At 67.2% G+C, this 456,888-nt stretch carries 401 protein-coding genes, 5 tRNA genes, 1 other RNA gene, 4 pseudogenes and 3 riboswitches (2 of these 414 cut by a window edge); of the genes and pseudogenes, 150 read left to right on the forward strand and 261 right to left on the reverse strand.

From position 1 onward, the window contains the following. From J3A72_RS20370 to lpxH, 4 genes are all read left to right on the forward strand, one after another. Positions 1–733, forward strand: partial view of a TonB-dependent receptor gene (locus J3A72_RS20370; RefSeq protein ID WP_075076709.1) — the 3' portion only. It extends 2,207 nt beyond the left edge of the window; 733 of the gene's 2,940 nt are visible here — the last part of the coding sequence; its start codon lies beyond the left edge, outside the window; the stop codon is at positions 731–733. Positions 734–902: 169 nt separating this feature from the next. Further along, a complete protein-coding gene (locus J3A72_RS20375) occupies positions 903–2,048 on the forward strand; it encodes a glycosyltransferase family 1 protein (RefSeq protein ID WP_014646086.1) in 1,146 nt (381 codons plus the stop codon). After that, complete coding sequence (locus J3A72_RS20380) at positions 2,029–2,568, forward strand: phosphatase PAP2 family protein (RefSeq protein ID WP_032955935.1); 540 nt, start codon at positions 2,029–2,031, stop codon at positions 2,566–2,568. The genes J3A72_RS20375 and J3A72_RS20380 overlap by 20 nt, the downstream gene beginning before the upstream one ends. 59 nt (positions 2,569–2,627) lie before the next feature. Beyond that, positions 2,628–3,374, forward strand: coding sequence for a UDP-2,3-diacylglucosamine diphosphatase (gene lpxH, locus J3A72_RS20385; protein ID WP_032955937.1), 747 nt, complete (start codon positions 2,628–2,630; stop codon positions 3,372–3,374). 91 nt (positions 3,375–3,465) lie between these two features. Here the strand turns inward: lpxH and J3A72_RS20390 are convergent, their stop codons facing one another. Continuing rightward, positions 3,466–4,719 carry a M12 family metallo-peptidase gene (locus J3A72_RS20390; RefSeq protein WP_014646083.1) on the reverse strand — a complete coding sequence of 418 codons (1,254 nt, stop codon included), beginning with the start codon at positions 4,717–4,719 and terminating at the stop codon, positions 3,466–3,468. A gap of 225 nt (positions 4,720–4,944) precedes the next feature. Here J3A72_RS20390 and J3A72_RS20395 point away from each other — a divergent pair, with 225 nt between their 5' ends. Further along, the gene (locus tag J3A72_RS20395; protein ID WP_075076710.1) at positions 4,945–6,402 is read left to right on the forward strand and encodes a DUF2235 domain-containing protein; all 1,458 of its coding nucleotides are present in this window, start codon (positions 4,945–4,947) and stop codon (positions 6,400–6,402) included. A 67-nt stretch (positions 6,403–6,469) separates the two neighbouring features. On the opposite strand, the gene J3A72_RS20400 is transcribed toward J3A72_RS20395, so the two are convergent. The 7 genes from J3A72_RS20400 to J3A72_RS20430 form a co-directional block, all read right to left on the reverse strand. Next, positions 6,470–7,294 carry a ferritin-like domain-containing protein gene (locus tag J3A72_RS20400; RefSeq protein ID WP_032955941.1) on the reverse strand — a complete coding sequence of 275 codons (825 nt, stop codon included), beginning with the start codon at positions 7,292–7,294 and terminating at the stop codon, positions 6,470–6,472. 9 nt (positions 7,295–7,303) lie between these two features. After that, positions 7,304–8,770 (reverse strand): amidophosphoribosyltransferase, encoded by a 1,467-nt coding sequence (gene purF, locus J3A72_RS20405; RefSeq protein WP_005408246.1) that lies wholly within the window; start codon positions 8,768–8,770, stop codon positions 7,304–7,306. A gap of 30 nt (positions 8,771–8,800) precedes the next feature. Further along, entirely contained in the window at positions 8,801–9,580 is a 780-nt protein-coding gene (locus J3A72_RS20410; protein WP_014036126.1) for a CvpA family protein, read from the reverse strand. A 46-nt stretch (positions 9,581–9,626) separates the two neighbouring features. Further along, positions 9,627–10,655, reverse strand: coding sequence for an SPOR domain-containing protein (locus J3A72_RS20415; RefSeq protein ID WP_075076711.1), 1,029 nt, complete (start codon positions 10,653–10,655; stop codon positions 9,627–9,629). Between the two features lie 80 nt (positions 10,656–10,735). Continuing rightward, complete coding sequence (gene folC / locus J3A72_RS20420) at positions 10,736–12,007, reverse strand: bifunctional tetrahydrofolate synthase/dihydrofolate synthase (RefSeq protein WP_049407150.1); 1,272 nt, start codon at positions 12,005–12,007, stop codon at positions 10,736–10,738. 41 nt (positions 12,008–12,048) lie between these two features. Continuing rightward, positions 12,049–12,693 (reverse strand): histidine phosphatase family protein, encoded by a 645-nt coding sequence (locus J3A72_RS20425; RefSeq protein WP_014646078.1) that lies wholly within the window; start codon positions 12,691–12,693, stop codon positions 12,049–12,051. 199 nt (positions 12,694–12,892) lie between these two features. Continuing rightward, complete coding sequence (locus J3A72_RS20430; protein ID WP_032955952.1) at positions 12,893–15,058, reverse strand: S46 family peptidase; 2,166 nt, start codon at positions 15,056–15,058, stop codon at positions 12,893–12,895. Positions 15,059–15,535: 477 nt separating this feature from the next. Between J3A72_RS20430 and tdh the strand changes: the two genes are divergently transcribed. Then, positions 15,536–16,558: an L-threonine 3-dehydrogenase gene (gene tdh, locus J3A72_RS20435; protein ID WP_032955954.1), complete on the forward strand. Its 1,023-nt coding sequence runs from the start codon at positions 15,536–15,538 to the stop codon at positions 16,556–16,558. 184 nt (positions 16,559–16,742) lie between these two features. On the opposite strand, the gene J3A72_RS20440 is transcribed toward tdh, so the two are convergent. Beyond that, positions 16,743–17,438 (reverse strand): TorF family putative porin, encoded by a 696-nt coding sequence (locus J3A72_RS20440; protein ID WP_075076712.1) that lies wholly within the window; start codon positions 17,436–17,438, stop codon positions 16,743–16,745. A gap of 201 nt (positions 17,439–17,639) precedes the next feature. Between J3A72_RS20440 and kbl the strand changes: the two genes are divergently transcribed. Further along, complete coding sequence (gene kbl / locus J3A72_RS20445) at positions 17,640–18,848, forward strand: glycine C-acetyltransferase (RefSeq protein ID WP_041863091.1); 1,209 nt, start codon at positions 17,640–17,642, stop codon at positions 18,846–18,848. Between the two features lie 161 nt (positions 18,849–19,009). On the opposite strand, the gene J3A72_RS20450 is transcribed toward kbl, so the two are convergent. The 4 genes from J3A72_RS20450 to J3A72_RS20465 form a co-directional block, all read right to left on the reverse strand. After that, a complete protein-coding gene (locus J3A72_RS20450) occupies positions 19,010–19,345 on the reverse strand; it encodes a hypothetical protein (protein WP_075076713.1) in 336 nt (111 codons plus the stop codon). Positions 19,346–19,430: 85 nt separating this feature from the next. After that, positions 19,431–20,153, reverse strand: coding sequence for a pseudouridine synthase (locus J3A72_RS20455; RefSeq protein ID WP_069118504.1), 723 nt, complete (start codon positions 20,151–20,153; stop codon positions 19,431–19,433). Positions 20,154–20,257: 104 nt separating this feature from the next. After that, positions 20,258–20,764, reverse strand: coding sequence for a hypothetical protein (locus tag J3A72_RS20460; RefSeq protein WP_014646073.1), 507 nt, complete (start codon positions 20,762–20,764; stop codon positions 20,258–20,260). A gap of 218 nt (positions 20,765–20,982) precedes the next feature. Next, positions 20,983–22,074: an OmpA family protein gene (locus tag J3A72_RS20465; protein ID WP_014646072.1), complete on the reverse strand. Its 1,092-nt coding sequence runs from the start codon at positions 22,072–22,074 to the stop codon at positions 20,983–20,985. 357 nt (positions 22,075–22,431) lie between these two features. Here J3A72_RS20465 and J3A72_RS20470 point away from each other — a divergent pair, with 357 nt between their 5' ends. From J3A72_RS20470 to J3A72_RS20490, 5 genes are all read left to right on the forward strand, one after another. Beyond that, positions 22,432–23,451, forward strand: coding sequence for a zinc-binding alcohol dehydrogenase family protein (locus J3A72_RS20470; RefSeq protein WP_075076714.1), 1,020 nt, complete (start codon positions 22,432–22,434; stop codon positions 23,449–23,451). Between the two features lie 195 nt (positions 23,452–23,646). After that, a complete protein-coding gene (locus tag J3A72_RS20475) occupies positions 23,647–24,276 on the forward strand; it encodes a membrane protein (RefSeq protein WP_014646070.1) in 630 nt (209 codons plus the stop codon). Positions 24,277–24,496: 220 nt separating this feature from the next. After that, positions 24,497–26,527: an NADPH-dependent 2,4-dienoyl-CoA reductase gene (locus J3A72_RS20480; protein ID WP_075076715.1), complete on the forward strand. Its 2,031-nt coding sequence runs from the start codon at positions 24,497–24,499 to the stop codon at positions 26,525–26,527. Positions 26,528–26,824: 297 nt separating this feature from the next. Next, positions 26,825–27,283, forward strand: coding sequence for a cell wall hydrolase (locus J3A72_RS20485; protein ID WP_004154513.1), 459 nt, complete (start codon positions 26,825–26,827; stop codon positions 27,281–27,283). Between the two features lie 84 nt (positions 27,284–27,367). After that, positions 27,368–27,979 (forward strand): glutathione S-transferase N-terminal domain-containing protein, encoded by a 612-nt coding sequence (locus tag J3A72_RS20490; RefSeq protein WP_075076716.1) that lies wholly within the window; start codon positions 27,368–27,370, stop codon positions 27,977–27,979. A 119-nt stretch (positions 27,980–28,098) separates the two neighbouring features. On the opposite strand, the gene J3A72_RS20495 is transcribed toward J3A72_RS20490, so the two are convergent. The 6 genes from J3A72_RS20495 to J3A72_RS20520 all read right to left on the reverse strand — a co-directional run bounded on the left by J3A72_RS20495 (position 28,099) and on the right by J3A72_RS20520 (position 34,916). Beyond that, positions 28,099–29,154, reverse strand: a complete 1,056-nt coding sequence (locus J3A72_RS20495) for a suppressor of fused domain protein (RefSeq protein ID WP_049406569.1) — start codon at positions 29,152–29,154, stop codon at positions 28,099–28,101. Positions 29,155–29,200: 46 nt separating this feature from the next. Next, positions 29,201–29,704, reverse strand: coding sequence for a hypothetical protein (locus J3A72_RS20500; protein ID WP_046429081.1), 504 nt, complete (start codon positions 29,702–29,704; stop codon positions 29,201–29,203). A 215-nt stretch (positions 29,705–29,919) separates the two neighbouring features. Further along, positions 29,920–31,800 (reverse strand): propionate--CoA ligase, encoded by a 1,881-nt coding sequence (prpE, locus tag J3A72_RS20505; protein ID WP_075076717.1) that lies wholly within the window; start codon positions 31,798–31,800, stop codon positions 29,920–29,922. Between the two features lie 710 nt (positions 31,801–32,510). Then, a complete protein-coding gene (locus J3A72_RS20510; protein WP_032955877.1) occupies positions 32,511–33,125 on the reverse strand; it encodes an RluA family pseudouridine synthase in 615 nt (204 codons plus the stop codon). A gap of 194 nt (positions 33,126–33,319) precedes the next feature. Then, on the reverse strand, positions 33,320–34,306 hold the full coding sequence (locus J3A72_RS20515; protein WP_004153634.1) for a malate dehydrogenase: 987 nt from the start codon (positions 34,304–34,306) through the stop codon (positions 33,320–33,322). A gap of 118 nt (positions 34,307–34,424) precedes the next feature. Beyond that, positions 34,425–34,916 carry a peptidylprolyl isomerase gene (locus J3A72_RS20520; RefSeq protein ID WP_005408225.1) on the reverse strand — a complete coding sequence of 164 codons (492 nt, stop codon included), beginning with the start codon at positions 34,914–34,916 and terminating at the stop codon, positions 34,425–34,427. 273 nt (positions 34,917–35,189) lie between these two features. Between J3A72_RS20520 and typA the strand changes: the two genes are divergently transcribed. The 3 genes from typA to J3A72_RS20535 are packed head-to-tail and all read left to right on the forward strand — an operon-like array spanning position 35,190 to position 39,179. Further along, positions 35,190–37,037: a translational GTPase TypA gene (gene typA, locus J3A72_RS20525; RefSeq protein ID WP_014646062.1), complete on the forward strand. Its 1,848-nt coding sequence runs from the start codon at positions 35,190–35,192 to the stop codon at positions 37,035–37,037. A gap of 10 nt (positions 37,038–37,047) precedes the next feature. Further along, a complete protein-coding gene (locus tag J3A72_RS20530; protein ID WP_032955872.1) occupies positions 37,048–37,515 on the forward strand; it encodes a DUF2127 domain-containing protein in 468 nt (155 codons plus the stop codon). A 41-nt stretch (positions 37,516–37,556) separates the two neighbouring features. Continuing rightward, the gene (locus J3A72_RS20535) at positions 37,557–39,179 is read left to right on the forward strand and encodes an amidase (protein ID WP_075076719.1); all 1,623 of its coding nucleotides are present in this window, start codon (positions 37,557–37,559) and stop codon (positions 39,177–39,179) included. 83 nt (positions 39,180–39,262) lie between these two features. Here J3A72_RS20535 and J3A72_RS20540 read toward each other — a convergent pair whose 3' ends face one another. Continuing rightward, positions 39,263–40,450 (reverse strand): mechanosensitive ion channel family protein, encoded by a 1,188-nt coding sequence (locus J3A72_RS20540; protein ID WP_219634425.1) that lies wholly within the window; start codon positions 40,448–40,450, stop codon positions 39,263–39,265. Between the two features lie 366 nt (positions 40,451–40,816). Continuing rightward, positions 40,817–42,208 (reverse strand): 3-deoxy-7-phosphoheptulonate synthase class II, encoded by a 1,392-nt coding sequence (locus J3A72_RS20545; protein ID WP_014646058.1) that lies wholly within the window; start codon positions 42,206–42,208, stop codon positions 40,817–40,819. Positions 42,209–42,424: 216 nt separating this feature from the next. On the opposite strand from J3A72_RS20545, the gene J3A72_RS20550 reads away from it, so the two are divergent. After that, the gene (locus J3A72_RS20550) at positions 42,425–44,548 is read left to right on the forward strand and encodes a TonB-dependent receptor (protein WP_075076720.1); all 2,124 of its coding nucleotides are present in this window, start codon (positions 42,425–42,427) and stop codon (positions 44,546–44,548) included. A gap of 104 nt (positions 44,549–44,652) precedes the next feature. Here the strand turns inward: J3A72_RS20550 and J3A72_RS20555 are convergent, their stop codons facing one another. From J3A72_RS20555 to J3A72_RS20785, 47 genes are all read right to left on the reverse strand, one after another. After that, positions 44,653–45,159, reverse strand: coding sequence for a disulfide bond formation protein B (locus J3A72_RS20555; RefSeq protein ID WP_005415421.1), 507 nt, complete (start codon positions 45,157–45,159; stop codon positions 44,653–44,655). 242 nt (positions 45,160–45,401) lie between these two features. Beyond that, a complete protein-coding gene (rplQ, locus tag J3A72_RS20560; protein ID WP_005408217.1) occupies positions 45,402–45,785 on the reverse strand; it encodes a 50S ribosomal protein L17 in 384 nt (127 codons plus the stop codon). A 190-nt stretch (positions 45,786–45,975) separates the two neighbouring features. Continuing rightward, positions 45,976–46,974, reverse strand: coding sequence for a DNA-directed RNA polymerase subunit alpha (gene rpoA, locus J3A72_RS20565; protein ID WP_005408216.1), 999 nt, complete (start codon positions 46,972–46,974; stop codon positions 45,976–45,978). A gap of 55 nt (positions 46,975–47,029) precedes the next feature. Then, on the reverse strand, positions 47,030–47,659 hold the full coding sequence (gene rpsD, locus J3A72_RS20570; protein WP_004145446.1) for a 30S ribosomal protein S4: 630 nt from the start codon (positions 47,657–47,659) through the stop codon (positions 47,030–47,032). 15 nt (positions 47,660–47,674) lie between these two features. Beyond that, a complete protein-coding gene (gene rpsK / locus J3A72_RS20575; RefSeq protein WP_004145443.1) occupies positions 47,675–48,064 on the reverse strand; it encodes a 30S ribosomal protein S11 in 390 nt (129 codons plus the stop codon). 11 nt (positions 48,065–48,075) lie between these two features. After that, positions 48,076–48,432 (reverse strand): 30S ribosomal protein S13, encoded by a 357-nt coding sequence (rpsM, locus tag J3A72_RS20580; RefSeq protein WP_004154500.1) that lies wholly within the window; start codon positions 48,430–48,432, stop codon positions 48,076–48,078. Positions 48,433–48,779: 347 nt separating this feature from the next. Further along, a complete protein-coding gene (secY, locus tag J3A72_RS20585; RefSeq protein WP_005415420.1) occupies positions 48,780–50,147 on the reverse strand; it encodes a preprotein translocase subunit SecY in 1,368 nt (455 codons plus the stop codon). 7 nt (positions 50,148–50,154) lie between these two features. Further along, a complete protein-coding gene (rplO, locus tag J3A72_RS20590) occupies positions 50,155–50,598 on the reverse strand; it encodes a 50S ribosomal protein L15 (protein ID WP_004154498.1) in 444 nt (147 codons plus the stop codon). 6 nt (positions 50,599–50,604) lie between these two features. Continuing rightward, a complete protein-coding gene (gene rpmD / locus J3A72_RS20595) occupies positions 50,605–50,796 on the reverse strand; it encodes a 50S ribosomal protein L30 (RefSeq protein ID WP_005408214.1) in 192 nt (63 codons plus the stop codon). After that, positions 50,789–51,331: a 30S ribosomal protein S5 gene (gene rpsE / locus J3A72_RS20600; RefSeq protein ID WP_005408213.1), complete on the reverse strand. Its 543-nt coding sequence runs from the start codon at positions 51,329–51,331 to the stop codon at positions 50,789–50,791. The genes rpmD and rpsE overlap by 8 nt, the downstream gene beginning before the upstream one ends. Positions 51,332–51,492: 161 nt before the next feature. Next, positions 51,493–51,852, reverse strand: a complete 360-nt coding sequence (rplR, locus tag J3A72_RS20605) for a 50S ribosomal protein L18 (protein ID WP_169411773.1) — start codon at positions 51,850–51,852, stop codon at positions 51,493–51,495. An 80-nt stretch (positions 51,853–51,932) separates the two neighbouring features. After that, entirely contained in the window at positions 51,933–52,457 is a 525-nt protein-coding gene (gene rplF / locus J3A72_RS20610; RefSeq protein WP_014646052.1) for a 50S ribosomal protein L6, read from the reverse strand. 18 nt (positions 52,458–52,475) lie between these two features. Next, positions 52,476–52,874: a 30S ribosomal protein S8 gene (gene rpsH / locus J3A72_RS20615; RefSeq protein WP_005408210.1), complete on the reverse strand. Its 399-nt coding sequence runs from the start codon at positions 52,872–52,874 to the stop codon at positions 52,476–52,478. A gap of 257 nt (positions 52,875–53,131) precedes the next feature. After that, the gene (gene rpsN, locus J3A72_RS20620) at positions 53,132–53,437 is read right to left on the reverse strand and encodes a 30S ribosomal protein S14 (RefSeq protein WP_005408209.1); all 306 of its coding nucleotides are present in this window, start codon (positions 53,435–53,437) and stop codon (positions 53,132–53,134) included. A gap of 18 nt (positions 53,438–53,455) precedes the next feature. Then, positions 53,456–53,998, reverse strand: a complete 543-nt coding sequence (gene rplE, locus J3A72_RS20625; protein WP_005415416.1) for a 50S ribosomal protein L5 — start codon at positions 53,996–53,998, stop codon at positions 53,456–53,458. Between the two features lie 11 nt (positions 53,999–54,009). After that, complete coding sequence (rplX, locus tag J3A72_RS20630) at positions 54,010–54,327, reverse strand: 50S ribosomal protein L24 (RefSeq protein WP_004154490.1); 318 nt, start codon at positions 54,325–54,327, stop codon at positions 54,010–54,012. A gap of 16 nt (positions 54,328–54,343) precedes the next feature. Beyond that, on the reverse strand, positions 54,344–54,712 hold the full coding sequence (gene rplN / locus J3A72_RS20635; protein WP_010483978.1) for a 50S ribosomal protein L14: 369 nt from the start codon (positions 54,710–54,712) through the stop codon (positions 54,344–54,346). 12 nt (positions 54,713–54,724) lie between these two features. After that, a complete protein-coding gene (rpsQ, locus tag J3A72_RS20640) occupies positions 54,725–54,994 on the reverse strand; it encodes a 30S ribosomal protein S17 (protein WP_004154489.1) in 270 nt (89 codons plus the stop codon). Positions 54,995–55,005: 11 nt separating this feature from the next. Then, positions 55,006–55,191, reverse strand: a complete 186-nt coding sequence (rpmC, locus tag J3A72_RS20645; protein ID WP_004154487.1) for a 50S ribosomal protein L29 — start codon at positions 55,189–55,191, stop codon at positions 55,006–55,008. Next, on the reverse strand, positions 55,191–55,604 hold the full coding sequence (rplP, locus tag J3A72_RS20650; RefSeq protein ID WP_004154486.1) for a 50S ribosomal protein L16: 414 nt from the start codon (positions 55,602–55,604) through the stop codon (positions 55,191–55,193). Before rplP ends, rpmC begins: the two co-directional genes overlap by 1 nt. 5 nt (positions 55,605–55,609) lie before the next feature. After that, positions 55,610–56,344 carry a 30S ribosomal protein S3 gene (rpsC, locus tag J3A72_RS20655; RefSeq protein ID WP_004145350.1) on the reverse strand — a complete coding sequence of 245 codons (735 nt, stop codon included), beginning with the start codon at positions 56,342–56,344 and terminating at the stop codon, positions 55,610–55,612. 18 nt (positions 56,345–56,362) lie between these two features. Continuing rightward, positions 56,363–56,698, reverse strand: coding sequence for a 50S ribosomal protein L22 (gene rplV, locus J3A72_RS20660; RefSeq protein ID WP_004145348.1), 336 nt, complete (start codon positions 56,696–56,698; stop codon positions 56,363–56,365). Between the two features lie 12 nt (positions 56,699–56,710). Next, entirely contained in the window at positions 56,711–56,980 is a 270-nt protein-coding gene (rpsS, locus tag J3A72_RS20665; protein WP_005415413.1) for a 30S ribosomal protein S19, read from the reverse strand. Between the two features lie 6 nt (positions 56,981–56,986). Next, complete coding sequence (rplB, locus tag J3A72_RS20670; protein WP_004145339.1) at positions 56,987–57,814, reverse strand: 50S ribosomal protein L2; 828 nt, start codon at positions 57,812–57,814, stop codon at positions 56,987–56,989. 10 nt (positions 57,815–57,824) lie between these two features. Then, positions 57,825–58,124: a 50S ribosomal protein L23 gene (rplW, locus tag J3A72_RS20675; RefSeq protein ID WP_004145338.1), complete on the reverse strand. Its 300-nt coding sequence runs from the start codon at positions 58,122–58,124 to the stop codon at positions 57,825–57,827. After that, complete coding sequence (gene rplD / locus J3A72_RS20680; protein WP_004145337.1) at positions 58,121–58,726, reverse strand: 50S ribosomal protein L4; 606 nt, start codon at positions 58,724–58,726, stop codon at positions 58,121–58,123. Before rplD ends, rplW begins: the two co-directional genes overlap by 4 nt. A 12-nt stretch (positions 58,727–58,738) precedes the next feature. After that, entirely contained in the window at positions 58,739–59,389 is a 651-nt protein-coding gene (gene rplC, locus J3A72_RS20685) for a 50S ribosomal protein L3 (RefSeq protein WP_004145336.1), read from the reverse strand. An 11-nt stretch (positions 59,390–59,400) separates the two neighbouring features. Beyond that, positions 59,401–59,712: a 30S ribosomal protein S10 gene (gene rpsJ / locus J3A72_RS20690; RefSeq protein ID WP_005408208.1), complete on the reverse strand. Its 312-nt coding sequence runs from the start codon at positions 59,710–59,712 to the stop codon at positions 59,401–59,403. A gap of 332 nt (positions 59,713–60,044) precedes the next feature. Then, positions 60,045–61,235, reverse strand: a complete 1,191-nt coding sequence (gene tuf, locus J3A72_RS20695) for an elongation factor Tu (RefSeq protein WP_014036096.1) — start codon at positions 61,233–61,235, stop codon at positions 60,045–60,047. A gap of 52 nt (positions 61,236–61,287) precedes the next feature. Further along, positions 61,288–63,429 carry an elongation factor G gene (gene fusA / locus J3A72_RS20700; RefSeq protein WP_014646050.1) on the reverse strand — a complete coding sequence of 714 codons (2,142 nt, stop codon included), beginning with the start codon at positions 63,427–63,429 and terminating at the stop codon, positions 61,288–61,290. Positions 63,430–63,570: 141 nt separating this feature from the next. Next, positions 63,571–64,044: a 30S ribosomal protein S7 gene (gene rpsG, locus J3A72_RS20705; protein WP_004145321.1), complete on the reverse strand. Its 474-nt coding sequence runs from the start codon at positions 64,042–64,044 to the stop codon at positions 63,571–63,573. 12 nt (positions 64,045–64,056) lie between these two features. Continuing rightward, entirely contained in the window at positions 64,057–64,431 is a 375-nt protein-coding gene (rpsL, locus tag J3A72_RS20710) for a 30S ribosomal protein S12 (protein WP_004145320.1), read from the reverse strand. Positions 64,432–64,715: 284 nt separating this feature from the next. Continuing rightward, positions 64,716–68,939, reverse strand: coding sequence for a DNA-directed RNA polymerase subunit beta' (gene rpoC / locus J3A72_RS20715; RefSeq protein ID WP_014646049.1), 4,224 nt, complete (start codon positions 68,937–68,939; stop codon positions 64,716–64,718). A gap of 89 nt (positions 68,940–69,028) precedes the next feature. Beyond that, entirely contained in the window at positions 69,029–73,183 is a 4,155-nt protein-coding gene (gene rpoB, locus J3A72_RS20720) for a DNA-directed RNA polymerase subunit beta (protein WP_053495945.1), read from the reverse strand. Between the two features lie 329 nt (positions 73,184–73,512). Further along, on the reverse strand, positions 73,513–73,881 hold the full coding sequence (gene rplL / locus J3A72_RS20725) for a 50S ribosomal protein L7/L12 (protein WP_014646047.1): 369 nt from the start codon (positions 73,879–73,881) through the stop codon (positions 73,513–73,515). Positions 73,882–73,944: 63 nt separating this feature from the next. After that, entirely contained in the window at positions 73,945–74,481 is a 537-nt protein-coding gene (rplJ, locus tag J3A72_RS20730) for a 50S ribosomal protein L10 (RefSeq protein WP_010480377.1), read from the reverse strand. A gap of 386 nt (positions 74,482–74,867) precedes the next feature. Continuing rightward, positions 74,868–75,566 carry a 50S ribosomal protein L1 gene (rplA, locus tag J3A72_RS20735; RefSeq protein ID WP_014646045.1) on the reverse strand — a complete coding sequence of 233 codons (699 nt, stop codon included), beginning with the start codon at positions 75,564–75,566 and terminating at the stop codon, positions 74,868–74,870. A 4-nt stretch (positions 75,567–75,570) separates the two neighbouring features. Beyond that, positions 75,571–75,999 carry a 50S ribosomal protein L11 gene (gene rplK / locus J3A72_RS20740; protein ID WP_004145248.1) on the reverse strand — a complete coding sequence of 143 codons (429 nt, stop codon included), beginning with the start codon at positions 75,997–75,999 and terminating at the stop codon, positions 75,571–75,573. A 258-nt stretch (positions 76,000–76,257) separates the two neighbouring features. Continuing rightward, positions 76,258–76,818, reverse strand: a complete 561-nt coding sequence (gene nusG, locus J3A72_RS20745; RefSeq protein ID WP_004154362.1) for a transcription termination/antitermination protein NusG — start codon at positions 76,816–76,818, stop codon at positions 76,258–76,260. A 10-nt stretch (positions 76,819–76,828) separates the two neighbouring features. After that, entirely contained in the window at positions 76,829–77,242 is a 414-nt protein-coding gene (gene secE, locus J3A72_RS20750; RefSeq protein ID WP_075075624.1) for a preprotein translocase subunit SecE, read from the reverse strand. Positions 77,243–77,291: 49 nt separating this feature from the next. Continuing rightward, a tRNA-Trp gene (locus tag J3A72_RS20755) sits at positions 77,292–77,367 on the reverse strand. 102 nt (positions 77,368–77,469) lie between these two features. Next, complete coding sequence (gene tuf / locus J3A72_RS20760; protein ID WP_014036096.1) at positions 77,470–78,660, reverse strand: elongation factor Tu; 1,191 nt, start codon at positions 78,658–78,660, stop codon at positions 77,470–77,472. A gap of 41 nt (positions 78,661–78,701) precedes the next feature. After that, positions 78,702–78,777 (reverse strand) — tRNA-Thr (locus tag J3A72_RS20765). 49 nt (positions 78,778–78,826) lie between these two features. Beyond that, positions 78,827–78,900: transfer RNA gene (locus J3A72_RS20770), tRNA-Gly, on the reverse strand. Between the two features lie 24 nt (positions 78,901–78,924). Continuing rightward, positions 78,925–79,010 (reverse strand) — tRNA-Tyr (locus J3A72_RS20775). Positions 79,011–79,147: 137 nt separating this feature from the next. Further along, entirely contained in the window at positions 79,148–80,164 is a 1,017-nt protein-coding gene (locus tag J3A72_RS20780; protein WP_014646043.1) for an isoaspartyl peptidase/L-asparaginase, read from the reverse strand. A 109-nt stretch (positions 80,165–80,273) separates the two neighbouring features. Beyond that, a complete protein-coding gene (locus tag J3A72_RS20785) occupies positions 80,274–81,293 on the reverse strand; it encodes a cyanophycinase (protein WP_049440212.1) in 1,020 nt (339 codons plus the stop codon). A gap of 169 nt (positions 81,294–81,462) precedes the next feature. Here J3A72_RS20785 and J3A72_RS20790 point away from each other — a divergent pair, with 169 nt between their 5' ends. The 6 genes from J3A72_RS20790 to J3A72_RS20815 all read left to right on the forward strand — a co-directional run bounded on the left by J3A72_RS20790 (position 81,463) and on the right by J3A72_RS20815 (position 95,917). Then, entirely contained in the window at positions 81,463–84,201 is a 2,739-nt protein-coding gene (locus J3A72_RS20790) for a TonB-dependent receptor (RefSeq protein WP_075077080.1), read from the forward strand. 163 nt (positions 84,202–84,364) lie between these two features. Next, positions 84,365–87,136: a response regulator gene (locus tag J3A72_RS20795; RefSeq protein WP_049406781.1), complete on the forward strand. Its 2,772-nt coding sequence runs from the start codon at positions 84,365–84,367 to the stop codon at positions 87,134–87,136. After that, positions 87,133–88,353, forward strand: a complete 1,221-nt coding sequence (locus J3A72_RS20800) for an EAL domain-containing response regulator (RefSeq protein WP_032956914.1) — start codon at positions 87,133–87,135, stop codon at positions 88,351–88,353. Before J3A72_RS20795 ends, J3A72_RS20800 begins: the two co-directional genes overlap by 4 nt. A 127-nt stretch (positions 88,354–88,480) precedes the next feature. After that, positions 88,481–91,708, forward strand: coding sequence for a hybrid sensor histidine kinase/response regulator (locus J3A72_RS20805; protein ID WP_075077079.1), 3,228 nt, complete (start codon positions 88,481–88,483; stop codon positions 91,706–91,708). Then, positions 91,705–92,346 (forward strand): response regulator, encoded by a 642-nt coding sequence (locus J3A72_RS20810; protein WP_014036089.1) that lies wholly within the window; start codon positions 91,705–91,707, stop codon positions 92,344–92,346. The genes J3A72_RS20805 and J3A72_RS20810 overlap by 4 nt, the downstream gene beginning before the upstream one ends. Before the next feature lie 262 nt (positions 92,347–92,608). After that, the gene (locus J3A72_RS20815; RefSeq protein ID WP_075077077.1) at positions 92,609–95,917 is read left to right on the forward strand and encodes an autotransporter outer membrane beta-barrel domain-containing protein; all 3,309 of its coding nucleotides are present in this window, start codon (positions 92,609–92,611) and stop codon (positions 95,915–95,917) included. Between the two features lie 503 nt (positions 95,918–96,420). On the opposite strand, the gene ychF is transcribed toward J3A72_RS20815, so the two are convergent. The 8 genes from ychF to J3A72_RS20855 all read right to left on the reverse strand — a co-directional run bounded on the left by ychF (position 96,421) and on the right by J3A72_RS20855 (position 103,485). Beyond that, positions 96,421–97,512: a redox-regulated ATPase YchF gene (ychF, locus tag J3A72_RS20820; RefSeq protein ID WP_075077076.1), complete on the reverse strand. Its 1,092-nt coding sequence runs from the start codon at positions 97,510–97,512 to the stop codon at positions 96,421–96,423. A 223-nt stretch (positions 97,513–97,735) separates the two neighbouring features. Further along, positions 97,736–98,314, reverse strand: a complete 579-nt coding sequence (pth, locus tag J3A72_RS20825; protein WP_049416981.1) for an aminoacyl-tRNA hydrolase — start codon at positions 98,312–98,314, stop codon at positions 97,736–97,738. Between the two features lie 48 nt (positions 98,315–98,362). Beyond that, positions 98,363–98,980 (reverse strand): 50S ribosomal protein L25/general stress protein Ctc, encoded by a 618-nt coding sequence (locus J3A72_RS20830; protein ID WP_010481743.1) that lies wholly within the window; start codon positions 98,978–98,980, stop codon positions 98,363–98,365. A gap of 109 nt (positions 98,981–99,089) precedes the next feature. After that, complete coding sequence (locus J3A72_RS20835; protein WP_005415400.1) at positions 99,090–100,049, reverse strand: ribose-phosphate diphosphokinase; 960 nt, start codon at positions 100,047–100,049, stop codon at positions 99,090–99,092. Between the two features lie 140 nt (positions 100,050–100,189). Further along, positions 100,190–100,266: transfer RNA gene (locus J3A72_RS20840), tRNA-Gln, on the reverse strand. Positions 100,267–100,277: 11 nt separating this feature from the next. Then, positions 100,278–101,147 carry a 4-(cytidine 5'-diphospho)-2-C-methyl-D-erythritol kinase gene (ispE, locus tag J3A72_RS20845; RefSeq protein WP_014646034.1) on the reverse strand — a complete coding sequence of 290 codons (870 nt, stop codon included), beginning with the start codon at positions 101,145–101,147 and terminating at the stop codon, positions 100,278–100,280. After that, positions 101,144–101,803: a lipoprotein insertase outer membrane protein LolB gene (gene lolB / locus J3A72_RS20850; protein ID WP_014646033.1), complete on the reverse strand. Its 660-nt coding sequence runs from the start codon at positions 101,801–101,803 to the stop codon at positions 101,144–101,146. The genes ispE and lolB overlap by 4 nt, the downstream gene beginning before the upstream one ends. After that, positions 101,800–103,485 carry a tetratricopeptide repeat protein gene (locus tag J3A72_RS20855; protein WP_172617728.1) on the reverse strand — a complete coding sequence of 562 codons (1,686 nt, stop codon included), beginning with the start codon at positions 103,483–103,485 and terminating at the stop codon, positions 101,800–101,802. The genes lolB and J3A72_RS20855 overlap by 4 nt, the downstream gene beginning before the upstream one ends. 63 nt (positions 103,486–103,548) lie before the next feature. On the opposite strand from J3A72_RS20855, the gene hemA reads away from it, so the two are divergent. From hemA to ppk2, 4 genes are read left to right on the forward strand one after another with little or no spacing between them, the layout of a single operon-like run. Continuing rightward, the gene (hemA, locus tag J3A72_RS20860; protein WP_075077074.1) at positions 103,549–104,832 is read left to right on the forward strand and encodes a glutamyl-tRNA reductase; all 1,284 of its coding nucleotides are present in this window, start codon (positions 103,549–103,551) and stop codon (positions 104,830–104,832) included. Next, positions 104,810–105,892: a peptide chain release factor 1 gene (gene prfA / locus J3A72_RS20865; protein WP_014646030.1), complete on the forward strand. Its 1,083-nt coding sequence runs from the start codon at positions 104,810–104,812 to the stop codon at positions 105,890–105,892. The genes hemA and prfA overlap by 23 nt, the downstream gene beginning before the upstream one ends. Before the next feature lie 5 nt (positions 105,893–105,897). Then, positions 105,898–107,604 carry a tetratricopeptide repeat protein gene (locus tag J3A72_RS20870; protein WP_075077073.1) on the forward strand — a complete coding sequence of 569 codons (1,707 nt, stop codon included), beginning with the start codon at positions 105,898–105,900 and terminating at the stop codon, positions 107,602–107,604. A 46-nt stretch (positions 107,605–107,650) separates the two neighbouring features. After that, positions 107,651–108,433 carry a polyphosphate kinase 2 gene (gene ppk2, locus J3A72_RS20875; RefSeq protein WP_049406807.1) on the forward strand — a complete coding sequence of 261 codons (783 nt, stop codon included), beginning with the start codon at positions 107,651–107,653 and terminating at the stop codon, positions 108,431–108,433. Between the two features lie 489 nt (positions 108,434–108,922). Here ppk2 and J3A72_RS20880 read toward each other — a convergent pair whose 3' ends face one another. Then, a complete protein-coding gene (locus J3A72_RS20880; RefSeq protein ID WP_014646027.1) occupies positions 108,923–109,498 on the reverse strand; it encodes a TlpA disulfide reductase family protein in 576 nt (191 codons plus the stop codon). After that, on the reverse strand, positions 109,495–110,769 hold the full coding sequence (locus tag J3A72_RS20885) for a YihY family inner membrane protein (RefSeq protein WP_032956948.1): 1,275 nt from the start codon (positions 110,767–110,769) through the stop codon (positions 109,495–109,497). The genes J3A72_RS20880 and J3A72_RS20885 overlap by 4 nt, the downstream gene beginning before the upstream one ends. Before the next feature lie 77 nt (positions 110,770–110,846). On the opposite strand from J3A72_RS20885, the gene wrbA reads away from it, so the two are divergent. The 3 genes from wrbA (at position 110,847) to J3A72_RS20900 (ending at position 112,337) form a co-directional block, all read left to right on the forward strand. Beyond that, positions 110,847–111,440 (forward strand): NAD(P)H:quinone oxidoreductase, encoded by a 594-nt coding sequence (wrbA, locus tag J3A72_RS20890; protein WP_075075866.1) that lies wholly within the window; start codon positions 110,847–110,849, stop codon positions 111,438–111,440. Further along, positions 111,437–111,772: a DUF2069 domain-containing protein gene (locus J3A72_RS20895; RefSeq protein ID WP_014646024.1), complete on the forward strand. Its 336-nt coding sequence runs from the start codon at positions 111,437–111,439 to the stop codon at positions 111,770–111,772. Before wrbA ends, J3A72_RS20895 begins: the two co-directional genes overlap by 4 nt. A gap of 79 nt (positions 111,773–111,851) precedes the next feature. After that, complete coding sequence (locus J3A72_RS20900) at positions 111,852–112,337, forward strand: asparaginase domain-containing protein (RefSeq protein WP_010481766.1); 486 nt, start codon at positions 111,852–111,854, stop codon at positions 112,335–112,337. Positions 112,338–112,425: 88 nt separating this feature from the next. Here J3A72_RS20900 and J3A72_RS20905 read toward each other — a convergent pair whose 3' ends face one another. The 3 genes from J3A72_RS20905 to sufT all read right to left on the reverse strand — a co-directional run bounded on the left by J3A72_RS20905 (position 112,426) and on the right by sufT (position 116,342). Beyond that, positions 112,426–114,165 carry a S8 family peptidase gene (locus J3A72_RS20905; protein ID WP_075075867.1) on the reverse strand — a complete coding sequence of 580 codons (1,740 nt, stop codon included), beginning with the start codon at positions 114,163–114,165 and terminating at the stop codon, positions 112,426–112,428. Between the two features lie 471 nt (positions 114,166–114,636). Next, positions 114,637–115,731, reverse strand: a complete 1,095-nt coding sequence (locus tag J3A72_RS20910; RefSeq protein ID WP_049440133.1) for a branched-chain amino acid aminotransferase — start codon at positions 115,729–115,731, stop codon at positions 114,637–114,639. Between the two features lie 59 nt (positions 115,732–115,790). Next, a complete protein-coding gene (gene sufT, locus J3A72_RS20915) occupies positions 115,791–116,342 on the reverse strand; it encodes a putative Fe-S cluster assembly protein SufT (protein WP_005415385.1) in 552 nt (183 codons plus the stop codon). Between the two features lie 122 nt (positions 116,343–116,464). Between sufT and J3A72_RS20920 the strand changes: the two genes are divergently transcribed. Continuing rightward, positions 116,465–116,884: a hypothetical protein gene (locus tag J3A72_RS20920; RefSeq protein WP_075075868.1), complete on the forward strand. Its 420-nt coding sequence runs from the start codon at positions 116,465–116,467 to the stop codon at positions 116,882–116,884. A gap of 260 nt (positions 116,885–117,144) precedes the next feature. Here the strand turns inward: J3A72_RS20920 and J3A72_RS20925 are convergent, their stop codons facing one another. After that, the gene (locus J3A72_RS20925) at positions 117,145–118,605 is read right to left on the reverse strand and encodes an NAD(P)(+) transhydrogenase (Re/Si-specific) subunit beta (protein ID WP_032956961.1); all 1,461 of its coding nucleotides are present in this window, start codon (positions 118,603–118,605) and stop codon (positions 117,145–117,147) included. Continuing rightward, positions 118,602–118,922 (reverse strand): NAD(P) transhydrogenase subunit alpha, encoded by a 321-nt coding sequence (locus tag J3A72_RS20930; RefSeq protein ID WP_014646018.1) that lies wholly within the window; start codon positions 118,920–118,922, stop codon positions 118,602–118,604. Before J3A72_RS20930 ends, J3A72_RS20925 begins: the two co-directional genes overlap by 4 nt. Before the next feature lie 98 nt (positions 118,923–119,020). Here J3A72_RS20930 and J3A72_RS20935 point away from each other — a divergent pair, with 98 nt between their 5' ends. From J3A72_RS20935 to J3A72_RS20945, 3 genes are read left to right on the forward strand one after another with little or no spacing between them, the layout of a single operon-like run. Further along, complete coding sequence (locus J3A72_RS20935) at positions 119,021–119,605, forward strand: RNA polymerase sigma factor (RefSeq protein WP_080376389.1); 585 nt, start codon at positions 119,021–119,023, stop codon at positions 119,603–119,605. Then, positions 119,602–119,931 (forward strand): membrane protein, encoded by a 330-nt coding sequence (locus tag J3A72_RS20940; RefSeq protein WP_049408479.1) that lies wholly within the window; start codon positions 119,602–119,604, stop codon positions 119,929–119,931. The genes J3A72_RS20935 and J3A72_RS20940 overlap by 4 nt, the downstream gene beginning before the upstream one ends. Positions 119,932–119,934: 3 nt before the next feature. Beyond that, complete coding sequence (locus J3A72_RS20945; protein WP_014646015.1) at positions 119,935–120,387, forward strand: DUF3106 domain-containing protein; 453 nt, start codon at positions 119,935–119,937, stop codon at positions 120,385–120,387. Positions 120,388–120,507: 120 nt separating this feature from the next. On the opposite strand, the gene J3A72_RS20950 is transcribed toward J3A72_RS20945, so the two are convergent. Together J3A72_RS20950 and J3A72_RS20955 are read right to left on the reverse strand one after the other, a co-directional pair. Continuing rightward, positions 120,508–121,587 (reverse strand): NAD(P) transhydrogenase subunit alpha, encoded by a 1,080-nt coding sequence (locus J3A72_RS20950; protein ID WP_069118521.1) that lies wholly within the window; start codon positions 121,585–121,587, stop codon positions 120,508–120,510. A gap of 52 nt (positions 121,588–121,639) precedes the next feature. After that, positions 121,640–123,961, reverse strand: a complete 2,322-nt coding sequence (locus J3A72_RS20955; protein WP_032956973.1) for a DUF1631 domain-containing protein — start codon at positions 123,959–123,961, stop codon at positions 121,640–121,642. Between the two features lie 331 nt (positions 123,962–124,292). Between J3A72_RS20955 and J3A72_RS20960 the strand changes: the two genes are divergently transcribed. The 4 genes from J3A72_RS20960 to J3A72_RS20975 are packed head-to-tail and all read left to right on the forward strand — an operon-like array spanning position 124,293 to position 127,147. Then, positions 124,293–124,874 carry a nitroreductase gene (locus tag J3A72_RS20960; RefSeq protein WP_053495036.1) on the forward strand — a complete coding sequence of 194 codons (582 nt, stop codon included), beginning with the start codon at positions 124,293–124,295 and terminating at the stop codon, positions 124,872–124,874. Continuing rightward, complete coding sequence (locus J3A72_RS20965) at positions 124,871–125,806, forward strand: 5'-3' exonuclease H3TH domain-containing protein (RefSeq protein WP_075075869.1); 936 nt, start codon at positions 124,871–124,873, stop codon at positions 125,804–125,806. The genes J3A72_RS20960 and J3A72_RS20965 overlap by 4 nt, the downstream gene beginning before the upstream one ends. Then, positions 125,803–126,357, forward strand: a complete 555-nt coding sequence (locus J3A72_RS20970) for an NUDIX hydrolase (protein WP_075075870.1) — start codon at positions 125,803–125,805, stop codon at positions 126,355–126,357. The genes J3A72_RS20965 and J3A72_RS20970 overlap by 4 nt, the downstream gene beginning before the upstream one ends. After that, positions 126,350–127,147, forward strand: a complete 798-nt coding sequence (locus tag J3A72_RS20975; protein WP_032956976.1) for an N-formylglutamate amidohydrolase — start codon at positions 126,350–126,352, stop codon at positions 127,145–127,147. Before J3A72_RS20970 ends, J3A72_RS20975 begins: the two co-directional genes overlap by 8 nt. A gap of 136 nt (positions 127,148–127,283) precedes the next feature. On the opposite strand, the gene J3A72_RS20980 is transcribed toward J3A72_RS20975, so the two are convergent. Then, complete coding sequence (locus J3A72_RS20980) at positions 127,284–128,702, reverse strand: MFS transporter (protein ID WP_075075871.1); 1,419 nt, start codon at positions 128,700–128,702, stop codon at positions 127,284–127,286. Positions 128,703–128,807: 105 nt separating this feature from the next. On the opposite strand from J3A72_RS20980, the gene J3A72_RS20985 reads away from it, so the two are divergent. Beyond that, positions 128,808–129,692, forward strand: coding sequence for a LysR family transcriptional regulator (locus J3A72_RS20985; protein WP_014646007.1), 885 nt, complete (start codon positions 128,808–128,810; stop codon positions 129,690–129,692). Positions 129,693–130,007: 315 nt separating this feature from the next. Here the strand turns inward: J3A72_RS20985 and J3A72_RS20990 are convergent, their stop codons facing one another. The 6 genes from J3A72_RS20990 to prmC all read right to left on the reverse strand — a co-directional run bounded on the left by J3A72_RS20990 (position 130,008) and on the right by prmC (position 132,715). Next, entirely contained in the window at positions 130,008–130,148 is a 141-nt protein-coding gene (locus J3A72_RS20990; RefSeq protein WP_209572158.1) for a hypothetical protein, read from the reverse strand. Between the two features lie 31 nt (positions 130,149–130,179). Next, a complete protein-coding gene (locus J3A72_RS20995) occupies positions 130,180–130,320 on the reverse strand; it encodes a hypothetical protein (RefSeq protein ID WP_181160701.1) in 141 nt (46 codons plus the stop codon). Positions 130,321–130,523: 203 nt separating this feature from the next. Beyond that, a complete protein-coding gene (locus tag J3A72_RS21000; protein WP_164232709.1) occupies positions 130,524–130,664 on the reverse strand; it encodes a hypothetical protein in 141 nt (46 codons plus the stop codon). A 31-nt stretch (positions 130,665–130,695) separates the two neighbouring features. Then, positions 130,696–130,836, reverse strand: a complete 141-nt coding sequence (locus tag J3A72_RS21005) for a hypothetical protein (RefSeq protein WP_154583310.1) — start codon at positions 130,834–130,836, stop codon at positions 130,696–130,698. 31 nt (positions 130,837–130,867) lie between these two features. Beyond that, on the reverse strand, positions 130,868–131,809 hold the full coding sequence (pip, locus tag J3A72_RS21010; RefSeq protein WP_140222899.1) for a prolyl aminopeptidase: 942 nt from the start codon (positions 131,807–131,809) through the stop codon (positions 130,868–130,870). 48 nt (positions 131,810–131,857) lie between these two features. Next, positions 131,858–132,715: a peptide chain release factor N(5)-glutamine methyltransferase gene (gene prmC, locus J3A72_RS21015; RefSeq protein WP_075077237.1), complete on the reverse strand. Its 858-nt coding sequence runs from the start codon at positions 132,713–132,715 to the stop codon at positions 131,858–131,860. 322 nt (positions 132,716–133,037) lie between these two features. Between prmC and ahpC the strand changes: the two genes are divergently transcribed. The 5 genes from ahpC (at position 133,038) to J3A72_RS21040 (ending at position 138,001) form a co-directional block, all read left to right on the forward strand. Beyond that, positions 133,038–133,601, forward strand: a complete 564-nt coding sequence (gene ahpC, locus J3A72_RS21020) for an alkyl hydroperoxide reductase subunit C (protein ID WP_005408159.1) — start codon at positions 133,038–133,040, stop codon at positions 133,599–133,601. Between the two features lie 224 nt (positions 133,602–133,825). Then, positions 133,826–135,418 (forward strand): alkyl hydroperoxide reductase subunit F, encoded by a 1,593-nt coding sequence (ahpF, locus tag J3A72_RS21025; RefSeq protein WP_014646004.1) that lies wholly within the window; start codon positions 133,826–133,828, stop codon positions 135,416–135,418. Positions 135,419–135,503: 85 nt separating this feature from the next. Then, the gene (locus J3A72_RS21030) at positions 135,504–136,466 is read left to right on the forward strand and encodes a LysR substrate-binding domain-containing protein (protein ID WP_014646003.1); all 963 of its coding nucleotides are present in this window, start codon (positions 135,504–135,506) and stop codon (positions 136,464–136,466) included. Positions 136,467–136,589: 123 nt separating this feature from the next. Beyond that, positions 136,590–136,994, forward strand: a complete 405-nt coding sequence (gene rnk, locus J3A72_RS21035) for a nucleoside diphosphate kinase regulator (protein ID WP_014036052.1) — start codon at positions 136,590–136,592, stop codon at positions 136,992–136,994. Positions 136,995–137,044: 50 nt separating this feature from the next. After that, positions 137,045–138,001, forward strand: coding sequence for a transaldolase (locus J3A72_RS21040; RefSeq protein ID WP_032956985.1), 957 nt, complete (start codon positions 137,045–137,047; stop codon positions 137,999–138,001). A gap of 592 nt (positions 138,002–138,593) precedes the next feature. Here J3A72_RS21040 and msrA (J3A72_RS21045) read toward each other — a convergent pair. Both msrA (J3A72_RS21045) and J3A72_RS21050 read right to left on the reverse strand, forming a co-directional pair. Beyond that, the gene (msrA, locus tag J3A72_RS21045) at positions 138,594–139,259 is read right to left on the reverse strand and encodes a peptide-methionine (S)-S-oxide reductase MsrA (RefSeq protein ID WP_032956996.1); all 666 of its coding nucleotides are present in this window, start codon (positions 139,257–139,259) and stop codon (positions 138,594–138,596) included. A 30-nt stretch (positions 139,260–139,289) separates the two neighbouring features. After that, entirely contained in the window at positions 139,290–139,553 is a 264-nt protein-coding gene (locus tag J3A72_RS21050) for a DUF2007 domain-containing protein (protein WP_032956987.1), read from the reverse strand. A gap of 190 nt (positions 139,554–139,743) precedes the next feature. On the opposite strand from J3A72_RS21050, the gene J3A72_RS21055 reads away from it, so the two are divergent. From J3A72_RS21055 to J3A72_RS21080, 6 genes are all read left to right on the forward strand, one after another. Further along, positions 139,744–141,492 (forward strand): glutamine--tRNA ligase/YqeY domain fusion protein, encoded by a 1,749-nt coding sequence (locus tag J3A72_RS21055; RefSeq protein ID WP_049440148.1) that lies wholly within the window; start codon positions 139,744–139,746, stop codon positions 141,490–141,492. Between the two features lie 43 nt (positions 141,493–141,535). Further along, positions 141,536–142,189, forward strand: a complete 654-nt coding sequence (locus J3A72_RS21060) for a hypothetical protein (protein ID WP_075077071.1) — start codon at positions 141,536–141,538, stop codon at positions 142,187–142,189. A 48-nt stretch (positions 142,190–142,237) separates the two neighbouring features. Further along, positions 142,238–142,960 carry a DUF6348 family protein gene (locus tag J3A72_RS21065; RefSeq protein ID WP_075077070.1) on the forward strand — a complete coding sequence of 241 codons (723 nt, stop codon included), beginning with the start codon at positions 142,238–142,240 and terminating at the stop codon, positions 142,958–142,960. A 97-nt stretch (positions 142,961–143,057) separates the two neighbouring features. Beyond that, entirely contained in the window at positions 143,058–143,618 is a 561-nt protein-coding gene (locus J3A72_RS21070; protein ID WP_004154307.1) for a nucleoside deaminase, read from the forward strand. Further along, a complete protein-coding gene (gene rlmM, locus J3A72_RS21075) occupies positions 143,602–144,669 on the forward strand; it encodes a 23S rRNA (cytidine(2498)-2'-O)-methyltransferase RlmM (RefSeq protein ID WP_075077069.1) in 1,068 nt (355 codons plus the stop codon). The genes J3A72_RS21070 and rlmM overlap by 17 nt, the downstream gene beginning before the upstream one ends. Before the next feature lie 64 nt (positions 144,670–144,733). After that, positions 144,734–145,132 (forward strand): hypothetical protein, encoded by a 399-nt coding sequence (locus J3A72_RS21080; RefSeq protein WP_032959022.1) that lies wholly within the window; start codon positions 144,734–144,736, stop codon positions 145,130–145,132. Between the two features lie 68 nt (positions 145,133–145,200). Here the strand turns inward: J3A72_RS21080 and J3A72_RS21085 are convergent, their stop codons facing one another. Further along, positions 145,201–146,382, reverse strand: a complete 1,182-nt coding sequence (locus tag J3A72_RS21085) for a UbiH/UbiF family hydroxylase (protein ID WP_075077068.1) — start codon at positions 146,380–146,382, stop codon at positions 145,201–145,203. Further along, positions 146,379–147,587 (reverse strand): 2-octaprenyl-6-methoxyphenyl hydroxylase, encoded by a 1,209-nt coding sequence (gene ubiH / locus J3A72_RS21090; protein ID WP_075077067.1) that lies wholly within the window; start codon positions 147,585–147,587, stop codon positions 146,379–146,381. Before ubiH ends, J3A72_RS21085 begins: the two co-directional genes overlap by 4 nt. Before the next feature lie 109 nt (positions 147,588–147,696). On the opposite strand from ubiH, the gene J3A72_RS21095 reads away from it, so the two are divergent. The 10 genes and pseudogenes from J3A72_RS21095 to J3A72_RS21140 all read left to right on the forward strand — a co-directional run bounded on the left by J3A72_RS21095 (position 147,697) and on the right by J3A72_RS21140 (position 157,592). Beyond that, on the forward strand, positions 147,697–148,281 hold the full coding sequence (locus tag J3A72_RS21095) for a hypothetical protein (RefSeq protein WP_014645992.1): 585 nt from the start codon (positions 147,697–147,699) through the stop codon (positions 148,279–148,281). An 8-nt stretch (positions 148,282–148,289) separates the two neighbouring features. Further along, on the forward strand, positions 148,290–148,844 hold the full coding sequence (locus tag J3A72_RS21100) for a cob(I)yrinic acid a,c-diamide adenosyltransferase (RefSeq protein ID WP_014645991.1): 555 nt from the start codon (positions 148,290–148,292) through the stop codon (positions 148,842–148,844). Positions 148,845–148,853: 9 nt separating this feature from the next. Further along, positions 148,854–149,792, forward strand: coding sequence for a histone deacetylase family protein (locus J3A72_RS21105; RefSeq protein WP_014645990.1), 939 nt, complete (start codon positions 148,854–148,856; stop codon positions 149,790–149,792). An 89-nt stretch (positions 149,793–149,881) separates the two neighbouring features. Next, positions 149,882–152,383 carry an LPS-assembly protein LptD gene (gene lptD, locus J3A72_RS21110; protein WP_209572143.1) on the forward strand — a complete coding sequence of 834 codons (2,502 nt, stop codon included), beginning with the start codon at positions 149,882–149,884 and terminating at the stop codon, positions 152,381–152,383. Then, positions 152,380–153,708: pseudogene (locus tag J3A72_RS21115) on the forward strand (peptidylprolyl isomerase); the annotation flags it as partial. The gene lptD and the pseudogene J3A72_RS21115, both read left to right, overlap by 4 nt. 18 nt (positions 153,709–153,726) lie before the next feature. Beyond that, positions 153,727–154,707, forward strand: coding sequence for a 4-hydroxythreonine-4-phosphate dehydrogenase PdxA (gene pdxA / locus J3A72_RS21120; protein WP_075077065.1), 981 nt, complete (start codon positions 153,727–153,729; stop codon positions 154,705–154,707). After that, complete coding sequence (gene rsmA / locus J3A72_RS21125) at positions 154,704–155,507, forward strand: 16S rRNA (adenine(1518)-N(6)/adenine(1519)-N(6))-dimethyltransferase RsmA (protein WP_075077064.1); 804 nt, start codon at positions 154,704–154,706, stop codon at positions 155,505–155,507. Before pdxA ends, rsmA begins: the two co-directional genes overlap by 4 nt. Positions 155,508–155,520: 13 nt before the next feature. After that, complete coding sequence (gene apaG, locus J3A72_RS21130) at positions 155,521–155,904, forward strand: Co2+/Mg2+ efflux protein ApaG (protein WP_008268668.1); 384 nt, start codon at positions 155,521–155,523, stop codon at positions 155,902–155,904. A gap of 15 nt (positions 155,905–155,919) precedes the next feature. Then, entirely contained in the window at positions 155,920–156,936 is a 1,017-nt protein-coding gene (locus tag J3A72_RS21135; protein WP_014645985.1) for a symmetrical bis(5'-nucleosyl)-tetraphosphatase, read from the forward strand. Then, a complete protein-coding gene (locus J3A72_RS21140; RefSeq protein ID WP_049404140.1) occupies positions 156,933–157,592 on the forward strand; it encodes a DUF1287 domain-containing protein in 660 nt (219 codons plus the stop codon). The genes J3A72_RS21135 and J3A72_RS21140 overlap by 4 nt, the downstream gene beginning before the upstream one ends. A gap of 113 nt (positions 157,593–157,705) precedes the next feature. On the opposite strand, the gene J3A72_RS21145 is transcribed toward J3A72_RS21140, so the two are convergent. The 9 genes from J3A72_RS21145 to J3A72_RS21185 form a co-directional block, all read right to left on the reverse strand. Then, positions 157,706–158,197 carry a dihydrofolate reductase gene (locus J3A72_RS21145; RefSeq protein WP_075077072.1) on the reverse strand — a complete coding sequence of 164 codons (492 nt, stop codon included), beginning with the start codon at positions 158,195–158,197 and terminating at the stop codon, positions 157,706–157,708. Between the two features lie 5 nt (positions 158,198–158,202). Next, a complete protein-coding gene (locus tag J3A72_RS21150) occupies positions 158,203–158,997 on the reverse strand; it encodes a thymidylate synthase (RefSeq protein ID WP_075077063.1) in 795 nt (264 codons plus the stop codon). Then, the gene (lgt, locus tag J3A72_RS21155) at positions 158,994–159,881 is read right to left on the reverse strand and encodes a prolipoprotein diacylglyceryl transferase (RefSeq protein ID WP_014645981.1); all 888 of its coding nucleotides are present in this window, start codon (positions 159,879–159,881) and stop codon (positions 158,994–158,996) included. Before lgt ends, J3A72_RS21150 begins: the two co-directional genes overlap by 4 nt. Before the next feature lie 95 nt (positions 159,882–159,976). Then, positions 159,977–160,471, reverse strand: a complete 495-nt coding sequence (locus J3A72_RS21160; protein ID WP_075077062.1) for a TPM domain-containing protein — start codon at positions 160,469–160,471, stop codon at positions 159,977–159,979. Next, complete coding sequence (locus J3A72_RS21165; protein ID WP_209572144.1) at positions 160,471–161,358, reverse strand: TPM domain-containing protein; 888 nt, start codon at positions 161,356–161,358, stop codon at positions 160,471–160,473. The genes J3A72_RS21160 and J3A72_RS21165 overlap by 1 nt, the downstream gene beginning before the upstream one ends. 3 nt (positions 161,359–161,361) lie before the next feature. Beyond that, positions 161,362–161,982 (reverse strand): LemA family protein, encoded by a 621-nt coding sequence (locus tag J3A72_RS21170; RefSeq protein WP_049404134.1) that lies wholly within the window; start codon positions 161,980–161,982, stop codon positions 161,362–161,364. A 617-nt stretch (positions 161,983–162,599) separates the two neighbouring features. After that, complete coding sequence (locus J3A72_RS21175) at positions 162,600–163,760, reverse strand: MFS transporter (RefSeq protein WP_014645977.1); 1,161 nt, start codon at positions 163,758–163,760, stop codon at positions 162,600–162,602. A gap of 229 nt (positions 163,761–163,989) precedes the next feature. After that, positions 163,990–164,739: a TerC family protein gene (locus tag J3A72_RS21180; RefSeq protein WP_005408127.1), complete on the reverse strand. Its 750-nt coding sequence runs from the start codon at positions 164,737–164,739 to the stop codon at positions 163,990–163,992. Between the two features lie 33 nt (positions 164,740–164,772). After that, the gene (locus J3A72_RS21185; RefSeq protein ID WP_014036025.1) at positions 164,773–165,168 is read right to left on the reverse strand and encodes a diacylglycerol kinase; all 396 of its coding nucleotides are present in this window, start codon (positions 165,166–165,168) and stop codon (positions 164,773–164,775) included. Positions 165,169–165,381: 213 nt separating this feature from the next. Between J3A72_RS21185 and J3A72_RS21190 the strand changes: the two genes are divergently transcribed. After that, on the forward strand, positions 165,382–166,083 hold the full coding sequence (locus J3A72_RS21190; RefSeq protein WP_075077120.1) for an SGNH/GDSL hydrolase family protein: 702 nt from the start codon (positions 165,382–165,384) through the stop codon (positions 166,081–166,083). Between the two features lie 135 nt (positions 166,084–166,218). Here the strand turns inward: J3A72_RS21190 and J3A72_RS21195 are convergent, their stop codons facing one another. From J3A72_RS21195 to J3A72_RS21205, 3 genes are all read right to left on the reverse strand, one after another. Beyond that, positions 166,219–167,490 (reverse strand): HAMP domain-containing sensor histidine kinase, encoded by a 1,272-nt coding sequence (locus J3A72_RS21195; RefSeq protein WP_014645975.1) that lies wholly within the window; start codon positions 167,488–167,490, stop codon positions 166,219–166,221. 153 nt (positions 167,491–167,643) lie between these two features. Continuing rightward, positions 167,644–168,357 carry a response regulator transcription factor gene (locus tag J3A72_RS21200; protein WP_002811889.1) on the reverse strand — a complete coding sequence of 238 codons (714 nt, stop codon included), beginning with the start codon at positions 168,355–168,357 and terminating at the stop codon, positions 167,644–167,646. An 87-nt stretch (positions 168,358–168,444) separates the two neighbouring features. Further along, positions 168,445–169,086 carry an arylesterase gene (locus tag J3A72_RS21205; RefSeq protein WP_032956728.1) on the reverse strand — a complete coding sequence of 214 codons (642 nt, stop codon included), beginning with the start codon at positions 169,084–169,086 and terminating at the stop codon, positions 168,445–168,447. A 75-nt stretch (positions 169,087–169,161) separates the two neighbouring features. Here J3A72_RS21205 and J3A72_RS21210 point away from each other — a divergent pair, with 75 nt between their 5' ends. Next, complete coding sequence (locus J3A72_RS21210) at positions 169,162–169,809, forward strand: ATP-binding cassette domain-containing protein (RefSeq protein WP_075076551.1); 648 nt, start codon at positions 169,162–169,164, stop codon at positions 169,807–169,809. Next, a complete protein-coding gene (locus J3A72_RS21215; RefSeq protein ID WP_032956725.1) occupies positions 169,806–172,316 on the forward strand; it encodes an FtsX-like permease family protein in 2,511 nt (836 codons plus the stop codon). Before J3A72_RS21210 ends, J3A72_RS21215 begins: the two co-directional genes overlap by 4 nt. 78 nt (positions 172,317–172,394) lie before the next feature. Here the strand turns inward: J3A72_RS21215 and J3A72_RS21220 are convergent, their stop codons facing one another. The 7 genes from J3A72_RS21220 to J3A72_RS21250 all read right to left on the reverse strand — a co-directional run bounded on the left by J3A72_RS21220 (position 172,395) and on the right by J3A72_RS21250 (position 178,922). After that, a complete protein-coding gene (locus J3A72_RS21220; protein WP_053494923.1) occupies positions 172,395–172,811 on the reverse strand; it encodes a hypothetical protein in 417 nt (138 codons plus the stop codon). Beyond that, entirely contained in the window at positions 172,805–173,335 is a 531-nt protein-coding gene (locus J3A72_RS21225; RefSeq protein WP_075076549.1) for a hypothetical protein, read from the reverse strand. Before J3A72_RS21225 ends, J3A72_RS21220 begins: the two co-directional genes overlap by 7 nt. Before the next feature lie 274 nt (positions 173,336–173,609). Further along, positions 173,610–174,539 carry a DUF6607 family protein gene (locus J3A72_RS21230; RefSeq protein WP_140222884.1) on the reverse strand — a complete coding sequence of 310 codons (930 nt, stop codon included), beginning with the start codon at positions 174,537–174,539 and terminating at the stop codon, positions 173,610–173,612. Between the two features lie 73 nt (positions 174,540–174,612). Then, positions 174,613–175,212 (reverse strand): Hemin transport protein, encoded by a 600-nt coding sequence (locus J3A72_RS21235; RefSeq protein ID WP_075076547.1) that lies wholly within the window; start codon positions 175,210–175,212, stop codon positions 174,613–174,615. 4 nt (positions 175,213–175,216) lie between these two features. Then, positions 175,217–177,373 (reverse strand): TonB-dependent hemoglobin/transferrin/lactoferrin family receptor, encoded by a 2,157-nt coding sequence (locus J3A72_RS21240; RefSeq protein ID WP_209572156.1) that lies wholly within the window; start codon positions 177,371–177,373, stop codon positions 175,217–175,219. A 189-nt stretch (positions 177,374–177,562) separates the two neighbouring features. Continuing rightward, entirely contained in the window at positions 177,563–177,757 is a 195-nt protein-coding gene (locus tag J3A72_RS21245) for a hemin uptake protein HemP (protein WP_005412278.1), read from the reverse strand. A 193-nt stretch (positions 177,758–177,950) separates the two neighbouring features. Continuing rightward, positions 177,951–178,922 carry an aldo/keto reductase gene (locus J3A72_RS21250; RefSeq protein ID WP_032956745.1) on the reverse strand — a complete coding sequence of 324 codons (972 nt, stop codon included), beginning with the start codon at positions 178,920–178,922 and terminating at the stop codon, positions 177,951–177,953. A gap of 193 nt (positions 178,923–179,115) precedes the next feature. Here J3A72_RS21250 and J3A72_RS21255 point away from each other — a divergent pair, with 193 nt between their 5' ends. From J3A72_RS21255 to J3A72_RS21275, 5 genes are all read left to right on the forward strand, one after another. Beyond that, a complete protein-coding gene (locus tag J3A72_RS21255; RefSeq protein ID WP_014645968.1) occupies positions 179,116–180,414 on the forward strand; it encodes a nucleoside transporter C-terminal domain-containing protein in 1,299 nt (432 codons plus the stop codon). Between the two features lie 25 nt (positions 180,415–180,439). Then, on the forward strand, positions 180,440–181,405 hold the full coding sequence (locus J3A72_RS21260; protein ID WP_075076545.1) for a ribokinase: 966 nt from the start codon (positions 180,440–180,442) through the stop codon (positions 181,403–181,405). Between the two features lie 149 nt (positions 181,406–181,554). After that, positions 181,555–181,986, forward strand: coding sequence for a hypothetical protein (locus J3A72_RS21265; RefSeq protein ID WP_014645966.1), 432 nt, complete (start codon positions 181,555–181,557; stop codon positions 181,984–181,986). 146 nt (positions 181,987–182,132) lie between these two features. Next, the gene (dusB, locus tag J3A72_RS21270) at positions 182,133–183,128 is read left to right on the forward strand and encodes a tRNA dihydrouridine synthase DusB (protein WP_075076552.1); all 996 of its coding nucleotides are present in this window, start codon (positions 182,133–182,135) and stop codon (positions 183,126–183,128) included. A gap of 64 nt (positions 183,129–183,192) precedes the next feature. Further along, positions 183,193–184,020 carry a class I SAM-dependent methyltransferase gene (locus J3A72_RS21275; RefSeq protein ID WP_005415318.1) on the forward strand — a complete coding sequence of 276 codons (828 nt, stop codon included), beginning with the start codon at positions 183,193–183,195 and terminating at the stop codon, positions 184,018–184,020. A gap of 57 nt (positions 184,021–184,077) precedes the next feature. Here J3A72_RS21275 and J3A72_RS21280 read toward each other — a convergent pair whose 3' ends face one another. The 3 genes from J3A72_RS21280 to J3A72_RS21290 all read right to left on the reverse strand — a co-directional run bounded on the left by J3A72_RS21280 (position 184,078) and on the right by J3A72_RS21290 (position 187,777). Next, a complete protein-coding gene (locus J3A72_RS21280) occupies positions 184,078–185,145 on the reverse strand; it encodes a metal-dependent hydrolase (protein ID WP_014645964.1) in 1,068 nt (355 codons plus the stop codon). Positions 185,146–185,264: 119 nt separating this feature from the next. Beyond that, positions 185,265–186,065, reverse strand: coding sequence for a UDP-2,3-diacylglucosamine diphosphatase (locus J3A72_RS21285; RefSeq protein ID WP_075076544.1), 801 nt, complete (start codon positions 186,063–186,065; stop codon positions 185,265–185,267). Next, a complete protein-coding gene (locus tag J3A72_RS21290; protein WP_075076543.1) occupies positions 186,062–187,777 on the reverse strand; it encodes a lysophospholipid acyltransferase family protein in 1,716 nt (571 codons plus the stop codon). The genes J3A72_RS21285 and J3A72_RS21290 overlap by 4 nt, the downstream gene beginning before the upstream one ends. Before the next feature lie 335 nt (positions 187,778–188,112). On the opposite strand from J3A72_RS21290, the gene metK reads away from it, so the two are divergent. Next, positions 188,113–189,324 carry a methionine adenosyltransferase gene (metK, locus tag J3A72_RS21295; protein ID WP_010481882.1) on the forward strand — a complete coding sequence of 404 codons (1,212 nt, stop codon included), beginning with the start codon at positions 188,113–188,115 and terminating at the stop codon, positions 189,322–189,324. A gap of 140 nt (positions 189,325–189,464) precedes the next feature. Beyond that, the gene (locus J3A72_RS21300) at positions 189,465–189,971 is read left to right on the forward strand and encodes an acyl-CoA thioesterase (protein ID WP_010481883.1); all 507 of its coding nucleotides are present in this window, start codon (positions 189,465–189,467) and stop codon (positions 189,969–189,971) included. Between the two features lie 116 nt (positions 189,972–190,087). On the opposite strand, the gene ppc is transcribed toward J3A72_RS21300, so the two are convergent. After that, positions 190,088–192,799: a phosphoenolpyruvate carboxylase gene (gene ppc, locus J3A72_RS21305; RefSeq protein WP_032956706.1), complete on the reverse strand. Its 2,712-nt coding sequence runs from the start codon at positions 192,797–192,799 to the stop codon at positions 190,088–190,090. Between the two features lie 237 nt (positions 192,800–193,036). Then, a complete protein-coding gene (locus J3A72_RS21310; protein ID WP_075076542.1) occupies positions 193,037–195,553 on the reverse strand; it encodes a prolyl oligopeptidase family serine peptidase in 2,517 nt (838 codons plus the stop codon). A gap of 120 nt (positions 195,554–195,673) precedes the next feature. Continuing rightward, a riboswitch (S-adenosyl-L-homocysteine riboswitch) is annotated at positions 195,674–195,757 on the forward strand. A gap of 36 nt (positions 195,758–195,793) precedes the next feature. On the opposite strand from J3A72_RS21310, the gene ahcY reads away from it, so the two are divergent. From ahcY to J3A72_RS21335, 5 genes are all read left to right on the forward strand, one after another. Then, positions 195,794–197,239 (forward strand): adenosylhomocysteinase, encoded by a 1,446-nt coding sequence (ahcY, locus tag J3A72_RS21315; protein WP_014645960.1) that lies wholly within the window; start codon positions 195,794–195,796, stop codon positions 197,237–197,239. A gap of 258 nt (positions 197,240–197,497) precedes the next feature. Next, positions 197,498–198,286 carry a lysozyme inhibitor LprI family protein gene (locus J3A72_RS21320; protein WP_069117988.1) on the forward strand — a complete coding sequence of 263 codons (789 nt, stop codon included), beginning with the start codon at positions 197,498–197,500 and terminating at the stop codon, positions 198,284–198,286. A 50-nt stretch (positions 198,287–198,336) separates the two neighbouring features. After that, positions 198,337–199,680 carry a peptidoglycan-binding domain-containing protein gene (locus tag J3A72_RS21325; RefSeq protein ID WP_014645958.1) on the forward strand — a complete coding sequence of 448 codons (1,344 nt, stop codon included), beginning with the start codon at positions 198,337–198,339 and terminating at the stop codon, positions 199,678–199,680. Between the two features lie 109 nt (positions 199,681–199,789). Further along, entirely contained in the window at positions 199,790–200,263 is a 474-nt protein-coding gene (gene ybaK / locus J3A72_RS21330; protein WP_014645957.1) for a Cys-tRNA(Pro) deacylase, read from the forward strand. Further along, complete coding sequence (locus J3A72_RS21335; RefSeq protein WP_075076541.1) at positions 200,263–200,748, forward strand: hypothetical protein; 486 nt, start codon at positions 200,263–200,265, stop codon at positions 200,746–200,748. The genes ybaK and J3A72_RS21335 overlap by 1 nt, the downstream gene beginning before the upstream one ends. Before the next feature lie 70 nt (positions 200,749–200,818). Here the strand turns inward: J3A72_RS21335 and J3A72_RS21340 are convergent, their stop codons facing one another. The 5 genes from J3A72_RS21340 to J3A72_RS21360 all read right to left on the reverse strand — a co-directional run bounded on the left by J3A72_RS21340 (position 200,819) and on the right by J3A72_RS21360 (position 204,931). After that, the gene (locus tag J3A72_RS21340; protein WP_075076540.1) at positions 200,819–201,454 is read right to left on the reverse strand and encodes an energy transducer TonB; all 636 of its coding nucleotides are present in this window, start codon (positions 201,452–201,454) and stop codon (positions 200,819–200,821) included. Positions 201,455–201,555: 101 nt separating this feature from the next. Next, positions 201,556–202,140: a DUF3228 family protein gene (locus tag J3A72_RS21345; RefSeq protein ID WP_014645954.1), complete on the reverse strand. Its 585-nt coding sequence runs from the start codon at positions 202,138–202,140 to the stop codon at positions 201,556–201,558. A gap of 50 nt (positions 202,141–202,190) precedes the next feature. Next, a complete protein-coding gene (locus J3A72_RS21350; protein ID WP_014645953.1) occupies positions 202,191–202,922 on the reverse strand; it encodes a LytTR family DNA-binding domain-containing protein in 732 nt (243 codons plus the stop codon). Next, positions 202,919–203,968: a histidine kinase gene (locus J3A72_RS21355; RefSeq protein ID WP_053494935.1), complete on the reverse strand. Its 1,050-nt coding sequence runs from the start codon at positions 203,966–203,968 to the stop codon at positions 202,919–202,921. Before J3A72_RS21355 ends, J3A72_RS21350 begins: the two co-directional genes overlap by 4 nt. A gap of 36 nt (positions 203,969–204,004) precedes the next feature. Further along, a complete protein-coding gene (locus J3A72_RS21360; RefSeq protein ID WP_075076539.1) occupies positions 204,005–204,931 on the reverse strand; it encodes an alpha/beta hydrolase in 927 nt (308 codons plus the stop codon). Between the two features lie 203 nt (positions 204,932–205,134). Here J3A72_RS21360 and metF point away from each other — a divergent pair, with 203 nt between their 5' ends. Together metF and J3A72_RS21370 are read left to right on the forward strand one after the other, a co-directional pair. Continuing rightward, on the forward strand, positions 205,135–205,962 hold the full coding sequence (metF, locus tag J3A72_RS21365; RefSeq protein ID WP_032956691.1) for a methylenetetrahydrofolate reductase [NAD(P)H]: 828 nt from the start codon (positions 205,135–205,137) through the stop codon (positions 205,960–205,962). A gap of 40 nt (positions 205,963–206,002) precedes the next feature. Then, complete coding sequence (locus tag J3A72_RS21370) at positions 206,003–206,587, forward strand: DUF4124 domain-containing protein (RefSeq protein ID WP_075076538.1); 585 nt, start codon at positions 206,003–206,005, stop codon at positions 206,585–206,587. A 103-nt stretch (positions 206,588–206,690) separates the two neighbouring features. Here the strand turns inward: J3A72_RS21370 and J3A72_RS21375 are convergent, their stop codons facing one another. From J3A72_RS21375 to J3A72_RS21385, 3 genes are all read right to left on the reverse strand, one after another. After that, positions 206,691–207,644: a Nudix family hydrolase gene (locus J3A72_RS21375; protein WP_049406070.1), complete on the reverse strand. Its 954-nt coding sequence runs from the start codon at positions 207,642–207,644 to the stop codon at positions 206,691–206,693. A gap of 102 nt (positions 207,645–207,746) precedes the next feature. Then, positions 207,747–210,479 carry a preprotein translocase subunit SecA gene (gene secA / locus J3A72_RS21380; RefSeq protein WP_014645947.1) on the reverse strand — a complete coding sequence of 911 codons (2,733 nt, stop codon included), beginning with the start codon at positions 210,477–210,479 and terminating at the stop codon, positions 207,747–207,749. Between the two features lie 287 nt (positions 210,480–210,766). Further along, complete coding sequence (locus J3A72_RS21385) at positions 210,767–211,723, reverse strand: M23 family metallopeptidase (RefSeq protein WP_014645946.1); 957 nt, start codon at positions 211,721–211,723, stop codon at positions 210,767–210,769. 12 nt (positions 211,724–211,735) lie between these two features. Here J3A72_RS21385 and J3A72_RS21390 point away from each other — a divergent pair, with 12 nt between their 5' ends. Then, the gene (locus tag J3A72_RS21390) at positions 211,736–212,185 is read left to right on the forward strand and encodes a DUF721 domain-containing protein (RefSeq protein ID WP_032956682.1); all 450 of its coding nucleotides are present in this window, start codon (positions 211,736–211,738) and stop codon (positions 212,183–212,185) included. Between the two features lie 281 nt (positions 212,186–212,466). Here the strand turns inward: J3A72_RS21390 and lpxC are convergent, their stop codons facing one another. The 15 genes and pseudogenes from lpxC to mraZ form a co-directional block, all read right to left on the reverse strand. Beyond that, positions 212,467–213,378, reverse strand: coding sequence for a UDP-3-O-acyl-N-acetylglucosamine deacetylase (lpxC, locus tag J3A72_RS21395; RefSeq protein ID WP_014645945.1), 912 nt, complete (start codon positions 213,376–213,378; stop codon positions 212,467–212,469). A 205-nt stretch (positions 213,379–213,583) separates the two neighbouring features. Beyond that, the gene (ftsZ, locus tag J3A72_RS21400; protein WP_005415297.1) at positions 213,584–214,819 is read right to left on the reverse strand and encodes a cell division protein FtsZ; all 1,236 of its coding nucleotides are present in this window, start codon (positions 214,817–214,819) and stop codon (positions 213,584–213,586) included. Between the two features lie 170 nt (positions 214,820–214,989). Next, positions 214,990–216,225 (reverse strand): cell division protein FtsA, encoded by a 1,236-nt coding sequence (gene ftsA / locus J3A72_RS21405; protein WP_005408083.1) that lies wholly within the window; start codon positions 216,223–216,225, stop codon positions 214,990–214,992. 71 nt (positions 216,226–216,296) lie between these two features. Beyond that, a pseudogene (locus J3A72_RS21410) lies at positions 216,297–216,971 on the reverse strand (cell division protein FtsQ/DivIB); the annotation flags it as partial. Further along, positions 216,968–217,930 carry a D-alanine--D-alanine ligase gene (locus J3A72_RS21415; RefSeq protein ID WP_014645943.1) on the reverse strand — a complete coding sequence of 321 codons (963 nt, stop codon included), beginning with the start codon at positions 217,928–217,930 and terminating at the stop codon, positions 216,968–216,970. The pseudogene J3A72_RS21410 and the gene J3A72_RS21415, both read right to left, overlap by 4 nt. Continuing rightward, positions 217,927–219,363, reverse strand: a complete 1,437-nt coding sequence (gene murC / locus J3A72_RS21420) for a UDP-N-acetylmuramate--L-alanine ligase (RefSeq protein WP_014645942.1) — start codon at positions 219,361–219,363, stop codon at positions 217,927–217,929. The genes J3A72_RS21415 and murC overlap by 4 nt, the downstream gene beginning before the upstream one ends. Before the next feature lie 40 nt (positions 219,364–219,403). Beyond that, positions 219,404–220,492 carry an undecaprenyldiphospho-muramoylpentapeptide beta-N-acetylglucosaminyltransferase gene (gene murG / locus J3A72_RS21425; protein WP_053495602.1) on the reverse strand — a complete coding sequence of 363 codons (1,089 nt, stop codon included), beginning with the start codon at positions 220,490–220,492 and terminating at the stop codon, positions 219,404–219,406. After that, positions 220,489–221,814 carry a putative lipid II flippase FtsW gene (ftsW, locus tag J3A72_RS21430; RefSeq protein ID WP_014645940.1) on the reverse strand — a complete coding sequence of 442 codons (1,326 nt, stop codon included), beginning with the start codon at positions 221,812–221,814 and terminating at the stop codon, positions 220,489–220,491. The genes murG and ftsW overlap by 4 nt, the downstream gene beginning before the upstream one ends. Before the next feature lies 1 nt (position 221,815). Beyond that, positions 221,816–222,901: a phospho-N-acetylmuramoyl-pentapeptide-transferase gene (mraY, locus tag J3A72_RS21435; protein WP_004154219.1), complete on the reverse strand. Its 1,086-nt coding sequence runs from the start codon at positions 222,899–222,901 to the stop codon at positions 221,816–221,818. Then, positions 222,891–224,285 carry a UDP-N-acetylmuramoyl-tripeptide--D-alanyl-D-alanine ligase gene (murF, locus tag J3A72_RS21440; RefSeq protein WP_046428819.1) on the reverse strand — a complete coding sequence of 465 codons (1,395 nt, stop codon included), beginning with the start codon at positions 224,283–224,285 and terminating at the stop codon, positions 222,891–222,893. Before murF ends, mraY begins: the two co-directional genes overlap by 11 nt. Beyond that, positions 224,282–225,790 carry a UDP-N-acetylmuramoyl-L-alanyl-D-glutamate--2,6-diaminopimelate ligase gene (locus J3A72_RS21445; RefSeq protein ID WP_075076537.1) on the reverse strand — a complete coding sequence of 503 codons (1,509 nt, stop codon included), beginning with the start codon at positions 225,788–225,790 and terminating at the stop codon, positions 224,282–224,284. The genes murF and J3A72_RS21445 overlap by 4 nt, the downstream gene beginning before the upstream one ends. Then, the gene (locus J3A72_RS21450; RefSeq protein WP_014645937.1) at positions 225,787–227,631 is read right to left on the reverse strand and encodes a penicillin-binding transpeptidase domain-containing protein; all 1,845 of its coding nucleotides are present in this window, start codon (positions 227,629–227,631) and stop codon (positions 225,787–225,789) included. The genes J3A72_RS21445 and J3A72_RS21450 overlap by 4 nt, the downstream gene beginning before the upstream one ends. Continuing rightward, positions 227,628–227,891 (reverse strand): cell division protein FtsL, encoded by a 264-nt coding sequence (gene ftsL / locus J3A72_RS21455; protein ID WP_005415286.1) that lies wholly within the window; start codon positions 227,889–227,891, stop codon positions 227,628–227,630. Before ftsL ends, J3A72_RS21450 begins: the two co-directional genes overlap by 4 nt. Next, positions 227,888–228,856, reverse strand: coding sequence for a 16S rRNA (cytosine(1402)-N(4))-methyltransferase RsmH (gene rsmH, locus J3A72_RS21460; RefSeq protein ID WP_075076536.1), 969 nt, complete (start codon positions 228,854–228,856; stop codon positions 227,888–227,890). Before rsmH ends, ftsL begins: the two co-directional genes overlap by 4 nt. Positions 228,857–228,870: 14 nt before the next feature. Then, positions 228,871–229,317 (reverse strand): division/cell wall cluster transcriptional repressor MraZ, encoded by a 447-nt coding sequence (mraZ, locus tag J3A72_RS21465; RefSeq protein WP_004143635.1) that lies wholly within the window; start codon positions 229,315–229,317, stop codon positions 228,871–228,873. Between the two features lie 324 nt (positions 229,318–229,641). On the opposite strand from mraZ, the gene J3A72_RS21470 reads away from it, so the two are divergent. Both J3A72_RS21470 and J3A72_RS21475 read left to right on the forward strand, forming a co-directional pair. Beyond that, positions 229,642–230,430 carry an NRDE family protein gene (locus J3A72_RS21470; RefSeq protein ID WP_075076535.1) on the forward strand — a complete coding sequence of 263 codons (789 nt, stop codon included), beginning with the start codon at positions 229,642–229,644 and terminating at the stop codon, positions 230,428–230,430. 361 nt (positions 230,431–230,791) lie between these two features. Next, a complete protein-coding gene (locus J3A72_RS21475) occupies positions 230,792–231,271 on the forward strand; it encodes a DM13 domain-containing protein (RefSeq protein WP_075075623.1) in 480 nt (159 codons plus the stop codon). 88 nt (positions 231,272–231,359) lie between these two features. Here J3A72_RS21475 and rnpB read toward each other — a convergent pair. Further along, an RNA gene (rnpB, locus tag J3A72_RS21480) (RNase P RNA component class A) lies at positions 231,360–231,711 on the reverse strand. A 126-nt stretch (positions 231,712–231,837) separates the two neighbouring features. Continuing rightward, positions 231,838–232,656 (reverse strand): 16S rRNA (cytidine(1402)-2'-O)-methyltransferase, encoded by an 819-nt coding sequence (gene rsmI / locus J3A72_RS21485; RefSeq protein WP_014645933.1) that lies wholly within the window; start codon positions 232,654–232,656, stop codon positions 231,838–231,840. A gap of 81 nt (positions 232,657–232,737) precedes the next feature. Here rsmI and J3A72_RS21490 point away from each other — a divergent pair, with 81 nt between their 5' ends. The 4 genes from J3A72_RS21490 (at position 232,738) to J3A72_RS21505 (ending at position 236,990) form a co-directional block, all read left to right on the forward strand. After that, positions 232,738–234,459 (forward strand): penicillin-binding protein activator, encoded by a 1,722-nt coding sequence (locus tag J3A72_RS21490; protein ID WP_032956659.1) that lies wholly within the window; start codon positions 232,738–232,740, stop codon positions 234,457–234,459. Continuing rightward, entirely contained in the window at positions 234,449–234,817 is a 369-nt protein-coding gene (locus J3A72_RS21495; protein ID WP_041864068.1) for a YraN family protein, read from the forward strand. The genes J3A72_RS21490 and J3A72_RS21495 overlap by 11 nt, the downstream gene beginning before the upstream one ends. 110 nt (positions 234,818–234,927) lie before the next feature. Beyond that, a complete protein-coding gene (locus J3A72_RS21500) occupies positions 234,928–235,608 on the forward strand; it encodes a metal-dependent hydrolase (protein WP_075075622.1) in 681 nt (226 codons plus the stop codon). Then, positions 235,605–236,990, forward strand: coding sequence for an FAD-linked oxidase C-terminal domain-containing protein (locus J3A72_RS21505; protein ID WP_075075621.1), 1,386 nt, complete (start codon positions 235,605–235,607; stop codon positions 236,988–236,990). Before J3A72_RS21500 ends, J3A72_RS21505 begins: the two co-directional genes overlap by 4 nt. 464 nt (positions 236,991–237,454) lie before the next feature. Here the strand turns inward: J3A72_RS21505 and J3A72_RS21510 are convergent, their stop codons facing one another. After that, positions 237,455–239,455, reverse strand: coding sequence for an acyltransferase family protein (locus J3A72_RS21510; protein ID WP_321187946.1), 2,001 nt, complete (start codon positions 239,453–239,455; stop codon positions 237,455–237,457). 216 nt (positions 239,456–239,671) lie between these two features. Next, a pseudogene (locus J3A72_RS21515) lies at positions 239,672–242,896 on the reverse strand (autotransporter outer membrane beta-barrel domain-containing protein). A gap of 319 nt (positions 242,897–243,215) precedes the next feature. On the opposite strand from J3A72_RS21515, the gene J3A72_RS21520 reads away from it, so the two are divergent. Beyond that, the gene (locus J3A72_RS21520; protein ID WP_075076048.1) at positions 243,216–245,636 is read left to right on the forward strand and encodes an autotransporter outer membrane beta-barrel domain-containing protein; all 2,421 of its coding nucleotides are present in this window, start codon (positions 243,216–243,218) and stop codon (positions 245,634–245,636) included. A gap of 371 nt (positions 245,637–246,007) precedes the next feature. Here the strand turns inward: J3A72_RS21520 and J3A72_RS21525 are convergent, their stop codons facing one another. Then, complete coding sequence (locus J3A72_RS21525) at positions 246,008–246,361, reverse strand: hypothetical protein (RefSeq protein WP_140222799.1); 354 nt, start codon at positions 246,359–246,361, stop codon at positions 246,008–246,010. A gap of 477 nt (positions 246,362–246,838) precedes the next feature. On the opposite strand from J3A72_RS21525, the gene J3A72_RS21530 reads away from it, so the two are divergent. Both J3A72_RS21530 and J3A72_RS21535 read left to right on the forward strand, forming a co-directional pair. Then, entirely contained in the window at positions 246,839–247,249 is a 411-nt protein-coding gene (locus tag J3A72_RS21530; protein WP_075076047.1) for a hypothetical protein, read from the forward strand. Positions 247,250–247,377: 128 nt separating this feature from the next. Beyond that, the gene (locus J3A72_RS21535; RefSeq protein ID WP_075076046.1) at positions 247,378–247,749 is read left to right on the forward strand and encodes a DUF805 domain-containing protein; all 372 of its coding nucleotides are present in this window, start codon (positions 247,378–247,380) and stop codon (positions 247,747–247,749) included. A gap of 885 nt (positions 247,750–248,634) precedes the next feature. On the opposite strand, the gene thiL is transcribed toward J3A72_RS21535, so the two are convergent. The 5 genes from thiL to J3A72_RS21560 all read right to left on the reverse strand — a co-directional run bounded on the left by thiL (position 248,635) and on the right by J3A72_RS21560 (position 252,545). After that, on the reverse strand, positions 248,635–249,597 hold the full coding sequence (gene thiL / locus J3A72_RS21540; RefSeq protein WP_032956633.1) for a thiamine-phosphate kinase: 963 nt from the start codon (positions 249,595–249,597) through the stop codon (positions 248,635–248,637). 120 nt (positions 249,598–249,717) lie between these two features. Further along, positions 249,718–250,197: a transcription antitermination factor NusB gene (gene nusB / locus J3A72_RS21545; protein WP_005408062.1), complete on the reverse strand. Its 480-nt coding sequence runs from the start codon at positions 250,195–250,197 to the stop codon at positions 249,718–249,720. Then, entirely contained in the window at positions 250,194–250,661 is a 468-nt protein-coding gene (gene ribH, locus J3A72_RS21550; RefSeq protein WP_005415267.1) for a 6,7-dimethyl-8-ribityllumazine synthase, read from the reverse strand. Before ribH ends, nusB begins: the two co-directional genes overlap by 4 nt. A 160-nt stretch (positions 250,662–250,821) precedes the next feature. After that, positions 250,822–251,922, reverse strand: coding sequence for a 3,4-dihydroxy-2-butanone-4-phosphate synthase (gene ribB / locus J3A72_RS21555; protein WP_075076043.1), 1,101 nt, complete (start codon positions 251,920–251,922; stop codon positions 250,822–250,824). Further along, on the reverse strand, positions 251,919–252,545 hold the full coding sequence (locus tag J3A72_RS21560; protein WP_014645921.1) for a riboflavin synthase: 627 nt from the start codon (positions 252,543–252,545) through the stop codon (positions 251,919–251,921). The genes ribB and J3A72_RS21560 overlap by 4 nt, the downstream gene beginning before the upstream one ends. Positions 252,546–252,622: 77 nt before the next feature. After that, a riboswitch (FMN riboswitch) is annotated at positions 252,623–252,768 on the reverse strand. Between the two features lie 627 nt (positions 252,769–253,395). Between J3A72_RS21560 and J3A72_RS21565 the strand changes: the two genes are divergently transcribed. The 3 genes from J3A72_RS21565 to J3A72_RS21575 all read left to right on the forward strand — a co-directional run bounded on the left by J3A72_RS21565 (position 253,396) and on the right by J3A72_RS21575 (position 255,578). Beyond that, positions 253,396–254,016: a hypothetical protein gene (locus tag J3A72_RS21565; protein WP_014645920.1), complete on the forward strand. Its 621-nt coding sequence runs from the start codon at positions 253,396–253,398 to the stop codon at positions 254,014–254,016. 152 nt (positions 254,017–254,168) lie between these two features. Then, complete coding sequence (locus tag J3A72_RS21570; protein ID WP_049442183.1) at positions 254,169–255,053, forward strand: hypothetical protein; 885 nt, start codon at positions 254,169–254,171, stop codon at positions 255,051–255,053. Positions 255,054–255,200: 147 nt separating this feature from the next. Then, positions 255,201–255,578 (forward strand): hypothetical protein, encoded by a 378-nt coding sequence (locus tag J3A72_RS21575; protein ID WP_014645918.1) that lies wholly within the window; start codon positions 255,201–255,203, stop codon positions 255,576–255,578. 36 nt (positions 255,579–255,614) lie between these two features. Here the strand turns inward: J3A72_RS21575 and ribD are convergent, their stop codons facing one another. From ribD to J3A72_RS21610, 7 genes and pseudogenes are all read right to left on the reverse strand, one after another. Beyond that, positions 255,615–256,700 carry a bifunctional diaminohydroxyphosphoribosylaminopyrimidine deaminase/5-amino-6-(5-phosphoribosylamino)uracil reductase RibD gene (gene ribD / locus J3A72_RS21580; RefSeq protein ID WP_075076042.1) on the reverse strand — a complete coding sequence of 362 codons (1,086 nt, stop codon included), beginning with the start codon at positions 256,698–256,700 and terminating at the stop codon, positions 255,615–255,617. Positions 256,701–256,820: 120 nt separating this feature from the next. After that, entirely contained in the window at positions 256,821–257,342 is a 522-nt protein-coding gene (gene nrdR, locus J3A72_RS21585; RefSeq protein WP_010481984.1) for a transcriptional regulator NrdR, read from the reverse strand. A 152-nt stretch (positions 257,343–257,494) separates the two neighbouring features. Next, entirely contained in the window at positions 257,495–257,944 is a 450-nt protein-coding gene (locus tag J3A72_RS21590) for a hypothetical protein (protein ID WP_075076041.1), read from the reverse strand. A gap of 27 nt (positions 257,945–257,971) precedes the next feature. Continuing rightward, complete coding sequence (locus J3A72_RS21595) at positions 257,972–258,391, reverse strand: hypothetical protein (protein WP_014645915.1); 420 nt, start codon at positions 258,389–258,391, stop codon at positions 257,972–257,974. A gap of 6 nt (positions 258,392–258,397) precedes the next feature. Then, complete coding sequence (locus tag J3A72_RS21600) at positions 258,398–258,871, reverse strand: hypothetical protein (RefSeq protein WP_075076040.1); 474 nt, start codon at positions 258,869–258,871, stop codon at positions 258,398–258,400. Between the two features lie 124 nt (positions 258,872–258,995). Next, positions 258,996–260,249, reverse strand: coding sequence for a serine hydroxymethyltransferase (gene glyA / locus J3A72_RS21605; RefSeq protein ID WP_014645914.1), 1,254 nt, complete (start codon positions 260,247–260,249; stop codon positions 258,996–258,998). 187 nt (positions 260,250–260,436) lie between these two features. Continuing rightward, positions 260,437–260,908 (reverse strand): annotated as a pseudogene (locus J3A72_RS21610) (RcnB family protein). 254 nt (positions 260,909–261,162) lie between these two features. On the opposite strand from J3A72_RS21610, the gene ettA reads away from it, so the two are divergent. From ettA to J3A72_RS21625, 3 genes are all read left to right on the forward strand, one after another. Further along, positions 261,163–262,827, forward strand: coding sequence for an energy-dependent translational throttle protein EttA (ettA, locus tag J3A72_RS21615; RefSeq protein WP_005415249.1), 1,665 nt, complete (start codon positions 261,163–261,165; stop codon positions 262,825–262,827). A 92-nt stretch (positions 262,828–262,919) separates the two neighbouring features. After that, positions 262,920–264,236, forward strand: coding sequence for an NCS2 family permease (locus tag J3A72_RS21620; RefSeq protein WP_032962452.1), 1,317 nt, complete (start codon positions 262,920–262,922; stop codon positions 264,234–264,236). Positions 264,237–264,375: 139 nt separating this feature from the next. After that, entirely contained in the window at positions 264,376–265,380 is a 1,005-nt protein-coding gene (locus J3A72_RS21625) for a DUF4434 domain-containing protein (RefSeq protein WP_230374554.1), read from the forward strand. On the opposite strand, the gene J3A72_RS21630 is transcribed toward J3A72_RS21625, so the two are convergent. From J3A72_RS21630 to J3A72_RS21665, 8 genes are all read right to left on the reverse strand, one after another. Then, entirely contained in the window at positions 265,374–268,208 is a 2,835-nt protein-coding gene (locus J3A72_RS21630; RefSeq protein WP_075076037.1) for a hypothetical protein, read from the reverse strand. The two genes, J3A72_RS21625 and J3A72_RS21630, sit on opposite strands and share 7 nt — an antisense overlap. Beyond that, the gene (locus J3A72_RS21635) at positions 268,205–270,352 is read right to left on the reverse strand and encodes a glycosyl transferase family protein (RefSeq protein ID WP_075076036.1); all 2,148 of its coding nucleotides are present in this window, start codon (positions 270,350–270,352) and stop codon (positions 268,205–268,207) included. Before J3A72_RS21635 ends, J3A72_RS21630 begins: the two co-directional genes overlap by 4 nt. A gap of 6 nt (positions 270,353–270,358) precedes the next feature. Continuing rightward, positions 270,359–272,560, reverse strand: coding sequence for a hypothetical protein (locus tag J3A72_RS21640; RefSeq protein WP_075076035.1), 2,202 nt, complete (start codon positions 272,558–272,560; stop codon positions 270,359–270,361). Between the two features lie 4 nt (positions 272,561–272,564). Next, the gene (gene wecB, locus J3A72_RS21645; RefSeq protein ID WP_075076034.1) at positions 272,565–273,740 is read right to left on the reverse strand and encodes a UDP-N-acetylglucosamine 2-epimerase (non-hydrolyzing); all 1,176 of its coding nucleotides are present in this window, start codon (positions 273,738–273,740) and stop codon (positions 272,565–272,567) included. Between the two features lie 266 nt (positions 273,741–274,006). Beyond that, complete coding sequence (locus J3A72_RS21650) at positions 274,007–275,044, reverse strand: fimbrial protein (protein WP_075076033.1); 1,038 nt, start codon at positions 275,042–275,044, stop codon at positions 274,007–274,009. Further along, positions 275,035–277,599, reverse strand: a complete 2,565-nt coding sequence (locus tag J3A72_RS21655) for a fimbria/pilus outer membrane usher protein (RefSeq protein ID WP_049408715.1) — start codon at positions 277,597–277,599, stop codon at positions 275,035–275,037. Before J3A72_RS21655 ends, J3A72_RS21650 begins: the two co-directional genes overlap by 10 nt. A gap of 92 nt (positions 277,600–277,691) precedes the next feature. After that, positions 277,692–278,420 carry a molecular chaperone gene (locus J3A72_RS21660; protein WP_014645904.1) on the reverse strand — a complete coding sequence of 243 codons (729 nt, stop codon included), beginning with the start codon at positions 278,418–278,420 and terminating at the stop codon, positions 277,692–277,694. Positions 278,421–278,505: 85 nt separating this feature from the next. Continuing rightward, positions 278,506–279,045: a fimbrial protein gene (locus J3A72_RS21665; RefSeq protein WP_014645903.1), complete on the reverse strand. Its 540-nt coding sequence runs from the start codon at positions 279,043–279,045 to the stop codon at positions 278,506–278,508. Between the two features lie 459 nt (positions 279,046–279,504). Here J3A72_RS21665 and J3A72_RS21670 point away from each other — a divergent pair, with 459 nt between their 5' ends. Continuing rightward, positions 279,505–279,870, forward strand: a complete 366-nt coding sequence (locus J3A72_RS21670) for a hypothetical protein (RefSeq protein WP_014645902.1) — start codon at positions 279,505–279,507, stop codon at positions 279,868–279,870. A 16-nt stretch (positions 279,871–279,886) separates the two neighbouring features. Here J3A72_RS21670 and pncB read toward each other — a convergent pair whose 3' ends face one another. From pncB to purL, 18 genes are all read right to left on the reverse strand, one after another. After that, entirely contained in the window at positions 279,887–281,068 is a 1,182-nt protein-coding gene (gene pncB / locus J3A72_RS21675) for a nicotinate phosphoribosyltransferase (RefSeq protein WP_014645901.1), read from the reverse strand. 101 nt (positions 281,069–281,169) lie between these two features. Further along, complete coding sequence (locus J3A72_RS21680; protein WP_075076032.1) at positions 281,170–282,009, reverse strand: glycosyltransferase family 2 protein; 840 nt, start codon at positions 282,007–282,009, stop codon at positions 281,170–281,172. Further along, positions 282,006–282,857, reverse strand: coding sequence for a glycosyltransferase (locus J3A72_RS21685; protein ID WP_075076031.1), 852 nt, complete (start codon positions 282,855–282,857; stop codon positions 282,006–282,008). Before J3A72_RS21685 ends, J3A72_RS21680 begins: the two co-directional genes overlap by 4 nt. 659 nt (positions 282,858–283,516) lie before the next feature. Next, on the reverse strand, positions 283,517–285,724 hold the full coding sequence (gene gspD / locus J3A72_RS21690) for a type II secretion system secretin GspD (RefSeq protein WP_049404733.1): 2,208 nt from the start codon (positions 285,722–285,724) through the stop codon (positions 283,517–283,519). A 9-nt stretch (positions 285,725–285,733) separates the two neighbouring features. Beyond that, the gene (locus tag J3A72_RS21695; RefSeq protein ID WP_014645897.1) at positions 285,734–286,522 is read right to left on the reverse strand and encodes a hypothetical protein; all 789 of its coding nucleotides are present in this window, start codon (positions 286,520–286,522) and stop codon (positions 285,734–285,736) included. Beyond that, the gene (gene gspM / locus J3A72_RS21700) at positions 286,512–287,219 is read right to left on the reverse strand and encodes a type II secretion system protein GspM (RefSeq protein WP_229653769.1); all 708 of its coding nucleotides are present in this window, start codon (positions 287,217–287,219) and stop codon (positions 286,512–286,514) included. The genes J3A72_RS21695 and gspM overlap by 11 nt, the downstream gene beginning before the upstream one ends. Next, positions 287,200–288,345, reverse strand: coding sequence for a PilN domain-containing protein (locus tag J3A72_RS21705; protein WP_075076488.1), 1,146 nt, complete (start codon positions 288,343–288,345; stop codon positions 287,200–287,202). The genes gspM and J3A72_RS21705 overlap by 20 nt, the downstream gene beginning before the upstream one ends. Next, positions 288,342–289,205, reverse strand: coding sequence for a general secretion pathway protein GspK (locus J3A72_RS21710; protein WP_046428741.1), 864 nt, complete (start codon positions 289,203–289,205; stop codon positions 288,342–288,344). The genes J3A72_RS21705 and J3A72_RS21710 overlap by 4 nt, the downstream gene beginning before the upstream one ends. After that, on the reverse strand, positions 289,202–289,834 hold the full coding sequence (locus J3A72_RS21715) for a type II secretion system protein J (protein WP_075076487.1): 633 nt from the start codon (positions 289,832–289,834) through the stop codon (positions 289,202–289,204). Before J3A72_RS21715 ends, J3A72_RS21710 begins: the two co-directional genes overlap by 4 nt. Continuing rightward, positions 289,831–290,250, reverse strand: coding sequence for a prepilin-type N-terminal cleavage/methylation domain-containing protein (locus tag J3A72_RS21720; RefSeq protein WP_075076486.1), 420 nt, complete (start codon positions 290,248–290,250; stop codon positions 289,831–289,833). The genes J3A72_RS21715 and J3A72_RS21720 overlap by 4 nt, the downstream gene beginning before the upstream one ends. Then, positions 290,247–290,741 (reverse strand): GspH/FimT family pseudopilin, encoded by a 495-nt coding sequence (locus J3A72_RS21725; protein ID WP_014645891.1) that lies wholly within the window; start codon positions 290,739–290,741, stop codon positions 290,247–290,249. Before J3A72_RS21725 ends, J3A72_RS21720 begins: the two co-directional genes overlap by 4 nt. A 6-nt stretch (positions 290,742–290,747) precedes the next feature. Further along, positions 290,748–291,191 carry a type II secretion system major pseudopilin GspG gene (gene gspG, locus J3A72_RS21730; RefSeq protein ID WP_014645890.1) on the reverse strand — a complete coding sequence of 148 codons (444 nt, stop codon included), beginning with the start codon at positions 291,189–291,191 and terminating at the stop codon, positions 290,748–290,750. Between the two features lie 49 nt (positions 291,192–291,240). Then, positions 291,241–292,461 (reverse strand): type II secretion system F family protein, encoded by a 1,221-nt coding sequence (locus tag J3A72_RS21735; RefSeq protein ID WP_032956504.1) that lies wholly within the window; start codon positions 292,459–292,461, stop codon positions 291,241–291,243. A gap of 24 nt (positions 292,462–292,485) precedes the next feature. Continuing rightward, a complete protein-coding gene (gspE, locus tag J3A72_RS21740) occupies positions 292,486–294,207 on the reverse strand; it encodes a type II secretion system ATPase GspE (RefSeq protein ID WP_075076485.1) in 1,722 nt (573 codons plus the stop codon). Positions 294,208–294,343: 136 nt separating this feature from the next. Further along, entirely contained in the window at positions 294,344–296,197 is a 1,854-nt protein-coding gene (locus J3A72_RS21745) for a S8 family peptidase (protein WP_075076484.1), read from the reverse strand. Between the two features lie 157 nt (positions 296,198–296,354). Continuing rightward, entirely contained in the window at positions 296,355–303,536 is a 7,182-nt protein-coding gene (locus J3A72_RS21750) for an ESPR-type extended signal peptide-containing protein (RefSeq protein WP_075076483.1), read from the reverse strand. Between the two features lie 290 nt (positions 303,537–303,826). Beyond that, a complete protein-coding gene (locus J3A72_RS21755; protein WP_140222905.1) occupies positions 303,827–304,018 on the reverse strand; it encodes a hypothetical protein in 192 nt (63 codons plus the stop codon). Then, complete coding sequence (purL, locus tag J3A72_RS21760) at positions 303,976–307,860, reverse strand: phosphoribosylformylglycinamidine synthase (protein WP_140222906.1); 3,885 nt, start codon at positions 307,858–307,860, stop codon at positions 303,976–303,978. The genes J3A72_RS21755 and purL overlap by 43 nt, the downstream gene beginning before the upstream one ends. Positions 307,861–308,681: 821 nt before the next feature. On the opposite strand from purL, the gene J3A72_RS21765 reads away from it, so the two are divergent. Beyond that, positions 308,682–310,781: a glycosyl hydrolase family 18 protein gene (locus J3A72_RS21765; protein ID WP_075076729.1), complete on the forward strand. Its 2,100-nt coding sequence runs from the start codon at positions 308,682–308,684 to the stop codon at positions 310,779–310,781. 121 nt (positions 310,782–310,902) lie between these two features. On the opposite strand, the gene J3A72_RS21770 is transcribed toward J3A72_RS21765, so the two are convergent. Beyond that, entirely contained in the window at positions 310,903–311,688 is a 786-nt protein-coding gene (locus J3A72_RS21770; RefSeq protein WP_014645882.1) for a thioredoxin fold domain-containing protein, read from the reverse strand. 100 nt (positions 311,689–311,788) lie between these two features. Next, the gene (gene xerD / locus J3A72_RS21775; RefSeq protein ID WP_046428433.1) at positions 311,789–312,766 is read right to left on the reverse strand and encodes a site-specific tyrosine recombinase XerD; all 978 of its coding nucleotides are present in this window, start codon (positions 312,764–312,766) and stop codon (positions 311,789–311,791) included. 56 nt (positions 312,767–312,822) lie between these two features. Between xerD and J3A72_RS21780 the strand changes: the two genes are divergently transcribed. After that, the gene (locus tag J3A72_RS21780; protein ID WP_075076730.1) at positions 312,823–313,314 is read left to right on the forward strand and encodes an RDD family protein; all 492 of its coding nucleotides are present in this window, start codon (positions 312,823–312,825) and stop codon (positions 313,312–313,314) included. A gap of 179 nt (positions 313,315–313,493) precedes the next feature. On the opposite strand, the gene lptG is transcribed toward J3A72_RS21780, so the two are convergent. Together lptG and lptF are read right to left on the reverse strand one after the other, a co-directional pair. Beyond that, on the reverse strand, positions 313,494–314,600 hold the full coding sequence (gene lptG / locus J3A72_RS21785; protein WP_032962258.1) for an LPS export ABC transporter permease LptG: 1,107 nt from the start codon (positions 314,598–314,600) through the stop codon (positions 313,494–313,496). Next, positions 314,597–315,679: an LPS export ABC transporter permease LptF gene (lptF, locus tag J3A72_RS21790; RefSeq protein ID WP_075076731.1), complete on the reverse strand. Its 1,083-nt coding sequence runs from the start codon at positions 315,677–315,679 to the stop codon at positions 314,597–314,599. Before lptF ends, lptG begins: the two co-directional genes overlap by 4 nt. Before the next feature lie 104 nt (positions 315,680–315,783). Between lptF and J3A72_RS21795 the strand changes: the two genes are divergently transcribed. The 5 genes from J3A72_RS21795 to J3A72_RS21815 all read left to right on the forward strand — a co-directional run bounded on the left by J3A72_RS21795 (position 315,784) and on the right by J3A72_RS21815 (position 321,824). Then, positions 315,784–317,262, forward strand: coding sequence for a leucyl aminopeptidase (locus tag J3A72_RS21795; protein ID WP_075076732.1), 1,479 nt, complete (start codon positions 315,784–315,786; stop codon positions 317,260–317,262). Between the two features lie 82 nt (positions 317,263–317,344). Then, the gene (locus J3A72_RS21800; protein ID WP_014645876.1) at positions 317,345–317,770 is read left to right on the forward strand and encodes a DNA polymerase III subunit chi; all 426 of its coding nucleotides are present in this window, start codon (positions 317,345–317,347) and stop codon (positions 317,768–317,770) included. A gap of 19 nt (positions 317,771–317,789) precedes the next feature. Further along, entirely contained in the window at positions 317,790–317,981 is a 192-nt protein-coding gene (locus J3A72_RS21805) for a YqaE/Pmp3 family membrane protein (protein WP_014035920.1), read from the forward strand. A 33-nt stretch (positions 317,982–318,014) separates the two neighbouring features. Next, on the forward strand, positions 318,015–320,843 hold the full coding sequence (locus J3A72_RS21810) for a valine--tRNA ligase (RefSeq protein ID WP_032962264.1): 2,829 nt from the start codon (positions 318,015–318,017) through the stop codon (positions 320,841–320,843). Positions 320,844–321,002: 159 nt separating this feature from the next. Beyond that, positions 321,003–321,824 carry an EamA family transporter gene (locus J3A72_RS21815; protein ID WP_032962266.1) on the forward strand — a complete coding sequence of 274 codons (822 nt, stop codon included), beginning with the start codon at positions 321,003–321,005 and terminating at the stop codon, positions 321,822–321,824. A 45-nt stretch (positions 321,825–321,869) separates the two neighbouring features. Here the strand turns inward: J3A72_RS21815 and rimI are convergent, their stop codons facing one another. From rimI to pssA, 3 genes are read right to left on the reverse strand one after another with little or no spacing between them, the layout of a single operon-like run. After that, positions 321,870–322,367, reverse strand: a complete 498-nt coding sequence (gene rimI / locus J3A72_RS21820; RefSeq protein ID WP_014645873.1) for a ribosomal protein S18-alanine N-acetyltransferase — start codon at positions 322,365–322,367, stop codon at positions 321,870–321,872. Beyond that, the gene (locus J3A72_RS21825; protein WP_075076733.1) at positions 322,364–322,867 is read right to left on the reverse strand and encodes a hypothetical protein; all 504 of its coding nucleotides are present in this window, start codon (positions 322,865–322,867) and stop codon (positions 322,364–322,366) included. Before J3A72_RS21825 ends, rimI begins: the two co-directional genes overlap by 4 nt. Further along, the gene (pssA, locus tag J3A72_RS21830) at positions 322,864–323,640 is read right to left on the reverse strand and encodes a CDP-diacylglycerol--serine O-phosphatidyltransferase (protein WP_005415206.1); all 777 of its coding nucleotides are present in this window, start codon (positions 323,638–323,640) and stop codon (positions 322,864–322,866) included. Before pssA ends, J3A72_RS21825 begins: the two co-directional genes overlap by 4 nt. 80 nt (positions 323,641–323,720) lie before the next feature. Here pssA and J3A72_RS21835 point away from each other — a divergent pair, with 80 nt between their 5' ends. The 3 genes from J3A72_RS21835 to J3A72_RS21845 all read left to right on the forward strand — a co-directional run bounded on the left by J3A72_RS21835 (position 323,721) and on the right by J3A72_RS21845 (position 327,088). Next, complete coding sequence (locus J3A72_RS21835) at positions 323,721–324,098, forward strand: DUF4124 domain-containing protein (protein ID WP_014645871.1); 378 nt, start codon at positions 323,721–323,723, stop codon at positions 324,096–324,098. 682 nt (positions 324,099–324,780) lie between these two features. Next, the gene (locus tag J3A72_RS21840) at positions 324,781–326,484 is read left to right on the forward strand and encodes a proline--tRNA ligase (RefSeq protein ID WP_046428415.1); all 1,704 of its coding nucleotides are present in this window, start codon (positions 324,781–324,783) and stop codon (positions 326,482–326,484) included. 220 nt (positions 326,485–326,704) lie between these two features. Next, complete coding sequence (locus tag J3A72_RS21845) at positions 326,705–327,088, forward strand: H-NS histone family protein (protein WP_075076734.1); 384 nt, start codon at positions 326,705–326,707, stop codon at positions 327,086–327,088. Between the two features lie 93 nt (positions 327,089–327,181). Here the strand turns inward: J3A72_RS21845 and J3A72_RS21850 are convergent, their stop codons facing one another. Further along, positions 327,182–328,441, reverse strand: coding sequence for a threonine/serine exporter family protein (locus J3A72_RS21850; RefSeq protein WP_046428410.1), 1,260 nt, complete (start codon positions 328,439–328,441; stop codon positions 327,182–327,184). Between the two features lie 92 nt (positions 328,442–328,533). Here J3A72_RS21850 and J3A72_RS21855 point away from each other — a divergent pair, with 92 nt between their 5' ends. The 4 genes from J3A72_RS21855 to J3A72_RS21870 are packed head-to-tail and all read left to right on the forward strand — an operon-like array spanning position 328,534 to position 332,052. Next, the gene (locus J3A72_RS21855; protein ID WP_075076735.1) at positions 328,534–329,655 is read left to right on the forward strand and encodes an ABC transporter permease; all 1,122 of its coding nucleotides are present in this window, start codon (positions 328,534–328,536) and stop codon (positions 329,653–329,655) included. Between the two features lies 1 nt (position 329,656). Then, positions 329,657–330,484 carry an ABC transporter ATP-binding protein gene (locus tag J3A72_RS21860; RefSeq protein WP_014645866.1) on the forward strand — a complete coding sequence of 276 codons (828 nt, stop codon included), beginning with the start codon at positions 329,657–329,659 and terminating at the stop codon, positions 330,482–330,484. Between the two features lie 3 nt (positions 330,485–330,487). After that, on the forward strand, positions 330,488–331,414 hold the full coding sequence (locus J3A72_RS21865) for an MlaD family protein (protein WP_014645865.1): 927 nt from the start codon (positions 330,488–330,490) through the stop codon (positions 331,412–331,414). Next, the gene (locus tag J3A72_RS21870) at positions 331,411–332,052 is read left to right on the forward strand and encodes an ABC-type transport auxiliary lipoprotein family protein (protein ID WP_075076736.1); all 642 of its coding nucleotides are present in this window, start codon (positions 331,411–331,413) and stop codon (positions 332,050–332,052) included. The genes J3A72_RS21865 and J3A72_RS21870 overlap by 4 nt, the downstream gene beginning before the upstream one ends. A 75-nt stretch (positions 332,053–332,127) precedes the next feature. Here the strand turns inward: J3A72_RS21870 and J3A72_RS21875 are convergent, their stop codons facing one another. Beyond that, positions 332,128–332,715: an alpha-ketoglutarate-dependent dioxygenase AlkB gene (locus J3A72_RS21875; protein ID WP_075076737.1), complete on the reverse strand. Its 588-nt coding sequence runs from the start codon at positions 332,713–332,715 to the stop codon at positions 332,128–332,130. A gap of 118 nt (positions 332,716–332,833) precedes the next feature. On the opposite strand from J3A72_RS21875, the gene J3A72_RS21880 reads away from it, so the two are divergent. Next, complete coding sequence (locus J3A72_RS21880; RefSeq protein WP_075076738.1) at positions 332,834–334,726, forward strand: glycoside hydrolase family 99-like domain-containing protein; 1,893 nt, start codon at positions 332,834–332,836, stop codon at positions 334,724–334,726. A 30-nt stretch (positions 334,727–334,756) separates the two neighbouring features. Here the strand turns inward: J3A72_RS21880 and J3A72_RS21885 are convergent, their stop codons facing one another. Further along, a complete protein-coding gene (locus J3A72_RS21885; protein WP_053494810.1) occupies positions 334,757–335,386 on the reverse strand; it encodes a CoA transferase subunit B in 630 nt (209 codons plus the stop codon). Position 335,387: 1 nt separating this feature from the next. Beyond that, positions 335,388–336,119, reverse strand: coding sequence for a CoA transferase subunit A (locus J3A72_RS21890; RefSeq protein ID WP_053494809.1), 732 nt, complete (start codon positions 336,117–336,119; stop codon positions 335,388–335,390). 654 nt (positions 336,120–336,773) lie between these two features. On the opposite strand from J3A72_RS21890, the gene J3A72_RS21895 reads away from it, so the two are divergent. Both J3A72_RS21895 and J3A72_RS21900 read left to right on the forward strand, forming a co-directional pair. Then, a complete protein-coding gene (locus tag J3A72_RS21895) occupies positions 336,774–338,120 on the forward strand; it encodes a phosphomannomutase/phosphoglucomutase (RefSeq protein ID WP_053494807.1) in 1,347 nt (448 codons plus the stop codon). A gap of 13 nt (positions 338,121–338,133) precedes the next feature. Further along, entirely contained in the window at positions 338,134–339,537 is a 1,404-nt protein-coding gene (locus J3A72_RS21900) for a mannose-1-phosphate guanylyltransferase/mannose-6-phosphate isomerase (protein WP_075076740.1), read from the forward strand. A gap of 103 nt (positions 339,538–339,640) precedes the next feature. Here the strand turns inward: J3A72_RS21900 and rfbD are convergent, their stop codons facing one another. The 5 genes from rfbD to J3A72_RS21925 form a co-directional block, all read right to left on the reverse strand. Then, entirely contained in the window at positions 339,641–340,534 is an 894-nt protein-coding gene (rfbD, locus tag J3A72_RS21905) for a dTDP-4-dehydrorhamnose reductase (protein ID WP_053494805.1), read from the reverse strand. Next, on the reverse strand, positions 340,531–341,088 hold the full coding sequence (rfbC, locus tag J3A72_RS21910; protein WP_053494804.1) for a dTDP-4-dehydrorhamnose 3,5-epimerase: 558 nt from the start codon (positions 341,086–341,088) through the stop codon (positions 340,531–340,533). Before rfbC ends, rfbD begins: the two co-directional genes overlap by 4 nt. After that, on the reverse strand, positions 341,085–341,972 hold the full coding sequence (gene rfbA / locus J3A72_RS21915; protein ID WP_053494803.1) for a glucose-1-phosphate thymidylyltransferase RfbA: 888 nt from the start codon (positions 341,970–341,972) through the stop codon (positions 341,085–341,087). Before rfbA ends, rfbC begins: the two co-directional genes overlap by 4 nt. 14 nt (positions 341,973–341,986) lie before the next feature. Next, positions 341,987–343,042: a dTDP-glucose 4,6-dehydratase gene (rfbB, locus tag J3A72_RS21920; RefSeq protein WP_069118021.1), complete on the reverse strand. Its 1,056-nt coding sequence runs from the start codon at positions 343,040–343,042 to the stop codon at positions 341,987–341,989. Between the two features lie 68 nt (positions 343,043–343,110). Next, entirely contained in the window at positions 343,111–344,328 is a 1,218-nt protein-coding gene (locus J3A72_RS21925; RefSeq protein ID WP_209572145.1) for a hypothetical protein, read from the reverse strand. A gap of 247 nt (positions 344,329–344,575) precedes the next feature. Between J3A72_RS21925 and J3A72_RS21930 the strand changes: the two genes are divergently transcribed. From J3A72_RS21930 to J3A72_RS21955, 6 genes are all read left to right on the forward strand, one after another. Then, positions 344,576–345,322, forward strand: coding sequence for an electron transfer flavoprotein subunit beta/FixA family protein (locus J3A72_RS21930; protein ID WP_014035896.1), 747 nt, complete (start codon positions 344,576–344,578; stop codon positions 345,320–345,322). Continuing rightward, positions 345,322–346,260: an electron transfer flavoprotein subunit alpha/FixB family protein gene (locus tag J3A72_RS21935; RefSeq protein WP_075076742.1), complete on the forward strand. Its 939-nt coding sequence runs from the start codon at positions 345,322–345,324 to the stop codon at positions 346,258–346,260. The genes J3A72_RS21930 and J3A72_RS21935 overlap by 1 nt, the downstream gene beginning before the upstream one ends. A gap of 146 nt (positions 346,261–346,406) precedes the next feature. Next, complete coding sequence (locus tag J3A72_RS21940; RefSeq protein WP_053494799.1) at positions 346,407–349,088, forward strand: sulfatase-like hydrolase/transferase; 2,682 nt, start codon at positions 346,407–346,409, stop codon at positions 349,086–349,088. 49 nt (positions 349,089–349,137) lie between these two features. Then, positions 349,138–350,598: a UbiA family prenyltransferase gene (locus J3A72_RS21945; protein ID WP_075076743.1), complete on the forward strand. Its 1,461-nt coding sequence runs from the start codon at positions 349,138–349,140 to the stop codon at positions 350,596–350,598. A gap of 29 nt (positions 350,599–350,627) precedes the next feature. Next, positions 350,628–351,005: an SMR family transporter gene (locus J3A72_RS21950; RefSeq protein ID WP_053494798.1), complete on the forward strand. Its 378-nt coding sequence runs from the start codon at positions 350,628–350,630 to the stop codon at positions 351,003–351,005. A 3-nt stretch (positions 351,006–351,008) separates the two neighbouring features. Beyond that, entirely contained in the window at positions 351,009–351,980 is a 972-nt protein-coding gene (locus tag J3A72_RS21955; protein WP_069118022.1) for an NAD(P)-dependent oxidoreductase, read from the forward strand. Positions 351,981–352,173: 193 nt separating this feature from the next. On the opposite strand, the gene J3A72_RS21960 is transcribed toward J3A72_RS21955, so the two are convergent. The 12 genes from J3A72_RS21960 to J3A72_RS22015 form a co-directional block, all read right to left on the reverse strand. Next, positions 352,174–353,535, reverse strand: a complete 1,362-nt coding sequence (locus tag J3A72_RS21960) for a glucosyltransferase domain-containing protein (protein WP_140222887.1) — start codon at positions 353,533–353,535, stop codon at positions 352,174–352,176. Between the two features lie 366 nt (positions 353,536–353,901). After that, positions 353,902–355,167, reverse strand: coding sequence for a glycosyltransferase family 4 protein (locus J3A72_RS21965; protein ID WP_140222888.1), 1,266 nt, complete (start codon positions 355,165–355,167; stop codon positions 353,902–353,904). Next, complete coding sequence (locus J3A72_RS21970; protein WP_140222889.1) at positions 355,164–358,721, reverse strand: polysaccharide pyruvyl transferase family protein; 3,558 nt, start codon at positions 358,719–358,721, stop codon at positions 355,164–355,166. The genes J3A72_RS21965 and J3A72_RS21970 overlap by 4 nt, the downstream gene beginning before the upstream one ends. Then, entirely contained in the window at positions 358,718–360,010 is a 1,293-nt protein-coding gene (locus J3A72_RS21975) for an ABC transporter ATP-binding protein (protein ID WP_053494792.1), read from the reverse strand. The genes J3A72_RS21970 and J3A72_RS21975 overlap by 4 nt, the downstream gene beginning before the upstream one ends. Beyond that, positions 360,010–361,257: a glycosyltransferase gene (locus J3A72_RS21980; protein ID WP_053494791.1), complete on the reverse strand. Its 1,248-nt coding sequence runs from the start codon at positions 361,255–361,257 to the stop codon at positions 360,010–360,012. The genes J3A72_RS21975 and J3A72_RS21980 overlap by 1 nt, the downstream gene beginning before the upstream one ends. Further along, a complete protein-coding gene (locus tag J3A72_RS23200) occupies positions 361,241–361,846 on the reverse strand; it encodes a DapH/DapD/GlmU-related protein (protein WP_069118025.1) in 606 nt (201 codons plus the stop codon). The genes J3A72_RS21980 and J3A72_RS23200 overlap by 17 nt, the downstream gene beginning before the upstream one ends. Positions 361,847–361,861: 15 nt before the next feature. Continuing rightward, positions 361,862–362,644 carry an ABC transporter permease gene (locus J3A72_RS21990; RefSeq protein WP_053494789.1) on the reverse strand — a complete coding sequence of 261 codons (783 nt, stop codon included), beginning with the start codon at positions 362,642–362,644 and terminating at the stop codon, positions 361,862–361,864. Between the two features lie 28 nt (positions 362,645–362,672). Further along, on the reverse strand, positions 362,673–363,845 hold the full coding sequence (locus J3A72_RS21995) for a cystathionine gamma-synthase (protein WP_075076746.1): 1,173 nt from the start codon (positions 363,843–363,845) through the stop codon (positions 362,673–362,675). A gap of 123 nt (positions 363,846–363,968) precedes the next feature. Then, entirely contained in the window at positions 363,969–365,339 is a 1,371-nt protein-coding gene (locus J3A72_RS22000) for a pyridoxal-phosphate dependent enzyme (RefSeq protein ID WP_014645842.1), read from the reverse strand. Positions 365,340–365,640: 301 nt separating this feature from the next. Continuing rightward, positions 365,641–365,877, reverse strand: a complete 237-nt coding sequence (locus J3A72_RS22005) for a YdcH family protein (protein WP_005407964.1) — start codon at positions 365,875–365,877, stop codon at positions 365,641–365,643. Positions 365,878–366,201: 324 nt separating this feature from the next. Beyond that, entirely contained in the window at positions 366,202–367,086 is an 885-nt protein-coding gene (locus J3A72_RS22010; protein ID WP_080281838.1) for an OmpA family protein, read from the reverse strand. After that, positions 367,083–367,448, reverse strand: coding sequence for a DUF4398 domain-containing protein (locus J3A72_RS22015; protein ID WP_005415160.1), 366 nt, complete (start codon positions 367,446–367,448; stop codon positions 367,083–367,085). Before J3A72_RS22015 ends, J3A72_RS22010 begins: the two co-directional genes overlap by 4 nt. A gap of 121 nt (positions 367,449–367,569) precedes the next feature. Here J3A72_RS22015 and J3A72_RS22020 point away from each other — a divergent pair, with 121 nt between their 5' ends. From J3A72_RS22020 to J3A72_RS22030, 3 genes are all read left to right on the forward strand, one after another. Continuing rightward, positions 367,570–368,697 (forward strand): PilT/PilU family type 4a pilus ATPase, encoded by a 1,128-nt coding sequence (locus J3A72_RS22020; protein ID WP_014645840.1) that lies wholly within the window; start codon positions 367,570–367,572, stop codon positions 368,695–368,697. Positions 368,698–368,828: 131 nt separating this feature from the next. After that, positions 368,829–370,112, forward strand: a complete 1,284-nt coding sequence (locus J3A72_RS22025) for a putative DNA modification/repair radical SAM protein (protein WP_032957890.1) — start codon at positions 368,829–368,831, stop codon at positions 370,110–370,112. Continuing rightward, the gene (locus J3A72_RS22030) at positions 370,093–371,553 is read left to right on the forward strand and encodes a UdgX family uracil-DNA binding protein (RefSeq protein ID WP_075076747.1); all 1,461 of its coding nucleotides are present in this window, start codon (positions 370,093–370,095) and stop codon (positions 371,551–371,553) included. The genes J3A72_RS22025 and J3A72_RS22030 overlap by 20 nt, the downstream gene beginning before the upstream one ends. 44 nt (positions 371,554–371,597) lie before the next feature. On the opposite strand, the gene maiA is transcribed toward J3A72_RS22030, so the two are convergent. Both maiA and J3A72_RS22040 read right to left on the reverse strand, forming a co-directional pair. After that, entirely contained in the window at positions 371,598–372,266 is a 669-nt protein-coding gene (gene maiA, locus J3A72_RS22035; protein ID WP_075076748.1) for a maleylacetoacetate isomerase, read from the reverse strand. A gap of 14 nt (positions 372,267–372,280) precedes the next feature. Continuing rightward, positions 372,281–373,270, reverse strand: a complete 990-nt coding sequence (locus J3A72_RS22040; protein WP_049442134.1) for a fumarylacetoacetate hydrolase family protein — start codon at positions 373,268–373,270, stop codon at positions 372,281–372,283. A 911-nt stretch (positions 373,271–374,181) separates the two neighbouring features. Here J3A72_RS22040 and J3A72_RS22045 point away from each other — a divergent pair. Continuing rightward, positions 374,182–375,603 carry a DEAD/DEAH box helicase gene (locus J3A72_RS22045; RefSeq protein ID WP_075077204.1) on the forward strand — a complete coding sequence of 474 codons (1,422 nt, stop codon included), beginning with the start codon at positions 374,182–374,184 and terminating at the stop codon, positions 375,601–375,603. 555 nt (positions 375,604–376,158) lie between these two features. Here J3A72_RS22045 and J3A72_RS22050 read toward each other — a convergent pair. Next, the gene (locus J3A72_RS22050) at positions 376,159–378,753 is read right to left on the reverse strand and encodes a M14 family zinc carboxypeptidase (protein WP_075077203.1); all 2,595 of its coding nucleotides are present in this window, start codon (positions 378,751–378,753) and stop codon (positions 376,159–376,161) included. A gap of 74 nt (positions 378,754–378,827) precedes the next feature. Next, entirely contained in the window at positions 378,828–381,467 is a 2,640-nt protein-coding gene (locus tag J3A72_RS22055) for a TonB-dependent receptor (RefSeq protein ID WP_075077202.1), read from the reverse strand. Between the two features lie 192 nt (positions 381,468–381,659). On the opposite strand from J3A72_RS22055, the gene queD reads away from it, so the two are divergent. Beyond that, positions 381,660–382,022 (forward strand): 6-carboxytetrahydropterin synthase QueD, encoded by a 363-nt coding sequence (gene queD, locus J3A72_RS22060; RefSeq protein ID WP_014645831.1) that lies wholly within the window; start codon positions 381,660–381,662, stop codon positions 382,020–382,022. Between the two features lie 117 nt (positions 382,023–382,139). Next, positions 382,140–382,487 carry a phasin family protein gene (locus J3A72_RS22065; RefSeq protein WP_014035870.1) on the forward strand — a complete coding sequence of 116 codons (348 nt, stop codon included), beginning with the start codon at positions 382,140–382,142 and terminating at the stop codon, positions 382,485–382,487. Between the two features lie 692 nt (positions 382,488–383,179). Here the strand turns inward: J3A72_RS22065 and asnB are convergent. After that, positions 383,180–385,081 carry an asparagine synthase (glutamine-hydrolyzing) gene (asnB, locus tag J3A72_RS22070; RefSeq protein ID WP_049419261.1) on the reverse strand — a complete coding sequence of 634 codons (1,902 nt, stop codon included), beginning with the start codon at positions 385,079–385,081 and terminating at the stop codon, positions 383,180–383,182. Between the two features lie 349 nt (positions 385,082–385,430). Here asnB and J3A72_RS22075 point away from each other — a divergent pair, with 349 nt between their 5' ends. Both J3A72_RS22075 and J3A72_RS22080 read left to right on the forward strand, forming a co-directional pair. Further along, the gene (locus J3A72_RS22075; protein WP_209572146.1) at positions 385,431–386,120 is read left to right on the forward strand and encodes a winged helix-turn-helix domain-containing protein; all 690 of its coding nucleotides are present in this window, start codon (positions 385,431–385,433) and stop codon (positions 386,118–386,120) included. Continuing rightward, on the forward strand, positions 386,117–387,463 hold the full coding sequence (locus J3A72_RS22080) for an ATP-binding protein (protein WP_032959211.1): 1,347 nt from the start codon (positions 386,117–386,119) through the stop codon (positions 387,461–387,463). Before J3A72_RS22075 ends, J3A72_RS22080 begins: the two co-directional genes overlap by 4 nt. Here J3A72_RS22080 and J3A72_RS22085 read toward each other — a convergent pair. Together J3A72_RS22085 and J3A72_RS22090 are read right to left on the reverse strand one after the other, a co-directional pair. Further along, entirely contained in the window at positions 387,460–388,929 is a 1,470-nt protein-coding gene (locus J3A72_RS22085) for a HAMP domain-containing sensor histidine kinase (protein WP_032959213.1), read from the reverse strand. The two genes, J3A72_RS22080 and J3A72_RS22085, sit on opposite strands and share 4 nt — an antisense overlap. After that, positions 388,926–389,645 (reverse strand): response regulator transcription factor, encoded by a 720-nt coding sequence (locus tag J3A72_RS22090; RefSeq protein WP_075076140.1) that lies wholly within the window; start codon positions 389,643–389,645, stop codon positions 388,926–388,928. The genes J3A72_RS22085 and J3A72_RS22090 overlap by 4 nt, the downstream gene beginning before the upstream one ends. Positions 389,646–389,789: 144 nt before the next feature. Between J3A72_RS22090 and msrB (J3A72_RS22095) the strand changes: the two genes are divergently transcribed. The 4 genes from msrB (J3A72_RS22095) (at position 389,790) to J3A72_RS22110 (ending at position 394,571) form a co-directional block, all read left to right on the forward strand. Continuing rightward, positions 389,790–390,362, forward strand: a complete 573-nt coding sequence (gene msrB, locus J3A72_RS22095; protein ID WP_032959218.1) for a peptide-methionine (R)-S-oxide reductase MsrB — start codon at positions 389,790–389,792, stop codon at positions 390,360–390,362. A 2-nt stretch (positions 390,363–390,364) separates the two neighbouring features. Beyond that, the gene (locus tag J3A72_RS22100; protein ID WP_075076141.1) at positions 390,365–392,128 is read left to right on the forward strand and encodes a cytochrome c biogenesis protein CcdA; all 1,764 of its coding nucleotides are present in this window, start codon (positions 390,365–390,367) and stop codon (positions 392,126–392,128) included. 14 nt (positions 392,129–392,142) lie between these two features. After that, a complete protein-coding gene (msrA, locus tag J3A72_RS22105; protein ID WP_075076162.1) occupies positions 392,143–392,880 on the forward strand; it encodes a peptide-methionine (S)-S-oxide reductase MsrA in 738 nt (245 codons plus the stop codon). Positions 392,881–393,122: 242 nt separating this feature from the next. Further along, positions 393,123–394,571: a PLP-dependent aminotransferase family protein gene (locus J3A72_RS22110; RefSeq protein WP_075076163.1), complete on the forward strand. Its 1,449-nt coding sequence runs from the start codon at positions 393,123–393,125 to the stop codon at positions 394,569–394,571. Positions 394,572–394,646: 75 nt separating this feature from the next. Here J3A72_RS22110 and bioD read toward each other — a convergent pair whose 3' ends face one another. Further along, entirely contained in the window at positions 394,647–395,330 is a 684-nt protein-coding gene (gene bioD, locus J3A72_RS22115) for a dethiobiotin synthase (RefSeq protein WP_041864050.1), read from the reverse strand. Between the two features lie 68 nt (positions 395,331–395,398). Here bioD and J3A72_RS22120 point away from each other — a divergent pair, with 68 nt between their 5' ends. Further along, positions 395,399–395,881, forward strand: coding sequence for a GAF domain-containing protein (locus J3A72_RS22120; protein ID WP_014645821.1), 483 nt, complete (start codon positions 395,399–395,401; stop codon positions 395,879–395,881). Next, on the forward strand, positions 395,878–396,240 hold the full coding sequence (locus J3A72_RS22125; protein ID WP_014645820.1) for a TfoX/Sxy family protein: 363 nt from the start codon (positions 395,878–395,880) through the stop codon (positions 396,238–396,240). The genes J3A72_RS22120 and J3A72_RS22125 overlap by 4 nt, the downstream gene beginning before the upstream one ends. Positions 396,241–396,331: 91 nt before the next feature. On the opposite strand, the gene J3A72_RS22130 is transcribed toward J3A72_RS22125, so the two are convergent. After that, the gene (locus J3A72_RS22130; RefSeq protein ID WP_075076142.1) at positions 396,332–396,910 is read right to left on the reverse strand and encodes a histidine phosphatase family protein; all 579 of its coding nucleotides are present in this window, start codon (positions 396,908–396,910) and stop codon (positions 396,332–396,334) included. Between the two features lie 142 nt (positions 396,911–397,052). Then, a riboswitch (cobalamin riboswitch) is annotated at positions 397,053–397,276 on the forward strand. Between the two features lie 114 nt (positions 397,277–397,390). Here J3A72_RS22130 and btuB point away from each other — a divergent pair. Next, positions 397,391–399,232 carry a TonB-dependent vitamin B12 receptor gene (btuB, locus tag J3A72_RS22135; protein WP_075076143.1) on the forward strand — a complete coding sequence of 614 codons (1,842 nt, stop codon included), beginning with the start codon at positions 397,391–397,393 and terminating at the stop codon, positions 399,230–399,232. A gap of 99 nt (positions 399,233–399,331) precedes the next feature. Here the strand turns inward: btuB and gph are convergent, their stop codons facing one another. The 3 genes from gph to J3A72_RS22150 all read right to left on the reverse strand — a co-directional run bounded on the left by gph (position 399,332) and on the right by J3A72_RS22150 (position 401,770). After that, positions 399,332–399,988: a phosphoglycolate phosphatase gene (gph, locus tag J3A72_RS22140; protein ID WP_075076144.1), complete on the reverse strand. Its 657-nt coding sequence runs from the start codon at positions 399,986–399,988 to the stop codon at positions 399,332–399,334. 64 nt (positions 399,989–400,052) lie between these two features. Continuing rightward, complete coding sequence (locus J3A72_RS22145; protein ID WP_014645816.1) at positions 400,053–400,844, reverse strand: class I SAM-dependent methyltransferase; 792 nt, start codon at positions 400,842–400,844, stop codon at positions 400,053–400,055. Then, positions 400,841–401,770: a LysR family transcriptional regulator gene (locus J3A72_RS22150; protein WP_014645815.1), complete on the reverse strand. Its 930-nt coding sequence runs from the start codon at positions 401,768–401,770 to the stop codon at positions 400,841–400,843. The genes J3A72_RS22145 and J3A72_RS22150 overlap by 4 nt, the downstream gene beginning before the upstream one ends. 108 nt (positions 401,771–401,878) lie before the next feature. Between J3A72_RS22150 and J3A72_RS22155 the strand changes: the two genes are divergently transcribed. Both J3A72_RS22155 and J3A72_RS22160 read left to right on the forward strand, forming a co-directional pair. Next, entirely contained in the window at positions 401,879–402,517 is a 639-nt protein-coding gene (locus J3A72_RS22155; protein WP_032959230.1) for an NAD(P)H-binding protein, read from the forward strand. A 91-nt stretch (positions 402,518–402,608) separates the two neighbouring features. Next, on the forward strand, positions 402,609–403,520 hold the full coding sequence (locus J3A72_RS22160) for an MBL fold metallo-hydrolase (RefSeq protein ID WP_075076145.1): 912 nt from the start codon (positions 402,609–402,611) through the stop codon (positions 403,518–403,520). 369 nt (positions 403,521–403,889) lie between these two features. Here the strand turns inward: J3A72_RS22160 and J3A72_RS22165 are convergent, their stop codons facing one another. Continuing rightward, entirely contained in the window at positions 403,890–404,870 is a 981-nt protein-coding gene (locus J3A72_RS22165; RefSeq protein ID WP_075076136.1) for an IS5 family transposase, read from the reverse strand. A 63-nt stretch (positions 404,871–404,933) separates the two neighbouring features. Beyond that, complete coding sequence (dinB, locus tag J3A72_RS22170) at positions 404,934–406,028, reverse strand: DNA polymerase IV (RefSeq protein WP_075076146.1); 1,095 nt, start codon at positions 406,026–406,028, stop codon at positions 404,934–404,936. A gap of 191 nt (positions 406,029–406,219) precedes the next feature. Here dinB and fabA point away from each other — a divergent pair, with 191 nt between their 5' ends. Beyond that, complete coding sequence (gene fabA / locus J3A72_RS22175) at positions 406,220–406,735, forward strand: 3-hydroxyacyl-[acyl-carrier-protein] dehydratase FabA (RefSeq protein ID WP_014035851.1); 516 nt, start codon at positions 406,220–406,222, stop codon at positions 406,733–406,735. Continuing rightward, the gene (gene fabB / locus J3A72_RS22180) at positions 406,735–407,943 is read left to right on the forward strand and encodes a beta-ketoacyl-ACP synthase I (protein ID WP_075076147.1); all 1,209 of its coding nucleotides are present in this window, start codon (positions 406,735–406,737) and stop codon (positions 407,941–407,943) included. The genes fabA and fabB overlap by 1 nt, the downstream gene beginning before the upstream one ends. 95 nt (positions 407,944–408,038) lie before the next feature. Here fabB and J3A72_RS22185 read toward each other — a convergent pair whose 3' ends face one another. Genes J3A72_RS22185 through J3A72_RS22195 form a run of 3 tightly spaced genes read right to left on the reverse strand, consistent with a single transcriptional unit; the run spans position 408,039 to position 410,481 of the window. Then, complete coding sequence (locus J3A72_RS22185; protein WP_014645810.1) at positions 408,039–408,722, reverse strand: HAD family phosphatase; 684 nt, start codon at positions 408,720–408,722, stop codon at positions 408,039–408,041. Beyond that, positions 408,719–409,420: a pseudouridine synthase gene (locus J3A72_RS22190; protein ID WP_014645809.1), complete on the reverse strand. Its 702-nt coding sequence runs from the start codon at positions 409,418–409,420 to the stop codon at positions 408,719–408,721. Before J3A72_RS22190 ends, J3A72_RS22185 begins: the two co-directional genes overlap by 4 nt. Then, the gene (locus J3A72_RS22195; RefSeq protein WP_075076148.1) at positions 409,417–410,481 is read right to left on the reverse strand and encodes a class I SAM-dependent methyltransferase; all 1,065 of its coding nucleotides are present in this window, start codon (positions 410,479–410,481) and stop codon (positions 409,417–409,419) included. The genes J3A72_RS22190 and J3A72_RS22195 overlap by 4 nt, the downstream gene beginning before the upstream one ends. Before the next feature lie 157 nt (positions 410,482–410,638). Between J3A72_RS22195 and J3A72_RS22200 the strand changes: the two genes are divergently transcribed. Further along, positions 410,639–410,902: a hypothetical protein gene (locus J3A72_RS22200; protein ID WP_005407925.1), complete on the forward strand. Its 264-nt coding sequence runs from the start codon at positions 410,639–410,641 to the stop codon at positions 410,900–410,902. A 70-nt stretch (positions 410,903–410,972) separates the two neighbouring features. On the opposite strand, the gene J3A72_RS22205 is transcribed toward J3A72_RS22200, so the two are convergent. Both J3A72_RS22205 and J3A72_RS22210 read right to left on the reverse strand, forming a co-directional pair. Then, positions 410,973–411,266: a DUF3247 family protein gene (locus J3A72_RS22205; RefSeq protein ID WP_032959238.1), complete on the reverse strand. Its 294-nt coding sequence runs from the start codon at positions 411,264–411,266 to the stop codon at positions 410,973–410,975. Between the two features lie 43 nt (positions 411,267–411,309). Beyond that, entirely contained in the window at positions 411,310–413,298 is a 1,989-nt protein-coding gene (locus J3A72_RS22210) for an ATP-binding protein (RefSeq protein WP_014645806.1), read from the reverse strand. 244 nt (positions 413,299–413,542) lie between these two features. Here J3A72_RS22210 and J3A72_RS22215 point away from each other — a divergent pair, with 244 nt between their 5' ends. Then, entirely contained in the window at positions 413,543–414,109 is a 567-nt protein-coding gene (locus J3A72_RS22215; RefSeq protein ID WP_014645805.1) for a DUF3016 domain-containing protein, read from the forward strand. Between the two features lie 103 nt (positions 414,110–414,212). Here the strand turns inward: J3A72_RS22215 and alr are convergent, their stop codons facing one another. Both alr and J3A72_RS22225 read right to left on the reverse strand, forming a co-directional pair. Further along, positions 414,213–415,280: an alanine racemase gene (gene alr / locus J3A72_RS22220; protein ID WP_014645804.1), complete on the reverse strand. Its 1,068-nt coding sequence runs from the start codon at positions 415,278–415,280 to the stop codon at positions 414,213–414,215. Continuing rightward, a complete protein-coding gene (locus tag J3A72_RS22225; protein ID WP_032959242.1) occupies positions 415,259–416,563 on the reverse strand; it encodes a D-amino acid dehydrogenase in 1,305 nt (434 codons plus the stop codon). The genes alr and J3A72_RS22225 overlap by 22 nt, the downstream gene beginning before the upstream one ends. Positions 416,564–416,712: 149 nt before the next feature. Here J3A72_RS22225 and J3A72_RS22230 point away from each other — a divergent pair, with 149 nt between their 5' ends. After that, positions 416,713–417,192, forward strand: coding sequence for an Lrp/AsnC ligand binding domain-containing protein (locus J3A72_RS22230; protein ID WP_004140558.1), 480 nt, complete (start codon positions 416,713–416,715; stop codon positions 417,190–417,192). Between the two features lie 110 nt (positions 417,193–417,302). Here the strand turns inward: J3A72_RS22230 and J3A72_RS22235 are convergent, their stop codons facing one another. Continuing rightward, entirely contained in the window at positions 417,303–417,479 is a 177-nt protein-coding gene (locus J3A72_RS22235) for a hypothetical protein (protein WP_049441350.1), read from the reverse strand. Between the two features lie 144 nt (positions 417,480–417,623). Next, complete coding sequence (locus J3A72_RS22240; RefSeq protein ID WP_075076149.1) at positions 417,624–417,998, reverse strand: classical arabinogalactan protein 4; 375 nt, start codon at positions 417,996–417,998, stop codon at positions 417,624–417,626. Positions 417,999–418,139: 141 nt separating this feature from the next. On the opposite strand from J3A72_RS22240, the gene msrB (J3A72_RS22245) reads away from it, so the two are divergent. The 5 genes from msrB (J3A72_RS22245) (at position 418,140) to J3A72_RS22265 (ending at position 421,409) form a co-directional block, all read left to right on the forward strand. Next, a complete protein-coding gene (gene msrB / locus J3A72_RS22245) occupies positions 418,140–418,607 on the forward strand; it encodes a peptide-methionine (R)-S-oxide reductase MsrB (protein ID WP_005415117.1) in 468 nt (155 codons plus the stop codon). A gap of 91 nt (positions 418,608–418,698) precedes the next feature. Beyond that, positions 418,699–419,553: a flagellar motor stator protein MotA gene (motA, locus tag J3A72_RS22250; RefSeq protein ID WP_014645799.1), complete on the forward strand. Its 855-nt coding sequence runs from the start codon at positions 418,699–418,701 to the stop codon at positions 419,551–419,553. Between the two features lie 3 nt (positions 419,554–419,556). Next, positions 419,557–420,507 carry a flagellar motor protein MotB gene (motB, locus tag J3A72_RS22255; protein ID WP_075076150.1) on the forward strand — a complete coding sequence of 317 codons (951 nt, stop codon included), beginning with the start codon at positions 419,557–419,559 and terminating at the stop codon, positions 420,505–420,507. A 97-nt stretch (positions 420,508–420,604) separates the two neighbouring features. Further along, the gene (locus J3A72_RS22260) at positions 420,605–421,120 is read left to right on the forward strand and encodes a hypothetical protein (RefSeq protein ID WP_075076151.1); all 516 of its coding nucleotides are present in this window, start codon (positions 420,605–420,607) and stop codon (positions 421,118–421,120) included. Positions 421,121–421,133: 13 nt separating this feature from the next. Next, positions 421,134–421,409 carry a DUF4031 domain-containing protein gene (locus J3A72_RS22265; RefSeq protein WP_032959248.1) on the forward strand — a complete coding sequence of 92 codons (276 nt, stop codon included), beginning with the start codon at positions 421,134–421,136 and terminating at the stop codon, positions 421,407–421,409. 55 nt (positions 421,410–421,464) lie between these two features. On the opposite strand, the gene J3A72_RS22270 is transcribed toward J3A72_RS22265, so the two are convergent. Then, positions 421,465–422,007, reverse strand: a complete 543-nt coding sequence (locus J3A72_RS22270) for a hypothetical protein (protein WP_014645796.1) — start codon at positions 422,005–422,007, stop codon at positions 421,465–421,467. Between the two features lie 90 nt (positions 422,008–422,097). Here J3A72_RS22270 and J3A72_RS22275 point away from each other — a divergent pair, with 90 nt between their 5' ends. Further along, complete coding sequence (locus tag J3A72_RS22275; RefSeq protein WP_005415112.1) at positions 422,098–422,346, forward strand: DUF3297 family protein; 249 nt, start codon at positions 422,098–422,100, stop codon at positions 422,344–422,346. Positions 422,347–422,425: 79 nt separating this feature from the next. On the opposite strand, the gene J3A72_RS22280 is transcribed toward J3A72_RS22275, so the two are convergent. From J3A72_RS22280 to J3A72_RS22290, 3 genes are all read right to left on the reverse strand, one after another. Further along, the gene (locus tag J3A72_RS22280; protein WP_014645794.1) at positions 422,426–424,075 is read right to left on the reverse strand and encodes a Na+/H+ antiporter; all 1,650 of its coding nucleotides are present in this window, start codon (positions 424,073–424,075) and stop codon (positions 422,426–422,428) included. Positions 424,076–424,192: 117 nt separating this feature from the next. Next, complete coding sequence (locus tag J3A72_RS22285) at positions 424,193–424,981, reverse strand: class III extradiol ring-cleavage dioxygenase (RefSeq protein WP_075076152.1); 789 nt, start codon at positions 424,979–424,981, stop codon at positions 424,193–424,195. Between the two features lie 31 nt (positions 424,982–425,012). Next, positions 425,013–425,423 carry a DoxX family protein gene (locus tag J3A72_RS22290; RefSeq protein WP_046428617.1) on the reverse strand — a complete coding sequence of 137 codons (411 nt, stop codon included), beginning with the start codon at positions 425,421–425,423 and terminating at the stop codon, positions 425,013–425,015. 96 nt (positions 425,424–425,519) lie between these two features. On the opposite strand from J3A72_RS22290, the gene J3A72_RS22295 reads away from it, so the two are divergent. Then, entirely contained in the window at positions 425,520–426,401 is an 882-nt protein-coding gene (locus J3A72_RS22295; protein WP_049441354.1) for a LysR family transcriptional regulator, read from the forward strand. 456 nt (positions 426,402–426,857) lie between these two features. Here the strand turns inward: J3A72_RS22295 and J3A72_RS22300 are convergent, their stop codons facing one another. After that, positions 426,858–429,920 carry an EAL domain-containing protein gene (locus J3A72_RS22300; protein WP_075076153.1) on the reverse strand — a complete coding sequence of 1,021 codons (3,063 nt, stop codon included), beginning with the start codon at positions 429,918–429,920 and terminating at the stop codon, positions 426,858–426,860. A gap of 176 nt (positions 429,921–430,096) precedes the next feature. Here J3A72_RS22300 and J3A72_RS22305 point away from each other — a divergent pair, with 176 nt between their 5' ends. Further along, positions 430,097–432,208, forward strand: a complete 2,112-nt coding sequence (locus J3A72_RS22305; protein WP_032959257.1) for a M13 family metallopeptidase — start codon at positions 430,097–430,099, stop codon at positions 432,206–432,208. 243 nt (positions 432,209–432,451) lie between these two features. Here J3A72_RS22305 and J3A72_RS22310 read toward each other — a convergent pair whose 3' ends face one another. Both J3A72_RS22310 and J3A72_RS22315 read right to left on the reverse strand, forming a co-directional pair. Beyond that, positions 432,452–433,624, reverse strand: coding sequence for an MFS transporter (locus J3A72_RS22310; protein WP_075076154.1), 1,173 nt, complete (start codon positions 433,622–433,624; stop codon positions 432,452–432,454). After that, entirely contained in the window at positions 433,621–434,835 is a 1,215-nt protein-coding gene (locus J3A72_RS22315) for an MFS transporter (RefSeq protein ID WP_075076164.1), read from the reverse strand. The genes J3A72_RS22310 and J3A72_RS22315 overlap by 4 nt, the downstream gene beginning before the upstream one ends. A gap of 133 nt (positions 434,836–434,968) precedes the next feature. On the opposite strand from J3A72_RS22315, the gene J3A72_RS22320 reads away from it, so the two are divergent. Then, the gene (locus tag J3A72_RS22320) at positions 434,969–435,556 is read left to right on the forward strand and encodes a TetR family transcriptional regulator (RefSeq protein WP_014645786.1); all 588 of its coding nucleotides are present in this window, start codon (positions 434,969–434,971) and stop codon (positions 435,554–435,556) included. A 77-nt stretch (positions 435,557–435,633) separates the two neighbouring features. On the opposite strand, the gene J3A72_RS22325 is transcribed toward J3A72_RS22320, so the two are convergent. After that, on the reverse strand, positions 435,634–436,560 hold the full coding sequence (locus tag J3A72_RS22325; RefSeq protein ID WP_075076155.1) for an oxygenase MpaB family protein: 927 nt from the start codon (positions 436,558–436,560) through the stop codon (positions 435,634–435,636). A gap of 309 nt (positions 436,561–436,869) precedes the next feature. Here J3A72_RS22325 and J3A72_RS22330 point away from each other — a divergent pair, with 309 nt between their 5' ends. Continuing rightward, positions 436,870–437,484, forward strand: a complete 615-nt coding sequence (locus J3A72_RS22330) for a hypothetical protein (protein ID WP_014645784.1) — start codon at positions 436,870–436,872, stop codon at positions 437,482–437,484. A gap of 39 nt (positions 437,485–437,523) precedes the next feature. On the opposite strand, the gene J3A72_RS22335 is transcribed toward J3A72_RS22330, so the two are convergent. From J3A72_RS22335 to J3A72_RS22395, 13 genes are all read right to left on the reverse strand, one after another. Further along, positions 437,524–437,868 carry a hypothetical protein gene (locus J3A72_RS22335; RefSeq protein ID WP_075076156.1) on the reverse strand — a complete coding sequence of 115 codons (345 nt, stop codon included), beginning with the start codon at positions 437,866–437,868 and terminating at the stop codon, positions 437,524–437,526. A gap of 33 nt (positions 437,869–437,901) precedes the next feature. Then, on the reverse strand, positions 437,902–438,672 hold the full coding sequence (locus J3A72_RS22340) for a LytTR family DNA-binding domain-containing protein (RefSeq protein ID WP_075076157.1): 771 nt from the start codon (positions 438,670–438,672) through the stop codon (positions 437,902–437,904). After that, positions 438,662–439,921 (reverse strand): histidine kinase, encoded by a 1,260-nt coding sequence (locus J3A72_RS22345; RefSeq protein WP_046428597.1) that lies wholly within the window; start codon positions 439,919–439,921, stop codon positions 438,662–438,664. Before J3A72_RS22345 ends, J3A72_RS22340 begins: the two co-directional genes overlap by 11 nt. 174 nt (positions 439,922–440,095) lie before the next feature. Continuing rightward, the gene (locus J3A72_RS22350; protein ID WP_075076158.1) at positions 440,096–441,745 is read right to left on the reverse strand and encodes a M28 family metallopeptidase; all 1,650 of its coding nucleotides are present in this window, start codon (positions 441,743–441,745) and stop codon (positions 440,096–440,098) included. A gap of 230 nt (positions 441,746–441,975) precedes the next feature. Next, positions 441,976–443,625, reverse strand: a complete 1,650-nt coding sequence (locus J3A72_RS22355) for a CsgG/HfaB family protein (protein ID WP_041863036.1) — start codon at positions 443,623–443,625, stop codon at positions 441,976–441,978. Between the two features lie 16 nt (positions 443,626–443,641). Beyond that, the gene (locus J3A72_RS22360; RefSeq protein WP_014645778.1) at positions 443,642–444,328 is read right to left on the reverse strand and encodes a hypothetical protein; all 687 of its coding nucleotides are present in this window, start codon (positions 444,326–444,328) and stop codon (positions 443,642–443,644) included. A gap of 98 nt (positions 444,329–444,426) precedes the next feature. Beyond that, the gene (locus J3A72_RS22365) at positions 444,427–445,527 is read right to left on the reverse strand and encodes a hypothetical protein (protein WP_014645777.1); all 1,101 of its coding nucleotides are present in this window, start codon (positions 445,525–445,527) and stop codon (positions 444,427–444,429) included. Continuing rightward, positions 445,518–446,714, reverse strand: a complete 1,197-nt coding sequence (locus J3A72_RS22370; RefSeq protein ID WP_053495494.1) for a hypothetical protein — start codon at positions 446,712–446,714, stop codon at positions 445,518–445,520. Before J3A72_RS22370 ends, J3A72_RS22365 begins: the two co-directional genes overlap by 10 nt. Before the next feature lie 106 nt (positions 446,715–446,820). Further along, positions 446,821–448,083: a sigma-70 family RNA polymerase sigma factor gene (locus J3A72_RS22375; RefSeq protein WP_075076159.1), complete on the reverse strand. Its 1,263-nt coding sequence runs from the start codon at positions 448,081–448,083 to the stop codon at positions 446,821–446,823. Between the two features lie 45 nt (positions 448,084–448,128). Next, entirely contained in the window at positions 448,129–448,485 is a 357-nt protein-coding gene (locus tag J3A72_RS22380) for a DUF1428 domain-containing protein (protein ID WP_014645774.1), read from the reverse strand. A 23-nt stretch (positions 448,486–448,508) separates the two neighbouring features. Next, positions 448,509–448,919 (reverse strand): VOC family protein, encoded by a 411-nt coding sequence (locus J3A72_RS22385; RefSeq protein ID WP_075076160.1) that lies wholly within the window; start codon positions 448,917–448,919, stop codon positions 448,509–448,511. 36 nt (positions 448,920–448,955) lie between these two features. Next, entirely contained in the window at positions 448,956–449,378 is a 423-nt protein-coding gene (locus tag J3A72_RS22390) for a VOC family protein (protein WP_075076161.1), read from the reverse strand. Positions 449,379–449,445: 67 nt separating this feature from the next. Continuing rightward, complete coding sequence (locus tag J3A72_RS22395) at positions 449,446–449,859, reverse strand: YciI family protein (RefSeq protein ID WP_014645771.1); 414 nt, start codon at positions 449,857–449,859, stop codon at positions 449,446–449,448. 711 nt (positions 449,860–450,570) lie between these two features. Here J3A72_RS22395 and J3A72_RS22400 point away from each other — a divergent pair. Next, on the forward strand, positions 450,571–450,978 hold the full coding sequence (locus J3A72_RS22400) for a YciI family protein (RefSeq protein WP_012479004.1): 408 nt from the start codon (positions 450,571–450,573) through the stop codon (positions 450,976–450,978). On the opposite strand, the gene J3A72_RS22405 is transcribed toward J3A72_RS22400, so the two are convergent. Beyond that, complete coding sequence (locus tag J3A72_RS22405; protein WP_075076827.1) at positions 450,956–453,037, reverse strand: NHL repeat-containing protein; 2,082 nt, start codon at positions 453,035–453,037, stop codon at positions 450,956–450,958. The genes J3A72_RS22400 and J3A72_RS22405 overlap by 23 nt on opposite strands. A 165-nt stretch (positions 453,038–453,202) precedes the next feature. Between J3A72_RS22405 and J3A72_RS22410 the strand changes: the two genes are divergently transcribed. After that, the gene (locus tag J3A72_RS22410) at positions 453,203–454,723 is read left to right on the forward strand and encodes a hypothetical protein (RefSeq protein WP_075076828.1); all 1,521 of its coding nucleotides are present in this window, start codon (positions 453,203–453,205) and stop codon (positions 454,721–454,723) included. Between the two features lie 98 nt (positions 454,724–454,821). Here the strand turns inward: J3A72_RS22410 and J3A72_RS22415 are convergent, their stop codons facing one another. Together J3A72_RS22415 and cycA are read right to left on the reverse strand one after the other, a co-directional pair. After that, positions 454,822–455,598 carry a lytic transglycosylase domain-containing protein gene (locus J3A72_RS22415; protein ID WP_049406906.1) on the reverse strand — a complete coding sequence of 259 codons (777 nt, stop codon included), beginning with the start codon at positions 455,596–455,598 and terminating at the stop codon, positions 454,822–454,824. 203 nt (positions 455,599–455,801) lie between these two features. Further along, positions 455,802–456,888: the 3' portion of a D-serine/D-alanine/glycine transporter gene (cycA, locus tag J3A72_RS22420; protein WP_032962245.1), read on the reverse strand. Its footprint extends 287 nt past the window's final position; the window shows 1,087 of its 1,374 coding nt (coding positions 288–1,374); its start codon lies beyond the right edge, outside the window; it ends in the stop codon at positions 455,802–455,804.

Below are 456,888 nucleotides of genomic sequence, written 5' to 3' on the forward strand. Positions count from 1 at the left end.
CTTCAACGCCTCGCTGGACTGGTGGAAGATCCGCATCGACAACACCATCGTTGCCGACAGCCCGACCCAGATCCTGATCGACTGCTACGAGCAGGGCATCGACGCACGTTGCCAGCGCTTCACCCGTGACAAGTCGACCGGCCCGACCGCCGGCATCGTCGATACCCTGCAGTTCGGCAGCCGCAATGCCGGCTTCATGGAAACCGAAGGCTACGACCTGGACCTGAACTACCGCCTGGATACCAGCGTCGGCAAGTTCAACGCCGGCTGGGCCACCACCTATGTCAGCAAGAGCGAGTTCCGCTCGACCAACGACAGCACGGTGGTGCCGACCGTCTCCAACGGCATCGGCAGCAACTTCCGCGTCCGTTCGAACCTGGTGCTGGGTTGGGACCTGGGCAACTTCGGCGTCAGCTGGACCGCGCGTTACTACTCCGGCGTGAAGGAGCAGTGCGTGGACATCCGTGCCTATCCGGACGAGTGCTCCGATCCGGGCGTGTACGCCCCGTGGTACAAGGGTGCCCGCAACTACAACGAGCGTGGTTCGGTCACCTTCCACGACGTGCAGTTCCGCTACTCGCTGCCGTGGGATGCCACCGTCTCGGTCGGTGCCAACAACGTGTTCGAGAAGACCGGCCCGATCATGTACACCAAGCCGAACTCGGCCTTCTCGTACTACGGTGGCTACGATATCGGCCGCTTCGTCTACATGAAGTACCAGCAGCGCTTCTGATCCATCGCGCTGTGACGGAAGCATGACGACCACGGCCCTTCGGGGCCGTGGTTTTTTATTGGCCGCCGCGCCCAGGCGCTGGCCGGCGCCGCCGTCATCTGATGGTCGCAAAGCGGTCATGTCGGCTACATCGCCAGGCCCGAGCATGCCGGAAACCCGGAGGCCCGCCATGCGCTATGCCATCGTCACCGAGACCTATCCACCGGAAGTGAACGGCGTCGCCCTCACCGTGCAGGGGCTGGAACAAGGTCTGCGCGCAGCCGGGCACGAGATCGACCTGGTCCGCCCCCGCCAGTCCAGCGAAGCGCTGGATTCGGCACCCGGCACCTTGCTGGTTCCCGGCGCCGCCCTGCCCCGCTACCCCGGCCTGCGTTTCGGACTGCCGGCACCGATCCGGCTGGGCCGCCATTGGCAGAAACAACGCCCGGATGCGGTCTACATCGCCACCGAAGGTCCGCTCGGCTGGTCGGCACTGCGCACTGCGCGCCGCCTCGGCATTCCGGTCGCCAGCGGCTTCCACACCCGCTTCGACGAGTACCTGCCCGACTACGGCGTGGCGTGGCTGCAGGCCGCAGCCATGCGCTGGATGCGCCGTTTCCACAACCAGGCCGATGCCACCCTGGTGCCGACCCGCGAGCTGCAGCAGTTCCTCGGCGAACAGGGCTTCGAGCGCGTGCGCCTGCTGGCCCGCGCGGTGGACAGCCAGCAGTTCGATCCGGGACGGCGCGATCCCGCGCTGCGCGAGGAATGGGGCGTGGATGGCAACGGCCTGGTGGCGATCTATGTCGGCCGCATTGCTGCTGAAAAGAACCTCGGCCTGGCAGTGAAGGCATTCCGCCGGCTGCAGCAGATCCGGCCCAAGGCACGCTTCGTGTGGGTCGGAGATGGCCCGGCCCGCGAGAAGCTGGCACATGAAAACCCCGACTTCATCTTCTGTGGCATCCAGCGCGGCGATGCGCTGGCCCGGCACTTCGCCAGCGGCGATCTGTTCCTGTTCCCCAGCCGCAGCGAAACGTTCGGCAACGTGACCCTGGAAAGCATGGCCAGCGGTGTGGCCACCGTGGCCTTCGACTACGGCGCCGCGCGCGAGTACCTGCGCAATGGCGAGAACGGCGCAGCCGTGGACAGCGATGATCAGTTCATCGATGCCGCCGTGCGACTGGCCGCCGATGACGCGCAGCGCCGCGAACTGGGCGGCAATGCCGCACGCGCGATGAAGCGCCTGCATCCACAACAGGTGGTGGCCGAGTTCGATGCACTGCTGGCCGAACTGGCACAGTCGCGGAGGAACGGCCATGCGCACTACGCCGCTTGAGCTGCTGGCCGGGCGCGAAGCACGCTGGTGCCGGCGCGCAAACCACTACTGCCGGCGGCGCCGCGTGCGTCGCCTGTTCGCGGTCATCAGCCGGCTCGGCGATGGCGTGTTCTGGTACGTGCTGATGGCCGCGCTGGTGGTGCTGGACGGCTTCGACGGCCTGCGCGCCTCGGTGCACATGGCCGCCACGGGGCTGGCCGCGCTGCTGCTGTACAAGGTCCTCAAGCGCTGGACCCGGCGCCCGCGGCCCTACGCGGCCGACCTGCGCATCCGCGCCTGGGTGGCGCCGCTGGACGAGTTCAGTTTCCCCTCCGGACACACCCTGCATGCGGTGTCGTTCACCATCGTGGCACTGGCCTACTACCCGTGGCTGGCGCCGCTGCTGGTGCCGTTCACCTGTGGCGTTGCCCTGTCGCGGGTGGTCCTGGGCCTGCACTATCCTTCCGATGTGCTGGCAGCCACCGCCATCGCCATCGTGCTGGCTTCGGCCAGCCTGACCTGGCTGCCGCTGCCGGTGTGACGACCGGAGCCAGGCAAGGCCCGGCGCCACCATCATCATTGATGGCCTAGAATGCGGGCATGACCACGCTGTTCATTTCCGACCTGCACCTGGACCCCAGCCGTCCGGAGATCACCGACCTGTTCCTGCGCTTCCTGCGCGAGCAGGCGCCCGGCGCCGATGCGCTGTACATCCTCGGCGACCTGTTCGAGGCCTGGATCGGCGACGACACGCCCTCGCCCGCCGCCGACACGGTGGCCGATGCGTTGAAGGTGCTGTCCGACAGCGGCGTGCCGGTGTACTTCATCCGCGGCAACCGCGACTTCCTGCTCGGTGAGGACTACGCGCGCCGTGCCGGCCTGCGCATCCTGCCCGACCCGTGCATGATCGAACTGTACGGCCGCGCGGTGCTGCTGCAGCACGGTGACCTGCTGTGCACCGATGACATTCCCTACCAGCAGTTCCGTGCACAGACGCGCGACCCGGTGTTCCAGGCGCAGTTCCTGTCGCAGCCGCTGGCCGCACGCATCGCGTTCGCGCAGAAGGCGCGCGAGGCCAGCCAGGCGCGCCAGTCCGAGATGAAGCAGGACGATCGAGCACAGTTCGAGTCGGTGACCGACGTGGCCCCTGCCGAAGTCGATGCCACCTTCGTGCGCCATGGCGTGGACACCATGATCCATGGCCATACCCATCGGCCGGCGATCCACACGCTGCAGGCCGGTGGTCGCGAGCGCACCCGCATCGTGCTGGGTGACTGGTACGAACAGGGTTCGGTGCTGCGCGTGGATGCCAGCGGCTGGACGCTGGATACGCTCGCGCGCGAATAACGGATCGCAAGGTGCCAACCAAGGTTGGCATCTACCAGAGCAGGTGCATGCGCCCGGGTAGACGCCGGCCTTGGTCGGCGCCTGGACAGTGTCAGCGGAAGGCCGCGATGGTGGCCTTGGTGTTGACCAGCACGCGCTGGTTGTCGGCGGTGCTGGCGTTGCCCATCGGGATGCCGTTGTAGCTGATGTTGGGGTTGGACCAGTAGTTCAGGCGCGGGCAGCTGCGGGTGCAGTTGTAGGCCATGATCGTGCGCCAGCCGGTGCCGGTGGCGGGCTCGTAGCGATAGCCGTGGCCATAGGCATAGGGCGAGGTGCTCGAGTCGGTGGCGATGTCATGCCGCGCACTCTGCAGATGGCCGATCTCGTGCGCGAACGAGTAATAGCCGGTCGCGCAATCCCAGTACACGGCCGCGAACGCGGTCGACGCCGTCGAGCCGATGCCCGAGGCCAGGCCGCAGTAGGCGGTGTTGTTGATCAGCAGCACGCCCACATCAGCCGTGTAGGTATTCCGGCTGGTGTGGATGCTGTCCATGTAGCCATCGCTGGTGCCACGGAAACGCGCCAGGTCGGTATCGAAGCTGCCCGATTCGGTGTAACTGGTGGTTTCGTAGCGGGCCAGTTCCATGGTGATGCCGACGTTGCTGTTGACATAGCCCTGGTTCGATTCGGCCACGGCCAGCTGCACCAGTGACTGCATGTTGCCGCCATAGGCGGCGACGGCGGCATTGGTCGCCACCACCAGCACGCGGATGGTGGCCGGCGTGCCGGACGACGCCTGCGCGATGCCGAGGCGATCGTTGTTGCCCATCGGGATCTTCGGCAGCTGGTTGTAATCGGCCGGATGGTCGGCCGGCATCCGCGACTCGTCCACTTCCACAAGCACGTGGCGGTTGCCCAGCGGGCGCAGGCGGTACAGCTTTCCATCCTTGCGGATCGAGCCGGTGATGGTATCGCCCGAGCGCACCAGGATCAGCGAATTGCCGGGGTCGTCCTGGCCGTTGGAGGTGGCCGCGGTCAGCTTGTCCGAGGGCGAACGGAACTGGCCGTACCAGATGCTGCCGCCATCGGGCAGCGCTTCCACCTTGCTGCGCACGGCCTGCACGCGCTGGCCGAGCAGTTCGAACTCCAGCTGCGGCTGTGCAGTCGCGGCTGCATCAACGCGCACTTCCTGTACCGTCGCGGTGGACGGGGTGGCCAGCAGCTTGCCCAGCGCGGGCTCACTGTTTGCCGATGCGCGGCTGATGACCGTCACCGGCTCGAACAACGGTGCCGCATGCGCGGCCGCCGCCACCGACAAACCCAACACCAGGCCACCTGCCGCTTTGCCAATCGATCTGGACAACATTGCGTCGCTCCTTGAATGATGTGAACAGCGTTGATGCAGCACGACCCGGTGTGCCGGGTTTGGCCATATGGCCTGCGCGGCTCGTGTGAATTCAATAGGCGAGTGGAATGAAAGTCAGGATTTGTGATCGACCGCATCTGCGTTCAGTCAGGTCAAAAGCGTCACTACACTTCGCCAATACACCGCTTTCGCGCTACCGTGACGCAGCCACGACGGGGAATGCACATGGCACCATCGCAGGACACGGACGAAGATGTCGGCTTGCTGCGGATCGGCCTGTTCTTCGATGGCACCCGCAACAACTCTCACAACCTCGCGCGTGGTCGACCACAGCAGCCGCGACCGCGCCCGACGCAGCTGCGTGCGGATGATGATTCGACCTACCAGAGCCGGCTGACCAGCAGCTACGACAACGGCCTGACCAACATCGCACGCCTGCAGCAGCTGTACCCGGACAGCCGCCGCGATGCGATGGCCACGCCTTCGCTGTCGATCTACGTGGAAGGTGTCGGTACCCGCGATGACGCCGACGACGACCTGATCGGACTGGCGTTCGGTATCGGCGCCAGCGGCGTCCGCGCAAAGGTGCAGCGCGCGCTGCAGGTGGTGCTGCCGGCTGCGCTTGCAGAACTGTCCACGCGTTGGCGGCAACCGCTGCGTCGCGTGCAGCTGGATCTGTTCGGGTTCTCTCGAGGCGCTGCCGCCGCACGTGATATCGCCAACCAGCTGCAGGGCTGGGATACCACGCGCTGGCGGCAACTGCTGCAGTCGTCCGGCCTGGTCTGTACGCCGGACTTCGCCCCTGCCCTTCCGGTGCTGCGATTCATGGGCCTGTTCGATACCGTGGCTGCGGTCAGTGGTGGCCGCGCCGACGAACAACCGCAGCTTGCCCTGTCCAGTGGCATCGCTGCACGCGTGGTGCAGTTGACCGCGCGCGACGAGCATCGCCAGCACTATCCGCTGACCACGGTGGCACCGCCGTTCACCGAGATCGCTTTGCCCGGCGTGCACGCCAACATCGGCGGAGGCTACAACCAGCTGGAGGAAGGCCCCAAGCTGCTCAGCCGCCCACGTCGCCAGCAGCTGCGCCGCCCCGCCGTTGCCGACTACCAGATTCCCCCGCTGGCGATGCTGCAGGCCACCACGGCTTACGCTGAAACGCAGGCCGATGCCGAACGCTGGCGGCAGCAGCTGGGCGTGGACGAAAAGGAAGTGTGGGTGGATGTCTGGCACCAGTGGCAGCAGCAGCGCCGCGCCGGCAGCCGCAGCGTGCTGCTGTCCCCGGTGCTGTACGTGACTGCCGCCGTGGTACTGCGGCGGCGCATCGACTGGCGCTACCAGTTGATCGCGCTGCAGGTGATGCAGCAGCATGCCATCGATGCCGGCGTGACCTGGCGCGCCAGCGCTGCCGAGATTCCCGGCTGGGAACTGCCGTCGGCCCTGCAACCGATCGCACGGCGGCTGGTGGCAGGGCAGGCGTTGACCCAGACCCAGGAGGCGCTGCTGCGCCGACGCTACCTGATGCAGTCGGCGCACTGGAATTTCGACGCGCTGGGCGACACCGCCCTGACCTATGCCGCCGATGCCGGCGTCAGCGAACTGCCCTACCGGCCCGGTCCCGGCCTGTTCTACATCAACCGGCCCACCGTGGATGGCAAGCGCGTGGTGCTGCCCAACGCATGAAAAAGGGGACGGAGGGGATTAAGTCGTTTGTGCCACAAACGACTTAATCCCCTCCGTCCCCTTTTGTTCAACCGGCCTGTTCGACCAGGTTGGCGAGCTCGTCGGCGTCGAAGCCGGCCAGCAGGCGCGCTTCGATGTTGAACGGCCCGTGCAGGTAGCCGCCGGCGTATTCCACCAGCAGCGCCTTGAAGCGCGCACGCGGCTCGACGCCGGCGCGATCGCAGTACCAGCGGTACCAGCGCGAACCGGCGGCAACGTGCGCCACTTCCTCGCGCAGGATCACTTCCAGTACGTCGGCGGTTTCACCATCACCGACATTGCGCAGCTTCTCGATCATGCCCGGTGTCACGTCCAGGCCGCGCGCTTCCAGCACGCGCGGTACCAGGGCCATGCGCGCCAGGCCGTCATGCGCGGTCTTTTCGCACATTTCCCACAGGCCGTTGTGCGCGGGGAAATCGGCGTAGTCGTGGCCATGCGCCTGCAGGCGCTCGCGCAGCAGCATGAAGTGCCGCGATTCGTCGTCGGCACAGCTGACCCAGTCGGCATGGAACGCTGGCGGCGGGCCGCGGAAGCGGTACACCGCATCCCAGGCCAGGTCGATCGCGTTGAGTTCGATGTGGGCGATGGCGTGGATGAAGGCGGCGCGTCCTTCCACGCCGCCCAGCCCGCGCCGGGGCACTTCTCGCGGATGCACCAGCACCAGCCGTGCCGGCCGGCCAGGCATGCGGATCGGTTCCGGCGGCGGCGCATCGGCAGCCACCTTCAGGCGACCGGCACGGAACGCGGCGGCATACGCCTGGGTCAACGCGACCTTGCGCAGCGGGTCGGCTTCGGCCAGGCACTGCTGCGCTGCGCGCAGCAGGTCGCCACCAACGTCGGGTACATCGACCACGCCTGGACCTCAGGCGCGGCGCTTGTGCTTGGCGTCGTCCGAACGCAGCTGCTGGATGCGCTCGAAGTAGCCCGGCTCGATACCCGTCGGGTAGTGGCCGTTGAAGCAGGACGAATCGAAGTTGCGCAGCGCCGGGTTGCCCTCGCTCACCGCCGCTTCCATGTCTTCCAGGTCCTGGTAGATCAGCCAGTCGCAGCCCAGGTGGGCCTCGATCTCTTCCACGGTGCGGTTGTGCGCGACCAGCTCTTCGGCCGCCGGCATGTCGATGCCGTAGATGTTCGGGTAGCGCACCGGCGGTGCCGCGCTGGCCAGGTAGACCTTGCGCGCGCCCGCATCACGGGCCATCTGCACGATCTGCTGGCTGGTGGTGCCACGCACGATCGAGTCGTCCACCAGCAGCACCACGCGGTTGCGGAACTCCAGGTGGATCGGGTTGAGCTTGCGGCGCACCGACTTCACGCGTTCGCCCTGGCCCGGCATGATGAAGGTGCGGCCGATGTAGCGGTTCTTGATGAAGCCTTCGCGGTACTTCACCCCGAGCACGTTGGAGATCTCCAGCGCGGCATCACGCGAGGTATCCGGGATCGGGATGATGGTGTCGATATCGTGGTCCGGGCGCAGGCGCAGGATCTTCTCGCCCAGCTTGATGCCCATGCGCATGCGCGCCTTGTGCACCGAGACGTTGTCGATCATCGAGTCCGGACGCGCGAAGTACACGTACTCGAAGATGCACGGGGTGTGCTCGGCCGGCTCGGCGCAGATTTCCGAGAACAGCTCGCCGCGGGCGGTGATCACCAGGGCTTCGCCCGGCTGCACATCGCGCACGCGCTGGAAGCCCAGCACGTCCAGCGCAGCCGACTCGGAGGCCACGATGTACTCGTCGCCCTCGGCATGGCTGCGCTTGCCCAGCACCAGCGGACGGATGCCGTGCGGGTCGCGGAAGGCCACCAGGCCCAGGCCCAGCACCACGCTGACCACCGCATAGCCGCCCTTGCAGCGGCGGTGCACGCCAGCCACCGCGCGGATCGCGGCTTCCGGGCTCAGCTGGCGCTGCTGTTCCAGCTCATAGGCGAACACGTTCAACAGCACTTCGCTGTCCGAATCGGTGTTGACGTTGCGGCGGTCCTGCTCGAACACCTGCTGGCGCAGCGCCTCGGTGTTGATCAGGTTGCCGTTGTGGGCCAGCGCGATGCCGTACGGCGAGTTGACATAGAACGGCTGCGCCTCGTCCATGCCTTCCGAGCCGGCCGTCGGGTAGCGCACATGGGCGATGCCGACGCTGCCTTCCAGGGTGGACATGGTGCGTGCATCGAACACATCGCGGACCAGGCCGGTGGCCTTCTGCACCCGCAGGCGGCTGCCATTGGCCGTGGCGATGCCCGCCGCATCCTGGCCGCGATGCTGGAGAACGGTCAAGCCGTCATACAACTGCCCGGCGACGTTCTGGTTGCCGACGATTCCGACGATGCCACACATGGTGCGAAGTCTCCGCTGGGCTGTGCCCAGTTACAAGGAAGGTGGCCGTACCTGGCCGCGGTGGTCGCCGCGCCTGCGGTCGACATTGGCCGGATCGCCCGGCTCGATACTGTCTGGCAGTGCTGGGGCGTCCGGGCGCACTTCGGCCGGATCGTATGCGTCGCCCTGTTCCGCTTTCGCGGGCCGCAGCCATCCGCTGCCCGCCACTACCTGGTTGAGGATGCCATTATCGCCTGCCGCGCCCGGCTTTCCCAGATCGGCGCCTGCGCTCTTCCCCAGCTCCATCAATGCAGATGGGGACAGCATGTCGGTCGGCAAGGTCTTGGGCAGCAGATCGGCGCCGGGTACCTGCCAGTGCGGCAGCTTCCCGTTCATCCAGGCCACGGCCGGGTTCAGCACCGGGCGGACCGCCGAGCGCTTCCAGGAGGGTTCGGCGGTCAGCGGGGTGAAGCCGGCCAGCAGCACCAGGATCGCCGCGATCAGGCCGCCACGCACGGCGCCCAGCACGCCGCCCAGCAACCGGTCCAGGCTGGTCAGCATGCTGCGATGGATCATCGCCTTGATGACCATGCCGATCACCGCGACCACGATCATCACGCCAATGCCCACGCCCAGGTAGCCGCCAACGAAATGCTCGCCGCCGGGTGCGGCCGGGGCCGCCCACCAGCGTGCCGCATCGTTGCCGAAGGCGAAGGCCGCCCACGCGGCCAGCAGCCACGACAGCGTGCCGATGACGATTCCAACAAAGCCACGCAGCATCCCGAGCAGGGTCGAGGCGGCGATCACGATCAGCAGCACCACGTCGATCATGGCGCCCCGCTCCTTCGGCGGCGCTGGCAACGGGCCTGCGCGTGGATCATGGGTGCGGTCGGACCATGCCGGCCACGCCGACCTTGGCGGCGACCTGCGCCTTCAGCTGCTCGGCGTCAGCGCGGTTGGCCACCGGTCCGACGCGGACGCGATGCAGCGTGCCCTTTTCAGTGCGTACCTGCTCGACGAAAGCACTGAAGCCGGCGGCGCGGACCTTGTCGCGCAGCGCGTTGGCATCGTTGGCCTGGCCGAACGCGCCCAACTGCACGGCGAAGCCGACGCCACTGGCCGCCGGTGCTGTCGGCGTGGCAGGGGCCGGCTTGCTGGCGGCAGCCTCCGGCTTCGGCTCGGGCTTGGCGTCCGGCTTCGGAGCCTCGGGCTTCGGTGCCGGCTTGGGCGGCTCTGGTTTGGTGGTCGCCGTCGGCGTGCTTGGCGGCAGGCTTTCGCTGCGCACCGGGTTGCTGGTGGCCGACGGCGTGGTGGCCGCGGCCGGGGTGCTGGTGGTCGGCGCCGGCGTGGCGGCAACCGTCGCACTGCTGCCTGCCGCCGCATCCAGGGTGATGACTTCTGCCTTCACATCGGCGCGGATCTTGACCGCCTGCAGGCGCGCGGCTTCGGCCTGGGCACGGTCGGCATACGGCCCGACACGCACACGCCACGCCTGGCGCCCGCTGATGGTGGTGGTTTCGGCGAAGCCTGGCAGCTGCGAGCGCTGCAGGTAGGCGATCACCGCATCGGCGTCGGCCTTGCTGCCGTAGGCGCCAAACGTGACGGCGAAGTTGCCGGCGGCAACCGCCGGAGACGTGTCCACGGTCGGCGGCGTAGCCGGCGCGGCCGTCTCCTGCAGCGGCTTGGCCTGCCCGGTCTGCAGGCCGGTGGCTCCACCGGCCGGAGCAACCAGCGGCAGCTCACGGGTTTCGAACTGGCCATCGGCCGGTGCGTCCGGCGCGGCGATCGGCACCGAGGCCACACCGCTGTCCGGCGCCGGTCCCTTGACCAGCATCGGCAGGAAAATCACGGCCAGCGCCACCAGCACGATGGCACCAATCAGACGCTGTTTCAGAGGCGTATCCACGTGAGGCGGCAACTGTCCGGAGGTTGCGGTCGATTATACGGGTGCCGGACCGGACGGCGTCGGCATTGGCTGAACGCGGATCAGGCGGCGCCCTGCAACCATTGCAGCGCGGCAGCGGCGGTATGGAAGGAGCCGAACACCAGTACGCGGTCACCGCGCCCGGCCTGGGCCAGTACCTGTGCCAGCGCCTGCTCGACAGTATCAGCGCGCTGGGCCTTGGCCGCCGCCGTACCGGCCAGGCGGGCCTGCAACTGGGCAGCACTCTGCCCGCGCGGGCCGTCCAGTCCGGCCAGGGTCCACTCGCCGACCACGTCCTGCAGCGCCTGCACAACGCCCACCGCGTCCTTGTCCTGCAGCGCGGCGTACACCGCCAGGGTGCGCCCGGCCGACGCTTCGGCCTTCAGCGCGCGCGCCAGCTGGCCCGCCGCCTGCGGGTTGTGCCCGACATCGACACGGACCTGCACGCCGTCACGCTCGAACGCCTGCAGGCGGCCAGAGATGCGCGCCGCCGCGACACCAGCAGCCCACGCCGCACGCGGCACCGGCTTGTCCAGCGCGCGCAGCGCAGCGATGGCGGCACCCGCGTTGGCCAGCTGGATCGGGCCGGCCAGCGCCGGGGTCGGCAGTTCCATGCGCAGGCCGACATCGCGCCAGCGCCAGCGCTGGGCATCGATTGGTTCGTAGAAATAATCGCTGCCGCCGCGGATCGCGTTGGCGCCGACCAGGTAGGCACGTGCGAGCACGCTCGACGGCGGGTCGGTCTCGCCCAGGATCACCGGCTTCCAGCCACGGATGATGCCGGCCTTCTCGGTGCCGATCGCTTCGCGGTCCCCGCCCAGCCATTCGGCATGGTCGATGTCCACGGTGGTGATCACCGCCACGTCAGCGTCGACGATGTTGACCGCATCCAGGCGACCGCCCAGGCCCACTTCCAGCACCGCCAGGTCCAGCCCGGCGTCGGCGAACAGCTGCAGCGCGGCCAGCGTGCCGTACTCGAAATAGGTCAGCGTGATATCGCCACGCGCGGCCTCGATGGTGTTGAAGGCGGCGACCAGCGCCGCATCCTCCACATCGTGGCCGTCGATGCGCACGCGCTCGTTGTAGCGCAGCAGGTGCGGCGAGGTGTACGCGCCGACCTTCCAGCCGGCAGCACGCGCGATGGCTTCGATGAAGGCCACGGTGGAGCCCTTGCCGTTGGTGCCACCGACCACGATGGTGCGCTGGGCCGGCGCCCCCAGGCCCATCGCCGTGGCCACGGCGCGCACGCGCTCCAGGCCCATGTCGATGGTCGCCGGGTGCTGGCGTTCAATGTAGTCCAGCCAGTCGGCCAGGGTGGTCGGGGTGTTCGTCACGGCAGCGGTTCCAGCAGAAGCAGTTGATGCGAGGGGATGGATCAGAGTGCGCGGTGCTTGGCTTCGCCGAAGAACGGCGTGTGGTGGGCACAGTCGTTCAGGCGCACCACTTCCAGGCTGTCCAGGTCGGCGCCTTCGAGCAGGTTGAGCGTGGTCGGCGCCTGGCGGAAGGTCCACAGGCGGGAGATCGGCAGGCCCAGCACCTTGCACAGGATCACGCGGTTGACCGCATCATGGGCGACCACCAGCAGGGTGTCGTGCTCGCCGAGGCCTTCGGTGGCGCGGGCCAGGCCGCGCCAACTGCGCTCCAGCACCAGGCGCAGCGATTCACCGCCGGGCATCAGCACGGTGTCCGGCTCCTCGCGCCACGCCTTCAGGCGCGACGGGTCCTTTTCGTTGATTTCGCTGGCCAGCAGGCCTTCCCACTCGCCGTGGGCGATTTCCTGCAGCTCCGGCTCGGTCAGCAACATGTCGGCACGGGCGGCACCGAGTGCCAGCTGCGCGGTGCGCTGCGCGCGTGACAGCGGCGAGGCGACGGCACGGGTGATGTCCACCGAGGCCAAGCGGGCGCCCAGGGCCTGGGCCTGGGCTTCACCGATCGGCGAAAGCGGGATGTCGATCTGGCCCTGGTAGCGGCCTTCGGCGTTCCACGGCGTTTCGCCGTGGCGGGCAAGCAGGATGCGCATGCGTGCAAGGGGTCCTGGGGGGAGGAGGTTCCGCGTTTCGTTCACATCCTGTGAAGTGCGCGGAACAGGGATGATACCCGTTCGGCGCACCGGGCCGTGCCGGGCATGAAAAAACCCCGCGACGTGGATCGCGGGGTTTTGGAAACTCCGGCTATCTGGTCGGGGTTGCCGGCCAGCGGCCGGCACTACCGCAACGGGTTTATTTCGCCAGGTTCAGTTCCTTCAGCAGCGCCGGCGCCGGCGCCACTTCCTGCATGATCCACTGCATGTAGCGGCTGTCGACCGCGATCATGCGGGTCATCACCGGGTCGAACACCCAGTTGGAGCTGACCGATTCCCAGTTGCCGTCGAAGGCCAGGCCGACCAGCTTGCCGTTGGCGTCCAGCACCGGTGAACCCGAGTTGCCACCGGTGATGTCCAGGTTGGACAGGAAGTTCACCGGCACCGAGCCCACGCGCTTGTCTTCCAGGCCGCCGTAGCGCTTGGCCTTGACCGCGTCGAGCAGGGCCTTGGGCGCATCGAACGGATCGACGCCGGTGTCCTTGGCGACGATGCCCTCCAGCGTGGTGAACGGGGTGTAGGCCACGCCGTCCCTGGGCTCATAGCCCATCACGTTGCCGAAGGTGATGCGCAGCGACAGGTTGGCATCCGGGTACACGAACTCGCCCTGGCTCTTCTTGTAGTCAGCCAGTGCCTGCAGGTACAGCGGACGTGCGGTCAGCGACTCGCCTTCGCGGATCTTCTTCTGCTCTTCCTGCTTCAGCAGCGACGGCATGATCGCCACCGCGTACTGGATGGCCGGATCGGTGCTGGCTTCGAACGCGGCGCGGTCGGCCTTGAACCACTTCAGGCGTGCATCCAGGCTGCCCAGCTCAGTGCCCGACAGCTTGCTCACCAGTGCCTTGACCGCGCTGGCATCGCTGCCGCCCAGCCAGGTGTTCAGCACGTCGTTGTTGCGCTGCGCGGCCGGCAGGGCGACGTACTGGTCCAGCCAGTAGGTCTGCAGCTGCTGGTCCATCTTCGCCACATAGCGGCGATCCATCTGCTTCAGGCCGCCTTCCAGGGTCGGCAGGTCGCGCTGCTGGTAGCCGACCTCGCGCTCGGCGTCCGGCTTGGTGCGCTCGATCGACAGGCGGTACAGGCCGATGGCGGCGTTGACCGCCGAGGTGTTGTTGAACTGGCCGACGAACAGATCGCGCTCGCGGGTCGCCTTGCTGGTATCCAGGTGCCTGACCAGCTGCGCGTGTGCGGCCAGGGCCGGCTTGCCGGCGGCGCCCTGCTTCTTCAGCCAGGCCAGCACGGCGGCTTCTTCAGCCTGCTTCTGGCCAGCAGCGTCGATGCGCTTGAAGCCTTCCAGCTGGCCGGCGTAGTTCTTGGCCACGTTGTTCATGCTGGCCGCGGTGGCGGCGTACTTCACCTTGACGTCGGCGTCGGCCTTGCCCGCCTCATCGATCATCTTCAACACTGCGTTGTAGTGCCTGGCGATGGTCGGGTAGGTCCAGCTGGCGGTTTCGTTGAACTCACCGGCCAGCGCGTAGCGGTTGGTGCGGCCCGGATAGCCCGCCACCATCACGAAGTCACCGGCGCCCAGCGGCTGGTCGGTGAACTTCAGGAAGTGCTTGGGCTGGTACGGCACGTTGTCGGCCGAGAATGCGGCCGGCTTGCCGTCCTTGCCGACGTAGGCGCGGTAGAACGAGAAGTCGCCGGTGTGGCGCGGCCACATCCAGTTGTCGACGTCGCCGCCGTACTTGCCGACGCTGCCCGGGGGCGCGTAGACCAGGCGCACGTCCTTGATTTCCATGTTGCGGAACAGTCGGTAGGTGTTGCCGCCGGAGAAGGTGTACAGGCGGCAGCGGAAGCCGTCCTCGGCTTCACACGCGGCGACCTGGGCCTTGTCGAAGGCATCCAGCGCACGGCTGCGGGCCAGCGGGTCGTTGCCGGCGGCGGCAATGGCGGCCTTGGCCTGGGCGGTGACGTCGGTGATCTGGTCGAGCACGTAGACGCGGGCGTTCGGGCCGGCGCTCAGTTCATCGCTGTGCTTCGGCGCGTTGAAGCCGTCCTTGATCAGGTTCTTCTCGGCGGTCGAATTCAGCTGGATCGCACCGTAGGCGCAGTGGTGGTTGGTGACCACCAGGCCCTGCGGCGACACGAAGCTGGCGGTGCAGCCGCCGAGGGCGACGACCGCGCCCATCGGGTCGCCGGTGAGGTTGGACAGCTGCTCCGGGGACAGCTTCAGGCCGGCCTTCTGCAACGGACCGGCGATTTCCGGCAGCTGCTGCGGCACCCACATGCCTTCAGCGGCATGGGCGACCTGGGCCAGCCCGAGGCTGGCGACGATGGAGAATGCAAGCAGGTTCGAGCGCATGGAGCAGCCCCTGGTAGTGGAACCCTCGATTGTAGCCCGCCGCCCTGCCCCGGCCCGAACCCCGGAAGTCATGGGCCTACTTCTTGCTCTGCCATGCGCACATCGGCCGCGCACATGGAATCGTCCAGAGGGGGCGTGGTCACCCTGGCCGGGACCGTTGGCGCCATGGGCCGGGCGCATGCGACTGGCGGGTTGGGCAGGACGCCCAACCCCGGTCTTGCCGTGTGCGCAGGATAGCGCGCACGAGCAAGGCGCCATCGAGCACCATGGATGGGCTTTTGCGTGTCCCGGCCAGGGTGACCACGCCCCCTCCCCAGGAATCAAGGAGGCGCTGCTGTTTGCAGCACGTTCGAAACGCCCGTCGGCGCACGCCTTTCGTTCCGCCATTGCACCCGCAGCGCAACATGGGAAATCCGCGCGGCACCCTATAATCCGCGCTTTCCCCCTGATGAGTTCCACCCGATGGCGCAGCAAACGATGAAGGCCCTGGTCAAGCGCGAAGCGGCCAAGGGCATCTGGCTGGAAGAAGTTCCGGTGCCGACCCCAGGCCCGAACGAGGTCCTGATCAAGCTGGAAAAGACCGCGATCTGCGGCACCGACCTGCACATCTACCTGTGGGACGAGTGGAGCCAGCGCACCATCAAGCCGGGCCTGACCATCGGCCATGAGTTCGTCGGCCGCATTGCCGCGCTCGGTTCGGCGGTGACCGGCTATGAGATCGGCCAGCGCGTCTCGGCCGAAGGTCACATCGTCTGCGGCCATTGCCGCAACTGCCGTGGCGGCCGCCCGCACCTGTGCCCGAACACCGTCGGCATCGGCGTCAACGTCAACGGCGCCTTCGCCGAATACATGGTGATGCCGGCCAGCAACCTGTGGCCGATTCCGGACCAGATCCCGTCGGAACTGGCCGCGTTCTTCGACCCGTACGGCAATGCCGCACACTGCGCGCTGGAATTCGACGTGATCGGCGAAGACGTGCTGATCACCGGCGCCGGTCCGATCGGCATCATCGCCGCCGGCATCTGCAAGCACATCGGTGCGCGCAACGTGGTGGTGACCGACGTCAACGACTTCCGCCTGAAGCTGGCTGCCGACATGGGCGCCACCCGCGTGGTCAACGTCGCCAACCAGTCGCTGAAGGACGTGATGAAGGAGCTGCACATGGAGGGCTTCGACGTGGGCCTGGAAATGAGCGGCAACCCGCGCGCGTTCAACGACATGCTCGACTGCATGTACCACGGCGGCAAGATCGCCATGCTCGGCATCATGCCCAAGGGCGCCGGCTGCGACTGGGACAAGATCATCTTCAAGGGCCTGACCGTGCAGGGCATCTACGGCCGCAAGATGTACGAGACCTGGTACAAGATGACCCAGCTGGTGCTGTCCGGCTTCCCGCTCGGCAAGGTGATGACCCACCAGCTGCCGATCGACGAGTTCCAGAAGGGCTTCGACCTGATGGAAGAAGGCAAGGCCGGCAAGGTCGTGCTCAGCTGGAACTGACCCGAAGGGTCAATTCCCCCGCATGTTTCCTTATCCCCGCGCCTTTGGCGCGCCCCCTTGAACAACAAGGGGCTCTTCCCCAGATGGGATCAAGAACACCGCGGAACTGAAGAAGGCGCCGGATGGGCGCCTTTTTCGCAATGCGTGCCAGGCAAGCTTGGCACCTACCGTAACGCCTGCGGCGTTACTTGCCCACGGCCACGGTCAGCAGCACCCGGCTGTGGGCCAGCTTGCCCGAGTTCTCGCGTCCATTGCCGTCGGTGCCGTAGTAGCCCAGGCCGACGTTGAACAGGCCGAACTGGCGGCTGACGCCGACGTTCCAGTCGGTATAGTCCTTGGCGATGCCGTCCTCGAAGGTGCTGCGACCGACGTTGGCATTCAGCGTGAAGTCCTTCGGCAGGCCCCAGCTGCCGCCCAAGCCGTAGTACCAGCCATCGGTGCCGCTGTTCCACTGGTCGTTGGTGTAGGCCACGGTCAGCTTGTAGGTGTCGTCAAGCGTGGTGGTGGTCACCAGCTCGTTGTAGTTCTGGTGGCTGGCACCGAGGTAGGTGTAACGGTTCAGCAGCACGTCGAAGTTGACGCGCGAAGTGACGTCCACGCCGTAGCCGATCTGGTAGTCGATCTCGGTGTTCGGATCGCCCGGACCGAAGTCCACGCCCGAACCCCAGACACCGGCATACAGGCCCACCGGCGAGGTGTAGGTGAAGCCCGCCTGCAGGGTCGGCTTCTCGCCGGTCTGCGACACGCCACGGAACAGGTAGTCGGAAACGGCGGTGACATTCCAGCTGTACGGCGATTCGTTCTCCTGCGCGCTGGCGGCGAACGGGGCGGCCAGGGTCAGGGCAGCGGCAATGGCGAGGCAGGCACGGGCGTGCTTCATGAGCGTCTCCGGTGGGGGCGGTGGCGTGGCGTGGAAGGCGGGAGCGGCCGGAGCGCGACAGCTCCGGTTCACGAATTCTTAACCACTTTGCTATTGCGATGCAACATGCGCTGCCCATGGCGATGCCCCATCCAGCCCGGTTGATGACCGGCGATGCCCGGTAGAATCAGCGGTTTCCCCGTTCAGAGCCGTGCCCACGCCATGACCGACGTCTCCTCCGCCCTGACCCGCCACTACGCCGAGGAACTGGACGCCATCCGCGCCCAGGGCCTGTTCAAGTCCGAGCGGATCATCACCAGCCCGCAATCGGCCGAGATCACCCTCGACGACGGCCGCAAGGTGCTGAACTTCTGTGCCAACAACTACCTGGGCCTGGCCGACCATCCGGACCTGATCCAGGCCGCCAAGGACGCACTGGATACCCACGGCTTCGGCATGGCCTCGGTGCGCTTCATCTGCGGCACCCAGGACCTGCACAAGCAGCTGGAGAAGCAGATCGCCGATTTCTTCGGCAAGCAGGACACCATCCTGTACGCGGCCTGCTTCGATGCCAACGGTGGCCTGTTCGAGCCGCTGCTCGGCGAGAACGACGCGATCATTTCCGACGCGCTGAACCATGCTTCGATCATCGACGGCGTGCGCCTGTGCAAGGCCAAGCGCTTCCGCTACGCCAACTGCGACATGGCCGATCTGGAAGCGCAGCTGCAGGCCGCCGATGCCGCAGGCTGCAAGACCAAGCTGATCACCACCGATGGCGTATTCTCGATGGACGGCTTCATCGCGCCGCTGGACGAGATCACCGCGCTGGCGAAGAAGTACAACGCGCTGGTACACATCGACGAATGCCACGCCACCGGCTTCCTTGGCGCTACCGGCCGTGGTTCGGCCGAGGTCAAGGGCGTGCTGGAGAAGATCGACATCATCACCGGCACTCTGGGCAAGGCCATGGGCGGCGCGCTGGGCGGCTTCACCTGCGCCAGCGCCGAGGTGATCGAACTGCTGCGCCAGCGCTCGCGCCCGTACCTGTTCTCCAACTCGCTGCCGCCGCATGTGGTGGCCGCCGGCATCAAGGCGTTCGAAATGCTGGCTGCCGCTGACGACCTTCGCAGCACGCTGGCCGAGAACACCGCCTACTTCCGCGAGAAGATGACCGCCGCCGGTTTCGACGTGAAGCCGGGCGTGCATCCGATCAGCCCGGTAATGCTGTATGACGCACCGTTGGCGCAGAAATTCGCCGAGCGCCTGCTGGAAGAAGGCATCTACGCGATCGGCTTCTTCTTCCCGGTGGTGCCCAAGGGCCAGGCCCGCATCCGGACCCAGATCAGCGCCGCGCACAGCCGCGAGCACCTGGATCGCGCGATCGATGCGTTCACCCGCATTGGTGTCGAACTGGGCGTGGTCAAGGGCTGATCATGCCGGGGTCGGATCCCTTTCCTGCGGAAAAGGCCCTGACCCCGCTGGTCAAAGCGTGCCGACCAAGGTCGGCACCTACCGGGCTGGATGGCTGCCGACCACGGTCGGCACCCGCCGTGGCCTGAGGGCGTGCCGGCCAGGGTCGGCACCGCCAGGCGTCACTTCTTTTTCTTCTTGCCCTTCGGCTCTTCCTTGCTGGCCACCACTACCGGCTTGGCGGCGGCGTCCTGGCCGTTGCCCTTGGCAACGCGGATGCCGTTGGCCTTCATCCAGGCATCGAACTCATCGGCGGTCATCTTCTTGTCGCCGGTGCTCATCAGGAAGCGGTAACTGCCGCGACCATCCAGCTCCGGGGTCTTCACTTCCACCACCGGGGTCTCGGCAGGCGTTTCCGCCTTGGCCACCTTCTTGTGGCCGCCACAGGCGGCCAGCAGCACCATCGGCAGCAGCAGGCCTGCGCAGCGCAGGGTTTGGTTGAGGGTCGGGTGGTACATGGGCAGGCTCCGTTCGGGAAATTCAGCAACCAGGCGCCCCCTACGCCTGGAACGGTGGCCGGCAACTGCCGGCCGCGGGCGATGATCAGCCCGGTGCAGCGGCCCCCAGCCGCTGCTGGTCGCTGACCTCCAGCACCCGCCATTGCCCCTTGCCGAGATCGCCGAGCAGCAGCCCACCGATCGCGACCCGGACCAGGCGCAGTACCTGCAGGTCGAAGGCCGCCAACAGGCGGCGGATATGGCGGTTGCGTCCCTCGTCGAGGACCACCTCCAGCCATGCGGTCTTGTCGCCACTGCGCAGTACGCGCACGGCCTGGGCGACGAGGAACTCGCCCTCGTCCTCGACACCGGCGCGCAGCGCGGCCAGGGTGTCCTCATCGGGAAGACGATCCACCTGCACGTGATAGGTCTTCTGCGGGCCGGTCTCCGGATCGGTCAGGCGCGCCGCCCACTGCGGATCGTTGCTGAACAACAACAGCCCTTCGCTGGCCTTGTCCAGGCGCCCGACCGGCGCGATCCACGGCAGGCCGGCACCATCGAAGCAGCGATACACCGTGTCGCGACCACGCTCGTCCTGCGCCGTGGTCACCACGCCGCGCGGCTTGTTGAGCACCAGGTACAGCCGCTGCGGCGCATCCATCGGCCGGCCATCGACTTCGATCGGCGGGTGCGGACTGGCAATCGGGAACTCGGGATCACGGATGATGCGGCCGGACACGCGCACGCGGCCCTCGGCAATCCAGCGCGCGGCCTCGCTGCGTGAGCACACGCCGGCCTTGGACAGCACGCGCGCCAGGCCATGGCGCACGCCATTGGAGACATCCGGAACCGCACGCCCACGCGGTGCGTGGGAGCGGGCAGCGGGGGCAGCAGGTGGGCGGCGCGTGCGCAAGCCTCTGCTCCCCGCCGCGCTTACTTCTTGTCGACCGGCTTGGTCTCAGCCGGTGCTTCGGCCGCAGCCGGAGTGGCGGCCGGAGCCGGACGCGCCTTGACCACACGCACGCCACGCGCCTTCATCCAGGCGTCGAACTCTTCGGCGGTCATGCGCTTGCCGTTCTGGCTCATGTCGAAGCGCCAGGGCGTGTTGTCGAATTCGGTCTGCGGCTTGTAGGCCGCCGGATCGTTCGGCTTCACCGCCGGTGCGCTCGGAATGGCCTTGGCGATGTTCTGGCACCCATCGATGCGCAGGCGCTGCAGCACCTGGTCCAGCGACTGCGACGGATCGTAGTTGCTGCTCAGCACGCCGGCCGGCATGCCCAGCTGGTTGCCACGGATGTAGAGCTCGTCGGCCACCGGCGCGATGGTCGTGGCCGGCAACGGCAGCGGCGAGGCGCTGGTGTTGACCGAGCAATCGACCGCAGCGTGGGCGGCGGGAACCAGGGCCAGCGCCAGGAAGGCGGCCGATGCAGAGCGCAGCATGAAGGGCATCCAGGAAAGGAAGTGACGCGGCGAGTTTAGCAATGCCGCGACAGCTTTCAAGCGCCACTTTCAATGAATACGGCAACTCATTGGTTTTATGGGCAAAATCCCGACGAACGGTTACTCCCGCGCCTGAAACGCCGGGTTCCGGACCGCAGAAACAACAAGACCCGGCCGAAGCCGGGTCCTGCTGTGTCCTACTGGCAGAGCGTCAGAACTTAGTTCTGGACGTTCAGCTCGGTACGACGGTTCTTGGCGCGACCTTCCGGGTTGTCCGAACCATCCGGGTTGGTGTTCGGAGCAATCGGACGGCTCTCGCCGTAGCCGATCGGGCCGACCAGGCGACCGGCGTCGACGCCGTTCTTGGTCAGGTAGTTGTACACGGCGGTGGCGCGACGCTCCGACAGCTTCTGGTTGTAAGCGTCGGTACCCTTCGAGTCGGTGTGACCGGCAACTTCAACGCGCAGATCCGGGTAACGCTTCAGGATCTCGGTGGCTTCGCTCAGGATCGCCACGGCGTCCGGACGCAGGTTCGACTTGTCGAAGTCGAAGTTGACGCCCTTCAGGTCGATGGAGACCGGAACCGGGCAACCGTCCGGACCGATGGTCTGACCCGGCTGCGAGTTCGGGCACTTGTCGTCGCAGTTGTTGACGCCGTCACCGTCGTCATCCAGGTCGGCGCAGCTCGGGGCAACCGGAGCCGGAGCCGGAGCAGCCGCGACCGGAGCCGGGCCCAGCGGGATCACGACGCCGACCGAAGCCAGCACGTCGCCGAACCAGCTCTCGTCCTTGGCGGCGATGCTCTGGTCGTCGAAGTCAGCGCGGTAGGCCACTTCGGCGCGGACAGCAACACGCTTCTCGAAGGTGGTCTGCAGGCCGACGCCCAGCTTGGCGGCAACGTTGCCGTCCTTACGCTGGCGCGGACCGTTGTTGTCGATTGCAGCGTACTCTTCTTCCGACTTCTGGTAGCCCAGGCCACCGACGATGTACGGGTTCCAGCCGCGGCCTTCCTTGATGAAGTGGCGACGCAGGTCCAGCGAGACGCCGTACTGCGACCAGTTCAGGTCCTGGTTGCTGTCGAAGTTCGGGTTCTGGTAGTTCAGTTCACCGTCCAGCGACCAGTTCGGGCTGATGAACTTACCCAGGCCCAGGGTCACGAACGGAGCGTCATTGGTCAGACGGTCGCTGTCCTGGAAGTTGAAGCCGGCCGAACCGGTCAGGTACCAGCGGTCATCGAACTCCTGCGCCGAAGCTGCCTGGGCGAAAGCCAGGCCGCCCAGCAGCGCGGCAGTAAGGATCTTCTTGTTCATTGAGTACAGCTCCTATTTCGGGGGTATGAAACCGGTAGAGGCATGGGCCAGCACTAGTGCGTCGATGTACGACAGCCGATTCAGCACGCCACCGCCGCGAACATTATGCTCAGGCGGGTGAAGGCCATGTTAACAGTCCCGTAACATGTGAAGTGTTGCGCCCGACCGTCGACCGGTCCGACGTTGAAACCCTATACAGGATGATGAAAATCCGCAAGACCCACACGCTGCAAGGGTTTGACGGGGTTTAAGCGCGAAAACCGACATACTGCGCAGCACATTGCATCACACGGTTCAGCAGGTTTGCGGAAACGTGAGGAACCTTATGATGGGATCACGAACCCAGCCGGAGCCGTGATGAAAGCCGTCGCCCTGAGTCGTGAATACGCACCTGCCCTGCGTGATGTCCTGCTGCCGCCGCCGCTGCCTCCTCGCGGCCGCGATCTGCTGGTGCGGATCGAAGCGGTATCGGTCAACCCCGTCGATGGCAAGCAGCGGGCCGCTACCGATCCGGCCACCCTTCAGGTTCCCCGGGTGCTCGGCTGGGACGCCGCCGGTGTGGTCGAAGCCATCGGTGACGAGGCCAGCCTGTTCGCCTCTGGTGACGAGGTCTACTTCGCCGGTGACGTTACCCGGCCGGGCTGCAACGCCCAGTACCAGTGGGTGGACGAGCGCCTGGTCGCCCGCAAGCCGAGCACGCTCGATTTCGCCGAAGCCGCCGCACTACCCCTGACCACGCTGACCGCCTGGGAGCTGTTGTTCCAGCGCATGCCGCTGCACCTGGATGATCGCCGCCATGGCGGCCAGCACCTGCTGGTGATCGGCGGTGCGGGAGGCGTGGGCTCGATGGCGATCCAGCTGGCCCGCCATGCCGGCTTCGAGGTGATCGCCACCGCCTCGCGCGAGGCCTCGATCGACTGGTGCCGGCAGATGGGGGCCACGCATGTGATCGACCATCGGCAGCCGCTGCAGCCCCAGCTGCAGGCACTGGGCATCGACGCAGTGCAGGTGGCGCTCAACCTGGCCGACACCGATCACTACTGGGACGAACTGGGCCAGCTGCTGGCACCACAGGGCCATGTCGGCCTGATCGTGGAGCCGCGTGGCGCACTGCGCATCGGCGATCCGTACAAGGCCAAATGCATCGGCATCCATTGGGAGTTCATGTTCGCGCGCTCGCGCTTCGCCACCGCCGACTGCATCGAACAGCATCGCATCCTCAGCCGCGCCGCCAGCATGATCGATGCCGGCCAGCTGCGTGGCACGCTCAGTGAAACGCTGGGCACGATCAATGCGGCCAACCTGGACATCGCGCATCAGCGCCTGGCCAGCGGGCACACGGTGGGCAAGCTGGCGCTGGTGGGCTGGGACAACTGACGCCGTGATGTAGGCCGAGCCCACGCCAGGCTGCTACGCCTGCCGCCACCAGCAGAGCACGGGCGCGGCCCTGCTCAACCGCCCGCCTGCAGGATCGGCGCGGCCTGTACCAGCGGATTGGCTGGGATCTGTATCTATGGGCTCAAGGAAATCAGGGATACGGTGGAAACAGATCTCCCCTCCCCCGAGCCCACCATGCCTACCGCCCTGCCCCTGCGCCTGCTGCAACTGATCACCGGCCTGTTCCTGTATGGCTTCGGTGCCTCGCTGATGATCCGTGCCGCCATCGGCGTGGCGCCCTGGGACGTGCTGTCGCAGGGCATCGCCGCACAGACGCCGCTGTCCTTCGGGCTGGCGACCAATGTCATCGGCGCACTGGTGCTGTTGCTGTGGTGGCCACTGCGCCAGAAGCCGGGCGTCGGCACGGTGCTCAACGTGATGCTGATCGGTCCCTCCGCACAGTTCGGGTTGTGGCTGCTGCCACCGGCCATCGGCGTGGGCTGGCAGCTGGCGATGTTCTGTGCAGGCATGCTGCTGGTCGCGCTGGCCACCGGCCTGTACATCGGCGCCCGCCTCGGCCCGGGACCGCGCGATGGCTTGATGACTGGCCTGCATGCCCGCACCGGTTGGCCGATCTGGAAGGTGCGCAGCCTGATCGAAGGCAGCGTATTGCTGCTGGGCTGGTGGCTGGGCGGCAATGTCGGCCTCGGCACCCTCGCCTTCGCCCTGCTGATCGGCCCGCTGTGCGGCGTCACGCTGGGCTGGTTCGGGATCGGCCGCCCCCCGGTCGTACCCGCCGCTGCCCGGCAGCCGCAATCACCCTGAGCTGCCCCGAATGCCGGCCAGCGGCCGGCACTATCGCCCCCGGAGTTCGGGGGCAGCGCCGCAGGCGCGGGGGGTGGAGGCCGGTAAGTGGGGCCCGCGATTCGCGCAGCGAAACGCGGGAGCGACAGCACGCATGTGCCGAGCGTACCCGGCCAGCGGCCCTTGCCCCGGCCGCCGTTTCGCGGCACGCTTCGCGCTTCCGTACGCAAGCGTATCGACCATGTCGCCAGCCAACGAAAGCGCCTATCCCCATCTGTTCGCCCCGCTGGACCTGGGCTTCACCCAACTGCGCAACCGCGTATTGATGGGCTCGATGCACACCGGCCTGGAGGATCGCGCCCGCGACTTCCCGCGGCTGGCGGCCTACTTCGCCGAGCGCGCCGAGGGCGGCGTCGGCCTGATCGTCACCGGCGGCTTCGCACCGAATGTGGTCGGCTGGCTGAAGCCGTTCGGCGGCAAGCTGTCCTGGCCCTGGGAAGTGCGGCCGCACCGCCAGCTCACCGCCGCCGCGCACCAGCACGGCGCGAAGATCTGCCTGCAGCTGCTGCATGCAGGCCGTTACGCCTATCACCCGTTGTCGGTGGCACCGTCGAAGCTGAAGGCACCGATCAACCCGTTCACCCCGCGCGCGTTGTCGGCCAGCGGCGTCGACCGGCATATCGCCGATTACGCACGCAGCGCCAAGCTGGCCCGCGAGGCCGGCTACGACGGCGTGGAAGTGATGGGTTCGGAGGGCTACCTCATCAACGAATTCATCGCCCCGCGCACCAACAAGCGCACCGATGCCTGGGGCGGCGACGCGCGCCAACGCATGCGCTTCGCGGTCGAGATCGTACGCCGCATCCGCGAGGCCTGCGGCCCGGACTTCATCATCATCTATCGCCTGTCGCTGGTGGATCTGGTCGACGACGGCAGCAGCTGGGAAGAAATCGTGCAGCAGGCGCAGGCCATCGAGGCGGCCGGCGCAACGATTATCAATTCCGGCATCGGCTGGCACGAAGCGCGCATTCCGACCATCGCCACCTCGGTGCCGCGTGCTGCCTTCGCCGGGGTCACCGCCAAGCTCAAGCCGCATGTGAAGGTGCCGCTGGTGGCGACCAACCGCATCAACATGCCCGACGTCGCCGAGCGCATCCTCGCCGCTGGCGGCGCCGACATGGTGTCGCTGGCACGCCCGCTGCTGGCCGACCCGCAGTGGCCGAACAAGGCCCGTGCCGGCCGCGCGGAGGCGATCAACACGTGCATCGCCTGCAACCAGGCCTGCCTGGACCACGTGTTCGAGAACAAGCTGGCCAGCTGCCTGGTCAATCCGCGCGCCGCGCACGAGACCGAGCTGGTCTATCGCCCCACCGCTGCGCCGAAGAAGGTTGCGGTGGTCGGTGCCGGCCCCGCCGGCCTGGCCTGTGCCACCGTCGCTGCCCAGCGTGGCCACCAGGTCACCCTGTTCGACGCCAATGATGAGATCGGCGGCCAGTTCAACGTGGCCAAGCGCATCCCCGGCAAGGAAGAGTTCCACGAGACCCTGCGCTACTTCCGCCACAAACTGGCCGAAACCGGTGTGCAGCTGCGCCTCGGCACCCGCGCCGATGCCGCCCAGCTGACCGGCTTCGACGAGGTGGTGCTGGCCACCGGCATCACCCCGCGCAAGGTCGATTTCCCCGGTGCCGATCACGCCAAGGTGGTCAGCTACCTGGACGTGCTGCTGGGCCGGGTCGAAGTGGGCGCCAGTGCGGCGATCATCGGCGCCGGCGGCATCGGCTTCGATGTCGGCGAATTCCTCAGTCACGCCGGCGAGTCCCCCTCCCTCGACCCGCAGCGCTGGATGGCCGAATGGGGCGTGGACAGCACCTTCGAGGCCCGCGGCTCACTGGCCAGGCCGGAGGTTGAAACCTCGCCGCGCCGGCTGTGGCTGCTGCAGCGCAGCCCGGGCAAGCCCGGCGCGCGCCTGGGCAAGACCACCGGCTGGATCCATCGCGCCACGCTGAAGGCCAAGGGCGTGCGCATGCTCGGTGGCGTCGAGTACCTCGGCCTGGACGACGCGGGCCTGCGCATCCGCGTGGACGGCAGCGAACAGCTGCTGCCGGTCGACCATGTGGTGATCTGCGCCGGGCAGGAACCCAACCGCGCGCTGCAGGCCGAACTGCAGGCGGCCGGCATCAACGCGCAGCTGATCGGCGGTGCCGACGTGGCCGCAGAACTCGACGCCAAGCGCGCCATCGACCAGGGCAGCCGGGTTGCCGCCGGGCTCTGATGAGCGCCTGAATGGGGGGCGGAATGTGATTTCCGTCACCCTCATTGAACCTGAATGTCAAGCCGAGCGGTTCACGATGCGTTCGGCTACGCCCCCCTACCTTGCGCCATCTTTCCGCTCACCAGCCAGTTTCCGGTGAGCCGGCGCAGCCCCACGATCGGTACTGGTCGTTTCTTTTGGGGCTGCCCAACGGGGCGGCCCCGATGGCCGCCTCCCCATGACGCCAAGTCGTACCCCGCCTCCTGTCGCCCTGCGGCCGGAACCGGAGGGTGCGGCCCATACGGAGCAAGGAGTTATATGAAACTGGCCTGGATTCTCTGGCTGTCGCAGTTGTTGCCGCAGCCGGCCGCTGATTCACTGTGTTTGAGCACCACCGTTTACCTGGAAGCCCGCGACCAGACCCTGCGCGGCCAGCAGGCCGTCGCCGAGGTCGCACTGCGCCGGCTCGACAGTGGCCTGTGGGGCGACTCGATGTGCCAGGTGGTCACCGCGCGCAAGCAGTTCGCACCGACCATCGTCTCCCCCGGCACCCAGTTGGGCAACGACGCGGCCTGGAGCGAGGCAATGAACGTGGCCTTCGACGCCGAGCGCAACTGGGCGCTGCCGGCCGGCGAGCGCCGCGAGATCGTGCCCGGTGCCAGCCACTTCGCCGCGCTGTCCATCGCCAGCCCGAACTGGCGCAATGCCTACCAGGTGGCCACCATCGGCGATCACACCTTCTATAAGGTACAGAACCTCAAGCCGCGGCAGTCGTAACGATCCGTGCCGGCGGCAGCGTTGCCGCCTGCCGGCAGGCTCTGGGATAGTGGGCGTTTCCCGCCCGCATCACCTGGAGTTCCCATGAAGCTGTACAGCAAGCCCGGTGCCTGTTCCACCGCCGACCACATCGCCCTGCAGTGGACCGGCCAGCCGTTCGAGGTTGAACTGCTGAACAAGGACACCCTGAAGGGTCCGGAATTCCTCAAGATCAATCCGGCCGGTGCGGTGCCCGCGCTGGTCGACGGCGACTTCGTGCTGCTGCAGAACGCCGCGATCATGGGCTACATCGCCGACAGCTTCCCGCAGGCCGGCCTCGGCGGTGACGGCAGCCCGCGCCAGCGCGCCGAAGCCACCCGCTGGCTGGCGTTCGTCAATTCCGACGTGCACCCGGCCTTCTCGCCGCTGTTCGCGCCGGGCAAGTTCATTGCCGACGAAGGCCAGTACGACGCGATCCGCGCCGCCGCGCGCAAGCGCCTGCGTGGCCTGTTCGAGACCGCTGACAGGCAGCTGGCCGACAAGCCCTGGCTGGCCGGCTTCCGCAGCTTCGCCGACCCGTACTTCTACATCACCCTGCGCTGGGCCGCCGGCACCAAGGTCGACCTGTCGGGCCTGGACAATCTGGCCGCCTACAAGGCACGCATGGATGCCGATGCCGGCGTGCAGGCCGCGCTGAAGGCCGAAGGCCTGGCCTGACCTTGGTCAGGGGTCAGAGCCGTTCGCGTGGCGGACGGATCTGACCCCACCGGCCACCAGACGGGGTCGGATCCGCCTGCGCAGCAGGCGGCTCCGACCCCTCGATATCATTCGCGCGATCAGCCGATCTGGCGGATCACTTCCCCCTTGGCATCGCGCAGGTAGGTCGGCACCACTTCGATGCGCAGCGCCCCCGCCACCGGGTAAACCCCGCGCTCGGCGCGCACCCCTGCCAGGGCCTGCAGGCCCGCCTCGTCCAGTGACCAGCGCGCGCTGTCGGCGGATACGTCCGCCGCTTCACCGCCCCCATGCGCGATGAACTCCCACTGCCGCTCGCGGCTGGCCAGTTCCAGCGATTTGCCGTGGCGCAGGCGCAGCGGCAACAGTTCGCACACGCTGGCGACCTGACCGGCGCCGAGCACCAGCGTGGTGACGCCCGCCTCCTGCCGCCAGTCCAGGGTCTCGATGAACAGCATGCCGGTGCTGGAACCCTCGCGTTCGCTGCCGGCCTGCACCCGCTGTGCCAGCGCAGGGTCCTCCAGCAGGTTGTCGCGATGCAGATCGCTGATCCACAGCGGCATCGCCGGCAGCAGCGCCTGCAGCACGCCACGCGTCGACCAGCGCTTGACCGCCTCCATCTCCTCATCGGTCAATCCGACCAACTGCAGGAACTGCAGATGGCCGTTGGCCGTGTCCCGCGCCGGCAACTGCGGGTCCGCAATGAAGGCCAGATGGCACAGCCGCGTGCCAGTCTCCAGCGCGATCGGACCGTTGGCGTTGAGGTGATGGCCATCCTCGAACACGTTCCCACTGCCGAACACGTAACGCGCCAGGTTCTGCAGCAGGTTCATCGGCCACACCGGCGGGGTGCTGCCGGCGTTCTCACCGGCCTCGGCAGCCAGACGGAAGGTCAGCTCGAAGCCATAACCGCTGGCATCTGCATCACTGCTCTCCTTGGCGTACAGCTCGGAGAAGCCGTAGGTGATGTAATGCCAGTGCGGTACCGGCGCATCCGCCCAGTACACGCTGATGCCATCCAGTGGATCCTGGCCACCGAGCGTGTACGGAAGCGCGGTGCCGAAGTGGCGCGGCTCCTGGCCGGCATACAGCGGCGCCAGCGCCGCATTGATCGCGTCCCAGCCTGGGGTGTCGGTGTCGTCGTGGTCGTCCTGCACGCGGGACTCCTTGTAGGGAAGTGAACCGATCACTTTACGCGGTGGCTCAGGCCTGCACGACCTCACTGCCAGCGTTCAGCACCGCCGACTGGGTTTCCTGCCACCAGCGCTGCGCCAATGCCGGGCTGCGCGCCTTGCCCACCGCCGCCAGCAACTCCGGGCACAAGCGCTCCAGCGCCAGCGCATCGGTGCAGCGTTCGATCTTCAACTGCATGAAGTAGCCCTTCAGGCCCAGGTGGCGGCGCACCGCCTCGCTCATCGCGTCGTACAACTGCTGGTACAGCGCCGGGTCCTGTTCGCGCCCGGTGCTGATGCCGCGCGCCGGCGCCACCTCTGCGCTTCCGCCGATCACTTCGATCAGGCCCTGTGCTGACAATTGCTCCAGCGCGTCCGGTGGTGCCCGCAGGCCTTCGAACAGGCCACGCAGTTCGGTGTCGTTGCGATGGCCATCGACCATCAGCAGAATCGAACGCAGTGCCGCCGGCAGGCGCCGGCTACGGTCTTCGATTTCCTGACGGCCAGCAGCCGTCTTGGCGTGCAGCAATGCCATTGCCTCCCCCTCGCTCGATGCGCAATGCCGGCGCGCCCTCGCGGGCACGCCCCCTGTGTTGCCATCTCCGGACGGCACGCGCGTTCCCCGGCGCGAGCCGCGTATTGCAGGTCGATGACAGGCCGAGCTTAGCGCAAGTACTGCGGGTAGTGCCGGCCGCTGGCCGGCAACCTCGGGGTGGATGGGGGTGCCGGCCAGTGGCCGGCACGACCGGATCAACGGCCCAGCGCCCGGCGGATCTCCTCCAGCGCGCCGGGGTCGTCCAGCGTCGACAGGTCACCCGGGTCGCGCTGCTCGGCCAGCGCCTGCAACGAGCGCCGCAGCAGCTTGCCCGAACGGGTCTTGGGCAGCGCGTTGACCACGTGCACGTGCGCCGGGCGGGCCACTGCGCCGAGCGAGGTGGTCACCGTGGCCATCATCTCGGCCACCACTTGCGCCGGATCCTCGCCATCCAGGCCCTGCTTGAGGGTGACGAACACCAGCGGCACCTGCCCCTTCAATTCGTCCTTGACCCCGATCACGGCAGCCTCGGCCACGCGCGGGTGGCTCGAAATGGCCTCTTCGATCTCGCGCGTGCCCAGCCGGTGCCCGGCCACGTTGATCACATCATCGGTACGGCCGAGGATGAAGGTGTAGCCATCGTCGTCGCGGATTGCCCAGTCCAGCGAGCTGTACAGCAGTTCCTTGAAGTGGCTGAAGTAGCTCTGCAGGAAACGGTTGTCGTCGTTCCACACCGTGCTCATGCAGCCCGGCGGCAACGGTGGCGACACCACCAGCACCCCCTTCTGCCCCGGTGCGACTTCCTCGCCGGTGTTCTCGTCGATCACCTTCATCCGGTAGCCGAGGTTGGGGAAGCCCGGCGAACCGAAGCGCACCGGCTTCATCTCCAGGCCCGGCAGCAGGGTCAGCGCCGGCCAGCCGGTCTCGGTCTGCCAGTAGTTGTCGATGATCGGCTTGCCGAGCGCTTCGCTGATCCAGTGCGCGGTCGGTTCGTCCAGCGGCTCGCCGGCCAGGAACAGGTATTTCAGCGCGCGCAGGTCGTGGCGATGGATGAAGTCCGCATCGTGCTTCTTCAGCACGCGGATGGCAGTGGGGGACGAGAACATCGTGCGCACGTTGTACTGCTCGCACAGCGCCCACCAGATGCCCGGGTCCGGGTTGGTCGGCAGCCCTTCGTACAGCAGCGAGGTGCAGCCGCCGATCAGCGGGCCGTACACACTGTAGGAATGGCCTACCGCCCAGCCGACATCGGACGTGGAGAACATCACCTGCCCCGGCCTGCAGTCGAACACGGTTTCCATCGACTGTGCCATCGCCACCGCGTAGCCGCCGACATCGCGCTGCACGCCCTTCGGCTTGCCGGTGGTGCCCGAGGTATACAACAGGTAGCTCGGCTCGCTCGATTCCAGCCACTGCACCGGCACGTCGACCTCACCGATCTGCGCACGCAGCGCGGCGTACTCCACATCGCGGCCCGGCACGCGTGGTTCGGCGGCATCCAGTCCGCGCGACACGATCAGCACGTGCGGCGGTGGCGACGTGGCTTCGGCGCAGGCTGCATCGACCATCGGCTTGTACGGAATCAGCTTGCCACCGCGCATGCCGGCATCGGCGGCGATCAGCAGCTTCGGCTTGGCATCGTCGATGCGCAGCGCCAGGTTGTGCGCGGCGAAGCCACCGAACACCACCGAATGCACCGCACCGATGCGCGCGCAGGCCAGCATCGCGAACACGGCTTCGGCCATGTTCGGCATGTAGATCACCACACGGTCACCGTGACCGACGCCGAGGTGCTTGAGCACGGCAGCGAAGTCGTTCACTTCCCGATACAGCTGGCGATAGGTGATCTCGCGGGTGCTGCTGGTCTCGGTGGAAATGGCAACCAGCGCGAGCTGGTCGGCGCGCTCGGCCAGATGGCGGTCGACGGCGTTGTAGCAGAGATTGGTTTCACCCCCGACAAACCAGCGCCGGAACGGCGGGTTGCTGTAGTCGAGTACCTGCTGCGGCGGTTTGTGCCAATGGATGCGCTTGGCTTCCTCGCCCCAGAAGGCCTCCGGCTCGTCGATCGAGCGACGGTAGGTTTCCTCGTAGTTCATGACGCAGCCCTCCCAGACAAAGTCATGGGTTCGAGGATAGTCCGGCGCTGCCGCGCGGGCCGCCCTACCTTGGTAGGGGGTGGGGTTTTCATGCAGGGCTGCGCCCTGCACCCGCGGTAGTGCCGGCCGCTGGCCGGCAACCTCAGAAGCAACAGCCGAAGCAACAGCGGGTTTCCCGTGGGATGGCGAGGTGGGTCCGGTTGCGGGGGACACCGTGAATCCGTCCATGGAGGCTCGGTCGCCGCATCCATGCGGCTCACGCCCCCGCAACCGGACCCACCCCGCCTTCGACAGACTTCCGCGATCTGTCGGAGCACGGGGTCGGATCCCCAGATTCAATATTCAATTCGATATCTGACAGAAAAATCGTGTCGACCAAGGTCGACACCTACCAACACCAACAGCGACAGCCGTTACCAACCGCCGCAGGAATCTGTCGGGGGTGGGGCGGTGTGGGTTGGCAGGACCGTTGGCGCCATGGATGGCGCCATCGAGCCCCCTTGGGTGAGGGCGCTTTGCTTGCGAAGCACTGCTTTGCAAGCGCCCGAACGCACAGCCGCCAGCGGCTGGGCCGGACCCCGGAGGGGGGTTTACGGCGTGTCCTGCCAACCCACACCGCCCCGCCCAGCAAGCAGAAGACCAGCGCCGCCTTGGCCTTTGACGTTGCTCCGGTTCGTAGCAGGTGCAGGGCTGCAAGCCCTGCCGAACCCCTAGAACGGAGTGGCGGACTCGAACGCGAGTGCCTCGCCCGTCACCGGGTGGGTGAACCGCAGGCTGCGCGCATGCAGATGCACGCGCTGCGCAGGCGCGGCGTCATACAGCACATCGCCAACGATGGGATGGCCGAGACTGGCCATGTGCAGGCGCAGTTGATGGCTGCGGCCAGTAACCGGCTCCAGCGCCACGCGCGTGCGCTGCGCTTCGGCATCACGCGCCATTACGCGCCAGCGCGTCAGCGCCGGCTTGCCGCGTTCGTGATCGATCATCTGCTTCGGCCGGTTTGGCCAGTCCACGATCAGTGGCAGGTCCACGTCGCCGGCATCGCCTTCAAGCAGCCCCTCCACGATCGCTTCATAACGCTTGCCGACCTGGCGCTGCTCGAACTGCATCGACAACGCCACCTGCATGTCCTTGCCGCGCGCATGCAGCAGCAGGCCGGAGGTCACCTGGTCCAGGCGGTGCACGGTCAACGCATCCGGGTACAGCGCCTGCAGGCGCGCGACCACGCAATCCTGGTTCTCGGCGCCGCGGCCGGGCACGGACAGCAGGCCGGCCGGCTTCTCGGCCACCAGCAGCGCGTCGTCGATGTAATGCAGGTGGATCATGCGGCTCCGTATCCGTCCAAACAGAAACGGGGAAGCCGAAGCTTCCCCGTTCTGCGTACCGACCAAGGTCGGTACCTACCTTGATGGAAATGTACCGACCAACGGTCGGTACCTACCTCGATGGGAATGTACCGACCAGCGGTCGACACCCACCTCGATGAAAGAGGTACCGGCTCGAGCCGGTACCGCCTGCATCAGCCCAGCAGGTGGGCAACGCCGGCGCGCTCTTCTTCCAGCTCGGCCAGGGTCTTGTCGATGTACTTCTGGCTGAAGTCGTCGATCGGCAGATCCTTCACCAGGGTGTACTTGCCGTTCTCGGTGGTCACTGCGAAGCCGAAGATCACGCCTTCCGGAATGCCGTAGGAACCGTCGGACGGCACGCCCATGGTGACCCACTTGCCGTTGCTGCCCAGCACCCAGTCACGCACGTGGTCGATGGCAGCGTTGGCGGCCGAAGCGGCCGAGGACGAGCCACGGGCTTCGATGATCGCCGCGCCGCGCTTGCCCACGGTCGGGATGAAGGTGTTGGCGTTCCATTCCTGGTCGTTGATCGCATCGGCGATCGACGCGCCATCGGCGGTGGCGAAACGGTAGTCCGGGTACATGGTCGGGCTGTGGTTGCCCCACACGACCAGCTTCTCCATGCCACCGACCGGCTTGCCGAGCTTGGTCGACAGCTGGCTCAGCGCGCGGTTGTGGTCCAGGCGCAGCATGGCGGTGAAGTTTTCCGGCTTCAGGTCCGGGGCCGACTTCATGGCGATGTAGGCATTGGTGTTGGCCGGGTTGCCGACCACCAGCACCTTCACGTCACGGCTGGCGACCTTGTTCAGCGCCGCGCCCTGGGCGGTGAAGATCTTGGCGTTTTCCAGCAGCAGGTCCTTGCGCTCCATGCCCGGGCCACGCGGACGTGCGCCAACCAGCAGGGCGATGTCGGCGTCCTTGAACGCGACTTCGGCATCATCGGTGCCGACCATGCCGGCCAGCAGCGGGAAGGCGCAGTCTTCCAGCTCCATCATCACGCCCTTCAGGGCGGCCTGGGCCTTGTCGACCGGCAGTTCCAGCAGCTGCAGGATGACCGGCTGGTCCTTGCCCAGCATTTCGCCGGAGGCGATGCGGAACAGCAGGGCATAACCGATCTGGCCGGCGGCGCCGGTCACGGCAACACGAACGGGTGCTTTCATGGGGGTTTCCTCTTGCTTGCAAGCGTTTGATGGGACGCCGCGGGCAGAGCCACGCAGGCCTGGCGGGCGGCGGGGAACAGGGAAACGGCCACCCGTGGGTGGCCGTTTCGAAGGGGGATCAGGCGGCGAGGTGCTTGTTCCACTCCGCGACGCGGTCGGCCTGGGCGGCCAGCACGGCGTCGACGTCGCCTTCCAGGGTAATCGAATGGATCACGTCGCCCTGCTTGACCGAATCGACGATCGCCTGGCCTTCCAGGACCTTGCCGAAGACGGTGTGGCGGCCGTCCAGCCAATCGGTCTTGATGTGGGTGATGAAGAACTGGCTGCCGTTGGTGTTCGGGCCGGCGTTGGCCATCGACAGCGAGCCGACCTCGTGCTTCACGCCATTCTTCTCGTCTTCGAACTTGTAGCCCGGGCCGCCGGTGCCACGACCCTGCGGGCAGCCGCCCTGGATCATGAAGTCGGCGATAACGCGGTGGAAGATCAGGCCGTCATAGAAGCCGTGCTTGACCAGGTTCACGAAGTTGGCCACGGTCAGCGGTGCCTTGTCGGCGAACAGCTCGACCTTGATCGGGCCCTGGGTGGTGTCGAAAGTGGCGATGAGGGACATGAAGATCCTTGATGCAAAGGGGAATGCGTCTAGCCACCTAGTTTACACCCGCCTCGTGTCGGCGGCGGCTTCGACCATTGGTGAAGCGCCCCGCTTCAGCCCCCGGACGGGGAGCCGCGCAGCCGGGTCCTGGCGGCCCCGGCCGGGGCGGCGGATGCCCAGCTGAATGGGCCCCGTGACAGGCGTGAAATCCACCTTTTCGCGAATCGTCAAGTTCGACGTATAATGTTGGACTTCTTTTTCCAAATCCGGCGCCGACTGGCCCCCTTTCGTATGTCCATCGAAAATCTTCGCAACATCGCCATCGTCGCCCACGTCGACCATGGCAAGACCACCCTGGTCGACCAGCTGCTGAAGCAGTCCGGCACCCTGTCCGAGCGTACCGTCCTCGCCGAGCGCGTGATGGACAGCAACGACCAGGAAAAGGAACGCGGCATCACCATCCTGGCCAAGAACACCGCCATCACCTGGGAAGACAAGAAGACCGGCATCAAGAACCGGATCAACATCGTCGACACCCCCGGCCACGCCGACTTCGGTGGCGAGGTCGAGCGCGTGCTGTCGATGGTCGACACCGTGCTGATCCTGGTCGATGCGATGGACGGCCCGATGCCGCAGACCCGCTTCGTCACCCAGAAGGCCTTCGCGATGGGCTTCAAGCCGATCGTCGTGGTCAACAAGATCGACCGTCCGGGCGCGCGTCCGGAATGGGTGATCGACCAGGTCTTCGACCTGTTCGACAAGCTCGGCGCCACCAATGAGCAGCTGGACTTCCCGATCGTCTACGCCTCGGCCCTGAACGGCTACGCCGGCCTGGAAGACACCGTGCGCGACGGCGACATGACCCCGCTGTACGAAGCAATCATGCAGCACGCCCCGCGTCCGGAAGTGGACCCGGACGGCCCGTTCCAGATGCGCATCAGCCAGCTGGACTACAACAACTTCGTGGGCGTGATCGGCATCGGCCGCATCCAGCGCGGCACCCTGAAGAAGAACATGCAGGTCGCCGTCATCGACCGTGAAGGCAAGAAGCGCAACGGCAAGGTCGCCCAGGTGCTGGGCTTCCTGGGCCTGGAGCGCATCGAGCAGGAGACGGCCGAGGCCGGTGACATCGTGGCCATCTCCGGCATTCCGGAGCTGACCATCTCCGACACCCTGTGCCACCCGGATACCCCCGAAGCCCTGCCGGCGCTGACCGTCGACGAGCCGACCATCTCGATGACCTTCCAGGTCAACAACTCGCCGTTCGCCGGCAACAAGGACCTGTCCGGTGGCAAGTTCCTGACCAGCCGCCAGATCAAGGACCGCCTGGACCGCGAGCAGGTCCACAACGTGGCACTGAAGGTCGAACAGCTGGAAGACGCCGACAAGTTCCTGGTCTCCGGCCGCGGCGAACTGCACCTGTCGGTGCTGATCGAGAACATGCGCCGTGAAGGCTACGAGCTGGCGGTGTCGCGCCCGGAAGTGATCATCAAGGAAATCGACGGCCAGATGATGGAGCCGATCGAGCAGCTGGTGGTGGACATCGAAGAAATCCACCAGGGCGGCGTGATGGAAAAGCTGGGTACCCGCAAGGGCCAGCTGAAGAACATGGAACCGGACGGCAAGGGCCGTGTGCGCCTGGAATACCAGATCCCGGCCCGTGGCCTGATCGGTTTCCAGAACGAGTTCAAGACCCTGACCCAGGGTTCGGGCCTGCTGTTCCACGTGTTCGACCATTACGGCCCGAAGGAACAGGGCGCGATCGCCAAGCGCATCAACGGCGTGATGATCGCCAATGCGCCGGGCGTCACTCCCGCCTACTCGCTGGGTCCGCTGCAGGAGCGCGGCAAGCTCTTCGCTGCCGAAGGCGACAACGTGTATGAAGGCCAGCTGGTCGGCATCCACTCCAAGGACAACGATCTGACCGTCAACGCGATCAAGACCAAGCCGCTGACCAACATGCGCGCTTCGGGCAAGGACGACGCGATCCAGCTGACCCCGGCGATCAAGTACTCGCTGGAACAGGCCCTGGACTTCATCGAAGACGACGAGCTGGTCGAGATCACCCCCAAGGAGATCCGTCTGCGCAAGAAGTTCCTGACCGAAAGCGACCGCAAGAAGGCTTCGCGCGGCGGCTGAGCCAGCACCCGTGGACCAGAGCGGCTACAACCCGGATCCGCACCGGCATCCGGGCCTCCACGTCATCGCCCTGCTCGAAGCGAGCAAGGCGATGCTGGCGCTGTTGGCCGCCACCGGGCTGGAAGTGCTCGGACCGCAGCCGCTGCGGCACGGCATCATGGTCCTGATCCGGCGTTTCAGCCTGGATCCGGACCATGGCACCCTGCCCTCGCTGCTGCACATGATCAGCCCCGACGCGGTCCACCTGGCCGCGGCGGGGATGATCGGCTACGGCCTGCTGCACCTGGTCGAAGCCTGGGGCCTGTGGCGGGCCAAGGCCTGGGCCTCCTGGCTGGGCTGCCTGACCGCCTCCCTGTACCTGCCTTTCGACATCTTCGCGATCATCCGCCATCCCGGCTGGCCATCGTGGACGATCCTGGCGATCAACCTGATCGTGGTCTACGTCCTCGCCCGCGACCTGCGCAAGCGCCACCGCTGAGCACCGGCTACACTGGGGATTGGAGCCGACCAAGCCGCCCCATGCGCCCGTCCTTGCCGCCTCTGCTGACCTGCCTGCTTGCCGCGCTGCCTGCGCTGCTTTCGGCTGGCTGCAGCCCGGCCGCGTCCAGCGCGCATGCGGCCGAACCCGCGAGCCGCAACGTGCCGTTCCCGTACGCCGAAACCGATGTCACCGACCTGCAGGCGCGGATGAGCGCCGGTGAGCTGGACAGCACCACCCTGACCCAGGCCTACCTGCAGCGCATCGCCACCCTGGACCGCACCGGGCCGCGCCTGCGCGCGGTGATCGAGCTCAACCCGGATGCACTGAAGGAAGCCGCTGCGCGCGACCGCGAGCGCCGTGATGGACGCCTGCGCGGCCCGCTGCACGGCATTCCGGTACTGCTGAAGGACAACATCAACGCCGCCCCGATGGCCACCAGCGCCGGCTCGCTGGCCCTGCAGGGGTTCCGCCCGGACGACGCCTACCTGGTGCGCCGGCTGCGCGACGCCGGCGCGGTGGTGCTGGGCAAGACCAATCTCAGCGAGTGGGCCAATTTCCGCGGCAACGATTCGGTGTCCGGCTGGAGCGCGCGCGGCGGCCAGACCCGCAATCCCTATCGCCTCAGCCACTCGCCCTGCGGCTCCAGCAGCGGCAGCGCGGTGGCGGTCGCCGCCAACCTGGCCAGCGTGGCGATCGGCACCGAAACCGACGGCAGCATCGTCTGCCCTGCGGCGGTCAATGGCATCGTCGGCCTCAAGCCGACCGTCGGCCTGGTCAGCCGCGAGGGCATCATCCCGATTTCCTTCAGCCAGGACACCGCAGGACCGATGACCCGCAGCGTCGCCGACGCTGCAGCCGTGCTGACCGCTGTCGCCGGCCGCGACGATGCCGACCCGGCCACGGCGACCATGCCTGGCCGCGCGGTGTACGACTACACCGCGCGCCTGGACCCGCAGGGCCTGCGTGGCAAGCGCATCGGCCTGCTGCAGACACCGCTGCTGAAATACCGCGGCATGCCGCCGCTGATCGAACAGGCGGCCACCGAGCTGCGCCGGGCGGGTGCCTTCGTGGTGCCGGTGGAGCTGCCCAACCAGGGCGCCTGGGCCGAGGCGGAACGCACGGTGCTGCTGTACGAATTCAAGGCCGGGCTGGAGCGCTACTTCAGCACCCATCGCGCGCCACTACGCAGCCTGGCCGACCTGATCGCCTTCAACCAGGCGCACAGCAAGCAGGAGCTGGGCCTGTTCGGCCAGGAACTGCTGGTGGCGGCCGACGCTACCGCCGGCCTGGCCGACCCCGCCTATATCCGTGCACGCAGCGATGCGCGCCGGCTGGCCGGCGCGGAAGGCATCGACGCCGCCCTCGCCGCCCACCAGCTCGATGCCCTGGTGGCGCCGACCACCGGTGTGGCGTGGCCGATCCGCAGCGAAGGCGACGACTTCCCTGGCGAGAGCTACAGCGCCGCCGCCGTCGCCGGCTATCCCAGCCTCAGCGTGCCGATGGGCCAGATCAATGGCCTGCCGGTCGGCCTGCTGTTCATGGGCACCGCCTGGAGCGAACCGAAGCTGATCGAAATGGCCTACGCCTACGAACAGCGCACCCGCGCGCGACGCCCGCCGCACTTCGACACCGACACCCTGATCGACGCCGGCGAGCCGTGAGCTCCGGTAACGCCGCGAAATCCTGCTTGCGGTAGTGCCGGCCGCTGGCCGGCAGAACCGAGCTCGCCGGCCAGCGGCCGGCGCTACCGCTCGGGCTCCAGCTCCACCGGCACGATCGCCGCCTCACCGTCTTCAGCCCCCGGCGAACGCACATCCGCAGTGCGCGCACGTGGACCGCGCGGCATGTCCAGTTCGTCTGCATGCTGCAGCCGCGCACGCACCTGCGGCAGCGACTGTGGATGCTCGCGCGCGAGGAAATCGAGCATGCGTTCGCGCACCAGGCAGCGCAGATCGAAGGCATCACCGGAGCTGCGCGCACTGACCAGCAGGCGCACCTGGATCGCGCGCTCGCTGGTCTCGGTCACCTGGGTCACGCAGACCCGGCCATCCCACAGCGCTTCACCGCGGCAGATGCGTTCCAGCTCGGCACGGATCGCTGCCACCGGGGCACGATAGTCCAGCCACAGGAACGCGGTGCCGAGCAGGTCGGCGCTGCGCCGCGTCCAGTTCTGGAAGGGGTTCTCGATGAACCAGGTCAGCGGCACCACCATTCGCCGCTCATCCCAGATGCGCACCACCACATAGCTGCTGCCGATCTCCTCGATGCGCCCCCACTCGCCTTCGACGATCACCACATCATCCAGCCGGATCGGCTGCGTCACTGCGATCTGCAGGCCGGCGATCAGATTGCCGAACACGGGCTTTGCGGCGATACCGGCCACCAGGCCGATCAGGCCCGCCGAGGCCAGCAGCGCGGTGCCGATCTTCTGCACCATGGGGAAGGTCAGCAGCACCAGCGACGCGCCCAGCACGATGATGCCGCCCATCAGCACGCGGCTGAGCACCCGCGTCTGGGTCTGGATGCGGCGCGCCTCCAGGTTGTCGGAGACATCGATGGGATGGCTGCGCAGGATGGCACGTTCGCCCGCCGCCACCGCCCGCACCAGCAGCCAGATGAAGCACGCGGTCAGCGCGATATGCAGCACCCGTTGCAGGTTGCCCAGAACGGGATCCTGCAGCGGCGTGGCCTGCAATGCAGGGATCAACAGCAGCAGCGGCCATGCGGTGGCCATCGGCAGCCCGAGCACACGCCCGATACGCGCGCGCCGACGATCGCGCCCCTTCAGCCGATGGTAGATCCACAGGATCAGCCACGCGCCGATGCCGCCCACCACTACGGCCAATCCCAACGGCCATGCGTATGCCTGTGCGCTTTGCCAGTGCACCGTTGCCACCTCCACTCGAACAGCCAAGTGGACAGACTCGCGCATGGCGCATGAGCGCCACGTCAGTCGTTCGTAAGCAGCGTGTTGGTCGGCAGGGCTTGCAGCCCTGCACCTGCGGTAGTGCCGGCCGCTGGCCGGCAACCTCAACAGCAACACAAACAGCGTGCATTCCGAGGGATGGCGGGGTCGGTCCGGTTGCGGGAGACGCCGTGAACCCCCCTCCGGGGTCCGGCCCAGCCGCTGGCGGCTGGGCCGGACCCCGGAGGGGGGTTCACGGCGTGTCCTGCCCGCCCACATCGCCCCGCCATCCCACGGAATGCATGCTGTTGCCGTTGCTTAGGCCGTTGCCGTTGCCGTTGCCGTTGCCGTTGCGTCAGCAGGTGCAGGGCTGCAAGCCCTGCCGCAACGCCCTTACCGCACCTGCTCCTGCTTGCGCACGATCGCCATCGCGATCTCCAGCGACTGCTCGTAGTTCAACCGCGGATCCACGGTCGAACGATACGCGCGTTCCAGGTCGCGCTCGGTCAGTTCGCGCGCGCCACCGGTGCATTCGGTCACGTCTTCGCCCGTCAGTTCCAGGTGCACACCGCCCAGTCGCGTGCCTGCGGCCGCATGCAGATCGAACGACATCTCCACTTCGCCACGCACGTTGTCGAAGCGGCGCGTCTTGAAGCCATTGGCGGTGCTCTCGGTATTGCCATGCATCGCGTCACACACCCACAGCACGCGACGGCCATCGCGCTTGACCGCATCCAGCAGCGGCGGCAGCTTATCGGCAATCTGCGCTGCCCCCATGCGGTGGATGAAGCTCAGTCGCCCTGGCTCGTCATGCGGGTTGAGCACATCGATCAGGCGCAGCAGCTGGTCCGGCGTCACCGACGGGCCGACCTTGATCGCAATCGGATTGCGCACGCCACGCAGGTATTCCACGTGCGCGCCGTCAAGCGCGGCGGTGCGCATGCCGATCCACGGGTAATGCGTGCTCAGGTTCAACCAGCCCTGCTGGCGCGGCACCTGCCGGGTCAGCGCCTGCTCGTAGGGCAGCAGCAGCGCTTCATGCGAGGTGTAGAAGTCGATGCGGTTGAGGTTGTGCACGCGGGCCCCGGCCAGGGTTTCCATGAAGTGCACTGCATCGCCGATCGACGCCACCATCTTCTGGTACTCGGCGGCCAGCGGCGAATGCCGCACCCACTCCAGGTTCCAGTACTCCGGATGATGCAGGTCGGCGAAGCCGCCATCGATCAGCGCACGCACGAAGTTCATGGTCATCGCCGAATGCGCATGCGCCTGCAGCATCCGCTTCGGATCCGGCAGGCGCGCCGCCTCGGTGAACGCCGGCGCATTGATCACATCGCCGCGGTAGCTGGGCAGGGTCACGCCGTCGCGGGTCTCGGTATCGGCCGAACGCGGCTTGGCGTACTGGCCGGCAAAGCGCCCGACGCGGATCACCGGCTGGCGAAGGCCATGCACCAGCACCAGGCTCATCTGCAGCAGCACTTTCAACCGGTTGGAAATCGTGCCCGATTCGCAGTCGCTGAAGTTCTCGGCGCAGTCGCCGCCCTGCAGCAGGAAACGCTTGCCTTCCTGGGCCTCGGCCAACTGTTGCTTCAGCGCCAGGATCTCCCACGAAGTGACCAGCGGCGGTAGCCGCTTCAGTTCGTGCAGGGCGGCGTCCAGCGCCACCGGGTCCGGGTAGGTCGGCATCTGCAGCGCGGTCTTGCCGCGCCAGCTCTCCGGCGACCAGGCAGCGCCAGCGGCGGTCGCGGCAGGATCGAGGACGGGCGGAACGGCGGACAGGCTCATTGCAGACTTCCGGGGAGGGGGGCGGTCATGGTCGCAGAGCCAGCCGCTGGCGCAAAGGGCTGGGCACGCCCTGCACATGACTGAACGCCGGGGAAAGGGCATCGCGATCGGCCAGAAACCGCACGGCCACGGCCGCCCGGACAGGCGCATGATTCGCCACGCACTGTTACGAAGTAACACTCCGTCCCCGTCGGCCCCTTCCACAGCCTATCTGCCATGAAGCCCTCCCTGCTCGCTACCGGCATTACCTTCGCCCTGACCCTGGCCAGTCTGCCCACCCTCGCTATGGCCGCCGATGCCGCCGCTCCCGTGAAGGACCTCGACACGGTCACTGTCAGCGCCCAGCTCGATCAGGCCCGCAATGCGCTGTCGCCGGACATCGGCAGCAGCCAGTACCAGATCACCGCCGAGGACATCCAGAAGCAGCCGCTGGGTGCCTCCGCGCCGCTCAGCCAGGTGCTGCTGCAGGCTCCGGGCGTGGTCCAGGATTCCTACGGTGGCGTGCACGTGCGCGGCGACCACGCGAACCTGCAGTACCGCATCAACGGCGTACTGCTGCCCGAATCGATCTCCGGCTTCGGCCAGACCCTGGATGCCCGCACCATCAAGAGCATCCGCCTGATGGACGGGGCGCTGCCGGCGCAGTTCGGCGAGCGCACCGCTGCGGTGGTCGACATCACCACCCGCAGCGGCGCCGAGCTCGGCAATGGCGGCAGCGCCGGTCTGACCGCAGGCTCGTTCGGCAAGATCAATCCGAATGCCTCTTGGTGGGGCAATCAAGGACGCTGGAGCTGGTTCCTGACCGGCAACTACGACCAGAACGAGGTCGGCCTGGAGAACCCGACCCGCTCGCGCAAGCCGCTGCACGACGACACGCACCAGGGCAAAGCCTTCGCCGACCTGACCTACCTGGTCAACGAGAACACCCGCCTGAGCGTGTTCGCCGGCTTTGCCAACAATCGCTTCCAGATCCCGGTCAATCCCGGGCAGACCCCGCAGTTCGGTTACCTGGACACGACCACCTTCGACTCCAGCCAGCTGGATGAAACCCAGCGCGAGACCACCCGCTTCGGCATGCTGGTGCTGCAGGGCACGCTGGGCGGCACCGCCTACCAGTTGTCCGCCGGGCAGCGCTACAGCGACGTGGCGTTCAACCCGGATGTCATCGGCGATCTGGTATTCAGTGGCGTCGCCTCCCAGGTCCAGCGCAGCAACCGCGCCAACACGCTGCAGGCCGACTTCTCCACCCCGCTGGGCAACGACCACACGCTGCGCTACGGCCTGTACGGCAACTACGAGAATGCGCGCGCCAGCAACAACAGCTGGGTGTTCCCGGTCGATGGCGCCGGCCAGCAATCCAGCACCACGCCACTGCTGATTCCAGACCGCAGCGCCTTCCACGCCAGCACGCTGGCGGTGTACGTGCAGGATGAGTGGAAGATCGGCGACGACTGGACAGTGAACTACGGCCTGCGTGGTGATCGCTACAAGGCCTTCGGCCGTACCGAGGGCCAGCTCAGCCCCCGCGTGGGCGCGGTCTGGAATGCCAGCGACAGCACCACCGTGCATGCCGGCTATTCGCGTTACTTCACGCCACCGGCCAGTGAGCTGATCGCCAGCAGCGATATCGCCCTGTACGACGGCACCACCAACCAGCAGCCGAGCGGCGGCAACAACATTCCGCTGGCCGAACGCAGCGACTATTACGACATCGGCGTCTCGCAGCAGCTGGGTGAACACCTGACCCTGGGCCTGGACGCGTACGACCGCCGCGTCGCGCGCCTGCAGGACGAAGGCCAGTTCGGCGCCGCCTACATCTACTCGACGTTCAACTACCGCCGCGGCCATATCCGTGGGCTGGAGTTCAGTGCCGACTACAGCAACGGTCCGTTCAGCGCTTACTTCAACGCGGCGTACAACAAGGCCATCGGCACCCAGGTCATCACCAGCCAGTACAACCTCGATCCGGACGCGCTGGCCTATGTGGCCGACCACTGGATCCACCTGGACCACGACCAGAAGCTGACGTCGTCGGGGGGCTTCAGCTACGCCTTCGCCGGGCACAACCGGGTCGGTGCCAACTACGTGTTCGGCAGCGGCCTGCGTTCGGATATCGAGGGCGTGCCCAACGGCGGCGAGCTGCCGTCCTACCTGCAGGTGAACCTCAGCGCCGGGCATGATTTCAATGCCGACAGCGGCCATCCGCTGCACGTGCAGCTGGCCGTGATCAACGCATTGGATCGCAGCTACCAGCTGCGCGATGGCGGCGGTGTCGGCGTGTTCGCCCCGCAATGGGGACCGCGCCGCGGCGCCTACCTGAGCCTGCAGCAGGACTTCTGACGAGACAGGGGTCGGATCCCTTTCCGCAGGAAAGGGCTCTGACCCCGCACCGGGAATGGAGTCAGAGCCCTTTGCGATGCAAAGGGATCCGACCCCATCCTGCTTCAGCGCTTGACCTTGCGCAGCGACACCACCAGTGCCCACAGCGCCAGCAGCACGAACCACACGCCCGACCACATCGGCATGGTCAGGCCCAGGAACGTCCAGTCGATGTTGCCGCAGTTGCCGGTACCGGTCAGCACCGTGCGGAACACTTCCAGCGGCCCCATGGTCTCGCGCAGGAAGCTCAGCGGCGGGCCACAGGTCGCGCCCATCTCCGGCGGCAGCATCTGCACGTAGACGTGGCGCGCAGCGATGCCCACGCCGACGGCCGCCGCGATGAAGGCGAGCACGCCGTAGGTGGCGCGGCCGGGACGGTTGGACGGCCCGTGCAGCGCACCGATCAGGAACAACAAGCCCAGCGCGGCAAAAGCCAGGCGCTGGAAGATGCACAGCGGGCACGGCTCCAGGCCCATCTTCAGCTGCAGGAAGATCGCGTAGCCGAGCAGGCCCGCGCAGATCAGGAAGCCCAGGAAGAACTGGGCGCGGAAGGGCCAGCGCAGTGGATTCATCGTCAACGCTCGAATGGATCAAGGCGCCAAGCGTAACCGAGAGCGCGCCCCATTCGAACCGCCACAGGTGACGCCTGTCGGAACGGTGCGGGTCAGATCCCTTTGCGAATGCAAAGGGATCTGACCTGCGGTGCTGCCCGCTCGGGGTCAGAGCCCTTTCCTGCGGAAAGGGATCCGACCCCTGGAAACGCAAAAGCCCGGCAGGCGCCGGGCTTTCGCTGTGTCGCGTTGGAGCGGTCCGATTACTCGGCCACTTCCTCGGCCACGACCGGACGGTCAACCAGCTCGACGTAGGCCATCGGTGCATTGTCGCCGGCGCGGAAACCGCACTTCAGCAGGCGCAGGTAGCCGCCCGGACGGTTCGCGTAGCGCGGGCCCAGGATCGTGAACAGGTTGCCCACGGCTTCGTTGTCGCGCAGGCGGGCGAAGGCCAGACGGCGGTTGGCGACCGAGTCGACCTTGGCCAGGGTGATCAGCGGCTCGGCAACGCGGCGCAGTTCCTTGGCCTTCGGCAGGGTGGTCTTGATCAGCTCGTGCTTGAACAGCGAGGCGGCCATGTTCTTGAACATCGCTTCGCGGTGGGCGCTGGTGCGGCTGAACTTACGGCCAGACTTCTGGTGACGCATGGTGATATTCCTTGGTTAATGATGCGGCTGTGTGGATCGTTGTCGCCATCCTGGCGTTACTGCGCGGACTGCGGTTGGTCCTGGCCGCCCGTCCTGGACGACCTGCCCGCGAACCTGTGGTTCGTCGTGGCATGGTGTGTTGCGTTGAAGGCTCCACCGCAAGCGGTGGAGCCTCCAGGCATTACCGATATCAGCCCAGCATGCCGTGGCTGGCGACGCCGGCCGGCGGCCAGTTCTCCAGCTTCATGCCGAGGGACAGGCCGCGCTGAGCCAGCACTTCCTTGATTTCGGTGAGCGACTTCTTGCCCAGGTTCGGGGTCTTCAGCAGCTCCACTTCGGTCTTCTGGATCAGATCGCCGATGTAGTAGATGCTTTCAGCCTTCAGGCAGTTGGCCGAACGCACGGTCAGCTCCAGATCGTCGATCGGGCGCAGCAGCACCGGATCCACGCCGTTGTTGGCCGGCTTGGCCGCACCGCGGTCGCGGTGGGTGAAGTCACCGAACACCGACAGCTGGTCGCTGAGGATGTCGGCGGCGGTGCGCACGGCTTCCTCGGCATCGATGGTGCCGTTGGTCTCGATATCGATGACCAGCTTGTCCAGGTCGGTACGCTGTTCGACACGCGCCGCTTCCACGGCGTAGGCGACACGGCGGACCGGCGAGAACGAGGCATCCAGGACCAGGCGGCCGATGGCACGGGTTTCTTCGTCCGGACGACGACGCGCGGCAGCCGGCTGGTAGCCGAAACCACGTTCGATCTTCAGACGCATGTTGATCGCCGTATCCTTGGTCAGGTGGCAGATCACATGGTCGCCGTTCAGGATCTCCACATTGTGGTCGACCTTGATGTCGGCAGCGGTGACAACGCCCGGGCCCTGCTTGGACAGGGACAGGGTGGCGCTGTCGCCGGAGTGCATACGGATGGCCACGTCCTTCAGGTTCAGCAGGACTTCGAGCACGTCCTCCTGCAGACCTTCGACCGTGGTGTACTCATGCAACACGCCGTCGATTTCGACTTCCGTGATGGCGAAGCCCGGGATGGACGACAGCAGCACGCGACGCAGGGCATTACCCAGCGTATGCCCGTAACCCCGCTCCAAAGGTTCGATAACGACCTTTGCACGGGTGTCGGTAAGGCGTTCGATCTGCGGACCGCGAGGACGCAGAACCTGGTTGGCGGTAACCGTCATGTTGCGGGTTCTCCTAGTGAACCCCCGGCCGTCGCCGGGGGCTCTCCAATGTGAATTACTTCGAATACAGCTCGACGATCAGCGCTTCGTTGATGTCCGCAGGCAGATCCGAACGATCCGGAACAGCCTTGAAGATGCCGGTGAACTTCCCGGAATCCACTTCAACCCACGACGGGCTCAGGTCATGCTGGGCGGCGACGGTCAGGGCTTCCTGGACGCGCAGCTGCTTGGCAGCCTTTTCAGACAGGGCGATGGCGTCGCCAGCCTTGACCTGGTACGAAGCCAGGTTGACCGACTTGCCATTCACGGTGACGCCGCGGTGCGACACCAGCTGACGGGCAGCCGGACGGGTCACGGCGAAGCCCATGCGGTAGACGACGTTGTCCAGGCGGGTTTCCAGCAGCTGCAGCAGGTTCTCGCCGGTGTTGCCCTTCTTGGTCGAGGCCTTCTTGTAGTAGTTGCGGAACTGACGCTCCAGCAGGCCGTAGATACGCTTGACCTTCTGCTTTTCACGCAGCTGGGTGGCGTAGTCGGACAGCTTGCCCTTGCGGGCAGTGGCGCCGTGCTGGCCGGGCTTCTGCTCCAGCTTGCACTTCGAGTCCAGCGCACGCGCCGGGCTCTTCAGGGACAGGTCGGCGCCTTCGCGGCGGGCGAGCTTACAGGTAGGACCGATATAACGAGCCATTTCTTATCGCTCCCTTTAGACGCGACGCTTCTTCGGCGGACGGCACCCGTTGTGCGGGATAGGCGTCACGTCGATGATGTTGGTGATCTTGTAGCCGACGTTGTTCAACGAACGCACGGCCGACTCACGGCCCGGACCCGGGCCCTTGATGCGGACTTCCAGCGACTTCACGCCGTAGTCCAGCGCAGCACGACCGGCCTTTTCAGCAGCCACCTGGGCAGCGAACGGGGTCGACTTGCGCGAACCGCGGAAGCCAGCGCCACCGGAGGTCGCCCACGACAGAGCATTGCCCTGGCGGTCGGTGATGGTGACGATGGTGTTGTTGAACGAAGCGTGGACGTGGGCAACGCCGTCGGTGACGACGCGCTTGATCTTCTTCTTGGTCTTAGCAGCGGGCTTAGCCATTTCTCAGTCCCTTACTTCTTGATCGCCTTGCGCGGACCCTTGCGGGTGCGGGCGTTGGTACGGGTGCGCTGGCCACGCAGCGGGAGGCCACGACGGTGACGCAGGCCGCGGTAGCAGCCCAGGTCCATCAGGCGCTTGATCGCGATACCGATTTCACGGCGCAGATCGCCTTCCACGATGTACTTGCCGACTTCGGCGCGCAGGCGCTCGATTTCCGGCTCCGACAGATCGCGGATCTTGGTGGTCGAAGCAACGCCTGCGACTTCGCAGACCTTCTTCGAACGGGTACGGCCGATGCCGTAAATGCTTTGCAACCCGACCCAGACATGCTTCTGGGCTGGCAGGTTGACGCCTGCAATACGCGCCATGACGCGGTTCTCCAGCTGAGTGATGGCCGACAGCGCGCCTCGGGCACGCCAATCCGGCAGGATGGATCAAAAAAGTGAACTAGCGATACTAACAAGGTTCCGGTTTACATGGAAGCCCGTGAAACCATTGGTTTCATGAACCCGGCCTGGGGAGTGTGCCCAGGCTCCGGCGCCGGATGGGGTTGGACCTGGGGTTTCCCCCGGGGCCGCCCGCGCTACTCCAGCGCGGGACCACCTCATCACACCCCCACCCGGAACCGCTGCGGGGGCCGCCCTTCGTTTGTGTGGCCGGAGTCCGCGAAGCGGAGGGACCATCACGTCAGGAAGACGAAAGTATAACAGGCCTATCAGCCGCGGGCAAAACCGCCGCGGTTGCCACCCTTCAGGTTGGCCTTCTTCAGCAGGCTCTCGTACTGGTGGGACATCAGGTGCGCCTGCACCTGGGCGATGAAGTCCATCACCACCACCACCACGATCAGCAGCGAAGTACCACCGAAGTAGAACGAGGCGTTCAGCTGCGTGCGCATCAGTTCCGGCAGCAGGCAGACGATCACCAGGTACGCCGAGCCGGCCGCGGTCAGGCGGGTCAGCACGCCGTCGATGTAGTCGGCGGTCGCCTTGCCCGGACGGATGCCCGGAATCAGCGCACCGGACTTCTTCAGGTTGTCGGCGGTTTCCTGCGAGTTGAACACCAGCGCGGTATAGAAGAACGCGAAACCGGTGATCAGCGCAGCGAACACGATCATGTGCAGCGGCTCGCCCGGGCCCAGGGCGTTGGCGACCTTCTGCAGGACCTGGCCGAAGCTGCTCTGGTTGGCGGCCTGGCCGGACCACATGGCCAGGGTGGCCGGGAAGGCCAGCAGGCTCGAGGCGAAGATCGCCGGGATGACGCCGGCCATGTTGAGCTTCAGCGGCAGGAACGAGGTCTGGTTCATGTACGCGTTGCGACCACCCTGGCGGCGCGCGTAATTGACCGTGATCCGGCGCTGGCCACGCTCGACGAACACCACGAAGAAGGTGAAGGCGAGCACGACGATGGCGATCAGCAGCAGCTGGATGAACTGGATGTTGCCGTCGCGGTAGGCGTCGAAGGTGTGGATGACCGCACCCGGCAGGCCCGCCACGATACCGGCGAAGATGATAAGCGACACGCCGTTGCCGATGCCGCGCTCGGTGACCTGCTCACCGACCCACATCAGGAACATGGTGCCGGCGGTCAGTGCGACCACGGCAGTGAGCACGAAGCCCATGCCCGGCGCATACACGACCGGAGCGCCCGACGGCGAGACCTGGCCCTGCAGGGCCAGCGCGATCGAGCCGCCCTGCACCACTGCCAGCAGCACGGCGCCGATGCGCGAATACTGGGTGATCTTGCGGCGGCCGGACTCACCTTCCTTCTGCATCGCCTTCAGGGCGGGGAAGATGTGCACGGCCAGCTGCATCACGATCGATGCCGAGATGTACGGCATCACGTTCAGCGCGAAGATGCTGAAACGGTGCAGGGCGCCGCCCGAGAACATGTTGAACATGTCCACGATGCCGCCGCCCTGCTGTTGCATCATGGCAAGCATGGCATCGGGATTGACGCCCGGCACCGGCACGTAGCAGCCGATGCGATAGACGATCAAAGCCCCGACGACGAACAGCAAACGTTGGCGAAGTTCAGTGAACTTGCCCATTCCGCCCGCGAGGTTACCGATGCCAGCTTGCGCCATGATTTTCTTACTCCGTTACGCTGCCGCCGGCAGCTTCGATTGCAGCCTTGGCACCCGCCGTGGCAGCAATACCCTTCAGGGTGAACGCCTTGGTCACTTCGCCCTTGACGACGACCTTGGCCTTCTTTGCGGTGCTCGGGACCAGCTTGGCAGCACGCAGGGCGGCGAAATCGATCTCACCGGCCGGCAGCTTGTCCAGCGCGTACAGCAGCACTTCAGCGGTGTCCTTGGCGATCGGCGAACGGAAGCCGATCTTCGGCAGACGACGCTGCATGGGGGTCTGGCCGCCTTCGAAGCCAGCCTTGATCTTGCCGCCACCCTTACGGGCGAACGAACCCTTGTGGCCGCGGCCGGCAGTCTTGCCCAGGCCCGAGCCGATACCGCGGCCGACGCGGGTGCGCTCGGTGCGGGCGCCCGGTGCCGGGCTCAGTTCATTGAGACGCAGAGTCATGGTCGATTACTCCTCAACCTGGACGAGGTACTGAACCTTGTTGATCAGGCCGCGTACCTGCGGGCTGTCCTTCAGTTCACGCACATCGTTGAGCTTGTTCAGGCCCAGGGCACGCACCGACAGGCGGTGACGCGACTGGGTACCACGCAGGCCACGCACCAGGCGGACCTTCACAGTCTTGTTGGACTCATTAGCCATGGTTGAGTTCCTCCACCTTCTTGCCGCGCTTGGCCGCGATGCGAGCCGGCGACTGCGCAGCAGACAGGCCCTTCACGGTGGCACGCACCAGGTTGATCGGGTTACGCGAACCGGTGGCCTTGGCCAGCACGTTCTTCACGCCAACGGCTTCCAGCACGGCGCGCATGGCACCGCCGGCGATCACGCCGGTACCTTCCGAAGCCGGCTGCATGAACACGCGGGCTGCGCCGTGACCATCCTTGATGGTGTGCCACAGGGTGCCGTTGTTCAGGTCAACGCTGACCAGGTTCTTGCGGGCCTGTTCCATCGACTTCTGGATGGCGACCGGCACTTCGCGGGCCTTGCCATAACCGAAACCGACCTTGCCTTCGCCGTCGCCGACAACGGTCAGGGCGGTGAAGGTGAACTGGCGGCCACCCTTGACGGTCTTGCTGACGCGGTTGACCGCGACCAGCTTTTCGATCATGCCGTCGTCGATCTTCTCTTCGCGGTTACGGTCGCGATCGCGACCCCGCTGCTGACGCTCTTCTGCCATGTTGATTCCTTGGTTGTTTGGGTATGTACGGCTCGAGGCCGCTTATGGTTGTGGAGTGACGCGTTGTTCCGGTGGGCCACTGCAGAAGAGCGGCGCCGTCCAGCCTCGCTCAGGCTGGCGAGCAGGCAGGCAGGAGGCCATCGGCCCCCTGCCCTTGTCCCTTAGAACTGCAGGCCGGCTTCGCGGGCCGCTTCTGCCAGGGCCTTGATGCGGCCGTGGTAGCGGTAGCCCGAACGATCGAAGGCAACCTTCTCGACGCCGGCGGCCTTGGCGCGCTCGGCGACGATGCGGCCAACCTTGGCAGCGGCATCGGCGTTCTTGCCGTTCTTCAGGCCTTCCTTGACGTCGGTCTGGGTGGTGTTGGCGGCAGCCAGCACCTTCGAACCGTCAGCGGTGAAGACCTGGGCGTACAGGTGCTGGCCGGTGCGCAGCACCGACAGGCGGGCGACGCCGAGCTCACGGATGTGGGCGCGGGTCGACTTGGCGCGACGCAGGCGGGCGATGTTCTTGTTCATTTTGATTATTCCTTGAAAGCTGAAGGATGGGCTTCTCCCTGAGGAGTCCGCACATGGATGTGCGGGCTCTTGCGAGGGACTCGCACTTACGCCTTCTTGGCTTCCTTACGGATGATGACTTCGTCGGAGTACTTCACGCCCTTGCCCTTGTACGGCTCCGGCTTGCGGAACGCGCGGATCTTGGCGGCGACTTCACCGACGACCTGCTTGTCAGCGCCCTGGACCAGGATCTCGGTCTGGGTCGGGGTGGTGATGGTGATGCCTTCCGGCGCCACGAACACGACCGGGTGCGAGAAGCCCAGCGACAGGCTCAGGTCCTTGCCCTGCATGGCAGCGCGGTAACCCACGCCAACCAGCTCCAGCTTGCGCTCGAAGCCTTCGGACACGCCCTTGACCATGTTGGACAGGATCGCACGCACGGTGCCGGTCAGTGCGACCAGCTCGGCGTTCTCGGTGCTCAGGGTGGCAACGCCATTGTCGACGTTGATGGCAATGCCGGCCGGCTTGGCCAGCGACAGGGTGCCCTTCGGGCCCTTGGCGGTGACGCTGTCCGACTGGACGTTCAGTTCAACCTTACCCAGGGTGATCGGCTTCTTGGCTACGCGGGACATAGTTCTACTCCTTTCGCCTTAGGCCACGAAGCACAGGACTTCGCCGCCGACGCCCAGCTGGCGCGCCTGCGCATCAGTCATGATGCCCTTGGAGGTGGAAATGATGGAGATACCCAGGCCGTTCATGACCTTCGGCAGCTCGCTCTTGCCGCGGTACTGGCGCAGGCCCGAACGCGAGAAGCGCTTCAGGGTCGCGATGACCGGCTTGCCTTCGAAATACTTCAGCACGATTTCCAGCTCGGACTTGTTGTTTTCCAGCTGGGTCACGCGCAGGTCGGTGATGTAACCCTCGTCCTTCAGGACCTGGGCGATCGCAACCTTGATCTTGGACGACGGGGCTTTCACCGTCTGCTTGCCAACTGCGGCCGCATTCTTGATGCGGACCAGCAGGTCGGCGATGGGATCAGTCATGCTCATATGAGTACCTTTGAGTGCACCGATATCCGCTTTCGCGAAAATCTGTTGTCTCCTGGAAACGGGCCAGGTCCCTTGATGCAGCGGGCCGGGGCCCACTCCTACAACCCCGTCTGCACAGGGCAAGACGCGGGAGTATACGCCAAAAGAGCCCGACTTGCGTCGGGCTCTTCGGGTTTTTTCGCAGAAAGGAAGCTGAACGCCCCCCTCCCCGGTTCAGCGGCCCCCGCAGGGGCTGCTGATCGCAGGGCCGGCTGGGATTACCAGCTGGCCTTGCGCAGGCCCGGGACGTCGCCACGCATGGTGGCTTCGCGCAGCTTGTTGCGGCCGAGGCCGAACTTGCTGTACACGCCACGCGGACGACCCGACAGCTCGCAACGGTTGCGCTGACGGCTCGGCGACGAATCGCGCGGCAGCTTGGCCAGCTTGGTTGCGGCGTCGATCTTCTCTTCGTAGGTCGCGTCCACGGAGGACACGATCTTCTTCAGAGCCGCACGCTTCTCAGCGTACTTCTTGGCCAGCTTTTCCCGCTTGATGTCGCGGTTGACCATGGAGGTCTTTGCCATTTCGGTTTCCTCGACAGATCAGTTACGGAACGGGAACTTGAACGCTGCCAGCAGCGCCTTCGCTTCCGCGTCGGTCTTCGCAGTGGTGGTGATGGCGATATCCATACCGCGGATCGCGTCGACGGCGTCGAAGTCGATTTCCGGGAAGATGATCTGTTCCTTCACACCCATGTTGAAGTTGCCGCGGCCGTCGAAGGAACGACCGGAAACACCACGGAAGTCGCGCACGCGCGGCAGCGAGATGTTGATCAGGCGGTCCAGGAACTCGTACATCTTGTGGCGACGCAGCGTGGTCTTGCAGCCGATCGGCCAACCATCACGGATCTTGAACGACGCAACCGAGATACGCGACTTGGTGACAACCGGCTTCTGGCCGGAAATCTTGGTCATGTCCGCGACGGCGTTTTCCAGGATCTTCTTGTTGGTGGCAGCCTCGCCGACACCCATGTTCAGGGTGACCTTGACGAGCTTCGGTACTTCCATCGGATTGGTGTAGCCGAACTGCTTCATCAGCGCCGGCACCACTTCTTCCTTGTAGATCTTTTCGAGACGGGAAGTCATCTTCACATTCCTCAGGCGTCGAGCGCCTCACCGCTGGAGCGGAACACACGCAGTTTGCGTCCATCCTCCAGCACCTTGAAGCCAACGCGTTCGCCCTTGCCCGAAGCCGGGTTCAGCACGTTCACGTTGGAGATATGGATCGAAGCTTCGCGCTCGACCACGCCGCCGGCAACACCTGCCTGCGGGTTCGGCTTGGTGTGGCGCTTGACGATGTTCACGTTGGCGACGACCACACGGTCGCCGTCGACGCGGACGACTTCGCCCTGCTTGCCCTTGTCCTTGCCAGCGTTGACGACAACCTGGTCGCCCTTCTTGATACGGTTAGCCATGATTATCTCCTGTCGCTCACAGCACTTCGGGAGCGAGCGAGACGATCTTCATGAACTTCTCCGAACGAAGTTCACGGGTCACCGGCCCGAAGATACGGGTACCGATCGGCTCCTGCTTGTTGTTCAGCAGGACGGCAGCGTTGCCGTCGAAGCGGATCAGCGAACCGTCGGCGCGACGCACACCCTTGCGGGTACGCACCACGACGGCGTCATACACTTCACCCTTCTTGACCTTGCCGCGCGGAATCGCATCCTTCACGGTGACCTTGATGATGTCGCCGATGCCGGCGTAACGGCGCTTGGAACCACCCAGCACCTTGAAGCACATCACCTGCTTGGCACCCGAATTGTCCGCGACGTCAAGGTAGCTCTGCATCTGGATCATGATTCAGACTCCTTATTCAGCCGCACGCGTGATGACTTCCACCACGCGCCAGTTCTTGGTCTTGGACATCGGAGCAATCTCGGTCACGCGGACGACATCGCCTTCCTTGCAGGCGTTGTCGGCATCGTGGGCGTGCAGCTTGGTCGAGCGCTTGATGTACTTGCCGTACAGCGCGTGCTTGACCTGACGCTCAACCAGGACGGTAACCGTCTTGTCCATCTTGTTGCTGACGACACGGCCTTCGACCGTGCGCAGCGTCTTCTTTTCAGTATTGTCGCTCATAGCGGCCATCCTTACTTCGTGCTGCCGAGCAGGGTCTTGACGCGAGCAATCTCGCGACGGACCCGGCGAATGTCGTGGGTCTTCGGCAGCTGGCCGGTGACCTGCTGCATACGGACAGAGAACTGTTCCTTACGCAGGTCGATCAGGTGGGCCTTGAGTTCGTCAGCCGACTTTTCACGGAGAGTTTTGATATCCATCAGCGCACCGTACGGGTCACGAAAGTGGTGGTGACCGAGAGCTTGGCGGCGGCCAGGCGGAACGCCTCGCGAGCCACTTCCTCGGAAACACCCTCGATTTCATAGATCATGCGGCCGGGCTGGATCTGGGCCACCCAGTATTCCACGTTACCCTTACCCGAACCCATTCGAACTTCGATGGGCTTCTTGGTGATGGGCTTGTCGGGGAACACGCGGATCCACATCTTGCCGCCGCGCTTGACGTAGCGGCTGATCGAGCGGCGGGCCGCTTCGATCTGACGCGCGGTCAGCTGACCGTGTGCGGTTGCCTTCAGGCCGTATTCGCCGAAGCTGACAGCGTTGGCGCTCCAGCTCAGGCCATCGTTACGGCCCTTGTGTACCTTGCGGTACTTGGTTCGCTTGGGTTGCAACATTGTCGTTACCTCGCTTCACGGGCCGGGCGCTGACGGTCACCACGGTCGCCGCGATCGTGACGATCGTTGCGCGACGGGGTGTCGTCCTGCTTTTCCTGGCCAACCTGGGAGAAATCGAAGACCTCGCCCTTGTAGATCCAGACCTTGATGCCGATGATGCCGTAGGTCGTCTTGGCTTCAGCGAAGCCATAGTCGATGTCGGCACGCAGGGTGTGCAGCGGCACGCGGCCTTCGCGGTACCACTCCGAACGGGCGATTTCAGCACCGTTGAGGCGGCCACCAACGTTGACCTTGATGCCCAGGGCACCCAGGCGCATCGCGTTGCCGACCGAGCGCTTCATTGCACGGCGGAACATGATGCGACGCTCCAGCTGCTGGGCGATCGACTCGGCAACGAGCTGCGCGTCCAGTTCCGGCTTGCGCACTTCGGTGACGTTGATGTGCGCCGGGACGCCCATCATCTCGCTCACTTCCTTGCGCAGCTTCTCGATGTCCTCACCGCGCTTGCCGATCACCACGCCCGGACGGGCGGTGTGGATCGTCACGCGAGCGGTCTTGGCCGGACGCTCGATCAGGATCTTGCTGATGCCGGCCTGGGCCAGCTTCTTGCGCAGCATTTCGCGCACTTTCAGGTCGGCTGCCAGGTAACCGGCGAACTCGGCCTTGTTGGCGTACCACTTGGAGTTCCAGTCCTTGGAAATGCCGAGGCGGATACCAATCGGATGAACTTTATGACCCATGGTCTTTTCCTTATCCGCTTACTTGGCGGCGCCCACAACCACAGTGATGTGGCTGGTGCGCTTGAGGATGCGGGTACCGCGGCCTTTCGCCCGCGCCATGAAACGCTTCAGGGTCGGACCTTCATCAACCATGATGGTCTGAACCTTCAGCTCGTCGACGTCGGCGCCCTGGTTGTTCTCGGCGTTGGCAATTGCCGACTCCACCACCTTCTTGATCAGGTGGGCAGCCTTCTTGTCCGAGAACTTCAGCAGGTTGACCGCACGTTCGGCCGGCAGACCGCGCACCTGGTCAGCGACCAGACGAGCCTTCTGCGGGGAGATGCGCGCAGTGCGCAGGATGGCTTTCGCTTCCATTGTCATCTCTCCTTACTTGCCCGACTTCTTGTCACCACCGTGACCCTTGAAGGTCCGGGTGATGGCAAATTCGCCGAGCTTGTGGCCGACCATGTTCTCGTTGACGAGAACCGGGATGTGGTTCTTGCCGTTATGCACGGCAATGGTGATGCCTACCATGTCAGGCAGGATCATCGAACGGCGCGACCAGGTCTTGATCGGCTTCTTGCTGCCCGCAGCGGCCTCCACCTTCTTGACGAGGTGGTGATCGACGAACGGGCCCTTCTTGAGTGAACGTGCCATGGTCGATTAGCCCCTACGATCGCGGACGATGAACTGCTGAGTGCGCTTGTTATGGCGCGTCTTGTAACCCTTGGTCGGAACACCCCACGGGGTGACCGGATGCGGGTTACCCTGGCCGGCCTTGGCCTCACCACCACCGTGCGGGTGGTCAACCGGGTTCATGGCAGCACCACGAACGGTCGGGCGGACGCCGCGCCAACGCTTGGCACCGGCCTTGCCCAGCTTTTCCAGGCTGTGCTCGTCGTTGCCGACTTCGCCGATGGTGGCGCAGCACTCGACCGGAACCTTGCGCATTTCACCCGAGCGCAGGCGCAGGGTGGCGTAGATGCCTTCGCGAGCCACCAGCTGCACGGCCGCACCAGCGGCGCGAGCGATCTGAGCGCCCTTGCCCGGCTTCAGCTCGATGCAGTGGATGGTGGTGCCGACCGGGATGTTGCGCAGCGGCAGGGTGTTGCCGGCCTTGATCGGGGCGTCCGAACCAGCGATCACCTGATCACCGGCCTTCAGGCCCTTCGGGGCGATGATGTAGCGACGCTCACCATCGACGTAGCACAGCAGGGCGATGTGGGCGGTGCGGTTCGGATCGTATTCGATGCGTTCCACGCGCGCCGGGATGCCCAGCTTGTTGCGCTTGAAGTCGATGATGCGGTAGTGCTGCTTGGCACCACCACCGACGTGACGCACGGTGATGCGGCCGTGGTGGTTGCGGCCACCCGAGCGGCTCTGCGACTCGACCAGTGCGGCGTGCGGAGCACCCTTGTGCAGGTCGGGCGTAACCACGCGCACGGCCGAACGGCGGCCGGGGGAAGTGGGCTTGAATTTCATCAATGGCATGGGATGTACCTCAGGCCTTGGCCGTTACATCGATCGACTGGCCGTCGGCCAGGCGAACGTACGCCTTGCGCCAATCGCCGCGGCGGCCAGCACGGTTACGGAAGGACTTGTTCTTGCCCTTGACGTTGACCACGTTGACGGCTTCGACCTTGACGTCGAACAGCTGCTCAACCGCGGCCTTTACATCGGCCTTGGTGGCTTCGTTCGAAACTTCGAAGACATACTGGTTGGAGAGTTCCTGCAGGCGCGCGGTCTTTTCGGAGACACGCGGGGCACGCAGCACGCTGAAGATTTTTTCGTTGCTGTTCATGCCAGCCACTCCTCGACCTTCTTGACCGCGTCAGCGGTGATGACGACCGTGTCGGCACCCACCAGCGAGACCGGATCCAGACCCTGGACGTCACGCACCTGCACGTACGGCAGATTGCGGGCGGACAGGTACAGGTGCTCGGACGCTTCTTCGGTGACGATCAGCGGGCGCTTGCCCACTTCCAGGCCGGCCAGCTTGGCGATCAGACCCTTCGTGTTGGTCACTTCGACATCGAAGGACTCCACGATGGTCAGACGGCCCTGACGGTTCAGCTCGGACAGGATCGCGCACATGGCGGCACGGTACTGCTTACGATTGACCTTCTGCTCGAAGCTGCGCGGCTTGGCCGCGAAGGTGACACCGCCGCCGACGAAGATCGGAGCCGTCAGTGCGCCATGACGCGCGCCGCCGCCCTTCTGCTTCTTCGACTTCTTGGTGGTACCAGCCACTTCGGAGCGAGTCTTCTGTGCCTTGGTGCCGGCGCGACCGGCGTTGCGGTAGGCAACGACGACCTGGTGGACCAGATCTTCGCTGAAATCGCGACCGAACACGGCGTCGGAGACCGAGACCTTGTTGTTGCTACCCGTGATAACGAGTTCCATCGTCATCTCTCCTTATGCCTTGCTCGCCGGACGGACGATCACATCGCCACCCGCCGCGCCCGGAACGGCGCCGCGAACGGCGATCAGACCGCGCTCGACGTCGACCTTGACCACTTCCAGGTTCTGGGTGCTCTGCTGCACCGCGCCCATGTGGCCCGACATCTTCTTGCCCGGGAAAACGCGACCCGGGGTCTGGCGCTGACCCAGCGAACCCGGCGCGCGATGCGACAGCGAGTTACCGTGGGTTGCATCGCCCATACGGAAGTTGTGGCGCTTGATGGTGCCCTGGAAGCCCTTACCCTTGGTGACACCCTGGACGTCGACGATCTGGCCGACTTCGAAGATGTCCGCCTTGACTTCGCCGCCAACGGCGAAATCGCCGAGCTGCGCGTCTTCAACGCGGAATTCCCACAGGCCACGACCCGCTTCCACCTTCGCCTTGGCGAAGTGGCCGGCTTCCGGCTTGTTGACCAGGGCAGCGCGACGCGCGCCGACGGTCACCTGCACGGCGCTGTAGCCGTCGGTTTCGACGGTCTTGATCTGCGCGATGCGGTTCGGGGTTGCTTCGATCAGGGTCACCGGGATGGAACGGCCATCTTCGGTGAACACGCGGCTCATGCCGGCCTTGCGGCCCACGAAGCCCAACGAATACTTCTTCGTCATGGTCGTAGTCCTCAGGTCAGCTTGATCTGAACGTCGACGCCGGCAGCCAGTTCGAGCTTCATCAGCGCGTCCACGGTCTTGTCATTCGGGTCAACGATATCGAGCACGCGCTTGTGCGTGCGGGTCTCGTACTGGTCACGCGCGTCCTTGTCGACGTGCGGGGAGACGAGAACGGTGTAACGCTCGATCTTGGTCGGCAGCGGGATCGGGCCACGCACTTGCGCGCCGGTCCGCTTTGCCGTTTCAACGATCTCGCTGGCCGAACGGTCGATCAGACGATGATCGAACGCTTTCAGCCGGATCCGGATCTTTTGGTCCGCCATGGCGGTAGGTTCCTTCGTTAAAAGAGCGACAGACAAAGCCTCTGGGTTGCTTTGCCCCATGAAATTCCTGAATACGGACGGCCCGCAGTCCTGCAGGCCGACAAGGTCACTCCATGGACCTCTAAAACGTAGGCAGACCAGTTTCCCGGCCTGCCCAGACGTAGAAGCATAATGGCACGCAAGGCAGCTGTCAACAGTCGCCTGTTGACGCCGCCTGAATGGCATTGACCCTTCCTGGTCCGGGGAACACAAGGCACATCCTGTGCCTGCTTTCCCATTTGATACGCCCCGATGCCCTACCCAGGCAACATCGGGGCGCAGATACTACCAGATTACTCGATGATCTTCGAGACCACGCCGGCGCCGACGGTACGGCCGCCTTCGCGGATGGCGAAGCGCAGGCCTTCGTCCATTGCCACCGGGTTGATCAGGGTGACGACCATCTTGACGTTGTCACCCGGCATCACCATTTCGACGCCTTCCGGCAGCGCAGCTGCGCCGGTGATGTCGGTGGTGCGGAAGTAGAACTGCGGACGGTAGCCGTTGAAGAACGGGGTGTGGCGGCCGCCTTCGTCCTTCGACAGGACGTACACTTCGCCTTCGAACTTGGTGTGCGGCTTGATCGTGCCCGGCTTGGCCAGCACCTGGCCACGCTCGACGTCGTCACGCTTGGTGCCGCGCAGCAGCAGGCCAGCGTTGTCGCCTGCCTGACCCTGGTCCAGCAGCTTGCGGAACATTTCAACGCCGGTCACGGTGGTCTTCTGCACCGGACGGATGCCGACGATTTCGATTTCGTCGCCAACCTTGATCACGCCACGCTCGATACGACCGGTCACCACGGTGCCGCGGCCCGAGATCGAGAACACGTCTTCCACCGGCATCAGGAACGGCTTGTCGATCGCACGCTCCGGCTCCGGAATCCAGCTGTCCAGCGCGTCGACCAGCTTCAGGATGGCCGGCACGCCGATGTCGCTCTGGTCGCCTTCCAGCGCCAGGCGGGCCGAACCGGCGATGATCGGGGTGTCGTCGCCCGGGAACTCGTACTTGCTCAGCAGTTCGCGCACTTCCATCTCGACCAGCTCGAGCAGCTCGGCGTCGTCGACCATGTCGGCCTTGTTCAGGAACACGACGATGTACGGCACGCCGACCTGGCGCGACAGCAGGATGTGCTCACGGGTCTGCGGCATCGGGCCGTCAGCGGCCGAGCACACCAGGATCGCGCCGTCCATCTGGGCGGCACCGGTGATCATGTTCTTGACGTAGTCAGCGTGGCCCGGGCAGTCAACGTGGGCGTAGTGACGGATCGGGGATTCGTATTCGACGTGCGCGGTCGAGATCGTGATACCACGAGCCTTTTCTTCCGGCGCGGCGTCGATCGAGGAGTAATCCTTGAACTCGCCACCGAAGCGCTCGGCACCGATCTTGGTCAGTGCGGCGGTCAGCGTGGTCTTGCCGTGATCGACGTGACCGATGGTGCCGACGTTGACGTGCGGCTTGGTGCGCTCGAACTTACCCTTTGCCATTGTTCTATACCTTGATTGTTCGTAAGTGGTTTCAAGAGAGGCTGAGCGAGGCTCAGCCCTTCTTCATGACGGCTTCGGCGATGTTGGTCGGAGCCGGCTCGTAGTGATCGAATTCCATGGTGAAGGTGGCGCGGCCCTGGGTCTGCGAACGCAGCGCAGTGGCGTAGCCGAACATTTCACCCAGCGGGATCATCGCGTTGATGATGCTGGCCGAACCGTCACCGGTGGTGTCGGAACCCTGCAGCACGCCGCGACGACGGCTGACGTCGCCCATCACGTCACCCTGGTAATCCTCCGGGGTCACGATCTCGACCTTCATGATCGGCTCCAGCAGCACCGGCTTGGCCTTGGCGAAGCCCTGCTTGAAGGCCATCGACGAAGCCAGCTTGAACGCCATTTCCGAGGAGTCGACGTCGTGGTACGAACCGAACACCAGCTTCACCTTGACGTCCACGACCGGGAAGCCAGCCAGCGGACCGCTGGTGATGGTTTCGCGCAGGCCCTTTTCAACCGACGGAATGAATTCCTTCGGGATCACGCCGCCGGTGATGTCATTGATGAACAGGAAGTCGTCCTTGATGGCCGGAGCCAGCTTCGGATCGGCACGGTCTTCAGCGGTGATCGGCGACAGCTCGATCACGACGTGACCGTACTGACCCTTACCACCGGACTGCTTGGCGTGCTTGTAGTCCGACTTGACGTCAGCCAGGGTGATGGTTTCGCGGTAGGCCACCTGCGGCGCGCCGACGTTGGCTTCAACGTTGAACTCACGCTTCAGGCGATCGACGATGATGTCCAGGTGCAGCTCGCCCATGCCCGAGATGATGGTCTGGCCGGACTCTTCGTCGGTCTTGACGCGGAACGACGGATCTTCCTGCGCCAGACGGCCCAGGGCCAGACCCATCTTTTCCTGGTCCGACTTGGTCTTCGGCTCGACGGCCATCGAGATCACCGGCTCCGGGAACGTCATGCGCTCCAGGATGATCGGCGCGTCCACGGCGCACAGGGTGTCACCGGTGGTGGTGTCCTTCAGGCCCACGGCAGCAGCGATGTCACCAGCCAGAACTTCCTTGATTTCCTCGCGGTTGTTCGAGTGCATCTGCAGGATGCGACCGATGCGCTCCTTCTTGCCCTTCACCGAGTTCAGCACGGTGTCGCCACCGTTCAGGGTGCCCGAGTAGACGCGGAAGAAGGTCAGCGCGCCGACGAACGGGTCGGTGATGATCTTGAAGGCCAGCGACGAGAACGGAGCCTTGTCGTCCGACTTGCGGGTCATCTCGACGGTGTCGTCGTCAACGTCCACGCCCTTCACGTCCGGCACGTCGACCGGCGACGGCAGCAGCTGGATCACGCCGTCCAGCATGGCCTGCACGCCCTTGTTCTTGAAGGCCGAGCCGCAGTACATCGGCACGATCTCGGTGGCCAGGGTGCGGGTACGCAGCGCGTTGATGATTTCAGCCTCGGCCAGCTCTTCGCCGCCCAGGTACTTTTCCATCAGCTCTTCGCTGGCTTCGGCAGCGGTCTCGACCATGAACTGGCGAGCCTCTTCGGCAGCCGCCTGCAGATCGGCCGGGATGTCGCTGTATTCGAACTTCATGCCCTGCGAAGCCTCATCCCAATGGATGGCCTTCATCTTCAGCAGGTCGACAACGCCCTTGAAGTTGTCTTCAGCGCCGATCGGCAGCTGCATCGGCACGGCGACCGCGCCCAGCTTGGCCTTCAGCTGGCCGACGACCTTCTGGAAGTTGGCACCGGTGCGGTCCATCTTGTTGACGAACGCGATGCGCGGCACGTGGTACTTGTTGGCCTGGCGCCACACGGTTTCCGACTGCGGCTGCACGCCACCGACGGCACACAGGACGAAGACGGCACCGTCGAGCACGCGCAGCGAGCGCTCCACTTCGATGGTGAAGTCGACGTGCCCGGGGGTGTCGATGATGTTGAAGCGGTGCTCCGGCAGGGACTTGTCCATGCCCTTCCAGAACGCGGTGGTGGCAGCGGACTGGATCGTGATGCCACGCTCCTGCTCCTGCTCCATCCAGTCCATGGTGGCGGCGCCGTCGTGCACTTCACCGATCTTGTGGCTCTTGCCGGTGTAGAACAGGATGCGCTCGGACGTGGTGGTCTTGCCGGCATCGATGTGAGCCATGATGCCGAAGTTACGGTAACGCTCGATGGGAGTGGAACGGGCCACGGGAGCCTCTCAGATTTCTTGGATTTCGGATGGCCGAACGCCGCCTTTCGGCGGCCTTCGGATTGGCGCAGCCCTTCTGGGACCGCGAGGCAGCACGCACCGAAGTGGTGCTGCCCTGCCTGTTTTACAAGGCCGTCAAACTCACCAGCGGTAGTGGGCGAATGCCTTGTTGGCTTCGGCCATGCGGTGGGTTTCTTCGCGCTTCTTGATGGCGCCGCCACGGTTTTCCGAGGCGTCGATCAGTTCAGCAGCCAGCTTCTTCGGCATGGTGTTCTCACCACGCTTGCGCGCGGAGTCGATCAGCCAGCGCATGGCCAGGGCCATCTTGCGCGACGAACGCACTTCGACCGGCACCTGGTAGGTGGCACCACCGACGCGACGCGACTTGACTTCGACCGCCGGAGCGACGTTGTCCAGAGCCTTCTGCACCAGTTCAATGGCGTTGGCGCTGCTGTTCTTCTCGGTGATCACGTCCATGGCGCCGTACACGATCTTTTCGGCGACGGACTTCTTGCCGCTCTGCATGACCATGTTGATGAAGCGGGCGATGGTTTCGCTTCCGTGCTTCGGATCGGGCAGGACGGAACGCTGCGGAGTATTACCCTTACGCGACATAGTGCTCTCTCCTTATGCCTTCGGACGCTTGGCGCCGTACTTGGAACGGGCCTGGCGACGCTTGGCAACGCCGGCGGCGTCGAGCGAGCCACGAACGGTGTGGTAACGCACACCCGGCAGGTCCTTGACGCGACCGCCGCGGATCAGGACCACGGAGTGCTCCTGCAGGTTGTGGCCTTCACCACCGATGTAGGAAATCACTTCTTCCTGGTTGGTCAGGCGGACCTTGGCAACCTTGCGCAGAGCCGAGTTCGGCTTCTTCGGAGTGGTGGTGTAGACACGGGTGCAGACGCCACGGCGCTGCGGGCACTTGTCGAGCGCCGGCGAGGCACTCTTGTAGGTGGTCGCTTGCCGCGGCTTGCGGACCAGCTGGTTGATCGTCGCCATCAGTAGGTTCTTCTGATTGGTGGCCGGAAAATCCGACCAGAGATGCGGAAATGTTAAAGCAGGCCGAAATTCTGGCCTGCTGAGACAGACGATTGTAGCAACCTGCCAGGAAAGCAGTCAAACGCCTCCTGTCAAGCCCGCCCCTGATCCCGGGACGTTACTGGGGGGCCTCCATGTACCCCGTTCAGGTTGACAGGGTCGATCGCGGACGATCTCCCCTGCCCTTTCCCAATCCCGTCGATGGACCGATGGGGTGGTCCGGCCTTGCGGCCGGACCGGCTACCTCATTCTTCGCCCGACGCCTGTTCAGCTTCGGCTTCAACCACCGGCGCCTCGACCGCGGCCGGGGTACCGGCCAGGGTCTGCATTTCCGACTCGGTGAGACCGGAAGCGCCGCGACGGCGGTTGCTGTGGTACGCCAGGCCGGTACCGGCCGGAATCAGGCGACCCACGATGACGTTTTCCTTCAGGCCACGCAGGTTGTCCGAGGTGCCGCGGACGGCCGCTTCGGTCAGCACGCGGGTGGTTTCCTGGAACGAAGCGGCCGAGATGAACGATTCGGTCGCCAGCGACGCCTTGGTGATACCCAGCAGGACCGGATCGAAGTGCGCCGGCAGCTCGTTGCGGGCCGACAGGCGCGCATTTTCCTCGATAACGCGCTGACGCTCCACCTGTTCGCCGTTCAGGAACTTGCTGCTGCCCTGATCGGTGATCTCGACCTTGCGCAGCATCTGGCGGGTGATCACCTCGATGTGCTTGTCGTTGATCTTCACGCCCTGCAGGCGGTACACGTCCTGGATTTCCTTCACCAGGTAGGCCGCCAGCGGCTCGACGCCCAGCAGGCGCAGGATGTCCTGCGGGCTCGGCTCGCCGTCCACGATGGTTTCACCCTTGGTGACATGCTCGCCTTCGAACACGATGACCTGGCGGTACTTCGGGATCAGCTCTTCGTGCTCCGAACCATCGGTGTCCTTGATGATCAGGCGCTGCTTGCCCTTGGTGTCCTTACCGAAGCTGATGATGCCCGAACGCTCGGCCAGCACCGCCGGATCCTTCGGCTTGCGCGCTTCGAACAGGTCGGCCACGCGCGGCAGACCACCGGTGATGTCGCGGGTCTTCGACGCTTCCTGCGGGATCTTGGCGACGACGTCGCCCACGCCCACCGGGGCGCCGTCCTGCAGGTTGACGATCGAACGCGGCGGCAGCAGGTACTGCGCCGGCAGGTCGGTGCCCGGAATCGACAGGTCGTTGCCCTTGGCGTCGACGATGCGCACGATCGGGCGCAGGTCCTTGGCCTGGGTACCACGACGCTTCGGATCGGTGATTTCGCGCGAAGCCAGGCCGGTCAGCTCGTCAGTCTTCTCGATGACGGTGATGCCATCAACGAAGTCGATGAAGCGGATGAAGCCGGCCACTTCCGACACGATCGGGTGGTTATGCGGATCCCAGTTGGCCACGGTCTGGCCAGCCTTGATCGCATCACCGTCCTTGGACGTGATGGTCGCACCGTACGGCAGCTTGTAACGCTCACGCTCACGGCCGTGGGCATCGAGCACCGAGATTTCGCCCGAGCGCGACACTGCGACCAGCGAGCCGTTGGCATGCTCGACCGACTTGAGGTTGCTGAACTTGACCGAGCCGGTGGTCTTGACGGTGATGTTGTCGACCGCTGCAGCTCGCGACGCCGCACCACCGATGTGGAACGTACGCATGGTCAGCTGGGTACCCGGCTCACCGATGGACTGCGCGGCGATGACGCCGACCGCTTCACCGATGTTGACCAGGTGGCCACGGGCCAGGTCGCGGCCGTAGCAGCGCGAGCAGACACCGAACGCCGATTCGCAGGAGATGGTCGAGCGGACCTTGATGGTCTGCACGCCGGCATCTTCCAGCTTGGCGACCCAGGCTTCGTCGAGCAGGGTGTTGCGGGTGACGATCGGATCCTCGTCGTTGCCCGGCAGGAACACGTCCTCGGCGACCACGCGGCCCAGCACGCGGTCCTTCAGCGGCTCGACCACGTCGCCGCCTTCCACGATCGGGGTCATGATCAGGCCTTCGGTGGTACCGCAATCCACCTCGGTGATCACCACGTCCTGCGCGACGTCGACCAGACGACGGGTCAGGTAACCCGAGTTCGCGGTCTTCAGCGCGGTATCGGCCAGACCCTTACGGGCACCGTGGGTGGAGTTGAAGTACTCCTGCACGTTCAGGCCTTCGCGGAAGTTCGCCTTGATGGGCGTCTCGATGATCGAGCCGTCCGGGCGGGCCATCAGGCCGCGCATGCCGGCCAGCTGACGGATCTGCGCCTGCGAACCACGCGCACCGGAGTCGGCCATGATGTACAGCGAGTTCATCGACTTCTGGTCGATGGTCTCGCCCTTGGCATTGACCACCTTCTCGGTACCGATGGTGTCCATCATCGCCTTGGCGATGCGCTCGTTGGTGCGCGACCAGATGTCGACCACCTTGTTGTAGCGCTCGCCGGCGGTGACCAGGCCCGACTGGTACTGCTCCTGAATTTCCAGCACTTCGGCTTCGGCCTCGGTGAGGATGCCCTTCTTCTCGTCCGGGATCAGCATGTCGTCGATGCCGATCGAGACGCCGGCGCGGGTCGCGTAGGCGAAGCCGGTGTACATCAGCTTGTCGGCGAACACGACCGTGTCCTTCAGGCCCAGCTGGCGGTAGCTGGAGTTGATCAGGCGGCTGATGTTCTTCTTGGTCAGCTCGGTGTTGGCCAGCGCGAACGGCAGGCCTTCCGGCAGGATTTCAGCCAGCAGGGCGCGACCGATCGTGGTGTCCACGATCGAGGTCTTGTTCTGCTTGTTGCCGTCTTCGTCGGTCACCACCTCGGTGATGCGGACCTTGACCTTGGCGTGCAGTTCCACCACGCGGTTGTCGTAGGCACGCTTCACTTCGGCGATGTTGGCGAAGGCCATGCCCTCGCCCTTCTTGTTTTCCAGCGAGCGGGTCATGTAGTACAGACCCAGCACGACGTCCTGCGACGGCACGATGATCGGCTCGCCGTTGGCCGGCGACAGGATGTTGTTGGTCGACATCATCAGCGCACGCGCTTCCAGCTGGGCTTCCAGCGAGAGCGGCACGTGGACGGCCATCTGGTCACCGTCGAAGTCGGCGTTGAACGCGGTGCAGACCAGCGGGTGCAGCTGGATGGCCTTGCCTTCGATCAGCACCGGCTCGAACGCCTGGATGCCCAGACGGTGCAGGGTCGGCGCACGGTTCAGCATCACCGGATGCTCGCGGATGACCTCTTCCAGGATGTCCCAGACTTCGGCTTCTTCGCGCTCGACCAGCTTCTTGGCGGCCTTGATGGTGGTGGCCAGGCCACGACGCTGCAGCTTGGCGAAGACGAACGGCTTGAACAGCTCCAGCGCCATCTTCTTCGGCAGGCCGCACTGATGCAGGCGCAGGTACGGACCGACCACGATGACCGAACGGCCCGAGTAGTCGACGCGCTTGCCGAGCAGGTTCTGGCGGAAGCGACCCTGCTTGCCCTTGATCATGTCGGCCAGCGACTTCAGCGGGCGCTTGTTGGTGCCGGTGATGGCACGGCCGCGACGGCCGTTGTCCAGCAGCGCATCGACCGATTCCTGCAGCATGCGCTTTTCATTGCGCACGATGATGTCCGGCGCGCTCAGCTCGAGCAGGCGGCGCAGGCGGTTGTTGCGGTTGATGACGCGGCGGTACAGGTCGTTCAGGTCGGAGGTCGCGAAGCGGCCGCCATCCAGCGGGACCAGCGGGCGCAGGTCCGGCGGCAGCACCGGCAGCACGGTCATGACCATCCATTCCGGACGGTTGCCCGATTCCAGGAAGGCCTCGATCAGCTTGATGCGCTTGGTGAGGCGCTTGAGCTTGGTTTCCGAGCCGGTAGCGGCGATTTCCTCGCGCAGGCGGGTCATTTCCGACTGCAGGTCGATCGTGCGCAGCAGTTCGTACACGGCCTCGGCGCCCATGGCGGCGTCGAAGTCGTCACCGTGCTCCTGGCGGGCCTGCAGGTACTGTTCTTCGGTCAGCAGCTGGCGGCGCTCCAGGGCGGTCAGGCCCGGCTCGGTCACCACGTACGCTTCGAAGTACAGCACGCGCTCGATATCGCGCAGGGTCATGTCCAGCATCAGGCCGATGCGCGACGGCAGCGACTTCAGGAACCAGATGTGCGCGACCGGCGACGCCAGGTCGATGTGGCCCATGCGCTCACGGCGCACCTTGGCCAGGGTCACTTCGGTGCCGCACTTTTCGCAGACCACGCCGCGGTGCTTCATGCGCTTGTACTTGCCGCACAGGCACTCGTAGTCCTTCACCGGGCCGAAGATGGCGGCGCAGAACAGGCCGTCGCGTTCCGGCTTGAAGGTACGGTAGTTGATGGTTTCCGGCTTCTTCACTTCGCCGAAGGACCACGAACGGATCAGGTCCGGCGAGGCCAGCGCGATCTTGATCGCGTCGAAGTCCAGCGTCTGGCGCTGCTGGTTGAAGAGGTTGAGCAGGTCTTTCATGGTGTTCTCCAGAAGGAGGAATGCTGTGTCGATGGGCTTTCAGTTGACTGCCAGCGGCGCGGCGGCGGAGGCCGCCGCGCCGGCATGGATCAGTTGTCTTCCAGTTCCATGTTGATGGCCAGCGAGCGGATTTCCTTCACGAGCACGTTGAAGGATTCCGGCATGCCCGCGACCATCTCGTGCTCACCGTCGACAATGTTCTTGTACATCTGGTTGCGGCCCTGCACGTCATCGGACTTCACCGTCAGCATTTCCTGCAGGGTGTAGGCCGCGCCGTAGGCTTCCAGCGCCCAGACTTCCATTTCACCGAAGCGCTGGCCGCCGAACTGCGCCTTGCCGCCCAGCGGCTGCTGGGTGACGAGCGAGTACGGACCGGTCGAACGCGCGTGCATCTTGTCGTCGACCAGGTGGTTCAGCTTCAGGTAGTGCATGTAGCCAACGGTGGTGTGGCGATCGAAGGCTTCACCGGTGCGGCCGTCGTACAGCTGGGTCTGGCCGCTGCTCGGCAGGTCGGCCAGTTCCAGCATGCGCTTGATTTCCGCTTCGGTGGCGCCGTCGAACACCGGGGTAGCCATCGGCACGCCGTCGGTCAGGTTGCGCGCCAGGCGCAGCAGTTCCTCGTCGCTGAACTGCGACAGGTCGACACGGTTGGCCACGTTGGTGTCGTCGTGGTTGTAGATGTCGTCCAGGAACTTGCGCAGGTCGGCGACCGCCGCCTGGGCTTCCATCATCGCCTGGATCTTGCGACCCAGACCCTTGGCGGCCCAGCCCAGGTGCACTTCCAGGATCTGGCCGATGTTCATGCGCGACGGCACGCCCAGCGGGTTCAGCACGATGTCCACGGTTTCGCCCGAGGCCATGTACGGCATGTCCTCGACCGGCACCACGTTGGAGACCACACCCTTGTTGCCGTGGCGGCCAGCCATCTTGTCGCCCGGCTGGATGCGGCGCTTCACGGCCAGGAACACCTTGACCATCTTCAGAACGCCCGGAGCGAGGTCGTCACCGGCGGTGATCTTGCCGCGCTTGTCGGCGAAGCGACGCTCGAACTCCTTCTCGTGCGCCTGGATCTGCTTCTGCGCGCGCTCGATGGCTTCCGAAGCGTCCTCGTCCTTCATGCGCAGGGCGAACCAGTCAGCCTTCTTCAGGCCGTCCAGGAAGGCGTCGGTGATCACGTCACCCTTCTTCAGGCCAGCGCCACCGTTGACCACCTTGCCCACGATCTGCGAACGCAGACGCATGTAGATGGCGGCTTCCAGGATGCGGAACTGGTCGTCGAAGTCCTTCTTGACGCGCTTGATTTCAGACTCTTCGATCTGGCGGGCGCGCTTGTCCTTCTCGATGCCGTCGCGGGTGAAGACCTGCACGTCGATGACGGTGCCGTCCATGCCCGGCGGAACGCGCAGCGAGCTGTCCTTCACGTCCGAAGCCTTCTCGCCGAAGATCGCGCGCAGCAGCTTCTCTTCCGGGGTCAGCTGGCTTTCGCCCTTCGGGGTGACCTTGCCGACCAGGATGTCGCCGGCACGGACTTCCGCGCCGATGTACACCACGCCGCTCTCGTCCAGGCGGTTCAGCGCCTGCTCGGAGACGTTCGGGATGTCGGCGGAGATTTCCTCCGGCCCCAGCTTGGTGTCACGCGCGACGCAGGTCAGCTCTTCGATGTGGATCGTGGTGTAACGATCCTCTTCCACCACGCGCTCGGAGAGCAGGATGGAGTCTTCGAAGTTGTAGCCGTTCCACGGCATGAACGCGATCAGCATGTTCTGGCCGAGGGCCAGTTCGCCGATGTCGGTGGACGGACCGTCGGCCAGCACGTCGCCGCGGGCGATGACGTCACCGACCTGGACCAGCGGACGCTGGTTGATGCAGGTGTTCTGGTTCGAACGGGTGTACTTGACCAGGTTGTAGATGTCCACGCCTGCGTCGGTGGCGCCAACGATCTCTTCCTCGTTGACCTTGACCACGATGCGGGCCGCGTCGATCTGCACGATCTCGCCGCCACGGCGGGCGTTCACGGTCACGCCCGAGTCGCGCGCCACGGCGCGCTCGATGCCGGTACCCACCAGCGGCTTCTGCGCACGCAGGGTCGGCACGGCCTGACGCTGCATGTTGGCGCCCATCAGTGCGCGGTTGGCGTCATCGTGCTCCAGGAACGGAACCAGCGCGGCCGCGATCGACACGGTCTGCATCGGCGAGACGTCCATGAAGTGGACTTCCGCCGGCGGCTTCAGCAGCGATTCGCCCTGGAAGCGGCACGGAACGAACTGCTCGGTCAGCACGCTGTCGGCATTGGTCAGGGCGTTGGCCTGCGCAATGACGTACTCGTTTTCTTCGATCGCCGACAGGAACTCGACTTCGTCATAGACCTTGCCGTCCACGACCTTGCGGTACGGGGTCTCGAGGAAACCGTACTGGTTGGTGCGGGCGTACACGGCCAGCGAGTTGATCAGGCCGATGTTCGGGCCTTCCGGGGTTTCGATGGTGCAGACGCGGCCGTAATGGGTCGGGTGCACGTCGCGCACTTCGAAGCCGGCGCGCTCACGGGTCAGACCGCCCGGGCCCAGGGCCGAGACGCGACGCTTGTGAGTCACTTCCGACAGCGGGTTGTTCTGGTCCATGAACTGCGACAGCTGCGAGGAGCCGAAGAACTCCTTGATGGCAGCGGCGACCGGCTTGGCGTTGATCAGTTCCTGCGGGGTCAGGCCTTCCGACTCGGCCATCGACAGGCGCTCCTTGACCGCGCGCTCGACGCGGACCAGGCCGACGCGGAACACGTTCTCGGCCATTTCACCGACCGAACGCACGCGACGGTTGCCCAGGTGATCGATGTCATCGACCACGCCGCGACCGTTGCGGATCTCGGTCAGGACCTTGATCACGTCCAGGATGTCGGAGCTGTCGCCGTGGGCGGCGACCAGGCGCTTGGACTCTTCGTCGTTGCGCTCACCGAAGTACTTGCTGTCGTACAGCACGGCTTCGCCGGTGGTTTCCTTGCGGCCCACGCGACGGTTGAACTTCATGCGGCCGACCGCGGACAGGTCGTAGCGCTCGAAGGTGAAGAACAGGTTGTGGAACAGGTTCTGCGCGGCATCCTTGGTCGGCGGCTCGCCCGGACGCATCATGCGGTAGATCTCGACCAGGGCTTCCAGCTGGGTCTTGGTCGGATCGATGCGCAGGGTGTTGGACAGGTACGGGCCACGATCCAGGTCGTTCACCCACAGGGTGCCGACCGCATCGACGCCGGCCTTGCGGAAGGCCTGCAGCTGCTCGTCGCTGATCTCGTCGTTGGCCTGGGCCAGCAGTTCGCCGGTCGAGGCATCGACCACGTCGTGCGACAGGATGCGGCCGACGATGTAGTCGTCCGGCACGGCCAGGGCGGCGATGCCCGAGGCTTCCAGCTGCTTGATGTGGCGCGCGGTGATGCGCTTGCCGGCTTCCACGATGACCTTGTCGCCGTCGGCGAGGTCGAAGCCCAGGGTTTCGCCACGCAGGCGCTCCGGCACCAGCTCCAGCTGGACGCCTTCATCCGGGTTGATGTGGAAGGTGTTGATCTCGAAGAACTCGGCCAGCATCTCTTCGTTGCTGTAGCCGAGCGCGCGCAGCAGGATCGACACCGGCAGCTTGCGGCGACGGTCGATACGGGTGAACAGCGCGTCCTTCGGGTCGAACTCGAAGTCCAGCCAGGAACCGCGGTAAGGAATGATGCGGGCGCTGTACAGCAGCTTGCCCGAGCTGTGGGTCTTGCCACGGTCGTGGTCGAAGAACACGCCCGGCGAGCGGTGCAGCTGCGAGACGATGACGCGCTCGGTGCCGTTGACGATGAAGGTGCCGTTCTCGGTCATCAGCGGGATTTCGCCCAGATAGACCTCCTGCTCCTTCACGTACTTGATGGCCTTGGTCGACGACTCACGGTCGTAGATCACCAGGCGCACGGTCACGCGCAGCGGGGCGCCGTAGCTCATGCCGCGCTGGCGGCACTCACGCTCGTCGAAGACCGGTTCGCCCAGCTTGTAGCCGACGTATTCCAGGGCAGCATTGCCGCTGTAGCTGGCGATCGGGAAGACCGACTTCAGCGCAGCGTGCAGGCCGTGGTCCGTGCGCTTGGCCGGATCGACGTTTTCCTGCAGGAATTCACGATAGGAATCCACCTGGATGGCGAGCAGGAACGGCACTTCGAGAATCGAGCGCTGCTTGCCGAAATCCTTGCGGATACGCTTTTTTTCGGTGAACGAATAGGACGTCATGAGGTCTTCCACCTTGTTGTGCGGATCGTGCGCCCACGATCCGAAGGGAACTTGAAATTGTCAGTTGGAAGTCGCTGGTATTGCCGGCACCAGCACGCCTTCTCCCGCTACTTCCAACTGCCAACTCGTCTGCTACCACTCCCCCGCTGCCGCGCCGTGCGCTGGCCTGCCGGGGTTTGACTGCAGCCCGTGTTGGGCTTTTTCCTGCTTTTGAAACAGTCGACTAACAGTCGACCCTACCGGTACCGCAACAACGACCAAAGGCCGGGGGCTTACGCCCCCAGCCTTGGCTGCATCGCCGTGAATCGGTGACGATGCAAGGTAACTGCTTACTTGACTTCGACAGTCGCGCCAGCAGCTTCCAGGTCCTTCTTCATCTTCTCGGCGTCTTCCTTCGAAGCGCCTTCCTTCAGGACGCCACCGGCTTCGGCCAGGTCCTTCGCTTCCTTCAGGCCCAGGCCGGTGATGGCGCGGACGGCCTTGATGACCTCGACCTTCTTCTCGCCGGCGGTCTTCAGGGTGACGGTGAACTCGGTCTGCTCTTCAACAGCAGCGGCCGGGCCAGCGGCAGCAGCCACGGCAACCGGAGCAGCGGCGGAGACGCCGAACTTCTCTTCGATGGCCTTGACCAGCTCCATCACTTCCATCAGGGACTTCTCGGCGATGGCGTCGACGATCTGTTCGTTGGTAAGGGACATGATTAATACCTTTGGATGATTTTCTGGGTTGAGGTTCCGTCAGGAACCACGGTAAGTCGAAACTCAGGCGGTCTCGGCGGCCGGCTCGGCAGCGTCGGCGGCGACATCGCCACCCCCCTGCTTCTCGCCAACGGCCTTGATGGCGCGGGCAAACATCGTGACCGGCTCGGTCAGGACGCGGGCCAGCATGGCCAGGGCCTGGTCGCGGGTCGGCAGCGAGGCCAGCACTTCGACGTGGCTTGCCGGGAACACTTCGCCACCGATGGCGACGACCTTAGCCTTCAGCTTGTCGTTGCCCTTGGCGGCTTCCTTGATCAGGCGACCGGCAGCGCCGGGCTCCTCGAGCGAGAACGCGTACAGCAGCGGACCAACCATCTGGTCCTGTGCGACTGCGAACTCGGTGCCTTCAACGGCGCGCGAAGCCAGGGTGTTCTTGACAACCTTCAAGAAAACACCGGTTTCACGAGCCTGCTTGCGCATCGCGGTCATCTGGGCGACCGTGGTGCCAGCGTATTCGGCTGCGATCAAGGAGTGGGCCTTGGCGGCGACGTCTGCCAGCTCGGCGACTACTTCTTGCTTCTGGGACAGATTGAGAGCCATTGCACTCCTCCTATTGAACTCCGCTTACGGCTCCTGCCGTGTGCGGTCCTGTGCGGCATCCGTCCTGGACGCCGGGAACATCGGGATGATGTTCCGGGGGTGGGCCGTTCTAGACCTGGAGTGGGCCAACCTGGGAAACCCAGACGTGCGTGAACCAGAAAAACTCCAGAAGGGCACCATCTACGCAGGGTGATTCCGGGGAATCGATTAAGCGCTCATGACTGCTCCGGCGGCGACTCCTTGCCAGATCGAGCTTCCGTGCCCGTCGCCGGTATTGCCACGACCGCGCCTGCGGTCTTTGACGGCTACCGCAGGCGATGCACTGCCAGCGATGCCTTCAAATGTCACGGTCACGGCACCGAAGGTACCGTGACCGCTTGAAACAATTACTTCAGGGTCAGCGACGACTGGTCGACGGTGACGCCCGGGCCCATCGTCGAGCTGACCGAAACCTTCTGCAGGTAGGTGCCCTTCGAGGTGGCCGGCTTGGCCTTGATCAGGTCCAGCAGCAGCGCGGTCAGGTTCGACTTCAGCGCGTCTTCGGCGAAGTCGGCCTTGCCGATGGTGCAGTGGATGATGCCGGCCTTGTCGGTGCGGTAACGGACCTGACCCGACTTGGCGTTCTTCACGGCTTCACCCGGGTTCGGGGAAACGGTGCCGACCTTCGGGTTCGGCATCAGGCCGCGCGGGCCCAGCACGGTGCCCAGCTTACCGACGACACGCATGGCGTCCGGGGTCGCGATGACGACGTCATAGTTCAGATCACCGGCCTGCATCTTCTCGGCCAGATCGTCCATACCGACGGCTTCGGCGCCAGCGGCCAGGGCTTCGTCAGCCTTGGCACCGGCCGGAGCGAACACGGCGACGCGGACCGACTTGCCGGTACCGGCCGGCAGCACGGTGGAGCCACGGACCTGCTGGTCGGACTTCTTCGCATCGACGCCCAGGCGCACGGCAACGTCGATCGACTCGACGAACTTGGCCTTGGTGGCGGTCTTCAGGATGTTGATCGCGTCCTCGAAGGCGTACGCCTTGCCCGGAACGACGGCGGCCTTGATGGCCTTCTCACGCTTGGTCTGTGCCATCTTATTAACCCTCCACCACGAGGCCCATGGAACGGGCAGAGCCAGCGATGGTACGCACGGCGGCGTCCAGGTCGGCGGCAGTCAGATCCGGTTCCTTCGCCTTGGCGATCTCTTCCAGCTGCTTACGGGTGACCTTGCCGACCTTCTCGGTGTTCGGGCGCTTGGAGCCCGACGAGATGCCAGCGGCCTTCTTCAGCAGGGTGGTAGCCGGGGTGCTCTTGGTGATGAAGGTGAACGTACGGTCCGAGTAGGCCGTAATGATCACCGGAACCGGCAGACCCGGCTCGAGCTTCTGCGTGGCAGCGTTGAACGCCTTGCAGAATTCCATGATGTTCAGACCACGCTGACCCAGCGCAGGACCGACCGGCGGCGAGGGGTTGGCCTGACCGGCCTTCACCTGCAGCTTGATGTAACCGACAACTTTCTTTGCCATGTGAGTGCTCTCCGGGTGCTAGCGCCTTTCGACAACAGGCTCCCCATCGGACCGGGAATCACGCGTCCCGGCATCGCGTTTTGAAATCATGCTGAAGGCCACCTAGCGGCGGCCTCGTTCTGCTGGCTTTCCCAGCAGGGAGCCGCGCACTATAACAGGTTTTTTCTTCACATGCCTGAAGCGGCAGGTAAACGAACGAAACCGGGCCAGGCCCGGTTTCTGGTCCGACGCCGAGCCATGCTCGACGCCACAGGCAGGTCAGACGGCCTTTTCGACCTGGCCGAACTCGAGCTCGACCGGGGTCGCACGACCGAAGATCAGCACCGAGACGCGCAGACGGCTCTTCTCGTAGTTGACTTCTTCGACGACGCCATTGAAATCATTGAACGGACCGTCGGTGACGCGGACCATCTGGCCCGGCTCGAACAGCACCTTGGGACGCGGCTTCTCGACACCTTCCTGAACGCGGTTCAGGATGGCCTCGGCCTCGGAATCGGCGATCGGCAGCGGGCGATCAGCGGTACCGCCGATGAAGCCCATCACGCGCGGGGTTTCCTTGACCAGATGCCAGCTTTCGTTGTCGATGCGCGGAATGCCGGCTTCTTCGTGGGTCTCGATCTGGACCAGCACATAGCCCGGGAAGAACTTGCGCTCGGAGCGGCGCTTCTGGCCAGCGCGCATCTCGACCACTTCTTCGGTCGGAACCAGAACGTCGCCGAAGCGCTCTTCCATGCCATCACGGACGATGCGATCGCGCAGGGCCTGCGCCACCGACTTCTCGAAGCCCGAATAGGCGTGAACGACGTACCAACGCTTCATGCAATTCTCCTTAGCGGCTCAGGAACCACTGAGTCAGTTTCTGGATCAGGAAGTCGAAGCCACCCAGCAGCAGGCTGAGGATGAGCACCACGACGATCACGACCCAGGTCATGCGGATGGCTTCCTGGCGCGTCGGCCAGACCACCTTGCGCAGTTCGAAGCGCGACTCGGAGAGGAATTCGCGGGTGTCGCGCCCCTTGCCGGTCAGCATGAACACGCCGATACCGCCAACCAGACCGACCACGACCGCCAACGCACGCACCTGACCCGCCCACGCACCCAGCTGGGCGGCGCGACCGGAGTCGGCGGAGAACCAGAACCAGACGAACAGACCGGCCAGCACCAGCAACGATGCGGCGACGTACTTGACGATATCCCCGCCATGGGCGGAGTTGTCCTTGGAGTGTTCGATCTTGCTATTCATCCGGCTGTGTCTGCTTTAGCGGCGCAGGCCGCTGGGTAAGGTGGGCAGATGGCACGCCAGGAGGGACTCGAACCCCCAACCTGCGGTTTTGGAGACCGCTGCTCTGCCAATTGAGCTACTGGCGTACGTTGAAAACTTGCCTTCCCTTAGACGGCGAAGGCGGACCGAGGTTCCCGGCCCGCCATTCGCGTAACCGGCGGCGCTATGCAACCACCGGTACTGCAGGCTTACTCGATGATCTTCGAGACCACGCCGGCGCCGACGGTACGGCCGCCTTCGCGGATGGCGAAGCGCAGGCCTTCATCCATTGCCACCGGGTTGATCAGGGTGACGACCATCTTGACGTTGTCACCCGGCATCACCATTTCGACGCCTTCCGGCAGAGCAGCTGCGCCGGTGATGTCGGTGGTGCGGAAGTAGAACTGCGGACGGTAGCCGTTGAAGAACGGGGTGTGGCGGCCGCCTTCGTCCTTCGACAGGACGTACACTTCGCCTTCGAACTTGGTGTGCGGCTTGATCGTGCCCGGCTTGGCCAGCACCTGGCCACGCTCGACGTCGTCACGCTTGGTGCCGCGCAGCAGCAGGCCAGCGTTGTCGCCTGCCTGACCCTGGTCCAGCAGCTTGCGGAACATTTCAACGCCGGTCACGGTGGTCTTCTGCACCGGACGGATGCCGACGATTTCGATTTCGTCGCCAACCTTGATCACGCCGCGCTCGATACGACCGGTCACCACGGTGCCGCGCCCCGAGATCGAGAACACGTCTTCCACCGGCATCAGGAACGGCTTGTCGATCGCACGCTCCGGCTCCGGAATCCAGCTGTCCAGCGCGTCGACCAGCTTCAGGATGGCCGGCACGCCGATGTCGCTCTGGTCGCCTTCCAGCGCCAGGCGGGCCGAACCGGCGATGATCGGGGTGTCGTCGCCCGGGAACTCGTACTTGCTCAGCAGTTCGCGCACTTCCATCTCGACCAGCTCGAGCAGCTCGGCGTCGTCGACCATGTCGGCCTTGTTCAGGAACACGACGATGTACGGCACGCCGACCTGGCGCGACAGCAGGATGTGCTCACGAGTCTGCGGCATCGGGCCGTCAGCGGCCGAGCACACCAGGATCGCGCCGTCCATCTGGGCGGCACCGGTGATCATGTTCTTGACGTAGTCAGCGTGGCCCGGGCAGTCAACGTGGGCGTAGTGACGGATCGGGGATTCGTATTCGACGTGCGCGGTCGAGATCGTGATACCACGAGCCTTTTCTTCCGGCGCGGCGTCGATCGAGGAGTAGTCCTTGAACTCGCCACCGAAGCGCTCGGCACCGATCTTGGTCAGTGCGGCGGTCAGCGTGGTCTTGCCGTGGTCGACGTGACCGATGGTGCCGACATTGACGTGCGGCTTGGTGCGCTCGAACTTACCCTTGGCCATGGCTGCTTATCTCGAATTCGTCTGAGAGGTGATGCTTAAGATGGTGCTCACGAAAGGAATCGAACCTTCGACCTCTTCCTTACCAAGGAAGTGCTCTACCGACTGAGCTACGTGAGCCGAGTTTTGCATTATGACATGAACTCGATAAGATTCAAAGTTCATTCAATGGAGCGGGAGACGGGAATCGAACCCGCACCATCAGCTTGGAAGGCTGAGGTTCTACCATTGAACTACTCCCGCGCCGGGAATGTCACAACGTGAAACTGGTGGAGGGAGGTGGATTCGAACCACCGAAGGCGTAAGCCAGCAGATTTACAGTCTGCCCCCGTTGGCCGCTTGGGTATCCCTCCTTACCACCCCATTCCGTTGCCGCCGAAGCGTTGCGGTGTGTGGTGGTGAGCCGCTTATTCTGCTGATGGGACGGGGGGCTGTCAACGCTTTTTTCCATCTTTTTCACACGTTGTCGCAAACCCATTGATACGCAAGGTTATTGACCGGGGACCGGCAGGGTCTCGCTGGCGAAAATTGCGACATGGGGGACTCCGTCGGCGCCGATCCAGCCCCGATACATGCCCTGGGTGTTGAACGGCGTGGCCATTCTGCCGTCCGCGGCAAGCACGATCGCACCACCGTCGCCGCCCATCTGCGGAATCGTCTCGTTGATCACGCCCTTGCCGGCCTGCTCCGGGCTCTGCCCCTGGTAGCGCATGCGCGCACAGATCTCGTGCGCGGCCGCAGTGCGGATGTAGTACTCGCCCCAGCCGGTGCCCGACACCGCACAGCGCGCATCGGCCCAGGTGCCGGCGCCGATGATCGGCGAGTCACCCACCCGGCCATAGCGCTTGTTGGTCATGCCGCCCGTGGAGGTGCCGGCGGCCAGCTGCCCCTGCGCATCCAGCGCGACCGCACCGACGGTACCGAAGTGCTTTGCGGTCTCCAGGTCGGCATGGGCCTGGCCATTGGCCTCTTCCTTAAGCGCGCGCTGCAGCTGCTGCCAACGCTTCTCCGTGCGGAAGTAGGAGGGATCAACCAGAGCAATGCCCTGCTCCACCGCGAAGGCTTCGGCACCCTGCCCTACCATCATCACGTGCCTGGACTTCTGCATCACGGTCTGCGCCAGCAGGATCGGGTTACGCACCCGCTGCACGCCGGCCACCGCACCTGCTGCCTGGGTGGCACCGTCCATCACCGCCGCATCCAGCTCGTTGTGGCCGTCATGGGTGAACACTGCGCCCTTGCCAGCGTTGAAGGTCGGGTCGTCCTCCAGCACGGTGATTGCCGCAGTGACCGCTGCAAGCGCCGGACGACCGGCCGCCAGTTCGGCATGGCCTTTCAGCAGTGCGGCGCGCAACGCATCGCGCGCAGCCTTCTCTTCGGCCGGCGACAGGTCCTTGCGTTCGACGCCGGCGCCGCCATGGATGACCAGCAATGGCGACGCAGCCGGGGCGGCCTGGGCGATCAATGGCAAGGACAGCAGCGCGGACAGCGCCAGGCGCAGTTTCATCAGGTACGTCTCCAGCAGGACAAGGGAATGGATTGCAGGGTAGCGCCGGCCGCTGGCCGCAAGGGGCGCATCAGCTCAGGGAAAGTGAGTTGCCGGCCAGCGGCCGGCGCTACCGAAGCGTGAACTCGATCTCGCCGTCGCTGATGTCGGCCACGGCCTGGTAGTCGGCCTCGGCCTGGAAATCGTCCAGGCGCATGCGGCTGCCACTGGCGACCACGGTCACCGGAACGGCATGGAAGCGCAATGGTTCGCCCTCGACCAGGCGATCGGCATCACGACCGGGGCTGACCACCCAGACCTTGCCCTCGCCATCAGCGCTGTAGACCTGGGCCTGGCCATCGGGCTCCACGCACAGGGCGGTGTCCTCATCAACGCCGATGCCGACGATGTCAGGGTCGCCGCTGTCCTGCGCGGCGCGTGCCACGAACACGATGAGGCGGCCAAGGCGGTCACGCTTGTCGAAATGGGTGTCGGTGACCACGCGCTGCAGGTAGGGCATCTGCAGGAAGCCACTGTCCATGGTGACTGCGCTGCCCATCGGATCGGCCAGCGCACCGGCCGAGCTGATGCTGCCGCCATCCATGGCGCCATAGGCATAGCCGCCGAGGATGGCCAGGCCAGCGCTGGTACCGGCAATCGGCTTGCCGGCGCGTACATGGGCGTTGAGCGCGCGGTTGAGTGCGGTGCCCTTCCAGAAGCGGATGTAGCGCGACTGGTCGCCGCCGGCAATGAAGATGGCATCGGCCGCAGCGACCACGCGCAGCACGGCTGGATCATCGGCACCGCGGCGGCTGTCGAAGACCAGCGTCTGTACCGCGGTGGTGCCGCCGATCTCGCGGTACAGGCGGTCCTGCAGTTCATCGCCACCGGAGGCACGCAGGATCAGTACACGGCCATTGCCGGCCTGCTTCAACCACCACTGGAAGGCATCCGGCACCCACTCGCCACCGCCCATCAGCATCATCGCGGATGCACGCGGCCCGGGACGTGGGGCCTCAAGGTCGCCGACCTCGTAATAGGAAAAGCCCGGGCCCTGCAGATCCTGCGCGGGCGCGGCCGACGGCCAGGCCAGCATGAGCAGCGCCAGCCAGGCAACAGGGGTACGCAGGGTCCGGTGAACGCGTCGCATCTTGATCTCCCTGAACAAAATCGACTTGCAAGCGTTTTCACTCTTTGCCAGATGGGGACCCAGTAGTCAAGGACATAAAAAAGGCGTTAAATGCGCGCGCCCATTCCGGAAATCTGAATGGGGGACAGGCCCCTCCTCTGCGGGCCGGCTTCATTTCCGAGAATTCCTCATGCGTAGAAAGGCGATGGCGTGGTCGATCCAGCTAGCGTTGATGGGTGTGGCTGCTTCCGCGGCCGCCCAGGCTCCGGCGTCCTCTCCGGTACAACAACTGGACGCGGTGCAGGTCACCGGTTCGCGCATTCCGCGCGCCCAGGTGGAAGGCCCCGCCCCGATCACGGTGATCAACGCCGAACAGATCCGCTCCAGTGGCTTCACCAGCGTGCCGGACGTGCTGCGTGCGATGACCCAGAACGGCGGTGAGACGCAGAGCCAGCAGTCTTCCAGCGGCGCCGACTTCTCGCCGGGTGCCCAGCAGGTGGACCTGCGCGGCCTGGGCCCGAACCACACGCTGGTGCTGGTCAATGGCCGCCGTATCGCCGACTTCCCGATGCCGTTCAAGGGCCGCAGCAACTTCACCGATGTCTCCAACATTCCGCTGGGGATGATCGAGCGCATTGAAGTACTGACCGGCAGCGCCTCGGCCATCTATGGATCGGACGCGATCGCCGGCGTGGTCAACTTCATCCTGAAGAAGAAGGCCGACGGCACCACGATCGACATGCGCATGGGCACCACCACTGAAGGCGGTGGCGAGTCGTTCGACATGAGCATCGCCAGCGGTTTCAGCCGTGGCAACTTCAACGCGGTATACAGCGTCGAACTGCAGTCGCAGACGCCGCTGTGGGCCTATGAGCGCGACATCCAGGACTCGACCCAGGACGGCCCCACCGAGGGTTCGCGCATCGCGCGCCGTGCGTACCTGCGCACCGACTACAACGATGACTATCTGGACCCCGGCGCCGCCACCTGCGAAGCGCTGTCCGGCCAGAACCAGGGCAGCACCTACCGCGCCTACCGCCCGAAGTACGGCTACTACTGTGGCAGCGACAGCTCGATCGGCTACGGCACCATCCTCAGCAAGCGCCGCGGTGCCAACGGCTACGCGTCGTTGAGCCATGACTTCGACAATGGCCAGCAGTGGTTCGCCGACGTGCAGCTGGGCTACCACACGATGTCGCTGATGCGCGACGTCACCAAGTGGGGCCGCATGGACGCCAACGGCGATGAGTCGGGCTACTTCAACAACGAAGCCACCGGCGAGATCGAGTTCTGGCAGCGCCAGTTCTCGCCCGAGGAAATGGGTGGCCTGCGCAATGCCATGGTGCGCAGCACGCAGAAGACCTTCAGCGTGACCACCGGCTTCAAGGGCAACCTGGCCGGCAACTGGGACTACGAAGCGGCATTGAGCCATTCGCAGTACCAGTCGCGGATCAGTTGGGCGCAGATCATCGCCGCCAAGGCCAATGACCTGTTCCTCGGCCCGCAGCTGGGCGTGGATGACGACGGTTTCCCGATCTACAACGCCGACCCGTCACGCCTGTACCGGCCGCTGACCCGCGCCGAGTACGATTCGATCGCCGCGCGTACCACCTACACGCCGAAGTCGCGCACGGAGACGGCGGCATTCACTCTGACCAATTCCGCGCTGTTCGGCCTGCCCGGCGGTGACGCCGGTTTCGCCGCGATCGTGGAAGTGGGCCAGCAGGCGTACTCGCTCAATCCTGATCCGCTGGCGACCCAGTACTACTATTACAGCTGGAAGGATTCGGACGGCCAAGGTTCGCGCAACCGCTGGGCTACGGCGGCCGAGCTGCGCATGCCGCTGCACGAAACGGTCAACCTGAGCGTGGCCGGCCGCTACGACCAGTACCGCTATTCCGGCCACACCATCGGCAAGGCGACCTGGAGCGGTGGCCTGGAATGGCGCCCGATCGACACGCTGCTGGTGCGCGGTTCGTATGGCACCGCGTTCCGTGCGCCGGACCTGCACTATGTATTCGCCGGCCCGGGCAACGATGAGACCACCGCCGAAGACCTGTACAGCTGCCGCGCCGACGGCGCCACCGACTGCGCCGACTACGAGCGCAACCTGATCCGCAGCCGCACCGGCAACCGCCAGCTCGACCCGGAAACCAGCACCTCGTGGAGTGCCGGCTTCGTCTGGTCGCCGGCCGTCGGCCTGGACCTGTCGGTGGACTGGTTCGACATCGACATGCGCGACCAGGTGCAGGACATGGACGTGCGCACGATCCTGGCCAACGAAGCGAACTGCCGCCTGGGCAGCGCCGACATCACCTCGCCGACCTGCGTGGATGCACTCGCCCGCATCACCCGCAGCAACGACGGGCGCCTGTATGGCGTGCGCGTGGCGCCGATCAACGTCGCCCGCGAATCCACCTCCGGCATCGACGTCGGCCTGCGCTACCGCCTGCAGACGGGCATCGGCGACTTCATCTTCAACGGCACCCACACCTGGGTGAAGAAGCATGACTTCCAGCGCTACCCGGGCGACCGCACCGAAGACCAGTTCGCAGTGAACAGCGGCTTCGACATCCCACGCACCAAGACCAGCCTGAGCGTGACCTGGGAAAAGGATGCGTGGTCGGCAACGGTGTACGGTTCGCGCCTGGGCAAGCTGCCGACCTCGGACAGCTACGACCAGGTGTTCGACTGGGACAGCGGCGACAGCCCGTACGTGAAGGCGACCTATCGCTACAACGCCTCGCTGCAGTACCGCTTCGACGACCACTCGCGCCTGTCGCTGTCGGTGGTCAATGTGTTCAACAAGATGCCGCCGAAGGACCGTACCTACACTGCATACCCGTACTACGACGTGTCCTGGTTCGACAGCGTGGGGCGCACGATCAACCTGCAGTACACCCACAAGTTCGGTGGCAGCGCGCTGTAAGCGCCCGGCCAGCGCAGATACAGGAGACCCCCGCTTCGGCGGGGGTTCTTTTTTTCCGCCGCCTGAACGGTACCCGCGCGCAGGCTCCGGCCCGACCGGCCAGCCGGGGATTTTAGGAAACAGCTGATTCCGCGCCGCGCGCGCCGCTCCCTAGCATCGTTGCATGTTCCGCTTCCCCCGCCCTTCGCTGCAGCAGGCCGTGCCATCGACCACCGCGTCGGTGCTGCTGCGCTGCCTGACCGTGTGCGTCTTCGTCTGCCTGGCCGCCGCGGCCGGCTTCTACCTGCTCACGGCATTCACCGAGGACATCTCGACCCATCGCCGCGAGATGAATGCAGCGGCCTACAGGGCCCAGATCTATTTCGACCAGCGCGAAGCCCTGCTGCGCTATCTGGGCGATTCGGTGGTGAGGGGCAACCCGGATGCACCTGCGGCGGACAGCGAAGGCATGCGCCAGGTGCCGCTGGATGGTGCTGGCGGCCAACCGGGCCAGCGGCTGCTGTTGTCAGCGCGCGCCGAACACACGCTGCAGGCACTGCAGACGCATCTGCTGCTGGTCGATGCGCACGGCACGCACTGGCTGGCCGGCGGCGAGGTCGACGTGGACCTGGCGCACCTGCCATCGCTGCGTGCGCTGCAGGCACGCAGCGGCAGCCTGGAGGCGGCCGACCCGGTGCACTGGCTGCGCCCGGGTGACAGTGGCGTTGCATTGGCGCAGCCGGTACAGGCCGGCCCGCATCCGACGCAGTGGCTGGTGCTGCTGCTCGATGGCGCGGCGGCGGCGAGCATGATCGACGGCCAGGGCATCGGCGGCTATGCGCTGCTCGACCGTGCGGGGCAGCCGGCATTGTCCAGCCAGACCCCGCGTCTGGATGGTGCGGGCTGGAAGACCCTGCGGGAACGCCAGGACGACAGCTTCGGCACGCTGTGGAGTGGCGGGCTTCCGCGCGGTGTAGCGCTGGTGAAAAGTGTCGGCAACGACGGCTGGCGGTTGGTCTACCACCTGCCGTCGCAACTCCTGCTGGGTGACCTGGCGGTGCCGCTGCTGGTCTGCGCGCTGTTGCTGCTGCTGGCCGGCGTCGCGCTGCGCCTGCTGCGGCATCGCGTGGACCTCCAGCTGATCCAGCCGGCCCTGCAGCAACAGCGCAGGCTGCTGGAGAACCTGGATTTCAGTTCGACGGTGATCGACATGGCGCCGGTCGGCATCTGCGTCCTGCGCCGCAGCGACCGCGCGCTGCTGCTCTCCAACCAGCTGCTACGCGACTGGCTTGGCGAAGAAGGCGAACACAGCGACTGGCAGGCGCCATGGCGCGGCCATGCCGGCGAGCGCGGGCGTGGACTGGAATTCACCACCCGCGATGGTCGTCAGCTGCAGGTGCTGCACGCGGCCTGCCGCTACCAGGGCGACGACGTGCTGCTGTGCGTGTTCCATGACATTTCCCGGCACCGCCAGGCACAGGCCGCGCTGTCGTCGGCACGCCAGGCCGCCGATGCGGCCAACCAGGCCAAGAGCGCGTTCCTGGCCACCATGAGCCATGAAATCCGTACTCCGCTCTACGGCGTGCTGGGCACGCTGGAGCTGCTCGGGCACACCTCGCTGGACGCCCGGCAGTCGCAGTACCTGCGCACCATCGAGAGTTCCTCATCGGTCCTGCTGCAGTTGATCAGCGATGTGCTGGATGTTTCCAAGATCGAATCCGGGCAGCTCAGCCTGGAGCCGGCGCCGTTCTCGCCGCGCGAGCTGACCGAGAGCGTGCTGCGCAGTTTCGCTGCCTCGGCCACCTGCAAGGGCCTGCAGATCCTGGTCTGCACCGACCCGCGCCTGCCCACGCGCGTGCTGGGTGATGCCGACCGCATCCGCCAGGTGCTGGGCAACCTGCTCAGCAACGCGATCAAGTTCACCGAGCATGGCCGGGTGGTACTGCGCGTGCGCCAGGTACAGCGCGAAGGTGAATCGAGCGTGCTCGCCTGGCAGGTCACCGATACCGGCGTGGGCATCGCCGCGGAGGAACAGGCGCGGTTGTTCGAACCGTTCCGCCAGGTCCGCGGCGCGGCCAGTGCACAGGGCACCGGGCTGGGCCTGTCCATCAGCGACCGCCTGGTGCGCCTGATGAGCGGCGAGCTGCAGGTGGTGAGCGAGCCCGGCCTGGGCAGCAGCTTCAGCGTGCGCCTGCCCTTGCCGGTGCTGGCCGCCGCCGAGGATGGCCCGACCCTGCTGCCGGAGCCGCCGATCCTGGTGCGCGGCCGTGATCGCGAACTGGTCGACAGTGCCTGCGGCTGGCTGCGTCGCTGGGGTGCCAACGCACAGCCCCTGCAGGGCGACCCTGCACTGCTGGACCATGACGGCGCGATCCTGATGGACGGCGAGGCCGGGATGCCGCTGGCCTGGGCAGGCCCTCGCGTGGTGGCATCGATCGACGGCGGCGACCAGCCCACCGTTGCCGCCGATGGCAGCCTGGTGGTGACCCTGCATGGGATGACCGCGATCGGCAATGCACTGGCCAACGTGCAGCAGCAACGTGCGGCGCTGCCGGAAACATCGCGCGCGGCAACGCCGATGCCGCTGGGCCTGCACGTGCTGGCCGTCGAAGACAACCCGATCAACCGGGTGATCCTGGCCGAGCAGCTGCGCACCCTCGGCTGCGACGTGGAGCTGGCACAGGACGGCGTGGAAGCCCTGCAGCGATGCCGAGAGCAGTCTTTCGACCTGGTGGTGACCGACATCAACATGCCGCGCATGGACGGCCACGCGTTGGCCCGTCAGCTGCGCGAGGACGGCAACCCGGTGCCGGTGATCGGCGCCACCGCCAATGCCACTGCCGAGGAGCGCGAGCGCTGCCTGGCCAGTGGCATGCAGGGCTACCTGAGCAAACCCATCGACATCGCACGCCTGCGCAAGGCGCTCACCTCACTGCGCCAAGGAGACCCCGCATGACCCAGCGTGTCCTGATCCTGGAAGACCAGCCCTTCCAGCGTGGTTTCCTGGCCAATCTGTTCGGCAGCCACGCAGGCGTGCAGGTCGACGCCTGCGAAGACGTGGATGCGGCCATCGCGCTGTGTGCGTGCCAGCCCTACGATCTGGTGGTCAGCGACCTGCTGATGCCCGGGCAGGACGGCATCCAGTTCATCCAGGCGCTGGCGGCACAGCCGCGCCCGCCACGCCTCGCGGTGGTCAGCGCGGCCCCGCGGCGGATGATGACCTCGGCACGGCTGATGGCCGAATCGCTGGGGCTGGATGTGGTCGGCCTGCTGCCCAAGCCGGTGGCGGCCGCCGACGTGGACGCCCTGTTCGAGGCCTTGGCGCAGGCGCGTCCGGCCGCCGGCGAGGCCCCCACGCGCGCGGCGGCTGCGCCCGAACCGGATGCATCGCAGCTGCGCCAGGCCATGGCCGATGGCAGCCTGACGGCCTGGTTCCAACCGAAGAAGTCACTGCAGTCAGGACGCGTGGTGGCGGCCGAAGCACTGGTGCGCTGGCGACATCCGCAGCTGGGCACGCTGGCCGCTGGCAGCTTCCTGCCGGCAATCTGCCGCTACGGGCTGGAGGGCGATCTTCTGCGGATGATGCTCAAGGCCAGCATCAGCGCGCAGGCACGCTGGCGCAAGCAAGGGTTCCGGGTACCGGTATCGATCAACCTGCCCCCTCACCTGCTGGAGCAGTCGGACCTGCCCGACGAACTGCTGGCACTGACCCTGGCCAACGGCGGTACGCCCGGTGAATTGTGCTTCGAACTGATGGAAAACAGCACCACGCGGCACGTCAGCGACTTCTATGCCGGCGCCTGCCGCCTGCGCATGAAGGGCTTCGGCCTGGCCCAGGACGATTTCGGGCAGGGCCTGAGCTCGGTCCACAACCTGGTCAATACCCCTTTCACCGAGGTCAAGATCGACCGCGCGCTGGTCAGCGGATGCGCGCGCGACCCGGCCTTGCACCTGACCCTGTCGACGGTGATCGCGCTGGCCAACCAGCTGGGCCTGACCATCGTGGCAGAGGGCGTGGAAAGCGATGCCGACCTGGCTGCCCTGCGCCAGCTGGGGTGCAGCCAGGTGCAGGGCTTCCTGATCTCGCAGGCGCTGCCGTCCGACGAGTTCACCCGCCTGCTGGACGAAGAAGCGCCGCAGTTGGACGAGTCGCCGCGAGCCGCCCTGCGCTGACACGGATTCCACGTACGCTTCACGAAATCATCAAGTGGCATTGACGATCCTGTCTGTGCAGCGGTGGCGGATGTCCCTCCGTTGCTGCCCATGGTGCCGCTGACCGCTTCCTGCCCTGAGACCTGCCATGCCGGCCGAGGCCGCTCCTGTACGCCGACTCGCTCGCCGCTCACTGCGCGTCCACGCCCTGCTGATCGGCGTTGTGGTGCTGGCCACGCTGCAGGCCGGACTGCTGCTGTCGGCCGGCTCGCAGCTGTTCAACGAAGAGCGCAGCAAGATCGAGTACCACTTCCGCCGCCTGGACGGCACGCTGCGCGAGCAGGAGCGCTTCCTGCGCCAGTGGCGGCTGCATGATGTCGGCACGCATGGGCAGCCGGTGGCCGATGCCAGCGTGGAGCTGCAACGCGGGCCCTTGTTCGCCAACTTTGCGGTGATCGGAAGCGAGGGGGCCAGTCTTTCGCCACCGACTGAACTGGGCGACCGTTTCCTGCGCTTCTACGGCACGTTCTGGTCGGCCTCGCGCTATCCACCGCCGCAATGCCTGCTGGTCGATGGCCAGGGCACGCGCGGGCTGCTGGCACCGGTACAGATCGCCGGTACCGACGCGAGCCAGAACAGCCCGCATCACCTGCGCCCGGCGATCGCCGACATCCACCGGGTGCTGGGTACGCGACCGGCGGTGCAACGTGGTGGCATCGTCTGGGTGGGCGTGCCATGGCGCGACCGGCAGACCTGGCTGCTGGCCATCGCCCACGCCCCGCAGGATGCGCGCCTGTGGGGTGAGGACGACAAGGACTCGCAGGCCGCACTGGCCTGCCTGCTCGATCCTGGCCGTGTCGATGACTATCGCCAGGTGCTGGGTGTCCCGGTGTTCCAGCGGCTGTCGCTGTTCGATGCCAACGGCCAGCGCCTGCTGGGCGATGCAGCCGATGCCAGCGAGGCTGGCACCTCCTGGCAGGCCGGCCTCGCTGGCCTGCAGTTCCGCATGCGCAGCGAGCGCGGCTGGCTGGCGGTCTACCACGTCGGCTGGCGGCAGGTGTTCCAGCACCCGCAGGGGCCATTGCTGGGCGCGACCGTGGTCGCCCTGCTGCTGGCACTGGGCGGCACGCTGGTGCTGCGCGCGTACCGGCGTTCGGTCATCGAGCCGCTGCGCAGCAACCACGCGCGCCTGCTGGAAAGCGAAGCCTTCAGTCGCACGATCCTGGACAACGCGCCGATCGGGCTGTGCCTGCTGCGTCGTACCGATGGCAATGTGCTGCTGGACAACGCCCTCGCCCGCCGCTGGCTGGGCGAGGACTATCATGCCGGCGGCTGGCATGGCCCGTGGCGGCGCAGCGTACTGGCTGCCGGCGGCACCACGCTGGGCGATGGCCTGGCCTACGCCACGCCCGAAGGCCGCCACCTGCTGGTAACGGCGACACCGGCGCGCTATCGCGGTGAGCCGGCGGTGCTGTGCCTGTTCATTGACCTGAGCAGCCAGCATGAAGCCGAACAGGTGCTGCAGCAGGCGCGCCGCGCCGCCGACCAGGCCAACCGCGCGAAGAGTCAGTTCCTGGCCACGATGAGCCATGAGATCCGCACGCCGCTGTACGGTGTGCTCGGCACGCTTGAACTGCTGGGGCTGACGCCACTGGATGCACGGCAACAGGACTACCTTGCAACGATCCAGCGTTCGTCCTCGACCCTGATGCAGCTGATCAGCGACATCCTGGATGTCAGCAAGGCCGAGGCCGGGCAACTGAGCCTGGAGCCAAGCCCATTCGATCCAGTGCGGCTGACCGAGGACGCGCTCGACTCGTATGCTGCCGCGGCCGCCAACAAGGGGCTGCAGTTCTACGCCTGCATCGATGCCGACGTACCGCCCGGGGTGTGCGGTGATGCCGCGCGGATCCGACAGGTGCTCAACAACCTGATCAGCAACGCACTGAAGTTCACCGACAGCGGGCGCGTGGTGGTCCGTGTTTCGGCACGCTGGCAGGAGCAACGCTGCTGGCTGCAATGGCAGGTGGCCGATACCGGTATCGGCATTGCCAGCGAACACCAGGCGCATCTGTTCGAGCCATTTTTCCAGGCCAACCCGGGCACCGATGCGATGCGCGGCACCGGCCTGGGGCTGGCCATCTGCGCGCATCTTGTGGCGTTGATGGAAGGCCAGCTGCGCGTGGTCAGCGAGAGCGGCCTGGGCAGCAGCTTCAGCGTCGAACTGCCGCTGCCCTCGGCTCCACCGGATCCACAGCAGGCCCCGCCGCCGCAACTACCCGCCGGCCTGCAGGTACAGGTGCGGGGCAGCGTGCGCGAACTGGTGCAATCGCTGTGCGAGCGCCTGCAGCAGCGCGGTGCACAGGCCAGCGTGTACCGGGAGGACAGTGCAGCAGGCCTGCCATCGTCCGCCGTGCTGCTCGAGCTGGTCCTGGACGACCCTCTGCCCGCATGGGCGGGTGGACCGCGCGTGATCGCCTGCCGCGAAGGCGGGGTGCGGCCACGGCAGGTCGATGGCGCCTGGCAGGTCGGCCTGCATCGATTCGACGCGATCGTGCTGGCCCTGGCCGCGGCCAGCGGCCAACCGCTGGCGGCCAGCGCCGAAGGGCGCCTGCCGGCGACGCGCCATTTCGGCCTGCAGGTGCTGGTCGCCGAGGACAACCCGATCAACCAGGCGATCCTGCGCGACCAGCTGGAACAGCTCGGCTGCCGCGCCGTGGTCGCCAGCGATGGCAATGAAGCGCTGGGCTACTGGCAACAAGGGGCGTTCGCGCTGGTGCTGACCGACCTGAACATGCCCGGGCTGGATGGCTACGGCCTGGCCCGTGCCTTGCGGGCACGGGGTGTCAGCGTGCCCATCCACGGCGCCACGGCCAATGCCGACCCGGCCGAACGCCAACGCTGCCAGGAATCGGGCATGCAGGGCGTGCTGGTCAAGCCGATCACGCTGGAAGTCCTGCAGCGCCTGCTGACCCGGATCACCGACGGCGATGCACCGGCCGTCGCGATGCAGGAGCGCCCTGCGTCCACTGCGTCGCACGACAAGGATCCCCCGCTGCAGGTTCCCGCGAAGATGCAGTCGCTGTTCGTACAGACCATGCAGGCCGACCTGGACAGCCTGCGACAGGCGATCGCCGCTGCCGATCCCGCCAGGGTGGCGCAGGTTCTGCACCGCATCCGCGGCGCGCTGGTGATCGTCGGTGCACCTGCGCTGGTGGACAGCGGCCTGCAGATCGAACAGTGCCTTGCCGGCGGCGATGACCTGGCCACCCAGGCGGCCGCTCTTGCCGGGTTCCAGCGACGCCTCGAGCAGCTGCTGCATCCGTTGCGCAACGCTGCATCCCCCTCCCTTCCCGACGACCCGACCCTGCCATGACCACACGGATCCTCATCGCCGACGACCACCCGATCGTGCTTGCCGGCATCCGCGACGTACTGGCCGGGGAACTGGACCTGGACATCGTGGGCGAAGCGGCCGATCCGGCGACGCTGATCGAGCTGATGACCCGGACCCGGCCACAGGCGGTGATCACCGACTACAGCATGCCGGGAGGCGATCGCTTCGGGGACGGCATCAAGCTGATCTCGTTCCTGCGCCGCAGCTTCCCGGAGACGCGCCTGCTGGTGCTGACGATGGTGTCCAATCCGTCGTTGGTCGCGGCGATGTATGCCGCCGGCGCCGGTGGCGTAGTGCTCAAGAGCCATGGATTGGGCAGCCTGGTACAGGCCCTGCGCGTGGTGCTGGCCGATCGCGTCTACCGCCCCCCGGGACTGCTGCCGGTAGCCGCGAGCGAACCGGCCGATGCGGATGCGGTCCGTGCGCGGCTGTCGCCGCGCGAGCTGGAGGTGATCCGCCTGTTCACCAGTGGCATGAGCGTGGGCGACATCGCACGCCAGCTGCAGCGCAGCGCCAAGACGGTCAGCACGCAGAAGATCAGCGCGATGCGCAAGCTCGGTGTGGACAGCGACCAGGCGCTGATCGAGTACTGCCTGCAGGCCTCGCTGTTCGGCTGAGGCCACTCCCGGCTGAATCCCGCCGGCCCTGCGACGGGGCCTGCAACCGCTTTAGGAAACGCCTGATTCCATCGGACAGTGCCGATTTCTAGGCTGGAGACATCCCGCCAAGGTGCGCCTGCCGGCTGTTGCCGCATCGCCGTGGGGGACGGAAGTCCGATGGCGCCTGCAATTGCCGTGGCGTGGGACTTCCGCAGCGACGCGGCCCTGCCGCGTCAGTCCGCGCAGCCTCGCTGCGCCCTGCCACAGGAAGTCCATCAGCATGAACGCCTCCCCCACACGGCACGGCCGTGCGTACGGGCGCGCGCACGGAAAGCGCGTACCCCTCATTCCCAGCCTGTTGGCCACTGCGCTGTGGGCAGCCCTGCCGGCGCATGCCGCAGACCTCACCGGCCCGCTGCTGGTCAACGACGGTGACACCCTGCAGCTGGGTGCCGACGACGTCCTCACCCACAGTGCGGGCAGCTTCGCACTTGCGGTCACCGGTACCGGCAGCAATGCGCTGATCGACGGCAGCCGCATACACGTGACCGGCAATGGCAGCGGCGTGTCCGCTGCCAATGGTGGCCAGGTGCAGCTGCGCGACGCAACGCTGTCGATCGCACCGGCGACCGGCACGGGCTTCTATGCGCTGTATGCCAATGGTGCCGGCAGCGTGATCGATGCGCGCGATGTCGACATCGATGCCACGCGCAACGGCAGCGGATTCGGCAGCGTGCAGGCCTACAACGGTGGCGTGATCCACTATGCCGGGGGCAGTCTTTCAATGACCGGGACCGGTGGCACGCTGGCCGGTGCATCCGGCAAGGGCAGCGAGCTGCACCTGGCCGATCTGCGGATGAGCGCCGACGGCGGTGCCCGCCTGCGCGCCGACAGTGCCGGCCTGCTGACGATCCGCAACAGCCGCATCACCCTCGCCCCCGGTGGCATCCTTGCCGGCGTGGCGGCCAACGGCGTGGGCAGCCGCGCCGAGCTGTACGACACCTACCTGCAGGGCGGTTGGTTCGATATCGACGGCGGCGGCAGCCTGCTGCTGGAGAACGTGGAAGCCCATTCGGTGGGCGGCAGCATGCGCCTGCTCGGCAGCCGCATCAGCAAGACCTATTCCAGTGCAGTGATCAACGGCGGCAGCTTCTACACCGTCGGTGGCTATGGCGTGAACATCAACAGCTGGGGACAGTTGACCGCAAGCGATGCCGCGTTCGATGTTCGTGATGGCTACTCCGGATTCTGGCTGGCCAGCGATGAGTCGCGCCTGCAGCTGACCGACAGCAGCATCGACACCTGGACCGACACCTACGGTTATGGCGTTGAGATCGCCGGCGGCGTTGCCACCGTGCAGGGCGGCCGGATCACCACGCACGGTGATGCGACCTACGGCGTGCGCGTGACCGGCTCCACCGGCAGCACCGCCAGCCGCATCGAAGCCAACGGCAGCGTGATCGACGTGCGCGGCAACGGCGGCGGTGGCGTGTTCATCGGCGGCTCCACCGCCACCGCGCTGCTCGATGCCGTTGCGATCCGCAGCGATGGCGAGAACGTGTTCGGCATCGTGCACATGAACACCGCGCGGCTGACCCAGGCCGATCGCCTGGATATCCGCATGACCGGCAGCAACAGCGGCGGCTACCGCTCCTACCTGACCGCGTTCGGCCCGTACTGGAACCGTGCCACCTTCAATGACAGCCACATAGAGACCGCCAGCGGCGCAGCGTTCTGGCTGCAGGGCAGCAACCATGCCTTGAACGTCAATGGCAGCGATGTGACTGCGGGCGACGGCAGCGGCCGCCTGCTGCGGGTCAGCGACACGGTATTCACCGATGGCAGCAGCGTGGCGACCAGTCGCATCGACTTCAGCGCCGACGCCAGCATGCTGCGCGGTGACGTGGTGGTCGACAGCGCAACGGCTGAGGTGCACATGGTGCTGGGCAACGGCACCACGTTCAGCGGCGCCCTGCGCAACGACTCCGGCTACCAGGTCGCACAACTGGCGCTGGATGGCAGCAGCCAGTGGAACGTACGCGCCAGTTCCAGCGTCGGCACGCTCGAACACGCCGGCACCATCGCTTTCGATGCGCCGGCGGCCGGCGATTTCAAGACCGTTACCGTCAGCGGCGACTACGTGGGCAACGGTGGCCAGTGGATCTTCAACCGCGCGCTGGGCGACGACACTTCGCTGGGCGACCAGCTGGTGATCAACGGCAACAGCAGCGGCACCGCCAGCGTGAGTGTGCGCAATGCCGGCGGCGCCGGTGCGCTGACCCAGGAGGGCATCCGCCTGATCACCGTGGCCGGCCAGTCGGATGCACAATTCAGCCTGCAGGGGCGCGCGGTTGCCGGTGCCTACGACTACTTCCTGTTCAAGGGCGGTGTGTCGACCCCGGATGATGGCAACTGGTACCTGCGCTCGGAGTACGTGCCGCCGGTCGATCCGCCGCAGCCGCCGGATCCCCCGATCGACCCGCCGCAGCCGCCGGATCCGCCGGTCGACCCGCCGCAGCCGCCGGAACCGCCGGTCGACCCACCGTCACCGCCGGAGCCGCCGATCGATCCGCCGTTGCCGCCGGAGCCGCCGATCGATCCACCATTGCCGCCGGAGCCGCCGATCGATCCGCCGCGCCCGCAGGTGGAACGCCCGGAACCGGCGGCCTACCTGGCCAACCGCAGCGCCGCGCTGGGCATGTTCCGGCACAGCCTGCACGACCGCGCCGGTGATCCCGCCGCCCAGGCCGGCACCCGCGGTGATGCCGTGGCCTGGATGCACCTTCGCAGCGCGCAGCCTGACAGCCACGACCGCAACCGCCAGGTCCAGGTCGATGGGCAGATCAGCAGCGTGCTGGTCGGCGTCGGCCGCCGCTTCGAAGTGGGTGGCACGGGCGAGCTGCAGGCGGGTGCGATGCTCGGCCACGGCCGCGCGCGCAATGACAGCCGCTCGCAGGTGACCGGCTACACCGCGCGTGGCGTGGTCACCGGCACCAGCGTGGGCGCCTATGCCACCTGGCTTCAGGATGCGCGCATGGAAGGCGGCGCCTATGTGGATGGTTGGCTGCAGTACGGCCGCTTCCGCAACAGCGTGCAGGGCGAAGGCCTGCAGAAGGAGCGCTATGACGCCCGCAACTGGAGTGCGTCGGCCGAAGCCGGTTATGTGCTGCCCCTGCGGCGCACCGCGCAGCGCGGCGTCTACCTGGAACCGCAGCTGCAGGTGGTGCACAGCCGCTATGACAGCGACCGCGTGGTCGAGGCCAACGGCACGGTGGTCGAGGACCGCGGCGGTGGCGACACCAGCACCCGCCTCGGCCTGCGCCTGTACCGCCGTGGGTTGAGCCCGGCGCAGGGCCAGGTGCACCCGTACGTGGCGGTGAACTGGTGGTCCGGCGGCAATGGTGCGGGCCTGACAATGGACGGCGAGCGCCTGCAGCGGCAGTTGCCGCGTGACATCTACGAAGCCAAGGCCGGCGTGCAGGTGGATCTGTCCGGCGGCTGGCGCGGCTGGGGTGAACTGAGCCGGCAGAGCGGTGGCATGGGCTTCCACGACGTCGGTGCCCAGCTGGGCGTGTCGTACACCTGGTGACGCGGGACGTGCCCGGCAAGGGAATGCCGGGCACTTTTTCCACATGCGGCGTGGAAAGCGATGGGGGTTTGGTGTGGACAAGTGGGTTCGAGCGTTGCGGGGCAGGCGCTTCCGGGCGTGGTGAGTTTTTGTCCACGTCTGCAGTTCTTTTCCACAACGCGCGTGGAAAGCGATGGGAACTAGGTGTGGACAAGTAGTTGTGAGCATTGCACCGCAGGCGTTTCGAAGCGTGGTGAAAATTTGTCCACACCGCACCGCCAAGCCTCGTAGAGCCGAGCCCATGCTTGGCTGATGCCAACCTGAGCCGAGCGCAGGCTCGGCTCTACAGAGGCGCGCGGGGTTTTCCACACCCGACGTGGAAAGCGATGGGAGTTTGCTGTGGACAAGTACCGGCGAACGTCACACCGCAAGCGTTTCGCAGCCTGGTGTTTTTTTGTCCATCACCGGAAACGCGAACGCCCCGCACAGGGCGGGGCGTCCGGGGTCGATCCGATGCCGCAGGATCAGACGTTGAAGCGGAAGTGCAGGATGTCGCCTTCCTGCACGCGGTACTCCTTGCCTTCCAGGCGCAGGCGGCCGGCTTCCTTCGCGCCGGCTTCGCCCTTGTACTTGATGAAGTCGTCATACGCGATGGTTTCAGCGCGGATGAAGCCCTTCTCGAAGTCGGTGTGGATGACCGCCGCGGCCTGCGGGGCGGTGGCGCCCTTGCGCACGGTCCACGCACGGACTTCCTTCACGCCGGCGGTGAAGTAGGTCTGCAGGCCGAGCAGGCCGTAGGCCGCGTTGATCACGCGGTTCAGGCCCGGCTCGCTCAGGCCCAGGTCCGCCAGAAAGGTATCGCGGTCTTCGTCGTCGAGCTGGGACAGCTCTTCTTCGATCGCGGCCGACACCGGCACCACCTGCGCGCCTTCGGCGGCAGCATGCGCACGCACGGCTTCCAGGTGCGGGTTGTTGTCGAAACCGTCTTCCAGCACGTTGGCGATGTACATCACCGGCTTCAGGGTCAGCAGGAACAGGTCGCGCACCAGCGCCTTCTCTTCCTCGTCCAGCCCGGCCGAGCGCCCAGCCTTGCCCTCCGACAGTGCAGCCTGCAACTTGGCCAGCACCGGCTTGCGCGCCGCCGCATCCTTGTCGCCGCCCTTGGCCGCACGCTCGGCACGGTTCAGCGCCTTCTCGACACTGTCCAGGTCGGCCAGCGCCAGTTCAGTGTCGATGGTTTCGATATCCGAGATCGGGTCGACCTTGCCGGCCACGTGCACGATGTCACCGTGCTCGAAGCAGCGCACCACGTGGGTGATCGCATCGACTTCGCGGATGTGCGCCAGGAACTTGTTGCCCAGGCCCTCACCGCTGGCGGCACCGGCGACCAGGCCGGCGATGTCGACGAACTCGACCGCGGTCGGGATGACCTTCTGCGGGTTGATGATGCCCGCCAGCTCGTTCAGGCGCGGATCCGGCACCGGCACGATGCCGACGTTCGGTTCGATGGTGCAGAACGGGAAGTTCGCCGCGGCGATGCCCGCCTTGGTCAGCGCATTGAACAGGGTCGACTTGCCGACGTTGGGCAGGCCGACGATGCCGCATTTGATACCCATGGGTGACAGCTCTCTGGGGTGAAAGTGATTGGGGAAACAGCGGCCTGGGCGCTGCTTTTCCAATCATTCTCCGTATCGACCAGCGGTCGATACCTACCGTTCTGGTTGGTTCCGTATCGACCAGCGGTCGATATCTACCGGTCTGGTTGGTTCCGTACCGACCAACGGTCGATACCTACCGTTCTGGTTGGTTCCGTACTGACCAGCGGTCGATACCTACCGGTTATTTCGGGGTGTGCAGCCGCTTCATCGCTTCGTTGAAATCGCCCTGCACCGCCAGCGGCAGCACGTCGATCGCATCGTCGATGGCGCGTGCGATCAGCACGTCATCCTCCTTGGACGGGCGCCCCAGCACCCAACCCACCACGCGGTCCTTGTGGCCGGGATGACCAATGCCCACGCGCAGGCGGTGGAATTTGCCATGACCCAGCAGGCGGATGGTATCGCGCAGGCCGTTCTGGCCGCCGTGGCCACCGTCGAACTTCAGTCGCGCCGCACCGGGCGGCAGGTCCAGCTCGTCGTGGGCCAGCAGGGTTTCTTCCGGCTCGATCTTCCAGAACCGCTGTGCGGCGGTGACCGACTTGCCGCTGAGATTCATGAAGGTGGCGGGCTTGAGCAGCCACACCGTCTGCCCGGCGATCTCGACCTTGGCGGTCTCGCCGAACAGCTTGCTGTCCACATTCCATCGCGCACCGGCTTTTTCCGCCAGGGCCTCAACGAAATGAAACCCGGCATTGTGCCGGGTCCGGGCGTGTTCCGATCCGGGATTGCCCAGACCGACGATCAGTCGCAGTCCTGCCATGGTTCCTTCCAGTACGGTGCCTGCCCGGAGGCAGGCACCGTAACGGTATTACTCGGCGGCAGCCGCTTCTTCGTCAGCCTCGTCGGCCTTGCCGGCCTTGGCGGTGACGATGGCGTCGTCGTGGTCCTTGCCCAGCGCCAGCGCCGGGATTTCCACGCCCTTCGGCAGCTTGATGTTGGACAGGTACACGACGTCACCGGCCTTCAGCTCGCCCAGGTCGACTTCGATCGACTCCGGCAGGTCCTTCGGCAGGCAGGTGATGGTCACTTCCTTCAGTTCGTGGGTGACCACGACGTCGGCAGCCTTGCCGGCCGGCGAGGTGTCTTCGTTGACGAAGTGCAGCGGGACCGAAGCGGTCAGGGCTTCGTTCTCGTTCACGCGCTGGAAGTCCAGGTGCATGATCAGCTGCTTGTACGGGTGGCGCTGCATGTCACGCAGCAGGACCTTCTGCACCTGGCCATCCAGGTTCAGGTCCAGGATCGAGGCATAGAACCACTCGTTCTGCTGGGCCAGCCAGATTTCGTTGTGGTCCAGGCTGATGGCGACCGGCTCGGCGTTGCCGCCGTACACGATGGCCGGGATCACACCAGCGTGACGCAGGCGGCGGCTCGCACCCTTACGCTGCAGTTCACGCTTGGTGACCTTGATTTCATGGGTCTTCGACATTTTCGACTACTCAGGTTGTTGCCGCGCCCTGCGGCGTGGCGGTTGAAGATGCTTCCGCGACCAGAAGCATCCGGGTATGTCCCCGCCGTTGCCGGCAGGAACGAAAAACTCAGTCGACGTACAGCGAGCTGACCGACTCGCCGAAGGCGATGCGGCGCATCGTTTCGGCCAGCATTTCCGCCACGCTCAGCTGGCGGATCTTGCTGCACACCCGCGCTGCGTCCTTCAGCGGGATGGTGTCGGTCACCACCAGCTCGTCGAGCTGGGAATTGGTGATGTTGTCCACCGCCGGGCCCGACAGCACCGCGTGGGTGCAGTAGGCGGCGACCTTGAGCGCACCGCGCGCCTTCAGGGCAGCGGCAGCGGCGCACAGGGTGCCGGCGGTATCGACGATGTCATCGACCATCACGCAGGTCTTGCCTTCGACGTCACCGATGATGTTCATCACGGTGGAGACGTTGGCGCGCGGGCGGCGCTTGTCGATGATCGCCAGGTCGGCGTCATCCAGGCGCTTGGCCACCGCACGGGCGCGGACCACGCCGCCCACGTCCGGCGAGACAACAATCAGGTTCTCGGTGCCGTAGGCGCGCCAGATGTCGGCCAGCAGCAGCGGGGACGCATACACGTTGTCCACCGGAATATCGAAGAAGCCCTGGATCTGGTCGGCGTGCAGGTCGACGGTCAGCACGCGATCAGCGCCAGCGGTGCTGAACATCTTGGCCGCCAGCTTGGCGGTGATCGGCACGCGCGAGGAACGCATGCGGCGGTCCTGGCGCGAGTAGCCGAAGTACGGCACCACGGCGGTCACGCTGGCCACCGATGCGCGCTTGAGCGCGTCGATCAGCACCAGCAGTTCCATCAGGTTTTCCGCGCTCGGCGCGCAGGTCGGCTGGATCACGAACACGTCCTGCTTGCGGACGTTCTCTTCGATTTCCACCTGCACTTCACCATCGGAGAAGTGCGACACCAGCGCCTTGCCCGGGCGGACCCCCAGTTCCTTGCAGATGTTCTGCGCCAGACGTTTGTTGGCGTTGCCGGAAAAGACCAGCAGGTTCGGGGACTCTTGCATCATGATTGTCTCGGGCGGGGACGAGTGGCGGGGATCCGGAGTCGGCAAGGACCCCGATGGACCCTTGCTGCTGACAACACCGCGGTTGTTTCCACGTCCCGCGCGGGCGATGCGCTGGAAGGCGCGGACACAGCCGCTATTGGCAGGGGCGGTAGGATTCGAACCTACGAATGCCAGGATCAAAACCTGGTGCCTTGGGCCTCTTGGCGACGCCCCTGCATTGATAAATCAGTGTTGCTCGAGTGCATCCAGCAGTGGCGAACGCGCAACGCCCGCTGCCACCCTTGCCCGCAACTCCTTCGGCAACTTCGACCGCCCCTGCTCTGCAGCAGCCTGCGATGCGAACTCGACGAAACAACCACTTCCCGAACCGGTCAGCCGCGCCGCGCCGATGTCGCTCAACGCGGCAAGCGCTGCCTCGACGGCAGGCTCACGGCGGCGCAGCACCGGTTCGAACGCGTTCCCGACCAGGGTCCCGGAAGCGAAGTCCTCTATTTTCGCCACTGGGCTGTCGCGCGTCAAATCCGGGTCTGCAAACAGGACCGGCGTAGGAACATGAACACCCGGTTCAACCACCACATACCAGGCCGGCGCCAGCGTGATCGGCTGCAGGCGCTCGCCCACCCCTTCGGCCCAGGCATTGTGGCCACGCACGAACACCGGCACGTCGGCGCCCAGGCGCAGGGCCAGCGCGGCCAGGGCATCCTCGTCCAGGCCGGCGCGCCAGAGCCGATTCAGCACCACCAGCACGGTGGCCGCATCGGACGAACCGCCGCCGAAGCCACCACCGGCAGGAACGTGCTTTTCGACGATGATGTCAGCACCTTGCGCGCCCTTCGCCTCATCCTGGAGCAGGCGCGCGGCCCGCACCGCCAGGTCATCGGCCTCGGCCACGCCGGCCAGGCCCTCGCCCTGCCGACGCACCTGACCGTCTTCACGCAGGCGCAGGCCGATGCGGTCCCCCCAGTCCAGCAGGCGGAATACGGTCTGCAGCTCGTGGTAGCCGTCGGCCCGGCGGCCAGTGATGTGCAAGAACAGGTTCAGCTTGGCCGGGGCCGGCCACCAGGACCAGCCCGCGTCGTCGCGCCCGGCGCTCATGGCGTGCCCTGCCCCCACTGGTCCACCAGCAGGCGCACCTTGGCGTCGCCATTGCTGGCCTCGATCCGTCGCGGCAGCGCCGGTCGTCCGGCGTCGGCCGGGTACCAGTCCAGGTACTGCACCTGCCAGCCCATCTGCTGCATGCGGCGCGGCCGGCCTTCACCGTCGCGCTCGACCTTTTCCGGACCGGCAGCATCCCCGGCCACCAGGCCGCGGATCCACTCCGGCAGCTGATTGACCGGGATGTCCCAGCCAGTCGCTTCCAGCAGCAGCTGCTGGGCGTCCTCGCCATCGCGCGGACCGCCGGACAGCCCTTCCAGGCGACCGGCTTCGGAATGGGTGTCGCCGGTCAGCTTCCAGCTCTGCCGGGTCACCGGCGCGCTCAGTTCGACCACGTAGCGGCGGCCGTCCTGCTTCCAGTCGATGCGACCGCTGCCGCCGTCCTTGCCCTTGCTGACCGCCACCCGCCCCTGGAAGGCCCAGTCCGGCTGTGCCTGCAGCGCGGCCACGCGCGCTGCCTCGGCCTGCGCCGCTTCAGCCGAAACAATCTCGACCACCGCTGGCGCCGGGGTCTTCTGCGTGCCGACACTGGTACAGGCGCTCACCGCCAGGGTCACGGTCGCCAACAGCAGCGGCCGGATCAGGGAACCACTCATGGATTGAATTTCTCACGGGCGCGCAGCAGCGCGCGGTTTTCAGGGTCGAGCTTGGCCGCTTCGTCGAAGAAGTGGCGGGCCTCGTCATGCTTGCCCAGCACCCACAGCACTTCGCCGACGTGGGAAGCGATCTCCGGGTCCTTGGCCAGGGTCCAGGCCCGGCGCAGCTGTACCAGTGCCTCTTCCTTGCGGCCCAGGCGATACAGCACCCAGCCATAGCTGTCGACGATGGCGGCGTTGTCCGGCTCGGCCACGCGGGCGCGGTCGATCAGCTCCAGCGCTTCCTGCAGGCGGCCGGTGCGATCGGCCAGGGTGTAGCCCAGCGCGTTCAGCGCCGGCACGTTTTCCGGGTCGGTCACCAGGATCTTGCGCAGGTCGGCCTCGGCGCGCGGGATGTCGTCGCGGCGCTCCCAGGTGAGCGCACGTGCGTACAGCAGGCCGTTGTCGTCCGGGTAGGCGGCCAGGCCGCGGGCCAGCGCATCCAGTTCACCGGCGCTGTCGTCACCACGCTGGCGCAGTTCAGCTTCCAGCAGGTAGGCGTCACGGCGCACATCGTCGTCGACCACCGCGTCGGACTGGATCGCGTGCACTTCCTCCAGCGCCAGCGGCAGGCGCCCGGCCAAGGCCTGGGCATTGGCCGCGCGCAGGCGCGCTTCGCTCAGCTCATCGCCACCGGGCACGCTGTGGTACCACTGCACCGCCTCGGGGTAACGCTTCAGGTATTCGGCGATCTTGCCCAGCAACAGGCGCTGCGCCGGATCCGGCTTGGCCGCCTGCCGCGACAGCTCGTTGTAGAGGTTGGACAGCGCCGCCTTGTCGCCCTGCTTGGCCAGCAGCGAGGCGCGCATGCCCCAGGTCTGTACGTCCTGCGGGCCGAACGCCAACACGCGCTCGGCCGCAGCCGGCTGGCCCAGGCTGTCGTAGGCGATGGCCACCGCATTGCGCAGCTCGGGGTCCTGGCGGGTCTTCGGCTCGACGTCGTGCAGCAGCGACAATGCCTTGTCGGTCTCGCCCGCCTGCTGCAGCTGGCTGGCACGCAGCAACGCTACGCGCGGCTCTTCCGGGAAGCGCTTGACCACTTCATCGATCATGCGCCGCGCCAACTCGGGCTTGTCCATGCGCAGGGCCAGGCGACCGAACTCCTGCCAGGCCTCGATCTTCGGCGGAATCGCATTGGCATCGACCAGCTCGCCGAGCACCTGCGCCGGCACCGCCGGGTCGCGGCCACCGCCGATCAGCGCGGCCAGGGCGAACTTCCAGCCGCGCTCGTCGGGGTCGGCCAGCAGCGCCTGCAGCTCGGTGCGGGCAGCCTTCACATCGCCCTGGCGCATGGCCAGCGCACCGGCGGCGCTGCGCATGGTCAACGAGCGCGGGGCGCGCTGCTGCCACAGGGCCAGGCCCTTGGCGGCGCTGGCATCATCGTTGGCCAGCATGGAGATACGGGTCGCGCGCTCGGCCAGGCCGGCGTCGCCGTCGGTCTGCTGCGCGGCCTGCAGGTACCAGCGCGCGGCCTCGGCCAGCTTGCCGGCCTGCAGGGCGAATTCACCGGCCATCACCGGTTCCAGCGCCAGTTCCTCAGTGGCCGCGGCCCGCACGGGGGCCTTGGCCGGCACCGTCGCCAGGGCCTGGGTGCAGGCCAGGGACAGCAGCAGAACACTGGGGATGCGAATCAATGCGGGCATCGTCGGCATCGGGGCCTTAAAATGTCGTCCAATGGCCAGCAGCTTATCGCAAGCAACTGAACAATGACCCTGTGGGTGCTCGGACTGAATCACCAGACCGCACCGGTGGAGCTGCGCGAGCGCGCGGCCTTCGCCGGTGAGGCGTTGCCGCGTGCGCTGGGCTCGCTGCGCGATACCCCGCAGATCGCCGAGGCAGTGCTGCTGTCCACCTGCAACCGCACCGAACTGTATGCCGTGGCCGAGTCGGCACAGGCGCTGGACCAGTGGCTGCACAGCCAGGCAGGCGACCTGCAGGGCTACCTGTACCAGCATGCCGATGCCGAGGCCGTGCGCCACCTGTTCCGGGTCGCCACCGGGCTGGACTCGATGGTGCTGGGCGAACCGCAGATCCTCGGCCAGGTAAAGGATGCCTGGTCGACCGCGCGTGACCACGGCCTGCTCGGCCAGCGCCTGGACCACCTGTTCCAGCAGACCTTCTCGGTAGCCAAGCGTGCGCGCACCGATACCCAGGTCGGCGCCAACCCGGTGTCAGTGGCCTCGGCGGCGGTGCGCCTGGCGCAGAACGCCTTCGCGCGCCTGGATGACTCCACCGTGCTGCTGGTCGGTGCCGGCGAGACCATCGAGCTGGCTGCACGCCACCTGAGTGAGGGCAAGGTGCGGCGGCTGCTGATCGCCAACCGCACCCTTGCCCACGCGCAGGAACTGGCCAGCCGCCATGGCGGCGTGGCCCTGCCGCTGACCGAACTGGACCGCCATCTCGGCGAGGCCGACATCGTGTTCTCGGCCACCGCCGCGCGCGAACCTGTGATCCATCGCGAGATGGTGGCCAAGGCACTGCGCGCGCGCCGGCACAAGCCGATGCTGCTGTTCGACCTGGCCGTGCCGCGCGACATCGAAGCCGAGGTCGGCACGCTCAACGACGCCTTCCTCTACACCGTCGATGACCTGGAACGCGCGGTGGAAGACAACCGTCGTGGCCGCCGCGAGGCCGCCGCCGAGGCCGAGGCGATCATCGACCTGCAGGTGTCGCGTTTCATCGAGACCCAGCAGGCCAGCGCCCACCAGGCACCGCTGCGGCAGCTGCGTGCGTTCGGCGAAGCGACCCGCGCCGAACTGCTGGAGCGCGCACGGCAGCAGCTGGCCAACGGCAAGCCCGCCGACGAAGTGCTGGAACTGCTGGCCCATGGCCTGACCAACCGCCTGCTGCATCCGCCGACCGCCGCTCTGCGCGCGGCCGCGCTGAGTGGCGATGCCGACCTGACCCGCGCCGCCGAGCGCCTGTTCCCGGCCACGCCGGGTTACCGCCACCCACCCGTGAGACCCGATGACGCCGACCCTGCGCCGTAAGCTGGAAGCGCTGGCCGAGCGCCGCGAAGAACTGGAACGCCTGCTCGCCGAACCCGATGTGGTCGCCGACAACACCCGTTTCCGCGACCTTTCGCGCGAATTCGCCCAACTTGAACCGGTCGCTGCCGCGCTCGCCGAGGAAGCCCGTGCCAAGGCCGACCTGGCCGCCGCCGAAGGCATGCGCGCCGACCCCGACCTGCGTGAACTGGCAGACGAGGAAATCGCCGCGGCGCAGGCGCGCCTGCAGGAACTGGAACAAGAACTGGCCCTGCTGCTGGTACCACGCGATCCGCGCGACGAAGGCAACCTGTTCCTGGAAGTACGCGCCGGCACTGGCGGCGATGAAGCCGCGATCTTCGCCGGCGATCTGTTCCGCATGTACGCCCGCTATGCCGAGCGCCAGGGCTGGAAGGTCGAGATCGAATCGGACAACCCCGGTGAGCATGGCGGCTACAAGGAAGTAGTAGCGCGCGTGGTCGGCCGTGGTGCGTTCTCGCGCCTGAAGTTCGAATCGGGCACGCATCGCGTGCAGCGCGTGCCGGCCACCGAATCGCAGGGCCGCATCCACACTTCGGCGGCCACCGTGGCGATCATTCCCGAGGCCGACGAGGTCGATGACATCGTCATCAACCCGGCCGACCTGAAGGTGGATACGTTCCGCTCGTCCGGTGCCGGCGGCCAGCACGTCAACAAGACCGAATCGGCCATCCGCATCACCCACGTGCCGACCGGCGTGGTGGTGGAGTGCCAGACCGAGCGCAGCCAGCACGCCAACCGCGACAAGGCGATGAAGCGCCTGAAGGCGCAGCTGCTCGATGCCGAGCGCCAGCGCCAGGACGCCGCGCAGGCCGAATCGCGGCGCCTGCAGGTCGGCAGCGGCGACCGCAGCCAGCGCATCCGCACCTACAACTTCCCGCAGGGCCGGATCACCGACCACCGCGTGGAAGGCCTGACCCTGTACGACCTGCCCAACATCCTCGCCGGCGACCTCGACCCGCTGCTGCAGCGGCTCAGCCACGAACACCAGGTCGACGCCCTGGCCCAGCTTTCGGCGGGCTGAGCACGATGTCGGCCTGGCAGCAGCGACAGCAACTGCAGCAAGCGATCGCTCGCCAGCCCGACGACTTCGTCGCCTGGGTGATGCTGGCCGACGTGGAACTGGAAGCCGGCGACATCGCTGCCGGCGAACAGGCCGCGCGACGTGCGCTGCAGCTGCGCCCGAATCACCCCGAAGCGCTGGCACGGCTGGGCCGCGTGGCGTGGATGGCCGGTGCACATGGCGATGCGGCCAAGCTGCTTGGCCAGGCCTCGGCATTGGCCCCGCAGCACCCGGGCATCGCGCTGTGGCTGGGCCATGCGCTGGAAGACGCCGACGATGCCGAAGGCGCAGCAGCAGCCTATCGCCGCGCGCATGCGCTGATGCCGGATGAACCCTACATCGCCGCGCAGCGCCTGGCGTGGCAGCGCCGCCTGTGCGACTGGCAGGACGTGGACACGCTGGCTGCGCAGGTACGCGCCGCGCTCGCCGCCGGCCACGGTGCGGTGGAACCCTTCGCCTTCCTCAGCGAAGACGCCAGCGCGGGCGAGCAGTTGGCCTGTGCACGTGCGCGCGCCGCACTGATCGCCGCCTCGGTCCGGCCCTTGCCGGCAGTGACGGTACGCGCGCGCGGCCCGTTGCGCGTCGGCTTCCTTTCCAATGGCTTCGGCGCCCATCCCACCGGGCTGCTGACCGTGGCCCTGCTCGAACACCTGCGTCATGACCCGGCGTTGCAGCTGCACCTGTTCGCGCTGAACCGCGCCGATGGCAGCGGCATCCGCGAACGCCTGCAGTCCGCGACCCGGCTGCATGAGGTGGCCGCACTGCGGCATGCCGACATCGCGGCCCGCATCCGCGCACAGGGCATCGACCTGCTGTTCGACCTGCGCGGCTGGGGCGGCGGCGGCACGCCCGAAGTGCTGGCGATGCGCCCGGCCCCGCTGCAGCTGAACTGGCTGGCCTACCCCGGCACCTCGGGCGCGCGCTGGCTGGACGCCGTGGTCGCCGACGAATTCGTACTGCCAGCAGCGCTGGAACCGCACTTCAGCGAACGCGTCCTGCGCCTTCCGCGGGCCTTCCAGCCCTCGGACAACACCCGCACGCTGGAGCCGTCGCCGTCCCGCGCCGAGTGCGGGCTGCCCGAGCACGGCGTGGTGTTCTGCTGCTTCAACAACAGCTACAAGCTCAACCCGCGCAGCATGGGCCGCGCCTTCGCAGTGTTGCAGGCCGTGCCCGGCAGCGTGCTGTGGCTGCTGTCCGGCCCCGGCCAGGCCGACGCCCGCCTGCGCACCGCCGCGCAGGCTGCCGGCCTGGACCCGGCGCGGCTGGTGTTCATGGCCAAGCTGCCGCATCCGCAGTACCTGGCCCGCTACCCACTGGCCGACCTGTTCCTCGACACGCATCCGTACAACGCGCACACCACCGCCTCCGATGCACTGTGGGCCGGCTGCCCGGTGCTGACCTGCCCGGGCGACACCTTCGCCGCGCGCGTGGCCGGCAGCCTCAACCACCATCTGGGGCTGGCCCGGCTGAATGTCGCCGATGATGCGGCGTTCATCGCCACCGCCAGCGCACTGGGCAATGACCCCGCAGCACTGGCCTCGCTTCGCGCCGAGCTGGCGCAGGCGCGCGAACGCAGTGGCCTGTTCGACATGGCCGGGTTTGCCCGCGACCTGTCGGCCCTGCTGCAGCGGCTTGCCGGTGAACACGGCTGGCAAGGTGTCGACAACACCTGAGCGACCCCTGCGTTACGCTCGGGCTTCCTCCCCGCGTGGTGTGACGATGGCCAAGCTCAAGCGCAAGGACTACGACGAACTGCTGCTGCCGCTGCAGCTGGAACTGACCGCGATGGCGCGCTGGGTGCAGCTCAGCGGGCAACGCCTGCTGGTGCTGTTCGAGGGACGGGATACGGCAGGCAAGGGCGGCGCGATCCAGGCCATCAGCCAGCATCTCAATCCACGCCAATGCCGGGTGGTAGCACTGCCCAAGCCTACCGACCGCGAAGCCACGCAGTGGTATTTCCAGCGCTATGCCTCGCATCTTCCCGCCGCCGGCGAGATCGTGCTGATGGACCGCAGCTGGTACAACCGCGCAGGCGTCGAGCGGGTGATGGGCTATTGCAGCGAAACCGAGTACCAGCAGTTCCTGCGCCAGGCACCGGTGTTCGAGCAGCTGCTGGTGGATGACGGCATCCTGCTGTTCAAGTACTGGCTGTGCGTGGACCAGGAGCAGCAGGAGAAGCGCTTCGCCGAACGCCACCTCGATCCGCTGAAGGGCTGGAAGCTGTCCCCGGTCGACCTGAAATCGCGCAGCAAGTACAGCGCCTATACCGAAGCCCGCGAGGCGATGCTGCGCGCGACGCATCGCGAGGCGGCGCCGTGGACGCTGGTGGATTTCAACGACCAGCGGCTGGGGCGACTGACCCTGGTGCGCAACCTGCTGGACCGGTTGCCGGACACACGGGTGGATGCGCCGTTGCCGGAGCTGCCGAAGCTGAAGGGCAAGCTGCATCGCGAGCACTACGATGTGCTGAAGCCGATCGAGGACTTCCCGGTCGAAGAATAGGGTGGGTCGGCAGGGTTGCACCCTGCACCTGCTCAACGCAACGGCAACGGCAACAGCGGCATCCGCGGGATGGCGGGGCGGTGTGGGTGGGCAGGACACGCCGTAAACCCGTCCCTGGGGGCTCGATGGCGCCATCCATGGCGCCAACGGTCCTGCCCACCCACACCGCCCCGCCTCTGACAGATCCCTGCGGCTGTTGGTAGGTGTCGACCTTGGTCGACACATCTGTCAGATATCGAAATGGAGCCGGGGTCAGATCCGTTTTCCTGCGGAAAGCGGATCTGACCCCATCGGCAATCCCATTGGCCTGGCGGGCGTCGGATCGTGTCTGGGGCAGAGCCCCCTGAGTCAGGGGGCGGCCGCGAAGCGGCGGGGGTTTGGGTGTTGGTAAATGGGGCCCGCGGTTCGCGCAGCGAAGCGTGGGAGCGGCAGCGCGCATGCGATGGCGCGTACCGAGGTGCAGGGCCGCAGGCCCTGCCGACCCACCCACTACTTGGCGGCCGCGATCTGCTTTTCGATGTCGGCGGCGGTCACCGGGCCAAGGAAGGTGTGGGCCAGCTTGCCCTGCGGATCCAGCAGATGCGTCAACGGCAGGCCTCGCGGCGTGGCGAAGTCGGCCGGCGGATCGAACGGGTCCACGATCACGATCGGATAGGTCACCGGATGCTTGGTCAGGAACGACTGCATTTCCGGCACTTCGATGTCCTCGTAGGCCAGGCCGACCACCTCGATGTTGCTGCGCATCGCATGCAGCGCCGACAGCTCGGGCATCTCCTTGCGGCACGGGGCGCACCAGGTCGCCCAGAAGTTCACCACCACCCACTTGCCACGATGCGCGGCCAGATCGTAGTCGCTGCCATCCACCGCCTTCATCTTCAAGGTCGGGAATTCGGCAGTGGTGCGCTCGGCCGGGGTTTCATCGACCGGTGCCGGAGTGGTCGGCGTCGGCGCCTGTGCCGGCGGCTGGCTGCTGGCCGGTGTCGGCTCCTGGGCCGGCTTGCAGGCCGCCAGGGCCAGCAGCAGGGTCAACGGGAGCAGCAGCGGCAACGGCGTCTTGCGGGTCATGGCATGTCTCCAGAGTCGGTATAGATATCACTGACCTTGCGCTTCAGGCGTTCGCGCAGGGGCAGCCGCAGATCGTCCAGCGCCGCCAGTGCGGCACGGCCCAGGCTGTCGTCACGGTACGGCAGGTGCTGCTCGGCCACCGGGATGCGCAGCTGGGTGCATTCGTACAGATCGGCCAGGCTGACCTGGTCCAGGTCACGCGACAGCAGCCACTCGCCCCGCTCGTCGCGGCGCAGCAGGTCGATCTCCTGCAGGTTGCAGATCAGGTCCTGCAGCAGTGAATCGGTCAGCATCGGCTCCAGCCGCAGGATCTCGTCATCGGCCAGGCCTTTCCCCTTGGCCCGCGCATGCTGGAAGCGGCCAAGCAGGCGCAGCAGGCCATAGAACTCGTAGCCCTGCGGCAGGCGCAGTTCAACCGGCTGGTAGCGGAAGGCGGCCATCGATGAGGCCAGCGACGCCCCCAGCAGCACCGCCACCCAGCACAGGTAGATCCACAGCAGCAGGATCGGCACGAACGCCACCGTGCCATACAGTTTCTGGTAGGACTGGAAGCTGCCCAGATAGGCACCGATGCCCCACTTCACCAGTTCCAGGATGACCGCCGCCAGGATCGCGCCGGGCACGGCATGCCGCCATTTCACCGTGTGGTGCGGCACCACCCGGAACATCAGCGTGATGCAGACGAACTCGATCAGGATCGGCGCCAGCCGCAGCGCCAGCTCGGCCAACCAACGGCCCTCCTGGGTACCGAACAACGGCATCGCGAACACCCGCGCCGATACCGCAAGCGATGCGGCGGCGAGCATCGCGCCCAAGGTCAGCACGGTCCAGTAGACCAGGAAGCGGGTCAGCTTGGGCCGGGTCGAGCCGACCCGCCAGATCTGGTTGAAGGTCTCTTCCACGCTGTTGAGCGTGATCAGCAGTGAGGCCACCAGTGCGATGAAGCCGGCCGCTGTCAGTTGGCCGGCACTGGCCGAGAACTGCCGCAGGTAGCCCTCGGCCGCACGCGCCGCGGAGGGCACGAAGTTGGAGAATACGTAGTCGCTGAGCTGATCGCTCCAGCGGTCGAAGACGGGGAAGGCCGACAGCACACCGAATACCACGATCGCCAGCGGTACCAGCGCGAACACCGTGGTGTAGGCCAGCGCCGCCGCTGCCTGGAACAGGCGGTCGTCGAGGAAGCGATGCCACAGGAAGCGGCCGAAACTGATGGCCCGTGCGCGATCCCGCGCGCGCTCCATCCACAGGTTGAGCGTATCCAAAGGTTCCATCGGTGGAAGGGTACCCGATGCGGAATGCTGGCAGGATAGCCATACTGGTAGCCACACGACGAGGAGAAGCAGGCACGATGGGCGAGATTCTGGTGCTGTACTACAGCCGGGGCGGTTCGGTGGCACGGCTGGCGCGCCAGATCGCGCGGGGCATCGGCGAAGTGCCGGGCATGACCGCGCGCCTGCGCACGGTGCCGCCGGTGGCCGCCGTGACCCAGACCGCGCAGCCACCGGTACCCGACGATGGCGCCCCCTACGTGAGCGTGCAGGACCTGGTCGACTGCCAGGGCCTGCTGCTCGGCAGCCCCACCCGCTTCGGCAACATGGCCGCGCCGGTCAAGCACTTCCTGGATGGGCTGGGCGCCGAATGGGTCAATGGCACCCTGTCCGGCAAGCCGGCCGGCGTGTTCACGTCCACCGCCTCGATGCACGGCGGCCAGGAATCGACCCTGCTGTCGATGCAGGTGCCACTGCTGCACCACGGCTGCGTGATCGTCGGCATCCCGTTCACCGAACCGGCGCTGAGCCACACCACCAGTGGCGGCACGCCCTATGGCGCCAGCCACGTGGCCGGTGCCGCCGACGATCCGCAGCCGACCGACGACGAAGCGGTGCTGGCGCGCGCGCTGGGGCACCGGGTGGCCGACATCGCGCAGCGGTTGGCCCGATGAACCGCGCGCCGCGCACGGTCCTGCTGCTGGCCCTGATGGGGCTGGCCGCGCTGTTCGCAGGCTGGTTCATCAATGACAGGCACTGGCTGGCCACCCAGCTGGTGTTCACCGCGCCACCGCTGGCGCTGGCCATCGCCGTGCGCCTGGGCTGGCGCAAGGCCGGCTTCTGGGCCTCGGTGCTGGCGCTGGGCTGGTTCAGCCACGGCGTGATGAGCGCCTGGAGCCACCCGGAGACGCGCTGGCTGGCGCTGATCGAGATCGCGCTGGCGCTGCTGGTGATCTTCAGCGCCAGCCTGCCCGGCCTGCGCGCCCGCTTCGGCAAGCGGCGCTGACGCTGCGCGCCCAGGGCCTTATCATCTGCATTCCTGGCCCCGCGCCGCAGTCCCTGTCCTGGTTTCGCGCATGCACATGATGGAAGAGCTCCTGGTCGTCACCACCGGTGGCACGATCGACAAGATCTACTTCGACGACAAGTCGGACTACCAGATCGGCGATCCGCAGATCGGCATGATCCTGCGCGAGCTGGGCGTGACGTTCCGTTTCAACGTGATTCCGATCCTGCGCAAGGATTCGCTGCACATCAACGACGAGGACCGCGAGCTGATCCGCGCCACCATCGCCGCGCAGCCCACCCGGCACGTGCTGGTGACCCACGGCACCGATTCGATGGTGCAGACCGGCAAGGTGCTGGCGACGATCCCGGACAAGACCATCGTGATGACCGGTGCGCTGAGCCCGGCACGCTTCCGCGGCTCGGATGCGGAGTTCAACATCGGTTGTGCGATCGGTGCGGTGCAGTCGCTGCCGAGCGGCGTGTACATCGCGATGAACGGGCGGATCTTCGACCCGCAGCACGTGCGCAAGAACGTGGCGGCGAACCGTTTCGAGTCGGTCTGAGGAACAGCGTGCCGGCCGAGGTCGGCACCCACCCGGACAAAAACGCCCCGGCCGAAGCCAGGGCGTGCCCTTGGAGAGGGACTTGGGCTCAGTACTGGGCGCTGAGGGTCAGGCCCGAGAAGGTGCTGTACGCCTTCACCCGCACATACCAGGTGCCGGCGGCAGGGCTGTTGATGGTGCAGGTCTCGCTGTTGCCGCTCAGGTACGGACGGCAGGTGTAGGTGGTATCGGTCGGGGCACTGCCCTGGCGAACGTACAGGTCGGCATCACCGCTGCCGCCACTGATTGCCACGCGCAGCTGGGTGCTGCCGGCCGGAACGGCGACGGTGTAGTTCAGCTCGGCACCGGTCGCGGCGCCCAGGCCGGTCACCGGCACGTTGTTCTGCAGCACGTTGCCGCCCGGGTTCGGGCCACCGCCATTGATCGCCGCATCCACGGCCGCGTTGGCGTCGACGATGCCGGCGCCGCAGCCCCCCGAGCAGGCACCCGGCAGCGGGCGTGCGGTGCTCTTGATGATGCTCTCGACCTGTGCCGGGCTCAGCGGGCTCGGCGCCACCGACTGCATCAGTGCAACCACACCGGCCACATGCGGGGCCGCCATCGAGGTGCCGTTGTAGGACGCGTAGCTGGCGCTGCCCGGCGTGGTGGTGCCGGTGTTGAGGGTGGACAGGATGCTCTGGCCCGGGCCGGAAATGTCGATGCCGGCACCATAGTTGGAGAAGCTGGCCCGCGCACCGGCCGAGGTCGTGGCCGCCACTGCGATCACATTGGCGCAGTTGGCCGGCACCGACGAGGACACGTTGGTGTTGCTGTTGCCGGCGGCGACCACCACGGTGGTGCCGCGGCTGACCGCGCCGTTGATCGCGTTCTGGTAGGTGGCCGAGCAGGTGCCGCCGCCGCCCAGCGACATGTTGATGACTTCCGCCGGATTGGCATTGGCCGGCACGCCACTGACGGTGCCGCCGGAGGCCCACACGATCGCATCGGCGATGTCGGAGGTATAGCCGCCGCACTTGCCGAGCACGCGCACCGGGACGACCTTGGCGTTGAACGCCGTGCCGGCCACGCCGGTGCTGTTGTTGGTCACCGCCGCCACGGTGCCGGCGACGTGGGTGCCGTGCCAGCTGGAGTTGGACGCCGGGATGCCCGAGCCGCACTCGTTGGCGCCATACCAGTCGCCCTCGTCGTTCGGGTTGCTGTCGCGGCCACCGCCATCGCGCGCCATCGCGGCATCGCTGATGAAGTCATAGCCGGGCAGGATGTTGGCGTTGAGATCGGGATGGTTGGTGATGCCGGTATCGATCACGGCCACCACCACGCCGGTGCCGGTGGCCTTGTCCCAGGCCGGCCGCACGTTGATCGACGCGTTGGAGGTACCAAAGCCCCACTGTTCGCTGAAGCGGGTGTCATTCGGGGTCAGCGTCGCACGCATGATCTGGTCGACTTCGACGTATTCCACGTTCGGGTCGGCGGCCAGCTTGCGCATCAGCAGCTCGGATTCAGCCTGGTCAAGCGGGCGGTCGGTCCTGACCAGGGTCGGGCCGACGGCCAGCTTGCGGACCTGCTGCAGGCCCAGCGCACGGCCCTGGCTGCTGGTCAGGCCGGCGGCGGCACTCTTCAGCGAAGAGGCCAGTGCGGTGGTGTTGGCCACCGGCGCACTGCCGTCGCGGTACTTCACGATGAAGCGCTGGTGCGTCGGCGCGGACTGCAGGCCGCTGAGCTGGACGTCACCGGCCAGCGCAGGCGTGGCCAGCAGCAGCGATGACAGAACGGACGCACCAAGGACCACCCACACTCGACGCACACGCGGTTGCGTTACCTGGGACATCGTATTTCCCTTTCTAGTGGTGTGAATGCCGGAATCGGCAGAAGCACCGGCCCGAACCATGGGCTGGCTTGCGTTGGCGAGGTTCGAAGTCCGGCGAGTCAGCGGATCCCCCTATCGATCCGCCGTGCAGATGACGCTAATGACCAAAACCGGACACCACAAGATTTTCAGCGTCTTTTCAGCAAGATGAAATGTTCGTTCTGAGACTTCCCGGGTCGAGGGTTTGTGAAGGTGAAGGAACTTTCTCATCTCCTGCACACACCTGACTGGGTCATCACCTGTCCTGCGATGACTTTGCCGACATCGGCATTCGCCGATTCGGGGTCGGAGCCGGGGTCAGATCCCTTTTCCCACGGAAAAGGATCTGACCCCACCCACCTGTCCAAAACGCAGAAAGCCCGTCACAGGGACGGGCTTTCCAGGAACAACGCAGCCGAGCGCGCGCTCGGGTCTACAACCCGGTGCGGGCGATCAGCCCAGCTTGACCAGCCAGTTGTGCCGGTCCGGCAGGCGGCCGTACTGGATGTCGGTCAGTTCCTTGCGCAGCGACATGGTCACTTCGCCGGCCGGCGCGTTGATGTCGCCCACCGAGAAACCCTCGCCCTTCAGCTGGCCGATCGGGGTGACCACCGCCGCAGTGCCACAGGCAAACACTTCGCTGATCGCACCGGAGGCCACGCCGTCCTTCCACTCGTCGATGCTGACCTTGCGCTCTTCGACCTTCATGCCACGGTCGCGCGCCAGCTGCAGGATGCTCTCGCGGGTGATGCCCTCGAGGATGCTGCCGGACAGTTCCGGGGTGACCAGCGTGCCGTCCTTGTAGACCAGGAACACGTTCATGCCGCCCAGTTCTTCCAGGTACCTGCCTTCGACCGGGTCCAGGAACAGCACCTGCGAGCAGCCCTGCGCCTGCGCCTTCTGCTGCGGCAGCAGCGAGGCGGCGTAGTTGCCACCGCACTTGGCGGCGCCGGTGCCGCCCTTGGCCGCGCGCGCGTATTCGGTGGACAGCCAGATCGACACCGGGGCCACGCCCTTGGCAAAGTACGGGCCGGCCGGGCTGGCGATGACGTAGTAGCCGGCCTTGTGCGCGCCGCGCACGCCGAGGAAGGCTTCGTCGCCGATCATGAACGGGCGGAAGTACAGGCTCGACTCGTCGGCCGACGGCACCCACTCGCTGTCGACGGCGATCAGCTGCTTCAGCGATTCGACGAAGATCTCCACCGGCAGTTCCGGCAGCGCCAGGCGCTGCGCCGAACGCTGCAGGCGACGGCCGTTGGCATCCGGGCGGAAGGTCCAGATCGAGCCGTCAGCATGGCGGTAGGCCTTGATGCCTTCGAAGATCTCCTGGCCGTAGTGCAGCACGGCCGCGGCCGGGTCCAGCTGCAGCGGACCGTAGGCACGCACGCTGGCGTTGTGCCAGCCGGCATCCTTGTCCCAGCGCACTTCCACCATGTGATCGGTGAAGTGCAGGCCGAAGCCCGGCTTCTCCAGGATCTTGGCGCGCTCTTCAGCGCTGCGCGGGTGGTCCGAACGGGTGACGGCGAAGCTGGGAATGGACTGGGACACCGGAGGATTCCTGTTCTGGTTGCGGGTAGTGCCGGGCCCGCGTCACTGCGGGCCCTGGGTCAAAGCATGCCGGTCTCGAGCCGCGCCGCCTCGGACATCATGTGCTGGTTCCACGGCGGGTCGAACACCAGGTCGACGTCGGCCTCGGCCACCGTCGGGATCATTTCAAGCTTGCTGCGCACGTCGTCGACCAGGATCTCGCCCATGCCACAGCCCGGTGCGGTCAGGGTCATCTTCACGTCGATCTCGCGCTTGCCTTCGTCCAGATGCTTGATCTCGACTTCATAGACCAGGCCCAGTTCAACGATGTTGACCGGAATCTCCGGGTCGAAGCAGGTGCGCAGCTGCTGCCACACCAGTTGTTCCACCTGCTCATCGGTGGCGTCGGCCGGCAGCTCGAGCGGTGCCGGCGCCTCCTTGCCGATGGCGTCGCCGTCCTTGCCGGCGATGCGGAACAGGTTGCCCTCGACGAACACCGAATAGCTGCCGCCCAGCGCCTGGGTGATGTACCCATAGCTGCCGGCAGGCAGGGTCACGGTATCGCCCTGCGGGACCATCACGGCCTCGCAATCGCGTTCGAAGTGGACAGGTTCGCTGCTACGGGAATACATGGGGACCGATATGGGGCCGTGGCCGCGGCCACGCAAGACGGCATTCTAGCCCAGCCGCCCCGGCACCGCCGGTGCACTGCGGCAAACCACAGTATCCTGTGGGTGATCTTCAGGGAGCTTCGATGTCCTCCATTGCCACGCGTGCCAGGACCGTCACCTGGCTCTGGTCCCTCATGCTGTTGCTGGGTCTGCTTGTTGCTCCCCTCGCCTGGATGGTCCTGGCGCTGATGACCGGCCGGCAGGTCGGCTGGATGGCGGTAGTGTCCGCCCTGGAACTGGTGTTCATGCTGCGCCTGGGCACACTGGGCCCGGGCCGGTTGCGCATCGCCCTGGTCGTGCTCGGCACCCTGCTGGTGGCCGCCGTGGCCAACTGGGCCATCGCCAGCGCCTGGATGGGCGGCTCGATCGGTCTGGACCTGTGGGACGCCATGACGCGGATGGGCCCGCACCTGGCCTGGACCCTGATCACCCTGGCCAATGGCGCGATGGAATGGCTGTGGCTGGCCGTGGCCGTGGTCGTCGGCGCCTGGCTGGCGCGCTGAGCGCGTAGATCCACGCCACGCGCGGATGGGGGTTAATGCCGGCCGCTGGCCGGCAAAAGCGTGCGGACCAAGGTCCGCACCTACCAGATGCAACCACCGCGCGCGGATCCGGTAGTGCCGGCCGCTGGCCGGCAAAAGCGCGCGGCCCCAGGTCCGCGCCTACCAGATGCAACCATCACGCGCGGATGGGGGTAGTGCCGGCCGCTGGCCGGCAAAGGGGTCAGAGCCCTGTCCTGCGGAAAGGGATCCGACCCCGGTCTTCAATGCCCGCCGTCGAGCGCCTTCAGCTCGCTCACCAGCGAGGCGGCCGCTTCGGCGCCGTCGCCATAGAGCATGCGGGTATTGTCAGCGTAGAACAGCGCATTCTCGATACCGGCGAAGCCGGTGCCCTTGCCGCGCTTGATCACCACCACGTTGCGCGCGTTGACCACGTCCAGCACCGGCATGCCGTAGATCGGGCTGGCCGGATCAGTACGCGCGACCGGATTGACCACGTCGTTGGCACCGATCACCAGTACCACATCGGTGTTGGTGAACTCGGGATTGATGTCATCCATGTCGGCGATCAGGTCGTAGGGCACGCCCGCTTCGGCCAGCAGTACATTCATGTGCCCGGGCATGCGCCCGGCGACCGGGTGGATGGCGAACTTCACCTTCACCCCGCGCTGGCCCAGCCGCTGCGCCAGTTCCCAGATCTTGTGCTGCGCCTGGGCCACGGCCATGCCGTATCCAGGCACGATCACCACGCGTTCGGCGTAGGCCATCATCGCCGCGACATCCGGGGCTTCGATCGGCTTCTGCGCGCCGCTGATCGCCTGCGCTTCGCCACCAGCACCGCCGCCGAAGTTGGAGAACAGCACGTTGCGGATCGGCCGGTTCATCGCCTTGGCCATCAGCCGGGTCAGCAGGATGCCGGCCGCGCCGACCATCATGCCGGCGATGATCAGCGCCTCGTTGCCCAGCACATAACCTTCGAACGACACTGCCAGGCCGGTGAACGCGTTGTACAGCGAGATCACCACCGGCATGTCGGCACCGCCGATCGGCAGCGTCATCAGCACGCCCAGCGCCAGTGCCAGCACGAAGAAGGCGACGATTGCCCAGGCACTGAGCGTACTGGCCGCGATGATCGCCAGCACCACCACCGCCAGCGCCACCAGCAGGTTCATCACCTGCTGGCCGGGCCAGGTCACGCGCTTGTCCAGCCGTCCATCCAGCTTGGCCCAGGCGATCACCGAGCCGGACAGCGACACCGCGCCGATCGCCGCGCCGACCACCGCCAGCAGCAGCATCGTGCCGGACGGCTGGCGCGCGGCCAGGTCGGCCAGCGCCTGCGCGCTCCAGTGGCTGGTATCGCGGTGGGCCAGGAAGGCATAGCGCAGCAGTTCCACCGCGCCGATCGCCGCCGCCGAGCCGCCGCCCATGCCGTTGTACAGCGCCACCATCTGCGGCATGTCGGTGATGGCAACCTTGCCGGCCGACCACCAGGCCAGGCCCGCACCCAGCAGCAGTGCCACCAGGATCAACGGCACGTTGTGCAGTTCGGGCAGGAAGAAGGTGGCCGCGGTGGCCAGCAGCATGCCCAGCCCGGCCCAGCGGATGCCGCTGCGCGCGGTCAGCGGCGAGGCCATGCGCTGCAGGCCGAGCAGGAACAGCGTGGCGGCGACCAGGTAGCTGGCCTTGACCAGCCAGTCGAGCAGTTCGACGGTGCTGATGTTCAAGCCTGCGGCTCCTTCGGTTCGTCCTTGCCGCCCCTGGGCGCGCTCGGCTTGAACATTTCCAGCATGCGCGCGGTGACCACGTAGCCACCGGCGGCATTGCCGGCACCGAGCACCACGGCCAGGAAGCCCAGTGCCTTCTCCAGCGGCGTCTGCGCATGCCCCAGTACCACCATCGCGCCGATCAGCACGATGCCGTGGATGAAGTTGGAGCCCGACATCAGCGGGGTATGCAGGATCACCGGCACCCGCGAAATGATCACGTGGCCGGCGATGGCTGCCAGCATGAAGATGTACAGCGCTACGAACCCGTCACTCACCGGCAACGCTCCTGCTCTGTCTTCGTCGGCCCATCATAACCATGGGCTGAACCCGGCGCGCACCCGGCGTCAACCGGAGCGCCGCTCACGCGTTGTCGATGGTGACCCCGAGCGAGGAACCGTACCCTGTGCTGGTGAGCAGCCCCGCCCCCCCGAGCGCCGAGACCGATGCCCTGCCGGCATCGCTGGAGGCATTCCTGGCCAGCGTCGGCCCGCGTGCGTTCCGCTTCGCCGAGGCCGGCCTGCGCCAGCGCGAAGACGCCATGGATGCGGTGCAGGACGCGCTGCTGCGCATGCTGGATTACACCGGCAAGCCGGCCGCCGAATGGGCGCCGCTGTTCTGGAGCATCCTGCGCCGCCGGGTGATCGACCTGCAGCGGCGGCGCCGCTTCCGCCTGCCGTTCTGGCGCGACAACCAGGACGCGGAAGGCGGCGAGATCGACTGGGCCGATCCCGGCCCGGACCCGGCACAGGCACATGAGCAGCGCCAGCAGTACCAGCAGCTGGTGGACGCGTTGCGCACCCTGCCCGCCCGCCAGCGCGAGGCCTTCAGCCTGCGCGTGCTGCAGGACCTGGACGGGGCCACCACCGCCCGCGCCATGGGCTGCAGCGAAGGCGCGGTAAAAACCCATCTGGCACGCGCCCGGCAGGCGCTGCAGGACTACCTGGAGACCCACCCGTGAACCGCTCCCTGCCTTCCGATGACACCCTGCGCCGCCTGCACGCGCAGTCGCTGCAGGCGCTGTCGCCGGCAACGCTGGCCCGGCTGCGCCAAGCTCGCCACGGCGCCACGGCCACCCCCCATCGTGGGCGCTGGCGCTGGTGGCTGGCCAGCGCCTGCTCACTGGTGGTTGCACTGGGCATTGGCCTGCAGTTCACCGGCCATGGCACGCTTGCAGGTCCGCCGCCGGACCCCGTGCTTGCTTCAGTGGAAGACAACGGCGCGCTCTACGACGAAAATCCCGATCTGTACCTGTGGCTGGGCGATACCGACCTGGCGATGGAGTAAATCATGTCCCGACTGCTTGCCCTGCCACTGCTGTTGACCCTGGCGCTGCTGCCGGCCGTTCCGGCGCTGGCGCAGAACGCCACGCCCGCCCCTGCCGCACCGGTCGCGCCATTGCCTGCGTGGGAGCAATTGAGCGAATCCCAGCGAGAGTCCCTGCTGGCGCCGCTGCGCGACCGTTGGAACAGCGCTGATGCCGGCCAGCGCCAGCGCATGCTCTCGCACGGCCAGCGCTGGCAATCGATGAGCCCGGAGGAGCGCGACAAGGCCCGCCGCGGCCTGCGCCGCTTCGAGCACATGAGCCCGGAACAGCGTGAACAGGCACGCGCCCTGTTCGGGCAGATGCGCAACATGCCGCCGGCACAGCGCGACGCGCTGCGCGAGCGCTGGTCGCAGATGACGCCGGAGCAGCGTCGGGACTGGGTGCGCGACAACCCGCCGCCGGCGAAGCCGCGGTAAGGCCCCGGGGAACGGGGTCAGAGCCCTTTGCTGACGCAAAGGGATCCGACCCCTGGCAGATTGCGGGAGAAGGGGGTCAGATCCCTTTGCCAGAGGCAAAGGGATCTGACCCCACGTCATTCATGCCTGCCAGCGCGTCTTTGCCAGCAGCTCGTCGTCCCAGTCGAAACCGAGCCGCCCCTCGCGCACGAACAGCGCAACGAAGTTGAGCAGGTTGCGCGCATACATCTCACTGGCCTGGGTCGCGCCGCGACTGGCCAGGCCCAGCGGACCATCGATGGTCACGCCCTGGTGTTCGATGCAGTGCCCCGGCTGGGTCAGTGCACAGTTGCCGCCGCTCTCGGCCGCCAGATCGACAATGACGCTGCCGGTGGCCATGCCCTCCACCATCGCGGCGGTCACGATGGTCGGCGCCGGCCGACCGGGTACGGCAGCCGTGCAGATCACCACGTCCACGCTGCGCAGGTGGTCGGCCAGCCGACGCTGCTGCTCGGCGCGCTCCTCGTCGGTCAACGCACGCGCGTAGCCGCCTTCACCGGTCGCGCTCACGCCAAGATCGAGGAAGCGCGCACCCAGTGACTGGATCTGCTCGCGGGTTTCCGGGCGCACATCGAAACCTTCCACCTGTGCACCGAGGCGCCGCGCGGTGGCGATGGCCTGCAGGCCCGCCACGCCGGCACCGATCACCAGCACCTTGGCCGGCCGCACGGTGCCAGCGGCGGTGGTCAGCATCGGGAAGAAGCGCGGCGCGCGTTCGGCGGCAATCAGCGCGGCCTTGTAGCCGGCCATGCCGGCCTGCGAACTGAGTACATCCATCGCCTGCGCGCGGGTGGTGCGCGGCAGCTGCTGCAGCGGGAACAGCTGCAGGCGATCATCGGCCGCCAGCGCGGCCAGCGCCGGATCGTTGGCCGGTGCCAGCAGGCCAACCACGCTGGCACCGGGCCTGAGCTGCTCCAGCACCGTCGCAGGAGGTGCCTGCACGCACAGCAGGATATCGATCTCGGCCCAGCGGCCCGCGTCGAAGACACGTGCGCCGGCGTCGTCATAGGCGGCATCGGTGAAGCCGGCGGCCAGCCCGGCACCGGCCTCGTACCAGACCGTAATGCCGAGGGCACCGAGCTTGCGCGCGGTTTCCGGTGTCAACGCCACGCGCCGTTCACCCGGCGCGGTCTCCTTGATCCCCAGCAACGCCACGGCCATGCAGGTCCCCGCTGATCGGTGAGTTTTCCCGATCCTAGCAGGCAGCCAGCACTCAGTGCAGGGTGGTGCTGCCCGGGTCGAGGCGGTCGATCACGCCCTGCATGGCGCTGTCGAAGGCGCCATCGTCAACGTGGGCACGCAGGCGGCCGAGCCGCACCATCACCGCCAGCTCTTCTGGCGAGGCCACGCAGAAGCGCACGCCGCGACGGTTGACGAACAGCAGGCGCGAGGAAATCGGGCTGACCCAGGACAGCTTGCCCGCCTGGACCTTGCCGTCCTTGTCGACGAAGTCCAACCAGTTGCCGATTTCCATGCGTCGGAAGCGGTCGGCATCGGCGTTGTCGAAATCGTCGGCATCGATCTGCCCGCTGAGTTCCACCGCTGGCGATTCGGCCACCGGCGGTGCCGGCAGCGCGACCTGCGGCAGCTCGGGCAGCGCGCGCTGCAGTTCCGGCCGCGACTCGGCGATGCCCTGCAACGTGTCGTGCAGGGCGTCGATCGCACCGGTAGCCGCATCGCCGTGCACACCGACGCTGGCAAACACCTTGGCCAGCACCGGCTGCCAGGCCTGCAGCCATGGCTTGCCGACAATCTGCCGGCGTGCCTCGGCCACTTCCTCCAGCAGGCCGTCGCCGAGGCTCAGTGCCTCGGCCACCGACGCGCCTTCTTCGCCCTCGCGCAGCAGCGCCAGGGTCAGGTGGTGCTGCCAGGGCTGGCGCAGGAACTCGGCAATGGCCGGCGGAAGGGTGGCATCACCGATGCGACGATCCAGTTCCGCACTGGCCCGGCTGCGGGCCATCTCCAGCTTTTCCTGCCCACGCTGCGTCTCCGCGGCACGGCGCTCGGCGATTTCCACGCGGCGGCGATGCTGCACCAGGAACTCGCGGAATTCTTCTTCCAGGGTCAGGAAGATCGCCAGGTTCTCGTTGAACTCGGCCACCAGGCGCTCGATGATCTCCTCGACCTTGGCCATCAGCATGCGCTCGGCCTGGCTCTCGCCGGTGTTGCCCTCGCAGGCCTCGGCCAGCGAATTGAGCAGCTTGCGCGCCGGATGGGTCTTCTGCACGAACATGCGGCGGTCGAGCATGGCGACCTTGACGAAAGGCACGACCAGGCGGCCGATCAGTTCGCGCGAGCGGCCTTCCAGTTCACGTTCGTCCAGCATCACATCGAACAGCATGCCGACCAGGTCGATGGCATCCTCATCCTGCGGGTCCAGCCGGGTCTGGCCCGGATCGACGCCGAGCTGGGTGGCGCTGGACAGCACTTCGCTCTTCAGCCGCTGCGCCAGCGATTCGCCGTCCTCGCCGATGGCTGCACGCAGCGTCGCGCTCGGCGTGGCCTGCAGCAGCGACAGCACCGACATCATTTCGCGCTGGCTGAGCGGGCGCTGCTGGCCGACCGCCACCTGTGCCGCAGACGTGGCGTCCTCACGCACATGGCGGGTCTGCTGCAGCAGTTCGTGCAACGCTTCCAGCAGCATGCCTTGCTGGCCGGCGTAGGCCTCGCCGGCGGCGCCATCATCGCCGCCCAGATGCTGCTGCATATGCCCGCGGCGCTCGGACCAGCGGGCGGCAAAGCGCTGCGCCCAAGCCGGTGCGGCCTGCTCGTCATCGCTGAACCCCGGATCGACGCCCGCGCCGTGGCGATGCTCGACCAGGTCATCCAGCATCCCGGTCATGCGCGGATCCGGTGCCGGCGGTTGTGGGCGCTGCGGAGCCCCCATCTGCGACATCACGCCGGCTGCGGCCAGCTGCTCGTCCAGCTTCTCGTAGATGCGGCCGACCGGTGCACGCAGGTCGCGCTCGCACAGCTTGATCAGCACCAGATGCACTTCCGGGGCCAGTTCGCAGCCGGCAAAGGCCTCGTGGATGGCCACGCCCAGATGTTCGGGGCTGATGGGATTGTGGTCGGCGTCCAGTTCCACGCCGCCGATCAACCGGCCCAGGCGGCGGTCCAGCCGCGCCAGCACCGGCTTGAAGTCACGCAGCAATACAGTGGCGAAATTGCGCACCGCCAACCGCGATTCCAGTACGTGTTCGGCCAGCAGGCTCAGGCCATCCTCGGCCGGCCCGGACAGGGTCGCCTCGGCCGACAGCGGCTCACCGGCCGCCAATGCGGCCCACGCCTGCTGCAGGTGGCCGGCGAAGGCGGCAGCGATCTCCTCACGGCGGCGGCGCAGTTCGCGCATCGCGTCCAGGAACAGCAACTGCGACGAGCCGGCATTGCCGGCGCGGTCGAACAGGGCATCGTCGAAACGCGCCAGCGCGGCCCCGAAGGCCTGGCACAGCGCGGGCAGGACCATGTCCCGGGCAAGCTGGAGCTGGGCCGGGTCACGGCCCGGCGATCCCATCGGTGTGGGCACGCTCATCATTCGGGAAGGCTCCCCACCTTCTCTGGTACGACAGACAGCATGGACATCGCGACGACCGGCACACCCCATGTACCGGAACGTCGATGGTAGGCCGGCCAGCCCGTCACGGACAGTGAAACAGTCCTCACTTCAAACCTCATGACCGGCGGCCCGGCAAGAGGGGTATCGTAAGCCGTGCAAGGCCCACGAGGCGAGGGGAAGCGGCTGTCCGTTTCCCGCCAGTGGCATGATGTTCATCACAGTTTGGTATTCAGGGGCCGGACGCGACACAGACGGCGTCATTGACCACCCCGACTATAATCAAACACCCGTGATGACCGGTTCAGACTCCATGCCCGACCCCGCTGCCCTGCTCGCCCTGGATGCCCGCCGCTCAGTGCCTTCGCGGCAACTGGGCGAGCCCGGCCCGGACCCGGCCACCCTGCAGCGGATGCTGGCGTCGGCCGTGCGCGTGCCCGACCACGGCAAGCGCGTGCCGTTCCGCTTCCTGAAGATCGCCGGCGATGCACGTCACACTCTGGGCGACTTCCTGGCCAAGCGCAGCCGCCAGCGCGACCCGCAGGCCGGCGAGGCCGTGTTCGAGAAGGACCGCCAGCGTTTCAGCCACGCCCCGCTGGTGATCGTGGTGGTCGCCAGCCCGCGCCCGGACCCGAAGGTGCCGGAACAGGAACAGCTGATGACCGCCGGCTGCGTCTGCTTTGCCCTGCTGCAGGCCGCGCAGGCGCTTGGCTTCGGCGCACAGTGGCTGACGGCCTGGATGGCCTTCGATCCGGTCGTGCAGGCCCACCTGGGCCTGGTCGAGGGTGAACGCATCGCCGGCTTCATCCACATCGGCACCGCCAAGGCCGACGTGCCCGAGCGCGAGCGCCCCGACCCAGCGACCCTGCTGCAGGACTGGACGCCGCCGGCATGACCCTGCCGGCACCGCCGCCGTCGCTGTACCTGGTCGATGCCAGCATCTACGTGTTCCGCGCCTGGCACTCGCTGCCGGACCAGTTCCAGGACGCGCAGGGCTGGCCGACCAATGCCGTGCACGGCTTCGCCCGCTTCCTGCTGGACCTGCTGGAGCGCGAGCGCCCGCGGCACATCGCCATTGCCTTCGACGAAGCGCTCGACAGCGGCTTCCGCCACCGCCTGTATCCGGCCTACAAGGCCAACCGTGATCCGGCACCGGAAGCGCTCAAGCGCCAGTTCGTGCACTGCAAGGCGCTGTGCGCGGCGTTGGGCCTTGCCGTCCTCGCCCACCACGACTACGAAGCCGACGACCTGATCGGCAGCGCACTGCACGTGCACCGCGGCAGCCATCGCGGGGTGATCATCTCCGCCGACAAGGACCTGTCGCAGCTGCTGCTGGATCACGACGAACAGTGGGACTACGCCCGCAACCAGCGCTGGGACGTGGCCGGCGTGAAGGCACGGCACGGCGTGCACGCGCACCAGATTGCCGATTACCTGGCGCTGTGCGGCGATGCGGTGGACAACATTCCCGGTGTCAGTGGTGTCGGCAGCAAGTCCGCCGCCGTGCTGCTGGCCCATTTCGGCAGCTTGGATGCGCTGTACGAACGCCTGGACGAAGTGCCGTTCCTGCGCCTGCGCGGTGCCGCCCAGATGGCGGTGCGCCTGCGCGATCAGCGCGAGCACGCCCTGCTCTGGCGCCAGCTGACCACCATCGCGCTGGACGCGCCGCTGGAAGGCAGCCAACCCGGCCTGCTGCGCCAGACCGCCGACCCCGAGCTGCTCGGCGGCCTGTGCCAGACCCTGCGCTTCGGCCCGATGACCCGCCGCCGGCTGTTCGATGCCGCCGGCGTACCCGATATTCTTCCCACCCACAGCGAGCCCGCATGAGCCAGCGCAACACCGAAGCCCCGCGTGTCGTCTATGAAGGCAAGTACCAGCGCATGCTGGTACGCGGCACCTGGGAATACAGCGAACGTACCCATGCCGGTGGCCTGGCCGCGATCATCATCGCGGTGACCCCGGAGGACAAGGTGCTGTTCGTCGAACAGTTCCGCGTGCCGCTGCAGGCCCCCACCATCGAGATGCCGGCCGGCCTGGTCGGCGACATCCACGCCGGCGAATCGATCGAAGTCTCGGCCGTGCGCGAGCTGGAAGAAGAAACCGGCTGGACCGCCGATCACGCCGAAGTGCTGATGGTCGGCCCGACGTCCTCCGGCGCCAGCAGCGAGAAGATCGCCTTCGTACGCGCCACCGGCCTGCGCCGGATCGGCGACGGTGGCGGCGATGACAGCGAAGACATCACCGTGCACGAGATTCCGCGCGCGCAGGCGGCGGCCTGGCTGGTGCAGAAGATGGGCGAAGGCTATGAGCTGGATGCCAAGCTTTGGGCGGGCCTGTGGATGATCGAGCACCACCTGGACGGGCGCCCGCGTGGCTGACGCCGATCTGCACGTACTGCCGGCGCTGCTGGGCGCCGACGACCCGGCGATCTATACCCTCCACCGGCCGCAGGGCGCCTCGCCTTACCTGCTGCTGGCCGATCACGCCGGCCAGCAGGTGCCACGCGCGCTGACCGGGCTCGGCCTGGCCCAGGCCGAGCTGGACCGCCATATCGGCTGGGACATCGGCATCGCCGGCACCACCCGCGCACTGGCCGAACGGCTGGATGCATGGGCGATCGAACAGACCTATTCGCGGCTGCTGATCGACTGCAACCGCCCACTGGCCTCGCCGACGCTGATTCCGGAAGTGAGCGACCACACCGTGGTCCCGGGCAATGCCAGGCTGTCGGCTGCACAGCGGCAGCAGCGCATCGATGCGATCCACGCGCCCTACCATGCGCGCATCGACGCGGAACTGGATGCACGCCGCGATGCCGGCCGCCCCACCCTGCTGGTGATGATGCACAGCTTCACGCCAGTGATGAACGGCACGCAGCGGCCGTGGCACGCCGGCGTGCTGTACCACCAGGACACGCGCTTTGCGCATGCACTGCTGCAGGCACTGCGCGATGAAGGCGACCTGGTGGTGGGTGACAACGAACCGTATTCGGTCAGCAGCACCAGCGACTACGCGGTACCGGTGCACGGCGAAGGGCGCGGCCTGGTGCACGTGGAACTGGAGATCCGCCAGGACCTGATCGCCGATGCCGCCGGGCAGCAGGCGTGGGCGGAGCGGCTGGCGCGGATCTTCAGCGCGCTGCAACCGGAGCTGCTGGCGCTGGGTTGAACGCGCGTGGTTCCATCCCGTATCGGTAGTGCCGGCCGCTGGCCGGCAACCTCAATGATCCAACCACCCCGAGGTTGCCGGCCAGCGGCCGGCACCACCGCAGGCGTGGCACATCCACCCACGGCAGCGCCTTCAATCAAGCCTCGTTGACCGGGCAGACGGCAGCAACCGATTCGACCGGCGCCGGGCGCAGGCCCAGCGCGATCACCACGCCGAGCGCGGCGAACAGCGCGGCGCCGTACTGCGCATTGACCATGCCCTGCAGCGCATCAGGACTGGTTGCCTCCTGCGTGCCACGCGCGGCGTTGGCCACCATCACCAGTACCGCCAGTCCCAACGCGCCGCCGATCTGCTGTGCGGTGGCGGCCATGCCGGACGCTACACCCTGCTGCGGCCCCGGCACGCCCTGCCCGGCCACGATCCACATCGCCGTCCAGCTCGTGCCCTGGCCCACGCTGAGCACCACGATGCCCGGCAGCAGCGGCCAGTAACCGGCGCCATGCGGCATCGCCAGCGCCACCGCAGTGATGCCGATGGCACCGGCCGCGAAGCCCCAGGCCAGCACCTGCCGTGGCGAACGGCGCCGCAGCATGCGTTCGGCAATGCGGATGCCGAAGGTGCACACCACGGTCGGCAGCAGGAAGGCCATGCCGGCCTGCAGCGGGCTCCAGCCGTAACCATCCTGGAAGTAGAGCGCCAGGAAGTAGTACTGCACGCCATAGCTGCTCATGAAGGCGAAGGTCAGGCCGAGTGCCGCGCGCAGGCCGGGCAGGCGCAGCAGCGCAAACTGCATCAGCGGGTCACGGCTGCGCTTTTCGATCTGCACGAACACCGTCAACAGTACGGCTGAAAGCAGCAGGCAGATGAGCGTGGCGCGGGCCGTCCAGCCCCACTCCGGCCCTTGCACCAGGGTGGTGACCAGCAGGCTGCCGCCGGCGGTGACGGTGAGGCAACCGGCCAGATCGAAGGAACGGCCCTGCACACGCGGGCCATCGGCCGGCAACCACGCGCCGGCCGCGACTGCACAGGCGGTGGCCAGCGGAACGATCACCGCCAGCACCGCCGGCCAGCCGAACGCCTGGGTCAGCACGCCACCGAGCAGCGTGCCCAGCGCCAGGCCGACCGCACTGGCCATGCTCCAGATCGCCAGTGCGCGGTTGCGCACCGGGCCTTCCGCATACAACGTGTTGATCAGCGCCAGCGTGGCCGGGAACAGCAACGCGGCACCGATGCCCTGCGCCGCGCGCGCGATGATCAACAGGGTGGCATTCGGCGCCAGCGCGCCGAACAGCGACGCCAGCGCGAACAGCAGCATGCCCAGCCGGTAGAAGCGGCGGCGGCCGATCAGGTCGGCGGCGCGCCCGCCCAGCAGCAGGCTGCCGCCGAACGCCACGGTGTAGGCACTGACTACCCATTGCAGCTGCTGCGCGTTGATCTGCAGCGCGCGACCCATGTCGTGCAGGGCGACGAAGATGATGGTGGCATCCAGGGCGATGATCAGCTGGGCAGTGGCCAGCAGGGTCAGCGCCCAGCGCGGGTACTTGAGGGGAGGCATCGGCGGTCTGGTGCGGTGGGGGAGCGCAGTCTCATTGATGCGACCGAATCAATAAACCCCCTGCCAGCCATATCTGTCATGATTTTCATCATGAATGGAACTTCGATGGACCTCAATGCAGTGCGCATGCTGGTGCAGGTGGCCGAAGCCCGCAGTTTCACCGTCGCCGCCGGGCAGCTGGGCCTGAGCCAGTCCGGCCTGTCGCGCGCGATCGGCCGGCTGGAGGCCACGCTGGGGGTGAAGCTGCTGCAGCGGAACACCCGCAACGTGGCGCTGACCCCGGATGGCCGCCAGTTCGTCGATCAGGTGGCACCGCTGCTGTGTGGCCTGGAGGATGCCGAACGCCAGTTGGCCGACCGTCCCTGCACGCCCGCGGGCACCCTGAAGATCAGCGCGCCCTCGATGTTCGGGCGCAAGGTGCTGGTACCGCTGCTGGCGCCGTTGCTGCAACAGCACCCGCAACTGCAGGTGGAGGCCGTGCTCAGTGACCGTCTGGTCGATCTGGTCGAGGAAGGTTTCGATGCCGCCCTGCGCACCGGCGTCATCGCCGACCAGCGCATCGTCGCGCGCCCGCTGCGTCCGCTGCGCTGGGTGACGGTGGCCAGCCCCGCGTATCTGGCCCGCTGTGGCGCACCGGACGATGTGGCCGCGCTGCGGGATCACGCGTGCCTGGCGGTGCGCAACCTGCGCAGTGGCCGGCTGGTGGACTGGCAGTTCCTGCAGGAGGGCCAACTGCGCGACTTCACCCCACCGACGCGGATGGTGTTCGACAGCGGCGATCCGCTGGTAGAAGCGGCCATCGCCGGCATCGGCATCGTGCAGGTGATGGATTTCGCGGTGGCCGACGCGCTGGCTGACGGCCGCCTGCAACGCGTGCTGCAGCCGCTCGAAGGCCGCAGCCGCGCGCTGTCGCTGATCTACCCACCGTCGCGCCAGCACTCGCCAAAGCTGCAGGTGCTGGCCGACGCGTTGCTGGCCGGGGATTGGTAAATCCACGCCATGCGTGGATGAAGGTTTCGGCGGGGTCAGAACCCTTGGGTATCCGGTAGCGCCGGCCGCTGGCCGGCGAGCCACATCGGCCGGCGGCGAAACGGACCGGCAAGGCATTGCCGGCCAGCGGCCGGCACTACCGATCAGGCGAAGCTATCGGTGGCGCGCACCAGCGCGTCCACGTTCTCGGCTTCGAGCGCCGAATGGCCCGAGGCCTTGGGTATCCGGTAGTGCCGGCCGCTGGCCGGCGAGCCACATCGGGCGGCGGCGAAACGGACCGGTGAGGCATTGCCGGCCAGCGGCCGGCACTACCGATCAGGCGAAGCTATCGGTGGCGCGCACCAGCGCGTCCACGTTCTCGGCTTCGAACGCCGAATGGCCCGAGGCCTTGGGTATCCGGTAGTGCCGGCCGCTGGCCGGCGAGCCACATCGGGCGGCGGCGAAACGACCCGGCAAGGCGTTGCCGGCCAGCGGCCGGCACTACCGATCAGGCGAAGCCATCGGTGGCGCGCACCAGCGCGTCCACGTTCTCGGCCTCGAACGCCGAATGGCCCGAGGCCTTGGCTATCCGATAGTGCCGGCCGCTGGCCGGCGAGCCACATCGGGCGGCGGCGAAACGACCCGGCAAGGCATTGCCGGCCAGCGGCCGGCACTACCGATCAGGCGAAGCCATCGGTGGCGCGCACCAGCGCGTCCACGTTCTCGGCTTCGAACGCCGAATGGCCCGAGGCCTTGGCTATCCGGTAGCGCCGGCCGCTGGCCGGCGAGCCACATCGGGCGGCGGCGAAACGGACCGGTAAGGCATTGCCGGCCAGCGGCCGGCACTACCGATCAGGCGAAGCTATCGGTGGCGCGCACCAGCGCGTCCACGTTCTCGGCTTCGAACGCCGAATGGCCCGAGGCCTTGGCTATCCGGTAGCGCCGGCCGCTGGCCGGCGAGCCACATCGGGCGGCGGCGAAACGACCCGGCAAGGCGTTGCCGGCCAGCGGCCGGCACTACCGATCAGGCGAAGCCATCGGTGGCGCGCACCAGCGCGTCCACGTTCTCGGCTTCGAACGCCGAATGGCCCGAGGCCTTGGCTATCCGGTAGCGCCGGCCGCTGGCCGGCGAGCCACATCGGGCGGCGGCGAAACGGACCGGCAAGGCATTGCCGGCCAGCGGCCGGCACTACCGATCAGGCGAAGCTATCGGTGGCGCGCACCAGCGCGTCCACGTTCTCGGCTTCGAACGCCGAATGTCCCGAGGCCGCGGTGATTTCCAGCTTCGCCTTCGGCCACACCTTGGTCAGGTCCCAGGCGTTGGCCAGCGGGCAGACCACGTCGTAGCGGCCATGCACGATCACGCCCGGGATGTCGGCGATGCGGTGCGCGTCGCGCAGCAGCTGGTCTTCCACCTCGAAGAAGCCACCGTTGACGAAGTAGTGGTTCTCGATGCGGGCGAAGGCCAGGGCGAAGTGCGGGTCTTCGTGGCTGTTGATGAAGTCGTCATCGACGTGCAGGAAACTGGTCGCGCCTTCCCACACCGCCCAGGCCTTGGCCGCTTCCAGGCGGGTGGTTTCGTCGTCGCTGGTCAGGCGGCGGTGGAAGGCCGAGATCAGGTCATGCCGCTCCACCGACGGGATCGGCTTCAGGTAATGCTCCCACGCATCCGGGAACAGGCGGTTGGCGCCTTCCTGGTAGAACCATTCCAGCTCCCAGCGGCGCAGCATGAAGATGCCGCGCAGGACCAGTTCGGTCACGCGCTGCGGATGGGTCTCGGCATAGGCCAGGGCCAGGGTCGAGCCCCAGCTGCCACCGAACACCTGCCAGCGATCGACCTTCAGGTGCTCGCGCAGCTTCTCGATATCGGCGACCAGGTCCCAGGTGGTGTTGTCCACCAGGTCCGCGTGCGGGGTGGATCGACCCGCACCACGCTGGTCGAACAGGATGATGCGGTACTTGGACGGGTCATGGAACTGGCGCATCTTGTCGCTGCAACCACCGCCCGGGCCACCGTGCAGCATCACCACCGGCTTGCCGTCCGGGTTGCCGCACTGTTCGAAATACAGCGTGTGGCGGTCGTCGACCTTCAGGGTGCCGACGTCGTAGGGGGTGATGGCGGGGTACAGCGTACGCATGCTTGCAGCTCCAGGGTGATGCCCTGCCGGGGCAGGAGAACCCCCATTCTAGGCCGGTCGCCGGCCCAGGGTGATCCGGTCGCGCTGCTCCAGGTCCTGCACGGTCTGCACCTCGGCAAAACCGGCGGCGTCGAACAGCGCGCGGATCGCCGCGCCCTGGTCCCATCCGTGCTCGATCAGCAACCAGCCACCGGGCAGCAGATGCGCCTGGCCGCCGTCGATGATGCGGCGGATGTCATCCAGGCCGTCCACACCGGACGCCAGCGCGGAGGCCGGTTCGAAGCGCAGGTCGCCCTGTTGCAGGTGCGGGTCGTCGCTGGCGATGTACGGCGGATTGCTCGCAATCAGGTCGAAGCGCATGCCCTGCAACGGCGCGTACCAATCGTGCCCGCCCTCGGCGAAGCGGACGTTGCGCAGTTCATGGCGCGCAGCATTGCGCACGGCCACGGCCAGCGCACCCGGGCTGGCATCGGTGGCCAGCACCTGTGCCTGTGGCCGCTCGCTGGCCAGCGCCAAGGCGATCGCGCCGCTGCCGGTGCCCAGGTCAGCGAGCCGCAGCGCACGGTCCTGCGGCAGGCGTCCCAGCGCCAGCTCGACCAGCAGTTCGGTCTCCGGGCGCGGGATCAGCGTGGCCGGATCGACCTCCAGATCCAGCGTCCAGAATCCGCGGCGGCCGGTCAGGTAGGCGACCGGCTCGCCGGCCACGCGGCGGGCCAACAGCGTCTCGAAGGCGGCCTGGTCGGCGGCGGCCAGCGGATCGGTGGCATGCGCGAACAGCCAACTGCGTGGGCGTTCCAGCACATGCAGCAGCAGCAGCTCCGCCTCATGGCGGGCTTCGACGCTGCCGAGGCGGACACTGGCCTCGGCCACGATCTGGCGCAGGGTGGGTTCGGTTTGGAAAGACATTCCGCAATTGTAGAGCCGAGCCCGCGCTCGGCTGCTTCTGGAGCAGCCGAGCGCGGGCTCGGCTCTACAAAATCGGAATCCGTTCAGGTTACGCCGGACGGGATAAGGAGGGGCTATCGGCCCCAGGCAGCGGTCCGGCGAGATTTTCCTTGTCACACAGTCAGTTGCAGGATGAAAGCGGCCGGGTTCAGTTCCTGCTCAGTGCATTTTGATAGACTCCATCTATCAAATAGATGCAATCAATGCATTGTTCTTATCGCCAGCGAATGGGTAACCTAGCTCCTGTCGATTCACCCACTCCCCTTCACCAAGAGGAAAAATGATGTCCCTCATCAACACCCAGATCCAGCCGTTCGAAGCCAACGCTTACCACAACGGCGAGTTCATCAAGGTTTCCGACGCCAGCCTGAAGGGCCAGTGGTCCGTCCTGATCTTCATGCCGGCCGCCTTCACCTTCAACTGCCCGACCGAGATCGAGGACGCAGCTGACCACTACGCCGAGTTCAAGAAGGCCGGCGCCGAGGTCTACATCGTCACCACCGATACCCACTTCTCGCACAAGGTGTGGCACGAGACCTCGCCGGCCGTCGGCAAGGCCCAGTTCCCGCTGGTCGGCGACCCGACCCACCAGCTGACCAACGCTTTCGGCGTGCACATTCCGGAAGAAGGCCTGGCCCTGCGCGGCACCTTCATCATCAACCCGGAAGGCGTGATCAAGACCCTGGAGATCCACTCCAACGAGATCGCCCGTGACGTGTCCGAGACCCTGCGCAAGCTGAAGGCTGCCCAGTTCACCGCCGCCAACCCGAACCAGGTGTGCCCGGCCAAGTGGAAGGAAGGCGAGAAGACCCTGACCCCGTCGCTGGACCTGGTCGGCAAGATCTAAGGCAGTACCGGCCTGCCGTGGCCCCACGCCGCGGCGCGCCCTTCATCCCCGTGCCGGTCCCCCCGCCGGCGTGGGGGTGAACCCAAGACAGCCAACGCTCGCCCGCCTTGGCCAGCCAGCCCCTTCCACGGTCGCTGTCTTGGGTTCACCCCTACCCCCAGCTGGTCCGCTACCTTGTACAGCGGTGCCACGCCCTCTGTTTGCCTGAAGCCAGGAGAAGACCGATGTTGGACGCCAACCTGCAGTCGCAGCTGAAGACCTATCTGGAGCGCGTGACCCGCCCGATCCAGATCACCGCGCACGCCGACGACGGCGCCAAGTCGCAGGAAATGCTGGAACTGCTGCAGACCCTGGACAGCCTGTCGGACAAGATCTCGCTGCAGGTGCTGCGCGATGGGCAGGGCCGTGTGCCGTCCTTCGACCTGGGCACCCCGGGCCAGGACATCCACCTGACCTTCGCCGGCCTGCCGATGGGCCACGAGTTCACCTCGCTGGTGCTGGCGCTGCTGCAGGTCGGCGGGCACCCGTCCAAGGCCACTGCCGAGCTGATCGAGCAGGTGCAGAACCTGGAAGGCGACTACCGGTTCGAGACCTACTTCTCGCTGTCCTGCCAGAACTGCCCGGACGTGGTGCAGGCGCTGAACCTGGCCGCGGTGCTCAACCCGCGCATCCAGCACGTGGCCATCGATGGCGCCCTGTTCCAGGACGAAGTCGAGAAGCGCGAGATCATGTCGGTGCCGACCGTGTACCTCAACGGTGAAATCTTCGACCAGGGCCGCATGACCCTCGAGCAGATCGTGGCCAAGCTGGACACCAACGCCGGCAAGCGCGATGCCGAGAAGATCGCCGCCAAGGACGCCTTCGACGTGCTGGTGGTGGGCGGTGGCCCGGCCGGCGCTGCAGCGGCGATCTACGCCGCACGCAAGGGCATCCGTACCGGCATCGCCGCCGAGCGTTTCGGTGGCCAGGTGCTGGACACCATGGCGATCGAGAATTTCATTTCGGTCAAGGAGACCGAGGGCCCCAAGCTGGCCACGGCGCTGGAGCAGCACGTGCGCGAGTACGAGGTGGACATCATGAACCTGCAGCGCGCCAGTGCGCTGGTGCCGGCCGGCGAAGACGGCCTGGTGCAGGTGCAGCTGGAAAACGGCGCGGTACTGAAGTCGCGTTCGGTGATCCTGTCCACCGGCGCGCGCTGGCGGCAGATGAACGTGCCGGGCGAAGACCAGTACCGCAACAAGGGCGTGGCGTACTGCCCGCACTGCGATGGCCCGCTGTTCAAGGGCAAGCGCGTGGCGGTGATCGGCGGCGGCAACTCCGGCGTGGAAGCGGCCATCGACCTGGCCGGCATCGTGTCGCATGTAACCCTGCTGGAGTTCGATTCCAGCCTGCGCGCCGATGAAGTGCTGCAGAAGAAGCTGCGCAGCCTGGGCAACGTGACCGTGCTGACCAGCGCGCAGACCACTGAAGTGCTGGGCGACGGCAGCCGCGTCACCGGCCTGGTCTACAAGGACCGCGTCGGCGGCGATGCCCACCGCGTCGAGCTGGAAGGCATCTTCGTGCAGATCGGCCTGCTGCCCAACACCGAGTGGCTGAAGGATGTGGTGGCGCTGTCGCCGCGCGGCGAGATCGTCATCGACGACCGCGGCCAGACCAACCTGCCGGGCGTGTTCGCCGCTGGCGATTGCACGACGGTGCCCTACAAGCAGATCATCATTGCCATGGGCGCCGGCTCGACCGCCGCACTGAGTGCGTTCGACCACCTGATCCGCTCGTCGGTGAGCAACAGCAGCGGTGCCGTTGCTGAAGCAGCCTGATCCACCGTTCCCAGATCACCGGGAACATTGTCTGCCTGTCGGGTAACCACGCCGTCAGCCGGTCCGTTACCCCTGGGGTGTAAGGATGAACCTACGTGATCTGAAGTACCTGGTAGCCCTGGCCGACCACAAGCATTTCGGCCGGGCTGCCGCCTCCTGCTTCGTCAGCCAGCCCACGCTGTCGACGCAGATCCGCAAGCTGGAAGAAGAGCTGGGCCTGCCGCTGGTGGAACGCGCACCGCGCAAGGTGATGCTGACCCCGGCCGGCCAGGAAGCGGCGGCACGGGCGCGGGTGATCGTGTCCGAAGTGGAACAGCTGAAGGAAGCGGCGCGACGCAGCCGCGATCCGGAAGCCGGCACGGTGCGCCTGGGCATCTTCCCGACCCTCGGCCCGTACCTGCTGCCGCATGTGATCCCGCGCATCCGCGAGCGCTTCCCGGAGCTGGAACTGCTGCTGGTCGAGGAAAAGAGCGACGTGCTGCTGGACCGCCTGCGCGAAGGCAAGCTCGACGCCGCACTGCTGGCCCTGCCGGTGATCGACGACCAGCTGCATGCCGAATTCCTGTTCGAGGAACCGTTCCTGCTGGCCGTGTCCGGGCGCCACCCGCTGGCCCGCCGCGAACACCTGGACGTGCAGGAACTGGCCACGCAGAAGCTGCTGCTGCTGGAAGACGGGCATTGCCTGCGCGACCAGGCGCTGGAAGTCTGCCGACTGTTCGGCGCCAACGAGAAGTCCGAATTCCGCGCCACCAGCCTGGAAACCCTGCGGCAGATGGTCGCCGCCGACGTCGGCATCACCCTGCTGCCGAGCCTGTCGGTGCAGCCGCCGGTGCCGCGCTCGAACAACATCCGGCTGCTCGATTTCACCGGCGAAGGCCGTCCCAGCCGCCGCATCGCCATGATCTGGCGCCGCAGCTCGGCCATGAACGACTTCCTGATGGAGCTGGCCGACCAGTTCAAGCGCCTGCCGCAGGCACTGTTCACGCTGGAGGCGCTCGATGCCGGCAGCGATGCACCGGCCCTGCCCGGCCCCGCGCTGAACGGCTGAGCCCCCGCAGCACCGGCCCGGAATCGGCAGGAGTCGATTCCGGCCGCATTTGTCCCCACAATACAGACAGGCGGCGCCAGCAGGTGCCGCCTTTTGCATGGCTTTCAACCAAGGAGCTTCACCATGAACACCGCCAGCGGCCTGCCGCCGTCGATCACCGTTTCTACCTTCGACATGGACCGCCTGGACGCCATGCTCGAATCCCCTGCGCTGAGCCAGACGCCTGCCGCGCTCGCGCTTGCTGAAGAACTCAACCGGGCCACCGTGCTGGCACCGGACCAGATTCCCGAAGGCATCGTCATGATGCATTCGCGCGTGGAGTGCGAAGATGAAGTGTCCGGCGAAAAGCACGTCCTGACCCTGGTCTTCCCCCGCGAAGCCAATGTCGATGAAGGCAAGGTCTCCGTGCTGGCCCCGGTCGGCAGTGCCCTGCTCGGCCTGGCCATCGGCCAGAGCATCGACTGGAACGCGCCCGGCGGCCGCAAGCTGCGCCTGCGCGTGACCGCGGTCCACAACGACCGCCCCTGATTACCGCTGCGCACCGCGCGCGATTCGATCCCCCTGCACCAGGAGCCGTAATGAGTACCCCGTCCAAACTGTCCCAGCTGCGCGAACTGTCCGTGGTTGTTGCCGATACCGGTGACTACGAGGCGATCAAGCGCCTGCAGCCGGTGGACTGCACCACCAACCCGACCCTGGTGAAGAAGGCGCTGGACCTGCCGGTCTACGCCGAACTGATCGAACGCGAACTGGCCTGGGGCCGCCAGCAGGCCGGCGACCGCGAAGCCGTGGTGCACGCCGTGGCCGACCGCCTGACCATCGGCGTCGGCGCGCTGCTGAGCACGCTGGTGCCGGGCCGCGTGTCCACCGAAGTGGACGCCGACCAGGCCCACGACACCGCCGCCACCGTGGCCAAGGCCCGCCAGTTCATCCAGATGTACGCCGATGCCGGCGTGCCGCGCGAGAAGATCCTGATCAAGATCGCCGCGACCTGGGAAGGCGTGGAAGCCGCGCGCATCCTGCAGGCCGAAGGCATCGACTGCAACCTGACCCTGATCTTCAACCCGACCCAGGCGCTGGCCTGCAGCGAGGCCGGCGCGTTCCTGATCTCCCCGTTCGTCGGCCGCATCCTGGACTGGTACGTGGCCAACGGCCAGACCCCGGCCAGCATCGACGAAGACCCGGGCGTGAAGTTCGTGCGCGGCGTCTATGCCGAATTCAAGCGCCGCGGTTCGAAGACGGTGGTGATGGGCGCCTCGTTCCGTTCGACCGCACAGATCGAAGCGCTGGCCGGCTGCGACCGCCTGACCATTTCGCCGGACCTGCTGGAGAAGCTGGACGCCGACCACGGCGCGCTGCCGCGCAAGCTGGTGGCCGGTGCCGCTGATGGCGCGGCGGTGCCCCCGATCGATGCGGCGAAGTTCGCGGCGGATCTGGCTGCTGATCCGATGGCGACCGAGAAGCTGGCGACCGGTATCGATGCGTTTGCCAAGGATCTGGAAGCACTGCGCGAGCGGATCCGCGCGGCACTGTGAGGATTCTGGCCAACGGCTGAGCCCCTCGTGGCGGGGGGCTCAGAGCAAAAGCCGTGCTGGGTCGGGCGGGTTGGGTTCGCGGGAGACGCCGTGAATCCATCCCTGGAGGCTTGGCCGCCGCATCCATGCGGCGGACACTCCCGCGAACCCAACCCGCCCGCCCTCTGACAGTTTCCGGTGGCCACCCGCCACGGAAGAAAGAAAGAAGAGCAACAGCGGGTCGCGCGCTTCGCTTGCTCGGAGCCGAGCATGGCTCGGCTCTACAAGGGCAATGCAGAACCAAATAAAAAGGACGCGGCGAACGCCGCGTCCTTTTTGTTTTCCATCAGTTCGTCAGTAACCCAATGCTCTTTCCCACCGTCACCGGGAAACTGTCGGGGGTGGGGCGGTGTGGGTTGGCAGGACCGTTGGCGCCATGGATGGCGCCATCGAGCCCCCAGGGACGGGTTCACGGCGTGTCCTGCCAACCCACACTGCCCCACCCAACAAGCAGCAACCCAGAGCCGCTTTGGCTTTGGCTTTGGCTTTGGCTTTGGCTTTGGCTTTGGCTTTCAGCCGTTGACGTTGCCCGCCGCAGGCGGACCACCGCGCGTCAGCGCGGCGCCTCCACATCCAACCCGATCGGGCAGCTCACGCCGGTGCCGCCGATGCCGCAGTAGCCGTTCGGATTCTTCGCCAGGTACTGCTGGTGATAGTCCTCGGCGTAGTAGTACGCCGGTGCCGGGTACACGATCTCGGTGGTGATCGGGCCGTAGCCGGCCGCATCCAGCTGGGCCTGGTAGGCCTCGCGGCTGGCCAGCGCGGCAGCGTACTGTGCCTCGTCGGTGGCGTGGATCGCCGAACGGTACTGGGTGCCGGTGTCGTTGCCCTGGCGCATGCCCTGGGTCGGGTCGTGGCTTTCCCAGAACAGCTGCAGCAGCCGTTCCAGGCTCACCACCGCCGGGTCGAACACCACCTGCACCACTTCGGTGTGCCCGGTCAGGCCCGAGCACACTTCTTCATAGGTCGGGTTCGGGGTGATGCCGCCGGCGTAGCCGACCGAGGTGCTGTACACGCCCGGCTCGGTCCAGAACTTGCGCTCGGCGCCCCAGAAACAGCCCAGCGCGAAGCGGATCTGCTGCAGGCCGGCGAAGCGGTCCTTCAGCGGATGGCTGTTCACGAAGTGCTGGTTGCTGTGCAGCGGCAATGGCTGCTCGCGCCCCGGCAGTGCCTCTTCCGGGCGCGGCAGGCGCTGCTTGAAGGCCCCGATGCCGAGGATGCCCTGGCCAATTCCCAACATGATGCGCTCCTACGCCGGCAGTCCGGCCATATCGTCTGCATCGGAAATGGGGTCGGCGGCGGCCTGGCCCAAGTCCAGCGCCGCGATGATGTCCTCCGCCTGCGGCCGCGCCGCGTCGGGGATGCCGACCCGCAACACACCGAACAACGGCAGCTCGCCCATGCCCCCCAGCAGCTGCTCGCCGAACACGAAGGCGGGGATGCCGGCGTTCTCCAGCGCGTGCTTGACCAGATGGGCGTCGAACAGGTTGTCGGCCTTGTACACGATGTGCATGCGGCGGCTCCTCGGGGCAGGGCTCCAGCATACGCCCGGGGGCTGAATGGTGCCGGGGGCGGGATCGGAGAGTTGCCGGCCAGCGGCCGGCACTACCAGAGGGCGGGGCCGGCATCCCCACACCCCACCGGGCAGCCCTGCCCCGTACGCGCTAGACTGTTGGTCTTTCTGCCTTTCTTTTCGCCGACTCATGTCCGAGCACACCCCCGCCAGCCCCGAGACCCCCGCCGACAGCCACGAGAAGCGCGATTTCATCCGCCAGATCGTGCGCGAGGACCTGGCCAGCGGAAAGCACCAGGCGATCAAGACCCGCTTCCCGCCGGAGCCGAACGGGTACCTGCACATCGGCCACGCCAAGTCGATCTGCCTGAACTTCGGCATCGCCGGCGAGTTCAGCGGCGTCTGCAACCTGCGCTTCGATGACACCAACCCGGCCAAGGAAGATCCGGAATACGTGGCCGCGATCCAGGACGACGTGCGCTGGCTGGGCTTCGAGTGGAACGAGCTGCGCCACGCCTCGGACTATTTCCAGGCCTATTACCTGGCCGCCGAGAAGCTGATCGAACAGGGCAAGGCCTACGTCTGCGACCTGTCGGCCGAGGAAGTGCGCGCCTACCGCGGCACCCTGACCGAGCCGGGCCGCCCGTCGCCATGGCGCGACCGCAGCGTCGAGGAAAACCTCGACCTGTTCCGCCGCATGCGCGCCGGTGAATTCCCGGATGGTGCGCGCACCCTGCGCGCCAGGATCGACATGGCCAGCGGCAACATCAACCTGCGCGATCCGGCGCTGTACCGCATCAAGCACGTCGAGCACCAGAACACCGGCAATGCGTGGCCGATCTACCCGATGTACGACTTCGCCCACGCGCTGGGTGATTCGATCGAAGGCATCACCCACTCGCTGTGCACGCTGGAATTCGAAGACCACCGCCCGCTGTACGACTGGTGCGTGGACAACGTCGACTTCGCCCATGACGACGCGCTGACCCAGCCGCTGGTCGATGCCGGCCTGCCGCGCGAAGCGGCCAAGCCGCGCCAGATCGAGTTCTCGCGCCTGAACATCAACTACACGGTGATGAGCAAGCGCAAGCTGATGGCGCTGGTCACCGAACAGCTGGTGGACGGCTGGGAAGACCCGCGCATGCCGACCCTGCAGGGCCTGCGTCGCCGTGGTTACACCCCGGCCGCGATGCGCCTGTTCGCCGAGCGCGTGGGCATCAGCAAGCAGAATTCGCTGATCGACTTCAGCGTGCTGGAAGGCGCGCTGCGCGAGGACCTGGACAGTGCCGCACCGCGCCGCATGGCAGTGGTCGATCCGGTCAAGCTGGTGCTGACCAACCTGCCGGAAGGCCACGAAGAGCAGCTGACCTTCAGCAACCACCCGAAGGACGAAAGCTTTGGCAGCCGCGAAGTACCGTTCGCACGCGAAGTGTGGATCGACCGCGAGGACTTCGCCGAAGTGCCGCCGAAGGGCTGGAAGCGCCTGGTCCCGGGGGGCGAAGTCCGCCTGCGCGGCGCCGGCATCATCCGCTGCGACGAAGTGATCAAGGATGCCGACGGCACCATCACCGAGCTGCGCGGCTGGCTGGATCCGGAATCGCGTCCGGGCATGGAAGGCGCCAACCGCAAGGTCAAGGGCACCATCCACTGGGTCAGCGCCGTGCACGGCGTACCGGCCGAGATCCGCCTGTACGACCGCCTGTTCTCGGTGCCGAACCCGGACGACGAATCGGAAGGCAAGACCTACCGCGATTACCTCAACCCGGAATCGCGCCGCACTGTCACCGGCTATGTCGAGCCGGCCGCGGCCAGCGCCGCGCCGGAGCAGTCGTTCCAGTTCGAGCGTACCGGCTACTTCGTGGCCGACCGCCGCGACCATACCGCAGCCACGCCGGTATTCAACCGCAGCGTGACCCTGCGCGATACCTGGTCGGCCTGAGGGCCTGCGCGGGCGCCTGGATGGCGCCCGCACGACCGCGACGATGATCACCGCCCTTTCCGTCCTGCTCTGGTTCATCTCGCAGCATCCGCTGCTGACGTTCTTTGCAGCAATGGTGCTGGCCGGGCTGGTCTCGTGGTGGCGGCGCTTTCCGGGCTACGCCATCGTGGTGTTCCCGCTGGCGATGCTCAACATGTTCCTCGGCCACTTCCTCAACGCCGCCTTCCTCAACGTGGTGGGCGAGCGTGGTGAAGCGGTGATCGTCAAGGCCGAGCGAACCAGCTCCACGCTCAACGAACAGTACATCTGGCGCTACGAAGCGGTGCTGCGTACCGCCGAGGGCCGCGACGTGGACGTGGTGTTCCACACCAACACCGCTTCGCTGTGGCCGCTGGAAAACGCCATCCGTATCCCGGCGCGCGACCAGCCGTTCGTGGTCAAGTACACGCCGGGCTTCCCACGCAACTTCGTCATCCTCACCAACGAGTCACCGCACGGCGTCGCCCAGGCCCGGGCCAGCGCGCGCGAGCGGGTGGAGGTGGCGGCACGCAAGCTGCATTTCAGCCCGGGTAATGCCGGTTTCCGCGCGGACTATCGCCGCGAGCTGGAAACCTGGCTGCGCGACCACGGCAACGATCCGCAGCAGCAATCCGACGCGCAGCGATATCGCGCCGAGCTCGACGCACTCGACCGCTAGCCCCAGGCCCTGCCTGGATGTTCCGCCCCATCCATCCACAGGCCTGACATGACCACGAGCGCCACCGCCCTCCTCCCGCTGCTGCAGCAGGCCCTGCAGGACACCGGCACCGCCAGCCGCATCGACGGCAACGCGCTGCTGCTCGACAGCGGCCTGCGCCTGACCCCGCATGCAATGGCCGCGCAAGCGCGCGACAAAGGCGGCTGGCAGACCTCCACCGTCATTGAAAGCCAGCATCCGCAGTTGTTCGCCGATGGCCTGTTCGAGTACCAGCACGCAAATGGTGCCGATGAGCAGGCATCGCTGTTGTCCGGCTTCCAGGCCTGGGCCCGGGTGGACCTGGTGACCCTGCAGACCGCGATCGGCGCCCAAGACGCACAGGGCCTGCCGATGATGGGCCTGACCTATCCGGTCGGCGACGAGGGTGAGGAACATCAGCGCACCGTGGTGCTGGGGCCGTTGGCGCACTACCGTGCACAGGACGTGGATGCCTCCACCTGCAGCGAAGACGATCATGGCTCCTGCCCCTGCTGCCTGTTCACCCGCAGCATGGAGGCCTTCGACGAGCTGCTGAAAGCCCGCCATTTCCTCGCCATCCGCCTGTTCGCCTCGCGCGATGCCGACGGCCTGTGCGAGGCCGATTGCCGGGTCAACGGGCACGACTTCGCCGCCGCCCTGCCCCTGCTGCGCGCCTATGCCGCCAGTTGGCCGCAGGCCGGGCTGGAATTCCGCAAGCAGTACGTGGTGATCCGCACCGGCTCGCCGGGCTGAGCCACGCCCACACCCGGTACAGGCCGGTGCGGCTACACTGCGCGCCGGTTTCCCAAGCAACCGCACTTTCTTCCATCCACTACGAGGCACCCCCGCGATGCTGTACGCGCAAGTCCACCTGACCCTTCCCGCCTGGATCCACGACCAGATCGACCTGGATCGTCGATATCCGGGCGATGAGGCCAAGGTCGCGCTGGCGATCGAGCTGTCGCGGCTGAACGTCGAGCACGCCAGTGGCGGCCCGTTCGGTGCGGTGGTGTTCGGCCCGGATGACAAGGTCATCGCCGCCGGCGTGAACCGGGTGATGCCGCACGCGACCTCGCTGGCGCACGCCGAGAACATGGCCTACATGCTGGCCCAGCAGCGCCTGCAGACCCCGCGCCTGAACGCGGTGCTGTCGCCGGTCACCCTGGCCACCAGCTCGCAGCCGTGCTGCCAGTGCTACGGCGCCACCGTGTGGGCCGGCATCGACCGCCTGCTGATCGGTGCCAACTCGGCCGACGTCGAGGAACTGACCCCGTTCGATGAAGGCCCGCTGCCGGCCGACTGGGTGGGCGAGCTCAACAAGCGCGGCATCGAAGTGGTGCAAGGCCTGAACCGCGACGCCGCGCGCAGCGTGCTGCGTGCCTATGGGGAAAGCGATGGCGCCCGTTACTGAAACCGGCATCGGCCTGCTGTGCCTGTGCCGGCAGGGCTTCGAGCCCGAGCTGGCCGGCGAGCTGCAGTTCCGCGCCGGTGAAGCCGGTTTCGCCGGCTATGCGCGCACCCAGCGCAATGACGGCTACGTGCTTTTCATGTGCGACGAAGCCGCCGCGCTGGCGCCGCGCCTGCGCTGGCGCGAGCTGATCTTCGCGCGGCAGAAGCTGGTGGTGCTGGCCGAACTGCCGCAGCTGGACCCGGCGGACCGGATCACCCCGATGCTGGAAGTGCTGGCCGATGCGCCGCGCTTCGGCGACCTGTGGGTGGAACACCCCGATTCGGACGCCGGCAAGCCACTGTCCGGTCTGGCCCGTGCCTTCGGCAATGCACTGCGCCCGGCGCTGCGCAAGGCCGGCAAGCTCACTGATAAGCCAAACAACCGCCTGCCGCGCCTGCACGTGGTGTTCGTCGACGGCACCCATGCCTTCGTCTGCGTGGCCGACCCGGCCGACAGCGCGCCGTGGGCACTGGGCATCCCGCGCCTGAAGCTGCTGCCCGAGGCGCCTTCGCGTTCGGCACTGAAGCTGGACGAGGCGCTGCTGACCCTGCTGACGCCGGAAGAACGCGAAGCATTGGCCAAGCCGGGCATGCGTGCGGCCGACCTGGGCGCCGCCCCCGGCGGCTGGACCTGGGTGCTGACGCGCCAGCACATGTACGTGCTGAGCATCGACAACGGCCCGTTGCGCCAGCATGTGCTGGATACCGGCCTGGTCGAGCACCTGCGCGCCGATGGCTTCCACTGGCACCCGGAACAGCCGCTGGACTGGATGGTCTGCGACATGGTCGAGCAGCCGCGCCGCGTGGCCGAACGCATGGCCACCTGGTTCCGCGAGGGCTGGTGCCGGCATGCGATCTTCAATCTGAAACTGCCGATGAAGAAGCGCTGGGACGAAACCCGGCTGTGCCTGGACCTGTTCCAGGACCAGGCCGGCAAGCCGCTGGTGGTCCGCGCCAAGCAGCTCTATCACGATCGTGAAGAGATCACCGTGCTGGCTTCGCCACTGCGCTGATCCGTCATCGGCGGCACAGGTTGCCGGGAGTACGCTCCCGGTACCCTCTGGCAAGGAGCCTGTCATGAACCTTCCACGTGCTGCCCTGCTGTTGACCATCCTGCTGGCCTCGGTACCGGCCATCGCCCAGCACGGCCCGTCCACGCCGGCGCAGAGCCAGCCGCTGGGCCCCACCGGCGGCGCGATCCGCCAGCAACCGCTGGATGCCGGCCGGGTCAGCGGCAGCGTCGAGATTCCGCAGCCGGCCGGCGAGGCGCAGGTGACCGTGCGTTCGCTGGAACCGAGCAGCGTGGTCGGCCAGTACCGCATCCGCTTCAGCGACCTCGACGTGAACGGCGATGGCTTCATCAGCCGCGAGGAAGCACAGGCCAATCCGGCGCTGGCCGACGAATTCAATTCGCTGGACCGCAGGCACCGCGGCAAGCTGGACCGCACCGACCTGGCCGGCTGGCTGGTGGATTGAAAAAGGGGACGGAGGGGATTAAGTCGTATGTGCACAAACGACTTAATCCCCTCCGTCCCCTTTTTGCTTCAGACGCCGGCGGCGCGCTTCCAGAACGCCTGTACCAGCGGCGGCCATTTGCCGACACAGCCCAGCGCGCGGCCACGGGCCAGGGTCAAGTGCATCTCGTCGTTGGAGAACAGGCGGTTGATCGCATCGAAGCTGTAGGCGGCGATCTGGTTGTCGCTGCGCCGTTCGCGTGCCCAGCGCTGCAGGCGCTGCGGCGACAGCCGCGGCTGGCCACGGCGCTCGGCCGACGGCGCCAGCCACTGCTGCAGGGCGGCGACATCGCGCAGGCCCAGGTTCACGCCCTGCCCGGCCAGCGGATGCACCACATGCGCGGCATCACCCAATGCCAGCACGCGGCCGGCCACGTAGTGACGGGCCAGTTGGCGACGCAGCGGGAAGGCCGCACGCGGTGACGCCAGTCGCAGCTCACCCAGCCGTGCCGCGAAGGCGCGGGTCAGTTCCCGGTTGAAGGCGTCCTCGTCCAAGGCCAGCACACGTGCCGCCTCGTCCTCGGGCAGGGTCCAGACGATCGAGCTGCGGCGCTCGGCCACCGGCAGCAACGCCAGCGGCCCGCCCGGCAGGAAACGCTGCCAGGCGGTGGCCTGGTTGGGAAGATCGCTGTCCACGTAGGCCACCACGCCACGCTGGTGGTAGTCATGCTTTTCAACCTCGATCCCGGCCAGTTGGCGCAGGGTCGATTCGGCGCCGTCGGCGGCCACCGCCAACGCCGCTTCCAGGCGACGCCCGTCATCCAGGCGCAGGCGCACGCCCTCCTCGTCCTGCTCCAGCGCGTCCACCCGTGCCGGGCAGTGCAGCTGCACACCCGCCGCCGGCAGTGCCGACCACAGGCGATCCTGCAGCAGGCCGTTCTCGACGATGTAGCCCAGCTCGCGCCGACCGAAGCGATCGGCGTCGAACAGCAGATCCCCGCCACCGGCCGCATCCCACACCTGCATGCGCCGGTAGGGCCAGGCACGGGCCTGCGCGATCGCCGGCCACACACCAAGGCGGTTCAGCAGCTGAACGTTGTCGGCAGCGAAGGCGAACACGCGGAGGTCCGGCTGTGCGGCCTGCCACGGCGCGGGCTCACGACCTTCCACCAGCGCAACCGACAGGCCGGCATCGGCCAGCGCGAGCGCGCATGCGGCACCGACCACGCCACCTCCGACGATGGCCACGTCCAGGCGCACACGCCGGCTCATGCCGCTTCTCCACGGCACAGCCGCGGCACTTCACCACGGAAGCCCATCGCACCACCGACCAGCATCGCCTGCAACGAGGCGCGCTGCGCGGCCACCAGGCCGAGGCTGCGCAGCGGCCGCATCAGCGGTGCCGGATTGCTGGTCAGCCGTGCCAGGCCACCCGAGAACGCCACCGTCTGCCGTCGGTCTTCCTGGCGGCGCGCAACATAGGCCTGCAGCAGCACATCGCTGCCGGCATCCTCGTGCGCATCCTCCAGCAGTTCGGCCAGGGTCAGCGCATCGCGCAGGCCCAGGTTGAAGCCCTGCGCCCCCAGCGGATGGATGGTCTGCGCGGCATTGCCCAGCAGCACCGCGCGTTCACCGGCCAATGCGCGCGCCAGCACCTGGATGAGCGGGTAAGCGCTGCGCGGGCCGGATTCGAGCAGCCGACCGGCACGCCAGCCGATCGCATCCTGCAGGCGCTGCAGCCAGGCCGCATCGTCCAGCGCCATCACCGCATCGGCCTGGTCCCGCGCCACGCCGTGCACGGTGCCGAAGTGGCGGTCGCCGCGCGGCAGCAGGGCGGTCGGGCCGGTATCGGTGAAGCGCTCCCAGGCCGTGCCATCCGGCGCGCGCTGGCTGCGCACGCGGGCCACGAACAGGGTCTGCTGGAAATCATGCCGGTCGACCTCGATGCCCAGCGCGCCACGCACACCGCTGGTCGTGCCATCGGCACCGACCACCAGCCGTGCCAGCAGTACGCGCTCGCCGGTCTCGTCGGCCACCCGCACCTGGCGGTAGCCGTCGACCACCTCGCCCAGACCCAGGAACCGCATCGGCCGGTAGCGCCGCAGCTGCGGCAGCTCCTGCAGGCGCGCTTCCAGCGCCTGGCCGAAGTCACGCGCGACAACCACCTGGCCGAACCACGGCCGGTCGTAGTCGGAAGCCTCCAGCTGCACGCGGCCGAAATCGCCGGCGCGGCTGACATGGATGCGGCGGATCGGGCCCGGCGCCATCGCCAGCTTCTGCATGACCCCCAACGCGGTCAGCGCGTTGACGGTCGCCGCGGCGAAACTGAGGTTGCGCTGGTCGAACACCGCCGGCAGCTCGCCGGCCGGGCTGGCTTCGAGCAGGCCCACGTCGCGGCCCAACCGGTCCAGGGCAATGGCCAGGCTGGCACCGACCAGGCCGCCACCGACGATCAGCACGTCATGTCGTTCACTCATGGTGTTCATGATACGCGCTCGCCCCGCCCGAACACCCAACAGCCCCCGACCTGCGCCAACCGGCGCGGCGGGCTAGAATGAAACCTGAATCCGCTCCGGGCCCGCTGCCATGTCCGCCACCGCCAACCGTGCCTTCGTCCTGTCCGTACTCGTGCTGTTGCTGGCGGCGACCCGGGTCAACCACTTCGCGGCGATCCCGGATGCCTCCTGGGCGGTGTTCTTCATCGGCGGCTTCTACCTGGCTGGCTGGACCCGCTGGGCATTCCCGCTGCTGATGGTGTTCGCGGTGCTGGTGGACTGGATCGTGATCCGCAGCAGCGGCCTGGATTTCTGGCAGCACTACTGCGTGTCGCCGGGTTACTGGCTGCTGCTGCCGGCGTATTTCTCGCTGTGGGCCGGCGGCATGCTGCTGGGCCGCAACTACCAGGGGGCACGCTGGCCGGTACTGGCCAAGGGCGCGCTGCTGCTGGTGGCCTCTGTGGCGGTCTGTCACCTGCTCGCGCAGGGCGGCTTCTACTGGACCAGCCGCAACGTGGCCGAACCGACGCTGGCCGGCTGGGCACAGAACTACGCACAGTGGTTCGGGCCGTACCTGCGCACCACCGCGATCTACGTGGCGCTGGCCGCCGCCCTGCAGCTGGCCGTGGAGCAGGTGCTGAAGCTCCAGCAGGCCCGCCGCGACATCCGGCACTGAGCCGCGCCATGGGTCATCGCCTCTCGCGCATCTATACCCGCACCGGCGACGACGGCAGTACCGGCCTTGGCGACGGCCAGCGCGTGGCCAAGGATGATGCCCGCGTGGCGTCCTACGGCACTGTCGACGAAGCCAATGCCGCACTCGGCCTGCTGCTGGCCACGGCGCTGCCCGACGACGTGCGCGCGCTGGTGGTGCATCTGCAACACCAGCTGTTCGACCTGGGCGCCGAACTGTGCATCCCCGGCCACGCCGCGATCCACGCCGCCGATGTGTCGGCACTGGAACAGCAGCTGGATCACTACAACGCCAGCCTGCCGATGTTGAAGGAATTCATCCTGCCAGCCGGTGGCGAGGCCGCCGCACGCTGCCACCTGGCGCGCACCATCGTCCGCCGGGCCGAGCGCGAGACGGTCACCCTGGCCCGCCACGACGCCGTGCGCAGCGAGGCGCTGCAGTACCTCAACCGGCTGTCGGACCTGTTGTTCGTGCTGGCCCGGGTGCTGGCCCGTGCCGATGGCCATGGCGAAGCGCTGTGGCAGCCACAGCAGCGCCAGCGCTGAGTCGGCACGATGCTGGTCTTCACCCATCCGTCCTGCCTGCTGCATGACCCCGGCCCTGGCCATCCGGAGTGCCCGCAACGCCTGCAGCATGTGCTCGATGCCCTGCACGCCGCCTTCCCCGGCCAGCTGGACTGGCGCGAGGCGCCGCCGGCCAAGTTCGGCGAACTGACCCGGGTCCACGACAGCGCCCTGCTCGACTTCGTGCTGCAGCCGCAGACCGCGCCGCTGCGACAGCTGGACATGGACACCTGGACCTCGCCCGGCTCGGCCAGTGCCGCCGTGCATGCCGCCGGCGCCGGCGTGGCGGCGGTAGATGCGGTGATGCTGGGCGAGGACCCGCTGGCGTTCTGCGCGGTGCGGCCACCGGGCCACCACGCCACCAGCAGCACTGCGATGGGCTTCTGCCTGCTCAACAACATCGCCATCGCCGCCGCCTACGCCCGTGACCGTCATGGCCTGGAGCGCATCGCGGTGGTCGATTTCGATGTCCACCATGGCAACGGCACCCAGGACATCTTCCAGCACGACGCCCGGGTCTCGTACTACAGCACCCACCAGGCCGGGCTGTTCCCTAACTCCGGCCTGCGCCGCGACCGCGGTGCCGGCAACCTGATGAACATCCTGCTGCCCCCCGGCAGCGGCGGTTTCCGCTTCCGCAATGTGTGGGCCGACGAGATGCTGCCGGCCATCGACGACTTCCGGCCGCAGCTGCTGCTGATTTCGGCCGGCTTCGATGCCCACCTGCGCGATCCGCAGGCCGACCTGATGCTGGAAACCGACGATTTCGCCTGGATCACCCGCGAACTGCATGCGCTGGCGCGCCGCCATGCGGCCGGCCGGGTGGTCTCGATGCTGGAAGGCGGCTATGACCTGCAGGCCCTTGCCGAGTGCAGCGTGGCCCATGTCCGGGCCCTGCTGCCCCCCCCACCGGGCAGCGTCTCCGGATGAACCCGAACCGGCAGGATCCGACGCCCTTCATTGCCCCTATGCAAGGGATGGGGCAAGCTACCGTCCGTTTTCGCCCGAATCCGAACCGCGTGCGCCGAGCCCTCCGCCTGCTTCCCCTGCCTCTGAGCATCGCCATCTGCCTGCCGGCAATGGCCGATGAAAAGCCGCTCAACTGGGGCCTGTGCCCGGCTACCGACGTGATTCCCGCGTTCACCGATGTCCCGGTCCCGGTCCCGGGGCAGGACAAGGCCGCCGCCAGCGCCGCGCGCGAGCAGCAGCCGACCGACATCGAGGGTGACCAGCTGCTGGGCACCACCACCGTGCCGCAGTACGAAGGCAACGTGGCCCTGCGCCGTGGCGACCAGTTCGTCGGCACCGACAAGCTCAGCTTCGATACCGAGACCGGCAACTACATCGCCGACGGCAATGTCCGCTACCAGGACTCCTCGATCCGCATGGTCGCCAAGCGCGCCGAGGGCAACCAGGAAAGCGACACCCACAAGATCACCGACATCAAGTACCAGCTGGTGTCGCGCCGCGGCAACGGCGATGCCGAATCGGTCGACCTGCAGGGCGCGGTCGGCCAGATGCACCGCTCCACCTACACCACCTGCGACCCGTCGCAGCCGGTGTGGAAGCTGTCGGCGCCGCAGATCGAAGTGGACAACGACGAAGGCTTCGGTACCGCCCGCAACGCCGTGCTTCGCATCGGCAAGGTGCCGGTGCTGTGGGCGCCGTACTTCAAGTTCCCGATCGACGACCGCCGCAAGACCGGCCTGCTGTTCCCGCAGCTGGGCATGTCCGGCCGCAACGGTTTCGATTACGCACAGCCGATCTACTTCAACCTGGCGCCGAACTACGACGACACGTTGACCCCGCGCTACATGAGCCGGCGCGGCCTGATGCTCGACAACGAATTCCGCTACCTCTACAACGGCGGCCGCGGCGAACTGCTGACCGCGTTCATGCCCAACGACAAACTGCGCGACCGCGACCGCGGCCGGGTGATGTTCGGCGGCTACCACAACCTCGACGACCACTGGCAGGCCCGCGCCAACCTGGCCTGGGTCAGCGACGAACGCTATGTGGAAGACTTCGCCAACCGCCTGGTGGGGGTCACCGCGTCGAACCTGCAGAGCACCATCGGCCTGTACGGCACTGGCAGGAACTGGACGGCCGGCATCATGGCCGACCGCTGGCAGCTGACCGACTACACCCTCAACGAGGGTGCGCTGGCCTACAACCGCCAGCCGCGCCTGTATTTCAACTGGGACAAGCCGGTCCTGCCGTGGCTGGAAACCGGCATCTACGCCGAAGCCGTGCGTTTCACCCACGACGACATCAACTTCAAGTACGGCGCTGATGCGGGACCGGACCTGCAGTACACCCGCAACGGCAGCCGTCAGACCGACGGCATCGGTGTCAGCGGCGGCTCGCGGCTGGATGTCAAACCCTACGTGTCGTTCCCGATCAGCGGCGCGGCCTGGTATGTCACGCCGACCCTGGCCTACCGCTATACCGGTTACCAGCTGGACCGTGGCCTGGTTGATGGCGTGAACGGCATCCGCGGCCAGATCCTGCGTTCGCAGGGCATCGACCCGAACACCGCCACACCGGAACAGCTGCGCGGCAACACCTCGCCCAGCCGCAGCCTGCCGATCGGCAGCATCGACGCCGGCCTGTTCTTCGATCGCGAGACCCGCATCGGTGGCAAGTCCTTCCTGCAGACCCTGGAACCGCGCCTGTTCTACCTGCGCACGCCCTACCGCGATCAGGACGAGCTGCCGATCTTCGACACCCGCGACTTCACCTTCAGCTGGGGCCAGCTGTTCCGCGATTCTCGCTATACCGGCGCCGATCGCCAGAACGACGCCAACCAGCTGACCATGGCGCTGAGCACCCGCTTCATCGACCAGACCACCGGCAAGGAACGCTTCTCGGCCTCCATCGGCCAGATCCAGTACTTCGACGAATCGCGGGTGACCGTCACCCCGGGTGGCGCGCCGGTGGAGAAGGGCAAGTCGGCGTGGATCGCTGACGGCAACTACATGATCAACGACCGCTGGACCCTGGGTGCCACCTACCAGTGGGACCCCAAGTACAAGCGCGAGGATCTGGCCAGCGTCCGCGCCCGCTACCTGATGCCCAACGATGGCGTGATCAACCTCAGCTACCGTTACCGCATCAACTCCGGCGCCCCGGCCACCGCCAACAAGCATGACCGCACGCTGCTGGAACAGGCCGACCTGTCGTTCCTGTACCCGCTGAATGCGCGCTGGAGCCTGGTCGGCCGCTACTACTACTCGCTGCAGGACAAGGAACCGCTGGAGATCATCGCCGGCGTCCAGTGGGACAGCTGCTGCCTGGCCGTGCGTGCGGTCGCCCGCCGCTACGTCCGCAACCGCGAAGGCGAGATGAACAACGCCATCCAGCTGGAGTTCGTGCTCAAGGGCCTGAGCTCCCTGGGCCAGGACACGGACCGTACCCTGCGCCGTGCTATCCTCGGCTACAACCGCGACGACCTCTATCTCGTGCCGCCGAGCAACACCGGGGCGACCCGGGATGACTACGATCCGAACCTGATCCCATGACCAAGCGCTTCCCCGTTCTTCTCGCCTCGCTGCTGGCGGTGTCCAGCGTGTCCGCCCCCCTGCAGGTGCTTGCCCAGGAGGCGCAGCCGCTTGACCGCATCGCCGCCGTCGTCGATGAGGACGTGATCCTGCAGAGCGAGCTCCAGCGTGCGATCGCCAACATCAAGGCGCAGTACGCCGGCCGTGAAAACCAGCTGCCGCCGGAAGACGTGCTCAGCCGCCAGGTGCTCGAGCGCCTGGTGCTTGTCAAGCTGCAGGTGGCCCGCGCCCAGGGCAGCGGCATCCGGGTCAGCGACCAGGAGCTGAACCAGGCGATGAACTCCATCGCCCAGCAGAATGGGTCCAACCTGGACGCCCTGCGCCAGCGCCTGGCCCATGACGGCATCGACTTCAACGATTTCCGCGCTTCGGTGCGTGATGAGATCACCGTGCAGCGCCTGCGCCAGAGCTTCGCGCAGAGCCGCATCAGCGTCAGCGAGGGTGAAGTCGACGCCGCGCTGAAGCAGCAGGCCACGGTGGGCAACCAGTACCACCTGGCGCACATCCTGATCGCCCTGCCCGACGGCGCCAACGCTGACCAGATCGCCACCGGCCAGAAGAAGGCCGATGGTGTGAAGACCCTGCTGGACAAGGGCGAGCTGGACTTCAACGCAGCGGCCGTGCGCTATTCGGACAGCCCGAATGCACTGGAAGGCGGCGACCTGGGCTGGCGCAGCCTGGATGAAATCCCGCAGGCCTTTGCCCAGATGATGGAAAAGATGAAGCCCGGCGAAGTGGTCGGCCCGATCCGTGGCCCGAGCGGCTTCCAGCTGCTGAAGCTGGTGGAAGTGCGTGACGCCAGCTCCGCCGCCGGTGAGCATACGGTCACCGAATTCCACGGCCGCCATATCCTGGTGCGCGTGGACGACCACCAGACCGACGCCGCCGCCAAGGCCAAGATCGACACCCTGCGTGCCCGCATCGCCGGTGGTGCCGAGTTCCAGACCGTTGCCAAGGAGTCCTCCGAGGACAACAACAGCAAGGGCCAGGGTGGTGACCTGGGCTGGTTCCCGGCCGACGCGTTCGGTCCGGCCTTCGGCCAGCAGGTGGAAGGTCTCCAGGACGGTGGCGTCAGCCAGCCGTTCCGTACCGATGCCGGTTGGCACATCGTGCAGCGCGTGGCGACCCGCCAGACCGACGTGACCACCGACAACCAGCGTGCCCAGGTCCGCGAGACCATCGGCCGCCGCAAGCTGGAAGACGAGTACAACCGCTTCCTGCAGGAACTGCGTGGCGAAGCCTACGTCAGCTTCCGCAGCGGCGACCGCGCGGAAAACACCGCCACCCCGCCGCAGTCCTGACCGATGCGCCCCGAGCTCGCTCTGGTACCGGGCGAGCCCGCCGGGATCGGCCCGGAGCTATGTGTCCGCCTCGTCCAGCAGCCGCGTGAAGATTGCCGGCTGCTGGCCTTCGCCGATCCGGACACCCTGCACGCGGCCGCGGCCGCGCTGAACCTGCCCCTGCAGCTGCTGCCCGAGGACGCCGAAGCACGCGCCCCCGGCGATCTGCGCCTGCGCGCTGTCCGCAACGCTGCGCCCAGCCGCTTCGGCCAGGCCGATCCGGCCAATGCCGGCGCGGTCATCGGCTCGCTGCTCGGCGCCGGCCAGGCCTGCCTGTCCGGCGAACTGCACGGTGTTGTGACCGGCCCGGTGCACAAGGCGGTCATCAATGAAGGCGGCATCGCCTACAGCGGCACCACTGAACTGCTGGCCGACCAGGCCGGGGTAAAGGTGGTGATGATGCTGGCCAACCACATCGTGCGCGTGGCCCTGGCCACCACCCACCTGCCGCTGCGCGAGGTGGCCGATGCGATCACCGCGCCCGGCCTGGGGCACACGCTGCGCACGGTGCACGCCGCACTGCGCCGTGAGTTCGGCCTGCCTGCGCCGCGCATCGCCGTGCTCGGCCTGAACCCGCACGCCGGCGAAGATGGCCACCTGGGCCGCGAAGAACTGGATCTGGTCATCCCGCTGCTGCAGCGCCTGCGCGCGGAGGGCATGGACCTGGTCGGGCCGCTGCCGGCCGATACCGCCTTCCTGCCCGCCAAGCTGGCCGGCTTCGACACCGTGCTGGCGATGTACCACGACCAGGGCCTGCCGGTACTGAAATATTCCGGCTTCGAACAGGCGGTGAACCTGACCCTGGGCCTGCCCTATCCGCGCGTGGCGGTGGACCATGGCACCGCGCTGGAGTTGGCCGGCCGCGGCATCGCCGATCCCTCCAGCCTGCAGGCGGCAACGACGCTGTGTGCGCAGCTTGCGCGGCAACGTACACTGGGCGCATGAATTCCCCGCATTTCCCCTCCGGCCCGGTGTTCACCGCACCGGCCAAGAAGCAGCTTGGCCAGCATTTCCTGGCCGACCGCCACTACATCGACAAGATCGTGATGGCGGTCAACCCGAAAGACGGCGACCGCCTGGTCGAGATCGGCCCTGGCCAGGGCGCGATCACCCTGCCGCTGCTGCGCGTGCACCCCACGCTGACGGTGATCGAGTTCGACCGCGATCTGATCGCGCCGCTGACCGCCGCCGCCGAGCCGCTGGGCGAGCTGACCATCGTTCATCGCGACGTGCTGCGCGTGGACTTCACCGAACTGGCCGCCGGCCAGCCGATCCGCCTGGTCGGCAACCTGCCCTACAACATCTCCTCGCCGATCCTGTTCCATGCGCTGGAGCATGCCGCGGTCATCCGCGACATGCACTTCATGCTGCAGAAGGAAGTGGTCGACCGCATGGCGGCCGGCCCCGGCAGCAAGGTGTATGGCCGCCTCAGCGTGATGCTGCAGGCCTACTGCCAGGTGACCTCGCTGTTCGTGGTGCCGCCGGGCGCGTTCCGGCCGCCGCCGAAGGTCGATTCGGCCGTGGTGCGTCTGGTGCCGCGTGACCCGGCCGCGATCAACATCAACGACCACAAGCGCTTCGCCGAGGTGGTCAAGGCCGCCTTCGGGCAGCGCCGCAAGACCCTGCGCAATGCCCTGAACAACGTGGTGTCCGCCGAGCAGTTCATCGCCGCCGGCGTGCGTCCCGATGCCCGCGCCGAACAGCTGGACGTGGCCGAATTCATCGCTTTGGCCAATGCCTCCTGATTACACTGCCGGTATGGAAGACGCTGACGTTTATGCCATCTCCGTCGAAGTCGCGCCGCGCTTCCTCGACGATCAATCCGCGCCGGAAGACGGTCGCTTTGCGTTCGCCTACACGATCCGCATCCACAACCAGGGGCGGGTCGCGGCACGCCTGGTCGCGCGCCACTGGCGCATCACCGATGCCAATGGTCGTGTCGAGCATGTCGATGGCGACGGGGTGATCGGCGAGCAGCCGCGGCTGCGCCCCGGTGAAGACTTCCGTTACACGTCCGGTGTCATGCTGGGGACCGATCACGGGACCATGCAGGGGCACTACGACATGGTCGCCGACGATGGCACCGAATTTGCCGCGCCGGTCGCACCCTTCGTGCTGGCCGTGCCGCGTACCCTGCACTGACACGGAGGCCGAACGATGAGTGTGTGGGCGATCGGCGACCTGCAGGGCTGCTATGACGTCACCCAGCGATTGCTGGAGAAGATCCGCTTCGACCCGGCGCAGGACACCCTGTGGTTCTGCGGCGACCTGGTCAACCGCGGCGGGCAGTCGCTGGAAACGCTGCGGCTGGTGCACTCGCTGCGCGAGCACAGCGTGGTGGTGCTGGGCAACCATGATCTTTCGCTGCTGGCCGTCGGTTCGCGTACCGAAGAGGAACAGCGCAAGGTCAACCCGGACCTGCTGCGCATCGTGCAGGCTGAGGACCGCGACGAACTGCTGGACTGGCTGCGCCTGCAGAAGCTGGTGCACGTGGACCGCGAGCTGGGCTGGATGATGGTGCACGCCGGCCTGGCGCCGAAGTGGACCACGCAGATGGCCGAGAAGCATGCCGCCGAGGTCGAGGTGCAACTGCATGGCGCCGGCTACCGCAAGCTGTTCCGCAACATGTACGGCGACAAGCCGAGCTGGGCCCCGAACCTGTCCGGTTACGACCGCTCGCGCGCGATCATCAACGTGCTCACCCGCATGCGCTACTGCACCCCGCGGGGGCGCATCGGCATCGAGGACAAGGGCACGCCGGGCACGCAGGAACAGGGGCTGTATCCCTGGTTCGAAGTGCCCGGCCGGGTCGAGCGCGACCTCAAGGTCGTCTGCGGCCACTGGTCGGCGCTGGGCCTGACCATCACCCAGGGCGTGCACGCCATCGACACTGGCGCGGTCTGGGGCGGCAAGCTGACCGCGCTCCAGCTTGATACCGACGAGCTGCGCGTAGTGCAGGTTCCGGGCCGCGACGTACCGGCACCCGTGCCCAACGCCCGCCCGCCGGCGCGACCGGCACACGAGCGCCCCGGCGCCGCGACGCAGGGCAAGGAACAGGGCGGCAACGCCGCTGCCACCCCGGGCAACCGTGGCCCACGCCGCCGTCGCCGTCGTGGTGGCGGAGGGGGCGGCGCGGGTGGCGGCACCCACAACAGTCCCCCGCCGCAGGCGTGACGCGGCGCGGCTGGGCACCAGGGACGGTGCTGCTGACGCTGGCCCTGGCCAGCGGCTGCCAGCCCGGCTCGCCGCCTGCTCCCACGGCTGCGGATGGTGCTGCGCATGCGCCGACGCAGCCGCAGGCCCCTTCGCCGCCACTGGTGGCCGCAGCCCGCGCGCAGGTCGGCGTCACCACCCGTTACGATCCTGCTTACCAGGTACTGGCCTATCCCGGCGGCGACGTGCCACTGGATCGGGGCGTGTGCACGGACGTGGTGGTGCGCGCCCTGCGCGATCTGGGCCTGGACCTGCAGGCACGCGTGCATGAGGACATGCGCGGCAGTTTCAGTGCCTATCCGGCGATCTGGGGCCTGTCACGGCCGGACCGCAACATCGATCATCGTCGTGTACCGAACCTGATGCGCTGGTTCGAGCGCCAGGGCTGGCAGCAACCGGTCACGGCCCTCGCCGCCGACTACGCGGCCGGCGACATCGTTGCCTGGAAGCTCAATGGCAACGGCCTGCTGCACGTGGGCATCGTTTCTGACCGGCGCCTGGCCAACGGCACACCGCTGGTGCTGCACAACATCGCGCGCGGCACGCGCGAAGAGAACCTGCTGTTCCAGCACGCGATCATCGGGCATTACCGGATGCCGTTGCGACAGTCCCGGTAGAGTCGACTGTTAGTCGACTATCGCGCGCAGCGCGGGTTTTTCGGGTGACCGCCGAGAGCAATCGACCAACAGTCGACTCTACCCCGTCGGTGTTTTCGTTGGTATTTCCGCGATCAGCGGCGCACGTAGTGCACGAAGCGGAACGCGTAGGCGTGCCGTTCGTCGGCCGGGTGCGGCTCGCTGCTCACTTCCTGCCAGTCCTGCACGTCCACTTCGGGGAAATGGGTATCGGCGGGGACTTCGGCATCGACCCAGGTCAGGTACAGGTCACTGGTCTGGTCCAGCAACTGGTGGAAGATCTCGCCGCCGCCGATGATGCACAGCTCGCGGGCGCCCTCGCCTTCGGCAATCGCCTTCGCCTCGTCCAGCGACGCCACCGCACGCATGCCCTCGAACGGCACCTGGCCGCTGCGGGTCAGCACCAGGTTGGTCCGCCCCGGCAGCACGCGGCCGATGGACTCGGCCGTCTTGCGCCCCATCAGGATCGGCTTGCCCAGGGTGAGCGCCTTGAAGTGCTTGAAGTCATCGGGCAGGTGCCAGGGCATGGCATTGCCCTGGCCGATGCCACGGTTGCGGTCCAGCGCCACGATCATCGACAGCTTCAGGGCGCTCATACCGCCACCGGCGCCTTGATCGCCGGATGCGGGTCGTAGCCGTCGATGCGGATGTCGTCGAACTGGAAGCCGAACAGGTCGGTCACCTCCGGGTTCAACCACAGCTTCGGCAGCGCGCGCGGTTCACGCGACAGCTGCTCGCGGGCCTGCTCGAAGTGGTTCGAATACAGGTGCGCGTCACCCAGCGTATGCACGAAGTCGCCCACGCCCAGGCCGGTGGCCTGCGCCACCATGTGGGTCAGCAGCGCGTAGCTGGCGATGTTGAACGGCACGCCGAGGAAGATGTCACCGCTGCGCTGGTACAGCTGGCAGCTGAGCTTGCCGTCCACCACGTAGAACTGGAACAGGTTATGGCATGGCATCAACGCCATCTGCGAAAGCTCGCCCACGTTCCAGGCACTGACCACCAGCCGGCGCGAATCGGGGTTGCGCTTGATCTCGTCCACAAGCCACTGCATCTGGTCGATCTGGCGGCCGTCGGCGGTGGCCCAGCTGCGCCACTGCTTGCCGTAGACCGGGCCGAGGTCGCCGTTCTCGTCGGCCCACTCGTCCCAGATGCGCACCTGGTTGTCCTTCAGGTAGCCGATGTTGGTGTCGCCCTTCAGGAACCACAGCAGCTCGTGGATGATCGAGCGCAGGTGCAGTTTCTTGGTGGTGACCAGCGGGAAGCCTTCGGTGAGGTCGAAGCGCATCTGCCAGCCGAACACGCTGCGGGTGCCGGTACCGGTGCGATCACTCTTCTCGGCGCCGTGCTCGAGCACGTGCGCCAGCAGGTCCAGGTAGGGCTTCATGCCTTGCCCTCGGCAGCCACCGGCAACTGCGGCTGCAGCACCGGCGCGCGGCGCGACATCACCAGCAGCACCAGGCCGAAGGCGATCAGCGGCAGGCTGAGGATCTGGCCACGGGTCAGCCAGTCGAAGGCCACGTAGACGCCGTTGTCCGGCATGCGCACGAACTCCACCGCGAAGCGGAACAGGCCGTACATCAACGCGAACAGGCCACCCACCAGGTAGCGGTGGCGCGGCTTGGCCGACACCGCCCACAGCACCACGAACATCACCAGGCCTTCCAGGAACGCTTCATACAACTGCGACGGATGGCGGGCGTACGGGTTCAATGCGCCGGTGGCGAACTGCGCCTGCAGCGTCGCGTGGTCGAGCTGGTTCAGCGGGGCCGGCAGGCCGGACGGGAACACCACGCCCCAGGTCCCGTCGGTGTACTTGCCCCACAGCTCGGCGCCGATGAAGTTGCCGATGCGGCCGAAGCCCAGGCCCAGTGGCACCAGCGGCGCCATGAAATCCATGGTGTCGAAGAAATGCAGCTTGTGCTTGCGCGACCACCACCAGCAGGCGCCCAGCACGCCCAGCAGGCCACCGTGGAAGCTCATGCCGCCGTCCCACACCTTGAACAGCAGCAGCGGGTTGTGCAGGAAATCGCCCAGCGCGTAGAACAGCATGTAGCCGATGCGCCCGCCCAGCACCACGCCGAGCATGGCGTAGAACAGCAGGTCGGAGAAGCCGTTGGCATCGACGCCCGGCAGGCGCCCCGCGGCAATGCGCGTGCGGCCCAGCAGCCACGCTGCGGTGAAGCCGAGCAGGTACATGATGCCGTACCAGTGCACCTTGATCGGCCCCAGCGAAAGGGCGATGGGGTCGATGTCGTGGAAATAGATCATGGAAAACGCCTGGCGGGAGTACGGGTATTTTAGCGTCCCTGCCCCGCCCGGGGCCGGGGCCGGCACGGGCGGAGGACCACGCCGCAGATCAGGGTTCAGTCCAGGATCTGCGGCGCGTCAGGCAACGCGTCATGCTCGGACCGCGTGGCGGCCGGAAAGTGCCCTTCGATCAGGCTGGAGACCTCGTCGATGGCATCCTGCAATGCCTCGACCGGATGGGCCCCGCGCAGCCCCTCGCGCAGGTGGGTGCAGACCCGCTGCCACTGCGCCGGGCTGATCCGGCCGTGCAGGCCACGGTCGGCAACGATCTCGATCGCGTGATCGGCCAGCAGCAGGTAGATCAGTACGCCGTTGTTGTGGGCGGTATCCCAGGTTCGCAGGCGCGCAAAGGCATGTTCGGCGGCCTGGCGCGGGGTCCCCCTGTGCCACAGCGCCCCCAGCGGCAGGTCCGCTTCCACCGCGAACATCACCTGCCCGCCGTGGCGCTGCTCACCGGCCGCGATGGCCTCGGTGATCGCCTGCAATGTGGCCGGCGGGAAGGCACGCCGCACCGAGGGCGAGAATACATGGCGGAACAGACGTTGGATCATCACCAGCCTCCCGAAGCGCCACCGCCACCGGAACGGCCGCCGCCACCGCCCCAGCCACCACCACCACCGAATCCACCGCCCCCGCCGAAACCGCCTCCGCCACCCCAGCTGCCACCGCCCCAACCGCCACCGCCGGCAAAGCGACCCGGGTGGCCGGACAGCATCGCCACGATCAGGCCGACCACGCCGGCCAGGCCACTGGCCAGCGGCGTGGAGGTGAACAAAAATGCTGCCAGCGCCGCACCCGCGCCGCCGAGCAGGCCGCGCAGCGGACGCGGCACGCGCGAGAACACGCCGCGCAGGATGCTGCCGGCGAACACGCCGATGAACAGCGCCAGGAACCAGGTATCGCCACCACCACCGGGCTCGCGCCCGCGATGACCGCTGACCGGTGCCGGCAGCGGTTCGCCGTCGATCAGCTTGACCAGCACCGCCGTGGCATCGGTGATGCCGCCGGCATAGTCGCCGCTGCGGAAGCGCGGGACCAGGTATTCCTGGATCACCCGGTTGGCGATGGCATCGGGAATGGCGCCTTCAAGGCCGTAGCCCGGCTCGATGCGCACGCGCCGGTCATCCTTGGCCACCACCAGCAGCACGCCGTCATCCACGCCCTTGCGGCCGATCTGCCATTGGTCGAAGACCCGCGTGGTGTATTGCGCGATGTCCTCCGGCTGGGTGGTGGGCACCACCAGCACCTGCAGCTGGCTGCCTTTGCGCTGCTGCAGCTCGATCGCCTGCTGCACCAGCGCCTGCTTCTGCGTGGCGTCCAGCGTGCCGGTGGTATCGACCACCGGCGAGTCCAGCGCAGGAATCGGCGCCAGCGGCTGTGCCTGCGCTGCCAACGGCAGCCACAGCAGCAGGGCCAGCAGCGCAGTGGCCAGGCGCATCGGTCAATGGCCCGGCTGCGGCGCCGGCTGCTGCTGCGGCGCGTTGCCGAAATCGACCGCTGGCGCGTTGGAAATCTGCGCTTCGTTGTCCACCGTGAAGTTCGGCTTGGTCTTGTAGCCGAAGATCTTGGCGGTGACCACCTGCGGGAACGAACGGATGTAGGTGTTGTAGTCCTGCACCTGCTGGATGTAGCGGCCGCGCGCAACCGTGATGCGGTTTTCGGTGCCTTCCAGCTGGGCCTGCAGGTCGCGGAAGTTCTGGTCGGACTTCAGCACCGGGTAGTTCTCGGTGACCACCAGCAGTCGCGACAGTGCGCTGCCGAGTTCACCCTGGGCCTGCTGGAACTGCTTGAGCGAGGCTTCGTCGTCGGCGTTGACGTTGATCTGGCCGACGCGCGAACGAGCGTTGGTGACTTCGGTCAGCACGCGCTCTTCCTGGCTGGCAAAGCCCTTCACCGTCTGCACCAGGTTGGGCACCAGATCGGCGCGGCGCTTGTACTGGTTGAGCACTTCGGACCAGCTGGCCTTGACCGCCTCATCCTTCTGCTGGATGGCGTTGTAGCCGCAGCCGGAGAGCAGGGAGGCCAGCAGCATCAGGGGCAGGACACGGGTGAACAGGCGCATGGCGGAGGTTCCGGGTGGGCTTGGCGCCGAGCATGCCACGGTTCGGGTGAAAGACCGGCCATCGGGCACCGCCCCCTCCGCGGTGGGTGGCAAGGAAGCGTTATCGGGGTCGGCCGGGAGGGTGGGTTGGCTGGGGGGCGCTGCAAGTACGTCCATGTAAGCTCGGTCGCGCTTGCTCGTGTGCGCTGTCCTGCGCACACGGCAAGACCGGGGTTGGGCGTCCAGCCCAACCCGCCCGTGGCATGCCTCGGGCCCATGGCGCTCACGCCCCCAGCCAACCCACCCTCCCGGCCACGGACAATTTCCTGCGCACCGCGGGAGGATCAAAAGAAAAATTCAAAAGCAAAAGCCGGTTCTTCAGGCATTCGTGTCGACCAAGGTCGACACCTACCAGAGCGGAACGCCGTTACGACAGATCGCGGGAATCTGTCGAAGGCGGGGTGGGTCCGGTTGAGGGGGCGTGAGCCGCATGGATGCGGCGACCGAGCTTACATGGACGTACTTGCAGCGTCCCCCTCAACCGGACCCACCCCGCCAACCCACGGAATGCAGGCTTTTGCCGTTGACGTTGATTCAGCGGGTGCAGGGCTGCAAGCCCTGCCGTAAACCCTCTCCCCTCAGCAGGCCTCAGCCACCGCGGTGCGGGGACGCCCCAGCCACGCCAGCAGCAGGCCCGATGCCGCCAGCAGGCCACCGGCCACCGGAATCGCGGCATAGCCCAGGCCCGAGCTGATCACCGCACCGCCCAGCGCCGCACCCACCGCATTGCCCAGGTTGAACGCACCGACGTTGATCGACGACGCCAGGCCCGGCGCCTCGCTGGCCGCCTGCATCACCCGGATCTGCAGCGGCGGTACGAGGGCGAAGGTCGCCGCGCCGAACAGCAGCACACCGAGGGCGGCGGTGGCGTGGCTCATGAAGGCCAGCGGCAGCACGAACATCAGCACCGCCAGGACGGCCAGCAGGATCCGTGTGGCGCCATCCAGCGACCAGTCGGCCATGCGCCCACCGATGCCGTTGCCGAGGGTGAAGCCGATGCCGATCAGCGCCAGCGAGATCGCGATGAAGGTATTGGAGGCGCCGGTCAATTCGGTCAGCACCGGTGCGACGTAGGTATAGAGGGTGAACATGGCACCGGCGCCGAGCACGGTGGTGGCCATCGCCAGCAGCACCGGCGGCTGCAGGATCGCCTTCAGTTCGCGGCGCACGTCCGGGCGCGGCCCCGGTGCAGATGCCGGCAGCGCGAAGCCCAGCGCGGTGATTGCGATCAGGCCCAGCGCCGCAGTACCGGCAAAGGACAGGCGCCAGCCCAGCTGCTGGCCGACCCAGGTCGCCAGCGGCACGCCGCCGATGTTGGCGATGGTCAGGCCCATGAACATGGTGGCCACGGCGGCAGCCTGCTTTTCCTTCGGCACCAGGCTGGCGGCGACCACCGCACCGATGCCGAAGAAGGCACCGTGGTTGAGGCTAGTGACCAGGCGCGACAGCAGCAGCAGCCCGTAGTTCGGCGCCAGCGCGGACAGCAGGTTGCCGACCACGAAGATGGACATCAGCAGCATCAGCGCGGTGCGCTTGCCGAAACGGCCCATCAGCAGGGTCATCACCGGCGCGCCCAGCATCACGCCCACGGCGTAGGCGGTGATCAGCATGCCGGCGGTGGGGATCCCAACGCCCACGCCGTCGGCGATGACCGGCAACAGGCCCATCGGGGCAAATTCGGTGGTTCCAATGGCGAAGGCGCCAACGGCAAGCGCCAGCAAGGCGGCTCTGGAATTCATGGGGGGTTTCCTGGGGGGCGGGAATCGGGAGTGCGTAGCCTGCGCGCTTTGCTGCGCCGGATTAAGCCTCGGCCCGGGAAAACACTGTTGATCCTGATTCACAAGTGGAGGCCGGAACGCCGCCGCAAGTGCAAAAACCGCAGCGCCGTTCGTTGTAGAGCCGCGCCCCACAACGCAGAACCCCCGGCCAGGCCGGGGGTTCTGGGTGACACACGTGCCAATGGCGCGCTTACCAGTTGCCGGCGCCCGGCACGTTGTGTTCGCGGGCGCGGCGGCGCATCAGCAGGTTCAGCCACTCCACCAGCACCGAGAAGCCCATCGCGGCGTAGATGTAGGGCTTGGGCACGTGAACGTCCAGGCCGTCCAGGATCAGCACCGCACCGATCATCAGGATGAAGGCCAGGGCCAGCATCTTCACGGTCGGGTTGGCGTCGATGAAGCGGCCCAGCGGGTTGGCGGCCAGCAGCATCACCAGCACCGACAGCAGGATGGCCGCCACCATCACCGGGATGTGGTCGGCGATGCCCACGGCGGTGATCACCGAGTCGAGCGAGAACACGATGTCGATCACCGCGATCTGGGCGATCACGTAGCCGAACACGGCCGAGGCCTTGGTGGTGCTGGGGTCTTCGTCCTCGCCACCGCTGATCAGTTCCTTGATCTCCATGCAGCCCTTGATGATCAGGAACAGGCCACCAACGATCAGTACCAGGTCGCGGATGGAAATGCCCATGCCGGCCACGGTGAACAGGTTGGCCGCCATGTGCGCCAGGTAGGCCAGCGAGACCAGCAGGCCGATGCGGGTGATGCAGGCCACCGCGATGCCCAGCTTGCGTGCGAACGGACGACGCTCTTCCGGCAGCTTGCTGACCGCGATGGAAATGAACACCAGGTTGTCGATGCCGAGCACGATTTCCAGCGCGCTGAGCGTGAACAGGGTCACCCAGGCATTGGGGTCGGCGAGGAACTCAAAGGACATGGAAACTCTTCAAGGCAGTGGGGGAATGGGGTTTCAGCCGTAGCTGCCGGCCAGCGCGTGCGGAACCACGACCAGCGCCCAGCACAGCAGCACGTTCATCATCAGCACGAACACCGCTGCCGAGCCCATGTCCTTGGCGCGGCCAGCCAGCTCGTGGATCTCGCTGCCGTAGCGTTCGATCACCGCTTCGATGGCCGAGTTGGCAAGCTCCATCGCCAGCACCAGCAGCATCGAGCCGATCAGCAGCGCGCGTTCGACCGGGGTCTGGCCCAGCCAGATCGCGACCGGAGTCAGCATCACCAGCAGGTATACCTCCAGCCGGAACGAGGACTCGTGCAGCCAGGCGGCGCGCAGGCCCTGCCAGGACCAGCGGGCGGCCTGGAAGATGCGGCGCGGGCCGCGGGGCATGTGGCCGAACTGATCAGCCACGGGTGGAACATCCAGCAACAGGGGCGCGGCGCAGCGACCGCTCAGACGCACGGCAGGAAATCATGGGTGCACAGGAATAGGCAGATGGCCGCCATTTTGCCACAAGGCCGCCAACCGCACCCCGCACCGGCCCGCTGAACGGCCTGCCAGGGGCAAGCACCGGGCTGGGCCGTGCTTCTATGATGGAGCTCCCCTTGCCTGCTGGAGCGCCTGATGTCCCGTCGCCGTACCTGCCTGCTGATGCTGGGCCTGCTGACTGCCGCACCGCTTGCCCAGGCCCTGAGCCCGGCCAGGCCGCCGCAGGTGCCCGAACAGGTCTCCAATGTGGCCTGGGCCGGCGACATGGCCCGCTTCGCCAGCGCCGACCAGGCCAACCCGCCGCCGCGTGGTGGCATCGAGTTCATCGGCAGCTCCTCGATCCGCTTCTGGGAGAGCCTGGCCACCGACTTCCCCGGCCAGCCGGTGTTCAACCGCGGCTTCGGCGGTTCGGAAGTGCGCGACAGCACCTGGTATGCCGGCCAGATCGTGGTGCCGTATGCACCGTGCAAGGTGTTCTTCTACGCCGGTGACAACGACCTCAACAGCGGCCGCAGCGCCGTGCAGGTGCGAGATGACGTGGTCGCCTTCGTGCAGCGCGTGCACCGCGACCTGCCGAAGACCAGGGTCGAGTACCTGTCGATCAAGCCGAGCCCGTCGCGTGCGCACCTGCTGCCGGCGATCAACGAAGCCAACGCGCTGATCAAGGCTGCGCTGGCCAGGCTGCCCAACACCGGCTTCACCGACATCTACACGCCGATGCTCGGCGCCGATGGACAGCCGGACGCGACGCTGTTCCGCGAGGACATGCTGCACATGACCCCGGCCGGCTATGCGATCTGGACCAAGGCGCTGGCGCCGAAGGTCAACTGCAACTGAGGCACTGTGGACGTCGGGCATGGCCCGGCGCTACCGCACCCCATCCACGCATGGCGTGGATCTACCGACATTTCAGCGGGATGGGGTCAGAGCCGGTTGCGCCGCAACGGGATCCGACCCCGGCAGGTCGCCGCGTTACCGGAAGACCACCGTGGCCTCGGTGCCCTTGCCCGGCTGGCTGGCCAGGCTGACCTTCCAGCCGAAGCGGTCGCACAGCCGGCGCACGATCGACAGGCCCAGGCCGGTGCCCTGCGGGCGGCTCGGCTCGGCGCGGTAGAAGGGTTCAAACGCGCGCGACAGCGCCTCGGCGGACATGCCGATGCCGGTGTCGCGCACCACCACCCGGTCATTGAGCACGTGCACGTCGATACGCCCTTCGTCGGTGTAGCTGCAGGCGTTGCGCACCAGGTTGCTGACCACCACCTGCAGCACCCGCGGCGGCGCGTGCAGCTGCACCGGGCCTTCGCTGTGCAGGTGCACTGACACCAGACGCGTACCCAGCAGTTCGTTGGCGTTGTCCACCTCGTAGCGGACGATGTCGTTGACGTCGAACAGCTCGATCTGGGGTTCGACGTCGGCCTCGCGGGCCAGGATCAGGAACGCGTCGATCACCGCTTCCATGTCACGGCCGGCGCGCTGGATGCGCTGCAGGCTGCGGCGCAGGCGCGGCTGCAGGGTTTCATCGCCCAGGGCCATGTCGCTGGCCACGCGGATGACGGTCAACGGCGTGCGCAGCTCGTGGCTCGCATCGCGGGTGAAATTGCGCTCGCGCGCCACGTGCGCGCTGACCCGGTTGGCCAGCGAATGCAGCGCGGCCGCCAGCTGCCGGGTCTCGCCCTGCATGTCCGCCGGCAGCTTGTTCGGTTCCAGGTCGGCCGCCTCCGGGTGACCCGGGTCCCAGCGCGAGACGCGCCGTGCCAGCCAGTTCACCGGCGACACCAGGCGCTTGGAGGCCCGGTAGGTGACCCAGCTGGCGCCATACACCGCCAACAGGGTCAGCAGCACCGGCACGATGCCGAACCAGAACGCCAGCATCTCCGCACGCGAACGCAGGAACACCAGGTACAGGCGGCCGGCCGGACGCACATCGACCAGTACCAGCTGGTCATCCTTGGGCAGCTCGTGGAAACCGGGTTCCAGGTTGCGCAGGTTGGCCGGCAACGACAGCGCCGACTGCCCGCTTTCCAGCAGGTAGCCGCGGATGTTCTGGGTGTTGGGCGGTGGCTGCACCGGCGAGGCCTCGTGCAGCGTCCAGTAATAGGCCGCTTCCTCGCGCAGGGCGGCGCCGACCAGGCTGTGCTTGATCACCAGCGAAACCAGCCAGGCACCGAGCAGGATGCCCAGGCTGGCCAGGACTGCCTGCAGGATGAAGGCGATACGGATCTTGCGCGGCAGGCCGTGCGGCATTGCGGGGTCCCGGTCAGAGCGCTGCGATTATAGGCAGCGCGCTGCGCCGTAGTCGTGCACGGAGGATGACCGGCGGCAGTGCCGGCCGGTCATCCGTGCCCGGTGCGGGGTCGTTGCCCGGCCGGGCCTGATGCTGCACCGGCCTGGCCCCGATCAGGCCATCGGCTGGGCGATATCGGCAATGCGGTAACCGGCGCTCTGCACGGTGTGCAGCAGCGGACGGTCGAACGGCTTGTCGATGATCTTGCGCAGGTTGTACAGATGGCTGCGCAGGGTGTCCGAATCCGGCAGGCCATTGCCCCAGATCTCGCGTTCGATCTCCTGGCGGGTGACCACGCGCGGCGATTCGCGCATCAGGATGGTCAGCAGGCGCAGGCCGATCGGCGACAGCTGTAGTTCGGTACCGGCACGGGTGGCCCGCATGCTGACCGGATCGAGCACCAGGTCGGCGACCTTCAGCACTTCCGAACCCACCTGGCGGCGTTCGCGGCGGATCAGCGCGCGCAGGCGGGCTTCCAGCTCCTGGATCGCGAACGGCTTGGTCAGGTAGTCATCGGCGCCGAAACCGAGGCCGGTGAGCTTGTCGTCCAGCGTGTCGCGTGCCGTGAGCATCAGCACCGGGGTGGACTTGCGCGCATCGTTGCGCAGGCGACGGCATACTTCGATGCCATCCAGGCGCGGCAACATGAGGTCGAGCACCACGACGTCATAGCTGTTCTCCGCCGCAAGGCGGTAGCCATCCAGGCCGTCCTGTGCATAGTCGACTTCGAAGCCGCGACCTTCCAGGTATTCCCCGATCATCTCGGAGATGTTGCGGTTGTCTTCGACCACCAGCACCAAGCCGGAGGTCTCCTTCGTCTGACGCATGTGATTCCCTCTAACTTCAGCTTTGTGAAACATGCCGGATCGACGGTGGACGCGATGTGAAGTTCCGTCAAGAGGGTTGTAAATCGTTCAGAGCAGGGGCCGCAGGAGTGGCCAGACGTTGTCCAGCACCCTCGATTGCGCCTGCGCCGTGGGGTGCAGGCCATCGGCCTGCATCATGCCCGGCTGCAGGGCCACGCCCTCCAGCAGGAACGGCAGCAGCGGCACCTTGTACTGCGTGGCCAGCGCCTTGTAGGCCGCCGCCAGACGCTGGCGGTAAGCGGGCCCATAGTTGGGCGGCACGTCGATGCCCAGCAGCAGCACCCTGGCGCCGGCCTTCTGGCTGGCCTGCACCATCTTTTCCAGGTTGCCCTGCACCTGTGCCGGGGTCAGCCCGCGCAGCGCGTCGTTGCCGCCCAGCGCGATCACCACCACCGTCGGCTTTTCCTTCGCCAACAGGCCCGGCAGGCGGGTCAGCGCGCCGGCCGTGGTTTCCCCGCTCATGCTGGCATTGACGATGCGCGCCGGTGTTTTCGACTGTTGCCTGACCCGCTGCTGCAACAGGCTGACCCAGCCGGCGTCGGCAGGGATATTGTGGGCAGCACTGAGGCTGTCGCCGAGCACCAGCACCGTACCTGCCGGGTCTTTGGCTCCGGCCAGCCCGGGCAGCAGCAATCCCAGCAGCAGCACCATCATCGCGCCGGCTCGCCGGCTCCATCCCGTCTTGCGCATTGGAGTCTCCTCATCGACAGCCTGTCCCCCCGCAGCACGCCCGTCGCCATCGCCGTCGACCAGGTCGGCAAGTCCGTGCAGGGCCCGGAGGGTGAAGTCCACATACTGGACAACATCACCCTGACCGTCCATGAAGGCACCAGTGTGGCCATCGTCGGCGCTTCGGGGTCCGGCAAGACCACCCTGCTCGGCCTGCTGGCCGGACTGGACCTGCCCAGCCGCGGCCACGTCGCGCTGGCGGGCCAGAACCTGGGCGACCTGGATGAAGAAGCACGGGCCCAGCTGCGCGCGCGCGCGGTCGGCTTCGTGTTCCAGAGCTTTCATCTGCTGCCGGCGCTGACTGCCGCCGAGAATGTCGCGCTGCCGTTGGAACTGGCCGGACGCGAGGACCGCGCGCGGGTGGACGAGGTGCTGGCGCAGGTCGGCCTGGCCCATCGCGCCCGCCACTACCCGCGCCAGCTGTCCGGCGGCGAGCAGCAGCGCGTGGCGCTGGCACGTGCCTTCGTCACCCGCCCGCGCATCCTGTTCGCCGACGAACCGACCGGCTCGCTGGACCACGCCACCGGCCAGCACATCAGCGACCTGCTGTTCGAACTCAACGCCGGCAGCGGCACCACCCTGGTCCTGGTCACCCACGACCTGCGCCTGGCCCAGCGTTGCCAGTACATCCACCGCATCGATGACGGCCGCCTGCTGCCGGTCGAGCGTGGGGCACAGGCATGAACGTGCTGCGCCACGCGTGGCGCGCGCTGCGCCGCGAGGCGCTGGCCGGCGACCTGCTGACCGTGTTCGCCGCGCTGGTGCTGGGCGTGGCGGTGATGACTGCGGTGGGCACGCTGGTGAACCGGGTCAACCTGGCGCTGACCGGCAGCGCGGCGGAAATGCTCGGCGGCGACCTCGGCATCGCCGGGCGCGATGATCCGCCGCAGGCATTCGCCGACGAGGCGCAACAGCGCGGCCTGGCGCATACCCGCATCGCCAGCTTCGGCAGCGTGCTGTTCAACGGCGATGCCAGCCAGATGGCCAGCATCAAGGCGGTACAGGCGGGTTATCCGCTGCGCGGCACGCTGCGGGTCCGGGCCACGCCCGGCGGTGCGTTGATCGCCAATGCCGGCATGCCGCCCAAGGGCCAGGCCTATGCCGACCCACGCCTGCTGCAGGGGTTGGGGCTGAAGGCCGGCGATGACCTCGAGTTCGGCGCCGGCACGCTGCGCATCGCCGGCATCATCGAGGCCGAGCCGGACAGCGGTGGCGACCTGCTGACGCTCTCGCCCACCCTGCTGGTCAACCGCGCTGATGTGGAGGGCACCGGCCTGCTCGGCCCGGGCAGCCGTATCAACTACCGGCTGATGTTCGCCGGCGCAGCGGAGCCGATCGCGGCGCTGCGCCAGTGGCTGCTGCCGCAGGTGAAAGGCCTGCGCCTGCTGAGCGTGGACGACACCCAGCGTGGCGTGCGCCAGGCATTCGATCTGGCCGGGCGCTTCCTCGGCCTGAGCGCGCTGCTGGCGGTACTGCTGGCCGGTGTGGCCACCGCGCTGGCGGCCAACCGCTTCGCCCTGCGTCGCATCGACCAGGTGGCGATCCTGCGCTGCCTGGGCGCACGCCAGCGCGACATCCTGCTGGGCCTGGCGCTGCAGCTGCTGATGCTGGCGGTGCCAGCCTGTGCGCTCGGCATCGGCCTGGGCATGGCCGCGCAGGAAGGCCTGGTGCAGGTGCTGGGCAGCCTGGTGCCGCAGCGCCTGCCGCTGCCGGAAGCGATGCCGGCGCTGACCGGTGCCGGCATCGGCCTGCTGCTGCTGTTCGGCTTCGGCCTGCCACCGCTGCTGCGCCTGCGCGGGGTGCCGCCGATGCGGGTGCTCAACCGTTCCTTCGCCGCCCTGCCGCCGGCGTCGCTGCTGGCCTATGTGGCGGCGCTGGCAGCCAGCCTGCTGCTGGCGGTGCAGGTCACCGGCGATCTGAAACTGGCGCTGTGGGTGCTGGGCGGCCTGGCCGCGCTGGCGCTGGCGGCCGGTGCGGTCGGCTTCGTGCTGCTGCAGCTGCTGCGCGGCCTGCAGCACCGCCTGCATGGCAACTGGCGGTTGGGCCTGGCCGCGCTGACCCGGCGCCGGCTGCTGGCGGTGATGCAGCTGGTGGGGCTGTCGCTGTCGCTGTGCGCGTTGTTGCTGCTGGCGGTGACCGGACCCGGCCTGCTGCAGCAGTGGCGCGAGCGCCTGCCTGCGGATACGCCGAACTACTTCCTGATCAACATCCAGCCCGAACAACGCGACGGTGTGCTGGCCGCATTGCGTGGACTGGGCGCCGGCGACGCCAGTATCGAGCCGATGGCGACCGGCCGCCTGATCGCGATCAACGGCAAGCCGCCGCTGCGCGTGGACCAGGCCGCCGTCGAGGGGAACGGCGCGAACAACGGCCCGCGCGAGGACGACGACGAGAACCGGCCGCTGAACTTCAGCTGGCGCAGCAGCTTCCCACCCGCCAATGCGCTGCTGGAGGGCCGCTTCTGGCAGGCCGGCAGCACCGCGGCGGAAGCCTCGGTGGAAACCGGCTGGGCGCGGCGCTACGGCGCGCATCTGGGTGATCGCATTACGATTTCCGTAGGCGAGCAGCAGCGCGAGTTCACCGTCACCAGCATCCGCAAGGCGGACTGGAACACGTTCCGCCCGAATTTCTTCGTGCTGTTGAACCCCAATGCGGTGGGCGATACCCCGCACAACCTGCTGTCGGCCTTCCATCTGCCATCCGGCAACGCGGCCGGGCTGGGCGAGCTGGTGCGCGCGCAGCCGAACCTGTCGCTGCTGGACGTGGACGCGGTGATCTCGCAGGTGCGCGATGTGATGGAGCGCGTGGCGCAGGCAGTGCAGCTGGTGATGGTGTTCAGCCTGCTGGCCGGCGTGCTGGTGCTGCTGGCGGCGCTGCAGGCCACCGCCGGCGAGCGCCGCTACGACAGCGCGGTGCTGCGCACGCTGGGCGCGACCCGGCGCCAGCTGCGCGGCGCGGTGCTGGTGGAGTTCGGCGCGCTGGGCACGCTGGCGGCGTTGCTGGCGGTGGGCGCGGCCGCAGCGATCGGCGTGGCGGTGTCGCAGAAGGTGTTCGAGCTGCCCTTGCTGCCGCCGTGGCCGGGCCTGCTGATCGGCGGCGTGGTCGGCATCGGCTTGAGCCTGCTGGCGGGCTGGTGGGGTACGCGGGCGATCCTGCATACGCCGCCGGCATTGGCACTGCGCGAGGCCTGAGGAGACCGTGACACGCTACGGGTGGGGCCGGCTGTACGCTGCGCGCCCCACCTGAGCGCATCCACACATGGCGTGGGTCTACTGACGAATGGCCGGGATGATGGACGCCTGTTGCTGCGCCCAGGCCACGGTCGTGCTCATCGCGCGCTGCACGCCCAGAAGCGTTATGAACAGGCAGAGCTCGTCCTTCTCCTCATTATCCCCTACCCGCTTACGGACTTCGCTGTATTCAGGCGGGCTGTCAAAAATGACGATACGAACGATGTTGCCGCTGGGCAGGTGCTTGGCGGAGAAGATCGGGTTGGCATCGCGATCCTTAGTGCCATCGACGAAGAACGTGTTGTAGTGCGGGCTGCGGAAGTCTTCAATGCGCAGGCTTGCCGCGTTGATTGCCTTCATGAAGTGGTCGTGGATATGCCGTTCAAGACGATCATAGACCTGCGGATCGGACAGATAGGCATCGAACATCCGGCGTTCTGGCACGACCATCAGCAAGCCTCGTTTCCATGCATTGGAATCGCAAAGACACGAACAACTTCGTAACCGGGAGGGCCATTGGTGCGGCTTTCGCAGAAGCGAAAACCCGCGAGCAGGCCAGCATCCTCGACAACGGAGCGCACGGCGTCGATTTCCGTCGAGGTGTTGCTGCCGCTTTCGTGCCAGCGCCGGGCTCCAAATGCGACCCCCTCGGAACCTGGATAGTAGAAAACGTTGGGGAGCATCACGCCCTCTTCCGCATACAGTTCGAAATCGGTGAAGCTCAATGCGAGAAACATCCTCGCTCCGGCTGGATCGCGCGCGCTGCCGGCAATACGAACGGTCGCCAGAACATGCATGCAGAGACTGAACAGATAAGCCGATGTCCATCGAGGCCCAATACGCGCGAGCAGCCCGTCTATCCGCTGGGTTCGCGAAACAAGTGCGGCTTCCTCGAAGTCATCGATTTCGAGAAAGAAGCTGTCGATATCATCGCAGGCTTCGCCGGACAACATTTGACTGCACAAGGCGGAAAGCTTCATCTGCGGCGACGTTCAATGACTGCATGGGCGGCCACCCTACCCCATGTGCAGAAGCCGGAAAGCGGACTCGGACAAAATCCAGCGAAATGCGTCATGTTTATGCGCACAAGGCACCAATCCGTCCGGCGACGCGCGCAGACACCGCATCGCGTCACCATCGAAAGCGTGCCGAGCAAGCTCGGCACCTACCAAGAGCACATGAACGGACCGCCAAAGCCACGCCATGAGTGGATGCGGTTGTGGAGTCGAGCACAGCTCGACTCCACACGCGGCCTCAGTTCGGTGCCTTTTCCACGTACTTGGCGAACACCTCGTCGATCTGCTTGTCCTTCACCTTTTTGCCGGACTGGATCGCTTCGGCCTGGGTGAACAGCGGAATGATCATCGCCATGCCATCGATCTTGGTCTTCAGGTGCACGCCCGGGGCCTGGCCGAGGAAGCCGTCCCAACGCTGGCGCACCTTGGCCCAGTAGCCGGCAGTGGCCTTCCAGTAGTCACGCGCCGGGGTGAAGTCGACCTCGGTGGTCTTCACGTAGTCGTTGAAGCCGAACTCGCGTGCGATCTCCACCTGGCTGCCGTCGGCGTTGCGCTGCACCTTGGTGTTGAACTGCTCGTGGGTCCAGCCATTGGGCGTGAGCGTGTGGCGGTTGACGACGGCCAGCGCGTTGTAGTCGCTGCGCTTGGTGTACTCACGGCGCGGCAACGGGCGCCAGCTGAGGTCGCTGGTCCAGCTCGGCACGTTGTTGGTGTAGGTCCATTTGCCGGTGCCGCAGTAGCGCGGTGCGTCGCTCACTTCGTACACGCACTGGGTCCAGGCGCCCTGGTTCACCGCTGCGGGAATGCGGCGTACCTGCCAGGTCTGGTCGGCGCTGAACTCGAATCGGTTCGGTGCTTCGTACACCCAGTCCTGGCGCCAGTGCTTGGTGATGTGGCCGCTCTTCTCGTCCAGCAGCAGGTGCTGCAGCACGATGCGCTTCGGCGTGTCCTCGACCACGATCACCAGCTCGTTGCCGCCGCTGCGCATCGCCGGGGCGCGCTCGTAGCCGGGCTTCAGCAGCACGGTCTCGTCGAATGCGAAATCGACGGTGTACTCGCCCTGCATGGCAAGGATGCTGTCGTGGTCGCGGGCGATGCCGGAGGGCTGCGCGCTGGCCACGCCGCTGGTGGCGAGCAGCAGCAGGACGCTGGCTGTCTGGAGCTTCATCGGGGTCTTCCTTCGGGGTTGCAGATGCAGTGAGAGGCCGTCCGTGGCCGACAGGCGTTCCATCGGGAAAGGGTTACAGCCGGATCAGCGGCAGGTCGCCGGGAACCCGCGGCGCCGAGCGACGTGCAGCATCGGCGCAGCAGCAATCGTCGATCGCCAGCTCGCCTTCGGCACCTTCCAGCCGCGCGATGCGACGCGCGGTGGCTGCGCCCAGCGAGGACAATGTCGACAGGCTTGCAGCCAGGGTGCGGCCGTCGTCGGCGGCATGCAGGCGCAGCGCGCACAGTCGCCAGCGCTGGCCACCGAGATGGCCGGCCAGGCGCCGCCACAGGCGTTCGCCGACACTGCCCTCGCTGTCATGCTCCGGGCCCGGCGGCAGCGCCGCGACCAGCCGGTCCCAGGCCAGGAAATCGCTGTCGGGCAACAGGTACAGCCGCCACACGCAGCGGCCGCGGGCATCGAGGAAGCACAGGCTGTCGCGCACGCCCTCGCTGTCCACGCCCTGGCAGGCATGCACGCGTACTGCCTGGCGCCAGCCACCGAGCTCGTTGCCGTCGGCGCGGTACAGGCACAACACGGTGCCGAGCGTGGCCAGCTGTGCCGGCGTCGGCCAGGCCGCGCTGCCCTGCGCGGCGATGGCGTCGTTCCTGCGTGCGGACAAGGCTCGGCTCATGAGGTCACCAGGAAACGGCAAGGCTGGCGGAGAGGGTGCGGCCCGGGCTGGTATAGCGGTCCAGCACGCGGCTGCCCGGCGACAGCGTCGAACCCACGTTGGACCAGTCGATGTAACGCTTGTCGCCCAGGTTGAACACGCCGACGTTGAAGGTGGCGCCCGGGGCGAAGTTCCAGTGCGCCATCAGGTCGGCCACGCCGTAGCCGGCCGGGCGGTACACCGTGGCGGCGGTGACGCGGTCCTTGCGCTTGACGAAGGTACCGGCCAGTTCGACACCCCAGGTGTCGGTGTCGTACATCAGGCCGACGGTGCCACGCAGCGGGTCGACCGAATCCAGCGGGGTGTCTTCGGTCCTGTTGTCACCGCGCGACCAGGCCACCGAGCTGCGCAGGGCCCAGCCCTGCAACGCCGGGCTGATCTGGCCGAAGTCGACGCCGGCCTTCATCTCGGCACCGTAGATGCGCGCATCCGCGATGTTGCGCGACTGGAACACCATCAGGCCCTGGGCGTTGGTGCCGAGCAGCGACTGCGACTCGATGAAGTCCTTGTACTCGTTGTAGTAGCCGCTGAGGCTGACGTAGGCCGCTGGCGACAGGAAGCGCAGCCCCAGCTCCATGCCGTCACTGGTTTCCGGCTTCAGGTCCGGATTGGGAATGGCGGTGTAACCGAAGGCGAAGTTGGTGAAGCCCAGGTTGACGTCGTTGTACGGCGGCGAGCGGAAGCCATGCGAATAGCCGGCAAACAGCGACCATTCGTCGGTGAAGCGATAGACCATGCCCAGCTTCGGCGAGACGCTGGTCTTGGTCAGCCTGGCCACCGCAACGCCGGGATTGTCGTCGGCGAAGATGCTGTCCACCTCCGGCTTCAGCTCGTAGCGGTCCACGCGCACGCCCGGCACCAGCGACAGCTTGCCGTTGGCCATGCGCATTTCGTCCTGTGCGTACAGGCCCAGCTCGGTGGTCTTGCTGATCGGGAAATCGCGCACCGGGAAGGCGTCGGGCAGGATGGTGGTGCTGGTCTGGCCATTGGCGAGCACCTGGTAACCGTCGCGCTTCTGGCGGATCTCGGTATGCGCGCCCTCGAAACCGTAGGTCAGCGCGTGTTCGACGCTGCCGCTGCTGAACGCCTTGTTGAACTGCGCCTGCAGGCCGTAGACGCGCTGGTCGAAGTTGAACGCGCGGTGGCGGCGGCTGCGGTTGGCGCGGTCCTCATCGGTGATCTGGGTGGTTTCGCTGTGCTGGGTATACAGCTGCCAATGCAGGCTGTCGGCGAAGCCCTTGTCCAGCGCATCCATTTCATGGGCGAACGACACGCGGGTGCGGTTCTGCGTATCGCGCGCCTTCATGCCGGTGGTGGTGGTGCGGTCGATCGAGGACAGCACGTTGGTATCGGTGTTGTCTTCGTTGCCTTCCACGGTCAGGCGGAAGCGCTGGTCCTGGCTGGGTGCATAGACCAGCTTGGCCAGGCCACTGCGACCATCGCGGTCCTGCGGGTTGGGCGCGGTGCGGGTATTGTCGAGGCTGCGTACATCACCCTTGTTGCCGGTTTCCTGGCCCTGGCGATGGTTGATGTTGACCATGCCGCTCCAGTGTTCGCCGCCGAACGCGCTGGTCACGCCGCCGAGCAGGCCCTTCCACTCACCGTCGTAGCCGAACTTCAGGCCGACGTAGCTGTCCTTGCCATCCTTCAGATAATCGGCCGGATCCTTGGTGACGAAGGCCACCACACCCCCGAGCGCGTCGGACCCATACAGCGAGCTGGCCGGGCCGCGCACGATCTCCACGCGCTTGAGCGTATCCAGATCGGTGAAGTTGCGGTTGGCGTTGGAGAACGAGCCGATGTTGAAGCTGGTGGGCATGGCGATGCCGTCGGTCTGCACGCGCACGCGGTTGCCGTCCAGGCCACGGATGCGGATGCTGCCAAGGCCGAAGCGCGCGGCGCTGCGGCTGACCGACAGGCCCGGCTCGTAGCGCAGCAGATCCTTGATGTCCTGCACCAAGTGCCGGTCCATCTGCTCGCGGTCGATGACGTCCACGGTGGCCGCCACATCGCTCACCGCCCGCTCGGTGCGGGTGGCGGTGACCTGCACACGGTCGAATTCGCGCGCATCGGGCGCGGCGGTGGCCGTGGCAGCAGCATGGGCGGACAGCGGCAGGGCCATCCAGACGGCAAGGCAAAGGGCGGTAGGGCGGGTCATCGGGTTCGTTCGGTCAGGCAGGGGAACCCCCGGTTACCGGCACACCCGGAGGGTGCACGCGGTAGACCGAGGGGGAGAGAGCGGGAGCGGACCGATCGCCCACCCTGCCGGCGCGGCCGGCAGGAGGGAGGGGGGCGGGCGACCAGGCCGCGATTACTTGGTCAGGATCAGCTTGTCGTTGCTGGTGTGCCGCAGACGATAGAAGCGGTCGCCGTGCTGGATCAGGATTTCACGACGGCCCTTGAGCAGGGCTTCGCTGTCGATGACCTCTTCCGGCGGAACGACACGGACCGGACGATCGCGGAGGGTCAGCGTTTCGGGGCGCAGCAGTACAGGTTGAGCATTCATGAGCATCTGGACTCGTGCGAGGGACGAGTCAAATGATAATGATTCTCAGTTGACAATCAACAACCATTCTCAATTTGATTGATGAGATTAATGATCGAATTCTGAAATTCGATAGATCATGCCAATCAAATGGCGACGCAGCCGTGTAGAGTCGACTCTACCGAGGCCCCCGAGGCCCGGTCGGCCCCCGGGTTCAGGCGAAGGCGGCTTCGACGTCGACCCAGCCGGCGGCGTCGACCTGCTCCAGCACCTCCAGCGCCTGCAGGTTCTGCAGCAGCTGGCTGACCCGGCTGGCACCGAGGATCACGCTGGAGACGTTCGGGTTGCGCAGGCACCAGGCGATGGCCAGCGTGGCCGGCGCCTGCCCCAGCGCACGCGCCACCTCGCTGAAGCGGCGCACCTGGGCCAGGCGGGCCTCGGCGTCGTCACCCAGCACCAGCGCCTGCAGCCATTCCATGCCCTCGCGGCCCAGCCGCGCATCGGCCGGAATGCCCTGGTCGTACTTGCCACTCAGCAGGCCCGAGGCCAGCGGCGAGAAGATGGTGGTGCCCAGGCCGGCACCGGCATAGAGCGGCGCGTACTCGACCTCGACCCGTTCGCGGTGCAGCAGGTTGTACTGCGGCTGCTCCATCGACGGGCCCTGCAGGTTGCGCGCCTCGGCGATGTCCAGCGCCTGCTGGATCTGCACCGCCGACCACTCCGAGGTCCCCCAGTAGAGGATCTTGCCTTGCCGCACCAGGGTATCCATGGCATGCACGGTCTCGGCGACCGGCGCGTCCGGATCCGGGCGATGGCAGTAATAAAGGTCCAGGTAGTCCACCCGCAGGCGCTTGAGCGCCGCATGGCAGGCGTCGGTCACATGCTTGCGCGACAGGCCGCGCTGGGTCGGCCGCGGGTCCTTGGCGCTGCCGAAGAACACCTTGCTGGAGACGCAGATGCCGTCGCGCGGCAGCCGCAGGTCGGCGATCACATCGCCCATCACCTGTTCGGCGCGGCCGTTGGCATAGCCCTCGGCGTTGTCGAAGAAGTTGACGCCGTGGTCCCAGGCGGCGGCCACCAGGTTGCGGGCCTCGTCGCGCGGGATCTGGTCACCGAAGGTCACCCAGGCGCCGAAGGACAGGGCGGAAATCGGCAGGCCGGTGGAGCCCAGGCGACGGTATTGCATGCGAATCTCCTGCTGCGGGCCCGCATCCGGGCCGGGATCGAGCCCCATTCTACCTGCCGCCGCCGGCCGCAAGCCCTTGCCGTTGCTGGCCTGATCGGTACCGATAGATGCGCGCACGCTGCTTTTTCTTGCCCCGGCCCCTGCCCTGCACTAGGCTTCCCGTTTTTCGCGACGCCCCAGGGGAGTCACTCACATGGTCGAAGGTTTGGGCAGGATCGGCTTCGGCCTGTTCGGGTTGGCGGTGCTGATCGGCATCACCTGGTTGTTTTCCAACAACAAGCGTGCGGTTGACTGGAAGCTGGTTGCCACCGGTATCACCCTGCAGATCGCGTTCGCGGCGCTGGTGATCCTGGTGCCGGGCGGCCGCGACGTGTTCGATGCGCTGGGCAAGGGCTTCGTCAAGGTTCTCAGCTTCGTCAATGAAGGCTCGGGCTTCATCTTCGGCTCGTTGATGGACACCAAGAACTACGGCTTCATCTTCGCCTTCCAGGTGCTGCCGACCATCATCTTCTTCTCGGCGCTGATGGGGGTGATGTACCACCTCAACGTCATGCAGGCGATCGTGCGCGTGATGGCGTGGTCGATCACCAAGGTGATGCGCGTGTCCGGCGCGGAAACCACCAGCGTCTGCGCCAGCGTCTTCATCGGCCAGACCGAGGCGCCGCTGACCGTGCGCCCGTACATCGCCAGGATGACCCAGTCCGAGCTGCTGACCATGATGATCGGCGGCATGGCCCACATCGCCGGCGGCGTGCTGGCGGCCTATGTGGGCATGCTCGGCGGTGGCGACCCGGCGCAGCAGGCCTTCTACGCCAAGCACCTGCTGGCAGCGAGCATCATGGCCGCACCGGCCACCCTGGTCGTGGCCAAGCTGCTGATTCCGGAAACCGGCACCCCGCTGACCCGCGGCACGGTGAAGATGGAAGTCGAAAAGACCTCCAGCAACATCATCGACGCGGCCGCTGCCGGTGCCGGTGACGGCCTGAAGCTGGCGCTGAACATCGGCGCGATGCTGCTGGCCTTCATCGCCCTGATCGCGCTGCTGAACGCCCCGTTGACCTGGATCGGCGAGGTGACCGGCCTGGCCGCTGCCATCGGCAAGCCGACCAACCTGTCGACCATCTTCGGTTACGTGCTGGCCCCGATCGCCTGGGTGATCGGTACCCCGTGGGCTGATGCCACCACCGTCGGTTCGCTGATCGGCCAGAAGGTCGTGATCAACGAATTCGTCGCCTACACCGAACTGTCGCAGATCGTGAACGGCCAGGTGGCCGGCGTGAGCCTGTCCGAGGAAGGTCGCCTGATCGCCACCTACGCGCTGTGCGGCTTTGCCAACTTCAGCTCGATCGCGATCCAGATCGGCGGCATCGGCGGCCTGGCCCCGGAACGTCGCCACGACCTGGCCAAGTTCGGCCTGCGCGCGGTGTTGGGCGGTACCATTGCCACCTTCATGACGGCGACCATCGCCGGCGTGCTGACGCACTTCAGTTGAACCCTTGGTTGAGAAAAGATTCCCTATGAGCAGCAGTGTCGTTGTCGTCGGTTCCTTCAATGTCGATCACGTGTGGCGGTGTGAGTCGCTGCCGGCACCGGGTGCGACCATTGCCGGCCGCTACAGCACCGGCCCCGGGGGCAAGGGCTTCAACCAGGCGGTGGCGGCCTGCCGCGCCGGTGCCGACACGCACTTCGTGTGCGCGTTGGGCGATGACGCCGGTGGCGCCACCGCGCGTGAACTGGCTGCGCAGGATGGCTTCGCGCTGATCGCCGAGGCCAGCAGCGAACCGACCGGCACCGCGGGCATCTACGTGGACGCGCGTGGCCGCAACACCATCGTGATCGGCCCGGGTGCCAACGCCGCGCTGGGCACCGATTTCCTGCAACAGCGGCAGGCCCTGCTGACCCGCGCCAAGGTGGTGCTGGTGCAGCTGGAATCGCCGGTGCAGACCATCGAAGCGGCGCTGGCCACGGCCCGCGAGGCCGGTGTCACCACCGTGCTCAATACCGCACCGGCCGACGCGCCCTCGACCATCGGCCTGCTCAAGCTGGCCGATGTGATCACCCCGAACGAAACCGAGTTCGCTGCCCTGCTCGGCCGCCATGTCGGTGAGCGCGTGGATGCCAACGACGTCGCCGCGCTGGATGGCGCCAGCCTGCACGCGCTGTGCCGCAAGCTGGTCGGCAACGGCACCGTGGTGGTGACCCTGGGTTCGGTGGGCGTGTTCGTGTCGCATGCCGACGAGAACCTGCGCGGCGATACCCAGCCGTACTACCGCGTGGGTGCCGAACAGGTGCAGGCGATCGACACCACCGGTGCCGGTGACGCCTTCAACGGTGCGCTGGCCGCGTCGCTGGCGCAGGTGGCCGACGCCCCGTTCGCCCGCCACGTGCGCTTCGCCAACCAGTTCGCCGGCCGTTCGACCGAGAAGGAAGGCGCCGCTGCGGCGATGCCGCGCTTCACCCCGGCCGACGCTGAAACCAGGTAATTCCACGCCACGCGTGGATGACGAGGCCCGGGTGTGCAGACACCCGGGCCTTTCTTTTGCCCATTGCCCAGCCCCTGCGACCGCCTGTCGCATTGCCCACATCCTGCCCCTCGCCCACCATCCGCGCAGCTTCCTCGCACGGGCAGGACATGGACGGATTCCCCTGGCTGCTGGTCGCGGCCGCCGGCAGCGCCGTGGCGGCGCTGCTGCATATCGGCTGCATCGCCTTCGGCGCCGCGTGGTACAGGTACTTCGGTGCCGGCCAGCGCGTGGTCCGGCTGGCGCATGCGGGGCACTGGTGGCCACCGCTGATGACTGCGGTCATCACTGCCGTGCTGGTGGCCTGGACCCTGTACGCACTGGCCGCCGCGGGCTGGCATTCGCCGCTGCCGGCCAGCCGCCTGGTCCTGCCCGGCATCGCCGCGCTGCTGTTGCTGCGTGCCGCGATGGGCTTCGGCCTGGCGCTGTTCCGGCCGGGGTACAACGGCACGCGCTTCTGGGCGGTCAGCTCGCTGGTCTGCCTGGGCCTGGGGCTGGCCTTCGCGCTGGGTACCCGCCAGGCCTGGCAGAGCCTGGGTTAGCCGCCCACCATCGCCCGCCCGTGGGGCGGCGGAAGCAACCGTCAAGCATCTGCTGATGCCGGTACGGCATGAGGTCGGTGCCGATCGGCCTGAACCGGACCACGCCCGGCACGGCCGTACCGCCGCCCGCGCCCTACAATGGGCGCATGCAGATCGGCCCGTACACCATTGCCCCCAACGTCGTGCTGGCACCCATGGCCGGCGTCACCGACAAGCCCTTCCGCCTGCTGTGCAAACGGCTGGGTGCGGGACTGGCCGCCTCGGAAATGACCATCAGCGACCCGCGCTTCTGGAACACGCGCAAGTCGATCCACCGCATGGACCATGACGGCGAGCCGGCCCCGATCAGCGTGCAGATCGCCGGCACCGAGCCGCAGCAGCTGGCCGAGGCCGCGCGCTACAACGTCGACCACGGCGCGCAGATCATCGACATCAACATGGGCTGCCCGGCCAAGAAGGTGTGCAACGCCTGGGCGGGCTCGGCGCTGATGCGCGACGAGCAGCTGGTGGCGCGCATCCTCGAAGCCGTGGTCAACGCAGTGGACGTGCCGGTCACGCTGAAGATCCGCACCGGTTGGGACTGCGACCATCGCAATGGCCCGGTGATCGCCCGCATCGCCGAGGCGAGTGGCATCGCCGCGCTGGCCGTGCATGGCCGCACCCGCGACCAGCATTACACCGGCCAGGCCGAGTACGCCACCATCGGCGAGATCAAGGCTGCGCTGCGCATCCCGGTGATCGCCAACGGTGACATCGATTCACCGCAGAAGGCCGCCCACGTGCTGCAGCAGACCGGGGTGGATGCAGTGATGATCGGCCGCTCCGCGCAGGGCCGGCCGTGGATCTTCCGCGAAGTGGCGCACTACCTGGCCACCGGCGAGGAACTGCCACCGCCGTCGCTGGCGGAAGTGCGCGACATCCTGCTCGGCCACCTGCATGCGCTGCATGCGTTCTATGGCGAGCCGCAGGGCGTGCGCATCGCGCGCAAGCACCTGGGCTGGTATGCCAATGACCGGCCGGAGAACGCCGCGTTCCGCGCGGTGGTCAACCGTGCCGAAGACCCGCAGGGCCAGATCGCGCTGACCACCGAGTACTTCGACCGCCTGATCGCCGGGGAACCGGCGCTGTCTTCGGCCGCCTGACCGCCCCCGCCGCGTCGCAACGTCGAGCCTGCTCGACCGAATTGAACTCCGAGAGCCCGCCTCCATGACCCCGCCGATCTCCTCTCCGACCTACCTGCACGGATTTTCCGGCACCGAACAGCAGCGCCTGATGACCCAGGCCCGGCTGCTGGAATCGAGCATCTTCGGCCAGATCGACTACAGCGGCGCGCGGCGCCTGCTGGAAGTCGGCAGTGGCGTCGGTGCGCAGACCGAGATCCTGCTGCGCCGCTTCCCCGAGCTGCACGTGACCGGCGTGGACCTGAGCGAAACGCAGCTGGCCACCGCGCGCGAGAACCTGGCGCGCACGCCGTGGTGCAGCGACCGATACACCCTGCAGCAGGCCGACGCCGGCGAGCTGCCGTTCGAGGCACGCAGCTTCGACTCGGCGTTCCTGTGCTGGGTGCTGGAACACGTGCCTTCACCGGCGCGGGTGCTGAGCGAAGTGCGCCGCGTGCTGGCACCGGGTTCGCCGGTCTACATCACCGAAGTGATGAATGCCTCGTTCCTGCTCGACCCGTACTCGCCGCACATCTGGCGCTACTGGATGGCCTTCAACGACTTCCAGTACGACCATGGCGGTGACCCGTTCGTCGGTGCAAAGCTGGGCAACCTGCTGCTGGCCGGCGGCTTCCGCGACGTGCACACCGAGATCAAGACCATCCACCTGGACAACCGCGAACCGGCGCGTCGCAAGACGATGATCGCGTTCTGGGAACAGCTCCTGCTGTCGGCCGCCGACCAGCTGCTGCAGGCCGGCTCGGTGGACGAGGAAACCGTGGAAGGCATGCGCCGCGAGTTCCGCCTGGTGCAGAACGACCCGAACGCGGTGTTCTTCTACTCGTTCGTCCAGGGCCGCGCCACGGTGTATTGATCCGGTGTTCTGCTGCCGATCGGGGCCGTAGAGCCACGCCATGCGTGGATCCAGTGATCAATGCACGGCGGTGTGGTCGGCCGCGCCCGGCGCCGCCGCCGGCTCCTGCCAGATCCGCTGCCACATCGCCGCCAGGCGGCGACCGGCGTCGGCACGCGCGGCGGGACTGCTGTAGTCCACCCGCACCTGCTCGGGAACGATCGCCCGCCACTGCCCGTCGGCCTGCCCGGCCACGACGAAGTTGAAGGTGTAGTCCGGCTCCAGCCCCATGCGCAGGTCACTCAGCACCAACCGGCCGTCAACCACCTGCGCACGCATGAAACCGCGGTTGAACCACGTCAGCTGCTGCACCGCCGGGATGGCCTGCGCTTCGCGCAAGGCCTGTACGTTGGACGCATGGCCTTCGAACCGCATCGGCCCGTGGTCGGCCACCAGCGAGCGGTCACCCACCACGTAGCCATTGGGCGTCATCGCCACCACCCGCCACAGCAGGGTGTTGAACGGCATCGGTACCGAGAAGCGCGGCGCATCGCCCAGGCCCATCGCGGCCAGGCTCTGCTGTGCGGCACGGTCGACCTGTGACTTGGCGATCAGGCCCCAGCCCAGGTAGCCACTGCTGAGCAGCAGGGCCACGCCCAGCACCTTGCCCGCCCAGGGCCGGGCGCGGCCGAACCAGGCCAGCACGCAGCCCAGCAGAAGCCACACCGTATACCCCGGGTCGATGATGAAGACACTGGATCCCATGGTCGGATGCGGGCGCAGCGGCCACCACAACTGGGTGCCATACACGGTGAACGCATCCAGCACCGGATGGGTGACCAGCGCCAGCTGGATCGCCCAGAACCAGCGCAGCGGTGACTGCGCGACGCGGCCATTGCCGAAGCGCTTGAACAGCCACCAGATCAATGCCGCCACCCATGGCAGTACCAGCAGCGAATGACTGAAACTGCGGTGCTCGATCATGTTCGCCACCGGATCGGCTGCGGTGAAACCGAGCCACAGCGCGTCGAGGTCCGGCAGGGTGCCAAGCGCGGCACCAGCGAGCAGGGCCGCGCGGCGATGTCCGGGCGGGGCGATGGCAGCGGCGACGGCGCCACCGAGCACGATCTGGGTCAGGGAGTCCATGGGCCGATGCTAGCGGCTTGCGGGCGGTGCATGTAGAGCCGAGCCCATGCTCGGCTGCGCTTCGTTCGGCGCCACGTCAGCCGAGCATGGGCTCGGCTCTACAGTAGGACAGACGCGGGTTATGCCGCCTGCGACAACCGCGCGCCTGGCAGTTCCACCAGGGTCTGGCCGTTGTGGTCGAGCAGGCGCAGCGCACCATCATGGTCCTCTGCCAGTGCGGTCAGGCTCTCCACCCAGTCGCCGTCGTTGGCGTAGACCAGGCCATCGCGTTCGACCAGCGCCGCGCGGTGGATGTGGCCGCAGACGATGCCATCCAGGCCGCGCCGGCGCACGTCGTCCAGCCCGGCCTGCACGAAGCGCTCGATGTAGCGTTCGGCGGCCCCGCTGCGCTTCTTCAGGAACTCCGACAGCGACCAGTAGCGCATGCCAAGCCGGCGCCGTACCGCGTTCAGCGCCTGGTTGCCGGTCAGGATGCGGTAGTACAGCCAGTCGCCGAACTTTTCCTGCAGGCCACCGAAATGGGTCACGCCGTCGTAGTCGTCGCCATGCGCGACCAGCAGCCGGCGGCCATCGGCGGTCACGTGGATGGCACGGCGGCGCACCTGCATGGCCGGCAACATCAGCCCGCACACCTGGCGCAGCGAGGCATCGTGGTTGCCGGGAATGTAGATGATCTCGATCCTTGCACGGCGCAGCGCGTGCAGGGCCTGGATGACTTCGCTGTGCGACTGCCGCCAGTTGGCGCGGCGATGCGCCATCCACCACAGGTCAATGATGTCGCCGACCAGGTACAACCGCTCGCAGCGCAGCTGCGAGAGGAACCGCGCCAGTTCGGTGGCGTGGCAATGACGTGAGCCCAGGTGCACGTCGGAGACGAACACTGCGCGCCGGTGCGGCGACAGGTTCGCCAGCGTGCTCATGCCGGCGCACCCGCGTCGCGCAGATAGCGTTTGCGCTTGTTCGGCCGGATCGCGCACAGGTCCACTTCGATCAGGCCGTCGATCGAATCGCTGAAGTCCGGGTCCACGCCGAAGGCGAGGAAGCGCGCGCCGCCGGGTTCGCACAGATCGGTGTACTGGCGGTACAGCGTCGGCACGCCGGTACCCAGTGCGGCCAGGTTGGCCTTGAGCACATCGAACGCGGCACCCGCATCCAGCTCGCCGAAACTTGGCGGTGCGGCGAAGTACTGGAAGGGGCGGTTCGATTCGGCCAGCCCGGCGGTTCCGCCGTAGTAGCGCTGGTAGTAGGCCACCAGCTGCTCGCGCGCATCGCGCGGCAGCGCTGCGCTGATCGAGACCGCGCCGAACAGGTAGCGGATGCCCGGCCGGCACTGCAGGTAGGCGCCGATGCCCTGCCACAGGTAGTCCAGGCTGCGGCTGCCCCAGTAATCGGGCACCACGAAGCTGCGGCCCAGCTCCAGGCCCTCGGCAATGTGGGTGATGGCATCGTCGGAATAGCGGAACAGCGACGCGCTGTAGAGCCCGGACAGGCCGTGCCGGGCCAGGGCCTGGGCGCCGCGCATGATGCGGTAGGCACCGGCAATGCGCTGCGCCGCCGCGTCCCAGATCACGATGTGCTCGTACTGCGGATCGTAGGCGTCCAGGTCGCGGCTGCGCCCGGTGCCCTCGCCCACCTGGCGGAAGGTCAGCTCGCGCAGGCGGCCCAGTTCCAGCAGCAGCGGTGAATCGGCGGTACAGGTCGCCAACAGGATCTGCTTGCCATCGGCGGTCTGGCCCAGCTGGGTGGCCGCGGCAATGCCGGCGGCGACCTGCGAAGGCGGCACCGGAGACGCCAATGGCTCGGGGCCAGCGCAGGCAGCGGCATTGCCGGCCGCGCCGTTGCGGCCCAGCGCGTACAGCGCGCGGCGCACCGCCAGCAGCTGTGCGCCCGGGTCACCGCCCTTGCCCAGCTGCATCGGCTCGCCGATGCTCAGCCGCAGCGGGCGGCCACGGCGGGTGAACATTTCGCGCGCCAGCAGCGCAGTGCCGGCCGGCTTGAACAGGGTCGAGGCGCCGTAGAACAGCGCCGAGTTGCGCGCTTCCACCCGCACCGGCAGCACCGGCGCAGCGGCCGCGCGGGCAAAGCGGACGAATCCCCGCTGCCAACGGCCATCGCGGATGCCGCGCAGCGACAGGCGCGAGACCTCGCCGGCCGGGAACACGATCACGCACTGCTCGGCGGCCAATGCTTCCTCCACCGCATGCAGGCTGCCGCGCCGGGCCTTGCCACCGAGGATGCGCACCGGCAGCAGCAGGTCCTGCAGTGGCGCGATCGCCCCCAGCAGGTCGTTGGCCACGATCCGCACGTCGCGGCGGATACGGCCAACCGCGTCCAGCAGTGCGAGGGCATCCAGTGCCCCGGAGGGGTGGTTGGCGACGATCAGCAGGCGGCCGGTGGCCGGGATCCTGGCCAGCGCGGCCGGATCCACCTGGTACTGGCCGCCGATGAATTCCAGGCCGGCGGCGACGAAACCGAAGCCGCGCAGTCCTGAGCTGCGCTGCAGGAAGGCTTCGATCTGGTCCAGGCGCGACCAGCGCCCGACGCTGCGCAGCAGCGGCCGCGCCAGTTGGCCGCGACGGCCATGGAACCAATCGGGGAAACGTTGCTGGAGACGCTGTTCGAGTTCCTGCATGGCGGATCCACTGATGCCCGGCGGCCGGATTGGCCGACAGCCTGCGCCCGGCAGGCGGCAGCCAGATGGCGGTTTCGGGGCAGAACGATGACGGCCGGCCCGCCTTCGCGGCGAGGTCGCCGCCTGCGCGGTCGGGGCCGGCAGCCGTCCCGTCTGTTGTCACGCTGGTGGAACACTGGGCCTCAAGGCTGGGCCCCAATCCCCAAGGGACGGCCCCTCCAGGCCTACGCGGGCTTAACCACCGGCAACCGGCACAGGTTCACAATGCACAGGCGGCGCACCCCGTGTATCATGCGCGCCCATCTTTCCATCCGAATCAAGGGATATTACGCCTGATGTCCAGCTATCTCTTCACCTCCGAGTCGGTCTCCGAAGGCCATCCGGACAAGGTTGCCGACCAGATCTCCGATGCGGTGCTGGACGCGATCCTGACCCAGGACCAGCGCGCCCGCGTGGCCTGCGAGACCATGGTCAAGACCGGCGTTGCCATCGTGGCCGGTGAAATCACCACCAGCGCCTGGATCGACCTGGAAGCGCTGACCCGCAAGGTCATCACGGACATCGGCTACGACAGCTCCGACGTCGGTTTCGACGGCGCCACCTGCGGCGTGCTGAACCTGATCGGCAAGCAGTCGCCGCACATCGCCCAGGGCGTGGATCGCAAGAAGCCGGAAGAAATGGGCGCTGGCGACCAGGGCCTGATGTTCGGCTATGCCACCAACGAGACCGACAGCTACATGCCGGCCGCGATCCACCTGTCGCACCGCCTGGTCGAGCAGCAGGCCAAGATCCGCAAGAAGAAGAACTCGCCGCTGTCGTGGCTGCGTCCGGACGCCAAGAGCCAGGTCACCCTGCGCTATGAAAACGGCGTGGTCTCGGCCATCGACGCCGTGGTCCTGTCGACCCAGCACGCCCCCGGCATCAAGCAGAAGGACCTCATCGAGGCCGTCCGCGAAGAGATCATCAAGCCGGTGCTGCCGGCCAAGTGGCTGCACAAGGGCACCAAGTTCCACATCAACCCGACCGGCAAGTTCGAGATCGGTGGCCCGGTGGGCGACTGCGGCCTGACCGGCCGCAAGATCATCGTCGACACCTACGGCGGCTGGGCCCGTCACGGTGGTGGTGCCTTCTCCGGCAAGGACCCGTCCAAGGTCGACCGTTCGGCAGCCTACGCGGCCCGCTACGTCGCCAAGAACGTGGTGGCCGCCGGCCTGGCCGACCGTTGCGAAGTGCAGGTCTCCTACGCCATCGGCGTGGCTGAGCCGACCTCGATCTCGGTCACCACCTTCGGCACCGGCAAGATCAGCGACGACAAGATCGAGAAGCTGATCCGCAAGCACTTCGACCTGCGCCCGTACGGCATCATCAAGATGCTGGACCTGGTGCACCCGATGTACCAGCAGACCGCAGCCTACGGCCACTTCGGCCGCAAGCCGAAGGAGTTCAGCTACCTCAACGGCGAAGGCGAGACCGTCAACGCCACGGCCTTCTCCTGGGAGAAGACCGACCGCGCCGCCGCCCTGCGCGCCGATGCGAAGCTGAAGTAAGAAACACGAAGGGCCGCTCACGCGGCCCTTCTGCTTTCTGGTAGAGCCGGCCGCTGGCCGGCTTTTTCATGGCCTTCGGAAACAATCGCGTGATTGCCGGCCAGCGGCCGGCACTACCCGGTTGCCGATACAATCGCCGCATGTCGACCGAACTGAAAACCCACCAGCTGTCCATGACCGTGCTGATGTCGCCGGAGATGGCCAATTTCTCCGGCAAGGTCCACGGCGGCGCCATCCTGCGCCTGCTCGACCAGGTTGCCTACGCCTGCGCCAGCCGTTACGCCGGCAGCTACGTGGTCACCCTGTCGGTGGACCAGGTGATGTTCCGCCAGCCGATCGCGGTGGGCGAGCTGGTCACCTTCCTGGCCTCGGTGAACCATACCGGCACCTCGTCGATGGAGATCGGCATCAAGGTGGTGGCCGAGGACATCCTCAAGCGCAGCGTGCGCCACGCCAACAGCTGCTTCTTCACCATGGTGGCCGTGGATGAGGAAGGCCGGCCGACGCCCGTCCCGCCCCTGCAGCCGGCGACGTCCGACGAGAAGCGCCGCCAGGCCGCCGCGCAGATCCGCCGCCAGCTGCGCCAGGAAATGGAACAGCGCCATCTGGAACTGCTGGCATCGAATCCGCCGTCACCGGAGGAATGAGGTAGTGCCGGCCGCTGGCCGGCAACCTCGCGCGTGCTGCCGGACATCATGAGGTTGCCGGCCAGCGGCCGGCACTACCATTGCGAATTCGCCGGGCCATGCCCGGCGGATGCGGATCAACCGGTGTTCTGCACGCCCTGCGCAACACCGTTCACGCAGGCCACCAGCGCGCGCAGCAACCCGTCATCCTCGCGCCCGCTGGCCCGCCAGCGCTGCAACAGGTCCACCTGCAGCACGCTGATCGGATCGACGTAGGGATTGCGCAGGCGGATCGACAGCGCCAGCCGCGCATCGTGGTCGAGCAGCGTCCGCTGGTCCATCAGCGCCAGCAGCCAGTGCCGGGTGAGTTCCAGTTCGCGCTGCACCTGCGGGAAGAAGTGCCCGTGCAGTTCACCCGACAACAGCGAAAACTGCTCGGCGATGGTGATATCGCCCTTGGACAGCACCATCGCGATGTCGTCCAGGAAGGTGCGGAAGAACGGCCAGTCCCGCGCCATCTCGCGCAGGGTCTGTTCGTGGCCGGCATCAACCGCCGCCTGCAGGCCACTGCCCACGCCGTACCAACCGGGAATCACCGCGCGCGCCTGGCTCCAGGCGAACACCCAGGGAATCGCACGCAGGTTGCCCAGCGCGGCGTCCTGGCCGAGCCGGCGCGATGGCCGCGAGCCCAGAGTCATGCGTTCGATCACGTCGATCGGCGTGGCGGTGCGGAAGTAGTCCATGAAACCGGCCTGGCCAACGAACGCGCGATACACCTCGCTGCTGGCCGATGCCACCGCGTCCATCACCGGTCGCCACTCATCCTCGCGCGGCTCGGCGGCACGCGGGCGCAGGCTGGCACGCAGCACCGCACCGGTGGCCTGCTCCAGCGAGCGCAGGGCCAGCGCACGGATGCCGTACTTGCGATGGATCACCTCGCCCTGCTCGGTCACCCGCAGGCGGCCATCGATGCTGCCGCGCGGCGATGCGTCCACCGCGTGCGTGGTCTTGCCGCCACCGCGGCTGATCGAGCCGCCACGGCCATGGAAGAAGGTCAGGCGGATGCCGGCCTCGGCCGCCACCTCCAGCAGTTCCACCTGTGCACGCTGCAGGCCCCAGCGCGATGCGGCGATGCCACCGTCCTTGCTGCTGTCCGAATAGCCCAGCATCACCATCTGCACGTCATCGCGTGCTTGCAGGTGCGCGCGATAGATCGGGTCGGCCAGCAGATCACGCAGGGTCGCGGTGCCGCGCTTGAGGTCCTCCACCGTCTCGAACAGCGGCGCGATATCCAGCGGTACTGATCCGTTCTCTTCCACCAGGCCGCCACGGCGCGCCAGCGCCAGCACCGCCAGCACGTCGCTGCGGTCATGTGCCATCGAGATGATGTAGCTGCCCAGTGCATCGCCACCATGCCGCGCACGGGCATCGGCCAGCGCGGCGAACACGGCGTCCAGTCGCCGGTTGCCTTCGTCGTCGCCCTTCGGCAACGGCGCGTCACCACTGGCATGCGGCGCCAGCAGGCGCGCGCGGCCCACTGCATCCAGGCCGTCCCACGCTGCGTCGCCGCCCAGCACCGTGGCCAGCGCGCGCGCGTGCACGCTCGATTCCTGGCGCACGTCCAACCGCGCCAGGTGGAAGCCGAAGGTCTTCACCCGCCACAGCAGGCGCTGCACGGCGAAGCCACCGGCATGTTCGCCGCGGTTGGCGCGCAGGCTGTCGAGGATCAGCTGCAGATCGTCGATCAGTTCGTCCGGACCGGCGTAGGCGCCTTCGCCGTCATCCAACGTGGCCTGCAGGCGTGCACGCATGCGGTCGTTGAGCAGGCGGTACGGCATGTCGGCATGGCGCGGGCGCGACTGCACCTGCGGCAGCAGCTGCTGGTAGTGCGCCACGCGCGCCTGCAGCGCCTCGCTCACGCCCACCCGCTCGGTGGACTGGCTGAGCAGGCTGGCCAGCTGCAGCAGTTCCTTCTGGTAGCGACCCAGCACGGCCTGCCGTTGCGCGTCCAGCGTAGTGCGGATGGTGTGGGCATCCACGTTCGGGTTGCCGTCCATGTCGCCGCCCACCCACGTACCGAAGCGCAGCAGGCGCGGCAGCGGCAGTTCTTCGCCGTAGGTATCGCGCAGCGCCTGCTGCAGCGATTCGTACAGCACCGGGATCACCCGGTACAGCACCTGCACCAGATAGAAGCCGACGTGCTCGCGCTCGTCATCGACGGTAGGCCGCACCGGCGAGGAATCGGTGGTTTGCCACGAAGCGGTCAGCGCCATGCGGAAGCGCGCAGCATCGGCGGCCGCTTCCCCCGGCGTGCGCTGGCCGTCGAGGTTGTCGACCAGGCTGGCCACCATCAGCTGCTCTTTCTCCAGCAGCGCGCGGCGCACCGCTTCGGTCGGGTGCGCGGTGAACACCGGTTCGATGTCGATGCGCGGCAGCCACTGCGCCAGCTCATCCAGGCCCACGCCCTGCGCCTTCAGGTGCTGCAGCGCATCCTGCAGGCCGTCGGGCTGCGCCCCGGCGGTACCGGCACGCTGGTAATCACGGCGGCGGCGGATGCGATGCACGCGCTCGGCGATGTTGACCACCTGGAAGTAGGTGCTGAAGGCCCGCACCATGGTCTCGGCCTGCTGCGGCGTGCGCCCGGCCAGCCCTTCGGCCAGCTCCGACAGCGGCGCCTGGTTCTCGCGGCGGGCAATGGCGCGGGTGCGCACGTCCTCGACATCGTCGAGAAAAGCGGCCGAAACCTGTTCGACCAGCAGGTCACCGACCAGTGCGCCGAGCCGGCGCACGTCATCGCGAAGCGGAAGATCGGGGGAAGCAAACTCGATGCTGCTGCGGTACTCGTTCATCGGCGACGCACAGGCCTCGGTCAACGGATCCAGACCCCAAGCCTATCCCAGATCGGGCGTCGTGCTGCGATGCAAGAATGGTTTCATCTGCACGTATCCATGGCGGACGCAGCCGAGCATGGGCTCGGCTCTACAAGCGTCATGGCGCGTGACACCGTGTAGCGCCCGAGCCCATGCTCGGGCGGCGGCGCAGCCGCACAGGCGGCCGCTGTTGCAGCGGCCACCCTCATGCACGTATCAGCGCTTCTTCTTCGCCGTGCCCTGCTCGGCCGGGCCGATGGTCTGCTCCAGCCAGCGCTCGCTCTCGGCCAGCATGGTCATGATCGATTCGCGTGCGCGGTAGGCATGCGATTCGTTGGGCAGCATCACCAGCCGCGCGGTGCCACCCAGGCCTTTCACCGCGGCGAACATGCGCTCGCTCTGGATCGGGAACGTGCCGGAGTTGTTGTCGTCCACGCCGTGGATGAACAGGATCGGATCCTTGATCCTGTCGGCGTAGTTGAACGGCGCCATCTTCTGGTAGACGTCCTGCGCCTGCCAGTAGTTGCGCTCCTCGGCCTGGAAGCCGAACGGCGTGAGCGTGCGGTTGTAGGCGCCGCTGCGCGCAATGCCCGCCTTGAACAGGCGGGTGTGTGCCAGCAGGTTGGCCGTCATGAACGCACCGTACGAATGGCCACCAATGGCGATGTGATCGCGGTCGGTCACGCCACGCCGCACCACTTCATCCACGGCCGCCTGCGCATTGGCCACCAGTTGTTCGATGTAGGTGTCGTTCGGCTCCTTGTCGCCCTCGCCGATGATCGGCATCGACGGGCTGGCCAGCACCACGTAACCCTTGGCCAGGAACGCCTGCGGACCCCAGTAGCTGACCGCATTGAAGCGATACGGCGAATCGGTCACCTGGCTGGCCGCGGCCGCGCTCTTGAACTCGCCCGGGTAGGCCCACATCAGCAGCGGGCGCGGGCCGTCGCGCTTCGGGTCGTACCCCGGCGGCAGCAGCAGGGTCGCGGTCAGGTCGACGCCGTCCTTGCGCTTGTAGCGGATCTGCTCCTTCTGTACACCCTTCAGCTGCGGCAGCGGATGCGCGAAGTGGGTCAGCGCACGCGGCGCAGCACCGGCATCGGCCAGCGACTGCACGTAGAAGTTGGCCGGCTCGTCCGGGCTTTCGCGGCTCAGCAGCAGCGAGCTGCCCTGCTTGTCAAGCAATGCCACCGGCAGCGAATAGCTCGGCGCCTGCGAGTGGAACAGGCGCGTTGCCTTGCCCGTGGCGATGTCGAAGCGGTCCACGAACGGACGGTCGCCTTCCGGCGAAGCACCGGCGCCGGCCAGGTACAGGCTGCCGCCATCGGCGCTGGTCTGCAGCAGCGAACGGCCGCGCTCGTTGCTGGCCCGCAGCGGCCGGCCCGGATCGGCGTAGCGGTCCTGCGCATCGCGATCCCACAGCAGGCGCGGTTCGGCGCTGGCATTGTCCGGGGCGATCAGCCAGGTCCTGGTCCTGCGGGTCTTCCACCACGATTCGGTCAGCAGGGCCAGGTCGCCACGGCCCCAGCTGATACCGGCCAGGCGGCTGCCCAGCTGGGCCAGCGTCACCGGCGGCGTGTCGAACGGCGCGGCCTGCATCAGCACCGCATCGCGCACCTTGGCATCCCTGTTCGGGTCGCCACCATCCTGCGCTTCGGCCCAGACCAGGGTCGCGTCGGCATCACCACGCCAGCCGATGTCACGCACGCCGGTCACTTCGGCGTCGTTGCCGGTCGGCAGGCCTTCCACCAGCGGACGCACGGCCACGGTATGCACCAGCTTGCCGCTGGCACGGTCGATCACTTCAATGCGGCGCGGGAAACTGCTCACCGGCACGACGTAGGAATACGGGCGCTGCACCGGCTGGCGCAGCACGAAGCGGCCATCCGGCGACACGGAGAAGCCCATGAAGATGCCGGCCGCGCCGATCGGGCGGGTGCTGCCATCCAGGCTGACTTCCACCGGCTGTGTGGTGGCGTAGTAGTCGAACTGGCGCGCGTCAGCCTCGTTCTTCAGCAGGTCCTGGTAGGTACGGATCGACACCACGCCATCGCCCCGGCGGGTCTGCTGCACGGCCGGGCCGGTCGGGATGCCGTCGGTGGCCGGGGCCGCACCGAGGTTGGCCGGGCGGGTGAACACCACCAGCCCGCGGCTGTCCGGCAGCCACTGGTAACCGCTGCCGATCACCGTGTTCAAGCCGGCAACCAGGCGGCGGGCGCTGCCGGCGGCCACGTCCACCAGCCACAGTTCGTTGGCGCCGCTGGTGGCGTCGACCTGGTTGAAAGCGAGCCACTTCTGATCCGGAGACCACATCAGGCTGGCGATCGACAGCGTGGCCGGCAGGCCGCTGATCTGCCGTTCCTTGCCATCGGCCACGTTCATCAGCCACAGCTTCTCGCCGAAGCTGAAACGGCTGTCGGAGAACGTGCGCGGGTTGATGCGCAGGCCGGCCAGCTTCAGTTCCGGCTGCGCCACCACCCGGATCGACGGCAGCGACGGCATCTGCATCAACGCGGCCATGTCGCGGCGAGGCGACAGGTGCAGCGACGGCGCGCGCGGTGCGTCGACCACCGCCTGCAGCGCCGCCGAGGGCAGTTCGTAGCCATTGGCACCCTGGGCCTGTGCTGCAGCGGGCTGTGGGGCCAGCGCCCAGGCCAGCGGGGCCACGGCCAGCAGTCCCATCGACAGGACCAGGCCGGTCCAGCGCCGCGTACGGCGCGCGTGCATGCTCATCGTTCTACCTGCGTGATGCGTGAAAGCATCGACCTTAACAGGCCGTGCACGCGCCCCCATCTGCCGATGGTTGGGTCATCCGGATGTCATGCCGGGGCCGCGATATAATGGGGGTTCTCCCCTGCCGAGGGGCGCTGCGACCGGATCCGATGAGGCCCGGCCAGGCTCGGTAAGGTGGCTTTGTAACAACGGCGCCCGGCTAGATGCGAGCACCCGCTCGCCCACAACCGGAGCACACGAATGAACGCTGTTGCCAAGACCTTCTCCACCGAAGGTGATTACAAGATCCGCGACATCACGCTGGCCGACTGGGGCCGCAAGGAACTGGACATCGCCGAGCACGAAATGCCGGGCCTGATGTCGATCCGCCGCAAGTACCAGGCCGAGCTGCCGCTGAAGGGCGTGCGCGTGACCGGCTCGCTGCACATGACCATCCAGACAGCGGTGCTGATCGAGACCCTGAAGGACATCGGCGCCGACGTGCGCTGGGCCTCGTGCAACATCTTCTCGACCCAGGACCACGCGGCTGCCGCCATCGCCGCCACCGGCACCCCGGTGTTCGCCTGGAAGGGCGAGACCCTGGAAGAGTACTGGGACTGCACCCTGGACGCGCTGACCTTCACCCTGGCCGACGGCACCCTGACCGGCCCGGAACTGGTGGTGGACGACGGCGGTGACGTGACCCTGCTGATCCACAAGGGCTACGAACTGGAAAACGGCAGCGACTGGGTCAACACCGCGTCCGCCTCGCACGAAGAACAGGTCATCAAGAACCTGCTCAAGCGCGTTGCCAAGGAGCGCCCGGGTTACTGGGGCCGCGTGGTCAAGGACTGGAAGGGCGTCTCCGAAGAGACCACCACCGGCGTGCACCGCCTGTACCAGCTGGCCCAGGCCGGCACCCTGCTGATCCCGGCGATCAACGTCAACGACTCGGTCACCAAGAGCAAGTTCGACAACCTGTATGGCTGCCGCGAGTCGCTGGCCGACGGCCTGAAGCGCGCGATGGACGTGATGCTGGCCGGCAAGGTAGCCGTGGTCTGTGGCTACGGCGATGTCGGCAAGGGCTGCGCCGCGTCGCTGCGTGCCTACGGCGCGCGCGTGATCGTCACCGAGATCGACCCGATCTGCGCCCTGCAGGCGGCGATGGAAGGCTATGAAGTCAACACCATCGAATCGACCCTGGGCCGTGCCGACCTGTACGTCACCACCACCGGCAACCGCGACATCATCCGCATCGAGCACCTGAGCGCGATGAAGGACCAGGCCATTGTCTGCAACATCGGCCACTTCGACAACGAGATCCAGGTCGACGCACTGGTGTCCTTCGCCGGCATCAAGCACGTCAACATCAAGCCGCAGGTCGACAAGTACATCTTCCCGAACGGCAATGCGATCTTCCTGCTGGCCGAAGGCCGCCTGGTGAACCTGGGCTGCGCCACCGGCCACCCGAGCTTCGTGATGTCCAACAGCTTCGCCAACCAGACCCTGGCACAGATTGACCTGTGGGCGAACAAGGACAGCTACGAGAAGAAGGTGTACCTGCTGCCGAAGAAGCTGGACGAAGAAGTGGCTCGCCTGCACCTGGAAAAGATCGGCGTGAAGCTGACCACCCTGAGCCAGGAACAGGCCGACTACATCGGCGTGCCGGTGGAAGGCCCGTTCAAGCCGGACCACTACCGCTACTGATCGTGCGCGGTGCCGGCCAACGGCCGGCACTACCGGCGCAGGCGGGGTCGGATCCCTTTCCGCAGGAAAGCGCTCTGACCCCGGCAACAGATGCAGACAGAACGGGCGCCCTCGGGCGCCCGTTCTGCGTTGCGTCGCCCCGCAGCAGATCCGCGCGCCCTGTCACAGTGCCCTAAGAAGCCGCTTGCTAGTCTCTGTGCCCCCATGGACTGCCAACTGCAGGCCATGCGCCGGGACGCAGACAGCAAAGGACAGGACATGCCGCGCAACAATGACCGAGTGACCCGGGCGATGAAGCCCCTGATGATCCTGTGCTGGGTGGCCCTGCTGGCCGCCTGCAGCCCGCCTGGCAGCGATGCCGGTGCCAGCGCGCCGGCAGCGAACACCGGCCAGGCAAGCACCGACGGCAAGGCAACCAGCACCCCGGCAGCGGCCACGGGCAGCAGCGCTGCCTGCGCCGAGGGGGCATCACAGGTGCAGACCCTGATCTGCAACGACCCCGCCCTGTTGCAGCAGGAAGGCGAGCTGGCCAAGGCCGAAGCCTCCGCACGCGACACCCTCGATGCCGCCGGCAAGGCCAAGCTGCAGGCCGAGCAGCAGCGCTGGATCCAGCATACGCGCGACCTGTGCGGTGACGCGCACTGCCTGCAACAGGTATTTGCCGATCGCCTCAAGGTGCTCTCGGCCACGCGCGACGGCCTGGTCGACCAGGACGCCTGCGAAGTGCCCGACGGCCAGCAGCAGTGCGTGGACCTGCTGGTGCTGCGCGACCCCAACAGCCAGTTGGCGAACTTCAACACGCTGCTGGGAGAAAACGGCCAGGAAGGCCGCCTGCTGGGCTGTACGGCCGCCACCAACGTGGGCGGTGGCCCCAACGCCGTGCTGGCGGCCAACTGCATCCAGGAAACCACCGCCGGCAAGCGCAACGTGCAGTTGTGCAGCAACCAGATGGTCGGCCAGTTCGCCCTCGAACCGGCATCGGCCGCCTACGGCACCCAGGCCGTCCGCCAGCTGCTCGGCTTCACGCAGCAGCACTGCGCCGGCTGACATCCGCTGGGTGCGCCCGGCGCTTTTTCCCACATTGAAGGACGATGACCATGGCAAAGGATTCCACCCTTACCCGCGAACAACTGTCCACGCTGTTCCTCAACACGGAGCTGGGCGGCAACACCCGCCACCTGGACCACTTCTCATACGCGCAGAAAGGCGCAAGCACCTACTCGTTCGGACTGGTGCAGTTCGATGTCGGCGGCAATCCACAGGCCAGGCGTTTCCTGCGCGACAACGGCTTCACCGCCGCTGACATCGAACTGCTGTCCCAGCAGGGCGGATTGAGCACCCGGCAGCTGGCGGCGCTTGACGCCAAGTTGCAGGCCATTCCGCAGGCGAAGATGGACCAGCTCACCAACGACAAGCTGGACAGCGCCATCGAGCGCGTCGATGAAGCCATCGCCAAGGTGCGTGCCACCAACCCGGCCGCCGCCGATGCCATCGCGGCCAACCCCGAACTGCAGCTGGCCATGGCCGACTATGACAACCAGTTCGGCGGCATGGGCCCGCAGTTCATCAGCTATCTGGCCGGCAACGCGGAAAAGCTGCAGGGCGGTACGGTCCAGGCCGGCAATCCGCCGACCCGCGGCGACGTACAGAACTTCGTCGATGCCACCAAGTACGGCATCCAGTCGCCGGCCGCGGTGACCAGTCGCGATGAGCGCTTCGACCGGGCCATGACCCAGCTGGGCATCACCCCCACCCATGCCCCCTCGCACGGGTCGCCCGGCGCGCCCGGCGGCAACGGCGTACTGGTCAGCGGCGCCAGGGGCGATGAGGTAAAGGCGATGCAGCAGAAGCTGGCCGACCTGGGCTACCTGGGCAAGGACGGCAAGCCACTGGTAGCCGATGGCGATTTCGGGCCCGGCACCCTGGAAGCGGTCAAGCAGTTCCAGCGTGAGCACCAGCTCACCGTCGATGGCAAGGTCGGTGCCACCACGCTGGGTGCGCTCGACAAGGCCATCGCGCAACAGCAACAGCAGGCCGCCGAACCGACCATGGCCACCCCCGGCCATGCCGACAACCCACGTTACCAGCAGGTCGTGGAAAAGCTGGAAACGCTGGAAGAACAACGCCGCCAGGGTGGCCTGGCGCCACTGTTCAATGACCGCAGCCAGCTCGAGAACGCCGCAGGCCTGGTGGCTTACGAGTCCAAGCTGGCTGGCATGAGCCAGGTCGATACCGTGCTGGCGCGGCCGGACAACCAGGGCGTGTTCGCCGTGCAGGGCCAGCTTGGCGATCCCGCCATGCACCGCACTTACGTCGACCTGTCGCAGGCGGCGAACCACACGCTGCAGGACAGCACGCGGCATAGCCAGGCGCTGGACAACGAACTGTCGCAGCGACAGACCCAGGAACAGATTCAGACGCAGCAGTCGATGTCGCGCTGACGCGGGATGCCGACGATCACAGCCGGGACGGGCCCTTCGGGGGCCCGTCCTGCGTTGATGCGCGAGTTTCGGTCAAGGCAATATCCCTACCTCGCGCTAGGATGCGCCCATGACCCCGGCCATCAACCTGCTCAAGCGCGAGAAGATCGCCCACACCGTGCGCAGCTACGTGCACGACGCCCACGCCGAATCGTATGGCGGCGAAGCCGTCGACAAGCTCGGCCTCGACCCGGCCCAGGTGTTCAAGACCCTGCTGGCCAGCACTGAAGCACACGAACTGCTGGTGGCGATCGTGCCGGTCGCCGGCCAGCTCGACCTGAAGGCGCTGGCCGAAGCCGCCGGCTGCAAGAAGTGCGAGATGGCCGCCGCCGATGCCGCACAGCGCGCGACCGGCTACCTGGTCGGTGGCATCAGCCCGCTGGGGCAGAAGAAACGCCTGCGCACGTTCCTGGACGCCAGTGCCGAAGCGCTGCCCGCGCTGCATGTCAGCGCCGGGCGCCGCGGCCTCGAGGTAGAACTGGCACCGGCCGACCTTCTGCGCCTCACCGCCGGCCACTACGCTGCCATCGGCAAGTCACGCTGATGCGCTGGCCGTGGTCTGCAGCGCCGGTACCCCGGCTCGAAGATGCACAGGCCGACGTGCTGCTGCAGGACCTGCTGTCGCGCGATGCCACGCGCATCACCGATGCCGCACGCACGGTGGCACGGCTGTTCAGCACCGCGTCGTTGGACGCGTTGGTCGCACATGTGGATACGATCGAACGCAGCTGCGAGGGCATCGCCCTTGGCGGCATGCTGATCAGCAACCAGGCGCACCTGAAGGCGGCCCTGCAACGGCTGCGCTACTGGCGGGCGCGTGAGGGGTGCCTGTGCGCACTCTACCCTTCTTATGTGTTCTTCAACCCTGCACCGCTGCTGGAACAGGGCCACGTGCTGCTGCTCGGACGAGGCGAGGCCGAGGATGGCTGGGGTGAGTGCTACCGGGTGACGTGCACGTCCTGCACGCAGCCGTGGAGCGCCACCGAGCGTGAATACCACTACCCGTGGTGGGAGTGGAAGCGCCTCTGACAGTGATGCACCCACGCACGGCGTGGCTCCGCTGCGGTACGTCCAGATCCATGCCATGCGTGGATGACGCTCACTCCACGAATTCATACCGCATCGGCATGCGCACGAGGGTCAACGCCGGCACCGTACCCTTCGCATCGGCGCGGCTGAAACGCCAGCCCTGCAGCTCCTCCGCTGCAGCGTCATCCAGCAACGCATGACCGCTGGAGGTCTCCACGATCACGGCCGCAACGCGCCCCCGCGCATCGACCAACGCCTTCAGCATGCTGCGGCCGGACAGCCCCTGCCGCATGGCCTCCACCGGATAGCGCGGCGACACGCCGCGTGGAGGCAGCCAGGGAATACCTTCACCCGCGAACAGATCCCGGTTGCTGCGTGCCGCGCAGGACGTCGGCAGGCGCAGCTGCAGGGATAACTGCACCTCATTCACGGTCACGTGCGCCGGCGCGGCGCAGGCATGCTGCACCAGCGCCTCCAGCATTCGTTGCTGCCGACGCAGCGCGTTGCCATTGGCCGCCGCCACTTCAATCACGCAGCGGCCGTCCTGCGGCTGCATCGACAGCGCGGTCACGCCTGCATCGCGCAGCCCGGGAAGGCGTGCCATGGGTTCGCAGGCCATCCCGGCAGAGGGCTTCGCGGCCAGTACCTGGGTGGCGGGCAGCATGCCCGCCAGCAACATCAGGATCATCCTTGCCCAGACCGCCATGCCCTGCCCTCCTTGGGTTTGCCTGGCCCGATCATAGCGCGCGCCTGAGGTCGGATCCCCTCCTCAGGAAAAGGCTTCGACCGGGGGCTCGAATGATCGGGTCAGAGCCCTGCGATGCGGGGATCCGACCCCGGCCGCCAGTTGGCGTTGTTCTCCCAGAACTCCACCGAGCGCCGGTAGGCCTCCTTGTCCAATGGCACGCCGGAACCGCCCTCCTCCACGCCCAGCGCATTGCGCATCATGGTGATCGGCGCCATCGGCACCTCTTCCGGTTCGGCGGTATAGATGCAGCCGACGATGCCCCAGTCGGCTTCGATCGGTGAGCCTTCCCTGGCCAGCTGCTCGGCGTTGTACAGGATCACCACCAGGTAGTTCGCGCGCGGCGACTCCACGCCCTCGAACCAGCGCACCAGTACCGGCAGTTCCTCGCGGTTGCGCGCTTCGTAGCCGCTGCGCAGCTGGTGGCGGTTGGCCTCGGTGACCGGCACCGTCAGGCAGCGCGTGCTGGTCCAGTTCTCGTAGACGAACAACTTGCAGAACGGGGCGTAGCCGTCGAGCACCTTCAGCGGCGCGTGCGCATTGAGGTGTGCCTCGAACTGCTCGGCAGTGCAGTCCTGGATGGTATTGCCGCGTGGCACGCGCGGGAACAGGCGGGGACGGGCGAAATCGGTGAGGACGATGGACATGGCGCGGCGTGATCTGGGAATCCGCTGCACAGGGTAACCGCTGGCAGCACCTACAACGCCATCCGCTCGCGCAGCTCGCGTGCCTGCCGCCGCGATACCTCCACCTCGCTGCCATCATCCAGCGTCAGGTCATAGCCGTCGCCGATGCTGGGCGACACCCCACGGATACGGCGCAGGTTGACCAGTGTGTTGCGGTTGGCGCGGAAGAAAAGATCCGGCGGCAGGCGTGCTTCCAGCGCGCTCAGGCTGCGGGTCAGCAGTGCGTTCTGGTCGCGGAACCACAGCCGCGTGTAGTTGCCATCCACCACCAGCCGACGGATCTCGGAGACTGCCACGAACCAGCAGCGTTCACCCTCGCGCACGAACACCTGGTCGTGCGCGCCCAGCGTGCCGCGCGATTCCGGCACGTCGGCCGCAACCGCCTCGCACTGCCGCGCCCGCTCGAGCGCTTCCAGCAGCCGCGGCGCCTCCACCGGCTTCACCAGGTAGTCCAGCGCGTTGGCCTGGAACGCACGCACCGCATAGGTGTCGTAGGCGGTGACGAAGACCACGGCCGGCACCGTGTCCAGGCCGTCCAGCACGTCGAAACCACTGCCGGAGGGCATCTGCACATCCAGCAGCACCAGGTCCGGTGCCAGCGTCGTGATCGCCTCGCGTGCGGCGGGCACGTCGTCGGCCTCGCCCACGCACTGCACCCACGGCAGCGCCGACAGCAGCGTGCGCAGCTCCTGCCGGGCCAGCCGTGCGTCATCGACGATCAACACGCGCAGCATGCCAGTCATTGCGGAATCTCCAGCAGGGCCTGCATGCGGTCACCGGCCGGTTGCAGCACGAATCGGCCACGCATGCCCAGCTGCGCACGCAGGTAGGCCAGGCCGACGCCATGGCCATGGGTGGGTTCGCTGCCGGTTGGAAGTGGATTGTCCACCTGCAACCGCAGCACGTCATTGTCCAGCGTGGCGCGGATCTGCACCTCGCCGCCGCCGGGTCGGCTGGCGATACCGTGCTTGATCGCGTTCTCCACCAGCAACTGCAACGCCATCGCCGGCAGCTGCGCCTGCGTGGCATCGGCATCGATCTGCTGCCGCACCTGCAGGCGCTGTTCGAAATGGACCGCCTCGATGGCCAGGTAATCATCGACCACCGCCAGTTCCTCGGCCAGCGTGACCTGCTCGCTGCGGTTGTGGGCGAGCGCTTGGCGCAGCGTGCGCGACAGGCGGGTGACCATGTCACGGGCCCGTTCCGGGTCTTCCAGGATCAGCGCACGCAGGTTGTTCAGCGCATTGAACATGAAATGCGGATTGAGCCGCGCACGCAGTGCGTCACGTTCCAGCACACTGCGTTCGGCTTCGGCGCGCAGGCGTGCCAGCTCGCTGTGGCGTGCCCGCCGCAGGCCGTGCAGGCCCGCCCACAAACCGGTCCACACCAGCAGGAACAACGCGGTGTTCATCCAGTACAGCAGCACCGAAGACCACTGGTAATCCGCATGGCCGCCAGGCAGCTGCACCCAACCCAGCGCCAGCGCCGGCAGCAGCAGCGCCGCCGTTACCGCCTGTGCGACGCTGGCCCCGAGCACCACGCCGGCAGCCAGTTTCAGCACCAGGCTGCCCAGGCTGCCCTCCCACCAGCGCTGGCGCAGTGCAACCGAACGCAATGCGCCGCTGCACAGCCAGAGTGAGACCGCGATGCTGACGGTGATCAGCACGATGCCACTGAACACGATGCCGCCACCTATCCGCATGCCGACCCACAGCCCGTACAGCGCATAACCGGCCCATGCCAGTGCATTGAGCGTCCAGAAACGGCGGGAAGGCGTGGTGGCGTCCATGCGGGCTCTCGGCGGTGGCAGGAGGGCGGACAAGGGTCAGGGATGCGCGGCGAGGAAACGCTGCACCTGTTCCTGCAACCAGCGCGGATCATCCCACATCAGGAAGTGGAAACCCTGCGCGCTCATCGCGATCTGCACGCCCTGCAGGTTCGCGTACTGGGCCTGGAATACCGCACGCGTGCCGTCCTCGGTGCCGCCCATCGGCTGGTAGCCGGCCCAGCTGCCGAGCACCAGCGTCGGCGCGGCGATCGAAGCGATGCTGTCGCGCAGGTCGGTGGTCATCAACGCATGCATCGCATCGGCCGTGGTCTGGCGGTCGCTGGCTTCGCCCCAGCGGCCCAGCTCGGCCTGGCGCCGCGGATCGCGGGTCATGCCCGGCAGGCCCGCCTTCAACTGCACCTGCCATTGCGCGGCATCGGCGGCCAGCATGCCCTTGCGCAGCTGGTCGGCCATCGGCCGCACGCTGTCAGCGGTGGCACTCGGGTCGCGCGCCGCCGGCAGGAACGGCAGGGCATCGACCACCACCAGTGCGCTGATCGCCTTCGGCTCGACCTGCGCCATCTGCAGGCCCAGCACGCCACCGAGGCTGTGGCCGACCACCACCACCGGCCCCAGGTGCTGGTCATGCAGGTAGGCCAGCAGCTGCCCGCGCATCGCCGGCAGGAAGCCGGCCGGGCGCGGGTCGGCCGCTGCCGCGCCAGCAAAGCCCGGCAACTGCACCAGGTGGCACTGCACGTCCTTCAGGGCCAGGCAGGTCTCGCGCCAGGCCTCGGCGCTGCTGTTGAGGCCGGGGATCAGCAGCAGCGGTCGCCCCATGCCGACCACCTCGACCTGTACCTTGCCAGCGGTCGAGCCGGTGGCGGCATGCGCGGAACCGGAGCCGAGCACGGCCATCGCCATGCCGATCATCGCCAGCCGGGCCAGGGCCTTCATCGCGTACCAGAGTGCCAGGAAGATCTTCATCGTGTGCTCCTTCATCAGGTGGGGGGTGCCGGGATGGGAGCAGCGTGCGCCCGGCTACGGCAGCCAGGTTGCGATTCCGGAGCAACGGCCGCAGACCCGGGCAAACGGTCGCCGGCGGCGGACGGTGCCAGTCCATGCAGCCAACTAACATCCATCTTGATGAAGCGATATACTGACCCGCACCCGCCGCTGCCGCCCGTGCCATGACCGCCATCAGCTTCGAGTTCTATCCGCCCAAGACCGACGAACAGCGCAGCCAGCTGGACCGCGCCGCGGCCAGGCTGAAGGACTACGGCCCCGAGTACGTGTCCTGTACCTTCGGCGCCGGTGGCTCGACCCTGAGCTATACCTCCGAGACCGTGCGCCACCTCAACCAGCACCACGGCTTCGAGGCTGCACCGCACCTGTCCTGTGTCGGCGGCACCCGCCAGGAAATCCGCGAACTGCTCAAGCTGTACCGCGCCATCGGCTGCCATCGCCTGGTCGCGCTGCGCGGCGACCTGCCCTCCGGCATGGGCTTCCCCGGTGACATGCGCTACGCCGCCGAGCTGATCGACTTCATCCGCGCCGAACACGGCACCGCCTTCCGCATCGAAGTCGGTGCCTATCCGGAGACCCATCCACAGGCCTCCGATGCACTGGCCGACCTGAAGCACTTCAAGGCCAAGATCGATGCCGGCGCCGACGCGGCGATCACCCAGTATTTCTACAACCCGGATGCGTACTTCCACTTCGTCGATGCCGTGCGCCGGCTCGGCGTGCAGGTGCCGATCACGCCCGGCATCATGCCGATCGCCAACTTCAGCCAGCTGCGCCGCTTCTCCGAGCAATGCGGTGCGGAGATCCCGCGCTGGATCAGCCGCAAGATGCAGGCCTATGGCGATGACGCCGAATCGGTGCGGGCGTTCGGTACCGAAGTGGTGGCCAAACTGTGCCAGCGCCTGATCGAGGGCGGCGCGCCGGGCCTGCACTTCTACACCTTGAACCTGGCCAAGCCGACCACGTCGGTGTTGAAGCTGCTGCACGGCTGAAAGCACGCCATGCCACCGCGATCGGCGCTACCCTGCGCCGATGAACCGGTTTTCCTTCCTGCTGTTGCTGCTGTCGTTGTGTTCGGTATCGAGCATTGTCCATGCGCAGTCCCCGCGCTTGAACCGCTGCACCGATGCGCAGGGGCAGAGCGTGTATACCGACCGCCCCTGCGACAGCGTTGGCGCCCGGTCGCGATTGCCACCGCCCGCGCCCACCGGCAGCACCCTGCCACGCGACACCCTGGGTGCGCGCTGCCCACGACGCCTGAGCGAGCTGGTGGACGCACTGCGCACCGGCATCGTCAGCAACGATGTGAACCGGCTGTCCTCGCTGTACCTGTGGGGTGCGGTCTCCGATGCCGGCGCGCAGCGCATCCTCGGCCAGTTGGAATCCTTGGCACGGCGGCCACTGGTGGACGTGGTGCCGGTGTATCCGCCACAGGGGCTGGCGTCCTCGCAGGAAGAGGGTCAGAGCCCTGCGGCGCAGGAATCCGACCCTGAGCCGCCAGCGCCACGGCATCCGGTCGGCCTGCGCCTGGAGCAGACGCTGCCCGGCAGCGCGTCGCGAGCGTCCACGGTGCTGGGATTGCGGCGGCAATACGGATGCTTCTGGATCACGTTGTAATCGGGAGGGGTCGGATCCCTTCCCAGCGGAAAGGGCTCCGACCCCGGATTGCCGCGATGGGGTCAGAGCCCTGCTGCGCAGGGATCTGACCCTGCATGCCGGCTCACGCCGGCCACAGCCCACGAATCGCAGCGATGCCCTGCCCGCCATGCCGACGCGCTTCGGCGATATGGCCGGCGGCCATGCCGCCCAACGCGTAGATCGGCAGCGATACCTGCGCGCGCAGCGCAGCGAAGGCCTCCCAGCCCAGCGGCACCGCCCCGGGATGGCTGGCCGTGGCCTGCACCGGGCCGAGCACCGCGAAGTCGCAGCCCAACTGCTGCGCCGCCTGCAGCTGCTCCAGGTCGTGGCAGGACGCGGCGACCAGCTGTCCTTCCGGCAAGGGCCGCTCCTGCAGGGCCAGCAACTGCTCGCTGCCCAGGTGCACGCCCACGCCCAGTGTGCGGGCCAACGCGACATCGCGGTTGAGCAGCCACTGCACGCCGCGACGATGCGCGCGCACGGCCTGTTCGATCATCGCCTGCCGTTGCGGATGCTCCGGCGGCAGGCGCAGCTGGATGCGCTGCTGGCCCGCCGCCACTGCCTGCTGCAGCCGTTCATGCCAGTGCTGCACGCCGCCGGCATCTTCGGCCGGCGCCGGCGTGATGAGGTAGCGATCCGGTTGGCGCAGTGCGGCCACCACCGGCAGGTCGGCCGGCGGCATGGAATAGCGGCCCAGCTTGTCCTGCGCCACCCAGGTGATCGCCTGGCCCTCGCGCCCGCGCGGTGTGCCCTTCCAGCTGCGCACGTGGCGCACTTCCAGGGTCAGGTGCTTGTCCGGATAGCGCTGCGGCACATCCATCAGCCAGGGCCCGACATCGGCCTCGATGCCCAGCTCTTCGCGCAGTTCACGCACCAGCGCCTGTTCGGAGGTCTCGCCGGATTCGCGCTTGCCGCCGGGGAACTCCCACAGGCCAGCCATGTCGCGGTTCTCGGTACGGCGGTTGAGCAGCACGCGGCCACGGGCGTCGGTGATGACGGCGGCCACGACATGGATCGATCGGGTGGGAGAAACCATGGGGCCAGCATGCCCAGAACAGGGCGGCCAGCGCAATCACGAATCCGCGCCGGATCGCCCGCGCCAAAGCAGAAGGCCCCGCTTGCGCGGGGCCTTCCGGGGTCAGCTCAGCTGGCCGTGGCAGTGCTTGTACTTCTTGCCACTGCCGCACGGGCACGGATCATTGCGGCCGATCTTCGGCTCGTCGCGCTGCAGCGTGGCCACGCCCTGCTGGGCGGCTTCGACCTGCGCGGCTTCCTCGTCGGCGCTGTAACCGCCGGCATCCTGGTGCTGGAACTGCGACTGGCTCAGGCGCGCCTGCGCCTGCTGGCGCTCGGCCGCTTCCAGCGCCTGCACTTCCTCGTCGCTGCGGATGCGCACGCGGGCCAGCAGGGTCACCACTTCGCGCTTGACGTTCTCCAGCATGTCCGAGAACAGCTCGAAGGCTTCCTTCTTGTATTCCTGCTTCGGCTGCTTCTGCGCGTAACCACGCAGGTAGATGCCCTGGCGCAGGTAATCCATGCGCGCCAGGTGCTCCTTCCAGCTCTGGTCCAGCACGGTCAGCATCACGTGCTTCTCCAGCGCGCGCATGGTTTCTTCGCCCAGGCCGGCTTCCTTCTCGGCGAAGTGCTGGTTGACGCGCTCCTGGACCTTGGTGGCGATGGCCTCGGCGTCCAGCTCTTCGTGTTCCTTGACCAGGTCGGTCAGCGACATCTGCAGGCCGAAGTCCGACTCCAGGGTCGCTTCCAGGCCGCGCAGGTCCCACTGCTCGTCGATCGAGTTCGGCGGCACGAAGCGCGCCACGATGTCGAAGATCACGTCGTCGCGGATGCCATCGACATTCGCCTTCACCGACTCGGCATCCAGCAGCTCGTCGCGCTGGGCGTAGATCACCTTGCGCTGGTCGTTGTTGACGTCGTCGAAGTCCAGCAGGTTCTTGCGGATGTCGAAGTTGTGGGCCTCGACCTTGCGCTGCGCCTTTTCGATCTGGCGGCTGACCAGGCGGTCCTCGATGACGTCGTCTTCCTTCATGCCCATCATGCGCATGGCCTTCTGCACCCAGTCGGAGGCGAAGATGCGCATCAGGTTGTCTTCCAGCGACAGGTAGAAGCGGGACGAACCCGGGTCACCCTGGCGGCCCGAACGGCCGCGCAGCTGGTTGTCGATACGACGCGATTCGTGGCGCTCGGTGCCGACGATGTGCAGGCCGCCCGCCGCCTTCACTGCCTCGTGGCGCTTCTGCCATTCGGCCTTGACCGCTGCCTTCTGCTCGTCGGTCGCGTCCTCGCCCAGGGCGTGGATCTCGGCTTCCAGCGAACCGCCCAGCACGATGTCGGTACCGCGGCCGGCCATGTTGGTGGCGATGGTCACTGCGCCCGGGCGGCCAGCGTTGGCGACGATGGTCGCTTCGCGGTCATGCTGCTTGGCGTTGAGCACTTCGTGCTTCACGCCTGCCTTGCTCAGGTGCTCGGACAGCATTTCCGAGGTTTCGATCGAGGTGGTACCCACCAGCACCGGCTGGCCGCGCTTGGCGCACTCTTCGATGTCGGCCAGCACCGCATTGAACTTGCCCTTGCGGTTGAGGAAAACCTGGTCCGGGCTGTCCTTGCGAATGGTCGGGCGGTTGGTCGGGATCACCACCACTTCCAGGCCGTAGATGCTCTGGAATTCGAACGCTTCAGTGTCGGCCGTACCGGTCATGCCGGACAGCTTCTTGTACATGCGGAACAGGTTCTGGAAGGTGATGCTCGCCAGCGTCTGGTTCTCGCGCTGGACCGGCACGCCTTCCTTCGCTTCCACCGCCTGGTGCAGGCCGTCGGACCAGCGGCGGCCGGCCAGGGTACGGCCGGTGAACTCATCGACGATGACCACTTCGCCGTCGCGCACGATGTAGTCCACGTCACGCTGGTAGATCGCGTGCGCGCGCAGGGCGGCGTTGAGGTGGTGGACCACGGTCAGGTTCTGCGCCGCGTACAGGCCTTCGGTCTCGCCGTCGAGGATGCCGGCTTCAACCAGCAGCTGCTCGGCGTGCTCCATGCCCGCTTCGGACAGGTGCACCTGCTTGCCCTTCTCGTCGACCCAGAAATCGCCCTCGCCGTCTTCCGCTTCCTGCTTGACCAGGTGCGGCACGACGCGGTTGACGCGGATGTACAGCTCCGGGGAATCATCGGCCGGACCGGAGATGATCAGCGGGGTACGCGCTTCGTCGATCAGGATGGAGTCGACTTCGTCGACGATGGCGTAGTGCAGGCCGCGCTGGTAACGGTCGGCCTTGGACAGCGCCATGTTGTCGCGCAGGTAGTCGAAGCCGAATTCGTTGTTGGTGCCGTAGGTGATGTCGGCCGCGTAGGCTTCGCGCTTGTCGCTGTGCGGCATGCCCGGGTACACCACGCCCACGCTCAGGCCCAGCCAGTTGTACAGCTTGCCCATCTGCGCGGCGTCGCGGCGGGCCAGGTAGTCGTTCACGGTGACCACGTGCACGCCCTTGCCTTCCAGCGCGTTGAGGTACACCGGCAGGGTCGCCACCAGGGTCTTGCCTTCACCGGTGCGCATTTCTGCGATCTTGCCCAGGTGAAGCACCATGCCGCCGATCAGCTGCACGTCGTAGTGGCGCATGCCCAGCACGCGGCGGCCGGCTTCGCGGCAGACCGCGAACGCTTCCGGCAGCACCTTGTCCAGGGCTTCACCGCCGGCGATGCGCTGCTTGAACTCCGGCGTCTTGGCCTGAAGCTGCTCGTCGGAAAGCTTCTCGATCTCCGGCTCCAGCGCATTGATCTTGGCGACGATGCGGTTGAGCTGGCGCAGCTGTCGTTCGTTACGACTGCCAAATACGCGGGTAAGCAGGCTGTTGATCATTGAAGGAACCGGGTTGGATGGACACGACGCCCGGCCTCCCCCTTGGGATCCGTCCGCCGCAAACGAAACAGGGCGCCTGGCGCCCTGTCGATGGCAACACCCATTGTAGCTTGGGACGGGCGGCTGAGGTTTCAAGCGCCAATCCGGTCGCAATCGCCCCGGATTCGGCAAAGAAACACGGATGCGGGGTCGGACCCCTTTCGCCATGGCGAAAGGGCTCTGACCCCAGCCCTCAACCGAATCGGGTCAGAGCCCCTCCGCGGCGCGGAAGGAATCCGACCCGGGCATCAGCCGCGGCTGACGCGGCCGACCGGCGTGTTGCCGCCGTCGCCGAGGAACTTGCGCGGGTTGACCACGTTGCCGTTCTCCCACACCTCGAAGTGCACGTGGGCACCGGTCGAACGGCCGGTGGAACCGGCCTTGGCCACTTCCTGGCCGGCGCGGACCAGGTCACCGGCCTTCACCACCAGGCGCGAATTGTGCGCGTAGCGGGTGACATAGCCGTTACCGTGGTCGACATCGACGACGTTGCCATAGCCGCCCTTCACACCAGCGAAGCTGACCACGCCTTCGGCCACGGCCATCACCGGGTCACCGACCTTGGCGTGGAAGTCCATGCCCTTGTGGGTGGCGGCGCCGCGGCCGAACGGGTCGGCACGGGTGCCGAAGCCGGAGGTCACGTAGCTGTTGCGGATCGGCATGCGCGACGGCACGGCGTTCTGCTGCAGCTGGTGGTCGAACATCAGCGATTCCATCACCGACAACTGGCGGCCTGAAGCAGCGAAGCGCTGCTCCAGCACCTGTAAGTCGGCGTTGACGTCCTTGACCGGGATGTCGCTGGTCGGGCCGCCGGCGTCGCCATCACCGAGGCCGGGGGTCTCGTTGAAGTCGAATTCGCCATCTTCCAGCTTGCCCATCTGGGTCAGCCGTTCGCCGAGGGCGTTCAGGCGGGTGGCCTGCGCCTGCAGCTCGCCGAGGCGGGCGGCCAGCGCGTTGACCTGGGTCTGCGCATCGCGCTTGACCTTGGCCAGCTCCGCATCCTGGCGCTCGACCTTGGCCTGCAGGCGCGAATCATTCAGCGCACTGGCGCCAATGCCGCCGGCAAGGCCGATAATGCAGCCTACCCCGAGCACGCTGCCCAGCAGGGCGCGGGGGCGGTCCTCGAAATAGAACCGCAAACGCGTGATCGGCGACGCCTTGGCCTGTCCTTCACGCGTTTTGATTACGATCTTTTTGAATGCCATCAGTGAGTTTTCATGTCTGAGCCGAAATCCAGCGTTCGCCCCGCGTCAGTGCCGAAACCGGCGCTGGATGCGGTAATGGCGGACAAAAGCGGGAACCCGCTGCGTCGGGCCTTGTGGCTCGACGCGCTGGACCGGCAGTTGCGCCCCCAGTTGCCGCCACCTCTGCGCAGCCGCTGCCGGCTGGCCAATGTGGACGGGGAACACCTCGTTTTTCTCGTCGAGTCCCCGGTCTGGCATGCCAAGTTGCGGCTTGCCGAAGCCCAGTTGCTCGACGCGGCCCGTTCCATCGGGCTGAAGGCCACCAGGGTGACCATCAAGACTGCGTCCACCACTCCCTCACGCTCCCCAGCGATCGACAACCGGAATGGCCCCCACGCAGTTTCAGCCGCCACGCACAAAGGGCTACGCGACGCCTTGGCTTGCCTGCAGGACGTTCCCTCGAAGCCGAAGAAACGGTCCTGATGGCAACGGAGCATCCGGCTCCGCTCCCCGTTGCGCGTGTCACCACGGCGTGAAACATTTCGGGGGCCGGGTCGCATCCTAGCGGCCATCCGGGGGCCTGTCGTTAGATTGAAGTTAAAACTTCGTTAAATTCAGGCTTCCGATCCAACAGGTTCACAAAACCGTGACCTTGAACCGGCCTTGACGCCTTTCAAGCACGCTGAATGCGTCGCAAGCGCCGGAAACAACGACGCCGCCCTGGAAGGCGGCGTTTTTATCTTGAAATTCAACGATCTATGGAATCAGGCGTAGGCCGGGGTGGCATATTCCACCGGATCCGGGCTGGTCGGCGAGTCGAAGCTGACCCATTCCCAGGCGCTGGCGTCGGCCATCAGGGCCCGCACCAGCTTGTTGTTGAGCGCGTGGCCGGACTTGAAGCCCTCGTAGGCGCCCAGCACCTGGCCACCGGCCAGGTAGAGGTCGCCAATAGCGTCAAGGATCTTGTGGCGCACGAACTCGTCGGCGTAGCGCAGGCCGTCTTCGTTGAGCACGCGGAACTCGTCCAGCACGATGGCGTTGTCCATCGAACCGCCCAGGCCCAGGTTGCGCTCGCGCATGTATTCCAGGTCGCGCATGAAACCGAAGGTGCGCGCGCGGGAGATTTCCTTGGTGTAGGCCAGCGTCGAGAACTCGATTTCCTGCCGCGACTGCTTGGCCGGGATCATCGGGTGGTCGAACTGGATGGTGAAGCCCAGCTTGTAGCCCTCGTACGGGGTGAAACGGGCCACCTTGTCGCCCTCGGTCACCTCCACGGTCTTGAGCACGCGGATGAAGCGCTTGGGCGCATCCTGTTCGATGATGCCCGCCGACTGCAGCAGGAACACGAACGGGCCGGCCGAACCGTCCATGATCGGCAGCTCGGCCGAGGACAGTTCGACGATGATGTTGTCCACACCCAGGCCGGCCAGCGCCGACATCAGGTGTTCGACGGTCTGGATCTTTGCGTCGTTGCAGGTCAGGCCGGTGCACAGGGTCACTTCGGTGACCAGTTCGGCCTTGGCCGGCACCTCCACCACCGGGTCCAGGTCCACGCGGCGGAACACGATGCCATGGTTGACCGGTGCCGGGCGCAGGGTCATGTAGACCTTGTCACCACTGTGCAGGCCAACGCCGGTGGCGCGGATCGTGTTCTTGAGGGTGCGTTGCTGGATCATGGGGGATGGACCGGAAGTGACACATTAGATTAACACGCGCACTCCCCTACCCCGGCTGAAACGCCAGTTGCAGCCACCGGCAGGATCCACCGGCACGCCGCTGGAAAGCGCGTGAAGCAGGGCGGCCGGGCCCATCCTGGCCCGGCGCCCGCGTTTTCAGGACATGGTGGCGCAACCCGGGGAGGACAACCCCGGGCCGCCCCGCTTAGTCCGCCTGGCGGCGCAGGAACGCCGGGATGTCCAGGTAATCGTTCGGCAGTTCCGCCGCCGCCGGGGCCGACGCGGCCGGGGCCGAAGGGGCGGAGGCCGCTGCGGTATCGCTGCTGGCGCGACGCAGGCCCAGGCCCATGCCACCCACCGCCTTGGAGACGGCATCGCCGCCGTTGTCGAACTCGCCGAACTCCGGCTGGCCGGTGGTGGCGTTGCGGACCAGCTTGATCGGCGCACGCTCGCCCGGACGCTGGGTCTTGCTGGCCGAGACGCGGTTCAGGCCGGTGGCCACCACGGTCACGCGCACTTCGTCCTGCATGTCCGGATCGAGCACGGTGCCGACCACCACGGTGGCATCTTCGGAAGCGAAGCCATCGATGGTGCGGCCGATCTCGTCGAACTCGGCCATGGTGAAATCGGCGCCGGCGGTGATGTTGACCAGGATGCCGTTGGCACCAGCCAGGTTCACATCGTCCAGCAGCGGGTTCTGGATCGCCGATTCGGCAGCGGCCTGGGCGCGGTCATCGCCACGGGCGGTGCCGGTACCCATCATCGCCAGGCCCATTTCGGACATGACGGTGCGCACGTCGGCGAAGTCGACGTTGATCAGGCCCGGACGCACGATCAGGTCGGCGATGCCCTGCACGGCGCCCTGCAGCACGTCGTTGGCAGCGCGGAAGGCCTGGATCATGGTCGCGTTGCGACCCAGCACGGTGATCAGCTTCTCGTTCGGGATGGTGATCAGCGAGTCGCAGTGCTGGCTCAGTTCCTCGATGCCCTTCAGCGCCACCTGCATGCGGCGACGGCCTTCGAACGGGAACGGCTTGGTGACCACGGCCACGGTCAGGATGCCCATTTCCTTGGCCAGCTGTGCCACCACCGGCGCAGCGCCGGTACCGGTGCCGCCGCCCATGCCGGCGGTGATGAACACCATGTCGGCGCCCTGCAGCGCGTCCATGATGCGCTCACGGTCTTCCAGCGCGGCCTGGCGGCCGACTTCCGGGTTCGCGCCTGCGCCCAGGCCCTTGGTCACGTTGGTACCCAGCTGCAGCTGCAGCTTGGCACCACAATTCTTGATGGCCTGCGAGTCGGTGTTGGCAGTGATGAATTCCACGCCATCCACTGCCGAGTTGACCATGTGCGCCACGGCATTGCCGCCGCCGCCGCCCACGCCAACCACCTTGATCACCGCATTGGGTGCCATCTTTTCGATCAGTTCAAAATGCGCCATGTCCGTGTCCTCGTTGTATCCGCTTTGGCTGGCATGGGCATTCGGGCGTCCTGCCGTCCTGCTGCATGCCGACGTTGCGGCTGTGTGGGTTGTGTGTAGCCGGTATTGCGTTGTGATGCGGGTACTGCGGGTGTTGCGCCCGGGCGAGGCCCGGGTTTACGGGTTCCGCGTCAGAACTCGCCGCGGAACCAGGTCTTGAGTTTCTTGAACATGCTTCCGGCGCGCCCGGTGGGCAGCGACGGCCGCCGCGGGTGCTCGATCTGGCTACCCATCAGCAGCAGGCCCACGCCGGTGGCGTGTACCGGGTTGCCGACCACTTCGCCCAGGCCGGTGACGTGCTGCGGGATGCCCACGCGCACCGGCATCTGCAGCATTTCCTCGGCCAGTTCGACCACGCCTTCCATCTTCGACGCGCCACCGGTCAGCACCATGCCGGCGCGCACCAGCTCCTCGAAGCCGGAGCGGCGCAGTTCGGCCTGCACCATCTCGAAGATTTCCTCGTAGCGGCCCTGCACGGCCTGCGCCAGCGAATGGCGCGGCATGCGGCGCGGCGGGCGGTCGCCCACCGACGGCACCTGGATGCTCTCCTCGGCCGTGGCCAGCTGGGCCAGGGCGCAGGCATAGCGCACCTTGATCTGCTCGGCTTCCGGGGTCGGCGTGCGCAGCATGTGCGCGATGTCGTTGGTCACGTGGTCGCCGGCGATCGGCAGCGAGGCGGTGTGGCAGATCGCACCCTGCACGAACACCGCGATGTCGGTGGTGCCGGCGCCCATGTCGACCAGCACTACGCCCAGCTCGCGCTCGTCGGCGGTCAGCACCGCCACGCTGGAGGCCAGCGAGGACAGCACCAGGTCGTCCACCTGCAGGCCGCAGCGCTGCACGCACTTGCTGATGTTGGCCGCCGCCGACTGCGCGCACACCACCAGGTGCGCATGCACTTCCAGGCGCACGCCGGTCATGCCGACCGGGTTGCGGATGCCTTCCTGCGAATCGTCCAGCACGTACTCGCGCGGGATCGCGTGGAGGATCTTCTGGTCGGCCGGGATCGCCACCGCCTTGGCCGCGTCGAGCACGCGATCCAGGTCGCCCCAGGTCACTTCACCGTCGCGGATCGGCACGATGCCCGGCGAGTTCTTGCACTGCACGTGGTTGCCGGAGATCGAGGCGTACACCGAACGGATCTCGCAGCCGGCCATCAGCTCGGCTTCTTCCACCGCGCGCTGGATCGACTGCACGGTCGATTCGATGTCCACCACCACGCCGCGCTTCAGCCCGCGCGATTCGTGCGAGCCGATGCCGATCACTTCGATCGGGTTGCCCGGCGAATACTCGCCCACCAGCGCCACCACCTTGGAGGTGCCGATGTCCAGGCCAACGATCAGCGATTTGTCACCCTTGCGATTCATGTCCTTTCCTGCGTGCTTCTGGCCGGGGTCGCCGGCGTTTTCGCCGGCGTGGCCGGGGTACCCCAGCTCAGCGTGAAACCATTGGTGTAACGGAGGTCGGCGCGCTCGATCGGCGCGTCCTGACGGTTGAGCTGCGGCAGTACCTTGACGAAGCGCTGCATGCGCGAGCGCGCGTCGTCGCGGCCGACCACCACTTCGGTGCCGTTGCTCAGCACCAGCGACCAGCTGCCGCGTGCGTCCATCGTCACCCGGCGCACATCGACGCCGGCCGGTGCGAACAATGCACGCGAGTCGCTGTACAGCTTCATCACTTCCGCGGTCTGGCTGTCCGGGCCATCCAGCTCCGGCAGCGCCAGGTCGGACAGCTTCTTCGGCGTGGGGAACAGCTTGCCCTGCTCGGACACCAGGCGGTCGGTACCCCAGCGGGCGAACGGCTTGTGCTCGACCAGGGTCACTTCCAGCACGTCCGGCCACTGCTTGCGGACCTGCGCGCTTTCCACCCACGGCAGCTTTTCCAGGGCGTCCTGCGCGTCCTGCAGCTTGACCGCGAAGAAACCGGCGCGCGCATACGGCAGCAGCACCTGCTGCAGCTGTTCGGCCGGCACCCGCTTGAACTCACCATGCACGCGCAGCTTCGCCAGCGGCCAGCGCTCGGCGCCGACCCAGCCATTGACCACGGCCACCACCGGCAGTGCAACCACCGACAGCGCCAACAGCCAGACGAAGATGCGCAGCACCGCGTTCATGCGTGCGAGGCCTCCAGGGTCTGTTCCAGCACGCGCCACACCAGTTCCTCGAAACCGATGCCGGCCTGGCGGGCCGCCTTGGGCACCAGCGAATGGCTGGTCATGCCCGGCGCGGTGTTCACTTCCAGCAGGAAGAAACGGCCGCTGTCGCGATCGCGCATCACGTCCACGCGGCCCCAGCCACGGCACCCGGCGGCACGGAACGCGGCCAGCGCGATGCGCCGGATGTCCTCTTCGTCGCCACCGTCCAGGCCCGGGCACAGGTACTGGGTGTCCTCGGCGATGTACTTGGCGTTGTAGTCGTACCACTGGCCCTTGGGCACGATGCGGATCGACGGCAGTGCGACGTCGCCAAGGATGGCCACGGTCAATTCGTCGCCGACCACCATCTGCTCCATCAGCAGCTGGCCGTCGTAGCGCGCGGCCAGGGCCACCGCTTCATCCAGCCCGGCGTCATCGGTGACCCGGCTGATGCCCACGCTGGAGCCTTCGTTGGCCGGCTTCACCACCACCGGCAGGCCGAGTTCGGCGGCATTGGCGTGCACGTCCTCGGCAGTGACCTTGCGGTACTGCGGGGTCGGCAGGCCCAGCGACAGCCACACCTGCTTGGTGCGGATCTTGTCCATGCTCAGCGCCGAACCCAGCACGTTCGAGCCGGTGTACGGCACGCCGAAGGCGTCCATCAGGCCCTGCACGATGCCGTCCTCACCGCCACCGTTGTGGCCGTGCAGGATGTTGAAGACGCGATCGATGCCACCGGCGGCGAGCGCGCTGGCGAGCGCCGGAATGCCGTCCACCGCGAACGCATCGACGCCACGCGACTGCAGGGCTTCGAGCACGTTGCGGCCCGAATCCAGCGACACCTCGCGTTCGCTGGAACTGCCGCCCAGCAGCACGGCGACGCGGCCGAACTCGGCCGGGTCGGTCACGCGCAGCGGCGGGAAGGTCAGCGTGCTCACGCCTGGCCCTCCCCCTTGAAACCTTCCACCGCGATATGGGTGGCCACGGCACCGATGTCGCCGGCGCCCATCATCAGCAGCAGGTCACCGTCCTGCAGCACGTCCGGCAGCACGCTGGCCAGCTCGGCGGCCTTGCCCACCACCACCGGCTCACTGCGGCCACGCGCGCGGATGGCACGGGCCAGCGCGTGCGAGTCGGCGCCGGCAATCGGTTCTTCACCGGCCGGGTAGACCTCGCTCAGCACCAGCGCATCAACGCTCGACAGCACGGCGGCGAACTTGTCGAACTGGTCGCGGGTACGGCTGTAGCGGTGCGGCTGGAAGGCCACCACCAGGCGCTTGTCGGCCCAGCCACCACGAGCGGCGGCGAACACTGCCTCCAGCTCGCTCGGGTGATGGCCATAGTCGTCGATGATGCGGACCTTGGCGCCACTGGCGGTGGTCACCTCGCCCAGATCGTTGAAGCGACGGCCGACACCGGCGAAGCCCTCCAGCGCGCGTGCGATCGCGTCCGGGGCCACGCCCAGCTGCCAGCCCACCGCAGCGGCGGCCAGCGCGTTGAGCACGTTGTGCCTGCCCGGCAGCGCCAGCACCACTTCCTGGCTGGTGCCCTGCGGCAGGCGCAGGGTGAAGCGCATGCGCGACCCTTCCTGCACCACGTTCTCGGCGCGCACGTCGGCCTGCGGGCTCATGCCGTAGCTCATCACGTGGCGCGGGGTCCTGGCGGCCAGCGCGGCGACTTCCGGATCATCGATGCACAGTACCGCCAGGCCGTAGAACGGCAGGCGCTGCAGGAACTCGGCAAACGCCGCCTGCACGCGGGCGAAATCGTTGCCGTAGTTTTCCAGGTGGTCGGCATCGATGTTCGTGATGATCGACATCAGTGGGTTCAGGCGCAGGAAGCTGCCATCGCTTTCATCGGCCTCGGCCACCAGCCACTGCCCGCCACCCAGCTTGGCGTTGGCACCGGCGGCCAGCAGCTGGCCACCGATCACGAACGTCGGGTCCAGGCCACCTTCGCTCAGCACCGCAGCGGTCAGGCTGGTGGTGGTGGTCTTGCCATGGGTCCCGGCCACGGCGATGCCGCGGCGGAAGCGCATCAGCTCGGCCAGCATCGCCGCACGCGGCATGATCGGAATGCGCTGGCTGCGTGCTTCCATCAGTTCCGGGTTGTCTTCGCGGATGGCACTGGAGACCACCACGCAGTCGGTGCCCAGCACGTTGGCCGCGGAGTGGCCGCGCATGATGCGCGCCCCCAGGCTGGCCAGGCGGCGGGTCGCCACGTTGTCGGCGTTGTCCGAGCCGGACACTTCATAGCCCAGCGTCAGCATCACTTCGGCGATACCGCTCATGCCGGTGCCGCCGATGCCGACGAAATGCACGCGCGGGAACGCGCGCACCAGGTCGTTGGTGTCGTGCAGGCGACGGATCATGCGCGGCCTCGCGCAGGGCAGGCGCGGTGGCATGCCTTCTTCATACAGCTTCCTCGAGAATGATATCGGCGATGCGCTCGGCGGCATCGACCTTGGCCAGGGCACGCGCGGCTTGCGCCATCTGCATGCGGCGGGCGGGATTTTCGGACAGATCGCGCAGCGTTGCGGCAATGCCGTCGGCCAGCGTTCCGTCCTGCTTCAGCAACACCGCCGCGCCGCGCTCGACCAGGTACTCCGCGTTGCGGGTCTGGTGATCGTCGACGGCAGCGGGGAATGGCACCAGCACGCTGCCGACACCGACCGCGCACAGCTCGGCCAGCGTGGACGCGCCGGCGCGGCAGACAACCAGGTCAGCCCAGGCAAAGGCTTCGGCCATGTCGGCGATGAACGGCGTGATTTCCGCCTGCACACCGGCCTTGGCGTAAGCCTCCACCGCTTCGGCATGCATCTTCTCGCCGCTCTGGTGGCGCACCTGCACCGGCAGGCCGGCGCCCAGCGCGGCAATCGCCTGCGGCACGCCGGTATTGAGGGCACGCGCGCCCTGGCTGCCGCCCACCACCAGCACCCGCAGCGGGCCCTGCCGGTCGGCGAAGCGCTGTTCCGGCGGCGCGATGGCAGCGATTTCCGCGCGCACCGGGTTACCGACGAACTCCTCGCCCTTGGCGAAGGTGCCCGGGAAACCGGTCAGCAGGCGACGAGCATAACGCGACAGGATGCGGTTGGTCAGGCCCGGCGCACGGTTCTGCTCATGCACGATCAGCGGTAGGCCATGCAGGCGCGTGGCCATGCCACCGGGGCCGGAGGCAAAGCCACCGAAGGCGACCACCGCGCGCGGCTGGCGCTGGCGGATGATGAGCCCGGCCGCGCGCAGCGCGCGCATCAGCCGCCACGGCGCCGCCAGCAGGGCCAGCTTGCCCTTGCCGCGCAGGCCAGTGATGGCCAGCGTATCGATGGCGATGTCGTGCTGCGGCACCAGGCGGGTTTCCATCGCACCGTCGGCGCCCATCCAGGTCACCGGCACGCCGCGCTGGCGCAGCACGCGGGCCACGGCCAGGCCGGGGAAGATGTGACCGCCGGTGCCTCCGGCCAGGATCATCACCGGGCGCCCACTCTCGGTGGCTGCACTCATGACAGCCTCCCGAAGGTCGGTTCGATGCGCGACTGCAGGCGGCTGGTGCCACGTGCGGCGCTCGCTGCAGCGGACGCGGGTGCGACCGGCTCGGCACGCATCGGCACGCTGGCGTCCACCGCTGCGGCGGGCTTGTCCATCGGTTCGGCCGCGGCGTCTTCGGCGCCACCGATGCGCACGGCCTGGCGGCGCTCGGCGCGCTTGAGTTCATACGACACGCGCAGCAGCAGGCCCATCGCCACGCAGGTCATCAGCACCGACGAACCGCCGGAGGAGATCAGCGGCAGGGTCAGGCCCTTGGTCGGCAGGATGCCCAGGTTCACGCCGATCGAGACGAAGGTCTGCATGCTGATCCACAGGCCGATGCCGAAGGCGATGTAGCCGGAGAAGTGGCGCTTCATTTCCACGCAGCGCATGCCCAGCCAGAAGGTGCGGCCGACCAGCAGCGCATACAGCGCCACGATCACGCAGGTACCCAGGAAACCGAATTCCTCGGCGGTGACCGAGAAGATGAAGTCGGTGTGCGCTTCGGGCAGGTAGTACAGCTTCTGCACGGAGTTGCCCAGGCCGACGCCGGTCCATTCACCACGGCCCACCGCCATCAGCGCGTTGGACAGCTGGTAGCCGTCGCCCTGCTGGTCGGCCCACGGGTCCAGGAAGGAGGTGATGCGGCGCATGCGGTACGGCTCGATGATCGCCAGCGCGCTCATGCCGACCAGGCCGATGATCACCGGCATCGACATGCGCGGCATGTTCACCCCGCCCAGCACCAGCATGCCGGCGGTGATCGCCAGCAGCAGGGTCGAGGAACCGAAGTCCGGCTGCAGCAACAGCAGCACCACCAGCGCACCGGCCACGCCCAGCGGCTTGAGCATTGCCGGCCAGGTCGCATTGACCTCGTCGCGGAAACGCACCAGGTAGCTCGACAGCCAGACGATGTAGAGCACTTTCACCGCTTCGACCGTCTGGAACTTGGAAATGCCCAGGTTGATCCAGCGGCGCGCACCGTTGACCGTGCTGCCCAGTCCCGGTGCGAACACCGCCAGCAGCAGTACGAAGCAGCCCAGCAGCAGCATCTGGTTGTACTGCTCGATCGACTTCAGCTCGGTGCGGGCGGCAATGACCGCCAGCACGATACCCACCGCCAGGAAGATCAGGTGGCGGTTGAGGTAATAGAACGGGCTGCTCATCAGCGCGATCGAGCTGGAGGCCACCATCACCACGCCGACACCGGTGAGCGCGATGATCGCGCCCAGCAGCCACTTGTCGTAGCTGCCCTCGATGGCTTCAAGGCGTGTTGCCTGGCGGGACAGGTCGTTCATCTCAGCGCACCTTCAACGTGGCCAGGCCGATCAGCACGAGCACGACGGAGATGATCCAGAAACGCACGATCACGCGCGGCTCCGGCCAGCCCTTCAGTTCGAAATGGTGGTGGATCGGCGCCATGCGGAACACGCGCTTGCCGGTCAGCTTGAACGAGGCGACCTGGATCATCACCGACAGCGTTTCGATGACGAACACGCCGCCCATGATCACCAGCACCAGCTCCTGGCGGGTGATCACCGCGATCGTGCCCAGCACCGCACCCAGTGCCAGTGCGCCGATGTCGCCCATGAAGACCATGGCCGGGTAGGTGTTGAACCAGAGGAAGCCCAGGCCCGCGCCGGCGATGGCCGCACAGATGATGACCAGCTCGCCGGCGCCCGGGATCTGCGGGATCTGCAGGTAGTTGGCGAACACCACGTTGCCCGAGGCGTAGGCGAACACGCCCAGCGCGCAGGCCACCAGCACGGTGGGCATGATCGCCAGGCCGTCCAGGCCGTCGGTCAGGTTCACCGCGTTGGAGAAGCCGACGATCCAGAAGTAGGCGATGGCCACGAAGCCGATGCCGGCCAGCGGCAGCGCGACCGACTTGAACATCGGGATGTAGAAGGTCAGCGCTGCCGGCACGTCGGCCGTGTAGAACAGGAACAGGCCCGCGGCCAGGCCGAAGATCGACTGCAGCAGGTACTTCCAGCGCGACTTCAGGCCGTTCGGGTCACGGCGGACGATCTTGATCCAATCGTCATACCAGCCGATGGCGCCGAAGCACAGCATCACCGCCAGCACCAGCCACACGTAGCGGTTGCGCAGGTCGGCCCACATCAGCACCGACAGGGTGATGGTGAGCAGGATCAGCGAACCGCCCATGGTCGGCGTGCCGGCCTTGGAGAAATGGGTCTGCGGACCGTCCTTGCGGATCGGCTGGCCGCCCTTGAACTGGGCAAGCTTGCGGATCATCGCCGGGCCCAGCCACAGCGACAGGAACAGGGCCGTCAGCGCGGCAAGGATGGCGCGGAACGTCTGGTAGTTGAACAGCCCGAACAGGCTCTCCAACTGCTGCAACCATCGAGCCAGTTCATACAACATGCGGGGATTCCTCTCCTTGCGCCAGCAGCGCTTTGACAATCGTGTCCATGGCGCTGCCACGGGAACCCTTGACCAGGCAGCGCACGCCGGCGTGCAGCTCGTCCTTCAGCGCCTGCGACAGCGCGTCGTGGGTGGCGAAATGGCGGCCGCCTTCGCCGAAGGCGGAGGCGGCCGCGGCGCTGAGCGGGCCCAGTGCATACAGGCGCTTCAGGCCGGCAGCACGTGCGCGGAGGCCGGCCTGCGCATGCAGCGCTTCCGCGTCCGGGCCCAGCTCGCGCATGTCGCCCAGCACCAGCCAGCCCTCTTCCGGCGCCGCGGCCAGGGCATCGATGGCCGCGGCCAGCGACCCGGGGTTGGCGTTGTAGCTGTCATCCACCAGCACCGCGCCATTGCGCAGCTGATGGGCGATCTGGCGACCCGGCACCGGCTGCGCTTCGGCCAGGCCGGCGGCAATCAGCGCCAGATCGACACCGGCGGCCAGCGCCAGGCTGGCGGCGGCCAGCGCATTGCTGACGTTGTGGCGACCCGGCAGGCCCAGCACCACGCGGGCTTCGCCGGCCGGTGCGACCAGAGTGAACTGGCTGCCCTGCGCACCGGCGCGGATATCGCGCGCGGTCACGTCCGCCGAGTGTTCCAGGCCATAGCGCAGCACGCGGCAACGCGCCGGGGTGCTGATGAAATGCTGTTCGAACCAGCGGCCATAGGCATCGTCGGCGTTGATCACCGCCACGCCATCGGCCGGCAGCGCGGCGTAGATCGCGCCCTTGGTCACCGCCACGCCGAGCAGGCTGCCCATACGTTCCAGGTGCGCCGGGGCGATGTTGTTGACCAGCGCATAACGCGGGCGGGCGATGTCGGTCAGGTAGGCGATGTCGCCCGGCTTGCCGGCGCCCATCTCGTAGACGGCGTAGTCGGCATCTTCCGGCGCATCGATCACCGCCAGCGGCAGGCCGATCTCGTTGTTGCGGTTGCCCGGGTTGGCGTAGACCACCTTGTGCGCGTGCTGGGCCACCTGCTGCAGGATCGACAGCAGCAGGCTCTTCACGCTGGTCTTGCCATTGCTGCCGGTGATCGCGAACACCTCGGTGCCACGGTCACGCTGCATGCCTGTGGCGATCTTCGCCAGCGCCAGTTCGCTGTCGGCCACCAGCACCTGCGGCAGTTCGACCGGCAGCAGGCGCTCGACCAGCAGCGCACTGGCACCGCGCGCCTGCGCGTCGGCCGCGAAGTCATGGCCGTCGAACCGCTCGCCGCGCAGCGCCACATACAGACTGCCCGGACCGAGATTGCGGGTGTCATTGCTGACCGCATCGATGGCCACGTCGTCGCCGTGGATCTCGCCGCCGGCCCAGTGTGCGATCAGCGAAAGCAGGGTGCGCTTCATGCGGCGCCCTCCCCGGCCTGCGCGCTGAGCACACCGGCCCTGGCCGCCAGCGCGGCGGCGGCCACTTCGGTGTCGTCGAAGTCATGGCGCACGCCATTCACTTCCTGGTACGGCTCGTGGCCCTTGCCGGCGATCAGGATGATGTCGCCTGCACCGGCACGCTTCACCGCCAGGCCGATCGCACGCGCGCGGCTGCGCTGCACGGTCACGGCATCGGCGTTCTGGAAGCCGGCCAGGATGTCGGCCACGATCACATCGCCATCTTCGCCGCGCGGGTTGTCGTCGGTGACGATGACCTGGTTGGCCAGGCGCTCGGCAATCGCCGCCATCTGCGGGCGCTTGCCGGTGTCGCGCTCGCCGCCGCAGCCGAACACGCAGAACAGCGTGCCCTGCAGGTGCCCGTGGAGGCTGTCCAGCGCCTGTTCCAGCGCATCCGGGGTGTGCGCGTAGTCGACCACCACCGTCGGCAGGCCGTCTTCACCGCCCAGGCGGTTCATGCGGCCACGGATCGGCTGCAGCGCCGACAGCACCTCGGCAATACGCGGCAGCGGCTGGCCCTGCGCATGCAGGGTACCGGCCACGGCCAGCAGGTTGTCCACGTTGAAGCGGCCCAGCAGCGGCGACTGCACCGTCGCGCACTGGCCGTCGATGACCAGCTCGAAGGCGATGCCACGACCGTCCAGCTGCAGTGCCTCGGCGCGCACGCTGGCGTCGGTGGCACCACGCGAGCTCAGCCCGATCGCCTGCACGCCGGCCGGCAGGCCCGCGAACAGCTGCCGGCCGAAGGCATCGTCCAGATTGATCACCGCGGCCTTCAGGCCCGGGCGATGGAACAGCCGCGCCTTGGCCGCGCCGTAGCTGGCCATGTCACCGTGGTAGTCCAGATGGTCGCGGGTGAGGTTGGTGAACACCGCCACGTCGTAGTGCACGGCGTCCACGCGGCCCTGGTCCAGCGCATGCGAGCTGACTTCCATCGCCACCGCGCGCGCACCGGCGTCGCGCAGCTGCGCCAGAAGCGCATGCATCTGCAGCACCAGCGGCGTGGTGAAGCCGGTCGGCTCGACCGCACCATAAAGTCCGGCACCCAACGTGCCGATACTGCCACTGGGCGTTCCGAGCAGATGCCAGGCCTGGGCCAGCAGCTGCACGGTGGAGGTCTTGCCGTTGGTGCCGGTCACGCCGACCATCGCCATCGCCCGCGATGGCGCGCCATGGAACTGGTCGGCCATCGCGCCCATGCGCGCGCGCAGGCCCGGCACGGCGATCGCATCGGCCGGGGCCGGCAGATCGGCCGGTGCCGGCGGTTCGAACAGGATGGCACTGGCACCGGCAGCGCGCGCCTGCTCGACAAAGCCCAGGCCATGCGCGCCGAAACCGGCGATGGCGACGAAGGCGTTACCGGGGCGCACGGCACGGCTGTCCAGCACCAGGCCGGTCAGAACGGGATCGTGACCCGCCAGGGCCACGTCCGGAAGCAACTGCGAAAGCAACATCGAAGGACTCATTGCGTGCCTCCCGTAGCGGGCGGCGTCTGGGCTTGCGCGCTTGGCAGCGCAGCGTCGAATTCAGCGGCGGCATCGACCGGCAGCGCGGTCTCGGCCGGCGGCGCAGGCAGGATCGAGGCCGAATGGCCGACCTTGCCCGACTGCTGTGCGGCCAGCCACGACTGCAGGTCGTCCAGCGGCACGTCCATCAGGCGCAGGGTGCCTTCCATCACGTTGTGGTAGACCGGCGCCGACACCAGGCCGCCGTAGAACTTGCCGGCCTGCGGGTCGTTGATGACGATGACGGTAGCGAAACGCGGGTTGGTGGCCGGCACCACGCCGGCGAACAGCGCGTTGTAATGGCCGCGCTCATAACCGCCCGGGCCGGCCTTGCGCGCGGTGCCGGTCTTGCCGGCCACGCGGTAACCCAGCACCGCCGCCTGCTTGGCGCCGCCCTGGGTGACCACCGTTTCCATCATCGCCACCACCTGCCGGGCGACGTTCTCGTCGATGATCTGCTGGCCTTCATTGCGCTGGCCCTTGACGAAGGTCGGCGCGATCAGGCGCCCGCCGTTGGCCAGCGCCGAGTACGCGGTGGCAATCTGCAGCGGCGTGACCGACAGGCCATAGCCATAGGACATGGTGGTCTTGGTGGTACCCGACCAGCGTGCCGGACGCATCACCACGCCGGCCGATTCACCCGGGAAACCACTGTGCGGCGCCGAGCCATAGCCGAAGCGGCGCACGCCGTCGTAGAAGGTCTGGTCCGGCATCTTCGCCGCAACCTTGGCCGCACCCACGTTCGAACTGCGGGTGATCACGCCGGTCACGTTGAGCACACCGTTGTTGCGCGGCACGTCGCGGATGGTGAAGCGGCCCAGGGTCATGTAGCCCGGGTTGGTGTCGATGATGGTGTCCTTGGTCACCGCACCGGCCTGCAGCGCGGTGGCGATGGTCAGCGGCTTCATCGTCGAACCCGGCTCGACCAGGTCGGTCACCGCGCGGTTGCGGCGCGTATCGGGGATCGCGCCGGTCAGCGAGTTCGGGTTGTAGGTCGGCAGGTTGACCATGGCCAGGATCTCGCCGGTGGTCACGTCCATGATCACCATCGAACCACCGGCCGCCTTGTTGGCCACCAGCGCGTTGCGCAGTTCCTTGAAGGCCAGGTACTGGATGCGGCGGTCGATGCTGAGGGTCAGGTCCTTGCCCGGCTCGGCGGCGCGCAGCAGATCGCTTTCGACGGTCTCGCCCTTGCGGTTGCGGATCACCCGCTTGGCACCGGCCTTGCCGCGCAGCCATTCGTCGAACGCCAGCTCCAGGCCTTCCTGGCCGCGGTCGTCGATGTTGGTGAAGCCCAGCACGTGCGCCATCGCTTCGCCCTGCGGGTAGAAGCGGCGGAACTCGCGCTGCGCGGCCACGCCCGGAATCTTCAGCGCGACCACCTTCTCTGCCTCGTCCGGATTGATCCGGCGGCGCAGGTACATGAATTCCTTGTCCGACTTCTGCGACAGGCGGCTGCTCAGCTCATCCACCGACATGCCGACCGCCTGGGCCAGCTCCGGGATGCGCTCGGGCGAACGCAGCAGGTCCTGCGGGTTGACCCAGATCGAGGCGACCGGGGTGGACACCGCCAGCGGCTCGCCGTTGCGGTCGGTGATCATGCCGCGCGAGGTCTTGATCGGCAGCTCGCGCAGGTAGCGGGCCTCGCCCTGGCGCTGGTAGAAATCGCTGTTGATGATCTGCACGTAGGCCGCGCGACCCACCAGCGACACCGAGCACAGGCCAAGCGCCAGCGCGACCCAGCGCAGGCGCTGGCGCAGGTTGAAGGCGTTGCGCGGGCGGTTGCGGCCGGTCTTGCTCATGGGCGCACCACCACGATGTCAGCGGCCTCGGGGAACTTCATGCCCAGCTTCTCGCGGGCAATGCGGTCCACGCGGTTGGCTTCGGCCAGGGTGGCCTGTTCCAGCTGCAGGCGGCCGAACTCAAGGTTGATGTCATCGCGCTTGCGCTCGGCACGCGACAGCTCGATGAAGGTCTGCCGGTGGCGGTGGCGCACGAACACCACGCCGATCGCCGAGGCGACGGTGCAGGCCAGCAGGATGATCAGCAGCAGCCGGCTCATGCATCGGCCCCCCGCTTCTGTGCCACGCGCAGCACGGCGCTGCGGGCACGCGGGTTGGCGGCCAGCTCTTCGTCGGTGGCCTTGATGGCGCCGCCGATCAGGTCCAGCGTCGGCACGAACGCAACCGCCTCGGGCAGTCGGCGGTTGGCCGGCGGCGCCTTGGCCAGGCGGTTCATGTACTGCTTGACGATGCGGTCTTCCAGCGAGTGGAAGCTGATCACCGCCAGGCGGCCACCGGGCTTGAGCCGTTCCACCGCCGCATCGAGCCCGGCTTCCAGATCGGCCAGCTCGCGGTTGATGTGGATGCGGATGGCCTGGAAGCTGCGCGTGGCCGGGTGGATCTTGTCCTTCCCACGCGGCATCACCGAGGCGATCAGCTCGGCCAGTTCGGCGGTGCGGGAGAACGGCTGCTTCTCGCGGCGGGCCACGATGGCGCGGGCGATGCGCCGGCTCTGGCGCTCTTCGCCGTAGGTCCACAGCACATCAGCGATCTCGCGCTCTTCGACGCGGTTGATCCACTGCGCGGCGCTTTCACCGCTGTCCGGATCCATGCGCATGTCCAGCGGGCCGTCCTTGCCGAAGCTGAAGCCACGTTCGGCCACGTCCAGCTGCGGCGACGACACGCCGAGGTCGAACAGCACGCCGTCCAGGCCTTCGGCCGTCGCGTCCCACTGCAGCAGCTGGGCGAAGCTGCCCCGGAAAATGGACACGCGCGGGTCCGGCGCGAAATCGCGCTCGGCAACGGCGATGGCTTCCGGATCCTTGTCCATGACCAGCAGGCGCCCCTCGGGACCGAGCTGGGTGAGCACGCCACGTGCATGACCGCCACGACCGAACGTGCCATCCAGATAACGTCCGTTTTCGATCACCCTCAGGCCTTCAAGGACCTGGGTGTACAGGACCGGCAGGTGCACCGCCGGCGACTGCGACACCGGAAGGTGACCGGCCTGCGCTTCTGGGCGCATCCGGGCACCCCGGCTCACAACTTCAGGTCGAGCAACCCATCACCCAGATCCTCGTCAGACAACGTCTGCTGGATCAGGGCCCGATGCGCCTGCTCGCTCCACAATTCGAACTTGTCGCCCATACCGAGCAATACCGCCTTCTTCTCAATGCCCACCGCACCGCGGTGGCTGGCGGGGATGCTGATGCGACCGTTGCCGTCCAGTTCCAGATGGGCGGCCGAGCCGACCAGCTTCTGCTGCAACAGGCGCACGACGCGCTGGGTGTTGGGCTTGGACATCACATCGTCGCGGACCCGCTCCCATTCCGACTCTGCATACAGCCACAGGCAGCCGGCTTCGAACGGGTTGTAGGTCAGCACGAGACGGTTGTTGCTGGCGCGCGCGACGAGGTCGCGGTAAGCGGTGGGAACCGCCATGCGCCCTTTGTCGTCAACTGTGATGGCCGTCTCGCCCTGGAACACGACGCCTGCACCTTGTCCTTCGCCCGGTGAAACATTGAACCACGAAAACCCACAAAACACCCGGATTTCCCTCTGATGCCCACCTTAGCAGCGGGCCGAGGGTTGTCAACAACTTTTCAGCGGGGAAATCGCCAGCCGCATCAATGGCTTGCAACAACCTTTAGAGAATTGTTCAAGGCTTATCCACAAGTTGCTGATCCGTCTCAATTTTTGAGATTGAACGGAAGTTCAGGGGCGTGGAGAGGGCGTGAAACATCGGCCGCGCATTCATCCGGAACGGGCCGGAAACGGCGCCGGACTGCGCAAACCGTGCACAATGAGGCCATGTGCCTGCTCGCTCTTGGCTGGATGCACCACCCGCGCTGGCGGCTGGTGATGACCGGCAACCGTGATGAGTTCCACGCCCGCCCGACGGCGGCGCTGGCCCCCTGGCAGGATGAGACGTCCGTCATCGGCGGGCGCGATCTGCGCTCCGGCGGTGGCTGGGCCGGGGTTGGCGCCTCGGGCCGGATGGCGGTGGTCACCAACGTCCGCGACCCGATGGCGGCCCAGACCGGCCCGTCGCGGGGCGCGCTGGTGGCCGACTTCCTGCGCGGCCGCGACCCGGCCGCTGTGCATATCGACCGATTGGCGACCGTGGCTGGCGCCTACGCCCCGTTCAATCTGTTGCTGGCCGATAGCGACAGCCTGGAGTACCTCGGCAACCATCCCGCCGAACGGCAGACCCTCGGCCCGGGCGTGCACGGCATGTCCAACGGCGCGCTGGACGCGCCCTGGCCGAAGACCCGGCGGCTGATGGCGGCCCTTGAAGCCTGGCTTCAGAATGACGGGGTCAGATCCCTTTCGCACAGCGAAAGGGATCTGACCCCGGACCTGACCCCACTCTGGAATGCTCTGGCCGACGAACACCGCCCTGCCGACAGCGACCTGCCCGACACCGGCATCGGCCTGGAACGCGAGCGCTGGCTGAGCCCGGCCTTCATCCGTGGCGATGACTACGGCACCCGTGCCAGCACCGTGCTGCTGATCGACGCCGACGGCCATGGCGAGATCCACGAACGCCGCTTCGGCCCGCAGGGCGCTCCCAGCGGCCAGAGCCACGTCATTTTCTGACCCGGTCATGACGGCCCTTGGCCGGATGCTCTTGGCGGGGGGGGGGGGGTAGTGCCGGCCGCTGGCCGGCAACCTCTGGATCTTCGGATGCAGCATGAAGTTGCCGGCCAGCGGCCGGCACTACCCGCACGCGTGTCGTCATTGAAGTGACGGTCGTCGTCAGCGCACCACGCCTGAAACGTCATTCAGCTTCCAGCCGCGACCGCGATCCGTCCGCGCCACAGCGGTTTCAGCATCACAGCCAGCCGACTGTGCCCTTTTCGCAATCGGCACTGTGTCTATAAATGTCGCCCCTGACCTCCCAGGGTGGTCGCGCCCGGCATCGCGCCGCGCAATCGACCACAACCCTCAAGGAGGCCCCATGCGTCGCATTCTCATCCTGTTCGCCACCCACCTGCTTGCTCTCGCCCTGGGCTTCGGCCTGGGCATCTATCTGCTGCCGATCCTGATCGCCCCCGATGACCCGCCGGTCACGCAGGTGCAGGCCGCGATGAACGACGCCACCTATCGCACCACCTTCCGTCGCGACCTCAAAGGCAGCGACGCGGTGCACTGGGCCGAAGGCAAGGTCAGCGTCAGCGCCACCCAGGTTGCCTTCGACGGCAAGATGGGACCGGGCCCGGACTACAAGGTCTACCTGGTCCGCGACTTCGTCGACAACAAGGCCGACTTCCTGAAGATCAAGGCGCAGGCCCAGCGCATCGGCGAGGTGAAGACCTTCAACCGCTTCCTGGTGGATGTGCCCGCGAACGTGGACGTGGACGACTACACCACGGTGGTGGTGTGGTGCGAGCGCTTCTCGCAGTTCATTTCCGCCGGCCAGTACCGCACGCCGGGCTGAGGACAGCATGGGGTCGGATCCCTTTCCTCCGGAAAGGGATCCGACCCCGCAATCACGGTAGCTCCACGCCATGCGTGGAAGAAGAAGGAGGCGGAGCCGGCCGATAAGCCGGGTTCTGTCGTGGACAGTCATTCCTCTAGGCGTTACGTCACCGCAACGCTCAAGCAACCTACCCGGATCCAACGCGGGCCGCGCCAAAGGATCCCTATTTGGTCTTGCTCCAGGTGGGGTTTGCCGTGCCGGTCTGTTGCCAGACTCGCGGTGCGCTCTTACCGCACCATTTCACCCTTACCGGCCTTCCGAAGAAGACGTAGGCGGTATCTTTCTGTTGCACTTTCCGTCGGCTTGCGCCGCCCAGGCGTTACCTGGCACCTTGCCCTATGGAGCCCGGACTTTCCTCGGCACCCCCGAAGGGATGACGCGACTGTCTGGCCGGCTCCGCCAGCGCATATTCTAGCGTACGCAGGTCCTTCCTGCCGTGCTGATCGCGGCGTCCGGTTCATCCATCCACGCATGGCGTGGATCTACTGCAGTAGCGCCACGCCATGCGTGGCTGCAGCAATCCATCAACTACCGTACAACGCCTTGCGCGGCGCGCCCGTCAGTTCCGCGGCCAGTTTGGCGGCGGTCGACGGCGGCAGGTGCTCGCTCAGCTTCGCGTAGACGCGGCGGCCATGCGCCAGCTGCGCTTGTTCGTCATCACCCGCGCCCTGCACCATCACCACGAATTCGCCCTTGCGCTGGTTGTCGTCGGCCTCGACCTTGGCCAGCAGGCCCGCCAGGTCACCATCGAGCACGGTCTCGAACAGCTTGGTCAGCTCGCGGGCCAGCACCGCCGGGCGTTCGCCACCGAAGATCGCCGCCATGTCGGCCAGCGATTCGGCGATGCGGTGCGAGGATTCGTAGAACACCATCGTGCGCACTTCGCCGGCCAGCGCCTGCAGGCGGTCGCGGCGGCCGCTGGCCTTGGCCGGCAGGAAGCCCTCGAAACTGAAACGGTCGCTGGGCAGGCCGGCCACGCTCAGCGCGGCGATGGCGGCACAGGCACCGGGAACCGGGCTGACCTTGATACCCGCCGCGCGCGCGGCACGCACCAGGCGGAACCCGGGGTCACTGACCAGCGGGGTACCGGCATCGCTGACCAGCGCCAGCGACTCGCCGGCCTGCAGGCGCGAGACCAGGCGCTGCGCCAGGGCCTCTTCATTGTGTTCGTGCAGGGCCACCAGTGGTTGCTGGATGCCGAAATGGGACAGCAGCTGGCCACTGCGGCGGGTGTCCTCGGCACAGATGGCCGCCACCGAACGCAGCACCTCCTGCGCGCGCGGGCTCAGATCGGCCAGGTTGCCGATCGGGGTGGCGACGACGTACAGGGTTGGGACACTCATTTCAGCGGTACTCACGGGGCAAGGGTAGAATCGTAGCGTGTACCCGGCCAAGGCCGCTGCCCTCATCGCATGGACCCGATCATGAACAAGCCCGCCGCACGGTTCTCCGCCCTGTCGTTGTCGCTGATGCTGCTGGCCGGTTGTGCCACCACCAGCCTGACCAGCACCCCCGATTCGCCGGCCCAGGGCCAGGCGCTGGCGCTGATCGAACAGGGCAAGCCGCGCGACGCCGCACTGCAGCTGGAAGGCCTGGCCGCCACGCTGCGTGGCGGCGCCCGCAGCAACGCACTGGCCGACGCGGCCTGGGCCTGGCACCTGGCCGGCGACAGTGCCCGCGCGCGCAGCCTGCTGGGCCAGCTCACCGCCCGCCAGCTGTCCGGCGCCAGCCTGCAGCGCTACCAGCTGACCGGTGCCGAGCTGGCGCTGGCCGACAAGCAGCCTGCGCAGGCGCTGGCGCTGCTGAAGGATCATGCCGACAGCGTTGCGGTCGGCCTGCGCACCCGCTGGCTGCTGGCCCGCGCCCAGGCCCTGCAGGGCACCGGCGATGCCTTCGGTGCCGCCAACGAGCGCGCCCGTGCCCATGCCGGCCTGACCGGCAGCGCGCGCAGCGAGAACCAGGCCGCCATCGCCGGCCTGCTCGGCACCCTCGACGACGCCACCCTGCGCAGCCGTGCCGCCGCGCTGCCGGCCAACGACCCGCTGTACAACTTCGCCGGCCGTGCGCTGATCGCGCGCGGCCTGCCGCTGCCGCGCCCGTTCGACCGCGATGGCGCGGCCCAGTTCGACACCAGCAAGCGCCCGCCGGCGATGAGCGACGGTTACCGCCCGCCGGCCAAGCTGGCCGTGCTGCTGCCGCTCAGCGGCCGCCTGGCCACCGCCGCGCAGCCGGTGCGCGATGGCCTGTTGAGCGCCTACTACGGTGAAAGCCGCCGCCGCCCGGACATCAACTTCTTCGACACCGCCGGCACCCCGGCCGGTGCCCTCGCCGCCTATGACAAGGCGGTCGCCTCCGGTGCCGACTTCGTGGTCGGACCGCTGGGCCGCGACGAAGTGGACGCCGTGTACGGCCGCCAGCAGCTGCAGGTGCCGGTGCTGGCCCTGAACCGTGGCAAGGACGCACCGCCGGCCGGCAGCGCCGGTTTCTCGCTGGCACCGGAAGACGACGGCATCGTCGCCGCCGAATACCTGCGTGGCCGCGAACGCAACCGCGCACTGGTGATCAGCAGCAATGACGACACCGGCCGCCGTTCCGCCGCCGCCTTCGCGCAGCGCTTCGCACAGCGCGGTGGGCAGGTGGTGGCCACCTTCAACGTCAGCGATGCCGTTGGCGATGTCGGCGCGCAGGTGCGCAATGCCGGCCAGGTCGATGCGGTGTTCCTCGCCGTGCGTGCACCGCAGGCCCGCCTGCTGGCGCCGCAGCTGGCGCTGGCCGGTGCCGGTGGCGCCACCCGCGTCGGCACCTCGCAGCTGACCGTCGGCAGCGGCAAGGTGGAAGAAGACGTGGCCCTGGACGGCATCGTCTACCCGAATGAAGCCTGGAACGTGCGCAGCGTGTCCGGCCTGCCCTCGGCCAGCCAGGTGGCCAGCACCCTGCCGAGCGCACGCGGTGCGGCCGGCCGCCTGTTCGCGTTCGGCGCCGACGCCTGGAAGATCACCGCCTATCTGGACAAGCTGTCCAACGAAGGCGGCCTGGACGGTGCCACCGGCACCCTGTTCCTGGACAGCAACGGCAACATCCTGCGCCAGCCGGCATGGTCGACCTTCAATGGCGGCCGGCCGATGCCGATCGTCGGTGGTCGCTGAGCGCAGCCAACGTGGCTCGGCGGTGGAAGCCGCCGCCGAGCAGCATCTGCAACAGGCCGGACTGCAGCCGCGCGCGCGCAACGTGCGTTATCGCGGCGGTGAACTGGACCTGGTGATGGACGATGCCGGCATCGTGGTGTTCGTGGAGGTGCGCTATCGCGCGCGATCAGAGTACGGTGGCGGTGCCGCTTCAGTCGATGCGCGCAAATGCCGGCGCCTGGCGCATGCCGCGCAGCTGTACCTGCAGGACCACCCCGCGCTGGCCAATGCGCCCTGCCGCTTCGACGTGGTGGAAGCCAGTGGCGAACCGCCGCAGCTGCATTGGCTGCGTGACGCATTCCGGCTGGATGATTGCTGATGTGTACTGTCCGCCTTGGTAGAAGCCGACCTTGGTCGGCGCGTCTGTGCCAACCAAGGTTGGCCCCCGCCAGAGCGCAGCCTGGCCGGCACTACCATGGTGCGTGACTGATGCCTTCGATCATCACCCATGCCGCCGTGCCGCTGGCGCTGTGGTGCGCCGCTGATCGTGGCCGCATCCCGCCGCGCCTGCTGGTTGCAGGCGTGATCGCCGCGATGCTGCCCGATGCCGATGTACTGGCCTTTGCGCTGCACATTCCCTATGCGGATGCCTTCGGCCATCGCGGTGCCAGCCATTCGCTGCTGTTTGCCGGAGTGCTGGCGGCATTGGCGGCGGCGTTCGCATTCTTTGGTAGCGGCCGACCTTGGTCGGCACCACACAGCCCCGGTAGTCGCCGACCTTGGTCGGAGCAGCACAGCCCCGGTAGTCGCCGACCTTGGTCGGCGGTTTCGTGCCAACCAAGGTTGGCACCTACCAAGGCAGGGCCAACGTTGGCATCGACCGTACAAGCCGCTGTATTCGTCTTCGTCTGCGCCGCCAGCCATCCACTGCTGGATGCGATGACCTCCGGCGGCCTCGGCGTCGCACTGGCCTGGCCGTGGAGCGAACACCGCTTCTTCGCACCGTGGCGACCGATCCGCGTTTCACCCTTCGCCCCACAGTTCTTCAGCGCACGCGGCGTGGCTACCCTGCTCTCCGAACTGCGCTGGGTGTGGCTGCCACTGGCCGGCGCCGTTGTCGCCTGGAAACTGATCCAACCCGCTCCTGCTGCCTCTCGAGATCCGTCATGAGTCCTGCCCTGCCTGCTGCCCTGGTCGCCGAACTGTCCACCCTGCTGGGCGCGGAGGGCTGGCGCATGGACGACAGCGCGCTGGAGGCCAACGCGCAGGACAATTCATGGCGCCGCCAGCGTCCGGCAGCCGTGGCGCTGCCCGCCGACGTCGAACAGGTTCAGGCACTGGTACATGCCTGTCGCGCGCATGGCGTGGCGCTGGTCGCGCGCGGCGCCGGCACCGGAACTACCGGTGCAGCCGTCCCGCAGCCGGGCAGCATCGTGCTGTCGTTCACCCGCATGGACCGCATCATCGAGATCCGCGCCGGTGATCGCTGCGCGGTCGTGCAGCCCGGCGTGCTCAATGGTACCCTGCAGCAGGCACTGGCCCCGCATGGCCTGTTCTGGGCGCCGGATCCTTCCAGCGCCGAGATCTGCAGCATCGGCGGCAACCTCGCTTGCAATGCCGGCGGGCCGCGCGCGGTGAAGTACGGCACCAGCCGCGACAACGTGCTGGGCCTGGTGGCGGTGACCGGCACCGGCGAGGTGATCCGCTGCGGTGGTGCCTACACCAAGGACGCCACCGGCTACGACCTCACCCATCTGCTGGTGGGCAGCGAAGGCACGCTGGCACTGATCGTGGAAGCCACGCTGAAGCTGACCCCGTTGCCGGTCAGCCAGGCCGGGCTGCGCGTGCTGTACCGTGATGCCGATGCTGCTGCGGCCGCCGTATCGCGGTTGATGTCGCAGCCGGTGGTACCCACCCGCCTGGAATTCATGGACGCGCGCAGCCTGGAGCTGCTGCGGCTCAATGGTGCTGACGTGCCGGAGGCCGGTGCGATGCTGCTGGTCGAGGCCGATGGTGACCACGACACCCTGCCCTATCTGCTGCAGGCCCTGGCCAGCGCCGCCGAAGGCGACGGCATGATCGAACTGGACGTGGCGATGGAAGGCCGCGCGCGCGACCAGCTGTGGGCGGCGCGCAAGGCGCTGTCGCCTGCGCTGCGCAGTGTGGCGCCGGGCAAGATCAATGAAGATGTGGTGGTCCCGGTGTCGCGCATTCCAGACCTGGTGGCCGGCGTGCAGGCGCTGGCACGCAACTACACGCTGACCATCGTCACCTTCGGCCATGCTGGCAATGGCAACCTGCACGTCAACATCCTCTACCACCCGGACGATGCCGACGAGAACGCACGCGCGCATGCCGCGCTGCCAAGGATCTTCGAGCTGACGCTGGCATTGGGCGGCACGTTGTCGGGCGAACACGGCATCGGCCTGGCCAAGCGCGATTTCATGGCGCAGGCCTTCACCCCGGAAACACTGGCAACGATGCGCGCGATCAAGGCCGCGCTGGACCCGGACGGCATCCTCAACCCGGGCAAGGTGCTGCCGCCGGCATAGACTGCGCGCACTCCTTCGCGCTCCTGTAGAGCCGAGCCATGCTCGGCTGCTCTTCGACCAGATCGCGATGACGCCCGCGCTGTGTGCGCAAGCCGAGCGTGGGCTCGGCTCTACAACGACGTGCCGTTCACCTTCGCGCTCCTGTAGAGCCGAGCCATGCTCGGCTGCTCTTCGACCAGATCGCGATGACGCCCGCGCTGTGTGCGCAAGCCGAGCGTGGGCTCGGCTCTACAACGACGTGTCGTTCACCTTCGCGCTCCTGTAGAGCCGAGCCATGCTCGGCTGCTCTTCGACCAGATCGCGATGACGCCCGCGCTGTGTGCGCAAGCCGAGCGTGGGCTCGGCTCTACAACGACGTGTCGTTCACCTTCGCGCTCCTGTAGAGCCGAGCCATGCTCGGCTGCTCTTCGACCAGATCGCGATGACGCCCGCGCTGTGCGCGCAAGCCGAGCGTGGGCTCGGCTCTACACCGTCTTGTCGGCTGCGATATCGATCAGGGTCTGCCGGAAGCTGGGTAGCAGCACGCGGTTGCCATGGCCGCTCAGGTGATCGTTGTCGAAGAACAACGGCTCGCCCTCTTCCACCGCCGAACAGGTCTGCGGCCCGCACAGCAGTGGCAGCGGATCCCACACGGTCATTGACGGGTAACGTGCCGCCAGGTCATCCAGCAGTGCCATCTGCGGCACGCGCAGCATTTCCAGATCCGCACGCGGCATGCTCAGACCGCCGGCACACGCCGGATTGCGGCGGTTGAACCAGTCCGAACAGCGGTACGCACCGGCCTTGAACAGCGGCAGCGGTGCGTCGATCACCACGTGTACGCCCAGCTTCTGCAAACGCCCCAGCACGCGCCCGGCTTCGTCGCGTGCAGCCTGTGCATGCGCGGGCGTGCGTTCGGCCAGCAGCTGTTGATAGATCTGCTGTGCATCCTGCCGCTGCCAGTCGAACCCACGCAGTTCCGGCATGCGCAAGGCCGCCAGCAGCACGATGTCACCCGGGCGCGCCTCGCGTTCGATGGTCGACAGCGTGTCTTCAATGAAGTCCTGGCAGTCGGCCGGGCTGGCCCGCAGCAGGTTGACGAAGCTGCAGCCGCCGCGATCCTGCTGGCGCACCTCCATGCCGGTCTGCCGCGCGACCATGCTGGTCATGGTGCGATACGCCGCCGCATGCGAGTCGCCGGCCACGAACAGGCGCCGCCCTTCAAGCGCCGGCGCACTCACCGGTTCCAGCGGGCGCCACGCCGGGTAGCGACGCGCCTGCCATGCGTAGCCGTTGCGGGTGACGCTGAGCGAGACCTGCTCGTGGTACTCGACCGTGGCCCAGGCGCCGGCACCGCACAGCGCCACCAGCGGAAACGCCATCGCCAGCACCTTGGCCGGTGCCAGCCGCAGCAGCGGCGCCGCACTGCGCAGCGGGCGCTCGATGAAGTGGTAGGACGCGGCCGACACCGCCAGCAGCAGCACCGGATACAGCCACAGCGCGACGCCATGCAGGCCATACGTCCAGCGCAGCAGTACCAGCAGCGGCCAATGCCACAGGTACAGCGAATAGGACAGCCGCCCCAGGTAGGCCAGCGGTGCGCAGCCCAGCGCACGGGCGATGCGCGATGTCCCCGCTGTCGACACGCCCGCCAACAGCAGCAGGGTACCGGCCACGGTCGCCAGCACGCCCGGCACCGGCATCGCCAACTGCGGGGCGATCAGCACACCCGCGGCCAGCAGCGCCAGGCCCGCCACGGCAGCCGCGTCGCTGCCCTGGCGTGGCGTACGTTTGTGCATCCACTGGTAGAGCAGCGCACCTGCGGCCAGCTCCCAGAACCGCGCCGGCAGCAGATAGAACGCCGACGCCGGCGCCGATCGCGCCTGCCAGCCCGCCCACGCCAGCGACAGCATGGTGAGCGCCGGCAACAGCCAACGCGCCCCCGGCCAGCGCTCACGCCCGCGCAGCCACACGAAGAACAACAGCGGGAAGACCAGGTAGAACTGCTCTTCCACACCCAGCGTCCAGGTATGCAGGAACGGATTGAGTTCAGCGCCGGGCGAGAAGTAATCGTCCTGCTGGCCGGCCAGCACGATGTTGCTCAAGCCGACCAGCGCGGCCCAGCCGGTCTGGTCGAACTGCTCATTGCGCCACGCGCGGGGAATGAACAACGCCGACAGCACGAAGGTCGCCATCAGCATCACCAGCAGCGCCGGCAACAGGCGCAGCACGCGACGCCGGTAGAAATCGAGCAGCATCGCACCCAGCGATGCTTGGGCGCGCGAGGCCAGCGACTGGCTGATCACGAAGCCGGATACCACGAAGAACAGGTCCACACCGGTGAAGCCGCCGGGCAGCCACGTCGCGTTGGTGTGGAAAAGGACGACGGCCAGCACCGCCAGTGCACGCAGGCCATCGATGGCGGCGTTGTGGGAACGTTCGGGAGAGGACACGCGGGCAACCGGCAGAAGACAGGGCGGCAGCATCGCCACCGTTTGCGCAGTCATTCAATGGACAATCGCGACAGACGTGGACAACGTTCAGGTCCAGTCCCGGATCGGCGCGGTTGTAGAGCCGAGCCATGCTCGGCTGCCCTTCGTCCAGATCGCAGTGAGCCGAGCATAGGCTCGGCTCCACAGCAGCAACTGGGGGGTCAGAGCCCATTGCCTTGGCAATGGGATCCGACCCCGCCGCAGGCGCGCTTACCAGGCCATGCGCAGGCCCAGCTGGCCGCCTACGTTGCGGTAGCCATGATCGCCGCGCTGCACGCTCATGCCACCCCACGCACCCCAACGCTGGCCCAGCCTCAGCTCGGCACCGGCCTGCACTTCATAGCGGTTGCGCGGCACGTCCGCACCCAGCGTGTCGCCGTTGAACTGCAACGTACTGGTGCCGCTGCCACGCAGCCAGTTCACGCCCAGGTAGGGCTGCACGGTGTTGCCGGCGGCCGTGCCATGGCCGAACACACGCACGCCCAGGCGCCCGCTAAGGCCACCGGCGTCGGCATGGTCGACCACCGTACCGTTGCTCTCCACGTGGCGATCGGCGCGGAAATCGACATGGCTCAGCTGCAGTTGTGGCTACACATACAGTGCGCTGGCGGTGTCCTGCCACACATTGAATGTGTAGCCGGACTCCAGTGACGCAGTGGCCATGCGCGAGTCGTAGTGCTCCGGCGCCAGGCCGATGCCCTGCAGGCGGTTATCGAAGCGGCCGTACTGCAGGGCTGCATCCACATACGCGCCCCGCGTGCCGTCCGCTTCCTGCATCCAGGTGCCGTACCCACCCACGGCGCTGCCACGCACCCGGCCCTTGGCGCTGTAACCGGTCAGATCGGACACTACGCTGCTGTCGGCGCGGCCGCTGCCCAGCATCACACCGGCAACCGCGTTGCCACGCTGCAGCAGGTCAGTGCCGATCTGCAACATCGAGGTGTTGCCATCAATCGACAGCTGGCCGCCGACCGCGCTGAAATCCGCCTGCTGCCGACCCACGCGTGCCCAGGCCTGGCGCTCGCCGTCCATCGAACGTGCGCCATTGCGCTCGTGCATGCGGTGCGCGAACAGGTTGATCGCCGCCGACTGGTTGGCCAGGTAAGCCCCCGCTTCCGGGCGCAGCACCGGTGGCGGCAGGATCGGATCGCCCGGATCAGTCGGATCAGTCGGATCAGTCGGATCGGTTGGATCCGGATCCGGGCCCGGATCGACCACGCACCCCGGTGCGGCCGGGTTGTCCTGGCAGATATCGAACCACTGCGAACGCAGATACCAGTTGCCATCGGAAGGATCGGCCAGGCCGCCCTGGAACAGGAAGTACTCATACGATCCGCCCACCGCGCGGCCGCTCAGCGTGTAACTCGCCAGCGATGCACCGTCGATCTCGATCAGCGCGATGCCATCCACTGTAGGTGCGCCTACGCCACCGATGTTCTTCACCGCGATCAGCGCGTCGCCGGAGCTGTCGCCGCGCACGTGCAGGCGGTCCATCGCGCTGTCATCGCCGGCCAGCGTGCCCTGGAACAGGAACGTCGCCCCTGCGCTGTGCAGGTCGCCGTCCACGGTGAGCGTATTGAAACGGCCGCTGCCGTCGGACAAGGCCACGCCACTGTTGAGTACCTGCAACTCGCCCACCGTGGCATCACCGGTCAGCGTCCACTGGCTGCCGTTCTCGATCGCCATCGTCTGCACCAGATCCGACGAACCCTGCCAGAGCGAACCATCGGCCAGCCGCACATGCACGTCCGACTGTGGTGGCAGGCCTGCGTCCTCGTCTTCCGGGGTAATGACAATGTCGCCGTCCATCCGCGAGCGGCCCTCCAGTACCACATCGAAGCGCCCGCCCACTGCCGCATCCAACGCCAGCGCGATGCCATTGCCGCCCGATACCACCGCACCGTTGGACAATGTCAGGCCCGGGTCGCGGCTGCTGCGCACCCACACACCACCATGCTGGACGCTCACCAGCGAGCCGCCGTCGATACGCATCCGACCGTTGTCATTGATCACCGCCGCCCACGCGCCCTCGCCTTCGGTGCGTACGTGGGTGTTGTTCAAAGCGATCTGCCCAGCACCACCGGCAATGACACCGTGCGAGGATCGGCCGACGGTCTGCAAGCGGCTGTCGACCAGCGTGACGGTCCCGCCGGTGCGCGCAATCGCCGCAGCAGACCCATCTCCTTCGGTCAGCACCTGGGTATCGACCGCCTCGATCACGGGCGGCCGCCCCGCGCCGCCCTGCGCATACAGACCATGGGCAGAACGCCCCCCTGTGCGCAGGTTGGTACTGAAAAGCTGCGCGCTGCCGCCTCGTGCATCAAGGCCGAACCCACCGTCTCCCTGGGCCACCACTGAAGACTCACTCAGCACCAGCGTGGAATCGTTCGGCATCCAGATGGCGGTACCTGCAGACGTTGCAAGCGAGCTGCGTTCCACTGTCACGACGTTGCCTCGGCCATTGATATCCAATGCGACCAGCTCGCTGCGGACACTGCTGTCACGCAGGTTCACGCTGCCATTGTCCATCAGCCTCAGTCCCGTATTGCCGGCCAGCTCGCTGCTCTGCACGTCCAGCGCACCACCTGACTGATCGACGGCGCGACCATGGGCGCCCTGCACGCTGATGCGGCTGTCGGAAACGTTTACGCTGCCTCCCATCGCCAGACCGACGGCGACGTCACCGCGCATGTCGATGTCCACACCCTTCATCACCAGGCGCGCGCCGCGATGCGCCGTTGCGGCCACACCCGAATGACCCACGCGTCCAATGCTCGCGTCCTGCAGGACGACCTCGGCCGTGCCGGTCGCCAGGACACCATTGCCCGCGTCACCCGCCATGTCGATGTGGACCCCATCCAGCGTTGCTGTGCCCGCATTCGCATACAGACCGTAAGTACCGTAGCGGTTCACCTGCAACTGAGCGCCCTGAACCTGCAGCGTGCCCCCCATCAACCGCAGCGCATCGCCGCCAGTGCTGCGGACCTGCACGTTTCTCAGCACGGCATCCGCGCCCTGCACCTGTACCCCGTGGGCGCTGTTGCCGCGTGTCTCGATCACTGCATCGGCGGCCTCCAGTCGGGCGCCTGCGGCAACTGACGCGCCTGCTGCAGAGATGCCGGTGGTGCTCACCGATGCACCCTGCAAAAAGATCAGACTGCCGGCGCCCTCGGCGTGCGCAGCGTGCGCTCCGCGTCCTTCAGTAGAGAGATTGACCGGCCCTGTCGGAAGAATACGGCCGCCGTTGATTGCGTAGAAGGCATGCCCCGACGGGTCGCCCGGCAGCACCGGCTCAGTGGTGTGGTAATCGCCTTCGGCAGGCATCTGGTCGTCGCCGTCGGCCACGATCTGCTGAGCCGAGGCGGGAATGCTGGCAAGCAGTGCAATGGCGAGGGCGGCGGCCAGCGCATGGTGGCGTGGGGTGGGTGTATGCATGGGGTTGCTCCTGAAAGGAGACGCCATGCTCGTCATCTCCGTTCACTGCCTCCATCGAATCACTTGCAACCCACCTGCGACAGGCTGTCGCAGTGCTGGCTGAAAGCTGAAGGCGCTACCGGTGTTCAGTGTGCTTTACAACTTTTTGCATGGGTTCGGCCGGGCTGCGCACAGAGACTGGCGCCAGTAGAGACACGTGACTTCGTAATTGCCCACCCTTCACGCCACCATCACAGAGATGAAGGATATACGGCACTTCGTCTGAATGCGGTTGCGTCGTGTCGCGTCTCTCCCCCTTCTCCGACACAAGGATTCCCCCATGAAGCGCACCGCCACCGCATCCCATCCTCTGACACCGCGCCCGCTGTTCCGCAGCCTGTTGCTGGCGCTGGCGTCCCTTCCCGCCGGGGTCGTTTTGGCCGGCGATCTCGATGGCCAGACTGCGGAGGTCGGTGCTGGGGATCCGGTCGAAGCGTGGACGTTGAAGAACGGCTCGCTGCTGACCGTGAACGGAGGAGCGGCCCAGACCATTCTGGCCGATGACTCACGCGTAACGCTGGTTGCTTCGACGGTCTCGCGCAAGCCATCGGGCGACTACTCCCAACATGCCGTAAAGCTGGATGGAAATTCGCTGCTGGACGCGCGTGACAGTACTTTCGTGGGGAGCCTGCGAGTGCACGATCAAGCGCAGGTTACGCTTTCCGGCTCTCACGTTGTGGTCTCGCCCGGCGCAGGCCAGCAACCTGGTGACAGCCAGTCCGTAGGCCTGAGCTTTTCCGGGTTGAGCGTTGGCAGTGGGCGCATCCTGCTCGACGCAAGTACCGTCAGGGTTGATGCCCTGCCCACGAGCAGTGGCAATCCTCTCTCGGACGGCGTGGGGGCACTCATGACCCATGGCAGTCTCGTGCTGCACAACCGCTCCCGTATCGATGCCGAGAATCATGGTGTTGTCATCTCGCCACTCGCAAACGGACAGAACTTCGAGGTGCATTTGGACCGTTCAACCCTGTCGGCCAAGAGCGCGGCAGCCATCTGGGTCCATGGCCGTGCCAGTGATGCTCACATCGATGTCGCCGTTGCCAACGGCAGCCAACTGCATGGAGGGGATGGAATTCTCATCCAACTGAAAGGGCGGACCGCTGTCGCAGCTGGCCGCACCACAGTCGATTTCACTGTCGATGACTCGCGCATCGCTGGCGATGTGGTGCTGGACACGACAACGGTCCCCAACGGCATGATCAACGTGGAACTGCGCAACAAGGCACAGATCGACGGCCGCTTCTTCAACGTCACCTCGGCCAGCATCGACGGCGACAGCACCTGGCTGATGTCCGGCGACAGCACTGTCGGTCATCTCGCGCTGGGTAGCACCGGTACGGTGGCGCTGGGCAATGGCAGTACGTTCAACACGCTCACCGTGGATACCTTCGACGGGGCCGGTGGCACCCTGCTGTTCAACACCCAGCTGGGCGACGACAGTTCGGCCACCGACAAGCTCATCATCAAGGGCGACGCCAACGGCCAGGCCAACGTGCGTGTGCTCAATGCCGGCGGCGCAGGCGCCAAGACCGACAAGGGCATCGAGCTGATCCGTGTGGGCGGTGCGTCCAATGCGCAGTTCGACCTGCAGGGCCGGGCGGTGGGTGGGCAGTACGAGTACTTCCTGTTCAAGGACGCGACCAACGGCGGCTGGTACCTGCGCTCGGAACTTGCCGGGGCGCCGGATCCGTGTGTGATCGACCCGACGCTGCCGGAGTGTAAGCCGGTCGATCCGGTGGACCCGGTGGATCCGGTCGATCCGGTCGATCCGATCGACCCCACGCCGGTGCTGCGCCCGGAAGCCGGCGCGTACCTGGCCAACCAATTCGCGATGGACCAGCTGCTGCGCCATGGCTGGCGCGACCGCCAGGGCGGCAACACCGCCGCCATTGATGGCGTGCGTGGCTGGGCCCGCGTGGACGCTACACAGAGCAAGCTGTCGGCGGTGGAAGACCAGCTGGACCTGCGCGTGGACCGCTCGCGCCTGCAGCTGGGTGCGGACATCGGCGTGTTCGACAACGGCCAGGGCCGCGTGGGCGTGATGGGTACGCTGGCCAAGTCCGACGCCACTTCACGTTCACAGCTGACCGGCTACAGCGCACGCGGCAAGCTCAACGGCGGCGCGCTCGGCGTGTACGGCAATTGGAGCAACGATGCACTGTATGTGGATGCCAGCGTGCAGCGCGGCCACTTCCGCAACCGCGTGCAGGGCGAAGGCCTGGCCGAGGAACGCTACGACTCGGACATCTGGCAGAGCTCGCTGGAAGCCGGCTACCGCTTCGGCATCGGCCAGATCGGCAGCACCGCGCTGAGCCTGCAGCCGGAACTGCAGCTGGTCTACACCGACGCCAACACCGATCGCCACGAGGAAGCCAACGGCACGGTGGTGCGCAGCTTGGGCGACAGCGGTCTGTCCGGCCGCGTGGGCCTGCGCCTTCAGGGCGAAGGCCGCAGTGCCGCCGGCGCGTCGGTCAGCCCGTATGTGGTGGCCAACTGGTACCGCGATGGCGCCAGCAACGGCATGGCATTCGATGATGAAGCGCTGAAGGCCAGCGTGCCGCGCAACCGCTACGAGTTGAATGCCGGTGCGCGCGTGGACTTCCGTTCCGGGCTGAGTGCGTGGGGTGGCTTCGGCGTGATGCGCGGTGACCATGGTTACCGCGAGGCGACGGCGAACCTGAGCATGTCGTACAAGTGGTGAGGTAGAAATACGCACGGCGCCGGATGATTCCGGCGCCGCTTTTCTTTGCTCTTGTAGAGCCGAGCCAACGCTCGGCTACGTTCTGCATCAGCCAAGCAAGCTCGGCGCCGTCAGCGCAGGGGAACCATGGACCTGTCTGGTCAATGCCTTCTTCCAGCAGCGATCCACTCTTTGGGCTGATTCGGGCTGATTCGGGCTGATTTGGGCTGATCCGGCCAGAGGAGCAATCAGGATGGGCCTCCCATGCGGCTCTTCTGCACCGCTTCACAGCTGAGCAGCGGGAACCCCGAAAACCGGCAGCGCCCCCGGCATCCCGACCAATGAATGCCTGGGTATCAACAAACACCAGGAAGACAGCGATGGCGAAAGCGTCACTCTGCGCCAATCAGGATAAGGCGGCCGTCGTCTGTGGGATGCAGTTGCAGAAAAACATCCCGGCCATTCTTGTGGAACATGGACCAGCAGACCGCCTGCCAGCCGCGGCCACAATTGACCTCGGGAAATCCAAGCACGTTCGGATGCGAGTACTCGCGTGGTATTCCGCCCCACCCCGCTTTCAACAGGGCAGGGCGTAGTGTTCTGTAGTCCATCTCCCATCGCGCGCCCAATGCCTTCAGCGTGCCCGGCATCGGCGATGGATTTTCCTTGTAGCTTCCCATTCTGTAGCCGGGCTCTATGACGTCCGGCGAAGATGCCAGCAAGAAGGCGATCAAGAGAATTTTCATCTACCCAGCGTAGCGGCATCGCTGAGCGCGGCAACTCCCATTGAAGCTGATGCCACTCTGACGAAGTGATGAAGCGCGCTCGACTCTACGATACGTAGTGGCGAAGAATGTCGCATTCGGCAGGCAGCGCCATCCGCTACCTGCCAGCGACGAAGTTGCAGCCTTTCGAAGTTTCCAACAATTCTCATTGGCAGCATTGGCGCTTCATGCAAATCATGTAGCGCCACCGACAACGGGTGGCACGGGCTTCCAATCCCGTTAGGTTGATGTGTTGGTTACGCTTGCCTGCCGGCGTCGCTCTTTCCTTGTTGGGTGGCGTCGGCAGGCATTCTGTCCGCGCTTACATGGCGGGCGGTGCGTGGGGGCCTCGTGCCCGCCGGCGCTTCTACATCGACCTCCGGTATTGGAACCACGCACCGTCCGCCACCCTTGCTGTTAAGCAGGGTGGCCCCTTGCCGCTTGCACAAGGACGCCGCCATGACCGCTTCCCCCTACCCGCACCTGTTCGCCACCCTGGGCGAGGCCGCCACGCGCCTGCCCGATGACCTGGCCCGCACGCTGGAAGACACCTTCGTCGCGCTGCAGAGCGGCAACAGCGCCGGGGCCATCACCCTGCAGGCGTGCCTGCAGTACATCCGCCAGGGCGACGCCGCCGATGGCCAGCCGTGGCCCGGCACCAACCGCACACCCGGGCAGCGCCTGGCCCTGGCGCGCATCGACCGCGCCAATGCGGGGCTGAGTTTCCTGCTGGAACTGCTGCACGCCACCGAACGCGTACGCGTGGACGGTGAAATCGATCAGCAGATGGGCGATGGCGCGCGCGAAGGGCTGCTGCTGGCCTGCCGTGGGCTGGCCGAGTATGTGGATGTGCAGTTGCGAGCAGCGTAAGCACCCAACAAGGAGAAGTGCGGGGTAGCGCTCAGTTCAGTTGCACGCTGCGTGCAATTGCAACGATTCCGATGGTTCATCATCACAGGAGCACCAATAGTGCGCACTTCTTTTCAGGGAGTGCCCGGATGCACAAGATGATGATTCCGCTTACCCGCTATGCCCAGTTCAGCGGGCGCGCCAGCCGCGGTGAGTTCTGGTGGTTCCAGTTGTTCGTCGTGATCGTGTTGATACCGTCGAATGTGTTGGGCTTCATTGCTGGCTACACCGGTTCAAGCACGCTGGCACTGATATCGACGGGCGTGGGCGCGTTGGTGTGGCTGGCGATCATCGTGCCGATGATTGCAGTTACCGTGCGCCGTCTGCATGACACCGACCGTTCCGGCTGGTGGTACCTGCTGATGCTGGTGCCGATTGTGGGCCTGGTGGTGCTGGTGTTCCTGCTGCTGCCCGGCACGCCGGGCAACAACCGCTTCGACACAGCGGTTCCGCTCATGTAACCCGCCCGCGTTGGTAGGTGTCGACCTTGGTCGACACGCTGTTGGCACGCGCGACTGACACATCCGTGCCAACCAAGGTTGGCACCTACCAGAGCGCACCGATGCGCCTCCGCTTTGGTAGGTGTCGACCTTGGCCGACACGGCGTTTGCACGGGCGGCTGACACATCCGTGCCAACCAAGGTTGGCACCTACCAGAGCAACACCGAGGTATTCCCGCCTGGGTAGGTGTCGACCTTGGTCGACACCATGTTGGCACGGGCGGCTGACACATCCGTGCCAACCAAGGTTGGCACCTACCAGAGCAACACCGAGGTGTTCCCGCCTGGGCAGGTGTCGACCTTGGTCGACACGGTGTTGGCACGCGCGGCTGGCACATCCGTGCCAACCAAGGTTGGCACCTACCAGAGCAACACCGAGGTATTCCCGCCTGGGTAGGTGTCGACCTTGGTCGACACGGAGTTGCCACGCGCGGCTGACACATCCGTGCCAACCAAGGTTGGCACTTACCAGAGCAACACCGAGGTATTCCCGCCTGGGTAGGTGTCGACCTTGGTCGACACGCTGTTGGCACGGGCGGCTGACACATTCGTGCCAACCGAGGTTGGCACCTGCCAGAGCAACACCGAGGTGTTCCCGCCTGGGTAGGTGTCGACCTTGGTCGACACGCTGTTGGCACGGGCGGCTGACACATCCGTGCCAACCGAGGTTGGCACCTACCAGAGCGCACCGATGCGCCTCCGCTTTGGTAGGTGTCGACCTTGGTCGACACGCTGTTGGCACGGGCGGCTGACACATCCGTGCCAACCAAGGTTGGCACCTACCAGAGCAACATCGATCTGACCCCACCCCGAAGCTTGGCACCCAGCAGGGCAGTACCGCTGCGGCTACGCGAAGTGCTGGTAACCGCCGTCGGCGGCTTCGCCATCCACATGCACGCCCTGCCCTTCGGCAATCCGACCGATGCGGGTGAGCGGCACGTCCAGCGATTCGGCGAGGTAGTGCAGTGCGTCGCGCTGGTCGGCGGCGGCGGTGAAGCACAGTTCGTAGTCGTCGCCCCCGCGCAGTGCGCAGTCGCGCGCAGTGTCGCGGCCGAGCAGCTCACGCAGCGCGTGCGAGATCGGCAGCGAATCGGCGTCCACATGCGCGGCCACGTTGCTACGCGTGGCGATATGACCGAGGTCGGCCAGCAGGCCGTCGGACACATCCACCGCCGCGTGCGCGAAGGCCCGCAGGCGCAGGCCCAGGGTCACGCGCGGCGTCGGCCGCAGCAGGCGCAGGCGCAGGCTTTCGTAGTCGGCCAGCAGCGTGGCGGTGGCGATGCTCAACGCACCTTGTTGCCACAGGCGCAGCGCGCCGGCGGCATCGCCCAGCGTGCCACTGATCCAGATGTCATCGCCTGCCTGTGCGCGGTCGCGCCGCAGGGCCTGGCCACGCCCGACCTGGCCCATCGCGGTCACCGACAGCGACAGCGGACCGCGCGTGGTGTCGCCACCGATCAGCGCGATGTCGTGCTGGTCGGCCAGGGCGAAGAAGCCATCGGCAAAGGCCTCGATCCAATCTTCAGACGCTTCCGGCAGTGACAGTGCCAGCGTGCACCACGCCGGGCGCGCGCCCATCGCGGCCAGGTCCGACAGGTTGACCGCCAGGGTCTTCCAGCCGATGTCGAAGGCAGGCGTCTCAACCGGGAAGTGCACGCCGCTGTTGAGCGTGTCGGCGGTGACCACCAGTTGCTCGTTGGCACGCGGCTGCAGCAGCGCGGCGTCGTCACCGATGCCGAGCAGGATGTCGTCGCGCTCGAGGGTGCGGGCGCGGATGCGGTCGATGAGGGCGAATTCGGCCAGGGACATGGGGCGTTCCCGCTGTTGTACGTGCCGCGCATCGCGCGGTGGGCGGTAGTGCCGGCCGCTGGCCGGCAACCTCAGGATCCCTGCAGCTGCCGGCCAGCGGCCGGCACTACCACAGGTGGGTCAGTGACCCGATTCGACCTTGCGCCATTCCACGGCGGCACGATCCAGCACGCCGTTGACGTAGGTGTGGCCGTGTTCGGAACCGAAGCGCTTGGCCGATTCGATCGCTTCGTTGATCACCACGCGGTATGGCACGTCCAGGCGGTAGCGCAGCTCGTAGGCGGCCAGGCGCAGCACCGCGCGTTCGATCGCGTCCACTTCCTCGATGCCACGGTCCAGGTACGGGCCGAGCGCTTCATCGATGTCACGACGGTTGTCGAGCACGCCGTGCAGCAGCGCCTCGAAGTACGCCAGGTCGGCGATTTCACGGGCCTGCTCGTGGGCGAACTGGGCGATCAGCGACTGTGCGTTGCCGCCGGAGATCTGCCAGGCGTAGATGGCCTGCACGGCACGACGGCGGGCGCGCGAGCGCAGCACCGGATCGACGCCATCGCGGCGGACGGGTTTACCGGAGGGCTTGCCCTGGGTGTTCTTGTTCATGGCAGTTGCTCCAGCAGATTGACCATTTCCAGTGCGGCGAGTGCGACTTCCTCGCCCTTGTTGCCGTGGCTGCCGCCTGCGCGGGCCTCGGCGTCTTCAACGCGTTCCACCGCCAGCACGCCGTTCAGCACCGGCACGCCGAAATCCAGCTGCACGCGCATCAGGCCTTCGGCGCAGCGGTCGGCCACGTGTTCGTAGTGGCGGGTGTCGCCACGGATCACGCAGCCCAGGGTGAGGATGGCGGCGTGTTCATGGGCGGCGGCCAGGCGCGCGGCCACCAGCGGCAGCTCCCAGGCACCCGGCACGCGGATCACGTCGATGTTGGCTTCGGTGATGCCGTTGCCGGCCAGGCTCAGGCGCGCGCCTGCGACCAGCGCGTCGGTGATGCGGGCGTTCCAGCGGCTGGCCAGGATGGCGAAGCGCGCCGACTCGGGAGTGCGAAGATCGCCTTCGTAGTGGCTCATATGCGGCTTGGGGACTCGATAAGGGGGTAATTCTAGCGTGGATGGGCCCCGGCCGTGGCTGGCGGGGGCCCGCAGGGTGTGCCGACCAACGGTCGGCACCCACCGGTGGCATGGGGCCGGCACCCACCGGTAGTGCCGGCCGCTGGCCGGCAATCCCCCATTACAGGGTGACCGTCTCCACCACTTCCAGGCCGTAACCGGCCAGGCCAACCTGGCGGCGCGGGGTGCCCAGCACCCGCAGCTTGCCCAGGCCCAGGTCAGACAGGATCTGTGCGCCGGCACCGTTGCGGCGCCACTGGCCCACATCCTTGTCCTTGCCCGGCACCACCGGCGCCGGCTGCTGGCGCAGGCGGGCCAGCAGGGCTTCACCGTCGCGCGGGGCCGACAGCACCACCATCACGCCGGCGCCCTCGGCATCGATCGCGCGCAGGGCATCGGTGGCCGCCACGCCGAAGTCGTCGCGGCGCCAGTGCAGCAGGTCGGCCAGCGGGTTTTCCACCTGCACGCGCACCAGGGTCGGGGTGTCCGCATCCGGCGTGCCACGAACCAGCGCGAAGTGCAGGTCGTGGGCGATGCGGTCGCGGTAGGTCAACAGCTTGAACGGACCGAATTCGGTGTCGATCTCGCGCTCGTCCACGCGCTCGACGGTCTTTTCGGTGGCCAGGCGGTAGGCGATCAGATCGGCGATGGAGCCCATCTTCAGGCCGTGCTCGCGGGCGAACACTTCAAGCTCCGGGCGGCGCGCCATGCTGCCATCCGGGTTCAGGATTTCCACCAGCACGCCGGCCGGTTCCAGCCCGGCGAGCATGGCCAGGTCGACGCCGGCTTCGGTGTGGCCGGCGCGGGTCAGCACGCCGCCCGGCTGGGCGATCAGCGGGAAGATGTGGCCCGGCTGGTGCAGGTCCGACGGCTTGGCATTGGGCTTTACCGCGGTGCGGATGGTATGCGCGCGGTCATGCGCCGAAATGCCGGTGGTGACGCCCTCGGCGGCCTCGATGCTGACCGTGAAGTTGGTCTGGAACTGGGCGGTATTGGCCTGCACCATCGGCGCCAGGCCGAGGTCGGCGGCGCGGCTGCGGGTCAGCGGCAGGCACACCAGGCCGCGGCCGTGGGTGACCATGAAGTTGATGTCCGACGGCTTGACCAGCTCGGCGGCCATGATCAGGTCGCCTTCGTTCTCGCGGTCTTCGTCATCGACGATGACCACCATGCGGCCCAGGCGGATGTCTTTCAGGATTTCCGGAATCGGGGCGAAGTTCATGCTGCGTCTCCCTGTGGGTGCTGACCGTTGCTCGGTACACCCATCAATCGCTCGACGTAACGGGCCACCAGATCGATTTCCAGATTGACCGCGCTGCCCACGCCGGTGGCGGAGAAGGCGGTGTTGGCCACGGTGTGCGGGATCAGGGCGACTTCAAAACCGTCGTCGTCCACTTCGTTGACGGTGAGGCTGACGCCGTCAACGCAGATCGAGCCCTTCTTGGCGATATAGCGGCGCAGCGAGGCCGGCGCGGCGAAACGCCAGCGCTGGGCCCGCGCGTCGTCATGGATGGACAGCACCTGGCCGAGGCCGTCGACGTGGCCGCTGACCAGATGGCCGCCCAGGCGGTCGGTCGGGCGCATGGCGCGCTCCAGGTTGATGACCGCCCCTTCGCCCAACTGGCCCAGCGTGGTCAGGCCCAGGGTCTCGGTGGAGGCATCGGCCTGGAAGCTGCTGGCGTCGAACGCGATGACGGTGAGGCAGACGCCGTTGATGGCGATGCTCTCGCCCATCTGCACGTGGTCGAACGGCAGATTCCCGACGTGGAAGGTGAAGCGGACATCGCCGCCGATGGATTCGCGTGCGGCCAGACGGCCGACGCCTTCGATGATTCCAGTAAACAAGTAACGTTCTCCGCGAAAAGTGAGCGAAAAACGCCGCAAGGCAAACAGGCGGGCGCAGGGCCGCGAAGGCCCTGTGGCACCGTCTTCTTTCATCCGGACTATGACCGTCGGCTCCGGCATTGGACCGGATCTGCTGACCCCCGGCCGTGGGCCGGGGCGCTCGCGGGCTCGTGCTTGCGCACCTACCGCCGGTGGGGAATTGCACCCCGCCCTGAAGACGTTTGTGTACCGGCGAACCGGCGCGGCTAGTGTACCAGCCCGTGCTGAACGGGGTGGGGATGACCGGGGTCGGATCCCTTTCCGCAGGCAAGGGCTCTGGCCCCGGCCCTCTCGAAATCGCTACGGGTCAGAGCCGTTTTCCGACGGAAAACGGATCTGACCCCGATCCAGGCCCGCTCGCACTCTGATGACCGGGGTCGGATCCCTTTCCGCCCCGGAAAGGGCTCTGACCCCGGGTCCCTCGAAATCGCGGAGGGGTCAGAGCCGTTTTCCGACGGAAAACGGATCCGACCCCGATGCAGGCCCGCTCGCATTCTGATGACCGGGGTCGGATCCCTTTCCGCAGGAAAGGGCTCTGACCCCGGGTCCCTCGAAATCGCGAGGGGTCAGAGCCGTTTTCCGACGGAAAACGGATCCGACCCCGATGCAGGCCGGCTCGCATTCTGATGACCGGGGTCGGATCCCCTTCCGCAGGAAAGGGCTCTGACCCCGGCCAAGCCAGACCAGCTTGTGACGGCCGTCTCTCGCATTTTGTAAAACTTTCATTAAAATCCGCAGCGGACGACATGAGGTCGCCACGGGCAGCCGCGAGGGCAGGCCCGCCAATGGACTGAAATTCACAGGAATTCCCATGCGCAAGATCCTGATCGTGGCCGCCCTGCTGGCCGCTGCTCCGTTCTCGGCTTCGGCCGACGCCCTGAGCTACACCTACGTGGAAGGCGGCTGGACCCAGGTCCAGGTTGACGACAACGTGCTGGACGACCCGAAGGTCGACGGCGGCTACCTGCGCGGCTCGGTCGCGCTGGCCGAGCAGGTCTACGTCTTCGGTGGCTGGTCGCGCACCAGCAAGACCCGCCACTACGGCGAAGACTCGCTGAAGCTGGAACTGAACCAGCCGGAGCTGGGTATCGGCTACCACATGCCGTGGACCGACCGCCTGGACTTCACCGCCGATGCCGCCTGGGTGCGCCAGAACGCCGAATCGACCCTGCGCTACGACGGCGTGCGTTACCACGGCAAGGACCACACCAACCTGGGCCGCGTCACCATGGGTATCCGCGGCAAGCCGTCGCGCATGACCGAAGCCTGGGCCAAGGCCGGTTACATGGATGGCGGCAACAACTACAAGGGCACCTGGGTCGGTACCGTCGGCGGCCAGGTCAACTTCACCAAGACCTGGGGTGTAGTGGGCGAGATCGCCGGCTACCGCGACGTCACCCAGTACTCGGTCGGCGTCCGCGCCAGCTTCTGATTTACCGATCGCTCCTCGTCGTGCGATCGAACGGGCCCCGCAAGGGGCCCGTTTTTTTTGGGCCCGCGGGCGCCGGCAGGCGGCCACAGGCACCAACGGGCCTGCGCAAAGATGCGCTACGCTTGCGCGCCTCTGGAACAGGAAACACCGTCATGAAGACTCCCTTGCGTACCCTGCTGGCCAGCGCCCTGCTGGCGGCCCCGCTGCTGGCCGGCGCCGCCCCGGCCACACTGACGCCCGAACAGGCTTTCGACCTGTACGCACGCGTGCTGCTGGAAGATGACGCCGCGGCGACCCGCGCGCTCAACGATGCGCTGAAGCCGGCGTTCGAAGGCCAGGACGCGGTGACCCCGAACCCGGGTGCGCTGGCCAAGGCGCTGGCCGAACCGTGGCAGGTCGTACTAGCCAGCACCGGCGCAAAGGCCGACGCGGCCGCCACCGAAGCGCTGTATGCCAAGGCCCTGCGTGATTCGAAGTGCCGCGCCAGCAAGAGCGTGATTGAAGACAACGAGTACGTGGAAGACCAGAAGCTGGCGCGCATCACTTTCAGCTGCCAGGTGCCCGACCTCGGCAAGGTGCGCCCGCTGTTCGCCGCCAGCCTTGCAGCCGACGCCAGCCCGGCCGCGCGCAAGCAGTTCACCGACGCCTACACCCAGGCGCTGCAGAGCGGTGCGCGCGTGCCGGTCAGCGGCACCTTCACCCTGTACCCGGCCAAGGACAACGGCTACTGGTACAGCGGCAACTTCGACGATCTGGTGGGTACCGTGACCGGCGCGCTGGCACCGTTCGAGGACTGGATGCAGGACGCGCAGGCGGCCAGCGCACCGAAGGTGACCGGCGTACCCGGCTGTGACCTGCTGCTGCAGCAGCACCGCGCCTGCGTGGCGAAGATCGCGCCGGACCAGATCAGTGGCGTGGATGCCATGACCGAGGAACTGAAGGCCAAGGCGAAGGTGAAGTCAGCCGAAGACATGACGCAGGAATGCAAGGCACTGCGCCCGATCGCCGAGATGATGTGGACCGACGAATGCGCGTGAGCGGGATGTAACGCCGAGCCTACGCGCTGCCCAGCGTTGCCGACGGCAAGGGCAACTGCATTTTCAGAACCCTTGCATGGCCCTGCGCGGCCTGCATGGTCAATGCTGTTGCCCTCTTCCCCCGGGGGCAACCGCATGAAACACCGTATGACGTCGACCGCGCTCATGTTGCTGGCGCTGATGGTGTGCTGGCAGGCCGAAGCGTCCAGGTTCAAAGCCACGAAGATCATCGTCGTCCAACCCTCGGTCGCCTTCGAGTCAACGCAGCTGAGCGACAGGCACCTGGATGCGTGGATGAGTGAGGATGATCACTGCCGCGACTTCCTGATGTACCACGACCAGTGTGCCGTGCTGGTACTGCCGGATGAGTACGACGACGGTTTTACGCGTCGCCAGTTGCGGTTCAAGGCGAGGCAACTGCCGGGCGAGGCGCTCGGCGCGTACTGCCGCGACCTGCATGTGCTGTGGAAGCAGCAGTGGAAGGGCCAGTGCCCGGTCGGCGAAGAAGACGACGAAGCGGCCTGACGCCATGGGCGTAGCCCCCTGCCCTGCGTCATTCCTTCATGGGCGCAGCAGCAGCCTGTTGTCCTCGCCGACCTGGCGCTGGTCAACCACGCGCAGGCGACGCTGCTGGTCCATGGCATCGATGCCGAGGCCAGCCAGCAGCGGGCGGCCGTTGTCGCCCAGCAGCGTGGGCGCCTGATAGAGCAGAAGCTCATCGACCCAGCCACCGCGCAGCAGCGCACCGGCCAATGTCGCGCCGGCTTCGGTGTGCACTTCGTTGATGCCGCGCTCGGCCAGCAGCGCCAGCACCGCGCCCAGGTCCAACCGCCCCTCTGCGCTGGGCACGCTGGCGAATTCGGCATCGGCCGCATCCGGCGCGCTCACCGCCGCAGCGTGCAGGTACAGCGTCGGTGCCCCGCCCTCGCGCACGCGGCTGCATTCGAGCGAGCGCAGGCGCGAATCCAGCACCACACGCAGTGGTGCCATCACTTCGGTATCGGCCAGGCGCACGGTCAGCATCGGGTCGTCGGCCAGCACCGTGTCGGCGCCGGTCAGGATCGCACCGGCGCGCGCGCGCCAGTGCTGCACGTCCTCGCGCGCGGCCGGCCCGGTGATCCACTTGGAACTGCCATCGGCCATCGCGGTACGGCCATCCAGGCTGGCGGCCAGCTTCACCCGCAGCCACGGCCGATTGCGCTCCACGCGCGACAGGAAGCCCTTGTTGAGCTCGCGCGCCTGCGCCGCCATCAGCCCTTCGGCGACGTCGATGCCGGCATTGCGCAGCAGATCGAACCCACCGCCATCGACCTTCGGGAACGGATCGCGCATCGCCGCGACCACGCGCGACACGCCGGCTTCGATCAAGGCCAGCGCACACGGTGGCGTGCGCCCGTAGTGGGCGCAGGGTTCCAGGGTGACGTAGGCGGTGGCACCGCGTGCTTCGGTGCCGGCCTCGCACAGGGCGAACACTTCCGCATGCGGGCCACCGGCGCGCTGGTGCCAGCCCTGCCCGACCACGCGTTCGCCATGGGCGATCACGCAGCCGACCATCGGGTTGGGGCGGGTGGTATAGGCGGCGCGCTCGGCCAGGCGCAGCGCGTTGGCCATGTGCAGGTGGTCGAGGACGGAGAACGAAGTGGTCATGCAGCCATGGTAACGCCGCCGGTGTTGATCCATGCCGTCAGTGCCAACCAACGGTTGGCACCCACCAGTGAATGCGGCCACCGGTGCCCACCAAGGTTGGCACCCCCAAGGCAGAGGCAGTCAGCCCTTCTTCTTCTTGGTCAGGGCGATCACATCGCCCAGCAGCTGCAGCTGTTCGGTACTGGACGGCAGGTCGCGCTCGAGCTTCTCGATCTCCTCGCGGAAATCGGCCACGTCCTCGAAGCTGCGGTAGACCGAAGCGAAGCGCACGTAGCCGACATGATCGAGCTTGCGCAGTTCGTTCATCACGAATTCGCCGACCTTGATCGAGGGCACTTCGCGCTCGCCGCTGATGCGCAGCTGGTGAACCACCGCACGCACCGCTGCTTCGATCTTGTCTTCGGCCACCGCACGCTTCTGCAGCGCGCGGTCGAAGCCAGCGCGGACCTTGCGCTGGTCGAACGCCTCGCGGGTGCCATCGCTCTTGACGATGGCCGGCAGCTTCAGTTCGACCGTTTCCAGGGTGCTGAAGCGCTCGCCGCAGGCTTCACATTCACGCCGACGACGGATCGTCGCGCCGTCTTCAGAGACGCGCGAGTCGATGACCCGGGTATCGGCATGTTGGCAGAAGGGGCAGTGCATGGAACGCCTGGCTCAGGAAAGTACCTATTGCCACGGTCATGGCAGCGTCGCAAAGGTACCTGAGAAAGGGCGCAGCGGCAAATGCTGTCTGCGCGGAAGTACCTGCATTTCGGCCAACCAGAGCGTCCAGTGAGGTCAGCAGGACCAGACGTTCAACCAGGTGCCGACGGCACCGGGGCCGCGCGTGCCCAGCGCAGCCACGCCAGGTGCCCGGCCATCACCAGCAGCGGCGGGCCAAACCCAAGGAAGGCCAGGGTCGAGATTTCCCCATGCTTGAAGGTGAAGTACAACGCGGCGGCGACCACGGCCCACGCGGCCAGCACCCCCAGCGCAAGGCCGACCCAGGCGACAACCGGTGATTGGCGCAGGCCGGCAACACCGCGCCACAGGAACAGGCCGCTCAGCCACAACCACGACAGCAGGCCGATGATTCCAGCCGACGACCACAGCAGCAACCACGTGTGCTCGTCGCCCGTCAGGTACTTGCCGTCCCATACGACCATCAGCCCCAGCACGGCACCCGTGCCGCCTGCCGCCACGGTGGGCAGGCCCACCAGCAGGCCGGCGATCGCCATCCAGCGTTTGTGCAGACGCTCATCCATGCGTTCGATCTTCTTCCATGGGCCACGTCATGCGCGGCGTTTGATCCACACCAGCATCGCGGCCGGCACCAGCATCGACGGGCCCAACAGCAACAAGCCGATGCCTTCGGCATGCACGGCGATGCCCCACCACAGCGCCAGCCCCAGCGGGGGCAAGGCGGCGAGACCGCCTGCCAGCAGCATCCACCACCAGAGGCGGTGCACGTGCAGCCCGGCACGCCCCTGCAGCAGAAAACCCGCGCTGAGCCACAACCAGGCCAGGCAACCGGCAATGCCGGCCAGGCCCCACAGCGGCATCACCGTCACCGAGGCCAGCGTGCCATGACCGAACTGGCCCAGCCCCATCAGCAGCAGCATCGTCGCCGCCGCGCCGCCCATCACCAGGCTGGGCAGGCCAAACAGCACCGCCAGCGCGGTGTACAGGTACTTGAGGTGGCGCTCATCCATGCGGGCCTACTCCTCTGATCGCGCCGGGCCGGATGGCTCGCCCAGGGCGTCAGCACGCAGCCGCAGGAGGATCAACGTACCGGTGGGCACCAACAGGGACGGCCCGGCGAACAGCCCGCTGAGCACGGACGAACCCAGCTCGGCGAAGTAATACAGCGCCATCGCCAGCAAGGGCAGGCCTGCCAGCACGCCCAGGCCCAACAGCAGCCACCAGCGGCGTGATGCCATGTGCAGCCCGCGTGAACCATCGCGCAGCCAGACGATGCTGAGTGCGACCCAGGCCACGAGGCCGGCGATCGCGCACGATCCCCACGCGAGCATGCCGGCGGCAAACCACAGGTTGTCCGCGTCCGGCGAGACCAGCCCGATCACGCCCATGACCACGGCGATGCAGGCGCCGGCACCGCCGAAGAACAGGCTGGGCAGGCCGAACAGCACCGCCAGTGCGATGTACAGGTACTTGAGGCGGCGCTCATCCATGCGCGGGATTCCTGATGACGGGGTCAGAGCCCTTCCCTGCGGGAAGGGATCCGACCCCTGCGTCGATCCGGAAGGCGGGGTCGGATCCCTTTCCGCCAGGAAGGGCTCCGACCCCACTCTCCGATCAGCCGTAGACCGGGTACTTGCGGCACTGCGCGCTGACGGCGTCGCGCACGCGGGCGATGACCGCGTCATCGTTCGGTGCGTCGAGCACGTCGGCGATCCAGTTGGCCAGATCCACGCAGTCCTGTTCGACGTAGCCACGGGTGGTCACCGCCGGCGTACCCAGGCGCAGGCCCGAGGTCACGAACGGCGAACGCGGGTCGTTCGGCACCGAGTTCTTGTTGACGGTGATGTGGGCCTTGCCCAGCGCGGCTTCCGCGTCCTTGCCGGACACGTCCTTGCCGATCATGTCCACCAGCATCAGGTGGTTCTGGGTGCCGCCGGAGACGATCTTGTAGCCACGCGCGATCAGCGTATTGGCCATCGCCTGGGCGTTCTTCACCACCTGCTGCTGGTAGGCCTTGAAGCCCGGCTCCAGCGCTTCCTTGAAGGCCACGGCCTTGCCGGCGATGACGTGCATCAGCGGACCGCCCTGGATGCCCGGGAACACGATCGACTGCAGCTTCTTGACCAGGTCTTCGTCGGCGCCCTTGGCGATGATGATGCCGCCGCGCGGGCCGCGCAGGGTCTTGTGGGTGGTCGAGGTGACCACGTGGGCGTGTTCCAGGGGGCTCGGGTAGACGCCTGCGGCGACCAGGCCGGCGACGTGGGCCATGTCGACGAACAGGTAGGCGCCGACCTTGTCGGCGATGGCGCGGAAGCGCGCCCAGTCGATCACCTGCGAGTAGGCCGAGAAGCCGGCCACGACCATCTTCGGCTTGTGCTCCAGGGCCAGGCGCTCGACTTCGTCGTAATCGATCAGGCCCTGGTCGTTGACGCCGTACTGCACGGCGTTGAACAGCTTGCCCGAGGCATTGACCTTGGCGCCGTGGGTGAGGTGGCCACCGTGGGCCAGGCTCATGCCGAGGATGGTGTCACCCGGCTGCAGCAGGGCGAAGTACACGGCCTGGTTGGCCTGCGAACCGCTGTGCGGCTGCACGTTGGCATAGTCCGCATCGAACAGCTGCTTCAGGCGGTCGATCGCCAGCTGCTCGGCGATGTCCACGTATTCGCAGCCACCGTAGTAGCGCTTGCCCGGGTAGCCTTCGGCGTACTTGTTGGTCAGCTGGCTGCCCTGGGCTTCCATCACCGCCGGGCTGGTGTAGTTCTCGCTGGCGATCAGCTCGACGTGGTCTTCCTGGCGCTGGGTCTCAGCGGCGATGGCCTTGGCCAGTTCGGGATCGTAGGATTCGATGCGGACGTCACGCGGGAACATCGGGTACTCCAGCAGGCAGGGAAAAGGGGTACGGCTCAGCCCTCGATTGTAGCTCCGCACTGGCCCGCTTGGGCCGAAACGGACGGGGCCGGCATCCCCGAAGGAATCCGGCCCCGTATGGTTTCGATTGATGTTGTGGGGTCAGAGCCCTTTCCGTTGGAAAGGGATCCGACCCCGGCCGCGATCCTCAGCGACTGAGCACGTACTGGGCGATCACACCGGTGGCGATGGCCACCAGCAGCATGTTGCCGCGATCATCCCGGATCCACTGATGGCCGTACGGCGGGCGGCGCAGGTTGTAGCGCGGGTAGTCGTTCACCACGTAGACCGGGCCGCGGTAGTAGTCGCGGTAGCGGTGGCCGACCTTCCAGCCATAGCCCGGGCCATAGGCCGGGCGATAGACCACGCGCGGCGTTGCCGGGCGGTAGTAGCGATCATGGTCACGGTGCCAGTCGCGGCGGTCGCGTTCCCAGTCGCGCCGGGCCTCGCGGCGGTCGCGCTCCCAGTCGCGGCGGTCCTGGCGCCACTCACGGCGATCCTCGCGCCACTCGCGGCGGTCGTGGTCGCGGCGACGGTCGTTGTCGGCGAAGGCCGGGGTCACGGCGCCCAGCGCCAGCACAGAGGCCCACGGCGCCGGCCATTACTCGATTGATGCGCATGTCAGACCTCTGCTTGGGTGGGTGGTGAGCCCATATTGCGCAACCGATCTGAACCGTTTCCGGCTGGAAACGCTTCCCGCTGCAGGACTGTGACGGAGTATTCAGGCCACGGCCAGCCTGCGCGGCTCCGGCCGGGCGCGGGCCGGAACCGGTTCCGGCTATAATTGGCGGTATTCCATTCCAGTCTGTGCCCGCTGCCGCAACGGGATGTTCCCGTGACGGGTCGGGCGCAGGGCCGCGCCTACGGAGACCGCATGTCCTCGCAATACATCTACACCATGAACCGCGTGTCCAAGGTGGTCCCGCCCAAGCGGCAGATCATCAAGGACATTTCCCTGTCCTTCTTCCCGGGCGCGAAGATCGGCCTGCTGGGCCTGAACGGCGCCGGCAAGTCCACCGTGCTGAAGATCATGGCCGGCGTGGACACCGATTTCGAGGGTGAAGCCCGCCCGCAGCCCGGCATCAAGGTCGGTTACCTGGCGCAGGAACCGGAACTGGACCCGAACAAGACCGTGCGCGAGTCGGTCGAGGAAGGCGTGGGCGAAGTGCTGCAGGCCCAGGCCGCGCTGGAGGCGGTGTACGCCGCCTACGCCGAGGAAGGCGCCGACTTCGACGCGCTGGCCAAGGAACAGGAGCGCCTGGAGGCGATCCTGGCCGCTGGCGACGCGCATACCCTGGAAAACCAGCTGGACGTGGCTGCCGATGCGCTGCGCCTGCCGCCGTGGGATGCCAAGATCGCCAACCTGTCCGGCGGTGAAAAGCGCCGCGTCGCACTGTGCCGCCTGCTGCTGCAGAAGCCGGACATGCTGCTGCTCGACGAACCGACCAACCACCTCGACGCCGAGTCGGTGGAATGGCTGGAACAGTTCCTGGCGCGCTATACCGGCACCGTGGTGGCCGTCACCCACGATCGCTACTTCCTGGACAACGCCGCCGAGTGGATCCTGGAACTGGACCGCGGCCGCGGCATTCCGTGGAAGGGCAACTACACCGAATGGCTGGTGCAGAAGGATGAGCGCCTGAAGCAGGAAGAGAACCAGGAAAAGGCCCGCCAGAAGGCGATCCAGAAGGAACTGGAGTGGTCGCGCCAGAACGCCAAGGGCGGCCGCTCCAAGGGCAAGGCCCGTCTGGCCCGCCTGGAAGAGCTGCAGTCGCAGGATTACCAGAAGCGCAACGAGACCAACGAAATCTTCATCCCGCCGGGCGAGCGCCTGGGCAACATGGTGATGGAGTTCAAGAACGTCTCCAAGAAGTTCGGCGACCGCCTGCTGATCGACAACCTGTCGATGCTGATTCCGCCGGGCGCGATCGTCGGCATCATCGGCCCGAACGGCGCCGGCAAGTCGACGCTGTTCAAGATGATCACCGGCCAGGAGAAGCCGGATTCGGGCGAGATCGTGATCGGCCCGACCGTGCAGCTGTCCTACGTGGACCAGAGCCGCGACAAGCTGGAAGGCAACCACAACGTCTTCCAGGAAATCGCCGGTGGCCTGGACATCCTCAACATCAACGGCATCGAGATCCAGTCGCGCGCCTACATCGGCCGCTTCAACTTCAAGGGCCAGGACCAGCAGAAGATGGTCGGCTCGCTGTCCGGTGGTGAGCGTGGCCGCCTGCACATGGCCAAGACCCTGCTGCAGGGCGGCAACGTGCTGCTGCTCGACGAACCGTCCAACGACCTGGACATCGAAACGCTGCGTGCGCTGGAAGACGCGCTGCTGGAGTTCCCGGGCAACACCTTCGTGATCTCGCACGACCGCTGGTTCCTGGACCGCATCGCCACGCACATCATCGCTTTCGAAGGCGACTCGCACGTGGAGTTCTTCCAGGGCAACTACCGCGAGTACGAGGAAGACAAGAAGCGTCGCATGGGCGACGATGCCGCGCCGAAGCGCCTGCGCTTCAAGGCGCTGAAGTAAGAAAGGAAGAACGGCCGCGCTCTGCGCGGCCGTTCTGCATTCGGGTAGGTCACGACCGTTGGTCGTGACACCTTATTGTTGCGAGACGCCCCATGTCCCTGTTCGAACGCCTGTTCCAGCTGCAGCAGCACGGCACCACCGTGCGCACCGAGCTGCTGGCCGGTGTCACCACCTTCCTGACGATGTCCTACATCGTCTTCGTCAACCCGGAAATCCTCGGCACCACCGGCATGGATGCGGGTGCGGTGTTCGTGGCCACCTGCCTGGCCGCTGCGCTGGGTTCGGCGGTGATGGCGCTGGCGGCCAACTTCCCGGTCGGCATGGCACCGGGCATGGGCCTGAACGCGTTCTTCGCCTTCACCGTGGTCGGTGCCGCCGGCCTGCCGTGGCAGCAGGCACTGGGCGCGGTATTCATCTCCGGCCTGGTGTTCCTGGTGCTGTCGCTGACCGGTGTGCGGGCGTGGCTGGTGTCGGGCATTCCTTCGTCGCTGCGCTCGGCGATCGTGGCCGGCATCGGCCTGTTCCTGGCGATCATCGCGCTGCAGAAGTCCGGCGTGATCGTCGGCAATGAAGACACGCTGGTGGCGCTGGGCCCGTTGAATACGGCGCCGCCGCTGCTGGCACTGGCCGGCTTCCTGCTGATCGCGGTGCTGGAAGCGCGCCGTATCCGTGGCGCGATCCTGATCGGGATCCTGGCGGTGACCGGCGCGGGCTGGGCATTGGGCGACGTGCAGTACCAGGGCCTGGTCTCGCTGCCGCCGAGCCTGGCGCCGACCTTCCTGCAGCTGGACCTGCCGGGCCTGCTGCACCACAACGGTGGCGCGCCGATCGCCGTGTTGCTGCAGGTGGTGCTGGTGTTCGTGCTGGTGGAAGTGTTCGATGCCACCGGCACCCTGTATGGCGTGGTCGGTCGCGCCGGACTGCTGAAACTGCCGGGCGCGCAGAAGCGTTTCGGCCGCGCGCTGCTGGCCGACAGCACGGCGATCGTGGCCGGTTCGCTGCTGGGCACCAGCAGCACTACCGCGTTCGCTGAAAGCGCCTCGGGCGTGCAGGTGGGCGGCCGCACCGGCCTGACTGCACTGGTGGTGTCGGCACTGTTCCTGGCCGCACTGCTGTTCTCGCCGCTGGCGGCGATGGTGCCCGGCTATGCCACCGCACCAGCGCTGCTGTTCGTGGCCGGCCTGATGCTGCGCGAACTGGTGGACGTGGACTGGAGCGACCTGACCGAATCGGTGCCGGCCGCACTGTGTGCCCTGGCGATGCCGTTCACCTACTCCATCGCGAATGGCCTGGCGTTTGGCTTCATCGCGTATGCGGCGCTGAAGGCCGGCACCGGCCGCTGGCGCGAAGTGCATCCGGCGGTGTGGCTGGTGGCGGTGCTGTTCGCGCTGCGCTACGCCTTGGAATAATCGGGGCGCGATGCCGGCCAGCGGCCGGCACTACCGGGTGGTGATTCATCTGCCACCCGGGGCGCGATGCCGGCCAGCGGCCGGCACCACCCGGCGCGGGGTTCACCTCCCACCCACGGTGCTCTGGGATGATGCGGGCATGGTTCGGCCCGACCTTCCCACGGATCCGTCTTCGCCGTTGCGCCGCCGGTTGCTGCGCGCGGCAGTGCTGGCACCACTCGCCGCTACGCTCGCCACCCTGCCCGGCTGTTCGCTGCCGGTGCAGGTGGATGGCACCTTCCTGCAGCCCTGGCGCAGCCATCTGCAGTGGGGGTCAGCCGACTGGCAACGTTCCTTGAAGCTTGCCCATGCGCTGGGCTGCCGGCAGCTGGTGCTGCAGTGGACCGGCATCGTCGGTGGCAGCGATGGCGACTGGTCGCTGCCGGACAGCAGCCTGCAGCAGCTGTTCACCGCGGCCAGCGAGAACGACATCCGCATCCGCGTTGGCCTGCCCTTCCAGCAACGCTGGTGGCAGGCCATCGGCGCCGACGACGCCACGCTGCAGGCGTTCCTGGCCGACAGCCTGGCGCACGCGCGCAGCTGGTTGGCACAGGCGCCGTGGGCGCAGCAGCCCGCCTTCGGCGGCTGGTACCTGCCCTACGAACTGGAGCAGTTCCACTGGGCCGATCCGGCCCGCCAGCAATGGCTGGCGCAGTGGCTGCACGGGCTGGCGCAGGCCGCCAGCGCGCGCGGCGGTGACTGTGCGATCTCCTGCTACTTCAGCCGCCTGCAGACCGACGGCGACCTGGTCGCGCTGTGGCAGGCGGTGCTGGCACGGGCCGCGCTGCGGCCGATGGTGCAGGACGGCGTGGGGGTGGCCGGCGCCGGCAACGTGCAGCAGCTGCAACCGCTGCTCGGCCATTTCCGGGCACAGGGCATCGGGTTCGATGCGATCGTCGAACTGTTCCGCGAACTGCCCGGCAGCCCCGCCGACGGCAGCGCGTTCAAGGGCGAAACCGCAGATGCCGCGCGCATCCAGCGGCAGCTGGCGTGGGCGCACGACAGCGGTGCGCAGCACGTGCTGGTCTATGCACTGGAGCCGTGGCTGACCCAGGACACGCCGCAGGCCGCGGCGCTGCGACGACGTTGGGGCCTGCCTCAGTAGGAGAGGATGGCGGTGGCGAACAGGCCCTTGGCGCGCTGCGTATCACCGCCGCCAATCGCGAAGCGGTACTGCACGGTCAGGTCCAGGTAGGAACGCGGCGTGTTGTAGTGGTCTTCGCGGAACCAGTAGCGCACGCCCACGCCCGGCCCTGCGCCGAGTGACCAGCTACGCCGCGTATCGTTGAGTGCGAACGACTGCGCCGGGAACAGCGGGTAGCGGATGTCGCGCACGCGCGAGCGCTGGTCCAGCCAGTCCGCCCCCACCACCACATACGGCGTGACCACCCAGTGGGTCTGCCCGGCACCAAAGCGGAAGCTGCGGCCGGCGCGCAGTTCACCGGCAGCGAACCACTGTTCGCGATGCAGGCGCCCGTTGGCATCGCCCACCCGGCGCACCGGCGTGCCATTGGCATCGAGTGCGTCGAGGGTGAAATGCGCGCTGTTGTCATCCCACGTGTAACCGCCCTGCGCGTAGCCACTGACCATCCACCACTGATTCACGTCGGTGCGCAGGTCGGTGCCGTGGTAATAGCCGTAGGTCAGGTAGGACATCCAGCCACCGGAACCGCTGGCCAGGCGGTAGCGGGCCAGTGTGCTGGCTTCCAGTGGCGGGTTGCGGGCCAGCTGCAGGCTGCATTGCACGGCCGCCGAAGCGGGGTAGACATCGCCCGTGCGGGTGGCGCTGCCGAGGAACTGGCGACGCTCGATGCCGGCGCTCAGGCCGGTCTGGCCGAAGGCGTAGCGCAGGCCGAACGAGGCGATGGTGGACGGCCAGCCGGTGGTGGAACGCGAGCGGCTGAGCCGTTCGGCGCGCGCGCGTGCATCGGGCGTCGATTCGCCGGTGCACGGGTCCACGGCGCGGATCGACTCGTAGGTGCCACCCTCGTCGTACAGGGTGTTGAGCAGCCGCGCGTAAAGCTCCAGCGTGCCGTGCTGGTCATTGAAAGCCGGCGGGCGCCAGAACGCTTCAAGCGTGCTGAACACCGAATCACCCGGCGTACTGATCGCCGCGCCGCCGACATTGGTCGCCGCCTGGCGCGCGCCACGGAAGCCGGCCGAGGCGATCACGCCCCACTCGCGCGAATAGTTGGCGATGGCATTGCGCACGTTGTTGCGCTGGTGCGCATCCAGTGGCAGCTCACCGGCATCGGCACGATCAATGGCCGTCCGCAGCAGGGTCACCGCCTGCGGGTGATCGCCGTTGGCCGCGCTGGCGTAGGCCTGGTCAAGCACCACGCCCTTTGGTGCCCTGCCGGTGGCCTCGGCGGCACGGAAGTCGGCCAGTGCGCGCGCCGGCTCGTGCGCCTTCTGGTTGAGGTAGCCGCGCTGCATCAGCGCCTCCGCATCGTCAGGGCGCTGTGCCAGCGCCGCATCCAGGCGCTGCCGTGCTTCGTCCTGCTGGCTGCGGTTGCCTGCCGCCAGCGTGGTGGTCAGCAGCCCCTGCAGGCTCGCGTCCTCCGGTGCGAGCTGCACGGCCTGCCGCGCCTCGCCGATGGCCTCGGCATAGTCCCGGCGCGCGTAGGCCGCGTAGGCACGCTGTGCGGCACCACCGTCGCCCTGCAGGTCGGCCGGCATCAACTCGCAACGGTTGCCGCTGTCGCCAGACTGGCAGTGCTGGAACGGCGCCGGATAGGTCTGTGCGCTCAAACGCGGACGCTCGCGACTGGAACGGACCGCCTTGGCGCGCTGCTCGATGCCCTGCTGCAGCAGCTGCTGCGCGCGTGCATCGCTGGCATCTGCTGGCAATGCCGCGCGCAGCGGCGCCAGCAGTGCAGCCGCACGTGCGCGATCCCCAGCGGCCAGGGCCGCATCCACCGCCAGCAGGCGCACGTTGCGCTGCTGCGTCGTTGAGCCCGGCATGGCGAGCGCGGCGTCGAAGTCCTCGTTGGCGAGCAGGCTGTTGCCCTGGCGCTGGCGCAGGTAGCCGCGCATCACCCGCGCATTGAGATCCTGGCCGTCGGCCTGCAACGCCTGGTCGGCACTGCGCTCGGCGTCGGCCAGCTGCCCCTGCTGCAGCTGCGCGGTAATCAGCAGCAACCGGTACGTCGCCACCTCCGGTGCCAGCTCGACAGCGGCACGTGCCTGCGCAACGGCCGCGGCATCATCCTGCGTGGACAGCGACCGGTACGCCTGCTGGGCCTGCAGCAGCGCGCGCTGTCGATCCAGCGCCACGCGCCGTGCGCGCAATGCCTCGACATTCGGCGCGCCCAGCTGCAGCGCGGTGGCAATGGCGGCGTCGGCCTGTTCGGGCTGCTGCTGTGCCTCCAGCGCGGCCACCCACAGCATCGCCCAGGCGCCCTGCGTTGGCTGCTGCCGGAAGGCCTGCTCGGCCTTGCTGGCTGCCTCTCCCATCCGCCTGGCGTCATAAGCGGCGTAGGCCTCGGTGGCCAGCGCGTAGGCCTGCTGCCTGGCGCGGTCTGCGCCGCTGCCAGCCACGCGCGGTGGGGAGGGTGTGCGCCCGCTCCTGGCATCCGGAGGCGTGCTGCGCGCAGCGGTGGCAGCGGCCAGCGCCGGCAACGCCGGATCCTTCAACCCCGCATCCAGTGCACGACGTGCCTGCTGCTGGGCCTCCGCCGGCCGGCCCAGTTTCTGCAGCGCGTAGATCTGCAACAGGCGCAGCCGCACCACGTCCGGGCGCAGCCGGATCGCTTCGGTGGACTGCCGGTAAGCCGCCGGGTAGTCACCGCGCTCATAGGCGGCAAACGCCTGCTCGGCGACGCGGTAGGCCGCACCGGACAACGGCAGTGCTGCATCGGCCTGGGCCAGCACCGGCGCGGCCGCCGTGGCCAGTGCCACGGCAATGACGGAGGACAGCAGCGTGGTCTTCATGCCGGCAAGGCTCCGGGAGGCGGCGACTGCAGCGCCGCCGCACGCCGGCGCTGTTCCTGCATGGCCTGGGCCACGGCGTCTTCGGTGGTGATGCCCTGCTTGACCAGGTAATCGCCGATGCGGCCGTCGCGCTGCGGCTTGTACGCGTCCAATGCGATCTCGAAGCGCGCGTGGTCGATCAGGCGCATCTCCACCAGCAGGTCGCCCAGCAGGGGCACGTTGTCCGGCTGCCAGTGCCGGTCGCCGCCGATCAGGCGCAGGCCTGCGTTGATTTCGCTTTCGCGGGCAATGCTCTGTTCGATGTGCTCGCTGCGGGTTTCCTGCTTCAGCAGTGCCAACGCTTCTTCGGGCAATGGGCTGGCCACGGCCAGCCGCAGGGTGCCCTGCTGGCGCGGTGGCAGCGGCAACATGCGCCATTGCACGCAGGCATCGGCACTGACCGGGAAGTGGCAGGCGCGCAGGTAGTCCACGTCGATCACCGCACGAGGCAGGTCGCCCTGGAAGGCGATCGCCTCGGCCAGCGTTTCATCATCCAGCCAACCCTGGGTGAGCAGGATGCGGCCCAGTGGCTGCTGCCGGCCGGCATGCTGCTGGTCCAGCGCCTGCTGCAGGCGCTCCGGCTCCACCGCCTGCCAGGTGGTCAACAGCTCGCCGAGCTGCTTGCGCGTCTGCACCAGCTGCGCCGCATCCGGGAAGTCGTGCATGGTCTTGTCCCAGACCATGCGCTTGCCGAACAGCAGGTAAGCCAGGAACACCTTCCACGCACGCGCGGTGGCCATGAAATTGATCATGTTGCCGACCACCATCCGCGGGATCGACATCAAGGCATGCTCCCAGCCGTACAGCCGGTTGACGAAGTAGAAGCGCTGCACGACGCGGGTGGCCAGCGCTGCGGTGGTCAGCAGCGCGACGTTCATCTGCCAGGTACCGGCCTGGAACACGCTGGGAAACTGCATCGTCCACACCCCGGACATCTTCAGCAGCCAGAACAGCAGCAGCTGCAGGAAGATGAGGTAGGCAATGATGCTGACGAACGAGGTGATGATGCCCTTGCGGTCGCGCGCCAGCAGGTACTTGGTGGCCAGCGAGCCGCGCCAGCCCAGCGACTCCCAGCTCTGCAGGCCGATGCCCAGCACCCAGCGCGCCTTCTGCCGGTACGAGGCACGGAAGTTGTCGGGGAAGTACTCGCGCACGCACAGCGCCATCTGCTGGGTGCGCTCGCGCACCGGCCCCCAGCCGAACCAGGACGGGCGACGCACGCGGAACTGCACCGGGAAGCGGGCGAAGATCGACTGCATGCCCATCGCCGCCAACCGCGCACCGACGTCATAGTCCTCGGTGAGGCTGTCGGTGTTGAAGGGCTGGTTGTCGGTCTGCGCGCTCAGCGCCAGCAGCGCGCGCCGCGAGAAGCAGGTACCGACGCCCGCCGATGGCACCATGCCGGAAACACTTTCACGCACGACCAGATCCTTGGCGTGCCATTCGGCGAATTCGTCCATGTAGACACCGGCAACCAGCTCATACCACTCGCGGTCCAGCGAGGTGACCGGCAGCTGGATCATGTCCTTGCGCGGCAGCAGGTAGTTGTAGAAGCGCAGTTCCATCGGATGCAGCACGTCCTCGCTATCGTGCAGGATCACCCCGGCGAACTCGATGTCGTGGCGCTTCTCGTAGTCGAAGATCGCCAGGATCAGCCAGTTCAGGCAGTCGGCCTTGCTGGTCGGCCCGTCGTGCGGCACTTCCACGCGGCGCAGGCGCTTGTAGCGGCGACGCATGCGCTCGACCTCATCGATGGTCTGCTGGTCGTTGGGATAGGTGCCGACGAACACGACGTACTCGCGGTAATCGAGCACGTTGATCATGTTCTCCACCATCTGCGCGATGACGTCGTACTCCATCCACGCCGGCACCATGATCGCCAGCGGCTGCTGCGGGCGCTGCAGCAGGTCGTCCTGGGTCAGCGGCCGGTAGGCATCGCGGCGCTTGATCGTGAGCGCGCGCCAGCTCTCGCGTACCCAGTACCAGACATCGATGAACAGGTCATCGAGGCTGGAGATCAGGATCAGCACGGCCACCGCCGCCGCCGTGGTTTCCAGGGCGGCGTAGTAGTTGGCCAGCTGGATGTTCCAGAACAGACCGTCCACGGTGGATCAGTGCCCTGTGTTGGCGGACTTGCGGCGACGCACCTGGGTGACGCGGGCGGCCAGCAGCGCGAACACGATCACGCCGACCAGCAGCAGCAGCCAGACCATGTGCCGTTCCCACTTCGATTGCGGGTTGCCGTCCTGCGCGATACGCGTGCCGTAGGGATCCTGGCGGTCGAATTCGCGCACGGCATCACTGCCGTCGAGCACGGCGAGATCGCCCCGCAGCAAACGGAATGGGGCGCCGAACGGCGGTGACTGCGCACCGAGGTCGCTGTAAACAACGCCCAGCTGGCCACCGGACGACCCCACCTGCACCACCGCGGCACGATCCAGCCCGCTCACATCCAACAGCGGTTGCGGCTTGCCGCCGATCAGCAGGTGGCCATCCTTCAGGCCGGCCATATCGACACCGGATGGCGCCACGCCGAACGCCAGCCACGGCGCGCCCGGGCTGACCACGGCACCGGCTTCGACCACCTTCAGTTCCGATGCCTCCGGCGATGCGCCCACTGCGCTGGTCACCGCGATGACCTTGCCCAGCGAGGCCGGCGCATCCTGCAGCCAGGTGCCGGGCACGAACACCTGGTTGCCGCGCGACAGCTGGCTGCTGGCACCCACGAAGTCACTGCCCAGCGAACGCTTGGCCAGGGTCAGGTGGCTGCTGGGCAGGATCGAGACCGGATAGCCCGTGGCCGGATCGTGGCAGTAGGGACGCGCCGGCTGGCGCAGGAAGCTGACACGGATCTCGTTGCGTGCCGACAGCGCGTAGGCCGGCACCTTGGCCACCAGCCGTTGCGGCTGGCCGTTGGCCGACAGCACCTTGCCACCCAGCAGGTAATCGTTGAGGTAGATCGTGGCGACCGCGCCCTGCCCGGCCGCGTTGGGGGCCGCCGAGACATCGATCACCACCTGCTCGGGCAGGCGGCCATCGGCCGACAGTGCGCCGAGGTCGAAGCTGGCGCTGCGGTCGGCGCGGGTCACCACATCCATGGTGCCGGCCATGTTGCCGAGCCGGCTCAGCAGTACCTGGTCACCATCCAGTCTGGGCGTGCCCGCTGCGCTGACCTGCAGGCTGCGGCCCAGTGCATAGCTGCGCCACTGCTCGGCGAGCAGCCCGGCGACCTTGCCCGCCGCCGCCGGGTCGACCACCAGCGTCGGACGCCCGGCCACGGCCACCACGCTGACCGACGCGTTGGCGGCGGGCTTTTCCAGGCCGCCCATGTCGGTACCGCGCCACGCGGCGAACGCGGTGCCCGCATCGGCCCCCGCCGCGCCGACCTGTACGGCCAGCGCATCCAGCGCCGCACGCACGCCGGCGCGCAGTGCATCGCTGCCGATCATCACATCGGCGGCCAACGGCCCGCTGTCGCGCAATGACAGCAGCGCGCCGACTTCGGCCAGATCCCTGATCGCATGCGCGCGCTCACCCGTGGCCAGCGCGGCGTAGGCCGGCACGCCCTGCAGGCTGGCCGGGATGCTGATACCGGCCAGGTCAACGCTGTCACCGACCTTGGGCAGGGCCACCACCTGCACCTGTTTGCCCCCGGCCTGCAACGCGGTACCGATGCGCCAGGCCGCATCGTAGGCCGGTGCCTGCAGCGCCTTGCCATCCACCAGCAGGCGCACCCGCGGTGGCAGCGCCCCCCACGCCTTGGCAACGGTATCCACGGCGCGGCCGTCGAAGCGGTAGCTGAAACGCGAGTCCGGCGACAGCCGCAGCACATTGGCCGGCGCGCTCTGGTCGGCGCACTGGTAATCGGACACGATCGACCACCAGCCGACGCCGACCCGTACGAAGCCGCTCTGGCGGGGTTCGCCATCGATGGCCAGCAGCTGGCTGGCATCGCCCTGGGCATCGATGATCGAACGCGCCGCGATCGGGTCGCCATCGACCGACCACAGGCCCGAGGTGCGCCCGGCGTGGCCGCGCACATAGCGCCCATCCAGCTGCAGCTGCGCGTCGCGGGTGGCCACACCGGCCGGCACCGGCAGGTAGACCTCGCGCTGGCTCTCCTGCCCGCTCAGCACCAGTGGCTGGCGGAAACCGAGTTCGCGCAGGGTCATCTGCCGGTTCACCGTGCTGTCGCTGCTCCATTCGGTGAACTGGCCGGCGACGCTGTCGGCGGCATGGGCACTGCCAACCACGCCCGACAGGACGAACGCAGCGGCGGATGCAAACAGGGAAGAGCGGCCGGTCTGGGTCATGGCGTCACTTCGCGTGGATGGGGTGGACGGCGCCGCTGCTGCGGACGCCGGGCGAGAATTCGGGAAGGGGCGCACCGCGCAGGGCGGCGACGATGCGGGCGCTGGCGCGGCCATCCCCGTACGGGCTGGCATCGGGGTCGAAGCGGGCCGGCTGCGGGGGGCGTGCCAACACCGCGTTGACCGCATCGACGATGCGCGAGGGCGTGGTGCCGACCAGCGTGACCACACCGGCTTCGACCGCCTCCGGCCGTTCGGTGACATCGCGCATCACCAGCACCGGTTTGGCCAGCGCCGGGGCTTCTTCCTGCACGCCACCGGAGTCGGTGAGGATGACGTCGGCGCGCTGCATCAGGCGCACGAAGCGCAGGTAATCCTGCGGCGGCACCAGGTGCACGTTGTCGAGGTTGCCGAGGTGGGCATTGACCGGGCCCTGCACGTTCGGGTTGAGGTGCACCGGGTACAGCACCTGCAGGTCCGGCCGCCGTGCCAGCTCGGCCAGCGCACGGCAGATGTCCTCGAAGCCCTGGCCGAAACTCTCGCGGCGATGGCCGGTGACCAGCAGCAGCCGGCGGCCGGGGTCGAGCATATGGAAGGGTTCGTCGGCCTGCGCACGCAGTGCCGGATCGGCATCCAGCCGCTGCACGGTCTGCTGCAGGGCATCGATGACGGTGTTGCCGGTGACCAGGATCTGCCCGCCCAGGTGCTCACGGGCCAGGTTGGCGCGCGAGCCGGGAGTGGGTGCATACAACTGATGGCCGACCACATCGATCACCCGCCGGTTCATCTCCTCCGGCCACGGCCGGTGGATGTCGCCGGTGCGCAGGCCGGCCTCGACATGGCCGATCGGGATGCGGTGATGGAACGCGGCCAGGGCCGCGGTCATCGCCGTGGTGGTATCGCCATGCACCAGCACGTAGTCGGGGCGGACCTGCGTGTAGAGCGCGTCAAGCCGTTCGAACAGCCTGGAACACAGGCCATTGAGGGTCTGGTTGGGCACCATGACATCGAGGTCATGGTGGGCGGTGATCTCGAACAGCGCCATCACCTGGTCGAGCATCGCCCGGTGCTGCCCGGTGATGCAGACCACCGATTCGATATCCGCAGCGTGTGCCAGGGCGCGCACCAGCGGCCCCATCTTGATGGCTTCCGGTCGCGTGCCGAACACCGACAGGACCTTCACCGGAGCGCTCCCGAAAGCCGGCGCGGAAGGGGGCAAGCAGCAGTAGCCACGTCTGGATCCTTTCGGCGTTGCCGTCCAGCACCCGCAGGCAGGAGACGGTCACCTCATGAGGAAACTCCAAATTCGCGACATACATCACACTAAGACGTCTGTATGCGCGTCGTGGCATCGATCTTCATCGTTGCAGGATCAAGACGCAGTCAACGCCGCCCGTGAGCCGGGCGACGTTGCGGCGGAACGCAGCAGGGGCAGCCGCCGGGGCGGCCTTACTCGTACTGGATGGTGAACGTGGCCTGGCCGTTTGCGACACCCGCGCCCACCGTACCGGCCTGGGTCTGCACGTAGCGCGCGCGCAGCGGCAGCGCCATGACGCTGGTACCCGGCGCGGTGGTGCCAACGCTGATGGTCTGGCCGAAGCGCACTTCACGCTCGGTGCTGCCATCGCGCTGGACCATCTGGATGCCGATGCGGGTGGCACTGTTGCTGGCCGCGCTCAGCTTCAGCACGCCCGGCATGTTCGAGCTGTCCTGGTCGGCATCGAGGCGGATGCCGATCTTGCTCTGGTAGGCGGCAACGTTGCTGCCCTGGCAGTTCAGGCGGATCTCGAAGTCGCGATCAACGGCCTTGGAGCCGACACCAGTGAAGGTGGTGTTGGGCACACTGCCGAAATCGACGGCAATGTTGCGGCTGCCGGCCTGCACTTCACAGGTCGGGCTGACCACGGTGGTGCCCGAGCCCTTGAACGTCGAGGTCAGTACCGGGCGCCCGGGGCCATCGCCGTCGAAGTAGTAGTTGGTGAAGCGGCCGTTCGGCGCGATCACGCCCGAACCGGTCTGCGCAGCGGTCTTGATCAGCTGGATGCGGAACTGGCCACCGATGAGGCTGACCACGGAACCGCCACCGAAGTTGATCGAGTGCGGGTAGTAGGTCTGGATCGCACCCGAATCGCGGTACAGGCGGATGCCGACGCCTGCCACATCGGTTTCATAGACGTTCGAGAAGCCGGCCACGGGGCGCTTCTGCGCTGCGTTGACGTACTCACCGATCGAACGACCGCCGGTCCAGGAATCGCAGCGGGCAACGCTGTTCTGCTGGGTGATCGGTTCACTGATTTCCTTGATCACACCGCCGACCGGGGTGCTGGGCAGGATCACGATCTGGCCCATGTCCATGGTCACGTCCTGGGCGATGAACCAGCTGTTCTGGATGCGGCAGGCGGCGCTGGCCTGCTGCGCCAGCAGCACGCCGCCCAGTAGGGCCAGCGCGGCCAGCGCCTTGCGGCCACGGGAAGAAATCATCGGCATGCTGCCTCCAGCGGGATGAAGCCGGTCTTGGACGCATCGGCGCCCGCCGGTACCTGGTAATCAATGGTGCAGCGCTGGTCGGCACCGGCGCCCCACTCGACCTGCAACTGGCCCTGGTTCTTCTCGCTGCGCACGTACAGGCGGCCGCCCTGGCTGACCATGCCGACCGGCTGGCCCTGTTCGTCCTTGACCTGCGCACCGAACGGCATGCTGCGGCCATCGGCGTTGCGCACCTGGATCAGCAGCGCGTTGCCCTTGCGGGTGTCGAAGCGCAGGTAGCTGATGGCACCGGCGAACGGCGCGATGGACTGGCTGGTGCTTTCCAGTTCGACGTCGTGGGCCATGCCCTGCGGATCGAGGGTGACGGTGTTGAGGCGGTACGGCGACACGTACGGCACCACGGCGTAGCCGCGGCCATCGACGCGCAGGCCCGGCGCGTTGCTGACGATCGCATCGCGCGCGCCCGGCGCTTCGACCAGCACCATGGTGTCGCCGCGCTGCGGGGTGAAGGTGAAGCCGCCCGGATGCACGACCACGCTGCCGTTGGCACCGACCGACGCCTGGCGGAAATCACGCGAGTGGCTGTAGGTGGCGTTCAACGCCGAGTAGCGGCTGCGGTACTCGGCATTGCCGACCGCAGTGGTGCCACCCTCGCGGGAATCGGACAGGGCCACGCCGTAGCTGAAGTTGTTGTCGACGCCGGCCGAACCGGTGATGCCGACGCGGCTGTTGTCGTAGCCACCGCGGTCGCGCGCGCCAAGGTCGGCGCTGAACGACACCGGGTGGGTGCCCCGGCCCAGCGGCACGCTCATCGACAGCAGGTACTGGGTATCGGAACGGCCGAGCACGCCTTCTTCGGTGCGCAGCGCCGAGAAACCGTAGTTCACCGAGCGCCAGGCGTTGTTGTAGCCCACCTGGTACTGCTTGGAGGTGCCGGAACGGTCGTAGAAGTCACGCACCGAGCCGGTCACGTACAGCGCACCGCCACGTCGGCCCAGCGGCTGGTTCAGCGTTACCTGGAACTGGCTGCGCTGACGGCCACGGGTGGTCGGATCGATGCCGCGCTTGTCCGAATCACGGCCATACAGCGCGTCCTGCAGGCTGTAGAAGCCTTCAGTGGAGTAGCGGTAGGCGGCCAGGGTCAGGTTGGTCCCGGTCTCGCCGATCATGTTGCTGTAGCTCAGCCGCACACTGGCGCCGGTATGGCTGCCGTAGTGGTCGAACGAGGTCCGTGCATGGGTGACGTCGGCAGCGAAGGCACCAACGCGCGTGGACAGGCCAACACCGTACAGCAGCGACAGGTAGCCTTCGCTCAGCGCGCTGCCGCCGTACAGGGTCAACTGGTTGCCGATGCCACGCTGGTAGGTACCCTGCACCAGCCACGGCTCATCGGCCAGCAGCTTGTTGCGCACCTGGCCGGCGGTCAGCGAGTAGCGCGACACGCCTTCGCGCAGCATCTGCGGCACAGAACCGAACGGCACCTTGAATTCGCGGCGGCGGCCGTCGGCCTCGATCACGCTCACTTCCAGGTCGCCGCCGTAGCCGGTCGGGTACAGGTCGTCGATGACGAAGCTGCCCGGCGATACGGTGGAGGAGTAGATCAGCTGCTGGTTCTGGCGCACTTCGATGCGCGCGTTGGTTTCGGCAATGCCGCGCACGACCGGCGCGTAACCGCGCAGCGAATCGGGCAGCATGCGGTCGTCGCTGGCCAGGCTGGCACCCCGGTAGCCGATCGAATCGAACAGCTCGCCCGTGGTGTAGGCCTCACCAATGGTGAGCATGCCGCGCACCTGCGGGATGCCGCGCTGCGCATAGGTGGCAATGCTCTGCCAGTGGCGGCCGTTGCCTTCGGACCAGGTCAGGTTGGAATCGTGGCGGAACTGCCAGCCTCCCAGGTTCAGGCCGGCGTTGAGGCCGAGGTAGGCGCTGCGATTGCGCTGCCCCCCTTCAACACGGCTGTCGCTGTCGATGGCGTTGAAGCTGTAGCCGACGAAGCCAGCGTTGATGCCGCGGTCCCACAGCGACGGATTGACGTAGCCGCGCGCCTCGCGGCGCAGGAACACCTGCGGGATGCTGAGGTCGTAGCGCAGGTTGCCGCTGTCATAGATGCCATAGGCATTGGCCATGCGCCGCTGTACCGGCACGCAGCTGGTCGTGTCGGTCGGCAGCGTCGGGTCCTGCTGCAGCAGCACGGCCTCGCTGTCCACACCCATTTCTTCCAGCATCGGCAGCGGCAGGCAGGCGTCGACGCGGCCCTGCTCATCGGCCTTGAACTGCAGATCGCGACGGCCCTGCCAGCCACCGTTGACGTAGACGTCGACACGGTAGGTGCCAGCCACCATCGGGTTGCCATTGGTGAAGGAGGCCAGGTCGACCTGCTTGGCCTGGCCAGAGAGGAAGCTGGAGTTGAACTGGGCCGACTCGGGTGCACGCGCATTGGCCGCACCGCTCTGCGCCATCAGCGCCTGTTCGCCGAGATTGGCCGGCGCAGCCAGCGCCCATCCTGGGCAGGCCACGCCAGCAACCAGCAGGCAGATCGCCTGGTGGATCGACAATGTCAATCTGTTTCCGATCACACTGACATTCCTTCAATTCGCCGCACGGCGGCGGTGGCGGGATGCGCAGGCCCATGGCCGGCGCGGCGCGTTCAGCCCCCGGTACTGCCGAGGCGGACCGTGTGCTCCACCCGACCGCCGTAATCGTTGATGGTGATGAAGCGCACCTGGTCGGAGCCCGCCGGTGCGGTGAACTCCAGGCTCTGCTTCGGCGCGACCATGGCGCCCTTGTCCTCGACGGTCTTCTCGCTGCTGCCGGTCACGGCATGCACTTCGGCCAGCGTGACGTGGAAGGGGCTGGGGTTTTCCACCCGCAGGCGATCGCCCGTGCGGGTCCAGCGCAACGCTGCCGGCGCGTCGTTGGCGACGCCCTTCAGGCCCTGCGGCCGGTAGAACAGTTTCAGGCGCGAACGGAACGCGACCTGCAGGTAATTCTGGTCGCCGCTGTCGGCGTTGTCGGGCGACGGCGGCACATCCAGCACGTTGAGCCAGAACACCGACTCACGGTCGGTCGGCAGCTGCGCACCGGAGAAGATCACGCGCAGCGCCTGGCTGCGGCCCGGCTCGACACGCGCGATCGGCGGCGTCAGTACAAACGGGGCGTCGCTGTTGTCGGCGGTCTGGTTGGCGTCGCCGCTGTCGATCCAGGCCTGGACCAGCGCCGGCGAATCGCCCACGTTGTCGACCTGCACGGTCACTTCGCGCGCCTGCGCCGGATAGATCACTCGCGTGCCGTTGACCACCACGCCGGCCAGAGCGTTCTGGCAGAAGGGCAGCGTGAACGCTGCCAGCAGCAGCGCCCGGGGAAAGATTGCTTTCATCGGAAGTACTACGCTCGAGGGGTGTGGCCAAGGGCCGCGAAGCACTGGCCGGCGCTTACGCCGGCCAATGCGGGTACGACGACGATCAGTTGTAGATGATCGTGTACTTGACGCTGCTGGTGACGTCGCCCGGGGTGGCGGCGGCAGTGGCGTAGTACTCAGCGTAGTAGTTCAGATCGGCCGAGCCGTCGGTGCCGACGGTGACCCACTGCGAGTTGGTCTGCGCCAGGCCAGCGCCGGCAGCCTTGATCGGCAGGAACTGGTTGTTCGAGCCCAGCAGCTGCAGCTGCACGTTGGTGGCAGCGTTGGCCGAGGCCTGGTTGACCAGGCGGCCGCTGTTGAAGTCGACGGTCGAACCCGGCTCGAAGTAGGTGGCGACGTTGCCGGCGCTGCACTTGGTCAGGTTGATGGCGAACGGGGTACGGCCCGCAACGGCACCGGCGGTGGCCAGGGTGTTCTTGGACACGGTCGGCAGGGTCACGGCGAAGTCCTTGCCGCCCGGGGTCGAGATGGTGCAGGTCTTGTCGGTCACCTTGCCATTGAAGGTGATGGTGCCGTCGGCGGCGTTGGCGGCCAGCGGAGCGGCGGCCAGCATCAGAGCGGCAATGAGGTTCATCTTGTGCATTCGCTTTTACCTAACCCTACTGAAGAGATGAGAAGTAGAGGAGGAAGCAAGGAGCACTGCCGGGCTAACAAGACCCATCCTTGCGTCTCACCTGTGGCCGGACTCGGACATACCTCTCCCTGAATCCGTGACGCAAGTATAGGCACAACTGTGATGAAAGTCTCATTATTTTTCTGAACGCCAATTCATTGACGCTTTAAATGTGACGTGTTAGGCGAAATCACAGCCTCGGGGTGCGGGGGATTTGACGCGGGGCCCGGTCACGCTACAAACGACTGGGGATGTCGCATTGCGCGACGCGTTCGGCACGCGCGGAAACAGGCATTTTTCAGGGGGAATTTGGCTTCTTTGATGCGCATCACTCTTTCTTGGTGATGGCCCTAGCAGATTCGGAATCGTCCTATTAAAGGTTGATCGATCCTGTCGCTAACTAGGACACACCGAACCAGAGAACGTGTCATGAGGAACTCCATTCTGCTGTGCGTGGCCCTGATGTCCGTCAGTGCGCTGGCCCAGGCCAGCAGCGGCAGCATCCGTTTCAGCGGCCGTATCGCCGAGCCGGGCTGCACGACGAACCTGTCCCAGGGTGAGCTGAGCCTGGCGGCCTGCCCGCCGTCGGCCAAGGGTTCGACGGTGGCCGTGACGGCACTGGCCGATGGCCAGGCGGCGACGCTGCGTGACGGCAAGCGCCAGGGCCAGAAGCTGTCGGTGTCGGCCAGCGCGATGCGCGCCGGCGATATCGCCTTCTCCGAGCGCTACAGCGTGCAGGCTTCGAAGCAGCAGCCGCTGCAGGGCGCCTACCTGGTGGTCGTCGACTACCTGTAAGCCCTGCAGGCCGGTATTACTCCGGCTGCGGCAATTCGAACACCTGGCGCAGGTAGGCCAGGTAACCCGGGTCGTCGCACATGCTCTTGCCCGGCGAATCGCTGAGCTTGGCCACCGGCTGGCCGTTGCAGCGGACCATCTTGATGACGATGTTGAGCGGCGTCGGGCCCAGGTCATTGGTCAGGTGGGTGCCAACGCCGAACGCGACCTGGCAGCGACCGCGGAAGTAGTCGTACAGCCGCATCACCTTGGCGATGTCGAGCCCATCGCTGAACACCAGCACCTTGCTGCGCGGATCGACCCGGCGCTGCTGGAAATGCGCCAGCATGCGGTCGCCCCAGTCGAACGGATCGCCGGAGTCATGGCGCACACCGTCGAACAGCTTGCAGAAATACATGTCGAAGTCGCGCAGGAACGCGTCCAGGCCGACCACGTCGGACAGCGCGATGCCAAGATCGCCGCGGTACTCGCGCGCCCACGATTCCAGTGCTGCCACCTGCGAATCACGCAGGCGCGGGCCGAGCGCCTGGAACGCCTGCAGGTACTCGTGGGCCATGGTGCCGTGCGGGGTCATGCCATACAGGCGCGCGAAGTGGACGTTGCTGGTACCGACCAGCTGCGGGCCGAGCGCGTCGCGCAGCAGCGGCAGCAGGCGGGCATGCCAGTCACGCGAGTAGCGGCGACGGCTGCCGTAGTCGGCGATGCGGCAGTGCTCGAAACCGGGGGTATCGCGCAGCAGCGCGGCCTTGGCCTGCAGGCGGCGCTCGCCTTCGGCGAAGTCGGCCGTGGTGGTGTTGCGGAACCAGACTTCGTTGATGATCGCCAGCAGCGGCACTTCGAACAGGATGGTGTGCAGCCACGGGCCGGTGATGTCCAGCTCGATCTCGCCGGGCACGGCCGTCGACGCACGCAGCTGGATGTACTTGCGGTCCAGATGGAACAGGCCTAGGAAATCGGCGAAGTCCGGCTTCACGAAGCGCAGGCCTCGCATGTAGTCCAGTTCCGCGTCGCTGAAACGCAGGCTGCACAGGTGGTCGATTTCCTCATCGATCTGGGCGATGTAGCTTGCCAGGTCGATGCCGGGGGTGCGGCACTTGAACCGGTACTGCACCTGGGCGCCGGGGTGCTGGTGGAGCACCGCCTGCATCATGGTGAACTTGTACAGGTCGGTGTCGAGCAGGGACTGGATGATAGGCATGGGGCGGATTATGCGCCCGGCGGAGTGAACCGTGGGCGCGGCGAGTGGAGCCACACCATGCGTGGATGACCCTTTCCATGCAGCCGAGCGTGGGCTCGGCTCTACAACGACCTGCGCAGCAGGCGCGGCACCAGCATCAGCGCATGCGCCCAGATCGCAGCCCATACCGCCGCGCGCACCGGCAGCGAACGCTGCCTGGCCTCGAACTTCTGGAAGTAGCGCCACAGCCCCCTGTGCTTGTGCCATTCCACGAAGAACGGCCGCGAGCGGCTGGAGACACCGCGCACATGGGTAACCTGCAGGTCGTTGGCGATCGCTACCACCGCGCCGGCTTCGCGCGCGCGCCGGCACAGGTCCAGGTCCTCGGCGTGCAGGCGATAGCCTGCGTCCCAGCCACCGATACGGTCGAACAGCGCGCGCGGCATCATCAGCAGTGCGCCGGACAGTGCCGGCACCCGCTGCAGTGCCTGGTGCGGCTCACGCGGAACCGCCAGCTTCGAGCCCTTGCCGGGCGAACGCAGCATCCTCAGGAAATCCGGGTCGCGGCGGCGCACCGCCTCGTCGGCATGGCCATGCTCGTCCACCTGTTCAACGCCCAGCAGGCAGTCGCCCAGCGCTTCGGCGCGGGAGCGCAGTTCGGCCAGCGTGTCCGGCTCGACCATCAGGTCCGGGTTGATGAAGGCCAGCCACGGGCTGTGCGAGTCGGCCACGCCCTGGTTGTTGGCGGCGGCGAAGCCGGGATTGTCCGGGTTGCCGACGAAGCGCACGCGTGGATCGTGGCTGGCATGCCGCTGCACGATGTCCAGGGTGCCATCCAGCGAACCATTGTCGATCACCCAGATCTCGGCCACATCCTGCGCCTGGCGCAGGCGCGAGAGGCAGGCATCGATGGTGCTCCCACTCTGGTAAGTGACGACGATGGCGGCGATGGCAACATTCAAACGGGTGGCTCCGGCACTGACGGGACGAACAGGTCGCCCTGTTCCTTCGGCATTATCGCCTGCCGCATGCGCTGCTGCAGGTCGGCGCGCAGCCCGTGCAGCGGGTCGTGCATCAGGAAATCGGCCAGCCGCGGTACCCAGGCCGGCCAGCGCGCGGCCAGGGCCTCCAGATCGCCATCGCGGCTGACCGCCTCCCCTGCCCGGCTGACGAAGGCGGTCTCGCACAGCACGTTGCGCCAGCCAAGGCCGGCCATGCGCAGGCTGAGGTCGACCAGTGCCGCGTTCCAGCCAGCGTAGCTGTCCACGTCCAGGCCGCCGGCGCGACGGCGCGCGTTGCCGCGCACCAGCACCGCGTGGGTGACCGCCGATGGCAGCTCCGGGTGCAGCGTCGGCAGCGTCGCGCAGGTGTGCGCCAGCAGGACCGGGTCCTGCGGCTCGGGATTGATCTCGCCCAGCCGTGGCCACGCGGCGGTCTCGCCGGCATTGCACCAGGGGGTTGCGGTGGCGATCGCGGCATCGCGGGCGAAGGCATCCTGCAACTGCTGCAACCAGCCGGGTGATGGCACGCTGTCCGGCGCCAGCACGGCCACGTCCAGGCCATCGCAGGCGCGCAGCATCTCGTCCAGATGGGCGACTTCGCCCAGTGGCCGCGAGCGCCGGGTGTACTCGGCCTGCAGCGGCGTATGCGCCAGCCAGTGTTCCACCACCGCCTGCGCGCGTGGCCCGGTCTGTGCGTCATCGGCCAACCAGACCGCGGTCCCTGGCGCCGTGCCGGCATCCAGCGCGGCCAGGCAGCGGTCGAGTGCGGCATCGTCCACGCACAGCGGCAACAACACGATCGCCCCCATCCCGCCTCCGTGGTTGTCGGTGGCCACAGCGTAGCACCGGGAGGGTATCGGCCGGGTTGCACCCGGCACCCGCGGAGGCTGGAGCTGGAGCCGAAGCCGAAGCAACAGCAGAAGCCGGCCATCCGTGGGATGGCGGGGTGGGTCCGGTTGCGGGGGACGCTGCAAGTACGTCCATGTAAGCTCGGTCGCCGCATCCATGCGGCTCACGCCCCCGCAACCAGACCCACCCCGCCTTCGACAGATTTCTGCGATCTGTCGGCAAAGCCTGGGGTCAGATCCGTTTTCCAGAGGAAAACGGATCTGACCCCATTTTCTGATTTCGAAATCTGACAGACAGTCATCCACGCATGGCGCGGATCTACCGTGTCGACCAAGGTCGACACCTACCAACAGCCGCGGGACTCTGTCAGAGGTGGGTCGGCGTGGGGTGGCAGGACCGTTGGCGCCATGGATGGCGCCATCGAGCCCCCAGGGACGGGTTTACGGCGTGTCCTGCCACCCCACGCCGACCCACCCTCCCTCAGTAAACCCGCTGTTGCTGTTGCTGTTGCTGTTGCTGTTGCTGTTGCTGTTGCTGTTGCTGTTGCTGTTGCTTTCGCTTTGGCCGTTGCCGTTGCTCCGGCCTCGGCGGGTGCCGGGCGCCGCCCGGCCGTAACCCCTTACTTCTTCGCGCGCGGCTGGTTCAGCGGCTCCATCGCGCGGAAGCGCTTGCTGTACTCGTCGGTCAGGTTGCGCGATTCCAGGCTGTTGCGCACGATGCTCGGGGTCAGCAGCACGATCACCTCGGAACGGCGGCTGGAGCGGCTCTTCTGCCCGAACAGCGCGCCAACTACCGGAATACGGCTCAGGCCGGGAATGCCGCTGCTGCCATCGGTGCCCGAATCCGTGATCAGGCCAGCCAGCATGATGGTGTCGCCGCTCTGCACCGCCGCTTCGGTCGACAGCTTCTTTGTGGAAATTCGCGGGTTGCAGTTGCGCTCGGTCGGATTGCAGTTGTCGGGCACGTTCGAGGCGCTGCTCACTTCCTGCACGATATCCAGGAACACCGTGCCATCGCGGGTCACGCGCGGGCGCACCTTCAGGATCACGCCGGTGTCGATGTACTGCACCGAGCTGTAGGTGCTGGTGCCCACGCCGGTGTTCACCGTGGTGGTGTTGATCGGCACCTTGTCGCCCACGTTGAGCGTGGCCTCGGCGTTGTTGCGCACGAACACCGAAGGCGTCTGCAGCAGGCGTACATCCGTGACCTTGTCCAGCGCACTTACCACCGCCGCGCCATTGTGGCCGGTGAATGCCCAGCCCAGGCCTTCGCCGCCCGTTGCGGCACCGGCGAAGCTGCTCCACGAGCCACCCGCTGCCGCCGGCAGGGTCACGCCGCCCAATGCGCCCGTCAGGGCACGCCCGGCCACGGCATTGTCAAAGAACCAGTTCACGCCGTACTTCAGGTCGCCATCCAGCGAGACCTCGGCCACCTGGGCTTCGATGTGTACCTGCAGCGGCATCACGTCCAGCTTCTCGATCACCTCGCGGATCGAGCGCCACGCCTGCGGCGTCGAGCGCACCAGCAGGGTGTTGGTTTCCTCCACCGCCGACACGCCGACGCGGTCGCCCTCCACCTCCAGGCTGACACTGACGTTGCCGGGCTGGCGCTGCGGCAGGTTCAGGCTGCCATTGCTGCTGCCACTGCCACTACCACTGGTTCCGCCCAGCGTCGAACCCAGGTTGCTGCTGCTGTTGTCCATGCCACGGTCGCCGTCGCCGCCCAGCTGCGACGGAATGGCGCCCGGTGCCAGCGAGGCCGGGCTGGAGCCGCCGCGGTTGCCACTGCTGGCGAAGGCCTCGCTGAGGCGCTCGGCCAGGTCGCGCGCCTTGATGTAGCGCAGCTCGTAGGAGAACAGGCGGGCGCTGCCACCAGCGGTGTCGATGCGATCCAGCCACTGCTGGATCTGGTCCAGGTAGCGCACCTGCGGCGTGATCACCAGCACGGCGTTGGCATTCTCCAGCGGCAGGAAACGGAACATGCCGGCGCTGGGCGTCTTGCTCTCTTCGCCGAACACCTTTTCCAGGTCGGCCGCGACCTGCTCGGCCTTGCCCGACTGGATCGGGAACACGCCCACCGACATGCCCGACAACCAGTCGACGTCGAAGATCTCGACGGTGCGCAGGTAGTTTTCCAGTTCCGCGCGGGTACCCCCCAGGGTGATCACGTTGCGGCCACTGTCCACGTTGACGATGGCGTTGGGGCGCGCGTACGGCTCCAGCACCTTCTTCATTTCGGTGGCGGAGATGAACTGCAGCGGGACCACGCGGACTTCGAAGCCGCGCGCGCTGGCCGCGGGTGCCGTGCTTGGCGCGACCGTGCCGGCCAGCGCCTGGTCGGCGGCGACGATGTTGTAGCGCCCACCGCTGTAGACCATCCGCGCGTTGTTCCAGCCCAGCACCATCTCCAGCAGGTTCAGTGCCTGCGCCGGCGATACCGGCTTGGGCGTGGCCAGGGTGACCGTGCCCTGCACGCCTGGTGCGATCACGTAGTTCTGGCCAAGCATGTCACCAAGGATGGCCTTGACCACCGCATGCAGCGATTCGCCTTCGAAGTTGAAGGTCGCCTCGCCGGTACTGGCACCGTGCAGCGCCGGTGCCGGCGCACGCGCGGCCTCGCGGTTGATCATGGTGCCGGTGCCGCGGCGGATCACCGCCTGCGGTGCCCCCTGGCTTTCACGGGCGGCATCGGCAGCGACATCGGCCGCCTGGCCGGCGTCGGCGCTGGGCGACAGATTGCCGTTGCGCTGCACGTGCGGCGCGGACACCGTACTGCAGCCGACCAGCAGCGCGAGGGCAAAGGACCAGGGAAGAAAACGCAGGTTCATGCATTCACTCTATCGGTTGGTGCCATCGCCCGGGGGCGGCGACGGTTGTTGCTGCTGTTGCTGCAGCTGGCGGCGGCGGGCCTGGATGCGCTCGCGGATGGCCTGCATCTGCGCTTCACTGGGACCGTTGTTGTTGGCCGGTGGGGTTGTTGCAGCGGCCGCCGCAGGCGCTGGTGCATTGCCAGCGGGCGACGGCGATGGGATTGCCGCGGGCGGTGGCGGCGCCGGCGGAGCGCCCGCCGAGGGCGGCACCACGATCGCACCTGCAGGCGGTGCGCCGTTGGCACCGCGCAGCACCGTCGGCGGCTCACCGCCCTGGCCGTTGAACACCGCCAGTTCCAGGACCTGGTTGCCACCAGGGCCGATCACCGTCGCCTGGCGCGGCTGCAGCGCCACCAGCTGCCAGCCATCCACGGCTTCGCCGTTGAGGCGCAGGCGCAGCGAGCGGTTCTGTTCGGTGGTGAACGTGGCCATGCCGAAATCGCCGGTCAGCAGCACACCGGTGAGGCGCAACGCGGCGCTGGCCGCCGGTTCGCTGCCACCCAGCAGATAAGGCCGCGGCCTGCGGTCTTCGGCGAACAACGGGCGCTCACCGATCGCGCTGTAGCTGTCGGCGCTGGCCATGCGCTCGGCCGCCAGCGGCGGCAGCGATGGCAGCGATGGCGCGGCGTCGGCATCACCGCCGGCACCCGGCAGCTGGCTGCCCAGCCCGAAGCCGGTCGCCAGCCAGACGGCGGCCGCCCAACCGGCCAGCGCCAGCAGGAAGCCGGTACGCAGGCTGATCTGCTCAAGCTTCATCGGCCACCTCCTGCCCTTCGGACGGGGGCGCCGGCTGCGGCGCAGGTGCGGCCTCGGCCGGCGACGCGGACGGTGCCGGTGTCGCAGCGGGCGCCGGAACCGTGCCATCGGCGGCAGCGCCCGGCAGCAGATAGCCGGCCAGCTCGAAGGACACGTCCAGGCCCAGCCCCGATTCGTTCGGTGATTGCTGGAAGCGCTGCGCGATCAGGTTGAGGTTGTCGACGAACAGGCGTGGGCTGCCGGTTTCCAGGCTGTGCAGCACGGTGGCCAGTTCGGCCACCCCGCAGCGCAGGCGCACCTGCATGGCGACGCGCACGAACTCGGCGTCGCGCCGGTTGTCGGTCAGCGGCGTGCGGTTGCTGATGGTGCAGCTGCGGTTGCCCGGGCTGGCCATCGCCACCGCATCCTGCAGCCGGGCGCCCAATGCAGCGGCGGCAGCTTCGGCAGTGGCTTCGCGCAGGAAGCCTGGCCGCTGCTGCAGTGCCTCGCGGGTAGCGCGAAGGCGCTGTTCGATCTGCGGCTGCTGCTGCAGCTGCGCCTGCACGCGCGACTCGCGTTCGCGCAGGGCGGCGACATCGGCATCGATCGCACGCAGCGGCTGGGTGAACCAGGGGTGCACCAGCAGCAGATAGGCCAGGCCCAGCACTGCCAGCAGCAGTGCCAGCGCCAGCCAGCGGTCACGGCGTGCGCTTGGCATCGGCATCGGCCGCCTCCGGGATTGGTGCGGCGGCCGGCAACGGCTGCAGTTCGGCGGTCATGGTGAAGCGGTCGCGGCCACTGGCCGCGCCATCGGCCTGCAGCACCCCGGTCAGGTTAACCTTGCGCCACTGCGGTGCGTCCTGCAGCAGCTGCACCAGCTGCGACGCCTCGCGGCTCAGGCCGATCAGCTGCAGGTTGTTGTTCTCGATCGCCAGCTTTTCCAGGTAGGTACCTTCCGGCAGGCGCCGGGTCAGTTCGTTCCAGATTTCAACGGTGCCGGCGCGCTGGCTGCGCTGCTTCTCCAGGAATGCAGCGCCATCGATCAGCGCCTGCAGCTGCGCGCGTTCGCTGGCCACACCTCGCGCACTGCGCGCGCTGCGCTCGACCTGTGCACGCAGCTCATCGGCGGCGGCCTGGCGGTTGTCGAGCAGCTGCACCGCGGCCAGTACCAGCATCACGACGGCAGCCACTGCCAGCAGCAGGTTCCAGCGTCGCATCGGGTCTGGCCGCAGTTGGCGCTGTGCGGGCGGCAGCAGGTTCACCTGCAGCACGTTGCCCTGCGCATCGATGGCATCGACGCCCGCCAGCGCATCGGCCCATGGGCCCACACTGGTGCGCCATGCGTCCAGCTGCCGCAATGGCCACGCCACCAGTTCGACCTGCAGCTGGCCTTCGCCGCCCGCGCCGAGCTCACGCACGTCATAACTGACCTGGGATGATTCGAACGGGGTCTGCCGGTCGATCTCGAAACCGACCACGGCGCGCAGGCGGTCGGCCGCTGCGGCAGGCAGGCGCAGGCTACGCCGCAGGACGTCCGTCGCCGGCAGCAGCCACACCCGCGGCAGAGTACGCAGGCGAGGCTCCAGCACGCGGTCCAGCTCCACCGGCGACAGCGGCCACGGCAGGCGCGCCACCGCTTCGCGGCGTTCGCCGGCTTCACGCCAGACCTGCAGCTGGTCGCCCTCGTGCAGCAGCAGCAGGCGTGCCTGGCCCCAGCCCAATGCCCATTGCCAGCGCACCGGCACCCAGGCCAGCAGCGACTGCCGCCACCAGCGCAGGAAACGGCCGGCGCCCGGGCCGATCCGGCCCTGCACCTGCCGCAGACTGTCCTGCCACGCCGTCATCTTGCTGTCATTCCCTGCTCCCAGCGAAGCACTGTGTAAGTCCGCCCGGGAACCCCGCCCGAGCCACTGCGTACCACTGCCTGCAACACCGACCTGCGTCCACTGCCGTCGATGGCACCGGACTCGATACTATAGGTGCCGCTGCTGCTGGCAAGCGTTGTCGTGCCGCCAGCGGAATCTGCATCACGCTCCTGCTGTGCGCGCTGCGCCATCACGCTGTCCGCATCCAGGCCCAGCGCGGTCAGCACCGGCGCGCTGGCGAACTGCGGATCCGGCCGTGCCTGGCGGCTGTAGAGGGTCAGGTGCGGCAGCATCGCCCGGTACAGGGGTCCGCGCATGCCCAGGACCCGCTGCAGCTCGCCCAGGGTCTCGAAGCGCTTGTTGCGTGGGCCGTAGGGCAATCCGGCTGCGGCGTAGTCCGGCGCTTCGGCGCCACCGCCCGGTTGCAGCAGGCTGTCCTCGTCGCGCCAGTCGATGATGGCGCCGGCCAACTGCCGGGCCTGTGCATCGTCTTCGCCCAGCGCCTTGAGGAAGGCGGTCAGCAGTGCGGCGTCGGCCAGGTTCAGGTTGATCTTGCCGTTCTCGTCCAGCACCTTGATCTCGATGCTGGCGTCGTCGAACTGCCAGCGGTAGGTACGGCCATCGGCACGCCAGGGCGCCCGTTGCGGATCGGCTGACAGGCGCAGGAGGGCATATTCGAGGCCGGCGCGCGCACGTTCCTGCCCGCGTGCATCGTCATCCAGCACGCGCTGCTGCAGGTGCTCGACCCGTGCGCTCAGCGCGAACGCACCGACCAGCGCCGTCATCAATGCGATCAGCCACAGCACCAGCACCAATGCCGCCCCGCGCTGACGGCTCATCGCGTGCCTCCACTGCCACCGGCACGCAGCGCCACCACCAGTGGCGGCCACGGCGCGCCCCGGGATGGCACGATCTGGATTTCCACCAGCATCGGCAGGCGGCGGGTGTCATCCCAGCGCGGCAGCCAGTCGGTCACCTGCCCGGTGCTGGCATCGATGCCGCGATAGCGCAGCTGCACCGACTTCAGGTTGTCCACCAGCACCTCCAGCGGGCGCGGCGGATTCTCGGCGATGCGCTCGCCTTCCTGCAGCAGCACGAGGTCCAGCAGCAGGCGCTGTTGGCCACCGCGTCCGTCCACCTGCAGCGCGTGCAGGTAGGGGCCGCCATGGCCGAGGTAACCGGGCAGGTCGGCGGCGAACAGCATGCGTTGCTCCTCGCCCTGGAAGAAGATGGGTTCGCGGGTGGGGTCCGGGGCCTCCAGCGGGGTGCGCAGTGCACCCGCCAGCTGCCTGCGCAGCAACGACTCGACCGCGCGCATGCGTTCGCTTTCAGCGGCGATCTGCTCGCCGCGCTGGCTGACCGCCATCGCCGAGCGCACGCTGGCAAAGGCCAGTGCCAGGCCGCCGGCCAGCAGCACGGTGGCCAGCATCACTTCGACCAGGGTGAAGCCCGCGGCGCGCCGCTTCATCGCGCGTTCTCCAGGTCGGGCGGCAACAGGCGCAGGCTGCGCCAGTGCAGTTGTTCGCGCTCGCTGTCGCCCCAGCGCACCCGCAGCTGCAGCTCGGCCAGCCATGGGGTGCCCGCTGACGTGGCCTGCACGACGTTGCCGGCGCGTGGCTCGACCCACGGCTGGACCTGCAGCTCCCAGTGATAGCGCCCCTGTTCCCAGTCACCCTGCTGGCTGCCCACCTGCAGCGGCGCGTCGACACCGGCCTGGGCCAGCAACGACTGTGCATGCAGCACCGCACGCGTGCGCAGCTCGGCGTCACGTACCTGCTTCGCGCCACCGGACAGGCTGCCCAGCAGCAGGGTCAACGCCAGGCCCAGCAGGGCGAAAGCGACGATCACTTCCAGCAGGGTGAAGCCACGCGCGCGCCGCTTCATTGCGCCCGCCAGGGGCCGGAGCGGACCTCGCCGGTCAGCCAGCCGACGTCGACGCGCCATTCGGCACCGTCGCGCTGCAACCGGATACGGCCGCCGCTGGAGCCACCATCGGGATGGAACTCGATCACGCCCTGCCCCGCCGCGGTGGCCAGCTGTGCGGCACCTTCGAACTGCACCTGCAGCTGTGCCGGCACCTCACCGTGGCGCTGGTTGGCCCCCTCCCAGCGGCGCCGTGCCGGTTCGATCACGAAGCGCTGCGGTTCGCCGCGGGCGATCGCCTGCGCGCGCACCATGCGCAGCTGGCTGGCGATGTCCTTGCCGGCGCTGCGCAGCTGCATGCCGGCGAACCCGCGCGACAGGCCGGCGGCGGTGATCAGGCCGATCGCCGCAATCAATGCGATCACCAGCAGCATTTCCAGCAACGACAGTCCAGCCGCGCGCCTGCCGTGCAGGCGCGGGCGTGGCAACCGGCGCGGCAGGAAGTGCGTCATGCGCGGTTACGGCTGGTAGCGGATGTCAGCGTCGACGCTGCTGCCGCCAGCCTTGCCATCCTTGCCCAGGCTGACCAGCTCATACGGCTGGCCTTCGCCCGGCGCCCGGTACTCCAGTGCGTGGCCCCACGGGTCATTCAGGTCGGCGGGCTTGGCGTACGGGCCGAGCCAGCCGCCGACACCGGCCGGCGCCGTCACCAGGTCGTTGAGCGTGGCCGGCAGCTTGCCGGTGTCGATCTGGTAGTTGTCGATCTTGGAGGCGACGGTCTGCACCTGCGCCTTGGCGATGTTGGCCTTGCCACGGTCGGCGCCGCCCAGCACGCGGCTGGCGACCAGGGTCAGCACCGCGCCGATCAGCACGATGACGATGATGATTTCCAGCAGGCTCATGCCCGACTGGTTGCGCGCGGCGGTGAAGGAAAGGCGGATCGGTCGGCGACGGGCAATCATGGACGGTCCTTTCAGTTGCGGAGTATCGGGGTTGCAGGGAGTGCCATCGTCAACCGATGGCATTGGTCAGGTCATACAGCGGCACCAGCACGGCCACGATCACCGCGCCGACCACCGAGGCCAGCACCAGGGTGATCGCCGGCACCATCGCCGCCAGCATGCGGTCGATGCGCCGGGCGCTGTCCTGTTCGAAGGTGTCGGCGGCCTTGAGCAGCATGGTATCGAGTGCGCCGGATTCCTCGCCGACCTGGATCATCTGCAGCGCCAGGCGCGGGAACCGCTTGCCGCGCGACAGGGCCAGCGACAGGCCGGCGCCGTTCTTCACTTCATCGGCGGCCGTTTCGACGTCAGCGGCCAGGGCGCGGTTGCCCAGCACGTTGCGCGCGATGCCCAGTGCCCCCAGCAAGGGGACGCCGTTGCGCAGCAGTGTGCCCAGCGTGCGCGCCAGCCGGGCGGTTTCCAGCTCGCCGATGAGGCGACCGATGCCACGCCGCTGCAGCAGCCAGCCATCCAGCGCCAACCGGAACGCCGGTTGCCGCGCCTTGCGCTCGAAGAACAGCACCAGCACGCCGGGCACCACCAGCAGCAGCACCCACCAGTCACGCACGAACAGGCCCAGCTGCAGTACCGCGTTGGTGAACCACGGCAGCGCCACGTCCAGGCTTTCGTACATCTGCGCGAACTGCGGCACCACGTAGCCGAGCAGGAACAACAGCGCGCCACCGACCACCACCAGCAGGATCGCCGGGTAGACCAGCGCGTTGATGACCTTGCCCTGCAGCGCGCGGCTGCGCTCGAGGTAGTCGGCCAGGCGTTGCAGGGTTTCATGCAGGCTGCCACCGGCTTCGCCGGCGCGCACCATGTTCACGTACAGGCGCGAGAACAGCCCATGCTGGCGCTCCAGCGCGGTGGACAGCGGTGCGCCACCGCGCACCACGTCGCGGATGTCGGTGATCGCGCGGCGCGATCGTTCGTCCTCGGGCAACCCCAGCAGGATGGACAGCGCGCGGTCCAGCGGCTGGCCAGCACCGAGCAGGGTCGCCAACTGCTGGGTGAACTGCAGCAGCGCGGCCCCCTGCAGCGGGCGCTGCTGCAGCAGGTTGCGCCAGCTGCTGCCGCCGATCGCGCCGGCGTCGGCCAGCTGCGTCTCCATCGGCAGATGGCCCTGGTCCTGCAGGCGCGCGATCAGCTCGGCCTCGCTGGCCGCTTCCATCTGCCCATCGAAGACCTCGCCATGCGGATTGAGCGCCTTGTAGCGATAGTTCGGCATGTCAGCCCCGGCGTCCTGCACGCATCAGCTTTCCTCGGTCACGCGCAGCACTTCCTCGATGGTGGTCTGCCCGCTCAACGCCTTGGACAGGCCATCCTCGTACATGGTGCGCATGCCGGCCTCGCGGGCGATGCGCTCGATCTCGCCCATGCCATCGCGGCGCATCACCGCACGGCGCAGCGCATCGTTCATCACCAGGAATTCCATGATGGTGGTACGCCCCAGGTAGCCGGTCGGCGCCAGCGCAGACGGCTTCGGGCGATACAGGTGGATCGGCCCTTCCGGCTGCAGGCGGCGCAGTTCGAACCGCTCGATCTCTTCCGGCGAGGCTTCGTAGCGCTCGGCGTGGGTCGGCTCCAGCCGGCGTACCAGGCGCTGGGCCAGGATGCCGTTGATGGTGGACGTGAGCAGGTAGTCCTCTACGCCCATGTCGAGCAGGCGGGTGATGCCACCGGCGGCGTTGTTGGTATGCAGGGTGGACAGCACCAGGTGGCCGGTCAGCGCCGACTGGATGGCGATGCGCGCGGTTTCCAGGTCGCGCATTTCACCGATCATGATGATGTCCGGATCCTGGCGCACGATGCTGCGCAGGGCATTGGCGAAGTCGAGGCCGATCTGCGGCTTGGCCTGGATCTGGTTGATGCCTTCTATCTGGTATTCCACCGGGTCTTCGACCGTGATGATCTTGACGTCGGCGGTGTTGAGCTGGCTCAGCGCGGTGTACAGCGTGGTGGTCTTGCCCGAGCCGGTCGGGCCGGTGACCAGCAGGATGCCATGCGGCTGTTCCAGCACCTTGCGGAACTGCGGCAGGAAGGCATCGGTGAAGCCGAGCCGGTGGAAATCGAACACCACCGTTTCGCGGTCCAGCAGGCGCATCACCACGCTTTCGCCATGCGCGGTCGGTACCGTGCTCACGCGCAGGTCCAGCTCCTTGCCCTGCACGCGCAGCATGATGCGGCCGTCCTGCGGCAGGCGGCGCTCGGCGATGTTGAGCCGGGCCATGATCTTGATGCGGCTGATCACCGCAGCGGTGAGGTTGGCCGGCGGGCTTTCGCCCTCCACCAGCACGCCATCGACGCGGTAGCGGACCTTCAACCGGCTCTCGAACGGTTCGACATGGATATCCGAAGCGCGCAGCTCCACCGCACGCTGGATCACCAGGTTGACCAGGCGGATCACCGGAGCTTCCGACGCAAGGTCGCGCAGGTGCTCGATGTCGTCGACCGCACCGCCCTCGCCATCCGCGGTTTCCACGATCGCGCCCATCGCGCTGCGGCCCTGGCCGAACCAGCGCTCGACCAGGTCATCGATCTCCGCGCGCATGCCCAGCACCGGTATCACCGGAAGCCCAAGGGCCAACTGCACGGCCTGCTGTGGATAGGCGTCGTGGGCATCGGCCAGCCACAGCCGCACCCCGTGTTCATCCAACTCCAGCGGGCACACATGGAACTGCTTCAGGAAGCGCAGCGACAGCGGAAGTCCCTCGGCCAGCGCCTGCGGCGGGGCCTCCGGCACCTGCTTGCCCTCCAGCAGCGGCAGGCCCAGCACCTCAGCGCTGGCCTGTGCCTGGTCGCGTTCAGACACCAGGCCCAGGCGCACCAGCAGGCCCAGCAGACTGCCGCCGGCCTCGGCATGCAATGGCCGCGCGCGTGCCAGGTCTCCTTCCTTGAGCCGGCCGCGCGCCAGCAACGCATCCAGGATGCGGCCTTCGGCGTCGTCGGTAACGGTTGCAGCGAGCGCGTTCACGTGACTCTCCTGTCAATCGGCCCGACTTTAGCAGTTAAGCCGTGATTTCCGCCGCCCTGCGGCCACCTTTCGTAAAAAGACGAAGCCCGTCACACAGGGTGACGGGCGTCGGCCGTTCAACTACGACACGAGGTGATTACTGCGTGGCGAGAATGCTCACGCCGTTGTATGCCGCTTCGCCCACCACCTTGATGTAGTAGGTGCCCGCCACCGGCTTGTTCACCCGCACCGTTTCGGACGTGCCGGGACGGGTCGACTTGCCGTCGTTGTCGCTGGCGCTCGGCTCACGCCCCTGGGCAATGTAGACCGAGACGTTGCCGGTGCCACCGTAGGTGATCACGCTGAGCTGCTTTCCGGCGACGGCTTCGAAGCTGTACAGCTTGCTGCTGCCGGCAGCACCGTTCAGGCCGCCGACTGCGGCCTTGTTGGTCAGCGGCGTGGCCACCGGCCCGCAGTTTTCGGCGCACGGTTCTTCCAGTGCCTTGGCCAGCGCGGCCTTGGCATCGAGGATGCCGGTACCGATCGGGGTCGCCGCCGGGATGGCGACCGGGAACGGACGCGCCGTTTCCTTCAGCAGGGTACGCATCGCGGCCGGGGTCAACGGATCCTTGCCCTTGGCGATCAGTGCGCTCTGCACCAGTGCCGCAACGGCGGCCACATGCGGCGAGGCCATCGAGGTACCGCCCATGCCCATGTAGCCCGGCGTGCCCGATTCCGGCGTGGTGGCCGCATTGGAGCCGGTCTGCCAGATGTAGCCGCCCGGGTTGCCGTCGACACTGCCGCCACCGCCCGGACCGGACAGGTCCACGCGGGCTCCATAGTTGGAGTAGTAGGTGATGCCACCGGTGATGCGGGTGGCACCCACGGTCACCACGCCTTCGCAGCTGGCCGGCTGGTACTTGGACGCGTTGTCGGCTTCATTGCCGGCAGCCACCACCACCGTGGTACCGCGCGAGATCGCGCCGTTGATCGCGTCCTGGTAGGTGCTGGCGCAGGAACCACCGCCCCCCAGGCTCATGTTGATGATCTCGGCCGGATTGGTGTTGGCCGGGATGCCGGTCACGGTACCGCCGGAGGCCCAGGTCACCGCATCAGCGATGTCGGACAGGTAGCCGCCGCACTTGCCCAGCACGCGGACCGGCAGCACCTTGGCCTTGTAGGCGACACCGGCCATGCCGACGCCGTTGTTGGTCTGCTCGGCCACGGTGCCGGCGACGTGGGTGCCGTGCCAGGAACTGTCGTCGGCCAGCGAGCCGTCATAGCACTCGTTGTCGTTCTCGACCCAATCACCGTAGTCCTGCGCACCCGGCACGCGATCGTTGGTCGGGCGCCGCGAGGTCTCCGCATCGCTGATGAAGTCGTAGCCTTCCAGCAGGTTTCCGACCAGGTCCGGATGCTGCGGCAGGACGCCGGTGTCGATCACTGCCACCACGATGCCCTCGCCCTGCGAGACATCCCACGCCGCCGGTGCGTTGATGCCGCCGACAGCATTGTGCAGATGCCACTGGTTCTGCTGGTAGAAGGGATCGTTCGGCACCAGCGCCGGCTGCACGTTGCCGGCACGCAGTTCGCTGCGGCGCAGTTTCACGTCGGCTTCGGCGTACTGCACCGACGGATCGGCCTTCAGTTCCTTCAGCACGCGCTGCAGTTCGGCCGGTGCCAGGCGGCCCTGCACACGGATGAGGTCCGCACCGGTAGACAGCTTGCGGACCACCTGCGGGCCGAGCGTGCTGGCGCGTGACGTGCCGCCGGAGAGACTGGCACGGGTCAGTGCGGACTGCACGGTGGACAGCTTCGCCGAGCGGTCGGTGGCGGCAGCAGCGCCGGCCCGGTACTTGACGATGATGCGCTCGGTACCCGGCTGGGCGGTGCTGGCCTGGCGCACCGGTTCACGGGTCGGCAACCCGGCGGCGTGGACGGCACCGACCGCCGTCATCGACAGCACGGCGGCGGCAAGCACATTGATGCGAAGGTTCTGCTTCTTGATCACGTCGAATTCCTCTTCTGGGTCATGGATCGAACCAACACTGCGGCCATCATTCCTTGACGACTCCCGGCCGGCCCAGCCGGGATTGCCGTGACCTCCCCCCAGGCCCTCACTGCAGGTACGGCGCCGGCGTGGGTGGCCGCCGGCGCGATGGAGTGGCTTACCAGCCGAAGCCGGCACCGACGCCGACCGAACTGTCGTCACTGCTGAAGGCGCCGCCGAAGGTGACCGTGGCGCGATCGCTGATCGCACGCTGGTAACCCAGCGACAACGCCGACTCGCCACCCTGGAAACCGATGCCGACGCCGACACGGTTCTGGGTGCGGATACCGGCGGCACTGGTAGCCATGTTGAGCATCGCTGCGCTCATCGCGCCCTGGCGGTCGATGCGGCGGTCCATGTGGCGCAGGCGTCCGTCGATCTCGCCCTTGAACACATCGAAGCTGTCGGCAACGGCCTGGACGCGACTGTCGGTGTAGCTGTTCGCCGTCGCCATGCCACGATCCAGCTGGCCCTTGTTGACGGCGTCGGTGGCGGTGGTGCCCGCGGCGACGTTGGTGACCTGGCGTTCGTTGCCTTCGCTGCCCACCGAGACCGTGTTGGCACGATCGGCAACCGAGCCCTGGCCCAGCGCCACGGCATTTGCCGCCGTGGCATTGGCGCCCTGGCCGATGGCCGTGGACGAAGCGCCGCTGGCTACCGCGCCATCGCCCATGGCCACGGCGTTGAAGCCGGTGGCCGGGGTGCCGACCGGAATGCCCGCCCCCGCCGCGGCCACCGTCGGCGTGCCCTGCACGCGTGCGGTACTGGCCGGTGCGGCATCGGCCGTTGCCGGTGCGTCGGCCACGCTGGCCAGCGGGCTTTCATCCAGCGAAGCACTCATTGCGCGCAGGCTGGACGCGCCTGCTCGCGTGCCACCGGCAGTGCGACGGTCAATCTCACTGACCTTGCGGTCCAGCGCGCCCAGCGCATCGCCGACATTGCTGTAGGTGGCGCCCTGGATCACGTAGTTCGGTGCCACGAACACGCCCTGCATGCCGACGCTGGCACCACCGCCGAGGAAGCTGGCGGCATCACTGAGCGACTGGAACAGCTGTCCGCCATTGATCGCCTGGCGGCTGCCGGCGGCGATGTTGCCCGCGCCGACGTTGTCGATGGTGGTGCCCTGGAAGCCGGACAGGGTCAGGCGGTCACGGCTGGCGTCGTCATAGCCGACGGCGCTGGCCGCCGTGGTCTCGACCGTGGCGATGCGCGAGTCGAAATCACCGACACGGGTTTCCACGGCGCCCACGCGCTGGTTGGTGACGTTGAGCTGCGAGCCGGTGACCGCGTCGCTGCTGCCGGCGGCGATGCGGCCGTCGGCCACATTGACGATGCGGCGCGCGACCGGGCCATCGGTGCCGTTGCCACCACCGACCGACACCACGTTGGCATCGAGCGCACGCGAGCCCGCACCCAGTGCCACCGAGTTCGCACCGGACGCGCCGGCACTGTTGCCCAGTGCAAGCGCACCGTTGCCGATGGCCATCGCATTGGCACCCAGCGCATTGCTGCGTGCGCCGCTGGCACTGGCGGCCGAACCGATCGCTGCGGCATCGCTGCCGCTGGCACTGGCGGTACCCGCGCCGCTGGCCTTGACGTAGCGTGCGGTGCCATCGGCGGTCGCCGCGACCGCATCGAGCTGGCCACGATTGACTGCATCGGTGCGCTCGGTACCGGCGGCGACACGGGTGATCTGTCGATCACTGCTGGCACTGCCGACCGACACGGTGTTGGCACGATCAGCCACCGAGCCTGCGCCCAGTGCGATGCTGCCGGCCGCCGAAGCGTTGGCACTGACACCCACCGCGGTGGCGTTCGCACCGGTGGCCTTGCTGCCGTAGCCCACCGCAGTACCCAGTCGACCACTGGCTTCGGCGTAGCTGCCCAGCGCCGAGGCGCCATCGGCCGAGGCAGTGGCGCGGAAACCGCTGGCCTGCGACTGCGTGCCGCTGGCCGTGGCCTGCGCGCCGCTGGCGGTGCTGTAGGCGCCCTTGGCCTGGGCGCCGGCGCCGGTAGCGCTGGCGCCGAGTTCACTGGCGCTGGCAGCGCTGCCCACGGCCACGCTGTCGACACCACTGGCCTGTGCGTTGGTACCCAGTGCCGCCGCGTTGCTGCCGGTCGCCAGGGCGTCGGCGCCTACCGCCGTGGCGTTGGCGGCCATCGCGTTGGCGCCACTGCCCAGCGCGGTGGCACCGTTGCCGATGGCGTTGGACGCGTTGCCGGCGGCCAAGGCGTTGTCACCGTCCACCAGGGCACCGGCCTCGCCATCGGCATTGCCGCTGGCCTGGAACTGGCGGCTGGTCCTGTCGGCGACGCTGGCAACGGCATCCAGCTGGCCCTTGTTCACCGCGTCGGTGGCTTCGGTACCGGCTGCCACATGGGTCACCTGGCGTTCGCCACCGGCCTTGCCGACGGCCACGGTGTTGTCACGGTCGGCCTTGGAGCCGGCACCGAGGGCGACACTGTTGCTGCCGTTGGCGGTGGCGTTGGCGCCCAGGGCCGTGGCATTGCTGCCGGCGGCCCACGAGTTCCAGCCGATTGCCGTGGCGTAGTCTTCGGTCGCCCATGCGCCGGCACCGAACGCCGCCGCACCGGTGCCACTGGCACGCGACGGGATCAGGCCGAAGAAGGTGCTGCCACCGATGGCCACGCTCTCCTCGCCGCTGGCCTCGCTGGACTGACCCACCGCCACGGCACCGGTACCGGCTGCAGCAGCACCGAAGCCGACGGCGGTCGTGTTGGCACCACTGGCCGCCGAGCCGTAGCCCAATGCGGTGCCGAGGCGTCCACTGGCCTCGGCATAGCCACCGACGGCAGTGGTGCCATCGGCAGAGGCGGCACTACGGAAGCCGCTGGCCAGGGCCTGCGTGCCGCTGGCGTTGGATTCGGTGCCGGTTGCCGTGCTGTACGCACCGCTGGCCTGTGCACGCGCACCGACCGCGCTGGCGCCGAGCTCGCTGGCGCTGGCACCGGTGCCGAGCGCAAGGCTGTCTTCACCGCTGGCCTGCGCTGTGCTGCCCAGCGCCGCCGCATTGTTGCCGGTGGCCAATGCATCGATGCCCACGGCCGTGGCGTTGGCCGCCAGCGCGTTGGCACCGCTGCCCAGCGCGGTGGCCCCGTTGCCGATGGCGTTGGCCGCATCGCCGGCCGCCAGCGCGTTGTCGCCCTCGACCAGTGCCCCTGTTTCGCCATCGGCGTTGCCGCTGGCCTGGAACTGCCTGCTGGTCTTTTCCGCTGCGGCGGCTACGGCGTCGAGCTGGCTCTTGTTGACCGCATCATTGCCCTGCGTGCCATCAGCCACGTTGGTGATCTGGCGGGTGTTGCCACCGCCGCCGACCGACACGGTGTTGTCGCGGTCGGCGATCGAATCGGCACCCAGCGCCACGCTGTTGGCAGCGCGCGATTCGGCGGCGTTGCCCAGCGCGGTGCTGTTGATGCCACCGGACCAGGCGCCGCCACCGACGGCGGTGGAGTAGTTGCCCGATGCTTCGGTGGCCAGCACGCCGAACAGCGATCCGCCGACGGCGACGCTGTTGGTGCCGGTGGCCAGGCTGCCCTGGCCAGTGGCGGTGCTGTAGGCACCGGAGGCTTCCGAATCACCGCCCAGCGCCACGCTGTTGGAGCCGGAGGCATTGGCGAAGTTGCCGAAGGCTGTGGCATTGAAGGCCGAGGCCTGTGCATAGCCACCGATGGCGGTGCTGTAGCCGCCGGTCGCCTCGGCACCGATGCCGAACGCGGCCGACGCAGTGCCGCTGGCGACGCTTTCGCTGCCGACCGCGGTGGCGCCGCTGCCACTGGCATTGCTGAAGTACCCCACTGCCACCGCCTCCTCGCCGGAGGCTTCGGACAGCACGCCGGTCGCGGTGCTGCCAGCACCGCTGGCGATGCTGGCCGCACCGAACGCCGCACTCTGCTCGCCACTGGCCTCGCTTTCCGCACCCTGCGCGGTTGCGTATTCAGCGGTCGCCTGTGCATTTGCACCGACCGCGCTGGCGTTGGCGGCACTGGCCAGGGCGTTGAAGCCCAGTGCCTGCGCATTGCTGGCCAGCGCGTTGGCGCCACTGCCGAGTGCGGTGGCCCCGTTGCCGATGGCGTTGGCCGCATCACCGGCGGCCAGCGCGTTGTCACCGTCCACCAGTGCACCGGCCACATCACCGCCGTTGCCGCTGGCCTGGAAGAAGCGGCTGGTGGTGGCTGCCGCGCCCGCCACGGCATCCAGCTGCGCCTTGTTCACCGCGTCGGTGGCCTGGGTACCGGCGGCGACGTTGGTCACCTGGCGTTCGTTGCCGGTGCTGCCGACCGAAACGCTGCGGGCGCGGTTGGCGACCGAGCCGGCGCCGAGTGCGACGGCGTTGCTGGCGCTGGCGTTGCTGCCGGCACCGAGCGCGATCGCGCTTTCACCACCGGCCACCGTGTTGGTGCCGATGGCGATGCTGTTGAGGCTGTTGCCCAGCGCCTGGAAGCCCAGCGCCACGCTGTTGTCGCCATAACCGAATGCGCCGCGACCGACGGCGGTGGAGCTGGTGCCGTTGGCCCAGCTGTTGTAACCGATGGAGGTCGCACCACTGCCACTGGCCCAGGCCGCGTTGCCAAATGCCGAGGCATTGGTGGCCGTTGCCCAGGCGCCGGAACCGAACGCACTCGCCCCGCTTGCGGTAGCCCAGCTGTAGCCACCGACGGCGGTGCTGTCGTCACTGCTGGCGAAGGCGCTGTCGCCAACCGCAACCGCGTAGCTGCCGGTCGCACGCGACTTGCCGCCGGCCGCGAAGCTGTTGTCTCCGCTGGCCCTGGCGGCGTTGCCGAACGCACTGCTGGCAGCACCGGTCGCCTGCGCACCACTGCCGACCGCTGTGGCGTCGGCGACGGCAGTGGTGCCGACCTGCTGTGCCGTACCGTCGGCACCGATGATCGGCTGGTTGTACTCGTCGTAGGCCTGGCCGAGGCCACCGATGGCAACACCGCCATTGCCGGTGGCGTTGCTGTTGCGACCCACCGCCACGGCGTCGTCACCGATGGCCGAGGCTGCTGCGCCCTGTGCAACCGCGCCGGCGCCGATCGCATTGCTCGACGAACCCGCCGCAACCGCACCTTCGCCCTCGGCCAATGCACCGGCATCGCTGCCTGCTTCCGGCTGGGCCTGGAAGAAGCGCGCTGTGCTGTCGGCGGTGCTGGCCACCGCGTCGAGCTGCGCCTTGTTCACTGCATCGGTGGCTTCACTGCCCGCGGCGACGCTGGTGATCTGCCGTTCGTTGCCGGCACTGCCCACGGCCACGCTGTTGGCACGCACCGCTTCGGAGTTGGCGCCGAGCGCAACGCTGTTGGCACCGCGTGCGGTGGCGTAGTAGCCCACGGCGGTGCTCTGCGCGCCGCTGGCCCAGGTCTGCGCGCCGAGCGCGCTGGCGTTCTCGCCCGGTGCGTAGGCGAAGTAGCCGACCGCAGTCGCTTCGGCGCCGGACGCTTCGGTCAGGCTGCCGTTGGCCACCGCACGATCACCGCTGGCGATGGCGCCGGCGCCGACGGCGGTCGACGCTTCGCCGCTGGCCTGGGTCTGCACGAAGAAGCCCAGGCCTGGAATCAGATCGGCCGGGCCGCCGATGGCCACGCTGCTGGTGCCGGTGGCATTGCTCTGCGTACCCAGCGCGGTGGAGTAATCACCGATGGCATTGGCAACCGCACCGAACGCGGACGACTGCGCGCCGGCGGCATATGCGCCAACGCCATAGGCCGACGCGGCGAAACCACCGGCCTCGGCACTCGCACCCACCGCAGTACCACCGACACCGGCACTGGTGGCGCCGGTTTCCACCGGCACGCCGCCACTGGTGATCAGCGGATTGCCATCGGCATCCACCGCAGCCCCCCCCACGGCGACACTGCCTGGGCCGTTGGCCTGCGCGTTGTTGCCGAACGCGGCACTGTTCTGGCCCGAGGCCAGCGCGTTGTTGCCAACGGCGGTGGCGTTCTGCGCGACGGCGGTCGCACCGGTGCCCACGGCCGTCGCACCCTTGCCGATCGCATTGGCGGCCTCGCCAGCCGCCAGCGCCTCGTCGCCCTCGGCCAATGCACCCGCATCACTGTTGCTGCTGCCAGTGGCCTGGAAACGCTTGGCGGTGGCATCGGCCACGGCGGCGACGCCCTTCAACTGGCCGACGTTGACCGCGTCGGTATCTTCAGTACCCGCAGCGACGCTGGTGATCTGCCGGGTCAGGCCGTAGTCGGCCGCGCCGACAGAGACGGTATCGACGCGGTCGGCCAGCGAGCCGGCGCCCAGCGCCACGCTGCCGGTGGCAACCGCAGCGGCGTTCGAACCCAGCGCGGTGCTGTATTCACCGACGGCGGTGCTGAACGCACCCACCGCGATCGACGCTTCGTTGGCGGCGGTAGCGCCGCGGCCCAGTGCGGTGCTGCCCGGGCCCATCGCCACGGCACCACCGCCGACGGCCGTTGCGCCATCGGCAGTGGCTTCGGACAACGCACCGAGTGCGGTGGCCGCGCCGTTCTCGCTGGCTGCGTACGCGCTGGCGCCGACGGCCGTATCGCCAAGCCCGAACGCGGCCGCGCTCTGCCCGACCACCACGCTGGCGTCGCCGATGGCCAGGGCGCCCTGGCCGAACGCGCTGGCGCCCAGGCCGGCGGCAATGGCCTGGGTGCCGATGGCAGTCGTGGCGTTGGCCAATGCCTGTGCACCGGCACCGGCGGCCACCGCGCCCTGCCCGTCGATCTTCGCTGCGTCGCTGTCATCGCCTGCGCCGTCGGCCTTGAAATAGCGGTTTCCATCGGCGGCGACATCCGCCAGCGCGGCCTGCGTGGCGCGCGCCTGCGCGTCCAGCTGCGCCTTGTTCACCGCATCGGTGCCCTGCGTGCCAGCAGCCACGTTGGTGATCTGCCGCTCCTTGCCGGCATCGCCGATGGACACGGTATTGGCCCGCGTGGCCTTGGAGCCAGCGCCCAGCGCCACGCTGTTGGCGGCGCTGGCATTGCTGTTGCTGCCGATCGCCACCGCGTTGCTGCCCTTGGCCGTGGCCGAGCCTTCGATCAGGCACTTTTCCAGCAGCTTGCCGCTGAATGCAACGCAGGTGGCGCTGCCGCCGATCTGCACCGACTGTGCCGTCGCGCTGCCGCTCATGCCCAACCCCACTACCAGGCCCAGTGCCACCGCCAGCAGTGCGGGCGTGGCCTGTGTCGCATCGCGGCGCTGGTCGACGACCCCGCCACTGCTGCTGTCGGAGGAGGCCAGTTCCGAGGCCACCACCAACTGACCCAGTGCTTTGTTCCAGACCTTGCGATAAATCCGATTCATCGGTACGGCTCCTGATTGGACTGGTTTTGGGCAAAGCAACGCCACCGCTGGGCTTTCCGGCCCAACGTCCCCTGGGGGCGTTTATTCGCGTGATTTACTGCGGGGTATTGCCGAACGGCGCGCAGCGACAGAAAACCGAGCGCGTGCGCCAACCGGTTACTGCGAAATGAATGATTCTGAAACGGGGTTCAAGTGTTAACGGCAACTTTGCAGATCGTCAAGACTTTGACACGACAAATCCTATTGCCGTGAAGCAGTTCACTATTTCACGTGTTTATAAAGGCATTTTGTTAGACATACGTGACGAACTGCTGGCGCATGAAAACGGATGTAACTAGCGGCCAGATCAGCAATTTCACGCACACAAAGAAAAACCCGCCGACAAAGCGGCGGGTTTTTCCATACGCGGTGGCATTGCGGCCTGCGCGGAACGATGCGATCAGCCGCACCAGACCCGCGCGTTGCGGAACATGCGCATCCACGGCGAATCACCCTGCCATTCAGCCGGTGCCCAGCTCAGGTTGAGCGCGCGCGGGGTGCGCTCCGGGTGCGGCATCATGATGGTGACGCGGCCGTCGGTGCTGGTCAGGCCGGTGATGCCGTCCGGCGAACCGTTCGGGTTCAGCGGGTACTGGCTGGCGACGTTGCCATGGCCATCGATGTAGCGCAGCGAGACGCGGGCGGCAGCCTGGTCGACGGCGTTGTCGAACACGGCCTGGCCTTCGCCGTGCGCCACCGCTACCGGCAGGCGCGAGCCGGCCATGCCACGCAGCAGGATCGACGGCGATTCCACCACTTCCAGCAGCGCGGTGCGGGCTTCGAACTGCTCGCTGGCATTGCGGCGGAACTGCGGCCAGTGTCCGGCACCCGGGATGATGTTCTTGAGCTGGCTCATCATCTGGCAGCCGTTGCACACGCCCAGCGCGAAGCTGTCTTCACGCGCGAAGAACGCGGCGAAGGCATCACGCAGCGCACTGCGCTCCAGGATCGAGGTGGCCCAGCCACGGCCGGCACCGAGCACATCGCCGTAGCTGAAGCCGCCGCAGGCGACCAGGCCGGTGAAATCCTGCAGCGCCACGCGGCCTTCGATCAGGTCGCTCATGTGCACGTCGAAGGCGCGGAAGCCGGCACGTTCGAAGGCGTTGGCCATTTCGATCTGGCCGTTGACGCCCTGCTCGCGCAGCACCGCCACGCGCGGACGCGCACCGGTGCTGATGAACGGTGCCGCCACATCCTCGTTCAGGTCGAAGCTGAGCTTGGGCTTCAGGCCCGGTGCGTTGAAGGCACGGGCGACCTCGCGCTCGGCATCGGCGTTGGCCGGGTTGTCGCGGCGCTTCTGCATCGCATGGGTGACCGACCACCAGGCGTCGAACAGTGCGTCCCAACGCCATTCGGCCAGGTTCTCGCCACCCAGCGACACGCGCACCACCGGCGCGGTGGTCGGCTTGGCGATGCGCTGTGCGCATTCGGTCAGTGCGTGGCGTTCGACCAGGTCGGCGAACGCAGCGCGGTCTTCGCGCGCGATCTGCACCACCGCACCCAGTTCTTCGTTGAACAGGCTGCGGAACGGATCATCGCCCCAGGCATCGAGCGTGATGTCCAGGCCAAGGCGCGAAGTGAAGGCCATTTCGCACAGCGCGGCGAAGGCACCACCGTCGCTGCGGTCGTGGTATGCCAGCAGCAGGCCGGACTGGCGCGCATCGCGGATCAGCTCGAAGAAGCCACGCAGGCGCTGCGGATCGTCCAGGTCCGGAGCGGCACCGGCGAAGGCCGGCAGATCGCCATGGTCGGCGTGCACCTGGGCCAGGATCGAACCGCCCAGGCGCTGCTTGCCGGCACCCAGGCCGATCAGCCACAGCTCGCTGTCCACGTCGCGGTCGAGCAGCGGGGTCAGCTGCTGGCGCACGTCGGCGACCGGCGCGAACGCCGAGATCACCAGCGACACCGGCGACACGCTCTTGTGCGCTTCGCCCTGGTCGTGCCACTGCGCCTGCATCGACAGCGAGTCCTTGCCCACCGGGATGCTGATGTCCAGCTGCGGGCACAGTTCCATGCCCACCGCCTTCACCGCGTCGTACAGCAGTGCGTCTTCGCCCGGATGGCCGGCCGCGGCCATCCAGTTCGCCGACAGCTTGATTTCATCCAGCGCATCGACCGGGGCCGCACACAGGTTGGTCAGCGCTTCGCCCACCGCCATGCGTGCCGACGCAGCGGCGTCGAGCAGGGCCAGCGGGGTGCGCTCGCCGATCGACATCGCTTCGCCGGCCACGCCATCGAAGTCGGCCAGGGTGATCGCCACGTCGGCCACCGGCAGCTGCCACGGGCCGACCATCTGTTCGCGCGCGGTCAGGCCGCCGACGCTGCGGTCACCGATGGTGACCAGGAAGTTCTTCGAGGCGACGGTCGGGTGCGCGAGTACGCGCAGGCCGGCTTCCTGCAGGTCCAGGCCGCCGGTCTTCAGCGCCGGCCAGCGCGGTGCCGGCGGGTGCGCGGTGTCGCGGTGCATCTTCGGCGGCTTGCCGAACAGCACGTCCATCGGCAGGTCGATCGGCGCATCGGCCGGGGTGTGGCCCGGCACGGCACCGTAGGCCACCACCAGGTGCTCCTCGGCGGTGGCCACGCCAACGGCAGCGAACGGGCAGCGCTCGCGGGCGCACAGCGCGGCGAACTCGGCCAGGCGCTCCTGGGCCACGCCCAGCACGTAGCGCTCCTGCGACTCGTTGCACCACAGCTGCATCGGCGACAGCGACGGATCATCGGTGGGCACCTTGCCCAGGTCGATGACACCGCCGACCTTGGAGTCGTGCAGCAGTTCGGGGATGGCATTGGACAGGCCACCGGCACCGACGTCGTGGAAGAACTTGATCGGGTTGTTGGCGCCCATCGCCACGCAGCGGTCGATGACCTCCTGGCAGCGGCGCTCCATTTCCGGGTTGTCGCGCTGCACGCTGGCAAAGTCCAGGTCCTCGGCGCTCTCGCCGGAGGCCACCGAACTGGCCGCGCCGCCGCCCAGGCCGATCAGCATTGCCGGGCCACCCAGCACGATGACCGCATCACCGGCCTGCAGCGGGATCTTGTCGACCTGCACGCGGTCGATCGCGCCGAGGCCGCCGGCCAGCATGATCGGCTTGTCGTACGCACGCACCAGATCGGCGCCTTCCGGCAGCTCGAAGCTGCGGAAGTAGCCGAGCAGGTTCGGTCGGCCGAATTCGTTGTTGAACGCGGCGCCGCCGAGCGGGCCGTCGGTCATGATTTCCAGCGCCGGCGCCATGCGCGGGTTCAGCGCGCGCGGCGCTTCCCACGGCTGCGGCAGCTCGGGGATGCGCAGGTGCGAGACCGAGAAGCCGGTCAGGCCCGCCTTCGGCTTGCCGCCACGGCCGGTCGCGCCCTCATCGCGGATCTCGCCACCGGCACCGGTCGAGGCACCCGGGAACGGCGCGATCGCGGTCGGATGGTTGTGCGTTTCCACCTTGATCTGGAACGCGCTGGGCACCTGCGGCTCGCGGCGGTATTCGCCACTGGCCGGATCGGGGCGATAGCGCGAGGCCGGATGGCCTTCGATCACCGCGGCATTGTCGCTGTACGCGCTGAGCGTGTGCTGCGGAGTCTGCTGGTGGGTGTTCTTGATCATCCGGAACAGCGAGCGGTCCTGCTCCTGGCCGTCGATGGTCCAGCTGGCGTTGAAGATCTTGTGGCGGCAGTGCTCGGAATTGGCCTGCGCGAACATCATCAGTTCCACGTCCGACGGCGACCGGCCCAGCGCAGTGAAACGCTCGCGCAGGTAGTCGATCTCGTCCTGGGCCATGGCCAGGCCGAGGCGCTGGTTGGCGGCCTCCAGCTGGTCCACCGGCACGCGCTCCAGTTCACCCCGGGCCGGTGCCGAGAACAGCGCCTGGCCCTGTTCCACGGTCTCCAGCACCGACTGCGTCATCGGGTCGTGCAGCGCCTTGACCAGCGCCTGCTGGGCGGCGGCATCGGCCGGCCAGCCCTGCACGTCGATGCGCAGGCCACGTTCGACCCGGCTGACCGGCTGGCCGGCACCGCGGACCAGTTCGGTGGCCTTGCTCGACCACGGCGACAGCGTGCCCAGGCGCGGCACCACGATGCGGCTGACCGCGCCGTCGGCCACGGCTTCGGCCTGCGGCGCCGCTTCGAGGATGCGGCACAGGGTGGTCAGGTCGGGGGCGGCGCTGCCTTCGGGCTGCACGAAGTAGACGTGCCAGGCACCACTGATGCGCAGGGAGGGAGCGATGGACTGCAGGCGGGATTCAAGACGTTCGCGGCGGAACGGCGACAGGGCGGGCGCGCCCTCGAGGACCATCATGTCCGGGGAACCGTAGTTGGGAAACGGGCCCGACATTGTACCGGAAGCGGGGGAAGGGCTCTGGCCGGGCGGCGCCCGGCACCCGCCGAGGCCAGGGCAACGGCAACAGCAACGGCCAAAGCAAAAGCGGGGTTCCCGTGGGGTGGCGGGGTGGGTCCGGTGGCGGGGGACGCCGTAAACCCGTCCCTGGGGGCTTGGCCGCGGCATCCATGCCGCGGACACCCCCGCCACCGGACCCACCCCGCCTTCGACAGATTTCCGCGATCTGCGGTAAATCCACGCCATGCGTGCATGCTCTGCGGTAGTGCCGGCCGCTGGCCGGCAACCAGGGAAATCTCAGAAGTCAGGCATTGAAGAGCGAAGCGACCGGCTTTTGCTTTTGATTTTTTGTTCTGTCTTTCGTGGCTGGCCGCGCAGGAACCTGTCCGTGGCCGGGCGGGTGGGTTGCGCAGGGGCGTAAGCGCCATGGATGGCGCGCCCGAGCCTACAGGGACGTATTCACGGCGTCCCCTGCGCAGCCCACCCACCCGGCCAACCCCAGAAATCTGCTTTTCGCGGAAAGCCCCCAGCCACGAGGGGGCTCCGCTGATGGCCGCCGACCGCGCGCAGCGCCGCTCTCCGCCCGAATCCCGGAACCATGCGCTTGCTCACGGATTGACCACGCGATTGATGACAACGTTGTCCCCACCTGGCGCCGGACTCTCTCCCCGGCCCCCCAGGTACCCCGTCCGCCCCCTCCGTCGCCTTCCCGGGCGACGCCCGGACCTGCGTCACGCGCGGCGCCATCGGGGCCCGCGCGCCCTTTGATCGGAGACTTACCCATGTACGACCCGATTGTGCGCAGTGCCGAACGTTCGACCCGAAGCTGTCGTCCCCGCCACCTGGCCTGGCTGCTTGCCCTGGCCGCCGGTACCGCCGCCCTGCCCGGCCTGGCGCAGGCTGCCAGCTGTGCCGGCGTGGCCCAGTGGGACCAGGCCAGGATCTACCGGGCCGGCGATACCCTGCAGAAAGGAGGCGTCCTCTATCGGGCGAACCAGGACATCTGGAACGCGCCGCCGGACCATCCGGCCGGTGCGCCCTACTACACCAACCTTGGTGCCTGCGATGGCAGCGGCAGCAACCAGCCGCCGGTGGTCAGCCTGACCTCGCCGGCCAACGGCGCCACCTTCAGCGCCGGCAGCACGGTCAACGTGACCGCTACCGCCAGTGACCCGGACGGCAGCGTCGCCAAGGTCGAGTTCTTCCGCGACGGCAGCTCGCTGGGCGTGGCCACCGGTGCGCCGTATGCGGCCAGCTGGGCCAATGCCAGCGCCGGCAGCCACACCCTGCGTGCGGTCGCGACCGACAACAACAACGCCACCACCAGCACCCCGACCATCACCATCACCGTCAACGCCGCCGGTGGCGACACCACCGCACCGAGCGTGCCGGGCGGGCTGGCGGTCGGCACCCGTACCGCCACCAGCATCGCGCTCAGCTGGAGCCCGTCCACCGACAACACCGGTGGCAGTGGCCTGGCTGGCTATGACGTGTACCGCAACGGCAGCCTGGTCGGTTCGCCGTCCAGCGCCAGCTATGTGGATGGCGGGCTGACCGCATCGACCACCTACCGCTACCGCGTACGTGCCCGCGACAACGCCGGCAATGCGTCGGCACAGGGCACCGAAATCAGCGCCACCACGCTGGCCGGTGACGGCGGCACCACCGGCAAGCGCGTCATCGGTTACTTCACCCAGTGGGGCATCTACGGCCGCAACTACCGGGTCAAGAACATCGACAGCAGCGGCTCGGCCGCACGCCTGACCCACATCAACTACGCGTTCGGCAACGTGCGCAACAACCGATGCGAAGTCGGCATCACCCAGCCGTCGGATCCGAACAGCGGTGCCGGTGGCGATGCCTTCGCCGACTACACCAAGGCCTTCAGTGCCGCCGAGAGCGTCAGCGGCAGTGCCGATACCTGGGACCAGCCGCTGCGCGGCAACTGGAACCAGCTCAAGCAGCTCAAGGCCAAATACCCGGGCATGAAGGTGCTGATCTCGCTGGGTGGCTGGACCTGGTCGCGCGGCTTCTCCAGCGCAGCGCGCCCGGAAAACCGCCAGGCCTTCGTCGCCTCGTGCATCGACGCCTACATCAAGGGCAACCTGCCGGTGACCGACGGTGCCGGCGGTGCCGGTGCCGCGCTGGGCGTGTTCGACGGCATCGACATCGACTGGGAATACCCGGTGGCCTGTGGCATCGAATGCGGCAAGCCGGAAGACAACGCCAACTTCACCGCGCTGATGGCCGAGTTCCGCCGCCAACTCGATGCGGTGCGGCCGGGCCTGTTGCTGACGGTGGCGGTGGGTGCCGGCATCGACAAGATCCGTGTCACCGATCCGGCCGCATACCACCCGTACCTGGACTACATCAACGTGATGACCTACGACTTCCACGGCGCGTGGGATACGAAGACCAATCACCAGTCGGCGCTGTTCGATTCGCCGAATGATCCGTCCACCGGCGACCAGAAGCTGTACAACAGCAACGACGCCATCGAGGCCTTCATCAGCCGTGGCGTGCCCGCCGCCAAGCTCAACCTGGGCATTGGCTACTACGGGCGTGGCTGGACGGGTGTGGCCAACGCCAACAACGGCCTGTACCAGACCGCGACCGGCGCCGCCCCGGGTACGTATGAAGCCGGCATCGAGGACTGGAAGGTGCTGAAGAACCTGGCGTGGCCGGGCTACACCGACAACACCGCCGGTGCCACCTGGATCTACAACGGCAGCACGCTGTGGAGCTTCGACACCCCGGCCAACATCACCCGCAAGATGGGTTACGTGAAGACCCAGGGCCTGGGCGGCGCGTTCGTCTGGGAGTTCAGCGGTGACGATGCGCAGGGCACGCTGACCAAGGCGGTCAGTGATGGCCTGAAGTAAGCAAAAGGCCGGGGATGCGACACGCATCCCTGGCTTCCTGCCTGTAGAGCCGAGCCCATGCTCGGCTGCTGTTTCCGCAGCCGAGCATGGGCTCGGCTCTACAGAAAAAGACCAGCGACGATCAGCGCTTGGCCGACAGCTTCTCCAGCGCGGCACGCAGCTGCGCCGGCGGCAGGTAGCCGCCCAGCTGGGTGCCATCCGGCGCGAAGATCGCCGGCGTTCCATTCACGCCCAGCTGCTGGCCCAGCGCGTACTGCATCGCCACCGGGTTGGTGCAGTTCCTGGCCGGCACGCTGCCACCGCGCTTGGCGTTGGTCAGCGCCTGGCGACGATCCGCTGCACACCAGACCGAGATCATGTCGGTGTAGTCCTTGCTGCCCAGGCCCATGCGCGGAAACGCCAGGTACTCGACGGTGATGCCGTTGCGGTTGAGTTCGGCGATGTCCTGGTGCAGCTTGCGGCAGTAACCACACTCGATGTCGGTGAACACGCTGATGGTGTACTTGGCGTTCGGCGCCGCGAACACGATGCGATCGCCGTGGTTGGCCTTGGCCAGCAGGCCCCGGCGGTAACCAAGCAGGCCCTCGCTGTTGGCCGGGCCCTTGGCGCGGGTGTCGTAAGGCTGCGACTGGAACAGGTAGCGGCCGTCATCGGACACGTACAGCAGCTGGCCGGAAACGACGACCTCGCGGAAGCCGGGGAACGGCGCGGCACCGATGTAATCGACCTGGAAACCCGGATTGAGCGCGGTCAACGCGGCACGTACCGCCTGGTCGGCCGGCGCGTTGGCGGCCGGGCTGGCCTTGGCCGCAGCGGCAGCAGGCGCCTTGGCGGCCGGCGGAGCCGGCTGGGCGCAGGCGGTCAGGCTGAGCGCACCGAACACGGCGGCGATGGCAAATCGGAGCATGGAGCGATCCGCAGCAGAAGAAGACTCCGGATTCTGACACAGCCGCCGGTACCGGGCCGCGACGCCCGGCACGGCCCCGGGCAGCGATTCAGCCCGGCGCTCAGCCGCGCGGATGGTGGCGGGCGTGCAGCTTCTGCAGATGCTCGCGCGCTACCAGGGTGTAGATCTGGGTGGTCGACAAGGAACTGTGGCCGAGCAGCATCTGCAGCGCGCGCAGGTCGGCACCGCGGTTGAGCAGATGGGTGGCGAAGCTGTGGCGCAGGCCATGCGGGCTGATCCGCGCCGGGTCGATGCCGGCCACCTGCGCGTGGCGCTTGACCAGGTGCCAGAACGCCTGCCGGGTCAGCGCATGCAGCGTCGGCTCGATGAACAACGGGGTCTGACCATCCGCCAGGGCATGCACCTTGCCCTTGCCGACCAGCAGCGGGCGCGACTGCTGCAGGTAACGCTCCAGCCAGTGCTGCGATTCCTCGCCCAGCGGCACCAGCCGCTCCTTGCTGCCCTTGCCGGTGACCCGCAACACGCCCTGGCGCAGGTTGACCGCCGTGGCCGGCAGCAGCACCAGCTCGCTCACGCGCAGGCCGGCGGCATACATCAGTTCCAGCATGGCGCGGTCGCGCAGGCCCAGCGGGCTGTCGATGTCCGGTGCCGCCAGCAGCGCATCGATCTGGCTCTCGGCCAGCGCCTTGGGCAACAGCCGCGGCAGCTTCGGGGGGTCGAGCAGCGCACTGGGGTCTTCGCTGCGTTCGCCACGGCGCACGCCATCGGCGAAGAAGGCCCGCAGCGCCGACAGCAGGCGCGCGTTGCTGCGCGGCGACCAGCCGTGGCGGGTGCGCCAGGCCAGGTAGTCGAACAGCCCGGGACGTTCGATGCCGGCCAGGCCACCGTCGCGTCCATCCATCCAGCGCGCCAGCCCTTCCAGGTCGCGCCGGTAGCTGTCCAGGGTGGCGCGGGCCAGGCCGTTCTCGGCCCAGATCGCATCGAGGAAGCGCTGGATGCGCACACTGTCGTCGGCGCGCAGCTCGGGCAGTTGCTGGACCAGCTGGCGGCGTTCGGCGGGGGTGGAAACAAGGGCCATGCATGCAGGATACGAGGGCCACTGCGGGCACGGCCAGCTTTGCGTATGCTCGGCGCATGTCCCGCCCTGCCACCGACACGGCCCCTGCGGCCGCTACCGAAACGCTCCATCCGCGCGCGCTGCTGCCCTGGCGCATGCTGGCGATGGTCTACGACGCGCTGCCGGTGCTGGCGCTGTGGATGCTGGCCGGCACGCTGTTCACCCTCGCCTACACCTTCAGCGGCCACGCGCAGCGCGAGAACATCGCACCGTTCAGCGCTTGGCAGTGGCTGCTGTGGGCGGTGTGCTGGGCGATCACGGGGTGGTATGCCACGGCCAGCTGGCGCCGTGGCGGACAGACGCTGGGCATGCGGCCGTGGCGGCTGAAACTGCAGTCGCGCGATGGCACGCCGTTGCGGCACGGCCAGCTGTGGCTGCGCTTCGCGGTGGGGACGCTGTCGCTGCTGCTGGGCGGCCTGGGATTCTGGTGGGCCTGGGTCGACCGCCAACGCCTGACCTGGCACGACCGCGCCAGCGGCACCCGCCTGGTGCGCATGCCCAAGCGGTGATGCACGATCTGTAGAGCCGAGCCCATGCTCGGCTGGCAGGCAGTGCGCAAAAAGCAGCCGAGCATGGGCTCGGCTCTACAGAATCCAGCACGCTGGGCCGGGATGCTGGTGGTCGTGGCACGGATGCCGAAGCGGTGGATTGCCCCGGTAGCGCCGGGCATGGCCCCGCGCTACCAGAATCAGCCCGACTTGCGCCGGAACAACAGTCCGGACACGGCCAGCATGACGATCGGCGGCAGCGCATAGGCAATGCGGTAATCGAACTTCAGCGCACCGGCCATGCGGCCGAAGAACAGCTGCAGCAGCCAGAAGCCCAGTGCAAACAGGATGCCCAGGAACAGGCGCTTGCCCATGCCGCCGCTACGCAGCGACCCGAACGCGAACGGCACCGCGGCCAGGCACAGCGCCAGCACGTTCACCGGGTAGAACCAGCGGCTCCAGTACACATCCTCGAAATCGCGCGCATCCAGCCCGTTGCGCTGGCGGTAGGCAATGCTGGTGCTCAGCTCGGCCACACTGAGGTTTCGCGGCTTGGCGATGCCGGTGGCCAGCGCCGCCGGATCCAGCTTCGAGTTCCACGGCTCACGCGCCACTTCCTGACGGGTGGCCGAGCGCTCGCCGAAGGTGTCGCGACGCACCCCGGTCAGCACCCAACCGTCCTTGTCGTGCTCGGCGGTGGCGGCATGGGTCAACGAGGCGATATTGCCGTCTTCGGCGATCCGGTAGAGGCGCACGTCACGCAGGATCAGCCGCGTGCCCTTGTCGCCCACCAGCTGTTCCTCGCCGCTCTGGGCGTTGAGGAAGGTGTCGCCTTCGCGTGCCCATAGGCCGGAGTAGCGGGTGGTGGAGATGTCCCGCCCCCACTTGGCACTGGCCTTCAATGCATCGGCACGGTCCTGCCCCCACGGGCCCAGCGTCTCGGCGCTGAGCACCATCACTGCGGTCAGCAGCGACAGCGCGATCGCCACCGACACGCTCAGGCGCTTGCGCGACAGGCCCAGCGCACGCAGGGCGGTCAGCTCCGAGGTCGCGGCCAGCTGGCCCAGACCCATCAGCGCGCCGATCACCGCGGCGGTCGGGAACATCGTGTAGGCGCGGCGCGGCACCGTGTACAGCACCCAGGCGGCGGCATGGCCCAGGGTGTAGCCGTTCTTGCCGATGTCCTTGAACTCGCCGGAGAACGCCATCACCACGTCCAGGCCGACCAGCACCGCCCAGGTCAGCAGCACCGTGGTGAACACCGACTGGCCCAGGTACAGATCGAAACGCATCGGGCGCAGCCTCATGCGCGGGCTCCCTTCGAGCGGCCCAGGCGGCCATCACGTGCATACATCCAGATCGCCAGCGCCAGCAGCGGCACGGTCAACCACCACAGGCCGAGCGCGGCCGGAATCTTGCCGTTGGCGATCCAGCCACTGCCGATGAACATCAGGTTGGTGCCCACCATGTAGGCCATCAGGGCCAGCATCATGCGGCCGTAGCGCTGCTGGCGCGGCGAGCTGCGGCCCAGCGGCACGGTCAGCAGGGCGAAGGCCAGCGCGATCAGCGGCGGTGCCAGGCGGCGGTGCAGCTGCGCCTGCGCCGGCGGGCGCTCATCGCCGATCAGCTGCAGGGTCGGCATCAGTTCCGGGTCGTCCTCGGTGCGGGTCTGTGCACCGTCGGGCAGGGCCACGTCGTTGCGGGCAAAGGTCGCCAGCCGGTAATCCAGCGCGCCGGCCACCGGGCCTTCCACCTGGTGGCCATCATCCAGCTCCAGGAAGCGCTGGCGGGTGCCCTCGAAGAACATGCGGCCGCCATTGGCGGACACCACTTCCAGGCGGTCATCCTTCTGGCGCTGCAGGAACACCTTGCCCAGCTGGGTGCCATCGGGCGAGATCGAGGACAGGTACACCACGCCGCCATTCGGCAGCGGGGTGAAGCGGCCCGGCTCCAGGCCGGCCATCAGCACGCTGCGGTTGGCCTCGATGATCATCTGCTCGGCCATCCGGCCGGCCCACGGGCCCAGCCACAGCGAGCAGGCGCCGACCAGCAGCACCACCGGCACCACCAGCATCAGCAGTGGCCGCAGCAGCCGCTTGGGCCCCACGCCAATGGCGGTGATGACCGCCATCTCCGAGTCGCGGTAGAGCCGGGCCACGGCCAGCAGCAGGCCCAGCATCAGCGCCAGCGGCAGGATCAGCGGCAGGTAGGCGATGAACTGCAGGCCCAGCTGGGAGAACAGCAGCTTGGCCGGCAGGCGTCCGTCGGCGATGTTGCCGAGGATGTCCACCAGCACGCCGCCCACGCTGACCACCAGCAGGACGATCAGGGTAGCCAGGAAACTCTGGACGAAATCGCCCAGCAGGTATCGGTCGAGCTTCAGCATGGGGCGGTGGTTTAAACTCTGGGGTTCGTTCGCGGTGCCGCCCAGTCTACTGTCTGGGCGTAAACGGCCTGCGATTGTACGGACTCGCCAATGGAATCTGCTCAATGGCCCTCGAATTCACCCTGAACCACGTTGCTCCGGCCGCCGCCACCGTTGATTGCCTGGTGGTCGGCGCGTATGCCGACCATACCCTGACCCCGGCCGCGCAGGCCCTGGACGCCGCCAGCGGTGGCCGCCTGGCCGCCCTGGCCCAGCGTGGCGACCTGTCCGGCAAGACCGGCGCGACCACCCTGCTGCACGACCTGCCGGGCGTGACCGCGCCGCGCGTGCTGGTGGTCGGCCTCGGCGACGCCGCCCGCTTCGGCGTGCCGCAGTACCTGAAGGCCGTGGGCGACGCGGTGCGCGCGCTGAAGGCCGGCGCCGTCCGCAGCGCGCTGTTCACCCTGTCCGAAGTGGCCATCAAGGACCGCGACGCGGCCTGGGCGATCCGCCAGGCAGTGATCGCCGCCGATCACGCCGCCTACCGCTACACCGCCACCCTGGGCAAGAAGAAGGCCGACGATGCCGGCCTGGCCCAGCTGGCCGTGGCCGGTGACGACGCCCAGGCCCTGGCCCAGGGCCAGGCCATCGCCGCCGGTGTCGAGTTCGCCCGCGAACTGGGCAACCTGCCGCCGAACTATTGCACCCCGGCCTATCTGGCCGACGTGGGCGTGAAGTTCGCCGGCGAGCACGAGGGTGCCGAAGCCGAGATCCTCGACGAGCACCAGATGGAAGCGCTGGGCATGGGCTCGCTGCTGGCCGTGGCCCGCGGTTCGGCCAACCGCCCGCGCCTGGTCGTGCTGAAGTGGAACAATGGTGGCGACGCCAAGCCCTACGTGCTGGTCGGCAAGGGCATCACCTTCGATACCGGTGGCGTCAACCTGAAGACCCAGGGCGGCATCGAAGAGATGAAGTACGACATGTGCGGCGGCGCCAACGTCATCGGCACCTTCGTCGCGGCGGTCAAGGCCAAGCTGCCGCTGAACCTGGTGGTGGTGGTGCCGGCGGTGGAAAACGCCATCGACGGCAACGCCTACCGTCCTTCCGACGTGATCACCTCGATGTCGGGCAAGACCATCGAAGTCGGCAACACCGACGCCGAAGGCCGCCTGATCCTGTGCGACGCGCTGACCTACGCACAGCGCTTCGAGCCGGCCGCGCTGGTCGACGTCGCCACCCTGACCGGTGCCTGCATGGTCGCCCTGGGCCACCAGACCGCCGGCCTGATGAGCAAGCACGACGACCTGGCCAACGAGCTGCTGGCCGCCGGCGAGCACGTGTTCGACCGCGCCTGGCGCCTGCCGCTGTGGGACGAGTACCAGCCGATGCTGGATTCGACCTTCGCCGACGTCTACAACATCGGCGGCCGCTGGGCCGGCGCGATCACCGCCGGCTGCTTCCTGTCGCGCTTCACCGAAGGCCAGCGCTGGGCCCACCTGGACATCGCAGGCGTCGCCAGCGATGAAGGCAAGCGTGGCATGGCCACCGGCCGCCCGGTCGGCCTGCTGAGCCAGTGGCTGCTGGACCAGGTCGCCCGCGCCTGATGCCGTACCCGACCCTGGCCGGCAGACGCCGGCCGGGGCCTCGCCCGGCACTGCCGGGCCCTTGCCTGACCCGGACCCTGCCATGCCCCGCGCCGACTTCTACCTGATCGCCAAGCCCCGCTTCCTGACCGAGCCGTTGCGCCTGGTCTGCGAACTGGCGCGCAAGGCCAACGACGCCGGGCTGTTCACCCTGGTGCTGGCCCGTGACCAGGCCCAGGCCGAGGAACTGGACGAGCTGCTGTGGGCGTTCGACAACGATGCCTACATCCCGCACCAGATTGCCGGCGAAGACATGGACGAGGAAGAGGCCCTGGTGCTGATCGCCGTACCCGGCACCGACGCGCCGGCACGCCCGCTGGTGATCAACCTGCGCGATGAGCCCTGGCTGGGCCAGTGCGAGCGTGTGCTGGAAGTGGTTCCGGCCGATCCGGAAGCGCGCGAACCGCTGCGCGAGCGCTGGCGCCAGTACAAGGCCGCCGGTTACGACCTCAACAAGCACGACATGTGAGCCCGGCGAGGACCCCTTGATGCGCCTGCTGATCGCCCTGATTCTTCCCTGGCTGTCCTTCTTCACCATCGGCCGGCCGCTGGCCGGGATCGTCTGCCTGATCCTGCAGATCACCCTGATCGGCTGGCTGCCCGCCGCCATCTGGGCCGCCTACGCGGTCAGCCAGTACCACACCGACCAGAAGATCCGCCGCGCCCTCGGGTCGCGCTGATCTCCCTTCCGCCTTGATTACCGGTTCCCCCGCATGACCCAACTCGCCTCCAGCTACGACCCGACGTCCTTCGAGACCGACCTCTACGAGGCCTGGGAGAAGGCCGGCCACTTCAAGCCGTCCGGCACGGGCGAGCCGTACACCATCCTGCTGCCACCGCCGAACGTGACCGGCACCCTGCACATGGGCCATGCCTTCCAGCAGACCCTGATGGATGCGCTGGTGCGCTACCACCGCATGCGCGGCTACGACACGCTGTGGCAGGTCGGTACCGACCATGCCGGCATCGCCACCGAAATGGTGGTCAGCCGCAACCTCGCGCTGGAAGGCAAGGGCGAGACCCGCGATTCGCTGGGCCGCGAAGGCTTCATCGGCAAGGTCTGGGAGTGGAAGCAGCAGTCCGGCGACACCATCGAACGCCAGATGCGCCGCCTCGGCACCTCCGCCGACTGGTCGCGCAGCACTTTCACCATGGACCCGCAGCCATCGGCGGCGGTCAACGAGGCCTTCGTGCGCTGGTACGAGCAGGGCCTGATCTACCGCGGCCAGCGCCTGGTGAACTGGGACCCGGTGCTGAAGACCGCCATTTCCGACCTGGAAGTGGAGAGCGCCGAGGAAGACGGCTTCCTGTGGTCGATCGCCTACACGCTGGATGACGGCCTGAGCTACGAGCACGTCGAGCGCGATGCCGACGGCGTGGAAACCCTGCGCGAAACCCGCGACTACCTGGTCGTCGCCACCACCCGCCCGGAAACCCTGCTGGGCGATACCGCGGTGATGGTGCACCCGGAAGACGAGCGTTACGCGCACCTGATCGGCAGGAACGTGGTGCTGCCGTTGACCGGCCGGCGCGTGCCGGTGATCGCCGACGACTACGTGGACCGCGCGTTCGGCACCGGCGTGGTCAAGGTCACCCCGGCGCACGACTTCAACGACTATGAAGTGGGCGTGCGCCACAGCCTGCCGATGATCAACCTGTTCACCCCGGTGGCGGCGCTGAACGAGAACGCGCCGGAACGCTTCCGGGGCCTGGACCGCTATGAAGCACGCAAGGCCGTGCTGGCCGAGCTGGAAGACCTGGGCATCCTGGTCGAGACCAAGGCGCACAAGCTGCAGGTGCCGCGTGGCGACCGAACCGGCCAGGTGATCGAGCCGTACCTGACCGACCAGTGGTTCGTGAAGATGGACGACCTGGCCAAGCGTGGCCTGGACCTGGTCGAGGACGGAAGCATTGCCTTCGTGCCGCCGAACTGGATCAACACCTACCGCCACTGGATGAACAACATCCAGGACTGGTGCATCAGCCGCCAGCTGTGGTGGGGCCACCGCATCCCGGCGTGGTTCGATGCCGCCACCGGCAGCTGCTACGTCGGTCGCAGCGAAGAGGAAGTGCGGGCCAAGCACAACCTGGGCAGCGAGGTGGTGCTGAACCAGGAAAGCGACGTGCTGGAGACCTGGTTCTCCTCGCAGCTGTGGCCGTTCTCCACCCTGGGCTGGCCGAACGAACAGGCCATGGCCGAGCGCGGCTTCGATCGTTACCTGCCGTCGTCGGTGTTGATCACCGGCTTCGACATCATCTTCTTCTGGGTGGCGCGCATGATCATGGCCACCGACAACCTGGTCGGGAAGATCCCGTTCAAGGACGTCTACTTCACCGGCCTGATCCGCGACGGCCAGGGCCAGAAGATGTCCAAGAGCAAGGGCAACGTGCTCGACCCGCTGGACATCATCGACGGCATCACCATCGACGACCTGGTCGCCAAGCGCACCGGCGGCCTGATGCAGCCGAAGATGGTGGAGAAGATCGAGAAGGCCACCCGCAAGGAATTCCCGGACGGCATTGCTGCCCACGGTGCCGATGCGCTGCGCTTCACCATCGCCGCGCTGGCCACCCACGGCCGCGACATCAAGTTCGACATGAACCGCGCCGAGGGCTACAAGAACTTCTGCAACAAGCTGTGGAACGCCAGCCGCTTCGCGCTGATGAACACCGAAGGTGCGGCATTCACCGGCGTGCCGACCCCGCGCACCGATGCCGAGCGCTGGATCCTTTCGCGCCTGGCCGCCACCACCGCCGAAGCGCAGGGCCATTTCGCCGCGTACCGCTTCGACCTGCTGGCGCAGTGCCTGTACGAGTTCGCCTGGAACGCGTTCTGCGACTGGTTCCTGGAGCTGAGCAAGCCGGCACTGAACGGTGCCGACGCGGCTGATGCCGAAAGCACCCGCCACACCCTGCTGTACGTGCTGGAAGCGCTGCTGCGCCTGCTGCACCCGCTCACCCCGTTCATCACCGAACAGCTGTGGCAGCAGCTGGCCCCGCGCCTGGGCCTGGCCGAAACCACGCTGTCGCTGCGCCCGTATCCGACCGCCGCCGAATTCGCCGGTGATTTCGCCCAGGCCGAGGCCGACGTGGAATGGCTGAAGGCGGTGATCAGTGCGGTGCGTCGCGTGCGCAGCGAATTGAACGTCGCGCCGTCCAGGCAGGTGCCGCTGCGCCTGCAGGCCGGCCTGGAGCAGGACCGCGTGCGCATCGAACGCTTCAGCGCCTCGCTGTCGTTCCTGCTGAAGCTGGACAGCATCCAGTGGCTGGCCGAGGGCGAAAGCGCACCGCCGGCGGCCGCCGCGATCGTGGGCGAGCTGAAGCTGCTGGTGCCGCTGGAAGGCCTGGTCGATCTCGATGCCGAGCGCGCGCGCCTGGACAAGGAGATCAAGCGCGTGGAAGGCGAGCAGGAAAAGAGCGAAACCAAGCTGGCCAGGTTCACCGACAAGGTGCCACCGGCGGTGGTCGATCAGGAGCGCGTGCGCCTGGTCGACTGGAACACCCAGCTGGCCGGCCTGCGCGAGCAGCGCGCGAAGCTGTAACGCCGCGCTCTGGTGCGTGCCAACCAAGGTTGGCACCTGCCACGGCAGGGGAGGGTTGGCACCTGCCACTGCGGGAGAGGTTGGCACCCACCGAAGCGGAATCGGAAACGCCGGGCGATGCCCGGCGTTTCCATTTGCCCCGCATGGCATCATCGGCGGATGCCGCTTTCCATCTTCCTGCTCGTCCTCGCTGCCGCGGCGCTGCATGCCAGCTGGAATGCGATCGTCAAGCGCGGCCCGGACAAGTTCCTCGGTACCGTGCTGGTGACCGGCAGTGCCGCGTTGCTGTCGGCCGCCGCCCTGCCCTTCCTGCCCTTCCCGGCCGCGCACAGCTGGCCCTGGCTGGCTGCGTCGGTGCTGCTGCAGGTGACCTACTACGGGCTGGTCGCGCGTTGTTACCAGCAGGTCGACATGAGCCTGGCCTACCCGCTGATGCGTGGCAGCGCGCCAATCCTGGTCGCACTGGCCGGCACCCTGCTCGGTGAGCCATTGCCCGCCGCAGCGTGGCTGGGCGTGGTGCTGGTGAGCACCGGCATCCTGTGCATGGCACTGGGTGCGCGTGGCGGCCAACTGCGCCTGCCGCTGCTGACCGCAGCGATGATCGCCACCTACACGCTGGTCGATGCGCAGGGTGCGCGCCAGTCCGGCAGCGCGCTCAGCTACACGTTGTGGTTGTTCCTGCTGTCGGGCATCCCGCTGCCGCTGTGGGCGTTGTATACGCGCGGCGGCGCGGTACTGGACTATGCGCGGCAGCATTGGCCGCTGGGACTGGCCGGTGGCGTCGGCACCACCGCCTCGTATGCGATGGCGTTGTGGGCCATGACCCAGGCGCCGGTAGCAATGATCTCGGCGCTGCGCGAATCCTCGATCCTGTTCGCGCTGCTGATCTCGGTGTTCCTGCTGCGCGAGCGGGTGCCGCGCACGCGCTGGCTGGCAGCGTCGCTCATCGTGGGCGGCGTGCTGGCGTTGCGGCTGGCGTGAGCGACGCATCGGTAGTGCCGGCCGCTGGCCGGCAACCCGTCTGCGTTACAGCGGCGGCATTTCCTGCAGATCGCCGTCGACCAGCTCGATCGCCATCACGACCGCATCCTCGCGGCCCTGTGCAGCCGGGTAGTAGCGCGGGCGGCGGCCGATCTCGTTGAATCCTTCGCTGTGATACAGCGCCAGCGCCGGCGTATTGGACGGACGCACTTCCAGGAAGACGCGCTGTGCGCCACGGTCGGCGGCCAGCTGCACCAGCGCGCGCAGCAGCTGGCGGCCCAGCCCGCGCGACTGTGCCAGCGGATCGATGCAGATGTTCAGCACGTGCGCTTCATCGGCGGCGATGCTGAGCACGCCATAGCCGACCAGCAGGCCATCGCGCTCCATCGCCAGGCCGGGATAGCCGGCACGCAGGCAGTCGATGAAGATGCCGCGGGTCCAGGGAAAAGGGTAGCCGCGCAGTTCGATCGCCATTACCGCATTGAGGTCGCTCTCGCGCAACGCACGCAGGCTGACCGGGCCGGGCCGGGTGACCGCGCTCATGGCGTGCCCCGCTTGCGCAGGGCACGCAGCTGCGGCCACAGCGCACGCTTGGCGGCCGGGTCGTGGCGCAGCTGGTCCAGCGGCCAGCTGTCCATCAACCGCTGCGTAGCCGGGTCGTTCGGGTTGCAGCCGGACGCACGCAGCAGCGCGATCTGCAGGCGATCCGGCAGGCGGACCACCGGCTGGCGCGCGTTGCCGCTGGGCACCGGGCGCTCAGCCGCCGGCACGGTATCCGGGGCACTGACCGGCGTTTCGCGGCGGGGCGGTGCCGGCCGTTCCGGGCGGGCTGCGGGCGCCACCCCGGCATGCTGTTCGCGCGACGGCACGGGGGCCCGCACCGGTTCCGGCGGGGCGACGCTGGCCTCGGCTTCGGCCACGCTCAACTGCAGCGCGGCATCCAGCTCGGCAGCCAGCTGGCCATCGTGATAGACGGTGTAGCCCATGGCCTGCAGCCAGGCCTGCTGGGCCGGTGACCACAGCACGGGCAGGTCCTCGCTCACGCGGCCTCGGGCTTCTTGCGCAGGCGCTGCACGGCCCACATCACCGGGCCGGACAAGGCGTACAGGATGCCGACCGCGAACAGCACGCGCGGCAGGTCGATGACCGCAATCGCGATCGCCACCGGCACCAGTGCCAGCACCAGGAACGGCACGCGGTCCGAACGGGTGCCCTTGGCAGCGCCACCCTTGAAGCTCCAGAAGCGGATGCGGCTGACCATCAGCAGCGCAGCGATGATCGTCACCGCCAGCGCCACGTAGCGCAGCTGGTTGCCGTCCCAGCCCAGGTTGCCATCGGCGAACGCCCAGACGAAGGACATCATCAGGCCCGCTGCTGCCGGGCTGGCCAGGCCGACGAACCAGCGCTTGTCGACCACCGCCACCTGGGTATTGAAGCGGGCCAGGCGCAGCGCCGCGCAGGCCGCATACAGGAAGGCCACGGCCCAGCCGACGCGGCCGAGCAGCGGATCGTCGAACTTCAGCCACGACAGCGACCAGTGGTACATCACCAGCGCCGGGGCCATGCCGAAGCTGACCAGGTCGGCCAGCGAGTCGTACTGCACGCCGAATTCGCTGCTGGTACCGGTCAGGCGCGCCACGCGCCCGTCCAGGCCATCCATCACCGCCGCCACGAACACGGCGATGCTGGCATTGACGAAATCCCCGTTGGCCGCGGCGATGATCGCGTAGAAACCGGCGAACAGGCCGGCGGTGGTGAACAGGTTGGGCAGCAGGTAAATCGTGCGCGAGCGCGGCGGCGGTGTGATCGGGTCCATGGAATCCAGTTTAATCGACTTGCCAGCGGTCGGCGCCAATGCTGCAATCGGCGTTCTGCGCCCATTCCGTGGAGTCTGCCATGCGTGCCCTGTCCTGCCTTGGATGCCTGCTGCTGTTGGCCAGTGCCAACGCCGTGGCCGGCCCCGTCTACAAATGGAAGGACGCCCATGGCGTAACCCAGTATTCGGAGACCCCGCCGGCGGGCAAGAAGTTCGAGACCCGCGAGCAGGCCCGCACCCCGCAGGCCGCAGCCAGCACCGAGACCCCGGCCGCGCCGGTCCCTGGGCAGTGCAGCACGGCCCGGGCCAACCTGGCCCTGCTGGACGGTGGTGGCCAGGTGATGCAGGACACCGATGGTGATGGCAAGGCCGATACCCCGTTGACTCCGGAGCAGCACACCGCGCAGAGGGGATTGGCGCAGGCCGCCATCAAGGCGTACTGCCCACCGGCCGGTTAAGGGTATCGGCAGGGCTGCGCCCTGCACCTGCGGGTAGTGCCGGCCGCTGGCCGGCAACAGCCCAAGCGAAAGCCAAAGCGGCTCTGGTTTTCTGCTGGTTTGGCGGGGCGGTGTGGGCTGGCAGGACACGCCGTAAACCCTTCCATGGGGGCTCGATGGCGCCATCCATGGCGCCAACGGTCCTGCCAGCCCACATCGCCCCACCTCCGACAGGCTCCTGGTGACGGTGGTAGATCCACGCCATACGTGGATGAAATCTGTCAGATCTCGAATTGAATTCGGGGTCAGATCCGTTTTCCTGCGGAAAACGGATCTGACCCCAGGAGTCATTCCGACAGCTCGCAGGAAACTGTCGAAGGCGGGGTGGGTCCGGCGGCAGGGGTGTGAGCGCCATGGGCCCGAGGCATGCCTCGGGCGGGTTGGGCAGGACGCTCAACACCGGTCTTGCCGTGTGCGCAGGACAGCGCACACGAGCAAGCCGCGACCAAGCCCCCATGGATGGGTTTACGGCGTCCCCTGTAACCGGACCCACCCCGCCATCTCCCAGGAAACCCGTTTTTGCTGTTGCTGTTGCCGGCCAGCGGCCGGCACTACCCGCAGGTGCAGGGCGCAGCCCTGCCGATACCCCTCCCCCCGGCCGGGCTGGCAGAATAGAGGTCTCTGCCGTTATTCGAAGCCGACGATGCGCCTCTCCCAGTTCCACCTGCACACCACCAAGGAAACCCCCAGCGACGCCGAGCTGACCAGCCATCGGCTGATGCTGCGCGCGGGCATGATCCGCAAGCTGGCATCGGGCCTGTACACCTGGTCGCCGCTGGGCCTGCGCGTGCTGCGCAAGGTCGAGCGCATCGTGCGCGAGGAAATGGACCGGGCCGGTGCCGTGGAATTCCAGATCCCGACCATCCAGCCGAAGGAACTGTGGGAGCAGACCGGCCGCTGGCAGAAGTTCGGCCCGCAGCTGCTGAAGATCAAGGACCGCAAGGACCAGGTGTTCTGCTACAGCCCGACCGCCGAAGAAGCCGCCTGCGACTTCGCGCGCAGCGAGCTGTCCAGCTACAAGCAGCTGCCGGTGAACTTCTACCAGGTGCAGACCAAGTTCCGCGACGAGATCCGCCCGCGCTTCGGCGTGATGCGTTCGCGCGAGTTCCTGATGAAGGACGCCTATTCGTTCCACCTGCACGATGAGTGCCTGGTGCGCGAATACGAGAACATGAAGTCGGCCTACAGCCGCATCTTCACCCGCCTCGGCCTGGATTTCCGCATGGTGCAGGCGGACTCCGGTGCCATCGGCGGTGATGCGTCGCAGGAATTCCACGTCATCGCCGATTCCGGCGAGGACGCGCTGGTGTTCTCCACCGGCTCGGACTACGCAGCCAACATGGAAGCGGCGATTGCCGCCGACCCGGCGCCGCGTGCGGCCGCCACCGAAACGATGCGCAAGGTGGATACCCCCACCCAGAAGACCTGCGAGGACGTCGCGGCGCTGCTCGGCATCGACCTGCAGCGCACGGTGAAGTCGGTGGCGCTGATCGCCGGCGAAGGCAAGGCACAGCAGTTCGTGCTGGCGCTGGTGCGTGGCGACCATGAGGTCAACGAGATCAAGCTGGCCAAGGTCGCCGGCCTGGACGAGCAGCGCTTCGCCAGCGAGGCGGAAATCGCCGAGCACCTGGGCAGCGTGCCGGGCTTCCTTGGCCCGGTCGCGCCGGCCAAGGCCATCCGCGTGGTCGCCGATCGCGAAGTGGCGGCGATGGCCGACTTCGTCGTCGGCGCCAACGAAGCCGGTTTCCACCTGGCCGGCGTCAACTGGGGCCGCGACCTGCCGGAACCGGAAGTGGCCGACATCCGCAACGTGCGGGCCGGCGACCGTGCCGTGGACGGCGGTGAACTGAAGATCGCACGTGGCATCGAAGTCGGCCATGTGTTCCAGCTCGGCCGCAAGTACGCCGAAGCGCTGGATGCCACCGTGCTGGACGAGAACGGCAAGGCCGCGGTGATGGCGATGGGGTGCTACGGCATCGGCATCTCGCGCGTGGTGGCTGCCGCGATCGAACAGAACCATGACGATGCCGGCATCATCTGGCCGGACGCGATGGCGCCGTGGCAGGTGGTGGTGTGCGTGATCAACCCGAAGGGCGATGCGGCCGTGGCCGACGCCGCTGCCAACCTGCTGCAGGAGCTGCGCGACGCGGGCCTGGACGCTGCACTCGACGACCGCGGCCTGCGCCCGGGCGCGATGTTCGCCGACATGGAGCTGATCGGTATTCCGCATCGCGTGGTGGTCAGCGAACGCGGCCTGGCCGCTGGCACCTACGAGTACCGCTCGCGCCGCGCCAGCGACGCGGAGAACCTGGACAAGGCCTCCCTGCTGCAGCGTCTGCAGGGCTGATCAGGAAAAGACCGGGGCCTGCCCCGGTCTTTTTTTTGCCCGCGCCCTTCCCCGATATTGCAGCGGACATAATCCGGTCAAAATCACCGCGACGGCGTCTGCATGCCGCCACGCCATGACCCGCCTGCATTTGTGCTGTGATTAATTCATCTCTATTCTGTCCGCCGACGCCATGGACTGGCTTGTCCCGTCCACACATTAGTTTCCGGAGTAACCGTAAATGAGCATTGACCTGACCGGCCTGTCAGCACGCGAGCTGGGCGCCCTGATCCGTACCGCCAAGAAGCAGCAGACCATCGTCGCCAAGCGCCGGCCGATCACCAAGGTCCGGGCCCAGCTGACCAAGCTGGCCAAGACCGAGGGTTACACCATCGAAGAACTGTTCGGCAGCGCCCCGACCACGCGTGCCCGCAAGGCCGCCACGGCCGCCAAGGCCCCATCGAAGACCGCCGGCCGCAAGCTGGGCAAGGTTGCACCGAAGTACCGCAACCCGGCCAATCCGAAGGAAACCTGGACCGGCCGTGGCAAGCAGCCGCGCTGGATGGCTGAACTGACCGCCAAGGGCAACAAGAAGCCGGAAGATTTCCTGATCAAGAAGGCCTGAGGCCGGGATCAGGTTGGAATGAAAAAACGCCGGCGGACGCCGGCGTTTTTCATTCTCCGGTGTGTGGACCGGGGTCCACACCCACCGACATCATCACAGGGTCTTGCGAGCGGGCATCAGCAGGTTGCCGAACAGCAGGCCGGCGACCAGCGCCATCACCACGTTGAGCACGGTGAGGAACACGCTCTGGCCGGCGCCGACATCCTGTTGCTGGACCAGGGTCAGCACGCCGCGCAGGCTGGTGCTGCCGGGCACCATCATGATGATGCCGGGCAGGCGGATGATCGCGCCCGGACGCCCGACCAGGCGACCGAACAGATTGCCGCCCGCGGTCAGCAGCATCGCCGACAGGAAGATGCCGGCCGGCGCCCCCCAGGCATGGCCGCCGAACTTGGAGATCGCATAACCGGCCACCGAGGCGGCGATCACCCACGGGTAATCGCGCCGGTTGGCCTTGAACAGCATCGCGAACGCAAAGGCCGCGGTCAGCAGCGAACCCCACTCCACCCACGGCCCCTGCGGCCGCGCGGCGCGGATCACCGGATCCAGCCCGAGCACGTCGGCCAGGGTCACCGCGATCATCGCGCCGACGCTAAGCTTCATGATGGTGGTCAGCGCGCCGGCAAAGCGCGCGGTGCCCGACACCCAGTGCTGGCTGGCCAGCTCATTGACCGCATTGGTCAGCGACATGCCGGGCAGCAGCACCACCAGCGAGGCGATGATCACCGTATTGAGGTTGAGCGCGCCAATGAAGGACGCCACCAGGGTGGCGACCATGCCGGCCAGCAGCGCCGCCAGCGCCTCGGCCGCTTCGCGGGTGGCCGGGCGGCGGTCGGTGACCATGCCGAGCAGGCCGATCATCAGGCCGATGACACCGGCGGTGGCGATGTCCAGCCACGGCAGCTTCCACATGCCGGCCACGCCGGCCGCGCCGAGGGTGAATGACAGGATGGTGCGCAGCTTGCCGCGCCGGCCCGGATCCTTGTCCAGCTGGCGCAGCGCGGTATGGCCCTGGGCGATGCTCATCCGCCCGTTGGACACTTCTTCGGCGATATGGTCGGCGACGCTGAGCTTGTGCAGGTCGTTCTCACCGGGCGCCAGGCGGATCACGCGGGTGATGTCGCTGGAGCCGATCGCCTGCGCCGGATCGCTGAAGCTGAGGATGATACCGGTGGGATTCGACCACGGTTCACAATCCAGATCGAGCTGGCGGGCCAGTGCCACCACCGCCGTTTCCAGGCGCTGGGCCGTGGTGCCATAGCTGTGCAGGCGTCCGGCGATCTCGGAAACAAAGGCCACGCGCTGTGCGTAGGTGGCCTGGGGCGTGGGGATCGTGTGAGCGTCTGCGGACATGCGCCGTAGTATTACCTACGCTGGGGCCCACCGGAGAAATTCATCCGAGTTCGACGCGAAGCCCGATACAGAACGGTTATGCTGCGACCCGAATGGCCCACGTCACCCCGAACCTCGCCCCCCAGCTCGAACAGGATGCCCAGGACCCGGGCCTGATCCACCTGTCCGGCACCTGGACCTTGAAGACCGCGCTGGCCGCGGCCGAGGTCCTGCACGGCGTTCCCGACAAGCTGACCGGCATCGATGCCACCGGCATCGAGCAGCTGGATTCGGCCGGCGTGCTGCAGGTGCTGCGCGTGGCCCACCGTGCCGATCTGCACGAAGACGCACTGCAGTTCCGCGCGGACCACCAGGCGCTGGTGTGCACCATCGAGGAAGTGGCCGACGACCGCCCCAAGGCCAAGCGCGATTTCGGCGTGCTGGCCGCGCTGGAACGGCTGGGTGTCAGCGTCCACGCCACTGGCCACAACATCAAGGCGCTGTGCAGTTTCCTCGGCGAGAACCTGGTCAAGGCGGCCCGGCTGGTCAAGGAACCCCGCCGCTTCCGGCTGACCGCCACCGTGCACCAGATGGAGCAGGTGGGGCTGGATGCGGTACCGCTGGTGGCGCTGCTGTCCTACCTGGTGGGCGCGGTGATCGCATTCCTCGGCTCGACCATCCTGCGCGACTTCGGCGCCGAGATCTACGTGGTCGAGCTGGTCAACATCGCCTTCCTGCGCGAGTTCGCGGTACTGCTGACCGCGATCGTGCTGGCCGGCCGCACCGCCAGTGCGTTCACCGCGCAGATTGGTGCGATGAAGGCACGCGAGGAGATCGATGCAATGCGCACGCTGGGCCTGGACCCGGTCGACCTGCTGGTGCTGCCGCGACTGCTGGCGCTGCTGGTCACCCTGCCCTTGCTGACCTTCATCGCGATGATCGCGGGCCTGGCCGGCGGCATCACCGTCGGCGCGTTCGACCTCGACATCCCGCCGCAGATGTACATCGCGCGCATGCACGAGACGATGGAAGTGCGGCACCTGCTGGTCGGCCTGTCCAAGGCACCCGTGTTCGCGCTGGTGATCGGCCTGATCGGCTGCCTGGAAGGACTGAAGGTCGAGGGCACCGCGCAGTCGGTCGGCGAGCGCACCACCTCCAGCGTGGTGCAGACGATCTCGCTGGTGATCATCATCGACGCCTTCGCGGCGTTGTGGTTCATGCACATGGACTGGTGACATGAGCACATCCGCCCTCCCCGACTCCATCGACATGCGCGACGACCAGGGCCACGAACTGGCCATCCGCGTGCGTGGTCTGGTCAACCGCTTCGGCAGCCAGACCGTGCACGAAGACCTGGACCTGGATGTGCGCCGCGGCGAAATCCTGGGCGTGGTCGGCGGCTCCGGTACCGGCAAATCGGTGCTGATGCGCTCGATCCTGGGCCTGCGCGTGCCCGATGCCGGGCAGATCGAAGTACTCGGCCGCGACGCGCGGGCCGACGACGCCGAGAGCCGCCTGCACATCGAGCGCAACACCGGCGTGTTGTTCCAGGACGGCGCCCTGTTCTCCTCGCTGACCGTGGGCGAGAACGTGCAGGTGCCGCTGAAGGAACACCACCGCGAGCTGCCCGAGCGCTGGCACTACGAACTGGCGCTGCTGAAAGTGAAACTGGCCGGCCTGCCCGCCGATGCGATCAACAAGCTGCCCTCGCAGCTGTCCGGCGGCATGCGCAAGCGCGCCGGCCTGGCCCGGGCACTGGCGCTGGATCCGCCATTGCTGTTCCTGGACGAACCCACCGCCGGCCTCGACCCGATCGGCGCGGCCGCGTTCGACCGCCTGATCAAGACCCTGCAGGAAGCGCTGGGGCTGACCGTGTTCCTGATCACCCACGACCTGGACACGCTGTACGCGATCTGCGACCGGGTCGCGGTGATCGCCGACCGCAAGGTGGTGGCCAACGCACCCTTGCCTGACATCGAGAAACTGGATCATCCGTGGATCCAGGAATACTTCCACGGACCCCGCGCGCGCGCCGCGCGTGGCGAACAGATCGAGAGTGCCTGAGCCATGGAAACCAAAGCCAACTACGTGCTGATCGGCGCGTTCACCCTGATCACCGGCCTGGCCCTGCTGGCCTTCGGCCTGTGGGCCGCCAAATACTCCTCCGACCGTACCTGGCAGGAGTACCGCGTGGTGTTCCGCGAAGCGGTGACCGGCCTGTCGGTGGGCAGCCCGGTGCAGTACAACGGCATCGCGGTGGGCTCGATCACCGAACTGAACCTGGTGCCGGACGACCCGCGCCAGGTAGTCGCGCGCATCCGCCTGAACTCCAACACGCCGGTCAAAACCGATACCCGCGCCAAGCTGGCGATCACCAGCCTGACCGGCCCGTCGATCATCCAGCTCAGCGGCGGCACGCCGCAGTCGCCGGCGCTGACCACGGTCAACAAGGACCCGGCACCGATCATCCCGACCACGCCCTCTGCGCTGCAGAACATCACCGACGTCGCCAACCGCATCGTCGAGCGCATGGACCAGATCCTCAGCGACCGCAACGTGGCCTCGATCAACGCGACGCTGGCCAATCTGGAGACGATCAGCGGCGGCCTGGCCGACCGTGACCAGGGCACGCAGGCGCTGCTGCTCAGCGCGCGCGATGCCGCCCGCAGCCTGGACACCACGCTGAAGACCACCAACGGCACCATCGAGCGCCTGGACAGGAACCTGGTGCAGCAGCTGCCCGGCATCATCGACAAGCTCGACGCGACCCTGGCCAAGCTCGACTCGGCCGCCGGCAACGCCGATTCGATCCTTGGCGAGAACCGCGCCGCGATCAACAGCTTCGCCAACGATGGCCTCGGCCAGCTGGGCCCGACGCTTACCGAACTGCGCGGCCTGATCCGCGACCTGCGCCGGGTCAGCGACCGCCTCGAGAACAACCCCGCGCGCTACCTGCTGGGCCGCGACGCACCGAAGGAGTTCGAACCCAAATGAGCCCGACCACCCTTCCGCGCCTGCTGCTGGCCGCTTCGATGGTCACCCTGCTGGGGGGCTGCTCCATCCTCGGCAGCAGCGAGAAAACCGCGGTGACGCTGTACTCGCCGTCCGTGCAGGTCAAGGCGGACCCGGCGTGGCCGCAGGCCAGCTGGCAGCTGGTACTGGCCAAGCCCAGCGCCGCGCGCATGGTCGACAGCCCGCGCATCAATGTGCGGCCGACAACGTCGCAGCTTGAGATCTACAAGGGTGCCAGCTGGGCGCAACCGGCCACCGACATGATCGAAGACACCCTGCTGCGCGGCTTCGAGGATTCCGGCCGCATCCGCGGCGTGGCCCGCAGCACCGCCGGCATCCGCGCCGACTACAAGCTGTCCACCGATGTGCGCCGCTTCGAATCGGATTACCAGGGCCAGGCCACGCCCACCGTGGTGATCGAGGTCAACGCCAAGCTGATCCATGTCGCCGACCAGCGTGTGGTCGCTGACCGCACCTTCCGCCAGGCGCAGCCGGTCGGCAGCACCGACGTACCGGCGGTGACCGCCGCGTTCGAGCGTGGCCTGCAGCAGCTGGCGCAGGACGTGGTGGGCTGGACGCTGCAGAGCGGGCAGGCCGACCAGCCGACCGTTGCGCGCTGATCGCAGCATTCGCCGGGCATGTGGTTACGGGGTCAGGTCCCTTTCCGGCCGGAAAGGGACCTGACCCCTTCTTCGTCAACGCGGCGAAATCCAACGGAAGGTCAGGTTGATCCGCTCGCCGTGCACCCGCGCCATCTTCGGCAGCGCGTGCTGGTAGAAGCGCTGGGTCTGTCCGGCCATCAGCAGCAGGTCGCCGTGGCCCAGCACGAATTCAGCCTTGCGTGCCGGGTCGTCGCGGCGTCGCAGCAGGAATCGGCGCGCCGCGCCCAGGCTCAGCGAAGCGATCACCGGGGCCGGACCCAGGTCCGGCTCGTCATCGCTGTGCCAGCCCATGTAGTCACCGCCACCGCGGTAGCGGTTCAGCAGCACGCTGTTGAAGCGGCCGTGGCCTTCGGCTTCCAGGCGCCCGCGCATGGCCTGCAACACCGGTGGCCAGGGGCGCGGCACGAACTCGGCACCGGAATAGCGATAGCGGGCCTGCGGGTCGCCGATCCAGCAGCTCAGCCGCGGCGAGTCCACCCAGTTGCCGAACATGCGGATGCGATGGGTTTCCCAGGGCACTTCGGCCTGCAGCGAATACAGGAGCTGGTCGGCCTCGGCCGCAGCCAGCCATCCAGGCAGGTGCAGGACATCGGCATCGGGCAGGTCGTGGGGGAACAGCATGGTCACACGCTAGCACGCCGCCGTTTGCCGTCATGGCCGCCAGCACCGAAAATGGCGCCATGACCGTTGCCCAGATGCTGATTCCGTCCTACCGCCCGCTGTCGCGAGGCCTCGCCCGATGAGCCTGCGCCAGTCGCTGTTCCCGTTGCTGCGCGCCGTGTTCCGGGCCTTGCCGTTGCCGCAGGCGCAGCGCGACCGGTTGCGCACCCGGCTGTTGGCACGGCATGGCGACTGGGTGCCGCCGCCCCCCAAGGGGCAGCAGGATGAGGGGGGCGCGCGCGCCAATGCCCAGCTGCGCTGGCGTGCCGATGAACCGGCGATCGGCCACGTGCCATGGCGTGAGGGAGCATTGCCGTCACCCATGCCGGCGACGCTGGTCGCTTTCTACCTGCCGCAGTTCCATACCTTCCCGGAGAACGACGCCTGGTGGGGCAAGGGCTTTACCGAGTGGCGCAACGTCACCCGCGCCCTGCCGCAGTTCGAGGGTCACATCCAACCCCGCCTGCCGGCCGACCTCGGCTTTTATGACCTGCGCAACCCGCAGGTGATGCGTGACCAGGCACGCTTGGCTGCGGAGTACGGCATCGGCGCATTCTGCTTCTACTACTATTGGTTCAGCGGCCGCACCCTGATGGAGGACCCGCTGCGTCAATGGCTGGCCGATGACAGCATCGACCTGCCGTTCTGCCTGTGCTGGGCCAACGAGAACTGGGCACGACGCTGGGACGGCCGCGACGACGACATCCTGATCGGCCAGCAGCACAGCGCAGAGGACGATCTGGCCTTCATCGCACATGTCGCGCCCTACCTGCGCGACCGCCGTGCATTGAAGGTCGAGGGTCGGCCGATGCTGCTGGTCTATCGCCCGAACCTGCTGCCCGACGCCCGGGCGACTGCCGAGCGCTGGCGCCGCTGGTGCCGCGACAACGGCGTGGGCGAGATCCACCTGGCCTACGTCCAAGGCTTCGAGCGACCGGATCCGCGCGATATCGGCTTTGATGCCGCCGTCGAATTCCCGCCGAACATGAGTAACCCGCGCTCGTTGTCGGCACAGCAGTGGCTGCTCAATCCTGCCTTCAATGGCGATGTACGCGACTGGCGCGAACTGGCTGCAGAAATCGCAGCGCGGCCGCTTCCGGATTATCCGCTCTATCCCGGCGTGAACCCGGGCTGGGACAACGAGGCGCGTCGTTCCGGCCGCGGCCGCGTGTACCTGCACGCCTCACCCCGTGGCTACCGCGACTGGTTGCGCACCACGATCCATGAACGCCTGGCCCTGGCGCCTGCGCGCCAACGCATGGTCTTCATCAATGCCTGGAACGAATGGGCCGAAGGCGCGGTGCTGGAACCGGATGCCCGGCTTGGGCATGCCTGGCTTGACGCGACGCGCCAAGCGCTGTCCCCGGCTTCGCCCGCCGGCCCCCTGCGGGCCTGCCTGCTGATTCTCATTGATGATCCCGGGCTGATCGCTACAGCTTGCGAGGCCGCCAGCGGCCTGGGCGTGAGCTACCGTGTTTTCATTCCAATGGCGCAGCGCCCTCATGACGCTGCGGTCGATATCATCGGCCATGCGGGCAATGCCTTGTCCAGCATCGTGCAGGTCCTGGAGGCTTTTGGTCCGGATCCATCGTTGCTGGCCTGCTGGCTGGACCTCCGCGGAAGCAGCGAGACAAGACCTCAGCTACCAGGAACGGCCGATCTCGACGCTGTGCTTCAACAGTTCGATGAGCAACCTGCGCTGGGCATGTTCGCGGCATCCACTCCGGAGGCCATCGCCGTTTCACGCCGTCATCTCCGCTGGGCGGCGCGGCTGGGGATGGCCGACGCCCCTACGCCGCAGACAGCAGGCACGATGTGGCTGCGGGCGTCGGCGTTGCGGTCACTGCTGGATGCGCACTGCTATCCCAGTGAGCTGGACAACGACAATGCACTTGATCCGGTCATGCAGTTGCTGCCGGACCTTGTTGCCAACGCCGGCTACGTCGTCGGAGGCGCACAACGCCAACCCTGAGGCTGGCGCTGCGCGGCAACATCATTGTCCTCAACGCCGGAACGCGACGCCGGTCTTTTCCTTCAGCTCTTCATCGCTGACACCCGGCGCGGCCTCCACCAGCAACAGGCCCTTTTCAGTCACGTCGAACACCGCCAGATCGGTGATGATGCGGTCGACCACGCCCACGCCGGTCAACGGCAGCGTGCATTCGGCCAGGATCTTGTGCTCGCCGTTCTTGGCAGTGTGCTCCATCAGCACCACAACGCGCTGCACGCCGGCGACCAGGTCCATTGCCCCGCCCATGCCCTTGACCATCTTGCCGGGCACCATCCAGTTGGCCAGGTCACCCTTGTCGGTGACCTGCATGGCGCCAAGGATGGCCAGGTTCACATGGCCACCGCGGATCATCGCGAAGCTGTCGTGGCTGCCGAAGTAGCTGGCGCCGGCACGCGCCGTAACCGTCTGCTTGCCGGCATTGATCAGGTCCGCGTCGACTTCAGCGTCGGTCGGGAACGGGCCGATGCCGAGCAGGCCGTTCTCCGACTGCAGCCACACATCCACGCCTTCGGGAATGTGATTGGCAACCAGCGTCGGCAGGCCGATGCCCAGGTTCACGTAGGCGCCATCGATCAGCTCCTGGGCGGCGCGTGCCGCCATCTCGTCACGGGTCCACGCCATGTCAGTTGCCCTCCGCGCGGATGGTGCGCTGTTCGATTCGCTTCTCAGGATGCGCGTTGTGCACGATGCGGTGCACATAGATGCCTGGCAGGTGCACCTGGTCCGGGTCGATGGCACCGACCGGCACCACCTCCTCCACTTCCACGATGCAGACCTTGCCGGCCATCGCACAGGCCGGGTTGAAGTTGCGTGCGGTCTTGCGGAACACCAGGTTGCCGGCCTCGTCGGCCTTCCAGGCCTTGACCAGTGCCACATCGGCGCGCAGCGCCGTCTCCATCACGTAGTGCTTACCGTCGAACTCGCGGGTTTCCTTGCCCTCGGCAACCACCGTGCCATAGCCGGTGGCAGTGAAGAATGCCGGAATACCCGCACCACCGGCACGCAGGCGCTCGGCCAGTGTGCCCTGCGGGTTGAACTCCAGCTCCAGCTCACCAGCCAGAAACTGCCGTTCGAATTCCTTGTTCTCGCCCACGTAGGACGAAATCATTTTCTTGATCTGCCGGGTTTCCAGCAGCTGGCCCAGTCCGAAGCCATCGACACCGGCATTGTTGGAGATCACGGTCAGGCCCTTGACGCCACTGTCGCGCAGCGCAGCGATCAGCGCCTCGGGGATGCCACACAGGCCAAAGCCGCCCACGGCCAGGGTCTGTCCATCGGCGACCACCCCCTGCAGGGCCTCCGTCGCACTGGCGAAGCGCTTGCCGCGCTTTCCGCCGGAAGTCGATTGCTGCATTGCTCTACTGCCCTGCACGTTGAGGATGACCGCATTCTAGCCGGAGGCAACGAAAGAGCTGGATGCGCCGCAGCATTGCCGAGGCATCGCCAAGGGCTGCGTTGCATGGGGGTTTCTCCTGCCGGTGGTGGGCGCTGCGCTCGGCTCGCCCGCACTGATGGCCCGGACCTGCAACGAAGAGGGCCTGCTTCGCGGGACGGACGCGTGGCCGCTGGAAAAGGGTGAACGCTGCCTGTCAGATGTCGCGGCACGCAGCCATGCGGCGACAGGCGCGTCGCCAGGGTGAAATGCTCGGCCAGAAATTCCTGGCGGGGGGAAGCAACCGCGCCACAAGCCTGCGTCATCCCTGCAGCTGTCCGCGTCCGGCCATCGCCCGCCGGTCCTGCTCCGCCACGTCAAGTACGCCAGCAACGGCGTGATCGCGTTTGGCTGCCAGTGGCAGGAACTCCTGGGGCTGCTGCTGGCTCCCCACTTGACGCAGGCTGGCCTGGCCGTGATCGCCCAGCCAGCGGCCGTTTACCCGCTTGCCAAGCCGTACGGGCGCCCCCGCGTACCCGATACCCTCAGCCAATCACCGGGAGTTGCGGAATGGAAACGATTCCCATACAGGACAAAGGCTACAATCAGTGGCTAAGCTCACATTGGATCTGACCGATGCCCCTGCCCGCCTTCAAGGCCTATGACATCCGCGGCCGCGTGCCGGAAGAACTGAACGAAGACCTGGCACGCCGGATCGGCACGGCCCTGAATGCACAGCTCGCTCCGGGCCCGGTGGTGCTGGGCCACGACGTCCGCCTGACCAGCCCCGCGCTGCAGGACGCGCTGGCGGCCGGCCTGCGCGGTGCCGGCCGCGAAGTCATCGACATCGGCCTGTGTGGCACCGAGGAGGTCTATTTCCAGACCGATCACCTGGGGGCTGCCGGCGGGGTGATGGTCACTGCCAGCCACAATCCAATGGATTACAACGGCATGAAGCTGGTCAAGGAGAACGCCCGGCCAATCAGCTCCGATACCGGCCTGTTCGCGATCTCCGATGCGGTCGCCGCCGATTCATCCGCGGCACAGCCGCCTTGCGCCGGCCAGATCGCCCAGCATGACAAGAGCGCCTACATCCAGCACCTGCTGAGCTACGTTGACACCAGCAAGCTCAAGCCACTGCAGATCGTTGTCAACGCCGGCAACGGCGGCGCCGGTGCCATCGTCGACCTGCTGGCACCGCACCTGCCGTTCGAGTTCATCCGCATCTGCCACGAACCGGACGGCAGCTTCCCCAACGGCATTCCCAATCCACTGTTGCCGGAAAACCGCGCCGCCACCGCCGACGCCGTGCGCGAACATGGCGCGGACTTCGGCATTGCGTGGGATGGCGATTTCGACCGCTGTTTCTTCTTCGACCACAACGGCCGCTTCATCGAGGGCTACTACCTGGTCGGCCTGCTGGCCAAGGCAATCCTCGCCCACCATCCGGGTGGCAAGGTCGTGCATGACCCCCGCCTGGTCTGGAACACCGTGGAGATGGTCGAACAGGCCGGTGGCGTGCCAGTGCTGTGCAAGAGTGGCCACGCCTTCATCAAGGAAAAGATGCGCGCGGAGGATGCCGTGTACGGCGGCGAGATGAGCGCCCACCACTATTTCCGCGAGTTCGCGTATGCCGACTCGGGCATGATTCCGTGGCTGCTGATCGCCCAGCTGGTCTCCGAAAGCGGCCGCTCGCTGGCCGACTGGGTTGAAGACCGCATGGCCGCCTACCCTTGCAGCGGTGAGATCAACTTCAAGGTTGCCGATGCCAAGGCTGCGGTCACACGCGTGATGGAACACTTCGCCGCGCAGTCGCCCGCGCTGGACTACACCGATGGCGTCAGCGCCGATTTCGGCGACTGGCGCTTCAACCTGCGCAGCTCCAACACTGAACCGCTGCTGCGCCTGAATGTGGAATCGCGGGGAGACGCTGCATTGATGCAGGCGCGTACCGACGAGATTTCCTCCCTGCTGCAGAAATAATCAAAGGAAGGCCATGAGCACTATCCAGCCTGTCATCCTGTCCGGTGGCTCCGGTACCCGTCTGTGGCCGCTTTCGCGCGAAGCCTATCCCAAGCAGTTCCTTCCGCTGGCCAGCGAACAGACGATGCTGCAGGCCACCTGGCAGCGGGTGGCGCCGATTGCCGCACGCGGCCCGTTGGTGATTGCCAACGAGGAACACCGCTTTGTTGCCGCCGAGCAGCTGCAGCAGGTTGGCGCCGAGCCAGCCGCGATCATCCTTGAGCCGGTCGGCCGCAACACGGCACCGGCGATCGCGGTGGCCGCGCTGGAAGCCACCCGCGACGGCGGCGACGCGCTGCTGCTGGTGCTGCCCTCCGATCATGTGATCAACAACGAGACTGCATTCCGCAGCGCCGTCCAGGCCGCCGCCGCTGCTGCCGAAGCCGGAAAGCTGGTGACCTTCGGCATCGTGCCGACCGGCCCGGAAACCGGCTACGGCTATATCAAGGCCGCCGATGGCCAGGGCCTGCGCGCGGTCGAGCGCTTCGTCGAGAAGCCCGACCTGGGCACCGCCACCCGCTACGTCAGCAGCGGCCAGTACTACTGGAACAGCGGCATGTTCCTGTTCAAGGCCTCGCGCTACCTGCAGGAGCTGGAACGCTTCCAGCCCGCCATGCTCGCCGGCAGCCGCCAGGCCTGGCAGCAGGCGCGTCGCGATGCCGATTTCACCCGCCTGGACAAGGGGGCCTTCACTGCCGTTCCGTCCGATTCGATCGACTATGCGGTGATGGAGAAGACCGCCGATGCCGTGGTGATTCCACTGGATGCCGGCTGGAACGATGTCGGCTCGTGGACCGCGCTGCGCGATGTCTCGCAGCAGGACGGCGATGGCAACGCCCACCAGGGCGACGTGATCGCCATCGACTGCCGCAACACCTATGCCTACGCACAGCGCCTGGTGGCGCTGGTGGGGCTGGATGACGTGGTGGTGGTGGAAACCGACGACGCGGTGCTGGTCGGCAAGGCCGATCGCATGCAGGAGGTCAAGACCGTAGTGGCGCAGCTGAAGGCCGAAGGCCGCAGCGAGGCCACCTGGCACCGCAAGGTCTATCGCCCGTGGGGTGCCTACGATTCGATCGACAACGGCGAGCGTTTCCAGGTCAAGCGGATCACGGTCAAGCCCGGCGGCACGCTGAGCCTGCAGATGCATCACCATCGCGCCGAACACTGGATCGTGGTCAGCGGCACCGCTGAAGTGACCCGTGGTGACGAGGTGATCCTGCTCAGCGAGAACCAGAGCACCTATATTCCGCTGGGCGTGACCCACCGCCTGCGCAACCCGGGCAAGCTGCCGCTGGAACTGATCGAAGTGCAGTCCGGCAGCTACTTGGGCGAGGATGACATCGTGCGGTTCGAGGATACCTACGGGCGCAGCTGAGGTTTGCCCGGGGTCGGATCCCGTTGCTGCGCAACGGGCTCTGACCCGTTCCTGATCGGCCCGGCAGCGCTGCGTCGCCGGGCTTGGCCCGGCGCTACGGCCGTCAGGCCAGCTCCGCCATCACCCGCTTCAGGCCATCCTGCCAGCTCGGCAGCACGACGCCGAAATCCTGCTGCAGCTTGCGGTTGTCCAGCACCGACCAGGCCGGGCGCCTGGCCGGGGTCGGATACTCGGAACTGGGAATCGCCTCGACCGTCGGCACCTTGGCCAACACGCCGCTGGCCAACGCCTCGGCAAATATGGCCTCGGCAAAGCCATGCCAGCTGGTCTGGCCGCTGGCGGTCAGGTGCCAGGTACCCGACAACTGCCCAGGATGCTGCAGTGCCTGCGCGGTGACATCGGCGATCAACGCGGCCGGCGTCGGTGTACCGATCTGGTCGGCCACCACCCGCAACGCATCGCGCTCGGCGCCCACGCGCAGCATGGTGCGCAGGAAGTTCGCGCCGTGCGAGGCATACACCCACGCCGTGCGAAAGATCAGATGGCGGCCACCGGCCGCACGCACCGCGTCCTCGCCATCGCGCTTGCTCGTGCCATACACGCCGAGCGGTGCGGTCGGCTGGTCCTCGCGGTAGGGCGCGCTGCCCTGGCCGTCGAACACGTAGTCGGTGGAGTAATGCACGAACGGCACGCCATGCGCCGCACACCAGCGCGCGATCACGCCTGGTGCCTGCGCGTTGGCGGCGAAGGCCGCATCGACGTCCTGTTCGGCGTGATCAACAGCGGTGTAAGCCGCCGCATTGACCACTACCAATGGCTGCACGCGGTCCAGCAATGCCGGCAGGCTGTCGGGCTGGCCGAAATCGGCCGTTTCACAGGTACTTCCGTCGGGCAGTTGGCCGCTGCGCGTGGTTGCAATCACCTTCCCCAGCGGCGCCAGCGCGCGCAGCAACTCCTGGCCCACCTGCCCGTTGCCACCGAACACCAGCACGGTCATGGCACGTAGACCGGCAGGCGATCTTCAGCAATGTCCTTGAGGAACGGTGCGTTCTCGTCCTTGGCCGACAGGGTCGGTGCGCTGACCGGCCAGTCCACGGCGATGCCGGCGTCATTCCAGCGTACGCCGGCATCGAAGTCCTTGAGGTAGACCTCGGTGCACAGGTAACTGAACACCGCACGCTCGGACAGTACGGCGAAACCGTGCGCGAAGCCCTCTGGAATCCAGAACTGCTTCTTGTTCTCCGCGCTCAGCACCACCGCTTCCCACTGGCCGAAGGTCGGCGAACCGCGGCGGATATCCACGGCCACGTCGTAGACCTCGCCTTCCAGCACGCTGACCAGCTTGCCCTGCGGCCGCGGCCACTGGTAATGCAGGCCGCGCAGCACGCCCTGTGCGGACGTCGACACGTTGCTCTGCACGAAACGGTCCGGCAGGCCCAGCGCGGCGAAGCGCTCGGCATTCCAGGTTTCGAAGAAATAACCGCGGGCATCGCCGAACACCGCCGGCTCGATCACCACGCAGCCGGGCAACCGTGTTTCAATCACTTTCATGGAACGACTCCACGCACGGCGAGCTTATGCAGGTATTCACCGTAGCTGTTCTTGATCAACGGCGCGGCCAGCGCTTCCAATTGTCCAGCGTTGATCCAGCCCTTGCCGAACGCGATTTCCTCGGGACAGCAGACCTGCAGGCCCTGACGGGTCTGGATCGTCTCGATGAAGTTGGATGCTTCCAGCAGCGACTGGTGGGTACCGGTATCCAGCCACGCATAGCCACGGCCGAGCGCCTCCAGGTGCAGGTCGCCTTCGGCCAGGTAACGCTTGTTGAGATCGGTGATCTCCAGTTCGCCACGCGGTGACGGCTTCAATTCGGCCGCGTAATCGCAGGCCTTGCCGTCATAGAAGTACAGGCCGGTCACCGCATAGTTGGAGCGCGGCTTTTCCGGCTTCTCCACCAGATCGATCACCTTGCCGCCCTGGTCGAACTCGGCCACGCCATACCGTTCCGGGTCATTGACCCAATACCCGAACACGGTCGAGCCGTGCACGCGCTCGTCAGCACGCTTGAGCACCTCGCGCAGGCCGTGGCCGTGGAAGATGTTGTCGCCCAGCACCAGGCAGCTCGGCTTGCCAGCCACGAAGTCGCGGCCGATCAGGTAGGCCTGGGCCAGGCCATCCGGACTCGGCTGCACCGCGTACTGGATGTCCATTCCCCACTGCGAACCGTCGCCCAGCAGCTGCTGGAACAGCGCCTGCTCGTGCGGGGTGTTGATGATCAGCACTTCGCGGATGCCCGCCAGCATCAGTACGCTGAGCGGGTAGTAGATCATCGGCTTGTCGTACACCGGCAGCAGCTGCTTGCTGACACCCTTGGTGATTGGATATAGGCGGGTGCCGGAGCCACCGGCGAGGATGATGCCCTTGCGCTGGGTCATGGTGTCTCCTGGGTTCAGTCCGTGGTGCCGATGCGCTGCAGGCGGTAGCTGCCGTCGAGCACGCCGTTGACCCAGTCCTGGTTGTCGAGGTACCAGTCGACGGTGAAGGTGATGCCCTGCTCGAAGGTGTAGGCCGGTTCCCAGCCCAGCTCGTTCTTCAGCTTGGAAGCATCGATCGCATAGCGGCGGTCATGGCCAGGACGGTCGGTGACATAGGTGATCTGGCTGCTGCGCGGCTTGCCGTCCTCGCGCGGACGGCGCTGGTCCAGCAGTGCGCAGATCGCCTGCACCACTTCGATGTTCTGCTTTTCCGAGTTGCCGCCGACGTTGTAGGTCTCGCCGACCTGGCCCTTGGCCAGCACGGTGCGGATCGCTTCGCAGTGGTCGGACACGAACAGCCAGTCGCGCACCTGCTTGCCATCGCCGTACACCGGCAGCGGTTCGCCAGCCAGCGCCTTGGCGATCACCAGCGGGATCAGCTTCTCGGGGAAGTGATACGGGCCGTAGTTGTTGGAGCAGTTGGTGGTCAGCACCGGCAGCCCGTAGGTGTGGTGGAACGCACGCACCAGGTGGTCCGAAGCGGCCTTCGACGCCGAGTACGGCGAATTCGGGGCGTACGGGGTGGTTTCGCTGAACCTGCCGGTCTCGCCCAGGGTGCCATACACCTCATCGGTGGACACATGCAGGAAGCGGAAGGCCGCCCCTTGTCCGGCCGGCAGCGCCTTCCAGTAGTCGCGTACCGCTTCAAGCAAACCCAGGGTGCCCACCACATTGGTCTGGATGAAGGCGCCTGGGCCGTCGATGGAGCGGTCCACGTGGCTTTCGGCGGCGAAGTTCAGCACTGCATCGGGCTGGTGCTCGGTCAGCAGGCGGGCGACCAGCGCGCTGTCGCCGATATCGCCCTGCACGAACACATGCCGCGGGTTGCCGTCCAGGCTGGCCAGGGTCTTCAGGTTGCCGGCGTAGGTCAGTGCGTCGAGATTGACGACCTTGATGCCACGGGCGACCGCTTCGAGAACGAAGTTACCGCCAATGAATCCGGCACCGCCGGTGACAAGCCATGTGGGCACTACCTGTTCTCCTGATTGGTACGGGTTGGGACGTGTCTGCAGCGAAGGGTTCGGAGGACCACGGGATATCAAGCGTTGATCCGGCTGGGCAAGCGTAGCCTGCCCGCGGCGGCAATGATGAACAGCGCCCCTGGGACCAGTGGCAGGAGGTAGCGTCCCTGCCCCTCGAACAGCAGGATCGACACCATTCCCAGGCCAAGTGTGGCCACGGCAAGCCAATGAACGGGCTGCCAGCGGCGCAGGTGGAGGCAGATGCGCAGCAGCGCAACCATCGTCCAGGCCGTCAACGCAATGTTGAGTGCCAGCGTCAACCTACCCAGCCACACCGGAGCACCGCCTCTCTCCAGGAACGGCCAATGCAGGAGGCTGCCGACATCGAACGATCCGCGCACGCGCAGCAGCGCCAACTCCAGGAAGCGGCCGGGGTGTTCGGAAATCCAATGGCGGCCAATTGCTGAGCCAATCACGTCGGCCGCAGGCGTCCAGTGGCGGAGCTTCCAGTCCTCGCTTTCTCCGCTGAAGAACCCTTGGGGAAATCCAGCATCGGCGAACCGGGCCTTGTCGTCAGCCTGGAGGGGGACATCCTTCAAGGGCATCCACCCGCCATGCGCATTGGCATCGTTGTTGTTGACCATCAGCACATACCCGCTGTTTGCACTGACGGGCACAAACTGGCCGAAAAGAACTGCGTTGCGCAGGGTCCACGGCCCCAGTACCAGCAGAAAACCCAGCACCACCATGCTGATCCGCCGCCAGGTGGCGATGCGCATCCCATCACGCAGGAGCAACGCCAGTGCCACGGCTCCCGGCAACGGCAGCATCTGTGGCCGGTTCAACGCGGTAAGTGCCAGCACGGCTCCCAGCAGCAGCCATCGGCCCGGAAAACGCACGACCGCCACAAGCATGCCGAACACGGCAAGGAACAGTGACAGCGATTCGGTACCCAGTACATTGCTGTAGGCGACCAGCGCCGGATGGAATGCCAGCACTGCCAGAGAGGCAACCTGCCAGGCCGGGCGCAGCTGGAGGCGCACCCCCAGACCGACCCACGAAACCAGCGTGCCGGCCCAGAGCAGGACATTGAGAATCTTGCCCGCGCCCACGTTCACGCCGGTGAGCATGAACCATGCGCCGAGCACTCCGGGGTACAACGGAGGCTGGGACACATAGGGAATGCCTGAAATCCGGAAGCCGCCACCGCTGGCAACGCTGCTGGCAACCTCCAGATAGCGGCCGAAATCGGCAACGGGCTGCAAGGGGATCCATTGCACGAACAGCAGGCGCATGGCCATACCAGCAACGGCAATCGCCAGCAGCAGGCGGTATGGAGGGGGCGAGGTCAATGAAGGCATGTGGCGGGGCAGCGGAACCGGCCGCTAGAGTAGCCACTCAGGCGACGTGGATACAGGACGCCGTTTCACCATACGCATTCGCATGGTCGACAAAGGCCAGTTAGAATCGGGGTCCCACCCCCGAACCGGTTGCTGTGCGAGGACCGGACGTTCTCTCCGTTATTGAAGGACCCCGTACCAGATGAAAATCCTCGTCGCGTACAAGCGCGTGGTGGACTACAACGTCCGCATTCAGGTCAAGCCGGACGGTTCCGGCGTGGTCACCGACGGCGTCAAGCTGTCCCCCAACCCCTTCGATGAAATCGCTTTGGAAGAGGCCCTGCGCCTGCGCGACAAGGGCATCGCCAGCGAAGTCGTGGTCGCCACCATCGCCCCGGCCGATGCCCAGGCGCACCTGCGCAACGGCCTGGCCATGGGCGCCAACCGCGCCGTCCATGTGGTCACCGACCAGGCCATCCAGCCGCTGACCGCCGCGCGCACCCTGCTCAAGCTGATCGAGAAGGAACAGCCGGACCTGGTGATCCTGGGCAAGCAGGCGATCGACGACGACGCCAACCAGACCGGCCAGATGCTGGCCACGCTGTGGGGGCGCCCGCAGGCGACCTTCGCCAGCAAGCTGGACATTGCCGACGGCAAGGCCACGGTGACCCGCGAAGTCGACGCCGGCCTGGAAACGCTGGAAGTCGATCTGCCGGCCGTGGTCACCACCGACCTGCGCCTGAACGAGCCGCGCTTCATCAAGCTGCCGGACATCATGAAGGCCAAGGCCAAGCCGCTGGAGACCCTGCAGCTGGCCGACCTCGGCGTTGAAGCCGCCGACACCTTCAAGACCACCCAGTACGCCGCGCCGTCCAAGCGCAGCAAGGGTGTGATGGTCAAGGACGCGGCCGAACTGGTTGCCGCACTCAAGCAGAAGGGGTTGCTGTAATGAGCAGGATTCTCGTCATCGCCGAGCACCACGAGGGCAAGCTCAACGCCGCCACCGCCAAGACCGTCAGCGCTGCTGCCGCCATCAGCGGCGCCAGCATCGACGTGCTGGTGCTGGCCACCGATCCGGCTGCCGTGGCTGCCGAGGCCGCGAAGATCGCTGGCGTCGCCAAGGTCCTGACCGTGGCCAACGCTGCCAACGCGCAGGCCATCGCCCAGGTGCTGGCACCGCAGATCGCGCAGCTGGCCAAGGGTTACACCCACGTGTTCGGCCCGTCGACCACCTTCGGCAAGGACCTGATGCCGTGCGTGGCCGCCCTGCTGGGCGTCAACCAGGTTTCCGACCTGATGAGCGTTGAAGGCAGCCACACCTTCAAGCGCCCGATCTACGCCGGCAACGCGATCATCACCGTGGAAGCCCCGGCCGACCAGATCGTGGTCGCCACCGTGCGTGCCGCCTCGTGGCCGGAAGCCGCCCAGGGCGGCAGCGCCACCATCGAAGCGGCCAGCGTCGATGCTGCCCTGCCGACCCACACCCGCTTCGTCGGCCTCGCCGCTGGTGCCAGCGACCGCCCGGACCTGCAGAGCGCCAAGCGCGTGGTCTCCGGTGGCCGTGGTGTCGGTTCGGAAGAGAACTTCAAGGTCATCTTCCAGCTGGCCGACAAGCTCGGTGCCGCCGTCGGTGCCTCGCGCGCTGCGGTTGATGCCGGCTACGTGCCCAGCGACCTGCAGGTCGGCCAGACCGGCAAGATCATCGCCCCGGAACTTTACGTGGCCGTCGGCATCAGTGGCGCCATCCAGCACCTGACCGGCATCAAGGATGCCGGCACGATCGTCGCGATCAACAAGGATCCGGATTCGCCGATCTTCGAGATCGCCGATATCGGCCTGGTGGGCGATCTGTTTGCAATCCTGCCGGAGCTGGAAAAGGCGCTGTAGTCGAAACCTGCGTAGCAACTCGCAGGGTGGGCAGACATTGCCCACCCTGCCACTCGTCAAAACATGTCGGCATATTGCAACACGCCTTTTGCGCTGTCTTGATTCTGTAGCATTTCCCCTCCCATCGCTCCAACCGGAGGGAGAGAATGCAGATGGCGATGAAGTGCCTGTTTTTTGCGGCATGGATCGGAATGCTCGCGTTGCTTGCGCGACATTGCACACATGGACAGCGATGGAAGCTGCTGGTCACTGCGCTCTGCGGAGCACTGCTGGCGATCTGGCTTTTCATTGATGCACTCAGTGGCAACGGCATCGATTACGCCGTGATCTATCATCTGCGCGCAGGCATGCGCGGCGCAGGCGCCGCTGATTTCAGCTTGCCCATCGGCCTGCTTTCGGCAGCATTGGTGGCATGCCTGGCCCTCGCTTTCATGCCCCGCCTGCATTCGGCACGGAGGTGGGCACCCGCCGGTCCCCTGTTCGCGGCTTCTCTGCTGGCGACGCTGGTTTTCAATCCGATCGTCTACGACGTCGCGACACTGGTACGCCAGGATCGGCAGGCACGTCTTGCACCGGCACAAGGGGACCAGTACGTACGTCCCGACGCCCCGCTCGGGAATCACCGCAACGTGGTGATTCTCTACGCCGAAAGCTTCGAGCGCACCTATCTCGATGAGTCGCGATTCCCTGGCCTTGCGCCAGAGTTGAACAAGCTGCGCAGCGAGGCCGTGGATTTCCGGCACGTGGACTCGCGCGAAGGCGGCACGTGGACGATCGCCGGCATGGTCAGTTCCCTGTGCGGCGTCCCCCTTTCCCTCAGCCAGGACGCCAATGGCTATGCAAGCATCGGCCGCTTCCTGCCTGGCGCGTACTGCCTGACCGATCACCTGCGCGAGCGCGGATACGACGTCGAGTTCATCGGTGGCGCCGCTTCTGATTTCGCTGGAAAGGGACAGTTCCTCGCCAGCCACGGCTTCGGCACGGTACGCGATCGCTCCTATTTCAAGAGCCTGAAGCTGGGCGACAACCGTTTCTCGCCATGGGGCGTCCACGATGATGTCCTGTTGGATGCGCTCTGGGACCGCTTCGCTGCGCTCTCGCAGCAGACCACGCCTTTCGCCCTCGTCGGCCTGACTCTGGATACACATCATCCAAGCGGACACATCCCCCATGCCTGCCTCGATGTCGCCTATGAGGGGCTTGGCCAGCGCAGGCCGATGCTCGACGCAATCCATTGCTCGGACCGACTGGTTGCTGATTTCGTACGCCGCATCCGCGCCAGTCCCTACGCTCGCAATACAATCATTGTTGTTGCATCGGACCATCTGGCCCTGCCCAACGACATTGCCGACCTGTTGCGAGATGCTGATCGCAGCAACCTTCTTCTCATGTTCGGCAGCGACCTGCGCGCGAGGCAGGTTGATCGACCCGCGACCACCCTCGATACGGGCGCCTCACTGCTTGATGCCCTGCAAGGGGGAGTGGCACTCGGCTTTGGCCGCTCACAGCTTTCCGTGAAGGGCGCAGGTACTTCATTGAGTGTCCGACCCGGTCGGGAACCAGATGCCAGCGAGGACCACCTGCCAGGTTTCATGGCCTATTCCAGCACGCTATGGGAGCTGGGCCGGATCGACGATCACCTGCAGTTGGTGGATGGCGTCATCCAGTTGGGTAAGCAGACGCTGACTCCGCCCTTGGCCATCGCTGCCGATGACCGCGGCCGAATTGCCCAGCTTGGCACGAACGGCATCCGCTCTGGCCACCTTCTGGCCGGCGGTGATTCCCAGCAGGTCCTCTACATTGATCGTTGCTTTGCGTTCGACGAACGACAGCCCGCCGATGAGTGGTGCCTGTGGGGGAGCGCTGACGGAACGGCTCGCGTGGTGTCACAACAATCGCTCAAGGCCGGTGCGTTGGTGCCGGAACTGCTGCAGGCTGCACGCGAAGCGCCCCCGGCATCCCAGCTGCGCAACGATTTCATCATCCGCACCCACTTCGATGCGAGCCATACGATCGTCGGTGAAGCGATGGATGGAAAGCTGTTCTCGCAGGGTGCGGAAGGGACCTTGGCCTATGGCGCCTACCAGGATCTGTGCGCAGGCAACTACACCCTCAGCCTGCAGGGCGTGGCCCACCCCGCCAACGGTGCCTGGGCCGACGTCGTTGCCAGTTACGGGGCACAGACCTACGACCGCCATGCGCTGCTGGACACGGCCGATGGACGTGACGGGACGATGCTGGAAGCCAGGTATGTATTCCCTGAAGACCTGCCCCTGGCTGAAGTCCGTGTCGGCGTATCGCCAGACGCTGCGGTGCGACTGGATGGCTATACCCTGCTGCCTGCCTACGAGGCACTGCCTGTGGGATCGTCGGTGGATTTCAGCGCCGATGCCAGCAATCGTTTCATTTCCTGTGGCTGGCACGGTCCCTCTCCCCAAGGGCGCAGCGTTCGTGGCGCGGCCGCCTCGCTACGACTGCGCCTGCCATCCGAGCCCGCCCGGCTGCAGGCAGTCCTTTCACTGTCGGCGCAGTCACCTCGCGAGCTCACGGTGCTGGCCAACGACGCCCCGCTCGGCTTGCTTCAGATCGAAGCAGGGACGCGTGAATACCCCATCGACCTGGCAGGCCTGTCCAGCGCCGCCGGCGGGCAGCTCACCTTGACGCTGGTGCCTGGACAAACGACCTGCGCTACGGAGGACTGCGAGCTGATTACCCTGCACCGTCTGCACTTGGCCCCGGCTGCGACGGCTCAACCGGCTGCTCCAGCCTGTCCCGGGATGCGCTGCCTTCACGCCCCCGCGCTGGTACCTGAATCTGTCGCAATGTAACTCCCCCTCGTATACTCCCCGCACTATTGGATGAGGGGAACTGCGGCACATGTCGCATCACAATGTACCGGCTGGATCCGGTGAGTTGACGCCGGGAGCAGCCCTGTGCGTCGATCTGGACGGGACGCTGCTGCGTAGCGACCTGCTGTACGAATCACTGCTGGCCCTGCTGGCGCGCAACCCGCTGTTTGCTTTGCTGGTACCGTTCTGGCTGCTGCGCGGCAAGGCCTATGTTAAGCGCCAGCTCGCTTCCCGGGTGGCCTTGCAGGTTGAAACCCTGCCATACGATGAGCGTGTCGTGGCCATGCTGCGCGCGACACCGCAGCGTCCGCGTGTCCTGTGCACCGCCTCGGACCGGCTGTTGGTCCAGCCGATCGCCGATCATCTCGGCGTTTTTGACGAGGTCATCGCCAGCGATGGGGCCCGCAATCTGGCCGGGCACGCCAAGGCTGAAGCCCTCGTCGAGCGCTATGGGGAACGGGGGTTCGACTATCTCGGCAACCACCGCGTTGACCTGCCGGTCTGGAAGCACGCCGCAGGTGCTGTCGTCGTCAACGCCACCGGATCGCTGGCAAACCAGGCCCGCGCGCAAACCCGGTTGATCGACCACCTGCCTGGACAGCCCGGAGGGCTCCGCACCTGGATCAAGGCCCTGCGGCTGTACCAGTGGCTGAAGAACCTTCTGGTACTGGTTCCACTGCTTACCGCGCACCGTCTGTTCGAACCAGAAGCCGTAGTAAACGCGGCGCTCGCCTTCCTTGCCTTCGGCCTGTGCGCATCCGGCGTTTACCTGCTGAACGACCTGCTGGATCTGGCGCCAGACCGGCAGCATCCACGGAAGCGGAAGCGACCATTCGCGGCCGGGACCTTGCCCCTGTTTCATGGCCTGGTCGCCACCCCCTTGTTGACACTGGCCGGTTTCGCACTGGCGCTGTGGACAAGTCCTGCGTTTGCACTGGTCCTGCTGATCTACTTCATCACGACCCTGGCCTATTCGTTCACGCTCAAGCGCATCGTGATGATCGATGTCGTGGTGTTGGCGGCGCTTTACACCGTGCGGATCATCGGCGGCGCTTTTGCAATCGATTCGCCACGGTCATTCTGGCTGCTCGCGTTCTCGATGTTCATTTTCCTCAGCCTTGCCCTTCTCAAGCGCTATACCGAACTAACCGCGGCTGCAACGCAGGGAAAGCAGAAAGCCTCCGGTCGCGGATACTCCGTGGCCGATCTGCCGCTGGTGCAGTCATTCGGGACAGCTGCGGGCTACATCGGCGTTCTGGTCTTCGCCCTCTACATCAACAGCCCTGACAGCCTCAGACTGTACGCCACGCCCCAAGTGCTCTGGCTGCTCTGTCCTGTGCTGCTGTACTGGATCAGCCGTGCCTGGTTTGTCGCCCACCGGGGCGACATGCATGATGACCCCATCGTGTTCGCAGCGCGTGACCGCGTCAGCCAGGGCGTCGGCCTCGCCGGGCTGATCATCGTAATGGCGGCGACACGCCACTGGTAATGCCTCCTCATCATTCCAAAGTTGATCGCATGTATCTCAAATTCATCCCACTCATTCTGTTCTCCGTAGCCCTCAATGCGAGTGCGCAGCTTTTCCTTCGCAAAGGCATGCCGAATGTTTCGCTGGTGACCAACCAGGGCGTGCTTGAGCTCGCACAGGGCGCCATCCGCGTTGTCCTCAATCCGTGGGTCTTCAGCGGACTGTCGTGCTATGCGATCAGCATCGTGCTTTGGATGTACGTCCTCTCCAAGGTCCAGGTGAGTTTCGCTTATCCCTTCCTGAGCGTGGGATACGTGATTGTCGTTGGTGCTGCATATCTGTTCTTCCGTGAACCGGTCAGCGTAATGAAGCTGGCTGGAATCGCGCTGATCTGTGCTGGCGTCGTTCTCGTCGCGCGTGGGGGCTGAGCCGTGACCAAGCATATTGTCATTGGTGGCTCAGGTTTCACCGGGTCGCATCTCGTCCGGACCCTCCTTGCACAGGGCCAGCAGGTTCAGACCGTTGACCTGCTGCCTCTGCCTGCAGAATTCTCCGGCAGGGTCGTCCATCACCAGCTGGATATTCTGGATACTGCGGCGCTGTCGCGCGTGCCATTGGATGAAGGTGATGTCGTCCACCATCTTGCGGCAAGGCAATTCCATAACGCCGTGCCGGCAAAAGAGCAGGACGCCTGGTTCGCCGAGGTCAACGTTACCGGTACAGCCAATGTACTGAAGTGGATGCGTAAACTGCGCCAGCCACGCTTGATCTATACCAGCACGGACATGGTGTACGGGCTGCCGGAATCGCTGCCTGTACCTCCAACGCACCGACGCAACCCGCTGGGTCCGTATGGACGCAGCAAGGCGGCGTCGGAACAGCTGTGCGAACAAGCACGAACCGAGGGCTACCTGATTACCGTCCTGCGTCCACGCATGATTGTGGGCCCCGGACGCTTTGGCATCCTGATCAAGCTGTTCCGGCTGATGGACCTTGGCCTTCCCGTGCCAACCATCGGCAGCGGTCGGAACCGCTACCAGATGATCGCCGTGGAGGATGTCGTCAGCGCAATTCTTGCTGCGGTCGAGAAGGGATTCCCCGCCGTCGCACTGAGCTTGGGATCGGGTGATGCACCACCAGTTCGCCAGTTGCTGCGCAATACGATCAAGCGCATCGGCTCGCGCTCGATTGTAGTGCCGGTACCCGCCAAGCCGTTGAAGATGACCCTGTCGCTTCTGGAAAAGCTGGGCAAACCGCTGCTGCATCGGGAGCAGTATCAGATCGCCGACATCAACTACGTGGTCGACATTGCACCTACGCAGGAAGTTCTGGATTGGCATCCCACACGCAATGACGAGGACATGCTCGTTGCAGCGTACGCACATTACCGGAAGCAGATCTGAATGATCTGCATGGAGGGACCTGGATGGGGTCGCCTCCGTATCACTGGCCTCGCCGGAGAAAAGTCCGGCGAGGCGGGATAGAGATCAGCGCGGCAAACCACCACGATGCTGCCCCAGCAAGGAAATGGCGATGACCTCCTTGCACGGGAGCCGCTGCGATCTACGTCGGGCCGGACGCACTGGCGGCGCCTGATCAGTCATCGCTATAGACGATGACCGCGCCACCCTTTGCATCCTGGAAGAGCCTCAGTCGCCCTTCACCCAGCCCGGTTTCATTCACGGCGTCACCTTCCACCGCCATCGCGCACACTTCTGCCTCGTGCGTCCGGCAATCAACAAAACTCCTGGCCCCGGTAGCCACCACCACCGAATTCATCAAGTATTCGTTGTTGAAAGTGGCAGCTGGCTCTTTGCCACCCGGCATGCGGCCGGAAACCGCCAGTACTGAATACCGGTCTGCCGGCAATGGCAATAGCGTGTGGATCTTCTCAAACAGGAAGGAGGTCGTTTCCACCTGGGTCTGGAGGAACGTACGGGCCTGTGCCTGGAATCCAATACCGCCCGCCAGCAGGAGGAGGAATACGACCGCCCGTGAGATACGATTCCCACCTCCAAGAAGGCCGAAAAACAGCGCCAGTCCAAGTACCAGCGCGATCAGGCTGCGCGTGGTAATTACTGGTGCCAACGGAATCGAGAATGCGTGGAACGCCGCAGCGACCATTGCGAGCGTCAACAGGATCTGGACTGAACCCTTCCGGCGAACGGCGAATGGAACGAGCAGCAGCACGGTTGCCAACAGCAACCAACCATCCAGGTTCGAGGCCTTGCCAATGGAAGCTACACACTTCCCGAATGATCCAATGACGTAGCTTACGTTCTGCCATAAAGAGGGAAGATCCTTGGCCGGATGTGGCGATCGCCAGTCATCCACCTGCGGACCGAAATGCCCTGCCAGCAGCAGCAGCATCATCGACATGACCAAAGCGCCGAGTACCGCCCCTCCCACCCAGCTGAGCGTGTGTTGCAACCACAACCTCCATCGATCTCGAGCACTCCGCTGTTCGGACGCGAATTCGCCGATGAACAGGAGCGGGACCAGGAAGTAGTAGCTCTGCATCGTCCCGAACAGAAGGATCCCGAGCGCCGCATAGACCGCAACCGGTGCTATCGCCACTCGCCGCGTGACCACCTCGGCCAGGATCAGGACTGCAACTGCCGAGAACGCAGTGGCCGGCCACATGCTTTGTTCCACGACTGGCGGAGAGATCGAAACGACGGCCGAAATGATCAGTGCCAGTGCAACCGACAGGCCTGCGCGGCGCGCAATGCGATAGACCAGCAAAAGATGTGCGGCGATATACGCGGCGAACCAAGCCGACGCGTCAATACTGACAAGCACATCCTTGAAGATGTAGTTCAGCCACCGGCCATCCTGCAACAGCTTCAGCTGGAAATAGTGGTTATAGTGAACTTCATCGTGACCGAACACATGCAGATTCGATAGTTGGCTATAAGCGGATGCCACGAGCAGCATGGACAGAAGCGCAGCCACCATCTTGAATCCGCCATGGCTCGGGGCATCAGTGCACATCGAGTGCAGCTGCGACCGCGCCCGCCCAGCCAAGTTACTCCAATCCATATCTTCCCCTAACTCCAGATTCGCCCAACTGAATTTGACCGGCCTAGCATCATCCAGGCCGAGGTACCGATGGCCGTGAACGGGCCCAATCGGCTCTTTGACTGCCCTGAAGACGTCGTATCCCGTGCGGAATGCTACTCGACTGGATGATGGCCAAGCCAATCCTTTGTGAGCCAACGGCATGGTTGGGCAGGCCCGCGCGGCTACCTGCAGCCGATCCAGCGAGCGATAGGGCACATTGCCCCATGGACAGTCTCGTGCATCACAGGACTTCACTCCCGATCAGGAATGCAGCAGCAGGTGCCTGAGCCTTTGCACGAATTGACGATGGTCATAGTGTTCCGCCAGGAACAGGCGCGCCTTGGTAGACGCGGCTGACCAAGCCTGGTCGTCTTGATCCAGCGCCTGGATGGCAGCAGCAAACTTCGACGGGTCATCGGTAGTCGGCAGTATATCCTCGACTCCAGCCAGGCCCTGCGCGGCCGCACCGGTCAAGATGATTGGAACACCCTGCCCTATTGCCTCGATCACCTTCCCCTTGACCCCGCCGCCGAAACGCAACGGCGCGATGACCAGGCGCGTAGACGCGTAACAGCGCTCCAATGCAGCATCATCGATGCGACCGAGAATACGCACCGTGTCAGAGGCATGCTGGGGCACACGGTAGTTCTCCATACCGGAGCCCACCACGGTGAGCACCGGCGCCTGTCCCCCCCGCTGAAGCAAGGGCAGCACCTTGTGCAGAAACCAGTCCAGACCATCTGCGTTTGGTGCATGCGCCATGCTGCCAACGAACAGCAATCCCGATCTTTTGCCCGGGCCGGGCGTGTGCTGCATGGATCCTGCATCCGCGGTCCACAGCGGGAACATCTCGCCGTTCCCGGCCAAGCCGCGATCAGCAAGGTAACGGTTCACTGTTTCAGCCTCATCTTTAGAGGGATACAGAACTACGTCGGCATTTCTCCACGCCCGCTGTTCCACCACTCTCATCAACAGACACTGCCAATGATCGGCCAGGGTGGTCTTGGACGTAGCACGCATCAACTGCAAACGCAGATAGTGGATGTCGTGCCCGTAATAGAGATGAGTACCGGCAATCGCCGCGCGGAGGACCGGTAGATACATGGCCGCGATCAGTGGGCGGCTTGACACCGACCCGATGAAACTTCCTCCGAACGTCGCCAACCATCCGTCCAGTGCCCCCGTTTCCCGTCGACTCAATGGGGTGATGCCTCTCCCTTCAAGGGCAGCTCTCCCAGCTGCGGAGGGCTCAATCGTTGCCGACCAGAAGACGACCTCCATGCCGGCATCGACCAACAGGTCAGCGAAGCATGAGATCGCGCGCGATCCCGCATCACGGTCAATCTCGGGAAAATCATGGTCCACGAGGAGCACACGCGGGCGTTCCGTCGACGGAACCTCCGCGGGTGTTCCTGTGGACCGTGACATCGACCAGCGACTGTACAACCCAGGGCCGAACATCAGCATGGCTTCCAGCAGCCGTCGCTTGACCTTGCCCCACCCCATTGCCGTCTCTGCCTCGCTCAATGCCAGGACTTGAGATCCACGAAGAACTCCGGATACCCCTTCCACTTGTCGCGGAAGTAGGCTGCGTTGCGGTTGAACAGCCGCTTGTAGCGCTCGCTGCCCTCGCTGGCACCGGTAGTCTGGTGCGGCTGGTGACGGACACCGGCCAGGTCACGGAACGCCACCGAATAACCAGCCTTCTTCACCTGGAAGCAGATGTCCGTGTCTTCGAAGCACGTAGGGTCGTAGAACACATCGAAGCCTTCCAGACGCTCGAACAGGTCACGGGCAATGAACATGCAGCTGGTCCCCAGGAAACCCACGTCATCGCGGTATCCCTTGATGCGGGCCTCGTTGTTCATGCCGCGATTGGGAAGGTAGTCGGAGATGGGTCCACCCAGGTCATCACGCGTGGCGTCGAACCATCCTGCATTCCAGCCGATGGTGCCGACACCGGGGTTGGCCGCCAGGATGTTCACGGCTTCACTGAAGCAGGACGGAGAGGTCAACCACTGGTCGGAGTCGAAGAACGCAATATAACGGCCGGTGGAATGCTTGACGCCCAGGTTGCGACCCGAGGAGCATCCATTCTCACTGTTGCGCACAAGCTTCACCTTGGCATGCCCTGCGTACAGCGATTCAACCAGTTCGGCGCCGCCATCGCTGGACTGGTTATCGACAACCACGATTTCCTGCAGCCATTCCCCGGCGTGCTCCAGCAACGTGCTCACGCAGCGCTCAATGATGCGGCGGTTGTTGTGGATCAGCACAACCACGCTTACCGACACCGGATACTCCGGTTGCATCAACTGCTCGACATGGCCCAGCCAGGCGTGGCGGGCGATGAATGCGTAGTCTTCCGATGCAGTGGCGCCGGCCAGCTGTGCGGAAAGCTGCACGGCATCCACCCGATGCAGGTTGGGCGACGGTGCGAATGACGGCAGCGCATCGACAAACACCGGCTTCTCCAGCAGCAGCGCCGCCATTGACAGGTCGGCAAGGCGCGTGCGGTCCCCGGCCCCGCCGACGATGACAACCGCATGCGCGCCGGCGATCAGCGGAGCCATCTGCTGCGGCTGCCACGACCAATCGAGGGCACGTATCTGGCGGCTGTCGCGGCCATCCACGTTCATTCCCGTGACATGGAAAACGAGATCGGGGGACGCCTTCAGCGCGGCATCAAGCCAGGCGTCGCCGTCTCCGCCGAGGACAACGAACAGGACATGTTGTCGCCCGTCCTCATACGCCTGCGGCAGCCCATGACTGCGGTAGGAGTCGAAGATTTCATTGTCTCCAGCCGCGCCCAGGAAGCGCGACGGCAGGCCATCGACCTTATGCTCCGGGTGTCCGGTGACAACGCGATCAGTAAGGACGCGCAGTTCCGCGGAGAGAGAATCCGCACCGAGTGCAGCGAGGTCGACGATCACTTCGGCACCGCGTTCACGTGCCGACCGGGCCAGGCCCAGCGCCTCCGGCGATGCATCGGCAAGCAGAACGCGAGTACCCTCGGCGCGCACTTCCTGCAGCCAGGCGTGCGCATCGACAGCGAGACGCGCCGGCAGGCCGCTGCCGTCGTCCGGCCAGGCACTTCCATCCACCGCGGTGATGCGCACGAAGAAGCCGGCACGATCGCCCGCCTTCGCGAAGTGCATCGCCCGGTTGGGCCAGCCGTCGGTGGTCAACGTGTTGGCGATCACCAGCAGGCGTTCGCGGCGAACCGGTCGCACCATCGGCGGTGGCGGTTCCGCCATCTGTTGCGTGGCAGCGGTCTGAGGAACACCCAGCGTCTTCATGCGTCGCGGGATCTGTTGCAGTGCGACCTTCAACCCGTGCCGCCTCCAGACCGAAGCCAACTTGAAGGGGGCGGCCAGCAGGCGCACCAGGTCGCGGCGAAGCAACTGCAGGAACCTACGCAGGCGACGCCAGAGATTCAGCGCATCTGCGGTTTCCTGATGGCTGCGCGCCAGCTCGGCCTGCACCTGTTCGATTTGCTGCAACAGGATCGCAATGTAGACCTCCTTGTCATCAATATAGGCCTGCTTGCCTGCCAACTGCTGCTGGATCTGCTGCAGCATCTGCGCACTTTCCTCCTTTACCTGCTGCAGTGCCTGCGCACTTTCCTCCTTGATCTGCTCCAGTGCCTGCGCACTTTCCTGCCTGATCTGCTGCAATGCCTGCGCATTCTCCTGCAGCTGGCCTTGAGCCGCATCCAGGCGGACCATGTCTTCATTCATCTTCTTTTGCTTCTCGACAAGTTGCTGCGTCAGGTTTGTGTTCTGCGTCGTCTGCTCGGCAAGCTGATGGTCCCGGAACAGCAGTAGATCGTGGGCGCGTTGGCTCTGCTGCCGGGTCTGTTCAAGCTCGACCAGTGCCTGTTGCAACCACAGTGACAACCAGTCTGTGGAGGTTGCGTCGAAGCGAAGGGGCACCGGCGGCAGGGAGGAGCAGCCGTCGAGCAGCTGCAGGTGCGCGCTTGCGGACACTTCCAGGCTGTCCACCACCTGCGGATCCGGCCGCCAGGCTTCGGTGACCAGCGATTCGATCGCCTGCACGAAGCGCTCCGGGCCATCGTCGGTCGACAGCCTCAGAATCGACGGCATTCCAGCCATCGCATGGGCATGCGACAGCTTGTCGTCGTACTCAAGGCCTGCGGTGGGCTTGCCCGCCAGCAGGGCAAGGATACTGGCATGCAGGCGCATGGACAGCACCGCGTCAGCGCTGGCGATTGTCTGCCAGGTCGCATCCGTTGTTGCCGGTGCGATCAGTTCATCATTGCTGCGCCCGGGTAGCTGCTGGCGCAGCGATTCGATCAAGGGCAGGTCGGACGTCGCGCCACTGCCTTCGGTATGGGCCTGGAACGCCACCCATTGGATCCGCCATCCTGCAGGAACTGCAGTGCGCAACGCCTCCACCAGGGACGTTTTCCACTGCCCCTTGTCCCATTCACGCACCACCACCGCCAGTACCTTGCTCTGCGGCTGGCCTGCATCATGCGCAGCCTGTTGCGCCGGCAATGGGTGATAGCGGCGGAACAACCATCCCGGATCGGCGGCAACGAGGATATCCCGATCCACGCCGATCTGGCGCAGCAGTGCCTTGGATGATTCATCCCGGACGGATACGGCGGCCGCATGCTGGAACAACTCGCGCACCAGGGTGCGTGCGCCCTCTGAACTCAGCGGCCCAACCCCCTGCCCCCATACGATTGTCGGCACTCCCAGTTGCCGCGCGAGCAGCATCGGCCGTGCATAGCCGGAAATGTCGTTCGCATAAGGGAGGTACACCGCATCGAGGTTGAAGGGATGATGGTCCTGGAAGATGCCGCCGCCCCCCATCACCAGTACGTCGCAATGCATCAATGCACGAGCGATGTCCCCGACATTGGCAAACTGCACGGCATCCACACCATGCATGCGGCGGGTCAACGAGGGATCGATGCTGGCAACCACCGGCTCGCCGCCCAGTTCGCGGATGCGACGGACCAGCAGGTCCAGCAGCACCTCGTCACCCACGTTGGGTGCCCCATAGAAACCCACGACCAGGGCCCTGAATACTGGCTTGGAGTGCGTCATCATGCAGTTCTCACTGGTGCGGTGAAGCGAGGGGCGGGAGCAAGCCAGCCATGACCGGAATGGGGCTGAGGCAATACATCCACATGGCCCGCGTAGGGCACGCGTGAGTGACGGTGGTACTCGCCCGTGTCGAGGTCACCGATGCCCAGTGCCAGCACATAGCGGTTGCCGGTGACATTCAACGTCAACTGCCAGTCGAAAACATAATCGCCCGGTTCCGTCGGCAGCGGCGAAAGGCTCATGTTCTGGGTGGTGCCAGCCCACAGGGCGATGTCATCCACGCTCTTCAACTGAATTCCATAGCAGGGCTGCTCGATACGCCGGCGTACATGGATGGCGACCTTCACCAGTACCTGTTCGCCATGGCCGAACGTCGTCCTTGGCTGCCCCTGCAGGTCGAGAATCTCCACGCCGGTGATTTCGCTTGCCGGCAATGCCGCAGCGTCTGCAGGCAGGCCATCGTCCTGCAAGCTGGCAAGGGCCTCGTCCGCATAGATCACGGCTCCGCCTTCTTCGTCCACCAGGTCGTCGGCATACTTCTTGACAACCTCGCGGCACGGTCCGTCCAGCACGACCCGTCCGCGACGCAGGTAGATGCCCCGGTCGCAGTATTCCAGCAGGGTATTGGTGGAGTGGGTAACCAGGATGATGCTGACGCCTTCAGACTGCATCTTGCGAATGCGGGTAAGGCACTTGGTCTGGAAGGCGGTGTCGCCCACTGCCAACGCTTCATCCACAACCAGGATATCGGGTGACACGTGGATCGCCACGGCGAACGCGAGCCGTACGAACATGCCCGAAGAGTAGGTCTTGACAGGCTGGTCGATGAATTCACCGATATCGGCGAATTTTTCAATTTCAGGCATGAGGCGGGTCATGTCCGCCGAACCCAGGCCGATGATGGCACCTGCCAGGTAGACGTTGTCGCGCCCGCTGAATTCCGGGTTGAAACCAGCGCCCAGTTCCAGCAGCGCCGATACCCGCCCGTTGACGGTCACGCTGCCGGTATTGGCCTGCAACGTACCGACCAGGATCTGCAGCAGCGTCGACTTGCCGCTGCCATTGCGGCCGATGATTCCAACAGTTTCGCCCGGCGCGATGTCGAAGTTGATGTCGTCCAACGCATGGAACACGCGCGCCGGCTGCGGCTGCATGCCCACCAGGCGCCGGAGCCGGTTTGCTGCCGGCTGCAACAGGCGCTGCGCCGGACGGTCGAAAATGCGGAAGACCTTGCCGACACCACGTACCGAAACCACCGGCGCAGCCGTCAACGGCGTATCTGCTGCCTGCATCACATCACCCCCGCATGCCGATAGGCGGCTCGCTTGGCGTCCAGGCTTGCCTGCTGTGAATACTCGCGCGCCATGAGATCCTGCCCTGCCGCCGACAGAGCTGCCAGTCGCGCTCGGTCCTGCGCGCATTCCAGCAATGTACGGGCAAACCCTTCTGCGTCATCACGCACCAGGATGTCCACGCCGTCGGTCGCGCCGATGCCCTCGCACCCCTTGCTGGTGCTGAGTACCGGGATGCCGGCAGACATCGCCTCGACGATCTTGACGCGGATGCCGCCGCCGGACAGCAGTGGCACCATCAGCAGATGCGCTTTGTCCAGCAGCGATTGCAGGTCGTCGACGAAGCCATGCACGAGAACGTTGCGGCCGTCATGCAATGCCTGCAGCGCCTCCGGAGGATTGCCGCCGCAGAAGTGCAGAACAATCTTCCGCTCCTGCAACTGGCCTGCCAGCAGCGGATGGATCTTCTCGGCAAACCAGGTCACCGCCTCCGCATTCGGGTACCAGCCAAAGCCTCCCATCCACAGTACGTGGAAGACATCATCCGGCTTGTCTTCAAAACGCGTGGTACCCAACGGAAAGTGCAGCGGCATGAGGTAGCGCGGGACCTTGTCGGTAACCCGCGACATGTCATGGCGAGAGATGAAGGTCATCGCCGAGAACCCGAAGGCATTGTCGATCTCGACAGCCTTCGCGGCTCGCCGGCTTCGGCTGGCAACCCATTCCATGAAACGCAGCTTCCATCCGGTCAGGCCTGCCGGCATCCAGAACGGAAAAATGTCAGCTTCGATGTTGTGGCTCAGCAGGATGCCCGGCACCTGTGGCAAGAATCGACGGAAGAACGCCAGATGGGTCGAGTTGACCTCGATCGCATCGATGCCCTGTTCCCGGACGATGCGACGTGCAGCCGCAACGGCGCTGCGGCTGTAGTAGCTGGCATCGATGAAAGGCAGACCCTGCAGTGCCTGCCGCGCCATCGACAGGGCTCGCTGCACCTTGGGCAGCTCGAACGGCATCTTCGGACGAGGCTCGAGATGGACCGACCGGAACACTTTGTCGTAGAGCGCGCGATGCTGCTCGACTTTGCGTCGGTCGGCGTCGCCGCCGACGTAGCAGAACAGGTGGTAGTCGATCTCCTCGGCGAACGGCAGTACTGCGTTCACCGCATAGATGTCGCCCCCCGTCACCGCCGGCAGCGAAGGCGCCAGCATGAACACGAGGACTTGTTTCTTAACCTGCGGTTTCATCGAAGATATCCGAATCAAAATACGGTGAGAACCTGGTGAGGTACTGGATATCCCGGTTGCGTTCACCGATCTTTCGGGCGGGTACGCCACCCACCACCTCATACGGTGCCACGTCGCGTGCCACGACCGCACCCGCCGCAACCACGGCACCTTCGCCGATGGTCACGCCCGGCAACAAGGTGGCGCGGGCACCGATCCAGGCATGGTCCTGGATGGTGACCACGCCGCCAATCGCGGGAAAGGTCGGTGCGTTGTGGTCATGGTGCAGGCTGAGGATGCAGGTCTGGAAGGAAACATTGACGTTGTTTCCAACAACCACGCCTACCCGGCCATCCAGATACACCTCCCGGTTGATCACGCAGTTGTCACCGATGCTGACGTGCGCGCGCACCGGATAACCGGTGACGAACCAGCGCATGCTGACGTGCGTGTCCTTGCCGATCGCCACCTTGAGCACGCGGGTCAGATAGAACCGGCGAACACATTCGATCGGAAAGCGGGCAACGACATTGTTGCCGAGGTAGTACTTCAGCCCCATAAGCACATAGAAGAAACGCTGGCGAAGAAGCCATTGCTTCAGGCGACTCATCGTGCAAGCTCCTTCTTAAAGGACATCAGCGAATCCACACTTGGTGCGACGGAACCAGACCATTCCCAGCAGGCAGACCACAGACGCGGCAGCAAACTGCCCCGCCAGCTGCCACCAGTCCGGCAGCTGACCGAACACCGCGACCGCACGGGCCTGCTCGATGATCGTCGTAAGCGGATTGGCCAGGAAGAGCGGGCGGATGTACTCGGGAATCTTGGTGACCGGGAAGAACACTGGCGAAATGAACAGCAGGATCTGCGAGAAAACACCCACCACCTGGTTGACGTCCCTCAGGTAAACGCCCACAGACGCCAGTATCCAGCTGATGCCCAGCGCATACAGCACCAGGGGGACCATCACTACCAGAATCAACGGAAAAGTGACCGGAACACCGTTCCCGACGAACACCAGTGCAAGCGCCAGAACGCTCAGACTGATGAACCAATGGAACAGCGCCGATGAACAGGAAACGATCGGCAGAATGCCGATCGGGAACACGACCTTCTTGACGTAGTTGACGTTTCCCGTGATCAATCCCGGCGCGCGGTTGATGCATTCGGCGATGAATCCATGGAGGATCAGGCCGACGAACAACAGGATCGCAAAATCCGCCTGACGCTGTGGCTGATCGCCCCAGCGAACTTTCAGGATCACCGAGAAGAACAACGTGTATACGCTGAGCATCAACAGCGGATTGACGAAGGACCAGAACAAGCCGAGCACTGAGCCCTTGTAGCGGCCACTGACTTCACGCCGGGTGAGCTGGAAGATGAGACCAGCCAGATTCGAGGCACTCATGCGTCAGACACCATGGACAATCCGACGGTCACTGAAGTGCCCTCTCCAGATCCACCTGCAGATCCCCCAGCTCCTCCACGCCCACGCTCAGCCGCACCAGCGCATCGCTGATGCCCAGCTGTTCGCGGCGCGCGACCGGAATCGAGGCATGGGTCATCACCGCCGGATGGTTGACCAGGCTTTCAACACCGCCCAGCGACTCGGCCAGGGTGAACAGTTCGGTCTTCTCGCAGAAGCGCTTGGCCGCCTCGAACCCGCCCTTGAGCACGATCGAGACGATGCCGCCGTAGCCGGCCATCTGCTTGCCGGCCAGTTCATGCTGCGGGTGCGAGGCCAGGCCCGGGTAGATCACCTTCTCCACCGCCGGGTGCTTTTCCAGCCATTGGGCCAGCGCCAGCGCGTTGGCGCAGTGTGCCTTCATGCGCAGCGGCAGGGTCTTCAGGCCGCGCAGGGCCAGGAAGCTGTCGAAGGGGCCCTGCACGCCCCCCACCGAGTTCTGCAGGAAGGCCATCTGCTCGGCCAGTTCGGCGTTGTCGCCGACCACGACCATGCCACCGACCATGTCCGAGTGGCCATTGAGATACTTGGTGGCCGAATGCAGGACCAGGTCCGCACCCAGTTCCAGCGGACGCTGCAGCATCGGCGAGGCGAAGGTGTTGTCGACCACTACGATCAGGCCATGGCGCTTGGCGATGGCGGCGACCGCGGCGATGTCGACGATCTTCAGCATCGGGTTGGTCGGGGTCTCGATCCAGACCATCTTCGTCTTCGACGTGATGGAGGCTTCGAATGCCGCCAGATCGGTGAGGTCGACGAAGCTGAAGTCCAGCCCGGCGGTGCGGCGGCGCACGCGCTCGAACAGGCGGAAGCTGCCGCCGTAGATGTCGTCCATCGCCACCACGTGGCTGCCAGCGTCGAGCAGCTCGATCACGGTCGAGCTGGCCGCCATGCCCGAAGCGAAGGCAAAGCCGCGGGTACCGCCTTCCAGCGAGGCCACGCAGCGCTCATAGGCGAAGCGGGTCGGGTTGTGGGTACGCGAGTACTCGAAGCCCTGATGCTCGCCCGGGCTGGACTGGGCATAGGTCGAAGTGGTGTAGATCGGCGGCATCACCGCGCCGGTGCTGGGGTCGGGCGACTGGCCGCCGTGGATGGCCAGCGTGGCCAGGGCCAGCGCGCGGTCCGGGGAAGAAGCGTTGGACATGTCGTTTCCTGATTGGCGCCGATGACCGGCGCCGTCGAAGGAGCGGGAGTCTATCAGCGCGGCCTTAACGAGCTTTGACGCGGATAAACCGGGATTCAGCAGCGATCTGCGGCGATAAACGCCTTACTGAACGCGCCGACGCAGGTAATTCAGCAGGTCGATGCGGGTGATCAGGCCGAGGAAGGCGTCGCCGTCCATCACGATCGCCACCTGGCCGCGGTCGAACACCGGCAGCAGGGCCTCGATCGGCGACTTCACGTCCAGCCGGTCCAGCTTGCTGACCATCGCGGTGGCCACGGTGTCGCGGAAGCGCGCCTCGTCGCCATAGACATGCAGCAGCACGTCGCTTTCGTCGACGATGCCGACCAGCTTCTCGCCGTCCATCACCGGCAGCTGCGAGACGTCGTACAGCTTCATGCGCTGGTAGGCGGTGGTCAGCAGGTCGTTCGGGCCGATCACCACGGTGTCGCGCTGGCCGTACGGGCGCAGGATCAGGTCGCGCAGGTCGCCGTGCTGCGGGCGCTGCAGGAAGCCGTTGTCCAGCATCCAGTAGTCGTTGTACATCTTCGACAGGTACTTGTTGCCGGTATCGCAGACCAGCACCAGCACCCTCTTCGGCGTGGTCTGCTCCTTGCAGTACTTCAGCGCCGCCGCCAGCAGGGTGCCGGTGGACGAACCGCCCAGGATGCCTTCCTTGCCCAGCAGCTCGCGCGCGGTGTGGAAGCTCTCGGCATCGCTGATCGCATAAGCCTTCTTGACGCGGCTGAAGTCGGAGATCGAGGGCAGGAAGTCCTCGCCGATGCCTTCCACCAGCCAGCTGCCTGACTTGTCGTTGAGCACGCCGTCGTTGATGTATTCGGCCAGGATCGAGCCGACCGGATCGGCCAGCACCAGCTCGGTCTTCGGCGACAGCTTGGCGAACGCGCGCGACAGGCCGGTCATGGTGCCGGAGCTGCCGCAGCCGAACACGATGGCATCGAGGTCACCGCCCATCTGCTCGAGGATTTCCGGGCCGGTGCCGAACTCATGCGCGGCCGGGTTGTCCGGGTTGCCGAACTGGTTGATGAAGTAGGCGCCCGGGGTCTGCTCGGCGATGGTCTTGGCCAGGTCCTGGTAGTACTCCGGATGGCCCTTGGCGACGTCTGAACGGGTCAGGCGCACTTCAGCGCCCATCGCCTTCAGGTTGAAGATCTTCTCGCGGCTCATCTTGTCGGGAACGACGAGGATCAGTTTGTAGCCCTTCTGCTGTGCCACCAGCGCCAGGCCCAGGCCGGTGTTGCCGGCGGTACCTTCAACCAGGGTCGCGCCCGGCTTCAGGTCGCCACGCTGCTCCGCCGCCTCGATCATCGACAGGCCGATGCGATCCTTGATCGATCCGCCCGGGTTGGCGCTCTCCAGCTTCAGGTAGAGCTCGCAGACGCCGGTGTCCAGGCGCTGGGCCTTGACGATCGGGGTCTGGCCGATGAGTTCGAGGACGGAAGAATGGATGGGCATTCGGAGGACTTTCGATTCGCGCCACGCAGGGCCGGACCGATGATTATCCGACGGATGGCGCTGAATGTCAGGTCGGTGCAGGCATGCCGCCCGCCTGCCCGATGAAGGGATGCGGGCGGCCCCGGATCGACGAGGAGACCGGTACCGCCCGCATCGGTGAGTTGTGCCTGCTGGCCAAGGCACCACCGCCTGTGGTGCCTTGGCGCGGCCGCCTCATCGGCGGTGCCGCGATGCCGGGGCGGGGTCGCCCGGCGGGGCCATCGATGGCCGGGTCACGCCGTTCCGGGCGCGACGGGGTGCGTCAAAGCGTGGGGGACGTCGTTGGGAGCGGTGTTTCGTACATTCGCAGAAGGCGTTGCTTGGCCAGCAGCTTCTCACGCTTCATGCGACCCAGGGTGACATCATCGATCGGGAGTACACCCAACTCCGCGTCCATGCACTTCTTGTTCAACTTGCGGTGCTGGTCATGGAGTGCCCTGAACTCCGGATCACGCGCGCGACGGGCGTCGATCTCGCTCTGGGGCTGATCTTCAAACATGATGGACCTCCTTCGACAGATACACGAACGCCCCGGCCACAAGGCACGGGGCGTTGTTCATGGAGGAGCGCCGGCCGATGGCCACCTGGACGCCTGCAACGACCTGCGGCACTGGCCTGCGCACGTCGATCTGCTGCGGTTCGCGCCCTGCTTGCATCGGCCCGGCCCTCCCATCGTCCGGTCCGCGGCATTGCGTCCCGGACGATTGACCCTACGCCTGCTCAGGGCGGGGTACAAGACCCCTGCGTCAAAAAGACCGAACCCCGCCGGGGCGGGGTTCAGGCTGAATGCTCATTGCAACGAAAAACAAACAATATCAATGCATTACGGGGCGATGATGACCTCGGCCGAACGGGCCCGGGTGGAGGCTGCCTTCTTGCCGCTGACCTGGATCCGGTTGCTGGCGACACCAGCCGCGACCAAGGCGTCGCGCAGCGCTTCGGCCCGCTTCTGACCCACGCCGTTGGCATTGTCGTAGGCCTCGATGCGCAGGCGGCCCTTCTTGCCGATGTTCAGGTACTCGGCCAGCGCCTTGGCCTGGTTGCGGGCCCCACCGGACAGGCTGGAGGCACCTGCAGCGAACGCGTCGCCATTGAAGGTGAAGACTTCGCCTCGCCCGTCGAACTTCGAACCCGGCAGTTTCTGCCCGGAGACCAGCTCGGCCTCCTCACGGGCCAGCTTGGCGGCGTTCTGCTGGGCAGCGCTGAGCCGCTGCTGCTGCTTGCCGGCCACGCTGGTCAGGGCGTTTTCGGCGTCCTGGCGGGCCAGGGTTTCGGCCTCGGCGGCCTGGCGCAGGCGTTCGGCCTCCTCGGCCTGCATCTGCGCCTGCATGCGCAGCTGCTCGGCTTCCTGGCGGGCGCGGGCAGCGTCGCGGCGGCTGGCCTCGATCAGCAGGTCGCTGCGGGTGCGCTCCAGACGGTCGACCTCGCGCGCGGCCATCGCCGTGCGCACGGCCGTCTCGGCAATCTCCACCCGGCGCTCGGCCAGGTAGGTGGCCAGCTCCTGGTCACGGCGCTTGGCCTTGTCCAGGGTCGCGATGGCCTGCTGGGCCTGCATGCGCTCGAAGGCGCCCAGCTCAGCGGTATCCGGGTTGGCCTGGATGGCCATCAGGCGCTGGCTCAGCTGCGCCACCATCGGGTTGTCGGCGGCCACGGCCAGGGTCGGCAGCGCCAGCAGCGCGGCCAGGGTTGCGGCGGTCATCGGCTTCACCGGCGGTCCTCCCCGGTCGAAAGCTGGCGTTGCAGCTGGTTGACCTCGTTGCGGCGCAGCTGCAGCTGCGCGGTGACGGTGGCTTCCTCGCTGCGGACGCGTGCCAGGTCGGCATCGGCGGCGGCGCGCAGGGCCATCGCCGGGGCGTTCTTCCGTTCGCGGCGGTCGCCGGCGGCGCGCTGGGCCTGCTCCAGGCCCTGCCGGGCCAGACCGATCAGGTCCGGGGCGTACTGGTCGGCGTCGGCCTGGGTGGCCTTGTCGACCGCCTGCCGGGCCTGCGCCAGTTCCAGGGCGGCGTCCTGCGCCCAGGCGGGGGCAGACAGTGCGAATGCAAACGCCATCACATACAGGCCATGGCGCATTCGTGCGAAGCTAAGTCGTTTCATTGGGGAGGCCGTACCGGTTGTCGGTTCACGGCCATTGTCGTCAAGCCGACACCGTGCTGGCAACGGGCGTCGGCCGTTTCGTTGGGGAAAATTCGCAATGGATATCGGCTACTTCCTGAAGCTGATGACCGAAAAGAACGCTTCGGACATGTTTCTGACCACCGGGGCACCGGTCTACATCAAGATCGAGGGGAAGCTCTATCCGCTGGGCAACACCGGCCTGCCGCCGGGCATGGTCAAGAAAATCGCCTACTCGCTGATGGACGAAGGCCAGGTGCCGCAGTTCGAGCGCGAGCTGGAGCTCAACATGGCCATCGCCCTGCCCGATGCCGGGCGCTTCCGCGTCAACGTGTTCAAGCAGCGGGGCGAGGTCGGGATGGTCATCCGCGCCATCCGCAGCCGTATCCCGAGCATCGAGGAGCTGAACCTGCCGCAGGTGCTGAAGGACGTCATCATGACCCCGCGCGGGCTGGTGCTGGTGGTGGGGTCCACCGGTTCCGGCAAGTCCACCTCGCTGGCGTCGATGATCGACCACCGCAACAGCACCACCACCGGTCACATCCTCACCATCGAGGATCCGATCGAGTACCTGCACAAGCACAAGATGTCGATCGTCAACCAGCGCGAGGTCGGCCTGGACACCCACGCCTTCCACAACGCGCTGAAGAACGCGATGCGTGAAGCGCCGGACGTGATCCTGATCGGCGAAATCCTGGATGCGGAAACGATGGAGGCGGCGATCGCCTTCGCCGAGACCGGGCACCTGTGCCTGGCCACCCTGCACTCCAACAACGCCGACCAGACCATCGAGCGCATCCTCAACTTCTTCCCGGAAAGCGCGCACAAGAACGTGCTGATGAACCTGGCGCTGAACCTGCGTGCGGTGATCAGCCAGCGCCTGGTGAAGAACAAGGAGGGCCGTCGCCTGCCGGCCACCGAGGTGCTGATCAATACGCCGATGATCCGCGACCTGTTGCGTCGCGGCCAGGTGCACGAGATCAAGGCGGCGATGGAAGGCTCGCTGGAAGAAGGCATGGAGAGCTTCGACCAGTGCCTGTTCCGGCTGGCCAAGGCGGGCATCATCGAGCAGGAGGAAGCGCTGCGCGCGGCCGACTCGCGCGATGGCCTGGCCCTGAAGTTCCGTTTGTCCGAAGGCAGCAGCGGCGAGCACGACCCGTACGCCGATTTCTCGGCCGGCGCACCCAGCATCACCCACGGCTTCTGACCCCACGAAAAAGGGGACGGAGGGGATTAAGTCGTAAGTGCATTTGCGACTTAATCCCCTCCGTCCCCTTTTTTCTGAAGCGTTCATGGGCGGTCTCATCCAATGAGACCCCTCATCCGTAGGTTTCCTCAATGGAAACCATCCGCAAGCTGGCCATTCTGGCCGACGCCGCCAAATACGACGCGTCCTGCGCCTCCAGCGGCTCGGGCAAACGCGATTCGCGCGCCAGTGGCGGTATCGGCAGTACCGAGGGCATGGGCATCTGCCACAGCTACACGCCCGACGGCCGCTGCGTTTCATTGCTGAAGATCCTGCTGACCAACTTCTGCATTTACGACTGCGCCTATTGCGTGAACCGGGTCTCCAGCAACGTGGCCCGCGCGCGCTTCAGCGTGGACGAGGTGGTCACGCTCACCCTGGACTTCTACAAGCGCAACTACATCGAGGGCCTGTTCCTGTCCAGCGGCATCATCCGCAATGCGGACTACACCATGGAGCAGATGGTGGAAGTGGCCCGGCAGCTGCGCGAAGAACACCGCTACGCCGGCTACATCCACCTCAAGACCATTCCCGAGGCCTCGCCGGAACTGCTGGCCAGTGCCGGGCGCTATGCGGACCGCCTGTCCATCAACGTGGAACTGCCGACCGAAGCCGGCCTGAGCGCCTTGGCACCGGAGAAGACGGTGCATTCGATCCGTGGCGCGATGGGCGAACTGCGCTGGCGCATCGAGGAAGCCAAGGAGGCTCGCAAGTCCCCCGCAGCGGTGGCGCCGACGGCCAGCCGCAGCGCTCGCCCGCGCCCTCCCCGTTTCGCACCGGCCGGGCAGAGCACCCAGATGATCGTCGGCGCGGACGGGGCAAACGACCAGCAGATCCTGGCCAGCGCCGACAGTCTGTACGGCAACTACCGCATGCGCCGGGTCTACTACTCCGCGTTCAGCCCGATTCCGGACGCCAGCCGGCAGCTGCCACTGCAGCCGCCACCGCTGCAGCGCGAACATCGCCTTTACCAGGCAGACTGGCTGCTGCGCTTCTACGGTTACGGTGTGGAGGAGATTACCGATACCACCCAGGACGGCATGCTCGACCTGGATATCGACCCCAAGATGGCCTGGGCGATCCGCCATCCCGAGCGCTTTCCGGTCGATCTGAACCGGGCACCGAAAGAAATGCTGCTGCGCGTGCCCGGCCTTGGCGTGCGCAACGTCAAGCGCGTGCTGATGGCACGCCGCCACGGGCGGCTGCGCGTGGCCGACATCGCGCGCCTGAAGGCACCGATGAGCAAGCTGCTGCCGTTCGTGCTGCTGGCCGACCATCACCCGCGCAAAGCACTGGATGATCCGGCGGCGCTGCGCGCGCAGCTGGCCCCGCCGCCGCGCCAGGGTTCGCTTTTCGATGCCCCGTCTGCGTCCTGACGCGCAGCGGTGGTCGCTGCGGGTGGATCCGCCGTGGTCGCTGCAGGCCTGGCGCGATGCTGCGCGCGAAGCGTTGCTGCGCGGCGTTGCCCCGCCGCAGCTGGACTGGCTGGAAGGGAGTGACACGTCACTGCTGGATGCGCCGGCCGTGCAGCAGGCGCCGGTGCTTGCCGAGGCCGGTGCACCCAACGTTCCACGTGACTTCCTGGAGCTGGCGGCCACCTGCCTGTGCCATCGCGATCCCCAGCGCCTGGCCGTGCTGTATCGCCTGCTGTGGCGCATCGCCCATGGCGAGCGATCAGTGCTGGGCAACCCCGCCGACGCCGATGTCCTGCGCGCGACAGCCCTCGCCCAGGCCGTCCGCCGTGACACGCACAAGATGAAGGCATTCGTGCGCTTCCGCGAGGTACCTGGCCAGCCTGATGCGTTCATCGCCTGGTTCGAGCCGCAGCACCACATCGTCGACCGGGTCGCGCCGTTCTTCGCGCGCCGCTTCACCGGCATGCGCTGGGCGATCCTGACCCCTTCGCGCAGCGTCGCCTGGGATGGGCAGGCGCTTGCCTTCGGCCCCGGTGCACGGCGCGAAGATGCCCCGGCCGAGGATGCACGCGAGTCGCTGTGGCAGACCTACTACGCCAGCATCTTCAATCCGGCGCGGCTCAACACACGGATGATGATGCAGGAGATGCCGGCAAAGTACTGGCGCCACCTGCCTGAAGCACAGTTGCTGCCACGCCTGGTGCGCGACGCGGCCGACCGCGTGCAGGAAATGCATGACCGGCCGGCACAGGCACCGCAACGCAGGATTCCCCCGCGTGCGAACGCTGCGACGCCGGCAGCCGATGCCAGCAACCTGGACAATCTGCGCGGACAGGCCAGTGCCTGCCGCCAGTGCCCGCTATGGGAGCAGGCCACGCAGACCGTGTTCGGGCAGGGGCCTGCCGATGCGCGGGTGATGGTGATCGGCGAGCAGCCCGGTGATACCGAGGATCTGCGCGGGCAGCCGTTCGCAGGACCTGCCGGCCAGGTGCTGGACCGCGCACTGGCGGAACTGGGAATCGATCGCGCCCAGCTGTACCTCACCAACGCGGTGAAGCACTTCCACCATGAGCGGCGCGGCAAGGTGCGGCTGCACAAGCGGCCGGAAAGCCGCCACATCCAGGCCTGCCGCCCCTGGCTGATGGGTGAGATCGCACGCGTGCGACCCCAGGTGATCGTGTGCCTGGGCGCGACAGCCGCAGCCTCGGTATTCGGTCGTGGTTTCGACCTCTCGCGCGACCGCGGACGCTGGCACACCCTCGAGGACGGCACGCGCGGCTACGCCACGGTGCACCCGGCATGGGTGTTGCGGCAGACCGACGATGCGCGCCGCGAGGAAGCCTACCGGGTGTTCCGCGATGACCTGGCCCGTTTGCGGCAGAAAGGGGACGGAGGGGATTAAGTCGTAAGTGCATATACGACTTAATCCCCTCCGTCCCCTTTTTTTCAGGCGGCGTCGGGCTGGTTTTCCGGGCGTGCGCGGTCGAAGGCATCCACTGCCTGGCAGGCCGCTTCGATGCGGCGCAGGGTCGGGTACGGCGCCAGGTCCAGGCCGAAGCGGTGGGCGTTGTACAGCTGCGGCAGCAGGCAGATATCGGCCAGGCCGGGACGGTCACCGTGGCAGAAGGCGCCGGTGTCACGGCTGTTGGCCAACAGCGCTTCCATCGCCGCAAAGCCCTCGGCGATCCAGTGCAGCGTCCACTGCGTGCGTGCATCGGCCGGCATCTGCAGACTGCGTTCCAGGTACTGCATCACCCGCAGATTGTTGATCGGGTGGATGTCGCAGGCTACCAGCTGGGCCAGCGCGCGCACCCGCGCGCGGCCAGCGGCGTCGGCCGGCAGCAGCGGTACCTGCGGAAAGCGCTCGTCCAGGTATTCGAGGATCGCCAGCGACTGGGTCAGCACATGCCCCTCATGCAGCAGGGTTGGCACCTGCTGCTGCGGGTTGAGCGCCCGATAGGCATCCCGGTGCTGCTCGCCACCGTCGCGCACCAGATGCACCGGCCGGGCCTCCCAGGCCAGGCCCTTCAGCTCCAGACCGATGCGCACGCGGTAGGCGGCGCTGGATCGCCAGTAGGTGTACAGCACGATGCCGTCGTCGACCGGGATCTCCATGGCCGCCTCCATGCTCAGGGCCTGGCCGCCTGTTCGATGCGCTGCTCGATCGCACCGAAGATGCTGTTACCGGCGGCATCGAGCATCTCGATGCGGACCACGTCGCCGAACGACATGAACGGCGTGCTCGGCTTGCCGTCGCGCAGGGTTTCGACCACGCGCTGCTCGGCGAAGCACGACGCACCCTTGCTGGTGTCCTCGTTGGCGATGGTGCCCGAGCCGACGATGGTGCCGGCGACCAGCGGACGGGTCTTGGCCGCATGCGAAACCAGCTGGGCGAAATTGAACTGCATGTCCACGCCCGCTTCCGGCGCACCGAACCACTGGCCGTTGATGTGGGTCAGCAGCGGCAGGTGCACCTTGCTGTCCTGCCACGCGGCACCCAGCTCGTCAGGGGTGACGAACACCGGCGACAGCGCCGAGCGCGGCTTGGACTGCAGGAAGCCGAAACCCTTGGCCAGCTCGCCCGGGATCAGGTTGCGCAGCGAGACATCGTTGACCAGGCCGACCAACTGGATATGACCGGCTGCCTGTTCCGGGGTCGCCGCCATCGGCACGTCGTCGGTGATCACCACGATCTCCGCTTCCAGGTCGATGCCGTAGTCCTCGCTGACCACCTTGACCGCATCGCGCGGGCCGTAGAAGCCGGCGCTGGTGGCCTGGTACATCAGCGGGTCGGTGTAGAAGCTGTCCGGCACCTCGGCGCCACGGGCACGGCGCACGCGCTCGACGTGCGGCAGGTAGGCGCTGCCATCGACGAACTCATAGGCGCGCGGCATCGGCGCGGCCAGTGCCTGCGGGTCGAGGTCGAACACGCCATCGGCATCGCCGGCATTGAGCGATTCGTACAGGGCGTTCAGGCGCGGTGCGATGTGGCTCCAGTCCTCCAGGGCCTGCTGCAGGGTGGCGGCAATGCCGGTGGCGCGCACGCCGTGGCGCAGGTCACGCGAGACGACGATCAGGGTGCCGTCGCGGCCGCCTTCCTTCAAAGAACCAAGCTTCATGGGTGGGTGTCCGGAGTCGTGGGCAAACAAGTTTCAAGTGTAATCAAATCTGCGGCGACGCCAAGCTGCAGCGCGGCATCGGCCCACCCTACCGTAGTGGGGGGTTCGGCAGGGCTTGCTGCCCTGCACCTGCTCAATGCAACAGCAACGGCAACGTCAAAAGCGGCTCTGGCTTTCTACTGGTTGGGCGGGGCGGTGTGGGTGGGCAGGACACGCCGTAAACCCGTCCATGGGGGCTCGATGGCGCCATCCATGGCGCCAACGGTCCTGCCCGCCCACACCGCCCCACCCCCGACAGATCCCCCGCGGCGGCTGTTGGTGGGTGCCGACCGTTGGTCGGCACATCTGTCAGATATCGAATGAAATTCCGGGGCCAGATCCGTTTTCCTCCGGAAAACGGATCTGGCCCCAAGAGCATTTCCGACAGACCGCAGCAAACTGTCGAAGGCGGGGTGGGTCCGGTTGAGGGGGTGTGAGCGGCATGGATGCCGCGACCAAGCCCCCATGGATGGGTTTACGGCGCCCCCCTCAACCGGACCCACCCCGCCAACCCTCAGGAAGCCAGCTTTTGACGTTGACGTGGCTCTGGCCTCCGCGGGTGCAGGGCTGCAAGCCCTGCAGACACCCCCTACCTGAACAGGCCTTTTTGCGCGAAGTCTCGAACATCGTTTAGACTTGCAGGGTCTGCAGCGGCCGTCCGTTTCCCTCCGGGATCGCCGGCGACCAGGGTCCGCCCTCTTCGCCCGCCCCCACTCCGACGCCGTTCGTCACGCATTCCAGCCTGCGCTTCGTGCCGGCTGCACCCAATTCTCGCAGCGCGGTTCACGGGAACGCTCCGAGTCAGCCGATCAGTTTGATCTGCCCCCGTCTGTCCGCTCGGACAGGCGTTTCTTGTACTTGGAGCAAACTCAATGTCTTTTGAATCGCTGGGCCTGGCGCCCTTCCTGCTGCGCGCGCTCGCCGAGCAGGGCTACGAAAACCCGACCCCGATCCAGCAGCAGGCGATCCCGCTGGCGCTGGCCGGTCGCGACCTGCTGGCCGGCGCACAGACCGGCACCGGCAAGACCGCCGCGTTCGGCCTGCCGCTGCTGCAGCACCTGGGCACCGCCTCGCAGGAGGTACGTGCCGGCCCGCGCAAGCCGCGCGCGCTGATCCTTGCCCCGACCCGCGAGCTGGCCACCCAGGTGCATGACAGCCTGCGTGGCTACAGCAAGTACCTGCGCATCCCCAGCGCCTGCATCTACGGCGGCGTCGGCATGGGCAACCAGCTGGACATCCTGCGCCGTGGCGTGGACCTGCTGGTGGCCTGCCCGGGCCGCCTGATCGACCACCTTGAGCGTCGCAGCGTCGACCTGTCCGGCATTGAAGTGCTGATCCTGGACGAAGCCGACCGCATGCTCGACATGGGCTTCCTGCCGTCGATCAAGCGCATCCTGGCCAAGCTGCCGAAGCAGAACCGGCAGACCCTGCTGTTCTCGGCCACCTTCGAGGACAACATCCGCCAGCTGGCGCTGGAGTTCATGCGCAACCCGGAACAGATCCAGGTGACGCCGAAGAACACCGTGGCCGAAACCATCACCCACCGCGTACACCCGGTCGATGCCGGTCGCAAGCGCGACCTGCTGCTGCACCTGCTGGCGCAGGACAGCCGCGAGCAGACCCTGGTGTTCGCCCGCACCAAGCATGGCAGCGACAAGCTGGCCACCTTCCTGGAAAAGTCGGGCATCAAGACCGCGGCGATCCACGGCAACAAGAGCCAGGGCCAGCGCCTGCGTGCGCTGGGTGACTTCAAGGCCGGCCGCGTGACCGTGCTGGTGGCCACCGACATCGCCGCGCGCGGCATCGACATCAACGAGCTGCCGAAGGTGATCAACTTCGACCTGCCGATGGTGGCCGAGGACTACGTGCACCGCATCGGCCGCACCGGCCGCAACGGCGCGACCGGCCAGGCGATTTCGCTGGTGGCGCAGGATGAAGTGAAGCTGCTGCGCGCGATCGTGCGCCTGCTGGGCCGCGACATGGACATCCGCGATGTGCCGGGCTTCGAGCTGCAGACGCCGATCCGCTGGGGCAACAGTGCGCCGGGCAAGGCGGAGCACGATACCGGTGAGCGCGCGCCGCGCAAGAGCCACGCACGCCGTCCGCACGGCGATGCGCCGCGCCATGCGCATGCCGGCCCGAAGAAGGCCGGTGGTGGCCGCCGCGAGGGCGGTGGCAATGGCCAGCAGCGTGCCGGTGCGGGCGCGGGTCAGGGCCAGCGTCGTGGCGGTGGCGGCAATGGTGGCGGCCGTGGCCGCGGCCACGGTGGCAATGGCGGCGGTCGCGCCGGCTGATCCCAGCTGACATGGATGGCGCTTCCCGCTGCGCGGGGGGCTATCGAGGGACGGCGCTGACGCGCCGTCCTTTTTTTGTTGCTGGCTACCGGGTGATAAAGCACGCGGTGGCAGTACCGAGGGCGGATGGACATGGGGGCAGCGCAGAACACGCTGTAAATACGTCCATGTGAGCTCGATGGCGCCATCCATGGCGCCAACGGTTCTGCGCTGTCCCCATGCCCATCCGCTTCAAGCATTGCCTGCGCCTTCTTGTCCCGCCGGGTAGCCGGGAGAAGAAAGATCAAATTCAAGTTCAAATTCAAATTCAAAGGCAAAAGCCGAAGTCGCAATTCCTGCCTTTGCTTTTGCTTTTGCTTTTGTATTTGCCCTCGCTCCCGCCTTGGGGTCTGACGCGTCCGCGCCCGCAGGAAACTGTCATGGGAGGCAGGGGGACTCAGCCAGGACCGTTGGCGCCAAGGATGGCGCCATCGAGCCCCCATGGATGGGTTTACGGCGTGTCCTGGCTGAGGCCCCCTGCCTCCCAAGCACAACAGAAACTCGGCGCCAAACACCTCAACCCCGCGCTTTCGCCGGATTTACCAGATTCCCGAAGAAGATCGCGTTGATCAGCAGCCGGTCCGTGCCATGCCAGTACTTGCGATGCGCCGGATCATCGGCGAACAGCACCACGTTACCCTGCCCCTGCGCCGACACCAGCAGCCACGCGCTGCCCGCCACCCGCGTGCGGTTGCGCTCGGACAAGTAACCGTTCACACGCGGCGGCGCGTCGATGCGTACCACCGTCGAGAACGGGTTCGCACTCGGCTGCAGCGTCACCGTGTTTTCCTTGTTGATCGCCAGTTGCCGGCGCGGCACGCCGAACGCCAACGGATGGCTGGTATCCACGTCGGCACTGAGGATGTTGCCGCTGACCCGCTCGATCGCGGCGATGTCGCGCTGGTCGCCGAACGCACGGCGGCTCTCGTCGGCAGTCTCTTCTTCCTTGCCGAGCTTCTCGCCGTCGGCCAGCTTCTGTTCGATCGCCCACTTCGAGGCGCTGCCGTAGGTCACCAGTGAACCTCCGGCCTGCACCCAGCGCTTCAGTGCGGCCACCGCCGTGGCATCGATGCCGGTGTAGGTGCCGCCGGACAGCACGATCGTGGTGTAGCGGTCCAGCGGCACCTTGCCCAGCTGCTGCGGGTCCAGCTTGCTGGCAGGCAGGTGCAGCTGCTGGTCGAGCAGGAACCACGCCGAACCGATCTCGGTGGCGGCCACGCCCTCGCCCATCACCAGCGCGACCGTGGGTTTGCGCAGCGCCTTGACGCCGTCACTGCCGAGGTCGATGCCTTCGCGGCTGCGGCCGCTGGGCAATGCGTGCACCTGCACACCCGCCTCGCGCGCGGCCGACGTCACTGCCTCAAGCAGCGCTGCGCCCTGCAGCGATTGCCCGGCCACCGGAATCACCAGGCTGCCGGCGGCGAAGCTGACCTCGCCCTGCGCGGTCGCGGTGGTGAACGGCTGGAATGCCGCACGTGCGCTCACGCCCTTGCCCTGCAGTGCAGCCAGCGCGCGCCCGGCGTTGTAGTCGCGCCAGTCGATCGCGTAGGCAAATCCGGCCTGGCTGCCCAGCACCGCGCCCTGCGCCGCCGGCAGCGCGGTCACGCGTGCACCGCCTTCGATACGGCTGCGGCTACCGGCGAAGGCCACGCCGTAGGCCGGTGCGATTGCATAGCTGGTGCTGCCGTAGAACACATCACCCTTGATCGGCGGCGTCTCGGCAAAGATCGAATGCACCAGGCGGAACTGCGCCTGTTGGACCGGCACAACGTAGGCGCTGCCGGCATCGAAGCGCTGGCCATCGACCGTGACGGCACGATCCAGCGCGCGCACGTCGATGCGATGCAGCAGCAACAGTTCCAGCAGGCGGCGGGTCAGTGCCGGATCATGCGCATCACCGAACACGAAGCTCTTCACCGGCTGCTCTGCGGCCTGCTTCAGCGCGCTCTGGAAGAACTGCTTCTGCAGGTCGAACAGGCCGCTGCGCTCGGTCACTGCGCCACGCACCGTGCCCAGCCCGGTGGCGACCTGGTTGCGGATGGTGAACGGGAACGTCAGCAGGCCATTCACCGATTCCTGCACGCGGCCGCGCGAGCTGGCCTGTTCGACGGTCACGCCGACGGCACCATGGAAGTCCGGGTAGGTCGAGCCGTATACCGGCGAGAAGTTGTCGAAGTTCTCGCCGGTGTAGTACAGCGAGCCCAGCGCATCCAGCGCCTGCGCGTGGTACCTGGCCAGGGTCTTGTTGAATTCGTACGACGCCGCGGGAATCAGCGGACTGTGCATGCTCTTCGGCGAGGGCTCGAAGTAGTAGGTGCTGTCCTTGCCCATTTCGTGGAAGTCGATCTGCACGTTCGGGTACCACTGGTGGAACACCTCCACCTTCGGCCGCGAGTCCTGCTGGGTCAGCGCCAGCCAGTCGCGGTTGAGATCGGTGAAGTAGTGGTTGGTGCGCCCTTGCGGGAACGGTTCGACGTGCTCCTTGTCGGCCGGGTCGGCCGAGGCCGGATCGGAGGCCCACGCGTTGTGCCAGTTGGCGGCACGATCGCGACCGTCCGGATTCTGCGCCGGGTCGAACAGCACCACCGCCTGCTGCAGCCACTGCTGGGTTTCGGCGCTGCGGTTGGCCACCAGGTAGTAAGCCGTCAGCATCGCCGCCTCGGCACTGGAGGTCTCGTTGCCATGCACGCTGTATCCCAGCCACACCACCACCGGGCTGTCGCCCGCCGCACTGCGCGGCTGCGCCGGATCGGCCAGGGTCGCGTGCTGCTGGCGGATCTGTTCCAACCGCGCGTGGTTGCCTGCGGCAGTGACAGTGGCGATCAACAGCGGGCGGCCCTCATAGCTGCGGCCGATCTCGCGCACGCTGATCCTGTCCGAGCGCCGGGCCAGTTCCTGGAAGTACGCCACCAGCTGGTCGTGCCGGGTGTAACGGCTGCCGATCGGGTAGCCGAGGAACTGCTCCGGCGTCGGCACCGCTGCATCGAACGCCGCTGCGTCGGTGACCTGCGGAAAGAAGTACGCGCTCTGTGCCCGCGCCGGCTGCGGCGAGGACAGGGCGGTGGCGGCGGCAAGCAGCAACGGAAGAACGGCACGGCGATGCAAGGACACGGTGACTCCCCTGGAACACAACGGCAGACGATCGCGCGGCCGGTCCCCTCAGGTGACCGGCCGCGGCGGATGGATCAGAAGCGGTAATCGAAGCCCAGCGTGAAGTAGCGGCCGCGCAGGTCGTACTGGCTGAAGTCGTACGGCGCGCGGATGCCCGGGAACGAGGCATCGTACGGCGGCGTCTTGTCGGCCAGGTTCTGCACCTTGGCGTACACCGTCAGCTTGTCGATGCCGGTGTAGGCCAGGTACAGGTCGTACTGGCTGTAGCTGCCGACGCGCTGCTGCACGGCCTTGGCGGCGGTGCTGGCCTCCTGGCGGTAGCTGCTGGTGTAGTACCAGGTCACCGCGGCGTTGAAGTCGCCGTATTTCCAGTCCAGGGTGGTGGTGGCCTTGTCCTTGGGCAGGGTCGCGCCGAGGTTGCTGCCGGCGTAGTCGACCAGCGGGCCGCCGACCACGGTCGGGCGACGGTAGTCGCGCACGTGGGTGTAGGCGGAGGACACGGTGAAGTCGCCGAGCGCAGCGGTCGGGATGCGCTGGCGCAGCTCGACGTCGATGCCTGATGTCTTCAGCTCGCTCAGGTTCTGGTAGCGGTTGTAGACGGCCTGCAGCTTGCCGCGCTCGTCGCGCTGCACGGCGCCGGCCACGTTGTCGTTGACCAGGGTCTGGGTGTTGTTGGTGCCGACCAGGTTGTCCAGCTGGATGCGGTAGTAGTCCACGCTCAGGTTGGTGTTGGCCCATGGCGACAGCACCACGCCGAAGTTCACGCTCTTGGTGCGCTCGGGCTTCAGTGCGTTGTTGCCAACGGTGAAGAAGGTCGGATTCTGGCGCGAGCCCGGCACGTCCGGATCACGCGGGTCGGCCACGCTGCCGTAGGCGATGCTGGTGCTGTTGGAGTTCTCCGACAGCGACGGTGCACGGAAGCCCTTCGACGCCGAGGCACGCACCAGCAGGAAATCGAGCGGCTGCCAGCGCAGGCCGATCTTCGGCGAGAACGCATCGCCGAAATCATCGTAGTGATCGGCACGCGCGGCGGCGGACAGTTCCAGGGTCGAGGCCAGCGGCACGTTCACTTCGGCGTAGGCGGCACTGACCTGGCGCTGGCCATGTACTTCGGCGATGGCCGGGCGCACCTGCAGGCCGGCATCGATCTGCCACGGGTTGTTGGAATCGAGCTTCTCGCGGCGCCACTCGGCACCGGCGGCGAAGCCGATCTCGCCAGCCCAGGTGTGGCCCAGGCTGCCGGAAATCTTGGCGTCGACGCCCTGCAGCTTGGACTCGGCCGGACGCAGCGTGGCGATGTTGATCGAATCACGTACCGACAGCGGCGTGGCCGCCGGATTCAGCAGGTTGTAGCTGCCGGTGGCCAGCGCATCGGCCAGCGCCCAGCGATTGGCGAAGCCGCCGGACACGCTCTCACGCTCGCTGCTGCGTGCGCCGAATGCAGCCACTTCCCAGTCCCAGTTCGCAGTGGTGCCACGCAGGCCGAACACGCCGCGATAGGCGGTGGAACGGTTGGTCTTGATCGTGCCGCCGAGGTCGAAGAAGGTGTATTCGATCGGGACCGCACGGCCGTACGGGTTGTACGGATTGTTGGCCGGCAGCAGCGACGACACCGGTTCGGCCAGGCCACTGTTTGCGTTCAATGCGAAGCGGCCGCTCTCCAGGGTGAAGAACGGGCTGCTGCCGAACCATGCGGCACTCTTGATCTGGCTGTACAGCACTTCGCCGAAGGCTTCGACGTTGTCGTTCAGGCGGAAGGTACCGTTGGCATAGGCCTGGTAGCGCTTGGTCGAGGGGATCAGCGTGGTGAACGGGGCCTGGTTGAAGCCGCAGGTGTCGCCGGCCAGGCCGTCGATCGGCGCGCTGGCGACGCGGGTGGTACCGACCGGGCAGTTGCCGTTGGCGTCGAGCATCGGCACCGACACGCCGTTGACCAGGTAGCGCGCGCCCTTGGCCGACCAGCCGTTCCAGCGGCCACCGGGCTTGTCGGTGTAGATGCCGCTCCTGGTCAGGTTGCGTTCGTCCTGGTCCAGGCGTTCGCGGTTGTAACCCTGCAGGCTGAAGAGGATGTTGTAGCCATCGGTGTCGAGATCACCAAGGCCGCCGACGAACTTCAGGTTCTGCTCGTGCAGGCCGCCCTGGTCGGCACCGCCGAAGCTGCCGCCGATCTCGGCGCCTTCGAAGTTCTGCCGGGTGATGATGTTGACCACGCCGGCCACGGCGTCGGAACCGTACACCGCCGAGGCGCCGTCCTTGAGCACTTCGATGCGCTCGACCGCGACCAGCGGCAGCGCGTTGAGATCAACGAACGTATCGGACAGGCCACCGGCCGGGAAGCCGTAGTTGGCCAGGCGGCGGCCGTTGAGCAGCACCAGCGTGTTCTTCTGCGACAGGCCGCGCAGACCGATGCCGGCCGAGCCGGAGGCCCAGCCGTTGTTGGTGGTTTCGTTGCTGGCGTTGCCGGTGTTGGCCGAGATCGAACGCAGCACATCTGCCACGGTGGCCTTGCCGGTCTGTTCCAGCTGCTGGCGGCCGATCACCTGCACCGGGTTGGAGGCCTCGGTATCGGTGCGCTTGATGTTGGAACCGGTGACACGCACGGCGGCCAGGGTGCTGGCTTCGCCACTGGCGTAGGCGGAGGTTTCGGCGGCGGCAGACAAAGGCGCGGCCAGAGCGACGGCCAGGGCCGCCACGAGCAGGGTGTGCTTGGGCATGACGATGTGGGGGAGGTGGTAAGGGCGATGAAGTTCCGCAGTAGTCCATGCCTGGCCCGGGTCCGGCCAATAACATCTCTTCATACGGATATAAGAGAAACTATCATCTCTTCATCCGGATGGAAAGAGTTACTTCACGAAAGCCCGGCATCCGCTCAGGATGGCCGGCCACCTGCGGCGTACAATTGCGCCATGGAAATCTTCAAAGTCTTCATGCTCGAGGCGGCGCACCGCCTCCCCAACGTACCGCCGGGGCACAAGTGCGCGCGCCTGCACGGCCACTCGTTCCGGGTGGAACTGAAGGTCGAGGGCGAGCCGGGGGCGCAGACCGGCTGGATCATGGATTTCGGTGACGTGAAGGCGGCCTTCCAGCCGATCTACGATCGCCTGGACCATCACTACCTCAACGACATCCCCGGCCTGGAGAACCCGACCAGCGAGAACCTGGCGGTGTGGATCTGGAACGAGCTCAAGCCCGGCCTGCCGGCGCTGAGCGAGATCACCGTGCACGAAACCTGCACGTCGGGGTGCCGTTACCGCGGCCCCACTGCCTGATCAACCCATTGATCTGAAAGGTGTTTCAAAGGCGCCTTGGGCGCCTTTGTTATTTTTGTTGCATTGCCGCATCAAGGGCGTATGCTGCAATGCATCAAGCCACTCCCTGACGCCCCCATGGCCGCCGCCTTCAGCGATCGCTTCAGTGATGCCACCCGCCAGCTCGCCGCCGCGGCAACGCGCGCGAACCGGTTGGCGTTGGAGAACGCCGAAAGCATGTTCGGCGTGCAGCTGAAGGTGATGGAGCGCAACCTGACTGCGACCGGCGGCTGGCTGGGTGAACTGGCCCGCGGCGAGGATGCGGCCGGGACGCTCTCCAAGGGCGCGCAGCTGTGGCAGGACAACCTGCAGCGGCTGGGCCAGGCCCAGCAGGACGTGGTCGGTCTCGGCCTGCAGGCCAGCAAGGCTTGGTCCGAGCTGGTGCAGGGCTACAACGAATCAACGGCGGACGCGAACAACCACTGACGCGACGCAACACTCATTGCGTGGGTCCCTCCCCCCACGCAATCCGGACCCGGCAGATCCCTCCCTCTGCCGGGTCTTTTTTTGCTTGGCGTTTGGATACCGAAGCGCGTCTTCGTGCGACGTCTCTGCAGGCTGAAGGGCCCCGCCGGGGCGGGCAGGGGTCTGGGCAAATGTCCCCCGGGGCCGGCCGTTGGCCGTCACCTCCTCCTTTACTTTGCCCAGACCCCTGCCTGCCCCGACGAGGCTCGGCGTGCGGTGAGGAGAGCGCAGCACGCGCGGCCGCCTTTCAAGGAAGCGCCGACAAACTCCGAACGCAGGGCGGACGCCCTTGCGTACGAAGTAAAGGAGGAGGTGACGGCCAACGGCCGGCGCCGGGGGACATTCGCACGCAAGGGTCTCCGCCCTGCGCCGCGCAGAATGCATCCGCCACACGCATGTCTTCGTCCTGATCCGCCGCGAACCGATGGGCCCTGCCCGTCCCGACGAGGCTCGGCTTCCGGCGAGGAGATCACAGCGCTCGCGGCCGCCTTTCAAGAAGGCGCCGGCGAACTCCGAACGCCGGGCGGAGGCCCTTGCGTACGAAGTAAAGGGGGAGGTGACGGCCAACGGCCGGCGCCGGAGGACATTCGTACGCAAGGGCCTCCGCCCGGCGCCACGCAGAATGAACCCGCCGCACGCGATGCAGGAAGGGCTCAGCGCCCGCGACCACCATGCCAATGCTGGTGCCACGCCTGGAACATCAGCACGTTCCACAGGTGCGTGTGCCACTTGCGCTCGCCCCGCAGGAACGCCTCCCAGACACCACGCACGCGTGCCACATCGAAGCAGCCTTGGTTGCGCAGCAGCTGCGGATCCAGCAGCGCCTCCGCCCAATCGCGCAACGGACCGGCCAGCCAGCGGGCCATCGGCGGGCCGAAGCCGCGCTTGGGGCGGTACACCAGCGGTTCCGGCAGATAGCGCGCCAGCAGGTGCTTGAGAATCAGCTTGTGCTCGCCATCGTGGTACTTCAGGTGCTGCGGCAGCCGCCAGGCCAGGCGCACCACCTCCATGTCCAGCAGCGGCGCACGGGTTTCAACGCCCGCCGCCATGCCCGCGCGATCAACCTTGGCCAGGATGCCCTCGGCCAGGTCCATGCGGAAATCCAGCAGCTGGATGCGCGCCTCGGCCGGCAGCGCCGTGTCCTGCTGCTGGAAGATCGTCACCGGTTCGCGCGCGCCCAGCACCACCTGCGCCGGCTGCCGCCAGCGGGTCACGCGCTGCAGGTAGTGACCTTCCACATCATTGGCAGCCACCTCGGCCACCAGGGCGCGCCAACCACCGAGGCGGCCGCGCTCGACGTTCATGCGGTTGCCGCTGCGCCGCGCCAGGTCGCGTACCCAGTCCGGCAGGCCACCACACAGGCGCGCATTGCGCAGCGCGCGGCCATAGCTGGGATGCCCGAAGAACAGTTCATCGCCACCGTCACCGGTCAGTGCCACCGGCTTGCGCGCCCCCAGCAGTTCACTGGCCAGCAGCGTCGGCAGCTGCGAGGCGTCGGCGAAGGGCTCGCACCAGACCTGCGGCAGGCGCTGCAGTAGGTCCAGGCCCTGGCGCGCGTCCATGCGATGCAGGTGGTGCTGCACGCCCAGATGGCGCGCGACCTGTGACGCCCAGTCGCTTTCGTCATGCCCCGGATCGTCGAAGCCGACCGTCCACGCTTCGATCGGCAGGGTCGATTGTGCCTGCATCATCGCCGTCACCAGCGAGGAGTCGGTACCGCCGGACAGGAACGCGCCGCACGCCAGGGGCGAGTGCATGCGTGAGGCGATGGCCTTCTGCAGTACCGCTTCAAGCTGGTCGGTGGCCTGTTCCAGGCTCGGCGCCGGCTGCAGCGGCTCCTGCAGTGCACTCTGCATCGCGTCGCGTGCGCACCAGTAACGCGCGCCGCCCTGCGCGGCCTGGCTGGAGCAACCCGCGGCATGGTCGCTGAGATCGATACGCAGCATCGCGCCCGCCACCAGTTTGTGGATGCCACGGTAGATGGTGTGCGGCGCCGGCACATAGTCGTGGCGCAGCAGCAGGCTCAGGGCATCCTGGTCGATGCTCGGCGCGAAGCCGGCGAAGGCCTGCAGCGCCTTCAACTCCGAGGCGAACAGGAACTGGCCCTGGTACCAGCCGTAATACAGCGGCCGCTCGCCCACCGGATCACGGGCCAGCCACAGCACGCGCGACTCCCGGTCCCAGACGCTGAAACCGAAGGCGCCTTCGATGCGCGACAGCGCCCGCTGCACGCCCCATTCGACGATCGCCTGCAGCAGCAGCCGCGCATCGCTGCAACTGCGGGGCAGATCGCGCAGCTGCGCCTGCAGGTCGCCGCGGTTGTACAGGCGGCCGTCCAGGCACAGCACGTAGCGACCGCAGTCCGAGCTCAGCGGCTGCAACGGCGTATCGGTCGGCGCCCGGCAATGGCCCAGCGCGAGGCCGGCCTCGGCGTCGGTCCAGTAGCCGATGCGGCCACGCCCACGCTGCTGCAGCGCGCGCAGCATCGGGGCCAGCTGCTGCAGCAGCTGCTCATCCTCGGCGGGCGGCAGCCAGGCCCCGACCACGCCGCTCATCGGAAGCCTCCGCACTGGCAGCGGCGGGACAGGTTCGGCAGGCAGGGGGCGGCGGACGACATGGGGACGGCACGCGGAGCGGAGGAGACTCCATGCTCGGCGCGGGGGCGCGCGGCGTCAGTCGCTTTGCTGTCAGCGATCGTCACCAGCCGTATCACGAAGGTAACGTTTTGTAACAGCAACAGGCTATGCTGGCCGCCAAGTTGTTGCCGGGACTGAGACCCGGCCCGCGCGCCAGCAACCCCGGCTGAATGGCGCCCGCCCCCGGGACCCGGGCGGCCCGAAGCCTGGGATAGCATCGCCGCGCTCGTGCCGTGGCGGTACGTTTGCGCCCACGGAGGCCTTGGAAATGCTGGATATCGTACTGGTCGAAGACGATGCCCGCCTGGGAACGATGGTCAGCGACTACCTGCAACGGCATGGCTACCAGGTGGCCCACGAGCGCAGCGGCGAGCGCGCCGTGGCCCGGATCCTGGCGGAGAAGCCGGCCCTGGTGCTGCTCGATGTGGGCCTGCCCGACCAGGATGGTTTCGAAGTGTGTCGGCAGATCCGGCCCCACTATGACGGCATCATCTGCGTGCTGACCGCCCGTACCGACAACATCGACCAGATGCTGGGCCTGGAACTGGGGGCCGACGATTACATCGGCAAACCCATCGAACCGCGGGTGCTGCTGGCCCGCCTGCGCGCCCACCTGCGCCGCCACCGCCGGGTCGAACCGCGTGACGGCAGCCTGCGCTTCGGCGAGCTGAGCATCGATCCGTCCACCCGCAACGTGCACCTGCAGGGCAGCCTGCTGGAGCTGACCACCGCCGAGTTCGACCTGCTGTTCCTGCTGGCCAGCAATGCCGGCCAGATCCTGGACCGCGACGCGCTGCTGCGCGGCCTGCGTGGCATCGCCTTCGATGGCCTGGACCGCTCAATCGATGCCCGCATCTCGCGCCTGCGCCGCAAGCTGGGCGACAACCCGGAGCAGCCGGAACGGATCAAGACCGTCCGTGGCCGCGGCTACCTGTTCAGCCGCTCGGCATGGGGATGAAACGCACACCGTCGGCGATGCGCGGCCACGCCTTCCACTTCCTGCGCTACGGCATCGGTTTCCTGGTCGCCCACCTGTTGTTGATCGTGCTGGGCCTGTGGGCCTGGGACGCCCTGCTGGAAGACCGCACCGAAGCCGGCCTGCAGGCCGAGATGCGCGGCACGCACGCGCTGCTGCAGCATCGCTTCGCCGAAACCCCGCGCGAGCAGTGGCCGGCACTGGCGCGCGAACTCGACGCCGATTTCGCCTACGCGCTGCGCATGGTGCCGCTGGCCGAGGCGGTGAAGGCGCTGCCGGCCAGCCAGCGCCCGCCGTTCAACAACGGCCGCGTACAGATCGACCTGGAGCACATGCGCAGCCTGCAGCGGATCGGCGACAGCGACTACGCCGTGATGCTGGGCCCGTTGGACGAGGCGCTGCCGGACGAAGGCTGGCAGGACAGCGAAGTATCCGGTGTGGCGATCCTGCTGCTGATCCTGATGGTGGCGGTGGCACTGCCGATGTACGTGATGGTGTACCGGCTGTGGCGCGACGTCTCGCAGTTGGCCCAGGCGGCCCGCCGCATGCGCGACGGCCAGCTGGACACGCGTGCGCCGCGCGCCGGCACCGCGCTGGTGCGGCCGCTGGCCAACGCCTTCAATCACATGGCCGAGCAGCTGCAGCAGCTGCTGGAAAGCCAGCGCGTGCTGGCCCAGGCGGTCGCGCACGAGGTGCGCACGCCGTTGGCACGGATGCGTTTCGGCCTGGCCGACCTGGAAGACACTGCGCTCGACGATGTGCAGCGCGATGCGCTGGGCGGGCTGCGCACCGACGTCGATCGGCTGCAGCACCTGACCGATGCCGGCGTCGAATACGCCGCACTGGGCCGCTGCCATCAGCTGACCCGCCAGCGCCTGCAGCTGGCGGCGCTGGTGCGCGGCGTGGTGGCCCAGTTCGCACCGTTGCCGATGCCGGTGCAGCAGGCGTTGTCGCCGGTGGGCCTGGTCAACGTCAACCGGCACATGCTGGAACTGGCGCTGCGCAACCTGCTCGGCAATGCGCTGCGTTACGCGCGTCGGCAGATCCGCATCGCCAGCACGGTCAATGACGGCTGGCTGTGCCTGCAGGTGGAGGACGACGGCCCCGGCATCGCACCGGAACTGCGCGGCCAGGTGCTGCAACCCTATGTGCGGCTGGACCCGGGCAGCCCCGGCTTCGGCCTCGGGCTGGCGCTGGTGCAGGTGGTGGCCGACAAGCATGGCGGCCAGGTCGAGGTGACCGATTCGGCGCTGGGCGGCGCCTGCATCCGCCTGCACCTGCCGCTGGAAACCGGCGGTGTCGTGGAGGCCGAGGCAGCCTGCTAGACCGCCGTTTCCGCGCGCGGCAAGGCAAACACGAACAGCGCGCCTCGTTCGCTGTCGCGCAGTTCGATGCGGCGGCCATGCAACTGCACGATGCGCTGCACGATCAACAGGCCCAATCCGCCGTTGTCGCCACGCCGCGCGCCGAGCGCGGCCGGTGCCTGGAACAGCTGGGTACGCAGCGCCGGGGCTACCCCGGGGCCATCATCGGCGACGCAGACCTCCACGCTGTCGGCGGTCGCGCGCAGGCGCACCTCGATCTGGCCACCCTCGGGTGCATGGCGCAGCGCGTTGTCGAGCAGGTTGGTCAGCACCCGCTCGACCAGGCCCAGGTCCGCACGGACCAGCGGCAGGCCGGGCGGAAACGCCGCGTGCAGCTGCTGGCCACGCGCCTGTGCCGCCAGTTCGAACTTCTGCAGCACGTCCTGCAGCAGCTCCGGCAGCGCAAACACTTCCCACTCCAGCCGCACTTCGCCGTGCTCCAGCCGCGCCAGTTCGAACAGCGCGCGCGCCAGCCGGCCGACCTTGGCGCTCTGTGCCAGCGCAATGCCGAGATAGCGGCGGCGCTCATCCGGTGACAGCGTGGCGTCCTTCAACGCCAGCGTTTCCAGGTAGCCGTGCAGCGACGACAACGGCGTGCGCAGGTCGTGCGAGATGTTGGCGACCAGTTCACGGCGCTGCAGATCCTGCTGGCGCAGTTGCTGCCACTGCTCGCCCAGCCGCTGCGCCATCTGCGCGTGCGCATGTTCCAGGATCACCAGTTCGTCGCGCTCACCAGCGCGCAGCGGCTCCGGCGGCGGCAGCGGCGTCGGCGCATCGATGTCAAAGGCCTGGATCCGCCGGGTCAGCCGCCGCAACGGACGCGTCACCCAGTAGAACGCGACCAGCCCGGCCAACAGGCCGAGGCTGCCGACCAGCACCACCGACCACAGCGTGGTGTTCCACTGGCTGCCGGCGGCAAGATCGTCGGCGAGCATCTGCCGGTGCTCGCCGACCAGCACCACGTACACATAGCCGGCCGGCCGGCCCTGCACGATCAATGGTGCAGCGCTGAACACCTTGCGGCCATCGGCGCTGCGCGGGTCATCGCCGAGGATCGGCAGCGGTGCACCGGCCAGCAGGCGACGCAACGGCGCCACGTCCACCCGGTTGCGCACCAGATGTCCACTGGGTGCATCGTGACCGAGGATGCGGCCCTGGTCGTCCAGCAGGTAGACCTCGACGCTGGGGTTGACCGCCATCAGCTGGCCGAACAGCGCGCGCACCGCGGCATCGCGCATGCCGCTGGTGTCCATCAGCTCGCTGCGCTGGGCGATATGTTCGGCCAGGCCCAGCGATAGCCGCTGCACGACTTCCTGCTCGTGGCGGGTGTTGGCACGCATCTGCAGTGCCAGCAGCGCCATGCAGCACATCAGCATCAGCGCGGCGGTCACCACCGCCAGCTTCTGCCACAGGTTCGGCTTGATCATGCCGCCGTCCCGGCCGGGTCGACCAGCTTGTAGCCGCGGCCCCACACCGTCAGCAACCGCCGTGGGTTGGCCGGGTCGGGTTCGATCTTGCTGCGCAGGCGGTTGATGTGGGTGTTGACCGTGTGCTCGTAGCCATCGTGCTGGTAGCCCCAGACCTGGTTGAGCAGTTCCATGCGCGCGAACACCTGGTCCGGATGACGGGCGAAGAACAGCAGCAGGTCGAACTCGCGCGGGGTCAGTTCCAGCGTGTTGCCATCCACCGAAGCGGTGCGCGCGACCGGATCGAGCTGCAGCCCACCCAGCTCGATCGCGCCGGCATCGATGCGCGCGCTCTGCGCCATCGCCTCGGCGCGGCGCAGCAGCGCGCGTACCCGTGCCACCAGTTCCGGCATCGAAAAGGGTTTTGCCAGGTAATCGTCCGCGCCCAGTTCCAGGCCGACGATGCGCTGCGTTTCACTGCCGCGCGCGCTGATGATGATGATCGGGACATACCGCGCCATCGCGCGTGCGCGCTGGCACACCTGCAGCCCGTCCACGCCGGGCAGCATCACGTCCAGCACCAGCGCATCCCACGGGCCGTCCTGCTCGAGCAGGCGCAGGCCGGCATCGCCGCTGGCGGCATGGGCGACGTCGTAGCCCTCATCACCCAGGTGCATGCGCAGCAGGTCGGCGATGTGGGCATCGTCTTCAACGATCAGCACGCGTTTGGTCGACATCGGCAGCTCGGGGCCAGTGGGGAGGCTGGCTGCATTGTGGCGCGGGACGGCCGCCGATACCTCACGAAAAATTGAATCCTGCGTGAGGATTCGTTGACCCGGGCGGGCGCAGCATGGCCCCGTCGCCCCTTCCCGGAGTCCGCCATGTCCCTCTCCCGCCGCCATCTGCTGGGCCTGGGCGGTGTCGCCACCGCCGCCGGCCTGTTCGGCCTGGGGGCCTGCAGCCGCGCCGCCCCGGCCGCCGCCGAAGCGCGCCCGTCGCGACAGTTCGAGGTCATGCACAGCGATGCCGAGTGGCGCCAGCGACTGACGCCGGCGCAGTACGCGGTGCTGCGCCAGCAGGCCACCGAGCGCCCCTGGAGCAGCCCGCTCAACAAGGAACACCGGCAGGGGACCTTCGCCTGCGCCGGGTGCGCACTGCCGCTGTTTTCCTCGTCCACCAAGTTCGAGAGCGGTACCGGCTGGCCCAGCTTCTGGGCGCCGCTGCACAACGCCATCGGCGAAGACCGCGACGTCACCTTCGGGATGCTGCGGGTGGAGGTGCATTGCCGCCGCTGCGGCGGCCATCTCGGCCATGTGTTCAACGATGGGCCACGCCCCACCGGGCTGCGCTACTGCATGAACGGTGCGGCGATGGTGTTCGCTCCCGGCGCCACGGATGGCACTGCCGACGGCTGGCGGGTGCCGGTCGGTTCTTCCCCTGCTTCCGGAGCCTGATGATGCTGCTGTTGCTGCTTGCCTATCTGGGGGGCGCGCTGACCCTGCTCAGCCCCTGCATCCTGCCGGTGCTGCCGTTCGTGTTCGCGCGTGCCGATCGCCCGTTCCTGCGCAGCACGCTGCCGCTGCTGCTGGGCATGGCGCTCACCTTCACCGTGGTCGCCAGCCTGGCCGCGGTGGGCAGCCAATGGGTGGCACAGGCCAACCAGGTCGGACGCTGGGTCGCCCTGCTGCTGATGGCGTTGTTCGCGGTCGCCCTGCTCTGGCCACGACTGGCCGACCACCTGCTGGCGCCGTTCCAGCGCATGGGTGCCCGCCTGAGTGCGCGCGCCGATGCGGCGGATGCCGCGGGGCACGGCGGCGCGTGGACCTCGCTGCTGATCGGCATCGCCACTGGCCTGCTGTGGGCACCGTGTGCCGGGCCGATCCTCGGTCTGGTGCTGACCGGCGCCGCCCTGCATGGCGCCAGCGTCGGTACCACTGCGCTGCTGCTGGCCTACGCACTGGGTGCGATCACCGCATTGGCGCTGGCGGTGTGGATCGGCGGCCGGGTGTTCCGCGCGATGCAGGCGCGGCTCGGCCTCGGCGATGTACTTCGCAAGGTGCTGGGTGTGGCCGCGCTGCTGGCCGTCGTGGCGATCGGCCTCGGCTGGGATACCGGCCTGCTGACCCGCTTGTCCACGGTCAGCACCGCCCGTATCGAGCAACGCCTGCTGGATGCAGTGCCCGGCGCGCAGCCGGCGGCGCCGATGATGATGGCCGGCGCCAATGCCGGTGCCGATGCAGCGCTGCCGGTGGAGGGCACGCTGCCCGCGCTGGACGGTGCCACTGGCTGGCTCAACAGCCCGCCGCTGAGTGCACAGCAGCTGCGCGGCAAGGTGGTTCTGGTCGATTTCTGGACCTATTCCTGCATCAACTGCCTGCGCGCGATGCCGTTCGTGCACGAATGGGAGCGACGCTACCGCGACCACGGCCTGGTGGTGGTCGGCGTGCACACGCCGGAATTCGCCTTCGAGCGTGACCCACGCAACGTGATGAAAGCGGTGCAGCAGCTGAAGGTCGAGTACCCGGTGGCGCTCGACAACCAGTACACGATCTGGCGCGCCTTCAACAACCGCTACTGGCCGGCGCAGTACTTCGTCGACGCGCAGGGCAATATCCGCGGCCACCAGTTCGGCGAGGGCAACTATGCGCGCTCGGAACAGATGATCCGTCGCCTGCTGACCGAAGCCGGGCAGACCAATCTGCCGCCACCGGCCGATCCCGCTGCCGCCGGCCTGAAGGGCGTGGCCGTGCAGGCCGACATGGGCAACCTGCGTTCGCCGGAAACCTACCTGGGCCACGCCCGCGCCGAGCAGTTCGCCTCGCCCGGCGGGCAGCACAGCGACGCCGCGTTCGACTACACGCTGCCGGCCACCCTGGCGTTGAACCAGTGGGGGCTGTCCGGGCGCTGGACCGTCACCGATGAGGCCGCACAGCTGCAGCAGGCCGGCGGCCGCATCGCCTTCCAGTTCCATGCGCGCGACCTGCACCTGGTGCTGGCACCGAGCGAGGACGGCAGGCCGGTGCGCTTCCGCGTCTGGCTGGACGGCAAAGCGCTGCCCGCCACCGATGCCGGCAGTGATGTTGGTGCCGATGGCAGTGGCGTCGTCGACGAGCACCGCCTCTACCAGCTGATCCGCCAGCGCGGCGCAGTCGGCCCGCATCGCTTCGAGATCGAGTTCCTCGATGCGGGCGTGCAGGCCTATGCCTTCACCTTCGGTTGAACCGGGAGGACATGATGAAACTCTCCTTTGAACAGGGCATCGCCGCCGGTGTGGCCGGCCTGGTGGCCACGGCCTTGATTGCCGGTGTGCTGCTGGTTGACCACGGCGCGATTGCGGCGCCGATCGAAGCCAGCGCGCAGATCCAGGCACTGCCGGCCCCCACCGGCGATGCGGCGTTCCGCGATGACGCCCCCCGCGCCAGCGTGGTGTTCGCCGGTGGTTGCTTCTGGGGCGTGCAGGGCGTGTTCCAGCACGTCAAGGGCGTGAGCAATGCCGTGTCCGGCTACATCGGTGGCAGTGCGGCCAATGCGCGTTATGAGCGCGTCAGCGGTGGCCAGACCGGGCATGCCGAAGCAGTGAAGATCGACTACGACCCGCGCCAGGTCAGCTACGGGCAGCTGATGCAGGTGTTCTTCTCGGTGGTGCACGACCCGACCCAGCTCAATCGGCAGGGGCCGGACCACGGCAGCCAATACCGCTCGGCGATCTTCAGTGACGACGCACGCCAGCAGGCTGCCAGCCGCGCCTACATCGCCCAGCTCGGCCAGGCCGGCAGCTACCGCGCGCCGATCGTCACCCAGCTGGTCAGCGGCCAGCGCTTCTACCCGGCCGAGAGCTACCACCAGAACTACATGACCAACTACCCGCAGGCGGCCTACATCCGCTACTACGACGCACCGAAGCTGGCCGCGCTGGGCAGGCAGTTCCCGGCGCTGTACCGGCGCGAGGCGGTGCTGGTGCCGATGCGGTAGCCGGCATTCCCCCTTGGGCTGACCGACGCTCGGCGGTGCTCTCTGTAGAGCCGAGCCCACGCTCGGCTGCTGTTGGCGGAAGTGCAGCCGAGCATGGGCTCGGCTCTACACACAGAAAAAGACGCACGGCCATCCAGCCGTGCGTTTGGGAAGTATCGGCCGTGCCCCGATCAGGCCCGGCCGACAACGACATGCTAGGCTCGCCATCATCATGGGTACAGCACCAGATGGTGGGAAATTCGATGGATACAGATGACCAGAGCGCGATGATCCCACCCCGCTACCAACGGCTGTCCGACGAGCTGGCCGAGGCCATCCACGGCGGACGCCTTCCGGTTGGCAGCCGCCTGCCTTCGCTGCGGCAGATGGCCCTGCAGCGCAGGCTCAGCCTGAACACGGTGATTGCCGCCTATCGCCAGCTGGAGGACGCCGGCCTAGTCATTCCGCGGCCCAAAGCCGGCTTCGAGGTGGCGCCGCGCTTGTCGGTGCCAGAGCGTTCGCTGCGTGATACCCCGTCCGCACCCACCGCACCACTGCAGCAGGTGCTGATGGCCCGCGTGCTGGAAGCACAGCGCCGCCCCGGTGTGATCGACCTGGCCTTTGCCGGTCCGCGCGGGCGCCAGTTCTATCCGGGCGCGCAGCTGGCCCGGCATACCGCACAGGTGCTGCGCCACGGCCAGCAGACGGTGGAGACCTACGCGCGCCCCAACGGCTCGCCACGGCTGCTGGCGCAGATCGTGCGGCGTGGCCCGCGCATGGGGCTGCACACCCACAGCGAACGCCTGCTGCTGACTCATGGTGCGATGGAGGGCCTGCAGCTGGCGCTGCGCGCGGTCACCCAGCCCGGTGATGCGGTCGGCATCGAGGCACCGTCCTACTTCAACCTGTATCCGTTGCTGGCCAACCTCGGCCTGCAGGCCATCGAGCTGCCCACCCATCCGCAGCACGGACTGGATGTGGATGCGCTGGACGCGCTGCTGCAGCACACACCGCTGGCCGCGCTGGTGGTGATGCCGACCGTGCACAACCCGCTCGGCTGCACCATGCCGACCGCCGCCAAGCAGCGCCTGGCCGAGCTGGTCAACGCACGGCAGCTGCCGCTGATCGAGGACGCGGTGTACGCCGAGCTGCAGTTCTGCGAACCGCCGGCGCCCCTGCTGAAGGCCTTTGATCGCGACGGCTGGGTGATGGTGGTCGGAGGTTTCTCCAAGACACTGGCGCCGGATTACCGCATCGGCTGGCTGGATGGCGGCCGCTTCGCCGAGCGCATCGCGCTGCTGAAATTCCAGTCCACCGGCGGCGAGCCGAAGCTGCTCGGTGACGCGGTCGCGGCGTATCTGGAAGCGGGCAGCTACGAGCACCACCTGCATCGCATGCGCCGGCTGTACCGCGAACAGGTGGGACGGCTGCGCCAGCTGGTGGCCGAGCACTTCCCGGCCGGCACCCGCGCCACCGAACCGCAGGGCGGATTCCTGCTGTGGCTGGAACTGCCGGGCGTGGATACGCGCGAGCTGTTCGAGCGAGCGCTGCAGGAGGACATCGTGTTCATGCCCGGCCAGGTCTATTCACGTGGCGCGCGATACCGCCACTGCCTGCGGCTGTCGTGCTGCCAGACCCTGGATGCGCGCTTCATTGGCGCGGTGGAACGACTGGGCGCGATCGCGCGGGAGCTGGCGGCCGCAGCACGGTAGTGCCGGCCGCTGGCCGGCAACATCGGGATCACCGGGTGGATGCGGTTGCCGGCCAGCGGCCGGCACTACCCAGGATCACTCGAGCAGGTGCGCGCTCAGCGCTTCGCCATCCGCACCCGGCAGATGCGGCAGCCGTCCCCAGCACGGCATCGGCAGGCGCTGCTGCAACGTGGCGATGTTCTCATCCTGGCGCTGCATCGCCGGGTCGATGTGGTTGCCGATCCAGCCCAGGCACTGCACGCCGCTGGCCTGCAGCGACTGCGCAGTCAGCCGCGCATGGTTGACGCAGCCCAGCCGCATGCCCACCACCAGCAGCACCGGCAACTGCAGTGCTCGCACCAGGTCCAGCTGGTCCAGCGTGGCCGAGACCGGCGCCAGCCACCCACCGACGCCTTCCACCACCACGATGTCGGCCTGTGCGCGCAGTCGCGCGAACGCAGCCACGATCGGCGCCAGTTCCACCCGCACGCCGTCCTCGGCAGCGGCCAGCTCCGGTGCCAGCGGCTGCCGCAGCGCATACGGGTTCAGATCGGCATAGTCCGGCACCGGCCAGCTGGCCGCCTGCAGCGCCAGCGCGTCTTCGTTGCGCAGGCCCTGCCCCAGGTCTTCGCTGCCGCTGGCCACCGGTTTCATGCCCACTGCGCGCAGGCCGCGCCGGCGCAGCGCCTGCAGCAGCGCGGTGCTGGCCGCGGTCTTGCCGATCTCCGTATCGGTGCCGGTAATGAACAGGGCGGGCGGCAGCGTAGCGGGCAACGGCATCGATGGGCTCCAACAGGGCAACAGAGCGTGCATTATCGCCGGCCCGGCGCGCTTGCTAGACTGCGGGCATGTTCGCCAATGCCTCGCTTACCGGCAGCAAGCCGGAACAATATGCCCAGCTGCTGGAACAGGCCCGTGGCCTGGTCTACGCCGAGTCCGACCGCATCGCCAACGCGGCCAACCTCTCCGCACTGGTCTACCACGCCCTGCCCGACCTGAACTGGGTGGGTTTCTACCTGTACGACGGCACGGAGCTGGTGGTCGGCCCGTTCCAGGGCCTGCCGGCCTGCGTGCGCATCCCGCTGGACAAGGGCGTGTGCGGTGCCGCCGCCAGCCAGCGCGTGACCCAGCGCGTGGACGACGTCGATGCCTTCCCCGGCCATATCGCCTGCGATTCGGCCTCGCGTTCGGAACTGGTGGTGCCGCTGCTGCGCGGCGATGAACTGATCGGCGTGTTCGACATCGACAGCCCGAAGATCGGCCGCTTCGATGCCGATGACCAGGCCGGCCTGGAAGCCATCGCCCGCGTGTTCGTCGAGGCGCTGGGATGAGCGCGCCGAAGCTGCGCAACATCGGCCCCAAGAGTGCAGCGTGGCTGCGCCAGGTCGGCCTGCGCAGCCGCGAGGACCTGGTTGCGACCGGCGCAGTCGGCGCCTTCGTCAAGGTCAAGCGCGCCGGCTTCAAGCCCAGCCTGAACCTGCTGTACTCGCTGGAAGGCGCGCTGCTGGACTGCCACTGGCAGGAACTGAGCGAGCCGCAGCGTGAGGCGCTGGTGCAGGATTACGAAGCACGCATCGCCGCGCATCCGCTGAAGGCGGCCGGCCCGGCGTCGGGTCCGGTGCATGAGCAGCGCTTCGATGCCGACGATGACGCGGAAGACAGCGTGACCGAGGATGCGGACGAGGATTGACTGCACCGGTAGTGCCGGCCGCTGGCCGGCAACTGCGTGGTCTTTTCAACGTTCCCGAGACTGCCGGCCAGCGGCCGGCACTACCGATGGGTTACGGCTGCTGCAGTTCCAGCAGCTCGCCTGCCAGCCCGGCTTCGCCACGTTCCAGCCGTACCCGCAGGCGCGTGCCGTGGTCGATGCGCAGTGCCCAGCACAGCGACATCGGCAGGCCGCAGACCTGCGACAGCACCATGCGCAGCGGGCCGCCATGGCTGACCACCAGCGTTGGCACCGGGTCGTCATCATCGAGCAGTCGATCCAGCGCGCGCGCGATACGCCGCTCGAAGTGGCCCCAGCTTTCACCGTTGGGCGGTGGGAATGCATGCGGATCGGCATGGAAGGCCGCCAGTGCATCCTCCGGCAGGTCGAACAGCGGCTGCCCGTCCCAATCGCCGAAATCCAGCTCTTCCCATTCCTCCTCCGCTTCCACGTCCAGCCCGCGCGGGGTGGCCAGGGCCATCGCCGTGTGCAGCGAGCGCAGCCGCGGCGAACTGATCACCCGTTCCCAGGGCTGCGCAGCGTAGGCGTCGACCAGTTCCTGCGGCAGGCGGGCCAGCTGCGGTGGATCGCTGCGGCCATCGAGGAACTCATCGCGACCGTTGCCGGCATGGCGGACCAGGTCGAGGATCATGCGTGCGTCCTGTACAGGCAACGCGGGAACAGCGGAAAACGGGCGGACATCGGCAACGGCACCACGGGATCGAGGGACCATTCTAAGGGCACAGCAAAGGCAGTCGGGTACGCTCGACGCTACGGGCCGCCTGCGATGCCGTAGACTGCGCGCACTTCCAGGTGACCTGCGGCCACGGCCGGCAGGTTGAAACGGGAAGCCGGTGACGCGTGAATCCACGCCAGGCCGGCGCTGCCCCCGCAACGGTAAGCACGTCAGTTCCAGGCAACAACGCCACTGTGCCGCAGGCATGGGAAGGCGCCTGGACGGTGGCCTCGCGCCACCCGGCGGCAAGCCCGGAGACCGGCCCGGAAGCCTCAGGTCGCGGTGCGGTGGGCATGGCGCTGGATGACCGCAGCCTGCGCTGCGGCGTCGGCGCATGCCTGCCTTCGCGGCTCCTCCCCTTCGCCACGCGGGCGTGCGTGGCACCTGGAGTCCCCCATGAAGCTGCAGTCCCGAATGCTGTCCCTGGCCGTGCTGGCCGCCCTGCCCGCGCTGGCCCAGGCCGCCGATGACACCACCGCGCTCGACCAGATCCTGGTCACCGCCACCCGCACCCCGATCGCCCTGCAGGACAGCATCGCACCAGCCCAGGTGATCGACCGCGCGCAGATCGAATCCAGTCAGGCCACCTCGTTGCAGGAACTGCTGCGCGGCCGCGCCGGCATCAACCTGACCAATGCCGGCGGGCTCGGCAAGCAGAGCTCGCTGTTCCTGCGCGGCACCAACTCGGGCCACACCGTGGTGCTGGTCGATGGCGTGCGCATCAACAGTGCCGACCTCGGCCTGGCCATGTACCAGGACCTGCCGCTGGCGCAGATCGAACGCGTGGAAATCGTGCGCGGCCCGCAGTCCAGCCTGTACGGCGCCGACGCCATCGGTGGCGTGATCCAGATCTTCACCCGCCGCAACCAGGGCGATTTTGCTCCGCACTTCCAGCTCGGTGGTGGCAGCAACGGCCTGCGCGAAGCCAGCGGCGGCATCGGAGGTGGCACCGAACGCGGCTGGTTCGGCGCCGACATCGCCTACCAGCATTCCGATGGCGTCGATGCCTGCCGTGGCTCGGCGACGCTGTTCACCGGCTGTTTCGCCGACGAACCCGACCGCGACGGCTACCGCAACCTGTCCAAGAGCCTGCGTGGCGGCTACACCTTCAACGACCAGTGGAATGTGGAAGGCAGTGCGCTGCGCGCCGACGGCAGGAACCACTACGACGGCTATTACAACTACTCGGAAATCCGCCAGCAGGTGCTGGCCGGCAAGGTGCGCTACACCCCGTCCGGGCGCCTGGCCTTCACCGCCAACGTCGGCCGCAGCGACAACGAGTCGGACAACTTCGGCGACTTCGGCGCACGCGGCAGCGCGCAGACCCACCGCGACAGCGCCTCGCTGCAGGGTGACTTCACCTTGACCGGAAGCCAGCTGCTGAGCACCGGCGTGGACTGGAGCGAAGACAACCTGGATGGCAGCAGCGCGGGCTACCTTGTCGACAGCCGCCGCAACACCGGTGTATTCGTGCAGTACCAGGGCCGCTTCGGCCGCCACCAGCTGCAGGCCAGCGCGCGCAACGACGACAACCAGCAGTTCGGCAACCACGCCACCGGCAGTCTCGGCTGGGCAATGCAGCTGGACCACGGCCTGCGCGTCAATGCCAGCTACGGCACCGCCTTCAAGGCACCGACCTTCAGCGACCTGTACGACCCGTGGAGCGGCGTGCCGACGTTGAAGCCGGAGAAGTCCAAGAGCGCCAACCTCGGTGTTTCGCAGCAGGGCCAGGGCTGGCATTGGGGCCTGGACGTGTACGTGACCCGCATCGATGACCTGATCACCTACGATGCGTCCACGATGAAAATGCAGCAGGTGGAGAAGGCGCGCATCCGTGGCGCCGAACTGACCGGTGGCGTGCTGCTGGCCGGCTTCGACCTCAACGCGCAGCTGAGCTACACCGACCCGCGCAACCGCACCCATGGCAGCACCCAGTTCGACAACTGGCTGCCGCGCCGTGCACAGCAGACCGCGCGCCTGGACGTCGACCGCCGCTTCGGCGATTTCCGCGCCGGCCTGACCGTGCAGGGTGCGGGCAAGCGCTATGACGATGCCGCCAACGCGGTGAAGGTCGGTGGCTACGGCACGCTGGACCTGCGCGCCGAGTACGCGCTGACGCCGGCGTGGTCGCTGCTGGCACGTGCCGCCAACGTGTTCGACCGCCGCTACGAAACGGTGGCGTGGTTCAACCAGCCCGGCCGCGAGTACCAGCTGAGCGTGCGTTACCAGCCGAAATGAAGGCGATGGTCATGGTAGTGCCGGCCGCTGGCCGGCAACATCGTGACCCTCGGCAACGTCCTCGGGGTTGCCGGCCAGCGGCCGGCACTACCCCCTGCGTCAGCCCTGCAACCCCGGCAACTCACGCAGGTCGTCAATCACCGCCACCGCCTGTGCGGTGGCCAGGTCCAGGCCACGCGGATAACCGTAACGCACCAGTGCGATCGGCATACCCGCCTCTTCAGCGGCGCGGTAGTCGGTCAACGAATCACCCACCATCAGGCAGGCATCCACCGCCAGCCCGAAGTGCGCAGCGATGTGCCGCAGCGGCTCACCGCTGGGCTTGCGCTGCGGCAGCGAATCGCCGCCCAGTACCAGCGCGAACGCATCACCAATGCCCAGGTGCTGCAGCAGTGGCGGCACCAGCGCTTCGGGCTTGTTGGTGCAGATCGCCAGCGGAACAGCGCGTGCACGCAGCTGCATCAGCGCTTCGGCCACGCCATCGAACAGGCGCGGGCTGCGCAACAGGCACTCACGGTAGTGCACCATGAACACCGGCATCACTTCGGCCAGGTCGACCTCACGACCCGCGGCATGCACGGCCTGCTCGACCAGGCGGCGCACACCGTCGCCGATCCAGCCCAGAACCGTGGCTTCCGGCACGCGTGCCATGCCGATGTCTTCCAGCGTGCGGTTCAGTGCTTCGGCGATATCAGCTGCGCTGTCGACCAGCGTGCCATCAAGGTCGAACACGACCAGCGGATAGGGATACGACAAGGGACGGCACCTGCACGACATTGGGCCGCCCATTGTACGCCGCTGGTTTCTGCGCCGATCCGCCTCAACCGATCCGGCGTGCGCGGGTGGCCAGGAACGTGGGCAGGTAGCGGTCGATCAGGAAGCGCGGCTGCGGCTGCCAGTCTTCCATGAAGCGATCGATGACGAACCCCGCATCCAGCTGCCCGCCGATCAGTTCGGTCAGGCTGTGGCCAAAGGTCAGCGCATCGCCGCGGCCGAGTTTCGCCTCACGTTCTGCGGCGGGCAGGTCTTCCAGGTCCGAATAGGGAATGGCGTACTGCGGCCGGATCAGGCCCTGCGCATCGAGCTGCGGATCGCGCGCGCCGACGAACAGCACCGGGTTGTAGAAGCTGGCCATCAACATGCCATCGCGCGCCAGCACGCGGCGGCATTCGGTCCACACCGGGCGCACGTCGGGTACGTACAGGTTGGAGATCGGATGGAACACCACGTCGAAGCTGTCGTTGGCGAATACGTGCAGGTCGCGCATGTCGCCCTGCACCGTGCGCAGCTGCAGTCCATCGCGCGCCGCCACGCTGCGGTCCTGTTCCAGCTGCCCGTCTGAGAGATCGAACACGGTGACGTCGGCGCCCGCAGCGGCCAGCACCGGTGCCTGCTGGCCCCCGCCCGAGGCCAGGCACAGGATGCGGCGGCCACGCACATCGCCCAGCCAGTCCAATGGCAGCGCGCGTGGGGTCAGATGCACCTGCCAGCGGCCTTCGCGCGCGGCGGCAATGGTTGAACTTTCCACCGGGCGCGACCATTCGCGCACTTCGCTGGCCTGGCGGTCCCAGGCAGCACGGTTGTGGTCGATCAAGGCCTGTCCATGGTTCATGTGTTCTCCTTGCCCGGTGGGCGCCAATCCAGATCCTGGAAGGCCGGGCTGGCGAAACACTCGGCCAGATAGTCCAGGAATCGCCGCATGATAGCGGGCTGCTGTCGTCGTGACGCGTACACGGCATGAATGCCGAGTTCGTCCAGGCTGAATTCGGGCAGCAGTTCGATCAGCTCGCCGGTACGCAGCAGCGGCGCCACCTGGTAGGTCGGCAGCATGGCGATACCGGCACCGGCCCGCACCGCCTCCAGCAGCAGCGAGGCCTCGTTGGCGCTGATGTTGCCGCCTACCGCCACCGACAGCGAACGGCCGTCCCGGTGCAGCTGCCACAGGCTCTTGCCGACGTAGTGGTGGGTCAGGCAGTTGTGCGCGGCCAGATGCTCGGGAGCAGTCGGCGTGCCGCGTGCCTGCAGGTAGGACGGCGTCGCGCACAGCACCGAGCGGCAGGTGGCCAGCCGCCGCGCGATCAGGCTGGGATCGATCTGGCGCGCGATGCGCACGGCCAGGTCCACCCGCTCCTCCACCAGGTTCACCGTGCGGTCGACCAGCAGCAGCTCGATGCGTGCCGCCGGATGGCGCGCAACAAAGCCGGCCACCGCCCGCGCCAGGTGGCTCTGCCCGAACGACACGCTGGCAGTCACCCGCAGCGTGCCATGCGGCTCCGGATCATCGCTGGCCAGCTCGCCCTGCAGTTCCTCGCCGATCGCCAGCATCTGCCGGAAGCGCGCCAGCGCCGCCTCGCCCGGGCCGGTCAGGCTGACCCGGCGCGTGGTCCGGTGCAGCAGGCGTGCGCCCAGCCAGCCCTCGACCTCAGCCAGGTAGCGGCTGACCATCGCCCGCGACATGTCCAGCACCTCTGCCGCCGCGGTCAGGCTGCCGCGCTCGGCCACCTCGACGAACACGGTCATGGCGGTCAATCGGTCCATATGCTCGATCCATGCAACAAACAAGCGCGTTATACGCTGTTTTTCGAGCGACTGCAGCGGCCTAGAGTGGCGCCATTCCCACCCCACAGCGCCCCACGGAGTCCTGCCATGAAGATCGCCCTCGTTGGTTCCACCGGCAACATCGGCCGCCAGATCGCCCGCCACGCGCTGGCCCGCGGCCACGAACTCACCGTCATCGTGCGCAGCGCGCAGGACCTCCCGGCCGAGCTGGCCGGTGCCCATCCGGTGATCGCCTCGCTGGATGACCAGGACGCGCTGGTTGCCGCCATCGCCGGCCACGACGTGCTCGCCAGTGCCTACGGCCCGCGCCCGGGCGATGACATCGGCCGCGTCGGCGAGGTCGCCGCGCAGCTGGCGGCTGCCGCGCGCAAGGCCGGCGTGCCGCGCCTGGTGGTGGTTGGCGGTGCCGGCAGCCTGGAAGTCGCACCCGGCGTGCAGCTGGTCGACACCCCCACCTTCCCGGAGGCCTACAAGCCGTACGCGCTGGCCCACCGCGAGGCGTTCAACCGCCTGCAGGCAGTGGACGACCTGGACTGGACCTTCTTCTCGCCGGCCGCCGAAATCGGCCCGGGTGAAGAGCGCGGCCAGTACCGCGTGCAGCCCAAGGCGTTCCTGGCCGATACCAGCGGCCACAGCCGCATCAGCTACGCCGACTATGGCGCGGCGTTCGTCGCCGAACTGGAAGCGCACGCGTATCCGAAGCAGATCATCACCGCAGCGTATTGATCCACGCACGTCCCATGTAGAGCCAAGCCCGCGCTCGGCTCTACGCGAACATGCAGCCGGGCATTGGCCCGGCTCTACACAAGGAATTCCCATGCGTACCGCTGCCCTGCTGCTTCCCCTTGCCCTGGCCGCCAGCTTCACCAGTGCGCCGCTGCTGGCCGCACCGGCCACCACGGCGCCGGCGGCGGCGACGAAATCCCAGCTGCACCTGCAGACCTTCCATCCCGGCCCGCAGGCAATGTTCTCGGTGTCCTCGGTGCTGATCGAAGGCCGCCACGACGCGATCCTGGTCAATGCGCAGTTTGGTGCCAGCGATGCGCGCAAGCTGGTCGAGCTGATCCGCGCCAGCGGCAAGCAGCTGACAACGATCTACATCAGCCACGGTGATCCGGACTACTACTTCGGCCTGGCTACCCTGCAGGACGCGTTCCCGCAGGCGCGCATCGTCGCCACCGCGCAGACCGTCGCCCATATCCAGCAGACCCAGGCCGGCAAGCTGGCCTACTGGGGACCGAAGATGGGTGCCGACGTGCCCGCGCGCATCGTGCTGCCGCAGGTGCTGGATGGCGATGCACTGCAGCTGGAAGGCCAGCGCCTGCCGCTGATCGGCCTGGATGGCCCGACCCCGGACCGCACGGTGCTGTGGGTGCCGTCGCTGCGCGCGATCGTCGGTGGCATTCCGGTGGTAGCCGGCGAGCACGTGTGGATGGCCGACACGCAGACGCCTAAGTCGCACACCGACTGGCTGCAGACCCTGCAGCGGTTGCAGGCACTGAAGCCGAAGGTGGTGGTGCCGGGGCATTACGCGCCGGGTGCCGCACTGGATGCCAGTGCGCTGCGCTTCACTGCGGACTACATCCGCGCGTTCGATGTCGAGACGGCAAAGGCCAAGGACAGTGCGGCGCTGGTGAAAGCAATGCAGTCGCGCTACCCGAAGCTGGACGGCGTGGCATCGCTGGAGCTGAGTGCGAAGGTGGCCAAGGGCGAGATGCAGTGGCCTTAAGGTAAAGGGTTGTTTTGCAGGGCTGCGCCCTGCACCTGCTCAATGCAACGGCAACAGCTGGATATCTGTGGGTTGGCGGGGTGGGTCCGATGGCAGGGGACGCCGTGAACCCGTCCATGGGGGCTTGGTCGCGGCATCCATGCCGCTCACGCCCCCGCAACCGGACCCACCTCGCCTTCGACAGATCTCGGCAATCTGCTGGGGTCGGATCCCGTTGCTGCGCAACGGGCTCTGACCCCACTGTTTGATGATTAGGGAGGGTCTGAACAACGCACTCTGACACTTGGATTTCAGCGTCAGAGCGCCGGACCAGCGTCGATTTGATCAATTTCCCGCCCTTTCAGGCGGTTTCTGGCGGGTTTTCCCGCCTTACAGGCGCACCACCCCCATCGCCGGCAACAGGCGCCGGCGCGCCATCCACAGGTTCGACAGCGCGAACAGCGTCAGCACCTGCGCCGCGTTCTTCGCCAGGCCGCGGTAGCGCACCTTCGTGTAGCCGAACTGGCGCTTGATCACCCGGAACGGATGCTCGACCTTCGCGCGCAGGCTCGCCTTGTACCGCTCCCAGCGCTCGGTGTAACGCCGCTCGCGCGGGTTCTTCATCGCCCGCAACTTCGACGGCTTCTCCGCGATCAGGAAGCCGGCCTCCACATCCTTCAACTCTTCACGCTTGTCGGCACCGGTATAGCCGCTGTCGCCACAGATCGTGTCTTCCCGGCCGTGCAGCAGCCTGTGTACCCGGGTCACGTCGGCCACGTTCGCCGCCGTGCACTCGACGTGGTGCACCAGGCCGGATTCATCATCGACGCCGATGTGCGCCTTCATGCCGAAGTGCCACTGGTTGCCCTTCTTCGTCTGGCACATTTCCGGATCGCGCTTGCCTTCGGCGTTCTTCGTCGAGCTCGGCGCGGCGATGATCGTCGCGTCCACGATCGTGCCCGCGTGCAGGCTCAGGCCCTTGCGCGCCAGATGCGCATTCACCCGCTCGAAGATCCGCCCGGCCAGGCCGTGGGTTTCCAGCAACCGGCGGAAGTGGAGGATCGTGGTCTCGTCGGGAATCGCGTCCACGCCGCCCAACCGCGCGAACCGGCGCATCACCGGCGTGTCGTACAAGGCCTCTTCCATCGCCGGGTCGCTGAGCGCGTACCACTGCTGCAGGAAATGGATGCGCAGCATCGTCGCCAGCGGGTACGGCTGGCGGCCGGGACGGCCCAGCTTCGGGTAGTGCGGCTCGATCAGCGCCAGCAGCGCCTGCCACGGCACCACCTGCTCCATCTCGGCCAGGAAGATCTCCCGCCGCGTGCGCTTGCGCTGGCCCAGGGTCTCGGCATCACCGAACGTCAGCTGCATCGATCGTCACCCCAATCTGGTGCGCTATTGTCGCCTGCAGCAGCGGAGTTGTTCAGACCTTCCTTAGGTATCTGTGGAATTGATCATGTCGTGCTCGAACAATTCCCCCTGCACCATGGCCTCCTTTTCGCGGAACCCACCCAGCCCGACGCCGACCAGCCGATAGCGCGTCTCCGCCGGCAGGTCGACGCGGGCGCGCAGGGCCAGTGCGATGTCGCGCAGTTCTTCCATCGATTCCGGCGGGCGCTCCGGGGTGAAACTGCGGGTGAGGATGCGGAACTGCGCGGTCTTCAGCTTCAGCACCACGGTGTGGCCGACGCGTTCGGTCTTGCGCGTGGCATTCCAGGTCTTCTCCGCCAGCTGCACGATCGCCTCGCCCAGGTCTTCCAGCAACAGGTCCTCGGCAAAGGTGTCCTCCGAGGAGATCGACTGCACCTGCTGGTCCGGTTCCACCGGCCGCTCGTCGATGCCGCGTGCACGGTTGTACAGGCTGCGGCCGAAACTGCCGAACGCCTCTTCCAGGTCGACCAGGGACCACTGCCGCAGGTCGCCGCAGGTGACGATGCCACGCGCGGCAAGTTTGCCTTCCATCACCTTGCCGACGCCTGGCACCCGGTTCACCGGCAGCGGCAGCAGGAAGGCGTCCACCCGCTGCGGTGGAATCACGAACTGGCCATCGGGCTTGCGCCAGTCCGAAGCGATCTTGGCCAGGAACTTGTTCGGCGCGATCCCGGCTGAAGCGGTCAGGTTCGTCTCCTCGCGGATCTGCGCACGGATGGTGCGGGCGATGTCGGTGGCCAGTTCGATGCCGCTCTTCGGCTCGGTCACGTCCAGGTAGGCCTCGTCCAGCGACAACGGCTCGACCAGGTCGGTGTGGCGCAGGAAGATCTCGCGTACCTGGCGTGACACCGCCTTGTAACGTGCAAAGTCCGGCGGCACGAAGATCGCGTCCGGACACAGGCGTTCGGCGCGCAGCGCCGGCATCGCCGAACGCACGCCGAACACGCGTGCCTCGTAGGACGCCGCACACACCACCGAGCGCGCGCCGCGCCATGCCACAACCACCGGCTTGCCGCGCAGTGACGGATCGTCGCGCTGCTCCACCGACGCGTAGAACGCGTCCATGTCGACGTGGATGATCTTGCGCAGTCGGGTCATGTCAGGCGGAAAGGGCGGGGGCGTGCCGAACGGGCCACACGCCGAAGTATGGTCGTTGCACATCAACAGGATGCGCGTATTCCATTGAAAACACTACGGTTGCGTACGGTTGAAATGTTTGATCGGCGCAGTTTCCACGGGCATCCTCGAACGCTTGTTTCCCTGTTTCCCCGCTTCCAGGATTGTGCTTCATGACCCGTCTCCACGCGTTCAACCGCGAACAGCTGCTGGCCAGCGCACGCGGTGAACTGTTCGGCACCGCCGCCGGCCGTTTGCCCAACGATCCGATGCTGATGTTCGACCGCATCACCGACATCCACGAGGACGGCGGACCGCACGGCAAGGGCATGGTACGCGCCGAGCTGGATATCCGCCCGGACCTGTGGTTCTTCGGCTGCCACTTCATCGGCGACCCGGTGATGCCCGGCTGCCTGGGCCTGGACGCCATGTGGCAGCTGACCGGCTTCTTCCTGACCTGGCTGGGTGCCCCCGGCAAGGGCCGCGCACTCGGCTGCGGCGAGGTGAAGTTCACCGGCCAGGTACTGCCGGACGCCAAGCTCGTGCGCTACGAGATCGACATCAGCCGTGTCATCAACCGCAAGCTGGTGATGGCCCAGTCGGACGCCCGCATGTACGTGGATGACCGCGAAATCTACAGCGCGCGCGACCTGCGCGTCGGCCTGTTCACTGAAACCGGGAGCTTCTGATGCGTCGCGTCGTCATCACCGGCATGGGCATCACGTCCTGCCTCGGCAATGATCTGGATACCGTTTCGGCCGCGCTGCGCGAAGGGCGCTCGGGCATCACCGCCTTGGCCGACCATGCCGAAGCGGGCCTGCGCAGCCAGGTCGGCGGTCGCGTCGACCTCGATCTGGAGGCGCTGATCGACCGCAAGCAGAAGCGCTTCATGAGCGACGCGGCGGCCTTCGCTTACCTGTCCATGCGCGATGCCATCGCCGATGCCGGGCTCAGCCCCGAGCAGGTCAGCAACCTGCGCACCGGCCTGATCGCCGGTTCCGGCGGCGGCTCCAGCGAATGGCAGATCGGCGCGGTCGACCTGCTGCGCGAACGTGGCGTGCGCAAGGTCGGCCCGTACATGGTGCCGCGCACGATGTGCTCGACGGTCTCGGCCTGCCTGGCCACGGCCTACCAGATCAAGGGCGTCAGCTACTCGCTGTCGGCCGCCTGCGCGACCTCGGCGCACTGCATCGGGGCTGCCGCGGACATGATCCGCCACGGTGCGCAGGACATCATGTTCGCCGGTGGCGGTGAAGACCTGCACTGGTCGATGAGCGTGATGTTCGATGCGATGGGCGCGCTGTCGACCAGCTTCAACGAGACCCCGGCCAGCGCCTCGCGTCCGTACGACAAGGACCGCGACGGCTTCGTCATCGCCGGTGGCGGCGGCATGCTGGTGCTGGAGGACTACGACCACGCCGTTGCGCGTGGCGCGTATATCCATGCCGAGCTGATCGGCTACGGCGTGACCTCCGATGGCGCCGACATGGTCGCGCCGTCCGGCGAGGGCGCGGTGCGCTGCATGAAGATGGCACTGCAGGGCGTCGATCGCCCGCTGGACTACCTCAACACCCACGGCACCTCGACCCCGCTGGGCGATGTCACCGAGCTCAACGCGATCCGTGAAGTGTTCGGCGATGCGGTACCACCGCTGTCCTCGACCAAGGCGCTGTCCGGCCATTCGCTGGGCGCGGCCAGCGTGCACGAGGCGATCTACTGCCTGCTGATGATGCGCGATGGCTTCGTCGCCGGTTCGGCCAACATCGGCGAGCTGGACCCGAAGGTGGAGAGCTTCCCGATCCTGCGCGAGAGCCGCGAGCAGAAGCTGGACACGGTGATGTCCAACAGCTTCGGCTTCGGTGGCACCAACGCTGCGCTGGTGTTCGGGCGGGTGTGATTGAACAGGTGTGCCGACCAACGGTCGGCACCCACCAGAAGATGTGGAGCCGAGCCCATGCCCGGCTCAGTGCCAACCAAGGTCGGCACCCACCGCTACTTCGGCAGCAGCGGCAGCAGCAGGGCGTGCGCGTCCACCAGCGAGCCGACGATGCGGTGGCCCAGTGCGCGCAGCTCTTCATCCGGATGCACCAGGTCCGGCACCTGGATCACGGTCATGCCGGCGGCCAGTGCGGCCCGCGTGCCGGCCGGTGAATCTTCCAGCGCCAGGCAACGTTCGGGCGCCTGGCCCAGCCGCTGCGCGGCCAGCAGGTAGATATCCGGCGCCGGCTTCGGCCGCGCCACATCACCACTGGTGATCACGGCATCGAAGTACGGCAGCAGGCCTGCGGCCGCCAACTTGCGGTTGGCGCGCGGCTGCCGCGTGGTGGTCGCCACCGCACGCGGTACCGCGTGCGCCTTCAGCAGCTCCAGAAGCTCCAGGATGCCCGGCCGCAGCGGCAGCCCGGTCTGCGTGCGTGCTTCGTACAGCTCATGGCAACGTGCCGCCACCGCGTCGATCACGCTGTCCTCGATGCCCTGCGCGCGCAGCAGCGCATGCGTATCGTGGTCGCCGAGGCCGACCATGCGCAGGAACACCGCTTCCTCCAGGCCCAGCCCGAATTCGTCGGCGGCCTCGCTCCAGCAGGCCAGCGAGACCCGCTCGCTGTCGATCATCAGGCCGTCCATGTCGAAGATGACGGCGTCGGGCAGGAACGGCAGCGCAGCGAAGGGGGTCATGGAGCGAACAACGTATCCAGGTCGGTGGAAGTGAGCTGCCGCCATTGCCCTTCGTCCAGCCCCTGCAGGTCCAGCCCGCCGACGCGGCTGCGGTGCAGGGCCTGCACGTGGTTGCCGGTGGCGGCGAACATGCGGCGTACCTGATGGTAGCGGCCTTCATGCAGCACCAGGCGTGCGCGACGCGCCTCCAGCACTTCGAGTTCAGCCGGCAGCAGGGGCGTCTTCTCGGACTCCAGCATCAGCGTGCCGCTGGCGAACAACGCCACTTCGTCGCCGCGCAGGTCCTCGCTCAACTCGACTTCGTAGACCTTCGGCAGCTTCGACTTCGGCGAGATGATCCGGTGCAGCAGGCCGCCATCGTCGGTCAGCAGCAGCAGGCCACTGGTCTCGCGGTCGAGGCGGCCCACCGTGGACAGCACCGGATCACGGTCGCGGAAGCGCGGCGGCAGCAGGTCGTAGATCAGGCGGCCGGTGTCCTTGGTCGAACAGGTGTAGCCGGCGGGCTTGTGCAGCGCGATCGACAGCCCCACCGGCGGGTCCAGCGGCTCGCCATCGACGCGGATCGCCTCGTGCGGCACCTGGTCATCGGCGTACAGCACCTCACCGTCGGCGTCGGTGACGCGGCCTTCGCGGAACATCCACTGCACCTGCTTGCGGCTGCCATAGCCCAGGTTGGCGATGAGCTTGACCAGCTTCACTTGCCCTTCCCCTTCACTGCTTCAACCAGCTTGAATCCGTCGCGCTCGGCGACCACGCGCACCGCACCGAAGCTGTCGTTGAGGGTGTGCTCGTACGGCAGATGGCGGTTGGCCACCACGTACAGGCGCCCGCCCGGGCGCAGCGCCTGCGCGGCCATGGCGATGAAGCGCTGGCCGATGTCCGGGCGGTCGGCACGCGACGGCGTGTGGAACGGCGGGTTGCTGATGATGACGTCGTAGCCCGGCTCGATGCCGGCGGTGACGTCGCGCCACAGGAAGCGCAGCGGCAGCGCGCGCGGCGGCGGCGCCAGGTTCAGTTCGGCCAGGGCCAGCGCACGCTGCTCGGCCTCGTACAGGTCCAGCGCGGTGATCTTCGGGCAGCGTTCCAGCAGCTCGCGCGAGAGATAGCCGTAGCCGGCGCCAAGGTCGGCGGCGCGGCCGGCCAGGTCGGCCGGCAGGTGCTCGGCCAGCAGCGCCGATGCCGGATCGATGCGGTCCCAGGCGAACACGCCCGGGCGGCTGAGGAAGCGTCCGCCCATGATCGGGCGCACCGCATCCAGCGCCGACCAGCGCTTGGCCAGGTCGGCGTCGTGCTGGCCCTGCAGCGGGGCGGTCCAGTACACGCGGCAGTGGTTCTTGGTCAGGCAGCCGCCGAGACCGGCCAGCTGCTTGAGGTCGCCTTCACCGGAGCGCGCGCCTTCGTTGTTGGACTGGCAGGCGACGATACGGCCGCCCTCGGCGACCAGCGCCAGCGCGCGGGCGAACAGCGCACGGGCTTCTTCACGCTGGCGCGGCGGCAGCACCAGCACCAGCGGGTAACGGCCCTTGCCGGCCACATCGTCCAGCTGGCCGCTGACGGTCCAGCCGGCGGCCTGCTGCAGCGGCTGCGCGAACGGGGCAAAGCTCTGTTCGCAGTGCAGCTCGCGGTTGCCGCCCGCTTCGCGCAGCGGCCAGCCATCGCGGGCACGCAGGAAAGCCACCGGGCCCTCCGGCCAGCGCAGGGCGCCTTGGGAGAACGGCAGGAGCAGGGTCTGCAGGGGGGCGTCGTCGCTGGAGGCCATCGGCGCGGGTACTTCAAGCGTGAGGGCTGTCCATTGTACCGGCTTGGCCGGGCCGGCCCCGGCAGGCCGCTTTGCGAAACCCGAACGGGGCCTTGATCTGCCAGAAACATTGAAACGTTCAGGGTAGAGGCTCCCCCGGAAACCCAGGAGAACCTGCATGCGAGCCTTGTTCGTCGGTGGCGTCGTCGACAACAGTGAAATGGACCTGGAAGGCAGCCATCCGCCCGTGCACTACCCCGAGGACACCGGCGGCGGGCACTCGCGCTACCGGCTGCACCAGGTCGGCCATGGCGCCGATGGCAGCGTGGCCTATGCGGTGTATGGCGCACCGGACCTGGCCGATGACGAGGTGGCGAGGGTTGCAGAGGAGCGGGCGTACGCACGCCGATTCGAGGCGACGCCGACCCTGTTCGAGCATTGACACACCGGTAGCGCCCGAGCCCACGCTCGGGCGACGGCGCAGCCGAGCGTGGGCTCGGCTCTACATCCGATCAAGGCGCCTTGGGTGGCAGGCGGTTGATGCTGGCAATCTCGTCCAGCCAAACATGGTGCTGCTGCACCGGCGTGTCGTAGTCATCCAGGCGCAGCTGGCCGTTGCTGCCTTCATCACCAGCGACGTTGCGGTACTGCTGCACGGTTGGCCTCACCGCCACCGTGCCGAGCAGGCGGCGGCCATCGTGCAGAATCAGTTCCACCTGCGTTTCGCCTTCCAGCTGCGGCAGCAGGGCTTCCAGGCGCGCGATCTGCGCCGGATCGGTATGGATACGGGGAGCTATGCGGGACATCGGCGACCTCCTGCATGCAGGGTCGCCGATCGGCCGTGAATGCTCAGTGCAGCGCGCTGTCGGCGCGGGGTACCTGCACCTTGCGTACCGCAGCCACCAGCTGCGCCACCGAGTACGGCTTGGCCACGTGTTCCTGGAAACCCGACGCCAGCGCACGGCGGCGGTCATCGGCACGCGCCAGCGCGGTGACGGCGACCGCGGGCAGGGTCGTGGCATCCACGCCCATGTCCTCGCGCAGCGTGCGCACCAGGCCATAACCATCCATGCCCGGCATGCCGATGTCGGTCAGCATCACGTGGTACTGCAGATGGCCGGTGTCGGCCAGCAACGCCAGCGCCTCACCGGCCGAACTGGCCGCCGACACGCTTGCGCCCTGCTCTTCCAGCATGCGCCGCAGGTACTCCAGCACTTCCGGCTGGTCTTCCACCGCCAGCACGTGCATGCCGCGCAGCGGATACGGCTCGACGATCACCGGTTCCAGGATCGGCCCGCTGATCACTTCGCGCAGCGGGCGCCGCTCGGCATCGGGAAGGTGCTGCGGCAGGCGCACGGTGAACGTAGCGCCATGGCCGTGCCCCTCGCTGGCCGCGGCGACCGTGCCGCCATGCAGTTCGACCAGCTGCTGCACGATCGCCAGGCCCAGTCCCAGTCCACCATGGCGTCGGGTGGTGGTGCCATCGGCCTGGCGGAAGCGGCTGAACAGGTGATTGAGGAATTCGGGTGCGATGCCATCACCGGTGTCGCGCACGGTGATCTCCCAGTGGTTGCCGTCGGCCCGCAGCTGCAGGTCGATGCGGCCTTCAGCCGGGGTGAACTTGATCGCGTTCGAGAGCAGGTTCCAGAACACCTGCTGCAGGCGCGTGGCATCGCCCAGCACCAGGCTCGGCTGTTCGGGCAGCTGCAGGTGCACGTCCAGTGCCTTGCCTTCGGCCACCAGTTCCTGCGCGCCGATGGCCTCGCCCAGCACCGTGCGCAGGTCCAGCACTTCCACCTCCAGCTGCACCTTGCCCAGCAGCATGCTGCTGAGGTCCAGCATGTCCGAGATCAGCCGCTTCTGCGCACCGGCGCTGTTGGCGATCACGTTCAGGCCCTTGTACAGAGGACTGGTGTTGTCCACGCGCTGCAGCAGCAGCTCACTCCAGCCGAGGATGGTGGTCAGCGGCGTACGCAGTTCATGCGACAGCGTGGCCAGGAACTCGTCCTTCAGCCGCGCCATGTTCTCCGCAGCGCTGCGCGCGGCACGCTCGGACTGCAGCAGTTCCTCGCGGGCCAGTTCGATCTCGCGGCGTTCGGTCACGTCCGGGCTGCTGCCGGCCAGGCCGATGAAGCGGCCCATCCGCGAGAAACGCGGGCGTGCGTTCATCTCCAGCCAACGCCACTGGCCATCGGCGCGCCGCGCACGCACCAGCGCGTGCATCGAACGCTGCGCCTTCAGCGCTTCCTGCAGTTCGTATTCGAATACCGACGCATCGTCCGGATGCACCAGGCCGCGCCAGACATCTTCCGGCACACGCGTCTCGTCGCCACCGAAGAACTCGCTGAAGGCGCTGTTGACGAAACGGGCATGGCCGCGCTCATCGAGCACCCACACCGGCATCGGCAGGCCGTCGGCCAGTGCGCTGAAGCGCGCTTCGCTCTCGCCCAGCTCCACTTCCATCTGCTTGCGTGCAGTGATGTCGAAGAACAGGATGCCGACCTTGTCCTCGCCTGGCCGGCCCACGCGCACCGCGTCGACCGCGAACGAACGACCCAGCGCACGCGCTTCCATCTCGAACTGGGCGGGACGGCCGCTGCGTGCGACCTCGCCGTAGATGCGGAACCAGTCCTGCTCATGGTTGGGTTCCAGCTCGGTCATGCGCTGTCCACGCGCATCCTTCAGCCCGGTGTGGCGCTCGAAGGCATCGTTGACCTCGAGGAAACGATAGTCGACCGCACGATCGCCCTCGAACAGCACCTGGATCACGCAGAAACCAGCGTTGATGCGCTCAAGCACGCCATGATGCAGGTCGGGTTCGGGCGCCTGCACCATCATCGGTGGGCGCTCCACGAGGGGCGGCAGTGTGGACAAGGGCGTCTGGACGGGCCGGATTGGAAGCACAGCATCTTCCAAAGCGCGTATTCACAGCGTCAAGCGCCGTCAGTCATGGTTGACGACGATGAATTGGCGGCAACCGCTCTTGTCGGTGTCGCAATCGGCCGTTGCGGTGGCTGGAAAGCGGGATCACACTCGATCTATAAATCGCATCGTCCCCGTCGATGGGACGCAGGAGACCGTCATGAACCGCTCGTTGGCCACTGCCCTGCTGCTGGCAGGCGCCCTCATGGCGGGCAGCGCGAACGCCGCGCCGCGCGCCGTCACCGATCCGGATGCGCCCCGCGCGCTGCAGGCCAATGGCCCGGTCAGCGTGAAGTGGGACGATCCAGCCGGATTCACCGAAATCCGCCAGAGCACCAACCGCTTCGAGGCCGAACGCGGCAACTGGGTGCAGCAGCTGGCCAGCTACGTGCAGACCACGGCGGCCAAACCGCTGCAGCCCGGGCAGACCCTGGACGTGACCCTGGTCGACATCAAGCGCGCCGGCGACTACGAGCCCTGGCACGGCCCGCGCGGCAGCGACATCCGGATCATGCGGGACATCTATCCGCCGCGGATCACCCTGCAGTACACGCTGAAGGACGCCAGTGGTCGCATCGTCGATGAGGGCGAAGCCAAGCTCAGCGACACCGGCTACCTGCACAACCTGGGGCTGAAGAGCGACAGCGATCCGCTGCGCTACGAGAAGCGCCTGATCGACGACTGGGTGAAGCGCGAGCTGAGCACGCGGGCTACTGCTGCACGATGATTCCGGGCAGCTCTACCTGCCGGCAGGTGTCGACCTTGGTCGACACGCATTGCACGGTGCCGACCAAGGTCGGCTGCTACCAGAGCCGAGCGCGGGCTCGGCTCTACACGTAGACTTTCGCCACGCGCTTGACCGCGCACGGCAGCTGGTAGGCACTCACGCCGCAGCGTGGCGCCAGTTCCGACAGCGTCGGCGCAGAACCCCACAGTTCCACCACACTGCCGATGCCGGCCTGCGCATGCGCGGTCAGGTCCACCGTCAGCATGTCCATCGACACGCGCCCGATCAGTACGCCGGGCTGGCCATCGATCAGTACCGGCGTGCCGTTGGGGGCGAACTGCGGATAACCGTCGGCATAGCCAAGCGCGACCACGCCCACGCGGGTGCGCGCCTTGGCCACGAAGCGTGCGCCATAGCCCACCGGCTCACCGGCCTCGATCCAGCGCTCGGCAATCACCTTCGACTGCATCGTCATCACCGGGCGCAGGCGCTCGGTCAGCGCGGTGTTGTCCGGCAGCGGATTGGCGCCGTACAGCATCAGGCCCGGGCGCACCCAGTCGCTGCGTACATCCGGCCAGCCCAGCAGTGCCGGCGAATTGCACACGCTGGTCTCGCCGTCCAGGCCGTCGATGGCGCGCGCGAAGGTCGCCGCCTGTTCATGGGTGCGTTCGCTGTCCAGCTCGTCGGCACGCGCCAGGTGGGTCATCAGCACGATGCGCTCGACCTGCGGCAGCGCCGACAGGCGTGCATGCGCGGCGCGGAAGCTGTCCACGTCCAGGCCGAGGCGATGCATGCCGCTGTCCAGCTTCAGCCACACGGTCAGCGGGCGCGGGCTGTCGAATGCGACCAGCGCTTCCAGCTGCCACGGCGAGCCCACCGCGAACCAGAAATCGTGCTCGGCCACCAGCGCCATGTCACTGGGTTCGAAGATGCCTTCCAGCAGCAGGATCGGCGCACGGATCCCGGCCTGGCGCAGTTCCAGCGCCTCTTCGATGGTGGCCACGCCGAAACCATCAGCCTCGCCTTCCAGCGCCTGTGCACAGCGCACCGCGCCATGGCCATAGGCATCGGCCTTGATGATCGCCAGGGCCTTGCCACCGCCCAGTTCACGGGCAAGCCGGTAATTGCTGCGCAGGGCGCCCAGATCGATCAGCGCGCGGGCAGGACGCATGTGCGGTTCTCATGTTGCGGGGCGTGACCGTACTGGCCGTAGCGGAAAATATCCAGGCCTTCGGTGCTGATCTGCGGCTGGCGCGCGCTCATCAGGTCGGCCAGGTAACGGCCCGAGCCGCAGGCCATGGTCCAGCCCAGGGTGCCGTGGCCGGTGTTGAGGTACAGGTTGCGGAACGGCGTGGCGCCGATCACCGGCGTGCCGTCCGGCGTGGCCGGGCGCAGGCCTGTCCAGAACTGTGCGCGCGACAGGTCGCCGCCCTTCGGGTAGAGGTCGCTGACCACCAGCTCCAGGGTCTCGCGACGACGCTGCGACAGCGACAGGTCGAAACCGGCCACTTCGGCCATGCCACCGACGCGGATGCGGTCGTCGAAGCGGGTGACCGCCACCTTGTAGCTCTCGTCGAGGATGGTCGAGGTCGGCGCCATCGCCGGGTCGGTGATCGGCAGGGTCAGCGAATAGCCCTTCAGCGGGTACACCGGCAGGCGCATGCCCAGCGGTGCGACCAGCGCCGGCGAATAGCTGCCGAGCGCGACCACGAAGCGGTCGGCGGTTTCCCGCTTGCCGTCGATGCGCACGCCGGTGATGCGGTCGCCCTCGAACTCCAGGCCGGTGATGTCCTGGTCGAAGCGGAACTCGACGCCGGCGTCCACGCACATCTGCGCCAGGCGCCGGGTGAACAGCTGGCAGTCGCCGGTCTGGTCACGCGGCAGGCGCAGCGCGCCGACCAGGCCGTCGACATGGGCCAGGGCCGGTTCGGCCTGGATGATGCCGGCGCGGTCCAGCACCTCGTACGGCACGCCGTACTGGGCCAGGATCTCGATGTCCTGCGCGGAGGCATCCAGCTGCTGCTGGGTGCGGAACAGCTGCGTGGTGCCCAGGTCGCGGCCTTCGAACTCGATGCCGATCTGCGCGCGCAGCTCGTTCAGGCAGTCGCGGCTGTACTCGGACATGCGCACCATGCGCGCCTTGTTGATCGCGTAGCGCTCGTGGGTGCAGTTGCGCAGCATCTGCCACAGCCAGCGGTACTGGGCCAGGTCCATGCCCGGCTTGATCGCCAGCGGCGCATGCTTCTCGAACAGCCAGCCGATGGCCTTCTTCGGCACGCCCGGGGCGGCCCACGGCGAGGTGTAGCCGAACGACAGCTGGCCGGCATTGGCGAAGCTGGTCTCCAGCGCCGGGCCGGGTTGGCGGTCGATGACCGTGACTTCAAACCCGGCCTGTCGCAGGTACCAGGCACTGGTGGTGCCGATCACGCCGCTGCCGAGAACTAGGACTCGCATGGGACTTCTCCAACCCGATCATTCCCTGCACTGGAGCGTGCCGGGACCATAATTGGGGAAGTATAGACAGCCAATCCCAGTTGATTTGCCTGATTTGAAATCAACCGGCAGGATGTTCTCCTGCAATTCATTCCCCAAGGTTGACGGCCATGGCCACCCGTACCCGCGAACTGGACAAGATCGACCGCAAGATCCTGCGCATCCTGCAGGCGGAGGGCCGTATTTCCTTCACCGAACTGGGTGAGCGGGTCGGCCTGTCGACCACCCCGTGCACCGAGCGCGTGCGCCGGCTCGAGCGCGAAGCGGTGATCACCGGCTACCACGCCCACCTGGACCCGGCGGCGGTGAAGGCCAGCCTGCTGGTGTTCGTGGAGATCAGCCTGGCCTACAAGTCCGGTGACATCTTCGAAGAGTTCCGGCGCGCCGCCCTGAAGCTGCCCAATGTGCTCGAGTGCCATCTGGTGTCGGGCGACTTCGATTACCTGCTGAAGGCGCGGATCAGTGAGATGGCCTCCTACCGCAAGCTGCTCGGCAGCACCTTGCTGACACTGCCGCATGTGCGTGAATCCAAAAGCTACATCGTGATGGAAGAAGTGAAGGAAACGCTGAGCCTGCCGATTCCGGATTGAGGCGGTCGCAGGTTGGGGTCAGAGCCCGCGTTGCGGGATCCGGCCCCGGTCGGGGTCAGGCAAGGGGTCAGATCCCGCGCAGCGGGCTCTGACCCCGGTCATGTCGACAGTCAGCGCTGCTGCGGATGCTTCTGCGAGCGCTGTTCCTGCTGCTTGCCACCCTTGTGCGGCTGCTGCGGTTCCATCTGTTGTTGCTGCTGTTGCTGCGGGTTGCGGCCCTGCGGTTCCTTGCCGGGATGACGGTTCTGCTGGTTTTTCATGATCGCGATCCAGTGGACAAAGGACATGCGGCGGCGGAATGCCGGCGCAGGGCCACGGTGGTCCCGGCACGGTTAATCGCAGGCGAAAAAGCAGTGATCGGCAGGATGTTGTTTTCGTGCGTTCAGGCCGTGCAGTGTGTGGAAGCTGCCACCCTTGCCTGGCATCCGAGGTCAGCGCTTGATCTGCTGCCCATCGCCGGCCGGCACGCTGTCGTAATAGCGGCCGGTACGCGAATCGAACACCCGGTTCGGGCCAGCCGGGCGCACGCCAGGCACGATGCGGCCATTGCGGTCATAGACCTTGTCGGCCGGCCTCGGCGCCGGGGTGGGCGCAATCCGGGCAGGACCCGTGGACCTGATCGGCTGCGCCGGCTGCGGCGACGGCAGCACCTGCGGCTGCGGGCGTGCGGCCTGCGGCGGCGGTACCACCGGCGCCGGAGCCACGGTGGTCGCGCTGCGGGTGACCGTCGGGTCGGCAGCAGGCACCTGGGCCAGCGCCAACGTGGGCAACAGGGCCATCAGCAGCGGGGGAAGGGTCGGTTTCATGGCACGCTCCGGCGTGGATCGCATTTACCTTGCGCCTGCACCTGTGTGCCGCCCATGAACGGCCGTCACACTTGCAAGCGCGCGCCGGCACCCCCACGTTTTCCGGCATCCCCCAGGCCATCGATCCCACGGAGAGCCGGCATGACTGCCTTCGACCTGACGCCCCCCACTGCCACCCAGACCGAGGCGCTGATCGCCGGCCTCAGCAGCGAAGAGCGCCGCGTGCTGCTGCAGCACGGTACCGAAGCGCCGTTCTGCGGCGTGTTCCTGGACAACAAGCGCGAGGGCGTCTACTGCTGCCGGCTGTGCGCGCTGCCGCTGTTCCGCTCCAGCACCAAGTTCGATTCCGGCACCGGCTGGCCCAGCTTCTTCGCCCCGTTCGACCCGGCGCACGTGCGCGAGATCCGCGATACCAGCCATGGCATGGTGCGCACCGAGATCACCTGCGCGCGCTGCGGCAGCCACCTCGGCCACGTGTTCCCGGATGGTCCGCCGCCCACCTACGAGCGCCACTGCCTGAACTCCGTCTCACTTTCGTTCACCGGCAATGGCGAGCCCTGGCCCGACCCGTTGCAGCGTGGCGGCGCGGAAAGCGGTGTGGCGGGCTGAAACACCCCGCCGACCGATTTCACAGAATTCCCTCTTCAGAAAACCGGGTGACGGGCCGACAAGGAGATATCCCCTCTCCTTGCGTCGCCCCATGCTCATCATCGTTGGATTCCTGGTCGTCATCATCAGCGTGATCGGGGGCTACCTCGGTGCCCACGGCCGCCTGGGTGCCCTCTGGCAGCCCTACGAACTGGTCATCATCGGCGGTGCCGCACTGGGCGCGTTCCTGGTCGGCACCCCGGCCAAGACGGTCAAGCAGACCCTGCAGGCCATGGTCGGCGTGTTCAAGGGCCCGCGCTACAAGCAGCAGGACTACATCGATGTCCTCAGCCTGCTCTATGAACTGCTCAACAAGGCCCGCCGCGAAGGCTTCATGGCCCTGGAAGACCATGTCGAGCGGCCGGCCGAGAGCGCCCTGTTCGCCAACTACCCCAAGGTGCAGGCCGACCACCACCTGATCGACTTCATCACCGACTGCCTGCGCCTGATGATCGGCAGCAACATCGAGCCGCACGAGCTGGAGCCGCTGCTGGAGCTGGAACTGGAAAAGCACCACGCCGAGGCCATGGCGCCGTCGCAGGTGCTGACCAAGGTCGCCGACGGACTGCCCGGTTTCGGCATCGTCGCGGCGGTGCTCGGCATCGTCATCACCATGGGCTCGATCGGCGGTGACATCGTCGAGGTCGGTGGCCACGTGGCCGGCGCGCTGGTCGGTACCTTCCTCGGCATCCTGCTGGGCTACGGCTTCGTCGGCCCGATGGCGGCAGCAATGGAGGCACGCGCCGAGCAGGACAGCCGCATCTACGAATCGGTCAAGACCGCCCTGCTGGCCTGCCTGCGCGGCTACAACCCGAAGATCGCGCTGGAATTCGCCCGCAAGACGCTGCCGTCGAACGTGCGCCCGGCCTTCTCCGATTTCGAGCAGCACCTGAAGACGGTCAAGTAAACCATGGCCGAGACCAAGCCCACTGTCATCGTCCGCCGGGTCAAGAAGGCCGGCCACGCCGCCCATCATGGCGGTTCGTGGAAGGTGGCCTATGCTGACTTCGTGACCGCGATGATGGCGTTCTTCCTGGTGCTGTGGCTGATGGCCACCACCAACAAGAACGACCGTGCGGCCATTTCCGAGTACTTCCGCAACCCCAGCCCGCTGAGCGGACAGAACGCCACGCCGGCGCCCGGCATGGCCGGCCCGGGCGGCGCCAGCACCTCGATGATCAAGCTGGGTGGTGCCACCGACATCTCGCGCGGCAGCAGCAACGATCCCTTCCAGAACCAGAAGGAAGCGGTGCCGCAGCCGGTGGACCAGCAGCAGCGCGACAAGCAGCAGCTGGAAGCGTTGATGAAGGAACTGCAGGAAGCGATCAGCAGGAGCCAGGCACTGGAGCCGTTCAAGGACCAGCTGCTGCTGGACCTGACCCCGGAAGGCCTGCGCATCCAGATCGTGGACAAGCAGAACCGGCCGATGTTCGACCTCGGCAGCGCTACGCTGAAGCCGTATACGCAGCAGATCCTGCACGAGCTGGCCAACTACCTGAACCACGTGCCGAACCGGATCAGCCTGACCGGCCACACCGACATCACCGCCTATTCGGCCGCGCACGGCTACGGCAACTGGGAGCTGAGCGCCGATCGTGCCAACGCCGCACGGCGTGCGCTGGTGGACGGTGGCCTGGAGGACAGCAAGATCACCCGCGTGGTCGGCCTGTCTTCGTCGGTGCTGTTCGACAAGGCCGACCCGCAGAACCCGATCAACCGCCGCATCAGCATCGTGGTGATGACCCAGGCCGCCGAAGCGGCCGCCCTGGCCGGTGCCGGCCCGCAGGTGGGACTGTCGGCGCCGACCGCCGACCCGGACGTGCAGGCCGCGCAAGGTGAGGCCGCGCCCGTGGCACGTTGAACCGGGGTCAGATCCCTTTCCCATGGAAAGGGATCTGACCCCGCCTGCGTGCGGCCGGTACAATGGCGGTCTTTCCGTTTCCAGGTGACCCCACTCCATGTCCCAGAACTCCAAGGCCAAGCGCGACAAGCGCAAGAAGCAGCAGGCCAAGCGCCCGTTCCTCCGCCTGAATGCCCAGCAGCAGGTGCAGAACCATGCCGTGCTGACCAACGAAGACGGCCAGGTGGTAGCGGCCATCGGCCTGCAGGGCCGTGAGTGGCTGCTGGCCATCGGCGGCCAGACCATGGGCAACGCCGAAAACCCGGTGCCGATGCTGGCCATGCTCAAGCACCTGGCCAACGTGCAGGAGAAGGAAGGCCGCAAGGTCAACCTGGAGTACTCCGAACTGCTGCAGAAGCTGCTGGACACCCTGGCTACCGAATCCGAGCAGACCGCTGACGAATACCTGGACAAGCTGGTTGCCGAATTCGAAGGCGTCGACGCCGCTGAGGGCGAAGAAGGCGAAGAAGGCGAAGAAGGCGAAGAAGGCGAAGCCGTCGAAGGCGACGCGGCCGAAGAAGCCGCTGCCGAGGCCGCCCCGGCCGCTGACAGCGACAGCAAGCCGCAGGCCTGAACCGGCCGCGGCGGTGACGGTCTACGTCGATGACGCGGTGCATCCCTGGCGCGGACAGCGCTGGGCGCACCTGATGGCCGACACCCTAGCCGAGCTGCACGCGATGGCGGCGCAGCTCGGCATTCCCCCGCGGGCCTTCCAGAACAAGGCCAGCGGTGCTCACTACGACGTCACTGCCGAGCTGCGCGCACAGGCAATAGCGCTCGGTGCGCGGGCGATTTCCCGGCACACCGACCGTGACCTGGTCAAAGCGGTGATTGCCAACGCCAGGGCGCAGTACCGGCCGTAGGCCGCGCCCAGCAGACCGTCCCCGCCGGGTCGTGCCCGGCGGATCGGCCCATCGCTCAGAACGGGTCGCTGCCCAGCCGGATTTCCACGTTCAGCAGCGAGCACAGCGCCAGCATCGCGTCGTCGTCGCGGGTCAGCGCCATCACGCCGGTGAAGCCGTCGCTGCCGGCATCCACGCTCCACAGCGTGTAGTTGTGCTCGCGCAGGCGGTCGAAGGCGGTGGACATCAGCTGCACGCCGTCCAGGCCCTCGGCGAAGTCCTCGTCGTCCAGGTCGCCGCCCCAGTCCAGCTGCAGGTTGAAGCGCGCCGACAGCTCGTTCACCGCCGACTGCAGCGATTCCAGGTCATCGCGCTCCACATCGAAACCGGACTGCCAGGCGATGGCGGTGAACAGCGCCGGCAGCCAGTCGCTGTCCGCTTCCAGCGGCTGCCCGTCCTCGGCCAGGTGTTCGCGCCAGCGGTTGAACTGCTGCAGGGCCAGTTCCTCGTCGCCCGGGTTGATCAGCACCAGCAGGTTCCAGACCCGTGCCTCGAAGCCATCTTCGTCGAAGTCGTGGATGTCTTCCTCGAAGTCGAAATAGTCGCTGTTGTCGGGCATGGCGGAACGTCCTCTGGGGCAGGCCCGCATTCTACGGTTTATCCTGTGCCGCTGAAGCCGGCCTTGGTGGCCGTCACTGTGAATGAAGCGATGAGCGATACCCCTCCCGACCACCTGGCGATCAACCCGGCCAGCCCCTTCCATGATGCGCAGGCGCTGGAGCGCGGCGTTGGCGTGCGTTTCAACGACGTCGAGCGCGACAACGTCGAGGAATACTCGGTCAGCGAAGGCTGGATCCGCGTGCAGGCCGGCAAGGCCCGCGACCGCCGCGGCAACCCGATGACCATCAAGGTCAAGGGCAAGGTCGAGGTGTATTTCCTGGACCAGAAGCCGGAATAACCCGCTGTTCCGACCTGGGGTCAGGTCCCTTTCCTGCGGAAAGGGACCTGACCCCGCTCGACGGCGCACGACCGCCGCGTCATTCGCGCTTGCGCGATTCCAGCAGGTCCAGGTTGCGGATCAGGCGCCGCGAGATCTCATCGGAGATCACCCCGCGCCGGGTCAACCGGAACAGTTCCTCGCGCTCGGCATTCAGGCCCGCGCTGCGCAGCTGGCGGTAACCCAGCTCCATGCGCCGCACCTTCTCCGGGTCCACGTCGGGGCCGTCGTTGTCTTTCTCCAGGTGCCGCTGGTACAGCAGGCTCACCCGCGAGGCAGCATCGTTGTACAGCTGCACGTTCTCGGTGTTCTGGTTCATCACCAGCTGCTGGCGCATGCGTTCGACCCCGGCCAGCGCGGCCTTGGAGGACAGCTTGCGTGCCAGGTCCTCTTCCTTGCGCTCGCCCGAATCGGCTGGCAGCTGCAGGCCCTTCAGCAGCTGCGGCAGCGCCACGCTGGCGCCGATCAGCGAGAACAGGATCACCGCCGCGGCCAGGAAGATCACCAGGTCGCGCGCCGGGAACGCACTGCCATCGGGCAGGAACAGCGGCAGGGTCAACACACCGGCCAGGGTGATCGCGCCGCGCACACCAGCCACCGAGGTCGCCACCACGATGCGCCAGTTCGGCGCCTCGCCCCGCTCCAGGCCACGGCGGCGCGCGCGCAGCAGGTTCCAGCGCAGCGACAGCCATACCCACAGCAGGCGCAGCAGGATCAGCGCCAGGTTGATCACCACCACGTATACCAGCAGCCACCATGCACTCTGGTGGCCGGACTCGTTCATGGTGGTGGTGGCGCGCTCGACGATGCCCGGCAGCTGCTCGCCCAGCAACACGAACATGATGCCGTTGAAGCTGAACTGCAGCATGTTCCAGACGCCCGCGCGCTGCACGCGCATGCTGCCGGACACACGGCCGGTCAGCTCGACGTAGCTCATCGCGATACCGGCGGCGACCGCAGCGAGGATGCCCGAGGCATGGATTTCTTCGGCGAGCAGGTAGGCCGCGAACGGAATCAGCAGGTTGACCAGCATCGCCGCACCCGGCTCTTCGCCGAAGCGGCGCCACAACCAGCGCTGGAAGGTGGACACGCCGAGGGTGACCGCCACGCCCACGGCAAGGCCGGCCACCGCCACCCACAGGAAGGTCAGCGAGGCCGTGGCCAGCGAGAAGGAGCCGGTCATCACCGCGGCCACCGCGAAACGGAAGCAGACCAGGCCGGACGCATCGTTGAGCAGCGACTCGCCTTCCAGGATGTGCATCAGGCGCTTCGGGATCGGTGCCTTGGAGGCGATCGCCCCGACCGCCACCGGGTCGGTCGGCGAGACGATGGCCGCCAGCGCGAAGCACACTGCCAGCGGCATCACCGGAATCATCCAGTGGATCAGCAGGCCGGCGCCGATCACAGTGAACACCACCAGGCCGAACGCCAGTTCGAGGATCGCGCCCTTGTCGCGGAACAGGCCCTGCTTGGGAATGCGCCAGCCATCCAGGAACAGCAGCGGCGGCAGGAACAGCAGGAAGAACACTTCCGGCTCCAGCGCATGGCCGCGGTTGAACACGCCGGCGATCACCGCGCCCAGGCCGATCTGCACCAGCGGCAACGGCAGCGAGAACGGGAGGACGCGAACCAGGTAGCCGCTGGCGACAACGGCCACCAGCATCGCCAGGACGACTTCAATGGTATGCATGCTTCTTCCAGGAAGCGGCGCGTGGGGAGGCACGAGGGCCAGCGCCGGAAACCCGGAAAAAACTACCACATGCGGCCCTGACCGCGACGGCCGGGGCCGCCGCGCGTCAGCCCCGGCTCATGCCCCGTCGAACCGGTACAGATCCATGGCCAGGAAGCCGGCATCGATGCCGGCGTCGATGCGGCGTGCGCCGAAACCGCCCTCGCCGGCCGCTCCCATCGCGAAGAACAGCGGCAGCAGGTGCTCGTCGGTCGGGTGCGCACGCTCGGCGAACGGGGCCTGCCGGCGGTAATCGAACAGCGCCTGGCGGTCATCAGCGGCCAGCCGCTGCTCCACCCACTCGATGAAGGGCCGCACGTATGGCGCTTCCTTGCCGTCCTGGTAGTCGCCCCAGTCGTGCAGGTTGTGGGTGATGCTGCCCGAGCCGACCAGCAGCACGCCTTGTTCGCGCAGTGGTGCCAGCGCGCGGCCCAGCGCGAACTGATGCTCGGGGCCGAGCAGCGGCTGGATCGACACCGGCACCACCGGGATGTCGGCCTGCGGGAACAACAGCCGCAGCGGTACCCACGCGCCGTGGTCGAGGCCACGCTGCGGGTCGATGGCCACTGGCAGGCCTGCGGCGGCGATGCGGCCGGCCACTTCTTCGGCCAGTGCCGGATCACCCGGCGCCGGGTATTGCAGTTCGAACAGCGCGCGCGGGAAGCCACCAAAGTCGTGGATCGTCGGCGGCTGCGGATGTGCGCCGACCAGCGGCTGCCGGCCCAGCCAGTGCGCCGAGGCCGTCACGATGGCGCGCGGCGGCGGCAGGTCGCGCGCCAGCTCGGCCAGGCGCACACCGACCTGGCCCGGATGCAGGGCGGTCATCGGCGAACCATGGGAGATGTACAGCGAAGGCAGGCGGGACATGGAATTCTCCAGTTGCAGGATCAGGCGGCGATCAGCGCGAACGCAGGGTCCACTTGCCATCGCCGACCAGGAACAGCACCACCAGCGCCAGCGCCCAGAACGCCGGGTATTCCCAGCCGCCGCCGGCATTGGCGAAACCGAAGCCGTTGGCGCCGTGCACGGTGACGATGGTGCCCAGCAGCAGCGGCACGCCGACCAGGCCCACCCAGCGCGCATAGATGCCCAGCAGGAGCGCGACAGTGATCACCAGCTCGACGCCGAGGGTGAGGTAGCCGAGCACGCCGGGCAGGCCCAGCGACTCGAAGAATGCTGCCGTGCCGGCCGGGGTGAATACCAGCAGCTTGGTCAGCGCATGGACCAGGAACAGCACGCCCAGGGCCAGGCGCAGCAGGGTGGCGCCATACGGGGCCAGCGGCGAAACAGGAGCGGTCGTGGCGTGCATCGGAAAGCACCTTGAAGGGAGTGGGCTCAGGTTATTGCGCCTTCACAGGCCGATAAATACGATCGATTGACCGTATTTATTTCAGAAGGCGCAACAATGGACACCCTTGAGGCGATGCGCGTGTTCGTGGCGGTGGTCGAGCGCAACGGCTTCAGCGCCGCCGCCCAGGCCCTGGACATGTCCACCGCCGGCGTTACCCGCCAGGTCGCCGCACTGGAAAAGCGCCTGTCCACCCGCCTGCTCCATCGCACCACGCGGCGGGTCAGCCCCACCAGCACCGGCGCCGCCTACTACGCCCAATGCGTGCGCCTGCTGGCCGAGTTCGACGCGCTGGAGGCCAGCATCGGCGCGCAGGCGCTGGAGCCCTCCGGCATGCTGCGCATCAATGCACCGGTCAGTTGGGGCATCGCCCGCCTCGGTCCACTGCTGGCCAGTTACCGCGAACGCTTTCCGCAGGTGGAACTGGACCTGGCCCTGTCCGACCGCCTGGTGGACATGGTCGAGGAAGGCTACGACGTGGCCATCCGCATCACCCGCGAGCCGGGCCCCACCCTGATCGCCCGCCGCCTGGGCGAATCGCGGGTGAGCCTGTGCGCCGCGCCGGCCTACTTGGCCGCACGCGGCGCCCCGCAGACCCCGCAGGACCTGCAGGCGCACGCGTGCCTGGGCTACAGCTACTGGGCCGCCGGTGACCACTGGCCGCTGCAGGGGCCGGGCGGCGAAGTGAAAGTAGCGGTGAACAGCCTGCTGCACGCCAACAACGGCGACGTGCTGCGTGAAGCGGCGATCGCCGGCATGGGCGTCATCCTGCAGCCCGACTTCCTGCTGGAAGACGCGCTGGCCGATGGCCGCCTGGTGCGCGTACTGCCGGAATGGGAGGCCTCGCCGATCGGCATCTTCGCGGTCTATACCAGCCGCAGCCACCTGGCACCGAAGGTGCGCAGTTTCATCGACCATCTGGTGGACGCCGGGGTGTAGCCGAGTCTGGCGCTTGCCGGTAGTGCCGGCCGCCGGCCGGCAATCAGACACATCCCGGTCTTGGGCGAATGCCGGCCAGCGGCCGGCACTACCGTCATGCTTCGGTCGGGTGTGCCGGCCGCCGGCCGGCACATACGAACCCCCGTCATGCTTCGGTCGGGTAGTGCCGGCCGCTGGCCGGCACATACGAAACCCCGTCATGCTTCGGTCGGGTAGTGCCGGCCGCTGGCCGGCACATACGAAGCCCCGTCGTGCTTCGGTCGGGTGTGCCGGCCGCCGGCCGGCACATACGAACCCCCGTCATGCTTCGGTCGGGTAGTGTCGGCCGCTGGCCGGCACATACGAAACCCCGTCATGCTTCGGTCGGGTAGTGCCGGCCGCTGGCCGGCACATACGAAGCCCCGTCGTGCTTCGGTCGGGTAGTGCCGGCCGCTGGCCGGCACATACGAAACCCGATCAGGCGGGAACCTCATCCAGCGCGTCGATGATCTGTTCCAGCGGCGCCGGCCGCCCCAACAGGTAGCCCTGCACCTGGTCACAGCCATGCGCAGCCAGCCAGTCCAGCTGCCCCGGCGTCTCCACGCCTTCAGCGATGATGGTCAGGCCCATGCTGTGGCCCAGCGACAGCAGCGCGCGGCAGATCGAGGCATTGCGTGGATTGGTTTCCACGTCGGCGACGAAGCTGCGGTCGATCTTCAGGATGTCCAGCGGCAGGTGCTGCAGGTAGGACATGCTGGAATAGCCGGTGCCGAAATCATCCAGCGACACGCGGATGCCCTGCTCGTGCAGGCGCTGCATGGTCTGCATCGCCTGTGCCGGCTTGCGCATCAGGCTGCTCTCGGTCAGCTCCACGTGCAGCGCGCCACGGGCCAGGCCGAAATCCTGCTGGGCACGGGTGAATTCGGCCACCAGGTCGCTGTTGAAGAACTGAACCGCCGACACGTTGACCGCGATCGGCAACTCACCCCACCCGGCCTCGACCAGACGGCGCTGCGCCTTCGCCGCCGCGCGGATCACCCAGCGGCCCAGTGCCAGGATCAACCCGGTGTCCTCGCACAGCTGGATGAACTCGTTGGGCGGGATGAAGCTGCCATCGGCCTGCGGCCAGCGCAGCAGTGCCTCCAGCGCTGCCGGGCTGCCATCGCCGGCATGCCGGATCGGCTGGAAATACAGCTGGAATTCGTTGTCGATGGCGGCATGGATGCGCCCGGCCAGGCGCAGGCGGTCGGCCAGGCGCGTGGTCACGGCCGCGTCGAACCAGACCACCACGTTGCCCTCGGCGCGCGCCGCATGCGCGGCCTGCGCGGCCATGCCGATCACCTGCTCGGCCGTGTGCCCGTCACCAGCGATGTGCACGGCCACGCCGATGCGCGGCTCGAACTGGTGCAGCGAGTCCTTGCCGCGCATCGGCGCCGACACGATCTGCAGCAGGTCGTCCAGCACGCGCTGGGTATCGTGCTCGGCACCGATGGCGAAGACGAAATCCTCGGCCGGCTGGAACGCCAGCGTGCCACAGCGTGCGCCCAGGCCCCCGAGCCGGGTCGCCATCGACTGCAGCACCGCATCGCCGATCTCGCGGCCCAGCGTATCGGCCACCAGCTGCAGCCCGCGCAGCTGCACGAAGGCGATGGTGTAGCCCTCCTCCTGCTCGTCCAGCTGTTCGGTCAGGGCGCGCACATTGAGCAGGCCGGTGGCCGGGTTGTGCCGTGCCTGATAGGCCAGGTCGCGCTCGTAGGCCAGCCGCTCGCTGACATCCTCGGCCAGCACCAGGCACGCGGGCTGCCCGTCGAAGTCGAGCTTGGACAGGTGTGCGCGCACCTCGAACACACTGCCGTCCTTGCGCCGGTGCAGGCGGACGGTCGCGTCGGGGGGATCGCCCACCTGCGCCCGCTGGATGGCACCACGCACTTCGTCCCAGCCTTCGCGCGGGCGGATGTCGAGGATGCTCATCGCCAGGAACTCGTCGCGGCTGTAGCCGTACTGGCGCACTGCAGCGTCGTTGACCTCGATGAAGCGCAGCGTATCCGGGTCGAACACCCAGAACGGTGCCGGATTGCGGTCGAACAGCAGGCGGAAGCGGCGTTCCACTTCGCTCATCTGCTCGCGCGCCTGATAGCGTTCGCTCAGGTCGGTCAGCGCACCGATCATGCGCCGCTCGCTGTCGGCCACTTCCACCCGCTGCCCGCGCGCGCCGACCCAGCGCACCTCGCCCCCGGGCAGCACCAGGCGGAACACCTGGTTGAGCACAGCGCTGCCGGCGAAGGCCTGGTCAAAGGCCTGCTGCAGGCGCCCGGCATCATCGCGATGCACGCGCGCGAAGAAATCCGCGACCGGCAAGGCGTCGGTCTGTACCCCAAAGATCTCGCGGGCCAGCGGCGACCAGCGCAGCAGCGCGGCGTCCTCATCCACGTACCAGGTGCAGACACGCCCGACCTGGTGCGCCAGGCGCAGCTCGGCGTGCCCCGTCTTCAGTTCCTCGGCCATCGCCTGCTGGCTGCGGGTGCTGCGGCGCACGGCGTACAGCAGTACCAGCAACACCGCGATGTAGGCCAGTACGATCGCCACCGACGCCTTCAGGTACGGCCACCACGGTGCGAGTACATCTTCGTCGGCCAGGCCGACCTGCACCGCCAGCGGGCTGCGTTCGAGCGTGCTGATGGTGAGGATGCGCGGCACGCCGTCGACAACGCCGGGCATGCTGCCCAGCTCGACCACTGCCTGCGTGCCGAGCAGGTCCCGGCGCGGCAGGTCGTAGCGGCGGCCCACCGTGCCATGCGGATCGGGTACGCGGGCCAGCATGTAGCCCTGGGCATCGCTGATCGAGACCAATCCGTTGGGACCGACATCCAGGCCGCCGACGATGCGCTGCAGTTCGCCACAGCGCAGCCGTGCCAGAAGCCAGCGCCCATCGGCCATCGGCAGCGCCAGCGGGACCACCCAGCCCCCGTCGCTGGCGCGCTGTGGTGGGCCGATGTACAGCGCGCTGCCCGAGCCGCGCCGTTGCGGATCGGTCCACAACGGCAACTGCAGGTCGCCCTTGCCGGCCGTCAATGCGCGGCCATAGCTGTCGAGCACCACGATGCTGTGCAGTTCGGCGTGCCGGCGCAGCACGCCGCCGATGGAGGCATCCAGCAAGGCCGGCGCCTGTGCCGGCACGCTGCGGAACAGTTCCGCGGCGTCGGCGGCGATGCCGGTCATGGCCCGCTCCAGGTTGCGCAGCTCCAGCGCCAGCAGGCGCTCGCTGCCCACCGCCAGCGCGCGGCTCTGCCGCTGCGCCGCTTCCAGGCGGCGGTGGTGGTCGTTGACCAGCATGAGGGCCAGACCGGTCACCAGCAGTACGCCCAGCAGCACACCGCCCCAGGTGATGGCGCGCAGCGGCCGGGCCAACGCCCGTTTCAGCGCGGGCATCGGTTGATGTTCCTTGTGCAGTCGGCTGGCTTCATGCGCGAACGAATCCTCCACGTCCCCGACCTCAACGGCCGGCGGACGCCATTCTTGACGCCTGACCCCATCCTGCATGGCCACCTCCCCGTGTCCGCGCAGGGCTCGAGGGTCCAGCATGCACCACCCCGGTGACGGCGTGAAGATCGCATCCGCACGTTCAGCCAGATCCTGCACAGGGCGGGCCCCGCAGGGGGGCGGCCAGTGGCGCCGGAGCGGATTAGACTTGGGGTTTTCCGCTGCAAGAGAAGTCCATGTCCAAGCTGCGCCGTCCCACCCTGGCGCTGGCCATTGTTGCCAGCCTGTCCCTGGCCGCCTGTGACCGCCCGGCCGACCCGGCCGTCGGTGCCACCGCGCCGGCCGATGCCGCCCCCGCTGCGGCCAAGCCGATGCTGGGCAGTTTCGGCTTCGATGCCAGCGGCATGGACCGCAGCATCGCCGCCGGCGACGACTTCTTCGGCTTCGCCAACGGCACCTGGGTGAAGAACACCGAGATTCCGGCCGACCGCTCGCGCTTCGGCAGCTTCAATGTCATTGCCGAGAAGACCCTGGCCGACACCCGCGCCATCCTGGAAGGGGCCGCCGGCAACACCCAGGCCAGCGGCGACGACAAGCTGATCGGCGACTACTACGCCGCCTACATGGACGAAGCCGGCATCGAGCAGCACGGTCTGGCGCCGGTGCAGCCGCAGCTGAAGGCCATCGATGCGATCGCCGACAAGGCCGGGCTGGCCCGCGCACTCGGCGGCGACCTGCGCGCCGACGTCGACCTGCTCAACGCCACCAACTTCTACACCGACCGCCTGTTCGGCCTGTGGGTGTCGGTGGACATGCTGCAGCCGGATCGCACCGCGCCGTACCTGGTGCAGGGCGGCCTGGGCATGCCCGACCGCGATTTCTACCTGGGCGATGGCCGCATGGCCGAACTGCGCAAGCAGTACCAGGCCTACATCGCACAGATGCTGCAGCTGGCCGGCGTCGCCGACCCGGCCGGCAAGGCGCAGCGCATCCTCGCGCTGGAAACGAAGATCGCGCAGGCGCATGCCACCCAGGAAGAAACCAACGACGTGACCAAGGGCGCCAACCCCTGGACCCAGGCCGACTTCAATGCGAAGGCGCCGGGCCTGGACTGGAACGCCTTCCTCGATGCGGCCGCGCTGGGCAACCAGCAGGACTTCATCGTGTGGCAGCCCAAGGCCGTGGCCGGCCTGTCCAGGCTGGTCGCCACCGAGCCGCTGGACGCCTGGAAGGACTACCTGGCGTTCCACGCGCTGGACCGTGCCGCCGCCTACCTGCCGAAGAAGTTCGCCGATGCCCGGTTCGCCTTCCATGGCACCGCGCTGAGCGGCACGCCGCAGCAGAGCGACCGCTGGAAGCGCGCGGTGGACGATGCCAACCATGCCGTCGGCGAAGCGATCGGCAAGCGCTACGTCGAAAAGCACTTCGACGCCAGGACCAAGGAGCGTGCGGACGAGATGGCGAAGAACATCATCGCCGCTTTTGCCAAGCGCATCGACGCGCTGTCGTGGATGTCGCCGCAGACCAAGGCGCATGCCAAGGCCAAGGTCACGGGCCTGACCGTGGGCATGGGCTATCCGGAGAAGTGGCGCGACTACACCGGCCTGGAGATCCGCCGTGATGACCCGCTGGGCAATGCACAGCGCGCCGAGCTGTTCGAGTACCAGCGCAACATCGCCAAGCTGGGCAAGCCGGTCGACCACAGCGAGTGGGCGATGCTGCCGCAGACCATCAATGCGATGAACGTGCCGCTGGAGAACCGCCTGGTGTTCCCGGCCGCGATCCTGCAGCCGCCGTTCTTCGACGGCGCTGCCGATGACGCGGTGAACTACGGTGCGATCGGTGCGGTGATCGGCCACGAGATCAGCCACGGCTTCGACAACGCCGGCGCGCTGTTCGACGAGACCGGCAAGCTGCACAACTGGTGGACCGCCGAGGACCTGAAGCAGTTCAACGCCGCCGGTGATGCGCTGGCCGCGCAGTTCAGCAGCTACGAGCCGTTCCCCGGCGTGCACGTGAACGGCAAGCTGACCCTGGGCGAGAACATCGCCGACGTGGCTGGCCTGGGTACCGCCTACGATGCCTACCAGCTGTCGCTGCAGGGCAAGCCGGGCCAGACCCTGGAAGGCTTCAGCCCGGACCAGCGCTTCTTCCTCGGCTTCGCCCAGGCGTGGCGCAGCAAGAGCCGCGAGCAGGCGCTGCGCAATTCGCTGCTGACCGATGTGCATGCCCCGGGCCAGTTCCGCGCGCTGACCGTGCGCAACATCGACGCCTGGTACCCGGCGTTCGAAGTGAAGGAAGGCCAGAAGCTGTACCTGGCCCCGGACAAGCGGGTCAAGGTGTGGTGATGTAACCGGAACGGGCGCCGCAAGGCGCCCGTTTCATTTCCGGGTAGCGGCCAACCTTCGTCGGCGCATGCCTCGTTCTGGCGGATGCCAGCCTTGGTCGGCACATACTCCGCTCTGGTGGGTGCCAACCTTGGTCGGCACATACTTCGCTCTGGTGGGTGCCGACCTTGGTCGGCACATACTCCGCTCTGGTGGGTGCCGACCTTGGTCGGCACGGGGTAGGAATCCACGCATGGCGTGGATCTACCTGCGGGTGATGGCAGCCATCAGCAGGGCACTCCCAGCCAACACCGCCGCAGCCCACAGATTCGCATGCAGGCCCACGCCATCCAGCAGGCGGCCACCACCCCACGCACCCATTGCGATGCCGATGTTGAATACCGCCACATACAACGCGGTGGCGATCTCCACGGCCTGCGGCACCGCCTTCATCATCCAGCTCATCAGGCCCACCGATACACCGCCATAGGCCAGACCCCGCAGCAGCAGCACCGCAATACCTGCGGAGGGCGTATTTCCCACCCACAGGAACAGCAGAGGCGTCAGCAGCAGGCCCGAGGCTATCGCCAGCAGCATGCCCAGTGGATGGCGCGCAGCCAGCGGCCCGGCGATGAAGTTGCCGGCGATGCCAGCCAGGCCGTACCCAAACAGCAGTGCACCTATCCACGACGCATCCACGCCCGATACGGACGTCAGCAGCGGCCGCACGTACGTGAAGGCGATGAAGTGCCCGGACACCAGCAGCCCGGTCAGCCACAGGCCACGCCGCAGGTTGCGCTGACCAAGCTGCTGCACGAACTGACGCGGCCGCACCGATGTGCTGACCGGCAACGCGGGAACCACCCGCAGATGCAGCAGCATCACCGCCGCACTGAACAACGTCATCGCCACGAACGCGCTGCGCCAGCCCAATGCATCCCCGATCAGCGCGCCCAACGGAACGCCGAGCACCGAAGCTGCGGCCACGCCTCCGAAGATGATCGAGGTGGCCAGACCGATGCGCTGCGCAGGTACCAGGCGCGCTGCCAGCCCACCGGCAATGGTCCAGATGCCGCCCATGCAGAACCCCACCAGCACACGCGCGGCCAACAGCCAGCCGATGCCAGGTGCCAGCGCCGACGCAAGGTTGGCGACCAGCAGCAGGCCCAACAGCGCACACAGGATGCGGCGACGATCGATGCCACCGGCTGCGATCACCGCAAGCGGGGCGAACACTGCCGCCAGCAGGGCGGGCAGTGAGATCATCAGGCCGGCGGTGCCGGTGGACGCGCCGAGATCTTCGGCGATGGGAGTCAGCAGGCCGACCGGCAGCATTTCGGTGGTGACCACCGAGAACGTGGCTAGGCCGACGGCGGAGACCGCCCACCACGGATGGCGGGGCACAGACGCGGCATGCGCAGGCGATGAAGCGCTCACGGGATGATTCCTTCAGGAGATGTGGACGCGGCAGACGGGCGCAGCGCACGTTGCACGAGCAAGGCGAACAGCAGCACGCCACCGCCTGCCGCCAGCGCAACCACAAAACCGCTGCGCACGCCCGCCGCATCGACGCTCTGTCCAGACAGCGCCGCGCCCAGCGCCACGCCGATGTTGAGGCCGGCCAGCAGCCACGTCATGCCTTCGGTCAGGCGTGCTTCGGGCACGCGTTGTTCAACCAGCGACATCGCCACGATCATCGTCGGCGCGAAGAACACCCCGGCCAGCAGTACCGCAGCGGCCAGTGCCGGCAGACTGCCGACCCACAGCAGCGGCAACGTGGTCAATGCGGTGGCCGCTGCTCCGGCCAGCAACAGGCGCGGCAGCGGCATCGGCAGCTTCAGGGCACCAAACAGCAGCCCCGCCGCGCAGCTGCCCAGCGCGTAGGCCGACAGCACCCAGCTGGCAGCTAGTGGCTGTCCGCGCAGCTCGGCCAATGCCACGCTGGTGATGTCGACGGTGCCGACGATCACGCCCATCGCCAGCATCAGCAACGCCAGCAGGCGGATCTCCGGTTGCCGCAGCAGCGAGTGCGAGGATGCTGCACCTTCGTAGTGCTGTATCGGCGGCTCGGTGCCCCGCTGCAGCACCAGTGCGGCGACGCCGGCCACCAGCAGCAGGGCGGCCGCCAGTACGCCAGCCTGTGGCCATACCGCCACCGACAATCCGACGGACAACGGTGGCCCGGCGATGAAGGTCACCTCGTCGAACACGGTCTCCAGCGAATACGCGGTCTGCAGCTGTGGTCGTCCGCGATGGGTCGCGGTCCAGCGCGCTCGCACCATCGCCGACACGCTGGGCATGCAGCCGGCCAGCATCGCCGCAACGAACAGCGTCCAGTCCGGCGCGGCCAGCAGCGTGCACGCGAGCAGCAACAGCAGACCGGCCGCACTGGCCGCAGTGGCCCATGGCAGTACCCTGCCCTGCCCGCGCCGGTCGACCCAGCGCGACACCTGCGGCGACAGCAACGCATAGGTCAGCACGAAGGTGGCCGACACCGCACCGGCCAGTGCATAGCTGCCGCGCAGCTGGGACAGCAAGGTAATGATGCCGATACCGGTCATCGGCAGCGGCAGGCGTGCCAGCAGCCCGGCCAGGGCGAGGCCGGCGGTGCCGGGGGTCGCGAACAGGTCGCGATAGGGGGTGGCCATCAGGTTCTCCAAGGCAGCGACTTGCCTGGCGCACGGGGCGCCATGACAATACATACAGGGCGTATGAATAAGAGGCTACATTCATACGCGTCGTATGTAAATAATCATGCACTGCGTATGTAAGGAGCTCTGAATGGTTCGCCGCACCCGCGCCGAGATGGAAGAAACCCGCGCCACCCTCCTGGCCACCGCCCGCCGGGTGTTCAGCGAGCATGGCTATGCCGCCACCTCGATGGACGACCTGACCGCCCAGGCCGGGCTGACCCGCGGCGCGCTGTACCACCACTTCGGCGACAAGAAGGGTCTGCTGGCAGCTGTCGTCGCCCAGCTCGATGCCGAGACCGACCAGCGCCTGCAGGCGATCAGTGATGCCGCCGACGATGCCTGGGAGGGCTTCGTGCAGCGTTGCCGCGCGTACCTGGAGATGGCGCTGGAACCGGAGATCCAGCGCATCGTGCTGCGCGACGCGCGCGCGGTGCTCGGTGGCGCCTCACCGGAATCGCAGCGCCACTGCGTGCATTCGATGCAGCACCTGATCGAACATCTGGTTGCCCAGGGCGTGGTGGCACCGGTGAATGCGCAGGCGCTGGCGTCGCTGATCTATGGCAGCCTGGCCGAGGCCGCGTTCTGGATCGCCGAGGGCGAGGATGGCGACGTGCGCCTGCGGCAGGCGACGGCGGCGCTGGAGATGCTGTTGCGCGGGTTGAAGTCGGCGGGGTAAGGCCCATCCACGCATGGCGTGGATCTACTGCGGCTCCTACTGCACCGCGCGCAACGCGTGCCAACCAAGGTTGGCACCTACCGGGGAACGCTGGGCCACTCGCGCAGCACCGACACCGGCACGCCCATGCGCGCACAGGCGCGGCTGGCCAGGCCATCGGGCAACGCACGGCGGAACAGCGGCGCCATGCCCTGCATCAGCTTCGCCGACGCGGCGGCCTGCGCGCGCTGACGGCCACTGCGTTCAAGCATGCCTTCGGCCCAGTCCGGCAGCAGTGCCGCGCCTGCACCCAGGAACACTTCGCGCGACAGCCCCGGCACCGGTACCGGCAGGCGCACGCCGGACAGCACCTCCAGCACCTCGCGCGAGCGCTCGTCGACGCGCAGCTCCGGCTGCCGCGCACAGAAGTACGCCGCCACTTCCGCTTCGCTGCGCGGCACGTCCACCGCACCCAGTGCCTCGGCCACGCAGCGGTACTCATCGTAGTAACGGTCGGCGATGTGTGCCGGCACCTCCCGTCCGTACCGGCGGAAGCCCTGAAGGAACCCGAACGCCTCGGTCACATGCACCCAGGTCAGCAGCTGCGGATCATCGGCGGCGTAGGGTTCGCCCTGTGCGGTCTGGCCGCGGATCCGTGCATGGATGCGGCGCACCCTGGCCACCAGCGCCTCCACCTCGCCGGTGGGCGCATAGCTGGTACCGGCAACGAACGCGGTGGTGCGACGCAGGCGCCCCACCAGGTCCTGGCGGAAATTGGAGTGATCGTAGACCCCGGCCAGCGCGCGCGGATGCAGGGTCTGCAGCATCAGCGCGCACAGGCCACCGGCCAGCATCGAGGGGAACTCGGCGTGCAGGCGCCAGGTCACGCTGTCGGGTCCAAACCAACCCGGGTCACCCAGCGGCTGGTCGTAATCGATGCCGCTCTGGCCACGGGGGAAGGCCTCCAGCACCCAGCGCCGGATCGGCGCGGTGACGGGGCGGGAGAGCTGCAGCAGAGCCGGCATCACAGGTCCAAGAAAGACGGAAGAACAGTCGCATCTTGCGCGGTTGGCTCCGATTCTCGGCGATCACGACCGCGGCGGCGAGTCTTCGTACTCAGCCACGGTTTCATGTGCGGCCGCAGCACATTTCACCCTGCGACATCCTGTCGCAGGCAGCGCCCTCGATGCTGCGATGCAACAACATTCACCGATTCAGGGAAAGCCCTTGCGCAGCTTGGCATTGCGCCCATTGCACGGCTCGCTGGAAATGCTAGAACTGGAACCGCCACACCGTCCAATGCTGATCGACGCACGTTCCACAAGGAGCCAGCCATGATTGCTTTGTTCAAGGGTTTGGGAATTCTGCTTCGCGACAACGAGCTCTACAGCAGCCCGTTCGACAAACAGGTCGCGCATTGGCGCAATCTCAGCGAGCAGCAGATCCGCGATGAAGTCGCGGTGCTGGCCCAGGCCAAGTGCCAATGGCTGATCGCCTCGATCGTCGGCTGGCAGGCAGCCTCGCTGCTGATTCTTGGCCTGATCGCCAACTACCTCTGGCGCGACGACTTCCATATCACGTTCACCCGCGTGGTAGTCGTGTTCGGCTCGTGGGTGTCGATCCTGTTCGTGATCTGGTTCATGGCCAACATGTTCGATCAGCAGGCCGGTTTCGAGCGCTGGATGAAGGCGTTCAACAGTCGCGCACGCATCAGCTCCAAGGCCGACAGCGTCGAGCACGTGGCCGAGGCACTGGACCTGGCCGAGCATTACCCGGAAGTGCTCGATTACAAGCAGGCGGTCACCGCCAAGCGCGAGCTGCGCCACGAGGACATCCGCATCATGACCGAGATCGGGCGCATGAAGCAGCACTCCGAACTGGTCGGCCGCCTCAACCACGTGGGCGAGAACGAGCACCACCACGACCTGACACTACAGCCTGCCTACTGACCCTTCAGGGAAGCGGGGGGAGCCACAATGCCACCGTGATCACTCACGGTGGCATTGTTCTTTCCGATCCTCGCTGACGCACTGGGCGAAGCCCTTCGGCAGGCTCCTGAACTCCCGGGTCGTGCCGGCCGCCAACGCGAACGACCGTATCGGCGCTTTCGCACAGGCGGCATCAGGACGACAGGCCGGGTCCAGCACCAGGTAATGGCACTGGCCGCTGCGGCTGGCCATGCACTCGAAACGCACCACGCCGTCCACTACCGTGCGCTTGCTGTACAGCGTGTCCACGCCATTGGCAGTGGTGCGGGTGATCGCGGTTTCAGTGGACTTCTGGCAACCGGCAAGCGCCAATGCGGCGAGGCCGACAAGCAGGAAAAAACGCATGCAATGCTCCTGGTGACGGAGGCTGCGGCGCGGCTACATGCCGCGGAACAGGCTCATGAACGGTTGGCTGACCACCAGCGTCTCTGTGCGCCCGCGCAGGCGCAGCACGCCGCGCCCGGTATCGTCGCGGCTCACCGCTGCCACCGCTTTCATGTTGACGATGGTGGAGCGGTGGATCTGGCGGAAGTGCTGCGGGTCGAGCACTTCCAGCAGTTCGCGCAACGGTGTGCGCAACAGGCTCTCGCCGGCAGCGGTGACCACGGTGGTGTACTTGTTGTCGGCACGGAAGTAGACGACATCTTCCAGCATGATCAGTTGCGTCTCGCGGCCGTTGCTGGCGGTGATCCAGGCCAGTGGCGGGCGCTCCGCTGCGCCCTGCGACGGGCCCAGCCGCTGCAGCAGGCGCTCCAGCACGGCATCGTCCTGGCGCGTCGATGGCAGCCGCGACAGGATGCGCTCGCGGGTGGCCAGCAGGCGCTCATCACTGACCGGCTTCAACAGGTAGTCCATCGCGCCCTGCTCGAACGCATCGATGGCGTACTGGTCGTAGGCGGTGACGAATACCACCTGGGTGCGCGGACTCAGCTCGGACAGTGAGCGCGCGACCTCGATGCCGCTGATGCCGGGCATGCGGATGTCGAGGAACGCGATGTCCGGCTGCGTCTCGGCCAGCTGCTCCAGTGCACTGGCACCGTCCTCGCACTCGGCCACCAGCTTCAGCTCCGGCCACAACCGGCCCAGCTGCTCCACCAGTGACTGCCGCAGCAGTTCTTCGTCTTCGGCGATCAGGGCTTCAAGCGGCATGGCTGCGCTCCTTGTGCGACTGCGGCAGGGTCATGGTCGCGGCCACGCCGCTGGGGAAGTTGGCAACGATCGCCACGCCGGCCTGCTCGCCGCAGGTCAGGCGCAGGCGCTCGCGCAGGTTCTTCAGGCCGATGCCGGTACCGCTGGTGCCCTGGCCGAAGCCCAGCCCATCGTCGGCCACGGTCACGGTCACGTGGTCATCGAAGCCGCGCGCCAGTATCCAGATCGTGCCACCGCCGGGCTTGGGTTCCAGGCCGTGCTTGATCGCGTTCTCCACCAGCGTCTGCAGTGCCATCGCCGGCAGGTGCACGCCGTGCAGTTCGTTCGGTACCTGCATTTCCACCGCCAGGCGTGCGCCCATGCGGATGCGCAGGATTTCCAGGTACGCGCGGGTGCGGTCCAGCTCCACGCCCAGCGTGGATACCGATTCGTCCACCTGCGGCAACGAGCTGCGCAGGTATTGAATGAGGTGGCCGAGCATCTGTTCGGCACGCGCCGGATCGGTGCGGGTCAGTACCTGCGCGTTGGCCAGCGTGTTGTAGAGGAAGTGCGGTTCCACCTGCGCATGCAACAGGTTCAAGCGTGCCACCGACAGTTCCTTTTCCACCTGGGTCTGTTCGGCCGCAGCCTGTTCGTCGCGGCGCTGGTCGGCGACGCGGCGGCTGATCGCACGGGTGACTGCTTCGGCGTTCTCGAAGTTGCTGCCCTCGTCGAGCGCCAGCAGGTCGGCCCACCAGCCGGCATCGGGTTCGAACAGCAGGGTCACGGTGCTGGTGCCCTGCCCGGGTGTCACCGTGGCCAGCACGCTGTTGCGCTTGATGGCCAGCCTCGCCGGCAGGTTCCAGCGCGAGGGCTGGCGGCCGTTCCAGAGGTCGACCCGGCGCACATAGGCGCGCACCTGCAGGCTGCCGGCCGAGCTTTCCACGTCTTCGACGCGCGGTAGTTCGGAAATCGCCGCCTCCACCACCGAGAAGGCGTGGCCCGCGTCCATCGGCAGTTCGATCTGGCGGCGCTGGCGGCCGGACAGGGTGGTGGCATCCAGGCGACCGGCCACCAGCCAGACCCGGCGGATGTGGGTGATGGCACTGCCCAGCGCGGAAATGATCAGGAACATCGCCAGCAGCCCGAAGATCCAGCCCGGGCCATCGTTCATGCCACTGAAGATGCCGCTCCAGACCATGCCGGCGACAACCAGCGCGGCAGCCCAGGCCAGCAGGTGGCGGATCAGGAGAGAGAGGCTGGCGAACACGGCGGCGCCTTGAGGAAGGGGGTGAGCCGAGCATAGGGCGGCCCGCCGGGCAAGCAAGCAGGCTGCGACGAAGGCCGGGAAAGTGGGGATGGAAGCCGTTATGGAAACGCCGGGCACGGCCCGGCGTTTCCGGGGGCGGCAATGCCGGCCAGCGGCCGGCACTACCGGACGCCGTTATTTGCGCTGGTCGGCGCTGGCGTCACGCACGGCGCGGAACACCTCGTCCTTGCTCCAGTTCGGCCAATCGCGGGAATTGGCCAGCTGGTTGCCCAGCGTGTACAGCACTTCCAGGTCGCGCGCGGCACCGGCAAACACCCAGTCCGGCTGCCACTCGTCGCCCTGCTGGTGATAGCGCTTGGCGGTGTAGTCCTCGGAGGCCTTCCTGCCTGCGGCCACGCCACCGTCCACCCAGTCCTGGCCGGCCGACCAGGACAGCGCCGGCACGCCACGCTTGGCGAACGGGAAGTGGTCGGAGCGGAAGAACAGGCCCGCTTCCGGCTTCGGGTCCGGCGTGTAGCGGATATCCCAGCCCTTGGCCACGTCCTTCAGCTGGTCCAGCAGCTCGAAGCGCGCGGCACCGTAGATGCCGAAGTCACGCGACGGGCCGAACGGCGCCATGCCGTCCATGTTGATCACGGCCACGGTCTTTTCCAGCGGATACAGCGGATGGGTGGCGTAGTACTCAGAACCCAGCAGGCCCTTTTCCTCGGCGGTGACCGCCAGGAACAGCAGCGAGCGCTGCGGGCGCTTCTCCTTGGCGAAGCCACGGGCCAGCTCGACCAGCGAGGCGGTGCCGCTGGCGTTGTCCAGCGCGCCGTTGAAGATGCGGTCACCGCGCGCGTCCGGCTCGCCCACGCCGATGTGGTCCCAGTGCGCGCTGTAGATGATGGTCTCGTCCGGATGGCGGCTGCCTTCCAGGCGCGCGGCCACGTTGTGAGAGGTGATCACTTCGGTCTTCACCGCGTACTTCGCGTCCAGGCTGGCGCCGGTCAGCGGCACCGGGGTGAAGTCGCGCTGCTGCGCCTTCTTCTTCAGTGCCTCGAAATCCTGCCCGGCCGAGCGGAACAGCTCCACGGCAAGGTCGCGCTGGATCCAGCCTTCCAGCAGCGGGTGGCTTTCTGCCGGGTTGTCACGCACCACGTCGAACATGGTGTTGGTGTTGGAGCCGGCTACGGTGGCCCAGCCATACGACGCCGGTGCGGTCTCGTGCACGATCAGCACGCCCAGCGCACCCTGGCGGGCGCCTTCCTCGTACTTGTAGGTCCAACGGCCGTAATAGGTCATGCCCTTGCCGTCGAAATCACCCTGGCCGGTTTCGAAGTCCGGGTCGTTGATCAGCACCACGGCGATCTTGCCCTTCAGGTCCACGCCCTTGAAGTCGTCCCAGTTGCGCTCCGGTGCCTTCACGCCGTAGCCGAGAAACACCAGCGGGGCCTTGCTGATGTCGACGCTGCTGGCGCCGTTCATGGCGGCGCGCACGGCGATCTGCTTGCCCTGCTCCAGCGGCACGGTCTTGCCGCCCTGGTGCAGCGCCAGCTGCGGTGCGCCGACGATGTCGCCCTTGCGCAGCGGCACGGCCTGGGTCCACAGGCGCTTGCCGTCCTTGAGGTCGCCGCCCGGCTGCAGGCCGGCGTCGGCAAACTGCTTGCTGAGGTAGGCGATGGTCTTTTCTTCGCCGGCGGTGGCCGGCGAGCGGCCTTCGTAGGCGTCGGAGGCCAGTTCCTTGACGTCGGCGGAGATCCGCGCGCCATCGAATTTCGGGGTGGCCGCCATCAGTGCGCTCGACACCGACAGGGCCAGCACGCCCAGTACCACTCGTTTCATTGCTCTCTCCAGCAGGGAAATCCTTCTGGAGTGTAATGGGATTCGCCAGGGCTGCGCCCTGCACCTGCCGAAACAACGGCAACAGCCGAAGCAACAGCAAAAGCTGGTTTCCTGAGGGTAGGCGGGGTCCCACTGCTGTTGGTGGGTGTCGACCTTGGTCGACACGCACGGAAACACGAAAGGGTCAGATCCCTTTCCCGCCGGGAAAGGGATCTGACCCCCTCAGGGTGTTACCAGTTCGGGTCTTCGGCCGGGGCGGCAGCGGGCTTGGGCTTCGGCTTGGCCGCCGGGCGTGCGGCGGCGGCGGGAGCGGCCGAGGCAGTCGCACCTGCGGCGGCGGCCGGCTTGCTGCCCAGCTTCTGGCGCAGTTCGATCTGGCCCGGGCGGAAACCGCCGCGCATCGCGTCGACGCCGTCTTCGATGGTGCCGTACGAGGTCTGTGCGGCCACGCGGTCGATGCGGATGGTGCAGCACGGGTGTTCACTGCGGCCCAGTGAGCGGCCGGTCTGTGGGTCCTTCAGTTCCTCGCCCAGGCGCACGGCCTGCCAGCGCTGGCCGGCCTGCAGGGTTTCGCCACCCTGGCTCAGCACCACCTGGTCACCGTCCACAGAAACCACCGACACCGGGAACAGCGTGGTGACGATGGTGGTACCGATCTGGCCCGACAGCGATTCCATCATCGCCGCGGCCATGTTGCGGCCGTTGACCACGCGGGGCAGGGTGCTCGGGCCGGTCGAGGCCAGCTGGTGGTCGAAGCTGTCGGACATCACCACCTGGCCGGTGGTGGCGTTGATCAGGCGCAGGGTGATGCGGCCGCCACCGGAGTACGAGGTCACCTGGCGGTCGGACATGCGCAGGTTGCGCACGCTGCGCGGGTACTCGAAGCGTTCGATGGTCGGGATCAGGATCAGGTCGGTCGCCAGCTGCTGGCCGACGCGTGCGGTGTCCTGCAGGCGTACGTTGCCGCTGTTGATATGGTCGATCTCGGCCTGCAGTTCGTCGCCGAACTCGCGGTCCAGCACGATGAAGCGCTGGGTCTGGGTCAGCGTGTCGGACAGGCGCGCGCGGATCGCGTCGGCCACTTCATCGGCACTCACGCGGCCATCGCCCACGGCATAGCTGCCGGCCTTGGTGCGCGGCAGCGCGACCACGATCTTCGGCTTGCCCTGCTCGTCCGGTGCACGGTACTGGGCAATCTGTGCACGCACGCGCACCTTCCAGTAGCTGCGCATGCTGCGGTGGGTCACGTCCGAATCGAACGAGCTTGCGCCACGCTTGGCATCGACGCTGACCTTCTCGTCGTAGCTCTCCTTGACGCTGGCCGAGGCTCCGCCGCCCTTTGCCGTGGCCTCGCCGGACGCGCTGGCAGAGGCCGAACCCTTGAAGCTCCAGCCTTCGTCGCTGGCGCGCACGCGCGCGATGGTTTCTTCATCCAGCTGCCGCACTTCGTCCTGCGACAGGATTTCATAGCCCAGCACCGCGCCCTGCGAGCCGGCGATCATCTGCTGGGTGAACGCGTCGGCGCGGATATCGCCGACGTGTTCGTCATCCACATCCACATGCAGGCCTGCACGCAGGCTCTGCATCTGGCTGGCCACGCGTACGCCGTTGACCTGCGCCACCGCCGACTGCAACGCCGCCAGCACCGCCAGTTCCGGGGTGCTGCCGATGCCGTCGGCCTCGCGCGCGACCTGGGTGGTGCCGCCGAAATCCGGCGTGCCACGCAGGGGCGCTGCTTCCACTGGCGCATTGCTGGCCAGTGCACTGGTTGCCTTGTCCTTGGCAGGTGCGGGCGCTTCGGCCGGGGTGTCCTGCTTGCCACAGGCTGCAAGCAGCGCGGCAGCCAGGCCCAGGCCGATCAAACGGGAGGTCGTACGCATGGGGATTCGCCTCGGATCAGTTCATCTTGTCCAGCTGGCCCAGCATCGAGTCGGCGTTGGACGGCACCTTGACCTTGCTCTTCTTGGCGAAGGTCACAGCCGACTTGGTCGAACCGTACAGGCCCTGGATGAAGCCCGGCGATTCCTTGGCCACCCATGCACCAGCGGCCAGCTTGCGGCCGACGGTAGCCATCTGGGTGGCGCCCAGGTTCTTCATGCCGGCGGTGAAGTTGCTGGCTTCGCCACCCAGCTTCTGCGCTTCGGCGGCCGACGCCAGCAGCGAGACCAGGCCTTCGGCGTAGTGCTGCTTGGATTCAGCGTTCAGCTCCGGCTGCGCGGCCTGGCGCTCGTCGATCGCGGCCTGGGCGGCTTCGCTGACCGACACCGACTTCTTCATCGCATCGACGCTGACCGAACCCGACGACAGCGCCTGGCGCTCGGCTTCCAGCAGCTGCACCTGCTCGGCCAGGCCGAAGGCACGGGCGAACGAGGTCTGGGCCTGCAGCGAGTGCGACTGCGAGCTGACGAAACGACGCACCAGCGCTTCCTGCGCGGCTTCGTCCGGGGCAGCGGCGCTGGAGGTGCTGCTGGAGGAGCCGGTGGAGCCACCAGCCAGGTCCTTCAGCTTGCCCAGGCCGGCATGGGCCGGCATCGACAGGGTGGCGGCCGCGATGGCCAGGGCAAGAGCGGTATTGCGGATCATGTGAGAGTCCTTTGGAAGAAACGGCCGCGTGCGGCACGTGGGGAATCGGTAACCCAGGGGCGATGCCGAGCGAGCTCGGCACCCAACGGGCCGGCGGATCAGCGGACCGCCTTGACGTTCAGTTCGTTGATCATCTGCTGGGCGGCCTTTTCGGCAGCCAGCTGCAGGGCATTGGTACGGGCCACGGTTTCATTCGGGCCGGTGCCGGAGAACTGCACCGGGCCGACCGACGACACGGTGCGCGGGAAACGACCGGTCACGTCCAGCACCTTGCCGGTGACAGTGACGAACACGCGGGTGTTGCCGCTGGCCGGATCGCGGTCACGCATGCCGACGTCGAGGGTGCCGACGGCGATGTACGGGATGTTGGCCGCACGGATGCCATTGGCGGTGTCGCGCAGGGTGGCCGGGGCCAGGTCGTTGCCGGTGCTGAAGTCCTTGCGGATGCGCTCGATGCTGAGCAGGCCGCGCGACTCGCCTTCCACGTACTCGGCTTCAACCACCTCGTAGCCGGCGGCGCTGAAGGCACCAGTCATCGCGGTGTTGACTTCGGCGGCGTTGGCCACCTTCCAGGTGATGTTGTCGGCGCGCGCGGTGGTGCTGCCGCCGCTGGTGACCGACACCGAACCGTTCTGGTTGATGCTGCCGTTGGTGCTGACCGAGTTGCCGCGGAAGCTGTCGCCTTCACGGGTGTTCTCGCTGTAGCTGCTGCTGGCGTCGACGCGGCGGTACTCCTTGTCCTGGAACGACTGCACGGTGTCCTGCGAGCGCGCCATGAACAGGAAGGTCAGCAGCGAGCGCTGCGCAGCGGTGGCGCCGGCCACGGCCGAACCCGCATCCAGCTTGGTCTGCAGCAGGGTGGTGTTGATCTCGGCGCGGACGGTGACGCTGTAGGTCTTGGCCTTCTTGTCTTCGGTGTCCGACAGCTGTACGGCGCTGAGCACGTAGCGGTCGATCTCGCCGATGAACTCGGCGCGGCGCGCCTCGAACAGGCGCAGCTTGGCCGCACCGGTTTCGGCGATGTACGCCTCCAGGGCATTGACCTTGGCCTTGTTCAGGGCCTGGGCACGGGTATCGGCGCTCAGGCGCAGGCCGTAGCTGGCCGAGCCGGTTCCGCGCGAACTCGCGGTCTGCGCAGCGACCGGCGAGGCCACCGCCAGCGCGATGAGGATGAGCAGGATGGTACGCATCAACGACATGACTTGATCAACTCCTGGAGGGCTTGGGTCTGCTGCTGCAACGGGCGGCCGCCCGGCTTCTGTTCGTCCAGCCAGGCGCGCGAATCGGCACGCTTGGCGGCGGCGCCGGCGAAGGCGTCGAAGCCGGCCAGCAGGGTTTCGTAGCTGGCCGACCACTGGTCGACCTGCCACTGCGTGACCGGCACCACCTTGGTGGCCCCCTTGCGCAGCGGCTGTTCGAAATAGACCTTGCCCGAGAACGGCTCGCTCACCTTGGCGGTGAAGAAGGCGCCGAACAGCATCGTCTTCATCGCCGGGGTTTCCTCGATCACGCCGTTCTTCAGTGCATCGACCTGCAGCTGGATGACGTAGTCGGGTTCGGGAATCTTCAGCTGGTAGACCTTGCCGTCGGCAAAGCGGGCGGCCATCGCACCGCCGATCGCCTGGCCCGAGGCCGGCGGCAGCAGGCCAACGCCGGTGTTGGACGACAGCGTCTTGGACAGTTCGTGCGCAAGCGTGGCACGCAGCGGTGCTTCCCACTTCGGATCGGGCAGCTTGGCGCGTGCCGCGTCGGACAGGGTCACCCCGCCCACCTGCAGGCGACGCACGGCGGCATCGGGCAACCGGGCCTGCGCCAGGCTGGCCGCCAGTACCTGCGACAGGCTGGTATCGGCACCGCCGTACAGCAGATCGGCGACGATCGCGTCGATATCGTCGTTGTCCGGACGGTAGTCCTGCACGTCGATGCGCTGCAGGGTGAGCGGATAGGAGGCGATCACCTGGCGCTCGCGGAAGTCGAAGAACAACGCCTGCAGCGCCACTTCCACCAGCACCTTGTACTGGTCGCCGATCGGTTCGACCGAGACCAGCTCGCGATCCAGCGCAGCGGCCAGCACGGTGGCACTGGTGGTGCCGTCGAGCATCGCCACCGGCTGGTCGATCAGCTCCAGGTGGGCCGGTGCGTGGCGCTTGAGCGACTGTGCCAGCGTCTGGTTCAGCGGGACCAGCCCACGCCGTTCCAGCACCGCGTGCGCATGCGGCGTGGTCGCCTGCACGGCAGCGGCGTCGGCGGTGTAGGCAAACCCGGCCCAATAGGCCTGCTGTGATTTGTCGGCGGCCTGCACGGCCATCGGCCATACGGCCAGGCACAGGGCACAGGCAAGCAGGCGCGCAAAAGCGCGCGATGCGCTCTTCGTCCTTGAATACATCCAACCGCTCCTCGGTCAATACGCATGGAATGCGGACGCTGATGCGTCCGCTGGGCGCGAAACATAGCCGCTCAGGCGCCCGGCGACAAGTGCTGTCCTTGTCGGCTCAGTCCGTGGGCGGTAGTCCCGCCCGTCGCCGCAACAGTCCGCGCTCGGCGCGGTTCTGGCTGAGTTCGGCGGCCGCGGCAAAAGCGTCACGCGCATCCTGCTCACGCCCCAGTGCCTGCAACAGCTCGCCGCGCACCACCTGCAGCGGCGCATAGTCGCGCAGGCGCGCGTCGACCATCAGGGGTTGCAGCTGCGCCCACGCGGCGAACGGGCCTTCGCTGCGCAGGATCGCCACCACCCGGTTCAATGCCACCACCGGCGAAGGTTGCACCTGCAGCAGCTGTGCATAGAGCGCGGCGATACGCGGCCAGTCGGTAGCGTCGGCGCGCCGCGCAACCGCATGGCAGGCGGCGATGCGCGCCTGCAGGACGTAGGGATCGTCGCCACCACCGGCCGCCAGCGCGCGCGCCAGCGCCTGCTGGCCGCGTTCGATCTGCAACCAGTCCCAGCGCGCGCGGTTCTGCTGGTCCAGCAGCACCGGCGTGCCCTGTGCATCCACGCGTGCCGCCGCGCGCGAGGCCTGCAGTTCCATCAGCGCCAGCAGGCCCAGTACCGGCGGCACCGGCAGGCGATGGGCCAGGATGCGCGCCAGCCGCAGCGCCTCCTCGCACAACGCCGGACGCATCCAGTCGTCACCGGCGCTGGCCGCATAGCCTTCGTTGAACACCAGGTAGACCGCCTCCAGCACCGAGGCCAACCGCTCCGGCATCGCGTCCGCGCGCGGCACTTCATAGGGCACCTGCTTCTGCGCCAGCGTGCGCTTGGCGCGCACGATGCGCTGGGCGATGGTCGGCTCCGGCTGCAGGAACGCACGCGCGATCTCGACGGTGGTCAGGCCACCGAGCAGGCGCAGGGTCAGTGCCACCCGCGCATCGGCCGGCAGCACCGGATGGCAGGCCACGAACATCAGCCGCAGCAGGTCATCGCCCAGGTCGTCCTCCAGTGCCTGGCTGTCATCCGGCGCCGGCAGTGCCGCCGGATGCAGTTCCTCGCCCCACTGCGCATGCTGCTGCGTCACCCGCTGGTGCTGGCGCAGCACATCGATGGCACGGTTGCGCGCGGTGGTCATCAGCCAGGCTCCAGGGTTGTCCGGGATACCCTGCTCCGGCCAACGCTCCAGCGCGGCCAGCCAGGTGTCCTGGGCCAGCTCCTCGGCACGGCCGACATCGCCACCGAGCAGCCGCGCCAGGCGCGCAATCAGCACTGGCGACTCCATCCGCCAGAGGGTTTCCAGACGCTGCGTCAGTGCGGGCTCGAGCATGCGCCGATCACAGCACGCACGCCCGGCCCGCACAAGCGCCGCAGCTCACGCTTCAACAATCGGCTTGAAGCCACCCCAGAACATGCGCCGGGTATCGAACGGCATGTCCTTCGGGCCCAGCGACGCCAGCCGCGGGTCGGCCATCACCTTTGCATTGATGCGGTCGCGTGCCGCGCGCGAGCGGAACACCACGAAGGCGACGATCACCGTCTCGCCCGGTTTCGCCTTGACCGCGCGCGGGAAGGAGGTGCTCTTGCCCGGCTCCACATCGTCGGCCACGCATTCCATGTACTGCAGCGCGCCATGGTCCTTCCACACCGCACCGGCCTTGCGGGCAAGGCGACGGTAGGCCGCCACCTTGTCCTGCGGGCACGGCAGCACGTAAGCGTCCACGTAAGCCATGCGGGTTCTCCCTGCGGCGGCCGTCAGCCCGGCTCGCCGTCCATGTGTGTGATTTCCCAGAGATGGCCATCCAGGTCCTGGAAGCCACGCTGGTACATGAAACCGTAGTCGCGCGCGGGCTGCGGTTCACTGGCGCCGGCCGCCAGAGCCTTGTCCACCATCACGTCCACCGCCTTGCGGCTGTCCGCCGACAGGCAGGTGATCACCTCGGTCTGGCTGCGTGCGTCGGCGATCGGCTTGGTGGTGAACTGCTTGAAGAACGGCTGGGTCAGCAGCATCACGAAGATGCTCTCGCTGATCACCATGCAGGCGGCATCGTCATTGGTGAAGGTCGGGTTGAAGCTGTAGCCCAGCGCTGCGAAAAAGGTCTTGGACGCGTTCAGATCCTGCACGGGCAGGTTGACGAAGATCATCTGCGGTTGCGGTGCACTCATCGGTGAAGCTCCTTGTGGATGAAATAAAGAGAGGAATCAGGGCTGCTTCATGCAGTTGACCATCCACGGCTTGCCATAGCGGTCGACCAGCATGCCCCAGCGGTGCGCCCAGAACGTTTCGGCGATCGGCATCTGCACCTGCGCCCCCTCGGCCAGCGCGGCAAACACGCGTTCGGCTTCTTCGATGCTGTCGACGTCGACATTGATGGTGGTCGAGCCACCCTCGCCGCCGCCGGGGCCGTCGGCCGCCATCACGATGGCGTTGCCGATCTCCAGCTGGCTGTGGGCGACGTGGTCCAGGGTTTCCGGCGGCATCTCGTTGCAGCCCGGCGAGCCATCGGAGGGCGGCATGTCGCGGTATTTCATTTCCGAAGTGACCTGGCCACCGAGTGCCTTGGCGTAGAACGCCATCGCCTCGTGGGCCTGGCCGCTGAAGCCGAGGAAGGGAATCAGTCTCATGGCAATACTCCGTGATGTGGTTCAGGGCGGTAGCGCCGGGTCGTGCCCGGCGTGGAGATGAATCGGGTCAACCTTCCAGCTGTGCACGCAGACGCTGTTCCTGCTGCTGTAATTCGGGAGTGAAGGCTTCACCGAAGTCTTCAGCGGAGATCAAGGGACGCAGTTCGAGCGTGCCGCCACTGCCGAACGGCGCGCGGCTGGCCCATTCAACCGCTTCGTCCAGCGACCGCACCTCCCACAGCCAGAAGCCGGCGATCTGTTCACTGGCAGGACCGAACGGACCGGCCTCGACCTGGGGTGCCCCGCCGCCGAAGTGAATGCGACGGCCGCGCTGGGTGGCGTGCAGGCCTTCACCGGCCAGCATGATGCCGGCGGCCACCAGTTGTTCGTTGAAGGCGCCCATTTCGGACAGTTCCTGTTCGCTGGGCATGCGGCCGGCTTCGGAGTCGGCGTTGGCCTTCACGATCACCATCACTTTCATTGCGGTCTCCCGTGGGGACGCGTGGTGCGTGCCCTTCATTGGATACAACGAACCAGGGGGCTGGGAATCGACACGTCCTCTGAAAATTATTTCTTCCGTGGAAAGCGCGCCTTCGGCGGAGGTCGGCGAACGGCGGAGCCCCTCCGTGGTGGGTTTGGGTTGGTCGCTGAAAGCTGGTTTTCTGGGAGTGGGCCGGGCGGGTGGGGTTGGCGGGGACGCCGTGAACCCATCCGTGGGGGCTTAGCCGCGGCATCCATGCCGCGGATACCCCGCCAACCCCACCCGCCCGGCCCCAGACAGATCTCTGCGGCTGCCCCACCACGGGAAAATCAAGAGAAAAGGCAAAAGCAACAGCAAAAGCAACAGCAACGGCGGTTGGCTGGCGGGCTCAGCTTTGCGAGCGAAGCGACCCGCTTTTGCTCTTGTTTGTGATTTTCCGGGGTGGACGCCGCAGGAAACTGTCCAGGGCCGGGTGGGTAGGCGGGGCGGGGGTGTCCGCGGCATGGATGCCGCGGCCAAGCCCCCATGGATGGGTTTACGGCGTCCCCCGACCCGCCTACCCACCCGGCCAAGCCCAAGCATCACGTTGTAGCGCCACCACGGAGGGGCTCCGCCGTTCGCCGTCCCCGCCGAAGGCGCGCTTCTGCGCTGCAACATGCCCACGCGCCATCCTGCGCCATCATGGGCACCCGCCCCCGCCAGGACCGTCCCATGCAGCAGTACCTGCTTCTGATCTATATCGAGCCTGCCCTGCTGCAGGCCCTGCCCATCGAAGAATTCAACGCGCTGATGCGCGACTGCCTGGCCCACGCCGACAAGCTGCAGGCCGAAGGCACGCTGCTGGCCGCGCAGAAACTGCAGCCGGTCGACACTGCACAGACCCTGCGCGTGCGTGATGGCAACAGCCGTGTTCTCGATGGCCCGTTCGCCGAAACCCGCGAACTGCTGGCCGGCTTCAACCTGATCGTCGCCCGCGACCGCGACGAAGCCATGCGCATCGCCCGCGACTTCCCGTGGGCGCGCTTCGGCAGCATCGAAGTGCGGCCGCTGGAAGACATGGACGCCGAGCGCGAACGCTGCGGCGCCCCGGCTGCGGCTATGGCAGCAGCCGTACCCTGATCTCGCGCGGGCCGACGCCTTCGTTGCCGCTGTAGTCGCGCACGCTGGCGCGCACGATGTACTCGCCCGGCGGCAGCGCCGCCGGCTGCCAGCGCCCGGTTTCCATCAGGCCGTCGCGCACGGTGTTGGTGGCCAGGTAGCGGAACCGGGTCACCGCGCTGCCGTGCACGGTGATACCACTGTCGGGGGCGTAGGCCACCCGCACCGCTTCCTTCTGCGGCGGCATGCGGTTGAACACGATGTTCCAGCGTGGCTGTTCATAGCCCTGCAGCGCTCGGCCATCGGCGTCGAGGATCTGGTAGCCCACCTGGTACATGCCCAGGCGGCGGCGCGGCAGGTTGTTGTCGACCTGGTCCCAGGCCTCGACCACGATCTGCACGCCGCGGCCCTGGCGCGCCACCATCACCACGCCATCGCTGCCGGCGGCCATCGGCTGGTCGTTGTCGTCCAGCAGGGCCACATCGGTGATGCGCGGCGCGAAGTGGTCGGCGTAGCCCTGGAAGCCCAGCGCCACCGCGTTGGTCTCGAAGCCGCCGGTACCCACCGCCAGGTGCACGTGCGCCTGGTTGTTGATGCTGCCCAGGCGGTCACCGACGTGGATGCGCATGCCGCGGCGCACGCGCATCCGCTCCAGCCTGCCCTGCTCGTCGTACAGCGCCTGCCAGCGCGCATCGTAGGGTTCGTCGCGCGGGGTGCGGCCGACCCGCATGTGGATGTACTTGAGGCGATCCACGACCAGGCCCTCGGCCTGCTCACCCAGGTTCCAGGCGGCCACCGGGCTGCTGATCTTGCCTTCGGCGATCGCCAGCACGGTCTGGCCCACATCACCGCGCACGTCGAAGCCGCCATGCAGGTGGTGGCGGCTCTCACCGGTGAAGTTGCCGCGCACCTCGCCCAGGGTGCCGACCACCTCGTGCCAGCCGTCCTGCGGTGCCAGCGGCCAACGGCCCCCGGTCTTCGGCAGCGCGGCATCGGCAGCCGGGCCGACCAGTGCCGGTGCCGGCAGGTCGCCCACCGGCAGCGGGCGCAGGCGATGCAGGCGGTAGCTGGCGGCGTCGGCCACCAGCACGCTGCCATCGGCATCCAGCGCCAATCCGCTGGGGCGGGCCAGGCGCGGCAGGCGGCCATTGCCGACCAGCGCGATCTGATGGCCCTGCGGCGTCACCTGCACGATGCGGCCATCGAGATCACCCACGTACAGCACGCCGTCATGGGTGGTGGCCAACGACAGCGGCCCATTGATCACGCCACCGGCGGCGACCACGGTGCTGACCGTACCATCGGCACCCACCCGGCGCACGGCGTTGTTGAACAGGTCGGCCACCAGCAACGCGCCCTGCGCGTCGAAGGCCAGCGCCACCGGCGTATCGAAGCGCGCAGCGGCGCCCACGCCATCGGCAAGGCCCGGCCGATCACCACCGGCCAGGGTGCGCACGCTGCCATCCGTACCGATCACCCGGATGCGATCGTTGAACGTATCGGCCACGTAAACCTGGCCCTGCGCATCCACGGCGATGCCCATCGGCGCATCGAAGCGGGCCTGCGCGGCAGGGCCGTCGGCGTGGCCCTGTTCGCCACCGGCCAGCGTGGTCACCTGGCCATCGGTGCTGATGCGGCGGATCGCATGGTTGCCGGTGTCGGCCACATACAGGTTGCCCTGCGCGTCGGCGGCAATGCCCGAAGGCGTGTTGAAACTGGCCTGCAGTGCAGGGCCATCGACACGTCCCTCGCCCTGCCCGGCCACCGTTTCAACGCGGCCATCGGGAAGGCGGCGACGGATCCGGTTGTTGTCGCCGGCATCGGTGAAATAGACGCTGCCATCGGCACTGCGCAGCAACGCGTACGGATCGGCGAAGCGTGCCTGCGTGGACGCGCCATCGCGGTCACCCGGGTGGCCATCGCCGGCCAGCGGTTCGATCTGCGCGGTCCACGCCAACGGCGTCGGAGCCGGACCCGCCGGTTCAGCCAGCGTATGCAGCGGTGTCTCCCACCAGGTCGCAGCCAATGCCACTACCGTCGCCAACGCTACGCCTGCCGCCATCCATTGCCACCGTGCCATCGTGCTGCGCTGCCTGCCTGCTGTCTGAAGAGGCACCGACAATAGACGCTGCGCGTGCGATCCGCCACGGCCGATTGTGCGGCTGAACGCCAGAATTCGCTTCGTCGTGCTTGTCCTCGCTGGCTGCAGCAGGTTCAATGCGGTTCCCACGGATGGAGATTCTCCATGCCCCGCGTTCTCCCGCTCACCGCCCTGCTGCTGGCCGCATTGGCCAGCACATCCGCCACTGCCTCGATCACGGTGGCGCCGCAGAAGCCGTCAATCACCGCCGATGCGATGCACCAAGCCTATGCCACGCGCTGGGATGAAGCCATCCAGCAGGCGCGTGGCGGCAACACGCTGGGCGCGCTGATCAGCATGGAACGGCTGATGGAGGATCCCCTGCTGGACGACTTCGATGCCGAGCATCGTGGCCGCGCCTCGCAGGTCGCTGGCTGGACCGCACTGATGCAGAAGAAGCCGGCCCTGGCCCGCCGCTACCTGCAGCGGGCGCAGGAGGCCCTGCCGGAGGATGCACAGATCCTGCTTACCCAGGTGTCGGTGGAACTGTCGGACAACCAGCCGGCCGCAGCCACCACCTTCCTGGTGAAGGCACTGCAGCATGCCGACGCGCCGCTGCCGGTCGATCACCACGCCATCAACTACCTGCAGTACCGCCTGCGTGACCAGCCGATGAAGCGCATGGACCTGCTGCAGGCGCTGTTTGACAACGGCTGGAAAAGTGCCGGCCTGGAACCCACCGGGCTGTGGCTGACGCTGGCCACGCTGCAGGCCGACAATGGCCGTGGCGACGGCATTCCAGCCACGCTGGCCCGCATCGACAGCCCGGCCGAGATCATCCGCCTGCGCAGCGACAAGCGCTTCGACCGTTATGTCGATCGCGGCGATGCGCGTTTCGATCCGGTGCAGGCGGCGCAGCGCCACCTCGATGAACTGCGCGTCTCCGGCCTGCTCGACCGTGCACTGGACGCGCGCATGGCCGAGTTCAGCACCACCCTGCTCATGCTGGACCGCAACGAGGAAGTGCTGTCGTTGACCGAGGGCATGGCCGGTGCCGCGAGCAACGGCGAATCACCTGCCGCCGCCGAAGCGGAATGGGTGGCCTGGCTGCTCAACAGCCGGCTCACCGCACTGCGCCGGCTGGGCCGCACCGATGAGGCACTGGCCACGGCGCAACAGGCCCAACGCATCGGCGCACTCGGCCCGGATGGTGTCGAGCACCAGATGAATGTCGGCTTCGTCTTCAGTTCGCTGGGGCGCATGCAGGACGCTGCGCAGGCAGTGAATGACATGCCGGGCCTCGCCGGCTACGGCAAGGCCGCGCAGGCGCTGCTGCAGTTCGCCGCCGCCCGCGAGCGCGGTGATGCCGAGGCGCGCGACGCAGCACGCGCGGTGATCCTGGCCCAGCGCGAGGATGCCCGCCTGTTCCATCGCGAAATGCTGCTGGAGGAAGGCAACCTGGACGGTGCCGCCGCCGTGCTGATCGAACAGCTGCGCTCGCCCATCGAACGCGGGGAAACCCTGGCCAGCCTGCAGGACATGCGAACCTATCCGTCATTGCCGGGCGATGTGCGCATCGATGCCGCGTGGCGTGCACTCAAGCAGCGTGCCGACGTGCAGGCCGAGGTGGCACGCGTCGGCCGCATCGAGCGCTACGACCTGGTCAGCACCTCCACCTCGCGCTGAGCGGCTTTTTGTGTAGAGCCGAGCCGATGCTCGGCGGCAATTGGCGCAGCCGAGCATCGGCTCGGCTCTACAACGCCACGTGCAGGCAGCACCGTCCGCTAGCGCGCCGGCACTTCGGTGCGGATGCCCATCGCTTCGCGGTAGCGTGCGTACAGCGCCATCACCTTGTCCACGTAGGCCAGGGTTTCGGCGTAGGGCGGCACGCCCTTGTAGCGGGTGACCGCACCGATGCCCGCGTTGTAGGCAGCCGCCGCCAACGGGCGGTCGCCGTTGTAGCGGCGCAGCAGCGCGCGCATGTAGCGCGCGCCACCCTCGATCGACTGCTGCGGCGAGAACGGATCGCTCACCCCGTATTCCTGCGCGGTTTCGGGCATCAGCTGCATCACGCCCTGTGCGCCCTTGCTGGATACCGCCAGCGCGTCGAAATTGCTTTCGGCGTGGGCGATGGCACGCAGCCAGGCATCATCGACGCCGGTGGCCCTGGACGCGGCCTTGAACTGCCGGGCGTGCTGCGCCAGCTGCGGCGTGCCGACCTTGCCCAGGCCCTCGTGCGCCGGCTCGCCTGGCGGCGTGGCCACGGTGAACTTCAGGAACACCCGCGAGCCGGGCAGGTTGCGCGTGGAGTAGACCAGCGCCCCGTCCTGTTCGCGCTCGTACAGCACGCCGCTGAACACGCCCATGTTGCCCCACAGGTTCGGGGTCTGGACGGCGTTGTCGTCGATCTCCTTCGGCGTGCACCGCGATCCCGGCTCCGGCGCGGTGGCCAGGCTGACGGTGTTGCCCTGCACGCAGCGGTAGACGGTGCGCGCGGCGGCCAGCCCGGGCCACAGGCTGGGCAGCAGCAACAGCGCGAGCAGGACGGGGCGAGGGGACATGGCGGCCGGATGATCCGGCCGTGCCCGCTAATGTTGGGTGAATGGGGGCCGGCAGGGCGGCGTCCTGCACCCGTGGTAGTGCCGGCCGCTGGCCGGCAACCTCAACAGCAACAGCCGTTTTCCCGCGAGGAGGCGGGGTGGGTCCCGCGACCTGCCGGGGTCACATCCCGTTGCTGAGCAACGGGATCTGACCCCACTTCGGATCACTTCGCGGTCCTCCGACGCACCCAATAGCCCACGCCCAGCAGCACGAACCACGCCGGGCTGGCGATCAGCGCCTGGCGGGTGTCGCCCTGCAGGCTCAGCAGCACCAGCACGGCGGCGAAGAACACCAGGCAGGCCCAGCACATCGCGACGCCGCCGGGCATCTTGAAGATCGATGCAGCATGGCGCTCCGGATAGCGACGGCGATAGGCCATGTAGGCCACCAGGATCAGCGACCAGACGAAGATGAACAGCACCGTCGCCAGTGTCGTCACCAGGGTGAAGGCGGTCACCAGGTTGGGAATCAGGTAGATCAGCAGCGTGCCGCCCAGCAGGCACAGGCACGAGAACAGCAGGCCACGGGCCGGCACTGCGGCGCGCGACAGTTTCGACAGCCCGCGCGGGGCGTGGCCCTCTTCGGCCAGGCCGTACAGCATGCGGCTGGTGGAGAAGATGCCGCTGTTGGCCGAGGACGTGGCCGAAGTCAGCACCACGAAGTTGATCAGGCTGGCGGCGGCGGGAATGCCGGCCAGCACGAATAGCTGCACGAACGGGCTCTTGTCCGGCACCACCTGGCGCCACGGGGTGACCGCCATGATCGCGATCAGCGCCAGCACGTAGAAGATGATGATGCGCACCGGGATCGAGTTGATCGCCTTGGGCAGGTTGCGCTCGGGGTCGGCGGTTTCGGCGGCGGTGGTGCCGACCAGCTCGATGCCGACGAAGGCGAACACCGCAATCTGGAAGCCGGCGAAGAAGCCGACCAGCCCCATCGGGAACATGCCACCGTCATTCCACAGGTTCGACAGCGACGCGGTGTGGCCGCTGGGTGAGGTGAAGCCCCACGCCACCAGCCCGGCGCCAGTGATGATCAGCGCGCAGATCGCCACGATCTTGATCAGCGCGAACCAGAATTCCATTTCGCCGAACAGCTTCACCGTCACCAGGTTCAATGCCAGCAGCAGCATCACGCAGGCCAGCGCCGGTTTCCAGGCTTCAAGCCCGGGGAACCAGAACTGCGCGTAGGCGGCAATGGCGATCACATCGGCGATGGCGGTGACGATCCAGCAGAACCAGTAGGTCCAT

Source organism: Stenotrophomonas sp. PvP093, from assembly GCF_017876915.1.
Lineage (GTDB): Bacteria > Pseudomonadota > Gammaproteobacteria > Xanthomonadales > Xanthomonadaceae > Stenotrophomonas > Stenotrophomonas muris.

What these genes read in the sequence shown, in the direction of transcription:
- J3A72_RS20375 (WP_014646086.1), top strand. Translation starts at nt 903, where the DNA reads ATGCGCTATGCCATCGTCACCGAGACCTATCCACCGGAAGTGAACGGC.
- J3A72_RS20380 (WP_032955935.1), top strand. Translation starts at nt 2,029, where the DNA reads ATGCGCACTACGCCGCTTGAGCTGCTGGCCGGGCGCGAAGCACGCTGG.
- lpxH (WP_032955937.1), top strand. Translation starts at nt 2,628, where the DNA reads ATGACCACGCTGTTCATTTCCGACCTGCACCTGGACCCCAGCCGTCCG.
- J3A72_RS20390 (WP_014646083.1), bottom strand. Translation starts at nt 4,719, where the DNA reads ATGTTGTCCAGATCGATTGGCAAAGCGGCAGGTGGCCTGGTGTTGGGT.
- J3A72_RS20395 (WP_075076710.1), top strand. Translation starts at nt 4,945, where the DNA reads ATGGCACCATCGCAGGACACGGACGAAGATGTCGGCTTGCTGCGGATC.
- purF (WP_005408246.1), bottom strand. Translation starts at nt 8,770, where the DNA reads ATGTGTGGCATCGTCGGAATCGTCGGCAACCAGAACGTCGCCGGGCAG.
- J3A72_RS20410 (WP_014036126.1), bottom strand. Translation starts at nt 9,580, where the DNA reads ATGATCGACGTGGTGCTGCTGATCGTGATCGCCGCCTCGACCCTGCTC.
- J3A72_RS20425 (WP_014646078.1), bottom strand. Translation starts at nt 12,693, where the DNA reads ATGCGCATCCTGCTTGCCCGCCACGGCGAAACGCCGTGGAACGCCGAA.
- J3A72_RS20430 (WP_032955952.1), bottom strand. Translation starts at nt 15,058, where the DNA reads ATGCGCTCGAACCTGCTTGCATTCTCCATCGTCGCCAGCCTCGGGCTG.
- tdh (WP_032955954.1), top strand. Translation starts at nt 15,536, where the DNA reads ATGAAGGCCCTGGTCAAGCGCGAAGCGGCCAAGGGCATCTGGCTGGAA.
- J3A72_RS20440 (WP_075076712.1), bottom strand. Translation starts at nt 17,438, where the DNA reads ATGAAGCACGCCCGTGCCTGCCTCGCCATTGCCGCTGCCCTGACCCTG.
- kbl (WP_041863091.1), top strand. Translation starts at nt 17,640, where the DNA reads ATGACCGACGTCTCCTCCGCCCTGACCCGCCACTACGCCGAGGAACTG.
- J3A72_RS20450 (WP_075076713.1), bottom strand. Translation starts at nt 19,345, where the DNA reads ATGTACCACCCGACCCTCAACCAAACCCTGCGCTGCGCAGGCCTGCTG.
- J3A72_RS20460 (WP_014646073.1), bottom strand. Translation starts at nt 20,764, where the DNA reads ATGCTGCGCTCTGCATCGGCCGCCTTCCTGGCGCTGGCCCTGGTTCCC.
- J3A72_RS20465 (WP_014646072.1), bottom strand. Translation starts at nt 22,074, where the DNA reads ATGAACAAGAAGATCCTTACTGCCGCGCTGCTGGGCGGCCTGGCTTTC.
- J3A72_RS20470 (WP_075076714.1), top strand. Translation starts at nt 22,432, where the DNA reads ATGAAAGCCGTCGCCCTGAGTCGTGAATACGCACCTGCCCTGCGTGAT.
- J3A72_RS20475 (WP_014646070.1), top strand. Translation starts at nt 23,647, where the DNA reads ATGCCTACCGCCCTGCCCCTGCGCCTGCTGCAACTGATCACCGGCCTG.
- J3A72_RS20480 (WP_075076715.1), top strand. Translation starts at nt 24,497, where the DNA reads ATGTCGCCAGCCAACGAAAGCGCCTATCCCCATCTGTTCGCCCCGCTG.
- J3A72_RS20485 (WP_004154513.1), top strand. Translation starts at nt 26,825, where the DNA reads ATGAAACTGGCCTGGATTCTCTGGCTGTCGCAGTTGTTGCCGCAGCCG.
- J3A72_RS20490 (WP_075076716.1), top strand. Translation starts at nt 27,368, where the DNA reads ATGAAGCTGTACAGCAAGCCCGGTGCCTGTTCCACCGCCGACCACATC.
- J3A72_RS20500 (WP_046429081.1), bottom strand. Translation starts at nt 29,704, where the DNA reads ATGGCATTGCTGCACGCCAAGACGGCTGCTGGCCGTCAGGAAATCGAA.
- prpE (WP_075076717.1), bottom strand. Translation starts at nt 31,800, where the DNA reads ATGAACTACGAGGAAACCTACCGTCGCTCGATCGACGAGCCGGAGGCC.
- J3A72_RS20510 (WP_032955877.1), bottom strand. Translation starts at nt 33,125, where the DNA reads ATGATCCACCTGCATTACATCGACGACGCGCTGCTGGTGGCCGAGAAG.
- J3A72_RS20515 (WP_004153634.1), bottom strand. Translation starts at nt 34,306, where the DNA reads ATGAAAGCACCCGTTCGTGTTGCCGTGACCGGCGCCGCCGGCCAGATC.
- J3A72_RS20520 (WP_005408225.1), bottom strand. Translation starts at nt 34,916, where the DNA reads ATGTCCCTCATCGCCACTTTCGACACCACCCAGGGCCCGATCAAGGTC.
- typA (WP_014646062.1), top strand. Translation starts at nt 35,190, where the DNA reads ATGTCCATCGAAAATCTTCGCAACATCGCCATCGTCGCCCACGTCGAC.
- J3A72_RS20535 (WP_075076719.1), top strand. Translation starts at nt 37,557, where the DNA reads ATGCGCCCGTCCTTGCCGCCTCTGCTGACCTGCCTGCTTGCCGCGCTG.
- J3A72_RS20540 (WP_219634425.1), bottom strand. Translation starts at nt 40,450, where the DNA reads ATGCGCGAGTCTGTCCACTTGGCTGTTCGAGTGGAGGTGGCAACGGTG.
- J3A72_RS20545 (WP_014646058.1), bottom strand. Translation starts at nt 42,208, where the DNA reads ATGAGCCTGTCCGCCGTTCCGCCCGTCCTCGATCCTGCCGCGACCGCC.
- J3A72_RS20550 (WP_075076720.1), top strand. Translation starts at nt 42,425, where the DNA reads ATGAAGCCCTCCCTGCTCGCTACCGGCATTACCTTCGCCCTGACCCTG.
- J3A72_RS20555 (WP_005415421.1), bottom strand. Translation starts at nt 45,159, where the DNA reads ATGAATCCACTGCGCTGGCCCTTCCGCGCCCAGTTCTTCCTGGGCTTC.
- rplQ (WP_005408217.1), bottom strand. Translation starts at nt 45,785, where the DNA reads ATGCGTCACCAGAAGTCTGGCCGTAAGTTCAGCCGCACCAGCGCCCAC.
- rpoA (WP_005408216.1), bottom strand. Translation starts at nt 46,974, where the DNA reads ATGACGGTTACCGCCAACCAGGTTCTGCGTCCTCGCGGTCCGCAGATC.
- rpsD (WP_004145446.1), bottom strand. Translation starts at nt 47,659, where the DNA reads ATGGCTCGTTATATCGGTCCTACCTGTAAGCTCGCCCGCCGCGAAGGC.
- rpsK (WP_004145443.1), bottom strand. Translation starts at nt 48,064, where the DNA reads ATGGCTAAGCCCGCTGCTAAGACCAAGAAGAAGATCAAGCGCGTCGTC.
- rpsM (WP_004154500.1), bottom strand. Translation starts at nt 48,432, where the DNA reads ATGGCGCGTATTGCAGGCGTCAACCTGCCAGCCCAGAAGCATGTCTGG.
- secY (WP_005415420.1), bottom strand. Translation starts at nt 50,147, where the DNA reads ATGGCGCAAGCTGGCATCGGTAACCTCGCGGGCGGAATGGGCAAGTTC.
- rplO (WP_004154498.1), bottom strand. Translation starts at nt 50,598, where the DNA reads ATGACTCTGCGTCTCAATGAACTGAGCCCGGCACCGGGCGCCCGCACC.
- rpmD (WP_005408214.1), bottom strand. Translation starts at nt 50,796, where the DNA reads ATGGCTAATGAGTCCAACAAGACTGTGAAGGTCCGCCTGGTGCGTGGC.
- rpsE (WP_005408213.1), bottom strand. Translation starts at nt 51,331, where the DNA reads ATGGCAGAAGAGCGTCAGCAGCGGGGTCGCGATCGCGACCGTAACCGC.
- rplF (WP_014646052.1), bottom strand. Translation starts at nt 52,457, where the DNA reads ATGTCCCGCGTAGCCAAGAAGCCGATCACCCTGGGTAAGGTTGAACTG.
- rpsH (WP_005408210.1), bottom strand. Translation starts at nt 52,874, where the DNA reads ATGAGCATGACTGATCCCATCGCCGACCTGCTGGTCCGCATCAAGAAT.
- rpsN (WP_005408209.1), bottom strand. Translation starts at nt 53,437, where the DNA reads ATGGCAAAGACCTCCATGGTCAACCGCGACATCAAGCGGGAAAAGCTG.
- rplE (WP_005415416.1), bottom strand. Translation starts at nt 53,998, where the DNA reads ATGACTTCCCGTCTCGAAAAGATCTACAAGGAAGAAGTGGTGCCGGCG.
- rplX (WP_004154490.1), bottom strand. Translation starts at nt 54,327, where the DNA reads ATGGCTAACCGTATCAAGAAGGGCGACCAGGTTGTCGTCAACGCTGGC.
- rplN (WP_010483978.1), bottom strand. Translation starts at nt 54,712, where the DNA reads ATGATCCAGATGCAGAGCTACCTTGACGTCGCGGACAATTCGGGTGCC.
- rpsQ (WP_004154489.1), bottom strand. Translation starts at nt 54,994, where the DNA reads ATGAGCGACAATACTGAAAAGAAGACGCTGCGCACGGTCGAAGGCCGT.
- rpmC (WP_004154487.1), bottom strand. Translation starts at nt 55,191, where the DNA reads ATGGATATCAAAACTCTCCGTGAAAAGTCGGCTGACGAACTCAAGGCC.
- rplP (WP_004154486.1), bottom strand. Translation starts at nt 55,604, where the DNA reads ATGTTGCAACCCAAGCGAACCAAGTACCGCAAGGTACACAAGGGCCGT.
- rpsC (WP_004145350.1), bottom strand. Translation starts at nt 56,344, where the DNA reads ATGGGTCATAAAGTTCATCCGATTGGTATCCGCCTCGGCATTTCCAAG.
- rplV (WP_004145348.1), bottom strand. Translation starts at nt 56,698, where the DNA reads ATGGAAGCGAAAGCCATCCTGCGCACTGCGCGCATCTCCCCGCAGAAG.
- rpsS (WP_005415413.1), bottom strand. Translation starts at nt 56,980, where the DNA reads ATGGCACGTTCACTCAAGAAGGGCCCGTTCGTCGATCACCACCTCGTC.
- rplB (WP_004145339.1), bottom strand. Translation starts at nt 57,814, where the DNA reads ATGCCATTGATGAAATTCAAGCCCACTTCCCCCGGCCGCCGTTCGGCC.
- rplW (WP_004145338.1), bottom strand. Translation starts at nt 58,124, where the DNA reads ATGAACAGCAACGAAAAAATCTTCAGCGTGCTGCGTGCCCCGCGTGTC.
- rplD (WP_004145337.1), bottom strand. Translation starts at nt 58,726, where the DNA reads ATGGAACTCGTTATCACGGGTAGCAACAACAAGGTCTCGGTCTCCGAC.
- rplC (WP_004145336.1), bottom strand. Translation starts at nt 59,389, where the DNA reads ATGACGAAGAAGTATTCGTTGGGCTTCGTGGGCCGCAAGGCCGGCATG.
- rpsJ (WP_005408208.1), bottom strand. Translation starts at nt 59,712, where the DNA reads ATGGCGGACCAAAAGATCCGGATCCGGCTGAAAGCGTTCGATCATCGT.
- tuf (WP_014036096.1), bottom strand. Translation starts at nt 61,235, where the DNA reads ATGGCAAAGGGTAAGTTCGAGCGCACCAAGCCGCACGTCAACGTCGGC.
- rpsG (WP_004145321.1), bottom strand. Translation starts at nt 64,044, where the DNA reads ATGTCGCGTAAGGGTAATACTCCGCAGCGTTCCGTCCTGCCCGATCCG.
- rpsL (WP_004145320.1), bottom strand. Translation starts at nt 64,431, where the DNA reads ATGGCGACGATCAACCAGCTGGTCCGCAAGCCGCGGCAAGCGACCACC.
- rpoC (WP_014646049.1), bottom strand. Translation starts at nt 68,939, where the DNA reads ATGAAAGACCTGCTCAACCTCTTCAACCAGCAGCGCCAGACGCTGGAC.
- rpoB (WP_053495945.1), bottom strand. Translation starts at nt 73,183, where the DNA reads ATGACGTCCTATTCGTTCACCGAAAAAAAGCGTATCCGCAAGGATTTC.
- rplL (WP_014646047.1), bottom strand. Translation starts at nt 73,881, where the DNA reads ATGTCCCTTACCAACGAACAGATCGTCGACGCCATCGCCGAGAAGTCC.
- rplJ (WP_010480377.1), bottom strand. Translation starts at nt 74,481, where the DNA reads ATGGCTCTCAATCTGTCCCAGAAGCAAGAAGTAGTCGCCGAGCTGGCA.
- rplA (WP_014646045.1), bottom strand. Translation starts at nt 75,566, where the DNA reads ATGGCACAGACCAAGCGTGAGAAGGCCATCAAGGCCGCCGTCGTTCCG.
- rplK (WP_004145248.1), bottom strand. Translation starts at nt 75,999, where the DNA reads ATGGCAAAGAAAGTTGTCGGTTACATCAAGCTGCAGGTGAAGGCCGGT.
- nusG (WP_004154362.1), bottom strand. Translation starts at nt 76,818, where the DNA reads ATGAAGCGTTGGTACGTCGTTCACGCCTATTCGGGCTTCGAGAAGTCG.
- secE (WP_075075624.1), bottom strand. Translation starts at nt 77,242, where the DNA reads ATGAATAGCAAGATCGAACACTCCAAGGACAACTCCGCCCATGGCGGG.
- tuf (WP_014036096.1), bottom strand. Translation starts at nt 78,660, where the DNA reads ATGGCCAAGGGTAAGTTCGAGCGCACCAAGCCGCACGTCAATGTCGGC.
- J3A72_RS20780 (WP_014646043.1), bottom strand. Translation starts at nt 80,164, where the DNA reads ATGAAACTGCGCCTGGCGCTGTCCGCGCTGCTGTCCTTGCCATTGATC.
- J3A72_RS20785 (WP_049440212.1), bottom strand. Translation starts at nt 81,293, where the DNA reads ATGCGACGCGTTCACCGGACCCTGCGTACCCCTGTTGCCTGGCTGGCG.
- J3A72_RS20790 (WP_075077080.1), top strand. Translation starts at nt 81,463, where the DNA reads ATGCGTAGAAAGGCGATGGCGTGGTCGATCCAGCTAGCGTTGATGGGT.
- J3A72_RS20795 (WP_049406781.1), top strand. Translation starts at nt 84,365, where the DNA reads ATGTTCCGCTTCCCCCGCCCTTCGCTGCAGCAGGCCGTGCCATCGACC.
- J3A72_RS20800 (WP_032956914.1), top strand. Translation starts at nt 87,133, where the DNA reads ATGACCCAGCGTGTCCTGATCCTGGAAGACCAGCCCTTCCAGCGTGGT.
- J3A72_RS20805 (WP_075077079.1), top strand. Translation starts at nt 88,481, where the DNA reads ATGCCGGCCGAGGCCGCTCCTGTACGCCGACTCGCTCGCCGCTCACTG.
- J3A72_RS20810 (WP_014036089.1), top strand. Translation starts at nt 91,705, where the DNA reads ATGACCACACGGATCCTCATCGCCGACGACCACCCGATCGTGCTTGCC.
- J3A72_RS20815 (WP_075077077.1), top strand. Translation starts at nt 92,609, where the DNA reads ATGAACGCCTCCCCCACACGGCACGGCCGTGCGTACGGGCGCGCGCAC.
- ychF (WP_075077076.1), bottom strand. Translation starts at nt 97,512, where the DNA reads ATGGGTATCAAATGCGGCATCGTCGGCCTGCCCAACGTCGGCAAGTCG.
- pth (WP_049416981.1), bottom strand. Translation starts at nt 98,314, where the DNA reads ATGGCAGGACTGCGACTGATCGTCGGTCTGGGCAATCCCGGATCGGAA.
- J3A72_RS20830 (WP_010481743.1), bottom strand. Translation starts at nt 98,980, where the DNA reads ATGTCGAAGACCCATGAAATCAAGGTCACCAAGCGTGAACTGCAGCGT.
- J3A72_RS20835 (WP_005415400.1), bottom strand. Translation starts at nt 100,049, where the DNA reads ATGCAAGAGTCCCCGAACCTGCTGGTCTTTTCCGGCAACGCCAACAAA.
- ispE (WP_014646034.1), bottom strand. Translation starts at nt 101,147, where the DNA reads ATGAGCGCCGGGCGCGACGACGCGGGCTGGTCCTGGTGGCCGGCCCCG.
- lolB (WP_014646033.1), bottom strand. Translation starts at nt 101,803, where the DNA reads ATGAGTGGTTCCCTGATCCGGCCGCTGCTGTTGGCGACCGTGACCCTG.
- J3A72_RS20855 (WP_172617728.1), bottom strand. Translation starts at nt 103,485, where the DNA reads ATGCCCGCATTGATTCGCATCCCCAGTGTTCTGCTGCTGTCCCTGGCC.
- hemA (WP_075077074.1), top strand. Translation starts at nt 103,549, where the DNA reads ATGACCCTGTGGGTGCTCGGACTGAATCACCAGACCGCACCGGTGGAG.
- prfA (WP_014646030.1), top strand. Translation starts at nt 104,810, where the DNA reads ATGACGCCGACCCTGCGCCGTAAGCTGGAAGCGCTGGCCGAGCGCCGC.
- J3A72_RS20870 (WP_075077073.1), top strand. Translation starts at nt 105,898, where the DNA reads ATGTCGGCCTGGCAGCAGCGACAGCAACTGCAGCAAGCGATCGCTCGC.
- ppk2 (WP_049406807.1), top strand. Translation starts at nt 107,651, where the DNA reads ATGGCCAAGCTCAAGCGCAAGGACTACGACGAACTGCTGCTGCCGCTG.
- J3A72_RS20880 (WP_014646027.1), bottom strand. Translation starts at nt 109,498, where the DNA reads ATGACCCGCAAGACGCCGTTGCCGCTGCTGCTCCCGTTGACCCTGCTG.
- J3A72_RS20885 (WP_032956948.1), bottom strand. Translation starts at nt 110,769, where the DNA reads ATGGAACCTTTGGATACGCTCAACCTGTGGATGGAGCGCGCGCGGGAT.
- wrbA (WP_075075866.1), top strand. Translation starts at nt 110,847, where the DNA reads ATGGGCGAGATTCTGGTGCTGTACTACAGCCGGGGCGGTTCGGTGGCA.
- J3A72_RS20895 (WP_014646024.1), top strand. Translation starts at nt 111,437, where the DNA reads ATGAACCGCGCGCCGCGCACGGTCCTGCTGCTGGCCCTGATGGGGCTG.
- J3A72_RS20900 (WP_010481766.1), top strand. Translation starts at nt 111,852, where the DNA reads ATGGAAGAGCTCCTGGTCGTCACCACCGGTGGCACGATCGACAAGATC.
- J3A72_RS20905 (WP_075075867.1), bottom strand. Translation starts at nt 114,165, where the DNA reads ATGTCCCAGGTAACGCAACCGCGTGTGCGTCGAGTGTGGGTGGTCCTT.
- sufT (WP_005415385.1), bottom strand. Translation starts at nt 116,342, where the DNA reads ATGTATTCCCGTAGCAGCGAACCTGTCCACTTCGAACGCGATTGCGAG.
- J3A72_RS20920 (WP_075075868.1), top strand. Translation starts at nt 116,465, where the DNA reads ATGTCCTCCATTGCCACGCGTGCCAGGACCGTCACCTGGCTCTGGTCC.
- J3A72_RS20935 (WP_080376389.1), top strand. Translation starts at nt 119,021, where the DNA reads ATGGTGACCCCGAGCGAGGAACCGTACCCTGTGCTGGTGAGCAGCCCC.
- J3A72_RS20945 (WP_014646015.1), top strand. Translation starts at nt 119,935, where the DNA reads ATGTCCCGACTGCTTGCCCTGCCACTGCTGTTGACCCTGGCGCTGCTG.
- J3A72_RS20950 (WP_069118521.1), bottom strand. Translation starts at nt 121,587, where the DNA reads ATGGCCGTGGCGTTGCTGGGGATCAAGGAGACCGCGCCGGGTGAACGG.
- J3A72_RS20955 (WP_032956973.1), bottom strand. Translation starts at nt 123,961, where the DNA reads ATGATGAGCGTGCCCACACCGATGGGATCGCCGGGCCGTGACCCGGCC.
- J3A72_RS20960 (WP_053495036.1), top strand. Translation starts at nt 124,293, where the DNA reads ATGCCCGACCCCGCTGCCCTGCTCGCCCTGGATGCCCGCCGCTCAGTG.
- J3A72_RS20965 (WP_075075869.1), top strand. Translation starts at nt 124,871, where the DNA reads ATGACCCTGCCGGCACCGCCGCCGTCGCTGTACCTGGTCGATGCCAGC.
- J3A72_RS20970 (WP_075075870.1), top strand. Translation starts at nt 125,803, where the DNA reads ATGAGCCAGCGCAACACCGAAGCCCCGCGTGTCGTCTATGAAGGCAAG.
- J3A72_RS20980 (WP_075075871.1), bottom strand. Translation starts at nt 128,702, where the DNA reads ATGCCTCCCCTCAAGTACCCGCGCTGGGCGCTGACCCTGCTGGCCACT.
- J3A72_RS20985 (WP_014646007.1), top strand. Translation starts at nt 128,808, where the DNA reads ATGGACCTCAATGCAGTGCGCATGCTGGTGCAGGTGGCCGAAGCCCGC.
- pip (WP_140222899.1), bottom strand. Translation starts at nt 131,809, where the DNA reads ATGCGTACGCTGTACCCCGCCATCACCCCCTACGACGTCGGCACCCTG.
- prmC (WP_075077237.1), bottom strand. Translation starts at nt 132,715, where the DNA reads ATGTCTTTCCAAACCGAACCCACCCTGCGCCAGATCGTGGCCGAGGCC.
- ahpC (WP_005408159.1), top strand. Translation starts at nt 133,038, where the DNA reads ATGTCCCTCATCAACACCCAGATCCAGCCGTTCGAAGCCAACGCTTAC.
- ahpF (WP_014646004.1), top strand. Translation starts at nt 133,826, where the DNA reads ATGTTGGACGCCAACCTGCAGTCGCAGCTGAAGACCTATCTGGAGCGC.
- J3A72_RS21030 (WP_014646003.1), top strand. Translation starts at nt 135,504, where the DNA reads ATGAACCTACGTGATCTGAAGTACCTGGTAGCCCTGGCCGACCACAAG.
- rnk (WP_014036052.1), top strand. Translation starts at nt 136,590, where the DNA reads ATGAACACCGCCAGCGGCCTGCCGCCGTCGATCACCGTTTCTACCTTC.
- J3A72_RS21040 (WP_032956985.1), top strand. Translation starts at nt 137,045, where the DNA reads ATGAGTACCCCGTCCAAACTGTCCCAGCTGCGCGAACTGTCCGTGGTT.
- J3A72_RS21050 (WP_032956987.1), bottom strand. Translation starts at nt 139,553, where the DNA reads ATGCACATCGTGTACAAGGCCGACAACCTGTTCGACGCCCATCTGGTC.
- J3A72_RS21055 (WP_049440148.1), top strand. Translation starts at nt 139,744, where the DNA reads ATGTCCGAGCACACCCCCGCCAGCCCCGAGACCCCCGCCGACAGCCAC.
- J3A72_RS21060 (WP_075077071.1), top strand. Translation starts at nt 141,536, where the DNA reads ATGATCACCGCCCTTTCCGTCCTGCTCTGGTTCATCTCGCAGCATCCG.
- J3A72_RS21065 (WP_075077070.1), top strand. Translation starts at nt 142,238, where the DNA reads ATGACCACGAGCGCCACCGCCCTCCTCCCGCTGCTGCAGCAGGCCCTG.
- J3A72_RS21070 (WP_004154307.1), top strand. Translation starts at nt 143,058, where the DNA reads ATGCTGTACGCGCAAGTCCACCTGACCCTTCCCGCCTGGATCCACGAC.
- rlmM (WP_075077069.1), top strand. Translation starts at nt 143,602, where the DNA reads ATGGCGCCCGTTACTGAAACCGGCATCGGCCTGCTGTGCCTGTGCCGG.
- J3A72_RS21080 (WP_032959022.1), top strand. Translation starts at nt 144,734, where the DNA reads ATGAACCTTCCACGTGCTGCCCTGCTGTTGACCATCCTGCTGGCCTCG.
- J3A72_RS21085 (WP_075077068.1), bottom strand. Translation starts at nt 146,382, where the DNA reads ATGAGCCGGCGTGTGCGCCTGGACGTGGCCATCGTCGGAGGTGGCGTG.
- ubiH (WP_075077067.1), bottom strand. Translation starts at nt 147,587, where the DNA reads ATGAGTGAACGACATGACGTGCTGATCGTCGGTGGCGGCCTGGTCGGT.
- J3A72_RS21095 (WP_014645992.1), top strand. Translation starts at nt 147,697, where the DNA reads ATGTCCGCCACCGCCAACCGTGCCTTCGTCCTGTCCGTACTCGTGCTG.
- J3A72_RS21100 (WP_014645991.1), top strand. Translation starts at nt 148,290, where the DNA reads ATGGGTCATCGCCTCTCGCGCATCTATACCCGCACCGGCGACGACGGC.
- J3A72_RS21105 (WP_014645990.1), top strand. Translation starts at nt 148,854, where the DNA reads ATGCTGGTCTTCACCCATCCGTCCTGCCTGCTGCATGACCCCGGCCCT.
- pdxA (WP_075077065.1), top strand. Translation starts at nt 153,727, where the DNA reads ATGCGCCCCGAGCTCGCTCTGGTACCGGGCGAGCCCGCCGGGATCGGC.
- rsmA (WP_075077064.1), top strand. Translation starts at nt 154,704, where the DNA reads ATGAATTCCCCGCATTTCCCCTCCGGCCCGGTGTTCACCGCACCGGCC.
- apaG (WP_008268668.1), top strand. Translation starts at nt 155,521, where the DNA reads ATGGAAGACGCTGACGTTTATGCCATCTCCGTCGAAGTCGCGCCGCGC.
- J3A72_RS21135 (WP_014645985.1), top strand. Translation starts at nt 155,920, where the DNA reads ATGAGTGTGTGGGCGATCGGCGACCTGCAGGGCTGCTATGACGTCACC.
- J3A72_RS21150 (WP_075077063.1), bottom strand. Translation starts at nt 158,997, where the DNA reads ATGAAGCCCTACCTGGACCTGCTGGCGCACGTGCTCGAGCACGGCGCC.
- lgt (WP_014645981.1), bottom strand. Translation starts at nt 159,881, where the DNA reads ATGATCTATTTCCACGACATCGACCCCATCGCCCTTTCGCTGGGGCCG.
- J3A72_RS21160 (WP_075077062.1), bottom strand. Translation starts at nt 160,471, where the DNA reads ATGATCCAACGTCTGTTCCGCCATGTATTCTCGCCCTCGGTGCGGCGT.
- J3A72_RS21165 (WP_209572144.1), bottom strand. Translation starts at nt 161,358, where the DNA reads ATGCGCCTGGCCACTGCGCTGCTGGCCCTGCTGCTGTGGCTGCCGTTG.
- J3A72_RS21170 (WP_049404134.1), bottom strand. Translation starts at nt 161,982, where the DNA reads ATGCGCCTGTTCACCCGTGTCCTGCCCCTGATGCTGCTGGCCTCCCTG.
- J3A72_RS21175 (WP_014645977.1), bottom strand. Translation starts at nt 163,760, where the DNA reads ATGAATTCCAGAGCCGCCTTGCTGGCGCTTGCCGTTGGCGCCTTCGCC.
- J3A72_RS21180 (WP_005408127.1), bottom strand. Translation starts at nt 164,739, where the DNA reads ATGTCCTTTGAGTTCCTCGCCGACCCCAATGCCTGGGTGACCCTGTTC.
- J3A72_RS21190 (WP_075077120.1), top strand. Translation starts at nt 165,382, where the DNA reads ATGTCCCGTCGCCGTACCTGCCTGCTGATGCTGGGCCTGCTGACTGCC.
- J3A72_RS21195 (WP_014645975.1), bottom strand. Translation starts at nt 167,490, where the DNA reads ATGCCGCACGGCCTGCCGCGCAAGATCCGTATCGCCTTCATCCTGCAG.
- J3A72_RS21200 (WP_002811889.1), bottom strand. Translation starts at nt 168,357, where the DNA reads ATGCGTCAGACGAAGGAGACCTCCGGCTTGGTGCTGGTGGTCGAAGAC.
- J3A72_RS21205 (WP_032956728.1), bottom strand. Translation starts at nt 169,086, where the DNA reads ATGCGCAAGACGGGATGGAGCCGGCGAGCCGGCGCGATGATGGTGCTG.
- J3A72_RS21215 (WP_032956725.1), top strand. Translation starts at nt 169,806, where the DNA reads ATGAACGTGCTGCGCCACGCGTGGCGCGCGCTGCGCCGCGAGGCGCTG.
- J3A72_RS21225 (WP_075076549.1), bottom strand. Translation starts at nt 173,335, where the DNA reads ATGAAGCTTTCCGCCTTGTGCAGTCAAATGTTGTCCGGCGAAGCCTGC.
- J3A72_RS21230 (WP_140222884.1), bottom strand. Translation starts at nt 174,539, where the DNA reads ATGAAGCTCCAGACAGCCAGCGTCCTGCTGCTGCTCGCCACCAGCGGC.
- J3A72_RS21235 (WP_075076547.1), bottom strand. Translation starts at nt 175,212, where the DNA reads ATGAGCCGAGCCTTGTCCGCACGCAGGAACGACGCCATCGCCGCGCAG.
- J3A72_RS21240 (WP_209572156.1), bottom strand. Translation starts at nt 177,373, where the DNA reads ATGGCCCTGCCGCTGTCCGCCCATGCTGCTGCCACGGCCACCGCCGCG.
- J3A72_RS21245 (WP_005412278.1), bottom strand. Translation starts at nt 177,757, where the DNA reads ATGAATGCTCAACCTGTACTGCTGCGCCCCGAAACGCTGACCCTCCGC.
- J3A72_RS21250 (WP_032956745.1), bottom strand. Translation starts at nt 178,922, where the DNA reads ATGCAATACCGTCGCCTGGGCTCCACCGGCCTGCCGATTTCCGCCCTG.
- J3A72_RS21255 (WP_014645968.1), top strand. Translation starts at nt 179,116, where the DNA reads ATGGTCGAAGGTTTGGGCAGGATCGGCTTCGGCCTGTTCGGGTTGGCG.
- J3A72_RS21260 (WP_075076545.1), top strand. Translation starts at nt 180,440, where the DNA reads ATGAGCAGCAGTGTCGTTGTCGTCGGTTCCTTCAATGTCGATCACGTG.
- J3A72_RS21265 (WP_014645966.1), top strand. Translation starts at nt 181,555, where the DNA reads ATGGACGGATTCCCCTGGCTGCTGGTCGCGGCCGCCGGCAGCGCCGTG.
- dusB (WP_075076552.1), top strand. Translation starts at nt 182,133, where the DNA reads ATGCAGATCGGCCCGTACACCATTGCCCCCAACGTCGTGCTGGCACCC.
- J3A72_RS21275 (WP_005415318.1), top strand. Translation starts at nt 183,193, where the DNA reads ATGACCCCGCCGATCTCCTCTCCGACCTACCTGCACGGATTTTCCGGC.
- J3A72_RS21280 (WP_014645964.1), bottom strand. Translation starts at nt 185,145, where the DNA reads ATGGACTCCCTGACCCAGATCGTGCTCGGTGGCGCCGTCGCCGCTGCC.
- J3A72_RS21285 (WP_075076544.1), bottom strand. Translation starts at nt 186,065, where the DNA reads ATGAGCACGCTGGCGAACCTGTCGCCGCACCGGCGCGCAGTGTTCGTC.
- J3A72_RS21290 (WP_075076543.1), bottom strand. Translation starts at nt 187,777, where the DNA reads ATGCAGGAACTCGAACAGCGTCTCCAGCAACGTTTCCCCGATTGGTTC.
- metK (WP_010481882.1), top strand. Translation starts at nt 188,113, where the DNA reads ATGTCCAGCTATCTCTTCACCTCCGAGTCGGTCTCCGAAGGCCATCCG.
- J3A72_RS21300 (WP_010481883.1), top strand. Translation starts at nt 189,465, where the DNA reads ATGTCGACCGAACTGAAAACCCACCAGCTGTCCATGACCGTGCTGATG.
- ppc (WP_032956706.1), bottom strand. Translation starts at nt 192,799, where the DNA reads ATGAACGAGTACCGCAGCAGCATCGAGTTTGCTTCCCCCGATCTTCCG.
- J3A72_RS21310 (WP_075076542.1), bottom strand. Translation starts at nt 195,553, where the DNA reads ATGAGCATGCACGCGCGCCGTACGCGGCGCTGGACCGGCCTGGTCCTG.
- ahcY (WP_014645960.1), top strand. Translation starts at nt 195,794, where the DNA reads ATGAACGCTGTTGCCAAGACCTTCTCCACCGAAGGTGATTACAAGATC.
- J3A72_RS21320 (WP_069117988.1), top strand. Translation starts at nt 197,498, where the DNA reads ATGCCGCGCAACAATGACCGAGTGACCCGGGCGATGAAGCCCCTGATG.
- J3A72_RS21325 (WP_014645958.1), top strand. Translation starts at nt 198,337, where the DNA reads ATGGCAAAGGATTCCACCCTTACCCGCGAACAACTGTCCACGCTGTTC.
- ybaK (WP_014645957.1), top strand. Translation starts at nt 199,790, where the DNA reads ATGACCCCGGCCATCAACCTGCTCAAGCGCGAGAAGATCGCCCACACC.
- J3A72_RS21335 (WP_075076541.1), top strand. Translation starts at nt 200,263, where the DNA reads ATGCGCTGGCCGTGGTCTGCAGCGCCGGTACCCCGGCTCGAAGATGCA.
- J3A72_RS21340 (WP_075076540.1), bottom strand. Translation starts at nt 201,454, where the DNA reads ATGGCGGTCTGGGCAAGGATGATCCTGATGTTGCTGGCGGGCATGCTG.
- J3A72_RS21345 (WP_014645954.1), bottom strand. Translation starts at nt 202,140, where the DNA reads ATGTCCATCGTCCTCACCGATTTCGCCCGTCCCCGCCTGTTCCCGCGC.
- J3A72_RS21350 (WP_014645953.1), bottom strand. Translation starts at nt 202,922, where the DNA reads ATGACTGGCATGCTGCGCGTGTTGATCGTCGATGACGCACGGCTGGCC.
- J3A72_RS21355 (WP_053494935.1), bottom strand. Translation starts at nt 203,968, where the DNA reads ATGGACGCCACCACGCCTTCCCGCCGTTTCTGGACGCTCAATGCACTG.
- J3A72_RS21360 (WP_075076539.1), bottom strand. Translation starts at nt 204,931, where the DNA reads ATGAAGATCTTCCTGGCACTCTGGTACGCGATGAAGGCCCTGGCCCGG.
- metF (WP_032956691.1), top strand. Translation starts at nt 205,135, where the DNA reads ATGACCGCCATCAGCTTCGAGTTCTATCCGCCCAAGACCGACGAACAG.
- J3A72_RS21370 (WP_075076538.1), top strand. Translation starts at nt 206,003, where the DNA reads ATGAACCGGTTTTCCTTCCTGCTGTTGCTGCTGTCGTTGTGTTCGGTA.
- J3A72_RS21375 (WP_049406070.1), bottom strand. Translation starts at nt 207,644, where the DNA reads ATGGTTTCTCCCACCCGATCGATCCATGTCGTGGCCGCCGTCATCACC.
- secA (WP_014645947.1), bottom strand. Translation starts at nt 210,479, where the DNA reads ATGATCAACAGCCTGCTTACCCGCGTATTTGGCAGTCGTAACGAACGA.
- J3A72_RS21385 (WP_014645946.1), bottom strand. Translation starts at nt 211,723, where the DNA reads ATGGCATTCAAAAAGATCGTAATCAAAACGCGTGAAGGACAGGCCAAG.
- J3A72_RS21390 (WP_032956682.1), top strand. Translation starts at nt 211,736, where the DNA reads ATGTCTGAGCCGAAATCCAGCGTTCGCCCCGCGTCAGTGCCGAAACCG.
- lpxC (WP_014645945.1), bottom strand. Translation starts at nt 213,378, where the DNA reads ATGATCCAGCAACGCACCCTCAAGAACACGATCCGCGCCACCGGCGTT.
- ftsZ (WP_005415297.1), bottom strand. Translation starts at nt 214,819, where the DNA reads ATGGCGCATTTTGAACTGATCGAAAAGATGGCACCCAATGCGGTGATC.
- ftsA (WP_005408083.1), bottom strand. Translation starts at nt 216,225, where the DNA reads ATGAATCGCAAGGGTGACAAATCGCTGATCGTTGGCCTGGACATCGGC.
- murC (WP_014645942.1), bottom strand. Translation starts at nt 219,363, where the DNA reads ATGATCCGTCGCCTGCACGACACCAACGACCTGGTGCGCGCGTTCCCG.
- murG (WP_053495602.1), bottom strand. Translation starts at nt 220,492, where the DNA reads ATGAGTGCAGCCACCGAGAGTGGGCGCCCGGTGATGATCCTGGCCGGA.
- ftsW (WP_014645940.1), bottom strand. Translation starts at nt 221,814, where the DNA reads ATGAACGACCTGTCCCGCCAGGCAACACGCCTTGAAGCCATCGAGGGC.
- mraY (WP_004154219.1), bottom strand. Translation starts at nt 222,901, where the DNA reads ATGTTGTATGAACTGGCTCGATGGTTGCAGCAGTTGGAGAGCCTGTTC.
- murF (WP_046428819.1), bottom strand. Translation starts at nt 224,285, where the DNA reads ATGAAGCGCACCCTGCTTTCGCTGATCGCACACTGGGCCGGCGGCGAG.
- J3A72_RS21445 (WP_075076537.1), bottom strand. Translation starts at nt 225,790, where the DNA reads ATGAGTCCTTCGATGTTGCTTTCGCAGTTGCTTCCGGACGTGGCCCTG.
- J3A72_RS21450 (WP_014645937.1), bottom strand. Translation starts at nt 227,631, where the DNA reads ATGAGCAAGACCGGCCGCAACCGCCCGCGCAACGCCTTCAACCTGCGC.
- ftsL (WP_005415286.1), bottom strand. Translation starts at nt 227,891, where the DNA reads ATGAGCCGGCTGCTGCTGATCATCCTGCTGGCCTGCACCGTCGCCTCG.
- rsmH (WP_075076536.1), bottom strand. Translation starts at nt 228,856, where the DNA reads ATGCGCCCAGAAGCGCAGGCCGGTCACCTTCCGGTGTCGCAGTCGCCG.
- J3A72_RS21470 (WP_075076535.1), top strand. Translation starts at nt 229,642, where the DNA reads ATGTGCCTGCTCGCTCTTGGCTGGATGCACCACCCGCGCTGGCGGCTG.
- J3A72_RS21475 (WP_075075623.1), top strand. Translation starts at nt 230,792, where the DNA reads ATGCGTCGCATTCTCATCCTGTTCGCCACCCACCTGCTTGCTCTCGCC.
- rsmI (WP_014645933.1), bottom strand. Translation starts at nt 232,656, where the DNA reads ATGAGTGTCCCAACCCTGTACGTCGTCGCCACCCCGATCGGCAACCTG.
- J3A72_RS21490 (WP_032956659.1), top strand. Translation starts at nt 232,738, where the DNA reads ATGAACAAGCCCGCCGCACGGTTCTCCGCCCTGTCGTTGTCGCTGATG.
- J3A72_RS21500 (WP_075075622.1), top strand. Translation starts at nt 234,928, where the DNA reads ATGCCTTCGATCATCACCCATGCCGCCGTGCCGCTGGCGCTGTGGTGC.
- J3A72_RS21505 (WP_075075621.1), top strand. Translation starts at nt 235,605, where the DNA reads ATGAGTCCTGCCCTGCCTGCTGCCCTGGTCGCCGAACTGTCCACCCTG.
- J3A72_RS21510 (WP_321187946.1), bottom strand. Translation starts at nt 239,455, where the DNA reads ATGCTGCCGCCCTGTCTTCTGCCGGTTGCCCGCGTGTCCTCTCCCGAA.
- J3A72_RS21520 (WP_075076048.1), top strand. Translation starts at nt 243,216, where the DNA reads ATGAAGCGCACCGCCACCGCATCCCATCCTCTGACACCGCGCCCGCTG.
- J3A72_RS21525 (WP_140222799.1), bottom strand. Translation starts at nt 246,361, where the DNA reads ATGAAAATTCTCTTGATCGCCTTCTTGCTGGCATCTTCGCCGGACGTC.
- J3A72_RS21530 (WP_075076047.1), top strand. Translation starts at nt 246,839, where the DNA reads ATGACCGCTTCCCCCTACCCGCACCTGTTCGCCACCCTGGGCGAGGCC.
- J3A72_RS21535 (WP_075076046.1), top strand. Translation starts at nt 247,378, where the DNA reads ATGCACAAGATGATGATTCCGCTTACCCGCTATGCCCAGTTCAGCGGG.
- thiL (WP_032956633.1), bottom strand. Translation starts at nt 249,597, where the DNA reads ATGTCCCTGGCCGAATTCGCCCTCATCGACCGCATCCGCGCCCGCACC.
- nusB (WP_005408062.1), bottom strand. Translation starts at nt 250,197, where the DNA reads ATGAACAAGAACACCCAGGGCAAGCCCTCCGGTAAACCCGTCCGCCGC.
- ribH (WP_005415267.1), bottom strand. Translation starts at nt 250,661, where the DNA reads ATGAGCCACTACGAAGGCGATCTTCGCACTCCCGAGTCGGCGCGCTTC.
- ribB (WP_075076043.1), bottom strand. Translation starts at nt 251,922, where the DNA reads ATGAACTTCGCCCCGATTCCGGAAATCCTGAAAGACATCCGCCTGGGC.
- J3A72_RS21565 (WP_014645920.1), top strand. Translation starts at nt 253,396, where the DNA reads ATGCGCAAGATCCTGATCGTGGCCGCCCTGCTGGCCGCTGCTCCGTTC.
- J3A72_RS21570 (WP_049442183.1), top strand. Translation starts at nt 254,169, where the DNA reads ATGAAGACTCCCTTGCGTACCCTGCTGGCCAGCGCCCTGCTGGCGGCC.
- J3A72_RS21575 (WP_014645918.1), top strand. Translation starts at nt 255,201, where the DNA reads ATGACGTCGACCGCGCTCATGTTGCTGGCGCTGATGGTGTGCTGGCAG.
- ribD (WP_075076042.1), bottom strand. Translation starts at nt 256,700, where the DNA reads ATGACCACTTCGTTCTCCGTCCTCGACCACCTGCACATGGCCAACGCG.
- nrdR (WP_010481984.1), bottom strand. Translation starts at nt 257,342, where the DNA reads ATGCACTGCCCCTTCTGCCAACATGCCGATACCCGGGTCATCGACTCG.
- J3A72_RS21590 (WP_075076041.1), bottom strand. Translation starts at nt 257,944, where the DNA reads ATGGATGAGCGTCTGCACAAACGCTGGATGGCGATCGCCGGCCTGCTG.
- J3A72_RS21595 (WP_014645915.1), bottom strand. Translation starts at nt 258,391, where the DNA reads ATGGATGAGCGCCACCTCAAGTACCTGTACACCGCGCTGGCGGTGCTG.
- J3A72_RS21600 (WP_075076040.1), bottom strand. Translation starts at nt 258,871, where the DNA reads ATGGATGAGCGCCGCCTCAAGTACCTGTACATCGCACTGGCGGTGCTG.
- glyA (WP_014645914.1), bottom strand. Translation starts at nt 260,249, where the DNA reads ATGTTCCCGCGTGACGTCCGCATCGAATCCTACGATCCCGAACTGGCC.
- ettA (WP_005415249.1), top strand. Translation starts at nt 261,163, where the DNA reads ATGTCCTCGCAATACATCTACACCATGAACCGCGTGTCCAAGGTGGTC.
- J3A72_RS21620 (WP_032962452.1), top strand. Translation starts at nt 262,920, where the DNA reads ATGTCCCTGTTCGAACGCCTGTTCCAGCTGCAGCAGCACGGCACCACC.
- J3A72_RS21625 (WP_230374554.1), top strand. Translation starts at nt 264,376, where the DNA reads ATGGTTCGGCCCGACCTTCCCACGGATCCGTCTTCGCCGTTGCGCCGC.
- J3A72_RS21630 (WP_075076037.1), bottom strand. Translation starts at nt 268,208, where the DNA reads ATGAAGACCACGCTGCTGTCCTCCGTCATTGCCGTGGCACTGGCCACG.
- J3A72_RS21640 (WP_075076035.1), bottom strand. Translation starts at nt 272,560, where the DNA reads ATGACCCAGACCGGCCGCTCTTCCCTGTTTGCATCCGCCGCTGCGTTC.
- J3A72_RS21650 (WP_075076033.1), bottom strand. Translation starts at nt 275,044, where the DNA reads ATGCCGATGATTTCTTCCCGTGGCCGCAAGGCGCTGGCCGCGCTGGCC.
- J3A72_RS21660 (WP_014645904.1), bottom strand. Translation starts at nt 278,420, where the DNA reads ATGAAAGCAATCTTTCCCCGGGCGCTGCTGCTGGCAGCGTTCACGCTG.
- J3A72_RS21665 (WP_014645903.1), bottom strand. Translation starts at nt 279,045, where the DNA reads ATGCACAAGATGAACCTCATTGCCGCTCTGATGCTGGCCGCCGCTCCG.
- J3A72_RS21670 (WP_014645902.1), top strand. Translation starts at nt 279,505, where the DNA reads ATGAGGAACTCCATTCTGCTGTGCGTGGCCCTGATGTCCGTCAGTGCG.
- pncB (WP_014645901.1), bottom strand. Translation starts at nt 281,068, where the DNA reads ATGCCTATCATCCAGTCCCTGCTCGACACCGACCTGTACAAGTTCACC.
- J3A72_RS21685 (WP_075076031.1), bottom strand. Translation starts at nt 282,857, where the DNA reads ATGGGGGCGATCGTGTTGTTGCCGCTGTGCGTGGACGATGCCGCACTC.
- gspD (WP_049404733.1), bottom strand. Translation starts at nt 285,724, where the DNA reads ATGAACCTGCGTTTTCTTCCCTGGTCCTTTGCCCTCGCGCTGCTGGTC.
- J3A72_RS21695 (WP_014645897.1), bottom strand. Translation starts at nt 286,522, where the DNA reads ATGAAGCTTGAGCAGATCAGCCTGCGTACCGGCTTCCTGCTGGCGCTG.
- gspM (WP_229653769.1), bottom strand. Translation starts at nt 287,219, where the DNA reads ATGCCAAGCGCACGCCGTGACCGCTGGCTGGCGCTGGCACTGCTGCTG.
- J3A72_RS21705 (WP_075076488.1), bottom strand. Translation starts at nt 288,345, where the DNA reads ATGACGGCGTGGCAGGACAGTCTGCGGCAGGTGCAGGGCCGGATCGGC.
- J3A72_RS21710 (WP_046428741.1), bottom strand. Translation starts at nt 289,205, where the DNA reads ATGAGCCGTCAGCGCGGGGCGGCATTGGTGCTGGTGCTGTGGCTGATC.
- J3A72_RS21715 (WP_075076487.1), bottom strand. Translation starts at nt 289,834, where the DNA reads ATGAAGCGGCGCGCCGCGGGCTTCACCCTGGTCGAAGTGATGCTGGCC.
- J3A72_RS21720 (WP_075076486.1), bottom strand. Translation starts at nt 290,250, where the DNA reads ATGAAGCGGCGCGCGCGTGGCTTCACCCTGCTGGAAGTGATCGTCGCT.
- J3A72_RS21725 (WP_014645891.1), bottom strand. Translation starts at nt 290,741, where the DNA reads ATGACGCACTTCCTGCCGCGCCGGTTGCCACGCCCGCGCCTGCACGGC.
- gspG (WP_014645890.1), bottom strand. Translation starts at nt 291,191, where the DNA reads ATGATTGCCCGTCGCCGACCGATCCGCCTTTCCTTCACCGCCGCGCGC.
- J3A72_RS21735 (WP_032956504.1), bottom strand. Translation starts at nt 292,461, where the DNA reads ATGCCGAACTATCGCTACAAGGCGCTCAATCCGCATGGCGAGGTCTTC.
- J3A72_RS21750 (WP_075076483.1), bottom strand. Translation starts at nt 303,536, where the DNA reads ATGAATCGGATTTATCGCAAGGTCTGGAACAAAGCACTGGGTCAGTTG.
- purL (WP_140222906.1), bottom strand. Translation starts at nt 307,860, where the DNA reads ATGATGGTCCTCGAGGGCGCGCCCGCCCTGTCGCCGTTCCGCCGCGAA.
- J3A72_RS21765 (WP_075076729.1), top strand. Translation starts at nt 308,682, where the DNA reads ATGTACGACCCGATTGTGCGCAGTGCCGAACGTTCGACCCGAAGCTGT.
- J3A72_RS21770 (WP_014645882.1), bottom strand. Translation starts at nt 311,688, where the DNA reads ATGCTCCGATTTGCCATCGCCGCCGTGTTCGGTGCGCTCAGCCTGACC.
- xerD (WP_046428433.1), bottom strand. Translation starts at nt 312,766, where the DNA reads ATGGCCCTTGTTTCCACCCCCGCCGAACGCCGCCAGCTGGTCCAGCAA.
- J3A72_RS21780 (WP_075076730.1), top strand. Translation starts at nt 312,823, where the DNA reads ATGTCCCGCCCTGCCACCGACACGGCCCCTGCGGCCGCTACCGAAACG.
- lptG (WP_032962258.1), bottom strand. Translation starts at nt 314,600, where the DNA reads ATGAGGCTGCGCCCGATGCGTTTCGATCTGTACCTGGGCCAGTCGGTG.
- lptF (WP_075076731.1), bottom strand. Translation starts at nt 315,679, where the DNA reads ATGCTGAAGCTCGACCGATACCTGCTGGGCGATTTCGTCCAGAGTTTC.
- J3A72_RS21795 (WP_075076732.1), top strand. Translation starts at nt 315,784, where the DNA reads ATGGCCCTCGAATTCACCCTGAACCACGTTGCTCCGGCCGCCGCCACC.
- J3A72_RS21800 (WP_014645876.1), top strand. Translation starts at nt 317,345, where the DNA reads ATGCCCCGCGCCGACTTCTACCTGATCGCCAAGCCCCGCTTCCTGACC.
- J3A72_RS21805 (WP_014035920.1), top strand. Translation starts at nt 317,790, where the DNA reads ATGCGCCTGCTGATCGCCCTGATTCTTCCCTGGCTGTCCTTCTTCACC.
- J3A72_RS21810 (WP_032962264.1), top strand. Translation starts at nt 318,015, where the DNA reads ATGACCCAACTCGCCTCCAGCTACGACCCGACGTCCTTCGAGACCGAC.
- J3A72_RS21815 (WP_032962266.1), top strand. Translation starts at nt 321,003, where the DNA reads ATGCCGCTTTCCATCTTCCTGCTCGTCCTCGCTGCCGCGGCGCTGCAT.
- rimI (WP_014645873.1), bottom strand. Translation starts at nt 322,367, where the DNA reads ATGAGCGCGGTCACCCGGCCCGGCCCGGTCAGCCTGCGTGCGTTGCGC.
- pssA (WP_005415206.1), bottom strand. Translation starts at nt 323,640, where the DNA reads ATGGACCCGATCACACCGCCGCCGCGCTCGCGCACGATTTACCTGCTG.
- J3A72_RS21835 (WP_014645871.1), top strand. Translation starts at nt 323,721, where the DNA reads ATGCGTGCCCTGTCCTGCCTTGGATGCCTGCTGCTGTTGGCCAGTGCC.
- J3A72_RS21840 (WP_046428415.1), top strand. Translation starts at nt 324,781, where the DNA reads ATGCGCCTCTCCCAGTTCCACCTGCACACCACCAAGGAAACCCCCAGC.
- J3A72_RS21845 (WP_075076734.1), top strand. Translation starts at nt 326,705, where the DNA reads ATGAGCATTGACCTGACCGGCCTGTCAGCACGCGAGCTGGGCGCCCTG.
- J3A72_RS21850 (WP_046428410.1), bottom strand. Translation starts at nt 328,441, where the DNA reads ATGTCCGCAGACGCTCACACGATCCCCACGCCCCAGGCCACCTACGCA.
- J3A72_RS21855 (WP_075076735.1), top strand. Translation starts at nt 328,534, where the DNA reads ATGGCCCACGTCACCCCGAACCTCGCCCCCCAGCTCGAACAGGATGCC.
- J3A72_RS21860 (WP_014645866.1), top strand. Translation starts at nt 329,657, where the DNA reads ATGAGCACATCCGCCCTCCCCGACTCCATCGACATGCGCGACGACCAG.
- J3A72_RS21865 (WP_014645865.1), top strand. Translation starts at nt 330,488, where the DNA reads ATGGAAACCAAAGCCAACTACGTGCTGATCGGCGCGTTCACCCTGATC.
- J3A72_RS21870 (WP_075076736.1), top strand. Translation starts at nt 331,411, where the DNA reads ATGAGCCCGACCACCCTTCCGCGCCTGCTGCTGGCCGCTTCGATGGTC.
- J3A72_RS21875 (WP_075076737.1), bottom strand. Translation starts at nt 332,715, where the DNA reads ATGCTGTTCCCCCACGACCTGCCCGATGCCGATGTCCTGCACCTGCCT.
- J3A72_RS21880 (WP_075076738.1), top strand. Translation starts at nt 332,834, where the DNA reads ATGAGCCTGCGCCAGTCGCTGTTCCCGTTGCTGCGCGCCGTGTTCCGG.
- J3A72_RS21885 (WP_053494810.1), bottom strand. Translation starts at nt 335,386, where the DNA reads ATGGCGTGGACCCGTGACGAGATGGCGGCACGCGCCGCCCAGGAGCTG.
- J3A72_RS21890 (WP_053494809.1), bottom strand. Translation starts at nt 336,119, where the DNA reads ATGCAGCAATCGACTTCCGGCGGAAAGCGCGGCAAGCGCTTCGCCAGT.
- J3A72_RS21895 (WP_053494807.1), top strand. Translation starts at nt 336,774, where the DNA reads ATGCCCCTGCCCGCCTTCAAGGCCTATGACATCCGCGGCCGCGTGCCG.
- J3A72_RS21900 (WP_075076740.1), top strand. Translation starts at nt 338,134, where the DNA reads ATGAGCACTATCCAGCCTGTCATCCTGTCCGGTGGCTCCGGTACCCGT.
- rfbD (WP_053494805.1), bottom strand. Translation starts at nt 340,534, where the DNA reads ATGACCGTGCTGGTGTTCGGTGGCAACGGGCAGGTGGGCCAGGAGTTG.
- rfbC (WP_053494804.1), bottom strand. Translation starts at nt 341,088, where the DNA reads ATGAAAGTGATTGAAACACGGTTGCCCGGCTGCGTGGTGATCGAGCCG.
- rfbA (WP_053494803.1), bottom strand. Translation starts at nt 341,972, where the DNA reads ATGACCCAGCGCAAGGGCATCATCCTCGCCGGTGGCTCCGGCACCCGC.
- J3A72_RS21925 (WP_209572145.1), bottom strand. Translation starts at nt 344,328, where the DNA reads ATGCGCCTGCTGTTCGTGCAATGGATCCCCTTGCAGCCCGTTGCCGAT.
- J3A72_RS21930 (WP_014035896.1), top strand. Translation starts at nt 344,576, where the DNA reads ATGAAAATCCTCGTCGCGTACAAGCGCGTGGTGGACTACAACGTCCGC.
- J3A72_RS21935 (WP_075076742.1), top strand. Translation starts at nt 345,322, where the DNA reads ATGAGCAGGATTCTCGTCATCGCCGAGCACCACGAGGGCAAGCTCAAC.
- J3A72_RS21940 (WP_053494799.1), top strand. Translation starts at nt 346,407, where the DNA reads ATGCAGATGGCGATGAAGTGCCTGTTTTTTGCGGCATGGATCGGAATG.
- J3A72_RS21945 (WP_075076743.1), top strand. Translation starts at nt 349,138, where the DNA reads ATGTCGCATCACAATGTACCGGCTGGATCCGGTGAGTTGACGCCGGGA.
- J3A72_RS21950 (WP_053494798.1), top strand. Translation starts at nt 350,628, where the DNA reads ATGTATCTCAAATTCATCCCACTCATTCTGTTCTCCGTAGCCCTCAAT.
- J3A72_RS21960 (WP_140222887.1), bottom strand. Translation starts at nt 353,535, where the DNA reads ATGGTGGCTGCGCTTCTGTCCATGCTGCTCGTGGCATCCGCTTATAGC.
- J3A72_RS21970 (WP_140222889.1), bottom strand. Translation starts at nt 358,721, where the DNA reads ATGATGACGCACTCCAAGCCAGTATTCAGGGCCCTGGTCGTGGGTTTC.
- J3A72_RS21975 (WP_053494792.1), bottom strand. Translation starts at nt 360,010, where the DNA reads ATGCAGGCAGCAGATACGCCGTTGACGGCTGCGCCGGTGGTTTCGGTA.
- J3A72_RS21980 (WP_053494791.1), bottom strand. Translation starts at nt 361,257, where the DNA reads ATGAAACCGCAGGTTAAGAAACAAGTCCTCGTGTTCATGCTGGCGCCT.
- J3A72_RS23200 (WP_069118025.1), bottom strand. Translation starts at nt 361,846, where the DNA reads ATGAGTCGCCTGAAGCAATGGCTTCTTCGCCAGCGTTTCTTCTATGTG.
- J3A72_RS21990 (WP_053494789.1), bottom strand. Translation starts at nt 362,644, where the DNA reads ATGAGTGCCTCGAATCTGGCTGGTCTCATCTTCCAGCTCACCCGGCGT.
- J3A72_RS21995 (WP_075076746.1), bottom strand. Translation starts at nt 363,845, where the DNA reads ATGTCCAACGCTTCTTCCCCGGACCGCGCGCTGGCCCTGGCCACGCTG.
- J3A72_RS22000 (WP_014645842.1), bottom strand. Translation starts at nt 365,339, where the DNA reads ATGCCCATCCATTCTTCCGTCCTCGAACTCATCGGCCAGACCCCGATC.
- J3A72_RS22005 (WP_005407964.1), bottom strand. Translation starts at nt 365,877, where the DNA reads ATGTTTGAAGATCAGCCCCAGAGCGAGATCGACGCCCGTCGCGCGCGT.
- J3A72_RS22015 (WP_005415160.1), bottom strand. Translation starts at nt 367,448, where the DNA reads ATGCGCCATGGCCTGTATGTGATGGCGTTTGCATTCGCACTGTCTGCC.
- J3A72_RS22020 (WP_014645840.1), top strand. Translation starts at nt 367,570, where the DNA reads ATGGATATCGGCTACTTCCTGAAGCTGATGACCGAAAAGAACGCTTCG.
- J3A72_RS22025 (WP_032957890.1), top strand. Translation starts at nt 368,829, where the DNA reads ATGGAAACCATCCGCAAGCTGGCCATTCTGGCCGACGCCGCCAAATAC.
- J3A72_RS22030 (WP_075076747.1), top strand. Translation starts at nt 370,093, where the DNA reads ATGCCCCGTCTGCGTCCTGACGCGCAGCGGTGGTCGCTGCGGGTGGAT.
- maiA (WP_075076748.1), bottom strand. Translation starts at nt 372,266, where the DNA reads ATGGAGATCCCGGTCGACGACGGCATCGTGCTGTACACCTACTGGCGA.
- J3A72_RS22040 (WP_049442134.1), bottom strand. Translation starts at nt 373,270, where the DNA reads ATGAAGCTTGGTTCTTTGAAGGAAGGCGGCCGCGACGGCACCCTGATC.
- J3A72_RS22045 (WP_075077204.1), top strand. Translation starts at nt 374,182, where the DNA reads ATGTCTTTTGAATCGCTGGGCCTGGCGCCCTTCCTGCTGCGCGCGCTC.
- J3A72_RS22055 (WP_075077202.1), bottom strand. Translation starts at nt 381,467, where the DNA reads ATGCCCAAGCACACCCTGCTCGTGGCGGCCCTGGCCGTCGCTCTGGCC.
- queD (WP_014645831.1), top strand. Translation starts at nt 381,660, where the DNA reads ATGGAAATCTTCAAAGTCTTCATGCTCGAGGCGGCGCACCGCCTCCCC.
- J3A72_RS22065 (WP_014035870.1), top strand. Translation starts at nt 382,140, where the DNA reads ATGGCCGCCGCCTTCAGCGATCGCTTCAGTGATGCCACCCGCCAGCTC.
- asnB (WP_049419261.1), bottom strand. Translation starts at nt 385,081, where the DNA reads ATGAGCGGCGTGGTCGGGGCCTGGCTGCCGCCCGCCGAGGATGAGCAG.
- J3A72_RS22075 (WP_209572146.1), top strand. Translation starts at nt 385,431, where the DNA reads ATGCTGGATATCGTACTGGTCGAAGACGATGCCCGCCTGGGAACGATG.
- J3A72_RS22080 (WP_032959211.1), top strand. Translation starts at nt 386,117, where the DNA reads ATGAAACGCACACCGTCGGCGATGCGCGGCCACGCCTTCCACTTCCTG.
- J3A72_RS22085 (WP_032959213.1), bottom strand. Translation starts at nt 388,929, where the DNA reads ATGATCAAGCCGAACCTGTGGCAGAAGCTGGCGGTGGTGACCGCCGCG.
- J3A72_RS22090 (WP_075076140.1), bottom strand. Translation starts at nt 389,645, where the DNA reads ATGTCGACCAAACGCGTGCTGATCGTTGAAGACGATGCCCACATCGCC.
- msrB (WP_032959218.1), top strand. Translation starts at nt 389,790, where the DNA reads ATGTCCCTCTCCCGCCGCCATCTGCTGGGCCTGGGCGGTGTCGCCACC.
- J3A72_RS22100 (WP_075076141.1), top strand. Translation starts at nt 390,365, where the DNA reads ATGCTGCTGTTGCTGCTTGCCTATCTGGGGGGCGCGCTGACCCTGCTC.
- msrA (WP_075076162.1), top strand. Translation starts at nt 392,143, where the DNA reads ATGAAACTCTCCTTTGAACAGGGCATCGCCGCCGGTGTGGCCGGCCTG.
- J3A72_RS22110 (WP_075076163.1), top strand. Translation starts at nt 393,123, where the DNA reads ATGGATACAGATGACCAGAGCGCGATGATCCCACCCCGCTACCAACGG.
- bioD (WP_041864050.1), bottom strand. Translation starts at nt 395,330, where the DNA reads ATGCCGTTGCCCGCTACGCTGCCGCCCGCCCTGTTCATTACCGGCACC.
- J3A72_RS22120 (WP_014645821.1), top strand. Translation starts at nt 395,399, where the DNA reads ATGTTCGCCAATGCCTCGCTTACCGGCAGCAAGCCGGAACAATATGCC.
- J3A72_RS22125 (WP_014645820.1), top strand. Translation starts at nt 395,878, where the DNA reads ATGAGCGCGCCGAAGCTGCGCAACATCGGCCCCAAGAGTGCAGCGTGG.
- J3A72_RS22130 (WP_075076142.1), bottom strand. Translation starts at nt 396,910, where the DNA reads ATGATCCTCGACCTGGTCCGCCATGCCGGCAACGGTCGCGATGAGTTC.
- btuB (WP_075076143.1), top strand. Translation starts at nt 397,391, where the DNA reads ATGAAGCTGCAGTCCCGAATGCTGTCCCTGGCCGTGCTGGCCGCCCTG.
- J3A72_RS22145 (WP_014645816.1), bottom strand. Translation starts at nt 400,844, where the DNA reads ATGAACCATGGACAGGCCTTGATCGACCACAACCGTGCTGCCTGGGAC.
- J3A72_RS22150 (WP_014645815.1), bottom strand. Translation starts at nt 401,770, where the DNA reads ATGGACCGATTGACCGCCATGACCGTGTTCGTCGAGGTGGCCGAGCGC.
- J3A72_RS22155 (WP_032959230.1), top strand. Translation starts at nt 401,879, where the DNA reads ATGAAGATCGCCCTCGTTGGTTCCACCGGCAACATCGGCCGCCAGATC.
- J3A72_RS22160 (WP_075076145.1), top strand. Translation starts at nt 402,609, where the DNA reads ATGCGTACCGCTGCCCTGCTGCTTCCCCTTGCCCTGGCCGCCAGCTTC.
- J3A72_RS22165 (WP_075076136.1), bottom strand. Translation starts at nt 404,870, where the DNA reads ATGCAGCTGACGTTCGGTGATGCCGAGACCCTGGGCCAGCGCAAGCGC.
- dinB (WP_075076146.1), bottom strand. Translation starts at nt 406,028, where the DNA reads ATGACCCGACTGCGCAAGATCATCCACGTCGACATGGACGCGTTCTAC.
- fabA (WP_014035851.1), top strand. Translation starts at nt 406,220, where the DNA reads ATGACCCGTCTCCACGCGTTCAACCGCGAACAGCTGCTGGCCAGCGCA.
- fabB (WP_075076147.1), top strand. Translation starts at nt 406,735, where the DNA reads ATGCGTCGCGTCGTCATCACCGGCATGGGCATCACGTCCTGCCTCGGC.
- J3A72_RS22185 (WP_014645810.1), bottom strand. Translation starts at nt 408,722, where the DNA reads ATGACCCCCTTCGCTGCGCTGCCGTTCCTGCCCGACGCCGTCATCTTC.
- J3A72_RS22195 (WP_075076148.1), bottom strand. Translation starts at nt 410,481, where the DNA reads ATGGCCTCCAGCGACGACGCCCCCCTGCAGACCCTGCTCCTGCCGTTC.
- J3A72_RS22200 (WP_005407925.1), top strand. Translation starts at nt 410,639, where the DNA reads ATGCGAGCCTTGTTCGTCGGTGGCGTCGTCGACAACAGTGAAATGGAC.
- J3A72_RS22205 (WP_032959238.1), bottom strand. Translation starts at nt 411,266, where the DNA reads ATGTCCCGCATAGCTCCCCGTATCCATACCGATCCGGCGCAGATCGCG.
- J3A72_RS22210 (WP_014645806.1), bottom strand. Translation starts at nt 413,298, where the DNA reads ATGATGGTGCAGGCGCCCGAACCCGACCTGCATCATGGCGTGCTTGAG.
- J3A72_RS22215 (WP_014645805.1), top strand. Translation starts at nt 413,543, where the DNA reads ATGAACCGCTCGTTGGCCACTGCCCTGCTGCTGGCAGGCGCCCTCATG.
- alr (WP_014645804.1), bottom strand. Translation starts at nt 415,280, where the DNA reads ATGCGTCCTGCCCGCGCGCTGATCGATCTGGGCGCCCTGCGCAGCAAT.
- J3A72_RS22225 (WP_032959242.1), bottom strand. Translation starts at nt 416,563, where the DNA reads ATGCGAGTCCTAGTTCTCGGCAGCGGCGTGATCGGCACCACCAGTGCC.
- J3A72_RS22230 (WP_004140558.1), top strand. Translation starts at nt 416,713, where the DNA reads ATGGCCACCCGTACCCGCGAACTGGACAAGATCGACCGCAAGATCCTG.
- J3A72_RS22235 (WP_049441350.1), bottom strand. Translation starts at nt 417,479, where the DNA reads ATGTCCTTTGTCCACTGGATCGCGATCATGAAAAACCAGCAGAACCGT.
- J3A72_RS22240 (WP_075076149.1), bottom strand. Translation starts at nt 417,998, where the DNA reads ATGAAACCGACCCTTCCCCCGCTGCTGATGGCCCTGTTGCCCACGTTG.
- msrB (WP_005415117.1), top strand. Translation starts at nt 418,140, where the DNA reads ATGACTGCCTTCGACCTGACGCCCCCCACTGCCACCCAGACCGAGGCG.
- motA (WP_014645799.1), top strand. Translation starts at nt 418,699, where the DNA reads ATGCTCATCATCGTTGGATTCCTGGTCGTCATCATCAGCGTGATCGGG.
- motB (WP_075076150.1), top strand. Translation starts at nt 419,557, where the DNA reads ATGGCCGAGACCAAGCCCACTGTCATCGTCCGCCGGGTCAAGAAGGCC.
- J3A72_RS22260 (WP_075076151.1), top strand. Translation starts at nt 420,605, where the DNA reads ATGTCCCAGAACTCCAAGGCCAAGCGCGACAAGCGCAAGAAGCAGCAG.
- J3A72_RS22270 (WP_014645796.1), bottom strand. Translation starts at nt 422,007, where the DNA reads ATGCCCGACAACAGCGACTATTTCGACTTCGAGGAAGACATCCACGAC.
- J3A72_RS22275 (WP_005415112.1), top strand. Translation starts at nt 422,098, where the DNA reads ATGAGCGATACCCCTCCCGACCACCTGGCGATCAACCCGGCCAGCCCC.
- J3A72_RS22280 (WP_014645794.1), bottom strand. Translation starts at nt 424,075, where the DNA reads ATGCATACCATTGAAGTCGTCCTGGCGATGCTGGTGGCCGTTGTCGCC.
- J3A72_RS22285 (WP_075076152.1), bottom strand. Translation starts at nt 424,981, where the DNA reads ATGTCCCGCCTGCCTTCGCTGTACATCTCCCATGGTTCGCCGATGACC.
- J3A72_RS22290 (WP_046428617.1), bottom strand. Translation starts at nt 425,423, where the DNA reads ATGCACGCCACGACCGCTCCTGTTTCGCCGCTGGCCCCGTATGGCGCC.
- J3A72_RS22295 (WP_049441354.1), top strand. Translation starts at nt 425,520, where the DNA reads ATGGACACCCTTGAGGCGATGCGCGTGTTCGTGGCGGTGGTCGAGCGC.
- J3A72_RS22300 (WP_075076153.1), bottom strand. Translation starts at nt 429,920, where the DNA reads ATGCAGGATGGGGTCAGGCGTCAAGAATGGCGTCCGCCGGCCGTTGAG.
- J3A72_RS22305 (WP_032959257.1), top strand. Translation starts at nt 430,097, where the DNA reads ATGTCCAAGCTGCGCCGTCCCACCCTGGCGCTGGCCATTGTTGCCAGC.
- J3A72_RS22315 (WP_075076164.1), bottom strand. Translation starts at nt 434,835, where the DNA reads ATGGCCACCCCCTATCGCGACCTGTTCGCGACCCCCGGCACCGCCGGC.
- J3A72_RS22320 (WP_014645786.1), top strand. Translation starts at nt 434,969, where the DNA reads ATGGTTCGCCGCACCCGCGCCGAGATGGAAGAAACCCGCGCCACCCTC.
- J3A72_RS22325 (WP_075076155.1), bottom strand. Translation starts at nt 436,560, where the DNA reads ATGCCGGCTCTGCTGCAGCTCTCCCGCCCCGTCACCGCGCCGATCCGG.
- J3A72_RS22330 (WP_014645784.1), top strand. Translation starts at nt 436,870, where the DNA reads ATGATTGCTTTGTTCAAGGGTTTGGGAATTCTGCTTCGCGACAACGAG.
- J3A72_RS22335 (WP_075076156.1), bottom strand. Translation starts at nt 437,868, where the DNA reads ATGCGTTTTTTCCTGCTTGTCGGCCTCGCCGCATTGGCGCTTGCCGGT.
- J3A72_RS22340 (WP_075076157.1), bottom strand. Translation starts at nt 438,672, where the DNA reads ATGCCGCTTGAAGCCCTGATCGCCGAAGACGAAGAACTGCTGCGGCAG.
- J3A72_RS22350 (WP_075076158.1), bottom strand. Translation starts at nt 441,745, where the DNA reads ATGAAACGAGTGGTACTGGGCGTGCTGGCCCTGTCGGTGTCGAGCGCA.
- J3A72_RS22355 (WP_041863036.1), bottom strand. Translation starts at nt 443,625, where the DNA reads ATGCGTACGACCTCCCGTTTGATCGGCCTGGGCCTGGCTGCCGCGCTG.
- J3A72_RS22360 (WP_014645778.1), bottom strand. Translation starts at nt 444,328, where the DNA reads ATGATCCGCAATACCGCTCTTGCCCTGGCCATCGCGGCCGCCACCCTG.
- J3A72_RS22365 (WP_014645777.1), bottom strand. Translation starts at nt 445,527, where the DNA reads ATGTCGTTGATGCGTACCATCCTGCTCATCCTCATCGCGCTGGCGGTG.
- J3A72_RS22370 (WP_053495494.1), bottom strand. Translation starts at nt 446,714, where the DNA reads ATGTATTCAAGGACGAAGAGCGCATCGCGCGCTTTTGCGCGCCTGCTT.
- J3A72_RS22375 (WP_075076159.1), bottom strand. Translation starts at nt 448,083, where the DNA reads ATGCTCGAGCCCGCACTGACGCAGCGTCTGGAAACCCTCTGGCGGATG.
- J3A72_RS22380 (WP_014645774.1), bottom strand. Translation starts at nt 448,485, where the DNA reads ATGGCTTACGTGGACGCTTACGTGCTGCCGTGCCCGCAGGACAAGGTG.
- J3A72_RS22385 (WP_075076160.1), bottom strand. Translation starts at nt 448,919, where the DNA reads ATGAGTGCACCGCAACCGCAGATGATCTTCGTCAACCTGCCCGTGCAG.
- J3A72_RS22390 (WP_075076161.1), bottom strand. Translation starts at nt 449,378, where the DNA reads ATGAGACTGATTCCCTTCCTCGGCTTCAGCGGCCAGGCCCACGAGGCG.
- J3A72_RS22395 (WP_014645771.1), bottom strand. Translation starts at nt 449,859, where the DNA reads ATGAAAGTGATGGTGATCGTGAAGGCCAACGCCGACTCCGAAGCCGGC.
- J3A72_RS22400 (WP_012479004.1), top strand. Translation starts at nt 450,571, where the DNA reads ATGCAGCAGTACCTGCTTCTGATCTATATCGAGCCTGCCCTGCTGCAG.
- J3A72_RS22405 (WP_075076827.1), bottom strand. Translation starts at nt 453,037, where the DNA reads ATGGCACGGTGGCAATGGATGGCGGCAGGCGTAGCGTTGGCGACGGTA.
- J3A72_RS22410 (WP_075076828.1), top strand. Translation starts at nt 453,203, where the DNA reads ATGCCCCGCGTTCTCCCGCTCACCGCCCTGCTGCTGGCCGCATTGGCC.
- J3A72_RS22415 (WP_049406906.1), bottom strand. Translation starts at nt 455,598, where the DNA reads ATGTCCCCTCGCCCCGTCCTGCTCGCGCTGTTGCTGCTGCCCAGCCTG.